370 protein-coding genes and 4 tRNA genes (2 of these 374 cut by a window edge) are annotated in these 461,373 nt (G+C 49.4%); 192 read left to right on the top strand and 182 right to left on the bottom strand.

All coding sequences use genetic code 11. The features are described 5' to 3' along the window. The 7 genes from ACJJID_RS08125 to ACJJID_RS08095 form a co-directional block, all read left to right on the top strand. On the top strand, nt 1-238 hold the 3' portion of the coding sequence (locus ACJJID_RS08125; protein ID WP_444922271.1) for a GntR family transcriptional regulator. The gene continues 443 nt to the left of window position 1, outside the view; 238 of the gene's 681 nt are visible here — the last part of the coding sequence; its start codon lies beyond the left edge, outside the window; the stop codon is at nt 236-238. Between the two features lie 3 nt (nt 239-241). Beyond that, entirely contained in the window at nt 242-1,120 is an 879-nt protein-coding gene (gene prpB / locus ACJJID_RS08120) for a methylisocitrate lyase (protein WP_444922270.1), read from the top strand. A gap of 98 nt (nt 1,121-1,218) precedes the next feature. After that, nucleotides 1,219-2,346 (top strand): bifunctional 2-methylcitrate synthase/citrate synthase, encoded by a 1,128-nt coding sequence (gene prpC, locus ACJJID_RS08115; protein WP_444922269.1) that lies wholly within the window; start codon nt 1,219-1,221, stop codon nt 2,344-2,346. Between the two features lie 129 nt (nt 2,347-2,475). Beyond that, nucleotides 2,476-5,073 (top strand): Fe/S-dependent 2-methylisocitrate dehydratase AcnD, encoded by a 2,598-nt coding sequence (acnD, locus tag ACJJID_RS08110; protein ID WP_444922268.1) that lies wholly within the window; start codon nt 2,476-2,478, stop codon nt 5,071-5,073. Further along, nucleotides 5,074-6,255 (top strand): 2-methylaconitate cis-trans isomerase PrpF, encoded by a 1,182-nt coding sequence (gene prpF, locus ACJJID_RS08105; protein ID WP_444922267.1) that lies wholly within the window; start codon nt 5,074-5,076, stop codon nt 6,253-6,255. A 289-nt stretch (nt 6,256-6,544) separates the two neighbouring features. Beyond that, nucleotides 6,545-7,219 (top strand): 2OG-Fe(II) oxygenase, encoded by a 675-nt coding sequence (locus ACJJID_RS08100; protein ID WP_444922266.1) that lies wholly within the window; start codon nt 6,545-6,547, stop codon nt 7,217-7,219. A gap of 288 nt (nt 7,220-7,507) precedes the next feature. After that, entirely contained in the window at nt 7,508-10,135 is a 2,628-nt protein-coding gene (locus ACJJID_RS08095) for a TonB-dependent receptor (RefSeq protein ID WP_444922265.1), read from the top strand. 143 nt (nt 10,136-10,278) lie between these two features. On the opposite strand, the gene ACJJID_RS08090 is transcribed toward ACJJID_RS08095, so the two are convergent. Beyond that, nucleotides 10,279-11,160 (bottom strand): DUF4349 domain-containing protein, encoded by an 882-nt coding sequence (locus tag ACJJID_RS08090; RefSeq protein ID WP_444922264.1) that lies wholly within the window; start codon nt 11,158-11,160, stop codon nt 10,279-10,281. Nucleotides 11,161-11,311: 151 nt separating this feature from the next. Here ACJJID_RS08090 and ACJJID_RS08085 point away from each other — a divergent pair, with 151 nt between their 5' ends. Next, on the top strand, nt 11,312-11,557 hold the full coding sequence (locus ACJJID_RS08085) for a DUF2164 domain-containing protein (RefSeq protein WP_444922263.1): 246 nt from the start codon (nt 11,312-11,314) through the stop codon (nt 11,555-11,557). Between the two features lie 49 nt (nt 11,558-11,606). Here ACJJID_RS08085 and ACJJID_RS08080 read toward each other — a convergent pair whose 3' ends face one another. Further along, nucleotides 11,607-12,551, bottom strand: coding sequence for a DMT family transporter (locus ACJJID_RS08080; RefSeq protein ID WP_444922262.1), 945 nt, complete (start codon nt 12,549-12,551; stop codon nt 11,607-11,609). Between the two features lie 103 nt (nt 12,552-12,654). Here ACJJID_RS08080 and ACJJID_RS08075 point away from each other — a divergent pair, with 103 nt between their 5' ends. Next, nucleotides 12,655-13,560: a LysR family transcriptional regulator gene (locus tag ACJJID_RS08075; protein ID WP_444922261.1), complete on the top strand. Its 906-nt coding sequence runs from the start codon at nt 12,655-12,657 to the stop codon at nt 13,558-13,560. 117 nt (nt 13,561-13,677) lie between these two features. Continuing rightward, a complete protein-coding gene (locus ACJJID_RS08070; RefSeq protein WP_444922260.1) occupies nt 13,678-14,280 on the top strand; it encodes a nitroreductase family protein in 603 nt (200 codons plus the stop codon). Between the two features lie 131 nt (nt 14,281-14,411). On the opposite strand, the gene ACJJID_RS08065 is transcribed toward ACJJID_RS08070, so the two are convergent. From ACJJID_RS08065 to ACJJID_RS08055, 3 genes are all read right to left on the bottom strand, one after another. Beyond that, nucleotides 14,412-14,888, bottom strand: coding sequence for an AgmX/PglI C-terminal domain-containing protein (locus ACJJID_RS08065; protein ID WP_444922259.1), 477 nt, complete (start codon nt 14,886-14,888; stop codon nt 14,412-14,414). A gap of 109 nt (nt 14,889-14,997) precedes the next feature. Beyond that, a complete protein-coding gene (locus ACJJID_RS08060; protein WP_444922258.1) occupies nt 14,998-15,504 on the bottom strand; it encodes a GNAT family N-acetyltransferase in 507 nt (168 codons plus the stop codon). A 189-nt stretch (nt 15,505-15,693) separates the two neighbouring features. Beyond that, entirely contained in the window at nt 15,694-16,023 is a 330-nt protein-coding gene (locus ACJJID_RS08055; protein ID WP_444922257.1) for a cupin domain-containing protein, read from the bottom strand. A gap of 121 nt (nt 16,024-16,144) precedes the next feature. On the opposite strand from ACJJID_RS08055, the gene ACJJID_RS08050 reads away from it, so the two are divergent. Beyond that, nucleotides 16,145-16,576 (top strand): MarR family winged helix-turn-helix transcriptional regulator, encoded by a 432-nt coding sequence (locus tag ACJJID_RS08050; RefSeq protein ID WP_444922256.1) that lies wholly within the window; start codon nt 16,145-16,147, stop codon nt 16,574-16,576. Nucleotides 16,577-16,613: 37 nt separating this feature from the next. Here the strand turns inward: ACJJID_RS08050 and ACJJID_RS08045 are convergent, their stop codons facing one another. From ACJJID_RS08045 to ACJJID_RS08025, 5 genes are all read right to left on the bottom strand, one after another. After that, nucleotides 16,614-16,985, bottom strand: coding sequence for a hypothetical protein (locus ACJJID_RS08045; RefSeq protein WP_444922255.1), 372 nt, complete (start codon nt 16,983-16,985; stop codon nt 16,614-16,616). Between the two features lie 16 nt (nt 16,986-17,001). Further along, nucleotides 17,002-19,368 carry a penicillin-binding protein 1C gene (pbpC, locus tag ACJJID_RS08040; protein WP_444922254.1) on the bottom strand — a complete coding sequence of 789 codons (2,367 nt, stop codon included), beginning with the start codon at nt 19,366-19,368 and terminating at the stop codon, nt 17,002-17,004. Beyond that, nucleotides 19,365-24,491, bottom strand: coding sequence for an alpha-2-macroglobulin family protein (locus ACJJID_RS08035; RefSeq protein ID WP_444922253.1), 5,127 nt, complete (start codon nt 24,489-24,491; stop codon nt 19,365-19,367). The genes pbpC and ACJJID_RS08035 overlap by 4 nt, the downstream gene beginning before the upstream one ends. A gap of 561 nt (nt 24,492-25,052) precedes the next feature. Further along, a complete protein-coding gene (locus ACJJID_RS08030; protein ID WP_444922252.1) occupies nt 25,053-25,511 on the bottom strand; it encodes a nuclear transport factor 2 family protein in 459 nt (152 codons plus the stop codon). A gap of 51 nt (nt 25,512-25,562) precedes the next feature. Further along, a complete protein-coding gene (locus ACJJID_RS08025; protein WP_444922251.1) occupies nt 25,563-26,438 on the bottom strand; it encodes a S1 family peptidase in 876 nt (291 codons plus the stop codon). A gap of 224 nt (nt 26,439-26,662) precedes the next feature. Between ACJJID_RS08025 and ACJJID_RS08020 the strand changes: the two genes are divergently transcribed. Next, nucleotides 26,663-27,958, top strand: a complete 1,296-nt coding sequence (locus tag ACJJID_RS08020) for a S41 family peptidase (protein WP_444922250.1) — start codon at nt 26,663-26,665, stop codon at nt 27,956-27,958. A 205-nt stretch (nt 27,959-28,163) separates the two neighbouring features. Here ACJJID_RS08020 and ACJJID_RS08015 read toward each other — a convergent pair whose 3' ends face one another. The 8 genes from ACJJID_RS08015 to ACJJID_RS07980 form a co-directional block, all read right to left on the bottom strand. Then, nucleotides 28,164-28,481 (bottom strand): heavy metal-binding domain-containing protein, encoded by a 318-nt coding sequence (locus ACJJID_RS08015; protein WP_444922249.1) that lies wholly within the window; start codon nt 28,479-28,481, stop codon nt 28,164-28,166. Nucleotides 28,482-28,671: 190 nt separating this feature from the next. Further along, a complete protein-coding gene (locus ACJJID_RS08010) occupies nt 28,672-29,568 on the bottom strand; it encodes an alpha/beta fold hydrolase (RefSeq protein ID WP_444922248.1) in 897 nt (298 codons plus the stop codon). 89 nt (nt 29,569-29,657) lie between these two features. Beyond that, nucleotides 29,658-32,093 (bottom strand): ABC transporter permease, encoded by a 2,436-nt coding sequence (locus tag ACJJID_RS08005; RefSeq protein ID WP_444922247.1) that lies wholly within the window; start codon nt 32,091-32,093, stop codon nt 29,658-29,660. Continuing rightward, the gene (locus ACJJID_RS08000; RefSeq protein WP_444922246.1) at nt 32,090-32,806 is read right to left on the bottom strand and encodes an ABC transporter ATP-binding protein; all 717 of its coding nucleotides are present in this window, start codon (nt 32,804-32,806) and stop codon (nt 32,090-32,092) included. Before ACJJID_RS08000 ends, ACJJID_RS08005 begins: the two co-directional genes overlap by 4 nt. Nucleotides 32,807-32,893: 87 nt before the next feature. Beyond that, on the bottom strand, nt 32,894-34,144 hold the full coding sequence (locus ACJJID_RS07995; RefSeq protein ID WP_444922245.1) for an efflux RND transporter periplasmic adaptor subunit: 1,251 nt from the start codon (nt 34,142-34,144) through the stop codon (nt 32,894-32,896). 512 nt (nt 34,145-34,656) lie between these two features. Further along, complete coding sequence (trhP, locus tag ACJJID_RS07990; protein ID WP_444922244.1) at nt 34,657-36,012, bottom strand: prephenate-dependent tRNA uridine(34) hydroxylase TrhP; 1,356 nt, start codon at nt 36,010-36,012, stop codon at nt 34,657-34,659. A gap of 119 nt (nt 36,013-36,131) precedes the next feature. Beyond that, nucleotides 36,132-36,692, bottom strand: a complete 561-nt coding sequence (locus ACJJID_RS07985) for a cytochrome P460 family protein (RefSeq protein ID WP_444922243.1) — start codon at nt 36,690-36,692, stop codon at nt 36,132-36,134. Nucleotides 36,693-36,811: 119 nt separating this feature from the next. Then, a complete protein-coding gene (locus ACJJID_RS07980; protein WP_444922242.1) occupies nt 36,812-37,429 on the bottom strand; it encodes a Crp/Fnr family transcriptional regulator in 618 nt (205 codons plus the stop codon). A 240-nt stretch (nt 37,430-37,669) separates the two neighbouring features. On the opposite strand from ACJJID_RS07980, the gene ACJJID_RS07975 reads away from it, so the two are divergent. Then, a complete protein-coding gene (locus ACJJID_RS07975) occupies nt 37,670-39,154 on the top strand; it encodes a bifunctional 2-methylcitrate dehydratase/aconitate hydratase (protein ID WP_444922241.1) in 1,485 nt (494 codons plus the stop codon). Nucleotides 39,155-39,284: 130 nt separating this feature from the next. On the opposite strand, the gene ACJJID_RS07970 is transcribed toward ACJJID_RS07975, so the two are convergent. Beyond that, entirely contained in the window at nt 39,285-40,262 is a 978-nt protein-coding gene (locus tag ACJJID_RS07970) for a porin (protein WP_152453683.1), read from the bottom strand. Nucleotides 40,263-40,574: 312 nt separating this feature from the next. Between ACJJID_RS07970 and ACJJID_RS07965 the strand changes: the two genes are divergently transcribed. From ACJJID_RS07965 to ACJJID_RS07915, 11 genes are all read left to right on the top strand, one after another. After that, nucleotides 40,575-43,121, top strand: a complete 2,547-nt coding sequence (locus ACJJID_RS07965) for a DNA internalization-related competence protein ComEC/Rec2 (RefSeq protein ID WP_444922240.1) — start codon at nt 40,575-40,577, stop codon at nt 43,119-43,121. A gap of 79 nt (nt 43,122-43,200) precedes the next feature. Continuing rightward, entirely contained in the window at nt 43,201-43,824 is a 624-nt protein-coding gene (locus tag ACJJID_RS07960; protein WP_152453681.1) for a MotA/TolQ/ExbB proton channel family protein, read from the top strand. A gap of 15 nt (nt 43,825-43,839) precedes the next feature. Then, the gene (locus ACJJID_RS07955; RefSeq protein WP_444922239.1) at nt 43,840-44,259 is read left to right on the top strand and encodes an ExbD/TolR family protein; all 420 of its coding nucleotides are present in this window, start codon (nt 43,840-43,842) and stop codon (nt 44,257-44,259) included. A gap of 128 nt (nt 44,260-44,387) precedes the next feature. Further along, nucleotides 44,388-46,202, top strand: coding sequence for a lipid A export permease/ATP-binding protein MsbA (msbA, locus tag ACJJID_RS07950; protein ID WP_444922238.1), 1,815 nt, complete (start codon nt 44,388-44,390; stop codon nt 46,200-46,202). 8 nt (nt 46,203-46,210) lie between these two features. Then, nucleotides 46,211-47,233 carry a tetraacyldisaccharide 4'-kinase gene (gene lpxK, locus ACJJID_RS07945; protein WP_444922237.1) on the top strand — a complete coding sequence of 341 codons (1,023 nt, stop codon included), beginning with the start codon at nt 46,211-46,213 and terminating at the stop codon, nt 47,231-47,233. Between the two features lies 1 nt (nt 47,234). After that, on the top strand, nt 47,235-48,002 hold the full coding sequence (gene kdsB / locus ACJJID_RS07940) for a 3-deoxy-manno-octulosonate cytidylyltransferase (RefSeq protein ID WP_444922236.1): 768 nt from the start codon (nt 47,235-47,237) through the stop codon (nt 48,000-48,002). Between the two features lie 12 nt (nt 48,003-48,014). Continuing rightward, complete coding sequence (gene murB / locus ACJJID_RS07935; RefSeq protein ID WP_444922235.1) at nt 48,015-49,031, top strand: UDP-N-acetylmuramate dehydrogenase; 1,017 nt, start codon at nt 48,015-48,017, stop codon at nt 49,029-49,031. 489 nt (nt 49,032-49,520) lie between these two features. Continuing rightward, nucleotides 49,521-50,174: a response regulator gene (locus ACJJID_RS07930; RefSeq protein WP_152453675.1), complete on the top strand. Its 654-nt coding sequence runs from the start codon at nt 49,521-49,523 to the stop codon at nt 50,172-50,174. A gap of 40 nt (nt 50,175-50,214) precedes the next feature. Then, nucleotides 50,215-52,029 (top strand): excinuclease ABC subunit UvrC, encoded by a 1,815-nt coding sequence (gene uvrC, locus ACJJID_RS07925; protein WP_444922234.1) that lies wholly within the window; start codon nt 50,215-50,217, stop codon nt 52,027-52,029. A gap of 105 nt (nt 52,030-52,134) precedes the next feature. Further along, nucleotides 52,135-52,701, top strand: a complete 567-nt coding sequence (pgsA, locus tag ACJJID_RS07920; protein ID WP_444922233.1) for a CDP-diacylglycerol--glycerol-3-phosphate 3-phosphatidyltransferase — start codon at nt 52,135-52,137, stop codon at nt 52,699-52,701. A 496-nt stretch (nt 52,702-53,197) separates the two neighbouring features. Then, nucleotides 53,198-54,154: a lipid A-modifier LpxR family protein gene (locus ACJJID_RS07915; protein WP_444922232.1), complete on the top strand. Its 957-nt coding sequence runs from the start codon at nt 53,198-53,200 to the stop codon at nt 54,152-54,154. Nucleotides 54,155-54,269: 115 nt separating this feature from the next. Here ACJJID_RS07915 and ACJJID_RS07910 read toward each other — a convergent pair whose 3' ends face one another. After that, nucleotides 54,270-54,749 (bottom strand): LEA type 2 family protein, encoded by a 480-nt coding sequence (locus ACJJID_RS07910; RefSeq protein ID WP_444922231.1) that lies wholly within the window; start codon nt 54,747-54,749, stop codon nt 54,270-54,272. Nucleotides 54,750-54,936: 187 nt separating this feature from the next. Here ACJJID_RS07910 and ACJJID_RS07905 point away from each other — a divergent pair, with 187 nt between their 5' ends. Beyond that, nucleotides 54,937-56,100 carry a dipeptidase gene (locus ACJJID_RS07905; RefSeq protein ID WP_444922230.1) on the top strand — a complete coding sequence of 388 codons (1,164 nt, stop codon included), beginning with the start codon at nt 54,937-54,939 and terminating at the stop codon, nt 56,098-56,100. A gap of 273 nt (nt 56,101-56,373) precedes the next feature. Here the strand turns inward: ACJJID_RS07905 and ACJJID_RS07900 are convergent, their stop codons facing one another. The 11 genes from ACJJID_RS07900 to ACJJID_RS07850 all read right to left on the bottom strand — a co-directional run bounded on the left by ACJJID_RS07900 (nt 56,374) and on the right by ACJJID_RS07850 (nt 66,170). Beyond that, on the bottom strand, nt 56,374-56,712 hold the full coding sequence (locus ACJJID_RS07900; RefSeq protein WP_444922229.1) for a hypothetical protein: 339 nt from the start codon (nt 56,710-56,712) through the stop codon (nt 56,374-56,376). A gap of 146 nt (nt 56,713-56,858) precedes the next feature. Beyond that, entirely contained in the window at nt 56,859-57,146 is a 288-nt protein-coding gene (locus tag ACJJID_RS07895; protein ID WP_444922228.1) for a hypothetical protein, read from the bottom strand. Between the two features lie 195 nt (nt 57,147-57,341). Next, nucleotides 57,342-58,235, bottom strand: a complete 894-nt coding sequence (locus ACJJID_RS07890; protein ID WP_444922227.1) for a hypothetical protein — start codon at nt 58,233-58,235, stop codon at nt 57,342-57,344. Between the two features lie 250 nt (nt 58,236-58,485). Next, nucleotides 58,486-58,572, bottom strand: a tRNA-Leu gene (locus ACJJID_RS07885). Between the two features lie 94 nt (nt 58,573-58,666). Then, nucleotides 58,667-58,740: transfer RNA gene (locus ACJJID_RS07880), tRNA-Cys, on the bottom strand. Nucleotides 58,741-59,164: 424 nt separating this feature from the next. Then, the gene (locus tag ACJJID_RS07875; RefSeq protein ID WP_444922226.1) at nt 59,165-60,451 is read right to left on the bottom strand and encodes a hypothetical protein; all 1,287 of its coding nucleotides are present in this window, start codon (nt 60,449-60,451) and stop codon (nt 59,165-59,167) included. Between the two features lie 386 nt (nt 60,452-60,837). Further along, nucleotides 60,838-62,484 carry a S8 family serine peptidase gene (locus ACJJID_RS07870; RefSeq protein ID WP_444922225.1) on the bottom strand — a complete coding sequence of 549 codons (1,647 nt, stop codon included), beginning with the start codon at nt 62,482-62,484 and terminating at the stop codon, nt 60,838-60,840. Between the two features lie 347 nt (nt 62,485-62,831). Further along, nucleotides 62,832-63,065, bottom strand: a complete 234-nt coding sequence (locus tag ACJJID_RS07865) for a hypothetical protein (protein WP_444922224.1) — start codon at nt 63,063-63,065, stop codon at nt 62,832-62,834. 133 nt (nt 63,066-63,198) lie between these two features. Next, entirely contained in the window at nt 63,199-64,032 is an 834-nt protein-coding gene (locus tag ACJJID_RS07860) for a hypothetical protein (RefSeq protein ID WP_444922223.1), read from the bottom strand. A 1,140-nt stretch (nt 64,033-65,172) separates the two neighbouring features. Further along, nucleotides 65,173-65,249: transfer RNA gene (locus tag ACJJID_RS07855), tRNA-Pro, on the bottom strand. A 72-nt stretch (nt 65,250-65,321) separates the two neighbouring features. Then, nucleotides 65,322-66,170, bottom strand: a complete 849-nt coding sequence (locus ACJJID_RS07850) for an acyl-CoA thioesterase (RefSeq protein ID WP_444922222.1) — start codon at nt 66,168-66,170, stop codon at nt 65,322-65,324. Nucleotides 66,171-66,555: 385 nt separating this feature from the next. Between ACJJID_RS07850 and ACJJID_RS07845 the strand changes: the two genes are divergently transcribed. The 4 genes from ACJJID_RS07845 (at nt 66,556) to ACJJID_RS07830 (ending at nt 72,762) form a co-directional block, all read left to right on the top strand. Continuing rightward, entirely contained in the window at nt 66,556-67,233 is a 678-nt protein-coding gene (locus ACJJID_RS07845; RefSeq protein WP_226646348.1) for a TetR/AcrR family transcriptional regulator, read from the top strand. Next, nucleotides 67,226-67,789 carry a DUF1285 domain-containing protein gene (locus ACJJID_RS07840; RefSeq protein WP_444922221.1) on the top strand — a complete coding sequence of 188 codons (564 nt, stop codon included), beginning with the start codon at nt 67,226-67,228 and terminating at the stop codon, nt 67,787-67,789. Before ACJJID_RS07845 ends, ACJJID_RS07840 begins: the two co-directional genes overlap by 8 nt. 472 nt (nt 67,790-68,261) lie before the next feature. Beyond that, nucleotides 68,262-69,911 carry a serine/threonine protein kinase gene (locus ACJJID_RS07835; RefSeq protein WP_444922220.1) on the top strand — a complete coding sequence of 550 codons (1,650 nt, stop codon included), beginning with the start codon at nt 68,262-68,264 and terminating at the stop codon, nt 69,909-69,911. 121 nt (nt 69,912-70,032) lie between these two features. Next, complete coding sequence (locus tag ACJJID_RS07830; protein ID WP_444922219.1) at nt 70,033-72,762, top strand: TonB-dependent receptor domain-containing protein; 2,730 nt, start codon at nt 70,033-70,035, stop codon at nt 72,760-72,762. Between the two features lie 130 nt (nt 72,763-72,892). On the opposite strand, the gene ACJJID_RS07825 is transcribed toward ACJJID_RS07830, so the two are convergent. Further along, on the bottom strand, nt 72,893-74,530 hold the full coding sequence (locus ACJJID_RS07825; protein ID WP_444922218.1) for an electron transfer flavoprotein-ubiquinone oxidoreductase: 1,638 nt from the start codon (nt 74,528-74,530) through the stop codon (nt 72,893-72,895). A 353-nt stretch (nt 74,531-74,883) separates the two neighbouring features. Here ACJJID_RS07825 and ACJJID_RS07820 point away from each other — a divergent pair, with 353 nt between their 5' ends. The 16 genes from ACJJID_RS07820 to ACJJID_RS07745 all read left to right on the top strand — a co-directional run bounded on the left by ACJJID_RS07820 (nt 74,884) and on the right by ACJJID_RS07745 (nt 90,705). Next, nucleotides 74,884-75,633 (top strand): electron transfer flavoprotein subunit beta/FixA family protein, encoded by a 750-nt coding sequence (locus tag ACJJID_RS07820; protein ID WP_444922217.1) that lies wholly within the window; start codon nt 74,884-74,886, stop codon nt 75,631-75,633. Next, nucleotides 75,633-76,562: an electron transfer flavoprotein subunit alpha/FixB family protein gene (locus ACJJID_RS07815; protein WP_444922216.1), complete on the top strand. Its 930-nt coding sequence runs from the start codon at nt 75,633-75,635 to the stop codon at nt 76,560-76,562. The genes ACJJID_RS07820 and ACJJID_RS07815 overlap by 1 nt, the downstream gene beginning before the upstream one ends. 220 nt (nt 76,563-76,782) lie before the next feature. Further along, complete coding sequence (locus ACJJID_RS07810; protein WP_444922215.1) at nt 76,783-77,475, top strand: type II secretion system protein N; 693 nt, start codon at nt 76,783-76,785, stop codon at nt 77,473-77,475. A gap of 57 nt (nt 77,476-77,532) precedes the next feature. Beyond that, on the top strand, nt 77,533-79,572 hold the full coding sequence (gene gspD / locus ACJJID_RS07805) for a type II secretion system secretin GspD (protein WP_444922214.1): 2,040 nt from the start codon (nt 77,533-77,535) through the stop codon (nt 79,570-79,572). Further along, the gene (gene gspE / locus ACJJID_RS07800) at nt 79,569-81,065 is read left to right on the top strand and encodes a type II secretion system ATPase GspE (protein WP_152453653.1); all 1,497 of its coding nucleotides are present in this window, start codon (nt 79,569-79,571) and stop codon (nt 81,063-81,065) included. Before gspD ends, gspE begins: the two co-directional genes overlap by 4 nt. A gap of 2 nt (nt 81,066-81,067) precedes the next feature. Then, nucleotides 81,068-82,285 carry a type II secretion system inner membrane protein GspF gene (gspF, locus tag ACJJID_RS07795; RefSeq protein WP_152453652.1) on the top strand — a complete coding sequence of 406 codons (1,218 nt, stop codon included), beginning with the start codon at nt 81,068-81,070 and terminating at the stop codon, nt 82,283-82,285. A 265-nt stretch (nt 82,286-82,550) separates the two neighbouring features. Then, nucleotides 82,551-82,979, top strand: a complete 429-nt coding sequence (gene gspG, locus ACJJID_RS07790) for a type II secretion system major pseudopilin GspG (protein ID WP_152453651.1) — start codon at nt 82,551-82,553, stop codon at nt 82,977-82,979. Nucleotides 82,980-82,999: 20 nt separating this feature from the next. Continuing rightward, nucleotides 83,000-83,587 carry a prepilin-type N-terminal cleavage/methylation domain-containing protein gene (locus tag ACJJID_RS07785; protein ID WP_152453650.1) on the top strand — a complete coding sequence of 196 codons (588 nt, stop codon included), beginning with the start codon at nt 83,000-83,002 and terminating at the stop codon, nt 83,585-83,587. Beyond that, nucleotides 83,577-83,960, top strand: coding sequence for a type II secretion system minor pseudopilin GspI (gspI, locus tag ACJJID_RS07780; RefSeq protein WP_444922213.1), 384 nt, complete (start codon nt 83,577-83,579; stop codon nt 83,958-83,960). Before ACJJID_RS07785 ends, gspI begins: the two co-directional genes overlap by 11 nt. A gap of 5 nt (nt 83,961-83,965) precedes the next feature. Continuing rightward, nucleotides 83,966-84,754: a type II secretion system minor pseudopilin GspJ gene (gspJ, locus tag ACJJID_RS07775; RefSeq protein ID WP_444922212.1), complete on the top strand. Its 789-nt coding sequence runs from the start codon at nt 83,966-83,968 to the stop codon at nt 84,752-84,754. After that, complete coding sequence (gene gspK / locus ACJJID_RS07770; RefSeq protein ID WP_152453647.1) at nt 84,741-85,757, top strand: type II secretion system minor pseudopilin GspK; 1,017 nt, start codon at nt 84,741-84,743, stop codon at nt 85,755-85,757. The genes gspJ and gspK overlap by 14 nt, the downstream gene beginning before the upstream one ends. Nucleotides 85,758-85,770: 13 nt before the next feature. Beyond that, entirely contained in the window at nt 85,771-87,114 is a 1,344-nt protein-coding gene (gene gspL / locus ACJJID_RS07765) for a type II secretion system protein GspL (protein ID WP_444922211.1), read from the top strand. 43 nt (nt 87,115-87,157) lie between these two features. Then, nucleotides 87,158-87,643, top strand: a complete 486-nt coding sequence (gene gspM, locus ACJJID_RS07760; RefSeq protein ID WP_444922210.1) for a type II secretion system protein GspM — start codon at nt 87,158-87,160, stop codon at nt 87,641-87,643. Between the two features lie 226 nt (nt 87,644-87,869). Beyond that, on the top strand, nt 87,870-88,142 hold the full coding sequence (locus tag ACJJID_RS07755) for an acetyltransferase (RefSeq protein WP_152453644.1): 273 nt from the start codon (nt 87,870-87,872) through the stop codon (nt 88,140-88,142). Between the two features lie 104 nt (nt 88,143-88,246). Next, complete coding sequence (locus ACJJID_RS07750) at nt 88,247-88,450, top strand: DUF2788 domain-containing protein (RefSeq protein ID WP_152453643.1); 204 nt, start codon at nt 88,247-88,249, stop codon at nt 88,448-88,450. A 44-nt stretch (nt 88,451-88,494) separates the two neighbouring features. Next, nucleotides 88,495-90,705: a response regulator gene (locus ACJJID_RS07745; RefSeq protein ID WP_152453642.1), complete on the top strand. Its 2,211-nt coding sequence runs from the start codon at nt 88,495-88,497 to the stop codon at nt 90,703-90,705. Nucleotides 90,706-90,781: 76 nt separating this feature from the next. Here the strand turns inward: ACJJID_RS07745 and ACJJID_RS07740 are convergent, their stop codons facing one another. Next, nucleotides 90,782-93,919 (bottom strand): TonB-dependent receptor, encoded by a 3,138-nt coding sequence (locus tag ACJJID_RS07740; RefSeq protein WP_444922209.1) that lies wholly within the window; start codon nt 93,917-93,919, stop codon nt 90,782-90,784. A gap of 236 nt (nt 93,920-94,155) precedes the next feature. Between ACJJID_RS07740 and ACJJID_RS07735 the strand changes: the two genes are divergently transcribed. Then, nucleotides 94,156-94,980, top strand: a complete 825-nt coding sequence (locus ACJJID_RS07735) for a S1/P1 nuclease (RefSeq protein WP_444922208.1) — start codon at nt 94,156-94,158, stop codon at nt 94,978-94,980. Between the two features lie 234 nt (nt 94,981-95,214). Here the strand turns inward: ACJJID_RS07735 and ACJJID_RS07730 are convergent, their stop codons facing one another. Then, entirely contained in the window at nt 95,215-96,702 is a 1,488-nt protein-coding gene (locus ACJJID_RS07730) for an endonuclease/exonuclease/phosphatase family protein (RefSeq protein ID WP_444922207.1), read from the bottom strand. 552 nt (nt 96,703-97,254) lie between these two features. On the opposite strand from ACJJID_RS07730, the gene ACJJID_RS07725 reads away from it, so the two are divergent. The 9 genes from ACJJID_RS07725 to ACJJID_RS07685 all read left to right on the top strand — a co-directional run bounded on the left by ACJJID_RS07725 (nt 97,255) and on the right by ACJJID_RS07685 (nt 105,657). Continuing rightward, the gene (locus ACJJID_RS07725; protein ID WP_444922206.1) at nt 97,255-97,578 is read left to right on the top strand and encodes a c-type cytochrome; all 324 of its coding nucleotides are present in this window, start codon (nt 97,255-97,257) and stop codon (nt 97,576-97,578) included. A gap of 6 nt (nt 97,579-97,584) precedes the next feature. Further along, nucleotides 97,585-98,976 carry a D-arabinono-1,4-lactone oxidase gene (locus ACJJID_RS07720; RefSeq protein ID WP_444922205.1) on the top strand — a complete coding sequence of 464 codons (1,392 nt, stop codon included), beginning with the start codon at nt 97,585-97,587 and terminating at the stop codon, nt 98,974-98,976. 77 nt (nt 98,977-99,053) lie between these two features. Beyond that, nucleotides 99,054-100,343 (top strand): DSD1 family PLP-dependent enzyme, encoded by a 1,290-nt coding sequence (locus ACJJID_RS07715; protein WP_444922204.1) that lies wholly within the window; start codon nt 99,054-99,056, stop codon nt 100,341-100,343. Nucleotides 100,344-100,439: 96 nt separating this feature from the next. Next, nucleotides 100,440-100,865, top strand: a complete 426-nt coding sequence (locus ACJJID_RS07710) for a hypothetical protein (protein ID WP_444922203.1) — start codon at nt 100,440-100,442, stop codon at nt 100,863-100,865. Between the two features lie 125 nt (nt 100,866-100,990). Further along, complete coding sequence (locus ACJJID_RS07705) at nt 100,991-101,629, top strand: DUF6962 family protein (RefSeq protein ID WP_444922202.1); 639 nt, start codon at nt 100,991-100,993, stop codon at nt 101,627-101,629. Between the two features lie 202 nt (nt 101,630-101,831). Further along, nucleotides 101,832-102,422, top strand: a complete 591-nt coding sequence (locus ACJJID_RS07700; RefSeq protein ID WP_444922201.1) for a cytochrome b — start codon at nt 101,832-101,834, stop codon at nt 102,420-102,422. Nucleotides 102,423-102,458: 36 nt separating this feature from the next. After that, nucleotides 102,459-102,905: a polysaccharide deacetylase family protein gene (locus ACJJID_RS07695; protein WP_444922200.1), complete on the top strand. Its 447-nt coding sequence runs from the start codon at nt 102,459-102,461 to the stop codon at nt 102,903-102,905. Between the two features lie 215 nt (nt 102,906-103,120). After that, nucleotides 103,121-105,214: an LVIVD repeat-containing protein gene (locus ACJJID_RS07690; protein ID WP_444922199.1), complete on the top strand. Its 2,094-nt coding sequence runs from the start codon at nt 103,121-103,123 to the stop codon at nt 105,212-105,214. 131 nt (nt 105,215-105,345) lie between these two features. Continuing rightward, nucleotides 105,346-105,657 carry a hypothetical protein gene (locus ACJJID_RS07685; protein ID WP_444922198.1) on the top strand — a complete coding sequence of 104 codons (312 nt, stop codon included), beginning with the start codon at nt 105,346-105,348 and terminating at the stop codon, nt 105,655-105,657. A gap of 361 nt (nt 105,658-106,018) precedes the next feature. Here ACJJID_RS07685 and arsJ read toward each other — a convergent pair whose 3' ends face one another. The 6 genes from arsJ to ACJJID_RS07655 form a co-directional block, all read right to left on the bottom strand. Beyond that, nucleotides 106,019-107,263 (bottom strand): organoarsenical effux MFS transporter ArsJ, encoded by a 1,245-nt coding sequence (gene arsJ, locus ACJJID_RS07680; protein ID WP_444922197.1) that lies wholly within the window; start codon nt 107,261-107,263, stop codon nt 106,019-106,021. An 84-nt stretch (nt 107,264-107,347) separates the two neighbouring features. After that, nucleotides 107,348-108,355 (bottom strand): ArsJ-associated glyceraldehyde-3-phosphate dehydrogenase, encoded by a 1,008-nt coding sequence (locus ACJJID_RS07675; RefSeq protein WP_444922196.1) that lies wholly within the window; start codon nt 108,353-108,355, stop codon nt 107,348-107,350. 107 nt (nt 108,356-108,462) lie between these two features. Further along, nucleotides 108,463-108,807 (bottom strand): metalloregulator ArsR/SmtB family transcription factor, encoded by a 345-nt coding sequence (locus ACJJID_RS07670; protein WP_444922195.1) that lies wholly within the window; start codon nt 108,805-108,807, stop codon nt 108,463-108,465. Between the two features lie 19 nt (nt 108,808-108,826). Beyond that, nucleotides 108,827-109,246: an arsenate reductase ArsC gene (locus tag ACJJID_RS07665; RefSeq protein WP_444922194.1), complete on the bottom strand. Its 420-nt coding sequence runs from the start codon at nt 109,244-109,246 to the stop codon at nt 108,827-108,829. Between the two features lie 111 nt (nt 109,247-109,357). Further along, entirely contained in the window at nt 109,358-110,173 is an 816-nt protein-coding gene (xthA, locus tag ACJJID_RS07660) for an exodeoxyribonuclease III (RefSeq protein WP_444922193.1), read from the bottom strand. A gap of 94 nt (nt 110,174-110,267) precedes the next feature. Next, the gene (locus ACJJID_RS07655) at nt 110,268-112,367 is read right to left on the bottom strand and encodes a carboxy terminal-processing peptidase (RefSeq protein ID WP_444922192.1); all 2,100 of its coding nucleotides are present in this window, start codon (nt 112,365-112,367) and stop codon (nt 110,268-110,270) included. A gap of 972 nt (nt 112,368-113,339) precedes the next feature. Between ACJJID_RS07655 and ACJJID_RS07650 the strand changes: the two genes are divergently transcribed. Next, nucleotides 113,340-113,999 (top strand): tRNA-dependent cyclodipeptide synthase, encoded by a 660-nt coding sequence (locus ACJJID_RS07650; protein WP_444922191.1) that lies wholly within the window; start codon nt 113,340-113,342, stop codon nt 113,997-113,999. A 173-nt stretch (nt 114,000-114,172) separates the two neighbouring features. Here the strand turns inward: ACJJID_RS07650 and ACJJID_RS07645 are convergent, their stop codons facing one another. Further along, a complete protein-coding gene (locus ACJJID_RS07645; protein ID WP_444922190.1) occupies nt 114,173-114,715 on the bottom strand; it encodes a lipocalin family protein in 543 nt (180 codons plus the stop codon). A gap of 615 nt (nt 114,716-115,330) precedes the next feature. Here ACJJID_RS07645 and ACJJID_RS07640 point away from each other — a divergent pair. The 12 genes from ACJJID_RS07640 (at nt 115,331) to ACJJID_RS07585 (ending at nt 130,422) form a co-directional block, all read left to right on the top strand. Next, on the top strand, nt 115,331-116,587 hold the full coding sequence (locus ACJJID_RS07640; RefSeq protein ID WP_444922189.1) for an FAD-dependent oxidoreductase: 1,257 nt from the start codon (nt 115,331-115,333) through the stop codon (nt 116,585-116,587). 275 nt (nt 116,588-116,862) lie between these two features. Beyond that, nucleotides 116,863-118,032, top strand: a complete 1,170-nt coding sequence (locus tag ACJJID_RS07635; protein WP_444922188.1) for a Gfo/Idh/MocA family protein — start codon at nt 116,863-116,865, stop codon at nt 118,030-118,032. 221 nt (nt 118,033-118,253) lie between these two features. After that, a complete protein-coding gene (locus ACJJID_RS07630; protein ID WP_444922187.1) occupies nt 118,254-119,315 on the top strand; it encodes a sugar phosphate isomerase/epimerase family protein in 1,062 nt (353 codons plus the stop codon). Nucleotides 119,316-119,371: 56 nt separating this feature from the next. After that, on the top strand, nt 119,372-120,694 hold the full coding sequence (locus ACJJID_RS07625) for an MFS transporter (protein ID WP_444922186.1): 1,323 nt from the start codon (nt 119,372-119,374) through the stop codon (nt 120,692-120,694). Between the two features lie 56 nt (nt 120,695-120,750). Continuing rightward, nucleotides 120,751-121,761 (top strand): LacI family DNA-binding transcriptional regulator, encoded by a 1,011-nt coding sequence (locus tag ACJJID_RS07620; protein WP_444922185.1) that lies wholly within the window; start codon nt 120,751-120,753, stop codon nt 121,759-121,761. A gap of 78 nt (nt 121,762-121,839) precedes the next feature. After that, nucleotides 121,840-122,553 carry a 3-keto-disaccharide hydrolase gene (locus ACJJID_RS07615; protein ID WP_444922184.1) on the top strand — a complete coding sequence of 238 codons (714 nt, stop codon included), beginning with the start codon at nt 121,840-121,842 and terminating at the stop codon, nt 122,551-122,553. 4 nt (nt 122,554-122,557) lie between these two features. After that, the gene (gene tatA / locus ACJJID_RS07610; protein WP_152453619.1) at nt 122,558-122,776 is read left to right on the top strand and encodes a twin-arginine translocase TatA/TatE family subunit; all 219 of its coding nucleotides are present in this window, start codon (nt 122,558-122,560) and stop codon (nt 122,774-122,776) included. Beyond that, complete coding sequence (locus ACJJID_RS07605; RefSeq protein ID WP_444922183.1) at nt 122,773-123,714, top strand: sugar phosphate isomerase/epimerase family protein; 942 nt, start codon at nt 122,773-122,775, stop codon at nt 123,712-123,714. Before tatA ends, ACJJID_RS07605 begins: the two co-directional genes overlap by 4 nt. A 239-nt stretch (nt 123,715-123,953) precedes the next feature. Next, on the top strand, nt 123,954-125,750 hold the full coding sequence (locus ACJJID_RS07600) for a GMC oxidoreductase (protein ID WP_444922182.1): 1,797 nt from the start codon (nt 123,954-123,956) through the stop codon (nt 125,748-125,750). Nucleotide 125,751: 1 nt separating this feature from the next. Continuing rightward, nucleotides 125,752-126,447 carry a gluconate 2-dehydrogenase subunit 3 family protein gene (locus ACJJID_RS07595; protein WP_444922181.1) on the top strand — a complete coding sequence of 232 codons (696 nt, stop codon included), beginning with the start codon at nt 125,752-125,754 and terminating at the stop codon, nt 126,445-126,447. Between the two features lie 163 nt (nt 126,448-126,610). Then, the gene (locus ACJJID_RS07590) at nt 126,611-129,379 is read left to right on the top strand and encodes a TonB-dependent receptor (protein WP_444922180.1); all 2,769 of its coding nucleotides are present in this window, start codon (nt 126,611-126,613) and stop codon (nt 129,377-129,379) included. 68 nt (nt 129,380-129,447) lie between these two features. Then, nucleotides 129,448-130,422, top strand: a complete 975-nt coding sequence (locus tag ACJJID_RS07585; RefSeq protein ID WP_444922179.1) for an isoaspartyl peptidase/L-asparaginase family protein — start codon at nt 129,448-129,450, stop codon at nt 130,420-130,422. A 76-nt stretch (nt 130,423-130,498) separates the two neighbouring features. On the opposite strand, the gene ACJJID_RS07580 is transcribed toward ACJJID_RS07585, so the two are convergent. Then, nucleotides 130,499-131,158 carry a TetR family transcriptional regulator gene (locus ACJJID_RS07580; RefSeq protein WP_444922178.1) on the bottom strand — a complete coding sequence of 220 codons (660 nt, stop codon included), beginning with the start codon at nt 131,156-131,158 and terminating at the stop codon, nt 130,499-130,501. 275 nt (nt 131,159-131,433) lie between these two features. On the opposite strand from ACJJID_RS07580, the gene ACJJID_RS07575 reads away from it, so the two are divergent. The 9 genes from ACJJID_RS07575 to ACJJID_RS07535 all read left to right on the top strand — a co-directional run bounded on the left by ACJJID_RS07575 (nt 131,434) and on the right by ACJJID_RS07535 (nt 148,310). Next, nucleotides 131,434-132,609, top strand: a complete 1,176-nt coding sequence (locus tag ACJJID_RS07575; RefSeq protein ID WP_444922177.1) for an efflux RND transporter periplasmic adaptor subunit — start codon at nt 131,434-131,436, stop codon at nt 132,607-132,609. Between the two features lie 11 nt (nt 132,610-132,620). Continuing rightward, nucleotides 132,621-135,797: an efflux RND transporter permease subunit gene (locus ACJJID_RS07570; protein ID WP_444922176.1), complete on the top strand. Its 3,177-nt coding sequence runs from the start codon at nt 132,621-132,623 to the stop codon at nt 135,795-135,797. A gap of 476 nt (nt 135,798-136,273) precedes the next feature. After that, on the top strand, nt 136,274-137,773 hold the full coding sequence (locus ACJJID_RS07565; RefSeq protein ID WP_444922175.1) for a sigma 54-interacting transcriptional regulator: 1,500 nt from the start codon (nt 136,274-136,276) through the stop codon (nt 137,771-137,773). 477 nt (nt 137,774-138,250) lie between these two features. Next, on the top strand, nt 138,251-141,781 hold the full coding sequence (locus tag ACJJID_RS07560) for a DEAD/DEAH box helicase family protein (protein WP_444922174.1): 3,531 nt from the start codon (nt 138,251-138,253) through the stop codon (nt 141,779-141,781). A 155-nt stretch (nt 141,782-141,936) separates the two neighbouring features. Then, nucleotides 141,937-143,514 carry a type I restriction-modification system subunit M gene (locus ACJJID_RS07555; RefSeq protein ID WP_444922173.1) on the top strand — a complete coding sequence of 526 codons (1,578 nt, stop codon included), beginning with the start codon at nt 141,937-141,939 and terminating at the stop codon, nt 143,512-143,514. Next, nucleotides 143,511-144,683 carry a restriction endonuclease subunit S gene (locus ACJJID_RS07550; RefSeq protein WP_444922172.1) on the top strand — a complete coding sequence of 391 codons (1,173 nt, stop codon included), beginning with the start codon at nt 143,511-143,513 and terminating at the stop codon, nt 144,681-144,683. Before ACJJID_RS07555 ends, ACJJID_RS07550 begins: the two co-directional genes overlap by 4 nt. 743 nt (nt 144,684-145,426) lie before the next feature. Beyond that, nucleotides 145,427-146,518, top strand: a complete 1,092-nt coding sequence (locus ACJJID_RS07545) for a ComEC/Rec2 family competence protein (protein ID WP_444922171.1) — start codon at nt 145,427-145,429, stop codon at nt 146,516-146,518. 2 nt (nt 146,519-146,520) lie between these two features. Further along, on the top strand, nt 146,521-147,186 hold the full coding sequence (locus ACJJID_RS07540; protein WP_444922170.1) for a hypothetical protein: 666 nt from the start codon (nt 146,521-146,523) through the stop codon (nt 147,184-147,186). A gap of 197 nt (nt 147,187-147,383) precedes the next feature. After that, nucleotides 147,384-148,310: a metallophosphoesterase gene (locus tag ACJJID_RS07535; protein ID WP_444922169.1), complete on the top strand. Its 927-nt coding sequence runs from the start codon at nt 147,384-147,386 to the stop codon at nt 148,308-148,310. Nucleotides 148,311-148,557: 247 nt separating this feature from the next. Here ACJJID_RS07535 and ACJJID_RS07530 read toward each other — a convergent pair whose 3' ends face one another. Next, nucleotides 148,558-149,151: an FMN-dependent NADH-azoreductase gene (locus tag ACJJID_RS07530; protein ID WP_444922168.1), complete on the bottom strand. Its 594-nt coding sequence runs from the start codon at nt 149,149-149,151 to the stop codon at nt 148,558-148,560. Between the two features lie 366 nt (nt 149,152-149,517). After that, complete coding sequence (locus ACJJID_RS07525) at nt 149,518-150,114, bottom strand: isochorismatase family protein (protein WP_444922167.1); 597 nt, start codon at nt 150,112-150,114, stop codon at nt 149,518-149,520. A 313-nt stretch (nt 150,115-150,427) separates the two neighbouring features. Between ACJJID_RS07525 and ACJJID_RS07520 the strand changes: the two genes are divergently transcribed. Beyond that, nucleotides 150,428-151,051 (top strand): glutathione S-transferase N-terminal domain-containing protein, encoded by a 624-nt coding sequence (locus ACJJID_RS07520; protein ID WP_444922166.1) that lies wholly within the window; start codon nt 150,428-150,430, stop codon nt 151,049-151,051. Between the two features lie 122 nt (nt 151,052-151,173). Here the strand turns inward: ACJJID_RS07520 and ACJJID_RS07515 are convergent, their stop codons facing one another. Continuing rightward, entirely contained in the window at nt 151,174-152,031 is an 858-nt protein-coding gene (locus ACJJID_RS07515; RefSeq protein ID WP_444922165.1) for a mechanosensitive ion channel family protein, read from the bottom strand. Between the two features lie 225 nt (nt 152,032-152,256). Next, nucleotides 152,257-153,003, bottom strand: a complete 747-nt coding sequence (locus ACJJID_RS07510; RefSeq protein WP_444922164.1) for a flavodoxin family protein — start codon at nt 153,001-153,003, stop codon at nt 152,257-152,259. 357 nt (nt 153,004-153,360) lie between these two features. Here ACJJID_RS07510 and ACJJID_RS07505 point away from each other — a divergent pair, with 357 nt between their 5' ends. Continuing rightward, nucleotides 153,361-154,038, top strand: coding sequence for a hypothetical protein (locus tag ACJJID_RS07505; RefSeq protein ID WP_444922163.1), 678 nt, complete (start codon nt 153,361-153,363; stop codon nt 154,036-154,038). A 9-nt stretch (nt 154,039-154,047) separates the two neighbouring features. Here the strand turns inward: ACJJID_RS07505 and ACJJID_RS07500 are convergent, their stop codons facing one another. After that, a complete protein-coding gene (locus ACJJID_RS07500) occupies nt 154,048-155,055 on the bottom strand; it encodes a site-specific integrase (protein ID WP_444922162.1) in 1,008 nt (335 codons plus the stop codon). A gap of 193 nt (nt 155,056-155,248) precedes the next feature. On the opposite strand from ACJJID_RS07500, the gene ACJJID_RS07495 reads away from it, so the two are divergent. From ACJJID_RS07495 to ACJJID_RS07485, 3 genes are all read left to right on the top strand, one after another. Further along, nucleotides 155,249-156,304 carry a DNA-binding protein gene (locus ACJJID_RS07495; RefSeq protein WP_444922161.1) on the top strand — a complete coding sequence of 352 codons (1,056 nt, stop codon included), beginning with the start codon at nt 155,249-155,251 and terminating at the stop codon, nt 156,302-156,304. Nucleotides 156,305-156,677: 373 nt separating this feature from the next. Next, the gene (locus ACJJID_RS07490; RefSeq protein ID WP_444922160.1) at nt 156,678-158,339 is read left to right on the top strand and encodes a BCCT family transporter; all 1,662 of its coding nucleotides are present in this window, start codon (nt 156,678-156,680) and stop codon (nt 158,337-158,339) included. A gap of 416 nt (nt 158,340-158,755) precedes the next feature. Further along, nucleotides 158,756-160,450, top strand: coding sequence for a BCCT family transporter (locus tag ACJJID_RS07485; RefSeq protein ID WP_444922159.1), 1,695 nt, complete (start codon nt 158,756-158,758; stop codon nt 160,448-160,450). A gap of 383 nt (nt 160,451-160,833) precedes the next feature. Here the strand turns inward: ACJJID_RS07485 and ACJJID_RS07480 are convergent, their stop codons facing one another. Beyond that, nucleotides 160,834-161,043 (bottom strand): cold-shock protein, encoded by a 210-nt coding sequence (locus ACJJID_RS07480; RefSeq protein ID WP_444922158.1) that lies wholly within the window; start codon nt 161,041-161,043, stop codon nt 160,834-160,836. Between the two features lie 240 nt (nt 161,044-161,283). Next, complete coding sequence (locus tag ACJJID_RS07475; protein ID WP_444922157.1) at nt 161,284-162,165, bottom strand: M15 family metallopeptidase; 882 nt, start codon at nt 162,163-162,165, stop codon at nt 161,284-161,286. A gap of 312 nt (nt 162,166-162,477) precedes the next feature. Between ACJJID_RS07475 and ACJJID_RS07470 the strand changes: the two genes are divergently transcribed. Further along, a complete protein-coding gene (locus ACJJID_RS07470; protein WP_444922156.1) occupies nt 162,478-164,100 on the top strand; it encodes a BCCT family transporter in 1,623 nt (540 codons plus the stop codon). A 123-nt stretch (nt 164,101-164,223) separates the two neighbouring features. Here ACJJID_RS07470 and ACJJID_RS07465 read toward each other — a convergent pair whose 3' ends face one another. The 10 genes from ACJJID_RS07465 to ectA form a co-directional block, all read right to left on the bottom strand. After that, nucleotides 164,224-164,931 carry a TorF family putative porin gene (locus ACJJID_RS07465; RefSeq protein WP_444922155.1) on the bottom strand — a complete coding sequence of 236 codons (708 nt, stop codon included), beginning with the start codon at nt 164,929-164,931 and terminating at the stop codon, nt 164,224-164,226. Nucleotides 164,932-165,000: 69 nt separating this feature from the next. Then, nucleotides 165,001-166,218: a BCCT family transporter gene (locus tag ACJJID_RS07460; RefSeq protein WP_444922154.1), complete on the bottom strand. Its 1,218-nt coding sequence runs from the start codon at nt 166,216-166,218 to the stop codon at nt 165,001-165,003. 121 nt (nt 166,219-166,339) lie between these two features. Further along, on the bottom strand, nt 166,340-168,013 hold the full coding sequence (gene betA / locus ACJJID_RS07455) for a choline dehydrogenase (RefSeq protein WP_444922153.1): 1,674 nt from the start codon (nt 168,011-168,013) through the stop codon (nt 166,340-166,342). A 12-nt stretch (nt 168,014-168,025) separates the two neighbouring features. After that, nucleotides 168,026-169,489: a betaine-aldehyde dehydrogenase gene (gene betB, locus ACJJID_RS07450; protein WP_444922152.1), complete on the bottom strand. Its 1,464-nt coding sequence runs from the start codon at nt 169,487-169,489 to the stop codon at nt 168,026-168,028. Between the two features lie 514 nt (nt 169,490-170,003). After that, nucleotides 170,004-171,437, bottom strand: a complete 1,434-nt coding sequence (locus tag ACJJID_RS07445; protein ID WP_444922151.1) for a sodium/proline symporter — start codon at nt 171,435-171,437, stop codon at nt 170,004-170,006. A 60-nt stretch (nt 171,438-171,497) separates the two neighbouring features. Next, nucleotides 171,498-172,427, bottom strand: a complete 930-nt coding sequence (locus ACJJID_RS07440) for a TPR end-of-group domain-containing protein (protein ID WP_444922150.1) — start codon at nt 172,425-172,427, stop codon at nt 171,498-171,500. Further along, nucleotides 172,412-173,842: an aspartate kinase gene (locus ACJJID_RS07435; protein WP_444922149.1), complete on the bottom strand. Its 1,431-nt coding sequence runs from the start codon at nt 173,840-173,842 to the stop codon at nt 172,412-172,414. The genes ACJJID_RS07440 and ACJJID_RS07435 overlap by 16 nt, the downstream gene beginning before the upstream one ends. Before the next feature lie 346 nt (nt 173,843-174,188). After that, complete coding sequence (locus tag ACJJID_RS07430; protein WP_444922148.1) at nt 174,189-174,593, bottom strand: ectoine synthase; 405 nt, start codon at nt 174,591-174,593, stop codon at nt 174,189-174,191. 93 nt (nt 174,594-174,686) lie between these two features. Continuing rightward, the gene (gene ectB, locus ACJJID_RS07425; protein WP_444922147.1) at nt 174,687-175,982 is read right to left on the bottom strand and encodes a diaminobutyrate--2-oxoglutarate transaminase; all 1,296 of its coding nucleotides are present in this window, start codon (nt 175,980-175,982) and stop codon (nt 174,687-174,689) included. Between the two features lie 9 nt (nt 175,983-175,991). After that, on the bottom strand, nt 175,992-176,504 hold the full coding sequence (ectA, locus tag ACJJID_RS07420) for a diaminobutyrate acetyltransferase (protein ID WP_444922146.1): 513 nt from the start codon (nt 176,502-176,504) through the stop codon (nt 175,992-175,994). A 474-nt stretch (nt 176,505-176,978) separates the two neighbouring features. Between ectA and ACJJID_RS07415 the strand changes: the two genes are divergently transcribed. Both ACJJID_RS07415 and ACJJID_RS07410 read left to right on the top strand, forming a co-directional pair. Further along, on the top strand, nt 176,979-177,518 hold the full coding sequence (locus tag ACJJID_RS07415) for a MarR family winged helix-turn-helix transcriptional regulator (protein WP_444922145.1): 540 nt from the start codon (nt 176,979-176,981) through the stop codon (nt 177,516-177,518). A gap of 574 nt (nt 177,519-178,092) precedes the next feature. Further along, nucleotides 178,093-178,560 carry a phosphate-starvation-inducible PsiE family protein gene (locus ACJJID_RS07410; protein ID WP_444922144.1) on the top strand — a complete coding sequence of 156 codons (468 nt, stop codon included), beginning with the start codon at nt 178,093-178,095 and terminating at the stop codon, nt 178,558-178,560. Nucleotides 178,561-178,629: 69 nt separating this feature from the next. Here ACJJID_RS07410 and ACJJID_RS07405 read toward each other — a convergent pair whose 3' ends face one another. Further along, on the bottom strand, nt 178,630-179,556 hold the full coding sequence (locus tag ACJJID_RS07405; protein ID WP_444922143.1) for a CLCA_X family protein: 927 nt from the start codon (nt 179,554-179,556) through the stop codon (nt 178,630-178,632). 178 nt (nt 179,557-179,734) lie between these two features. Here ACJJID_RS07405 and ACJJID_RS07400 point away from each other — a divergent pair, with 178 nt between their 5' ends. Further along, nucleotides 179,735-181,108: an NAD-dependent succinate-semialdehyde dehydrogenase gene (locus ACJJID_RS07400; RefSeq protein WP_152453585.1), complete on the top strand. Its 1,374-nt coding sequence runs from the start codon at nt 179,735-179,737 to the stop codon at nt 181,106-181,108. 102 nt (nt 181,109-181,210) lie between these two features. After that, nucleotides 181,211-181,846 (top strand): SDR family oxidoreductase, encoded by a 636-nt coding sequence (locus ACJJID_RS07395; RefSeq protein WP_444922142.1) that lies wholly within the window; start codon nt 181,211-181,213, stop codon nt 181,844-181,846. 26 nt (nt 181,847-181,872) lie between these two features. On the opposite strand, the gene ACJJID_RS07390 is transcribed toward ACJJID_RS07395, so the two are convergent. The 9 genes from ACJJID_RS07390 to ACJJID_RS07350 all read right to left on the bottom strand — a co-directional run bounded on the left by ACJJID_RS07390 (nt 181,873) and on the right by ACJJID_RS07350 (nt 193,661). Continuing rightward, complete coding sequence (locus ACJJID_RS07390; RefSeq protein ID WP_444922141.1) at nt 181,873-183,609, bottom strand: cation:proton antiporter domain-containing protein; 1,737 nt, start codon at nt 183,607-183,609, stop codon at nt 181,873-181,875. Between the two features lie 568 nt (nt 183,610-184,177). Further along, on the bottom strand, nt 184,178-184,540 hold the full coding sequence (locus ACJJID_RS07385) for a hypothetical protein (RefSeq protein ID WP_444922140.1): 363 nt from the start codon (nt 184,538-184,540) through the stop codon (nt 184,178-184,180). A gap of 76 nt (nt 184,541-184,616) precedes the next feature. Beyond that, a complete protein-coding gene (locus ACJJID_RS07380) occupies nt 184,617-185,021 on the bottom strand; it encodes a hypothetical protein (protein ID WP_444922139.1) in 405 nt (134 codons plus the stop codon). A 952-nt stretch (nt 185,022-185,973) separates the two neighbouring features. Continuing rightward, nucleotides 185,974-186,444 (bottom strand): DUF3592 domain-containing protein, encoded by a 471-nt coding sequence (locus ACJJID_RS07375; RefSeq protein WP_152453578.1) that lies wholly within the window; start codon nt 186,442-186,444, stop codon nt 185,974-185,976. A 415-nt stretch (nt 186,445-186,859) separates the two neighbouring features. Beyond that, on the bottom strand, nt 186,860-189,394 hold the full coding sequence (locus ACJJID_RS07370) for an ATP-dependent DNA helicase (RefSeq protein WP_444922138.1): 2,535 nt from the start codon (nt 189,392-189,394) through the stop codon (nt 186,860-186,862). A 2-nt stretch (nt 189,395-189,396) separates the two neighbouring features. Beyond that, nucleotides 189,397-191,016, bottom strand: a complete 1,620-nt coding sequence (locus tag ACJJID_RS07365) for a VRR-NUC domain-containing protein (RefSeq protein WP_444922137.1) — start codon at nt 191,014-191,016, stop codon at nt 189,397-189,399. Nucleotides 191,017-191,446: 430 nt separating this feature from the next. Continuing rightward, a complete protein-coding gene (locus ACJJID_RS07360; RefSeq protein ID WP_152453576.1) occupies nt 191,447-191,899 on the bottom strand; it encodes a hypothetical protein in 453 nt (150 codons plus the stop codon). 439 nt (nt 191,900-192,338) lie between these two features. After that, entirely contained in the window at nt 192,339-192,770 is a 432-nt protein-coding gene (locus ACJJID_RS07355) for a hypothetical protein (protein WP_444922136.1), read from the bottom strand. A gap of 471 nt (nt 192,771-193,241) precedes the next feature. Then, nucleotides 193,242-193,661: a YbaN family protein gene (locus ACJJID_RS07350; protein WP_444922135.1), complete on the bottom strand. Its 420-nt coding sequence runs from the start codon at nt 193,659-193,661 to the stop codon at nt 193,242-193,244. A gap of 488 nt (nt 193,662-194,149) precedes the next feature. Here ACJJID_RS07350 and ACJJID_RS07345 point away from each other — a divergent pair, with 488 nt between their 5' ends. The 13 genes from ACJJID_RS07345 (at nt 194,150) to ACJJID_RS07285 (ending at nt 205,147) form a co-directional block, all read left to right on the top strand. Continuing rightward, complete coding sequence (locus ACJJID_RS07345) at nt 194,150-195,292, top strand: 4Fe-4S dicluster domain-containing protein (protein WP_444922134.1); 1,143 nt, start codon at nt 194,150-194,152, stop codon at nt 195,290-195,292. Next, nucleotides 195,289-195,765: a cyclic nucleotide-binding domain-containing protein gene (locus tag ACJJID_RS07340; RefSeq protein ID WP_152453572.1), complete on the top strand. Its 477-nt coding sequence runs from the start codon at nt 195,289-195,291 to the stop codon at nt 195,763-195,765. The genes ACJJID_RS07345 and ACJJID_RS07340 overlap by 4 nt, the downstream gene beginning before the upstream one ends. Continuing rightward, nucleotides 195,762-196,580 carry an FAD/NAD(P)-binding protein gene (locus tag ACJJID_RS07335; protein WP_444922133.1) on the top strand — a complete coding sequence of 273 codons (819 nt, stop codon included), beginning with the start codon at nt 195,762-195,764 and terminating at the stop codon, nt 196,578-196,580. Before ACJJID_RS07340 ends, ACJJID_RS07335 begins: the two co-directional genes overlap by 4 nt. After that, on the top strand, nt 196,556-197,380 hold the full coding sequence (locus tag ACJJID_RS07330; protein WP_444922132.1) for an oxidoreductase: 825 nt from the start codon (nt 196,556-196,558) through the stop codon (nt 197,378-197,380). Before ACJJID_RS07335 ends, ACJJID_RS07330 begins: the two co-directional genes overlap by 25 nt. A gap of 15 nt (nt 197,381-197,395) precedes the next feature. Next, nucleotides 197,396-198,706, top strand: coding sequence for a Ni/Fe hydrogenase subunit alpha (locus tag ACJJID_RS07325; RefSeq protein WP_444922131.1), 1,311 nt, complete (start codon nt 197,396-197,398; stop codon nt 198,704-198,706). Beyond that, nucleotides 198,684-199,169 (top strand): hydrogenase maturation protease, encoded by a 486-nt coding sequence (locus ACJJID_RS07320; RefSeq protein ID WP_444922130.1) that lies wholly within the window; start codon nt 198,684-198,686, stop codon nt 199,167-199,169. The genes ACJJID_RS07325 and ACJJID_RS07320 overlap by 23 nt, the downstream gene beginning before the upstream one ends. 15 nt (nt 199,170-199,184) lie before the next feature. Further along, nucleotides 199,185-199,457 (top strand): hydrogenase/urease maturation nickel metallochaperone HypA, encoded by a 273-nt coding sequence (locus tag ACJJID_RS07315; protein WP_226646514.1) that lies wholly within the window; start codon nt 199,185-199,187, stop codon nt 199,455-199,457. After that, nucleotides 199,447-201,747: a carbamoyltransferase HypF gene (gene hypF, locus ACJJID_RS07310; protein WP_444922129.1), complete on the top strand. Its 2,301-nt coding sequence runs from the start codon at nt 199,447-199,449 to the stop codon at nt 201,745-201,747. Before ACJJID_RS07315 ends, hypF begins: the two co-directional genes overlap by 11 nt. A 6-nt stretch (nt 201,748-201,753) precedes the next feature. Next, nucleotides 201,754-201,996 carry a HypC/HybG/HupF family hydrogenase formation chaperone gene (locus ACJJID_RS07305; RefSeq protein ID WP_444922128.1) on the top strand — a complete coding sequence of 81 codons (243 nt, stop codon included), beginning with the start codon at nt 201,754-201,756 and terminating at the stop codon, nt 201,994-201,996. 4 nt (nt 201,997-202,000) lie between these two features. Beyond that, entirely contained in the window at nt 202,001-203,128 is a 1,128-nt protein-coding gene (hypD, locus tag ACJJID_RS07300) for a hydrogenase formation protein HypD (protein ID WP_444922127.1), read from the top strand. Further along, entirely contained in the window at nt 203,094-204,131 is a 1,038-nt protein-coding gene (gene hypE / locus ACJJID_RS07295) for a hydrogenase expression/formation protein HypE (RefSeq protein ID WP_444922126.1), read from the top strand. Before hypD ends, hypE begins: the two co-directional genes overlap by 35 nt. Nucleotides 204,132-204,235: 104 nt before the next feature. Next, the gene (locus ACJJID_RS07290) at nt 204,236-204,481 is read left to right on the top strand and encodes a bacteriophage holin (protein ID WP_444922125.1); all 246 of its coding nucleotides are present in this window, start codon (nt 204,236-204,238) and stop codon (nt 204,479-204,481) included. A 387-nt stretch (nt 204,482-204,868) separates the two neighbouring features. Continuing rightward, nucleotides 204,869-205,147: a hypothetical protein gene (locus ACJJID_RS07285; protein ID WP_444922124.1), complete on the top strand. Its 279-nt coding sequence runs from the start codon at nt 204,869-204,871 to the stop codon at nt 205,145-205,147. Between the two features lie 413 nt (nt 205,148-205,560). On the opposite strand, the gene ACJJID_RS07280 is transcribed toward ACJJID_RS07285, so the two are convergent. Then, nucleotides 205,561-206,262 (bottom strand): helix-turn-helix domain-containing protein, encoded by a 702-nt coding sequence (locus ACJJID_RS07280; protein WP_444922123.1) that lies wholly within the window; start codon nt 206,260-206,262, stop codon nt 205,561-205,563. 358 nt (nt 206,263-206,620) lie between these two features. Between ACJJID_RS07280 and ACJJID_RS07275 the strand changes: the two genes are divergently transcribed. From ACJJID_RS07275 to ACJJID_RS07245, 7 genes are all read left to right on the top strand, one after another. Continuing rightward, nucleotides 206,621-207,757: a serine hydrolase domain-containing protein gene (locus ACJJID_RS07275; RefSeq protein WP_444922122.1), complete on the top strand. Its 1,137-nt coding sequence runs from the start codon at nt 206,621-206,623 to the stop codon at nt 207,755-207,757. A gap of 132 nt (nt 207,758-207,889) precedes the next feature. After that, nucleotides 207,890-208,813 (top strand): penicillin-binding transpeptidase domain-containing protein, encoded by a 924-nt coding sequence (locus ACJJID_RS07270; RefSeq protein WP_444922121.1) that lies wholly within the window; start codon nt 207,890-207,892, stop codon nt 208,811-208,813. Nucleotides 208,814-209,086: 273 nt separating this feature from the next. Continuing rightward, entirely contained in the window at nt 209,087-209,710 is a 624-nt protein-coding gene (locus ACJJID_RS07265) for a YdeI/OmpD-associated family protein (protein WP_444922120.1), read from the top strand. 97 nt (nt 209,711-209,807) lie between these two features. Beyond that, the gene (locus tag ACJJID_RS07260) at nt 209,808-210,227 is read left to right on the top strand and encodes a VOC family protein (protein ID WP_444922119.1); all 420 of its coding nucleotides are present in this window, start codon (nt 209,808-209,810) and stop codon (nt 210,225-210,227) included. A gap of 186 nt (nt 210,228-210,413) precedes the next feature. Next, nucleotides 210,414-213,143, top strand: coding sequence for a cation-transporting P-type ATPase (locus tag ACJJID_RS07255; protein ID WP_444922118.1), 2,730 nt, complete (start codon nt 210,414-210,416; stop codon nt 213,141-213,143). A gap of 598 nt (nt 213,144-213,741) precedes the next feature. Beyond that, nucleotides 213,742-214,719: a universal stress protein gene (locus ACJJID_RS07250; protein ID WP_444922117.1), complete on the top strand. Its 978-nt coding sequence runs from the start codon at nt 213,742-213,744 to the stop codon at nt 214,717-214,719. Continuing rightward, entirely contained in the window at nt 214,716-223,382 is an 8,667-nt protein-coding gene (locus ACJJID_RS07245) for a GH36-type glycosyl hydrolase domain-containing protein (RefSeq protein WP_444922116.1), read from the top strand. Before ACJJID_RS07250 ends, ACJJID_RS07245 begins: the two co-directional genes overlap by 4 nt. A gap of 49 nt (nt 223,383-223,431) precedes the next feature. Here ACJJID_RS07245 and ACJJID_RS07240 read toward each other — a convergent pair whose 3' ends face one another. Continuing rightward, a complete protein-coding gene (locus tag ACJJID_RS07240) occupies nt 223,432-224,025 on the bottom strand; it encodes a carboxymuconolactone decarboxylase family protein (RefSeq protein WP_444922115.1) in 594 nt (197 codons plus the stop codon). A gap of 316 nt (nt 224,026-224,341) precedes the next feature. On the opposite strand from ACJJID_RS07240, the gene ACJJID_RS07235 reads away from it, so the two are divergent. Then, nucleotides 224,342-224,980: a hypothetical protein gene (locus ACJJID_RS07235; protein WP_444922114.1), complete on the top strand. Its 639-nt coding sequence runs from the start codon at nt 224,342-224,344 to the stop codon at nt 224,978-224,980. 42 nt (nt 224,981-225,022) lie between these two features. On the opposite strand, the gene ACJJID_RS07230 is transcribed toward ACJJID_RS07235, so the two are convergent. From ACJJID_RS07230 to ACJJID_RS07220, 3 genes are all read right to left on the bottom strand, one after another. After that, nucleotides 225,023-225,856 carry a PDZ domain-containing protein gene (locus ACJJID_RS07230; RefSeq protein ID WP_444922113.1) on the bottom strand — a complete coding sequence of 278 codons (834 nt, stop codon included), beginning with the start codon at nt 225,854-225,856 and terminating at the stop codon, nt 225,023-225,025. Between the two features lie 348 nt (nt 225,857-226,204). Beyond that, on the bottom strand, nt 226,205-227,188 hold the full coding sequence (locus tag ACJJID_RS07225) for a hypothetical protein (protein ID WP_444922112.1): 984 nt from the start codon (nt 227,186-227,188) through the stop codon (nt 226,205-226,207). 459 nt (nt 227,189-227,647) lie between these two features. Then, nucleotides 227,648-229,072 carry a serine hydrolase domain-containing protein gene (locus ACJJID_RS07220; protein ID WP_444922111.1) on the bottom strand — a complete coding sequence of 475 codons (1,425 nt, stop codon included), beginning with the start codon at nt 229,070-229,072 and terminating at the stop codon, nt 227,648-227,650. 294 nt (nt 229,073-229,366) lie between these two features. Here ACJJID_RS07220 and ACJJID_RS07215 point away from each other — a divergent pair, with 294 nt between their 5' ends. Further along, nucleotides 229,367-230,215 carry an urea transporter gene (locus ACJJID_RS07215; RefSeq protein ID WP_444922110.1) on the top strand — a complete coding sequence of 283 codons (849 nt, stop codon included), beginning with the start codon at nt 229,367-229,369 and terminating at the stop codon, nt 230,213-230,215. Between the two features lie 114 nt (nt 230,216-230,329). Here the strand turns inward: ACJJID_RS07215 and ACJJID_RS07210 are convergent, their stop codons facing one another. Further along, nucleotides 230,330-231,121 carry an SDR family NAD(P)-dependent oxidoreductase gene (locus tag ACJJID_RS07210; RefSeq protein WP_444922109.1) on the bottom strand — a complete coding sequence of 264 codons (792 nt, stop codon included), beginning with the start codon at nt 231,119-231,121 and terminating at the stop codon, nt 230,330-230,332. A gap of 112 nt (nt 231,122-231,233) precedes the next feature. On the opposite strand from ACJJID_RS07210, the gene ACJJID_RS07205 reads away from it, so the two are divergent. The 3 genes from ACJJID_RS07205 to ACJJID_RS07195 all read left to right on the top strand — a co-directional run bounded on the left by ACJJID_RS07205 (nt 231,234) and on the right by ACJJID_RS07195 (nt 234,313). After that, nucleotides 231,234-231,578 carry a winged helix-turn-helix transcriptional regulator gene (locus ACJJID_RS07205; RefSeq protein WP_444922108.1) on the top strand — a complete coding sequence of 115 codons (345 nt, stop codon included), beginning with the start codon at nt 231,234-231,236 and terminating at the stop codon, nt 231,576-231,578. Between the two features lie 241 nt (nt 231,579-231,819). Further along, nucleotides 231,820-232,419, top strand: coding sequence for a short chain dehydrogenase (locus tag ACJJID_RS07200; protein ID WP_444922107.1), 600 nt, complete (start codon nt 231,820-231,822; stop codon nt 232,417-232,419). 391 nt (nt 232,420-232,810) lie between these two features. Continuing rightward, nucleotides 232,811-234,313, top strand: a complete 1,503-nt coding sequence (locus tag ACJJID_RS07195; RefSeq protein WP_444922106.1) for an FMN-binding glutamate synthase family protein — start codon at nt 232,811-232,813, stop codon at nt 234,311-234,313. A gap of 269 nt (nt 234,314-234,582) precedes the next feature. Here ACJJID_RS07195 and ACJJID_RS07190 read toward each other — a convergent pair whose 3' ends face one another. After that, nucleotides 234,583-235,140 carry a hypothetical protein gene (locus ACJJID_RS07190; RefSeq protein WP_444922105.1) on the bottom strand — a complete coding sequence of 186 codons (558 nt, stop codon included), beginning with the start codon at nt 235,138-235,140 and terminating at the stop codon, nt 234,583-234,585. 659 nt (nt 235,141-235,799) lie between these two features. Continuing rightward, nucleotides 235,800-236,207, bottom strand: a complete 408-nt coding sequence (locus tag ACJJID_RS07185) for a DUF427 domain-containing protein (RefSeq protein WP_444922104.1) — start codon at nt 236,205-236,207, stop codon at nt 235,800-235,802. 434 nt (nt 236,208-236,641) lie between these two features. On the opposite strand from ACJJID_RS07185, the gene ACJJID_RS07180 reads away from it, so the two are divergent. The 11 genes from ACJJID_RS07180 to ACJJID_RS07130 all read left to right on the top strand — a co-directional run bounded on the left by ACJJID_RS07180 (nt 236,642) and on the right by ACJJID_RS07130 (nt 247,393). Further along, the gene (locus ACJJID_RS07180; RefSeq protein ID WP_444922103.1) at nt 236,642-237,199 is read left to right on the top strand and encodes a lysozyme inhibitor LprI family protein; all 558 of its coding nucleotides are present in this window, start codon (nt 236,642-236,644) and stop codon (nt 237,197-237,199) included. Nucleotides 237,200-237,340: 141 nt separating this feature from the next. Then, complete coding sequence (locus ACJJID_RS07175; RefSeq protein WP_444922102.1) at nt 237,341-237,685, top strand: hypothetical protein; 345 nt, start codon at nt 237,341-237,343, stop codon at nt 237,683-237,685. Nucleotides 237,686-238,153: 468 nt separating this feature from the next. Further along, nucleotides 238,154-238,537, top strand: a complete 384-nt coding sequence (locus tag ACJJID_RS07170) for a BlaI/MecI/CopY family transcriptional regulator (RefSeq protein WP_444922101.1) — start codon at nt 238,154-238,156, stop codon at nt 238,535-238,537. Next, complete coding sequence (locus ACJJID_RS07165; RefSeq protein ID WP_444922100.1) at nt 238,537-239,490, top strand: hypothetical protein; 954 nt, start codon at nt 238,537-238,539, stop codon at nt 239,488-239,490. The genes ACJJID_RS07170 and ACJJID_RS07165 overlap by 1 nt, the downstream gene beginning before the upstream one ends. Nucleotides 239,491-239,500: 10 nt before the next feature. Then, nucleotides 239,501-240,814 (top strand): TolC family protein, encoded by a 1,314-nt coding sequence (locus tag ACJJID_RS07160; protein WP_444922099.1) that lies wholly within the window; start codon nt 239,501-239,503, stop codon nt 240,812-240,814. Beyond that, entirely contained in the window at nt 240,811-242,040 is a 1,230-nt protein-coding gene (locus ACJJID_RS07155; RefSeq protein WP_444922098.1) for an efflux RND transporter periplasmic adaptor subunit, read from the top strand. The genes ACJJID_RS07160 and ACJJID_RS07155 overlap by 4 nt, the downstream gene beginning before the upstream one ends. Before the next feature lie 9 nt (nt 242,041-242,049). Further along, nucleotides 242,050-245,205, top strand: a complete 3,156-nt coding sequence (locus ACJJID_RS07150) for an efflux RND transporter permease subunit (RefSeq protein WP_444922097.1) — start codon at nt 242,050-242,052, stop codon at nt 245,203-245,205. Nucleotides 245,206-245,267: 62 nt separating this feature from the next. Next, nucleotides 245,268-245,963 carry a HupE/UreJ family protein gene (locus ACJJID_RS07145; protein ID WP_444922096.1) on the top strand — a complete coding sequence of 232 codons (696 nt, stop codon included), beginning with the start codon at nt 245,268-245,270 and terminating at the stop codon, nt 245,961-245,963. Between the two features lie 64 nt (nt 245,964-246,027). Then, complete coding sequence (locus tag ACJJID_RS07140; protein ID WP_444922095.1) at nt 246,028-246,576, top strand: hypothetical protein; 549 nt, start codon at nt 246,028-246,030, stop codon at nt 246,574-246,576. Nucleotides 246,577-246,622: 46 nt separating this feature from the next. Then, a complete protein-coding gene (locus tag ACJJID_RS07135) occupies nt 246,623-246,958 on the top strand; it encodes a DUF6488 family protein (protein WP_444922094.1) in 336 nt (111 codons plus the stop codon). 156 nt (nt 246,959-247,114) lie between these two features. Further along, nucleotides 247,115-247,393, top strand: coding sequence for a hypothetical protein (locus ACJJID_RS07130; protein WP_444922093.1), 279 nt, complete (start codon nt 247,115-247,117; stop codon nt 247,391-247,393). Between the two features lie 135 nt (nt 247,394-247,528). Here ACJJID_RS07130 and ACJJID_RS07125 read toward each other — a convergent pair whose 3' ends face one another. From ACJJID_RS07125 to ACJJID_RS07110, 4 genes are all read right to left on the bottom strand, one after another. Further along, nucleotides 247,529-248,440, bottom strand: a complete 912-nt coding sequence (locus tag ACJJID_RS07125) for an SMP-30/gluconolactonase/LRE family protein (RefSeq protein WP_444922092.1) — start codon at nt 248,438-248,440, stop codon at nt 247,529-247,531. A 33-nt stretch (nt 248,441-248,473) separates the two neighbouring features. Then, nucleotides 248,474-249,202 (bottom strand): hypothetical protein, encoded by a 729-nt coding sequence (locus tag ACJJID_RS07120; protein WP_444922091.1) that lies wholly within the window; start codon nt 249,200-249,202, stop codon nt 248,474-248,476. 202 nt (nt 249,203-249,404) lie between these two features. Further along, nucleotides 249,405-251,183: a hypothetical protein gene (locus tag ACJJID_RS07115; protein ID WP_444922090.1), complete on the bottom strand. Its 1,779-nt coding sequence runs from the start codon at nt 251,181-251,183 to the stop codon at nt 249,405-249,407. A gap of 360 nt (nt 251,184-251,543) precedes the next feature. Next, nucleotides 251,544-254,579, bottom strand: coding sequence for a DEAD/DEAH box helicase (locus tag ACJJID_RS07110; protein WP_444922089.1), 3,036 nt, complete (start codon nt 254,577-254,579; stop codon nt 251,544-251,546). A gap of 469 nt (nt 254,580-255,048) precedes the next feature. Here ACJJID_RS07110 and ACJJID_RS07105 point away from each other — a divergent pair, with 469 nt between their 5' ends. Both ACJJID_RS07105 and ACJJID_RS07100 read left to right on the top strand, forming a co-directional pair. Beyond that, nucleotides 255,049-256,302, top strand: coding sequence for a tyrosine-type recombinase/integrase (locus tag ACJJID_RS07105; protein ID WP_444922088.1), 1,254 nt, complete (start codon nt 255,049-255,051; stop codon nt 256,300-256,302). A 103-nt stretch (nt 256,303-256,405) separates the two neighbouring features. Continuing rightward, nucleotides 256,406-257,434 carry an alpha/beta hydrolase gene (locus ACJJID_RS07100; protein ID WP_444922087.1) on the top strand — a complete coding sequence of 343 codons (1,029 nt, stop codon included), beginning with the start codon at nt 256,406-256,408 and terminating at the stop codon, nt 257,432-257,434. Nucleotides 257,435-257,516: 82 nt separating this feature from the next. Here the strand turns inward: ACJJID_RS07100 and ACJJID_RS07095 are convergent, their stop codons facing one another. Further along, complete coding sequence (locus tag ACJJID_RS07095; RefSeq protein ID WP_444922086.1) at nt 257,517-258,428, bottom strand: LysR family transcriptional regulator; 912 nt, start codon at nt 258,426-258,428, stop codon at nt 257,517-257,519. Nucleotides 258,429-258,686: 258 nt separating this feature from the next. On the opposite strand from ACJJID_RS07095, the gene ACJJID_RS07090 reads away from it, so the two are divergent. The 3 genes from ACJJID_RS07090 to ACJJID_RS07080 all read left to right on the top strand — a co-directional run bounded on the left by ACJJID_RS07090 (nt 258,687) and on the right by ACJJID_RS07080 (nt 261,550). Then, nucleotides 258,687-259,658: an LLM class oxidoreductase gene (locus ACJJID_RS07090; protein ID WP_444922085.1), complete on the top strand. Its 972-nt coding sequence runs from the start codon at nt 258,687-258,689 to the stop codon at nt 259,656-259,658. An 8-nt stretch (nt 259,659-259,666) separates the two neighbouring features. After that, entirely contained in the window at nt 259,667-260,485 is an 819-nt protein-coding gene (locus tag ACJJID_RS07085; RefSeq protein WP_444922084.1) for an SDR family NAD(P)-dependent oxidoreductase, read from the top strand. A gap of 75 nt (nt 260,486-260,560) precedes the next feature. After that, a complete protein-coding gene (locus ACJJID_RS07080; protein WP_444922083.1) occupies nt 260,561-261,550 on the top strand; it encodes a zinc-dependent alcohol dehydrogenase family protein in 990 nt (329 codons plus the stop codon). A gap of 47 nt (nt 261,551-261,597) precedes the next feature. On the opposite strand, the gene ACJJID_RS07075 is transcribed toward ACJJID_RS07080, so the two are convergent. Further along, on the bottom strand, nt 261,598-262,842 hold the full coding sequence (locus ACJJID_RS07075) for a cytochrome-c peroxidase (protein WP_444922082.1): 1,245 nt from the start codon (nt 262,840-262,842) through the stop codon (nt 261,598-261,600). A gap of 708 nt (nt 262,843-263,550) precedes the next feature. On the opposite strand from ACJJID_RS07075, the gene ACJJID_RS07070 reads away from it, so the two are divergent. Continuing rightward, nucleotides 263,551-264,066 (top strand): hypothetical protein, encoded by a 516-nt coding sequence (locus ACJJID_RS07070; RefSeq protein ID WP_444922081.1) that lies wholly within the window; start codon nt 263,551-263,553, stop codon nt 264,064-264,066. Between the two features lie 704 nt (nt 264,067-264,770). After that, the gene (locus tag ACJJID_RS07065) at nt 264,771-270,512 is read left to right on the top strand and encodes a PA14 domain-containing protein (protein WP_444922080.1); all 5,742 of its coding nucleotides are present in this window, start codon (nt 264,771-264,773) and stop codon (nt 270,510-270,512) included. Nucleotides 270,513-270,628: 116 nt separating this feature from the next. On the opposite strand, the gene ACJJID_RS07060 is transcribed toward ACJJID_RS07065, so the two are convergent. After that, complete coding sequence (locus ACJJID_RS07060) at nt 270,629-273,733, bottom strand: efflux RND transporter permease subunit (protein ID WP_444922079.1); 3,105 nt, start codon at nt 273,731-273,733, stop codon at nt 270,629-270,631. Then, nucleotides 273,730-274,812 carry an efflux RND transporter periplasmic adaptor subunit gene (locus ACJJID_RS07055; RefSeq protein WP_444922078.1) on the bottom strand — a complete coding sequence of 361 codons (1,083 nt, stop codon included), beginning with the start codon at nt 274,810-274,812 and terminating at the stop codon, nt 273,730-273,732. The genes ACJJID_RS07060 and ACJJID_RS07055 overlap by 4 nt, the downstream gene beginning before the upstream one ends. A 670-nt stretch (nt 274,813-275,482) precedes the next feature. Here ACJJID_RS07055 and ACJJID_RS07050 point away from each other — a divergent pair. After that, the gene (locus ACJJID_RS07050) at nt 275,483-276,412 is read left to right on the top strand and encodes an alpha/beta hydrolase family protein (RefSeq protein WP_444922077.1); all 930 of its coding nucleotides are present in this window, start codon (nt 275,483-275,485) and stop codon (nt 276,410-276,412) included. Between the two features lie 162 nt (nt 276,413-276,574). Here the strand turns inward: ACJJID_RS07050 and ACJJID_RS07045 are convergent, their stop codons facing one another. The 3 genes from ACJJID_RS07045 to ACJJID_RS07035 form a co-directional block, all read right to left on the bottom strand. Then, nucleotides 276,575-277,960: an amidase family protein gene (locus ACJJID_RS07045; RefSeq protein ID WP_444922076.1), complete on the bottom strand. Its 1,386-nt coding sequence runs from the start codon at nt 277,958-277,960 to the stop codon at nt 276,575-276,577. A 207-nt stretch (nt 277,961-278,167) separates the two neighbouring features. Continuing rightward, nucleotides 278,168-278,593: a hypothetical protein gene (locus ACJJID_RS07040; protein ID WP_444922075.1), complete on the bottom strand. Its 426-nt coding sequence runs from the start codon at nt 278,591-278,593 to the stop codon at nt 278,168-278,170. Between the two features lie 125 nt (nt 278,594-278,718). Next, a complete protein-coding gene (locus ACJJID_RS07035; protein WP_444922074.1) occupies nt 278,719-280,299 on the bottom strand; it encodes an FAD-binding oxidoreductase in 1,581 nt (526 codons plus the stop codon). Between the two features lie 270 nt (nt 280,300-280,569). Between ACJJID_RS07035 and ACJJID_RS07030 the strand changes: the two genes are divergently transcribed. Beyond that, complete coding sequence (locus ACJJID_RS07030; RefSeq protein WP_444922073.1) at nt 280,570-281,592, top strand: methyltransferase; 1,023 nt, start codon at nt 280,570-280,572, stop codon at nt 281,590-281,592. Between the two features lie 27 nt (nt 281,593-281,619). On the opposite strand, the gene ACJJID_RS07025 is transcribed toward ACJJID_RS07030, so the two are convergent. After that, on the bottom strand, nt 281,620-282,924 hold the full coding sequence (locus tag ACJJID_RS07025; protein ID WP_444922072.1) for a multicopper oxidase family protein: 1,305 nt from the start codon (nt 282,922-282,924) through the stop codon (nt 281,620-281,622). A gap of 12 nt (nt 282,925-282,936) precedes the next feature. Then, nucleotides 282,937-284,427, bottom strand: a complete 1,491-nt coding sequence (locus ACJJID_RS07020; RefSeq protein ID WP_444922071.1) for a TolC family protein — start codon at nt 284,425-284,427, stop codon at nt 282,937-282,939. Nucleotides 284,428-284,641: 214 nt separating this feature from the next. Between ACJJID_RS07020 and ACJJID_RS07015 the strand changes: the two genes are divergently transcribed. Next, nucleotides 284,642-285,811, top strand: a complete 1,170-nt coding sequence (locus tag ACJJID_RS07015; protein ID WP_444922070.1) for an AMP-binding protein — start codon at nt 284,642-284,644, stop codon at nt 285,809-285,811. 124 nt (nt 285,812-285,935) lie between these two features. On the opposite strand, the gene ACJJID_RS07010 is transcribed toward ACJJID_RS07015, so the two are convergent. The 4 genes from ACJJID_RS07010 to ACJJID_RS06995 form a co-directional block, all read right to left on the bottom strand. Further along, on the bottom strand, nt 285,936-287,342 hold the full coding sequence (locus ACJJID_RS07010) for an FAD-binding oxidoreductase (RefSeq protein ID WP_444922069.1): 1,407 nt from the start codon (nt 287,340-287,342) through the stop codon (nt 285,936-285,938). Beyond that, on the bottom strand, nt 287,339-288,670 hold the full coding sequence (locus tag ACJJID_RS07005; protein WP_444922068.1) for a cytosine deaminase: 1,332 nt from the start codon (nt 288,668-288,670) through the stop codon (nt 287,339-287,341). The genes ACJJID_RS07010 and ACJJID_RS07005 overlap by 4 nt, the downstream gene beginning before the upstream one ends. A 257-nt stretch (nt 288,671-288,927) precedes the next feature. Beyond that, the gene (locus tag ACJJID_RS07000; RefSeq protein WP_444922067.1) at nt 288,928-289,089 is read right to left on the bottom strand and encodes a hypothetical protein; all 162 of its coding nucleotides are present in this window, start codon (nt 289,087-289,089) and stop codon (nt 288,928-288,930) included. A 134-nt stretch (nt 289,090-289,223) separates the two neighbouring features. Next, nucleotides 289,224-289,601, bottom strand: a complete 378-nt coding sequence (locus ACJJID_RS06995; protein ID WP_444922066.1) for a hypothetical protein — start codon at nt 289,599-289,601, stop codon at nt 289,224-289,226. Nucleotides 289,602-290,651: 1,050 nt separating this feature from the next. Between ACJJID_RS06995 and ACJJID_RS06990 the strand changes: the two genes are divergently transcribed. The 9 genes from ACJJID_RS06990 to ACJJID_RS06950 all read left to right on the top strand — a co-directional run bounded on the left by ACJJID_RS06990 (nt 290,652) and on the right by ACJJID_RS06950 (nt 301,573). Next, nucleotides 290,652-291,173, top strand: coding sequence for a hypothetical protein (locus ACJJID_RS06990; RefSeq protein ID WP_444922065.1), 522 nt, complete (start codon nt 290,652-290,654; stop codon nt 291,171-291,173). A gap of 100 nt (nt 291,174-291,273) precedes the next feature. Further along, the gene (locus tag ACJJID_RS06985) at nt 291,274-292,320 is read left to right on the top strand and encodes a polysaccharide deacetylase family protein (protein WP_444922064.1); all 1,047 of its coding nucleotides are present in this window, start codon (nt 291,274-291,276) and stop codon (nt 292,318-292,320) included. Nucleotides 292,321-292,424: 104 nt separating this feature from the next. Further along, nucleotides 292,425-293,009, top strand: coding sequence for a hypothetical protein (locus ACJJID_RS06980; protein ID WP_444922063.1), 585 nt, complete (start codon nt 292,425-292,427; stop codon nt 293,007-293,009). 534 nt (nt 293,010-293,543) lie between these two features. Continuing rightward, complete coding sequence (locus ACJJID_RS06975) at nt 293,544-293,948, top strand: hypothetical protein (RefSeq protein ID WP_444922062.1); 405 nt, start codon at nt 293,544-293,546, stop codon at nt 293,946-293,948. Between the two features lie 245 nt (nt 293,949-294,193). Beyond that, nucleotides 294,194-295,732, top strand: a complete 1,539-nt coding sequence (locus ACJJID_RS06970; RefSeq protein WP_444922061.1) for an efflux RND transporter periplasmic adaptor subunit — start codon at nt 294,194-294,196, stop codon at nt 295,730-295,732. Continuing rightward, the gene (locus ACJJID_RS06965) at nt 295,726-298,863 is read left to right on the top strand and encodes an efflux RND transporter permease subunit (RefSeq protein WP_444922060.1); all 3,138 of its coding nucleotides are present in this window, start codon (nt 295,726-295,728) and stop codon (nt 298,861-298,863) included. Before ACJJID_RS06970 ends, ACJJID_RS06965 begins: the two co-directional genes overlap by 7 nt. 241 nt (nt 298,864-299,104) lie before the next feature. Further along, nucleotides 299,105-300,493, top strand: coding sequence for an ATP-dependent RNA helicase DbpA (gene dbpA, locus ACJJID_RS06960; RefSeq protein ID WP_444922619.1), 1,389 nt, complete (start codon nt 299,105-299,107; stop codon nt 300,491-300,493). A gap of 288 nt (nt 300,494-300,781) precedes the next feature. After that, nucleotides 300,782-301,240 carry a cache domain-containing protein gene (locus ACJJID_RS06955; protein WP_444922059.1) on the top strand — a complete coding sequence of 153 codons (459 nt, stop codon included), beginning with the start codon at nt 300,782-300,784 and terminating at the stop codon, nt 301,238-301,240. A gap of 159 nt (nt 301,241-301,399) precedes the next feature. After that, complete coding sequence (locus ACJJID_RS06950) at nt 301,400-301,573, top strand: lipid-A-disaccharide synthase N-terminal domain-containing protein (RefSeq protein WP_444922618.1); 174 nt, start codon at nt 301,400-301,402, stop codon at nt 301,571-301,573. Nucleotides 301,574-301,640: 67 nt separating this feature from the next. Here ACJJID_RS06950 and ACJJID_RS06945 read toward each other — a convergent pair whose 3' ends face one another. After that, entirely contained in the window at nt 301,641-302,543 is a 903-nt protein-coding gene (locus ACJJID_RS06945) for a LysR family transcriptional regulator (RefSeq protein WP_444922058.1), read from the bottom strand. Nucleotides 302,544-302,649: 106 nt separating this feature from the next. Here ACJJID_RS06945 and ACJJID_RS06940 point away from each other — a divergent pair, with 106 nt between their 5' ends. Next, nucleotides 302,650-302,952 (top strand): hypothetical protein, encoded by a 303-nt coding sequence (locus ACJJID_RS06940; protein ID WP_444922057.1) that lies wholly within the window; start codon nt 302,650-302,652, stop codon nt 302,950-302,952. 255 nt (nt 302,953-303,207) lie between these two features. Beyond that, the gene (locus ACJJID_RS06935) at nt 303,208-303,978 is read left to right on the top strand and encodes an alpha/beta hydrolase (RefSeq protein WP_444922056.1); all 771 of its coding nucleotides are present in this window, start codon (nt 303,208-303,210) and stop codon (nt 303,976-303,978) included. Between the two features lie 40 nt (nt 303,979-304,018). Here the strand turns inward: ACJJID_RS06935 and ACJJID_RS06930 are convergent, their stop codons facing one another. Continuing rightward, nucleotides 304,019-304,924: a LysR substrate-binding domain-containing protein gene (locus ACJJID_RS06930; protein WP_444922055.1), complete on the bottom strand. Its 906-nt coding sequence runs from the start codon at nt 304,922-304,924 to the stop codon at nt 304,019-304,021. A 277-nt stretch (nt 304,925-305,201) separates the two neighbouring features. On the opposite strand from ACJJID_RS06930, the gene ACJJID_RS06925 reads away from it, so the two are divergent. Further along, nucleotides 305,202-306,215 carry an aldo/keto reductase gene (locus ACJJID_RS06925; RefSeq protein WP_444922054.1) on the top strand — a complete coding sequence of 338 codons (1,014 nt, stop codon included), beginning with the start codon at nt 305,202-305,204 and terminating at the stop codon, nt 306,213-306,215. A 151-nt stretch (nt 306,216-306,366) separates the two neighbouring features. Here the strand turns inward: ACJJID_RS06925 and ACJJID_RS06920 are convergent, their stop codons facing one another. From ACJJID_RS06920 to ACJJID_RS06900, 5 genes are all read right to left on the bottom strand, one after another. Continuing rightward, nucleotides 306,367-306,591: a transposase gene (locus tag ACJJID_RS06920; protein WP_444922617.1), complete on the bottom strand. Its 225-nt coding sequence runs from the start codon at nt 306,589-306,591 to the stop codon at nt 306,367-306,369. 8 nt (nt 306,592-306,599) lie between these two features. Further along, nucleotides 306,600-307,697 (bottom strand): permease, encoded by a 1,098-nt coding sequence (locus tag ACJJID_RS06915; RefSeq protein WP_444922053.1) that lies wholly within the window; start codon nt 307,695-307,697, stop codon nt 306,600-306,602. Between the two features lie 320 nt (nt 307,698-308,017). Then, nucleotides 308,018-308,341 (bottom strand): ArsR/SmtB family transcription factor, encoded by a 324-nt coding sequence (locus ACJJID_RS06910; RefSeq protein ID WP_444922052.1) that lies wholly within the window; start codon nt 308,339-308,341, stop codon nt 308,018-308,020. 158 nt (nt 308,342-308,499) lie between these two features. Next, nucleotides 308,500-309,993: an aldehyde dehydrogenase family protein gene (locus tag ACJJID_RS06905; RefSeq protein WP_444922051.1), complete on the bottom strand. Its 1,494-nt coding sequence runs from the start codon at nt 309,991-309,993 to the stop codon at nt 308,500-308,502. Between the two features lie 139 nt (nt 309,994-310,132). After that, on the bottom strand, nt 310,133-311,842 hold the full coding sequence (locus ACJJID_RS06900; RefSeq protein ID WP_444922050.1) for an alkaline phosphatase D family protein: 1,710 nt from the start codon (nt 311,840-311,842) through the stop codon (nt 310,133-310,135). A 322-nt stretch (nt 311,843-312,164) separates the two neighbouring features. On the opposite strand from ACJJID_RS06900, the gene ACJJID_RS06895 reads away from it, so the two are divergent. The 6 genes from ACJJID_RS06895 (at nt 312,165) to ACJJID_RS06870 (ending at nt 318,922) form a co-directional block, all read left to right on the top strand. Further along, a complete protein-coding gene (locus ACJJID_RS06895) occupies nt 312,165-313,340 on the top strand; it encodes a thiolase family protein (protein WP_444922049.1) in 1,176 nt (391 codons plus the stop codon). Then, the gene (locus ACJJID_RS06890) at nt 313,270-313,791 is read left to right on the top strand and encodes a hypothetical protein (protein ID WP_444922048.1); all 522 of its coding nucleotides are present in this window, start codon (nt 313,270-313,272) and stop codon (nt 313,789-313,791) included. Before ACJJID_RS06895 ends, ACJJID_RS06890 begins: the two co-directional genes overlap by 71 nt. Further along, on the top strand, nt 313,788-315,053 hold the full coding sequence (locus ACJJID_RS06885; RefSeq protein WP_152453515.1) for a glycosyltransferase family 2 protein: 1,266 nt from the start codon (nt 313,788-313,790) through the stop codon (nt 315,051-315,053). The genes ACJJID_RS06890 and ACJJID_RS06885 overlap by 4 nt, the downstream gene beginning before the upstream one ends. A gap of 343 nt (nt 315,054-315,396) precedes the next feature. Beyond that, entirely contained in the window at nt 315,397-316,626 is a 1,230-nt protein-coding gene (locus tag ACJJID_RS06880) for a TackOD1 domain-containing metal-binding protein (RefSeq protein WP_444922047.1), read from the top strand. Beyond that, nucleotides 316,626-317,891 (top strand): glycosyltransferase, encoded by a 1,266-nt coding sequence (locus ACJJID_RS06875; protein ID WP_444922046.1) that lies wholly within the window; start codon nt 316,626-316,628, stop codon nt 317,889-317,891. Before ACJJID_RS06880 ends, ACJJID_RS06875 begins: the two co-directional genes overlap by 1 nt. Nucleotides 317,892-317,896: 5 nt before the next feature. Beyond that, nucleotides 317,897-318,922, top strand: coding sequence for an HlyD family secretion protein (locus ACJJID_RS06870; protein WP_444922045.1), 1,026 nt, complete (start codon nt 317,897-317,899; stop codon nt 318,920-318,922). Nucleotides 318,923-318,958: 36 nt separating this feature from the next. On the opposite strand, the gene ACJJID_RS06865 is transcribed toward ACJJID_RS06870, so the two are convergent. From ACJJID_RS06865 to cadR, 3 genes are all read right to left on the bottom strand, one after another. Continuing rightward, nucleotides 318,959-319,369 carry an acyl-CoA thioesterase gene (locus ACJJID_RS06865; RefSeq protein WP_444922044.1) on the bottom strand — a complete coding sequence of 137 codons (411 nt, stop codon included), beginning with the start codon at nt 319,367-319,369 and terminating at the stop codon, nt 318,959-318,961. A 107-nt stretch (nt 319,370-319,476) separates the two neighbouring features. Then, nucleotides 319,477-320,328: a metallophosphoesterase gene (locus ACJJID_RS06860; protein WP_444922043.1), complete on the bottom strand. Its 852-nt coding sequence runs from the start codon at nt 320,326-320,328 to the stop codon at nt 319,477-319,479. 39 nt (nt 320,329-320,367) lie between these two features. Beyond that, nucleotides 320,368-320,781, bottom strand: coding sequence for a Cd(II)/Pb(II)-responsive transcriptional regulator (gene cadR / locus ACJJID_RS06855; RefSeq protein ID WP_444922042.1), 414 nt, complete (start codon nt 320,779-320,781; stop codon nt 320,368-320,370). Nucleotides 320,782-320,859: 78 nt separating this feature from the next. On the opposite strand from cadR, the gene ACJJID_RS06850 reads away from it, so the two are divergent. Next, a complete protein-coding gene (locus tag ACJJID_RS06850) occupies nt 320,860-323,037 on the top strand; it encodes a heavy metal translocating P-type ATPase (protein ID WP_444922041.1) in 2,178 nt (725 codons plus the stop codon). Nucleotides 323,038-323,137: 100 nt separating this feature from the next. Here ACJJID_RS06850 and ACJJID_RS06845 read toward each other — a convergent pair whose 3' ends face one another. Continuing rightward, the gene (locus ACJJID_RS06845; protein WP_444922616.1) at nt 323,138-324,043 is read right to left on the bottom strand and encodes a LysR family transcriptional regulator; all 906 of its coding nucleotides are present in this window, start codon (nt 324,041-324,043) and stop codon (nt 323,138-323,140) included. A 181-nt stretch (nt 324,044-324,224) separates the two neighbouring features. Here ACJJID_RS06845 and ACJJID_RS06840 point away from each other — a divergent pair, with 181 nt between their 5' ends. Next, on the top strand, nt 324,225-324,662 hold the full coding sequence (locus ACJJID_RS06840) for a cupin domain-containing protein (RefSeq protein ID WP_444922040.1): 438 nt from the start codon (nt 324,225-324,227) through the stop codon (nt 324,660-324,662). Between the two features lie 394 nt (nt 324,663-325,056). On the opposite strand, the gene ACJJID_RS06835 is transcribed toward ACJJID_RS06840, so the two are convergent. The 3 genes from ACJJID_RS06835 to norR form a co-directional block, all read right to left on the bottom strand. Next, complete coding sequence (locus tag ACJJID_RS06835; RefSeq protein WP_444922039.1) at nt 325,057-326,049, bottom strand: hypothetical protein; 993 nt, start codon at nt 326,047-326,049, stop codon at nt 325,057-325,059. Nucleotides 326,050-326,231: 182 nt separating this feature from the next. Then, nucleotides 326,232-326,498, bottom strand: a complete 267-nt coding sequence (locus tag ACJJID_RS06830) for a hypothetical protein (protein ID WP_444922038.1) — start codon at nt 326,496-326,498, stop codon at nt 326,232-326,234. A 37-nt stretch (nt 326,499-326,535) separates the two neighbouring features. Beyond that, nucleotides 326,536-328,107, bottom strand: a complete 1,572-nt coding sequence (gene norR, locus ACJJID_RS06825; protein ID WP_444922037.1) for a nitric oxide reductase transcriptional regulator NorR — start codon at nt 328,105-328,107, stop codon at nt 326,536-326,538. Nucleotides 328,108-328,283: 176 nt separating this feature from the next. On the opposite strand from norR, the gene ACJJID_RS06820 reads away from it, so the two are divergent. Together ACJJID_RS06820 and ACJJID_RS06815 are read left to right on the top strand one after the other, a co-directional pair. Beyond that, nucleotides 328,284-328,535: a hypothetical protein gene (locus ACJJID_RS06820; RefSeq protein ID WP_444922036.1), complete on the top strand. Its 252-nt coding sequence runs from the start codon at nt 328,284-328,286 to the stop codon at nt 328,533-328,535. A gap of 203 nt (nt 328,536-328,738) precedes the next feature. Next, complete coding sequence (locus ACJJID_RS06815) at nt 328,739-329,983, top strand: MFS transporter (protein ID WP_444922035.1); 1,245 nt, start codon at nt 328,739-328,741, stop codon at nt 329,981-329,983. A gap of 122 nt (nt 329,984-330,105) precedes the next feature. Here ACJJID_RS06815 and ACJJID_RS06810 read toward each other — a convergent pair whose 3' ends face one another. Then, the gene (locus ACJJID_RS06810) at nt 330,106-331,746 is read right to left on the bottom strand and encodes an acetolactate synthase large subunit (RefSeq protein WP_444922034.1); all 1,641 of its coding nucleotides are present in this window, start codon (nt 331,744-331,746) and stop codon (nt 330,106-330,108) included. A gap of 453 nt (nt 331,747-332,199) precedes the next feature. On the opposite strand from ACJJID_RS06810, the gene ACJJID_RS06805 reads away from it, so the two are divergent. Further along, nucleotides 332,200-334,089, top strand: a complete 1,890-nt coding sequence (locus ACJJID_RS06805) for a potassium transporter Kup (RefSeq protein WP_444922033.1) — start codon at nt 332,200-332,202, stop codon at nt 334,087-334,089. Nucleotides 334,090-334,227: 138 nt separating this feature from the next. Here the strand turns inward: ACJJID_RS06805 and ACJJID_RS06800 are convergent, their stop codons facing one another. The 4 genes from ACJJID_RS06800 to ACJJID_RS06785 form a co-directional block, all read right to left on the bottom strand. Further along, a complete protein-coding gene (locus ACJJID_RS06800; protein ID WP_444922032.1) occupies nt 334,228-335,001 on the bottom strand; it encodes a penicillin-binding transpeptidase domain-containing protein in 774 nt (257 codons plus the stop codon). Between the two features lie 139 nt (nt 335,002-335,140). Next, nucleotides 335,141-336,460, bottom strand: a complete 1,320-nt coding sequence (locus ACJJID_RS06795; protein ID WP_444922031.1) for a hypothetical protein — start codon at nt 336,458-336,460, stop codon at nt 335,141-335,143. A gap of 284 nt (nt 336,461-336,744) precedes the next feature. Further along, nucleotides 336,745-337,551, bottom strand: coding sequence for a matrix metalloproteinase-11 (locus ACJJID_RS06790; protein WP_444922030.1), 807 nt, complete (start codon nt 337,549-337,551; stop codon nt 336,745-336,747). A gap of 329 nt (nt 337,552-337,880) precedes the next feature. Then, nucleotides 337,881-338,123: a DUF1428 domain-containing protein gene (locus ACJJID_RS06785; RefSeq protein ID WP_444922029.1), complete on the bottom strand. Its 243-nt coding sequence runs from the start codon at nt 338,121-338,123 to the stop codon at nt 337,881-337,883. Between the two features lie 1,122 nt (nt 338,124-339,245). Between ACJJID_RS06785 and ACJJID_RS06780 the strand changes: the two genes are divergently transcribed. Next, a complete protein-coding gene (locus ACJJID_RS06780; protein ID WP_444922028.1) occupies nt 339,246-341,915 on the top strand; it encodes a S8 family serine peptidase in 2,670 nt (889 codons plus the stop codon). Nucleotides 341,916-341,928: 13 nt separating this feature from the next. Next, a complete protein-coding gene (locus ACJJID_RS06775) occupies nt 341,929-342,480 on the top strand; it encodes a hypothetical protein (RefSeq protein WP_444922027.1) in 552 nt (183 codons plus the stop codon). 394 nt (nt 342,481-342,874) lie between these two features. Here ACJJID_RS06775 and ACJJID_RS06770 read toward each other — a convergent pair whose 3' ends face one another. The 4 genes from ACJJID_RS06770 to ACJJID_RS06755 form a co-directional block, all read right to left on the bottom strand. Continuing rightward, complete coding sequence (locus ACJJID_RS06770; RefSeq protein WP_444922026.1) at nt 342,875-346,021, bottom strand: efflux RND transporter permease subunit; 3,147 nt, start codon at nt 346,019-346,021, stop codon at nt 342,875-342,877. 13 nt (nt 346,022-346,034) lie between these two features. After that, on the bottom strand, nt 346,035-347,285 hold the full coding sequence (locus ACJJID_RS06765) for an efflux RND transporter periplasmic adaptor subunit (protein ID WP_444922025.1): 1,251 nt from the start codon (nt 347,283-347,285) through the stop codon (nt 346,035-346,037). Between the two features lie 14 nt (nt 347,286-347,299). Continuing rightward, nucleotides 347,300-348,610, bottom strand: a complete 1,311-nt coding sequence (locus tag ACJJID_RS06760) for a TolC family protein (RefSeq protein ID WP_444922024.1) — start codon at nt 348,608-348,610, stop codon at nt 347,300-347,302. Between the two features lie 78 nt (nt 348,611-348,688). Further along, nucleotides 348,689-349,096 (bottom strand): hypothetical protein, encoded by a 408-nt coding sequence (locus ACJJID_RS06755; protein ID WP_444922023.1) that lies wholly within the window; start codon nt 349,094-349,096, stop codon nt 348,689-348,691. A 220-nt stretch (nt 349,097-349,316) separates the two neighbouring features. On the opposite strand from ACJJID_RS06755, the gene ACJJID_RS06750 reads away from it, so the two are divergent. After that, nucleotides 349,317-350,351, top strand: coding sequence for a DUF2092 domain-containing protein (locus tag ACJJID_RS06750; protein WP_444922022.1), 1,035 nt, complete (start codon nt 349,317-349,319; stop codon nt 350,349-350,351). Next, entirely contained in the window at nt 350,348-350,851 is a 504-nt protein-coding gene (locus ACJJID_RS06745; RefSeq protein WP_444922021.1) for a hypothetical protein, read from the top strand. Before ACJJID_RS06750 ends, ACJJID_RS06745 begins: the two co-directional genes overlap by 4 nt. Before the next feature lie 71 nt (nt 350,852-350,922). Here ACJJID_RS06745 and ACJJID_RS06740 read toward each other — a convergent pair whose 3' ends face one another. Both ACJJID_RS06740 and ACJJID_RS06735 read right to left on the bottom strand, forming a co-directional pair. Continuing rightward, entirely contained in the window at nt 350,923-351,117 is a 195-nt protein-coding gene (locus tag ACJJID_RS06740) for a zf-HC2 domain-containing protein (protein WP_444922020.1), read from the bottom strand. Nucleotides 351,118-351,121: 4 nt separating this feature from the next. Then, nucleotides 351,122-351,754 carry an RNA polymerase factor sigma-70 gene (locus tag ACJJID_RS06735; RefSeq protein WP_444922019.1) on the bottom strand — a complete coding sequence of 211 codons (633 nt, stop codon included), beginning with the start codon at nt 351,752-351,754 and terminating at the stop codon, nt 351,122-351,124. A gap of 247 nt (nt 351,755-352,001) precedes the next feature. Here ACJJID_RS06735 and ACJJID_RS06730 point away from each other — a divergent pair, with 247 nt between their 5' ends. Further along, nucleotides 352,002-353,048 carry a methyltransferase domain-containing protein gene (locus ACJJID_RS06730; RefSeq protein WP_444922018.1) on the top strand — a complete coding sequence of 349 codons (1,047 nt, stop codon included), beginning with the start codon at nt 352,002-352,004 and terminating at the stop codon, nt 353,046-353,048. Between the two features lie 39 nt (nt 353,049-353,087). On the opposite strand, the gene ACJJID_RS06725 is transcribed toward ACJJID_RS06730, so the two are convergent. Then, complete coding sequence (locus ACJJID_RS06725; protein WP_444922017.1) at nt 353,088-354,074, bottom strand: hydrolase; 987 nt, start codon at nt 354,072-354,074, stop codon at nt 353,088-353,090. Between the two features lie 249 nt (nt 354,075-354,323). Next, complete coding sequence (locus tag ACJJID_RS06720) at nt 354,324-355,541, bottom strand: MFS transporter (protein ID WP_444922016.1); 1,218 nt, start codon at nt 355,539-355,541, stop codon at nt 354,324-354,326. A gap of 117 nt (nt 355,542-355,658) precedes the next feature. Here ACJJID_RS06720 and ACJJID_RS06715 point away from each other — a divergent pair, with 117 nt between their 5' ends. Next, a complete protein-coding gene (locus tag ACJJID_RS06715) occupies nt 355,659-356,903 on the top strand; it encodes an SLC13 family permease (protein WP_444922015.1) in 1,245 nt (414 codons plus the stop codon). Between the two features lie 60 nt (nt 356,904-356,963). Here the strand turns inward: ACJJID_RS06715 and ACJJID_RS06710 are convergent, their stop codons facing one another. The 4 genes from ACJJID_RS06710 to ACJJID_RS06695 all read right to left on the bottom strand — a co-directional run bounded on the left by ACJJID_RS06710 (nt 356,964) and on the right by ACJJID_RS06695 (nt 362,451). Continuing rightward, nucleotides 356,964-357,410: a DUF411 domain-containing protein gene (locus ACJJID_RS06710; RefSeq protein ID WP_444922615.1), complete on the bottom strand. Its 447-nt coding sequence runs from the start codon at nt 357,408-357,410 to the stop codon at nt 356,964-356,966. A 46-nt stretch (nt 357,411-357,456) separates the two neighbouring features. After that, nucleotides 357,457-358,425, bottom strand: coding sequence for an L-histidine N(alpha)-methyltransferase (egtD, locus tag ACJJID_RS06705; protein WP_444922014.1), 969 nt, complete (start codon nt 358,423-358,425; stop codon nt 357,457-357,459). A 1-nt stretch (nt 358,426) separates the two neighbouring features. Beyond that, nucleotides 358,427-359,710, bottom strand: a complete 1,284-nt coding sequence (gene egtB / locus ACJJID_RS06700; RefSeq protein ID WP_444922013.1) for an ergothioneine biosynthesis protein EgtB — start codon at nt 359,708-359,710, stop codon at nt 358,427-358,429. Between the two features lie 188 nt (nt 359,711-359,898). Next, nucleotides 359,899-362,451 carry a TonB-dependent receptor gene (locus tag ACJJID_RS06695; RefSeq protein WP_444922012.1) on the bottom strand — a complete coding sequence of 851 codons (2,553 nt, stop codon included), beginning with the start codon at nt 362,449-362,451 and terminating at the stop codon, nt 359,899-359,901. Nucleotides 362,452-362,795: 344 nt separating this feature from the next. On the opposite strand from ACJJID_RS06695, the gene ACJJID_RS06690 reads away from it, so the two are divergent. Continuing rightward, nucleotides 362,796-365,120 (top strand): penicillin acylase family protein, encoded by a 2,325-nt coding sequence (locus ACJJID_RS06690; protein ID WP_444922011.1) that lies wholly within the window; start codon nt 362,796-362,798, stop codon nt 365,118-365,120. A 130-nt stretch (nt 365,121-365,250) separates the two neighbouring features. Here the strand turns inward: ACJJID_RS06690 and ACJJID_RS06685 are convergent, their stop codons facing one another. The 8 genes from ACJJID_RS06685 to ACJJID_RS06650 all read right to left on the bottom strand — a co-directional run bounded on the left by ACJJID_RS06685 (nt 365,251) and on the right by ACJJID_RS06650 (nt 374,356). After that, the gene (locus tag ACJJID_RS06685; protein ID WP_152453472.1) at nt 365,251-365,514 is read right to left on the bottom strand and encodes a hypothetical protein; all 264 of its coding nucleotides are present in this window, start codon (nt 365,512-365,514) and stop codon (nt 365,251-365,253) included. A 100-nt stretch (nt 365,515-365,614) separates the two neighbouring features. Then, the gene (gene cysG / locus ACJJID_RS06680; RefSeq protein WP_444922010.1) at nt 365,615-367,000 is read right to left on the bottom strand and encodes a siroheme synthase CysG; all 1,386 of its coding nucleotides are present in this window, start codon (nt 366,998-367,000) and stop codon (nt 365,615-365,617) included. Between the two features lie 91 nt (nt 367,001-367,091). After that, a complete protein-coding gene (gene serS / locus ACJJID_RS06675; RefSeq protein WP_444922009.1) occupies nt 367,092-368,375 on the bottom strand; it encodes a serine--tRNA ligase in 1,284 nt (427 codons plus the stop codon). A 55-nt stretch (nt 368,376-368,430) separates the two neighbouring features. Continuing rightward, complete coding sequence (gene crcB / locus ACJJID_RS06670) at nt 368,431-368,805, bottom strand: fluoride efflux transporter CrcB (RefSeq protein ID WP_444922008.1); 375 nt, start codon at nt 368,803-368,805, stop codon at nt 368,431-368,433. Nucleotides 368,806-368,844: 39 nt separating this feature from the next. Continuing rightward, entirely contained in the window at nt 368,845-370,188 is a 1,344-nt protein-coding gene (locus ACJJID_RS06665; RefSeq protein ID WP_444922007.1) for a replication-associated recombination protein A, read from the bottom strand. After that, nucleotides 370,181-370,792, bottom strand: coding sequence for an outer membrane lipoprotein chaperone LolA (gene lolA, locus ACJJID_RS06660; RefSeq protein WP_444922006.1), 612 nt, complete (start codon nt 370,790-370,792; stop codon nt 370,181-370,183). Before lolA ends, ACJJID_RS06665 begins: the two co-directional genes overlap by 8 nt. An 85-nt stretch (nt 370,793-370,877) precedes the next feature. Further along, nucleotides 370,878-373,220: a DNA translocase FtsK gene (locus ACJJID_RS06655; protein WP_444922005.1), complete on the bottom strand. Its 2,343-nt coding sequence runs from the start codon at nt 373,218-373,220 to the stop codon at nt 370,878-370,880. A 98-nt stretch (nt 373,221-373,318) separates the two neighbouring features. Then, on the bottom strand, nt 373,319-374,356 hold the full coding sequence (locus ACJJID_RS06650; protein ID WP_444922004.1) for a class I SAM-dependent methyltransferase: 1,038 nt from the start codon (nt 374,354-374,356) through the stop codon (nt 373,319-373,321). Nucleotides 374,357-374,757: 401 nt separating this feature from the next. Between ACJJID_RS06650 and trxB the strand changes: the two genes are divergently transcribed. The 4 genes from trxB to infA all read left to right on the top strand — a co-directional run bounded on the left by trxB (nt 374,758) and on the right by infA (nt 377,546). After that, a complete protein-coding gene (trxB, locus tag ACJJID_RS06645; RefSeq protein ID WP_444922003.1) occupies nt 374,758-375,699 on the top strand; it encodes a thioredoxin-disulfide reductase in 942 nt (313 codons plus the stop codon). Between the two features lie 69 nt (nt 375,700-375,768). Next, nucleotides 375,769-376,488 carry a leucyl/phenylalanyl-tRNA--protein transferase gene (aat, locus tag ACJJID_RS06640; protein WP_444922002.1) on the top strand — a complete coding sequence of 240 codons (720 nt, stop codon included), beginning with the start codon at nt 375,769-375,771 and terminating at the stop codon, nt 376,486-376,488. Next, complete coding sequence (locus ACJJID_RS06635) at nt 376,481-377,200, top strand: arginyltransferase (RefSeq protein ID WP_444922001.1); 720 nt, start codon at nt 376,481-376,483, stop codon at nt 377,198-377,200. The genes aat and ACJJID_RS06635 overlap by 8 nt, the downstream gene beginning before the upstream one ends. A 127-nt stretch (nt 377,201-377,327) precedes the next feature. Then, nucleotides 377,328-377,546: a translation initiation factor IF-1 gene (gene infA, locus ACJJID_RS06630; protein ID WP_010130378.1), complete on the top strand. Its 219-nt coding sequence runs from the start codon at nt 377,328-377,330 to the stop codon at nt 377,544-377,546. Nucleotides 377,547-377,637: 91 nt separating this feature from the next. On the opposite strand, the gene clpA is transcribed toward infA, so the two are convergent. Both clpA and clpS read right to left on the bottom strand, forming a co-directional pair. Next, nucleotides 377,638-379,923, bottom strand: coding sequence for an ATP-dependent Clp protease ATP-binding subunit ClpA (gene clpA / locus ACJJID_RS06625; protein ID WP_444922000.1), 2,286 nt, complete (start codon nt 379,921-379,923; stop codon nt 377,638-377,640). A gap of 134 nt (nt 379,924-380,057) precedes the next feature. Further along, nucleotides 380,058-380,438, bottom strand: a complete 381-nt coding sequence (clpS, locus tag ACJJID_RS06620; RefSeq protein WP_444921999.1) for an ATP-dependent Clp protease adapter ClpS — start codon at nt 380,436-380,438, stop codon at nt 380,058-380,060. A 280-nt stretch (nt 380,439-380,718) separates the two neighbouring features. On the opposite strand from clpS, the gene cspD reads away from it, so the two are divergent. Continuing rightward, nucleotides 380,719-381,021, top strand: a complete 303-nt coding sequence (gene cspD / locus ACJJID_RS06615; RefSeq protein WP_444921998.1) for a cold shock domain-containing protein CspD — start codon at nt 380,719-380,721, stop codon at nt 381,019-381,021. A 110-nt stretch (nt 381,022-381,131) separates the two neighbouring features. Here the strand turns inward: cspD and icd are convergent, their stop codons facing one another. Continuing rightward, on the bottom strand, nt 381,132-382,382 hold the full coding sequence (gene icd / locus ACJJID_RS06610) for an NADP-dependent isocitrate dehydrogenase (protein ID WP_444921997.1): 1,251 nt from the start codon (nt 382,380-382,382) through the stop codon (nt 381,132-381,134). A 149-nt stretch (nt 382,383-382,531) separates the two neighbouring features. Between icd and ACJJID_RS06605 the strand changes: the two genes are divergently transcribed. From ACJJID_RS06605 to ACJJID_RS06570, 8 genes are all read left to right on the top strand, one after another. Continuing rightward, the gene (locus tag ACJJID_RS06605) at nt 382,532-383,146 is read left to right on the top strand and encodes a pseudouridine synthase (RefSeq protein ID WP_444921996.1); all 615 of its coding nucleotides are present in this window, start codon (nt 382,532-382,534) and stop codon (nt 383,144-383,146) included. Nucleotides 383,147-383,243: 97 nt separating this feature from the next. After that, on the top strand, nt 383,244-384,389 hold the full coding sequence (mnmA, locus tag ACJJID_RS06600) for a tRNA 2-thiouridine(34) synthase MnmA (RefSeq protein ID WP_444921995.1): 1,146 nt from the start codon (nt 383,244-383,246) through the stop codon (nt 384,387-384,389). Nucleotides 384,390-384,398: 9 nt separating this feature from the next. After that, nucleotides 384,399-385,034: a high frequency lysogenization protein HflD gene (gene hflD, locus ACJJID_RS06595; protein ID WP_152453442.1), complete on the top strand. Its 636-nt coding sequence runs from the start codon at nt 384,399-384,401 to the stop codon at nt 385,032-385,034. Between the two features lie 15 nt (nt 385,035-385,049). Then, on the top strand, nt 385,050-386,423 hold the full coding sequence (purB, locus tag ACJJID_RS06590) for an adenylosuccinate lyase (RefSeq protein WP_444921994.1): 1,374 nt from the start codon (nt 385,050-385,052) through the stop codon (nt 386,421-386,423). A 153-nt stretch (nt 386,424-386,576) separates the two neighbouring features. Continuing rightward, the gene (locus ACJJID_RS06585; RefSeq protein WP_444921993.1) at nt 386,577-387,731 is read left to right on the top strand and encodes a JmjC domain-containing protein; all 1,155 of its coding nucleotides are present in this window, start codon (nt 386,577-386,579) and stop codon (nt 387,729-387,731) included. 1 nt (nt 387,732) lies between these two features. Continuing rightward, nucleotides 387,733-388,155, top strand: a complete 423-nt coding sequence (locus ACJJID_RS06580) for a GNAT family N-acetyltransferase (protein WP_444921992.1) — start codon at nt 387,733-387,735, stop codon at nt 388,153-388,155. Between the two features lie 334 nt (nt 388,156-388,489). After that, complete coding sequence (locus ACJJID_RS06575; RefSeq protein ID WP_444921991.1) at nt 388,490-389,911, top strand: 8-oxoguanine deaminase; 1,422 nt, start codon at nt 388,490-388,492, stop codon at nt 389,909-389,911. Continuing rightward, the gene (locus ACJJID_RS06570) at nt 389,904-391,181 is read left to right on the top strand and encodes an MFS transporter (RefSeq protein WP_444921990.1); all 1,278 of its coding nucleotides are present in this window, start codon (nt 389,904-389,906) and stop codon (nt 391,179-391,181) included. The genes ACJJID_RS06575 and ACJJID_RS06570 overlap by 8 nt, the downstream gene beginning before the upstream one ends. Before the next feature lie 113 nt (nt 391,182-391,294). Here the strand turns inward: ACJJID_RS06570 and ACJJID_RS06565 are convergent, their stop codons facing one another. The 6 genes from ACJJID_RS06565 to ACJJID_RS06540 all read right to left on the bottom strand — a co-directional run bounded on the left by ACJJID_RS06565 (nt 391,295) and on the right by ACJJID_RS06540 (nt 397,940). Further along, nucleotides 391,295-391,864 carry a flavodoxin family protein gene (locus tag ACJJID_RS06565; RefSeq protein WP_444921989.1) on the bottom strand — a complete coding sequence of 190 codons (570 nt, stop codon included), beginning with the start codon at nt 391,862-391,864 and terminating at the stop codon, nt 391,295-391,297. Further along, on the bottom strand, nt 391,861-392,745 hold the full coding sequence (locus ACJJID_RS06560; RefSeq protein WP_444921988.1) for an arylamine N-acetyltransferase family protein: 885 nt from the start codon (nt 392,743-392,745) through the stop codon (nt 391,861-391,863). Before ACJJID_RS06560 ends, ACJJID_RS06565 begins: the two co-directional genes overlap by 4 nt. Nucleotides 392,746-392,901: 156 nt before the next feature. Next, nucleotides 392,902-394,428 (bottom strand): efflux transporter outer membrane subunit, encoded by a 1,527-nt coding sequence (locus ACJJID_RS06555; protein ID WP_444921987.1) that lies wholly within the window; start codon nt 394,426-394,428, stop codon nt 392,902-392,904. Further along, entirely contained in the window at nt 394,406-395,527 is a 1,122-nt protein-coding gene (locus ACJJID_RS06550) for an HlyD family secretion protein (RefSeq protein WP_444921986.1), read from the bottom strand. The genes ACJJID_RS06555 and ACJJID_RS06550 overlap by 23 nt, the downstream gene beginning before the upstream one ends. Before the next feature lie 2 nt (nt 395,528-395,529). After that, entirely contained in the window at nt 395,530-395,742 is a 213-nt protein-coding gene (locus tag ACJJID_RS06545; RefSeq protein ID WP_216646325.1) for a DUF1656 domain-containing protein, read from the bottom strand. A gap of 17 nt (nt 395,743-395,759) precedes the next feature. Continuing rightward, the gene (locus ACJJID_RS06540) at nt 395,760-397,940 is read right to left on the bottom strand and encodes an FUSC family protein (RefSeq protein WP_444921985.1); all 2,181 of its coding nucleotides are present in this window, start codon (nt 397,938-397,940) and stop codon (nt 395,760-395,762) included. A gap of 350 nt (nt 397,941-398,290) precedes the next feature. On the opposite strand from ACJJID_RS06540, the gene ACJJID_RS06535 reads away from it, so the two are divergent. Further along, nucleotides 398,291-398,440 carry a hypothetical protein gene (locus ACJJID_RS06535; protein ID WP_444921984.1) on the top strand — a complete coding sequence of 50 codons (150 nt, stop codon included), beginning with the start codon at nt 398,291-398,293 and terminating at the stop codon, nt 398,438-398,440. 2 nt (nt 398,441-398,442) lie between these two features. Here ACJJID_RS06535 and ACJJID_RS06530 read toward each other — a convergent pair whose 3' ends face one another. Beyond that, nucleotides 398,443-400,617 (bottom strand): malate synthase G, encoded by a 2,175-nt coding sequence (locus tag ACJJID_RS06530; protein ID WP_444921983.1) that lies wholly within the window; start codon nt 400,615-400,617, stop codon nt 398,443-398,445. A gap of 189 nt (nt 400,618-400,806) precedes the next feature. Beyond that, a complete protein-coding gene (locus ACJJID_RS06525) occupies nt 400,807-401,742 on the bottom strand; it encodes a LysR family transcriptional regulator (RefSeq protein WP_152453419.1) in 936 nt (311 codons plus the stop codon). A gap of 114 nt (nt 401,743-401,856) precedes the next feature. Between ACJJID_RS06525 and ACJJID_RS06520 the strand changes: the two genes are divergently transcribed. From ACJJID_RS06520 to pta, 3 genes are all read left to right on the top strand, one after another. Continuing rightward, nucleotides 401,857-403,455: an isocitrate lyase gene (locus tag ACJJID_RS06520; protein WP_444921982.1), complete on the top strand. Its 1,599-nt coding sequence runs from the start codon at nt 401,857-401,859 to the stop codon at nt 403,453-403,455. Nucleotides 403,456-403,714: 259 nt separating this feature from the next. Beyond that, nucleotides 403,715-404,923 (top strand): acetate kinase, encoded by a 1,209-nt coding sequence (locus ACJJID_RS06515; protein WP_444921981.1) that lies wholly within the window; start codon nt 403,715-403,717, stop codon nt 404,921-404,923. A 5-nt stretch (nt 404,924-404,928) separates the two neighbouring features. Continuing rightward, nucleotides 404,929-407,112 carry a phosphate acetyltransferase gene (gene pta / locus ACJJID_RS06510; protein WP_444921980.1) on the top strand — a complete coding sequence of 728 codons (2,184 nt, stop codon included), beginning with the start codon at nt 404,929-404,931 and terminating at the stop codon, nt 407,110-407,112. Here the strand turns inward: pta and ACJJID_RS06505 are convergent. After that, nucleotides 407,102-409,306 carry an acetyl-CoA hydrolase/transferase C-terminal domain-containing protein gene (locus tag ACJJID_RS06505; RefSeq protein ID WP_444921979.1) on the bottom strand — a complete coding sequence of 735 codons (2,205 nt, stop codon included), beginning with the start codon at nt 409,304-409,306 and terminating at the stop codon, nt 407,102-407,104. The genes pta and ACJJID_RS06505 overlap by 11 nt on opposite strands. Nucleotides 409,307-409,330: 24 nt before the next feature. Continuing rightward, nucleotides 409,331-411,565: an acyl-CoA dehydrogenase gene (locus tag ACJJID_RS06500; protein WP_444921978.1), complete on the bottom strand. Its 2,235-nt coding sequence runs from the start codon at nt 411,563-411,565 to the stop codon at nt 409,331-409,333. Nucleotides 411,566-411,960: 395 nt separating this feature from the next. Between ACJJID_RS06500 and ACJJID_RS06495 the strand changes: the two genes are divergently transcribed. Then, on the top strand, nt 411,961-413,400 hold the full coding sequence (locus ACJJID_RS06495) for a di-heme oxidoredictase family protein (RefSeq protein WP_444921977.1): 1,440 nt from the start codon (nt 411,961-411,963) through the stop codon (nt 413,398-413,400). Nucleotides 413,401-413,481: 81 nt separating this feature from the next. Here the strand turns inward: ACJJID_RS06495 and rraA are convergent, their stop codons facing one another. The 3 genes from rraA to ppsA form a co-directional block, all read right to left on the bottom strand. Continuing rightward, nucleotides 413,482-413,961, bottom strand: a complete 480-nt coding sequence (gene rraA / locus ACJJID_RS06490) for a ribonuclease E activity regulator RraA (RefSeq protein ID WP_444921976.1) — start codon at nt 413,959-413,961, stop codon at nt 413,482-413,484. Between the two features lie 151 nt (nt 413,962-414,112). Beyond that, entirely contained in the window at nt 414,113-414,682 is a 570-nt protein-coding gene (locus ACJJID_RS06485) for a L,D-transpeptidase family protein (protein WP_253868990.1), read from the bottom strand. A gap of 432 nt (nt 414,683-415,114) precedes the next feature. Next, complete coding sequence (gene ppsA, locus ACJJID_RS06480; RefSeq protein ID WP_444921975.1) at nt 415,115-417,478, bottom strand: phosphoenolpyruvate synthase; 2,364 nt, start codon at nt 417,476-417,478, stop codon at nt 415,115-415,117. Between the two features lie 197 nt (nt 417,479-417,675). Here ppsA and ppsR point away from each other — a divergent pair, with 197 nt between their 5' ends. The 3 genes from ppsR (at nt 417,676) to ACJJID_RS06465 (ending at nt 420,387) form a co-directional block, all read left to right on the top strand. Beyond that, nucleotides 417,676-418,503, top strand: coding sequence for a posphoenolpyruvate synthetase regulatory kinase/phosphorylase PpsR (gene ppsR, locus ACJJID_RS06475; protein WP_444921974.1), 828 nt, complete (start codon nt 417,676-417,678; stop codon nt 418,501-418,503). 87 nt (nt 418,504-418,590) lie between these two features. Further along, nucleotides 418,591-419,922, top strand: coding sequence for an aminodeoxychorismate synthase component I (gene pabB, locus ACJJID_RS06470; RefSeq protein ID WP_444921973.1), 1,332 nt, complete (start codon nt 418,591-418,593; stop codon nt 419,920-419,922). A gap of 168 nt (nt 419,923-420,090) precedes the next feature. Beyond that, nucleotides 420,091-420,387, top strand: a complete 297-nt coding sequence (locus ACJJID_RS06465; protein ID WP_152453396.1) for a hypothetical protein — start codon at nt 420,091-420,093, stop codon at nt 420,385-420,387. 19 nt (nt 420,388-420,406) lie between these two features. Here the strand turns inward: ACJJID_RS06465 and cysB are convergent, their stop codons facing one another. The 4 genes from cysB to ACJJID_RS06445 form a co-directional block, all read right to left on the bottom strand. Continuing rightward, nucleotides 420,407-421,378 (bottom strand): HTH-type transcriptional regulator CysB, encoded by a 972-nt coding sequence (gene cysB, locus ACJJID_RS06460; RefSeq protein ID WP_152453394.1) that lies wholly within the window; start codon nt 421,376-421,378, stop codon nt 420,407-420,409. A gap of 210 nt (nt 421,379-421,588) precedes the next feature. Then, nucleotides 421,589-422,500 carry a 5'-nucleotidase gene (locus ACJJID_RS06455; RefSeq protein ID WP_152453392.1) on the bottom strand — a complete coding sequence of 304 codons (912 nt, stop codon included), beginning with the start codon at nt 422,498-422,500 and terminating at the stop codon, nt 421,589-421,591. Continuing rightward, nucleotides 422,500-423,180 (bottom strand): TetR/AcrR family transcriptional regulator, encoded by a 681-nt coding sequence (locus ACJJID_RS06450; protein WP_444921972.1) that lies wholly within the window; start codon nt 423,178-423,180, stop codon nt 422,500-422,502. The genes ACJJID_RS06455 and ACJJID_RS06450 overlap by 1 nt, the downstream gene beginning before the upstream one ends. An 84-nt stretch (nt 423,181-423,264) precedes the next feature. Then, nucleotides 423,265-424,554 (bottom strand): NAD(P)/FAD-dependent oxidoreductase, encoded by a 1,290-nt coding sequence (locus ACJJID_RS06445; RefSeq protein WP_444921971.1) that lies wholly within the window; start codon nt 424,552-424,554, stop codon nt 423,265-423,267. Between the two features lie 243 nt (nt 424,555-424,797). On the opposite strand from ACJJID_RS06445, the gene ACJJID_RS06440 reads away from it, so the two are divergent. Beyond that, nucleotides 424,798-426,132: a glutamine synthetase family protein gene (locus tag ACJJID_RS06440; protein WP_444921970.1), complete on the top strand. Its 1,335-nt coding sequence runs from the start codon at nt 424,798-424,800 to the stop codon at nt 426,130-426,132. Between the two features lie 436 nt (nt 426,133-426,568). Beyond that, nucleotides 426,569-428,695 carry a M4 family metallopeptidase gene (locus tag ACJJID_RS06435; RefSeq protein ID WP_444921969.1) on the top strand — a complete coding sequence of 709 codons (2,127 nt, stop codon included), beginning with the start codon at nt 426,569-426,571 and terminating at the stop codon, nt 428,693-428,695. A gap of 117 nt (nt 428,696-428,812) precedes the next feature. On the opposite strand, the gene ACJJID_RS06430 is transcribed toward ACJJID_RS06435, so the two are convergent. The 21 genes from ACJJID_RS06430 to ACJJID_RS06330 all read right to left on the bottom strand — a co-directional run bounded on the left by ACJJID_RS06430 (nt 428,813) and on the right by ACJJID_RS06330 (nt 446,839). Beyond that, complete coding sequence (locus ACJJID_RS06430) at nt 428,813-430,471, bottom strand: alanine/glycine:cation symporter family protein (RefSeq protein ID WP_444921968.1); 1,659 nt, start codon at nt 430,469-430,471, stop codon at nt 428,813-428,815. A gap of 107 nt (nt 430,472-430,578) precedes the next feature. Continuing rightward, complete coding sequence (locus tag ACJJID_RS06425; protein ID WP_444921967.1) at nt 430,579-431,604, bottom strand: D-cysteine desulfhydrase family protein; 1,026 nt, start codon at nt 431,602-431,604, stop codon at nt 430,579-430,581. Nucleotides 431,605-431,859: 255 nt separating this feature from the next. Further along, the gene (gene yajC, locus ACJJID_RS06420) at nt 431,860-432,192 is read right to left on the bottom strand and encodes a preprotein translocase subunit YajC (RefSeq protein ID WP_020415218.1); all 333 of its coding nucleotides are present in this window, start codon (nt 432,190-432,192) and stop codon (nt 431,860-431,862) included. A 115-nt stretch (nt 432,193-432,307) separates the two neighbouring features. After that, entirely contained in the window at nt 432,308-432,754 is a 447-nt protein-coding gene (locus tag ACJJID_RS06415) for a helix-turn-helix domain-containing protein (RefSeq protein ID WP_020415217.1), read from the bottom strand. Between the two features lie 421 nt (nt 432,755-433,175). Next, entirely contained in the window at nt 433,176-433,652 is a 477-nt protein-coding gene (gene bcp / locus ACJJID_RS06410; RefSeq protein WP_444921966.1) for a thioredoxin-dependent thiol peroxidase, read from the bottom strand. Between the two features lie 82 nt (nt 433,653-433,734). Beyond that, nucleotides 433,735-434,256 (bottom strand): DUF2244 domain-containing protein, encoded by a 522-nt coding sequence (locus ACJJID_RS06405; RefSeq protein WP_444921965.1) that lies wholly within the window; start codon nt 434,254-434,256, stop codon nt 433,735-433,737. Nucleotides 434,257-434,651: 395 nt separating this feature from the next. Then, nucleotides 434,652-435,632, bottom strand: a complete 981-nt coding sequence (locus ACJJID_RS06400; protein ID WP_444921964.1) for a malate dehydrogenase — start codon at nt 435,630-435,632, stop codon at nt 434,652-434,654. Nucleotides 435,633-435,763: 131 nt separating this feature from the next. Continuing rightward, complete coding sequence (locus ACJJID_RS06395; protein WP_444922614.1) at nt 435,764-436,387, bottom strand: dUTP diphosphatase; 624 nt, start codon at nt 436,385-436,387, stop codon at nt 435,764-435,766. 28 nt (nt 436,388-436,415) lie between these two features. After that, entirely contained in the window at nt 436,416-437,192 is a 777-nt protein-coding gene (locus tag ACJJID_RS06390) for a TatD family hydrolase (RefSeq protein WP_444921963.1), read from the bottom strand. Between the two features lie 7 nt (nt 437,193-437,199). Continuing rightward, nucleotides 437,200-437,553, bottom strand: coding sequence for a PilZ domain-containing protein (locus ACJJID_RS06385; RefSeq protein WP_152453370.1), 354 nt, complete (start codon nt 437,551-437,553; stop codon nt 437,200-437,202). 125 nt (nt 437,554-437,678) lie between these two features. Further along, nucleotides 437,679-438,704 (bottom strand): DNA polymerase III subunit delta', encoded by a 1,026-nt coding sequence (locus tag ACJJID_RS06380; protein WP_444921962.1) that lies wholly within the window; start codon nt 438,702-438,704, stop codon nt 437,679-437,681. A gap of 74 nt (nt 438,705-438,778) precedes the next feature. Then, the gene (gene tmk / locus ACJJID_RS06375) at nt 438,779-439,399 is read right to left on the bottom strand and encodes a dTMP kinase (RefSeq protein ID WP_444921961.1); all 621 of its coding nucleotides are present in this window, start codon (nt 439,397-439,399) and stop codon (nt 438,779-438,781) included. A gap of 5 nt (nt 439,400-439,404) precedes the next feature. Next, nucleotides 439,405-440,472 (bottom strand): endolytic transglycosylase MltG, encoded by a 1,068-nt coding sequence (gene mltG / locus ACJJID_RS06370; protein WP_444921960.1) that lies wholly within the window; start codon nt 440,470-440,472, stop codon nt 439,405-439,407. Beyond that, nucleotides 440,466-441,236, bottom strand: coding sequence for an aminotransferase class IV (locus ACJJID_RS06365; protein ID WP_444921959.1), 771 nt, complete (start codon nt 441,234-441,236; stop codon nt 440,466-440,468). The genes mltG and ACJJID_RS06365 overlap by 7 nt, the downstream gene beginning before the upstream one ends. Nucleotides 441,237-441,282: 46 nt before the next feature. Then, nucleotides 441,283-442,524, bottom strand: coding sequence for a beta-ketoacyl-ACP synthase II (gene fabF / locus ACJJID_RS06360; protein WP_444921958.1), 1,242 nt, complete (start codon nt 442,522-442,524; stop codon nt 441,283-441,285). Between the two features lie 194 nt (nt 442,525-442,718). Then, nucleotides 442,719-442,955: an acyl carrier protein gene (acpP, locus tag ACJJID_RS06355; RefSeq protein ID WP_152453358.1), complete on the bottom strand. Its 237-nt coding sequence runs from the start codon at nt 442,953-442,955 to the stop codon at nt 442,719-442,721. Between the two features lie 222 nt (nt 442,956-443,177). After that, a complete protein-coding gene (gene fabG / locus ACJJID_RS06350) occupies nt 443,178-443,933 on the bottom strand; it encodes a 3-oxoacyl-ACP reductase FabG (RefSeq protein WP_253868985.1) in 756 nt (251 codons plus the stop codon). 47 nt (nt 443,934-443,980) lie between these two features. Continuing rightward, a complete protein-coding gene (fabD, locus tag ACJJID_RS06345) occupies nt 443,981-444,925 on the bottom strand; it encodes an ACP S-malonyltransferase (RefSeq protein WP_444921957.1) in 945 nt (314 codons plus the stop codon). 52 nt (nt 444,926-444,977) lie between these two features. Continuing rightward, entirely contained in the window at nt 444,978-446,024 is a 1,047-nt protein-coding gene (gene plsX / locus ACJJID_RS06340) for a phosphate acyltransferase PlsX (protein ID WP_152453354.1), read from the bottom strand. 3 nt (nt 446,025-446,027) lie between these two features. Next, nucleotides 446,028-446,222 (bottom strand): 50S ribosomal protein L32, encoded by a 195-nt coding sequence (gene rpmF, locus ACJJID_RS06335; RefSeq protein WP_152453352.1) that lies wholly within the window; start codon nt 446,220-446,222, stop codon nt 446,028-446,030. 74 nt (nt 446,223-446,296) lie between these two features. Further along, nucleotides 446,297-446,839 (bottom strand): YceD family protein, encoded by a 543-nt coding sequence (locus ACJJID_RS06330; protein ID WP_444921956.1) that lies wholly within the window; start codon nt 446,837-446,839, stop codon nt 446,297-446,299. Nucleotides 446,840-446,946: 107 nt separating this feature from the next. Between ACJJID_RS06330 and ACJJID_RS06325 the strand changes: the two genes are divergently transcribed. Beyond that, complete coding sequence (locus ACJJID_RS06325) at nt 446,947-447,558, top strand: Maf family protein (RefSeq protein WP_152453349.1); 612 nt, start codon at nt 446,947-446,949, stop codon at nt 447,556-447,558. Here ACJJID_RS06325 and ACJJID_RS06320 read toward each other — a convergent pair. Continuing rightward, entirely contained in the window at nt 447,548-448,192 is a 645-nt protein-coding gene (locus tag ACJJID_RS06320; RefSeq protein ID WP_444921955.1) for an HAD-IA family hydrolase, read from the bottom strand. The genes ACJJID_RS06325 and ACJJID_RS06320 overlap by 11 nt on opposite strands. 11 nt (nt 448,193-448,203) lie before the next feature. Further along, complete coding sequence (gene rluC, locus ACJJID_RS06315) at nt 448,204-449,199, bottom strand: 23S rRNA pseudouridine(955/2504/2580) synthase RluC (RefSeq protein WP_444921954.1); 996 nt, start codon at nt 449,197-449,199, stop codon at nt 448,204-448,206. Between rluC and ACJJID_RS06310 the strand changes: the two genes are divergently transcribed. From ACJJID_RS06310 to ACJJID_RS06300, 3 genes are all read left to right on the top strand, one after another. After that, nucleotides 449,198-449,503: a hypothetical protein gene (locus ACJJID_RS06310; RefSeq protein ID WP_444921953.1), complete on the top strand. Its 306-nt coding sequence runs from the start codon at nt 449,198-449,200 to the stop codon at nt 449,501-449,503. The two genes, rluC and ACJJID_RS06310, sit on opposite strands and share 2 nt — an antisense overlap. Nucleotides 449,504-449,997: 494 nt before the next feature. Continuing rightward, the gene (gene rne / locus ACJJID_RS06305) at nt 449,998-452,919 is read left to right on the top strand and encodes a ribonuclease E (RefSeq protein ID WP_444921952.1); all 2,922 of its coding nucleotides are present in this window, start codon (nt 449,998-450,000) and stop codon (nt 452,917-452,919) included. Nucleotides 452,920-453,086: 167 nt separating this feature from the next. Then, nucleotides 453,087-453,174: transfer RNA gene (locus ACJJID_RS06300), tRNA-Ser, on the top strand. A 523-nt stretch (nt 453,175-453,697) separates the two neighbouring features. Here the strand turns inward: ACJJID_RS06300 and ACJJID_RS06295 are convergent. Then, nucleotides 453,698-454,432, bottom strand: a complete 735-nt coding sequence (locus ACJJID_RS06295) for an SOS response-associated peptidase family protein (RefSeq protein WP_444921951.1) — start codon at nt 454,430-454,432, stop codon at nt 453,698-453,700. A 605-nt stretch (nt 454,433-455,037) separates the two neighbouring features. Between ACJJID_RS06295 and ACJJID_RS06290 the strand changes: the two genes are divergently transcribed. Continuing rightward, nucleotides 455,038-455,694 (top strand): HAD-IA family hydrolase, encoded by a 657-nt coding sequence (locus ACJJID_RS06290; protein ID WP_444921950.1) that lies wholly within the window; start codon nt 455,038-455,040, stop codon nt 455,692-455,694. A 13-nt stretch (nt 455,695-455,707) separates the two neighbouring features. On the opposite strand, the gene ACJJID_RS06285 is transcribed toward ACJJID_RS06290, so the two are convergent. After that, complete coding sequence (locus ACJJID_RS06285) at nt 455,708-456,856, bottom strand: patatin-like phospholipase family protein (protein WP_444921949.1); 1,149 nt, start codon at nt 456,854-456,856, stop codon at nt 455,708-455,710. A gap of 434 nt (nt 456,857-457,290) precedes the next feature. On the opposite strand from ACJJID_RS06285, the gene ACJJID_RS06280 reads away from it, so the two are divergent. After that, entirely contained in the window at nt 457,291-457,842 is a 552-nt protein-coding gene (locus ACJJID_RS06280; RefSeq protein ID WP_444921948.1) for a hypothetical protein, read from the top strand. A gap of 72 nt (nt 457,843-457,914) precedes the next feature. On the opposite strand, the gene ACJJID_RS06275 is transcribed toward ACJJID_RS06280, so the two are convergent. The 4 genes from ACJJID_RS06275 to ACJJID_RS06260 form a co-directional block, all read right to left on the bottom strand. Beyond that, nucleotides 457,915-458,844 (bottom strand): UDP-glucose 4-epimerase family protein, encoded by a 930-nt coding sequence (locus ACJJID_RS06275; protein WP_444921947.1) that lies wholly within the window; start codon nt 458,842-458,844, stop codon nt 457,915-457,917. A gap of 217 nt (nt 458,845-459,061) precedes the next feature. Continuing rightward, nucleotides 459,062-459,709 carry a hypothetical protein gene (locus ACJJID_RS06270; RefSeq protein ID WP_444921946.1) on the bottom strand — a complete coding sequence of 216 codons (648 nt, stop codon included), beginning with the start codon at nt 459,707-459,709 and terminating at the stop codon, nt 459,062-459,064. 174 nt (nt 459,710-459,883) lie between these two features. Beyond that, entirely contained in the window at nt 459,884-460,057 is a 174-nt protein-coding gene (locus ACJJID_RS06265) for a hypothetical protein (protein WP_444921945.1), read from the bottom strand. Nucleotides 460,058-460,222: 165 nt separating this feature from the next. Further along, a protein-coding gene (locus ACJJID_RS06260; RefSeq protein WP_444921944.1) for an efflux RND transporter permease subunit crosses the window boundary here: on the bottom strand, nt 460,223-461,373 show its 3' portion. It continues 2,539 nt past the right edge of the window; only the last 1,151 of its 3,690 coding nucleotides appear in the window; its start codon lies beyond the right edge, outside the window — the gene reads right to left on this strand; its stop codon occupies nt 460,223-460,225.

Below are 461,373 nucleotides of genomic sequence, written 5' to 3'. Positions count from 1 at the left end.
TATTGTGCAGGCCTCCAAGAACGACCTGCTGATCGACACCCTGTGCAACCGTCTTTATTACCGTGTTCGTATGTATCGCTACCAATTGGGCATGGCCAGCCCCAGGGCTCAGCGGGCTTTTCGCGAACACAGCCACATTATCGAAGCCATAGAAGCGGGGGATGGTGAATTGGCGGAGCTGTTGATGCGCCGACATATCCGTGCTTCCAGGCAGAATATTGAAAATAAACTGAGGTAGAGCATGAGCCAAAAGCCTTCCGCCGGCGCGCGTTTCCGCAGCGCCCTTGCCGAGAACCAACCGCTTCAAGTGGTTGGCACCATCAATGCCTATTCCGCCATCATGGCCGAGCGTATTGGTCATAAGGCGATTTACCTTTCCGGTGCCGGCGTTGCCAATGCCTCTTACGGCCTGCCGGATCTGGGTATGACCAGCCTCGACAATGTGCTCGAGGACGTACGCCGTATTACCGCGGCCAGTGAGCTGCCGTTGCTGGTGGATATCGATACCGGCTGGGGTGGCGCTTTTAACATCGCCCGTACTGTCAAAGAAATGATTCGTGCCGGTGCCGCAGCGGTGCATATCGAAGATCAGGTGGCACAGAAGCGCTGTGGCCACCGTCCCAATAAAGAGATTGTTTCCAAGCAGGAGATGGTGGATCGCATCAAAGCTGCCGTGGATGCGCGTACCGATGATGACTTCTTTATCATGGCCCGCACAGATGCCTTCGCTCAAGAGGGTTTAGATGCCGCTGTTGAGCGTGCTCAGGCCTGTATCGAAGCCGGTGCCGATGGCATCTTTGCCGAGGCGGTCACTGAGTTGGAGCACTATCGCGCATTTAAAGACGCGCTGAATGTGCCCATTTTGGCGAATATCACTGAATTTGGTAAAACCGAACTTTATAACGCTAAAGAGTTGGGTGAAGCGGGCGCAGATATCGTACTGTATCCGCTGTCGGCGTTCCGCGCCATGAACCGTGCGGCGGAGAATGTGTACTCCAGCATCCTGCAAAATGGTGACCAAAAAGCAGTAGTGGACACCATGCAGACCCGTGAGGAGCTATACGACTACCTCAATTATCACGTGTTCGAGCAGAAGCTCGATGAGTTGTTTAAGAAGTAAATCACTTTACAAAATGTATGAGCCGCCGGATTTGGCAGCTCATACGGCGGTTTTCGGATAAACACAGAGACTGTGTCAATTTAGGGGAGAGAAGGAAGATGTCAGATAAAGCATTGAGTGGTGCCGGACTGCGCGGCCAGGTAGCGGGTAAAACGGCGTTATCCACGGTAGGTAAATCCGGCTCAGGCCTCACTTACCGCGGTTACGATATTAAAGATCTGGCGCAACACTGCGAGTTTGAAGAAGTTGCCTACCTGATCTTTTATGGAGAACTGCCTACCAGCGACCAGTTGGCGGAATATAAGGCCCTATTAAAGGGTATGCGCGGCCTGCCGCAAGCGCTAAAAGAAGTGCTGGAGCGCATTCCCGCCGATGCCCACCCGATGGATGTGATGCGTACCGGATGCTCCATGTTGGGTAACCTGGAAGGGGAAGAGTCCTTTGCCCAGCAACTGGAAAAAGCCAACCGCCTACTGGCCGCTTTCCCCTCTATCATCTGCTACTGGTATCGCTTCACCCACGACAACGTGCGGATCGAAACGGATACCGATGACGACAGCATCGGCGGCCACTTCCTGCATATGCTGCGTGGCGAAAAGCCCAATGAGTTGCATGAGCAGGTGATGAACGTTTCCCTGATCCTCTACGCAGAGCACGAGTTTAACGCGTCCACTTTCACTGCCCGTGTTTGTGCCTCTACTTTGTCTGACCTGTTTAGCTGTATTACCGGTGCCATCGGCACTCTGCGTGGGCCGCTGCATGGCGGTGCCAACGAGGCGGCAATGGAAATGATCGAGCGTTTTGCCAACCCGGATGAAGCAGAGAAAGAACTGCTGGGCATGCTGGAGCGCAAAGAGAAAATCATGGGCTTTGGCCACGCGATTTATCGCGAGTCCGATCCGCGCAACGAGATCATCAAGGCCTGGTCTGAGAAACTGTCTGAAGATGTGGGCGATAAGGTTCTCTACCCGGTCTCCGTACGTTGTGAAGAAGTTATGTGGCGTGAGAAAAAGTTGTTCTGTAATGCCGACTTCTTCCACGCATCCGCTTATCACTTTATGGGAATTCCCACCAAGCTGTTCACGCCGATTTTTGTAATGTCTCGTGTTACCGGCTGGGCTGCCCACGTATTTGAGCAGCGCGCAGACAACCGCATTATTCGCCCGAGCGCTGAATATGTAGGTGTTGAGCCGCGCGAAGTACCGCCTATCGCCGAGCGCGGTTAATTTTCATTTCTTACTGAAATGATGCACACCCGGTGTGCCGGCTCCAGGTTGCCATTGGTTGGCGACCTGGAGCCACTTTCTTAAGAGACACGATTTTAAAAAGATTCGACTGAACTGATTTACCTAGCTATGAATACTGATTACCGCAAATCACTGCCCGGTACCGACCTCGATTATTTCGATACCCGCGCCGCCGTTGACGCGATCCAGCCCGGAGCCTATGCCAAACTGCCGTATACCTCACGTATTCTGGCGGAAAACCTGGTGCGTCGCTGTGAGCCGGAAAAACTGACCGACTCCCTGAAGCAGATTATCGAGCGCAAACGCGAGCTGGACTTCCCCTGGTTTCCGGCGCGAGTGGTGTGCCACGATATTCTTGGTCAAACCGCACTGGTGGACCTGGCCGGTCTGCGCGATGCCATTGCCGAAAAAGGTGGTGATCCCGCCAAGGTAAATCCAGTTGTTCCTACCCAGTTGATTGTGGATCACTCCCTCGCGGTCGAGCACCCCGGTTTTGAGAAGGATGCTTTTGAGAAAAACCGTGCGGTAGAGGAGCGTCGTAACGAAGACCGCTTCCACTTTATCAACTGGACCAAAACCGCGTTTGAAAATGTGGATGTGATTCCTCCCGGCAACGGCATCATGCACCAGATCAACTTGGAGAAAATGTCTCCGGTGGTGCAGGTGCGCGAAGGCGTGGCCTTCCCGGATACCTGTGTTGGTACCGACAGTCACACGCCGATGGTCGATGCTCTGGGTGTGATTTCTGTGGGCGTTGGCGGCCTGGAAGCTGAGAGCGTGATGCTCGGCCGCGCCTCTTATATGCGTCTGCCGCATATTGTTGGAGTGGAGCTCACTGGAAAGTTGCAGCCGGGTATTACTGGTACCGACTTAGTATTGGCTCTCACTGAATTCCTGCGTCGCGAGCGCGTGGTCGGAGCCTACCTGGAATTCTATGGTGAAGGGGCTTCCAACCTGACCCTGGGCGATCGCGCCACTATTTCCAATATGACGCCGGAGTATGGCGCGACTGCGGCCATGTTCTCTATCGATGAGCAAACCATCGACTATCTCAAACTCACCGGCCGCGATGATGAGCAGGTAGCTTTGGTAGAGAAGTTTGCCAAGGAAACGGGCCTCTGGTCTGACACCTTGAAGGATGCCGAGTACGAGCGCGTACTGAAGTTTGACCTGGATACAGTAGGTCGCAACCTTGCTGGCCCCTCCAACCCTCACGCGCTGCTACCGGCCTCGGAACTGGCTAATCGCGGTATCGCTAAAGCCTGGGAAGAGAAAGCCGGTGAGATGCCCGATGGCGCTGTGATTATTGCGGCGATTACCAGCTGCACCAATACCAGTAACCCGCGCAATATGATTGCCGCAGGCCTGATTGCCCGCAATGCCAACAAGCTCGGCCTGACCCGCAAACCCTGGGTGAAATCCTCCCTGGCTCCAGGCTCCAAAACAGTAAAAATGTATCTGGAAGAGGCCGACTTGCTACCGGATCTGGAGCAGATGGGCTTCGGTGTAGTGGCTTTCGCATGCACTACCTGTAACGGCATGAGCGGTGCCCTGGACCCGAAAATCCAGCAGGAAGTGATCGATCGCGATCTGTATGCTACTGCGGTCCTGTCCGGAAACCGCAACTTCGACGGTCGTATCCACCCCTATGCCAAACAGGCATTCCTGGCTTCACCACCGTTAGTCGTTGCCTATGCGATTGCCGGCACCATTCGTTTCGACATCGAAAAAGATGCGCTGGGATACGATGCCGATGGCAACCCAATTACCCTGAAAGACATTTGGCCTAGCGACGAAGAGATCGATGCAATCGTACGTCAGAGCGTGAAGCCGCAGCAGTTCCGCGATGTGTATATTCCCATGTTCGAAGAGCGGGATGCCGCAGATGAGCAGGGCCACGCACTCTATGACTGGCGCCCGATGAGTACCTATATCCGCCGCCCACCTTATTGGGAAGGTGCCCTGGCAGGCGAGCGCAGCTTGAAAGGCATGCGTCCGCTGGCTGTGCTGGGTGACAATATCACTACCGACCACTTGTCTCCCTCCAATGCCATTCTCGCTAGCAGTGCTGCCGGTGAATACCTAGCGAAAATGGGATTGCCGGAGGAGGACTTCAACTCCTACGCGACCCACCGCGGCGACCACCTCACTGCCCAGCGTGCAACTTTCGCCAACCCGAAGCTGCTCAACGAAATGGTTCGTGATGACAGCGGCGAGATTCGCCAGGGTTCTCTCGCCCGTATCGAGCCGGAAGGGCAGGTTACCCGGATGTGGGAGGCGATCGAGACTTATATGGATCGGAAGCAGCCGCTGATTATCATTGCTGGTGCCGACTATGGGCAGGGCTCTTCCCGTGATTGGGCCGCGAAAGGTGTGCGCCTGGCCGGCGTAGAAGCGATTGCCGCCGAAGGCTTCGAGCGTATTCACCGCACTAACCTGATCGGTATGGGCGTGTTGCCGCTAGAGTTTAAGCCGGGAACTACTCGCGAAACCCTGGGTATCGACGGTACCGAAACCTTCGACGTGATCGGTGAGCGTACCCCCCATGCCACGCTGACCTTGCTGATTCACCGTGCGAACGGTGAGATGGTTGAGGCCCCGGTAACCTGCCGTTTGGATACCGCTGAAGAAGTTTCCATTTACGAGGCGGGTGGCGTCTTGCAGCGTTTTGCTAAAGACTTCCTCGAAGCAGAGGCGACGGCTTAAATGTTGAAATTTGCTCCTCAAGTCAAAATTCCCGCGACTTATATGCGCGGGGGCACCAGCAAGGGCGTTTTCTTCCGTTTACAGGATCTACCCGAAGTTGCGCAGGTTCCGGGAGAGGCCCGTGATAATTTGCTGTTGCGGGTAATTGGCAGCCCGGACCCCTACGGTAAGCATACTGACGGGATGGGTGGTGCCACTTCGAGCACTAGCAAAACGGTGATCCTGTCTGCCTGTGATAAGCCCGATCACGATGTGAATTACCTGTTTGGCCAGGTTTCCATCGATAAGCCCATGGTCGATTGGAGCGGTAACTGCGGTAATCTCACTGCGGCTGTTGGAGCCTTTGCGATTAATAGCGGCTTTGTGGATGCTGCGCGGATTCCAGAGAATGGTATTTGTACAGTTCGCATTTGGCAGGCCAATATAGGCCAAACCATTATCGCCCATGTGCCTATTACCAACGGTGAAGTGCAGGAAACCGGAGATTTCGAGCTGGATGGCGTAACCTTCCCGGCAGCCGAAGTGGAAATTGAGTTTATGGACCCCTCGGACGGCGAGGGTGCCATGCTTCCCACCGGTAACCCAGTCGATGATCTCGAAGTGCCCGGGATTGGTGTGCTGAAGGCGACCATGATCAATGCCGGCATCCCCACGATCTTCGTCAATGCGGAAGCTATTGGCTATAGCGGCACTGAGCTTCAGGATGCCATTAATGGCGATAGCAAGGCGCTCGCCATGTTCGAAACCATCCGCGCCTATGGTGCGGTGAAGATGGGCCTGATTTCCTCTGTAGAGGAGGCCGCGGCCCGGCAACATACGCCGAAGATTGCCTTTGTCGCCAAGCCGCAGGACTACATCGCCTCCAGTGGAAAAAAGGTAGCGGCGCAAGATATTGATTTGCTCGTGCGAGCCCTCTCCATGGGTAAGCTGCACCACGCCATGATGGGCACTGCCGCCGTGGCTATCGGTACTGCAGCGGCGATTCCCGGCACCTTGGTAAACCTCGCCGCCGGTGGGGGTGATCGCAATTCCATCTGCTTTGGCCATCCCTCGGGTACATTGCGGGTTGGGGCCCATGCGAAAGTTGTTGATGGCCAGTGGGTTGCCACCAAAGCCATTATGAGCCGTAGTGCCCGTATCCTGATGGAAGGCTGGGTGAGGGTGCCAGGGGATAGTTTCTAGTCTTGGTATAATCACATCTTTAGGGGCGGGATACGTCCCTTCTGAGTAGTCGGCTTGGACTCTTGAAGGGTTTAGCCGACTCACTCAATACTTTCGTAGACTCTCAAGCAGCTTTGAGCTACCTTTCCCTGCACCCCGAGCCACCCATTCCAGCCCCTGGCTTATCCTCGGCCGCAATCTCACTCGGGTCTTACGCTGTTTCTATAAGAATACAGATTGATTATTAAGCAGTGCTTGTGGCGAAATTTCCACCCATCGCCGCGCCTCTTATTGTTAGCAGGAAAATAACTTGGTAGCAGCAAAATCGTTAATGTCGCTCGGTGGCGATAACACAATCGATGAGACTCTATTTGCACATATCGCTAGGGATCTTACCGAGCAGGGCTATAGTATTCGCCATGCCGCACTACCTGAATCTCTTTCCAATGCGCTTTTTACCTATCAGCAGGAAATGAATGCAGAGAAATTTATTGATGCAGGGATCGGGCGAGGTGACGATTACCTACTGAATGAATTCGTGCGAACGGATGAAATTTGTTGGATTACCGGGGAGTCTGCTACAGGAAGAGACTGGCTCAACTGGGCGGGCCAGCTTCAGGTTTATCTTAACAGGCGTCTTTTTCTGGGGCTCTTCTCATTTGAAAGCCATTTTGCCCATTACCGGCCTGGGGACTATTACAAAAGACACTACGATGCATTTCGCGGAGAAGCGAATCGGGTGCTTTCATTGGTCGTTTACCTTAATCCAGGCTGGAACACTGCAGATGCTGGTGAGCTTGTGCTTTACAAAGATGAGCAGGATAGGGCCGGCACCAAAGTTACTCCGCTAATGGGAACGGTGGTGACCTTCTTGAGCGAGGAGTTTCCCCACGAAGTTCTACCAGCTAATCGGGATCGCTACTCTATTGCAGGCTGGTTTCGGGTTAATACTTCTGTAACCGATCGGGTTGATCCGCCCCGTTAAAGTACTGAGTTACCCGCCTTGAAATGAAGCTCTAAAATTCCTTCCTATCGAGGGAAAACATACTAGCGCTCTGCGGCAGCCGCAGAGCCTCTAGGGTACTACATCGCCTTCCGATTGGTTTAAAGGTCCGATTGATCCTAATCGCGATCCGCCCCGTCGTATCTCAGTTTCACAGAACTCTCCTTTTTGAGATTTTAACCTAGCCGACGTACAGCCGACGGCCCGTAGGTTAGCCATTTATAACAATCAAATCCGGCTTCCCTGTTGCAGCAGATTGGAGAGACATCAATGACAATTAAAAAACCACTTACCCTTGCGATTGCAATGGCCAATATAGCGGTGGCCTCAGCCTGGGCACAGGAAACCAGTAATCAAGAAGATGGCTGGGCGTTGGAAGAAGTAACGGTTACCGCAACCAAGCGCGAAACCAATTTGATGGACACCCCCGTAGCGATCAGTGCATTTACGCAGGAAGAGCTCGACCGCCAGGGTATTAAGAATGTAAAAGATCTGGGCAACACTATTCCTAATGTGGATATTGGCTATGATGCCTCCCAGTCTTCCCCAGTGATTTCTATGCGGGGCGTGCGCTCAACTAACACTACCGAGTTTGGTGACCCTGCTGTTGGTCTGCACTTCGACGGTATTTATTCTTCGCGCCCCCAGTCTGCTATGGCAATGATGTTTGACTCCGAAAGGGTTGAAGCCATGCGTGGGCCGCAGGGTACCCTTTATGGACGTAACTCTACTGTTGGTGCCATTAATGTTATCTCCAAGAGACCGGTAATTGACGAGTTTGAAGGTTCAGTCGGAGTTGAGCTGGGTCGCTGGAATCAAGAGCTGGTAAAAGGCGTTATTAATATTCCTGTTTCAGATACCTTTGCTCTGCGTGCGTCCTTTATGAACGAGACTAGGGACTCCTACCTGACCGGGTACTATGATGTTAACCAGTGGGACAATCGCTATATTGATGCTGACTCTTTAGGTGCGAGCGTTTTATCTGATGACGCTTCAAGAACCTTTATTCAAGCGAATAATGCTGAAGGAGCCACAGACTATCAGCTGGTTAGGGCGGATGCTGAAGATTTTTATGGGAATGTTGATCAGCAGGCGGTGCGTATAGGTGCGTTATGGGAACCGACTGACGATATTTCTTGGTATGCCATAGCGGAACACTATCAGGATAGTAGTGCAGGCGGCATCAACACTATTGACTGTGAAAAGGCTGAACAGCGCGAAGATGGAACAACTTGTGAAACCTATTACGGCTCCGGTGCTGATGAGTACACCGTAGCGGTAAATGTACCAGGTGAGCTCGACCTCACCATGACTTCATTCCGTTCTAACTTCCGCTGGGATTTCAGCGATACCATGGCGTTTGTGTATAACACCGGGTATGCAGTTCAGGAACGAAGCAACCTGATTGATATTGATGCTGGTCGCAATACCTGGGATATGAGTATGAGCATTACAGACTCAGAAAATGTCTCTTACTCCCATGAGTTACAGTTGCAATCTACAGGTGATGGTCCCCTACAGTGGATTACAGGTTTGTTTTATTTCCACGAGACCACTGATCTGAATGGTTACTTCCTGGCCTCATTAGATAATGCCGTATTCTGGAGGCAGCCAGACAGAACTATAGAAGCCAGCGCAGTATTTGCTCAGGCTACCTATGACCTTACTGATACCCTCCACCTGACTGTTGGTGGTCGATATACGGAAGATGAGAAGAGTGATGTAGGTGGTAACAACCTGAGTTGCACTCGAGACTGGTCCACCGAATCAGATGAAGAGTATGGCTGCTTCCCTGCCTATTTACAGGACACCTTTAATAACTTCTCGACCAACCACTTTGCTGACAGCTCAATTTATACAATTGATACTTACAATGATGTCAGCAAGAGCTGGGATTCATCCGACTTTCGAATTGGTCTCGATTATGACCTGACAGATGAAGTCATGCTGTATGCATATGTTGCAAGTGGATTTAAGTCCGGTGGTTTGGGTGATGTTGTCATCCAATATGAGCAAGACCCGGACACGGCTGAGTACATCTACGATGATGAGGGAAATCGGGTTGTTCAACAGGTAATTGACACTAGCTATGATGAGGAGAAGGTCATTACTTGGGAGCTAGGAGCAAAAGGTACCTTCTTGGATGGTCGCCTAAATCTGGCTAGTACCTTCTTTTTCTCCGACTATAAGGATATGCAGCTAGCTGCACCTGATACTGCATACTCGTACTATGCGGTAGAGCGAGAAGGTGAGAACGCAGGTGAAATTACGACCGAGCCCGTCGTCATTTACCTTACTAAGAATGCTGCTAGCGCAGAGATTATGGGGCTAGAGTTAGAGTTTGACTGGGCCCCCTATCCGAATGGCCGAATCAGTGGCTTTGCTACCTGGATGCAAACAGAAATCACCTCTGATTTTCAGAACCGCTGGAATTTCAATAACCAAGCGTTATTCGAAATTTCGGATTACGGTTTAGCTCATGACAATACTAATGAAGGGCTTTTTCGAAATCTGAAAGGTAATGAGCTGCCGGCATCACCTGAATTCAGCTTCACCATCAACTACGATCACACCTTTGAGCTGTCTCACGGTGGGGAGATTATTCCATTTGTCGGTATTCACTGGGAAGATGAGTCTTATCTGACCTACTGGAATGTTGACAAGCACGACTTCCCCACTGGTGATACTTCTGCTTTTGATGACAGCCGCGATTCTTTCTGGATGGTAAACGCTTCTGTGAAGTATGTAAGCCCGGACGATCAGTGGAACGTTGAAGCCTTTGGTAACAACCTGACTGACGAAGTTGTTCCGTACTACGCAGATGGAAGTGATGGCCTGGTATCTGGTCCATTTTCTACCCCAATGAGCTACGGTGTGCGCTTTAACTACAACTTCTAAGTAGCTACTGTTACTCCATAGTAAAAAGCCGGGTCAATTTAGATGGTCCGGCTTTTTTTATGACTCGTGAGTGAAGTCAAAACTTCTCACGAGTACTTTAGCCCATATCAAGACATGCGTGTATCTTGGGGCTATGTAAACTGCTAGGTTCTGGTTTTACGCCAAATTATGCGAATCAGATAAAATACAAATAGGGCGATAAGCATCCAGGGTAAAAGGTAGGCGATTGCAGTGATTGCTTCAGATAGCCCATCAGACAAATTTTCACCAAAATGAGATAGGGAGTCTAATATGGGACTCCAGAAAGAAGTATAAGATTTTGAGTGTAACTCAATTTCAACCTCATCCATCTGAATTCGCTTGAGCAGTTTAGCTTTTTTACCTTGTGAATACTCAATATCAGATTGTACCGATGCTAACTTTTCAGCAACCTTTATTAGAGTATCAATGTCACTCGCAGATTTTTGTTCCAGTTCTATAAGTCTCGATTGATACTGGAGTAACATTTCAAGTCGTTTTTGGCTGTCGATAATGACATCCTGTAAATCTTCTGCTTTGGATTCCCGCTGTATCACTCCTCCTTGCTTTGATGCCATATCAATGATTTTATCGACTCCGGTGGGGTGTATTCTAAGGTGAATCCTTCCGTAGGGCTTTTCATCATTGCGGAGACTAGAATGCAATATAGTGCATTTTTTCTTCATCTCCTGTTGGCAAAGTAATTGGAGTTTGTGGAATACAGGTTCAACTTCTTCAGCAGGTAGTTCAGCTGTCAGGAAATGTTCGTAAGCAATATACTGATCTTGTCCACCTCGATTGCCCGCTGTGATAGGTTCCGGGAACCGGATATCTGCAACCCTGTTGCTGGTGGTATGGGCATTGGGACTGTATGAAGTTGTTGATCTATCACTGCTCGATTCTGAGCAGCCAGAGCTACTGCCCAATATAAGCAGGGCAAAGAAGTAGTTAAAGAGTCTCATTTTGATCCCGTTTTTAGTTAATCCGAATAGATTCGAATCTAACATTGTCCGGTTTGCTTATAAAGATATGCGCCGCTGTACATGTTGTTTACTTGGAGTCATGCATTTGGGGTTGATTAGGGGCCTCAACATTTGTGTTATTCTCATATGGGGCTGAGTGTTTGTTCTAAATTTGTGTATTGATGGAAAATGGGTGATGTCGACAATAGAACTGGAAGAAAGGCGAAAGTTAGAGCTAATCGAAAAGATTAGGGGCTATTTGTCTAAAGAATTTGAGTTGGAGATTGGCAGTTTTGAAGCGGAGTTCTTTATTGATTTTCTTGCAAAGGAGATGGGGGCAGAGTTTTATAATCAAGGTTTGCATGATGCTCAGGTAATAGTGTCCTCTAAGTTGGAAGATATTTGTGATGCAATTTATGAGATGGAAAAGGTTGTCGACTAGAAATATTGCCCCTTTTGATGGCAGTTTGATTCTACTGTTCTTGAGTTGTTCAGCGGTATTTTTTCTTGGGTTTTTCTGCCTGGATAAATAACATGGCTGCAAATACTAAAATTATTCCAGGTATAAAGTTGATAGTGAATTTCGTCATTTCCAATGCTGTAGCCAATACCAGTACAAATACCGGATTCAAGAAGCTGTATGCTGCAACTTTGGTCGCCCCGATTCTTATTGTGCTAAATTGTAGTAGGAAAAAACTGATTAATGTTGTAAATAAGGCTAAATAGAATAGCCCTCCGTAAGTTTCGACAGGTATATTCCGCCATTCTATTTGGCTTAAACTTGGGAATGAAAGCATTAATAACCATAGGGCGCCAAATAGAATAACCCAGAATGTCATAACCTCTGTAGGCTCCCCTGAGTGGACTCTCCTGATCAGTGGATTATACAAACTGAGCGATATAGCACCTAAGGTGAATATCCAATCCCCTCTATTTAGATCCAGCGTTATCGCTGTTGTAATACTCCCTTCAAATACAATCCAGGCCGCACCCAATGTTCCAAGAGTAAGACCGATGACTTTGCGGGCGCTACTACGCTCACCATTGATGATCAAGGCAAAGACGGCAGTCATTGCAGGAACGGTTGTAAAAAGGGCGCCGGTATTCACTGCTGAGGTATATTTGAGTGCTTCAAACATACACCAGAAAAAGATAACCAATGGGATGCTGAGTAGTGCATAACCCAGTAGCTTTTTGGGGTGTGGAAGCTGAAATCCATGCTTTAAAAATAAGAAGGGCGCAAATAGCCCTGTTGCAATTAAGAACCGAATCATCATCAAGCAATCTGCCGGTAACGAATCGGCGATTAACGCACCAACAGGAAATGAGCCAGCGACAAGTAATGTGCAGGCTATCATCAAGCCGTGAACCCACCACAATGATGTGCCGCTGCTTGCCGTTGCTGTAGGGTTGATACCCCTTGAAAGTTCACGCATGACTCTTCCCTCAATAAAAGCGAGATCAGAGTAACTCGTTTCTGATAAACTGATAATCAATCAATTAAGATACATACTGTTGAGAAAAAGGAAACAGTAGTTTATGGAAAGTTTTGCAGCCATACCGGTATTTGTCACGGTGGCCGAAACCGGTGGCTTTTCCCCGGCCGCCAAGTTACTGGGGATATCCAAGTCTGCAGTTAGTAAACGGGTCAGTCAGCTGGAAGAGCAACTTGGGGTAAAACTATTGCATCGCACCACCCGCAAGCTGAGCTTGACAGAGGCGGGCGAGCATTTTTTTCAGCATGCCCGAATCGCTTACCAGGCCGCACAGGACGCTCAGGATGCAGTGACTCAGCTTCAAGGTGAGCCTCAGGGGCGCTTGCGAATCAATGCCCCAATGTCCTTTGGCAGGTTGCATTTGGCACCGCTTATCCCAGTGTTTCTCAAGCGCTATCCAAAAATCACGATTGATCTGGTGATGGACGATAAGGTGGTAGACCTTATTGGAGAGGGGTTTGATATCGCTATCCGTGGTGGTGACCTGCCTGATACCAGTTTGATTGCCCGCAAGCTGGCGCCTCTGCAAAGTGTGCTCTGTGCCTCTCCCGCGTACTTGGAAGAGTTCGGCAAACCGATAGAGCTTGAACAGTTAACAGAGCACAATTGTTTGATGTTTACTTATTCCAGGGATGTAAAAGAGTGGAATTTTATTCAGGATAACCATCTGCACACCATAGAAGTCAGGGGTAACTACCAGGTCAATAACAGTGAAGCGCTGCGGGAAGCCATTCTCCAGGGGCTTGGCATCGGCCGTTTGCCGACTTTTGTCGCAGGAGCAGATATCAAGAGTGGTCTCCTGGTGCCGTTGTTTGAAGAATATCAAATGCCGGCCAAGACTATTTATGCCGTATTTCCTGAGCGGCAGTATATGCCTGCCAAGGTACGGGCCTTTATAGAGTTTGCCATTGAGTATTTTGGTGGCGACATTCCCTATTGGGATTGTTAGGTTGTAAACTTTTTCTCAACAATCATTTAACAAAAGAGCCCATTATCAAGCCAGGAGAAACCCAATAAGCTTTCTCTCATCGACATTCACAAGATGATTAATTGTCAGAGGGAAATTATGGACCTGTTCACTGCTGTTGAAACTCGCCGTTCGGTAAAGCATTACGATACATCTGCAAAGATGACATCAAGTGAGTTTAACCAGCTTATCCAAGCCACAATGTTATCGCCAACATCCTATAACATTCAGCATTGGAGATTCCTGCGAGTAACAGATTCCAGGCTTCGAAGCAGACTTAAGGATGCTGCCTGGGGTCAACAGCAAGTGGAAGATGCGTCTGAGCTGATTATTCTTTGTGCAGATATAAACGCTTGGAAAGATCGACCAGAACGCTATTGGGCTGATGCACCCAGAGAGGCAAGGGAACTTTTAGTCCCGATGCTAACTGATTTCTATAGAGATAAACCTCAATTACAGCGAGATGAAGCAATAAGGAGCTGTGGCTTAGCGGCGCAAACCATGATGCTTGCGGCAAAAGCACTGGGCTATGACACCGGCGCACTGGTTGGGTTTGACTCAGATAAAGTGGCCGAGCTTATAAACCTGCCAGAAGGTTATCTGATCGGAATGATGATAGTCGTGGGTAAGACTAGCAAAGCAGCGAATGGACGTGGTGGCCAGTTAGCATTGGGTGAAGTGTTATTTGAAAACCAATTTTGAGCATAACTTACATACAGTAGTTTAGTATTTATGCTTGCGATCTGTAGGGCTGTTCTTGTGATCAATTATCCATATCTCCGCTAGTGGGATAATTGATCACAAGTGGATTAGAGCACAAAGTCAATTGGCGGTTATTGGGTGGGTAAAAAATGAATCGGGTAGTGAATTTTTGTTCTTCGTGTGTCGCTGGCACCGAAGTTAAATTCCTGAATCTTTGCCATTAACTGATCGGTAAACGGCTTGGAATCGAGGCTGGAGCTGGCCAGTGCGATATTGGCGACTTCGCCACTAGGTTCAATATCGATAATAAATTCCGCGCCGCCTTCAAGGTCAGGGTCTTGTTTGCGCGCACTCAAGTATAAACGATAAAGCTGGCCTTTGTGTTTATCAAATACCTGCTGAATTTCTACTCTGCTACGCTCTCGCTTTTTCTTAACGGTTTTTTTAAGGGTGGCATCTGCTATGGCTGGTGGTTTTTTATCAGAGAAGCTGGCGTTTCCGCTTTGATCGACCCACTGATAAATTTCCGCGCTTGCAAGATTGCTGGAGAGTGTGAGACTGATACAGAATAAGCTTCTATAAGTAAATCGATTCATTTTTCCATTCATACTTCGATATTCTTGACCAAGCACCTAGTCTACGTTAGGTGCTATCCCTGGGGAGACAGATTAGCGTATTGATTGGTTAAGCCTAAGGTTCGTGAATTTCCTGTAGGAATTAATCGCCTGGCTTTACAAGGTATCTTTGTACAATTTTCCCATCTGCTTCGATCTCAGAATCCAATAATCCACCACATGCCTTAATTGTATTGGCAGAGGCGGGGTTGTCTTTGTGACAGTGAATGTGAATTGTCCCGGCTTTCATTTCCTGAAGCCACTGGATCGAGAGCTCCATCAGGCGTTTACCGTACCTTTTACCTCTATACTTGGGTCTGATCCCCAAACCAATATGCCCACCGCAGTGGGTAATTCTATCGTTCAAGTAGTGGCGAATATTGGTGACGCCTACGATTTCAGTTTCATCAACAAGCCATAGTGTAGAACTTGGGACAATGCCTTCCGGTAGGTTTTTACCCTGTGCAAAGTTACTGAGCTTTTGGATGAGAGCTTCGAAGTCTGCATGATCAAAATCCATAGGAAAGGGATAGCGCTCTTCATCACCCAGCTCTTCTATATATTGCTGATAACTAGCCTTATAGATTGCTGAAGGGGGTACTAATTTCAAAGTAATGCCTGGGAGTTCGAGTAATGAATAGGGTGAAAGCAAAATTTAGCATATAAAAATTAGCTGTGTAATCTCTAAAGAATTGTTAAAACATTTGAATTGGCAGAAGGTGGATAGAGGGACGGATGTAAATGACTGCATCTCGGGCGCCCTATGCCAGGAATAGGGCCCCAATACGGTAGGAAAATTTTAAGCCGCCTGGAATTTTAACAAGATAATACATCCTGCTTCTGACTGGGGAATATGTGCTGAACCAATGGGGTTGTGAATAAATGATCCCTCAGGATGATCGTCTCTACCATCATTAAAGACCCCGGAAATCACAAAAATTTGTTCTGCGCCGTCAATATGTGTTTCCACACCTGGGTATCTGGCTCCAGGTAGAAACTCGAAGACAGACACCCAGCTTCCTGCTTCCTCTCTCCATAGGCTCCTCTCGAATATGCCGGGAGCAACCTCCCTTGCTTCAATTTTTTTCCAGTTACTAGACCTGACACCAGAAAAATTGACTTGATCCATCGTAATACTCTTTCAATTTAAATAACAATACTTTGCGCGCAAAGTATTGTTATTTAAGATCGGGTTTACCGTCAAGTATTTTGCGCGCATAATATATTGGTATGTTCAGTGAGCAATCAAGATGACCCCAAAAGAGTTCAATCTCCAAGAGTTGGTGTGTTTTGCCTTATATTCGACAGCCAACGCTATGGTGCGTGAATACAGGCCGGAGCTTGATCAGTTTGATCTTACCTACCCGCAGTTTCTGGTGATGATGAGCCTTTGGAATGAGGACTCTGTTTTTATCAAAGAGTTAAGCCACCAGACGAACCTGGATGCAGGCACCTTGACTCAAGTGCTGAAACGCTTAGAGGCAAAAGGGTTTATCGAGAGGCAAAAGTCCAGCGTGGACGAGCGGGCCAAAGTGATTGTCCTCACCCAAAAAGGGAGCAATCTAAAGCAGAAAACCTCTCATATACTTGAAGATATGGCCTGCAAGGTCAGATTAACGGCTGAAGAGCAACAGGACTTGACCTCACTGTGCCATAAAATTTTATCCCGGCTGAAAAAATAGGGTTGGACCTTATTCAATCGTCCATCACTTTGGTTTGTTATTTATGATTTTTTAATAACTCTTTGGCTTGGTTTGGAACTGACTCATAACTTGGGTATTCAGGAGCCCTTGATGCACAAAGACTCAGTAGCTTTATCGCTTCCTTTTTCTGATTGACTTTAAGGTAAGCTATCGCTAGAGAAAGTTGTGCATCTGGTAGGCAGTAGTGGGGCTTTAGATCAATGGCTCTTTTTAAAACCGCTATGGATTGTTTCCAATGATTTAATTCTTGGAGGCACATACCATAAGCGATGTAACATCTTGGGTCATTAGATGAGGCCGTTACCTGTGAATACCGCTGAAGAGCTTGAGAAAGCTTCCCAGAAGCTTGGAGTTCATAAGCTCTGCGATAGCTTTTATCTTTGTCCATATCGATAATGTGTCATTTAATCGTTAATCCCTACGTATATTTCAATCCGATCCACGTTCCCACTCTCATCCAGCACGGCAATTTGATGCTGGCCATTCTGCGGTGAGAGTTCAAGATTTTGAGTGCCCAAAGTTTCCCCTTTAAGTTCGCCATTGACGAACCAGTAGCGTTTTCCTTGCCCACCAATCGCACTGAGATTTAATCGTGGTAAAGGAGCATTGTTGCCAGTTGGGCGGTATTGATTGCCATTGCCGGCACCGACAATTTTTAATGGGGTACCTGATGTTGCGGTTGGGGCGTTACACTCGGGTGCTGTCCGTGGAATTTGTTGGGCCCGAGTCTGGTTAGCAGGCAGCCAGGATTCCAGCTCTTTAGGCCACAGGACAATGCTTCGCTTTTCAGCCGAGGAGTCCATACAGCTGGGTTTAACACGTAACCCCTGTTGGTTGATAAAGAAGCGGTATGTTTGCGCAGCATGCAAGGGCTCGCTTTTCGGCGGTAGAGTTCTGGGTGCTCGGCCATGAATCAGCCAGGCATGGCGTTCTTGGTGGCAGTGTTCTGCTTGTGTTAACGATTTTTGACCTCCTAGGGGCCAGCAGATTTCGGTTTTAGCAATTGATTCTGGTCTTGCCAGGCGCTGCTGTTTGTTGCCTGGCAGTGCTGCAATCACTGCGTTTAATAGCGGTGTAGCACTGATGGAGCCATAGTAGCCGGGTAGAGGGGTGCCATCTGGGCGGCCTACCCAAACACCTACGGTATAACCGGGAGTCACACCAATCGCCCAGGCATCGCGGTAGCCGTAGCTGGTGCCGGTTTTCCAGGCAATATCTGCTTTGGTTTGCCTTACCAGATTGCGCCAGCGGCGCGAGCCACTGCGATTGGAAGCCAGCATTTCGAATGTGATCCAGGCGGCCTCCGGGGACATCAGGTGTCTCTCTCTCAGTGGGGTTTCTGGTAAATAGCGGGGTGCTGCAGCGAGTCCACCGCGTGCGAGGGCTGCATAAATTCCGGTGAGTTGGTCCAGGCGGGTACCTACGCCACCTAATATCATCGCTAGATTGGGTTTGCCGCCGCTGGGGAATTGCAGTGAGAGACCGGCATTTTCTAATGTTGCTGAGAATCGGCCGGGGCCGTAGTGCTCCAGTAATTGTACAGCTGGGACATTGAGAGAGCGCTGCAAAGCGGCAGCAGCACTGACTGGGCCGGAAAAACCACGGTGGAAATTCTCTGGGCGGTAATCTCCATAAATGCGAGGTGCATCACTGAGTAAGGAGGCGCTGTGGATCAGGTCTCCATCGATTGCCAGCCCATACAGAAATGGTTTGAGAGTGGAACCGGGCGAGCGTATGGCTCTTCCCATATCCACATAGCCATATCGGCGCCCGTCGCAGAAATGGGAGGCACCCAAATAGGCACGTACAGATAAATCGGAGTTCTCCAGCACTACAACAGCGGCAGAAGTTTTATGCGGATAGCTCTCCATATGATCACGTAGATAATCCTCCAGCCCTCTCTGAATATTGCCGTCGATAGTGGTGTGGATCACCTCTTTATCAGTGATGGTTTCTACCAGTCTGCGCGATAGATGCGGCGCGTTCTGTGGAAATTCCAGGCGCTCGGCATAGACGTTTTCTAGCTGCGCGCGCTCGACTTCGTCTTTACTCCAAACGCCGTAGGTCTGCAACCTGGTTAGTACTTTGTCTCTCGCTTTCTGAGCGCGGTGTGGGTGTCGATCGGGGCGCAGGCGACTTGGAGCTTGGGGCAATACTGCCAGAAGCGCTGCTTCGGCGTGGGTAAGGTCGGCAGCCGATTTGCGTAGGTATAAACGGCTGGCCGCTTCCACGCCTTCTATGTTACCGCCGTAGGGTGCGAGGTTAAGGTAGAGATCGAGAATTTCCCGCTTGCTGAAGTGCCACTCCAGCTGCAGGGCACGCAACATTTGTTTGGTTTTACCGGTTAAAGTTCTGTGATGTGGATCTAGCAGGCGGGCTACCTGCATGGTCAGGGTGGAGCCACCGGAGACCACTTGTCCATTGCGAAGGTATTGGCCGGCCGCCCGAACGAGAGCAAGGGGATTGATTCCAGGGTGCTGATAGAAATGGCGATCTTCATAGGTGAGCAGTGCCTCGATAAATCGCGGCGATACCTCATCTTGAGTGATGGGGTAACGCCATACTCCGCGATTATCGGCAAAGAAGCGCAACGGTTTGCCATGGCGATCAGCCACTACCCGCGCAAAACCATGCGCTTCAGGCAAAGGCGGAGGAAAAATAGTATCCAACGCTAAGAGTGAACCCAAAATAAAGAAAAGAGAAAGCAGCAGCGCGCGAAATACGCGACTGCTGTTTTTCCATCGGGTTGTTGAAGTGACCAACAGTTTCACTGCTTGCCGATTACCTGCATTTGTGCCATTGGATTTTTGCCAATCGCGAAGCGCTCAGGGTTGTACATGTCTTCCCCAAAAGGAGGAGGTACTTGGTAGCGACCGGGAGTTACTGCTCGGGCAATGTAGAAAAGGTTGGTGGTTTTCCATTCCGATTGATCTAGCGCTGCCACAAAGCGGTCATCACGGAATTCCACATGTTGAACATTGTCCTGTTCGTTCTGCCATTGAGCGATGCTCTTGCCGTCGAACTCAATCTCATCCACTTTGATACTATCGGCCAGGTTCTGGTTTTCCAGTTCGAGCCCTGCGGGCAGCAGGTCCACTGCGAGAAGGTCGGGCAGGCGTCGGTCCGCGTCGATTTGCAGGCGCACCAGATAGAGTTCACCTTCACGCACCTGAGTCGGCACGATACTTGAACCGTCTAGTTTGTGGTAGCTGCGCCTGACCTTAACGCCCTTATCCATCACCTCTGCGGGTGCCTGCTTGCTGTAGCCATTGGTGGTTATAGCAGCGAAAAGTTTTTCTATTTGGCTTGTCACCTCAATAGCTTCAGCAGCCTCACGGCCTCGGAAGAGAGTGTTATATGGGGTGTTGCGATTTAATTCCCGCAAACCATCATCGGTACTCAGAGAGGCAGACCAGTTCTCACCACTATTCAGCTGCAACTGCACGCCGGCCATAAACACGCTGTTACGTTCCTGCGTACTTAGGTACGTGCGTTCACGGAGTAGATTCACCATTTCAAACAGCAATCCTTCGGCTTTGTCGGTAGCTAAATCGTGCTCCAGCAATAGCGAAATCATCAGTGCAGTATCGCGCAGATCGGAGCCATAATCGCCGTAATAATCGCGACGTTTGCGTTCAATGGAGAGGGCATTTTGTAAGGCTTCCTGAGCTAGAGCGGTATCGCCCATCGTGTGCAATGCAATTGCCATGTGTAAGTGCGGCAGGGGCGACTGGGTCATAGTACTGCCGTTTTCATAAAGACTGCGCAGTTGACCGAGCGAGATTTTTTGTACACGGGATAACACATAGGCGGCATAGGATCGGGCAGCATAAGCGTAAAAGTCAGGATCACTACTGTAACGCTGCTGATAGAAGCTACCGCGTTCGCGGGCATATTCCTGCAGGCGCTTTAGGGTGGACTCCAGGCGTGCGTTATCGAACACAATACCCTGGTCCCGAGCGCGCAGTAACAAGTCGGCTACATAAGCCGTGAGCCATTGGTTCTCAGGAGATTCCGAGCTCCACAGGCCGAAACCACCGTTGCCTTTTTGCATACTAAAGATGCGCTCGATGCCGGCATCGATACGTTTCGCACGCTCACTCTCGTCCAGAGGTTCGATGCCCAATTTTTCTTGTTGTAGTGGCGTTGCCATTACCAATGGGTAAACGCGGCTGGAAGTTTGCTCCAGGCAGCCGTAGGGATAACCCAGCAAGCTTGCCAGATGATCCTGCAGTTGCAATTGCGGGCGGCTATCCAGGGAGACCAGCGTCTGCACTGTATCCGGCATCAGTGAGCCGAGGAAAGCCGTATCAATACTGAAGCTTTCATCTTGGCCCAGCAGGCGTCGCTGGGTGTGCGTGGTGGCGGGCCAAGCTGGGCGAACCCCCAGACTCCACTGGCGTTCAATGGAAATAGCTTGGCCATCTTCATCAAGCGCACCACGGACAACCAGTTGGAACTCCGCTTCACCAATGGCGTCTTTGGCGGTTATGGGGAATCGCAAAGTTTTGCGCTCGCCGTCGGCCAGCTCTAACAAACGCTCTCCTATTTCCATATCCACTGCGCCCACAGAACGCATTTCCACAGTCAGTTTTTGCGTGCGGCCGCTCAGGTTGTTCAGGTCAAGCGCCAGTGTGCTGGTATCTCCGGGAGACATAAAACGGGGTAGGGCAGCTTGGGTCACTAATGGGGAGGCTACGGTCAGTTCTCCTTCAGTACTGCCAAACCCCTCTTTACTGAATGACACCGCCATTAGGCGCAGGCTGCCATTGAATTCCGGCAGCTGAAGGGAAACTTTGGCTTTGCCTTGTTGATCAAATTTCACCGGGCCGGAAAATAGTGAAACTATTTGCACATCGGAATTAGGCTCTTCTCCACCACGCGCCAGTTCAGCATCTCCACCGAAGCGTTGCTCCAACAGCTTGCCATTACCAGACTCAATAATGCGGTGATAGATATCACGGACATCGACACCATAGCGGCGCTGGCCGAAAAAGGCTTCAAAGGGATCTGGTGTTTCAAAGCGGGTGATATTGAGCACGCCCACATCTACTGCTGCCAAGGTGGTCCAGGCCGTGCCGCCATTTTTGCCGATGGTATCCAGATCCGTGATTACGGTGACTTCTATCTCTGAACCGGGCAGGGCGCGTGTTGGGGCCTCCAGGCGCACTGGCAAGCGCCGGGCCTCCCGGTCCAGTGGCAAGTGAGCCAGTCCGAAAGTGCGATTAGGGGCGATACGTTCGTTCTTATCGGCCGGACGTAGTGCAGCTACGGAAATATAGGTATCGTGACTGTTCCAGTCTACTGAAATGGGGATTTCAACCTTGGTGCCCGATTTCTCTACCGATACACGCTCGGACCACAGCAATCGATCGCTCTCTACCAACACCAGCGCTTCACCGTCTGCCGGAGGCACTATTGTGAGCTGCGCTAAATCTCCAGGTGTGTATTTGAGTTTATCTAAAGATAAAGCCACGGTATCCGGGCGGGCCGCCTGGCCTTTCGCTACCTGGTCCTTACGCCACCAGTAATACCAGTCGCGCCCAGCATGGAAGCGCAGGCTGCTGGTGGCTCCGCTATTAGTATCGGTAATTTCCAAACGGTAGTGGCCATAATCCACAGGCACCATGAGTTTCAGGGGAGTCTCTTCATTAAATTGCAGTTGGCGGCTGAAAGACTCGTACTCGGCAGTGGAGTATTCATAATGCCAACCCTGGCTTGCGGAGTACTCCCAAAAATATTGGCGGTCCTCTGAGATTAATACCGCATTGAGGTTGCGACCGGTGACCGGTTCACCCTGTGCATCGGCTACGACAATATCGAATTCTAGTCTGCTATTGGCCGAGGGATTCTCCTTGCCAAAGTTCGGGCGAATGCCGACTACTGGATGCTCTGGCCAAACCAGAACTGGATGCTGCCGAGTTACCGGGCGACCGCCGGACTCGAACAGGCTGGAAACCAGATTGATTTTCAGCGGGCTATTCGCGCGGCTCCAACGGGACGGCAATGGCAGTTTGCCAAGCCCTTTGTCATCCAGCTCGATGGTGGGGGCATTAAATTGACGTGCGGGCAATCGCTCAGTGGCGTCACCAAACAAAAACCCTTTCCATTGAGGGAAGGGTTCCCGGTAGTGGCTGACTTGCACCAAAGTTTCCAAGCGGTTATTCGCTGCCGGAGCGCCGTACAGATAGCTACCCTCAACTTCCAGTTCCAAGGATTTAACGTGTCCCTGGACCAGGCTGCGCTCTTCACCGTCTTGTAATACCAACTTCATACGCTCAGGCAGGAACTCCTCTACCTTGAACGGGTAATTCACTTTGCGTCCATCGGCCAACTCAACTTCCAGGCGCCAGTCACCCGTTGGAGCATTTTGAGGTAAGGGAAGGAGCTTCTCGTAGTATCCCGGCGCGCTGGCGTGCCAGGTGAATGTACGGGCACTGGTGTTATCTGGCTTGATCAAGTCCGCCTTGATCGGTAGGTCTTTTAAATAGCGCCCGTCGTAATTGCGTAGCAGGCCGCTAACTTGTATGGATTCTGTGGGACGGTACAAGTCCCGGGGAGAGTACATAAAGAACTCCATCGGCCTGGAAGGGCGTTGGCCCAGCTTAAAGTCCGACAGGTCCAGCGCCGGTTCGCGCAAATCTAACAGAGAAAAATGGCCAGTATCTGGGTCTCGCGCAACAAAGAAGCGCTGGGAGTCCTCCTGTTCCTGGCTGAGCAGAAAACGAACATGCCCTTCTTTAGAGGTCGTCTGCTGCTTGATCAGTCCTCCTTTGTTGTCCAGTAACTCCACCTGGATGCCTTTCAATGCTTCCCCTTCATTCAGAGAAGAAACATAGAGGTCAACGCTTTCCGGGTAGTAACGGGCATGGAGGCCTAAGTTGGAAATAGAGAAGTGGGTGACATCGAAAAGGTTGGTGTTGTACACACCGGCCGGTTGTATGACTGCAACATAAATGCCTGGCTGCTTTAGAGGCTCAATATGGCCGATGGAGAGATCGAAATCCCGTTGAACATATTTTTCCTGGGTAAGGTCAAAATGTGCAATGTAGACTAACTCGGCAACATTGTTCAGTGCTCTTAGTTGGTAGTAGTACTTCAGGGACTGATTGTTGACCAGGCTAAAGAAGTCGGAATAGTGTTCAGGCTTTACCCTGTGAAAATGGATTTGCACGGCTTCGATACTGACGGCAGTCACCGGCAAGCCAGGTGTTACCGTAGACGGAAATATACTGCCGTTACTTGTGAAACTGATACTGGGTTCGATACGTCGGGTGTGAACTGTTTCCTTCTTTAGCTTCTGTAGTTGGAATCCATCCTCACTGGGCAAGCCGGGGTTTATCGCTACTCGGTAGCGGGTATTCGGCTCGATGTTAGTGAAGTAAAGAGTCTTCTGGTTGTCAGATAAAACCCAGCCCCCATCGACATTTTCACCATCTTCACGGGAGAGGGTCAGGTAGGAACCAAAATGGGTATTCCCCAGCAGCGGTTCGGAGAAGATCACCGCAATAGCTCGCGCATCTTTGTAGACCCGCTCGCCTATATGGAGCACCGTAAGAGCACGTTCCGTTGAATCCGTAACCACAGGCATCGTGTCGCTGTTGGAAGTAGCAGCCTGCGAAAGAGCTTCTTCACTGGGCCTGCTTATGGATTTGGTATCGGAAGTTGTTGATCCAGTCTCACTGCTAGCCTCTTTACCACTATTCTTGGGGGCAGAGACCAATGGGGGTGTTTCCTCCGTTGATTTTTCATCACCGCTTTTGAGTAGGCCATGCGTAGATGCCACATCTGCAGAGGTCTCGCCCGGCTTTTCCGGATTCTCTGGCGTGCAGGCTACAGCAATAAGGCAGAGAAGAGTGACCGCAATCCAACGCGGTAAGCGGTGAGGGAACATGGATATTTCCTAGTTGGTGGAATGAAGTGGCGGACAATTTAGTTGGTCTTGAAAGTTGTCTCAAGCTTTCGTATTGCTCAATGTGAGTTAGTAAGGGTATTGAGCTTTGGTAATGAGGATCAGCAGAGCTGGGATTTGTAGCCAAGGAGGTATCGGTGAGAGGAGAATGTGGTTCGATAGTGCTAGTAGGGGGAGCGCAAGTGGGATTGTTGAGGATTGATTAAGCTGTCAACGCCTATATTCCTAGGTGGAAATTCCTAGATACTAGCTATTAGGCTGACATTCTTTTGCATTTGAACAGATTTATCCAGAAGATCCTCTCAAAAAAACAATACCAAAAGCGAGAAAAAAGGCACCGCCAACAGGTACATCAAATTTATAACAGGCAATGGCTGCTAGTAAGAATAGTAGGGCGATAGTGATCCTTTTCAATTTGGTGCCTCTTTTGTTGTGTGTGGGCACCGACTTAAGCTTGGTACAATTCAAAGGCTATACTGAATGCCAGACCGAAACCCAACATAAATAATGCTTAGGCATAGAACTGCAGAGCAGAATGCTAAATCATTTCTTGCTAACATGCCGTTTTGTATCGTGATACTGCCAGAGAACGTTAATGATCTTCCAGTCATTTTTATCATTCTTGTATAAGTGCATATAATCAATCCAATCATCGACAGTAAGCTTTACCGAGGCTACCCGGTTGTCAATATCAAGTATGTTGATATCAATTTTGGGGGATGCTGGGAACTTATCCCCTTCCTTATTGTAGTTTTCGGCTAACCAAACCATGGTTTCATAGTCTGTCTCCATGATGAATTCTGAGCCGTCTTTGGATTTCCAGTAGGTTCGCTTGGCTAGTTTCGTATCTAAACCTCTTTCCATTAGGTCTGGTTCAACTTTTTGTTGTGACTCAATGTAGTCGAGTACGGCTCTTCGTATTTTGGTGTTATCCTCAGCGGAACTGGCATATACATATGAAGTTAAAAAAGTTAACAGGATGAAAGGTATTAATTTATACATAACATTTTTCTCGGGTAACTTATGCTGTTGGATCTGGAGAATAAGGGGTTGTTACTTTGTTGATGAATTGTCAGATTCTGCTTTGACAGATTGCTGAATAGGTAAATCATTAGAAATCATTTTGTCAATCCAGCTTACATAATGACTTAAGCGAATGGAATAGGAAGTCTGGCCATAGATGCCAGGGCGGAAGGTTCGTATATCGACGTCTTCAGCATGCTTCCAGGACGTTAAACCTGCGAGTAACCACTGGCCGTCAACTTCAATTAATACCGGGCCGCCACTGTCACCATTCGTCGTCATGCCTTCAAGTGGTAATGCATCCGGGGCCTGATCAAATTCATAGCCAAGCCAACGACTTTGAGTTGATGAGATTATGTTAAATGCTCTGCGGAGTTCTGTTCGATTTGGGCCTTTGGGGTCATGGCCGAGGTCAACTGTACCCGTTGCTCCTTTTCCGATCAGCTTTACTATTTGTCCTTGCTCATCATTCTCACGGTAAATTCCCACCGGATTAGCATCAGCGACAGGCTGAGAAAGCTTGATTAAGGCGATATCATCTGATGTGGCCAATAATGCTTCAATTTCACTGGCATCTCCCGTTTCTAGTGCCTCATCAATCATCCTTTGAGGTGTCTTCTTGTAGCCAGGGTGTATCACTAGTTTGTCGATCTCTCTGGGAGTGCCATTAATGACGACTTCCTCAAAGCAATGTAGCCAAGTAATGGCATGCGCAGCTGTAATAATCCATTTTGGGGTGATAAGTACTCCATGTCCCTCTCCCGGTAAATCTACAAGCGCTGGGAATTCAGAAGCATCTATACGGTATTCTGAGTCACTTACATCATCTCGAATGGTTATTGCTGTTACTGCAGGTGCTAATGTTAACTGGAAAGAAAGGAAAAAATATTTAATTAGGCTTGTCATGATGGATCTTCCAGTAAGTGGAAAGCTGCATCGATCTTTAGTAGCTTTAAAACTATCTTGAGAGTAAAACTGCATTAGTTGGTAATAGCGTATAGGCTATCCTGCGGCACCCTTGTACCACTAGGGGAAGGGGTACTTATATGTTATATCAACCCACTTTTCTGCTCTCTAAGGGAGTATACTGCATTTCCTTTGCAAAATAATAAAGTGAAATGGAGTGGTTCATGACCATTTCTCATTTGGTTAAAAGATATCAGGGAGGAGAGGGAGTGTTAGTCAAGTTTGTGAGATGGATAAACCTTGGGTTGTGCCTAATACTGTCTGCCGAGGCATCAGCAATCTCAAATACAGGTGACTGGGTTGAAGATATTGATTACTTCCATCAAGAGTTAGAGAGGAATCATATAAATCTTTACCATAACGTTTCTAAGGAAGAACTCACTGATAAACTATTGCTACTAAAATCCGACTTGCCAAATCTTTCTGAAAATCAAGTGATGGTTGAATTGATGAAAATCAGCCGGATGATCGGGGATGGCCATACTCAGCTTGCTTTTTGGAATCAGGATATAGAGCTTTACCCTTTTCAATTCTTAGAGTTTGATGGGGATCTTCGCCTGATCGCTACCGATGAATCCTACCGGCAGTTACTGGGTCATAAATTAACCGCTATTAACGGTACACCCATAGATGCCATTATTGATCGACTATCTCCTATTGTACAAGGGGTTGAGAATGGGTATTCATTAAAAATAAGGAGAGCTTTTCAAATAAATGTTGCACAAGTTCTCGAGGGAGTAGGTATTTCAGCTAGTACTAAGAAAGCTGTCTATACATTTACAGACGACTCTGGTCGGAAGAAAACTGTCTCGGTGTCTTCTTTGTCTATGGGAAATTACCACTCTAAAATTACTCACCATCTTTTTCCAAAGACCACTCCCTTCAAGTCAAAGAGGGTCGAAGAGTCATCTAACCTCTGGATGTCCGCTGATATAGATACGCAAACCGCTTATATATACTTCAAAAGCTATCCAAGTTTTTCAGATATGGAGGACTTTGCAGTTGATGCTGAAAAGTTCTTAAAGAAAAATAATGTTAAAAATCTGATTATTGATTTCAGGGAGAATGGCGGGGGTGATTTCTTTGTCGGTCTGACTTTAGCCTGGAGGCTGGTCCTTGTTGATAGTATTGATTGGGATCACGGTGTTTATACACTGATAGGCGGTAAGACCTATTCAGCAGCGATGAGTAATGCGGCTCAATATCGTCAAATTCTGAATGCCAAGTTAGTGGGAGAGCCTTCCGGTGGGAACCCTGTTGGTTATCAGGATATGGACCAGTTCTCTTTGCCTAACTCCGACTGGGTTATAACCTATTCGAAGCGTAACTATAGGTTCCAGGATGTTTATACAGAGGGTGTACAACCGGATGTAATGATCAAGCAGGACTGGCAAAGTTATAATAAGGGAATAGATAAACCGCTGGAGTGGGTTTTGGATGATATAAGAAAGCGCCTGTAATTATTTCTATATCAGTTAACGCTTAATTTGCCCATAGTTGCAATTTGACTATTTAGATTCTTCAAAGTGGTTATAAATTAGAGGCTCCACTGAGTTTAATTTCGGAGCCTCGTACCTCTGAATTGAAGCTAATTAACAGTTAGAGCTATATTTCATCAAGTCTGTTACAAAAGCTAAAAAAGTAGAGGATGTGGCTTGGGGCCAATCACCTCCTTAGTTTGACAGCAGTCCCAAAGACCATCATTTCACAAGACCCTTCCATAATGGCGCTTGTTGAAAATCGGATGCCTACTACAGCATCGGCTCCTTTCTGCTGGGCACTATCAATCAACCGTTGAAGGGCCTTATTTCTGGCTTCGGATAACATTTCTGTATAGCCTCTTATCTCACCGCCAACAATACTCTTTAAGCCAGCCATAACATCACGACCAATATGCTTGGATTGGACAACATTACCGGTAACCACTCCGAGTATCTCTTTAATTTCATGTCCAGGTAGGGTTTCAGTAGTTGAGTAGATCATAATAGTTTCTTAATGTTGCTTGGTATGGTTCTTACAATGATTGCATAGGACATGCTTTGGAAAGAAGAAATAGTACATTTAAATGAAGCTTTAAATATATCTTATCAATGGGGTGTGCTTGGTATTAGGCTGAAATTTAGGCAGTCAGCATCTTGCCATCATGTTAGCACTCGAGAGTTATCCAGGACATTCAAGAGGGCATTAATAGTTCATCCTTTTCAGTCTCTACGAAACTTAAATATGAATTTGCCACACTATCTGGCGCCTCCCACTGGGGATAATGTCCAATCGTTGCCAATTCAACAATATCTGCTGGCCGATCTATCAATTGACGAAATCGATCCACCATATGCTTCCCTGAAACTGGGTCCAATGAGCCATTGATTAGCAACAGGTGGCCGGGGTATTGGTTTAGGGCTTCAATCCAGCGCTGACGATGTTGGCGTCTATCGTGCATATAGGTGATCAATTTATAGGGGAGCCGGTTGCCATTCTTATATTGGAGAATTTGCCACAAGTCTCGTAAATCTGTTTCGGAGGGTTGTGTCTCTGGTCCGAAAATGGCACTGAAGTTGCGGCAAAACTGCCGGTAATTCATCAGTTTGTTGATCAGGAAGCCTGCGGGAGAGAGCAGCAGTTTTTGTACGAGACGAGCTTGATGAGTCTCTGGAAATAGACCGCCATTCAGCAGGCATGTTGAGGTATACCGTGTGGTACCACCGCAATTGGCTCTGGCGAGTAACTCTTGGGCAACGGTATCCCCATAGTCATGGGCCAGCAGGTGGACCTTGTTGATGTTTAAATGTTGCAGAAGAGCTTCATGTAAATTAGCTTGCCCGTGGATACTGTAGTTATGCTGCTTGGGTTTGTCTGAGTAGCCGAATCCCAGCATATCCATAGCAATACAGCGATAGTGCTCTGTCAGTTGGGCCCATACCTTTTGCCAGTCGTAACTACTGGTTGGAAAGCCGTGAATCAAAAGCAGTACAGGTTTATGTCGGCAGCTTGGGTTGCTATCGACATAGAAGAGTTGGTGGTTTTGATAATCAAAAATCTTTCCGTTTGATAACCACTGCTGAGGCTGCATTGGCTGTTCCATTTCTTATTGTTGTATTTGCTGTAAAGATTGCACGATGAGCGTGCAACCTCAAGCAGCGGTTATCAGATGGAAAGTCTTTATTCTGTTCCTTGCAGTGCGTAAACCGCCGGCTTGTTGATTATTTTCCATACAGAAAGCAGGGTAACCAAGGCGGTCAGGCCGATAATAAGCAGTGGTGGCAGCAGCCAGCCCCAGAGGTTGGTTTCAATGCGGAACTCGCTTTGCTCAAGCCAAAGTGCCAGTGGGCCCACTACCAAAGTTGCTACAGCGATACCGATAATTACGGGAGTCAAGCTATCGATTAGGGTGTGATAGAAAATCGTCGCTGGGCGGGCGCCGATTGCCATGCGCACGCCAAGCTCAGTACGCCGCAGTTGTACACTGTAACTGAGCACTCCAAAAATACCGATGGCAGCGAGGCTGAGTGCCAGTAACGTCAGGGCGGTGGTTACCCAAACTGAGACCCGGTCATTGCTTAGGAGTAGGTCTCGCGCCTGCTCCAGGGTGAATAGCTCAGAAACTTTGTACTGCCTGTTTACTTCGGCAAACTCCCGATTAATCTCTGTGGTGCTGAGTGGTTGGTGAGGCTTATGTCTGAGTACCAGTAGGGGATAGCTCACGTTGATACCGCGCACAAATAAGCGGGCGGGTTCCTTTTTGCCGGGCAGGCTTGCATTGCGCACTACACCCACCACTTGGTAGGGCAAGTCACCTCGCCAGTAGTAGCGCTTGCCTAATACTTCTCCATCCGGCTCCAGTTGCTGGGCCAGGGTTTCGTTGACGAGCATCATGCGATTGTTATCGGAAAACTCAGCCGCATTGATATGGCGGCCAGCTACCAGTGGCATACGCAAAATGGAAAGGTAGTTTTCGTCGACAACTGTGGTCTTGGCCATCATCGGGTTTTGTCGGCTGGCATCATGACTCAGGGAGGTAGTCCAGAGCGGCCGGCTGATAGAGATAGGAGTGTTTAAGCTCAGGCTGGCATTTTGTACTTTAGGGTGCTCCAGCAATCTCTGCCTGATGGCCTTCAGGTAACTCTCCCGTTCGGCAGCGGGGGCGCTCCTAAGATTGCCGATATTCAGAGTCATCACTTGAACACTGTCCAAGGGGAAGCCAAAGGGCTGGTTAATCAGGCGGTTAGCTTGCAGGAAAATCTGCAAGCTGGCGACGATAAGCAAACTGGTCATCGCCACTTGGCTGCTGATAAGGACTTTGCGGATCAGTGGTGAAATTTGTACACCGGAGCCTTTGCCGCTGCTCTGCAACATTTGATTCAGTGCGCGGTAATTAACCTGTCGACTGACTATGGCTGAGAAGAACAGGGCGAGAAGTAAGGCACACAACAGTGCGAAAACCAATGTCTGCCAGTTTAAGGTGAGCTCTTGAATGCGAGGAATTTGTTCCGCAGCCATCACCTTTAGTACCTCTGTCGATCCCAGGGCTAAAAGTAGAGAAAGTAATGCAGCCCCTAACATTAGTATGCCGATTTCACACAGCAGGGCCAAAAAGATATGTTTTTTGTGTGCGCCCAAAGCGACCTGTATCGCCATATTGTGTTGTTGTTTGGCTGCGCGAGAAAGTATCAGGTTGGTAACATTGGCGCAGGCAATTAACAGAAGTACCAGTGTACCGCCCATTACCATTAGGGTTCGCGTGGCGCTGTCGCCAAGTATTTTATTGGCGAAGGGGGTGAGTCGGTATTCAACGGACCTTTCTACCGAAGAGGATCTTCCCGCTAGGGCCGCTTGATACTGGGCATCCATTAATGTGCTCAATTCATGCCCCGCACTGGCGGGGTCAATGCCCGGCTTCAGCTTTCCTGTGAGCATGCGGAAAGGCAGGAAACCTCTCCAATTATTTCTGCGCTCTACTTGTGTATCGTTAAAGTCCCAGGGCAGCCAGACCGCCGTTTGTCGGCCCTGCTTATAGATCTGCGGTTCAATGAATTCTTTGGCGGTGACGCCGACAATGCGAAAGTCCACCTCCCCAAATTGCAGGCTTTGCTCCAAGACATTTGGGTTGCGCCGGAACATCTGCTCCCAGGTTTGATAGCTGATAACCGCCACGGGAACCCGGCTGTCGAGCCCTTCATCGGTATTGAATTGTCTGCCCAGGGCCAGGGGCGCTCCAGCCAGCTGGAGATATTCTGGAGAGACATAGGAAACATTAACCCGTGGTGATCCGGATAAATTGCGAACCACATCTTCCCAGAAGTACACCAGGGCGCTGGATTCGAAGAAACTATCGTTCTTATAGATTTCAACCAGGGCGGGGTATTGGCTGTTCTTTTCCAGCCGCAGCTGCTTGTTCTGGTAGAGATTACCATTCACGACATACAGCCGATCTTCGTTCGGGTAGGGGAGGGGCGCGGCTAGCAGTTGGTAGTTGAGATTAAATAGCGTTACCAGGGCGCCGAGGGTGATACCCAGGGTCAGAATAATAGTGGTGGCATAGCTCCGCGCCCGGTTGAGGGACTGGAGGGCAATGGACAGGTCCTTTGTGGTGATCATAGGGCCATCTCATGGGGCTCTAGTATGGGCTGCGGCGTTGAGATTCTTCCATCCAGTAGATGCAATTGGCGGCTGGCCATGTCTGCATAACGAGGGTCATGGGTCACCATGCACAGGGTGGTCCCTTCATTGTTGAGCTGCCGCAGCATTTCCATTACTGCATCGCCATTGTGGGAGTCCAGATTGCCGGTGGGCTCGTCCACTAGTAGCAGAGATGGATTGCCAACTAGCGCCCGGGCTATGGCGATTCGCTGCTGTTGGCCACCGGATAACTGGTTAGGTTTGTGAGAGGCCCGGTGACTCATTCCCACCTTCTCCAGGCAGTGTTTCACTTTTTTGTCGGCTTCAGACTTGGCAATGGGATTGCGGCGGTAGCGCAGGGGCAGGGCGATATTGTCGTAGACAGAAAGCTCGTCAATCAGGTTAAAGGACTGAAAGATAAAGCCTATTTTCTCGTTGCGAATTGTCGCCGCCTCACTCAGCGACAATTGAGCGACTTCAAAGCCTTCAATCTGATAGCTGCCACTGGTGGGGAGGTCCAGCAGGCCGAGAATCGAGAGAAGTGTGGATTTACCGCAACCCGAGGGGCCGCAGATAGAAACAAATTCCCCCTGGTAAATACTCAGGTCAACGCCCCGCAGGGCGTGAGTTTCCATTTCTTCGGTGCTGAACACCTTGGTGATCCCGGCCATATGGAGGATTGGCTTGGACATAGCGAACTCCCTTTCTCGCTTTGGGGAGGCTCTGCAAGCCCCGCAGAGGTATTACGGAGTTATTCAGAGGCTCCCTAGTTTCAGGCCTTAGTCAATAATCTGGATATGCTCAGCTTCATTAAAATTAGCCATATCCGAGAGGATGATACGGTCCGCTTCATTGAGGCCTTGGGTGATCTGGATATATCGACCTGACTCCTCACCGAAGCTGATGGGTTGGAGTGCCGCTTCCTCCCCGTTTTCGTTAATCAGGAAGAGATTGGCCTCACTGTGCCTCTGCACATTGATAGGTCTCTCGACGAACAGCGTATCTTCCATTGTGGCAGTGAAGATCCGGGCATCGACGTTGAGCTGTGGCCTGGCAGACTCTGGCGCGCCCGCGCTAAAAGCAATTTCCACTTCAATATTGCCGTCCCGAACCTCAGGAGTAATACGGGTTACCATACCTTCGACTTTTTCTCTGCGGGTATCAATTTCTGCGGGCTGGCCAACCTCCAGCTGCTCTGCTTTGGATTGTGGTACTTGAACCAGTGCGAGTAGATCTGTCTCGCTGCCGATCAGTGCTAGCTCCTGCCCGGGATTGACACCTTGCCCTAGCTCTACCGGTAGTCGTTGCAGTATGCCGTCCAGGCCGGCGCGTACTGTCAGTCGGTCTGTACGTTGCTGGATACTTTGCAGTTGGGTCTGGGCTTGGTTGATTTGCTCGCGCTGGATCAACTCTGATTCGACGGCGACTTTGCGCAGGTGATTGATACGCTGCTTTTGCAGGTCCACACGTTTTTTCATCTGCTCTTGGCGTAAGACGGTGGTTTGGTAGGTGAGCTGGGAAACCACTCCACTTTTTACCAGCTCGTCTTCAGCTTCGCGACGCAACTTGATCACTTGGTAATTGGAGTTCAGTTCCGCGAGTATGGCTTCCTCCGCGAGAACATCGCGCTGGTTGTTCAGAACAAGTCGGCGCAGATTAGCTTCCTCTTGTTCCAGGGAGGTTTCGGCTGCATCCAGGTCGCGCATTAACTCTGGATTACTCAGCTGCATAATGACGCTATCACTTTGTACCTCTGCACCGGGACGCAACATGATTTTTTCAACATTCGCTGCGGTTAGGGCGGTAATTAAAGTCTGCTTGTCTGAACGCAGCCTACCGTAACCATCTACCACAACCTGCAGGTCTCCCCGTTGGACGGTACCCAACATCAGCTGTTCCCGCTCAACCTTATAGGCGCTGTCAGGAAGTAACAGGAGGGTGCTGGTAAATGCCGCAAAAGCAAGAGCAGCACCACCTAGCATTAAAGGGTGCTTAATCAGGGGGCGTTTCTTAGGTTTGATAATATCCATATTGCGGCATTTCCTTGGTTAAGCAATCGTTGCACGCTTTTCTACTGTGAAACCTTGATGCGGGGGGGAGTTAGAGGTGGAAAATCATAACTATTAAAAAGGGGTGTATTCCTGTTGGAACTCCGAGGTAGGGCGGACCTTATCTTGTAATTAGTACTGTTGAGCATATTTTTGAGATCAAAACTCAGGGCTTTAAAAGGGTTTTAGGTGAGGCTGAAAATGCAGGAAAATTGGTACAAGAACCAGTTGCTTGCGGTGAATGGTGGGGAAATACAGGACGGTTTGAATATTATGAGGTGGGCAGTCACTTGAGAAGTTTAACGATGACCCAATGCATTTTGAGGATAGGTTCACAAGTAAAATTGTGGAGATGTAGTGGGAATGATGTAGTGGGAATAAAGGTGTCGTGTCTTAGTGAATTCGGTAGATTGTCTAAACCACTACACCTTTAACAAAATATATTTGTAAAACGAAGGACTTGATAAGCCTTAGTGCTAATTACAGTCCGAGGGTTATCCCAGAGCTTTGACCAATAGCGCCTGTTGAAGTTGATCGTCATCAACGCCCTCTGGTCGGGGTATTTGCACGATATGCCCGGATCCCGGAGCTACATCGATCGCTTTGCCTTCCGTATTCTCCATTTGCTCCAAGGGGAAGAACAAGCTACCGCTGGGAGTCATTAACTCCAATTGATCACCACGTTCAAAGCGATTTTTAACATCAATCGTCAAATACTCAGGACTGCCGTCAATAAGCTCGCCTACGAACTGTTGGCCCGGAGTTGATATCAACCCCTTTTCATATTGCTGGTATTCTGCTGGTGGATGGCGACGGTAGAAACCTTCCGTGTAGCCCCTGTTCGAGAGGGTTTCCAGTTCGTCCATCATCTTCATGTCAAAGTCTTTTCCTGCTGCAGCATCGTCTATGGCGCGACGATAGATCTGAGCAGTACGAGCCACATAGTAGTGGGATTTGGTGCGACCTTCGATTTTTAAAGAGTGAACGCCCATTTCCGTGAGGCGCTTGACGTGCTGTACGGCCCGCAAATCTTTGGAGTTCATGATGTAGGTACCGTGCTCATCTTCGTAGGCCGGCATATATTCGCCAGGGCGACCTTCTTCCTGCAGTAAAAAGGCCTGGGAAGTACTGCTACTGGCGGAGGTGGGTTTCTGGATAGATTCCTGAATAGTTTCCTGGGTTTGCACATGAATCAATTCGCCAACTTCATTCTCTTTGGCTTCATGAGCTTGGTATTGCCAGCGGCAGGAGTTGGTGCAGGCGCCCTGGTTGGCATCTCTATGGGTCATATAACCGGACAGCAAGCAGCGTCCGGAATAGGCGATACAGAGTGCTCCGTGGACAAAGACTTCCAACTCCATCTCAGGCACTTTCTGGCGAATTTCTTCAATCTCATCCAGGGACAGCTCCCGGGAAAGTATCACCCGAGATAACCCCTGGCGATGCCAGAACTTTACGGTCGCGTAGTTTACCGCATTGGCCTGTACGGATAGGTGGACTGGCAGTTCAGGCCAGCGCTCCCTTACCATCATTATCAGGCCTGGGTCGGACATAATCAGGGCGTCAGGCCCCATTTCGATAATTTCTTCCAGGTCCCGCAGGTAACTGCGAACTTTGTCGTTGTGAGCGGCGATATTAGAGGCGATATAGAACTGTTTTCCCTGCTGGTGTGCTTCTTCTATGCCTAGGCGCAGGGTTTCAATATTTTTAAATTCATTATTGCGCACACGCAAGCTGTAGCGGGGCTGGCCGGCATAAACGGCATCGGCACCATAGGCAAACGCATAGCGCATATTTTTTAAAGTCCCTGCGGGGGACAGTAACTCAGGTTTGAACACAGAAAAACTCATAGTGGAATAGTCGGAAGCGGCCGCATATTAACGGTAATCAAGATTGCACTAATTGATATAAATCAATTAGTGCTGGGGTGGAAGTGATAAGCTGATTTGAAGGAGGCTATGCTTGCTTGTTAATGCTGTAGGACTTGTTGATAGCCTTGTGTATAGACCCAGTCATTATTCTTGGCTGGTAAGTGGCATCCAAAACAGTTGTTAAGCCCGCTGTCCTTCCAGGTTTTGGTTTCACTTTTTGCTACCCCTGGCTTGAATAAAGCCCATCCCCAACCTTCTGCCCAGGCCTCATTCTTGGGAAATCTCCCTTCAGTGTCCTTTACCATCATAAAGGTAAACTGGAGATCAGTAGAGTAGTAAGCCAAGCCAGTGGTTAATGGTTCTGATTTGGTGCTGTTGACCTCTTTTACCAGGACTGCGCCATCCGGGAATTTTCCATTTTTGCGAAAGGCTTTTACCGCTTCAGGTTGAGTGTAAACAATGTGAGTATCCCAGCCCTTGCCACTGGATGACTTTACTTGATAAGAGCCGAGAAATGTCCATTCTTGGCGGTAATCCCTGGGTAATGTGATGTTTCCCTGTGCGTCAACGAAATGACTGAAAGTGGACTTTAGATTCTCTTGGGCTACGGCCTGTAGGCTAAATAGTATTCCCAGTGTTACTAAGCAGATTGTGCGCATAATGCCTCTTCCTATGTTGATTCCATGGAGGTGGGGACTAGCACTAGTCCTCATTTTTTTTGGAAGTATAGGGAGGGCAGGGGCGATCAACTGTCAGCTAGCTGACACTAAAGCCAAATTTAGCCTTGCGCTAAGCCTTCGAGGGCGCCTTTGTTTAGTAGGCAAATATGTTGGCGTGTGTAATCAATAATGCCCTTGTGTTTCCAGGTGCTAAGTAGTTGGCTAACAGTTTGTCTACTGCCGCCGGCCATAGCCGCTAGCTCAGATTGAGAAAGCTTTACATCTAATTCATGCCCGTGAGCGCAAGGTTGCCCCCGAAAATGAAAGAGTTGGGATAATAAACTTGCCAATCTGACAGCCAGGGGCGCAGTTATATGCTGAAATATACGCTGTTGTAATAAAGCCTCTCTGTTGGCTAGATGCTCTATAAGGTCTTGCTGGGTTTGTGACAGTGAATGTAACAGGTCATTGAGATTTTCTGGAAAAGCGACTTCTAGCTCACAACCTATTTTGGCAATGGCTTCTATTTCTTGTGAATTTCCGCCAAGACCTGGGCCAAACCATGAGCCTGGCCCATACAGGTCTACAAGTCCCCGGTTGCCATTAAAGTCCACTTTATGGATAAGAACATAACCGGTATGTATAAAATAAATGTTTCGGGAGGCCACTCCCTGACGGAATAACACTGTTTCTGTGGTGCAGCATATCCTTTTTGTTTTAGTCGCTATTGTGTGCAATTTACTGTTTTCTTATTGGAAGTTGAAGTGTATCGACTAATCACAAATCCTCTTACCTTTTCAATCTTGGTCGAATATTAGTGAAGTTCACAGGATGACAATATACACGAAAAAGCAAGCCATCAATGTTGTAGCGCTCAAATCTTGTTATCTCTTGTTATCCATTTATAAAGTCAAAGATACAGCTAAAAAATTACTAGGCTTATTTAATTTCTTAACAGTACCATCAGGCCATCTGCTATGCGCACCGACTCAGACCAAACTGGCCATCTAATTTATGATCAGGTCATCCAGGATATCGCCGATTACGTTCTCAATTTTGAGGTTGATTCTAATGAGGCCTGGCAAACAGCACACTACTGCCTAATGGATTCTCTCGGCTGTGCCTTTTTGGCATTGCGCTTTCCTGAATGCACAAAACTGCTTGGCCCTTTGGTTGAGGGAACATGGGTGCCCAATGGGGCTCGTGTGCCAGGTACTCAATTTCGTATGGATCCGGTTAAAGCTGCCTGGGATATAGGCTGCACCATCCGCTGGTTGGATTTCAATGATACCTGGCTGGCCGCTGAGTGGGGGCATCCATCTGACAATCTGGGTGCCATCTTGGCGGTGTGCGATTTCCTTTCTCAGAAGCGGCTGAGTGCAGGGAAAGAGCCTATAACAATGGGAAAGGTGTTGGAGGCGATGATCAAGGCCTATGAAATCCAGGGGATACTGGCATTACAAAACAGCTTTAACCGCGTCGGCTTGGACCATGTATTGTTGGTTCGCGTGGCTTCTACAGCTATTGCTACTTGGTTGATGGGGGGAGGCAGGGAAGAATTACTGGCGGCGATTTCCCAGGCCTGGGTAGATGGTAGCGCCCTGCGTACCTACAGGCACTTCCCCAATACGGGTTCGCGTAAATCTTGGGCGGCAGGAGATGCCACGGCAAGGGGAGTTCGCCTGGCGGATATGGCTTTACGCGGTGAGATGGGTATACCAACCGTGCTTACAGCGCGGCAGTGGGGGTTTTATGACGTGGCCTTTAGTAAAACCAATGCTGATCAGGCAATAAAACCGTTGGAGGAGCAGCAATTCAAGTTTCCGCGCAGATACGGTTCCTATGTAATGGAAAATATCCTTTTCAAGATTTCCTTCCCGGCGGAATTTCATGGCCAGACGGCCTGTGAGGCTGCGATTTTTTTACATCCGCAGGTGAAAGACAGAGTGGGGGATATTGATAGGATTGTCGTGACCACCCACCAATCTGCAATACGAATTATTAGTAAAATCGGTCCCCTTTCCAATCCGGCGGATCGCGACCACTGCCTGCAATATATCGTGGCTGTAGCTCTTTTGTTTGGGGATTTGCAGGCTGGCTATTACGAGGATGAATTCCATCAGTCCCATCCGGAAATTGATATGCTGCGCGGGAAAATTACTGTTGTTGAAGATGGATGCTATTCCAAGGATTACCTTGATCCGGATAAGCGTTCAATTGCGAATGGTGTGCAGGTATTTTTTAAGGGGGGCAAGGCAACAGAGAATGTAGTGGTGGAATATCCTCTTGGTCATCGTCGACGCCGTAAAGAGGGGATACCGCTTTTGTTAAAGAAATTCCATTCCAATCTGGCTGCACGTTTCCCTTCAGGCCAAGCAGAGAAAATATTAGCTTTATTTGCTGATCAACAACAGTTACAGGCAATGCCAGTGCATCTTTTCATGGAGAAGTTGGTTATTTGATGGGCTGCCGCAATGTGGCTTTAGAGCTTCCAATAAAAAAGGCGGCCATAGGCCGCCTAATTCAAGCTCTCAAATCATACGACGGTCAAACAGCTCTTCCCAATTTGGATGACCGCCGTTACAAGTGCTCTTAGAACTTGTATTCAGCACCGATACCGGCATAGCTACGGTCGTAATCGCCATCAGCAGTTTCGTCGGTGTAAAAGCCAAATACTTTTGCTGCGCTGTTGAACTTGTAGTCAACACCCAGGCTGTAAGTTTCGCCGTCTTCTTTCTTAATGTCAGACTGACCGTACTGAGCTTTCAGAGTCCACTGCTCGATTTTGTACGCTACAGAGCCCATCCAGCCATCGGCGTTTTCGCCGTCAGCGTTTTCCTGGTCTTCGAACAGGGCACCAACTTGTACTGGGCCGATGTTGTATTGAGCTACAAAGCGCTGAACGTCAACGTCCTGGCCTTCAACGTCTTGGTCGAAAGCGTAGGCCATGTAAACGCCATTGTTATCGTAAGCAATAGAAGTAGAGATGCCGTTGTTGCGCTTGATTTCTTTACCTAAGATGTCGTTACCATCGTCATCTTGGCCAACGATCTCGTAACCAATGACTTCATCTTTGTTGCTAATGTAAGCAGCAGAAGCTTTGAAGCCAGCGAAAGACGGAGTAGTGTACTGCAGAGCGTCTTCTTCGCGGTTGTCGCTGCTGGTGATCAGGCTTTTGATATCGCCTTCCAGGTCGTTGAACAGGTCAACTTTCTTCTGAGCTACCTTCAGCGGGGTATCGAACTTACCCGCGATTACCTGACCGAAGCCGCCTTCCAGGCCTGCGTAGATGTTGCGCTGGGAGAAAGTATCGTCAGCGTCGCCGTCCATATCTACTTCGTATTCCATACGGTAGATACCCTTGATGCCGTCGGTCAGGGCGATCTCGCCCTTAACACCCAGGCGGGAAGCGTTGCTTTGAACGTCGGTTACAGAGCCATCACCTTCGTCAGCAGACTGAAAGGTAGCATTGGCTTTGCCGTAAAAGTCGAGGACATCGCCTTCTTCTTGGGCGCTGGCCAGAGTAGGGATCATGGCAACAATGGCCAGAGAGAGAGCGGTCTTATTCATAGTCGTCTCGCACAGTTTATGGTTGTGGGTTGAGGGGAAGCCTTCCGTTCAGTCTTTTGGTTGCCCCTCGATTTGGTGCGGATTCTGCGACCTGAATATTACAAACATGTTAAACATGGCATTTTTCTTAAAAAAATATGACCAACAGGTGCCATGAATAACAGTTAAGGCAGTCACAATGCGGCATGGCACGCCGATTACAGGTGTTTTTTGGTTCTAGGGTGCCTGTTTTGTGTGGCGAATTGAATAACTGAATGCGTTGTTATTACAGGGCTTTTTACAGGGATGGGCGCCACAGAAATTGAGCAAAAAATGCACAGATTTGGTGGGAGACTGGGGCACAAATCTACTCTGTGGCCATGGAGCCTCACTCTAGTCCTTTGGGTGTTCTCTCTGTCGATCGCAGTTATTGGCATGCTGCCTGTTTTGCCAGAAATAGGGGCGGTACTCTGGGTATACCTGGTTGTTTTACTACTGTTGCTTTCCACTCCTCAAAGACGCTCCCTCTCTCTATTACTTGTCATCTCATTACTCGGGGCTCTTTGGGCGCTATCGAGCAATAAAACTGCGCTTGAACAGCGTTTACCCGAAATAGCACATGGCATTGACCAACGCCTAAGAGTCGAGGTTGTATCCCTGCCCGAAGTGAGAAATAACCATGCATCACAGGGTGGCGGCACTAGGGATATACGCTTCCAGGCGAGGGTCTTGGAGGCTGGGGTAGGGGCAGGGCGTATTGATTCAGGCAATCTCCTCTATCTCACCTGGTATCGAGCAGATGAAGAGGCGCAAGCGCGCTTGCGCGGTAATAGTCGCTGGGTGTTATCGGTGCGATTAAAGCGCCCGCGCGGCAGTGTGAATCCCCATACCTTCGATTATGAGGGCTGGCTTTTACGGCGTGGCGTCTATGCAACGGGCTATGTGCGTACTCAAAATGGTGATCCGCAGTGGTTGGGGCAGACTGCAGGGCTATCTGCTTTGCGAGACACTTTGAGGGAGAAGATTCTAAAGCTACCGATAAATCAGAGTGCCTTGGTCACAGCGCTGTTATTGGGAGACCGCAGTGGTCTTTCCCATGCCGATAAGGACCTCTTAAAGGAGACAGGAACCGCACACCTTTTGGCCATATCGGGACTGCATGTGGGCATGGTGGCTGGATTTTTACTTCTGCTGGGGCAGGTTTTGGCCCGAACTTTGGGGGTGTTACTGGGTGCCAGCCCCAGGTGGTTGCCGCTGCTTCTGGCGCTCCTTGGCACCCTGATCTACACCCTTTTGGCCGGTGCGCCTCTTTCAGCCCAAAGGGCCTTGGTGATGACTTGGGTCTTGTTGCTGGCCTGGCATTGGCGGCGAAGAGTAGGCGCTGGCTTGGCCTTTTCCCTCGCTTTGGCACTAGTGCTGTTTATTCAGCCATTGGCTTTCTTCGGAGTAGGGTTTTGGCTGTCATTCACTGCAGTGGGTGCGCTTCTTTTGGGGTTTTCAGGGCGCAGCTCCGTTTGGCAGGCGAGGGCAGCGGAAATCGGTGTGGAAGGTGGTGAAGCAGGTGCTCATGTGGGAATGAAAAGGCGCATGGGAGCTTGGCTTCTCCGCTGGCTCTCCACTGTTGTGCAATTATTGCGCAGCCAATGGCTGGTGGCGCTGGGTTTGATTCTGCCCTCGGTAGTATATTTTTCCGGCTACAGCTCGGGTGGGATACTGCTGAATTTGATGGCAATCCCCTGGCTTGGTTTGCTAATACTGCCGGCCTTGATGTTAGGTACCTTACTGATGGGGACCGCTCCAGGAATCTGGTGCTTTAAGTTTGCCGATTGGCAGCTGACTCTTCTGATGGAAATGCTGGAGAATGCGGGGGATTTTGTACCTACTTGGCAGCCATTGATGCCACCTCAAAGCGCAACCCTACTCGTCTTATCCGCACTGGGCGCCCTATTACTGATTTTGCCCAGAGGGGTACCGGGGCGCTATCTGGGGCTTCTGTTTCTACTTCCTTTACTGCAACCTCTACTGCCTATGTCGGCCCCTGTTCGTCAGGGCCTCACCTTCACCGCTTTGGATGTCGGCCAGGGGTTGGCCCTCTCAATTCGCACCCAAGAGTCGCGCCTTGTCTTCGACACCGGCCCAGTCTCTTCATCGGGTTGGAGTGCTGGAGGGGCTATTGTTGCCCCTTATTTGAGTGGAGTGGGGGTGAGTGCACTCGATGCGTTAGTTGTAAGCCACGGAGACAGGGATCATGCCGGTGGGGTGAAAGCGCTGTTGCAGTCTTTGTTTGTCAACGATTTCTATGCTCCGGGGCAGCTGGGAGAGAAGCTAACGAGAGGCTCCGATATTCATGTGAAACCCTGTGTCGCGGGTGAAACGGTTTTCTTTGGCGATCTCTCTGTGCAATGGTTGTGGCCACTGCAAAAAGCGATGAATGGCGAGGAGAATGACCAGAGCTGTGTGGCTCTGATTGAGTGGCAGCAAATACGTATATTACTCACTGGTGATATCACCAGTTCGGTAGAACGCCGCCTTGTGGAACTCTATCCAATGCAGAGGCCAGTGGATTTACTGGTGGCACCGCATCACGGCTCCAAGACATCTTCATCGCAGGCCTTGTTGAGCTGGGCAAAGCCTGAACGAGTCATATTCAGTGCGGGTTATCGCCATCATTTTGGCCACCCGCATGCGGACGTAGTTGCACGCTACCGCGCGATGGACACGCAAATTTTCAATACGGCCCAGAGTGGGGCTGTCGAATTACATTGGCACAAAAGCACTTCGGAACCTGCAATAAATCTGGGTCGTTCCGCGCCACGGTTTTGGTATGCCGATCACAATGGTGAGGCTGAGCCTAGTGGAAGACTTAGCCGCCGAGAGTAGCTGTGATAAAGTGCGACTCCTGCGTCTAGGATGCAGAAAAAATTCCAGAAATCCCTCTCGCTGTTTAGGGCCAAGAAAAGTGTTTGAAATAATAAAATCTGGCGGCTGGCTAATGTTGCCGATCCTGTTGTGTTCCGTTGCTGTTATTGCTATCAGCATTGAGCGTTTTTGGACGCTGAATCCCCAGCGCATTGCACCGCGCACTTTACTTGGAGAAGTGTGGGGGTGGCTGAAAAGCAATCAGGTCAATGGTGAGAAACTGAAAGAGCTGCGTGATTCCAGTCCACTTGGAAGAATTTTTGCCGCAGGTCTCTCTAACTCCCGCCATGGTCGTGAGGTGATGAGAGACAGTATTGAAGAGACTGCGAGCCAGGTAGTGCATGAGCTGGAACGTTTCCTCAATGCTCTGGGCACCATTGCCGCCGTTGCGCCATTGATTGGTTTGCTTGGAACGGTAATCGGCATGATTCAGGTGTTCACAGCCATTATGTTGGAGGGCACCGGTAATGCGGGTATTTTGGCCGGTGGTATCAGCCAGGCTCTGATTACTACGGCGGCGGGTTTGACTGTGGCGATTCCGGCATTGATGGCGCACAGGTACTTCCAGCGCCGTGTGGATACTATCGTGGTCACCATGGAACAGGAAGCCGTGAAGCTGGTGGATGCTTTGCACAGTGATCGCAAAATTGAAAATGCGGCCTGAGTGAGGTAGCCATCCATGCAATTTCGCCGCCAAACCAAAGAGCAGGATGGGGTAAACCTTACGCCATTAATCGATGTGGTCTTTCTCCTGCTGATTTTCTTTATGGTGTCGACCACATTCACCAAAGAGAGCCATCTGAAATTGAATTTGCCCGAGGCCGCGGGGCCCCAGGCGGAGGAACAGTCTCGAGCTGTTGAAATTCTGATCAGTGTCGATGGCTCTTATTCAGTGAATGGTCAGGGGTTGATCAATAAAAAGTTGACCACTTTGAAATCTGCGCTGTCGGAAGTTTCTGCAGGCGAGTACAATCGCCCGCTTGTGATAACCGCCGACGCCACAGCTCACCATCAGGCCGTGGTGCGGGCAATGGATGCCGCTGGACAGTTAGGCTTTGTCAACCTAAGCATTACTACACGGCAACCAGAAGAGAACTAGCACGCTTGGCTTAGTGTTAAGGTCCAGTATGGACTCTTATCCCTGCTAGCCCTGCGAGCGTACTCGCCCCATTACCCTAGGGTTTTTTGGGGCGAGTCCAGTCATTGGTCTGTATGAAGAAAGTAACCATGCCCCCCAGTAAACCTCAGCAAGGGGCACACACTTACCGACGTTTACTCGCCTATGCCCGGCCGCACCTGGCCATTTTTGGTGTTGCGGTGCTGGGTTTTTTCCTGTTTTCCATCATGGGCGTCAGCCTGATCGCTGTTACGGAGCTGCTGTTAGATGCGGTTGGCGCAGGTATCCAAGAAAGCAGAGGTTTTCTGTCAAAATATGTCGCTTCCTATTATCCCGATGGGGTGATGCCACAGGAGACTGCGCGCTGGCTGGTACCTCTGGCCATGTTGATCATCATTCTGCTGCGCGCGATTGGTAACTTTGTTGGCAGCTATGGTCTCGCCTATGTGGGTCGTGCAGTTATTCACCAGTTGCGGTCCCAGTTATTTGAAAAAATTGGTCAGCTGCCCAGCGCCTATTTTGATCGTTACACTGGCGCCTACCTGATTTCCAAAGTCTCATACAATGTTGAGCAGGTCACCAACTCCATCACCAAGGCGGTCAAGGTTTTATTTCGTGAGACCTTTACGACAGTTGCGCTGCTGGCTTACTTATTGCTGGTGAACTGGAAACTGACATTAACCTTTTTCCTGTTCGCCCCCTTGATTGCTCTTATTGTGCGTACCGTGGGCAAGCGATTCCGTAAATTGAGCCATCGCATCCAAAACTCCATGGGCGATGTCACCCATGTTACCCAGGAGGCCATTAATGGTTACCAGGTGGTGCGGATGTACGGTGGTCAGGGATATGAAAATTCACGCTTTGAATCGGCTAGTGACAATAACCGCCGGCAATTTATGAAATTGGTGGTGGCTAATAACGCCAGTGTATCGGTGATTCAAATTCTGGTTGGCTTGTCTACCGCCACCATCGTGTGGTTGGCATTGGCGCCGGGCATGGTGGAATCCATGACTGCTGGTGTTTTCGCCGCTTACATCGGTGCCGCCGCCTCTTTGGCTAAGCCAGTGCGCAGCCTTTCAGAAGTCTTTGCGGACATTCAGAAGGGGATCGCCGCGGCAGAAAGTATTTTTGAGGTAATGGATACGCCCAGTGAACCGGAGGGTGGCCGTGAGGCACTGCCCAAACCTGTACGTGGGGCGGTTACTTTTGAGTCTCTTGATTTCAGTTACGATAAGGCCGCTCCCCAGGTACTGTCGAATATCAGCTTCTCGGTGGAGCCGGGCGAGACAGTTGCACTGGTCGGCGCCTCGGGCTCCGGTAAAACAACCCTAGCAAGTCTGCTCGCTCGCTTTTATGAGCCTACCGGGGGGCGCATCCTGATTGATGGGGTCGATATTTCAACGGTCCCGCTTCAAGACCTGCGCCGACATATCAGTATGGTGTCGCAAAATATTGTGCTGTTTAACGATAGCGTCTATCGCAATATTGCTTATGGCGAGCTGGAAGGTGCCCCGAAAGAGAACGTTTTGCGGGCTGTGGAGTTGGCGCATGCAACAAGCTTTATCGAAGAGTTGCCACAGGGTTTGGAAACTGTACTGGGCGACAACGCCCAGATGCTTTCCGGAGGCCAGCGACAGCGCCTGTCGATAGCTCGAGCGCTGTTGAAAGATGCGCCGGTACTGATTCTCGATGAAGCCACCTCGGCTCTGGATAATGAATCCGAGCGCCATATTCAGTCGGCTCTAACGGAAGTCATGAAGAACCGCACCACTTTTGTGATCGCCCATCGCCTCAGTACCATTGAGAACGCCGATCGTATTCTGGTTATGGAGAAAGGGCACATCGTAGAGAGTGGCAGGCACAGCGAGTTGCTCGCCCGTGGTGGGCGTTACGCAACCTTATTACAACAGCAGACAATGGGTTAGGGCACTGGATGTCACTGGAAGACTGGTTTAACAAACGCTGGTATAAGAAAGACGGCACAAGCCCTACTTTATCTCTGCTTACGCCTCTAGAGATGCTCTATAGCGGTGTGAGTAAGCGGCGCAGAGTCATCAGTTCCCGGACGCCACCAGAACCTTTGCCGGTTCCCGTCATTGTTGTAGGTAATATTACTGTCGGTGGAGCCGGTAAGACGCCGCTGGTAGCAGAGTTGGCGCGTTGGCTAAAAGAGCGGGGTAAAAATCCCGGGATTGTCAGCCGTGGCTATGGTGGCCGTGCAGAGCAATATCCCTATCAGGTAACGGCTCAGTCACACCCTTTGGAATCCGGTGATGAACCGCTGATGTTGCACTTGATCACTGGGGTACCGGTGATGGTTTCCCCCAACCGTAGCGAAGCGGCGAGAGCACTGATCGATTACCACCAGTGCGATGTCATCCTCTCTGATGATGGGTTGCAGCACTATAGCCTCTGGCGTAGCCTGGAAATATGTGTGGTGGATGGCAGTCGAGGCCTCGGCAATGGCCACATGCTTCCGCGAGGTCCGCTGCGTGAGCCGGCCAGCCGCCTAGAGAATGTCGACTTGGTGGTGAGTAATGGTGAGCCCGAAGCCAGGGTGAAGCAGCAGTGCGGGGCCCTGCTGGAATACCAGATGACCCTGGAACCCTCTTGCTGGCATCAGTTTAACCTCGATCAGACTTCCACATTGCGTTTAACTTCCGGCCCTGAACCTGGCCCTTGTCACGGGGTGGCAGCGATCGGTAATCCCCAGCGGTTTTTCCGCGAATTACAGCGTATGGGCTACAAGGTGATGGAGCAGTCCTTCGCGGACCACCACCAGTTTAGCCCCCAGGAGCTGCACTTCGATGGCGAGACCCCAGTGATTATGACGATGAAAGATGCGGTAAAGTGCCGCGATTTCTGGGAGAGCCACTGGTGGGCGCTGGAAGTACGCGCCAAATTACCTGATCTTTTCTATCAAAAGGTGCACCAGCACCTGCAACAGTTTTCTTGAGATGAAAAATAAACATTCATTTGATGTCATTATCCCCGCTCGCTTTGGCTCCAGCCGTCTGCCGGGCAAGCCCCTGGCTGATATTGCTGGTAAACCGATGATCCAGCATGTCTTTGAGCGGGCCAGCGAGAGTGATGCCGAGCGGGTGATCATCGCTACTGATGATATGCGAGTAGCGGAGGCGGTCCGCGGCTTTGGTGGCGAGGTGTGCATGACCTCTGCCGATCATGCATCAGGCACCGACCGCTTGCAGGAAGTAGCCAATAACCTCGGTTTGGCAAGAGATCGTATCCTAGTTAATGTACAGGGTGATGAGCCCTTGATTCCCGCACAGGTGATCAACCAGGTGGCTGCAAACCTAGCAGGAAATAACCATGCCGGCGTTGCGACTTTGTGCGAACCTATTCTTACCGTGGAAGATTTCCGCAACCCCAATATTGTTAAGGTGGTCGCTGCGGAATCCGGATTGGCCCGCTATTTCTCCCGCGCACCCATACCTTGGCCCCGCGATGCCTTTGCCATTCACGCCAATGAGCTCCCACAAGGGCTGGAACCACGCAGGCATATTGGTATCTATGCTTATCGAGTAGCGCTTTTACAAAGTTTTGTGACTTGGCCGGTGGCTCCTTTAGAGCAGTTTGAGGCTTTGGAACAGCTGCGCTTTTTATATCACGATGAAAATATTCATGTGGCTGATGCCTGTGCGGAGGTGCCTGGTGGCGTAGACACTGAGCAGGATCTCCAGCGTATGCGCGAGCATCTCGGTTAAGAAATTACTTTCATGATAGAAACCGATATCGACCTGCAACCCCACAATACCCTGGCAATCTCGGCACGCAGTGCCCATTTTGCCAGAGTTTGCAGCCTGGATGAGCTGCGTGAAGCTCTGGCCTTTGCCCGGGCAAAGAAGCTACCGATTTTGCCCTTGGGTGGTGGTAGTAATATTGTGTTGACCGGGGATTTCCCCGGCCTGGTTATCCAGGTGGATTTGCGCGGTCTGTCTTTGCAGGCCAGAGCGAATAGCCATTCTATTGAAGCTGCTGCTGGAGAAAACTGGCACCAGTTGGTTATGACTACCGTAAACAATGGCATCGGTGGACTTGAAAATCTTGCGTTGATCCCCGGTAAGATCGGTGCGGCCCCGATTCAAAATATTGGTGCTTATGGTATCGAGTTATGCGATCGTTTTGTGAGCTTGCAGGCCATGGAGATTGCCACTGGTGAACTGCATGATTTTGACAAAGACGATTGCGGCTTTGCCTATCGGGACAGTGTTTTTAAGGGACGCCTGCGGGATCAGTATATTATTACCCAGGTTAACCTACAGTTGCCCCAAGAATGGCTACCGCGAGTAGACTACCCGGCACTACGCCAATATATGGCTGAGCACAGCTGGGATATCGACAACCTCACTCCGATTCAGGTTGCGCAAGCAGTTATAGATATCCGCAGTAGCAAACTTCCTTTGCCCGATCAAATCCCTAATGCTGGTAGTTTTTTCAAAAACCCGCTAGTGGATTCGGATCTCTATCAGAATTTGAAAGCCGAACACCCCGATCTAGTTGCTTATGCAGCGGGTGAGCATTGGAAGCTCGCGGCGGGTTGGTTAATCGATAGAGCTGGCTGGCGCGGCTTGCGACGGAGTGCTGTAGGTGTGCACGAACGCCAAGCATTGGTGCTGATTAATCCCGGTCGGGGGGCTGGAGGTGAATTAGTTCAACTTGCCCACGACATTGCTGAGGATATTCACACAAAATTTGGTGTTTCTCTCGAGCCTGAACCGCGTTTTTACCCTTAAGGCTTAGTGAGCCCGGGTTGGGTTTTCTGAGCGCAGAGTTATGTATTTCCCTTCGCCCTGCAAGCTTCATCGGCAGGTCTTTATGCTGATTTCTGTGTATCATAGTGTTATAGCTTAAAGAAATTAAAAAATTTTTATATATTTCTAAAAAACCAAAAAGAATTTTATTTTTTTTAAGTCTCATCTTTTCGCAGCTAGTGCGGAACGGCTCTACTTGAGCGCAGGAAGATTACTTGGTACGTTTTTAAGCTATAATTAATCGCTATATAGAGACCAAGATCCTGCGGTGAAACAACCATTCAGCAGCATTTGAAACGGTGGTTTCGCTTTGCAGTAGCGTTTTTGTCTGGTATGTTTCGACTGGATTCTTGGGGTGGATCTACACGGGGTAGTTTCTCCGTGAGTAAAAAGAAGAACGCAGTTCAAAGAGCACGCGCGAGGGGATTGTACGCTGCGTAGCCACTGCACTTATCCGTAGTTGGGGATAGCTTGATCAAAGTCTTAGTGGTGGATGATCACGATCTTGTGCGAATGGGGATTTCGCGCATGTTAAGTGACGTCGAGGATATAGAAGTTGTTGGCGAGGCGAATTGTGGCGAAGAAGCGCTGGAATTCGTGCGCGAGGCTGCGGTCGATGTCATCCTGATGGATGTAAAAATGCCTGGGATGGGTGGTTTGGAGGCTACTCGAAAGCTGCTTAACCGCTGCCCGCAAGTGAAAGTGGTTGCTGTTAGTGCGCTGGATGACGATTTGTTTCCCGGTCGCCTTATGCAGGCCGGTGCTATGGGCTACGTAACTAAGGGCGCTGACCTCGAAGAAATGGTGCGTGCAATCCACACCGTCATGAATGGTGGGGTTTTTATCAGCAACTCCATGGCCACTAAAATGGCTCTGCGCAATGTCTCTGGTCAGTCGGACAGCCTTTCTCCCTTTGAAAAACTTTCCAAGCGCGAATTGCAAACCGCCGATATGATTGTGAATGGTTCAAAAGTCGCTGAGATAGCCAAGTCGCTTTCGGTCAGCCCAAAAACTGTCAATAGCTATCGTTATCGGATTTTTGAGAAGCTGAATATTAATAGCGATGTGGAGCTGACCCTGCTCGCCGTCAAATACCAAATACTCGACCCCGAAGCGGCACTCTAAAGATCGGTGTGTTCACTGAAATTGCAAGACCGGTTGTCAGATGTTCGATAGCAAGCGTTTTCTCACTACGGTTACCCGCAAGCCCGGCGTCTATCAAATGTTTGATGCCGATAACCATATTCTCTATGTGGGTAAGGCGAAGAATTTACGCAACCGGCTTACAAGTTATTTTCGAAGCTCCGGGCTCACCGCCAAGACCATGGCGCTGGTGCAGAAGATTTGTAATATTGAGGTAACTGTTACCCGCAGTGAAACGGAGGCTCTGGTGCTGGAACAGAGCCTGATCAAGTCCCAGCGACCACCTTACAATGTGATGTTGAAAGATGATAAGGGCTATCCTTACATCTTCCTTTCGAGTGTTGATACCTTTCCTCGTATCGCACTGCATCGTGGGGCAAAGCGGAAAAAAGGCCGCTACTTTGGCCCTTTTCCCAATGCTTCCTCCGTGCGCGACAGCCTGAACTTTTTGCAAAAGACCTTTCGTATTCGCTCCTGTGAAGACAGCGTTTTCCGCAATCGTTCCAGACCCTGCCTGCAATATCAGATTGAGCGCTGCACGGCCCCCTGCGTCGACTTTATTAGCCCTGAAGATTACCGTCAGGATGTTCGTCATGCAGAAATGTTTCTTGCCGGTAAGAGCGACAACATTGTCCGCGAGCTAGCGGATCAGATGGATGAAGCTTCAAAGGCGCTGGAGTTTGAAAAGGCCGCACGCTTGAGAGATCAAATATCCGCACTACGGCGCCTTCAGGCCCACCAAGTGGCGGAGGGGGATACGGGGGATGTAGATGTCCATGGTGTCGCTAGTGAGGGCGGTAGCTGCTGTGTACATGTACTCTTTATCCGCCAGGGGAGAATTCTTGGCAGTCGCAGCTACTTTCCCAGTGAACGCTTGGGTTTAAGCCATCCTGAATTACTCTCGGCTTTTGTCCCTCAATTTTACCTGGGGAGCCCACGGGAAATCCCTCGCGAAATTCTAGTATCGGAATCTATTGAGGATCTGGTGCCGCTGCAACAGGCACTCAGTGCTCAAGCGGGGCGTGAAGTTGCGGTTACCCATAAGTTACGGGGCAAGCGCGCAACCTGGGTGGAAATGGCTCAGCAGGCGGCTCAGCAAAACTTGAGTAGCCGCACTGCGGCGCAGCAGAAGTTGTTCAGCCGTTTTGAAACACTTCAAGAAGTGCTTGGTCTTGAGCAATTGCCTGAACGCCTGGAATGTTTCGATATCAGTCACTCTTCGGGCGAGGCCACTGTTGCATCTTGTGTCGTTTTTGATACTGGCGGCCCAGTTAAGTCAGACTACCGTCGTTTTAATATTGAAGGTATTCAGGCTGGTGATGATTACGCTGCAATGGGGCAAGCGCTTAAACGCCGCTACACACGTCTGTCGGGAGGTGAAGGTAAGTTTCCCAATATCCTGTTAATTGACGGTGGTAAGGGACAGGTTAGCCAGGCGGTCGACACCCTTAACGGTCTTGGGGTCGTGGGTGTTCAGATTATCGGAGTGGCCAAGGGCACCACCCGTAAAGCGGGCTTTGAAACCTTGCACATCGTTTCCAGTAAAAAAGAATTGGTACTCTCCGCCGATTCTCCTGCGTTACACCTAATTCAACAGATTAGAGATGAGGCACACAGGTTCGCCATTACTGGCCACCGCGCAAGGCGTGACAAAAAGCGTAGGGAGTCTCCGCTGGAGGGGGTTGCAGGGGTGGGGCCAGCACGCAGGCGCGCACTGCTTCGCCATTTTGGCGGGCTGCAGGAAATCAAGAAGGCGACAGTAACTGAGATCGCGAGTGTAGAGGGTATCAGTCGTAAGCTCGCACAGGATATATACTCGGCACTTCACCATGAATAAAAGTGCAGGGCGAAGGCAGCGGATTTTTCTCCGGGTTTCCCAATGAGCGTTTCAATTTTCCTCATGGCTTGATAACGTACGCCTTCCGCAAGAATAGAGAAAAGCATGACACTCGCCAATCAACTCACACTGCTTCGCGTCGCACTGATACCTGTCTTGGTTTTGGTTTTTTATTTACCTTACAAATGGAGCTACATCGCTTCTGCGATTATCTTTGCCGCTGCCGCAGTCACTGATTGGCTGGATGGCTACCTGGCAAGAAAACTCAATCAGAGTACGGCCTTTGGTGCTTTTCTCGATCCTGTTGCCGACAAGTTGATGGTGGCCACTGCGCTGGTGTTACTTGTGGGGCTTCATAAGAGTGCTTGGTTTACCGTGGCTGCAGCCATCATTATTTGCCGTGAAATCGCGGTATCGGGGCTGCGCGAGTGGATGGCAGAGCTGGGACAGCGCAGTAGTGTTGCCGTGTCTTATATTGGCAAGGTCAAAACAACGGCACAAATGGCAGCCATTATCGTATTGCTGGCTTTCGATGTACGTGATTTCCCTGTGATGGAAAGCCTGGGCTACTTGTTGCTGTATATAGCCGCTGCGCTTACTTTGTGGACTATGGTGATGTATCTGCGGGCGGCCTGGCCAGTTTTAATGGCGGATAATCACAAGTCGTCATAATTAAAATACGACCTCCCGACGCTCCGTGCTATTTGCACGGAGCGTTGCTCTCTTTACTTCCCCCTTCACTGTCCCCTCTCCAATTTTCCTCTTTCACCATTGATAGGATGGCAAATTCTCTGATGTGAAGAGTTTGTCACATAGATTTCTTACCTGCCGCTAGAAGCATCCTTTCCCCTTTATCTGTCTTCTACAGTGATGAACTGGGCTAACGGTTCTCCATGATGAGCTTAATTGCCCCAGTGCTCCACTGTGTCGAATTTTACTTCGTAGGTGGTGATTGGGTTGAGTGGTATTCCAATCGCGAGTGTGAAAAGCCGCTCGGTGCTGACATAGCGGCTACTTAAGAGTGAAGCCATTCGTTATTGAGATCACGCCGCTTCCTTTGGTGTGGTTCTAAAGGAGAGCCGAACCCGAATGTTATGTGCGGTGGCGTACTAATCGCATGTGTTGACCTGGCGAAATTCATTTAAATATAGGAAGGGGTAGGTTAAGGGTGAAGTGCATATTAAAAACACTCTCCATTTTGACTATTGGGCTATCAATCTTCTGTTATCACTTTGCACTCTACGCGGATGAACCTCCAAGAGGTAAGTTGCAGATTGAGTTGGAAAATGATGCTCCTTTCCAGACGGATCGGGACTATACCGGTGGCATCTTTATTCATTGGAGTCCTGTTGCTAAACCTTACACATTTCGGTTTGGTCAGGAGATTTATACTCCAGATCACCTTGGCAGATCAGAACCTATCCATAATGAACACCCTTATGCGGGGTGGACCTATCTTGGTGTCAACTACAAATACCTGTTATCTGATCAATGGTTGATCGATTTTACTCTCGATGCTGGAACCGTTGGCCCTAGGGCAGGTGCTCGTGAAACTCAGAAGTTAATGCATTGGATGGTCTCATCGTCACCACCTGATGGCTGGGATTCACAGGTTTTCAATGAGTGGGGCCTGATGCCAGAGCTGAAGATGGATTACCGACTACTACAGGGAAGTCTTGGTGGAACAAGCTACCGGCTAGTCCCATACCTTCGGTGGAAAACAGGTAACATCGTAAGGGATTATGGTGCTGGGGTTCACCTGTTCTTCGGTAGCTTTTTGCCGGCTTTCAGTTCAGTACAATCACTTTCGGAAAGAGAGCGCTATTGGTATTTAAAGGCTGGACTGGAACATAAAACTGTCCAAAGAAATGTATTGATGGAAGGTAACTCAAAGGTAAAAAGTGGGACAAAAATCTTCAGTTATGGTGTTACTCCAGAGAGAGAGGTGACACTAACAAACCTTGGTGTTTTCTTTGGCCGTGGGACTTATGAGTTTGGTTTTGATATTAGGTATAACACAAAGCTCTACGCCTCCCAGAGGCTCCCCGATGAAGGTTTCCTGAGCCATAATGGAGCCCCTATGGGCAACTTTGTAATGTCTTTGATTCTCACCAAGCAAATTTGAGGCTTATGTAAATAGGTGGGTAGTAGATACCCACCTTCATATTATTACTTAAAGAAATAGTAACCAACCTAGTGCCGATAGCATCATAAGGTTGCTGGTAAATTTTGCAGAAGGTTCACTGATACTGGTTCAGGCTAATCACCCCACTTCTATTTACTTTGATTGAGGGGAGTAGTGACCTACTTAAGCCGATCTTTGCTTCCAGCTCATAAGGGATAGAGTCTTGGTTCAAGTTAATGAAGTCAACTGCTGCAAAGATAGAGCCTACTAAGCTGGCTGTTGCATCCACCGCAATGTCGTCCTGACCATAGGGAGCAATAGGCATAAGATTGTTTGACGTGCCGGTTAAGACTTTATGCCCGCCGAGCCGCAGGGTATAGAAAAGACCCGAAAGAGCCAGCTCACTATTATTGGGATTGAAAACCCTAAGGTGAATTCGGAACCTTAGGTTGTTGCCAGCCCTTGCAGGCAGGGGTTGTACCGCAATAACTTCCACCTCGGGTTTTTGAAAATTTGGTGAGAGTGTCGCACAGCCGCTAACGCTAAAGAGCATTGCAATCAATAGCAATAGTGTGAGTCGGTAGTTTTTTTCCACTGTGATTCCCTAATCCTCTATCCACTTGTTTATTCACCGGTTAAGTTGGCTGGGTGAATATATTTTGATCATTTTGGGCGTATATTGCCAGTTGATCATTTATTGCTCTACATAACTCCTGACATACCACGACTTTATCGGTTATAACCACAACATTGGGCAACACTACTGATATCTGGAAATCATAATGAAGAAGTGGTTTTTAAGTTTGACAACACTGGCACTGGTATTGTTCGCAAGTTGGAAATGGCTTTTGATTCCAGGGATTGAGCAAGAATTAAACAAGGTGGCCTCAGGTGGTTCCCTTGAGGTTTCAGAGCAAGCCAAGGCATTGCATAGTTCACTTGTTATTGGTGATTTGCATGCGGATAGTTTCCTCTGGGCTCGTGACCTATCAAAGGAGGCTGATTATGGTCATCTGGACCTGCCTAGGGCCCAACGGGGTAATCTTGGGATACAGGTTTTTACTTCAGTCACCAAGTCTCCCCAAGGCCAGAACTATAGCGAAAATTCTGCAGATGCTCGGGATAATATTACCCTGCTAGCGGTTGCGCAGGGATGGCCGCCTAGAACCTGGGATAGTTTGCTTGAGAGAGCCCTTTATCACTCCGAGCGGGTAAGTGCTTTACAAAGATCCGCGCCTGAACAGTTCCATGTTGTTTATACCGCTGAAGATCTGCGTCAGGTTCTTAAGGGGAGGGAGCAGGGAGCTAATACTCTTGCGGCAATTCTTGGTATTGAAGGAGCCCATCCACTGGAAGGTGATTTGTCTAACATTGAACGCTTATATGATGCCGGTTTTCGGGTGATGGGGCTGCAACACTTTTTTGATAATGAGTTGGGTGGGTCATTGCATGGACAAAATGGAGCAGGTTTGACGGCGTTTGGTCGCGCTGCCGTTCAGGAGATGGATCGCCGCTCCATTATTATTGATGTTGCTCATTCCTCTGAGTCTGTAGTGAAGGATGTGTTGACACTGAGTGAACGCCCCTTAATCGTTTCCCATACAGGGTTGAAAGGCAGTTGTAACTCACCGCGCAATATCAGCGATGACTTGATGCAAGAAGTCGCTGAGCGGGGCGGCTTGATAGGCATCGGCTTTTGGAAGGGAGCGGTATGTGATAACAGCCCAGGCAATATTGCCAAAGCACTTCGTTATGCTATAGATCTGCTGGGAGTTGATCATGTTGCCCTTGGGTCGGATTATGATGGCAGCGTTGAAGTCTCATTTGATGTTGGGGATCTGAATGTATTAACCGCTGAAATGTTGAGACAAGGATTTACAGAGAAGGAGATTCGCAAAGTAATGGGGGAGAATATGCGGGATTTTTTCCTGAACTATCTTCCTTGAGTGAGTTTCTGTTTACAGTCTTGGGCCTTTTCACAGTAGGGGAGGTTATACCGGCGATGGACCGAATTAATAAGAACTTTGTACAGGAGACTCTGTTTCTAGGTGCCGAAAGCATTTAGAAAAAATCGAAGATACGGCAGGTTTTTACTTCCCCAGCCTATACCACTAAAAGGGACCTGACTATGGTGGCGACTTGAGTTTTTGTCTATAGAAGTTAAGGCCTCGCTCATTCTAATGCTCTTAGTAGCGAAGGTGAAAAACCACAGTCACTTGTTAAGCAGTACTGTTCGCTCGCACATAACTAAAAAACAATATGGCTGACAACAAGAATCCAAATAAACCCATAATAACGAGAAGATGATCAATCCTAAAAGCTAATACTCTAGCTAGTGGTACTACATTCCATGCTGCCAATGAAAAATACAAGGTAACTATCGCCAAGCGCCATGCTCTTAGCAGAATTGCGATTAAGGCCAGTGGAGCAGCGATAAAGAGCAGAGCTAATGCTGGGGTAAATGGTGCGGATCCGAGAATGAAGGCCAATATAACTAATGCCAACGCTATTGAGCCAAGTATTACCCCTATTTTCTTATGCTTAGTTATCTGACTCATTTGGCGCTTTGTTAAGCTATAGCTGGAATACAGCGTTGGCTCTACTCAAGAAATGGGTTCCAGTTTAAATCCATAGTATTAAATTCTATATATGGGGCCGAAGTGTCGGTTCTAGCTGCTCTTTTTGCGGTGACAACATGTACCTGTTAGATTTTTGAGGCATCATAATACTCATACTTGGCTATGGTGATTTTTACACCTAGCTTATTTGAGATCTCTTTAAACTGGTGTCCCACCGTTTCAGATGGCTCTTTCAAGAATAGCTGTGTAACCAGAGGCTCTTGAAGTTCACCATTTGCTGCAATATGTAAAGCGATATCGCGAGAAAATTCACGAAATTCATCGGTTTCGAAAGCCCAAGCATCTGAGCAGGCGAACTCTATCATTACGCCTATCCGATTCTGGTGATTATAGGTTTCAATAAATTTGGCCATGGCAAATCCAACGCCGCAATCTGACGTAACTTATTTTGTGCAGTTTTAGCGCAATAATGGGAGTGCAGCGATCGTGTAAAAAATACACAAAATAAGACGTCGGCCGCAATGCTTTGTTTAGTGCTTTGGGATAAGGGTCCAGGCAAGGGCCTTGATTGGGGTTGGCGAGTTTTACTAGATTCAAGTGTTAAATGATCAATTCCTAATAATGGTATCTATGAGTATGCTTTCTGAGGTGTGACAATTATTTTCTGGTTTGAAGTATATTCTGGCAGCAGCATCAAAATCTTCACAGTGATGGATTTGACGGGCATTAAAACAGTCAATATCAGAAAACCTCCCAAGTTGAATCAATACGTAACTAATTAACTCCCTATGGATTAAAGGGTTTTCGTTAGAAAATCCTATCTTTGCACCATTTATATCTACCCCATCTTTCACTTGAAAAAATAGCTGGTTTGATAATTCTGAGTAGGTGTCATAAATTTCTATTATTTTTTCTTGAGTAAAAGGTACCTCAGGATAGGCAATTTTCATTTCGGCATTTTCGAATTTTTCATCTAAATAGAGCAGGTAAGGTTGGGCGGTATCTTCTTTAAGGCCGGTAGGGTCAATATTGAATTCGATTTTTTTATTTCTTGGAAAGCAATTCTGGTAGAGTGCGCCCGTATCAGAAAATGTAATCTTGAGTTTTGTTTCAAGTTCTGAAAGCAAATCGAAGAATTCTTTTCTGTGGGTAAAATAGTTTGAGAAAGAGTTTTGGAGTTCCACTCTTTTTAGGCTCTCGGCAGACTGAGCTGATCTATGATTTGTCGCTATGAATGCTGTAAATGGCAGTGCAAGAGAAAAAACAGCGATAGGAAATTTATAGATGTCGAAGAGCCGATTTAAGCCAACATAAGTTGGATCCCAGGGAAGGTCTAGCCGAGCGGATATCCAGACAGCGGAGATTATCGCAAGGAACAGAGGAATGTAGAAAGCCGCCTTAAACCAGCCTATCTGCCAAAGAGTGCGCTTCTCAATGGGCCCCTTTGGCGACCACCAGTTTACAAGTCTTGCCCATGCTACCTTGAAGCCTATTTCAGCCATATGTCTTTCCATTTTTTGACATCGGCGAATTATTAAATTTGGCAGTATTGATGTCTAGTGGCCATATCATTTTACGCCTGCGAATATAGAGGCGAGTGAGCTTTAAACTAAGTGATCAAGAGAAGAAGATCAGTAAGAGACTATGAAGAGATACATGAGAGGAAGGCAATTGCTTAAGAATCAACCTTAAAAATGGATGCACCAAATTTGCACCAAAAGGTATCTAACTTGTTGATTTTAAAGGAGTGTGTGGTGCCCGGGGCCGGACTTGAACCGGCACGGCCGTGAGGCCGGGAGATTTTAAGTCTCCTGTGTCTACCAATTCCACCACCCGGGCAGGTCCTTTGCGAGGGGGGATTTTAGCGCTTTTGCTCTTCCCGGAGTCCTCACTCTCAATGCAGTTCACAGGAGTCTGCAATGAAAAGGAAAAATGGAGGCTAGGGTCGGAATCGAACCGGCGTACACGGAGTTGCAGTCCGCTGCATGACCACTCTGCCACCTAGCCTTTGTTCCACATCTTGTGTGGATGAGAACGCTGCGAATTCTATCTGATAAATCTGAAAAATCCTAGCGTTTTCTTATACTTACGTGCACTTGGCTGCGTAAGAGGGCGCTATTCTATGGACTATCGAAGATTAGTCAAGCGTTGATTTCAACAAATTGTAAAAGTTGAGGAAAAAAGTCTGGAAAGTGCACGGATGACCTTCTGGCAATAGACGTAATAACTTTTAGTACTGCTGCAGATGAACCTATTTCCATTTGTTCTTAATTTATTTTGGAGGGTGCTGGAAATCCCTTGAGGGTGTTCGATACTGTCTTTATCTGGCTAACACGTCTCCCCCCCAAACGTGTTTTGTAATGCTGGTAGGGCACACCAGGATGGTACTTGCCCGCAGTGTAGCAAGGATGAAATCCTCCAAGTTTCACTCCTAATGGTCTTGGCCCTGACGCTCTCCCCCCCCGTCGTCAGGGCTTTTTTTTGCCTGGTCTTTGAGGATCTTGTTACTTTTAGAGGTTAGGTTCTCTAAGGCGAGAGTTTTCACCGGTCTACCCGCGGCCTGCTCCGATAGCTTTCTGAATCTCTCCAGGGTAACTTCTCCGCGGGTGCTCGCCAACGCCCTCGCAACTTCATCAATACTGGCTTTTCCGTTGCTCGCCTCACGTATTTCTTTGTCTAGTTCAAGCATCACCCCCGCTGCACGGGCTGTAACAGGTCCTGAAGAGCGCTTCACTAATAGAGAGGGGGCCTTTTTACCCCAGCGTGTAAGTTTGTCCATAGCTTCCTGGTAGCGGTCATCGCTAATACCCCCAGTCCTCCTCAAGATTTCGAGAGAGTAAAATTCAGCGATACCTTCAACAATCCAATCGCTCTGGTCGTCACCATGAATACCTGTACCCACATGTATGAGTTCATGGATCATGCTGCTGGTACGGTTTCCGCTGATCAATGGTCGATCGGCATGCATAAATAATGAGCGTGTACCTGAGAGGCCGCCACGCCACATAGGATCATCGGCAGTGACGATCAATAAATGATCCGGGAAGAGCGGGAAAATTTTCTTTAGCTCCGGTAGGTTCCAATTGAGAAAGGCGAGCACATCCTGGCGACGAATGTTTTGTCCCTTCGGGCCGGAGATTCTGGTATCGGTACCGGATATATAATCTTGACGGCTGCCAATCTTGCCAACAATCATCCACCCCTTGGGTCTTACGAAGCGTCGTTTAGGGTCTGATATCTGATAGAGACCATCTTCGATTTCAGGGTAGGGGAGAGCTGAAGACCAGCCTTCGGGCATCACCAATTTCAGGCGGGTATCTGATGAACGCCCGCTACTAGTTGCAGAAATTGGTGCAATTAATTTGTCACTACGGAGAATCGCCCAGTCTTTGGTGATGCGAGAGTCATAGCCACCATTTTTCCTTTGATTGTCGATGACAAAGCTGTAACTGAGTTTTGACTCGTTGCCCTCAGTTCGCCAGATCGCTTTATCACCTTTCTCCTGTAGATCTTGTGTACTTTTAAGGTCTTTATAGCGCCCTGATGATAGGTTAAGGACAAGCTTGCTAGGTATGTCTTCCCCTTTTAAGGCTAACTCGACTCGGGCTAGCTTGGTTTCAGGATCAATTGTTGCTGTGTACAGAAGCTCATAAGCCCTGGCAGCAGGAGTGAGAAGTAGAGCGAGCAGAGAAAAGGAGAAGAGTCTTTTAAGCATCATTATCTGGCAGAGTATCCAACAAGTGTCAATTTGGACAATGTTTAAGCCTACAGGTGCCGGCATGTCGCCATCAAGCAAATGGGTCACATCGGCTCATAATGCAGGATCACTGGCATAGGTGGGATGAGGAATGAAATAGGTCTTTATGACTGATAAGTCATCAAATAAATGCACTTATAAAACCGTTATCATCTTTCTTTTATCTATTTTGAACACCCATCGGTTAATAAGGACTGGAGGTTAGGTGTATGAAACCTTGCTGTAGATAGGCGAGCAGGTTCGCCATCGCGAACCTGCAATCTGAGAGAAGAGGTGGGTTTTAGGTCGAAAATTAATCGATATTGTAAAGAGGGGTCACATAAATTAGTGACCCCTGCTTATCTAGGCTACCAAAAGCGAATCGATCGCGGGTCCACAAAAGGCGCACCATAGGGGCCAAAGGCAAAGCCATCCGGGAAGGTACCCATCACAGGTTGCTGGGGAGGCATTGCTCGGACATCCGCCCCGTAATAGGCGTTGGGAACAAATTGGCCAGACCAATTGGTTGCAGCACCTGAAAAACCCTGCATGGGGGTAACGGTAAATCCAGTGTAGGGAGATGCCTGAGGGCCTGTAGTCTGAGCAGCGGATACTCCCACATTTTCACCTGCGGTCATTTCTTTGGCTGATTCAAATACCGTATCGACCCCAAAGAGCTTGGGAACGCCTGCCCCAATTCTTTCTGCTCCCAGATTCATAGGCGATGTCAGAGATCGGATCAGTTGGAAAAGCCCGGTAATACGTGCGGCATCGCGCTGCCTTAAAGAAGCCTTGAATAGTGGGTGATGGGCAAGTAGCAGGGCAGCAAGACCAGTGATATGAGGTGCTGCCATGGATGTACCAGACTGCACATCAAAACCTTTATCGGGAACTGCCGATACAATGCCGACCCCAGGGGCCGCAACAGATATTTCCGGTCCATTACAACCAAATGTGGGCAAGAAAACACCATCGGCGGTTACCGTTGATGCGATAACCGTTTGTGCATCCCAGGAATCTCTTGGAAACTCATTAAGCATTCCTATTGCCCCCACGGCCATCACGTTAGGGGACCTTGCCGGATACTGCACAGGGCCACCGGAATTGCCAGCGGCAACAATACAAGCGATTCCATGTTGAACGGCATCTTCAATTTGCTGCTCAACCGCATCTGAAGAATCTGAGCTCCCTAGGCTCATATTGACAACATCAACGCCAATTTCGATGCAGTGGGCGAGGGCATCAATCAGGCTGCTAAATTGGCCTCCGGGGAAGACCTTGAATACATAAATTTCCGCTTCTGGCGCAAAGCCGCGAATAGCATCTGTCCCGGATGGCTGGCCAGCAATAATGCCTGCGCAGTGCGTGCCATGTCCTACGATATCTTCTGCCCAACTTTTAATATCATAATTGTTGGTAACGTCAATGCCATTTTTTAGGTGTGAAAGGATCGGATGTTGGTTGTCCGCACCTGAGTCAATAATGGCGATTTTTATTCCCTTGCCCGTATATTCATCAGGTAGTTGATCCAAGCCCATGAATTTTTGCCCCCAACCATAGGGCGTATTATTGGGGAAGCTGGGAATTGCCTCGCTGAGCGAGTGCAACTTAACCAGGTTCACTCCTGTCAATGACAGCGACGGGCAGCGAATGTATTTATTCCAAAAGTCTTTTGCGGGACGGATGAGTAGGGACTTAATCTGGGCCCCGCCACTTTGGGCAAAAATATTCAGTGCCACTTCACCCTTATTATTGGTCACTCCTTCTTGTGGAAATCCTGCGCTTTCTACAATAACCTGCGCATCCCGAATGGGTTCGCCTTTTGAGCCGACAACCCGAAGTCGAACTTGTTGTGCCTTAGCGTGATACTCCCGTAGGAGGCCGGGTTGCTGGGCAAAAATTGCGGTGAAACTGGGAGAAAAGTTTGCCTGCCCATAGGAAAGTAGTGAATCCAACTCCACTGCAACATTAGGTGGAGCTGTTTGGTAGAGTGTTGCGGCAGCGTCAACATCCATGCGTACTTTATAGATGTTTGTTGCTTCATCAGCGGTCGAAAGTGTTTTTAATTTTCTTCCTGGTCTGATTTCACGAAGTACTTCACAACCTGGTTGCTTTGCAATGTACGAGATTACATTGTGCATCGACCCCGCGCTTAATGGTTGTATACCCATGGACTTCGCAATTTGACTTCTACGGGGTGAAATAAGTAGCTCTACCTTTTCTGCAACCTCGACCGAAGTTTCTCCTGCGGCCTTTTCTTGTCGGGATTCAGTCATGTTTATGTTCCTTCGCTTTCAGTGCGGTACTGTTTGTCAGCGTGTACTTAGAGTCTGAAAGTAATGAATCGATAAGGTATTCATTATTAATTGATTGGCTGGATGGGGCTGTCTGGGTCAATAATCACTTTACCGCCTAACTTCTTCTTCAGGTTTTCAATGGCATCTGGGGTAGCCCGAAGAGTGACATTACTTTTGCGTAAAATGACCTCTTTCACATCTGGGCAATTTTCTGCCTCCCTAGCCAATTCTTCCAACTCAATCGTTGTAGCTAATGTCTTGCGGTTTGGGATAGCCACATACTGCTCAAATTTCTTCATTATTTTTCTCTAAACTCTCTGTTTCAAAATGATATAGAAGTCAGCTGTACAAAAAGTTGGTTAAATCTCTGAAAAGAAATATTAACCTCATTAAAAAAGTGGCGGATTACCCGCCACTTATAGTCCTATACGATCAGTGTAAATATGATTGTTGTTGGAATGCTGAATTAGGTTGTTGCATGGCCTGGAATGGGTAGGGCTGGCCAATGCCGCCAAAGTTTTGAAACCCCTGGTAATGTTGCTGCGGAATCATCTGAAAAGGGGTTGGTTGACCGAATCCTCCAGCAGGATTCATCATCTGGTTTGGGAAGCCGCCAAATTGTTCTTGAGTTTGGTGTAAAGGCGAAAACTGACCTTGTAGGCTGTTTAAGTAGGGTTGTGTCGCTAACTGTTGAGCTAACTGCGGTAATGATTGAAATGGCAGTAACTGACCTAAGCGTGCCACATTATTCAGAAATTGGCCTTGTTGGCCGCCAATGTAGCTACCAATAGCAGGTGCCGCACGACTTATCAGCTCACCAAGGAGGCCTTGGGGAGAGAACTGGGGTGCAGCTTGGTAGGGTAGAAGCTGGCTGAGGTTATTCTCTATGTTGTTGAATTGGCCCTGAGGACCACCCATATATCCCCCAAATTGTTGCATTGCGCGATTAATTATCTCCCCGAGATAATTTTGTGGCGCCATCTGCTGTGCGAATTGCGGATGAATTTGTGGCAGCGCCTGAAAAGGAAGTAGCTGGCCCAGTCCGCCAAGAGAATTAATCAGTTGGCCTTGAGGTCCTCCAACGATTCCACCAATTATTGGTGCTGCACGACTAACAATATCACCCAGGAACCCTTGTGGGTTCATCTGTGGTGCAGCTTGGTAAGGTGATTGGTTGGAAAATCCGGCAACTGTATTAATCGGTGAAGTTGCGTAGCTGAGCGGTTGTCCAAAATTTCCTTGTCCGTAAGTATATGGTTGGTACATGAACGTACTCCTTAAGTAGGCCTTTATCGATATAAAAATCTATCGTCCGGGTATTTCATTGTTTCTGGGGTGAGAATATTGAGATTTAAAAAATCTCATTTACAGTTCAGCCGGCCGGAAATAAATCAGGTGCCAATTATTGGGGTAATGCTTTAGGTGTCAGTTATCCATCCGGCTGAGCAGAGTATAGAGAAGCTTTGGTGTTGTGCAGGAAAAGTTTGAGAAATTTTCTTGGGAAAAATGGGGCGTAAAAATTCTTTATTATTTATCGAAAATGTAACGAATTTTGCCTGATAATATCCTCTTGTTTTCTAAGTGATGGCGCTACCGGTAGGTTGCAAGTAATTTCTTGTTTTTTGCTGTTGGTTGATGAGGTGGAATGTTTTTAAGTGCTAAATTTTCTTAATTTTGAAATCTGACAGCAGGGCGTAAAAATCACTAATAATGCTCCCTTTGAGCACCATCTATATTGGCAATGTTTAAATAATCAGCTGGATTTTCATCAAAGCAGTAGTGGTGCACCTCCATGACTTGAGATGTCTTCATTATGGAGAGCAAAAATTTTACATTATGGGGTTTAGGTGTTTTTGGTTTACGGCGGTCTGATTTGAACTGCTCTGAATGGTGCCTCGTCATTAGCCTCGAGGTTCAATCTTAGATTCTGATTTACTTAAGGTCGCTAGCTTTGATTAAAAGGAATAGGGGTTTAGTTAAATAGATGGCTAGGTCAGCAGTGGCAGGCCTTGTAGTGACGTCAATGATTCTAGTGCGATGCCTCAGGTGGGATAGACTCACTCTCAATCGCAGATTTTGATGAACTTAACAAGTTGCTTTGCTCACTCCATGTGTACTGGGACCCGTCCAATTGTGCTGGCAGCAACATCAGAATTACCGATACAAACTATATTAAAAGTATACACTTAAAAGGTCGTTATCATAATATATATTTTATTTCCAGAACAACTCGGAATGTTAATCAGTGAAGGGGGGAGGCCAGAGGATCAGTGCGCTCCGGCATTCTGACTTTACCGAAAAGTTAGTGGGCTAGGGTGTTGCTCTGGAGTGGTGATAAATCGCGCAGGGGATACTTTGAGTAAATTCCAGGCATGAAAAAACCCGCTAAAAGCGGGTTTTTAAATCTGGTCGGTGAGAGAGGATTCGAACCTCCGACCCCTTCGTCCCGAACGAAGTGCGCTACCAGGCTGCGCTACTCACCGACTTATTGGTTTCGCTTCACTAGCGAAGTGGGCGGCATTATAGCAGCCAATTTTGCACTGTAAACCATTGATTTAACTTTTAATTTGCCGAATCAGGCCCTCTTGTGCGGTGGAGGCTACCAGTACGCCATCGCGGGTATAGATCTGCCCGCGGGTAAATCCGCGCGCGCCACAGGCAGAGGGACTGTCGGTGACATACAAAAGCCATTGATCGAGACGGAAATTGCGGTGGAACCACATGGCGTGGTCAACACTAGCCGGCATCAGATGTGGGTCGAATAGAGAGATGTCGTGGGGCTGTAGGGAGGTGCCCAAAAGTCCCATGTCTGAGGCATAACAAAGCGCTGCCCTATGTTCAACGGGGTCATCGGACATCTCACCTTCTGCACGAAGCCAAAACATACACTTGGCCTCACGGGTTTCGGCGCCAAAGTAGCTTTGCGGGTCTATCGGGCGAAAATCGATCATATAGCGGCGCTGGTCATATTGCGGGCTGACAAGGCCAGCTTCCAGGGCCAGTTGCTGAGTATTCTTCAGGCCTTCCGGGTCGGGAATACCCTCAGTGGGCATATCGGTCTGGTGGTCAAAGCCGGGCTCCTGGATTTGAAAAGAGGCAGACATATTAAAGATCGCGCGTCCGCGTTGCTTGGCAACTACGCGGCGGGTGGTGAAGCTGCCTCCGTCGCGGATTGGGTCCACCTCGTAAATAACCGGAAGCTCACTGGAGCCAGGGCGCAGAAAGTAGGCGTGCAAGGAATGAGGCAGGCGATCTTCAACAGTACGGGCAGCGGCCATTAAGGCTTGGCCAAGTACTTGGCCTCCAAACAGTACTTTTCGATAATTTTCGACGTGGTGGCGGCTGCGAAAGAGGTGGCGATCCAACTCTTCGACGTCGAGAAGTTTGCTCAGCTTTTCCAACATGGACGACTCTACCTGTTACCTATTAGTGATAGTCGGGTTTGACTGGGCTGGTATCGCAGGTCTGCCCAGAAGGGTGATAATAACAGCAGATGACGTAAAGACCATTATCGGTCACTAATTTCAGCACCAGTTTCCAAGTGGCTGATGGTTCACCATTCTCGAATACTTTGTGTTAGTGGTGAGAGGTCTATCACAACCTAATCGGCCACAGGCAGGGGCCCGAACTGTCGCAATAGGGTAAAAATTAGGCGGCGCGATCCCTATTTGGGCGTATTTTCTAGGCTAATTTCCCGATTCTCTTTTCCAAGCGACTCGAATTGCCTATCATTCATGAATGAATAGTCAATTTCAGTCCCCAACATTACGGGCAGAGAAGGTCGGAAGTATGGATAAGGCAAAAGAGAAGGTTCAGAGGTTTCGCGCGCGAGAGCAGCGCATCCTGGATGCGGCTCTGGAGCTTCTGCTGGAGCATGGTGAAGAAAAGGTCACGGTCGAGCAGATTGCTGAGCGTGTAGATATCGGCAAAGGCACTATCTATAAGCACTTTATATCTAAAACTGAAATCTATATGCGCTTGCTGATGGACTATGAAAAGTCCCTGGCAGAACGCCTTAAGGTTGCGGTTGAGAATGCGGAGAAAGGTGATATTACCGCACCCGCTCGCGCCTACTTTGAATCCCGTATGGCCGATCCCGGCAAGGATCGCCTATTTCAGCGCTTGGAAGAGAAGATTATCTCTCTTAACCTGGCTCCAGAGATGATCTCGGAATTACATGCTATCCGAAACTCCAACACTTCGGCTTTAAACCGCGTGTTTGAGCGCCGGATAGAGCAGGGCATGCTGAAGAAGGTGCCTGCGTATTATTACTATTCAACCTACTGGGCTCTAGTCCAGGGCGCCGTTGAACTCTACCACTCCAAATCCTTCGCCGATGTGATCGAAGATCGTGAGGGGTTGATGGAGTTCATTATGGATGTGGGGGTACACATTGGTGATACCTCGCAGCGCAAACCCATGGAGAGTGGCCACTCTGGCGATACTGCGGGGTCCTCCTTTGGCTGAGCCACTTTTTCAGCAACTAAAAAAGTTGCAAGAGGAGTTCCACGGGCACCCTCCGGTTGACCGGTGGGACCCGGACTTCTGTGGTGACATGGATATGGTGATCAAAAGCGATGGCCGTTGGATCCATGAGGGTACCGAAATTCGCCGGCAGCCACTGGTGAAGTTATTTGCCAGCATCTTGAAAAGGGAAGGGGACGAGTACTTTTTGGTCACCCCTGTCGAAAAGCTGCGAATACAGGTTGAGGATGCCCCTTTTGTAGCCACTCAGGTTGCGCGCAGCGGCTCAGAGGGTGAGGAGCAGCGGCTATTATTCACTACGAGCGTGGGTGATGTTATCGAGCTGAATCAAGATAGCAATTGGCAGCTGCAAGAATTCGGCACGCCTCCGCAGCCAGTCCCCTATATAGAAGCCCGAAATGGCCTAATGGCCAGGGTTTCCCGCGATGTCTTCTACCAGCTAGTTGATTGGGCAGAAGAGAGAAGGCTGGGCGAAAATGGCTCTGGGCAGCTGTTTATACGCAGTGCAGGTGGCGAATTTCTTTTGGGTTCATATTAATAAACACCCTTTTCTAAACCTGGGGTTGTTTTCTATTCCCCAGGTTTATCTAACTACTTAGATAAGCCTCTCTTGAAGTCGCCTTTAGCGTAAATTCTCCCTAGATTCATAACTTTCCATATTTCTTTTGACGTCTTTGCAGTCAGTTTTGTGCAAATTGGCAAGATAGAATGGCTTTTATATTTTCTTCATTTTTCTGAAAACATAAGTAAATTTAAGGGTAATAAAAAATACAATTAAATGTAAAGTTAGAATTTTTATTGCAAAAATTACCAAAAATATATAAAAATTTAACAAATGCGCAACACGTCATTTCTACACTCCCCTCCGTCCTATTCGCTTAGGCGTAAAAACAAACATAGTATTCAAGCAGTCAATTATTTGATTTCAAGTTTTTACCTGTAAGTAAAATCTGTGATCAATGTTCATAGGCTGCTCATATTTTGGATATTAATTCCTTTAGGGGGGGAGTATGAAGCGTATACAAAATCGAGTTGTCCTGGCTGCCGTAATTGCGGCTTTATTGGCGGGTTGTGATGGTGGTGGTGTCAGCGTTGAGCCTAAGACCGTAGATAATTCAATAGATAACTCTGTTGATAATTCTGGAAGCGGCTCTTCAGAAAATCCTTGTGCAATTGTCGAAAGCTCTGGTGTGCAAGGTACCTATGAGAGTGGTAACTGCCGATATGGAACCGATTTTGTTTCTGCATCCAATCCTTTAACTGAAGATTTATACCTCCCGGCGCTTTCAGAAGGTGGAGCTCATATTTTTGATGGTAGTCTTTTCGTTGGTGAAAATTTCTCTAGTGATGCCGACTTGCAGGCCGCCGGTATCGCCAAGGGTGGAGATGGCGTGAAGCTGGAGATACAGGCTGGGACAACCGTTGCGTTCAAGGATAACTCGGCTTTTATGGTCGTGAATCGTGGCTCGCAAGTTTTTGCCCGTGGTACTGAATCCGCACCAATTACCTTCACTTCTGAAACTGATGTTCGTGGCACTGTGGCTGCTGATGCAGTATCGCAGTGGGGTGGAATGGTTATCAATGGTTTTGGAGTTACCAATAAATGTAAATATAAAGGCTCTATTGGCGGCGGAGATTTGGTCCTGGATGGCGAGTGTCATGTTGCTGCCGAGGGGTCTACTGACGATAACACTTCATACTACGGTGGTGACAACAATGCGGATAACTCTGGTGAGCTTTCCTATGTCGTCGTAAAACATACTGGAGCTTTGGTCGCTAGTGGTGATGAACTCAATGGTATTTCATTTGATGCGGTTGGAAATGGGACTGTGGTAAACAATTTGCAGGCTTATTCCACTTTTGATGATGGGATTGAGTTCTTTGGCGGTGCGGTAGATATCAATAATTATGTTGCTCTTTATGTGCGAGATGACTCAATCGATATTGACGAAGGTTACCGCGGAAGTATCACCAATGCCCTGGTGATTCAGAGTGAAAATGATGGCAACCACTGTATTGAGGCGGATGGAATCGGTTCTTATGAAGACACGATTGATTACACCGCACTGATTAATCAAGGGCTTAACAGCCGCCCTATGATTGATGGGCTGACTTGCATCGTTTCTGCTCAAAAAGAAGGTACGCATGATCCGGGTGCTGGGTGGCGCTTGCGTGAGGGTATTTACCCAATGATTACCAACTCCATAATCGTTGCCTCATTTAAAGCTGACGAAACGGCAGATGATGGTGGCAACTACTGTTTGCGTATGGAAAGTGCCCAAACCCGTAACGAAGCGACCTCTGGAACAGAGCTGGCCCTAACTTCTAACATTTTCGCTTGTGAAGATCGCACTAAAACCGATGAAGCTTCATTCGATTTAGCGGCCTGGGCTGAAGATAACGGTAACCAGTTTGCTCCGATTTCTGGTGCGGTGAGCCCAACCATCGCTATTGATACCAATTTTATTTTGCTAGACGGTACCCCTGCAATCTATACGGTGGCTGCCGATCAACAGCGTATCAATGATGCCGTGCCTACTGTAACTGCGTTTGAACGCGCCTACTTGGGTGCCCTCGACATAAATGGCACTGACTGGACCCAAGGTTGGACTTACGGCCTTCACCAGGGCAGCCGTGCACAGCCTCTCTGGTTTGAATAATTAGCTTTAGGGATTGTTAGGAGTATTTCTCCTGAACCTGCAGGGCGCCGCCTTCGCTGATGGGGTCGGCGCCCTGTTTGGTTTTAACACCTAAAAACAGGAATGATAAGAGGCCCGTGTAATGGCTAAATATGAAAATTTCCAGAGACTGCCGTTGGTAATCGCTATTACCGCGGCCTCTGCTATGGCTCCTGGCGTATTTGCCCAGGATGCGGATTTGGTGGAAGAAAGCACTGGTACAGCACAAGGGATTGAAGAAGTGGTAGTTCAGGGGCGTTTGCGGGACTCCGCAGAGGCCCTGGTCAGTGAGCGCCTGGAAGAAGAAGTGGTCACCGATATCCTTGGTGCCGAGATGATCGGTCGGGTAGGGGATTCTACAGTGGCGGCTGCGTTGCGCAGGGTGTCGGGACTGTCGCTCGTGAGTGATAAGTTCGTCTATGTACGTGGATTGGGGGAGCGTTACTCAAGTACCACGCTAAATGGTGCGACAGTACCCTCACCGGACCTGACCCGAAATGTGATCCCCCTCGATTTATTCCCTACTTCTATCGTGGATTCCCTGGCTGTTCAAAAGAGTTACTCTGCTGATCAGGCTGCTAGCTTTGGCGGTGGCAATGTGGATATTCGCACAAAGGGAATCCCCGATGATCTGACTTATTCTGTAGAGTTAGGCACAGGAAGCAATACGGAAACCAGCGGTGAGGTTCTGAGTTATCAGGGGGGGGATGATGACATCTTCGGAACTGATGATGGTACCAGGGCACTCCCAGGAGAAATATCTGCAGCACTAAAACGCTTTAGGGGAGGCTTGGGCATCTCCGATATCAGAAAAGTTCTGGTCGAGGAGGGAAATCAGCATGCCAGTGAGCAGGAGGCCGATGATGCAGCTCAAGCGCTAAATCGTGAACTGGCCTTAAATCTCAATCGTGATATTTCTATCGAAGAGAATTCCAGTGATCTGGATAGGGATGTGAAAGCGGGTGTAGGCAATCGTTTTTCCCTCAATGATCATTGGGAGTTGGGATTTCTGGCTGGAGCTTCTTATAAAAGTAAGTGGAGGGAGTCTGCGAGAACCTTACGCAATTTTGGTGCCCCCAAAGAGCAATTGAATAATCGTAACAAGTCAACTTTTTCAGTGGATATCAGTGGGAATTTAAATTTAGGTATACGCTTTGCTGATGAGCATGTGATAGAAACTACGAGTATATTCCTGCGCAATACTGATGATGAAACCTCTATTACTGATTACTTTAATGAGAATCGACAGGTGTCGGACGGTTCTGGTTATCGTGAGTATTTGCTGAAGTATGAAGAGAGAGAGCTGGCCCTGAATCAGGTCAAGGGCAGTCACTCTCTGGGGCCTGAGACCAAAACTCTTATGCCCTTTGACCTCCTCAATTGGGTTCCGGAAGAGGTAGTTGTTGATTGGTTTTATTCGGATGCAACAGCGACCACAGATATACCCAATCAGGTTGACGTCATTTCCGATACAGTTACTGATCCTACGACGGGCGAAGTGCTTAGTTCTAAAGTTAGCAGGGGTTCACGAAGTGCAGGATTCCGATTTACTGAGCTTGAAGACGAAGTCAAAAATTACGGCTGGTCAGTCGTCTTGCCTCTAGAGTTTTCATCTTCAAGTTTGGAGTTGATGGGCGGCTTCGCGAGGATGGAGAAGGGGCGCGCCTACAAGCAAACTGAGCTGCGTCTAGATATCTTCAGTGTGGCTACTGAAGATGTAATAGCTGGCCCGTTGGGCGAGGTATTTAGTGATGAAAATATCACCAGCAATGGAAATGACTACGTTTTCGACTTGGCGGGAAGTAACAAGCAAAGCTATTTAGCAGCTACGGCTACAGATGCAGTATTTGGTAAGTTTGATTGGACATTTTTTGAAACCTGGCGGGTTTCCGCTGGAGCCCGCTGGGAAGATTACAGTCAGGTGGCACTTGAATGGAACCCTTATGGCTACTCCATCAGTGACCCTCAGGTAACAACAGACCCAGATGACCTGTTGGAAGCGGTTTATGCTGAGGATGATATATATCCCTCTTTCTCTCTGACTTATATGGGGGCATTTTGGGCGGAGACCTTCCAACTCCGTTTTGGGGTATCGAAAACAGCCGTTCGACCCGATCTACGTGAGATCACTGATGCGTTTTATATTGATCCTATTACCGATGAGCAGGTGAAGGGTAATCCCAACGTTAGACCCTCCGAAATTCATAATTATGATCTGCGTGCCGAGTGGTTCTTTGATAGTGGAGATAGCTTAACGGTCTCCGCTTTTTATAAGGATGTGATTGATCCAATCGAGTTCTTTGAGGCGGCTTCCAGTGATACGAATGTTGCCAGGGAAATTATTAATGCCGAGTCTGGAGAAATTACCGGTATTGAAATCGAAGGCATGAAGCAGCTTGGTTTTCTCGGTGGCTTTATGGATAGCTTCTTTGTGCAGGGTAATGTCACTCTGCAGGAGACCGAGTTGGTTGCTGGAGAGGAGGCAGATGCACCTACAAGTCCGGTTCGGGAAATGACTGGGGCATCCGAATATGTTGTGAATATGTTATTGGGCTTTGATAGCCCAGATGGCAACCATTCGGCAACACTGGGTTATAACGTATTTGGTGAACGTCTACACCTCGCTGGACGTAATCCAGATCCAGATTCTTATGAACAGCCATTCCACTCGTTGGATTTGACTTATTCCTGGTACCCATCAGACGAGGTGACAATAAAAGCGAAAATGCAAAATTTATTAAATGAGTCCATTGAGATTGAACGTGACAGCGTCACCGTGTTTGAAGAAAAACCGGGCCAGACCTTCACTTTGAGCGCTCAATATAAATTTTGATTCCCGCCCCTAGATAACTCCTGCTTCCAGTATCTGAAAGCAGGAGTTCATCCTGTTCCGCGTTCTTTCAAGAGCTGGCCAATAATACGGATACAAAAATGGCGCCCGAAGGCGCCAGAAAGCAAACTGCTTACATATTTGGGTAGTTGGGGCCGCCGCCACCTTCCGGAGTAATCCAGACAATATTCTGGGTTGGGTCTTTGATATCACAGGTCTTACAGTGTACGCAGTTCTGCGCGTTAATCTGGAAGCGCTTGCCATTAGCATCTTCAACCACTTCATAGACGCCTGCGGGGCAGTACCGCTGAGCAGGTTCATCATAGATTGGCAGATTGTGGTTCAGCGGAATCTCCGGATCCTTTAGGGTCAGGTGACAAGGCTGATCTTCCTCGTGGTTGGTGTTGGAGATAAACACAGAGGAGAGCTTGTCAAAGCTGAGTACACCATCGGGCTTGGGGTAATCAATTTTTGCGCAGTCCGCAGCAGGCTTCAATTGTGCGTGATCCGCTTTGGTGTCGCGCAGGGTCCAAGGCAGCTTGCCTTTAAAGATATTGATATCGACAAATGCGTAAGCAGAGCCGAGGATGTTGCCCCACTTGTGTTGTGCCGGGCCGAAGTTGCGCTGCATATGCAGTTCTTTCCAGGCCCAGCTATCGCGATACTTGGCGGTGTAGTCGGTCAGCTCTTCGCTCGTGCGCTCTGCGGCAAGGGCTTCCACAACAGACTCGGCGGCGATCATACCGGACTTCATCGCGGTGTGATTACCTTTGATCTTGGCGAAGTTGAGGGTGCCGGCGTTGTCACCGATCAGTAGGCCGCCAGGGAAAGTCATCTTCGGTTGAGATTGCAGTCCGCCTTTGACAATCGCGCGGGCACCGTAAGCGACACGCTGGCCACCTTCCAGGTATTGCTTGATTACTGGATGGTGCTTGTAGCGCTGAAATTCGTCAAAGGGGCTTACATGTGGGTTGCTGTAGGCAAGATCGGTGATCAGGCCAACCACAACCTGGTTGTCTTCCAGGTGATAAAGGAAGCCGCCCCCGTGGGTGCCGCTCTGCTCCAAAGGCCAGCCTGCAGTGTGAACTACCAGGCCTTGCTGGTGCTTGTCCGCAGGAACTTTCCAGATTTCTTTAATGCCAATGCCGTAATGTTGCGGGTCGGTATCTGTATCCAGCTTGAAGCGCTCGATCAGTTGCTTGCCCAGGTGGCCGCGACAGCCCTCGGCAAAAAGAGTGTACTTGGCGTGCAGCTCCATGCCCGGCATATAGGAGTCTTTCTGCTCACCGTTCAGGCCAATGCCCATATCACCGGTGGCAATACCTTTTACAGAGCCGTCTTCGTTGTAGAGAACTTCTGCAGCGGCGAAGCCGGGGAAGATCTCCACCCCCAGGTTTTCTGCCTGCTCGGACAGCCAGCGGCAGAGGTTGCCGAGGCTGATAATATAGTTGCCCTCGTTATGCATGGTGCTCGGCACAAACATGTTGGGGACTTTGATGGAGTTCTCATCGCTACGCAGAACGTAGATATCGTCGCCCTTGACCTCGGTGTTCAGCGGGGCGCCGCGCTCTTTCCAGTCTGGGAAGAGTTCATTCAGGGCGGTTGGCTCAAAAACTGCGCCAGAGAGAATATGGGCACCGACCTCGGAGCCTTTCTCTACAACGCATACTGAGACGTCTTCATTGAGCTGGCGAATACGGCAGGCCGCTGCCAATCCGGCCGGACCGGCACCCACGATCACTACATCGTATTCCATTGATTCGCGTTCCACGGCACTCTCCTCAGCAGTTGTATTCAACTTTTTGCGGCCATTCCGGCCTTATCATTTATATAGATGGCGGATTATATAGGCGTTTATTCAACCCTACCAATTGCATGACTATTCAATTGCTATGGCAAATGTGCTGTATTTCAACGGCTTAGGGAGACTGAATAGATGGTCTCTATTTCCCGAAATAGATTGCATGAATGGCAGCAGTGACTTCTATTTGACTATTGATTTTGCCGTATAGAACCGCCACCATACACGCCGTTCAAACACTTGTTTGACCAGAACACCGTATCCGTTCGCGATGAGAATCGTCAGTCGCGGCTGTTAAAAAGCATATTTGAGACGGGATTTCCATGAAAGTTCTTGTAGCTGTGAAACGCGTTGTCGACTACAACGTCAAGGTTCGCCCCAAGGCGGACGGCACTGACGTTGATACCGCCAACGTCAAAATGTCTATCAACCCCTTCTGCGAAATCGCAGTAGAAGAGGCGGTTCGCTTGAAGGAAAAAGGCGTTGTTAGCGAGATAGTCGCCGTTTCCATGGGGCCCAAGCAGAGCCAGGAGCAAATCCGCACAGCACTGGCCCTGGGAGCCGACCGAGGCATTCTGGTTGAGGCCGATGCCGAACTGCAGCCTCTGGCTGTAGCCAAATGCCTGAAGGCGATTGTCGATAAAGAAGAGCCACAAATGGTTATTCTCGGCAAGCAGTCTATTGATGGCGACAACAACCAAACCGGCCAGATGCTGGGCGCCTTGACTGGCATGGGGCAGGGCACCTTCGCTTCCGAAGTGGTTGTTGAAGGCGACGCTGTGAAAGTGACTCGTGAAATCGATGGCGGCCTGCAGACTGTAGAGCTGAAACTGCCGGCTATCGTGACCACTGACCTGCGTCTGAACGAGCCGCGCTACGCGTCTCTGCCGAATATTATGAAGGCTAAAAAGAAGCCTCTCGACACCACCACCCCTGATGAGTTGGGTGTAGATATCACTCCGCGCACTAAAACCCTGAAAGTTGAGCCACCGGCTGAGCGTCAGGCTGGCGTTAAAGTTGCCGACGTTGCGGAACTGGTAGAGAAACTGAAAAACGAGGCGAAGGTAATCTGATGAGCATCCTGGTTATTGCTGAACACGACAACGCCGAACTGAAGGGCGCCACGCTCAACACTATTGCCGCGGCTAAAGCTATCGGTGGTGACATCGCCGTTCTGGTTGCTGGCGCGGGTTGTTCTGCCGTTGCTGACGCCGCGGCCAAAGCTGAGGGCGTTAGCAAAGTATTGCTGGCTGACAATGCTGCCTATGAGCACCAGCTGGCTGAAAACGTTGCCAAGCTGGTTGCTGATCTGGGTAAAGACTACGGTCACATCCTGGCTCCCGCTACCACCACTGGTAAAAACATGCTGCCGCGCGCCGCTGCGCTGCTGGATGTTCAGCCGATCTCCGACATCATCTTCGTAGAGAGCGCCGACACTTTCAAACGTCCAATCTACGCTGGTAACGTGATCGCGACCGTGCATAGCTCTGATGCCATCAAGGTGATTTCCGTTCGCACCACTGCTTTCGACGCGGTTGCTGCAGAAGGCGGTAGCGCGGCTGTTGAGTCTGTGGATATTGCAGACGACGCTGGTGTCTCATCCTTTGTAGGTGAAGAGCTCGCCAAGTCCGATCGCCCAGAACTGACCGCCGCTAGCGTGGTCGTATCCGGTGGTCGCGGTATGCAGAATGGCGAAAACTTCGAGATGTTGTACAAGTTGGCAGACAAGCTGGGTGCGGCGGTTGGTGCCTCGCGCGCTGCGGTAGATGCTGGATTTGTGCCCAACGACATGCAGGTTGGTCAAACCGGTAAGATCGTCGCTCCCGACCTGTATATCGCTGTTGGTATCTCCGGCGCTATCCAGCACTTGGCCGGTATGAAGGATTCCAAGGTTATCGTGGCCATCAACAAAGATGAAGAAGCTCCAATCTTCTCTGTTGCTGATTACGGCCTGGTGGCTGATTTGTTTGAAGCGGTCCCCGAGCTTGAAGCAAAGCTGTAATTCCTGATTAGTATACTGATCAGTATTGAAAAGGCGGCGTATTGCCGCCTTTTCTCATTTTTGGCTTCTGGACTACGGAACTAGTGTGCAATTTCGGGGACGAAGTGATGGTTTGCAACGTTTAACTGGGCAGGAGCGTTGCCTTTCAGAGGCAGAGGCAACAAAATAGGCGTCAAAAACCAATAACCTAAGAAAGTTGAACTTGTACGTGGGTATGTTCATGTCCCCATTAAAGCGAGCCATTGGCTCAGTAGGTAACGGCCTTGGCCAGGGCGATTCGCGAAGATCATTCTCTCGCGGCACCATGGCAGCATCCGCAGTGGGACTACTTTGGGTGTCTGGCAATCTGCTTGCCTATGGCGCATTGTTGATTCCCTCGGAGCCGGAGGAGTCTCTACTTGCCGAGCGTAACGATAGTCGGGTAAGTGCCCCTCAGGCAGCTTCCATACCGAATACTCCCTTCTTCGGCTATGCCGAAGCCAAGAAGCAAGAAGCTATCCCAGAGGTGGATCTCTCTAACCTCCCTGTAACCCAGCTGAATATTGTTCTTTCCGGGGTTTTGGATAATTCAGATAAGAGTAAGGCCAGTGCCTTGGTTGCCGAGAAGGGCAAGCCTGCTCAGCGATTGTTTGTGGGCGACTCCCTACCCGGTGGCGCCGAACTTTATTCTGTTGAGGTAGACCATGTAGTTCTTCGTCGTAATGGCAGGATGGAAAAACTGACATATCCAGAGATGGACGGACGCCCGAATGTTCCGTTGAGAAATTATTCAAGCCTGTCAAATAAGTCCAGGCAGAGCAGTAGTACGAGAAGTTCTTCGAGACGTGAAGCGAGCCAGGAAAGTATTCGAGAGCGGATGGAAAAGCTGCGTGAATTGGCCCGTGAGCGTCGTGCTCAGCGCCAGCCCCAATAAAACTGTCTAACTAGATTGTTTTGAGTTTTTTGAACATTTACTAGAGCCAGATAAATAATGATGAAGATGTTTTATCGACGGCTGATTGCGGTCGGGTTTGGTTTTTTTGTGTCTACTGCAACGCTGGCTCAAGGCTCGGAGAGAGTTACCCTCTCTCTCGACAATGCCGATGTTCGCGACCTGATTAACTGGGCAGCCGATTTCACCGGCAAAAATATTATTGTCCACCCCAATGTAAAAGGGAAAGTCACCGTCGTTGCCGGTGACCCTATGACACACGATGAAGCTTTCGATGTTTTTATGTCGGTGCTTCAGGTAAACGGTTTCAGCCTGGTAGAGCAGGGCGGTACCTGGAAAGTGGTACCCGATGCGCTCGCTAAACAACAGGCAATTCCTGTTGCCGATGAAAACACCCGCGCTCCGGCCGAATCCCTGGTTGTCCGCACGGTTCGGGTTGAAAACATCTCCGCTTCCCAGTTGATTGCCATGTTGCGCCCGCTGATTCCCCAGACCGGCCACTTGGCAGCTTATGCCGATACCAACACCCTGATCATTGCCGATCGTGCGGCAAATATTGACCAGATTGTACGCTTGGTCGATCAGCTGGACCGCGCCGGTGCGATTGATATTGAAGTGGTTCCCTTGATGTTTGCCTCCGCCAAAGAGGTTAAGCAAATCCTCAATGACTTGCTGCAGGCGTCTGGAGGTAAAGGTGCAGGCCAAGAAGTTCAGCCGCTGCGTATCGCAGTGGATGAGCGATCCAACAGCGTGCTATTGACTGGCGACCCGGTAACTCGCCAACAAATTCGTACTGTTATTGGCCGATTGGATCAGCCGCTGGATGGCGACGGCAACACGGCTGTGGTTTATATCCAATATGCTAATGCCGCTGACCTTAAGCCGATATTGGAAGGTATGAGCGGCAGTATCCAGAATACGGAGAAAGACCAGCAGGCTGCGAATGTTGAAGTCAGCATTCAGGTCAACGAATCTCTCAATGCCCTGGTTCTCACTGCACCCCCGGCATTGCTGGAAACGATGAAAGGCGTTATTGCGCGCTTGGATGTGCGTCGTGCCCAGGTGCTGATTGAGGCGATTATTGTCGAGGTGAATGAGGATACCAATAACGAACTGGGTATCAGCTGGATTACGGGTGATGAAAACCTTGTTGCTGGTTGGAACAACCTGCCAGCAAAAGATGGTGACGATAATATCAACCCCTTCTCACTGCCTTTGGAGAGCTTAACTGGTGCTAACGCATTGCACTTGGGGTATCTGAGTGGCACCGATCTGCGGGTTGCAGTGAACGCGCTTGCCACAGCCGGTAACACCAATATTCTGTCTACGCCAACCATTATGGCTTTGGATAACGAGGAAGCCGAAATCCTCGTCGGTCAGAACGTACCATTTATTACTGGTGAGCAACTGTTGTCCGGCAGTAATGATGATCCTTTCACCACGATCCAGCGTGAAGATATTGGTACCACCCTCAAAGTTACTCCGCGAGTGAACAACAACAACTCGGTAACCCTCGAAATTGAGCAAAAGGTTGAAAACCTGCTTTCCGCCGCAGCTGATGCAGCGGTCGGGGCCTCGGATATCATCACCAGTAAGCGCGAGATCCGCACCAAGGTATTGATTGATGACGGTGCGATTTTAGTATTGGGTGGGTTGATTGAGGATCGAGTGACTGATTCCGTTCAAAAGGTACCCTTGCTGGGAGATATCCCAGGGATTGGCCGCTTATTCCGTAACAACAAGAAGGATGTCCAAAAGACCAACCTGATGGTGTTCCTGAAGCCGAAAATCCTGAGCACCCAGGTGGCTGGCTACGAAGAAACCCGCAAGCGCTACATGGATATGCAGCAGAAGCAGATCTTCTTGAAAGACAGAACCAGCCTGCTGTGGGATTGGCACCGCGGTGATGCACTGCCTGACTTGATGCCGCCGACTGGCACCTATAACGAGAGCCCAGCGCCGGTAGATGGTTCTATCAATGCCGTCGATAACCTGGAAGATGCCCTGGAGGGAATGCCTGGCGAGGTTGAGGTATTGGACGGTGAGGTTGAGGTGCTGGAGGTAGAAGAATCTAAATGACGGTTGATACAGGAACAGGGACTCCAGCAATTCGTCGCCTTCCATATGCTTTCGCCAAGCGCCACAAGGTCCTGCTACTGGAGCAGGAGGGGCGCCCGCTGTGCCAATACGTTGCACCGCTGAGCCCCTCTGCGATTGCAGAGGTGCAGCGTATCAATGGCGGTGCGGTTAGCCTGGAGTCGGTGGAAGATGAGATTTTCCAGGTGGCGCTACAGCGCCTCTACGAAAACCGTGAAGGCGGTAACCTCTCTGAAGTAGAGGGGTTGGGCGACGACTTGGACTTGGCTGCGGTGGTAGATTCACTGCCGGAAACAGAAGACCTGCTGGAGCAGGAAGACGATGCGCCCATCGTTAAGTTGATCAATGCGATATTTGCGGAGTCCCTGAAGCAGGGCGCTTCGGATATTCATATTGAGACCTTCGAAAAACGTTTGGTGGTGCGTTTCCGGGTTGATGGTGTACTGCGTGAAGTACTGCAGCCCCGGCGCGCCTTGGCACCGCTGTTGGTTTCCCGTATCAAGGTGATGGCCAAGCTGGATATCGCCGAAAAGCGTATTCCACAAGATGGCCGTATTTCACTGTTGATGGCCGGGCGCGAAGTGGATGTACGTGTTTCCACCATGCCATCTTCGGCTGGCGAGCGTGTGGTGATGCGTCTGCTCGACAAGCAGGCGGGGAAGATGGACCTAACCAAGCTGGGTATGTCCGAACGGGATCTCAGTGTTATGACTGAGCTATTGGCCCACCCCCACGGCATTATTCTGGTTACGGGCCCGACGGGCTCGGGTAAAACGACCACCCTCTATGCCGGTCTCGGCAGTATCAACAGTCGCGAAAAAAATATTCTGACGGTGGAAGACCCGGTCGAATACAACCTGGAAGGGGTTGGACAGACTCAGGTGAACACTAAGGCAGATATGACGTTTGCACGGGGCTTGCGCGCAATTTTGCGTCAGGACCCGGATGTGGTGATGATTGGTGAGATCCGCGACCTTGAAACTATGCAGATCGCCATCCAGGCGAGTTTGACAGGTCACTTGGTACTCTCGACCCTGCATACCAATACCGCGCTTGGTGCTGTTACCCGCCTGATGGACATGGGCATCGAACCATTCTTGCTGTCCTCCAGTTTGATCGGAGTTCTCGCACAGCGCCTGGTCAGGGTACTTTGTCCCACCTGTAAGCAGCCCCATATCCCCGACGAGGGGGAAAGGGCGGTGCTCGGTGTTGCACCCGGTGATGATGCCCTTATCTACCGTCCCAAGGGTTGTGATGATTGCAACCATACCGGCTATGTGGGTCGAATCGGTATCTACGAACTGGTGCCACTCAATGAAATCATGCGCCAGTTGATTCATGATCGCGCCTCCGAAAGTAAGTTGGTGGCAGAGGCGCGCAAGCTCGGGCCAAGTATCCGCGATGATGGTGTCGCCAAGATCTTGGCGGGCAGGACTTCCCTCGAAGAAGTGATGCGGGTAACCCAGGAGTCCTGATAGTGGCAGCATTTGAATACACCGCCCTGGCGGCATCGGGTCGGAAGAGCAAAGGAACCCTCGAGGCGGATAGCGCCCGCTCCGCGCGACAGCAGTTGCGCGCTAAAGGCATGGTGCCTTTGGATGTCGCGCCAGCTGCAGAGCAATCCGAGAAGAGCGCTGGCGCCTTTATGTCCGGAAGTCCCGGGCTCAGTATTAAAAACCTGGCCCTGCTCACCCGCCAGATCGCCACTCTGTTGCGTGCTGGTATTCCTTTGGAGGAAACCCTGGGAGCAATTGCCAATCAGACCCGCAACCAAAAGATCCGGCGTGTAGTACTGGCAGTGCGCGGCAAGATTCTGGAGGGCCACAGTTTTGCCCAGGCCCTGGGTTGCTTTCCCAAGGCTTTCCCTAAGCTCTACCGGGCTACGGTGGAAGCCGGTGAGCACTCCGGGCACCTGGATGCGGTGCTGGAACGCTTGGGAGACTACACCGAGGGGCAGCAGCAGTTTCGCCAGAAAGTGCAATTGGCACTGATTTACCCCATGGTATTGGTCTTTATCTGTGTCCTCGTGGTTACTGGCCTGATGGTTTATGTGGTGCCGGATGTCATTGAGGTCTTCACAGGCACCGGACAAATTTTGCCGCTGCCCACTCGAATACTGGTATCACTGAGTGACTTTATTGCCGCCTGGGGTTGGCTGGTACCCCCAGCGCTGGGCGCCATTATTGCTGGTGTGGTCATTATGCTGCGCCGCCCCGCGATCAAATTTAAGTTTCACCACCGTCTGTTGGAGCTTCCCGTTATTGGCTGGATGGTGCGCGGTGCGCAAAGTGCGCGCTATGTGGGCACCTTGGCGATCCTAACCGGTAGTAGTGTCCCTCTGGTACAAGCGATGGGTATTGCTCGCGGGGTTATGACCAATGAGTTCTTGAAAGATCGCCTGGAAACTGCACAGAAGACGGTGCGTGAAGGCGGTAGTTTGCACCGAGCCATGGAAGATATTGGCTATTTCCCACCAATGATGATCTATATGATCGCCAGTGGTGAATCTTCCGGCACCCTGGACGAAATGCTGCAGAGGGCCGCGGAGTCTCAGGAGCAAGACCTTCAGGGGGCGGTGACTGCTTTTGTGAGCTTGTTCGAACCGCTGATGTTGCTTGTTATGGCCGCTATCGTACTATTTATCGTGATGGCTATCATGATGCCAATCATGAGCATGAACGAACTGGCTATGTAGAGCTCAAAGTAGTGAAGTCCATAGATTCTGGATGCAGGTTATTTAGGAGGGGAAGATGAAATCCTTACTAAACAGCCGTGGCTTTACCCTACGCGAGGCCTCAAGGGTGCTTATTGGTCTTGGTTTAGTAGGGGTGCTCGGCTTCTTACTGCTTTGAAAATGTAGATAGTCTCTTTTTACAAAAACTGAATATTTTTAAATTGGGGTCACGATTCCCTTCGTGGCCCTGGGGGTTCCCAGCTTTCAGCTGAACTTGGAGAGAAAAATGCGAAACCTACGTAGAAGTGGTGGCTTCACCTTGATTGAAGTCATGGTGGTGATTGTGATCCTTGGTGTTCTCGGCGCCATGGTGGTCCCCAGTGTTTTGGGCAAAACTGGTGAGGCCCGCATGAAGGCAGCCCGCGTTGACCTTCGCGCTATCGAGACCGCCCTCGACATGTACCGCATGGACAACTTCGTTTACCCAAGTTCCGACCAAGGCCTGGAAGCTCTGGTGACACGCCCGTCCGGTTTCCCTGAAGCCAAAAACTGGAATGAACCTTACTTGAAGAAAGCGCCCAAGGATCCTTGGGGTAACGCTTATCAGTACATCAGCCCTGGCAGTAACGGTGCTTTCGACTTGTTCTCTCTGGGTGCCGATGGCAAGCCTGGTGGGGAAGGTGAGGCCGCCGATATTTTTGCCGCTGATCTGTAATCCGGGTCCAATAGCACTCGATGTACAAGCGACTTGCTCTCACGGGGCTCAAGCGTAATCGCGGTTTCACACTGGTCGAGATATTGGTGGTGATTGTAATCATTGCCAGCTTGGCTGGGATGGCCGTGATGTCCCTGGGTAGTTCCGGGGCACGTGTGTGGGAGGGGGAGACTCAGCGTCTCTCCGCCCTGTTACAGCTAGTCGCCGATCGGGCCTTGATCGATAAAGCCCACTACGGTGTCGTTCTTGAACCGGAATCTTATACCGTGGTGCGGTTTGACCCCACTACCATGACTTGGGTAGCGCCCGATATGGCTGCCGCCGGCAGGCGCAGTCAGCGCTTTGCGGCCCATGAATTCCCTGCAATTGTGCGCCTTGAAGTTCTTGAAGAGGCAGAACTCCCTTCAACTCAATCTACCGAGTTTGCCGAAGAGCAGGGCGACGAAGAAAATCTTAAGCCACAGTTCGTTGCCTTATCGAGTGGTGAAGTTCTACCGGTGAAGTTGGCAGTATTCCTAATCGAGGATGGCGACTATGCCCGTGGCGCAACAATTTCCTACAGCAGCCTGTACGGTTTGCAGTTAGAGTGGCAAGCCGATGACCTTTAAGTGCAAGACCATGAATCGCCAGGGTGGTTTTACCCTGGTAGAGGTTTTGATTGCCCTAGTTATCTTTGGGGTAATCGCTGCCAGTGTGTTGCGCACCATGCAGAGCAGTGTCCAGCGCCAGCGGGTGATGGAGGAGCGGCTCGCTGCCAACTGGGTGGCGCAACAGATACTCTCACAAGTTCGTGTGCAAACTCCCTGGCCACCCATTGGTGAGAAAAAGGATGAAGTGTCCTTTGCCGGGAGGGACTGGGAAGTGACTGCAAAGGTGGAGGCGACCAGTGAAGAACGTCTGCGCCATATCATTATTAAAGTGGGTTATCCCGATGCCGAAAATCCAACCCTAACCTTGGATGCCTGGGCGGCGGAGGAGTAGCTTCGATGCAGATTCCCCAAATAAAAGGTCAGTCCGGCTTTACCTTGGTTGAGGTGCTCGTTGTACTGGTACTGGTGGCGATCATTAGTGTCGGCTCATTTTCCCTTCTGGAGATATTTCACAATACCGATAGCGTTGTTGAGCGACGTGCAGAAGAGTTACGCCGTTTTTCCATGGCGCTCTATCGCCTGGAAGATGACCTGCGTCAGGTTACGGCGCGACCGGTCAAGAATGCCTATACGGGTTATGAGCCTGCTTTTCGCGGTGATCAGGATGAGTTCGAATTTACCCGCCTGGGGGCGGCAAATCTGACCGCCGAACCTCGAGGAGAGCTTCAGCGGCTGGGTTACAGTATCGGTTACCCCGAGAGTGATGAACGCAGCTCCTTTTCGGAAGAGGAAGATACCGGGGCCCTGTTGTTGCGCAGCCGCTGGCAGGTACTGGATCGCGGACCGGATTCAGAACCCATTGTCGAACCACTGCTAACCGGGGTTGAGAGCCTGACTTTGCAGTACTTTGATCCTAACTCAGATGCCTGGGTTGCCCAGTGGCCGCCAGCCGGTACTACAGCATCTTCTACCAGTGCAGATAGCCGCCTGCCAAAGGCTATCGAGTTCGTATTAATGACCCGTCAGTACGGTGAAATTCGCCGTGTATTTTCCTTCTCAACTGTAGAGTTCAGTCCTCCTGGAGCTAATTCCGGCAGCGGTGGCACTGGAGGGGGGAACAACTCAAACGGCGGCAATTCAGGTGGGAATAATTCCGGCGGAGGTGGTAACGATGAGCGGCTCTAAGTCGATAAAGACTTTTCGCCGCCAGCGGGGCGTGGCCTTAATTACCGTTTTACTCGTGATGGTGATTGCAATTGCCCTGGTCTCGCACGCCATAACCCGCGACCAGATTTCCATTACCCGAAGTGGCGCTCTTTTGGCCAACACGCAATTGGCCGAGTTTGTCGCCGGTGCCGAAGCCTGGAGTAGGGTCGCGCTGCTCAAGGATTTTGAAGAGGATAAAGACGCGGCGGAGCCCGCCGATCATGCCCTGGAGGCCTGGGCTTCACCAGCGTTGCAGTTCAATCCCGATAACGGAAAAATCCGGATAAATATCAAAGACTTAAACTCCTGCTTCAATGTAAATAATCTGGTTTCCAGCAGTAATGGCAATGACCAGTTTGAAATCTTTCGCAGGCTGGTAAGCAATGTCACTGGGAAATCTGATCTGGCCGGAATTATTGCCGACTGGATGGATGACAACGATACACCGCGCTCTTCCGCAACAGAGGATGATGGTTATCTCGGTAGAGACCTTGCTCACCGCACCCCAGATACCCTGATCAGTGACATATCAGAACTGTCTTCTGTGCAGGAAATGGAATTGGAGGACTGGCAAAAACTGGCCCCATTCCTCTGTGCGCTACCAGAAACCGAGACCAAGATTAATATCAACCTGGCTTCTCAGGAGCTCATTGAGGCGGTGGACTCTTCCGCGAGCGTGAGCAAGTTACTGCAGTTTCGTGAATCCGGCGGCATTCTCAGCCAGTCGGGAGATTTATCCTCTTATAACATCACCAAAACCAACCAGTTTATGTTTCACAGCCAGCACTTTCTGGCGCGTATAGCTGTCCAACTCGGAGATAGCGAAGACTATCGCCAGTACTGGGAGACGGCCCTCTGGCTTGATGAGGCAGGGGATGGTGAAGTTAAAGTTGTGCAGCGCCAGCGCCGCACTTTTTCTGGTGCAATGATGCAGGAGTTACTCGACTACGATGGCACCGCAGCGAGTGAAGATAGTAGATAGCCAATAAGATTGTATGTTTAAAAAGAAAAGCGTAAATGAAATCGGCATGCCTGCAGTGCCACCCAAGCCGGCTTTGGTTCTGCTGCGGCTCACTGAAACTAGCGCCAATGGGCTCGCTCTGCATCAATGGGAGGGTGGCGTTTGGCGTGAAGCCGCTTTAGACGATCAATTCCTCTCGGCTTTTAATCCAGATTTAGAAGTCTCGGCCGTACCCGACATCCATCCGTCACTGAACCTGCCAGAGGGCAGTAAAGCGCTACTGCTTTTACCCGGTAATTGGGTCTGGAGTGGCGTTGAGTCTATTCCCAAGGCGGCCAGACGCCAGGCCAATGCCATTGGCTATATGGTGGAAGAACAGCTCGCGGAGGATGTGGAAGACCTGCACTTTGTCTGCACACCGCGCAATGGCGATATCTGTAGTATTTATGCGATTTCCAAGGACAAAATGGAAATCTTGCACAGCCAGATTGAGCGGCTCAACTGGCCGTTGGTTGCGGCGCTACCGGAATACTTATTACTGGACCTGTTAGAGAGTGATGTCTCCCTGTGGCTCGATGGAGACCAGGCCCATGTGTGGCAATCGAGCGGTCAAGGGTTATCGATCCGCCGTGAGTACCTCCAGCCACTACTTGGCTCCTTGCTCGGAGAGGTTGTATCTGCTGAAGTTGGAGCCGATGCAGAAGGAACCGATGAAGAAGCTGAGGGGAAAAAACTGCTGTTATTGGGCGCTGGCGAAGAGGATGGCCTTGTTGTAGCGGAGCTTGAGTCTCTTTTTGCCGATCGCCTACAGATGAATAAGCGCTCTCCAGAAGAAATTTTTCTGGAGCGTTACAAGCCTGGCAAACTCAGCAATTTGCTGAGTGGCGATTACCAGCTAGCCAGCGGCAAAACCGAGTCTGTGTGGTGGGTAAAGCCGGCAAAAGTGGCCGTTTTTTGTTTTGCAGCCCAGCTGCTTTTCTTTGTCGGTGCGGGTGCCTATTACCACTGGCAGGCGGAGCAGGCCGAGGAGCAGGCTCGCGCAATGTTCACAGAGATGTTCCCCAACGTTCGGCCCTCGGCTCAGCTGCGCCGACAACTTAATGGTTTCTTAAAGAGCGCGGGAAATCAGGGCGGCGCCTTTACTACGCATATGCAACAGCTCAGTAAAGTTTGGACTGAGCAACGGGGTAAAGAGCTGCAGCTGCAATCCCTGCGCTTTGATGGCCAGCGCGGTGAAATGGTATTACAGCTGAAAGCGCAAAATCTCTCGGACTTGGACACTTTTGTTAGCAAGCTCTCCGGTAATGGACTGCGTGCTGATCTGCTCGGTGCCAATGAATTGAAGGAAGGCGTTTCCGGACGGGTACGCGTGCGCTAAAGGCACAGGGTAAAAGGCAAAAGAATTTGGTAGTTATAGCAGCATGAAAGAACAAATTGAGCAGTGGAAACAGAAGTGGCAAGCGCTGTCCCCCAGCGATCAACGTGCCCTGACACTCCTTGGCCTGTTCGCAGGCGGAATTTTTATTGTCTACGGCCTGTTCAGTCCGGCCAAAAGCTTTTTCGATGAATCCCGTGCGCGTGCAGAAGACTCGAAAGAGTTGGTTCAATGGATGGAGTCCCAGCGCCCCGTACTCTCCCGCATCCAGCCCAATGGTGGTGGCGGCCAGGCTTCCGGCACCCTGTTACAGCGGGTGACCAATGCGGCCAAGCAAAACCGGGTCACCATTAAGCGTTTTGAGCCTGAGGGAGAGAATCGTATTCGCCTATGGGTTGAAGAAGTACGCTATCAGGATCTTCAACCCTGGTTGAACCAGCTGATGAAAGAGCAGCTGGGTGTTCGCACTATCAACCTGGATGCCCTGCAGGAGCAGGGTATGGTCTCCGCGCGCTTGACTATTGAAGGTTAAGGGTGGCTCTACCAAAGATATAGAGATGGGGAAAGTCGGAGAGGAAATCTGGCCTTTCTCTGGTGTTCAGAATACGTTCTACCGAAATCCTCCTCTCTACAACAAAGTACTGTTTTCAGACAAAAAGAAGCTTCTCTATCTCACTTTCAGCCCATTCCCTCTGATTTAGCCAGAACTGTCGTCAAAAGCCCTATACTGAAGTCAGAAAGTGGAAAAGGGTGCCACCATGCTTTTCAAAGATGTAAACACCAAGCACTTGGTTGAAGTGGCCGATGTTGTCACACTCTCCAACCCTTATGAACTGACGGTTGTCGGTCGTTACTTGTGGGGGGAGGAAATTCAAGATCCTGAGGTTTTCGACAAGACAGACCTGTGTTTTCTGTCTGGGGAGCCACTGCCCAGATGTTGGCATGACAGCCGCTATCGTGAGAAGGAGGTTCGACGTTTGCGCTGTGGTACCCACGCCCAGGAGGATGGAGACTATTATCAGGGTGCCTGAACTGCCAGTCATATGAAGTGGTATCCTGGACTATTTGGCCAAGTCTTACCAGTAGCTGGTAAGCGCTGTACAATGCGCGCCAATTTTTATAAGCGAAGATTTGCATGACTTTTGAGCAGTTTGAAGAGTATTCCCTGTGGTTGGGAATCGGCGCCCTTATCCTATTCATGGTGTTTATCGTCTGGAACCTGGCTAAGGATTCTAAAGCGGGTAGGTTTGGTACCTTTATCCTGTTCACCGCACTGGGCCTTGGATTGCTCGGGTTTATTATAAAAACAGTACTGGTTGAAGTACTTGGGATAGGCTAGGGCCTCTATGTCACCGGATACCCAATGCTCCAGGGAAGGTCGCTATGACATTATTTGATCGCCCTGAACTCAAGGTGCAAAAGGATAGACGCATCTGCCGTGCCACCGATATGCGTATTGCCAAATACAGCCGGCGGGGTATGGTGCTTTCCTTCTGTGCCTTTTTAATCGCGGCCACCATCGGTGACATGCGTCTGGAAGCCCCGCGATTGTTATTGATCCTGGGGGCAGGGCTCGTGGTAATTACGCTGATTCGTGGTTACTACGTATTCCGTTTTGGTCATCTGTATAGTTCGGGGCCAAATCGCTGGCGAAATCATTATTTTTTCGTTTCGATTCTCGGCTCCATCTGGTGGGGTCTCACGCTTTTCTATTTTGTCTACCTGATGGGGTTTGCTCCAGAGACCCACTTCCTGTGGATCTACTCCGTTATCTTTTGCTCTAGTGTAACCACGGTATTCTCACCCTATCATCGCTTTCTCACCTGGTTTACGGTGACTTCCCTGCTGCCAGCTGCGCTCATGGCACTCTTTTCCGGCATGATCCTCGGCACTATTTACGGCACCCTGACACTGGCTTTTATCTGGTTGACTGCACATCAGGGGCGGCGAGAGTCAGAAAACTACTGGGAGCGACTGTCGGCGATGCAAGAGCTACAGCAGCGCGCCAGTAGCCTCGCAGCTGCGCGCAAGCACTCGGAAGCGGCAGTTGAATTGACCAATGAATTTATCGCAAACATTGGTCAGGAATTCCGCAGCCAATTGTCTGATGCGTTGGGCGCTCTCTCTTTGCTGGAAGCGGAACCCCTCAGTGAGCGACAAAAAGAGTGGGTAGGGCTGGCAAAAACCGCCAGCAGCCAGCAGCTCAAACTGGTCGATAATGTAGGCCTGTTTACCCGTGTTGCCCGCAAGGATATCCGTATGCGCCAGGGGCCATTTAACCTGGTGAAAACGATTGAGAAGTCTTTCAAATTTGCTGCGCGGGCCGCACACAGCCAGGCCCTGGAATTCAATTTCCAGATTGATGACAGCCTGCCGGTGATGGTCACCGGGGATAACCGCAAGACAGCGCAGCTGATTCGCAATCTGGTGGACTCTGCTACAGGTATCGCCCAGCGCGGAGAATTGTGGGGCGAAGTGAGTTTTACCCCAATCACTTCGGTAGAGGGACAGCTGAGTATTACCCTGAGAGATGACGGCCGCGGTGAAATCCTGCCCGATGAAAGTGAATTATTCGGTGCTTTTTCCAGGATGGATACCAATCAGGTGACTACAGGCCTCGGCCTCTCCATCGCAAAGGGACTGGCGGAGGCAATGGGGGGCTACCTGCAACTGCATTCCAACCAGGATGGCAATCGCTACCAGGCGGTCGTCAAGTTCAGCATCGAACCCAATCAGCGTACTTACCTCACTCCAGATCGGCGTTTGCAGGATAGTGAGATTTTGCTGATTCACCAGAAAGGTCTATTTATTTCCGGTCTGGTTCAGATGTTGCGTTCCTTTGGTATGGATGTGAAATCCCAGCGCTGGTGCGAAGGCTGCGAGTGTGAGGTACAACAGCTGCTTCAGCAGGCGTTGGAACGTGGCCAGTTGGTAATGCTGGTGCCTGCTATGGGGGATGACATACTTTTTGAGTCTGTAACTCCTTTCTTTGAAAAGGCCCATGCCGAAGATCGGGATTGTCCGCTGATATGCCTCGGCGGTTTTGGCCAGAAGTCCACCTTCGCACAACTGCAACGACTTGTTCCTTCGGCGCTTTACCTGGGGCGTCCGGTAACCCGAAAAGAGTTGCACGATACCCTGGTGGAGAGAATCTTTGGCGGTGCCAAGCGAACCACCCGGCGTGTAGTAAAAGGCGGCGCCGATCAACCGCGGCAATACTCCCTGCTATTAGTGGAAGATTCTCGTCCGCACCAATGGGTGACGGAGGAAATGTTACAGGCACTTGGATACCAGGTGGATATCGCCAGCGACGGTGAAGAGGCCTTGGCGCGTCTGTCAGAAGGACATTACGACCTGGCTTTGGTCGACTGCCAACAAAATACCGATCACAGTGCCGAGATCATTGAGATGCTGCGCCGCTGGGAAACAGAGCACAGACCCGATGACCGATTGCCAATTGTCGCTCTGACCAGTACTACGGAAGAGCAGTTTGAAGGGCGTTGTTTGGCGGCGGGAATGGATGATTACCTGACCAAGCCCTTAAGTAAGGATTTGTTACGGGAGACTTTAGCCCGTTGGTTGGGTAGTGCTTAAATCCGTTTGAGCAGGGCTGTCATACTGAGTTGTGAGAATGAAAAAGCCGCGGCAGTTGCCGCGACTTTTTTTGTACTTAGAACTCGTAGCGAATTCCCATACGGGCGCTCCATAGAGAAGCGTCTGTAACGCGGGTTTGACCAGCTGGATCGTTGAACTCGTTAAATACAAAGCGACCCTGCTCATCAATGCTCGCATCTACAGCAGCCTGGAAGCGTGGGAAGGCACCCTCGTACATTACTCCCCATTCGTCGTTTAGCAGGTTGCCAAGGTTCTCGATAACAAAGAAAGCATTGAGTCTGTCGTCTGCGCGCCAGCCGGGTAGCTCCTGATCAACACGCAGGTCGAATTTGCTCCACCAATCGCTGCTGAGGGAGTTACGCTCCATAGTGCCGCTATCTAAGTCTTCAGAATCGACCCATGCGAAGAATGCGTCGGTATCGAAGTCATCCCCAAAGACAACATTGGCATCGTCTAAGCCTGTTGGAACATAGAGCAGACCACGGCCTCGCCCCCCATCACCAAAGATATAATTGGAGAAGGTGTAGGAATAGGGAACGCCTTCATTTGCGCTACCAAAGAGGGTAAAGCGAGTTTCATATCCAGCAAGAAACTCACGGGCGTAGTCCAACTTCAGAGTAAAACGGTGAGGAACCACGTAGTTGGAAGTTGCTGTGCCTGGGTCCTGGGCGTCTACGGTGGCGATAGTCGTGTAGTTAGAATAGGCCACTGAGCTGGTCATAGGGTTCACATCTTCCGCATCGGTATAGGCATAGCCCACCGCTACATTGAGACCGAAGTCGAAAGATTTACTGAGCCCCAATGAGATAACACTGGAATAACCGGAATCACCCTTAACATTGGTGAGCATGTAGTCGCCTCTGCGGCCATTAGCGTTGGCGTAAACAGGCCGGCCATCAGCTGCGGTACTAATCTGCTCTAAAGACAGGTCTTGAATAATGGCTGCATCGTTATAGTCGCTGTAGAGATAGTCTGCAGAGAGTAGATAACCAGACTCAAACTCATAGCTACCGCCAAGTGCATATTTCCAAACTGATGGAACCTCAAAGTCTGGGTCCATCATGTTTACGCCACCTAAAGAGCCGTCTCCACTCGCAACTTGATTGTAGAGGGACTGTGGTACGTCAAAAATTGGAGCGCCGTTATCAGTCCAATCCATGTCAAACAAAGGCGTGCCACTGTAATCATTCGCCTCAATTTGTATAACGCCGTTATTGGAGTAGTTGTTGGAAATCCATACGTTCGGATTGCCACCGGAGTAGAGGCCAACCCCACCGTGCAGCTCTAGATTGTCATCGACATTCCAGCTCAAACCCAGTCGGGGTTGCAGAAGGTCGAGACCGTCCATGGTGTGTTGGTTGGAGAAGCCATAAGCTGCTTTAAAATCAGTATTGGCTACAGGCTTGTCATCGCTGCTGTAGCGATCGTAGCGCAGGCCCGCGATAACTGTGAGGTCGACGTTGGCAAAAGTGTACTCATCCTGCACGTAGAGAGTGTCGATATCGTATGAAAATTCAGCGGCGGCATCCAGGATATTGTTGGTACCGGAAGCATTTTCATAGATGATTCGATCGGCAACGCCTTGTTCAAAATTTTCAATACTACTAAAGCGATATTCACCAGCAGCTTCCTGAATAAACAGATTGTAAATATCGAAATTTTCATGCTCGTAGCCGGCAGTCAGGTTGTGCTCACCCAAAAGCAGTTTGCCGGCGAGTTTAAAGGTCAGGTTATCGTAGCTCAGCTTGTTGGCGTGACGGGAGTCATCCGCACCGAGATAAACAGTAGCATCTGTGTCACTGCCATCGTTGTCATGATCGTAGGAAGTGCTGATTTGTACTTCACCAAAATCAGTCCCCCCCAGGGAAATCTGACGGTTATCCAGCTCGGAATAACCAATCTTCATTTCAGTAGAGAAGATGTCACTCCAGTCTGAAAATAACTGCACGACGTAAGCGTTCAGCTCTGCCCCGCGCTCATAGTAGTGATTGGACAGTTCCAGCTCATCAGGATCGCCATCGGCCTCGGCAATAGAAAAACCATCGTTGTAGTTGTAAGTCAATGCTGCGCGATGGTTTTCAGAAATATTCCAGTCGAACTTGACTAACAGTTTCTCATCTTCTTCCGGAAGACTACTGGGTAAGCTGCCCGGGTTGTAACCGTAGACCTCGTTGGAAATTCGTACAATTTCGTCCAGTTGAGCCTGGGATACGCCCTGGACTTCAGTAGCGGCATTGCTACCAACTGGGCCCCGGTCAAAAGTAGCTACACCATCGAGTTTTTCATAGGCTGCAAAAAAGAAAAGCTTATCCTCGATAATGGCACCGCCAAGGGTTGCGTTGTATCGCTTTTCATCAAACTTGGCGACGTTGATGTCTTCTCCCTCTAACGAGTCCCCGCGAAAACCATCATCGGTATAGTCATAGAAAATAGAACCGTGCCACTCATTGCTGCCGGACTTGGTCACTGCATTAATATTACAAGCGCTGAAGCCGCCATACTGTACATCAAAGGGGGCCAGCTCGACCGCTACCTGATCGATAGCGTCATAGGAGAATGGCATACGTTCGGTTGGATAGCCGTTGCTATTCAAACCAAAGTTGTCATTCATACGCACGCCGTCAACAGTCAGGCTGTTGAAGCGAGGGTTGGCTCCCGCACATTGAATGGAATCTGCATTGGCTTCATCAATGTAAACACGCGGGTCAAGGCGAAGCAGATCCTTGATATCACGACCACCAGTCGGTGCACTTTTTAAATCGTCGCTGTTGAAATGGGAAGAGGGGCCCACTGCCAATCGAGAGCTGCTCAAAGCCTGGCCAAGCACGCTGACTTCTTCAAGGCTGGATGAGCCAAGGGTTAGCATTAGGGGCAGGGTATCGCCTACGGACAAGTAGATATCTTCGACTACTCTTTTCCCTTGGTCGGATTCAATCGTCACTGTGTAAGGGCCGCCAACTCGAAGGCCATTTAAATTAAACTGACCGGACTCTCCCACCTGCGTTGTGCGTCGGCTGTTAGAAGGAGTATGAATGACTGTTACTTTCGCATTGCTGATTACTTCGCCACCATTACCAGTGATCGAACCGCGGATGGCTGCGGCAGTTTCTTGAGCATGAGAGACTTGTGTTGAACCAATCGCGGAGATGATCGCAGCGGATAAGCACATGCGCCGAAAAATTGAAGGTTTCATAACTAAATCCTGGTCTTGAATGAGCCATCAGCGTGGCTTTTTGAGTACTGGTTGTAATCGGCTCCCGAGACGCTTCCCCAGGTCTCGGCCAGTGTGCTTTTTAGCGGGTGAAATTGAAGGGCAGGTTAACGATTTGTTGCAATTTGGTAACAAATTGGTAGGACGGCATTGATGAATACCAATTTGTCACAAATGTTTATTAAGGTAGCGAAAAATTTTTAGAGCGGATGCTTGAGATGGGTAAGCTGAAAAAAATAATCTTTATAAATATTGTACTTGTTGGAGTGTTCAGTGTTCTCAAGGTTCACGCTTGGGGGGACGATGGTCATAAAGTAATTGGGGAAATTGCATGGCAATACTTGACCCCGGATGTAGCTGCAGAAGTTGAACTCCTTCTCGATGAAGTTGGGGAGCCACACCTGGCAGAGTCAGCCACCTGGGCGGATCGTATCCGCTCAAATGAGCAATACAACTGGGCTGCCCCCATGCACTATATCAATCTGTCACGCGACTGGCGCAGTTATGTCTCAGCGAGAGATTGCCCTCCGGCGGGTTGCATCCTTAAAGCTATTCAGCAGTTTGAAGAAGTTCTTACGGATCGCAGTCGATCAGGTACGGAGCGTGCTGAGGCCTTGATGTTTATCACCCACTTTGTGGGCGATCTACACCAACCGCTACATACCGGTCTTTACTCGGATAGAGGTGGGAATGATGTCGTGGTGCAGTTTTTTGGAGAGGAAACCAACCTGCATGCGCTTTGGGATATTCATCTCGTCTCACGGATAGTTAGTGATTGGCAGGATTATGCCAAAGAGCAGACAGAAAAAATCGGTGCGGCCCAGAGCCGGCTTTGGCAGTCTACGAACGCCACACACTGGGCCAAAGAGTCCCATCAACTGGCTCATAAGCTGGCTTATACCAATGAAACCCAGTTAGGTGAAAAGTATTTCCTGCGTTGTCGGGATTCCGTGGAAATGCGCTTACAACAAGGTGGTGTACGCCTGGCAGCCGTGATTAATAGAGCCCTGGGTGAGGGATCTCTTGAGCTGGTCGATCATTGAATGGGGTATCCAAAGTTCTCGCTAGGCAGGTAGGTCAGTACAGCTTCGGCATAGATTAGACTTTAAGGAGTTGTAGTTTTGGCTTGAACTGACAGTGCCTGAAATCTATTAAGGCACTGTCAATTTAAATCTTAACTACTACAGCTTTACTCCAAGCAAAAAAGAAAAATCAGAACTAGCCCACTTAAAGTGGGCTATACGATCGCAAACGAGTCGCGATGTCTGGATTTCCAGCTATCTCGCAAACTCAACCTGAAAGAACTCCCAGGCCTGCTGGTTATCTGAAGCAGATAAATTACGATTTGTATCCGCCATTACATACTTCCCATGAGCTGTTTTTAAAGTAATCCTGTCGTTTGCGTTTAAACATGCCCATCCGTTCGTATGGTTGAAAAGAGTAAATTTTTCCCAGCTCATGGTCACACCGGCTCTGACATCAACATTATGATTGTTATGCGGCGTGGCACGTAAGTAATGCCCGTTATGGGAGCGTATTGAAACCGTGTCTCCGCTCTGAATACATCGATGATCCACCCATGGCTGAGTATTGCCTTTTTGTTCTAATGCAAGAGTAAAGGTCTCCCATTCCGCAGCAGGCGCAGGCATATTTTTTGCCTCATCGTTACCACCATAGACTGCCTGAATTCGTGTGTTGTGGTGGGTGTTGAGCAGAGAAGCGGTATGTGCTCTCGCATAAGTGGATGAATAAGCGGCTGCGTGATTTGTCCAATTTAAAGTTGCAGTAATGGGGTTGTGGTCACTGATGCTCTGATGAACCTCATCGTAACGATTTGTGGAGAAGCTGATTTGTGAATTGCCACGAAATGCAATGTGGTCAACCCCTTTACAGGGTCCCTTAATATCATTGATATTGGTATTGCCAGCGGCGTAACTGACCTGGCTACAAGCCCAGGTTAAGCCTAAATCTGTGGCCCAGCGCCCTAGTTCTGATTGGCCAGGGCCCGGTTGCCAGCCGCCGTTATCGATCCATGCATTGAAGTCTCCCATCACAATAACAGGGTAGCCCGCCGAATTTTGCTGGATAAACTGCTTTAGCTGATTGAACTGGCCCGTTTTTTCTGAACCATTACTGGTGTCCATATGGGTGTTGTAAAAATGAACTTTCAAGTCTTTCGCCAGCTGAACTTCGGTGAACGTGAAGCCTTTCTCCGTTTCACAATCGGGGCTTGAACCATTTGCTATAAAGTCTGCATAGGTACCCTTACAGCTTGAGTATTCGATATGGAGCTGTCTGCCATTGATAGGGTGCTTGGAAATAGTACTTAAACCATCGCCAAAGCTGAAAATTCCACCCTGGAAGTGATCGCTTCTATAAGGGTATTCTGTTGGGTTGAGTGAAGACATAACTGCATAGTTTCTTACCCAGTTCTCCTGAAGCCCAACGATATCGTAGGCCTGACCGGTAATATAAGTGGAAGAAAACAGGGAGGCTTGGTTGTCTGAAATCCCCTGTAAGCCTTCAGGAAACCCCTTGATATTGGCTGCCATTATTTTTATTTGGCCGCTCTGTCCAGATAAGTGCTCTGGCCGGCTATAGCCTTGATTGCCCACTGTGCCGGTGAATCCTACCTGCGTGCTGGAGCTAATCAAAATATCCCAGATTTCAGAAAAAGTGATTGCTGAAGCAGAAAAGCTAAAACTCAGACCTCCTACAACAAATGCGGATTTTAATAGTATATTTTTCACTTTATTGTTATCCATGGTTTAAGTTTGCCGATTATATTTTTTTATAAGTTGTTCTTTAGAATCATGCTTTTGGTTGAGGACGATAAAGATTGTGCGCTTTAGCTGGTTTTGCCACCTCCTTTATTCATTGTCTCTAATGAATATAAATGGGGACTATTTGAGTAATGCCTATGGGGCCTTCGGGGAGTTTAATAATAGTTACAGTTTTCAGTTCATCAATAAATTAACCATCAATAAATAAGAAGAGACGTAATGCCAAAGGCTTTACTCATAGGGATGTGCAAAAGAATCAGAGAATAGTAATTACTAAAAGAATAATGGGCAGGTGATACGAATTAGTACCAAGTAAATAGTGAGTTCAGTTCAATATTAGACTGACCAGTTCCGCTTGTTGTCTTAGCTGCCAGCCTGATTAACAATGGTTGCAACTTGAGTACACAACGCCAACCTCAGGTTTAAGCACCTGAGAAATATTAACAATAATGTAGTAGGTGTACATACATGGAACTGGTAAGACCTCACCGGAGCCTTAGGCTTCTCTGCGCCCCCCTTCTTTTGGGTGTATTAATGTCTGGTTGTTCTGAATCCCCCGAGGATAGCCCCGAAAACCGTTTGGCTTTAGCCCAACAAGCACTCACCTTGACGCCTGATGATCCTGAAATAGCCGAGATATATCAGCGAACCTGTCGCAGCTGTCATAGCACCGGTGCCAGCGCGGCACCACTTACTGGCGATATTGCCAGTTGGGAACCGCGTTTAGATAAAGGAATGGATGTACTGGTTGAAAACGCGATTAATGGATTCCAGGGTATGCCACCCCTAGGTCTTTGTTTTGAGTGCTCACCGGAACAGTTTGAGCAGTTGATCGCCTTTATGGCCACTGCGGAGTGAGGGATCATGCAGCAATCACGTCGCCGCTTTATGACCACCATTGCCGCAGGCTCAACAGCCATTGCCGCAGCTCCAATCTCCTCTATTGCCCGAACCTTGGTACAGGCTAGCGACGCTGGGAAGCGCAAGGGCATCCGCTGGCGTAACTGGTCTGGTTCGCAAGAGTGTGTACCTAGTGCGCGCTTAGCACCAAAAACGGTTGCCGAACTGCAGCAGCGTGTAGCAGAAGCTAGCGGTACTGTGAGAGCTGTGGGGGCAGGGCACTCGTTCACGGCTTTGGTGCCGACAGATGACACCATTATTTCGCTTGGGCGCATTAGTGGGGTTGTCGATCACAGTCAAGAAACCGCCCAGGCTACGATTTATGCGGGTACGCGAATAGCCGATCTGGGCCAGCCGCTGGAAGATGTCGGTCAAGCCTTGATCAATCAGCCAGATATCGATGAGCAGACTCTCGGTGGATGTTTAGCTACCGCTACCCATGGCACTGGGGCTGGCCTGGGCTGTATGTCTAGCTATGTTGTGGGGCTAGAGCTGGTTACTGCAGATGGCAACACCCTTTGGTGCGATGCGGAACAAAACCCAGAGGTCTTTACTGCGGCCAAAGTTTCCCTGGGTAGCCTGGGCTTAGTGACCAAGGTGCGCATGCAAAATCAGCCCAGCTACAGGCTGCGGCGGGAATCCTGGGTGGCTCCAATGGAGGAGCTGATTGAGCAGGCGGAGACACTTGCGGGTTCAAATCGGAATTTCGAGTTCTACTATATTCCTTTCTCCGGTATGTGTTTGGCAGATACCCATCAATTGACGAATGAGGAGATCTTCACTACCGAGCGGGAGGATACCAATGAAGCGGTGATGACCCTTAAAACTGTAAGGGACTGGCTTGGTTGGTCGCCTAAATTGCGTCAATACGCCTTGCAGTCTGCAATGGAGGATATTGAAAAGGAAGTGGTTGTAGAGTCCTCCTGGCGCAACTATGCCAGTGAGCGCAATGTTCGCTTTAATGAGATGGAATACCACTTACCACGGGAGGCTGGCTTAGCCGCTTTTGCGGAGTTACGGCGCACAATAGAGGAGAACAACCTCAATGTTTTCTTCCCTATTGAGGTGCGTTTTGTGAAGGGTGATGATATTTGGCTGAGCCCTTTTTACCAACAGGATTCTGTTTCTATCGCAGTGCACCGTTACTTTGAAGAGGATTACCAACCCTTGTTCAAGGTACTGGAACCGATTATGCGCAAGTATGGGGGTAGGCCTCACTGGGGCAAACTCAATACTTTGCACCGTCAGGATTTCGCCAAATTATACCCTCGCTGGAAGGACTATCTTGAAGTCAGAAAGGAAATGGACCCCAAAGGAAAGTTTTTAAACCCTTACCTAAAGGAACTTGTAAGCTGATTGACACCATATTTGGCTTCGGCGCTATGAGGTACTGCCCAAACTAAGAGCTAAAAAAGGAAATTCTGGAGAGGACTTTGGAGAAAGCACGGCGAAAATTCATACTGGGCGGTGCGGCATTGGGAGTTGCGGCTGCAGTACCACTTTTGAGGCCAAAAGCCTTGGGGCAGGGAGGACATAGCAATTATTTCCAAAACATCTCCAAGGCCCTGGATGCCGCTGGCTTCTCTGGCCCCACAATGGTGGTGGACTTAAGTCGCCTGAAAGCTAATGCTGATGTGCTCTCTGGGCACCTGAGGGGACATTTTGACTATCGTATTGTTGCCAAGTCTTTGCCGGCTCTGGGTTTACTGGAGACGGTAGCCAAGGAGACTGGAACCCAACGGTTTATGGTGTTCCATCTGCCTTTTTTACAACAGTTGGCACAGTCACAACCAAAGGCGGACATTCTGCTGGGTAAGCCCCTTCCGATTGCTGCGGCTAAAAGCTTTTATAGCAGCCCGCCAACAAGTGGTTTTGACCCCAAACTACAGCTTCAGTGGCTCATTGATAGCCCTCGGCGTCTGCAACAGTATGCCGCATTGGCCAATAACCTCGGTCAAGAGTTGCGGATCAATATCGAATTGGATGTAGGGTTGCATCGCGGCGGTGTCAATGATGTTCAAGGCCTTACCGAAATGCTTAATATCATTCAGAAAGAACCACAGCTCAGTTTATCGGGATTTATGGGCTATGACGCTCATGCGGCTAAGATGCCGGGGATTCTGGGTGGGCCAGAGAAGGCGATTGACCGCGGCTTGAATATCTACCGCCAAAGATTAGAGCAGGCCAGGCGTATACTGGGTGATCAGTTTCCCAGTGATCTGACATTGAATGGAGCTGGCAGTCCCACTTATCAACTCTATAAAAGGCGTTCAGGGAGTGCTCCCTGTAATGAGTTAGCGGCGGGTTCCTGTTTGGTAAAGCCTACGGATTTTGATATTCCAACCTTAGATGATCATGAAGCAGCTGCCTTTATTGCCAGTCCCGTGTTAAAGCGTCTGCCGCAAACACAGATTCCTGGATTGGAAAGTTTGACAGGTGCTATGCGCTTGTTAAATCCTAACCGAGAGCAAACGTTCTTTATCTCCGGCGGCTATTGGAAGGCACAGCCTGAATCTCCAAAAGGGCTTTCTATCAATCCTATCTATGGGCGCTCCACAAATCAGGAGATGCTCAATGCTTCAAACCAAGTGGCCCTGCAAGAGGATGACTGGGTTTTCTTGAGACCAACTCAAAGTGAGTCCGTATTTCTTCAGTTTGGGGATATAGCTGTATATGACAAAGGGGCAATTGTGGAGCGCTGGTCGGTATTAAGCAACTCCTAAAAATCCAGTTTCATGTGCTCCTAAATAGTTGGTGCTGTACTGAATATTGCCTTAAGTAATCAGAAGTCATTACTATTATAAATCTTGGAGGGAAATGTGATTTTTGAGCTGGTTTTAGTGCTAAATACTGTTTGGTTCTTAATGGGCTTTAATGTTTTCTCCTTGCGGGGAAAAATTTTTGCCAAGCTGATTGTCCCTAGAGAATATAGAGATACCCCTGTCTTTGGAATACTAGCTGAGTCGGGTAAATTTCTAGGGGGATTTAATTTTTCATTGGCGCTAATGAGTGTTCTTTTGTTGGTTAATCACGCCTCCTTTTCTGGGGATATCCAAAGATCTATATTACTTTTTATTTTTGCTGTTACACATGGTTCTCAGTTTTTTTATAATTTGCCAGTCGCACTAAAGAATCGAAGTGGGGGTGGGCCCTGGAAAGTGCAAGGCGTGATGAAGTTCATATTTGTCATGGATTTTGTCATGATGATGATTAATTTAAGCTTGGCGCTTTGGTATTGGTTGTAATTACGTTGGTTGTCGATTAATGCGGTTTTGGGTGATTTTGCTATTGGATGGGGTGATGTTGGGTGTTGATTGCCAATTAATATATTGCGTGTAGGAATATGAAATAAGTGCTTAGGTTAACAGATGTGTCTACTGAACAGGTTTCATCAATAACAGACTTGATATTGGCGGTCTCGGCGCTGCTGATTTTTATTTATTTTATTAGAAGTGATTTCCAGCCCGATTGGAAACGGAATGTCTGGCTTTGTTTCTACGCTTTATTATTTACTGGTGCTCTTCTGGCCGCCTTTATACATGGAGTAGAGACATCTCAATATCTTAGGGTAGGGCTGTGGTACATCTTGTTTATCTTCCTTGGTCTTTTCCTGGCAACTTTCACATTGGCTGTTATTAATGACCTCCTAGGTGAATATTATTCTAAAAAAGCATTCCCCTATATCTTACTGGTCGGTTTTCTATTTTTTGTTCTGGCGGTTTTGAAAACTTACGGCTTCTTGGTGTTTGTTGCTTATCAGGCGCTAATAATGATTCCTGTTGTTATCGGTTATGCCTGGCTGGGCTGGACTGATCGTTTGCCTGGGGCTTGGTATATGGTGTTAGGCGGAATTTTTTCTTTCATTGCTGTGGTCTTTCAGGTCAGAACGGCGGTCGAATTTACGTTTATTTGGACGTTTAACCATAATGGGATTTACCACATGGTGCAGACGGTCGGCGTACTTTTCTTTTTTATAGGGGTAAAGAAGTCATTTCAAGCAGTCATGTAATGGATTTAGCTGCCTGAATGTTTCCCCGTAAGGTATAAGCATATAAGTTGCTTTAAGTAGAAGGTTGGGGGGAGATCCACAAAAGCCTATCGATAACACCCCTAGTGCCCAAGTATTCTTGACCGATATCTTATAATAGGAGTCCGTGTAATCTTTAGATTGATAGTGTTGTAAATAGAAATATTCGGAAGAAGGCTATTCTATGGGCGCCAGAAATACTATATATGAATATGGAACCGTCGCTAAATGGCTTCATTGGATCATAGCCTTCTTGTTTCTGGGATCTTATGTCAGCGTCTATTACCTCAAATGGTTTACCGAGAAAGATACGCCTGAAAACTGGACTGCACTACAGCTTCATTTATCTATTGGGATAACCATTGGAGCGTTTGTATTGCTGAGAATTTTCTGGCGCCTCACCAATCCTACACCCAGGCTAGAGCCGGGCTCTAAGTTAGAGCACTTTGCCGCCCATACAGGCCATTTCCTGTTGTATCTAATCATGATTATTGCACCACTAACCGGATATCTGGGTACTGGTGTGAATGCCGAATACTTTTTCCTGTTTGAAATCCCTCAATTCGCTGACACATCGCTTTTTACAAGCATTGTTCAAAATAAAATGGGCCTGACCTTCAAGCAGTTCGAGGAACCTATCGATTTCATTCACAAAGAAGTTCTGGGGGAGTGGTTGGTTTGGCTGCTTATTCTTGGTCATGTTTTGGCCGCTCTCTACCATCACTTTATCAAGAAAGACCGAACCCTGGTGCGAATGACTACCGGAAAAAAGTGAAATAACCACTCCTTCCGAAACTAAAAAACCATGCCAGTGAATAAAGTGGTCTCTGATAGGGATCCAGAGATTAATAGCCATAAAACCAGGGTGCTTTGCCTGACCTTTGACAATCTTGGCGAAGCTAGAAACGTGTTTCTTAATAAGTCCGCCGTTCCAGATTGGGAAGCCCCAGAGATCACTATTGGATTTCCGCAAGTTTTACAGCTGTTGGATCGCTTGCAAATACGGGCGACCTTTTTTGTAGAAGGGTGGAGTGCTCTACACTATGGGGCGATCATTGAGAATATTCACAACAGCGGCCATGAGATAGGCCTGCACGGTTGGATTCATGAGCACTTTGCCAGCTTGGATCAGCGAGCTGCCCGCCAATCCATCCATGATGGTTTAAAAGTTCTGCAGTTACGTGGCATCCAGTCGTTTGGATTTCCTATGTCTACTGGATGGAAGGTAAGGCAGTCGATTAGGGTTTCATGCTGCTGAAATCTTTTATTTGAGTTGTTCGTACCATGTATATAGTGGTTAATTTGAGGATGTTTAAAAGAGCTTTTAGCCCTTGATTATGCATACTGTAAAGCTGGCTAAGCCCGGTACTATTCTGATATAAAACCTTCAATCTGGCTGCCGAATTCAACTTGGTGGTTTTGCTTAATAAACAATCATTTTCTTATGGCCATAATTAAAGGTAAGGGATAGATATGGGTCTCAAAATTGTCAATTATGTGGGCTTATTAGTTACGTTAGTTCTGGTCGCTGGTTGTAGTGGTGGTGGCTCTGGATCGAAGGTATCAGACGAATCGGCCATAGGATCTACTGCACCTGCACCTGCACCTGCACCTGCACCTGCACCGGAACCCGAACCTGAACCTGAACCTGAACCTGAACCTGAACCTGAACCTGAACCTGAACCTGAACCCGAGCCTGAACCCGAGCCTGAACCCGAATCTATATTGGAGATGGTGGGCCGTTGGGGGCAGGGCTCCTGTCTGGATTTCGCTGTGAAAGATGATATTGTGTATTGCGCATCATCAGGTGCGGGCACAGAAATATATCGAATAGAGTCTGGGCACTTTGTACCTGTTGGTAATCTTGATACTGCCCAAACTAGCCAGAATTCTGCTGAAACAAGTGATATCAAAATAGTTGAGAGCAAACTGTATGTAGCCAGTCGTGGAAACTGGTTATCGATTTATGATTTGACTGTGCCTCATGCTCCAGTTTTTTTGGGGAAATTTGAAGGTTCGGACTATGCTGGCGTTAACTACATTGAAGTAAAAGATGACTATGCCTATGTATTCTTGACTTACGGGAAAATTGCAGTTTTTGATGTTCAGAATCCTGAACAAATTAGGGAAGTAGGCCAAGTCGACCTTTACGAAGATAATACCTACAGTGAGGCGGGATACATGGCTATCAACGGAAATGTCATGTATGCCACAGATTATGATAATTTCTACATTATCGATATTGTTGATTCAGCTAACCCACAGATTATCAGCAAAAGGGTACTAAATCGTGCCGGAGCGACCGGTGCTTCGGCAGTTTACCTGGATTCCGATAGACTCTATTCGGTAGGTTCATCCGGATTGGATGTGTACGATATATCAGATGCATTAAACCCTATTAAACTCAGTACCCTTGGCGGTGGGCATGGCAATGCAGTCGCAATATACGAGGGGCTCTTGTTTTATGCCTCTTACTATGAACCCTTGTCCATTCATAATGTTTCTGACAGTAGTTATACTGGAGGACAATCAGTCAATGTGGACCTTGGGCAGGTCTATACCATGGCGGTTTTTGATGGAGTTCTATACATTTCAAGTTCTACCGGGCTATGGAAGCTGGCCGATTACAATGAAACTACCATAGAGTTGGAACCTGCCCTTGATAGCCAAGGAAATGCACGCAAATTCTTGGAGTATGATGAATATATATTTTTACTAAGTTACGCCGGTCCAATCAGGGTTCTTGATCAGAATTTGCAGGTGGTAAATATTATCGATGGTCAATTCAGGGAAATGGCTATTTCAGAAAAGGGTGTGTTGTATGCATCGAATGGGAGGGTGTTTACAAGTCTTGTACAAGCCTTTGATGTCGCTGATGTTGAACATATTACGTTACTTAGTGAAATTAACCTTAATGACTTTCTTGGCTCGGATGGTGGATTCGGTTGGGCGGATAGTATCGCTATTCAAGATGATATGGTTTTTATCTTAACGAGGAGCTGGAGCGCGGACGATAAATTGCTTTCATTTGGCGATGATAAAAACGTTCCGTTTTTAGATGGAAGGTCTGCAGATCTTGATTTTGAGTCTTTTGAAATGGTCGCCAATGATCGTAGCCTTTATTTTTCCGGATCTGGCAGTTGGATAAAAAGATTAGATTTGGATACCTGGCCTGATAATTTAGTATTTTCAGAATTTTCTGCGTATACAACACAGGTGACAGATATCAATTTTGCAAATGGGAAGATGTTTGTAAGTACCTATCAGGATATTGAGATTTACGGAAAATCGAATACTGGCGAACCAGTATTCGAATTCAAGTACCACTCGCCTGACAAGGGTGGTTACTCTAATCAGATTAATGGTGCAACAGATTTCCTGGGTAATTTGATCTACATTTCCCAAGATAGTCAGCTCTGTTTGCTAGCGGCACCACTAACCGAGAACTCTGAAGCGACATGCGCGGATCCTGTCTCAGGCTACACCGCTGACTTATTGGTTATTGGAGATAATATATTTGTAGCCGGCGGCTCTGATGGTCGGGTCTATAAGTATAATTATCAATAACTACGCTAGTTTTATGTAAAGCCGTTACTCGGCCCGTTAACTAACTTTATTGATGATAGGTGGTTAGAAGGGGTAAGTTTTCAGACAATCTTGCCCCGCTTGTTCCTCCGTTAACAATAGCTGGGCCGCCCATGAAAATTTTGGGCGGCCTGGTCTGTATTTCCTGGCAGTGGTTTATGGTGGATGCTGTTCACTATCGTCTCGCCGAGAATGGTTTAAGCAATCTGCAACTCCTATCCGATTACTGGTGCCAGGTAATCAGGAATGTTGCACAGGCCAATGGCTTTGTAACTTTGATCAGCCACGCCCATGTCACAGGTACTGATCCAAAACGTATGGCTGCCCTTGAAAAGGTATTGAGGCTAGCATTATCGCTTGGCTATGAAATAGTTCCAGCCATTGACTTATGTACACGTGTAAGAGATATCTCTACGGGTGACTAAATCGTCTCATTATTGGGACGTTAGAGTGCATGGAGCTGGGGCGCCTTGGCTTATAGCTGGATGGCAGGATTTGGTACCAATTTGGCATGGATGTTTGGCTTTCAGTTCTTTAATCTTCTGCCCGTAAAACTGGCCTGACCTTATGGATACTCTGGGCCTTTTGACACTGAGTCGTAACTGGACTGCCGGTTTGTTCCAGGGTCCTAAGTGGTAACTTATGCGAAGTTGTTTCTGCTGGATATTGTGTTCCTGCTCCCTCCTATTGTTGCTAGGTTGTGATCCCCCGGGGGAGTTTCACCCCATCGCTGAGAAGAAGTCGTCGGTATTACTTTTTATTGAGCGCCTATAATCCTGCATCTGCTCAAGCTACGGCATTGACTATCGAATTACCTTCCTCTTTATGTTTGGGCAAGGCGAAAGAAACAAGTGTGGCTAGAAGCAATAAGCCAGTGGAGACCAACAAACAGGCTTGCAATCCGGCAGTTTGGAACACCCAACCGGATAGTAAAGTTCCACCCAGACGTCCTAGAGCATTGGCCATATAGTAAAAGCCCACATCCATCGAAACTCCATCGTCTCTGGCATAGGCAACGATCAAGTAACTATGTACCGAAGAGTTAACGGCAAATAACACCGCAAAGACCATTAGGCCCAGAAGTATACTGAGCTGTGGGTGAAAGCCTGCATATAGTGCGAGGGCAATAAGGGCGGGTATCAGAGTCAACCCTCCTCCCCAGAGTAGGGCTGTCCGTCCATCGGGAACTTTTGGAGAAAAACTTGCGGTGATTTTGGGAGCAATGGCCTGCACAGCTCCATAGCCGATGATCCAGCTGGCCAGAAAGGCACCGACCTGCCAGTGGCTCCAGTTAAACTGGCTTGCAAGAAAAACGGGCAGGGCGATTACAAACCAAGCATCGCGTGAAGCAAATAGGAATAACCTGGCAGTAGCAAGAATATTCACCGAACGACTCTTGGAGAATACGTCCTTGAAGCGGGCTTTTGCTTTCGCCTTGCCCAGATTTGCTCGCAAAAATTTCTTGCTCAATAGCAACACCACGGCGAGAGCTATTGCCATCAATAATACGGCCCCGCGAAATCCCATTAGCGCAAGTAGCGCTCCCCCCATAAAGAAGCCAATTCCTTTGAGAGCGTTCTTGGAGCCGGTCAGCAGGGCAATCCAGTGATAAAGAGCCCCTTGAGCATCACTGGGTAGTAAGAGTTTGATCGAGCTTTTTGCACTCATTTTGTTCAAGTCTTTGGCAATGCCCGAGATTCCCTGAGCAGCCATAACCCAAGGCACACTGAGATAGCTGGATGGAACCAGTAGCATGGCCAAGGCGCAAACCTGTAAGGTTAAACCGATATTCATTGTACGATTGAGACCCAGGCGTGCGCCGAGCCACCCGCCTACTAGATTGGTCACAACCCCAAAAATTTCATAGAAAAGAAACAGGAAGGCTATTTCTAGTGGGCTGTAACCCAGGGCGTGAAAATGCAGTAGCACCAGCATGCGCAATGCACCATCGGTCAAGGTAAAAGACCAATAGTTGCCAGTCACCAATAAATACTGGCGTACCGAGGGTGAAAGGGTGGAAAAAAACTGCATTGGCTTTTCTTAACTCTTACTGCTTGGGCGCTATCTGGCCTGGAGACCAGGCCAGCCTTATTTGAGAATTGATTGGGCGAAAACTTATTGGTCCATAGTGCCGACTAGGCGGGCCAGTTCCGCTGTGCGATTTGCATAGCCCCACTCGTTGTCATACCAGGTATAAATTTTCACCTGCGTGCCATTAATCACCATGGTGGAGAGAGCATCTACGATGCTGGAGCGGGGGTCAGTTTTATAGTCCACAGAGACCAGCGGGCGCTCTTCATAACCGAGGATATCTTTCAGCTCACCCTCTGCTGCGGTTTTCAGAAGGTTATTAACTTCATCCACAGATGTTTCCCGTTCTACTTCGAAAACACAATCAGTCAGGGAGGCATTGGCCAGCGGGACTCGTACGGCATGGCCATTCAGCTTACCAGTCAACTCTGGGAAGATGGCGGTGATTGCTGTAGCTGAGCCGGTAGTAGTGGGTATCAGACTGGCTCCACAGGCCCTTGCGCGACGCAGATCTGCATGGGGCGCATCGAGGATTGTCTGGGTGTTGGTGATATCGTGGATTGTGGTGATGGAACCATGCTTGATGCCCAGGCTTTCGTGTATCACTTTTACTACTGGGGCCAAGCAGTTGGTTGTGCAAGAAGCGGCAGTAATGATTTTGTGTTTGGCGGGATCGTAAATATGTTGGTTTACCCCCAAAACAATATTTGGCACCCCGGCTTCTTTCACTGGAGCCGAAACCAATACTCTTTTTACGCCCTGCTTCAGGTAATCCTCTAAAGCAGCGCTGGTCTTCATTTTACCGGAAGCCTCAATGACAAGGTCACAAGCACTCCAATCGGTATCGGCAATGGCAAGGTTGTGGCTGCAGCTTATTTCCCGACCATCAACAGTGATGGTGTTGTCACTGGCTTCTGCATTGTGCTGCCAGCGCCCATGTACAGAATCAAAATTAAGCAGGTGAGCGAGGGTTGGGGCATCTCCCGCGGGATCATTGATATGAATGAATTCAATTTCAGGCCAGTCCCAAGCTGCACGCAGAACAAGTCGACCGATACGACCAAATCCATTGATTCCGACTTTAATAGCCATTTTGTATCTCCTAAGTAATCTCGATATATGAAAAAACGCATATATCCAGATAAATTTTTACAGCGATTTGATGTAATTACCTATTGGGAATCTGGGGCCTGCACGACCTAGCAGCACAAGGTGGCCCTTTGGGGCCTGTCCCCCATCTGGATCAAGTTGTGCAGATCCTCCTCAATAAAGTGCCTATTTGCCTGAAGAGTATCCTCAAGGATCGATTTGGCCCAGTTCCCCAAAGCTGGATTAATACGGTAGAAAACCCACTGCCCCTGGCGGCGATCCTGCAACAGATCGGCACTGCGGAGTAGGGCCAAGTGACGGGAAATTTTGGGCTGGCTCAACCTCATAGCGGCAGTGAGTTCGCACACACAAAGCTCCTCCTCATGGGAGATCAAAAGTAATGTGCGCAGGCGGGTTTCATCTGCCAGACACTTGTAAAACTGAACTGGGTTCAAGGTTTTCCCCAACTTTCGGTTATGCCGCTTTCGCAGCTTTGGTGTATACCAGCACAAATAGCTTGATGCGAGTGCTCAGCTCCAGCACCGTTGTATAAAAGGGCCGAAAGCAGTGGCGGCTGGCTGGATCTTCAAAATCCCAGGATATCAACTTGCCATGTCCTGCGTCGGGTACATACTCCCTGTGGCTCTTGTTGCACAGGGTAATGACCAAGTCAAAGTCTTGGTCGGAAACCTCCTGCAAACTTTTGGAATAAAGCCCTTTGATCGGGATGCTGAAACGCTGGAGTGCTCTGATAGCCCGGACATCCACTGGTGTGGGGGCTGTCCCTGCACTGACTACCTCGAAGAATTCTCCACCGTAATGGCGCAATAAGGCCTCGGCTATTAAAGAGCGGGCTGAATTTCCCGAGCAGATAAACAGGATGCGCCTCTTCATAGGAGTGTTCCAGAACGGTACATCGTTCGACCTAGTCGGCATTATATATGGAAAATCGAATATTCAAAGGACTAAAAAAACCGGGAGTGGGTCCCGGTTATTTCTAAATGCTCAGAGCTTAAACTCCGCCCAGACCGGTGCATGGTCTGAGGGGCGCTCCATAGCGCGAATGTCATAATCCACACCTGTGGCCACGCAGCGCTCCATCAGTGGACTAGTGGCCATGATCAAGTCGATCCGTAGTCCACGCTTTGGTTCACGGTCAAAGCCCTTGCTGCGATAGTCAAACCAGCTGAATACATCATCTGTTTCGGGATTCATCATACGGAAGGTATCCGCCAGGCCCCAGGCCTCAATCTTTTGCAACCACTCGCGCTCCTCTGGAAGGAAGCTGCATTTACCGTCGCGCAGCCAGCGCTTGCGATTGGGCTCGCCGATACCGATATCCAGATCACTCGGAGAGATGTTCATGTCGCCAATGACCAATACTGGAGCTTCGGGATCGCAGGTGGTTTGCAGGTAGGTATCCAGGTCTGCGTAGTACTTTTCTTTTGCCGGGAATTTTACCGGGTGCTCACGATTCTCCCCTTGGGGAAAATAACCGTTGATCACGGTGAGGGGTTTCGAGCCACCAATATCGAATTTACCCATGACCATACGTCGCTGAGCGTTATCGTCATCGGTTGGGAAGCCATATTCGCGATCGATAAATGGCAGGCGTGAGAGCAGAGCGACACCGTAGTGCGTTTTTTGGCCAAAAAAGATCAGCTCATACCCCAGGTCGCGGATGGCATCCACAGGAAAGTCTTCATCGGTGACTTTAGTCTCCTGAAGACCAATGATATCGGGTTGATGGCTATCTACTAAAGCCTGCATTTGGTGCAGACGAGTACGAATACTGTTGACGTTAAAGGAAACGACTTTCATTTCTTCCCCCAAATGAAAAAGGTCGGGCAAGCCCGACCTAAATTGTTGCTGCGCGCTCTGAGTGAGCGTAATTCACCCAGAGCACATCACATTTTTAGAAATTGGCTACTTGCGGCGGGGCCTTGCTGGCCTTGTCAGCCAGTCCGATAAAGTCCGCCATTATATAGCCCGCTTCGTTCAAGATTGGATCTTTTTCCAGCTTGATCTCTACAGGGCCACCGATAGTTGCCACTTCTTCTGACTCGCTTTCTTCGTATGCCTCGAAATCCTTGTAGGGTTCAAGACCTTTAGCTTCGCGGCGGCGGTTCTCCATGGAGAGCAGGCGCTGGTTCACATTTTCACGCTCTTGCTCACGCATCATCTCATTGAGAGAGAGGTGCTTTTTGTCCGCCCGCTCACTTTCAAACTTGAACTGATCGCGCAGGAAAACAAAGTCCGGGTCTGATTCAGTGCGCTTATTGTGCTTGGTGATCAGGTTGGGAATCAGAGTCTTCAGGTTAAAGTACTTGGCGTGAGGCACCGCGTGGATACGGTCCCAGGGCAGGGCGGTATCGTAGGCGCTCTCACCAACACTTTCCGCGTCGATAAGCTGTGGCATGGGGATATCGGGTTTCACCCCGGCATGCTGAGTACTGTCCCCGGATACGCGGTAGAACTTGGATTGGGTGATTTTTAACTGGCCTTCCTTGAGTGGGGCCATGGTTTGTACGGTGCCCTTACCGAAAGACTGGTTACCGACCACCAGGCCGCGATTGTAGTCCTGAATGGCACCGGCAAAGATTTCGGAAGCGGAAGCCGACAGGCGGTTGATCAATACCATCAATGGACCGCGATACATGGCGCGGGAGCGGGAGCGGTTATGCCTTGAAATCTGCTCGTTGGCGTGACGGATTTGAACCACCGGGCCCTGATCGATAAACAGGTCGGTCAACATGGTGGCTTCCTGCAGGGAGCCGCCGCCATTATTGCGCAGATCGAGAATGATGCCGTCGACCTTTTCCTCTTTCAGCTCGCTGAGCAGCCTGGCCACATCGCGGGTGGTGCTCTTGTAGTTGGGGTCGCGACGACGATAGGCGTCGAAGTCTATATAGAAAGTCGGCAAATTGATCACGCCGATCTTGTAGCTCTTCTTGCCGTCTGAAAATTCAAACACAGCTTTCTTGGCAGCCTGATCTTCAAGCTTCACTTTGCTGCGCTTGATCAGGATGGTCCTGTGGGTGCCATCTCCGCCGGTAGGAATGGTTTCCAGGCGAACGAAGGTTCCGGCCTTACCGCGGATCAGGTCTACCACGTCATCCAGGCGCCAGCCGACAACATCGACCATTTCACCTTCTTTATCCTGGCCAACACCCACGATCTTGTCGTTTGGTTTGATCTTGCCAGTGCGGTCAGCGGGGCCACCGGCTACCAGGCGGGCCACTTTGGTGTATTCCTCATCCGCCTGCAATACGGCACCGATACCCTCAAGGGACAGCGACATGCTCATATTGAAGTTTTCCAACGAGCGGGGAGATAAATAGTTACTGTGAGGATCGTAAAGACGGGTCAGCGAGTTCATGTAGAGCTCGAACACATCATTACTGTTTTGCTGCTCAAGACGCTTTTTCTGGCCCTTGTAGCGGCGTTCCAGTAAGTCGCGGATCTCCTCATCCTTTTTACCTGTGAGCCTCAGGTTAAGAACACTGCTCTTCAGGCGCTTGCGCCACAGGTCATCGGCATCACTAATGGAGGCGGGCCACTGGCTCTCCTCGCGGTCAAGTTCCAGGGATTCATCGCGATCGAAGTCGAACGGCGGTAATCCGTCCTCTAACTGAGAAAGGATATTGTCTAACCGATCTCCCATGCGAAGACGGAAACGGTTGTAAATCTCGAAGCCCGCTTTGACTTCGCCAGCGCGCAGCTGGTCGTCAAGTTTGGTTTGCCATTCGCGGAACTCATTGATGTCTGAGGCGAGGAAGTAGCTTTTGGTGGGGTCAAGAGCATCGATGTACTCATCCCAAAGGTCTTCCGACATTTCGTCTCCGACCTTGATCTTGTTGTAGTGCAGCATTTCTAGCTTGCCGACAATCTCCCTGGCAGTGCTGCCCTGATCCTTCTCAGGAGCTAGGGGCTCAGTCTCTGCCAGAGCGGTTGTGGAAAGCAGGCCAATGACCAAGAAGCCGGAAAATAGAGCGGCGATCCGATTGGTAAGCATAGGGAGTCTCTTTATACGTCCTACTTCATAGGCGACCAGCCTTTATGGCTTAGCGACCTATAGCTTAGGACAAGTATAAAGGCTGAAAGCTCCGAAGGGCATGAAATACCTCCAATCAGAGATGGATCTTTTCCAAATTGGTTACATTTAGCAAAATAGATTTTCCTTCCATCTCTTATTTAGGGCATTTAATCTCAATTGGAGGCGTTAGGCATAACGGGACTTTGATGATTTTTACGCCGGAATGTCAATTTCGACCATTTGGTCAATATTGGTGCACTTGGGTGCTGGGAAAATTGACACCGCTAATAAAGAAATGGAATCGAGTTGATAGGGCGTGGTTTTGAGAGCCTCTAAGGCCGAATTTGCCCTAACAAAGACCTAGGGAGCCTCTGAATAACTCCGTAATACCTCTGCGGGTCTTGAAGGGTGTAGATGTTAGGCGCAGCTTGCCGCGAATGGCCATAGCCCTTTGCAAGAGCTGCAACGCAGCAGATGCGGCCTTCAAGACCCGCCCTTCGGGGCTTGCAGAGCGATTCACACTCCGCGTTGCGACTTCTTGAAAGGTCTAGACATTCCTGCGAAGCCGCGCCTTGATTGTGAACCGCTCTGCAAGCCAGAGGCATCACGGAGTTATTCAGAGGCTCCCTAGAGCTTCTCACGGCGAGTTGCACCAAAAAACGGCAATCTTCCAGCACCGCAGAGTCATTCAGAATTAGTTCAGAGGCCTTTTAAATGCGTACTGCTTTAACGTGGTTTAACGGTCACGCCAGAGGGCTCAATTAATGGGATTGGTTACCGATTATTTATATCTAAGACATATGGATTGCTATTAAAGGAAAGCATCTAGACGAGAGTTAATTGCGGTTCAGCTAAACCTTTTCAGTTTAATGCTGGTCTTTATTCCCGGTAAAAAAAGGTTGCACTGAATCGATCCACTGGCTCCCAAATGCTGTCCCTTGGAGTTGCAGGATGAAAGTTGAGTTTGCAACATCGCGTTCACAAGAAATCTATGAGATGGCTGACCTGGCAGTAATAGGAGTAAGCCCTTTCAATAGCTACTTCTCCGAGGGGCAGATTGCCCGGCTTGCAGAATGGGCGCAAAGTCATTTTAAGCGAGTCATGTTTTTTATTCCGGATAATGCTGCTGAATATACACAGATCGCGCTTGGCTATGAGAAAGAGAAGGCAAGAAAAAGAGCTCGACGCCAGTGCCACTACCTGCATAACAAGGTTTATCGCGCTTCGGGCGCTTGTGCCGTGGCCAGTGAATTGGTTGACTCTGAGTGGTTAAAACAGTCTCAGCTATATTCTCGCTGGCTCTATCAGTTTGAGCAGGAGTTTCACTTGAATGATGGTTTCCGCAAGGGTTGTTTGGAGGCCAGTAGATGGGTGCTGGAGCACCATCTAGCGGAAGAAGAAATTACTGTTGAAATGGTTTCAATAGCGGTGAGGTATCTCTTGGCGGAGTTGCCGGTGATTTTGCATTCTGCAGATATCGTGGGAACAGATTCCTCATGCTTCTGCTATCACAGCTGTCCCAGATACTTAGATGACCTTTTTCACGAGAGTGGTCGAGAGTCTGCGGGGGAGAGGAATGGTTATGTGATTGTAAAAAATGACGGTGAGTAATAGTAGACGCTATGGCATGCGAATGTGGTGTGAAAGGACACAGTTAATCTAGAAAGTACATTTGCAAATAGAAGTAAGTCATTGATATATATGTATTTTTAAAAACTTAATGTAAATTCTAACTTTCAGGGGGCGAGTGAAGCAAAAGCTCCGCTCGCCTTTGGTTCATTGGATTAATTTGGTAGCTGTTTGGTCATTATGATGTGGTCGATATTGTAACCGTGCTTAGTGACAGCCAGTTCCAACAGCTCATCGACAATGGCCTCATCCAGCTGTGGAGTTCGACTTAGAAGATAAAGGCTGCTGCGATTGGGGTCGCCCACGAGGGACCATTGATATGCCGGGTCTAGCTCTAGAACCCAGTAGTTACCATTAGTTTTCCCGTCGAAGAATGAAACCGCAAGTTTGCTATTCGTATCATCTAGAGGGACAGCGGTGCCTTGCACACTGATGGGAAAGCCGTACTTTGGGTGTAGGATTCGGCAAAAATTGAAAACACTGAGTGTGCCATCATCGTTGAGACCATAATCTGCCGTGACTGCTGTACAAGCAGGCTGGAAGATCTGTGGCAATCGGGCTATTTCATACCACTTGCCAACGTACTGATAAACGTCCACGTAGGGGACCGTCTCGAGCTCAGACTCATTATCAGCCCAGGAGAGATGCGCTCCAAAAGCCAATAGAAGAACCCCCAAACCTTTTGCCAAACCCTTCATATTCACATTTCCTTGTCATTGGATTGAATCACTTTCCACCGTACCAATTGTGCGATGGCAAACTCTTTACGGAAGGCAAGCTGGAACGGATTAATCAATTGTTGGTTTGGGGCAAAGCTTCACAATAACTTCAAGAATGACCAGCACTGCCCACTAAACTTAGGAAAACCGATTGACAAAGAGGGAAACCTTAACTGTCTGCCTATTCATTAGCGCAGTAGTAAGGAAGCAACAGTGAATAAAAAACCATCACTATCGGCTGTAGTTGCATTGACATGGGCGGTTAGTTGGAGGGCGATCCTGATCAATCTTCCAATTTACATGTCGTTTTCCATTCTATCTAAACTGGGCTACGGGTTTCCTGTCTGGTTTTGGTACCTTCTTTGTATCTTGGGTGGGTTTTTGTCTTATGTTCTTGCATTTTGGTGGCTCCTCTCACGAGGTTATGGCTGCCAAAATCCCCGAAAATTGAAGATAGTTGAATAAAAAAGTTGCAGTGAGTGGGTATCAATCGAGATAGATTGAGTTCGCCCCAGCAGCATCGTCGTAAATTTATTGCGGTAACAGAGGTTGATCACTACTCCAATCACGCCAAACCAATAAGTAGGCCACTCTATGTCACAGGAAATTCCCGTTGATGTGCTGATCCTAGGAGGTGGTATTCAGGGAGTAACCCTGATGAGAGAATTGATACCAGAGTATTCGGTGATACTGGTCGATGACGAGTTCGGTGACGCCGAATCCCTGCATTTCCACGGGTATTTCTCTTCCGGTTGGAATGCAGCCAACCCCCAGGCTGCTGAAATTTACCGGTGTGCCGCGCAGCGCTGGCACAAAGAACTTGCGACAAGTGGCGTGAATAGTCGCATAACAGATTTCCATGCAGCGCTGACTCCAGACTTTCTGAAAACTGTTGAAGATAACTGGGTCAGAGCAGGTATTCCTTTTGAGGAAGTTGAGCTGCCAGAGATCTTTGATCCGGATGATTTGCCAGCAAATCGCAGGTTCAGATTTCCTGATGATCTTATTTTTGATGGAGCTGCAGCCTATCGCAGTATCAGCGAGCCCCTGAGGAAACAAATCTATCCTGGGAGGTTGGCCTCGTTCCTGTTTGGAGGAGCAGGAATTGAGAGGGTAACTCTGGATATGGATGGTCGCTCTTGTGAGGTAAAACCAGAGTTGGTGATTTCTGCCTGTGGTGCGGGGAATGCTGAGGTGATTCGGCACCTGGGTGTGGCGGAGGAGCAGATACAAAATGCCCAGTTAGTAAGACCTCTGCATATGCTTTTGGCTCGCGGTCCCAATATCCCGCCGGTTTCAGCTTGTTTAATTGACGTGATAGTGGTGTACCACCCACTGGAAGGAGGAGAAGGGCTCTGGATTCTTACGCTTAATCCAGAAGTTCCCAAGTTCAGGGCGGGTGTTGTCGACATGCGTATCCCGCCAGAAATAGAGAATGATCTACTTTGTGCATCTTTTGAGCGCCTGTCCAGTGCGATGGTGGCGTTCGAGGCTTGGGCGCAAGGCTGCCAGTGGTCGGTATATGCGGGCTGGAAAACCGATGCGCCGGGGCCAGATGGGGATCCATTAGTACAGCTGGATTATCCCACTCCGTACCAATTAGATGATTTTGGGATACAAAACTTTCTCGCGGTATGGCCAAACCATTGGGGTTTGGCTGCTAATGTCGCCGATGACGCAGGAAATTGGGTGCGTTCCAAGCTTAAAAGCCGTCACCCACAGCCGGGCGCTAATAGTGGATTGTCTCCAGGCTCGGGGGTTGGCCATCCTATTGAGAATAAGTGGCAGAGCGACAAGCTCAATTGGCAGTGTTGGGAAGATTTTGCTCGTAAAGTGGGCTATCACCATTGATTTTTACCTCCTCAGGTTAATCAATTTGATTGGCTTCTGTTCGATTTGGACATAAATACATCGGTCTAAGGCGCACAATAAACGTCTTGCAATGAAACTGTTGCTTGCAAAGGTGAGTTTTTTCTGTATCTTAAAAACAAAATGTAACCGGTTACATTTTGCTGCAAGGGTCCGTGAAAGAAGAAATGGACCAATAGCGAGGCAAGATACTTGGCCGGATAGCAATTCAAAATAATAAGAACCTGGTTGCCAGAGGCAGCTATGTGGGAAGTGGAATGGGAAACAAAATAAGAATGGGCATGGTCGGTGGTGGAGAGGGTGCCTTTATTGGTGCGATCCATCGTATGGCAGCTTCCCTCGACGGTGAGATAGAGCTGGTGGCGGGATGTTTTAGCAGTAATCCCGAGCGCAGCCGTAGCAGTGGAGAGAAGTTGGGCCTCAACCCAGAGCGCGTTTACCAGAGTTATGAGCAGTTGTTCCTGGAGGAATCCCAGCGTCCTGTTGATGAGCGCATAGAGTTTGTCTCTGTGGTAACTCCCAATGATTTACATCTACCAGTTTCTTTTGCCGCACTGCGAGCGGGGTTTCATGTTCTCTCTGATAAGCCAGCCGCTTGCACACTTGAGGAAACCCTTGCGCTCAAAAACGAGGTCGTCCGGAGCGGCCATCTCTATGGTTTGACTCATACCTATGCGGCTTATCCACTTGCGACACAGGCCAGGGCAATCTTGGCTAGGGGAGAGCTAGGAAAAATCCGCCGAGTGACTGTTGCCTACCCACAAGGCTGGCTGGCATTGGCTGGCGACTCCAGCGGAAGTAAACAAGCCAGTTGGCGGACAGATCCCACACGCTCGGGGGAAAGTGGTTGTTTTGCCGACATTGGTACTCATGCTCACCACTTGGTCGAATTCTTTACCGATCAGCGTATCACTGAGGTCTGTGCGGACTTGCAATCAGTAGTCTACCAAAGGGCTCTGGATGATGATGGTGCGGCGCTATTTAAATTAGATCAGGGTGCGCGCGGCACCCTGACAGCCAGCCAAGTCTGTGGTGGGGAAGGGAATAACCTGAATATCAGCGTTTATTGCGAACATGGCTCGCTGTTCTGGGAGCAGGAATCTCCCAATCAATTGCAATTAAAGCGTAGGGGGGAGCCAGTGGCCCTTTTGAAGGCTGGTGCAGACTGTGAATACCTGGATGACGAGGTCCGAGCTCTTTGTCGAACCCCGCAGGGGCATCCTGAAGGTTATATAGAAGCCTTTGCGAATATTTATCGCGTCTTTGCTGCCCAGGTTCGATGCCGCAGACAAGAACAGCCCATTAAAGAAAGTTCTGTCGTGGGGGATATTGATGCGGGTGTCCGTGCTATGGCGTTTGTGCGCGGTGCATTGGAAAGCAGCCGTGCGAATTCTTCTTGGGTGGCTCTGGCGCCTTATTGGGAATAAGCCACTAAATCCTATTAATTCATTTTCAAATAATTTAGGAACCTCTGGCAGGGTGGAAGTCCGGCAGTTAGTACGACACAGGGAGGTGTCGATGTCGGCCCAGTGCCAGTCCACTTTTGAAAGACAGCATTGTGCTTTTCAAAAGGTGCAAGCTGATCATCCAGGCAGGATTGATTGGTTGCAGAGGTAAATAAGTACAGCAGTAAAAAGGATAAGAATAAATGAAGGCACCCAGAATTCAGGGGCCCGGGATATTTCTCGCCCAGTTTCTTCCTCCGAGCGACCAAACGGCTTCACTGGAGTCTATGGCCTGTTGGGCATCGGATCTGGGTTATAAAGGCATTCAGGTTCCCACTTGGGACAAACGCATCTTTGATCTGGAATTAGCCAGCAGTAGCCAGGCTTACTGTGAAGATGTTTTGGGAATCTGTGAGAAGGCGGGAGTTGAAATCTCAGAACTGTCCACGCATTTGCAGGGCCAGCTGGTTGCAGCGCATCCAGCATATAAAGAGATGCTGGATATTTTTTCCCCAGAGGAAGTGCGAGGTAACTTGCCAGCCCGCGCTGAGTGGGCGAGCAATCAACTGATGTTGGCTGCTCGTGCCAGTGCCAATTTAAAGCTTAAGTCACACGCTACATTTTCTGGCGCACTACTTTGGCATACTTTTTATCCCTGGCCCCAACGCCCCGCAATGTTGGTGGAAGAGGGCTTTCGCGAACTGGCCCGGCTGTGGCGCCCTATATTGGATGCGTTTGACAGTGCTGGAGTTGATATCTGTTATGAGCTTCATCCCGGTGAAGATCTGCACGACGGGTTGACCTTTGAACGTTTTCTCTACGAAGTGGAGGACCACCCAAGAGCGAATATCCTCTATGACCCCAGCCACCTGCTTTTGCAGCAGATGGACTACCTGGCTTTTATCGATATCTATCACGAGCGAATCAAGGCGTTTCACGTGAAAGATGCTGAGTTCCATCCGAGTGGTAGGGCCGGAGTTTATGGCGGTTATGCACCTTGGATTGATAGACCTGGCCGTTTCCGTTCCCTGGGCGATGGTCAAGTGGACTTCCGCGGGATTTTCAGCCGCTTAACCCAATACGGTTACGACCGCTGGGCGGTACTCGAATGGGAGTGTTGCATTAAGGATCAACAACAGGGGGCCAGTGAGGGTGCACCATTTATTCGGGATCACCTGATTACCGTGGCAGGCAAGGCTTTTGATGATTTTGCTGGTGCAGAAACAGATCGCGCGCGAAATCGTCGGATTTTAGGATTGGATTAAATTTTTCCAAGCCAAGTGAATAACCAATAACAATAAATCATGCGGAGACTGGATAGATGAGTACACAGACAAAATCCCTGCATAAGAATGTCTTTCTTGTGGGGAACCTCTCGATTTTTATGATTGGCCTCGGATTTGCTGTGAGGGCTTCAATCGCCGGTGATCTCCAAAGCGACATTTACGATCATATTGATCTTGCCAGCTCTACCGCCATGCTTGGTGAAGCCCTGGGTTTCACTTTCACAGGTTTTGCTCTCACCTTGTTATTTGGAAGCGCACTTGTGGACTTGGTCGGTATCAAGCGAATGCTGATGCTCTCATCTATAGGCTATGTATTGGGCAGTTTGCTTATTATTGCTGCGTCTTTTGCGGCTCCAGGGGAGGGGGTAGAGAACCTGGTGCTAGCCGGCCTGTTACTGACAGGCTTGGGCTGGGGTGCCGTGGAGGCAGCCAGTAATCCTATGGTTGCTGCAGTCGACCCAGATAATAAAACGCAACGTTTAAACGTACTACATGCCTGGTGGCCTGCGGGCATTGTGGTTGGAGGATTACTGGGGTTGTCAATCTCTGCCCTCGAGCTTCCCTGGCAGTTGAACCTTGTCGTGTTGGCACTGCCGGCTGTTGTTATGGCTTGGCTTGTGGCTAAAACAGATTTCCCAGTTACTGAACGGGTTTCTTCCGGTATCAGTTATGGCGAAATGTTTAAAGAGGTATTCAAGCAGCCGATGTTTATCCTGCTGTGGGTGTGTATGTGGCTGACCGCCGCAACCGAGTTGGCCCCTGGGCAGTGGGTAGACCTGACCCTGTCACGCGTTGTTGGTATGAAGGGTATTCTTATTCTTGTTTATGTCAGCATGTTGATGTTTGTGATGCGCCACTTTGCCGGACGGCTGGCAAAGAAACTGTCTCCTATTGGACTTCTATGGTTAAGCAGTCTCCTTGCAGCAATTGGGCTCTATTGCCTGGGTATGGCGAGAACGCCAGTAACTGCATTTTTGGCAGCGACTGTCTGGGGCATTGGTGTTTGTTATATGTGGCCCACTATGCTGGCCACAGTCTCCGAGCGTTTTGTGCGCGGTGGGGCATTGTTTCTGGGATTGCTGGGTTTTGCCGGTGGTATGTCTATCCAATTTGTTCTGCCAAAGCTTGGCGCTATTTTTGACAATGCCAAGATTGAGGCAGCGGGGGGCTTGGAGGCCTTTGAAAAGCTGAGTGGGGATGAGTTGGATGCGGTATTAGCCACCGCTTCTGTTGAGTCATTCCAGTCATTGGCTGTAGTACCACTTATCCTGCTCCCCATTTTTGCCTTTATTTGGCTTTGGGATCGAAGGCAAGCAGCCAGCAAATCAGAAGCAGCCGTTTCAGTGGGGAATCCGTAGATGGTATCCGTCTGTGCGAAAATAACTCGCTTCTAATAAGTAATTAGCAGGAAATTATGTCAAACATTCGCGAAGTTGCTCGCCGCTCCGGCGTATCGGTCGCGACCGTATCCCGGACACTGAAAGATCCGCAGATGGTCTCTCCGCGAACCAGAGAACGGGTGCTAAAGGCTGTAGAGGAGGCCGGTTACCGGCCGAACCTCCTTGCGCGGAACTTCAGTTCGGGAAAGTCATACGCAGTGATGGTTTTGGTTCCCAATATAGCCAATCCATTCTTTTCCCGGGTCATTCGCGGGATTGAGAAAGCTGCTCAGGACCAAGGTTATTCGGTGCTGCTGGGGGACACAAAAGGGGATTCCAGCAATGAACAATTTTATGCAGGTATGGCGCTAACCAACCAAGCGGACGGCGTTATCCAGCTTGGTAGTCGCTATCCATTCGCAGAGAAGGACACAAACCTGGCAGCATCTGTTCCGTTGGTGAATGCCTGTGAGCGCATAGCAGAAGATGATCGTTATCCGGTGGTGGAGTTGGATAACCATGGTGCTGCCCTGGAAGTTGCGCGGCACTTGATGGACATGGGGCACCGTCGCATCGGGGTTATTACCGGGCCCTCGCAGAGCCCTATAGTGCGAGACAGGCTGTCCGGATTTTCCGAGGCGCTAAAAAAACGTGGGTTAGAACTTGATCCTGAAATGGTCGTTCATGGGGAATTCACGATGACCTCTGGGCAGAAAGGCGCAGAGACTTTGCTATCGACCCCTCATCGGCCGACTGCCATTTTTTGTATGAACGATGAGATGGCAATTGGTGCTGTGCACCAAGTGAAGAGAATGGGCCTCAGGGTGCCGGAAGATGTGTCTGTTACAGGATTCGATAACATTGAATTCTCCCAATTCACAGATCCGCCTTTGACTACGATCAACCAGCCCGCAGAGGAGTTAGGCCGTTACGCAATGGAAACGCTGCGATTGATTATCGATGGCAAGCCATTGAAATCCAGCCGGACTATTTTGCCCTTTGAGCTGGTGGAACGGGAAAGTACAGGTCCTTGTTCGGACAAGTGAGGGCCGCAGATTCCCATGGACTCTTGCCCTTAAAAGAGCCGTATTGATTAGATTACAGCGTTAGGTGTGGAGATAATAATGATGAAAAACCTTACTAAAGCCAGATCCAAACTATCCGTAGCGATTGCAGCAGCAGTGATGCTGGGTGCTGCAGGTTGCGAGCGGGTGCCCGAATCGAATGTCCAACAAGCGGACGGAGAGTGGCGTTACCTGTTTGATGGAGAAACGTTACAGGGCTGGACCGGCACAAATGGCTCACAAATTGGAGAGGCCTGGCAGGTTGTAGATGGCAATCTGGTCTTAACTGCCGGAGGGGCTGGGGATCTAGTAACAGCTGAACAATTCGAGGATTTTGAATTGCAGCTGGAGTGGAAAATTTCTGAGGGCGGCAACAGTGGCATTATTTATCGTGTCGCCGATGGAGATGCGCCAGTTTGGATGAGTGGTATGGAATACCAGGTGTTGGACAATGCTGCATTTCCCAATCTGGAAAAGCCAAGCCACAGCGCCGGCTCAGTGTTTGATATGTATGCGCCTAGTGAAGAGAGTGTCAAACCTGCGGGGCAGTTTAACCAAACTCGTATACGCATAGAGAGCGGAAAGGTAGAACATTGGTTGAACGGCAACAAGATTGTTAGCTACGAGCTTTGGTCAGAGGATTGGGGCAAGCGTTTGGCGGGCAGCAAGTTTTCGAATTATCCAGATTTCGCACGCTCTGAAAGCGGCTATATCGCTTTGCAGGATCATGGTGACAAAGTTTGGTATCGCAATATAAAAATCCGGGAGCTATAAGCTCATGGGTATTTCAGGAATCAGTCTCTGGCAAATCCTGATAGTACTGGTGCTTGCAGTTTTACTGTTTGGCAGCGGCAAGATTCGTCGTATGGGAGAAGACCTGGGGGGAGCAATCAGTGGCTTTCGCCGCTCTTTAAAGGATAACGGAGAAGAAGGCTTCTCTGCAGAATCTCCCTCAAAATCTGCTGCTGAGGTTTCCCAAATAGGAGGGCGGCAATGACTATCAATAGAAGGCGGTTTTTGACAAATAGTGCAAGGCTGGCAGCTTTGGGGCTTGCTGCCCCCCTTATTGGGTTTAGTCGTCTTAGCCTCAGCACTGCAAGTGAACGCTTTTTTAAAATCTCTTTAGCTCAGTGGTCCCTGCATCGGCAACTGCGCAGTGGGGCTCTCAAGGTTCTGGACTTTCCGGTTAAAACACGCAAAGTCTTTGGCATTGAAGCGGTTGAGTATGTCAATCAGTTCTTTAAGGATCAGGCAAAGGACTTGAAGTTTCTCGCTGCAATGAAGGCTAGAGCAGAAGACCATAATGTTCGCAGTCTGTTGATTATGGTTGATGGCGAAGGCGACCTAGGCGACCCCGATAAAGACAAGAGAAAGCAGGCCATAGAGAACCATTACAAATGGGTCGAAGCGGCTAAGTACCTCAATTGTCACTCTGTGCGTGTCAATGCCGCAGGGCAGGGGAGCCGCGAAGAAGTGGGTAAGGCTGCTGTTGAGGGGCTGCGCGCGCTTTCGGAATTCGCACGGGATTTTAATATTAACGTGATTGTTGAGAACCATGGTGGCTACTCATCGAACGGTGAGTGGTTGTCACAAGTCCTTCAGCGTGTAGATATGTCCAATTGTGGCAGCTTGCCGGATTTTGGAAACTTCGGAGATTACGATCGCTATTTAGGGGTTCAGCAACTGATGCCGTTCGCCCAGGGTATCAGTGCCAAAAGCTTTGAGTTCGATTCAGCGGGAATTGAAATCAATACGGATTTTGCTCGGATGTTACGGATCATTCGCGATGCGGGTTATCGAGGCTATATCGGCATTGAGTTTGAAGGGCCGGGAGATGAGGACCATGGAATCTTGGCAACTAAGCAGCTGCTTGAGCAGCTTGGCAGGAGGGTGGAGCTGTCCGCGCAACTAAATGAAAAAATCGATAAAATTTAGTTTCGAATGTAACCGGTTACATATTTTTAATTTATCCAGACGTGAAAATATGTACTTTAATGTCTGGTTTCTTTAAGAAATCAGACTCCAGCACTAAAAAATTTTACATTTAGACTTTATTAACGCCCAAAGAAGGCAGAAAAATATCCTAAAAATGAAACCGGTTACAGGAAAATATCTCAAATTGATAGAATTTAGCCGGTCAGAAGAAAAATAAATGATCATGTAGGAGAGATGTTATGGCGAGTGAAGATATCGAGAATAAAGAGTACGACGCCTTAATAGTCGGTTCTGGCGCTGGGGGCGGCATGGCTGCCTATGTTCTGGCCACAGCCGGTTTAAAGGTACTGCTGCTTGAAGCGGGGCGATCCTACGACCCGGTCAAAGAAACCCCTATGTTTAATTTGCCCAAAGACGCACCCCTGCGCGGTGGTAGTACGCCGGAAAAGCCGTTCGGCTTTTACGATGCGACAGTGGATGGTGGCTGGCAGGTACCAGGCGAGCCCTATACCCAGGGATCTCGAGAGAAAGGTCGACGTTTTGACTGGTGGCGAGCGCGTATGCTGGGTGGCCGCACGAACCATTGGGGGCGTATTTCACTGCGCATGGGTGAATACGACTTTAAGCCCTACTCAAGGGATGGGCTCGGCTTTGACTGGCCCATCAGCTACCAAGACCTGGCACCCTACTACGATAAAACCGAGATGCTTATTGGTGTCTACGGTACCAATGAGGGATTGGAAAATACTCCGGACTCTTCCGACGGCGTATTATTGCCGCCCCCTAACCCCCGTGCTTATGAACTGCTAGCGAAAAAAGCTTGTGATAAGCTGGGTATCCCCGTGATCCCCTCACACTTGGCGATTCTCAGTGAGCGTCTCGACCATGAAACTATTCCGCAGAAACTGTTCCCCGATAATAAGCTCGCCCAGGATGTAACCCGCGAATCAATGAAATCCCGCGCAGCCTGTTTTTGGGCCACCCCTTGTGGTCGCGGTTGTTCCATTAAGGCAAATTTCCAGTCCACCACAGTACTACTACCTCCTGCGCTGGCTACAGGCAACCTAGACATCATCACTGACGCGATGGTGCGCGAAGTTACCGTTGATAAGAGAGGCAAAGCCAACGGGGTGGTTTACATTGATAAAAATACCCGCCAGGAAAAGTTTGCCAGTGCCCGCGCCGTTGTCGTCGCGGCCAGTGCCGCCGAGACATCGCGTATTCTTCTCAATTCAAAAAGTACCTTATTTCCTGATGGTCTCGCCAATGGCAGTGGTGTTGTAGGTAAATACCTGATGGATACTGTGGGTGCCGGAGTCGGTGGCCAAATTCCAGCCCTGGAAAATATGCCCGCCCATAACGAAGACGGCGCGTCGGCAATGCATATGTATATGCCGTGGTGGCTATATAAAGAGCAGTTGCGCGGAGACCTGAATTTTGCGCGCGGTTATCACATTGAATTCGGTGGTGGCCGCAGTATGCCTGGAGCCGGTGCCTTCGGTGGCATGGGTGACTTTACCGAAGGTGCCTATGGTAAAGATCTGAAACAGGCCTGCCGACGTTACTACGGTTCCTTTGTCTGGTTCGATGGTCGTGGGGAAATGATCCCTAATGATGATAGTTACTGTGAAATCGACAAGGACCAAGTTGACCAGTGGGGTATCCCGGTTCTGAAATTCCATTGGAAGTGGAGTGACCAGGAGCTCAATCAGGCTGCCCATATGCACAAAACCTTTGCCGAAATTATCGAGGGTATGGGCGGTAATGTGACCACAACGGTACAAACCGATGGTGCCAAAGCAATTATCAACGGTGGTGCGATTATCCATGAAGTTGGCACTGCGCGAATGGGCTCCAACTCAAGAGATTCTGTACTCAATCCTTACTGCCAGTCTTGGGAGGTTCCGAACCTCTTTTTAACCGACGGCGCTCCCTTTGTTTCCAATGCCGATAAAAACCCAACCCTAACTATTATGGCGCTGGCTTGGCGTACCTGTGACTACATCGTGGACCAGTTTAAAAGGAGGAACATTTGATATGAGCAAGGATAAAACAAACCTGAGCCGCCGTAATGCCCTGCGTTTGATTGCTACTACTGCGGCTGCGGTCCCAGTAATCGGTTGTTCTGAGAAAGCAGCACCAAAAGTTGAGTTGAAGCAAGACAAACCGGCAACGAAACCAGCCGTTAAAAATCTGGATGCGCCTAAACAAACTTTAGCCAGGGGTACACCAACAGATCCTGATCTGCTTAACCCCGTCGTACCATGGGAAATGCAATTAGATGCGCGTGAGCTGGCGGTACTTGCAGCGCTTTGCGATGTGATTATACCTGCTGATGAAATTTCACCGAGCGCTTCTTCAGTAGGTGCACACCATTACATCAATGAATATGTCAGCGCACCTTATTCCAACAATAAGGCGGACCTTGTCACTATTCGCGGAGGGGTGGTCTGGCTCGAGGGTGAGTCCAGGCGCAGGTTCCAAGGCCCATTTGTTGAGCTGAATGAATCTCAAAAAATTGCCATCTGCGAGGACATCAAATGGACTCGTAACGCGAAGCCAGAATTCCAAGCCGGTGCACGTTTCTTTGCCAAGGTGCGAGTTCTTGTATCTACCGCCTTCTACACCACCGAGGAAGGCATGGCGGATATTGGCTACGTAGGTAATAGGCCTATGGCCAGCTTTCCTGGCGCACCGCCTGAAGTATTAAAACGACTCGGCTTAGAAAGCTGAGAACTGTGTAAGGCTAACCCCAGGGAAAGGGGTTGCCTATAAAAGTAAGCCAGGGATGGATAGATCTGAAACCGGGCTTATTCCGAAGACTTGGTAAGAGGGTATGCCGAGTTTAGAGGGTGCACGGAAGGCTCAAAAATTATAATAAAAGTGATGCTTAGCTATGAAAGAGAAAACCCAAAAAGAAAACCGCAGGACGGAATTACTTCGTACATCCGCCAGTGCACTGGTGTTATGCAGTGTCGTCGGTATGGCACAGGCGCAAAATACCGAGGAAGCCCAAAAAGAAAGTTTGGCGCTTGAAGAGGTAGAGGTACTGGGTATTCGTCAGAGCATGGAGAAAAACCTCGATGTGAAGCGCTTTTCCAATGCGGTGGTGGACTCAATTACCGCTGAAGATATTGGCAAGTTCCCCGATAAAAACGTAGCTGATGCCTTACAGCGGGTACCGGGAGTCTCTATTGTCCGTAGTGGTGGTGAGGGCGCCAGGGTAAGTATTCGTGGTACAGCCCCAGAACTTACTTTCACTCAACTTAACGGTAACTATATTGCCACTCCGGGCGATGAGCCATCACGCTCGCTAGATTATTCCTTGTTGCCCGCAACAATGATTGCCCGTACAGATGTTTATAAGAGCCCTGAGGCAAAGCTGGATGAAGGCGGAATCGGTGGTACTGTCATTTTGCATACCCGCAAACCTCTGGATCTGGATGCGGGAGAGGGCATGCTATCGGTTGAAACAACCTACGCGGATGTCACTGAGAAGTATGAGCCACAATACACGGGTTTTTACTCATGGAAAAATGATCGGGAAACCTTTGGTGTCTTGGTGGGTTATTCCAAGCAGGATCGTCAAAATCGAGTGATTAGCACCACTACAGAAAATTGGGGTTGGCAAGGTGACGTTAAGCCCCATGAAGGGGTAGAAGAAAGGGGGCCCATGGTAGATATCGACGGTAATGAGTACCGCGATTTCTATGCCCCCAGAGCCGTAGTGGGTAGCGTTTTTGAAGAAGAGCGTACCCGCGAAGGAATTCAGCTCAGTGCTCAATGGCGTCCGGTTGAACAACTTGAGCTAGGTGTCAATTATTTTCGCTTTGAGCAGGGTGGCAATTCAGAGAATTACCGTATTGTATTTCCAGAGTGGAACTATGGTGATGCAGTTGCACCCGGTAGCCTTAAATTTGACGAGGATGGCGATACCTTACTCGGTATTGGCATGCTGGATCGGGGGCAGGCCGAATTGCAGTCTCCTCAAGTCGCTGGTGACTACACGCGAGCTGAATATGTGTCAGATACCTTGGATTTTAATGCTATTTACCAAGGTGATGGCTATAGCGTGCGATTGGTTGTGGGCAGCACCAGTGCGGAGGGCGGACCTTCCGAGAAATTGTTTGCCTCAGTAAACTCTCGCTATGGCACTGTGACTGATTGGAGTTGGGACCTAAGCAGTGGCACTGCAGAGATTGATACCAGTGCCGATCTGGGAGACCCCAATACTTACCCCTTATACGATTGGTTTTCTTCGCACTGGACCAGTAGTGAGGATGATGAAAACTACTACCAGCTAGATGTATCTATCGATATGGATTACGGCTGGCTGACATCCCTTGATGTGGGACTTAAATACCGCGACCACGAAATTAACCGACGCATTACTAAACAAGCTTGGGATGATGATAACCCGCCGTGTCCGACTATTAACTGGCCGAATGAAGACGGTAAAGATGGTCTTTGTTATCCCTGGTGGCCGGACGATTCTTTCCACACCGACCCTAATGGCGTTCCGGATACGATCGATATCCTTTCTAGTGGCCCACTCGACAATATCATTGGCGGTGTAAAAGTGCCCAACTTTGCCTACCTGGAGTTCGAGAAGCTAAAAGAGTTTCTCTATGAGACTTATGGTGATCCTACAGTGATCGTAGAACGGGACCAGGACTATCGCATCGGTGAGGAGGTGACTGCGGCCTATGTACAGCAGAATTTTGCTTCTGCCACTTTGCGCGGTAATTTTGGTGTTCGCGCGGTGCAGACCAAGCAATATGCCCGAACCTACGACAATATTGACGGAGTTTTGCAAGATGAACCCAATGTTCGCGATAGCAGTAACACCGATTTTCTGCCAAGCGCCAATATCGCTTGGGATATTAACGATGATTTAGTAATGCGTGCAGCCCTCGCAAGGGTTGTCGCTCGAGTTAATTATGATGACCTCGGTGGCTCTGAATCAATACACGCCCCATTGCCAGGAGCGACCGTAAGAGATGGATTTGCGGGGAACTCCGAATTGGAACCCTATAAGGCGGATCAGTTTGATTTGGGTCTGGAATGGTACTTCGACGATGCTTCCGCAATGGGAGTAACCCTGTTCAGGAAGGAAATTGCATCATTCGTCATTAACGGCAGTTCCCTGGTAACCAGGGAAATAGATGGTGACATTTGGAATGTAAACATGTCGATGCCTGTTAATGGCACCGATGCCACCGCTCAGGGTGCCGAGCTGTTTGTGCAATATGCCTTTGATAACGGTTTTGGGGTTTTTGCTAACTACACCTATACGGACACAGAGCTGGCCAATCTTGACCTCGAAAGCGGTGAAACAATCAAAACAGAAATTGCGGGTACCTCTAAAGATCAATACAACCTATCGGTGTACTACGAGAATGACCTTTTCAGTGTGAGAGCCTCTTACAACTATCGCAGCGCCTATGCGGATGGCTATAGCAACGGCGTGAATACGTTTACTGATGAGTATGATCAGCTTGATGTAAATGCTTCTTATAGTTTGATGGAAAACCTTACTCTCACTGCCTCCATTATTAATCTCACCGAAGAGAAGGTGGATAGATATTGGGGTGAAGAAAACAGAGTCTTGGGTTCCTCCTACTCAGGTCGCCGCGCCTATATGGGGCTGACTTACAGCTTCTGATCCCGCCATAACTTCGGCGCACAGATACAGCAATGTCTCTGTGCGTTTTCCATTTGAGACAAATCATTGTGATCAGCAAAAGAAAATTCCTGAAATATTCCTTCCTGGGCACTGCTGGCGCCCTGGCAACACCTTCAGTGGCAGCTATGGCAAGGCGTTATACGAAGAAGGGAAAAAAGCCCATAGTCATATCAACCTGGAAACATGGGGGCCCAGCCAATGAGGCAGCTTGGCAGGTTCTCAGCGAAGGTGGCAGGGCTTTGGATGCCGTAGAGGCAGGTGCTCGGGTGCCGGAAGCTGATCCGCAGGTAACCAGTGTTGGCTATGGCGGTTTTCCCGATCGCGATGGTGTAGTGACCCTTGATGCCTGCATTATGGATGACAAACAAAATTGTGGTTCAGTGGCTTTTTTACAGGGTATCAAGCATCCCATCTCGGTTGCGCGAAAGGTGATGGAGGAAACTCCACATGTAATGTTGGTCGGCGAGGGCGCACAGCGTTTTGCAGTTGAGCAGGGGTTTGACATTGAGAACCTGTTAACTCCAAAAGCTGAAGCCGCCTGGCGTGAGTGGAAGCGCGAGTCCCGTTACCAGCCGATAATCAATAGAGAAAACCACGATACTATCGGCATCTTAGCTGTGGACCAGGACGGCAACCTCTCAGGTGCCTGCACCACCAGTGGCGCGGCTTTCAAGATGCACGGGCGGGTAGGGGACTCACCGATTATCGGCGCCGGACTCTATGTCGATAATGAAGTGGGTGCGGCTACTGCCACGGGTATGGGCGAGCTAATGATCAAGACTGTCGGTTGCCATCAAGTAGTGGAGCTGATGCGTCATGGCTACACACCGGAGGAAGCCTGTCGTGAGGCGGTGGAGCGTATTGCGCGCAAGCTGGGGGACTATAAGAAGTTCCAGGTGGGTTTCCTGGCTTTAGATAAAGCCGGTAATTACGGTGCTCACTGTATTCACCCGGGTTTTAATTATGCCGTAAGAGATGCGAGTGGTGCACAATTAGTAGATTCGAAAAGTAAACTCGGCTGATTTTCTTCTTGGAGCAAGCCGCAGTTAATTAACTTGCCCCAATAGGAAGAAAATTCGAATTTGCTCAATGCACTGCTCAGTGCAAAGTTCGTGCTTGCTGCCTGTTTAGACGCAGTTCTGGGGAGAAGCGAATCATATCTAGGAGAGCATCAAAATAATGTTCGCCTAAGTCGCCAAGGTCTACAAAACGAGGAGAAAGAAGCCAGTCTTCCAGAACACCAAAAAGGCCTCCGTGAAGCATTTGTTGGGCCAGTTTCAAATCCAGGTCAGCAGGTAATTGACCGGCTGATAGTGCAATCTCCAACAATTCTCCCATTCGCTCCAACCGCTCTGTGCGGCCTTGCTTAATACGGTGAGTGGACTCGCATACTTCACTGATTGGGTCGCATGGCAGGAAGATAATCTCCAACAAGCGCTGCCATTCATCATTACAGGCAATCTCATCGAATAGCCATATCCAGCGGGTACGCAGGGTGCCTAGAGGGTCTTTCTTCAACTCATCGCCGGCCGCCGCGCAGAGGTCTTCACCGGGCAGGCGCATGCGCTCGGTTAGAGCGTTGAGTAGCCCAACTCTGTCGCGGAAATGGCTATGCAGGGAATCACGAGTGACTCCGGCAAGCTCTGCGACGGCCGCTAGGGAGGCGTGGGTGACGCCAGATTCGTGAAAAACACGAATCGCGGCGTCTAAGATACGCTCTCGGGTGTTAAGTATTTGCTCTTCTCTATATTTAGCCATGGGCAATGCAGCTTCTTCATTATCGTAATCGCCTCATTTGACCGCATATTCACGGCTGTTCGCCGCATGAAAACAAATGAGACTTTAGTGCAAACCCTTGAAAACACTGGGTAAAAGTGCATGTTAGTCGATATTCATGCGCTGATGAATAGTTGATCGGATTTCATCACTACACATAAAATGCGTGGCCACTGGAGTTAGACCTTCCTGTCACCATCTCTTTTTCTCCCGAACTGACCGCAGTATCCAGGCCGTCAGCCCTGATCGAGGTAACCATGCTCAATAAAAAAGCGTTTATCAGTCTTTTGATCACTAGTGCATTGCTTGCCGCTTGTGATGAAAGAACCGCTGCGCCACCGATGCCGGCGCCACAGGTGACTGTGGTTACGCTGGAATCCGAGCCGGTTACGCTTACCAGAGAGCTACCTGGTCGCACTTCACCTTTTAAGGTGGCGGAAGTTCGTCCACAGGTAAATGGCATCATAAAACAGCAATTGTTCCGTGAAGGTGGGCGTGTTGATGCAAATCAGCCACTTTATCAGCTGGATGACGCCATTTACCAAGCGGATGTGGATAGTGCGCGCGCTAAATTACAGGGGGCAAATGCGGCTATGAATATCGCCCGCCTCAAGGCTGAGCGTACCGCAGGCCTTGTTAAGAGTGGCGCTGTAAGCAAGCAGGAGAATGATGTCGCGGAGGCTGACTTGCAGGAAGCCCGCGCCTCTGTTGCAGCTGCCAGGGCGGAGTTACAGAGAGCGGAAATCCAGCTGGACTACGCCCAGATTACCTCGCCGATTACTGGCCGTATTGGTAAATCCAGTGTCACTCAGGGTGCATTAGTAGCGGCCAATCAGGCCGCAACTTTGGCCACTGTGCAACAGCTGGACCCCATCTATGTGGACGTCACCCAGTCTGCCGCAGAGCTGGTCAGCCTGCGTCGGGCTCTCCAGGCGGGTACATTGGCAGATGCCACAAACCTGCCAGTTAAGATTTTGCTGGAAGATGGCAGTGAGTTTGAGCACCAAGGCAAGCTCGAGTTTGCCGAGGCCAGTGTGGACCCTTCTACTGGCAGTGTGTTGCTGCGAGTCGTTGTCCCCAACCCAGACAATATGCTGCTGCCAGGCATGTACGTGCGCGCGATAGTGGGTAGCGGTGTACGGGAAAATGCCATTCTGGTGCCTCAACAAGGTATTGCAAGGGACCCGAAAGGCAATACTTCGGCAATGGTGGTCAATGAAGAGAATATTGTTGCCCAACGTTCCGTGCGGGTCAGTCGCACAGTCGGTAACCGCTGGCTGGTAGAAGAGGGGCTGGAGCCCGGTGACCGTGTCGTAGTGGCTGGATTGCAGAAAATTCGCCCCGGCGCGCCGGTACAGCCCAGTGAACGTGAGGACGAGCAGGCACCTGCAGCAGCTGGCGACAACAACGCTGCTGCTGAGCAAGGTTCCTGAGGGTAGGGGTTATGGCGAGCTTTTTTATCAACCGGCCCATCTTTGCCTGGGTTCTGGCAATTATCACCATGCTGGCAGGGGCATTGTCCATCAGCAAATTGGCGGTGGAGCGCTATCCGAATATCGCACCGCCCTCTATTAATATTGAGGCCAGTTACCCCGGCGCTTCTGCCAAAGTGGTGGAAGATTCGGTGACGCAGATTCTGGAGCGGAATATGAAAGGCCTCGATGGCCTTCTCTATATGTCTGCTGTCAGTCAGTCCAACGGTGGTGTGTCTGTCTCCCTTACGTTTGAGAATGGTACCGACCCGGATACCGCACAGGTGCAAGTCCAAAACAAGGTACAGCTGGCAATGCCGCTGTTGCCCCAAGAGGTGCAGTTACAAGGGGTCAATGTCAGTAAGTCCCGTGGTGGCTTCTTGATGGTTGCAGGTTTTGTCTCCGAAGACGGCAGTATGAACCGCAACGACATTGCCGATTACATCAATTCAGCGATTGTGGACCCGGTTAGCCGGGTGCCAGGTGTCGGAAATGTGCAGGTGTTCGGCTCCAAATATGCAATGCGTATCTGGCTCGATCCCAACAAGCTGACTACTTACGATTTGACACCAAATGATGTAGCCGCGGCGGTGCGGGCCCAAAATGCCCAGGTCACAGTGGGCAGCCTGGGTGGCGCACCGGCTGTGCCAGGGCAGCAACTTAATGCCTCTATTACCTCCCAGGAGCGCCTGCAAACCCCGCAACAGTTCCGGGAAATCGTGGTACGAGCTAATGATGATGGCTCCATACTGCGGCTTGGCGATGTCGCCCGCGTTGAGTTGGGGGCAGAGAATTACGAGTTTATCTCCCGCTACAATCGCCAGCCGGCCACCGGTATCGCCATTAACCTGGCCACCGGTGCCAACGCACTGGAAACCGCCGAAGGCGTGAAAGCGAAGCTTAAAGAGCTGGAGCCTTTCTTCCCTCGGGGGCTTACTTCGGTCGTACCATTTGATACCACGCCCTTTGTCGAGGTCTCCATTAAAGGTGTGATCAGCACATTGATTGAAGCGATTGTGCTGGTCTTCCTGGTGATGTATCTGTTCCTGCAGAACTTCCGCGCAACCCTGATCCCTACAATCGCTGTACCTGTCGTGTTGCTGGGCACTTTTGCCGTACTCGCGGCACTGGGCTTCTCGGTCAATATGCTTACCATGTTCGCTATGGTATTGGCCATTGGCCTGCTAGTGGACGACGCTATTGTTGTGGTGGAAAACGTAGAAAGGGTGATGCGCGAAGAGGGCTTATCGCCGAAGGAAGCCACTAAAAAATCCATGAACCAGATTACCCCGGCATTGATCGGAATTGGTGTCGTGCTGTCGGCAGTGTTTGTGCCAATGGCATTTATGGATGGCGCCACTGGCGTAATCTACCGGCAGTTCTCAGCAACTATTGTTGCTGCCATGGCCTTGTCCGTATTAGTGGCGATTATCCTGACCCCCGCACTTTGTGCCACCTTGCTGAAACCACTTTCAAAAGGGGAAAGCCACGGTGAGAAAGGCTTCTTCGGTTGGTTCAATCGCAACTTTGAGCGCGGCAGTCGGCGCTACCAGGGCGGAGTGCAGGGCATCCTAAAACGTAGCGGCCGCTTTATGCTGTTGTTTGTGGCCCTTTCCGCTGTGATGGCCTTTTTATTCCTGCGTTTGCCCAGCTCCTTCCTGCCGGATGAAGACCAGGGCGTGCTCTTCTCTATGGTGCAGGCACCCGTGGGTGCGACCCAGGAGCGCACCATGGAATCCATCCGCAAAGTGGAAGATCAATTCCTGGATAATGAGCAGGGCACTGTGAAGTCCGTATTTTCGGTGCAGGGCTTTAGCTTTGCCGGCAGCGGCCAGAATACCGGTATCGCCTTTGTGAATATGGAAGACTGGTCTGAGCGGGAAGAAGAGTCGCAAAGTGCTGGCGCAGTAGCCATGCGTGCTATGGGCGCGCTGATGCAAATTAAAGATGCCATGGCTTTTGCCTTTGCACCGCCGCCTCTGCCAGAGTTGGGTTCTTCTGGTGGCTTTAACTTTTACTTAAAAGATAACGGCAACCTGGGGCACGAAGCACTGACTGCTGCCCGCAACCAATTCTTGGGGATGGCCGGGCAGAGTAAGTTACTGTCTAACGTACGTCCCAATGGCCAGGAGGACACGCCGCAATTTCGAGTGAAAATCGACAATGCCAAAGCTGCGGCCCTCGGCTTGTCTATTGCCGATATTAACAACGCGCTGAGTACCGCTTGGGGTGGCTCCTATATCGATGATTTTATCGATCGCGGCCGGGTCAAGCGGGTTTATATGCAGGCGGATGCGCCATATCGCATGGTGCCGGAAGACTTCCAGCTTTGGTCTGTGCGCAATGACAAAGGCGATATGGTACCTCTATCTTCCTTTGCCAGTTTTTCCTGGGAGCATGGTTCTCCCCGCTTGGAACGCTATAACGGTGTGCCCTCCATGCAGATCAATGGTCAGGCAGCAGCGGGGGTCAGTTCTGGCGAGGCCATGGCGGAAGTGGAGAGCTTGGTAGCGCAATTGCCGGCGGGCGTTGGTGTTGAGTGGAGTGGCCTTTCCTATCAGGAGCGCGCCGCCGGTGCACAAACACCACTGCTCTATACCTTGTCATTACTGATTGTATTCTTGTGCCTCGCCGCTCTCTACGAGAGCTGGACTGTGCCTACCGCCGTATTGCTAATGGCGCCCCTGGGGATTCTCGGCGCAGTGCTTGCCAACAGTTTGCGCGGCATGGAGAGGGATATCTATTTCCAGGTAGCTATGCTGACCACTGTCGGCTTGACCAGTAAGAACGCCATTCTGATTGTGGAGTTTGCCAAGCAAAACCTGGAAAACGGAATGGAACTGGTGGAAGCGACCATGCGTGCAGTCCGTGATCGCCTGCGCCCTATCCTGATGACTTCTTTGGCTTTTGGCTTGGGGGTTCTTCCACTGGCGATAGCCACTGGTGCAGGTTCCGGCGCACAACGTGCGATTGGAACCGGGGTACTGGGGGGAATGGTTGTGGGCACACTGCTGGGAATCTTCTTTATACCGCTGTTCTTTGTAGTGGTGCAGAGATTGTTTGGGCGTAAAACTAGAGTGAGCAGTACTGATACTGGGCAGAATCAAGTTCTTGCCAGTAAAAAGACAGAAGCTGCGGAAGCTTTGTAAGTCTCAAGCCAGAGAAAAGCCAGGCCGCATTTCCCGGCCTGGCTTTTTTGTATTTGCTCTTTGTTGGAGCGCAGCCCTAATGTAAGTGAATTTATTAGTCTGAGGGCTAGCAGTAGCTTCGGCTATTTTCTTCGCCTCACTTCGGCCTGATACAGTAGCTGAGAGATATCTCGACATTTCTGCTTTTAGTTTGAAATTCTCAAGCTCACCTTCAACTTTTCAAGTTCTTTGCGATATGATCCGCCGCTATTCTATTCACAATAGATCCGGCCAAGACCCATTGCCACTTCGCTCGCGTGATAGAGAAGTGGAAAATGAAGATTGCCGATACCTTATATGATATCTGTTTCAACCGTAATGCCGTAAAGCCGTGATGTTGATAGACAAAGAAACCGTACAAAAAATCGACATCGAAGCCCTGGATACGCATTGCTGCCTGTTTCAGTTTGATATTAGCGATATGTTGGAACTCACAGATGAGCCGTTGTAAACGCCAGGTCATGATCAGTTGGATCGGCGCCAACGATTTGAAGAATACTTCTAACGGTGCAGTAGATGGGAGGCCCCTCGGGCCTATCGCCTCCACTCTAAAGTCTCATTCATTTGATGCGGTTGAACTGCTGTACAGCTATCCGGAAGCTGAGGTTAATCCCTATTTGCATTGGCTTTCCCAGCAGGTCGAAATACCGACTAAGGCCTATTCTGAGTCGCTAGTCTCACCGGTGGATTTTTCGGCGATCTATGAGGCGGCTGATAAACACCTGGCCAGGCTTGTGGCCGAGGGCTGCGAGCTCTCTATATTGCTGAGCCCCGGCACTCCGGCTATGCAATCTATCTGGATACTGCTGGGTAAAACGCGCTACCCCAGTCGTTTCTATCGAGCCTCCATCGAGGAGGGGGTAGAAGAGGTAACCCTGCCTTTTGAATTGTCGGCGGAGTATATTCCCGCAGCCAAAGATCTGAGCAGCTCAAAAATTAGCCAGCTGTCTGAGGTGAGCACGCCGGTGGATGCTGCTTTCGACAGTATCATTACCCGCAATCCGGATATGCAGAAGCTGAAGGCGCAGGCCCAGGTTTTGGCCCAGCGCAATGTCCCGGTATTGATCTACGGCGAAACTGGAACCGGCAAGGAGCTGTTTGCCCGCGCCATCCACAATGCCAGTGATAGGGCTAGCCGGCCCTTTATTCCCTTAAACTGCGGTGCGATTCCCCCGGAACTGGTGGACTCGGTTTTGTTTGGCCACACCAAGGGCGCCTTTACCGGTGCAGCCTCCGATAAGCCTGGGGTGTTCGAACAGGCCCATGGTGGCACCTTGTTTTTAGATGAGTTCGGTGAGCTGCAGCCCAGCGTACAGGTACGGCTATTGCGAGTACTCCAGGAGGCTACTTTTGTTCCTGTTGGTGGCACTAGGGAAAAGCGGGTGGATGTGCGCCTGATCAGCGCCACCCATCGCAACCTGATGGAGGCCGTTGCCAATGCCTCTTTCCGGGAAGACTTGTTCTACCGCATTGCCGTTGGCGTACTGCACTTGCCACCACTACGCGAGCGAGAAGGGGATCTTTCACTGCTAGCCGGCATAATCTTGGAAGCCCTGAGTGAGCAAGATGTGGGTTTACAGGGTAAAAAACTATCTCCCGGTGCGATGAACCTTATCCTCAAGCACCCCTGGCGGGGCAACGTGCGTGAGTTGCAGTCCAGCTTGCTGCGTGCAGCGCTGTGGTGTCAGGGAGACACGATTAGTACGCAGGATGTACGTCAGGCACTGTTTCAGATGCCTGAGAAAAACTCGGGGCTGCTGGATAAAGATGTATCGAAAGGCATTGATTTACAGGGCTTATGTGATGATGTAATGCGGCATTATATTCCCCTCGCATTCGACGCAGCCCAAGGCAAGAAAACCAAGGCAGCGGAGTTGTTGGGTTTCAACAGCTACCAAACCCTCGAGAATAAAGTGAAGAAATTGAGCATTAGCTAGCTGCTGCAAGCTTGGAATTGGAGCATGGATGTAGACGTATCAACTACTGGGAAGCTTGGCTAGAGATTGGGTTAAAGGAAGTAGAGCGAAGGTAAATACGTTTACTTTGAGGTAAAAAACATTATCTTTGGGTATTGGTGACCGATCAATGTTTATGGGGTTGCCCCATCATTTTCCAGGTCTCCATAGGGGGACTGTAGGATGCGGTCTAAGCGACTGGTCGATGGCGTACAGTATTTAACCTGGGGTGGTGCTCACAGAGCGGATTTTATTTCAACTTATTGATATTAAAGAGCTTATTTCGAGATTTTACGTTTGCTATAGGGAGTGTTCGCTGGTCGAAAGTAGTGGTGTAAAGAAGGAAACGGCGCAACTATTGAGGCTGAAGAGCCCTCAGGGATTGATCACCTGAGTGGAAAATTCGGTGTAAATCAATGGTCGCTAAGTTGTTGGCACGACACCTGCACTAGCAGGGATATGGAAATAATAGAATTTATGCAGTCACAGAATTTTGAGCACTTAAGACCTTACTGGCCAGATCTTGCTAGTTTAGGGGGCCACGCTGAGCAATACGTTTATAGCGACCCGCAAAGCGCACTGATTAAGCTTCGTTGTTTTGCCGAGAAGCTGGTAGGTATTGTCTACCGGGAATGGCGCCTGCCCAGTTTGCCCAATGAGAAGTTTATTGATCGTCTGGAAAACCACGCCTTTGCCTCGGTAGTCGACCAGGCAATCATCGATAAATTGCATGCGATTCGCAAAGAAGGCAATAAGGCAGCGCACGAGGGTAAGTTTGGCAAAGGTAGTGGCCCCTGGTTACTCAAGGAAACGCATATTCTCAGTTGCTGGTTACTGCTGTCTCTTAAAAAGGGGAGCAAAGGTGACTTAACGCCTTTCAAAGAGCCTGCCAAAACTGTTTCGGCTGAAGCCTTAAGCAAGGCCGCCGTGAAAGAGCTGAAGGCCAGTAAACAACGTGAAGCTGAACATAAAGCTCGTCTTGAGCAGGCCATGGCCGAACTTGAAGCCGCGCAACAAGCTGAGATTGAAGCGCAGCGAGAAACGGCCAAGCTAAAAGCACAACTCGATGAAGCGGCAATCAATGCGCACAAACAAGCCAGTGATAATGCTAAAAACCAGCTGGAGCTTAACGAAGCGCAAACACGCCGTCGCCTGATTGATACGGAATTGCACAGCCGTGGGTGGGATATTGACCTTGTTAAAGGCAAGAATACCGAAGAAGTCAGCTTTGAGGAAAAAGTCGACGGCCAGCCTACCGCTACGGGTATCGGCTACTGTGACTATGTGCTCTGGGATGACAACGGTAAACCGCTCGCAGTCATCGAAGTCAAGCGCACGCGCGAGAATGCCGAAAGGGGCCGTCAGCAAGCCAAGCTTTATGCTGATGCACTAGAAAAGCGGTACGGCCAGCGTCCAGTTATCTTTTATACCAACGGTCACGACATCTTTATCTGGGATGATGCGCAAAAGCTCGCCCCCCGCAAACTCTATGGCTTCTACTCCAAGAGCAGTTTGCAATACCTTGTGGGTCAGCGCAGCACCCGGCAAGACCTCAATGCCACACCGGTGGCAACCGATATCGCTGGTCGGATGTACCAGCTCGAATCCATATCAAGAGTGTGTGAGCGATTCAGCCAAGGTCACCGCAAAGCTCTGATAGTGCAGGCCACAGGAACCGGTAAAACCCGCGTCGCTATCGCACTCACCAAGCGTATGATTGATGCCCGCTGGGCCAAGCGTGTACTGTTTCTCTGCGACCGCAAAGAACTGCGCAAACAGGCGGGTAAGGCTTACAACGAGTTTACCAACGAGCCGCTCTATATTGTCGGCAAGAGCAAAAAAGAGTACTGCAAAAAATCGCAGATCTATGTGGCGACTTACCCCGGCATGATGAAAATCATGGAGCAGTTTGATCCGGGCTACTTCGACCTGATTATCGCCGACGAATCGCACCGCTCCATCTACAACGTCTTCGGCGATCTCTTCAAATACTTTGATGCTTTTCAACTGGGCCTCACCGCCACGCCGGTTGAAATGATCAGCCGCTCCACCAGTCAGTTGTTCGGTTGTGATTACAAAATGCCAACCGCCAACTATCCGCTGGAACAGGCAATTGAAGACAAGAACCTCGTCCCTTTTAAAGTCGTCACTCATACCACCCAATTTTTGCGCGAGGGAATTCAGGGTGACAAGCTCAGTGATGAGCAAATCGCCGAGCTGGAAGATCAGGGTTTTGATCCGAATGAGCTGGATTTTAAAGCGGCTGCAATCGATAAAGCCGTTTTTAACAAAGATACCAACCGCGCCATCTTGCGCAACCTGATGGAGAACGGTCAGCGCCTGGCCGACGGCCAAACGCTGGGCAAGTCCATGGTGTTCGCCCGCAACATTCAACATGCAGAGTTACTCAGCACACTCTTTGCCGAGATGTATCCTGCCTATGTTAAGAAAAGCGGGGGCGGCAACTTCTGTCGAGTGATCCACTCCAAGTACGAGAGGGCTGAAGAGCTGATCGATGATTTCAAAGCTACCGATGGTAAAGACTCCGAAATTACCGTGGCCATCTCTGTAGATATGCTCGATACCGGTATCGATGTGCCCGAGGTGCTCAACCTCGTTTTCGCCAAGCCGGTAAAATCTAAAGTGAAATTCTGGCAGATGGTTGGGCGCGGCACTCGCCTGTGCCCGAATCTCTTTGGCCCCGCCACCGATGGTAGCGATGACAAGAAGAAATTCCTGATCTTTGACCACTGGGGCAATTTCGAATACTTCGAAATGGAACCGGAAGAGGAAGAGCCCCGCCAAAGTAAATCGCTCAGCCAAAAACTCTTCGAAGCACGCCTGGCTTATGCGGAAGAGGCCCTCAAGCGCGGCGAGATGGAAAGCTTTGGCAAAATGGTCCTCTTGATCAAGCAGGATATTGATGCGCTGGATGACAACACTATAGCGATCAAAGATAACTGGAAGCTCAAGCAGCAGCTGGGCCAGATCGAAGTATTGCAGCAGTTTGCCCCAGCCACTATAGCGCTGCTTTATGACCAAATGGCCCCGTTGATGCAATGGCGTAATATCCAGGGCGAGAGCGAGGCCTTAAAATGGGATCTCGATATCGCCACGGCCCAGTATGCCCAGCTCTGCCAACCCAAATTATTGGAGCCCGTCAGAGAGCAGGTGCTCAGCAAAGTCCGCAGTTTATCCATGCACTTGAACCAGGTGCGCAACAGGGCCTTGGATGTCAATGCGCTGCAACAAGATGAATACTGGGCGACAGCGAGCTTCGAGAAGCTGGAACATAGCCGCCAGCAGCTCCGCCCGGTTATCCATCTACGGGACAAGGGCGCAGTGCCCCCAGTGGCTCCGATCCCTATCTACGATATCAAAGAGGACAGCGCGGAATATCGGGTGGAGGAACGCAAAACCAATATTCGCACCATCGACTACGAAATCTTTCGGCAGGAAGTGGAAAAAACACTGACGCCGCTTTTCGACAAAGACCCAGTGCTGCAAAAAATCCGTGCCGGAGAACCGGTCACAGCCGCAGAGCTGGATACCCTCAATGCATTGGTGCACACACAAAACCCCAGCGTCGACCTTGCGCTATTGTCTGAGTTTTACCCGGAGTCCAGTACCGGCGTCGATCAGCTGTTGCGCACTATTATCGGCCTGGACGTGGGGGCGATTGAGCGGCAATTTACCGCGTTTGTGCAGGCACATCACATCAATCTCAGTGCCCTCCAGCAGCGCTTTTTGGGGCTGCTTAAAAGCGAGATCTGCCGCAAGGGGCAGATGACCGTTGCAGACCTTTACGAGCAACCGTTCAAAGGCCTGCACCAGGACGGAATCGACGGGCTGTTCCAGGAACACCAAGCGGAACTGATCGCCAAATTTGTGGCAGGCTTCACGGTCGAAACAAAAACACAGAAATCACAGCTCAACGTGCCAAGCCAAGCTTCAGAGAAAGCTTCAGAGCAAGCGCAGCCCGTTGACTAATTTAGAGTTGTACTAAAAAAGCGGAAGGAAAGATCACCCTGCACTCGGGACCGTATGAGGCATGGATGCCGATGATGAGCGTACAGGGATGTATTCACAGCGCGTCTCGAGGGCAGGGTGATCTTTCCTTCCGGCCCAGTAGTAAGAGAAGTAACATGATTACAGGCGCACTAAAAAGCAATATCGATAAACTCTGGGAAGAGTTTTGGACCGGCGGGATTACCAATCCCCTCACCGTGATCGAACAGATCACCTTCCTGATGTACGCACGCCTGCTGGATATGAACGAGACCACCGACGAGAAAAGGTCCCGGCGTACAGGCAAGTCTTTTAAGCGCCGCTTTAACGGAAAGCAACAACACCTGCGCTGGCAAAAGCTGATGCATATCGAGTCCGCCGACAAATTGTTGAAGACCGTGCGCGATGAGCTGTTCCCTTACTTCAAGGAGAGCAGTGCCGTGAGCAACGAAGGCACGCTGTTTGCCGAGTTTATGAAAGACGCCCAGCTCATGATCCAGAAGCCCTCACTGCTGGTTCGAGCGCGGGATATGGTCAATGACCTGCCGCTGGAGAAAGGGGACACCAAGGGCGATCTCTACGAGTACCTGCTCAGCAAGCTGACCACCGCCGGTATTAACGGCCAGTTCCGTACCCCGCGGCATATTATTCGCGCCATTATCGAATTGATGGACCCGGACGCAACCGACCGCATCTGCGACCCGGCCTGCGGCACGGCGGGTTTTTTAAGCACCACCTACGAATTTATACTGCAAAAGTACAGCTCGCCGGAGGGCACCATTACTGAGTGGGTCACCAATGAAAAAGGTGGGCAAGAAGCGCAGACCCTCTATACCGGCGATCTTTTGGGCAAGAAAAACCGCCGGCATGTGGACCGCGATATGTTCCACGGCTTCGACTTCGATGCCACCATGTTGCGCATCGCCGCCATGAACCTGGTGATGCACGGCGTGGCCGAGCCGGATATCCACTACCAGGACACCCTGAGCCAGGGCTTTATCGAGCGCTTTCCTAAAGAGGCCAAAGGGGGCTTCGACCTAGTACTGGCAAACCCGCCGTTTAAGGGCAGCCTGGATGAAGAGGATGTCGATCCGGAAATCCTGCGCACGGTGAAAACCAAAAAGACCGAGCTGCTGTTTGTCGCCCTGATCCTGCGCATGCTTAAAGTCGGCGGCCGCGCCGCCGTGATCGTACCCGACGGCGTACTGTTCGGCTCCTCCAAGGCCCACCAGCAGTTGCGCAAAACCCTGATCGAAGACAACCAGCTGGAGGGCATTATCAGCCTGCCCAGCGGGGTGTTTAAGCCCTATGCCGGTGTCAGCACGGCGGTCATGATCTTCACCAAAGGGGGAGAGACCGACAAAGTCTGGTTCTACGATCTGCAAGCCGACGGCTTTTCACTGGACGATAAGCGCACCCCGCTCACCGGCAAAGGCAGCAATGATTTGCCGGACTTGATTAGCCAGTGGCACAAGTACAGCGCCAAGGCCATGGCCGGCAAGTCCGTCAAGAAATGGACCGATAAAACCGCCAAGGCATTTCTGGTGGATAAGGCCGAGATTGCCAGCAATAAGTACGACCTCTCTATTAATCGCTACAAGGAAGTGGTGTATGAAGAAGAGACATACGATCCGCCCAAGAAAATTTTAAAGCGCTTAAAAGCGTTGGAAGTGGAGATTCAGAAGGAGCTGAAAGAGCTGGAGGCGATGTTGTGAGTTGGCTGACAGCAAAGCTAGCTGATGTTGCACCTGCAAGAGCTTTAAAAAGACCTATTGCAGATTTTTCGGAAAAGGCTTGGCACTTGAACTTGGATCAAATCGAGGCGCAGACAGGTAGGGTATTAAGTGAAGTGATTGCGCCAGTCTGTGATGCTGGTACATCGACATATTGGTTTGATGATACACATGTACTGTACTCAAAGCTTCGCCCGTATTTAAATAAAGTAGTGCTGCCGCAACGAAAAGGTATTGCAACTACAGAGTTGGTGCCTTTATGTCCTGATCCTGATCGTTTAGATCGAAGCTACTTAGCTTACTATCTTCGCTCAAACCATTTTGTGAGCTGGGTAAGTGCGCAAGTGGCGGGGGCAAAAATGCCTCGTGTATCAATGAAGGTGTTTTGGGATCATGAAATCCCCCTCCCACCCCTAAAAGAACAAAAACGCATCGCCGCCATTCTGGATAAGGCCGACAACCTGCGCCGCAAACGCCAGCAAGCCATCCAGCTCGCCGACGAATTCCTCCGCTCCGTTTTTCTGGATATGTTTGGTGATCCGGTGACGAATCCGAAGGGGTGGGCGAAAGGAACGCTTGGAAAATATTGTGCCTTTCAGGGAGGTTTTGCATTCAAGAGTAAAGACTTCTCTGATGGCGGTATTCCGCTTGTGAAGATAACCAATGTGCATTTTGAAAACCTAAAATGGGATGATGTTAGCTATCTCCCCAAGTCCTTTATTAGGTCTAAGCCTGATTTTGTACTTGTGGAAGATGATTTACTGATGGCGATGACTCGACCGATAATTAAATCCTTGAGTGCAGTAAAGGTTGTTGAAGTAAAAAAGAAGGATCTTCCGTGCATTCTTAATCAAAGGGTTGGGCGATTTAAGGGATATCAAAATTATTTTACAAAAGAGTTTCTTAAATACTTTCTGTATTCGGACTATTTTAAAAGTGAGATTGAAAAATTGTGTTCTGTGGCCCTTCAACCGAATGTAAGTGCGAAGCAAGTTGAGTCTATAGCGTGTTACATTCCGGAAAAGCAAGAGCAAGAGAGGTTTTCTGATATTGTTAAAAGAGTGGAAAAGATAACATCTTTATGTGGGCTTGCTAGTCAGGAGCAGTTATTTGAATCATTAAAAGAAAAAGCCTTTTCAGGAAATCTATAGTACACCCAATACATGAGAGTAACAAAGCTGTCCCTGACCAACTTTTGCTCCTTTAGCAAAATCCAGAGTGATCCAGTCCGCATCGAAGTGCTGGGAGGTCAGTATGCCGGTGGCTTTAAAAACTTGGTTAATGATTGGGATTGATATATAGAGCAGCTATGCCCGCCTCTAGAGTAAAAGTAGGCAATATGCCTTCAGAACCTAGAGGCGCTTGTAGCTGTCTAACACGCTGCTAGTTAATTAACTCAGATAGTAAATTAAGTGATTTTTTGGCCCTTGGTAGGAAGTGCTCTATCAATTTTTGATACGTGCCTTCCTTGTAAGCCATACCCAAGAGTCCCGCATTCCCAACCGCAGCGCGATCCCTTCATAGGGGCGCTGCCATAGCCGCTGCCTGAATACACAGCTTCCGCGCTGGAAACCATATCCCAAATGGAACCTTGCACTTTATTGCTCGCCCCAACTTCACGCATTGAGTTGCACATTTTAAATCCTCCGCCAATGATTCCCTATCCGCCGGGCAGCCCCACGATAAATCAGCCACTCAAATCCCACAAAGGTGGTCTCCAGTGAGCTTCTGGATAACGGATATAAAAAAATTTATCTCTAGATAAATTAAGTTATTTTATTTTGCCGTCCATCTTTTTGAATTTCCTTCTAACTTATTGATTTGCAAATAAAAACCAATTTGGCATAGAAGTTGACTGTTATCTCTTAACTTAATCTAAACAAGGAAAAAAGTTATGGGATACGAAGTTGATTTTCTCGGTGTGGGTGATGAATCCAAAAGTGGGGATGCAATTGCGATCCGCTTCGGCAATCTCCATGGCGGCCGGGACGAGCAGACCGTGGTAGTGATCGACGGAGGCTTCAAAGATACGGGGGCGGCGCTGGTGGCGCATATCAAGGAGCATTTCGGCACGGATCAGGTGGATATTGTGATCAATACCCACCCAGATCAGGACCATATTAACGGTCTGGAGACGGTGTTGGATGAGCTGGATGTGAAAGAGTTGTGGATTCACCAGCCCTGGGAACACAACCAGGGGCTGGCCCAACACTTCAAAGATGGCCGGGTGAGCGATTGCAGCCTTGGCGAGCGCTTAAAACAAAACCTGGAAAAGGCTTGGTCACTGGTTCAACTTGCCGAGTCAAAGGGGGTGGTTATTCGCGAGCCCTTTACCGGCGAGCAGGATACCAGCGGCACACTGAAGGTCTTGGGCCCGTCCCTCGAATATTACGAATCCCTAATCCCCGATTTTGAAGGTATGCCGGAACGGGCCTCCATAACCGAAGCAGTACAGAGTATTTTTGATAAGGCTGTGGCCGCGCTCAAACGCTTCTTCGCGACCTGGGGTGATGACCAGATTGATGACGAGGGCGTAACGTCCGCGAAAAATAATTCCAGCGTGATCACCCAGCTGGTTATCGATGGACGAAGGTTACTGTTTACCGGGGATGCAGGGATTCAGGCGCTTGAAATGGCGGCTGACCAAGTGGACGGTTGCACAAGTGGTGCCGAACTCAAGTTGATGCAGATACCCCATCACGGCAGCAAGCGGAATGTCGGTACCACGGTTTTGAACCGCTTGATTGGCGAACCGGTAATACAGGGAGAGTCTCGCGGCATTACCGCTATTGCCTCAACCGCAAAAGAGGGCGAGCCTAAACACCCGAGAAAGGCGGTGATGAATGCGTTTACTCATCGCGGGGTAGGCGTCTTGGCAACCCGTGGCAATGCCATTCTCGTTAACCATGATGCACCGCAGCGAGAGGGCTGGGCATACCTTGAGCCGGAGCCCTATCACTTCGAGTACGAAGATGAGGAGGCTTAAGCATGGCTAGCCTTTCTCTGAAAACGCAAAATAGTGCTCCGCTGGCTCTACTGGTATTACTTCAGTTGTTAGCAGTGCACTGCTTAAATTCCGCGTCATTCGATATCAATCTACTGACCTCAATCCAGAAGGCCGGCGGGGTGATGCTGGCCGTTGGCGCTTTGGCTGGGTGGCTAAGTTATTTACTGCCCGTAAGCCTGAAGAATACCCTGGTATTCCTACGCCTGCGGGATGTGCTGCCCGGCCATCGTTTTATTCAGCTGTCGGAAGCCGACCCGCGTATAGATACTCAGTTACTCAAAGAAAAAGTGCCGGGCTATGAACCCCTCTCTTCGGATCACAAGGGGCAAAATAGTTATTGGTATCGAGAGTTTTATCGACCTGTAGCTGACCAGCATGAGGTGACTTCTACGCACAAGTCCTATTTGCTCTACCGGGACGCCGCAACGGTTTCACTGTTGTGCGCCGCAATTTTTGTATTGGCAAAGCTGCTACTAACTGAATCGATGTCTGCGTTTGAGTTAGGTTCCGGCGCGGTGTTCCCGCTGGCCGCTTTGGGTTTTGCTCTGGCTGCCGGTAATGCTGGGCGCAGGTTGGTGACAACGACAGTGGCGATTAGTATGGCCAAAGCTGCAGTAGCTTCAGATCAGGTAACGGCTTCCAGCTAGACCACTTTATATCTATCGATATTAGGGACGTTTCCCCTGTTTGTGCCGTCTCTAAGTATCTGGCGGTCATTGAGGAAGCGCTTCCAATCCGGTGCGCTTTCTTGTGAGCCGGAAAAGTGCGCAGATTAATCTGAATATGGTACATATAGGGGATAGGAATACAGAAACGTCCTTGTGTTTTAGGAGATAGGACCAGCATGGAGCACAGCAAATACGACATTATTGGCGATATTCATGGTCACGGTAGCGCATTGATTGAGTTACTCGATGTTCTGGGTTATCGGGAAACAAGCAGTGGTTTTGCTCACCCAGAGCGAACAGTCATCTTTCTTGGAGACTTTATCGACCGCGGTGAGCACCTGGTGGAGCACCGCAAACTCCTAAAGATAGTTATGAGCATGGTAAATAATGGTCATGCCGCAGCGATTATGGGTAATCACGAGTTTAACGCCCTGGCTTATCACACCCAAGTCAATGGCAAGCCCCTGCGCCCACATACCGATAAAAATACTAAACAACACCAGGCTTTTTTGAATGAGTACCCGGATAACGATCCAGAGAAATCTCAGGTATTGGATTTCTTCAGGTCATTGCCTCTGTGGCTTGATCTGGGCCCTTTGCGAGCGGTGCATGCTTGCTGGGATGAGGAGAAAGTCAATTTTTTAGCATCGAGAACCGATAACGGCAGGTTAACGTCTGAGCTTTTGGTGGAAGCTGGCTCCCCGGGCTGTGACGCCTTCAAAGCGGTGGAAACTCTGCTCAAAGGTTATGAAGTTGAACTACCTCAAAATGTAAGTTTTCTGGATAAGGATGGTAATCGCCGCTCTGCCGTCCGCGTTCAATGGTGGAACGCTTCTGCAAAAGTGCTGGGTGAGATAGCGTTACCACGTGGTGTTGATATCGGTTCCGCCGCTAGCTTGCCAGTGCCTAGGGGTATTCCTTATTACCCTAAAGCAGATAAGCTCTGCTTTATCGGTCACTATTGGCTGAAAGGTGTGCCCGCACCTTTAACTGATAATGTTGCTTGTCTCGACTATTCCGTCGCAGGGAATGGCAAACTCGTTGCTTATCGATTTGATGGCGAACAGGTATTGAGTAAAGACAAGTTTGTGTTCGTAGCGTAGATACTGGCTGACTGAAGTTTACATTACTGGGTTATCCATCTTTGAGCTGTCAAAAACAAGAAAGTTTAATCTAGTGAAGTTGCCATAGTTCTCGTCAGTGAATGATTAGTCTTCACGTGTGTCTTCATGGTTAACAGATTGAGCAGTCCCCCCGTTCTTAATGGCAAATAAGCCGAGGGCGGGATCTTCTCGGCTTATTGATGAGCGTCTATATCTAATTCTAGTGTTAACGGATGTGAGAGCTTGTTTATGCAAGCTGGGCGATACGCGCATTTGCAGCCGCCAATGCTTTTTCTTTGGCATCATCTCCCGTTGCTAGTCCTTCCGTGTATATGAACTCGATATTGGTTATTCCCACAAAACCGAGGAGTTGGCGGAGAAACGCGCTCTGTGAATGCTCGTTACCGTAGTATCCACCTCGCGCGATAAAGATAATTGTCTTCTTGTCTTTCAGTAGTCCCTCAGGCCCATTAGGCGTATAGCGGAAAGTAACCCCCGCTCGGGCAATATGGTCAAAATAGGTGTGCAGGGTAGAAGGGATGTTGAAGTTGTACATGGGAACACCAAAGACCAGCACATCTGCAGAGGAAATTTCTTCAATCAGTTTGTCTGAATACTCCACGATGTCCTGTTGTTCAGGGCTTCGTTGCTCTGCCGGAGTAGTGAAAGCTTGAAAGCGATCAAGGGTCAGGTGGGGGATTGGTTCCGCTACCAGATCACGCTCGGTCACTTCGCCGCTTGGGTTTTTTGCTTTCCAGCTCTTTACATACTTTGTAGCCAGCTGGGAAGTTTGGCCACCGGATTGGAACATACTGGACTGGATGCTGAGTAGCTTTGCCATGTTTGGCCCCTCGTAAGTTGATTGGATTGGGTGCCATTTAACCATCGCTTTATTAGATTAAAAATTAGAGATAAGCCGATAAACTTATCGATTTATTAGAATGATTGCGGTCTGCCTGTACGAGCTAGCAAAGAAGTCCCAAGTCTCCTGACTATTGGGTCCCTGAGTGTCAGAAGGTCCTTGAGTGTCGGTGCTGAGGGAGGAGTAAACGTAGGCTTTAGGGGGCACACAAGTCAGCCGTATGGAAGTTATGCTGAACTAATACAGCTGAACCGTGATAAAGAAGTTACCCCTGGAGTTGATCAGAACTAATCCTGTCTAATGAATTTTTATCCGTAGTAGCTATCGAATAAGCGCCAACAGAGTCTAGCCTTCAACTAAAGGCTTCAATATCTCTTCGTACATAATGGACTGGATGGTTTGCCCCGTTGTACTGGCCCAATCTGTAGCAAGCTCTGCCATTAGTTGATTTGTAGTGGTAATGCCTACACCAGCGTTCCTCATTCGTTCGATGGAAATTTCATCTGCGATCTGGGTTGGAGAACCACCACCATCTGCCACAACTTGTACCTCGTAGCCATCCTCTACAGCACTGATAGCGGGATAAACAATACACACATCGTTAGTTAGGCCTGCCATTATCAGTTTTTTCCTGCCTGTAGCCTCTACGGCAGATTTGAATGGCTCAAATGTCCAGGCATCTACTACCCCTGGCCGCTTAATCCTTTGGGCATGAGCTTCGGGAGCTATCTTTTCGAGGTCGTCAAAGAGAGGGCCCTGAAAGTGGTCTTCTTGACTGGTTGTGAATAGCAGCGGCATACCTGTTTTGACCGCGGTACGCGCTAAGGCACGTACATTTGCCAGTAGGTGTGCATGGCTGATATTGCGTGCAAGTTTGACAGTCCCCACTTGATGATCAATCAAAAGCATCGCGGCACTATCCGTTGTGAAGAGGTTTTTCATAAACCTTCCCCTATTCTTTGTTAGTTTAATCTCTTTGGTTATCCAGGAAAGCTTCAGACTGATAGAGAGCAATAAAAGAATATATTGCTCGAATAAATTCCTGTTTTAATTCTCAATCCCTGGGTTCCCTTTCACTATAAATGCTAAGAGCTTAAGCTATGGTTAAACAAACCTGTGGCACTAGTTATTGAATTCTCCGCCTTTTCCTTGAGATTAAGATAGGCGCCAAATAAAAACGATTTATTGATCAGTCTGTCCTGGGATGATCAACAGTAGTAAGAAAATTGGCCTTCAAACTCTATTGGACTAACCCATGATGAAACTCTACGCCATGCCGGGGACCTGCGCTCTAGCGCCTAATATCGCTTCAGTTTGGGCTAACTTGCCCGTTGAGTTAGTAAATCTTGAGAGGGGAGAGCATCAATCAGACGCTTATCTGAAAGTGAACCCGAAGGGGCAGGTTCCCGCTTTATTGTTTGATGATGGCCAGGTTTTAACCGAAGCTTTGGCGATTCTTTTGTATATTGCTTCCTTATCCGAGGTCCCTGAGCTGATACCCCGTGGACCTATGGAATGGGCAAGGCAGGCTGAAGCGCTTTCCTATATGAGCTCTGAGGTTCACTCGGATTTCGGCCCCCACTTTGTACCTGAAAGATTTGCTTCATTTCCAGAAGCGAAAGAAGATGTTCAGCAACATACCTATAGAAAGTTAGAAGCGCACTTTCGTAGGCTCGACACCTCTTTCAAGGAGGCCGGAGGGGATGGCCTTCTTGGGCGCCGAACGGTGGTCGATGCTTATCTATTCGTCCTGTGCCGTTGGATGGATTCAACCCCCCTCGATCTCTCTTCGTTTCCCTCTCTTGCTGAATTTCGCAGCCGCCTAGAGAGCGAGGAGGCTGTGATCCGCGCACTCAAGCGCCAAAAAATGACTGTTTAAGAGATCTCGACTAATACGGTTTGCTTGAACTATTTGCTTGAACTAATAGGGGGTCATTCGGGGGTCATATTGCCTGCGGCATTCATGCCATGTTGTCCCGCTTACCAAAGCTAATCCGTTGATTAGCTTTTATCGTTTTCTTTTGCCTCGAGCTCCTTGGTTTTCTCGAACCAGAAGTTGTAGAAATCTTCTGTGACTAGTTGCTCGATATTCGTTGCTTCTTCCCTCGGGCAAAATACAGTCACAGTGATCACATCGTGACCCAGCTCGTTACTAGTGATGCACACTTTTGCATCCGGCCCAGCAAGCTCTACGCCCATACGGTTTTCAATGAGCTTGCAGTAACGTTCGGCAACCTCGCGAAAGGACTCGCAGTGTTCCTTTAGGCGTTCCGCAATAAAGTTTTTGGCTTCAAAGGGATTTACTTTTCCGCTTTCGCGAGTGATCGAGAAAGAGTGCTCGATATAGCGACGCTTGAAATTCAAGTTCTTTACTGGCTGGGTAAAGAAAGCATTGTTAGGGATATAGAGCGTGGTGCCGGTATATCCGTTGCCCAACCCGTGAGGATCAATCTCTAACAGTGTGGTGCTCAACCAATCACTGTCGGTAACTTCACCAAACTGATCGCCCACTTTGACCCAGTCCCCTACGGTAAAGGAGCGCATATTGGCCTGATAAAGCCCCCCAACCAGACACTGAACAACTTCCCGCAGGGCCAATACGATAGCGACCGAGAAGGCGGCAATCGATAGGGCAAACTCGCGCAATTCGGTGATCCAGACAGCAATAACACCTATGACCAATAACAGGTTGCCCAGGTTATGCACGGTATTGATACGGCGGCGCTTGTCTGCCTTTGCCCAGCCACTGCGGACAATGGCTAGCGTGGCGAATCCTCGCAGTAATAAGATAACTACGATGACACAAAAGGTGATAAAAAGTTTGCTCTCGAGAATGTGTTGCAGTAACTCGGGTTTCATTCGAAGGGGATTACCTCGTTGTTGTTATATGCAACAACCTCCTCTGGCTATTGCCCGGCAAGCATAGCTGATGGGTATTGGGCCGAGGGGGGTGTGGCGGGGGTATAAAAGAAGGGCGCAATGTATCTTCTTGCGCCCCCACTTGTAAATATGTTCAGGGAAAAAGCGATAGAATGGGCTAGTTAGACCCTTGCCCTGTATCGCAAATTCCTTATGCAGCACCTACTAGCGGTAATCTGGGTTGGGAAAATCGGGCTTGCAGCCCGCATCCCAGGCGGAGCGCTGGTTGCCATGGGCGGGGATTCCGCCAGCGTCCTTCAGGATTCGCGCCAGGTGTAAAAGATTCCAGGTCATAAAAGAGGTGTTGCGGTTGGTAAAGTCGTTTTCTGGCCCACCCGATCCAGGGTCTAAATAGGAAGGGCCGGGGCCGGCTTCACCAACCCAGCCGGCATCTGCTTGAGGTGGTATCACATAACCCAGGTGTTGCAGGGAATAGAGAATATTCATCGCGCAATGTTTAGCGCCATCTTCATTACCAGTGATCAGGCAACCACCGACTTTGCCGTAATAGGCATACTGTCCCTGATCATTTAGGTCTGATGAATTGGCGTAGAGGCGCTCTATTGTTTGGGTGCTGATTGAGGATTTTTCACCAAGCCAAATGGGGGTTGTGATCACGAGGATATCTGCCTCGCTAACCTGGCGATAGATATTGGGCCAGTCATCATTTTCCCAGCCGTGCTCAGTCATGTCTGGATAAACGCCGAAGGCGATATCATGGTCTACCGGTCTTAGAACACTTACCGCAACGCGATTTCTCTCCATAATCTCACGGGAAATATTGATCAGTCCATCTGTATGGGAGAGTTCTGGTGTTGGCTTGAGGGTACAGTTAAGGAATAGGGCTTTCAGATCTGAGAAGTCCCAATGGCTGGATTCACAGTCCTTGATTTGCTGCTTGTTCAGGGGCATCTCTGATCTCCTTTTCACTGCGCAGTATTGAATCTGCGCCAAGATGTGAATACAGGTATAGCAGCCAGAAAATAAAATACTTTATCAATAGGGTCTAAAGATGTGCAGTTTGAAGATACCGTGAAATTGGCGGCTACCCGTGACAAAGGTAAGGCTGCCACTGGTTAGGTTACATGTGTTTCAATGGTTGATCGCAATGATAATGGGGGGGAGGGCTGATAGGTTGTTTCAGGTTTGTTGGTTGAATTTGGATCTGGCGTATCTCCTACAATAAGAGACTGAAAATTTCACGAGCCCACTGAATTAATCCGCTACTTTATTTACTTGTAGCTAGCTAATGATAATCAGAGGTGCACTATGAAGGCGAAACCATATCTTATATCTAAATTACTGCCTGCGTCCGTGGTATTGGCAGCACTTTATTCAGGTCAATTAAGCGCAAACCCTGACGCAAACAACTCAATCGATGGCACCTGGTGTGCGGTCGATGGGGAATCATTCATTTTATATGAAAGCAAAAAAGATGCTTTGAATGTTGGCAAAGATATATTTTGCCGAACTTTTAAAGTCCTAAAGAAAACTAAAACGGGAGGCGGCGGCCGGTTCATTGATAACTTCAAAAAGCCAGCCGATCTTAAGCAAAAGTTAAGTGGTGTCGAAGAGACAAAAGATGGGGCCACTGTTGGCAAGGATATCGGCATATTTGCCTTTTCAAATACCGGCGATACCACTCGTATAGTGACCGTTGATGTCTCAGATGAAAGTGTGGGCAACTTTACGCTCGACAGCAGCGGGAAAATGCATGGGTTTATCGAGGAGGTAACCTCTGATGCCCATGTTCATGAGGCTCATGTTGGTGTTTTGTCCTTTAAGAGGACTCCAGGTCCTATCCCAGCAGTATTTGATAAAGAGTGGCAGTCGGTCTTCGATGCGACACACAAAAAAACAGCAACAAGACCTGGCATCCCGCCCAAAGGAAAGAGTGACGCTGCACGAAGACTCCCGGGAGACGTGAAAAGTACCCAAGAGCAATAGCGTTGTGCCTTAAAGAAGCTCCGCCATCTTCTTCATCAAGATGGCGGAGGCGTTTTCGGTAAACTGCTGCCCCTCTTCAATATATTCCCATACCGTGGCATCGCTTTTCCAACCACCTTGCTTCTTAATAAGCTCGAAGCCCACCTTTTCCCGAGCCGCGGATGTGGACAGGCCACGGCGAAAGCTGTGGCTACTTAGTTCGCCGACAAAGTCGAAATCACAGGCGGCGCCCAAGTTCTTAAGTAGGTCATTGACTGCTGCAGGATTAAGTTGTCGGTCTTGAACTGTATCCCAACGATTCACAGCCCGGAACACGGGCCCACGTTCAATGTTGGCAACTTTAAGCCAGGTTTGAAGCGCTGTTACGGGGCAGGCCTTAGGTGTACCAAAGGGCAGGGCGCGCATCATGCCTTCACCACTTTGGTCAGTTTTTGACTTGGGGAGCCTTACGATTACGCCCTCATCCTCCCAGATCAGGTTTTCCACCTGAATCGCTACCAGCTCACTTCGCCGGAAAGCGCCAAAGAACCCAACCAAGATCAGTGCAAGATCGCGGGCGCTTTTCCTGCTTGAAGGTTGGTTGCGCAAATGTCGAGTCATGGTGGCAATGTGCTGAAGACCGAGGGCCTTCGATTTTTGCTTGGGCTTGCCGTGGGTGCGACGGACACCACGCATCGTTTTCTGCACGAGCGGATCTGTTATGGGATTGAGCATCCCCTGGTATTGGTGCCACTGGCCGATAGCGGTGAGATGAAGATCCAGGGTTCGAGGGTTGAGCTCCTCTGCACGGCCCAGGATATACCGAACCAGAGTGCTGCCATCTGTCGGTAGCCGCCCGCCCCATTTTTCAAACTGGCGAATCGCTGAACGGTAGGCCCTGCGGGTGTTATCGGAAGTGGCTGCGCTCAGGTACTTCTGAATGTCCTCATCGGTTAGGAGTTCGCCGCCAGCGCCAAGCGTACTGAGGGGGTGGGAGTTAGCGTGCTTTTTGGTGGGTTGAGGAGTGTGATTTTTCATGATGCCTGAATCGCTAGAGAAGACCCTGCCTGTACTGGAGGTACGTTATTTGGAGCATCCTACAAGATTATAACCTTTGATAATAGTCATTATCGAAGGTTAGATGGGTGCATTTTAAAAATGGAAATAAAATAAATATAATGTAATATTACGTATTATGTAATTTATAACGAAATAATCTGAGGCAAGACTTATGGCGCGCACAGGGGTCACTTATCTGGATATTGTCCAGGCAGCGAAGGCGATTAAGGCTCGCGGAGAGGAGCCAACGGTTGATCGTGTTCGGGCCCAGCTGGGAACGGGTAGTAAGAGCACCATTGCCCCCTTGCTTAAGCGGTGGCGAAGTGAATCTGCGAGTGATACTGATGTGAATGGACTCCCGAAGGATCTGGTCGATGCCCTAAAGGAGCTACATCAGAGAATCCAGGGAGCGGCAAATCAACAAATAGAGGAAGTGCAACAGGAGTTTCAGGTACAAGAAAAGGAAATCACCTCGCAATTGGAAGAATCGCGAAGTACCGCCAGCCAGCAAGCTGCCAGGATCCGGGAGTTGGAACAAAAGCTCTCCATCACAGAAACCGAAAAGCGCAAACTTAAACAGTCACTGGAGGAAACACGGGTCGCCCTGGAGAAGAGTGACTACCAGAGGCAGGAGGCCCTAGAGCGCATTGCCGAGCAAAAGGCGGCAATTGAGGAGATCAAGCAGGAGAATAGAGATGTTCGCGAGCACTTTGAGCATTTCCAGCAGCGCACAGCGAACGACCGCCAGCATGAGCGGGACCAATTCCGCGCTAGCTCTGAGCAGATGAAGGGCCAGATTGCGGTACTCAATGAGCAGCTAGCCCTCTCCGAGCGCAGGTTCAATGAGCAGGAGCTGCTTTATAAGCAAGGGCAGGCATTGATTGTTGAGCTCAACCGGGAAAAGCAACAACTCAGCGAGCAAGTCGGGGTTGCCAGCACTGAAGCGGCCAACCTGAGGCAACAAGCGGAAATGCAGGGTGGTGAACTGAAAGATAAGCAGGCTGAGATTGCCAGTTTGCGTGAGCGAGTCTCACAACTTCAGAGCGAAAGCTCTGCGACTCGAAGGGAAGTCCACTTACAACAGAGCGCCCTGGAAAAATTGGAGTCGGAATTAGCGGCTTCACAAAACCGCCTGGAACAAGTCACGGATGAGAATCGCATACTTATCCAAGAGAAAGCTATGATCCAAGGCCAATTTACTCAATTGGAGAGCTCATTAAAATCCTAAGCTGAGAATGCACTGGGTTCGCTATACTTCTCGGTGAGGCTCCGTTTGAATGATTGATATGAGCTCTCATGCTTTCCTGATAGGCCTGCTAAACTCGGCGGCTTTACTGTTGCAACCTGTGGAGCCGCAAGTAGAGCTCACGCAGCGTAGCTATTTGCCAGTAACTGGCAAGCAGCGATAGCACACAGAATCCACTACGCAAGCAATCTAACCTGCAATGGCTGCCTAAAAGATAGGCAGCTAAACTTACTGGCAGGCCAGTCAGTATCTGATCAATTTCAGCTACTTTAGTCACTCGCTTTTAGCCTAGCGCGCAAAGCAGGCCCACCTGCAACCAGCCTCTAAAGCTTTTTGAGTATCCCGGAGAGAAGTATTGGCAGGGAACTTTAAGCAGATCATCGACAAGCCGACTTTTTTTGGTGCGCTTAGCTTGCTTCTGATGGTTACTCTGCCGCTCATTATTTATCCGAAGCTTGGTACCAAATGGGTGCTGAACGCAAAGAACTTTGTAACGGATGATCTGGGAGTGTTTTATCTATTGCTAGGGGTTGGGGCATTGCTTTTTATGACCTACATCATTTTTAGCGATATAGGTCAAATCAAACTTGGAAAACCTGAGGAAGAACCGGAGTTCAGTACGCTCTCCTGGGCTTCAATGCTTTTCTGCACTGGAATTGGAGCCTCCATTTTATATTGGTCCATGGTGGAGTGGATTTATTATTACCAAACCCCACCCTTTGAGGTAAAGGGAAATACTCCAGAAGCTGCACGTTGGGCAATGGCCTATGGAATATTTCACTGGGGTCCAATTGCCTGGTCTATTTATCTTATTCCAGCTCTTCCTATCGCCTATTTTTATTATGTCAGGCATCGCAATGTATTAAAGATCAGCGAGGCTCTTATGCCCATTCTGGGCGAACAAAGGGCCAAAGGATCCATCGGCAAACTAATAGATGTGTGTTTTGTATTTGGCATGTTGGGCGGTGGGGCTACGACACTGGGCATTGCCGCACCATTAATCTCAGAAGGTGCCCATGAGCTACTTGGTGTCCCTACAGGTATCACGACACAAATTTTTATTTTGATGCTCTGTACCTCGATTTTTGCCTGTAGCGTGTATGCTGGATTGAAAAAGGGAATACAAACACTCTCTAATCTCAATATGTGGCTTTCTATTCTTTTGTTGGCCTTTGTATTTATTGTGGGTCCAACATTATTTATGTTAAGTGCGGGATTGGATTCTCTGGGTAGAATGCTAAACGATATTCTTCATATGGCTACTTGGATGGAGCCTTTTGGCCGCTTTAAGGAGTTTCCGCAAACCTATGTTCCTCAAGACTGGACTATCTTTTACTGGGCCTGGTGGCTGGTGTTTGCGCCAAGTGTAGGTTTGTTTATTGCCCGTATATCCCGGGGAAGAACAATAAAAGCAATGGTTGTCGGTGCAATATTTTATGGTACTTTGGGGTGCTTTCTATTTTTCTTGATTCTGGGCAACTATGGTGTCTATTTGCAGTTTTCTGGTGAGTTAGATGTTGTGCAATCACTTAACCAGCAAGGTGTAACGGCAACTATATTCGCCATCTTAAAAACACTACCGCTTAGCAAGCTGGTGATATTCACTTTTACTCTACTTGCGATAATTTTTACGGCCACAACATTTGATTCTATATCCTATATTTTGGCTGCTGTTGTACAAAAAGAAATAGTTGGAGAGCCCGCTCGCTGGAACCGGCTTTTCTGGGCATTTGCACTATCTGTAATGCCCATCACTTTACTATTCCTCGGTGGGCTGGAGGCATTGCAAACGGCAAGTATTATAGGTGGTGTCCCCTTGTTGTTTGTGGCGGTATTGCTTTGCATGTCGATCGTTAAGGCAGCACAGTACGATTTACGTTACCAGCCCAACTATGAAGAAAAGGAGATCTATATAGAGGATTTGCCTGAGGATGACCCTTGGAGCGAGGAGGGTGATTGGGGGGCGCCCGGTGACTCTATAAACGATAAAAAGACTTCCAATAAAGAGAGATCATAAGTACGGCTACCTTTATATATCTCTTCTTTATATCTCTTCCATATATCTTTCCAAGATACTACTTGACTGAGCTTATAGTGTCACCACATTCAGGGTAAGCGGTGAGTGTACCCTTTAATGCCCTTAATCTTCCTTTCTAGTCCATGCCAAATAACGATATAGTTTGCTGACTGTTAAATAGATTATCCGCTCTATACAGCTTGACATACGCGACGGCTTTCATGATTTCTTTGCCTGTTCCCCGCGTTGAAATAAAACGCCATCCTGTTAAAATTCGACACCACTATAAGAAATACATTATCTGCCGTATTCCGCCTCTATAAAAGTTTCCCCGCTACCTCACTTGTCTTGATGTCCTATGTGACACCGCGCCCACTTTTATTTTGTCGGTTTGCAAGTTGCTTTGGAGGAGTACATTGACTAAGAGTTTCAGAGAAATTATCGACAAACCGACTTTCTTCGGGTCATTGGTACTGCTATTGCTGGTAACGGTGCCGCTGGTTGTTTTCCCCGATGTGGGTGCCGCATGGGTAAGACTGGCAAAGGACTTTGTTACTGACAAGCTGGGTGTCTTTTACTTACTGTTAGGGGTAGGGGCGATACTCTTTATGGTCTATATCGTATTTAGCGATATTGGCCAGATAAAACTCGGCACTCCAGAAGAAGACCCGGAGTTTTCAACGATGTCCTGGGCATCTATGTTGTTTTGCTCTGGCATTGGAGCCTCTATCCTCTACTGGTCGATGGTTGAATGGATTTACTACTATCAAACTCCACCTTTCCAGATTGAGGGCGGCACCCCCGATGCTGCACGCTGGGCGGTAGCCTATGGTATTTTCCACTGGGGGCCACTGGCCTGGTCAATTTACCTGATCCCCGCCTTACCGATTGCCTACTTCTACTATGTCAGAAACCACAGCGTACTGAAAATTAGTGAAGCACTGATGCCGGTTCTAGGCGAGGAGCGTGCGAAGGGCGGTATCGGCAAGCTGGTTGATGTTCTCTTCATATTCGGCATGCTGGGAGGAGGGGCTACCACCCTTGGCATTGCTGCACCTTTGATTACCGAAGGTGCGCATGAGCTGCTCGGAGTATCCAAGGGCCTAAGCACCCAAGTAATCGTTCTGATGATTTGCACGCTTATCTTTGGCTACAGTGCTTTCGTTGGCCTCAAGAATGGCATTCGTGCACTCTCCAATGTCAATATGTGGCTATCGGTGGTGCTCCTTTTATTTGTGTTTCTCGTTGGGCCCACGCTATTCATGCTGAATACTGGCCTGGATGCACTGGGCCGGGTGCTGGATAACATCTTCCACATGGCTTCCTGGACGGAGCCCTTCGCGCAATTTGAGCAGTTCCCCGAGACCCATTTCCCACAAGATTGGACCATCTTCTACTGGGCTTGGTGGTTGGTTTTTGCCCCAAGTGTTGGGTTGTTTATTGCGAGGATATCCCGGGGTAGGACCATTAAAGCCATGGTGGTGGGTTCCATATTCTTTGGCACTCTTGGCTGTTTCCTGTTTTTTATGGTGCTTGGGAATTACGGCGTTTACCTGCAGTTTTCTGGTGAGCTGGATGTGGTTCAGGTGCTCAACCAAGAAGGGGCCACTGCGGCGATTTTTGCCGTTTTACAGACCCTGCCGGCTAGCAAATTGGTGATACTGGTTTATACGGTACTGGCCTTGATCTTTACGGCTACCACGTTTGATTCTATTTCCTACATTCTCGCCGCGGTAGTGCAGAAAGAAGTGGATGAAGAGCCGGTGCGCTGGAATCGGGTATTCTGGGCATTCGCTCTGTCCATAATGCCTGTAACCCTAATGTTCCTCGGTGGACTGGATACCCTGCAAACTGCCAGTGTTATCGGTGGCGTCCCGCTGCTGATAGTGGCGGTACTACTGTGTATTTCTATTGTTAAAGCCGCTCACTATGATTTGCGCTTCCAGCCCAATTACGAAGAGAAAGAAATCTACATTGAGGATTTTCCAAAAGATGACCCCTGGAGTAAGGAGGGTGATTGGGAGTTACCGGCTCAACCTCCTCATGGGGTATCGCACAATGATAAACCTCATATAGAGGGTGATCCGGGAAGCCACCCATCTCGCTTATAGTCAGATAGGTTAAGCTGGTCGCTACGGTGCGCCTAAAGCAAGGGTGCTCTGTAGCGGTTCTTCTGGGTTCTTGGCTGGGTTATCAGCTCAAATAAGGTGCCGGTGCCGTTAATATAGCTACACTCATGCTTTACACAGAAAAGCGCCAATAACATTCTAGGCTATTGGTAAAGGCTTAAATGATGTGTTGGTGCAGATCAGATTTAACTCAGCAAGGTAAAATGGCGGGCATCACTCAATGGATATTGAAGGCTAAAAATTGGAGGGTATACGAATTGCTCGGATACTGGTTATCGAGGTTGAGATAAAACTATTTATTATCTCAACCTGCGAATCACATAATTACTTAGCAGTGCTGCGCAACTGCTAAGAGAGTCGACTGCTTAGATGCAGATAATGTTCTCTGCCTGAGGACCCTTTTTGCCTTGAGTCACTTCAAACTCAACGGTCTGTCCTTCGGTTAAAGTTTTAAAACCTGAGCTGGCAATTGAGCTATAGTGCGCAAAAATATCTGGGCCAGACTTTTGTTCGATAAAGCCGAAGCCCTTTTCTTCGTTGAACCACTTAACTGTGCCGGTGCTTGTTTTAGACATAATAATATCCTGTAAATAAAAAGGTATAAGCCTTCAGAAGGCAAGAATAGCAAAAAGATAGACTTAGATTTAAAGATCTACAGGACGAAGTACTACAGAGATGCGACGTAATGGAGAGTGTAAACAAAGGCAACTTACTTTTTAGCTGTTCGGGTATTATACGTGCTCTAGGTCTTGGGTCAAGTTTTTTTGTGCCAATATTGCTTGCCGGAGGCCCATCTCAATTCTAGCCGATTTGTCTCAGTCTATTTTCGAAACTTGCTCTACACAGGATTTCCTCAGAAGTGCAGCGTTATCAGTAGGCCCTTTCTTCTGGAAACATTGATTAAGCCGTTTCACATAACGGCTAAATAACGCATTTGCCTCCTCTACAGGCAGGGCAACGAGGTGCTCAATAAACTGGCGAGTGCCGACTTGGAAGTGCATGTAATCAATAGGCACATTCCAATCCCCGCCCCAAACGGCAAAGCCGTGTTTGGCAAACACGGTGGTTACATCCTCAGACATCCCGACACGCACAGGTTTTCCCACCCGATACTTCGCTCGGTTTAAGTAACCTTCCTTAGCATCTTTCGGTACTACTATTGCTTTCGATGACTGGTCTATATAGAGGTAGGGGTTTTGTAATGGGTTAATATCAATGGCAACGCCATAGGCGTGTTCGGACCATTTACTTCCACCCGTGATTGGTCGGGAGTCAAATGCAAGAGAGTTGTTCATATCTTCTGTTTTTCTCTCTTGCTGACTAAAGTACTCAATGGGTATTGCAGATTTTATGGGAAATTGTCTTTGATATAGCTCATCGAAAAGGGCAAGGACACTGTCGGCTACAACATCAAGAACTATTAAGGCTCCTTTGTTTTCACTTTCCGCTCCACCAGGCTGCCCATCTGTTAATGGGTAAAACTCGAAGACTACTTTCTTTAGCCTTTCACAGCCGATGGGCGACTCCTTAATGATTATTTTCCGATAAACCATCAAGGCACATTCTTCTTCTGAAATATCATATATGCCCGCTTCAGATTCAGGGCGGAAATCCTTTTCCGTGATACGACTTAAAGGGTCTTTGGTACAGGCAATCAGGCCAAAAGTAGCGAACACAATAATATATAAATAGAACATGTTTCCCCAGCCTCAGCTCGATGAAGGCTTCCTCTCTTTTAACGGTGTTCATTTGGGTGGGATATGTGTATCCATCGGTTTAAATATATTGAATTGTGGTAGATATTTACGGAATACCTCGTGGGGGAGGGGTATATGACGTTCAATATCGTTGATTGGCGTTTAACGAATTGATTGAATTACCTCTCAAAGAGTTTGGCGTAACTTACTCCTCTAAGAGAGGTTAAGGTGTCAGGCCTTTGTTTAAAAACAGCATTCTAAGCGACTACGCTTGTTATTTATTTTAAAACTCCATTGGTGTGGAGACATTTATTGAGTCAGTCTACAAAAGGCCTTATTGATAAGCCCACTTTTTGCGGCGCACTTTTGTTGTTGCTAATAACGACAGTGCCTTTGATCTTATTTCCTGATCTTGGCTCTCTATGGATAATTTCGGCAAAAGATTTTCTTACGAACCGTTTTGGTATTCTCTATCTCTTACTGGGAATTGGGTCGATTCTTTTCATGGCTTATATCGCCTTTAGTGATGTAGGCCGTATAAAACTAGGAGGTAAAGGGGAGGCTCCTGAGTTTACAACAATTCCTTGGGTTGCCATGCTGCTATGCTCCGGTATTGGAGCCCCTATCTTGTATTGGTCATTTGTAGAGTGGATTTACTATTACCAGGAGCCACCATTTCTCGTTGAGGCGAATACAACAGAGGCCGCTCGCTGGGGGGTCACCTATGGCATATTTCATTGGGGCCCTTTAGCTTGGTCAATTTATCTAATACCCGCATTACCCATCGCTTATTACTATTATGTGAGAAAGCGCAATGTACTGAAGTTCAGTCAAGCGCTTGCGCCCGTGCTAGGGCAGAGAAGAGCTAATGGTGCCATAGGCAAACTGATCGATATCTCTCTGGTGTTAGGCATGTTGGGAGGAGTTGCCACCAGGTTAGGTATTGCCGCGCCATTGATCACTCAGGGTTTCCATGAGTTGTTGGGCCTCCCCATAGGACTTAAGACGCAAATAGCGGTTCTTTTACTCTGTGCGTTATTGTTTGGCTACAGTGCCTTTGTCGGTTTAAGGCGCGGGATCAGTGCGTTTTCCAACTTCACAATGTGGCTTGCACTGTCGTTGTTGATTTTTGTTTTTCTTGCTGGTCCAACCTTATTTATTATCGATAATGGCATGGAGATTCTGGGAAGAATGCTTCACAGCTTCTTGCAAATGGCCACCTGGACCGATTCCTTTTCACACTTCGAGGAATCTCCTGGTTATCGTTTCCCCCAGCAGTGGACCGTATTCTACTGGGCTTGGTGGTTAGTGTTTGCACCGAGCATTGGGCTTTTTATTGCTCGGATTTCCAGAGGTCGGACAATCAGAGAAATGATCGTTGGCTCCATATTATACGGAACCCTTGGATGCTTTTTATTCTATATGGTGCTCGGCAATTATGGTGTTTATCTGCATTTTTCTGGAAAACTGGATCTAGTGGAGATTCTCAATGATCAGGGAGCGAATGCGACAATCTTCGCGATATTAAAGGCCCTGCCTGCAAGTCAATTGGTGGTACTGGTATACACATTGGTGGCACTGCTATTTACAGCCATCACATTTGATTACACATCCTACATCCTTGCTGCAGTTGTACAGAAAGAAGTCGATGTTGAGCCACTGCGTTGGAATCGTATCTTTTGGGCTTTTGCCCTGGCAGTGTTGCCAGTTGCCTTGATGATACTTGGAGGGTTCGAGGCACTGCTGGCGGCGAGTATTATTACAGGTGCCCCCTTATTGTTAGTCGCATTTTTGCTATGTTTCTCTATCGTTAAAATTGCTCGTCATGATTTGCGATCACATTCGATGCTAATGGAAAAAGAAATCATTCTGGAAGGGCTACCAACAGAAGACCCGTGGGATATGACAGAGGAAAATCAGAGCGAGAGTAAATAGCGGTGAGATTTTTCACAGAAACTGGCTGGGAGAGGGAAGGGGATAGCCTGGGAAAGGACGATAACTAGGAGCAGAGTAAGAAGTGCCGAGGCCCATATTGGGCCTCGGCATGCTACTTAAGCCTTAAAAGCTAAAAGTGCGGGCAACTGAGAGAACGATGCGCTCGTCTGCGGTATCCCAGTCGAGATTGGTATTTTCCGCAGCAATATTGAAGTCAAAGCCGTTCAAAGAGGTCATGTATTCTACACGGTAGTGGTTATATGACTTCTTATCATCCCAGTTGTAATCGTCCTTATTGGTAGAGGTTGAGCGATCAACACTGAAGCGCACATTGTGGCCTTCGGCCACCTGGAAAGTGTGCGCCAGCATCAGGATATGGTGGTTGCCGCCAGTTCCAAAATAGTCCCAGCTGTACCAGCCATTGACTTCTGATTCACCGAGGCCAGAGCTGTAGCCCAGTTTGGCATAGGCTTCTGGATAGTCATAATCCCTAGATACATCCTCATCACCATGATAGGTGTAATAGGCGATACCAGTATCCAGGCTCACTTTGTCGGTGAGCTGCATAAACTTACCAGTGTAAAAATCCCATTCCAGATTGGTGTCGTCCCCGCTACCAAAATCTACATTGGAAGCCCAGGTGCCAACATACCAACCATTGTCGAAACCATAATCCAGGCTGGCCTGAAGGGCAGGATCGTTCTGGGTCTGGCTAACACCATTAAAGGTGTAGTCTGTTGTCAGATTTACAGTTGAAGAAAGGTCTGCAAAAGTCTGTTGTGAAAGGGCCAGCATTGAGGCGCAGGCCAGGGCAGATAATTTCAGTTTCATAGTATTGTCCCCTTAAATTATTTCTTTTCCCTGCCCGTATTACGGGCAGGGTGTCTCACTCTCGAATTTTTAGTTGGCCATCTCGATTTTTCTGAAATCGATCAGGTTTTCTTTCGGTGAGGAGTCGATTGCGGCAACCGCCCGGTAACGTTTAACCAGGATGTAGCCGAGGCAGCAGAAGAAGATGCCGATCACCAGAGCGCCGATCCACTGGATTTGCAGGAAGTCCAGTTTGAACAGCAGAGTCAGTAGACTTAAAGCCACCAGGTTCAAAATGATGTATTTCATCTTGCCGAGGCGGGCTACCGTCATACCCAGGTTGTCGGTATACAGGCGAATTAGGGAGTCCAGCGAGTTGATCACAAAGGTGATACCCACTACCACCATGGCCAGATTATAAAAGCCGCTGGTATCCAGGCCTTGGCTGGAGTAGTAGTAGAGAACCGTGAACCACAGAGCGATGGGGATCGACGGGAAGATCAGCATCGCAGCTAGCACCTGATAAGTGCGCAGACCGCCCACAAAGCGGGAGGTGAACTGGCCGATCATGATGCTCCAGGCAAACCACCAGAACAGGTAGAACTCGTGGTAGTCATTCAGAGGCAGTACGAACTGGTGGATGTTGCCAAAGTAACCGCCGAGTAGGGCAAAGGTTGAGGTAAAGTCACCAACGTTGCCATTCTCGCCGGTAAAAGCACCAACCCACATCAGGGCGATCAGGCCGATGAAAAGCCAGGTACTGGCCAGGCTAAGAAGCCGCACATAGCGCAAGCTGGTGGAGGAATAAACCGCAGCCGCGATTACCGCAAATACGATCAGGTAGAAACTGCCCACAATGGTTTCACCGTCGCCAACTTGGGGCAGATACCACGGTAGATTGCTAAGCAGCAAGTAAGCGGTAAATGCACAGGTGCCGATAATTACCACATTGTTAATCAGCTTAACCAGGCCAATCTCAAAGAACTTCACTTTGGGCTCAATGACGCAAAAGTAGAAGCAGGTGAGGAAGTAAAAGCCCCAGATTAAAAAGGCCCAAAAACCAAACTCAATAGCGAGTGGATTGGTAAAGCCGTATTCCGGGCTGTTGGCCAGGTCCGCGTAACCGGCAAATTCGGTTAGTGGGAACATGATCAGGCCAACATCCAGGCCCGAAGTGAAAAGAATAGCGATGAAAGTGAAAGTGTGGACAGGTGTAACCCCAACCAGCTTCACGTTTCCCCAGCGAATTAAAGCAAAGATTATTGCTGTAAAAGTAAACAATATTCCCGCAGAAAGCCATAACGTCATGCTGTGTCTCCAGCTATGTTATTGGTATACCGGCGCCTCCAGAAGGCTAAACTGTGCGAGATTTGAGTATCCCCGCCACAATGAAGGGGATAGTCAAATCTTGACAGGACGCCGGTGGTGATTAGCTCGCTGTCCGCACAGGGCGGCCAGGTCGCTGCGTGCTGGTAGCCGCGAGAGCTACCGATGCCTCGGAGGGTGCCAATACGGGGCACCCCAAAATCAGGTCAGCAGCCCGTTCCGCCACCATAATGGTGGGCGCATTCAGGTTGCCATTCGGAATGGTCGGGAAGATGGAAGAGTCCACAACTCTCAAGCCCTGCAAACCGTGTACACGGGTTTGCGGATCTACTACTGCCATTGAATCGGTGCCCATCTTGCAGGAACAGGATGGGTGATAGGCGCTTTCGACGGACTCCCGCACGAAAGCATCAATTTGTTCATCAGTCTGGATATCAGTACCGGGCTGGATTTCATCCCCGCGGAATTCATCAAAAGCTGGTTGATTGATAATCTCACGGGTCAAACGCACGCAAGCGCGGAACCCTTCGATATCTTCTTTCTCCTGTAAATAGTTAAACAGGATTGAAGGAGATTGCTTGGGGTCGCTGCTAACAACTTTGACCCTGCCACGACTCTTCGGCTTGTTGTGGCCGATATGTACCTGGAAGCCGTGACCATCGAAAGCCTCGCGACCGTCGTAGCGCATTGCTGCTGGCAGGAAGTGGTATTGCAGGTCCGGCCACTCGACATTTTCCTTGGAGCGAATAAAACCGCAGGACTCGAAGTGGTTGGTTGCACCCAGGCCATCTTTCTTTAGTATCCAGCGCGAGCCAATAAGGAATTTATTCCAGAGATCCAGCTTACCGTTCAGGGAAATCGGCTGCTTGCAGCGGAACTGAAAATAGAACTCCAGGTGATCTTGCAGGTTTTGGCCTACGCCGGGTAGTTCGTGCTTAAGTTCAATACCGGCTTCTGCCAGTGTGTCGGAATCTCCGATACCGGAGAGTTGAAGAAGGTGAGGGGAGCCGACGGGGCCTGCGCTCAGGATCACTTCCTGCCGCGCCTTAAATTCCTGGATTTTACCTTTGCGCTCAAGTTTCACACCCACTGCCCGTTTACCTTCCAGTAGTACCTCATGCACGGTGGCATGGGTCAATACGGTCAGGTTGGGGCGCTGCATAGCCGGTTTCAGGTAGGCATTGGCGGTAGACCAGCGCTTTCCATCTTTTACCGTCATATGCATGGGGCCGAAGCCTTCTTGCTGCTCACCATTGTAGTCAGCGGTGTAATCGTAACCGGCCTCTTTACCGGCTTCGATAAAGGCGCGGTATAAAGGGTTTGCCATCTCGTTGCCATTATTGACCCCAAGTGGACCTTCGTCGCCCCGGTATTCATCGCCTCCAAAGGCCCAGGTTTCGGAACGTTTGAAATAGGGCAGGCAGTGGGCGTAATCCCAACCTGCTGCACCGTGCTCAGCCCACTCATCAAAGTCCTTTGCGTGGCCACGCACGTAAACCATACCGTTAATGGAGGAAGAACCACCGAGCACCTTGCCCCTAGGACAGTGCATGCTGCGGTTATCCAAATACGGCTCGGGTTCAGTCATAAACTGCCAAGCGTATTTTTTGGTATTCATGGGGATAGACAGCGCGGTGGGCATTTGGATAAAGATGCTGCGATCGCTACCGCCAGTTTCGATCAGAAGGACTTTTTTATCCTCCTGGGCAGACAGTCGGTTGGCCAGAACGCAGCCGGCAGAGCCGGCGCCAACAATAATGTAATCAAACTCACTCATGCAGAATACCGCTTAAAATGGACTTTCCAGTGGTGCCAGACCCACATACACCGCTTTCAGCTGGGTGTAGTGATTGAGGGTCGCAAGTCCATTTTCGCGGCCGATGCCAGATAATTTATATCCGCCCACGGGCATTTCTGCCGGGGAAGCGCCATAAGCGTTAATCCAGCAAATGCCTGCTTGCAGCTGGTGAATTACACGGTGGGCGCGGGTGATATCACGAGTGAAAACGCCGGCGGCGAGGCCCAGGCGGGTGTCGTTTGCGCGACGAATAACTTCATCTTCATCGTCAAACACCAATACCGACATTACCGGGCCGAAAATCTCTTCGCGGCAGATGGTCATATCGTCATGACAGTCGGTGAATACGGTGGGTGCAACAAAGTAGCCGTTAGGCGAATTCTCTGGGGAGAGGGTATGGCCACCGCAGAGCAGGGTCGCACCTTCTTCTTTCCCTTTATTGATGTAATCCATCACCAGCTGCTGGTGCTTGGCAGAGATCAGCGCACCAAAGTTGGTGTCCGGGTTCATGGGGTCTCCGGCAACAATATTTTTTTCGACACGCTCTTTCAGGCGAGCGAGGAACTGATCGTGAATGCTGCGGTGTACAAATACCCGGGTGCCGTTGGTGCAGATCTCCCCCTGGGTGTATAAGTTACCGAGCATTGCGGCAGAAATTGCCTGCTCCAGGTCGGCATCTTCAAAGATAACCAGCGGGGACTTACCGCCCAGCTCCATGGTTACCTCTTTTAGGTTGGAAGCTGCTGCGGCCATTACTTTTTTACCGGTACCTACCTCACCAGTAAAAGAGACTTTGGCAATATCCGGGTGGTTGGTCAGCCAGGCACCCACGGAGCCATCGCCTTGGATTACGTTGAAAACACCAGGAGGCATGCCCGCTTCAATAAAGATTTCCGCCAGCTTCAAAGCGCCTTTGGGGGTTTCCTCGGAGGGTTTGAAGATCATGGCGTTACCGCAGGCCAGAGCCGGGGCGGCTTTCCAGCAGGCGATCTGCAAAGGGTAGTTCCAGGCGCCGATGCCAGCACAGATACCCAGGGGCTCGCGGCGAGTGTAGTAGAAGTCTTCACCGACCTGCTGCTGATTACCTTCGATACCTGCGACCACGCCTGCGAAGAATTCGATGGAATCGGCTCCGGTCACCACATCGACAACACTCGCCTCCTGCCAGGGCTTGCCGGTATCAGCCACTTCGATAGCTGCCAGCTCATCGTTACGCTCTCGCAGAATGGCTACCGCTTTCAGCAGGATACGGCTGCGCTCGATCGGTGCCATTGCTGACCACTGAGCGAAGCCACGTTTGGCGCTCTCGATGGTTTCATTTAGCACCTTGTCATCGGCAACTTCTACTTGATAGCTGACTTCATTGGTTGCCGGGTTGAACACGTCAAAACATTCACCACTTTCATTCGCCAGGTAGCGGCCATCAACAAAACTTTGTTCTTTTTCCAATGACATCTGTTGGTTCTCCATACTGCTTTAACAGAGGGTCAATAGGTTGTTTTTTAAGCGATAGAGCAGGGTAGGTAGACTTGCTAGCCATTTTTTTGGACCGCTGGTCATCGCTGCAATTCATCATTGCAAATAGGGCTATCCGTTTCGAAACCAGACGACAGGTTCAGGACGAAAGCCCATACCTAGTACATAAGTAGTAGGGTATATGACGGAAAATGTAACATATTATTAGTTTGAACTCTAATTGTTCGTATTCGATGCACTATTGAGAGGGAGGAATAATGAGATTGATTTTCCCGAAAATAGAGGTGTTGCAAGAAAGTCATATGCCGAAAATTGGTCAATAAAGGCCAAATATCTCATTTGAACTCTATCAAAATACCCACTAGTCACTTGATTGGGCTCTAGCTTAAGGAGAAGGTAATCCGCAGTAAAAATAGGGGACAGGGGGTAAAAAAGCAGGCCCCAGAAAAGCTCCCTGGGACCATGAGGGAAAATGATCAAATTTACCTTGGGTTTAACGACTACCCTCAGCTGGGTTCGCACTCGGAAGCTTGACGGGCTGGAAGAACTGGCGAGCCAAATAGAACACTGACAGTCCCGCCATAATTCCCGGTAAACCCTCGTAAACAGAACCGTGCAGTCCAAGGGCTCGCCAGCCTATCGCAGAGGAAAAGCCAACGAGCACCGCCAGGATGCTGGTGGTTTGTGAAGGCTTCCAGCCCAGGCACAACACCAATAGCAGTGGCCCAAATGCGCTGGCCAGGCCAGACCAAGAGAAAATTACCAGGCTAAAAACGCTTTGATTATTGGTTAATGCCAACAAAAGCGCTGCACCTGTGATGCACACTGTGGCGACCTTCAGAAGCCAGGTCTTTTCGGTCTTTTTGGGCAGTATGTCGTGGGTAATGGCCGCCGAACAACTAAGCAGTAGGGAATCTGCAGTGGACATAGTCGCAGCAAAGATCCCAGCCAGTATCAGGCCGACAAGAATAGGGGGAAGCAATTCGATGGCCATCGTCGGTAGCGCAAGCTCTGCATCAAAACTGCCAGCATCCGCAATATATACCCTGGACAGTAAGCCAACGCCGGTCGCCATGCAGTAAAAAAGCACAAACCATAGATAGTACCAAGCTCTTGCCCGGTACATTTTGCTGGAGTCGCTGAGTGTCATAAACCGCACCATGACATGGGGCTGGCCGATAACGGAGAATCCAGCAAAGAGCCAGCTCACCACGAAGACGGCAACACCCGCCCAGCCGGGCAGGACAAGCTCCTGGGGGAACCAGTCCATAAATCCTTCGACAGCCCGCATTTGCTCAAGTGTGCTGGAGATCCCACCCAGGTCAGCTAGGGCGACCGCCAACAGGATGCCCATAGCTCCAATCATCACTATGGATTGTGCGGCGTCTGTCCAGATAGATGCGCGAATGCCACCGGCAAAACAGTAGAGGCAAATCAGCACCGCCCCAGCGACAGCGCCGGACCAAAGTGGCCAATCCAAAAGCACATGCAGCGCTTTACTGCCGGCAATCATTTGTGCAGAGGCGTAGACCAGCAGAAACAGCAGGGAAATAACCCCGATAAGGCGCTGTAGGGTAGAGTGGTTTTGCCCATACCAATTACTGAGCACCCCGGCATAGCTGACCTCGCCACTGGCATTGGTTGCGCAGCTCAGGCGTCTATGCACATAGAGGGAGGCGATAAAGTCACCAGCAATCCAGCCTAGCATCAGCCAGATGGATGCTAGCCCGCTGACATAGGTGTACCCGATCACCCCGATAAACATATAACCGCTGTTATTGGTTGCCACCGCAGACAAGCCAACTAACCAGGGCGGAATGCCGGCACTGGCGAGATAGTAATCGGCCTTGGTGCCGCGGCTAAACAGTGCGGAGGAGATACCCACCAGAGTAAATAACAGTAGAAAGCCAATAAATGCGTAGATCACCTGCAGATCCTATCTCTTTATCATTTTTTAGATTTGACGATGCTTTTTCCAGATATCGTTTTAAGCACTCTTATCGTGATCGTGGCTTTTCATGGCGACAATCTTGTCGAGCTCTGCAAAAACCTCACTTTCGACCAGGGGTTTTAGGGCGCTATCATTGAGAGTCTCTTCGCGGTAGCTTTCACTCCTGATGATGGCTTCCGCCAAATAGCGCACGGCTTCATCAAATTGACCCATGGTAGTGTGGGCACAAGCCAACTGATAAAAAGCATGGCCATTGTCATGGTCAATACTTAGCGCTTGATGGCAAAGATTGATGGCCCACTGGGGTTCGTTGAGTTCCAGAACGGCATCAGCCTTATAGGTGAGCGCCTCCACATCCTCTCGGCGGAGCTGCAAAATCTCATCGTAGACAGCGATCTTATTGGCTACAGATGATTCTTGCTGCGCACGCAGCCAGAGGGACTGAACCTCCTGGGTTAGCTCGATTTCCTCGCGGTTTTCCTCAATATGCTGGGTCTTTTGCTGAAGTTGATTCTCAATCACTTCAAGACGCTTTTCATATTCCTGCACCAAACGGGAAATTTCCTCATCGGCAAGAGAGTGCACACGCTCCTTAATATCTTGGAAAGATCGCCATCCCACCAAAACTAAAATTGAGGTGGCACCGGCAATCAAGTAGAAGAAGTAGGTAACGGTATCGGTCGCGTAAGTTACAGCCCGATCCACCGAGTTGTGCTCACGATCCACGATTTGTTGGATCAGATCCTGCTTGATTTGCGCCTGGTCAATTCGTAACTGCTTGAGTTCATCCAGGATATACCGCTCTATAAAAGGGGTATACATGGCCTCACTCAGAGCCTCTACTTCTTCCTCGATATTGTTGTTTTTATTCGTGTTATTGTTTTTTTTATCATTCGCCTCTTGGGCAAATACTGCAAAAGAGGCGAACAGAACAACTGAAAAAATAACTGCTAGGAGGCGAGGCATATCGCGGTTCCATGATCGTGAACCTCAACCAATCCTTCGTGCAGTGCTCTCACCGCCATGTCATAGTCGGATTCATTGACAATAAACTGCATGTCTACATGCCGCATTGATTGGTGTACAGCCAGTACGCTGATGTCTTTGCTGGAGATCGACTGAACTGCCTTGGCCAGGACCCCAGGAATCTGCATATCACTGCCTATTGCAGAAACAATCGCTACTTTGCGCTGATTCAGCTCTGCCTCTGGAAAGAGCTCCTCAATGGCGGACTGTATGCGCTTTATGGTTTTCAGGTTAGTGGAAAGGAAATGAGTCAGCGTATTGGCATTGGTATCTTTGGATATGATATGGGCCTTATACCTTTTGATCACTGCCAGCACTTCGCGATCGTAATCCGGAAGGCTTCCGGCCATATCCTGGTCGAACATCTCCAGCGCGTAGACCCCCTTACAACCGGCGATAATTTCCACGCAGGGGGAGTCACTGACGTAGTCACCCGTAATCAAGGTTCCGGCATGTTCGGGCTCAAAGGTGTTTTTTACCCGCAGGGGAATGTTCTCCTGGCGAAGACCTTTAGCGGCTTTTGGGTGAATCGCCTCCATCCCCAGATTGGCCAGCTGATCGGCCACATCGTAGTTGGTTCGGCCAATGGGAACGGCATTGTCGGGGCCAACCAAGCGCGGATCGGCGCTGCTCAAGTGGAATTCCTTGTGGATGACCGCTTCTTTGGCGCCGGTTAATACCGCAAGGCGGCTAAAGGTCATCTCACTATACCCTCGGTCAAAAGAGATCAGCAGACCCTTATCGCTGTGCGCATAGCCGGTGACAATAGGCAGCTGTTTGCTCAAGTCGATACTTGCAAAGGCATCTCGAATACGCTCATCCAGGGATATATGTTTACTGGTACGCCAGCCGGTCAGGTCGACAAAGCAAGCGTTAACGCCATCCCGCTGTAAGAGTTTAGAGGTATTCCAGGCACTGTGAGCCTCTCCTAAACTGGCGAGCATCTCTCTTACGGTGCCCAGGTGAGCATCCAGTGCAAAATGTCCGTGCTGGCAAAGGCTTTGTAAGTCGCGCAAGCATTTTTGCGCACCTTGCAGGCGCTCATCCAGGAATAGGTTGGCTTCAGTGAGCAGCTCACTATCGCCAAATAGGCGCTCGTTTATCTCGCGCAGTTTTAAGCGCAGTTCATCAAATTTATCCAGCCAGCTGTCATCTTCTATGCCGCTGGAAAACAATCCGTAGATACCAGGCTGGCCGCTTTTTTTGTGCTCCAGCAATAAATCAGTTATGCCGCCATAAGCAGAAACCACAAACACTCGATTGTAGAGATCACCTGGGCTTCCCTTAATAATATTATCCCTGACAGATTCATAATCCGTCATTGAAGTCCCACCAATCTTTTCTATCGTATGCATAGTCTCTAATAGATCCTTTTGTACTCTTGGATAGCCTCTATCGCTAGGATTAATTCCGCAAATAAGGCCGGATTAAGATATCTTGATCGAAAGCGAGGCCGCTTTCTTTTTCAAGGGGATTATCTTTCCAGAGGAAGATTACAAAACGGCCTCCCTTCTAGCTGCTTTGAATGCCGAATTTAAGTAAATAGGAGCAGGGGAGGGGTATGCACTGCTAATCAAGTGGCCTCTCTGGGCAACCCGTTGACCAGCTGAGCTAGATTCTTGCGAGTCGTTTGGCAAGTGCTGCTCATGACAGTGGTAGCCTGTAGGGCTATGCATCCCTCCCACCCTCATAGGTACCTATTTATACATCAATGGAGTCGGCACCAAGTTCATAGGCGCCCTCAGCATTGTGTACTTCCTTGCCGTGAAGCGGGGGATTAAACACACAGGCCATAGTCATTTCTTCGAAGGCCCGTAAAACATGCTTGTCATGCTTATCCAGGATGTAAATAGTGCCTGCTTCAATAGGGTGTTTCTTTCCATCATCCAAGGTTTCCACCTCTCCGCGGCCAGAAATACAATAAACGGCCTCTAGGTGGTTTTGGTAGTGCATTTGGAAATCTGCACCGCTATAAATGGTGGTGATATGAAAAGAAAAGCCCATGTTATCGTCTTTCAATAGCAGGCGGGTGCTTTCCCAGTTGCCATCCGGGGAGACGATTCTTCGATTGGAGTCTTTGGCTTCGGGTAAATTTCTAACGATCATTGGTAGTCTACCTTTGTCTTGTACAGGCAGTCCGCGTTATCCATTTGCTTTAGTCGCAAGCTATGGCGCGGAGTTTGCCTGAATAATTAAAGTCTAGCAGGCCTTGAAATAGACCTTTTCTTCCGGCATATCCGCTTCAGCTGCACAAACTTCCTTGATGGCTGATTCAATGATGTCGATGCCTTTTTCCAGGTTTTGATCGCTGATAATTAGCGGGCATAACAATTTAACAATATGGTCATCCGCGCCACTTGTCTCAATAATCAATCCCTGCTTGAAAGCGGAGTGTGTAATTTTTCCGGCGATTTCACCGCTTACACAGTCAATTCCCTGGAACATGCCACGCCCTTTTCTGGTGAAGTGACCCTCGCCATACTTGCTGACAATACTATCGAGGCGCTCGGCAATGTATTTACCTTTGCGCTTAATATCCTGGGAAAACTTATCGTCTGACCAGTAATGTTCAATGGCGGATTTCGCAGTAACGAAGGCCAGATTGTTTCCGCGGAAAGTACCGTTGTGCTCGCCGGGTTTCCATTGATCCAGTTCAGGCTTCATTAGCACAACGGCGAAGGGTAGGCCGTACCCACCGAGGGATTTGGACAGTGTGATGATATCCGGCTCAATGCCGGCTTCTTCAAAGCTAAAGTAATCGCCTGTGCGACCACAGCCAGCCTGGATATCATCAACAATAAACAGCAGACCGTGCTTTCTACATACGCTTTGGAGATTGCGCAGCCACTCGGCACTTGCGACGTTAATGCCACCTTCACCCTGTACGGTTTCAACAATCACCGCGGCCGGTGAGTTGATACCGCTACTGGAGTCGGAAAGCACCTTGTCGAGGTACTCGGTGGTATCAATGTTTTCCCCGAGGTAGCCATCGAATGGCATTCGATGGGTGCCATTCAGGCTAACGCCAGCGGCATCTCTATGGTGTGAGTTACCCGTGGCGGCCAGAGAGCCCAGGCTCACGCCATGAAAGCCGTTGGTAAAGGTCACGATATTCTGTTGACCGGTGACATTGCGAGCAATCTTCATCGCCGCTTCCACCGCATTGGTACCTGTGGGACCAGTAAACTGAACCACATATTCCATATTGCGGGGCTTAAGGATCTTCTCATTAAGCGCTTGCAGGAACTCACCTTTCGCTTTGGTATGCATATCCAGGCCGTGGGTGATACCGTCCGCCTGAATGTAATCCATCAGCACTTCTTTGAAGATCGGGTTGTTGTGCCCGTAATTCAGGGTGCCGGCGCCGGCGAGGAAATCGAGATACTGGTTCCCCTCCTCATCCCACATTAATTCGCCTTTAGCGCGACTGAAAACCCGCGGGAAGGAGCGGGCATAGCTTTGCACTTCAGATTCAATCTCATCAAAAATTTTCATTTCTTACTCTTACTGAATGTTGGTTTTGTGAGTGAAAGGCCCGATACGAACAAGATGTTCAGAGTCATGCTGCCCATCAAAGTGGACTTGGCTATCCATCCACTCTGTGGAGTGAAGATCGGCAGATAGCTTCTGTGCCGCTCTTTTGAAGAGGGCCCAGGAAGCGTGATTGTTCTTGGTGATTGTCGTTTCGAGATATTTGACCGGCTGACAGATAGGGCGGCTGAGGATGTCTTGCAGCATGCGTGAAGCCAGACCCGCACCACGCGCGCGCTCAGAAACGGCAACCTGCCAGATGAAAAGAGTGTCTTTGCGCTCGGGGATGAGATAGCCGGAGATAAAGCCTAAGGGGTCCTTTTCTACTTCCGCAATGACGGAGGTACTTGAAAAGTGGCTGCACTGAAGGAGATTGCAGTAGCTGGAATTGGTATCCAGTGGAGGGCAGCTCTCAATCAGGCGGTACACAGCCATGCCATCCTCGAGAAGCGGAGGTCTTAGTGAAATATTTTCTAATCTAGACAAAAAATCTATCCATTCGGCCAAACAAAATTACACGTCTAAACATTAGAGAGGTTGAAAATCATACAAATATGCTGTTTAAGGCGCTTATTTGAGCTTTTTCGACAAACCTTTCTGTAAAAAATGTTTTGAACGCTAAATATCGTACACGAATGAAATGCAAAGTCCAGTACTATGAGCACAGAGTAAGAGGCGGTACTTGGCCTAAATGCACCGGCATGCCTAGGAGGGTTTACTCAAAAATAGGACTTTGCTCTTAGGCTGGATGGCTAGTCAGGGGGAAAAGTTGCTCAATTTTTAGCTTTTGGCATGATCACTTATTGAGCAAAAAACAGCTCAATAAAGATTTAACTCTTCAGAATTGACTTCCTGAATCCGACTTTTCCAGGAGCTGAGCTCAAAGCGCTTAGATATGAAGTGTGTCATCTATATAATCATCATATTCACTCTGACTGACTCTGGGATTGAGAGGTAGCTTTGAACAGCATTGAACAAGTGTTAGTGGCCCTGCGGCGTGTGATAAGAGCGACAGACCTGCACTCCAAGCATCTCGCCAAAACAACAGGACTGACCGCGCCACAAGTTTTATTACTACAGGCCATACGCAATAAGGGCGAGGTAACCATTGGCGAACTGGCCAACGAGGTGAGCCTCAGCCAGGCGACGGTAACCAATATTCTGGATCGCCTGGAGAAAAGGGGGCTTGTCTTTCGGCAGCGCTCTCAGTCCGACAAGCGCAAAGTGCATGCCTACCTGACGGAACAAGCCGCTGAAACATTGCGAGATGCACCCATTCCGCTCCAGGATCAGTTTGCTCGTCAGTTCGGTGACCTCAAAGATTGGGAGCAAAGTATGATCATTGCCTCACTGCAGCGTGTAGCCCAAATGATGGATGCCCAACATATTGATGCCTCTCCGGTATTAGATATCGGGGTTTTGGATAGGCAGGGAGCCGCTATTGAAAAGTCTGGAGCCTACCCTGAAAGTGCCGATCTAACCGACAAGAAAGTGAAGTAGTTCGCTCAGAAAACCCTTTTCTTTGGGAGATGAGCATCTCAGGGCTTCTAGGGCGATTCGCACATTACAGCGAACTTTGGTGAAAAGCGGAAACTTTCTTACAAGTTGTGAATCACCCTGAGACCCAGAAACTTAGTGGTTTCTGGGTTTTGCACTTCTGGTTTTGGGCTTCTGGGTTTTGTGCTGTTGTTGCTTGAATTGCTTGAGTTGGCAGGCAGCGCAAGCATTAATCCATTTATTACGAAGGCGAAAGTTGTAGGAGCGCTTTACAAATCTTCGTCCACCGGAGAAGCCCGTTTGTATTCCCTCTCACTAACTTCTGTGCGACTAAAAATTCATCCACTAACTGAAGATCAACCTTCCAGCGGTTCTTATGGGAGGGGATAGTAAAGCTGTAGTTTGAACCGAAAGTTTATGCGATTATTGCCCCGCCCTAAAGCACCCGCTGCAGCGGTTCTGCTTAAAGCTATTCTGCTCGAAAGTTATACTACACAGAAGCTTGATAGGAATAGGGCAGATAAAAAACGCATTTAAAATTGATATCTTTTGGCTCTAAGCCTTTCAAGGGTTACTTATGCTAAGTTCCGAGCAAAACTCAAAAGTGAAAGACTCGATGATTAGTGAGAAAATCAAGATTTATTTTGATAAATCAGTAGACGTAGTTTTTGGGATCATTCTTGTCTTTATCATTGTTGGGATAGCAGCGGGGACACTTCAACTATTTTTAACGACATGGAAACTTTTTAATTTTGAAGGCATAACTGGTCATTACATAGACATCATAACGGATGTTTTGACCTTATATGTATTAATAGAGTTGTCCAGATCGCTTATAGAGTATTTTCACACCCATAAGCTCAGGCTTACATTTATAGTTGATGCGGCAATCGTCTTTGTACTTCGAGAAATATTGATTGCACTATTTAAGCATGAAATCAAAGCCGAGATGCTCTACGCATTTTCCGCATTTATCTTTGTGCTGGGAGCGCTTCGCATTTCTTCTATTTTGGTTTATCAGCGCGAAAAGTTGATGTCTGAATAGCAACAGATCTTAGAAAACTTGCGTGGGATGTCGATTTGAAGGCATCCCAAGTCTCCTCTTACATCTGCCTTATCTTCCTATATCTGCCCACAAAGCCCTGCCTAAGTAAGTAAAATACTCGGTAAAAGCCTGATTTATCCTTTGCCTTTGTCTCCCTGCAGGGTAGAGCCCCCGCTGGGCTTCTTCACTGGATTTAGTGCCCGCGACCAGGAAATTGTTGCTAATATTGGCATCCTGCACAAACGCCTCAAAAGCGCGCGCACACAGCTCCACTGGCTTGCTGTAATAAAGAGATTTATTGGCTTTGTCGGATATTACAGAAGCCCTTACCAAGTCACTGGGATTGCCGCCTTCCTCGTCGAGCATAATGGCTTTAAAACAAGCAAAAAGGCGATCATTTAGTGGATGCGGTACCGGTGTGGCATTGTGCAGCCAGGCTTCTGAAGCATACATGTTGCCTGATGTATCGCTGAAGGCCTTTTGTGCGAGGTAATGATCCAGTGCATGGAACCATTCATGGGCAATAGCGCCTGGACCGGCATTCTTAGCCAGGGAGAATGATTTGACGGAGGGGTCATAGAAAGCAGAGATTCCCGGGCGCCCGCCAATGCCGTATTGGAAGGAAAGGGACTCACGCAGGGAGATAAGCACTTCAGGTCCCTGCAGGATGACCATCAAGTCGCAAAGGGCATCAAAAAACAAACCCGCAGCCCGATCGCGCTCTTCTGGTGTCACCCAACGCCCAACCGATATGGACCTAAAGCCAAAACGCTTTCTAACATCGACAAAGGATACTTGGTCACTACCACGTAAATCGGGTCCACGTCGATAAAATTGGCGGCTGGCTACCATAGTTGGCTTGTGGTTTAGCAGGTTTTCTGGTGTAAGGATGTGCTGGATAAAACTCGAGGAGGATACTATTACAAGCCCGGCTTCACTCACAAGAGCGATTTCGGGCAGGCCCCGCGAATAAACGACTACACTTTGCCCAGGCACCTAAAAGCACCTCCTGAGATATTTTCGATAGCTAGGGGCTTCTTCGAATGGCTGTTGAGCGCCCGCAGTTTTTAGCAGCTCGCAGAGAGCCATCAGGTGCTTCACTTACTATCGAACTTTGTGTAAGCGGCTGTTTTGTCCAGTCTGTCAAATCCAGTAATTCGCCGGGAGTCATTTTATGGCCAAGTCCAAGCGTCCTCTGATCTCAATCAACCCATTGAATGGCGAAACACTAAAAACTTTCCATGAGATGAGTCGGGAAGAGCTCGATAAGGCAATAGGCCGAGCTGATAACGCTTTCGCAGAATGGAGTGCTCGCAGCTTTAGTGAGCGGGCCTCAATACTCAAACGCGCGAGTGAGTTGTTCGAGCAGCGCAGCGATACATTGGCTCGGTTAATGGCTCAAGAGATGGGCAAGAAAATGAGTGATGGTCTGGGTGAATTAGCGCTTTGTGCCGAGATTTTTGATTACTATGCAGACGAAGGGGAAAATATTTTAGCACCACAGCAGCTATCTACCCGGGAAGGGGAGGGGACTTTGGTATTCCAGCCCTTGGGGGTTGTCTATGGTATCCAGCCGTGGAACTTTCCTTTCTATCAACCTTCCCGCTTTACCGCTGCCAACTTAATCGCCGGCAATGTGGTGCTCACCAAACACGCCTCTAATGTTCCCCAGTGTGCCGAAGCATTTGAGCAATTATTATTCGATGCTGGTGTCCCCAAGGGGGTCTACACTAATCTGCCAATCACTTCTGCCGGTGCTGCACCGATTATCGATGATGACCGGGTAAAAGGGATTTCCTTTACCGGTAGCAATGACGCAGGTGCAAAGGTGGCGGAACAAGCTGGTCGCAACGTCAAGAAGACCGTAATGGAACTGGGTGGTGTCGATCCATTTATTGTTCTTGAGGATGCGGATATGGATTTGACCGTAGAGCGATTTGTGGAGGGCAAGCTTGGCAACTGTGGCCAGATTTGCCTGGCCGCCAAGAGAATCATCTTAACCGAACCGATTGCCGATGAATTCCTGGGGCGGGTCACCAAGTTGTTTAAAGAGTTAAAACCCGGTGATCCTCTTAAAGACACTACCGACTATGGGCCTTTATGTACCGAAAAAGCGGCGGAGCACCTGGAGGAGCAGGTCAGTAAATCGGTCGCGGCCGGAGCGCATTTGCTAGTGGGGGGAAAACGCAACGGAGCCTTTATTGAGCCCGGGATATTAACGGATATACCCGCGGGCTCACCCGCTGCAGAGGAAGAACTCTTTGGCCCAATTGCCTGTGTTTGGGTAGTAAAGGATGAGAAAGCGGCTATCGAAATGGCCAATGATAGCCGCTTTGGCTTGGGGGGGTCGGTCTATACCAAGGATCATAAGCGAGGGCAGCGTGTAGCCGAAGAACTGGAGTGCGGTACGGCCTTTGTGAATCATGTGGCCTCAAGCTATGCGAGCATGCCAATGGGCGGAGTCAAGAAATCTGGTTATGGTCGCGAGTTGGGTGAGTTGGGCATCAAGGAATTTGTGAACCAGAAATTGATACGGCACTTTAATTGAGAGCGTTGCCTTGCCCAGCTACCTCTCGTGAGATTGTGAGGACTGCTGCAATCTTAATAGCTACTCAATCAAGATCGTGAAAACGCTTGCCTGGAGACTCCGATGAAAATACTTGTAGCCGGCGCTAATGGTACTATCGGTCAAATCCTCGTCGATAAATTAATCGAACGGGGCTACGAAGTAACCGGCATGGTACGCAAGGAGTCTCAACAGGACGCCCTGCGCAAAGCCGGCGCAGAAGCCGTTCTTGCGGATCTCACCGATAAGGAGTCTCTAGCTAAAGCCGTCGAGCAACGAGACGCAGTGGTTTTTGTTGCAGGCTCAAAAGGGAAAGCCCTCGAATCGGTGGATAGGGATGGGGCTATCCACCTTTGTGATGCTGCGAAAAATGCTGGTGTTCCGCGATTTATCTTACTGAGCTCTATTTTTGCCGGGCGCCCTGAGCAGGGCCCAGAAAATTTGCAACCATACCTAAAAGCTAAGCTCGCAGCCGATGTTCATATGCAAAAGAGCGGTCTGGACTACACGATTTTGCGACCGGGTGCCCTTAAGGATACGGCAGAAACAGGAGCTATTCGTATAGATGAATCTTTTGAGGGCACTGAAGCGGAGATTAGCCGAGCTGATGTTGCAGAAGTTATCGCCGCGTCCCTATCTGAACCAAAAACGATCGGTGCGGTATTTGAATTTATAGCGGGAGACACTCCAATTGATGAAGCCCTGGCTCGTTTGGGCTAAGCAGGGCTGCAATACCGGATGAGCATTCAGCGAGCCTGTGATCGCCCTTTGTTGTTACTGGTAATATCATGGCTATCCAGGTCACGTTGTTGACGGCGCTCGATCCAGGTTTTGATTTTCTTATCATCTACGCCTTGTGAATGCAGCACAGCCGCAGCCAGGTCCAGCCCTCGGGGAATGCTCCTATTAACCACTGGATACATACCGAGAGATTTGAAGCGTTCTAGGTCGCTATCACCATCGACAGAAACAAAGCGCTTTAAATTGGGGTAGCGTGCGGAAACAACAGGTTTTAGTGCTTTGGATAACTCATAGCGAACAATGGTGATAACAATGGCTGCACGCTCTGCATACTGGAAGGTTTCCATCATACGGATATCAGCCAGGTCCCCAAAAGCCACTGGATAACCATCGGCACTAGCCTTGAGAAACCGGTCGTAGTCCATCTCGATGGCATCGTAGTCTATTTTTTGAGCTTCCAGGGCATCGGCTACCAAACGTCCAACCTCGTCCATACCAAAAATCACCACGGGTGCTGTTGATGTGACTGGCTTGGATTCATGGCTGGGTGTCTTAGAGGATGAACGCCTCCACAGATACTTTCCTAATCGATTTCCTAGATTCGACAGTGTTGGAGTGAGCGCTAAACTGGCGGCCACCCCGGTGATGACAATCCCAACGGCCTGCTCCCCCAGTGATTCACGGGCGAGAGGCATAGCAATAATAACGAAGACAAATTCACTGCCCTGAGCCAACAAAGACCCTAATTGCAACGAGCCGGGCAGGGACCAGCCACAGGCCCGTGCCGCCAGGGCCACCAGAAAGACTTTGACCGCCATCAGAATTAAGATAAAGAGAATAATTTTTGCCCACTGATCTAACAGGATGCGCCAGTCCAGGGACATACCCACGGTAATAAAGAAAAATGCCAGCAGTAAATTACGAAAGGGCTTCGCTTCGGTTTGGATCACATGGCGATAGGGGGTCTCACTAATCATCATGCCTCCAAGAAACGCCCCCAATGTCAGGGACAATCCCACCGCTCCTGTGCCGGCCGCTGTGGCGAGGACGACCAGAAGCGCCATGGCCGTGAACACCTCTTCATTCCTGGTTTTGGATAACAGTCCGAATAGTGGTCGGATGGCATAGCGTCCTAGCAGGGCGGCGGCGACAAATACGACCACTGATTTTGCAATGGCGGAAAGGATTTCTGCTGTCAGGGCATTGTGAGATGAGGATGAGCTACCACCCTCCAGTGAACTCGCCATTACCAGCAGGAAAATTGCACAGATATCCTGAAAGATCAGCACCGCTGTTCCGGTGCGGCCAACGGGGCAGTCTTGTTGCCCCCTCTCTGCAAGGCTTTGCACCACGACTGCCGTCGATGAAAGTGCAAGCGCGCCTCCAATGACCCCGGCATAGGCCGGGGAAACCCCCAGAGCTAACGCAATACCGGCAAAAGCGGCTCCGCAAAGTAGAATCTGCAGAGGACCCAGAATGAAAATATCCCGTCGGGCATCCCAGATATTCGATAGGGAAAAATGTAGGCCTATATCAAACAGCAGGAAAACAACACCAAGTTCCGCTAGCAGGTGGGTGGTATTGCTCTCCGGGATCAAATCCAGGGCATGGGGCCCCACCGCCAGGCCCGCAATGAGATAGCCGACAATTGGGCTCAACCTGAGAGGGCGCATCAAAATGATCGCCAATACACCGAGGAGAAGTAAAGTAATGACGGGAATGAGTGCGTGTATATCTTCCATGATGTCAGTAAATTAGCCCTCTCCCTTTGGCCTGTCAAAGGTACTTAAGGTTAAGGGTTTCTAGAGTGTCTCTTAGGGTAATAAATTTCATCCATACTCCTCGGAGGTTTATTGTCTTGCCAGGGGGCAATCAAAACGCAATGTAGTCTATCCCACGAGGGGCCAGAGGCACGGAGCGAACTTGAGCAACTTGCAGGGTAATTGCACTATGTTCCCCAAATGAATAATGACAGTGCATACCAAATACATGACAACAGTAGCCCAAAGCTCAAATATTTAAACTTTGAATCGTAAGCTTTAACCAACTTATTACCAGCAGCAACAACTGATTCATGTTTACAGCTTTTGTGACCGCCAGATAATGCAAAATCGAAGCAAGCAAAACCGGTAGTATATTTTAGCGGGGACCAACCTGAGTTTGCATTGAAAGTTGCTGGTTCTCGACTTTTAAACTCTCGATAAAAGAGAAGGTGTAGATATGCCCAGTGAGTGCATATACTCATCCAGATGATTACTAATACTATGTCTATCATTGATACTTAACATTCCGCAGAGGCCCGAAGCCTCACTACTTGTGATTGTTGTGCATTTTCCTCACACGATCCCTCGGGGTGAGAACTTTGGCTCCAGGATCCACTACTATTCCGCCCGTATAATCTAGCCACTTACCTAACAATGAAAACACTTTGGAGTAACCTTCCCAGCCTTTAAAATATCCAAAAATGGCGGATACAATGTATACAATTGTAAGTATGCAAAAAAAAGTTTCTTCATGGCTGGCAAAGAAAAGCCCACCGATAACTCCTGTGTAAGTTGTTCCTCTAGTCACTAGTGCGAAGAAACCCACATAGATAAAAATTAGAAAAGTGATAGGAACAAGCCCCAGCATTAATCCTCTGGCAATTTTCTCCGCTTTTGATGGTTGATACATTTGCTATACCGGAGCATAACGCCTCAATAATGGCCGGAGCATGCAATGAGAGGACCCGGCAAGAGGCTATTTTGATTTACTGAGGTTTTTCTGTAAGCAGATACATTTCTCGAACAAGTACCTCCGTTGCTTGAGTTGTAGAAAAAGGCGAATTCTCGCATCTCACCACACCCTCAACTCTTGGTGCACCTGTCATGGTTATAAGTGGCAGGAAGAGTGTTTCTATGTCCGTAACCATGTAATGATGCTCGCCATCTTGATATATCATTGTCTCAAACTTGCCGCCACAGAGCTCGGAAGCCTTGTACTCCCAGTCTACCTTTACCTTGTCAGAGCTTTCAAAGACTCTGCCAGCCGCAACCTCCCTGATGTAAAACAATCCATCGTCAATTCTGATGTGATGATTGTTGGGACCATCAAATTCATTTGTGCTTGCACATCCTGTTAGTGATACCAAAAAGAACGCTAATAATATTCTCATGCTTTCTTACTCGAATTTAATTATTGCTTATTAATAATGGATGGGTGAAAGAGCGATTGTGTCGTAGATTTTTATAATTTTTTCCCACGAATCTTCTCCCTTAGGGCGCTAATGCCGACTGGTTTTAGTGGGCAATAGTTTGCAAAAATATATTCAACTAGAAACGGAGCAACTAGTAATAAGGAACCAAACATAAGCAAACTTTCAAATGCCAACCCCATATAGATGGCAAGGCAGGGGATAAATACCCACCCGAATGATGATACCCACTTAGATAAGGATGTGTATTCATACTGAAAAAAACAATGGTCGCAATGCATTCTACTTGAGCATGACGGTATCTTTACCTTTATCGCTATCTCTTTGCATTTTGGACACTTTCTCATCATGAACTATATCACTAGGCCTCTTTAGCTACCTACTTCCCTAAACTTATAATGTGGCTTAACGGATATAAACCAAAAGGTAAGCGAAACCAAGAAGCCACATGACATATATACTCCATAGCCAACATCTTTCAATTGTGTCGGTGTATTATGCTTTGCATGCATAAAATATTGAAACAAAGCAGGGCTTATTAAGCCAATTAGGCAGTAGGGTAACCAATGCTGCATTGACAGTCGATTCAAAACAATATGTGTTGGGATTCCTACCGCCAAGGTAAAAGTGTAGGAAATTGTAAGAAAGCCTATACTTACTATAAAAAATAACAAGATCGCCTCATGGGCTTGCATTTCGCCCTTTGCAACTTCAGGTATGAATAGGGCAAGCCAAACCAAGATCGAAGCTGATGGCGCAAGAAAAAATCCTATGAAGCTTCTCTTTAGGTCCATAATTGATTCACAAAAAGCTGCAACTGAAAGAATGCTGATTGGCCTTTTGGGGGCTGCCCATGCGGCGAACGGGAGCGATTACTGCGGCCTGTTACATTTCGGAGTAACTGCAGCGGTAATTAGCTTGCCACTGCGGTAGAGATCATCCAGCCATAGCCAAACACCGCAACACCATAAAGGATAAACAAGACAGGGATTGCAATCGCAGATAACGTACTAAAGCGCTCAACTTCGATGTATGCATTTTTAGGAGAGTCTGGTAGTAAGCGCACTTTAACGCTGTCGCCCTCCTTATACTTGTTCAAAAGGTCATGTTCTATATTGTTGTCTTTAAACAATTGAGGCGAACGAAGTAATGGGGTGTCAGAGTAGAATTTCTCTCCTTTGTACTCATACCCAAACTCAATTTGCGCTTCATAGATTCTCCGTCCTTCCGTGTTCGCGAAATTTTTCAATTTAGATCTAGTAATTGTTGCGTCAACTAAGGGTAAGGAAGCCCATTTTTTCTTTACCCTTTGATAGACAAAAGTTTGGCAAAACCCAAGACCTACGATTATTACCAATCCTATGTACTTCAAAATTCCAAACATCGTTCTTTCACTCTAGGAAACTTAACATCCGCTTTAGAGGTGGCTGGAGTGTAGCGAAAGGTCCCCCAGTCGTTTATTTCTCGATGATTACAAGCACTTTTTTATTTGCATTTATCCTGCTCAACGAAATGAAAAAGTTAACTTCCCAATTATGTTGGATGTGCCTCCAAGAAAGCAAGTAATTATGCGGGATAGGGGATGATTTGAGATACTACTATTGCTATATTTTGTTGCTCTCATTTTATAAAACAGGTAGAGGCTTCCACCCTCTAAAGAAGGTGACTGGCTGGACATCAATCTGGGGTCAGCCCATAAATTTTGTAACTCTTAGTCGTCAATGCAACACAACCACCCAACTGTTTACTTTGCTTAAAATAACGTCTAATTGGTATTAGTTTAAATACAAACGCAACATTTATTCTGCGATGCAATCGTACAAGCGTTGCCGGTTCCAAAAATAACCCAACTGCTGGGAAAGTTGTTCGCCGTTCTTACTTGTTTGGATTTGCCAATGTTCGGGATATAGTTTTTGATAAAACCTATCCCCAAAACGATAGTCAGCTAAAACAACCACGCCCCGATCGGATTCAGTGCGAATCACTCTTCCCGCTGTCTGCAATACCCGGGTCATGCCGGGATAGCGGTAGGCAACATCAAACCCATCAATCGCCGAGACGGCCTGCGGGTGCTCTGCTGATTGTCGTAGTAGCTCTTGCACTTCATTTATCTGGGGAAGGCCGGTACCTACGATAATAGTGCCAATCAATTTCTCCCCGACAAAATCAACGCCCTCAGCAAAGACTCCCCCCATAATGGCAAAACCCAGCCTTTGTGCACCTTCACTAAATGAGGCTAAAAAGGCTTCTCTTTCGCAATCACTGGCTCCGGGTGTTTGTTGTAGCAGTTGTATCTCCGGATGATCTATTTTGAATCGCTCTGCAACTATTTGCAGGAACTGATATGAAGGGAAAAACACCAGATAGTTGCCGGGATGGCTACGGTAAACGCGAGCAATCAGATCCACCAATGCTGGTAGCGCACTCTGACGTGCCTGGTAGCGGGTATCTAAGTAAGAACAAAGAAATACGCCCTGGCGGGAGGGTTCGAAAGGCGAAGGCAGTACCAAGTATGGGGTCTCGGGCTCGACCCCAAGTTGTGCAGAGACGAAGTCTATGGGGCGCAGTGTGGCTGAGAACAGAATGCTCCCATGAAACTGGGAAAATGACTCCCGTAGGAAGTCTGCGGCATTCAGGCATATCAGCTTTAGCTGATGCTCCTCCCAGGGGGCATCCCGATCGATTACACGTGTGAGGGCTTGGTGTTGACCTGAAAGGATTTGTTCTATGCAGGCGTATCGATATAGATTTTTCAACCAGTCCCCGATTTCCTCAGGGGGAGATTTTGTCTGCTCCGATAGCTCACTCAGTGCATCTAGCACCTTTTGGATAGCGCGAGACACAGCCGCAGGACGATCCTTTTCGCTATCCAGCGGGCTACACCAGGCTTGTACACTTTGGCTTGAGCGCATTTCCTTATAGAGGTTTTGCTCTTGAAACCGTTTGCTCCATTGAGAAAGTGCGCGCACCAGGGATTGGATGCGCCGATACAGCTGTGGGTGACTGCTCTTGCAAGCCAAGGCGGCGCGGCGACTATCTTTGCGGCTCAAACTGGCGCTGTGCATTTCCCGTGCACGCTCGCTCAAGTTGTGTGCTTCATCTACCAATAGTGCGCGCTTGTAGCGTGAATCTTGCAGTGTGGAAATACGCACTAAGGGATCAAAGACATAATTGAAGTCACAGACCACCAGATCGGCCCAGGGCAGCATTTGCAGTGACAGCTCAAATGGGCAGAGGTGCCACTGATCGGCAACTTTCGCGATTTCTTCAGGGGTGATTAAAGGTTGCCCCAACAGTTGTTGGCGCGCTTGGGGTAAGCGCTCATAAAAGCCTCTGGTGCGAGGGCAGATACCCTCTTCATCGCGACTGCACAATCCCAGTTTGCAGGCACAGGTCTTATCGCGGGCGCGCAATTCCAGCAGAGAGAGCTTTAGCCCACCCTGATGTAGCTTGTTAATGGTCTCCCGCACCACCTGCCTACCAGAGTTTTTCGCGGTGAGGTAGAGCAGTTGATCCACCTTTCCTTCACCAAGGGCTTTGATAGCGGGGAATAGGGTGCTAATCGTTTTGCCAATACCGGTGGGTGCCTCAACCACCAGTTGGCCGGCATCCCTGAGACAGCGATAAACGGATACCGCCAGCTGGCGTTGACCGGGTCGGTATTTGGGGAAGGGAAACGATAAATTTTTCGCAGCCTGGATCACCCGTTGCCGATGTGCTTTCCAGTCACTATGCCATTCGATATATAAGGTGAGGGCATCCTTGGCAAAGCTCTCCAGCTCCCTCCAGGTGAAAAGGCGCTGCTCTGGGTAGGACTTTTTCTCCTTGAGGTTATACCAGAGCATTTGCAGCGAGACTTCTGCAACGGAATCTCCCTTTTGCCGAAGTTGTTGCAAGTAACAGAAACCATAGATTTTAAGCTGGGCCCAATGTAGCTGGCGAGTGGCCTCTGGCAGCGTATCTGGGTGGCAATAGGTGGTTTTGATTTCATCCAGCTGGGCCGGCTGGTGCAAGTCAGCTTGTGGGTGAAAGATATCCACCCGTCCTTCCAAGACAACATCCTGGCCAGCGCATTCCAGCTGTACATGTAAACGATATTCGGCTTCCGAGCCTTTAGGACGCCGCTTTTGCAGCTTTTGGTGGGCTCGAATACCCTCTTGGGCAGTTGGGCCCGGCCCACCGGTATAAATCAAATCCCCACTGCGGCAGGAGAAAGCCACTAACTCACCCACAGAAATCTGTAGGGCAGGGGTGTATTCGGAAGGGGTATGATCCTCTGTAGGCTCTTTTATCAGATATGGCTCTTTGAGCTCCTCTCCCACGACTGCTCTCAAGACTACAACAACTCCACGTGTATCACTCGGTGGGGAATATTTTGAGCCGCGAAGAAAGTCAGCCAGCGCTGCTGGTTTTGTTGCAGGCGATCTCCGGGGCCTTTGACTTCCACAAGCTCATAGCCACCTTTATCTGGAAACAAAATCAGGTCTGGCAAGCCATTGCGATGATGGGTGATATCGCCAAGTAAACGTTGAAACAGTGAACGCCAGTGCTCAACCGGGATACGATCCAGGGCTAGCTCCAGCAGTTCCAGAGAGAGCGCCTCCCAGGCGACGAGCGGATTAGCAATGCCCAGCTTCTTCCGATAGGTTTCCATAACTCGCCGTTTTAATGCACTTGGACTTAGCTCTTTTAAGCGCTGTTCAAACTGAGCGTGGCGCGACATGTAAAAATGCGGGGTACGGAAGTCGCTAGGTGCTATTTGGAAGGGGTTATAGAAAGCACCGGGAATGGAAGCAAACAGAATATCCCAGATATAGAGGCCGAGTACCCCGTTAAATAAACTGTTCTCCACATAATGGCAGATACCTTCCTCCCGGCTAGCCAGCTCCGAAGCCGTCTGAATTTCTACTCTTTCTGGAGATTGGGGCAGGGTAAATACTTCTAACTGTGGCTGGCAAGGCTGTGGGTTCGCCCAGTTCTGGGTAGTGCCCATCCGTTTTGCGATACGATATCCAAAGCGCTCGGCAAAACATCGTTCGGCTTCGTTGAGTGGGGAGTCGAGAATTTCCCGGCAAAGGCAAAGTGCCAGCTCGAGATTGTCACGTTTAACCGCAATTCTCGCTCGCCGTTCACGGGCCGGAGGTTGCCCGCAGTCTCGATAGAGGCGCTCGGCGGCCTCTAGCTGATCCAGTCTTTCCAGTTGGCGGGCCAGCTTTAGGCGCAGGCGATCCACTCGCCGCGCTAGTGTCAAATCCCCCGGAAGGCCAATGGGCAACTGGCTGGCAAGGTCGAGAATTTCACTGGCACCATTAGCCAATACCTCCTCGGCCTGCTCCAGGCAATCGTAGTAGAGCAAGTACTGTTCGATTTGCTCACGGCTTTGGAAGGGCAGTTGGTGCCTGTCTAGTGTGTAGGACTCATACCTGTACAACCCAAGATCCCTCAGCACATAATCGGTCAGGTCCTGATTCAGGTTGCCAAAAAAGCATAGTTTGAAGGTTTGGAAGTATTCAGCCCCCTGAAGTGCTAGCAGGCCCTCTTCGGCCATTAGTTGTTCTCGCCATTCTGTGGAGGAAGCTAACAGGGCCTCTTCCAGCTCCATCCGCTTGAGGGACTTGCTCAAACCAACCGGGCCCGCTGCGAATAACTCTGCTTTGGTAAACAGCGCTAAAAGGGCTCGATCTTGCAGGGGAGGATTCCTGATTAAAAGCCCTGCGGAACAAAGAGAATCTACAGCCCCAGGGAGCTTGTTGATTTCCTGGTAAGACAGCTTTCCTTCCCTGAACAGAGCTCCAGCTGATGATGGGACCCCCTTGCGAGAGAGTAGCCTTACATAAAGACGCTGGCTATCGGCATCAAGCTCACAAAATAACCTGTAAAAACTTAGTTCGCTGGTGGAGAGAAGCTGGGTATAGCGAGAAACAACAAAATCAACCAGTGTGCGAAAATTGGTCAAATAGTAATCAGGTGCTAGCTCAATAGAGGTGGCCATGGTAAAGGTAACAGTGTGTCAACGATGGATCGTGGTGGGTAGTAACGGCATTAAAGCTGTATGGTTATACAGCATATTGCTTCTGGAGACAAAGCCATAGGCTGACTTTATGGACATAGAAGAAGCATAGGTGCAGTAAGCTGTGAATGATTCCGAGAAGCGTCCTCACTGATAAAAGTATCAATACTTCAAGTGACCATTGGATAAGCTATTCCAGAAAGAAAGTTTTTGAGAGGAAGTGAGAGCCAATAAAGAATAAATTTTAATCGCTGAGTTCAGTATTCAATGGTTTTATCAATTGGCTTGGGAGTGGCAGGATAATAGGCTTGTAAATAGAAGGGGCAATTCGCCCCTCCTATTCAGCCAAAAATGGCATCATCTAGTGCTGTAAAACTCAAGAAGCTTGTATTGAGGTTTTGCTTTGATGCGCGTTCGACTTGGGAACCTGTACTCTATATTCTGGGAACATATTTACGGTAACAGTAAAGTCGCACTTAGTAGGGCCGGCAACATGCTTCAGACCCCACCAGTATTTTATTTTAACGGTTTCGCCTGGGGCGATGGGGTGGCCGTAGCTTACAAAGCCATCTTCTATTGGAGTACCAGCTGAATTACACAGGTAGGCATCCCAGGTCATACCATTGTCATCGAGATCCAAGAATACCTTGGCGTCGAGGATAGGAAATTTTCCGGTGTTTTTGAGCTCTATAAGCCCCTGAATATAACTTCCTTCAGTGGAGTCCTCGATACCAGTCCATGCGGCCCAGTGAAAACTGGTTGCCTCAAGACTATCAGAAATAAATGGCTTATCCGTATCCCAGCCTTCAACATGACCAATATTTGACATGATTAATCCTTTTCTTCAGAAATATCATTAAAAAATTAATGACTGCAAGTGGGTACCGCCTATTTTTAAAACGAAAGCCTGGGAAGAGGGGAAAGCAAAAACAATAACAAATCAAAAAAAATACGAGATGTATATTATAGGCTTTACCCTAAGATCCCTGCTAATTGTGCACCCCTTGGCGCACAGGCGGAGTATCGGGGCCATAAAAGCCGATATCAACCCCTTTAATATTAGATTCGCGATGGTTGCGAGATGAACAACGCCAAAATTTTTACTGGGGATATTATGTATGCCACTTAAAAAAGTCTTCAGTCAATTGATTGGCATTGCGCTCACAACAATTGGTCGTCACAAAGGCTGGCTAAGTTAAAGTAAATTCCACCAAGGTTTTCAGGGCTATGGTTTTACAAGCATAAAAGGGGGAGAGGTGGAGCGGCCATTATTTTATATACCGAAAAACTTTACGATACCTGAAAATAATAAACCAAAGGAATAAGGCAAGTGGTGTAATCATTAATACGGCCATTTGATTTTTTAATACCGCCATATTCATTGTGATGATTACAGTTCCCAGCTCATAAATGTCGGTAGCAATGATTACAGGAAGAAAAAACGCCCAGAATCTTGCGCTGCCTATTTTTTTGGCAAAAGCCAACCCAAAGAAGCCTACAAAATAAGTGGTATAAATGATCAAGCTGGCAATTAACCACCAGATCGGCTGATTGTACTCATTATAAGCAAAGGCTTCATACTGAGATGTCAGTTCTATCGGAACCAGAAGGAAAAACAATACCTTCCAGAGCACACTCGGCTTATAGATTAAAGATCCATTACCAAGAGCACTATCTGGGGCCCGGTAGAGTTCATGCATGAAACATCCCTATTATTATTACTTTGCCACTTGTAAATCGTTCACTAGAGATTATCTTGCCAGCCCAAGATTCTCGAAGCTCTCCCGATAAAAGAGGCCAGCTAAGGGGCGCCGCAATCAACGAGAGGGCGCAGAGGATATTCTGATCCCAGGCAAAGTCAACTAATTCATCCGTCATTTTTATGACATTGCGAAATCAACCTGAAAACCACATTTTTTAGTCGAATTCATACCACTTGAATGCGGAAAATTAGAGGATAAAACAGGGCAATACCCACTAGGTGGTAAATTTCTGTGATGCCAAACGCAAAGCTGCGGTTTGACCTTTGGTGACACAGGGTGAGTTCACATAAAACTTTTATCTTTGGTGTTGTCAGTTATTCATTTTAAGGGAGTAATTTCCCTTTAGCCTTTTAATAATTTAAAGGCAAACAATACTGCAAGATTATTATGCTACAGGGCAGTATCGGATTATTGCTCAGCTGGTTCCGGCCGGCTCCAGATCCAAAACAACCCGCAGCCAATGCCACCAATAGCGAAAAACAGTAAATACAGATTGGCGATATGATGAATAGCCAGTGCCATAGAGAGAGCCATAGTCAGGGTAGCCAACAGCTTGGTTCTTCTGCTGATATAACCACTGCGCCAGGTTCTTAACAGGTGCCCAAACAAACGATGGTCTTCAATCCACTGGTGCATCCGTTCAGAACTTTTTGAGGCCGCCCAGGCACCCACAACAATGAATACTGCAGAAGGTAATCCCGGTAAGATGGCGCCAATGATTCCAACAAGAATAAAGAGACAGGCTACAGCTCCCCAGAGCCAGCGTAGCCACCCTTTGGCCAACTGAGGGGTAGCCATGTCAGGTACATCTTCATTACGTTGACTCAACCTGGATCTCCAGTTTTTAACCCACTACACAGATAAAAAAACAGTCACCCGCTCACTATATCAAATGACTCGCAATAAGTGACAGCTGAAACATGCGCATTCTCAGCCAGCTTGGCAGTTTTCGCTTTTATGAATCTTAAGATTGAACAGGTTATTTTAAGTAACACTACTACGGGAATTAAAATGTGTCACAGAAACCACCAAATGACTAACCTAGTGATTGGTCTCATCCGATAAGCCCTATCGATTTCGGGTTTTCTGAAAATTATCTGCCCTAAAGAAAGTAACGCCTAAAAACGCCCACACACGCCTGCTCTTTAAAAGAGAATAGGTATATTGCCATCTTTTCCTACCCCTGATAGCCCGTTATAGAAAACACTTCCATCAATACATGATGCCTTCGAGTGATCGCGGCTTTAACACTACACTCATTATCAGTACTGACATTGGCACCCAATCTTCATATATAGATACGAGCAATAAGCACTATGGATTATCGGCTGCAAGCGCCCGACCTGGAGTGCCTCATTCAAGCAATCCGCAATCAGGGCTACCTACTATATGGGCCCACACTAAACGACCGGGCCATAACCTACGGTGAGATTCAATCGGTATCAAGCCTCCCCCAGGGTTGGACCGATGACCAACAGGCGGGACAGTACCGGGTTAAGCGCCGGGGGGATAAAGCCTACTTTGGCTATGCCCTGGGCCCTCATTCCTGGAAGAAATATCTGCAATTGCCTCGCCGGCCTGTTTGGAAGGCAGCCAGGCAAAATCAAGCCATAGAAATTATTGAGGTTCAGGAGGCAGCGCCAAAGCAGGCGTTCCTGGGAGTGCGCAGCTGTGAGCTGCATGCAATAGCCATCCAAGATCGGATCTTATCTCAAGGGGATTACCACAATGAGAGCTACCGCCAGAGGCGGGCGCAGTTGTTCACTGTTGCGGTGAACTGCACCTCGGCGGCAGATACTTGCTTTTGTACTTCCATGAATACCGGCCCCGAGATCACTTTGCCCAGCGACCTGACCATGACAGAGGTGATTGAGGGAGAAGAGCATTACTTCGTGATCAGAAGTGGCTCTGAAGCCGGTAAAACAATTATGGAGAAACTCCCTTTACGCCCAACAAGTGAGGAGGAACGAAAGCTGGCAAAAGGAAGGGTGGAGGGGCTAGCAGAGGAGATGCGGCGCGGACCGCGCCACTTCGATAGCTCGGATCTGAAAGAGCTACTTTATAGAAACCTCGAAAGTGCCAACTGGGAAAGGGTCGCGGATCGCTGCCTGTCCTGTGCCAACTGCACCATGGCTTGCCCAACGTGCTTTTGCTCCACCGTTGAGGACACCACCGACCTCAGCGGAGACCATGCCGAGCGCTGGGAGCGTTGGGATTCCTGCTTTACCGCAGACCTCAGCCATATTACCGGCGGCTCAGTACGCGCCGATACCCGCTCCCGTTACCGGCAGTGGATGACTCATAAGCTGGCCAGCTGGCACGACCAATTTGACAGCTCTGGTTGCGTGGGCTGTGGTCGTTGTATCACCTGGTGCCCGGTGGGTATCGACCTCACCGAAGAGGTACGCGCTATTCGAGCCCTGGATCAAACACAGACGCGTAGCCAGGAGAAGCCATGAAAACCATTGCCGATCTGCTCCATGAGCACCCCTTCTTTCGAGGTTTGGCGGAGAGTGATCTGCAGTTCCTGGCCTCATGCGGAGAAAATTGTGTCTACCACAAAGGTGACTATTTGGCGCGTGAAAACAGCCCGGCAAACCACTTTTTCCTGATTCGCAGTGGCCGGGTAGCAGTGGAAACCTTTGTTCCCAATCGCGGCCCTCTGTGTCTGCTCACGTTGCATGGCGGTGATATTTTCGGTTGGTCCTGGCTGTTCCCGCCTTATATTTCGGCCTTTGATGCCCGTGCTCTGGAAGATGTCCGCAGTCTGCGCCTGGGCGGGGAGTGCTTGCGCAACAAATGCGAACAGGAACCCAAGCTGGGTTTTGAGTTAATGAAACGCTTTGCGCGAATTGCCACCGAACGACTGCAGTCCGCGCGTATCCAGTTGCTGGATATTTATGGGCCAGATCATCAAGGCCACCCAGCATGATTCCCATCGTTTACCGGGTAAGCGAGCGGAGCGTGGAGTATCCGGGGACTTTCACCTTGAAGCTGGAGGCCGGGAACCCTGGGCCGGATAAGCTGCCGATGCGTTTTGCGCCCGGCCAGTTCAATATGTTGTACGCCTTTGGTGTAGGGGAATCGGCCATTTCATTTAGCGGACTGGGAAGTGGCGACGGCAAACTCATTCATACTATTCGCGCACAAGGGAATGTTACTCGCGCTTTAGAGCGCTTAAAGGCGGGGGATTCCCTGGGAGTTCGGGGGCCCTTCGGAATCGGCTGGCCGCTACATGCCACGGTCGGTAAGGAGGTTCTGATTCTTGCTGGTGGCCTCGGTCTGGCACCGCTACGCCCAGTTATCTATGCCGGACTGCTGGAGCGTCTTGCGGCGACCAGGGTGCGCCTCTTTTACGGTGCCAGGCGCCCAAGTGAGCTTCTTTACCGCGAGGAGTTGGCAGGGTGGGGGCAACAGCTCGATCTTGAAATCTCTGTGGACCATGGCGATGGCACCTGGCCTGGGCATATCGGTGTGATTACCGATCCTCTAAAAGCGGCACAGATAGACGGTGCCAATTCGGTGGCATTCTTGTGCGGCCCGGAAATAATGATGCGCTTCTGTATCCAGGTCCTGTTGAGCAAAGGCGTACCCCCAAACTCAATCTATCTATCGATGGAACGCAATATGAAATGTGCCATCGGCCTCTGCGGACACTGCCAGTGGGGTCCAAACTTTATCTGTAAGGATGGACCGGTCTTTTGCTATGAGGATATACGCCCATGGCTGCAGATTCGCAGCTTATAGCTCGGCAGCCCCATAAACCCAAGCTGGCGGTATGGAAATTCACCTCCTGCGATGGTTGCCAGCTCAGTTTGCTGGATTGCGAAGATGAGCTGTTACTGTTGGGGCAGGAAGTAGAGATCGCCTACTTCATGGAGGCCTCCAGTAAAGTGGAAGAGGGACCCTACGATATTTCCCTGGTGGAGGGGTCCATCACTACCCCCGCCGACCTGTTGAGAATCCAGGAGGTGCGGCGCCAGTCAAACTTCTTAGTGTGTATCGGCGCCTGCGCGACTGCCGGCGGTATCCAGGCACTGCGCAATTTTGCCGATGTCGTCGAGTTCACTTCAGCGGTTTATGCAGAGCCCGCCTATATAAAAACACTAAAAGATTCCACGCCAATTTCCGCCCATGTATCGGTGGATTTTGAATTGCAGGGCTGCCCAATCAACAAGCTGCAACTATTGGAGGTCATCAGCGCTTTCCTGAATCGCCGTGCCCCCCAGGTCTCCGCCCACTCTGTGTGCATCGAATGCAAACTTAAAAACAACGTCTGTGTGTGGGTGGCCCATGGCACCCCCTGTATGGGGCCGGTGACCCACGCAGGCTGCGGCGCACTTTGCCCGAGTTACAACCGCGGCTGCTATGCCTGCTATGGCCCCAAGGAGAACCCCAATGGGGAATCCCTGTGTCATTGGTGGGGGGAAATGCTGGGAGCTGACAGGTCAAACGTTATCGAAAACTTGCGCAATTTCAATGGGTTAGCGCCGCACTTTAAAGCAATTAGTGAGGAAAAAGAGCGGGGGCAAAAGGGGAAATCCTGATGGATAGGGAAGCCAGTGGCCGGTAAAAGCAAGACCATTAAAGTCGATTATCTGGCGCGGGTAGAGGGCGAGGGAGCACTCTACATTCGCTATGACGACCATGGTGTGCACGAAGTACAGTTGAAGATTTTCGAGCCACCCCGGTTCTTTGAGGCCTTTCTTCGGGGCCGCGACTACACAGAAGCACCGGATATAACCGCTCGTATTTGCGGCATTTGTCCGGTGGCTTACCAGATGAGCGCGCTGCATGCCATGGAGAACGCGCTGGGCCTTCTGCCCACCGAGCCCCTGAGGAATCTGCGCCGCTTACTCTACTGCGGTGAGTGGATAGAAAGTCATATGCTGCACATCAGCATGCTGCACGCACCGGACTTTCTCGGTTATCCCAATGCCGTGGCCATGGCCAAAGATCACCCGCAAGTTGTACAGCGTGCCCTGGAGATTAAAAAAACGGGTAATGCCTTGGTGCGCCTGCTTGGAGGCAGAGAAGTCCACCCCATCAATGTGCGCGTGGGGGGCTTTTATCGGGTGCCAAGCCAGGAATCCTTTCAAGCACTGCGTCCACAGTTGATAGAAGCCCGTATTCTGGCCGAGCTAATGGTACGCTGGGCGGCAGGGCTGCCATTTCCCCATTGCGAGCAGTCCTATGAGTGCATCGCCCTCTCCAGCCCCAGGGAATACCCTATGAATGAGGGCCGCATTGTTTCCAATCGCGGGCTGGATATTTCGGTACAGGACTACGAAAAACATTTCCGCGAACAGCAGGTGCCTCACAGCACGGCGCTGCACAGCATATTGATAGAGCGGGGCGCCTATCTTGTGGGCCCGATGGCGCGTTACAACCTGAACTATCCCCAGCTCTCTGAAGGAGTACGAAATCTTGCCGAGGAGCTGGGGTTCAAAGCGCCCTGTAACAATCCCTTCAAGAGCATTGTGGTGCGCTGTCTGGAAGTGCTCTATGCCCTGGAGGAGGCGCTGCGGCTGATTGATGGATTTCAAGCGCCCGATGAACCCTACCTGGTAGCCGAACCAAAGGAAGCCAGTGGCTGTGCCGCTACCGAGGCGCCTCGGGGATTGCTCTACCACCGTTATGCTATTAACCGCAAAGGTAAAATTACCTTTGCCAAGATCGTCGCACCCACCTCACAAAATCAAAAAACGATCGAGGATGACCTGCGCCTAATGCTGCCCAAATTTATGCATTTGCCCGAACAACAATTGCAGGGTTTATGTGAGCGCGCCATTCGTAATTACGACCCCTGTATTTCCTGCTCAACCCATTTCCTGCAGCTACATTTGCAACATGAAGCAAAACGAAACTCCTGAGCGTTGGCTGCTGGTCAGCCTTGGCAACCGCTTCCGGGGTGATGATGGAGTGGGGCCCTATCTACTTGACAGGTTGCGCAGCCAGTTAAAAGAAAATGCAGATTTTCTGGAGAGCGGCAACGATATGATAACCCTTGTAGGACGGTGGAAGGATCGACAGGTCTGCCTCCTGGATGCGGTTTTCTCAGATGAACAACCATCGGGCGATTTAATTCGTGTCAATGGCCTGGCTGATGTGATCGCACCCAGCGTCTGCACGACTTCCAGCCACGGCTTTAATCTGAGAGAGGCCATCGACTTGGGTAAAGCACTGGACTCACTGCCTCGTCGACTGGAAATTTTTGCGATCTGTGCACAGAACATTACCTGCGGTGATCATCTCACTGCCGAAGTGAAGTCCGGCGCCGAGCGCGCCGAACAGGAACTACTTGCGTTTCTACTAGCCGATACCGGTGAAAGCTGACAACGGAGGTCAGCCATGCACGAACAATCCCTGATCAGCAATCTGATCGAGAAAATCCAACAACTCGCCGATAACGAAGGCGCCAGGGTCGTGGGCGCCAAGCTGCGTTTGGGTGCCCTTGCCCATATATCCGCCGCTCACCTGCGTGAACACTTCGAACAGGCAACTTTTGGAACCCCTCTGGAAGGCTTGCAATTGGAAATCGAAGAGCATACAGACATTCACCATGCCGAGGCACAGGACATCATCCTGGAAAATCTGCAATTCGAGGTCAGTGATGGACAGTGAACGTCGTCGAGTCGCCATCAAGGGCCTGGTCCAGGGAGTGGGGTTCCGCCCATATATTTACCGCCTGGCACTGGATTGCCAACTCACGGGCTGGGTCGCCAATCATAGTGGTGGACTGCAACTAGAGGTTGAGGGAGAAACGGCAGGAGTTGAAAAGTTTTTACATCGTTTGCCTTTGGAAAAACCACCCCATAGCCTGATTCTCAATATCGACACCGAAGTGGTTCCAGCTGAAGGCGGTAGCGGTTTTCAGATACGCGAAAGTACGGTTGCCGCAGCACAAACCACTATGGTGCTACCGGACCTGGCCCCCTGTAACTTCTGCCAGGCCGAACTTCAGGACTCACGCAACCGACGGCACAAATACCCTTTTATCAACTGTACCCACTGCGGCCCGCGCTTCAGCATTATCGAAAAGCTACCTTATGATCGCGCAAACACGGCCATGCAGCAGTTTACTCAATGCCCTAAGTGTCAGGCCGAGTATGCCAATCCTGCTAACCGGCGTTTTCACGCCGAACCCAATGCCTGTCCAGAGTGCGGCCCGCAACTGCAACTCTGTGATGCCAAAGGCAAAACCCTTTACACCCGCCAGGCAGCCCTGAACGAGACGCTCGCAAGTTTGGCAAAAGGGCAAGTAGTAGCGCTAAAGGGAGTGGGGGGATTTCAGCTGTTGGTTGATGCCGGTAACAGACATGCCTTGGAGCTACTGCGTAAACGCAAGCAGCGCCCGCACAAACCTTTTGCACTGCTCTACAGCTCCTTGTCAGCAGCGCGTCGGGATTGCCGGATTTCCGAACTGGAAGCCAAGCTGCTCACATCACCAGCACGGCCCATAGTGCTGCTGGAAGCCAAACCGGAAGCGAGTGACAGGGTGCATGAGTTAGTGGCACTGGGCTCACCAGACCTGGGGGTGATGCTGCCGGCCTCGCCGCTACACCTGTTGCTTGCAGAAGAGTATGCCGCTCCTTTAGTCGCTACCAGTGGCAATCTGGCCGAGGAGCCAATCTGTATTGAAAACACAGAGGCATTGCAGCGACTCGGCAAAATTGCCGACCGGTTTCTACTGCACAACCGCCGTATCGTCAGGCCATTGGATGACTCGGTGTTGCGTGTGATAGAGAATCGCCCACTAATGTTGCGCCGAGCGCGTGGCTACGCGCCCCTGCCGATCACCCAGGCAAAGTTGTCACAACAGGCCGTGGCGGAACCCTATCTGGCGCTTGGCGCCGATTTAAAAAATTCCGTGGCCTTATCTCACAACGGTTGGATTTATCAGAGCCAACATATTGGCGACCTCGGCAGCGCCACGGCAATTGAGCACTTTGATCGGACCATCGCGGACCTCACACGCTTACAGCAACACCGCCCACAAACCCTGATACACGATCAGCACCCGGGCTACAGTTCCCATCGGTGGGCACTCAAGCAGCGGGCTCCACGTCTGGAAGTGCAACACCATGTGGCCCATCTATTTTCCTGTATGGCTGAACACGGCCACAGTGGCGCCGCGCTCGGTGTTTGCTGGGACGGCACCGGCTTTGACAGTAGTGGGGTAGTTCGAGGAGGGGAATTCCTTCTCTGGGATGGCAACGCAAAAGTGGAACATGTCGCCAGCCTGCGCACATTCCCGCTGCCGGGTGGTGAGAAAGCCGTGCGCGAACCGAGGCGGGCTGCGGCGGGACTGCTGTATGAAATATCCGGATACGTAGCGCTACAACACCAGCTACTAAAGCGCTGCTTCACCCGCAGCGAACGCCGCAACCTGGTTACCATGCTGGAAGGGGAGGTTAACAGCCCTCTGTGTAGCAGCGCCGGTCGCCTATTTGATGCAGTGGCTGCACTACTGGGTCTCTGTAGCCAGTCTAGTTTCGAGGGACAGGCCGCACTAGCACTGGAATATAGCGCCCGCGGAATTCAGAGCGGCGACAGCTACCCATTCGATCTCTATCGACGTCGAAACAAATGGGAACTGGACTGGGCACCCTGCATCAGTGCATTGATACATGATGAGGGTAAATCACTGCCGCAACGGGCTGCGGCTTTCCACACTACTCTGGCCCATATGATTCTGGCGGTGATTCGCGAAGTGGGTGAGCCAATGGTTTTTCTCTCCGGTGGCGTTTTTCAAAACCGGCGGCTAACAGAGAGCACCGCACTGCTCCTACGCCAACAGGGTTTTACCGTGCACTGTCACAGCCAGATACCTCCAAACGATGGCGGCATCGCCCTGGGGCAACTCCACTATGCCCACTGTATGGCCGCGGCTGGTCAGCCAGTGGGAGGTTAACAGCGCATGTGCTTAGGCGTTCCCGGCCTTATTGAAGAGATCACAGGCGATTCCCCGCTCGAGCGCCTGGGCAAAGTACGATTTGGCGGCATAGCGCGGCTAATCAATTTGTCTCTGGTTCCCGATGCCGGTGTTGGTGATTATGTGATCGTGCATGTGGGCATCGCCATCAGCCAAATTAGGGAAGAAGAAGCCGCACAGGTTTTTCGCGACCTGGAAGCCTTGGATGGGCCCAGCGGCCAGGAGTGATGCAGTGAAATTCGTCAATGAATACCGTCAGAGTGAAAGCATCCAGAAAATCGCCGCTGAAATTCGCAAAGTAACCACACAGCCCTGGACGATTATGGAGGTGTGCGGCGGTCAAACCCACGCCATTGTTAAGAACCGCCTCGACCAGTTACTGCCGCGGGAAATAGAGCTGGTGCATGGGCCCGGCTGCCCGGTGTGCGTTGCGCCCTTGGAGACAGTTGATCGGGCCATCGCCATCGCGGCCTTACCGGAAGTCATTTTCTGCTCCTTTGGCGATATGTTGCGCGTACCGGGATCAGAGCGCAGCCTACTCGATGTGAAGGCCGATGGAGGCGATATTCGTATCATCTACTCACCCTTGCAGGCGGTGAAGATTGCCGAAGACAACCCCGCAAAACAAATTGTCTTTTTTGCCGTAGGATTTGAAACCACCGCAACCGCCAATGCCATGGCTGCCACTCAGGCCAAAAACAAATCTCTACAAAATTTCTCCCTGCTGGTCTCCCAATTCTTGGTGACACCCGCCATTGCCTCTATTTGTTCTGCCGGGGACTCGCGTGTGCAGGGGTTTCTTGCTGCCGGTCATGTGTGCTCCATAACAGGCTACGAGAATTACCTGCCGCTTGCGGAAAAGTACCGGGTGCCCATTGTCGTCACCGGTTTTGAACCCCTGGATATTCTCGAAGGTTTGCTGATGTGTCTGCGCCAATTGGAGCAGGGTAGTTATCGGGTTGAAAACCAATACCTAAGGGCGGTGGAACGAGCCGGTAACCGGCAAGCACAAACATTACTGAACAGTGTGTTTAAGATTTCCGCCCAGCAATGGCGGGGCCTGGGAGAAATACCGGCGAGTGGCTTGGGGCTTCGTGAAGAGTTTTTGGAATTCGATGCCGTGCCAAAATTCGCACTACCCGAGATCAAAACCCAGGAACAACATCACTGTATAAGCGGCGACATTATGCTCGGTCATAAAAAACCCGCCGATTGCCCTCATTTCGGCACAGACTGCCGCCCAGACCGCCCCCTGGGTGCCCCCATGGTTTCTTCAGAGGGCGCCTGCTCCGCCTATCACCGCTACAGCCAACAGGTAAAAGCCCGTGAATATTCAGTGTCCACTCCCAGCGACAAATAAGGACAGTATCCGGCTTGGGCATGGCAGTGGCGGTGAGATGACCCAGCAGCTTCTAAACGATTTTATCCAACCGCTGTTTAAGAATACCTGGATCGACCAGGCCCATGACAGCGCTACCTTGCCTTGGCATTCTGATCGCCTGGTGTTCACCACCGATTCATTCGTAATTACCCCATTGTTTTTCCCTGGTGGGGATATCGGTAAATTGGCTGTTTATGGAACCGTCAACGACTTGGCCATGGGCGGTGCTGAGCCAAAGTTCTTAAGTTGCAGCTTAATTCTAGAAGAGGGACTACCACTCAGTACATTAAAAAGAGTGCTGGAATCCATGGCTGCAGCAGCGGAGGAAACCGGGACAAAGCTGGTTACCGGAGACACCAAGGTGGTGGAGAGGGGCAAGGGCGATGGTATCTATATCAACACCAGTGGAGTGGGTACTCTGCTGAGTGATCATCCAATAGACCCCAGTTATATTCGCCCCGGCGACAGGATTCTTTTGTCCGGGGATATAGGTCGGCACGGCATTGCCGTTATGGCGAGCCGCGAAGGGCTGGAGTTTGAAAGTGCGCTCAGTAGTGACTGCGCCCCACTCAATAATGCGGTTAAGGCACTGCTGCAGGGTGGTGTGGAGATTCACTGCTTGCGTGATCTTACTCGCGGCGGCCTCACCACCGCTCTGGTGGAGCTGGCCGAAACCAGTGAAAGGGCGTTTGAATTGGATGAAGAGCAGATCCCAGTCTGCGAATCCGTACAGGGAGCCTGTGAAATGCTGGGCTTAGACCCGCTTTACGTTGCCAACGAGGGGCGCTTTGTTGCAGTTATTCCCGAAGAGTACGCTGATCAGGCCATCGCCATCCTAGGTGAAGACCCAGTTGGGGCATCCTGTGCAATCATTGGGCAGGTCTCAGACAACCCCAGTTGCCAGGTCATCCTAAAAAATAGCCTGGGTTGTGATCGCCTGTTGCAACGCTTACCCGGAGAGCAGTTGCCGAGAATCTGTTAATAGGCATGAAGATCACAACGATCTCAGCCTGACTCAAGCATGTCATCCCTTTGCTATCATCAATACTTAATAGTATTTATTTCGTTAGTGTAGGGGAGGTCCCTATGAACCGATGTGCTCCAAACGCCTTAGGTGTTGCAATTGGTGTGCTTTGGGCAATCTATGTCTTTTTCTGCGGTATCACGGCCATGTTTGGTTGGGGATTGGAACTCGTCGTTACACTTTCATCACTTTATATTGGCTATGCACCAACCTTTATTGGTGCCCTCATTGGCGCAGTATGGGGATTTGTTGATGGTTATATTGCCGGAGTTATTATTGCTTGGATATATAACAAGCTGGCGAAGTAAACCGAATAGGGAGTTTAAAGCTAAGCATAAAGGCCTAATATTAAGCAACTACAAAAACTTAAAAAATCATAAATCTATATATTGAAGTAACAGGGTTAAATGGATTTATCTGACAAAGAATATTGTCAGTATCATTGTCCATCGAGCTTAATAAGAAGACTATCAATAAGTAATGCTTAGTTTTAAATTTCCACTCTCGAAAAGGGGAAATATCTTACTCCCAATTCGCCCCTCAACCCTGGCGCACTCTAATAAAACATCCTAACCTGATTCATTGTTCACCAGGGACTGACTTAGCCAATCCGGTTGATATGTGTCAGCTATCACTGGGGCTTTTGGCCTTTCATACATACGTTTGTTAAAACCACAAAAGAATAAGGGGTCACCATGGGTTCGAAGAAGGCTAACTTAAGTGTTTTCTTGTTGGGCATCTTTGCTGTCATATTCGCGTATATGAAGCCAGCTTATGCAAGTTCAGACACAAAAAATAGCTTGGATGGCACCTGGTGTACCATTGAGGAAGGGTCTTTTATTTTTTATGAACATAAAAAAGAGGCTGTAGATATAGGGGAAGGCGATTACTGCCGAACCTTTAAAGTCTTAACCGTGAACGAATCAGGTGGCGGCGGACGATTCATTGATGTGCTTAAAAAACCTGATATATAACATCAAATAGGAGGCATCGAAGAATCAAAAGATGGAATAATTTATAGTAAGGATATTGGTATATTTGTGTATTCGAAGACAGATAATAGCACTCTTATGGTCACACTCGACGTGTCAGATGAAACGGTGAGCAGGCTTTCAATTGATAGTAATGGAATTATGCAAGGGTTTGTAGAAGAGGTAACAGATAACTCATCCACGCATGAAGCACTTGTGGGCGTTTTACTCTTCAAGAAAACCGCGAAGCCAATACCCGAGAACTTTGATCAAGAATGGGACGCACTCTTTAAACAGACACACAAATAGCCTCCATTGACATTCAGAAAAAGGCATCAGTTAAGTCACTTCAGTTTAAACAACTGGGCTAAGGAATGGTGCTTTAGAAGCCAAGGGGAGAATTATGATGGAGTCAGTTATCTGCTGGATAGGTTCATAGCCAGGTGGTAACCAGCTATAGCCTCAGATGGGGTAATCCCTAATGCTGTACGAAAGCTGCGTGTGAAATGCGCCGTATCGGCAAAACCATTATCCAACGCAGCATTACGAACCAAATCACCAGTTAATAACTGATGAGCTGCACTTTGAATCGCCAACCACAGTTTCAGTCCACGAAATGTCATACCTGTTGACGCCTTAAAATACTTTAGTGCCTGAGTTCGTTCACGATTAAGGCGTATCGCCAACTCTTGTTGTGACATACGAAACATAGGCTCATCTGAGAGATGGGTAATAATTTGAGCGATATCTGTAGGGCATTTTACTTGTCGATATCCAAGCTTTGCGCGTAACTCAAGTATCGAACTCTCATCGCCCCAGAGGGCATCTATAGCAATTTCATAATTTGTGTTAGTAAGTTGTATTGCCAAGTCACTATCATAGGGAAATTGCAGCCCATTTAGATTTAAAATCCGAGCTCTCCCCTCAATAATCACCTCATGAAGAACCTGAGGGCGCACCAGAAGAATATCACCCACAACTTGCTTTGCTCCATACTTCAGAACAATGGGGCCATCGAGGCCACATAAGAGACAAGTAGAAGGCAGCGTATGCGCCCGTAATCGGTCAGCAGCAAGAAGGAAAAGTGGGCTCGAAAACACCTCTTGATCGTTAATCATACAAGCCACCAGACCTTGAGTGCACGTTTATTCAACACAATTGGAAAACTGCATATTAAAGTAGTTATTCATTGACGTATAGATTCTAAAACTGGCGCTGTATATAGATAAGTATGTGGTACGCCATTTAATAAGGAGTTGAAAAGAGATGTCTCATATCTGGAATGGCTTCCACTACTTGGTGAAAAAGATGGAGAAAAGAGTGCCCCTATTTTCCAGTAAATTTTAGACAGCAATGCCAATTTTAATATCAAAAGGATTTCCAAAAAGATTCCTGAGGGAGGAGCATCCTTTAGCATCCCCTATCAATATGAAAACCAACTGTGAATTAAGCAGTTATTATTGGTCAAGATTTTAAATGAATAGCCATCTTCATAAAGCACTAAAAGTATTCTTGCTAACTCTTCTGACTTACGCTCCTATTCTATCGGCATCAACAGATGTCCAAGAAAAATTGCGCGATGTACTAGAGGGAATGAGAAAAGAGCATAAGTTGGTTGGGGTTGGATCTGTCATCCTTCAGAGGGGGCAAGTTATCGCCCAACATACGAGTGGGGAAAGAGAGGTCAATAGTGGCGTATCCTTATCTAAAAATGACAAGTGGCATTTAGGCTCAATAACCAAATCCATAACTGCCACGATGATTGCTCGCTTAGTGGAAAAAGGAGTTTTGAATTGGGAATCTACAATGGGGGATATATTTGCTAAAGAGAAAGCTATTGATAAGCAGTGGCAAAAGGTGACCTTGAGGCAATTATTGACGCATACCTCAGGTGCGCCAACCAACTTTTCTGCAGATATCCAAGCTGAACACCCCAAAAAAGGTAAACAAAGGATACAACATCGATACAACTGGGTTGTGGAAATACTCAATTCGCCATTGAGTTTAAATCCCGGTGAATCTTTTTCCTACTCAAATGTTGGGTACACTGTCGCTGGCGTTATTGCGGAGACAGTCACTGGCCAGTCTTGGGAAGAGCTTATCGAACAGGAAGTATTTAAACCGCTGGGGATTGAGTCCGCTGGATTTGGCCCTCCAGGAGAGAGGAATAGAGTTAATGTTATATCTCAACCTAGAGGGCATATTGAATTACCTGAAGGTAAATATTCCGTTGGTATCGGCAATGAGGCGGATAACAGCCCAATAATGGGACCGGCTGGGTCTGTGCATATGTCACTACAAGATCTAAGCCAATATGCCTTTGAGCACCTGCAGGGAATAAAGGGAAATGGGTCACTACTCAATAAAGAAACTTACCAGCTAATCCATACTCCGGCTTTAAATTTATACAGTTTTGGTTGGGTTCAATCTACTTTTGGCGATGAAACTCATATTTGGCACAATGGCTCCAATACATATTGGTATTCATATGTCGGCCTCTTTCCCAGTAGAGATTTAGTTATTACCTTTTCATCGAATGATGGTTCATTTTTCTCAAACCAGCATTTAATTAATGAGCTTCTCATAAAGATCCTGGGTGATATGGATGTTTAAACTGTTAAATGTGCAGACTAGAGAAGCCACTCTAAACTACCTAATAAAACAATAAGGACTTTCACCCCAATTCAGTAAATGTATTAATATGGCAATTACAATAGATAAAACCTTAAGTGCTTTGGCTTACAAATGATTAATCGACACCTGAAATGTAAAGCTTATCTTTCCATAATCATCAGCATTTTTATATCGGCAAGCTGTTCTAAGAGTGGCAAGTCAATGGGATTATCCTCAGATATCACTGGCCTACCCATAGAGGAAGCTAAGGGGTGCGAGATTCTTAATCAAAAAACTACGGGTGCTACTTTTGTAATGTTCAATATTGATACCGACCGTCTCAGGGTATGCAATGCTGAACGCGCTCATAAACCTTTCCTGCCTGCATCAACTTTTAAAGTAGCGCACGCATTGATTGCATTAGAGCTAGAAATTATCCAAGGGCCAAACCAATATATGAAGTGGGATGGAAGAGAGAGAGCAGTACCAGCTTGGAACAGGGATACTACACTCGCCACAGGGATGGCCAACTCTACCGTTTGGTATTACCAGGAAACAGCTAAAAAGATTGGCTATGAAAATATGTCCCGCTGGGTAAAAAAACTTGGTTATGGTAATACTGATATCGGCCTTTCTCGGGAACTCACACATTTTTGGCTGGATGGTTCTCTGAGAGTTAGTGCACTGGGCCAAGTCGAGTTTTTGAGTATGTTAAAGCGACGTTCGCTACCAGCAAGAGATAAGAACCAGATAATAGTAGCCGAAATGATGCGGACTCAAGTTGAGAATAATACAAGTGAAATCCATGCAAAAAGTGGACTTGTCTTACCGATTGATCCAGAGACGGGAGATATAACCAATTCCGATACTGTTATCTCTCGTTTAGAGACTGTTGATCGTATCGGCTGGTATGTTGGCTGGATTGAACAAGAGGGTTCAATGGGCGGAGATATCGTTTTTGCCTTTAATCTAGATATAGGTGCACCGGAAGATATTGGGAATCGACGTCGATTAACTTTAAATATGTTAGAGGCAAATGGAGTAGCATTTAAATAGTTCCTATTATAATAACCAGAAACAAGAATGAGATATAAAAATCAGCAGGGTTATTGGTGAATTCATTTAGATCTGGACACCCATGAAATTGATAACTTGCCATTTCTATCGATACTGCTCGATTGTTTTTGTTGATTGATTCTAATTCATTTATTCTCAACTTAACTAAAACAGCCTTAAGGCATAGGTTTAATTTATTCTTATGATCTTAGGTTTGCTTAATTGGCCCTATGCTTTTCTCTGTAGAAACACTTGTGAGGAGTAAACGCTGTCATGATGATTACCGTTATAGAAGATTTCTTTAATAAAGGGTGCGGACGCTGTGATCGATTTAATACTTCAAGCTGTTCCTCATTTATTTGGAGAGATGGTATCCATAAACTTCGAAGAATTTGCCTAGAAAATGAACTTGTTGAAGTGGTTAAATGGGCACACCCATGTTACATGCACGCTAATCGTAACATTGTTATGATTGGCGCAGTACGAAACGATTTTCGACTTATTTTTTTTAACGCTAGTTTAATGAAGGATCCATACGGCATTTTAGAGCGTCAAGGTGAGAACACACAAAGTCCAGATATGATGCGTTTTACAAACGCCAAACAAGTAGATGATAAAGCATATATTATTGAATCTTATCTCTTAGAGTCAATAAGATATGCCGCCGAAGGTATAAGACCCTCAAAGAAAAGAGAGAAACAATGTTTACCTGTTGAATTAGCGGAAGCACTAAGCACTGATGTAGAGCTTGCACAAGCTTTTTATAATTTAACACCTGGGCGACAGAAGAGTTATGCTATCAAACTCAATTCAGCAAAAAAATTCGAAACTCGAGTTGCATATATAGCTAAATTTCGATCAAAAATTATGTCTGGCAAAGGACCACAAGAACAGTAGTATGTTGATACTGAAAACTCTTTAAGCTATCTATAAGTATCTGAGCAACTAAGAGAGAGCATCACAATTAACTACTCTTAACAGAGAATCCATAATTATGAAACGTATGATTTTTGTGAACCTGCCCGTTAATGACCTTAAGGCCTCAATGGAGTTTTACAAATCCCTAGGATTTGAGAACAACCCACATTTTACCGATGAGACCGCAGCCTGCATGGTTTGGAGTGAAAATATAAGTGCCATGTTGCTTACCCATGAGAAGTGGCGTCACTTCACATCTCGCCCGATCCCCCCTTCAAGCAGCAGCGAGGTTATGCTGGCTTTATCTATGGACAGCCGTGAGGCAGTTGATGTGATAAACAATGCAGCGGCTGCCAATGGCGGCACCGCCGATACCAACCCTCCACAAGATCATGGTTTTATGTATGGCAGAGCATTAGCAGATCCCGATGGCCATGTTTGGGAGGCAATGTGGATGGATCCAACTTCACTTTCTGAGAAAGCTGACAAGGTATAATATAATTTACATCTCATATTATTAATGATGGCTACTTCTTGTGAATAAGGGCTTAGTTGTGCCTAATTGATACCTCTAAGCCTTTTCATCCCTGATTATTTTCAGTATCTAGAACCTTTCGAATAATTAATATTTATTGCTAAGCTCAGTCGAAAATAGAAAAAGATAACCCGGCAAAGGTGAAGCGTGCTTCAGACGAGGCCTGAGAAAAACTGGCACTCAATGCCCCCAGAGACGGTGCTCTCCGAGCTGGAGAGCGGTATGGCGGGAATCAGTGAGGATGAAGCGACGCTAAGACTGCAAACTTACGGACCCAACTGCCTGCCGGCACCGCCTCGCAAAGGATTACTACGACGCTTCTTCTCCCACTTTAACAATATCCTGATCTACGTCTTGCTGGGTGCGGCGCTTATCACAGGCCTACTGCAGCACTGGGTAGATACCGGAGTCATCCTGGCGGTGGTTATCGTCAATGCGATTATCGGCTTTGCGCAGGAGGGTAAGGCGGAAAAAGCCATGGATGCTATCCGCCATATGCTGGCACCACGTGCCGCGGTCCTCCGCAACAACCAGCGGCTCACTGTAGAGGGAGAGAAGCTGGTACCCGGAGATATTGTGCTCATTGAGGCCGGTGACAAAGTGCCTGCCGATCTGCGGTTGTTAAAAACGCACAGCCTGCAGATACAAGAGGCCATCCTCACTGGGGAATCGCTCGCAGTAGAAAAACACACCGCCCCGGTTAACACCGATACACCTTTGGGGGACCGCAGTTGCTTAGCCTATAGCGGTACCAGTGTTACCAGTGGGCAGGGAGTGGGGGTAGTAGTGGCTACCGCAGCAGAGACAGAGATCGGCCATATCAGTGGCATGCTCGCCAGTGTTGAAACTTTAACCACTCCGCTGGTTGAACAGATGGGCATCTTCGCCAAATGGCTGGCACTTTTTATTCTGACCGTTGCCGCGCTTATCTTCGCCTTTGGGCTGTTTGTATTGCAGCACAACTTTACCGAGCTGTTTATGGCCATTGTTGGGCTTTCGGTAGCGGCTATCCCTGAGGGCTTACCGGCAGTTCTAACCATCACATTAGCGGTTGGGGTCCAGGCGATGGCACGGCGCAACGCCATTGTCCGGCGCCTGCCGGCTATCGAAACCCTGGGATCAGTATCGGTAATCTGTACCGATAAAACCGGGACACTCACACGCAACGAGATGTGCGTCGCCACTGTAGTTACAAGCACACAGCACTTTGAAGTAAAGGGCGAGGGCTATGAACCGCGGGGTGAAGTCATGCTCTGCGGCGAGCCGGTAACGATGCCGGCCCCGCACCCCCTGGAGGAATTGGCCCGTGTTGCGGTTCTTTGTAATGACGCCGAGCTCAGAAAAGAGGATGACAACTGGCTCGTGGAGGGCGACCCCATGGAGGGGGCCTTGCTGGCGTTTGCCGCAAAAGCGGGAATGAATGACGGGGAGGTACGCAAGCAGTGGACCCGTACCGATATTATCCCCTTTGATGCCCAGCATAAGTTCATGGCCAGCCTGAACCACAACCATGAGAATCATGCACTGATCGCCGTTAAAGGTGCGCCGGAACAGGTTTTGGCAATGTGCAAAACCTATCGCAGCGAGGATGGAGGCTGCGAACCATTGGTAGAAACTTACTGGCGACAACAGGCCGACGAGGTGGCGGCATTGGGGCAGCGTGTCTTGGCGCTCGCCTCAAAAGAAGTAAAGCCAGAGCACACGGTACTGGAGCACTCAGACGTGAAGGGCACTTTAACCCTTCTCGGCTTGGTGGGATTGATCGATCCCCCCCGTCAGGAGGCTATAACCTCCGTTGCAGAGTGCAGGGGCGCGGGTATTCAGGTGAAAATGATCACCGGCGATCATATCGCGACCGCAAAAGCCATCGGTCAGCAGATAGGTTTACAGGGGCCAGACAAAGCCTTAACGGGAGTGGACATCGACAACCTGGATGACGCGGCATTGGCGGCAGAAGTCCTGAAGGTGGATATCTTCGCCCGCACCAGGCCAGAGCATAAATTGCGACTGGTAACCGCACTGCAGGCCCACGATATGACTGTGGCAATGACTGGCGATGGCGTTAACGATGCCCCCGCATTGAAACGCGCCGATGTCGGCATTGCCATGGGAAAAGGTGGAACCGAGGCCGCCAAAGAGGCTTCCGAACTGGTTCTAGCGGATGACAATTTCGCCTCTATTGGTGCCGCCGTACGTGAGGGGCGTACGGTTTATGACAATATAAAGAAAGTGATCAGCTGGACACTACCCACCAACGCAGGGGAGGCCTCAACCATTATTGTGGCACTGCTCTTTGGCATGGTGCTGCCGATAACACCGATCCAGATACTTTGGGTAAACCTGATTACCGCCGTTACGCTCGGCATTGCGCTCGCTTTTGAGCCCACTGAAGAAAATACCATGCGCCGTCCCCCCCGCTTGCGTGGACAGCCATTGCTCACCAGCGTGCTGGTATGGCATATCGCATTGGTAAGTACGTTATTTCTATGTGGCGTATTCGGGATATATACCTACGCCATTGAGCAAAACTACTCCCTGGAGCTTGCACGCACCATGGCCATGAATACATTGGTGGTGATGGAAATTTTCCACCTGTTCTTTATCCGCAATATGTATGGCACCTCTCTCACTTGGAAGGCCGTACGCGGCACAAAGGTTGTATGGCTGGCGGTACTTGTCGTTAGCGCGGGGCAGTTCGCAATTACCTATATTCCCACCCTGCAGAAAATCTTCGCAACCGAAGCAGTGACATTCGCCGATGGAGTATTGATTGTTGCTATAGGCGTGGCGCTATTTGCCATTGTCGAAATTGAAAAACAGATGCGTATACGACTTTCAAGACAAACACCTGACTTTATAATTGGGAAGAAAGCGTGACTGCTTTTGAAAACCCTTATCCTGGTCCCAGCCAATCTCCTCCGACTTACTTTCTATTGAGCCCCTATTATTTAACGTTAAAGGGCTTAGAACGCACTCTTTACAAGTTTCCTTCTATCTAAATACCTAAGGAGCCTTTGAATCATTCCGTAATCTCTCTGCGGATTTTGAAGTCTGCAGAGATAAGGCGCAGCTTGCAGCGAATGGCCATAGCCCTTTGCAAGAGTTGCAACGTAGCAGCTGTAGCCCTCAAGAGCCGCCCTAAAAGCCAGAGTCATCACGGAATTATTCAGAAGCCCCCCAAGAGAAGCCGTTACGAATCTATTAACGCTGGCGTTTTCAGTGACATGGAGCACAGTTTTTCATGTTGGCAGCAAAGACAACACCATGGATGAGACTTTGAAATACTCTTGACCTTAACCGCGCTAATGGGCATTTCGGAGTTTCCCTAACATTGCTAAAAGCTCGGTGTTGGGACTGTTTCTTGCAGGGTAAAAACCGGGAGCAGTCACGAAGCGAATAAGCAAAAAATTTCTGTCGTAAAACTCTTTAACGCTTACTGAATATCCATCGCCGGGCTCCGGCTGGGAGTAATGATATGCCGTTTAAACACATCCTACTGCCCCTTGATGGCTCCTCCATCGCCGAGGAGGCCATCGCCCACGCGGTGATGCTTGCACAAAACAGCGGAGCAAAAATTCATCTACTGCATGTGCAAAACTCTGACGAGCAAGGCATCGACCCGGTGGACTGGAGGTTGCGTAGGGTGGAGTTGCGAAGCTATCTCAATCGCCTCGCTGAACGTATTTCTGAACAGGGTATCACTGTGACCCAGTCTGTGGTGGAGGGGCGCCCGGCGGAACAGATTGTCGAGTACTGCGAAGAAGTGGATGTCGATTTAATCGTATTCACTGCCTACGGAAAAGGGGGCGTCAGTCGTTTCGACTTCGGCAGTACCGCCCAAAAGATTTTCAGTGGCTCCGGGCGTTCATTCATCATCGTTCGGCCAGGCTTAAAACCGCCAGCCCAGGATAATATGGCCTACCGCCGTATTCTGGTATCCATGGATGGCTCCTCGCATTCAGAGTGGGTGGCCTGTCAGGCGGCTTCAATGATGCGCGGACAAGAGATGGAAATGATCTTGCTGCAAGTCATCGCGGTACCAGAGATGCCACGCAAAATGCCTATCACCCGAGAGGAGCATGCCACTCGGGAGAAGTTTGTCGAATGTAATCGCCGCGCTGGCGAGGTCTACCTGGAAGAGATGGCCCGCCAATTGGAAAACGGTATTAAAGTGCGCCCCATGTTGTTGGTTGCACAAAATGTCGCCGAATGTATTTATGCCACGGCCGCTGAAGAGGGTGTCGATCTGATCGCCATGAGCGCACACGATTGGCAGACTGGCGAGCATCACGTAACCGGTACCGTATGCCACACGGTAATGTCCCACAGCAATCTGCCGGTATTAATTTTTCAGGACCTGCAGGAATCCCAATTACAGGCCCTGCGCGCTGGCACTGATGCCTGTCAAATTCGCCATTCCACTCTACCGGTTAGAAATGAAGCCCATCGATGAAATTGCGGTTTTGGAAAAAGCAGGGCGCCAGCCACAAGCACAAGTTCTTTTCACGTTCAAAACCAGGACAAGTAGCTTCCCAGGGGGCGGCTACTCTACCGGCAGATGGCAACAATTCGAGCCGGAACAATAACCGGGATAATGAACAGCAGCGTCTTGAAGACATAGCCACGCTGGCTAAGCGGCACTCAGCCCCTGTCGGGGCAGGTGGCGGCTACCGCCTTAGATCGCATTTGGGCAAGCTGGAAAAGCACTTCGAGAAAATCTATCGGCATCTCGCCGCGCGGGTGGAATCTGGCGAAAAAAGCACGCGCAGTGAAGAGTGGCTTCTGGATAACCGCCATGTAGTTCAGGAAGCCCTGCAATTGGTCTGCGAGTCTCTCCCTAGAAACTACTTGAAGCAGTTACCGCAAGTCACTGCGGAAGATGGCAGTATCGACCTGCGTTTACATCTCCTTGCCAATGCCCTGATAACCGATTTCTCCCAACCAGTGGATGTCCAATCTATTCACTTACTGGTAGACCACTACCAGGAGGATGCCGTACTCACCACGGGCGAACTTTGGGCACTGCCCGCCCTGTTGCGCCTTTGCCTGTTAGAGCACTTGGCGCAACTCGCGGAGGAGGCCCTGGGTGGAAATACCGGCACCGAAGAGGAACTCAGTGTCGGCATCGCCAGTGGCATTATTAGCCTGCGAGAACTGCGCAGTTGTAATTGGCGGGATTTTGTTGAATCCCTCAGCCGTGTAGAACGTATTCTGCACACCGATCCCGCAGACGCCTACCGCCGAATGGATTTTGAAACCCGCGACAGATACCGGGATGTGATTGAAAAGCTGGCACGCGGCAGTGGCGCAAGCGAACAACAGGTAGCCCAACAGCTGGTAAAGCTGAGCAGTGAACAGGAGCCCGGCAGCCGGACTCAGCATGTGGGTTATTACCTGATAGACGAGGGGCGACCACAACTGGAAGCGGTACTGGGCTATCGTCCGGGTTTTCTGCAGCGAATTCATTGGCGGTTGCTGCATAAAGCCTCCAAGGTTTTCTTTTCCGGGCTGGCGCTCTTCTCCATTCCGTTACTGCTCGCCCTAGCCATATATCTGCTCTGGGGCGGCGCTTCGGTAATTTTGACCTTACTGGTACTGGTGGTTGCCGCGGTACCGCTGATCGGCATGGCCTTGGCTTTGGTCAACGGCTTAATAACTCACTGCCTGCCGCCGCGTCTACTGGCCAAGATAGATTTCGATAAAGGTATTTCGAAAGAATGCCGCACCGTGGTGGTAATGCCGGTACTGTTTGCCGATGCGGAGGATATGCAGAGGATTCTCGAATGCCTGGAAATCAATTTCCTCAACAATGGTGACGAGAATCTGGTTTACGCCGTTCTTAGCGATTTTGCTGACGCGGATGAGCAAAGTGCCAAGGGGGACAATGAACTTCTGGAGATCGCCAGGGCCTCCATCGAATCCTTAAATGAACGCCACAGAGCCAATGAGGGCCGATCGCCTTTTCTTTTGTTGCACCGCGAGCGCCGTTGGAATTCGCTAGAGAATTGCTGGATGGGCTGGGAGCGCAAACGCGGCAAACTGATCGAGTTCAACCACCTGCTTTCGGGCCGGGAGGATCACAGCTTCACCAGCTGCTTTGGCGATCGCGAACAGCTCCAGGGCATCCGCTATGTCATCACGTTAGATGCCGACAGCCAGATGCCACCAGATACCGCGCGACGCCTCGTCGGCGCCATGGCACACCCGCTCAATCGCGCGGTAGTCAACGACGACCTACAGCGGGTGGTGGCTGGTTACGGATTTTTACAGCCCCGCGTGGAAACCGACCCTGCCAGTTCTGATGGGACTATCTTCAGCCAGATTTTCTCCGGCGATCGTACCGTAGATCTCTACACTCACGCGGTATCCGATGCCTACCAGGATCTGTTTGGTGAGGCGATATTCACAGGCAAGGGTATTTATGATCCGGAGGTTTTCTCCCAAACCCTGGTGGGCCACCTGCCGGAAAACGCCATTCTCAGCCACGATCTGCTAGAGGGCGCCATCGGTGGGGTAGGGCTTTTATCGGATGCCGTATTCTACGAGCAATACCCACCCAATATTTTCGCCATGCTGCGTCGCTCACACCGTTGGATTCGTGGCGACTGGCAATTGCTTTCCTGGTTGGGCAAGCGTGTGCCGATCGAAAATGGTGAGAAAGTCAGCAACCCTCTACCACCCATCCAGCGCTGGCAGATCGCCGATAACTTGCGTCGCAGTTTGGAGTCTCCCTCTCTTTTGGCTCTATTTCTGCTGGCCTGGAGCGGCTGGCTGCCAGGCCAATCCTGGGCCTGGACCTTGCTACTTCTATTACTGTCATCCGCCTCGGTATGGCAGGAACTGCTATCGATGATTTGGCGAAGCATAGCCGACCCCAGTCGTGCTCACCTTCACCTGCGGGGAGGCCCAGCGGTTTTACAGCAACGCTTTTTGCACTGGCTTTTGTCTCTGGCTCTGCTCCCTGTACAGGCAGTCAATGCGCTGGATGCGATAGTGCGCACTCTCTACCGGCTGCGCGTTTCCCACCGCCATTTACTGCAGTGGACCTCGGCGGCACATGTCAATCGCTCCGTCAGAAACGCCCTTACCACTACAGGCAGCTGGCGGGAAATGTGGGTTTCTCCCGCGATTGCATTATTGGTAACGGCAGGCCTGATTTTTTGGGCTCCCGCCAGCCTGCTGCCCGCCGCGCCGTTTTTATTGGCATGGCTGTTGGCGCCGCAGCTGGTACACCATATCAATCTGCCAAGGCTGTTGGAGCCCTCAGTTCTATCTGAGGAAGATAAGCGAGAGCTACGTTTGTTGAGCCGGAGAACTTGGTTTTTCTTCGAACATTTTATGGGCCCGGATGACCACTGGTTGCCACCCGATAATTATCAGGAAGAGCCGCTGGCCGTCTTGGCCCGGCGCACCTCTCCTACCAATATCGGGCTGGGACTGCTCTCGATTCTCAGCGCCTACGACTTTGGCTACGTTGATCTCAGTCTGCTTTTGGCGCGTCTCAACAACAGTTTCGACAGGATGCGCGGGCTGGAGCGCTATCGCGGGCACTTTCTCAACTGGTATGAAACCCGCGAACTGCATCCCCTCAACCCTCGTTATGTCTCTACCGTGGACAGCGGCAACCTGGCTGGCAGCTTGCTGACACTGGCCTCCGGTTTAGAGGCTCTAAAAACGGAACCACTGAGTGGCCGACAACTGGTACTGGGAATCACTGATACCCTCGATGCCATGGCGGAAACCCTACAACCTGTCGATTCGGATTCCACCCATAACGAAATCCGCGAGATCAACGCACAGATAGCGCAGTTTCGCCAACGCCTGCAAGCTGGGGCGGAACATAATCGCTGGTGGCAAACCATTGATGATATCTACGAGCGGGACGTGCCCTGGCTGCAGGAGCGGATGCTGACTCTTATCGAAGGAGACGAAAAGAACTTCAGTGCCGAGGACCTAGGACGGCTGCGGCAGTGGCTCGATGAACTGCACCGCCACGCGGTAGCCGCACGGCGCTACCAGGAGGCTTTGGAACCCTGGTTGCGACTGATGCAAGCGCCACCCACGGTTTGTCGGGAAGGTGGGGGCCCAATCAAAGAAGGTTTCCACGCTCTAGCGGCCGCGTTGAATAACCCAGTTTCACTGTCGTCCATGCCGTCTTTCTGTGAGGCGGCAAAAGAGCAACTACAGCAGCTGCAAAAACACATCCCTTCCGAATCACTACAACAGCGGGATGAAGTCACGGCCTGGTGTGAAAAACTGTATAACGCTCTGGAAAGAGCCAGGGAAAACGCGGCCAGTTATTGCCGCGATATTACCAACTTGGCCACAAGGGCACGCAATTGGGTGGAGGAAATGGATTTCGCCTTCCTCTACGATCGCGATCAGCACCTCTTTCATATCGGTTACAACGTCACCGATGCCGCCTTGGACGCCAACCATTACGATCTGCTGGCTTCGGAATCCCGCCTGACCGGTTTTCTCGCTATAGCCAAAGGCGATGTGCCGGCACGCCATTGGCGCCACCTGGAACGGCCATTCAGGCATTTACATCGCCGAGTGGTGCTGATGTCCTGGAGTGCGACGCTATTTGAATACCTGATGCCCCGCCTGTTTATGGAAACTCCGGAGCACAGCTTAATAGGGCGCGCCTGTCGCAACGCCATAGAAGTGCATCGCAAATTTACTGGCCGCTATGAGTTGCCCTGGGGCATTGCCGAATCCGGTTACTACGAGCTGGATAGTCAGTTGCACTATCAATACCGGGCTTTTGGGGTCCCCGGTATCGGTTTCCGCCGCGACCTGGGTGAACGTTTGGTGATCGCGCCTTACGCTTCCATGATGGCGCTACCATTCGATGCCGGTGCGGTCATGGAGAACCTGCGTCAGCTGCGCGCTGAAGGTGGCTATGGTCAGTTTGGTCTCTATGAAGCCATCGACTATGGCCGCACCGCCAAACCGATACCGCGCCGTGCGCGCACTGTGCGCTCTTATATGAGCCACCATCAGGGCATGATTCTGCTGTCCATCAATAATTACCTGCATGAAGACATCATGCAGCAGCGCTTTCATAGCGACGTGCGGATTGCCGGCTTAACCCCGCTGCTGCATGAGCGCCTGCCCACTGCGCGGCCAGCCTTAAGGCCCTGGCAGCAGCCGGGACTACAGCGCAGCTTCCACGCCGAAGGGGCCCTACAGAGCTGGTCGGCACTGCCCGGGCGCCCCTATCCGCAGTACAACGTGTTGTCCAACGGCCACCACACTCTGTTGCTGGGCGCTGATGGTGCCGGCGGCAGTTACTGGCACAATATTGCCCTGACACGTTGGCAGCCGGACCCGACTCGGCACCAGGGTGGCCATTGGAACTATATCCGCGACCTGGATAGCGGCGAACTCTTCTCGGTCGGCCTGGCGCCCTGCGGTGGGGACGCCGGCCACTGTATGGCGAACTTCTCCCCGCAAGGTGCAGAGTTCCAGCGACGTGAAGCGGAACTCTTCTGCCGTCTACACATCGCGCTCAGCTCCCAGCATGACCTGGAAGCGCGCCGGCTGGTAATCAAAAATGAGAGCAATCGCAGCCGCCATTTGCTGTTGGCGGATTATACGGAGGTAGTGCTGGCACCCGAGCGCGATTACCAACGCCATCCCGCGTTTGCCAAGCTATTCGTGGAAAGTCAGTATCTGCCTGAAGAGCAGGTGATGCTCTATCGCCGGCGGCCCCGCAGCAGTGATGAAAAGCCGATCTACATGGCCCACTGTGTATTGGTATCCTCCGGGATAAACCACCAGCTGGCCTGGGAAACCGACCGGATGCTATTCCTTGGGCGCGGCGGATCACCGGCCCGGCCCCTGGCTTTGCAAAAGGGTTTGGCAGGTTTTACCGGCACCACGGGGCCCGTGCTGGACCCGGTAATCGCCTCGGCCCAGGAAATATCCATTCCCCCCCAATCTGAAGTTGAAGTTATCTACCTGACCGGGGCAAGCAAGTCCCGCCGAGAATTGCTCTCGGTGCTCCGCTCCTATCGCTCCCGTCCCAAGGCACGTTGGGTATACGATTTAGCGCGAATGCAGTCGGAGCAGGAATTGCACAACCTTCGCATCCCCGCAGCAGATGTCTATTGGATGATGGATTTGCTAACCGCGGTATTGGCGCCTTCGGGAGGTCTACGCGCGCCATCCAGGGTGTTGGCCCGCAGCCACCATATTCAGCGTTGCCTGTGGAGCCGCGGCATATCCGGGGACAATCCGATACTCCTGGTGCAGGTGCGCAGTGAGCAGGGAATCGATTTCGCCGAGCCCATTTTGCAGGCGCACACCCTATGGAGTGGTCGCGGCCTGGCCATAGACCTGGTTATCGTCGATGAAGATTCCGCCGGCTATTCCCAGCAGACCCGCGACAGACTTCAGGAAATGATCGCCGATATCCGCGGCCGCACTCTGCGCAAACTGAATGGCTCGGTGGTGATAGTACCTGGCCAGGAACTGCCGGAGTCTGACCGTATTGGCTTGCTGGCCGCGGCGCGAGTACTGCTCGATTCCTCCGCGGGCTCTGTGGCCACACAGTTAGAGAACAGCGCCACAACGTTGCAGGCTCAAATGCAGCCGCTGCCGCCGTTCGTGCCGGTGCAGCCCGCAGGCTATACCGAATTGCCAACTGCAGAATTACAACGCCCCGACGACCTTTTATTCGATAACGGCCTCGGTGGCTTCTCTGCAGATGGCCGCGAGTACATCCTACATCTGAAGTCTGGCAAGCTGGAAGAACCGGGAGAGCGCCCCCCGGCACCCTGGGTAAATGTCATCGCCAATCCCGACTTTGGTTGCCTGGTTTCTGAGGGCGGTTCCTGTTGCACCTGGAGCGGCAATAGCGGCGAGCACCGGCTGACGGCCTGGAACAATGACCCGGTACGCGACCCCAGTGGCGAAATGCTCTACCTTCGCGACGAGGAGAGCGCCGAGGTCTGGTGTCCGACTCCGGCCCCGCGACCCGCTGAGGCCAACTACCAGATACATCACGGGGCGGGCTATACAGAGTACCGCCACAACAGTCACGGCCTCGAACAGTCCTGGCGTATAACTGTCGACCGATCAGCACCGGTGAAGATTGGCCGTCTGACATTGAAAAATGGCTGGAACAGGCCACGTCGGTTAACGGCTACCTACTATGTGGAATGGGTACTGGGGCTGACCCGCAGTAACTGGACACACTTGATCAATGAGTTCGTTCCAGAGAGCCATACACTGTTGGCCCGCAACGCTTTTGTTCCAGATGCCAAGCCCGGTGTCGCCTTCCTGACTGCCAGCCTGCCTCCCCACGGCTTAACCACAGACCGCCACGAATTTTTAGGCAGCGCCGGGGGCCCGCAGGCTCCAGAGGCACTGTTTCGTATCGGCCTCTCTGGCAGAGTTCAGTCTGGTGGTGACCCCTGCGCCGCCTATCAGGTGCATATCGATCTGGCTATTGGCGAAACCCAGTATATTTATTTCGTGATGGGGGAGGGGATAGATCGGGCTCAGGCCCTGGATTTGGCTGGAGAATTTCGGGACCCACAAAGAGCCGCAAACTCCCAGGCTGAGTTCGAACAGTTCTGGGAGGATTATCTGGACTCGGTGCAGGTGCAAGTGCCCGACAAAGCCACCGAACTGATGGTAAATCGCTGGCTGCCCTACCAGACGCTGGCCTGCCGCCTCTGGGGACGCAGCGGTTTCTATCAATCCAGTGGCGCCTTTGGTTTTCGGGACCAGCTGCAAGATGTTCAGGCTTTGTTGTGGACCCATCCCGATTGGACTCGCCAACATATATTGCGCACGGCCTCCCGTCAGTTCCAGGACGGAGATGTACTGCATTGGTGGCACGAAAATCCTTTACGCGGTGTGCGCACCCGCTGCTCCGACGACTTGCTATGGCTACCGTTTGTCACGGCTCAGTACATTCGCACCACCGGCGACTATCAAATCCTGAATGAACCCGTCAGCTACCTTGCAGGGGCACCACTGGGGAAGGATGAACACGAGCGCTATGCCGAATTTGAAAGCAGTGACGAATCCGGGTCCCTTTACGAGCACTGCTGCCGAGCCATCGAGCGTGCCGGTGCCGTAGGGCCCCATGGGTTACCGGTTATCGGCAATGGCGACTGGAACGATGGCTTCAGCCGGATCAGTACCACTGGTCGCGGTGAAAGTGTGTGGATGGGCTGGTTTTTGCTGCGGGTCTGCCGGGATATGGCCCCCCTGTGTGACTACATTGGCGACTCGGCCCTGGCAGAACACTACCGCCTGCTGGGAGAAAACTTTCGTCAGCAGGTGGAAGACAGTGGTTGGGACGGTGCCTGGTATCGGCGCGCTTACTACGATGACGGCACTCCGATTGGCTCTAAAGAGAGTGATGAATGCAAAATTGATCTGATTGCGCAGACCTGGTCGGTGCTCTCCCAAAAAGAACCCACTGAACGCGCCCACAAGGCAATGGAGTCAGCTAACCGGCATCTGGTAAACGAGCTCGCTCGGCAGATACTATTGCTTAAGCCACCTTTTAATAAAACCAAGAAGGACCCCGGCTATATCAAAGGCTATCCGCCAGGTATCCGCGAAAACGGTGGCCAGTACACTCACGCCGCCACATGGGCAGTTTGGGCCGCCGCCGGGCTGAATCAAAGTGAGAGGGCCTGGCATTACTTCAATCTATTAAACCCGGTCACTCACACGAGTACTGCCGAAGGCGTGCAACGCTACCGCACCGAACCTTATGTATTAGCCGGCGACGTTTACGGCGTGCCGCCCCACGTTGGACGCGGCGGTTGGACTTGGTATTCCGGCGCCTCCGGCTGGTTGTATCGCAGTGCACTGGAGGCATTGCTTGGGGCAAAAGTTCTTGATGGAGATCACTTGGTGATCGAGCCTTGTTTACCGCAAACCTGGCACAACTATCACCTATCACTGCGCTTTGGCAGCAGTCGCTATGAGATCGCCGTAAGCAATTGCGGTGGCTGTCCGAGAGAAATAGAGTCACTGACTCTGGACGGTGAACACATCTCCTCGGGGAAAATCCCTCTTAAGGATGATGGCCAGGAGCACAAGGTATCTCTGATGTTCAAGACTACATCACCGGCTCCCGGCTAATAGAGGTGTAACCTTTGTAGTAACAGCGGTATTAGCCGGGCAGGGCATCTTATGTTGAGGGCGTATCGGGCTCTTGATCATCTTCGCTCGGAATACAAACATCAAAGCCATTTAAAATGGCTGAGACCTGATGATACCCGGCGATCAGGAAAATCAATTCCGCGGCGGAATCCTCACCAAAAACCTCAACAGCCATTTTCCAGGTAGCCCTGGGTAGGCGGCCACCAGCCGCCAGAGAAACTGCAACGCTGTAGGCAATGCCTTCTTTTCGGCTTAAATCAGAAGGACGCTCACCTGCGGCGATCGTCGCTATTTTATCCGCTTCCAAATGCAGCTTTTCACCAATAGCCGAATGCGCATAGAGTTCATAGCCCGCCTTAAAGTGCGCTCCCGTGGCCAGAATCGCAACTTCCCGAACAGTCTTTGGCAGCGAAGGGTTATCCGCTATCGCCTTCACATAATCCCACCAGGGCTTGCCAAATTTTGGATAGCGAATTGCCGGCGCCCAAGGCCCTAGCAAAGCCCCATCTTTGCGACTCTTAATAAACCCTGAGAAGTAGCTTCTCATCTCAGTGCACATATCTTCGTACAGAGGCTTTTGTTCTTGGTTGAGGTCACCGGGAGCAATGGGGGGAATACGCATTGAAAGACACCTTATGGGTTCGGCAGGTTGCTCTATTTAGAGGAAAGTCTAGCTCGTTCATACTTAATGCATGGATTAGACCTCGCCCCATAGAAACCGGGGCTTCATTTCAAAGAACTTTTTGGCTGACACCCAGTCAAACCTGCAACCTCGCAAGCCAATAGATCTTCTCTTTTCGGAATCTTGTCGGGGCATTATACGGAAGTGATATTTACATCAGATGGACCTCCAGCCTCCACCCTTAGTTCATAAAGATAGCGAAACATCAATTTCGTGGCGCCTTTGGATTTCCCTGGCGATCGCGCTTGGCCTTCACATGGCTTTATTGATTACTCCAGTTGTTCTGCCATCAGGTAAGCAGGTGAACAATCAATCGACAATTAAGCTTGCCTTACAATATAAAGATCCGACTGCGGGCTCGCCAATTAACAACTCCGATAGCCCGGCCAGTGCCGACAAGCTCGAAAAATCAGCAACCATTACGAAACCGAAAGTAGAAGGGCAGGCTGAAGTATTGCCTGCTGCTACAGCAGCTGAAAAACCTAGCTCTCCCAGAATTCAGCAAAAACGTGATGCCCCAAATAGAGAAACAATCAATGAACAAAGCAGCACAGCAGTTACTACTCAGCCCGAAAACTTATCGCCTCAAAAAGCCACTACTTTAACGGTTCCCGCTGAATCTGGAGCAAAAAACAAAGCGGTGGTTTTTGATCCGAGGTTAAAGAGAGCTTTGGATCGAGAGAACAACAAAGTTCGCCAGCTTCAAACAAAAGATGCCCTCTATACAACAGCGACAGGCACTTTTGTTCAGCTCGATGATAAATGCTTTAACCTGAAAGATTTACCGGCTGGCAGTAATAGCGATCTGAACCCCTGGTTTAGAGCCAAATGCCCCACTAGTTCCAGGTCTCAAGCGGATATTGATCGCCTAGCAGAGAAATATGGAATCCCATAAACTCCTGAGCACAGTGAATTATTCTTTTCCTCACTTTATTTACTACGGGTAAATAGGCATATTGCTCTCGGTGTTTAATATCCCAAGGGGACCACTAGGAACATATATAGTCTCTTTAAGATTGCTATTACTTCTAATAATCTCCACCGGGATACTCTCACCCGGTGGTGTTGATCGAATTAAATTTCTGAGATCAAAAATGGTAACAACAGGTGACCCATTATAAGAGATGACCTTATCCCCAGTATTGAGCCCAGACGATTTTGCACTGGAGTTTTCGGCCATTTCCCCTATGGCAAGCTGAGAGCTCAAACCATGCGCCTTTAAGTACAATTCAAATTCATCCTTGCTCAGCCGCTCCGACATCATAAGAAAGGGAGAGTGGTACTTCTCCATTTCCTTGAACAAATCTCTAGGCTTCTCCGATGAAAGCTCCGTTATATGCTGCAATTTATATTCAATAAGTCTACGCTCGTAATCAAGCCCCTCCCTGATCAAGAGGATTTCTTCGGCACGTTCATTATCAAATCCTGAGTCGACAAGCCGCTTAATCATTCGCTGCCTATAACCGATGTTTTCTTGAGGTATATTTGAGCTTGGTAGGCTTTGCGAGTCTTCTACCACCATTGATTCATCAATAAAATCAGCTTCTATATAACTTTGCGATTGCTCTTCAGTCCCTGAGGTCATTCTTGATAGGAGTGTTTGCAATTGTTTTTGAGCGAGCCCGATTTCCCTGATACGCTTTTCGTGCATCAGCAACGTATCATCATAATTTTCAGTATCACTTGAAGTTGATTGACCAATAAAGACACCCAAAAAAACAGCAGATATAAGGCCTAAAAAGGTGAGGGTAAACCTAATTTTTAGTGACACGTATAAACTCCTTAAAACACTTCATTGACTATAAAAGAAACCAACAGCAAAGCATGCCTCGATTATCACAAGCTCTAATAGGTACTTACAATCAATGCCTAGTCTAACCGCATTGTTGCAAACAGTTACGCAGTGAGGCAGTTGCTCGAAAGGATCTATCGCATGGGCTCAGAAAGCAAAGTCGTGAGGCTATAGTCTTGTGAATCAACATGGCCACTTATTACGGGTATTTTTACCACCAGCAGCCTTGTTGGAATTATGAGAGCAGCTCATTAGGTTAAATATATACCTGTATCAATAGGGAAATATTCAATGATTCCCAATTAAATGAGCCGCCCCGGCTTTTATTTAATGGTTAAGCAGGCTTGGGTGTATTTTTCGATTACCCAAAATCCCTCCTACAACCTTCCCAACTTCTACTTCAGAGGGGAGTTGTGCCACATCATGGGCGAACCATGCCAGTGAATCAGCATTATCTACCGCTTTAACCTCAGCAAGCTTTGCCATATGTGATGCCGCTGAATCTTGCCCACGTAACTGGTTTAATGCCTGTTCTACAACGCGCTCAAAAGCTTGATCATGAGTGAGACCTTGTCCTTCCATATAAATTTTCATATACATACCACCATTACTAATTGCCTGATCTAGCTTATCTACAATGCCTCCATCCTTGAAGTACCCGGGGTCCAGATCCACTGTTTGTGCGTATTTGTGTGTTCCCTCGTGTATCAAAGTAACAATGCAGAAATTCTCACCTCTTTTCCAAATTTCTTCGAAATTCAAGCAGATGGGATGCTTGTAATCTGTCTTAAAGCTCCCCCCATTGAGGTACCCTCCACCTACGGTCGTCAGCTTATAATTATTTGAAAGATACCTGGGCACACTTTCAAAGATATCCACCCATACAAAACCCGCCATTTTTTTTGTGGGGTTCCCCAGGCCCACTGCTGACATGGCAGAAGTCTGAATTTTTGCAAGGGTAGGCATCATGCTCACGTCCGCACACTCAACCCCACTGCTCAGTCCCCTCTGAGTCTTAGTTAACCGCTTGAGTATTGCGTTTAGACAACTTCGGTATCTGTCGTTTGGACAATTCGCAGGAAGTCCGAAGTAGTAAGAAAGTAAATTATTAAATTTGCCTGAAACCTTTTTGGGGGACACAAGGGCGGTGGTACACATTGCCTCCGCCCGGGACAAAATGGTTTGTGCTTCATCCAGCCAACTTTCAAGTGATTTTTTCACTTTCGTTTGAAAGAGTACCGGTGCTGTGTCCTCTACCAACACGGAAAATCCAACACCCTGATTGATGCTGCGACTGATTATTTTTGTCATAATTAACTTCCTGTGATTTCCTAATGATCCAGCGATAGAGATTATTGTTGTAGGACCAACGCTGAGGGAAAGAAGATCAGCATTGTAATATTGATTCTTATGACAGTACATCAGGTTTTCAGAAATGACCCTGAAGCAAAATTATTTCTCAATTTATTTTGAATATAACTTTTCTAGTGCTGCTTTCAGGACTTCTTCCTGAGACTCCTCATACACTAATGAGGAGGAAGGGGTGATGCGTCCCGTAATCTTATGGGCCACTTGAGCTGTCTTTTTCTTATTTTAGAGTATGTTAGTAATTGGTAATCGCCGGCCGTTATGTTAGCTGTCCTTGTTAATGCCAGCTCAATCACGAAGTATAAAGCTGTGCATTTTTACTGTGTGTTGGGAGGGTAAGGGCCGCCTTTTTATATAAAAAGAATGGGGAGAAGAGCTTAAGCTCTTCTCTGGCCCCCCAAGTTAAGGTACACGCTTGTAGATATAGGTTTTGTCATCTTGGCGAAGAGTCAGCGTATGGGCAGGGCCCATATCAGCTCCTTCAAATTCGATAGTCAGCCCTGGTACCATCTTAGATGCATACGTTGTAGGCGATTGTGGCCGAATGACGAACTCTCCGTATCCCGCTGAAACAATGAGGCCCGTATAGCCACGACTGATCTCGATGATATCGTCCTTTGCCTGCTCGTAACGACCGATACCCCTTAAAAGAACTTTCTCTGGTAAAGTGATGAAATCTGGGGTAGGGATGATCTTAGTAGATACCGATTGCTGGGGATTCAAGAAGTGATGGCCTATATCATCCAATCCTTCTCCACTGGCAGCATCTGCCAGAGCGACAACTCCGGCTTTCCGTGCTGGGTTAAAGCCCATAAATGTACGTGATCCATCGCTGCTGCCGTTAGACCAATAGTAGGTTTCTCCATGGGTAGTCGTCCTGCGCCAACCCAGCGCCATTCGAGTGATATCACTGCCTCCGGGTCTATCGATCGACAACATCAGGCGTGAGGCAGCCACCAAATCCTTTGGGCCGCGACCGTTGATAAACAGATCGAGTAGCGTGAGGAGGTCATTAGCGGTCGAGCGCAAGCCACCAGCCGGTGCGAGCACTCCATCGCTAGTTGGGCCAATCGGGCTGAGGTAGAAGTCATGGCCTTGAGCGCGTCGTGCTGACTTTCTTGGATCATCCTCTAAAGAGGTATCCCTTAATCCCAGAGGCCCTGTCACACGCTCTCGAAGTATCTCTGCAAAAGAGCGGCCTTCCTTCAAAGCGATTCCTTGACCTAAGAGCCCAAAAGCCAAGTTTGAATAATTGAATTGAGAACCTGGACTGGCTTGAAGATGGTAATTGGGTAAGCCGCCATACAGCTGCTTAAGGGAGTAACCTGCATATTTATTCGGCGCATCGGGTGCCGATGCTGCAAGGTTGTTGGGTCTAAGTGGCAATGAAGCGCCATGTGTGGCCAAGTCGGCGAGGGTGATTTGTCGCCCCTCAAAAGTCGGAGCCTTTACTCCGCTCGGTACGTAATCCTGAAGCGGGTCGTGGAGCCCAACCCGCTTGTGTACGACTTCAACAGCCAATAGCAAGGCTGTAAAAATTTTAGTCAGCGAGGCAACTTCAAAAATAGTATCACCACCTAGCTGGTAGTCATCCTTGGCTTCAGGGTCCCGAACGGTAATGATGCGACGCTCAGAGGACTTCAGGGTGCCTGTGACCGCTGCATATGCCCTATGCTGTTTAAGAATACGGTGACGCACAAAGCGTTGGAGCGCATCTTCATCACTCCCTGTATTATTTGATAAAGCGCCTAACGCAACAACTGGCTGGGGTAGGGCATAAGCAGCGGCAAACCCCCAAATAAGTTTTGAAAAATCACGTCGATCCATGGCGATTAGTACCTGTTTAGAAGTCAGTCAGACATATAAGCAAGCGATTGCTGTACCCAACGAAAAGTTAACCAAAAAAACGATCAAGTTTGTAAAAAGTTTTGACTAATGATGTCTACGAAAGTTTCACATGTTCAAATGTGGTACTGTCAATGGGTACAAATTGATGAATTTAGATCGGTGACTACTGTTTTTCTACTTATTGATACAAATACAGATAACTCCAGTAATTCTAAAGCTATAGACCTGACGCCCATCCTGGCATACCCCAATTAGGACTGTGATTAAGATTCTATGAAAAAAATGATGCACCCAAAGCTCAGTTTTTTCTTTATCAGCTCACTCCAGGGTATTAGTCAAGTCATCCTCCAGAGGAACGTTTTGAGTGGAGCTTTATTCTTGTTCGGTGTGGCAGTTAACTCAATCAACATGGCTCTTGGAGCCACACTTGGTGTTATCACCGCAACTGCCTGTGCTAATGCTTTGTATTACCCAGCAGAACACATAAAAGATGGTCTGTTTGGATACAATGGGGCACTGACCGGTGTAGTCATATTCTCTTTATATGCACCATCTCCACTGACTATTTTATTAATAATTGGAGGAAGCGCTCTAACAGTCTTAATCATGCGCTTAATGATGATTCACTTTTTTCTTCCGGCTTTTACTACACCATATATCCTGGTGGTATGGGTTATATGGGGAATGGCTCCAATACTAGACTTAGAACCAGCAGCAGCATTCATAAGCGGAAAATTTACAACATGGGGTATATTCGAGGGTGTTGGTCAAGTTATCTTTCAAGATAATGCTATTACAGGGATATGTTTTTTAGTCGGAATTCTCGTTTCCAATAAGTCTCATGCTCTTTGGGCCCTAATTGGAGTCGTGCTTGCTACATTACTGGCCGAGTTACTATCTTTACCACAAACACTAATTCTTACTGGGATCTTTGGTTATAATGCATGCCTTAGCGCTATAGCACTAGCCAATAAAAGTAAGTATTGGTTCGCCCCACTTGCAGGAGTCGTGATAACCGTACCCACTGTAATGGCCTTTATGGGAGCTGGCATTATTGCTTTATCCGCTCCATTTGTTATTTCCAGCTGGGCAATATTGCTGCTTAAGAAATGCACACATTAGTTTAATGTTAGTCTTTAAGAAAGTGACCGAAGCTATAAGTTGGCTCAGCCACAATCCCCACTTGGATATAGTTAAGCTTTATTTTTTTATGCTTAACAAGCTAATAGATATCTATTAGTTTCTTCCAGCAATTACACCACCATCTACATCCCAAATTGCACCAGTAACCCAGCTAGAGCTTTCACCTAGAAGAAAATTCACTACATTAGCAACATCACCTGGTGTACCAATTCTTCCAATTGGATGAAAAGAATCAAATCCTGATAGTGCTTCATCTATTTCACTAGGGTCAATGAAATTCTCATAAATTGGTGTTTTAACGACTGCAGGAGAAACCGCATTAACTCTTATATTGTGCTCAGCTAGCTCCATGGCCAAATGCTGAGTTAGGGCATGGAGTCCGGCCTTTGCCATTGAGTAGGCAGATGATGGAGTGGCCTTAATAGCTTGCTGAGCCCACATAGAACCAATATTTACTACACTACCAGAGCCATGCTTTATCATATTCTTCGCAACGGCTTGAGTAATAAAAAATAACGAACGATTAATTTCGAGATATCTGTCATAGTCATCTTTTTCATGCTCTAGAAATGGCTTGGGATTGAAATAACCCGCAGCATTTACCAAGTATCGATAATGGGCCTCATCTTTCTCGATAAGCTCTGTGAGGGCACTGACATCTTTTTCTTGGTAGAGATCTGCTTGAAGAGTTTTAACTTCACCATAAACAGATAGATAATCCTTTGCCTTTTTTAACTTTGCATCCTTACTACCAACGATTATGGGTGTTATTCCTTGCTTTATCAGCTGCTCCGCAGTAGCCAGACCAATTCCACTTGACCCTCCCACAATAAGTGCCAGTTCGCTTGTCTCTTTGTCTTTTACTTCAACTGTAGTCTCGTTCACAACTCTTCCTCGATCAGGTATTGTAGATGTTGTGTAAGTAGTCTAGGCAAAGCAAGGCCCTGATGAAAAGTAGGTACAATTCGGTGTGTTAGTTACTTTTTGGTAAGTATTTATGGAACCAAGCGGGAAGAAAGTCCTAAGAAAGGCACCACCTAAACAAAGTGCCCGGATGGTTGAGACCATCTATGGCTGTAAATGGTCGCTAACAGTCTACCGTTTGCTTGCGCTGGAAATAAATCGTCCGGGAGAGATGGTGCGTAGTGTAGAGGGGTTGAGCGCAAAAGTGCTTAATGAATGCCTTCGTAAAAATGTTGAATTTGGTATCTTGGAGCGTGTGAGCTATAACGAGATTCCGCCCAGGGTTGAATACAAAGTTACAAAATTTGGTGAAAAATTTCTAAGTATTTTGGAAGAGCTAGAGAAATTACAGGATGAGATAGATCAAATGAACCCATAGTGTAAGTTTTAACTGAAAAATTCTATTCCACAATCAAACCCATTTCCGCTCTCTTTTTATACGCCAAGGGTTTCACAGTACTGTGTAAGCTGCCCAATATTAGTTGAGTTCCTAGGAGGGCAAGGGCCATAAACGAGCTAAGCTAATACCTTCAGTAGGGTGTTCGTTTGCCGATGAAATTGTTTCCATTTTGGCCGCGAATAACTGAAGGTTTTAACCAACAAACTATGGGGGTTACTGTATGAAGATTGTCATCATTGGCGCTACCGGCATCATTGGTCAATCGATTGTGGCTGAACTTAAAGATTATGAAGTTTTGAAAGTGGGTCACAGCAAAGGTAACTACAGAGTTGACATTGAGGACAGGGCATCCATCAAGGCCATGTTTGAGAAAGTCGGCCAAGTTGACGCTGTAGTTTCAGCCACAGGAAATGCAGTTTTTGCGTCAATTGAGGAGCTAACCTTTGATCAAATTAAGGCGGCTATCAACAATAAGTTATTAGGGCAAATTAGTATTTTCCAGATTGGCCGCGCCTATGTTCGAGAGGGTGGCAGTATCACCCTAACTTCAGGTGTTTTAGCTCAACATCCTATGTGGGGCGGCTCTGCCCTCAGTCTAGTGAATGGGGCTATTGAATCCTTTGTAAAAGCCACTGCATTTGAGCTCGACCATAAGCTCCGTTTGAATGCTGTTAGTCCACATTTTGTGAAAGAGACCATGGATATGATGGATATGGATAGCGCCAGTGGTATCTCCGCATCGGACACTGCAAAAGCTTATCGTCATGCTGTTTTAACCAAAGAAACTGGACAGACTTTTGATGTAGCAGACTATATATGAGTTTTATAACTTGAACTTGTTGTGGGGCTTTTTGTATTTAACATGTAGTTTATTGATGCTTGTGTATTAATTGATACACTAGCTTTTCGTGGCAAGATTGATCAAGTCGTGGGCTATTAAAGTAACTGCATAGAATATCCACGTACATGCGATTGACTCCGAGCCGGTAGAAAACACATTTTTCAAGGAGAGCATACAGCAATAGCCTGTACGAAATACGATGATGAAACTATCCCTGTTCAATCGCTATACATTTTTTGGCTGTTGTTTACTCACGACTCTCGTCAGCCTGCCTTTGCTTTACTCTTACTCCTGGCTCTGGCCTCTGGCCACAATCAGCGGCCTTCTAAGCCTCCTTGGAACTTACGATTTAACCCAGAGATACCACGCAGTGCGTCGCAACTATCCCATATTGGGTAATATTCGTTATCTGGTGGAGCGTATTCGTCCGGAGCTACGCCAGTACCTATTAGAAGGAGAAGAAGACGAGCTGCCTTTTTCCCGGGCCCAGCGCTCCCTGGTCTATGCCCGGGCCAAGAATGAGAATGCCTCCAAACCCTTCGGCACCCTGATTGACGTCTACGAACCGGGTTTTGAGTTTATCAATCACTCGATCCGACCCAAGGAGGTCAGAGAACACCAGGACTTCAGGGTGCTCATAGGGGGGCCACAATGCAGCCAGCCCTATTCGGCCTCGATCTTTAATATCTCCGCTATGAGCTTTGGGTCCCTCAGTGCCAACGCCATCAGGGCCCTGAACAAAGGCGCCAAGCTGGGAGACTTTGCCCATGATACGGGGGAGGGCAGCATCAGCCCCTATCATCGCGAGTTCGGTGGCGATCTGATTTGGGAAATAGGCTCGGGTTACTTTGGTTGTCGAACCCCGGACGGCAGCTTCGATCCAGACCGGTTCAAGGCTCAGGCGCACAACCCGCAAATTAAGATGATTGAGCTAAAACTCAGCCAGGGCGCAAAGCCCGGCCATGGAGGCATCCTTCCCGGGCACAAAGTTACAGCCGAAATAGCGGCCACCCGCGGCGTGCCAGAGGGAGAGCACTGCATCTCACCATCCAGCCACAGCAGCTTTTCCACCCCCCTCGAGTTACTGGATTTTATCCAGCAACTGAGAGAACTTAGCGGCGGTAAACCGGTGGGTTTCAAGCTGGCTCTCGGCCACCCCTGGGAGTTCATGGGCATCGCAAAGGCCATGCTCCAGACCGGCATATTGCCTGACTTCATCGTGGTGGACGGCAAGGAAGGGGGCACGGGGGCAGCACCGCTGGAGTTCTCCAATCATGTCGGCGTACCCCTGCGAGAAGGACTGCTGTTCATCCACAACACCTTGGTTGGACTGAATCTGCGAGACAAGATCAAGATTGGGGCCAGCGGCAAGATAATCTCAGCTTTCGATATTGCCAGCGTGCTGGCCATAGGGGCCGACTGGGCTAACTCGGCGCGCGGCTTCATGTTTGCGATCGGTTGCATCCAATCCCAATCCTGCCACACCAATAAGTGCCCCACGGGGGTGGCCACCCAAGATAAGTTACGGCAACGAGCCCTGGTGGTACCGGATAAAGCCAACCGGGTGCATAATTTCCACCACAACACCCTTCAAACTCTGGCCGAGATGCTAGCCGCCGCTGGATTGGAGCATCCAGAACAGCTGGAGGGGAAACATCTGGTGCGCCGCACCGGTGGCACTGAAGTGCAGCTATTTTCGCAAATCCACGTCTTCCTCAAGCCCGGCGAATTACTCAGGGAGCATGACGAGGGGGGCTTCTATGCCCGAGCCTGGCGTATGGCTCGTGCAGAAAGCTTTGACCCAACCGAGAACGATCCGACCAGCAACGATTTTAAAAACGAGGCCGTTACAGCTGAACTTACATCCAGTTGACCAAACATCATGAGCGCTCGGCCTGTTGTGAAAAAGCTGCGAGGTTATCAACCAGAATCTGGAAACCGCTGGCTAATTCATAGAGGGGAAGGGCGCTTAGCTGTGTACCTTAAACAGCGCTTTCTGTTCCTTTAGGAGTTCAGGGTTTAGTGGTTCAGGATTGACCTGACAGAACACCTTCAAAAACTGGTAACTGCCAGGTCAAGTCTGGATTAACTCACTCAAAAGGAGGGTATCTCAATAAGTCACATACCCACTCTTTTGAAAAGTTAAATCAATTGACCAGTTACCGGCATGTACACCATAGTTGTCTGCGAATTGCCGTTATGATTTCTATCCTTACCAAAAAAATGAGCCATATCTAGCAGCTCCCAACCCGCTGTATTTCCATCCGTCAAAACACAGTCACTTTTGTTGCCTGCTCCATGACCATTAGAAGTATGAATCATTACATGCCTCATAACTCCTGTATTTGACAGAAAACCAATGAAACACCCTTCCGGTAAAGTCATCAACTCGTGCAGAGTGTTAACGGATCGAGTTCTGGGGTTAGCCCCAAAAATTCGGTTGTAGTTATTGATAGTAGTAACATTAAAACTGATGTTGTTCATGTTTACGTCTGGGCAGTTTACGCCCTTAGCACTCCACGCACAGTAAAGCGCAGCATCCCAGCATTGCATACTGGTAAGTTTTTTATAGAGGGAAAGCTCTGGCCCTGTCAGAGTACCATTCATGAATGAGGCTTTCGCATTTCCCATCGATTCAGCTAATAGACGCGTTCTTCTGCCCGGTGTTTGCCCTTCAGGAATCAGGTTCATCAGTGGCATTTACTTTCCTTATATTTATGCTTGTAAGTTGATGGTCATAATATTAGCGCACCAAATAAACTGCATTCAAGCTTTAAAGTGCAAATTGCGGATCTACCTTTCTGAAAAACAGCACAATTTGAAATGCTGTACTACAGAGTACTCAACCAAATATGCAAGCTCAATTTGTTGCTAAATATTTTTCGACTATAACAGCGCGCCTCAGAACACAGGTCGAATCCCTAAAAGCTAGCCCTTTAAAGGCTCTTACTACTTCCGATAGAAGAAGAGGTTGGTGAGAGAAGGGACTGCTGGAAGTCTTTCTTATAAGGCTAAAACAAACAACACTTCTTGATTTCAAGTCATGGTCATTCAGCAACTATTTCATTACGCTTGATCTCCAGGCTTTCTAAAACTCAAATACTGTTTTGTTAAATTCGGTAGGCCTATCACCATCAACGAAATGTCCAGCTCCACCAATCTACCAGGCATACACAGGCACTTATCATCTTTTAAATTCCTCACAAATGAGAAATTGATACTTAATCTGCTATGCAATCCTATATTGTTGCATGTTCAATCCGGTAGATTGATTCACAGGTGCTTTCATATGGATATGATTGACACAGCCCTGATAGGTGCGCATCAGTTTGCTTGTGTGGACAATCATCTTTAAGAATTTATGATGAGACCCCAACCTCCTCTGTTACCACTTGATCGGGATAGAAGGCGATACGACCATTGATCACTTTTGCAAAATCGAATGCGGCTTCGTAGGTCCAAGCAACGACTTCGCCACTGTCATCGACTGTGAAGTAACTGGCATCCCCTTTAAGCGGACAATGGCTTGTCTTTCCCTCAACCGGGCTTAGAGCCGCAATAATGTCTTCTTTGGGGAAGTAGAAAACAGGGTCATACATATCCTTTCCAAGTTCAGTGATTCTTAGAACATTATTACTTTCAGCAATCACTTTACCTCCACGACGTACTCGCACAGTTCTTGGCACTGGCTTTGCGCGCATAAAATGTCGTGGTTCATTTGGATTATGGATTGTCTCTTCAGACATCGTAATTTCCGGATGTGACATAGTTTTTTCCTTGCAAGGTTGTTTCGATTAAATTATGAATTGGCACATTGAAATACGTTCAGGTTGCGCTTGCAGCATACAGCGCTTAACTCAATACCTATTACATTTATAGGCCACTTAATCCCCCGCATATTAGCTAATATAGAAGTAAAATATATATTCCCCCTCGGGATTGCTAAACACCAAGGGGGATCTAACTCGGACTTCGCAGATTTGAAAGCCGGCTTTTTAGAGTGGTGACGTGGCAGAGCAGGGGACGTTCAAAATGCTGCCATCAATGGGTAAAGTTCCAATTCAATACATCTGATGACAAGCTACACCGTTTATATGATGAAGTATTCCTTACAGCTAAGCGCGTAAATGTAGGCCACATTGTCCATATTAGTTCCTCTGGAACCGATACCATAGAGGTCACCCATTGGGAATGGCATCAAATGATAGAAGTACACATCAAAAAACTGGGGTTAAGGTTTACTCATCTTCAGCCGGAAGGATTCATTCAAAACTTAAACAGCTACGGCTGGTTCCAAGCCGGTGCCAGAACAAACTTGATCTGTCACGCACGATGGGGCTGGGCTGATGCACTTTACGTGTCGGCAGTGGCCATGAAAGTGATTTTGTTACTAAGTGGTCTTACTATATCACCATCATTATTTGCTATAGATTACAACTGGAGCAAATGGCAAGAACAATGTAATCAGAGAGAGCGAACACAACTAGAACTCAATCAATGTGCGCACCAACAATTTCTGTCTAGTGACAACCATTTGAATAAGGTTTACCAGCAGGTGTTAGATTCGCTGACACCACAACAGCAAAAAAAGCTGCGAGCAGAGCAGCGCCTTTGGCTTCAGGCCCGTGATCCCGATTGTAAAGTTGCAGCAAATAATGAAGCACTTGGTGGGTCAATCTGGCCAATGCTTTACGAATTATGTAGGGCGGAGAAAACAGATGTCCGAATAAGAGAATTGCGCAAATGGATTTCACATTAATAAGAATTACTAATGTGAATTACTAATGTAAAGCGAGCTTATGAAAACATTCTACCTACTCATTCTTTTGTCTCTCCCAGCTTTTGCTCAGACTTGTCCAAAAATATCCCCAGAGCTGAAAGAGATCGTCGACTCTCACATGTGAAAGAACTTCGGGCTGAAATTCTTTGTGAAGGTACATTTGCTTCTAAATCTGGAGATGTTGAAGTAATCTTATACAGCATGGGCGGTCCATGTAAGGGGCAGGGCCAACAGCCCTCAGGCATCTGTGGAAATATGGTTGTACAATATTTAGCAGCTATTGTTAAATCTAAGAAAATTCAACCTTATAAAATCAATGGCTTATTAGTCAATGCCATAAGTTTGGATAAAAATGTGATTTATCTGCAAGGTAAAAAGCTTCATAAGAACGATCCTAGGTGCTGCCCAAGTATTGATGCGAAGTTAACTATAAAAATTACGCAAAATGGTTTTTCTCGATTGTAAATAAAAATTAGTAAATTATTGTTGACGCTATAGCTTATATGCAAATAACTAATGTGAACCTTTAATAATATAGGTGCAGGGGTAAACATGAATATCCGAAATAGCGACAAAAAAAATTGCTAGTAAGTATTTTTATTACCAAACATGTATCTCACTTATAGCCTATTAATTGCGATCGCAGTCCACAATAGTACAAGTAGCTCCTTCAGTTCCTTTAATGCTATTTAAGATTTTTCCGTCCCTGCATTAGATCTGGGAGAACAGTCAATTGCTGCTATCTTAGGAATTAGAACCCTCATTGTAGTTAAATACTTAAGAGCCTGAAAAATTAACTTGGCTTATACGTTTTGGACCCCAAGAAGCACTTTGGCCATAACTTCTTTTATCAAGTTGAAAACCTATTGACGATCGGTTTTAGCCGCCTTACCATCATCCAAGGAATGATTTTAACTGTTGGAATAATGGTCTATGCGACTTGGCGATCTTGAGAAACAGGTGCTCCAATATCTCTGGGATAAAAAATCTGCAGATGCCAAACAGGTCCACTCGGACTTGAGCAGGGCCCGTGGAGGATCTCTCAATACCATCCAGAGCACGCTGGACCGCCTCTACAAAAAGGGTTTGCTGTCTCGGGAGAAGCAGGGGCATGCATTCCAATACAGCCCGGCAGTGGAGCGCTACCAGTTTGTCGGGCAGCTGATTCAAGACGTTACTCGTGAATTCGTTGATGATGAGGACGGGCTGGTAGCCGCGTTTACCTCCATCTCATCGGAGCTGAACGAAAATCAATTAGAGCAACTGGAGCAGTTGATCGAAAGCCAGAAGATAAAGCGCCAGCAGGGTGATCGCTAATGATTTTGGGGCAGGTTGCACTATGGCTAAACCTGCTAACTATTGCAGCGCTTGGACTGTTTGTCGGTATTTTACTGGTGTCAGCTGCCTGTCTTTCTGCTTCCAGGCATTCACTGCGCCTGTCTGCCAGTAGCCGGCGTTTACTGCTATGGAGCGCGGTATTACTGCCGTGGTTTGCGGCTTCCACTGCCGCTGTTATCCTGGCTTTCCCCAGCCTTTTGGGAGGCGCTGCATCACTGGCGCATTGGCACCATATCAACGCTTTTAACCTCTACAGTTGGCATGGTGTTTTTACCATTGCGTTTCTTGTCCTTACCGGGTTTTTGGTGTTTCAAAGTTTTAAACGAGTTCATCGTCATTTGGCGCAGCTCCGATTGTTAATGCAACTTTGCGAAAGGGATAAGTCTGATCAGAGTATTATCCAGGCCCAGGGTCCCCAAGCTTTCACCAGTGGTCTGCTCCGTCCACAAGGGTTTTATACCAGCGGTCTGCGAGACCAGTTAACAGCGGAAGAGTTTGAGGTGGTGCGCCTACATGAGGAAGCCCATGCGCAAAAATTTGATCCTCTGAAGAAATTAATATTCGCTTTGTTTGCCAGCTTTTTCCCTACGCGTTTGGGGAATTATCTGAATCGGCAGATGGCGCTGTGTATGGAGCAGCGTGCAGACGCTTATGCCCATAGGCAGGGGTGGAGTGAGACCTTTATCGCCCAAACCCTGCTTAAGGTAACCCGTATCTCCAATGGGTTGCAGCCCAAAGAGAGAAGTTCAGCATTGGTCTGTTATTTCGCTCTTGACCAGTTGGATGCCCGTATACGTTATTTGCTTTCTGATAATAAGGGGCGCAACTTATCCCCTTTATTGTTAGCTGGATTGTTTGTAGTTCTCACTGGCACTTGCCTTGTTACGGTGGATGCGCTCCACCATACCATCGAAACCCTGTTCTCCCACTAAGGAAGCCAAAGTGTTTAATTGTTTGCGTTTAGTCATGACTAAAAAACCGACTATAGATCGGTTTTTTGTGGCCGGGGCTGTGGTCTTTTTAGTCGCATTAAGTGGGTCCCTTAAGGCAGAGCAGGGCGAGGAGTTATCGGGCCTCACTTATGAGCAGGCAATTCTTAAAAGCTTGCAAAATCATCCTGAACTATCGGGTTACCGATATCAGTTTGAGGCTGTGGATGCTCTAACCAAGCACGCCAAGCTTGGACCACGCCCGGAGCTTAGTGTTGCCGCAGAGGGGTTAGGGGAGGACAAGAGCAGCGATGGCAACGGCAGTTCCCAGGTAACAGTCGGCATCAGTTGGCTATTACAGGGTGATCTTGCAAAAAAACGTGTATTGGCTACACGCAGTAAGATCTCCGTGATTGAGGCCCAAAAGCAGGTTCTTGAGTTAGAAGTTGCCGCAAATACCGCGCGTTACTTTTTCCAGGTCCTGGCGCAGCAGGAACGCCTGGAAATTGCTAAAAGAGCAGTCGACTTGGCTCGCAGGATATCCGCTGAAATTAATCGTCAGGTTAGTGTTGGCAGAACGAATGAAGCCGATGCTTTTCGGGCGGAAGTCGATTTGCAGCGTCGACTCTTAGCTGTGGAGGATGTCGAGCATGAGTTGGATATTGCCAGATATCAATTAGCTGCCCAATGGGGCTCCAGAGAGCCCAGCTTTCTTGGGGTGTCCGGCTCTCTTTCCAGTGTCATTCCGGAGGTTGATTTATCTAGATTGCGAAGCTTGGTGGCGAGCAACCCAAATTTGGAAATATTTATGAGCCGTGAGCGCGTGGCACAGGCGGAAATTGATTTGGCACGTGCAGAAGCGGGCATTCAGTGGCGGATTGATACAGGAATTCGTCGCAACGAAGCGAGCGGAGATTATGGATTGGTGGCTGGTTTCGCAATCCCACTAGGTAAGGGCGATCGCAATCGCGGCAAGGTATCTGCTTTGAGGGCGGAACAGAATCGCTTCCGAGCAGAAAGAAATGCGAAAGAGATTGCATTGGATACACAACTCTTTGTGATGACCCAAAGGCTACAGCATCACCGGCACGTAGCTGCCGCCTTGAGTGAAAAGATGATTCCCAGTCTGGATAAGGCGCTCATCGCTACGCAAAAAGCCTATCGACGTGGCCGCTACAACTACTCGGAATTGGCCCTAGCCCAACAAGGGCTTACCGATGCGCAGCTTTCACTGCTCCAGGCACAGTACAACGCACACCTTAGCCTGATTGAAATTGAAAAACTCACCGGCCTGTCAGTGGCACAGATAAGCGAGAGCGAGATATGAGATCCGCAGTTTTTTCCAGCCTGATATTCAGTGCTTTACTTTCCTTGTTCCTAAGTGGCAGCGGCAGTGTCTATGCGGCCGGAGCTGTGGCAGAGGCGGAACCGGAAAAAGGGCCCAATCGTGGGCGCATGTTGCGAGAAGGTATTTTTGCCGTTGAGCTAAGTATTTATGAAACTGGTGTTCCCCCGGAGTTTCGGGTTTGGGTGAGTAACGATGGAAAGCTGGTTAATCCTCAACAGGTTGATCTTAAAGTGGTTCTTACAAGGCTTGGGGATGGAGAGGATCACATCAAATTCAGGCCCGAGGGGGATTACCTGCGTGGTGATATGGTGATTTATGAACCCCACTCATTTGTTGTGACTCTAACAGCCAAGTACCAGGGGCAAGAATACCGCTGGCAATATGATAACTTTGAGGGGCGAACCCATATTGAATCCGGTATTGCTGAATCCATGGAAATTGATACAGAAACCGTCGGCCCCGTCAGGATGAGTGAAACCAGCCGCGCTTACGGCAGGCTTATTGTAGATCCAGAGCAGGTTCGTGAAATTAGTGCGCGTTTCGATGGCTTTGTAGAAACTGTGCAGGTGGGATTGGGGGAGCGCGTTAATAAAGGGCAACCCCTAATTGCCATTAACAGCAATCAAAACCTAAACACCTACACTATTCAATCCCCAATTGCCGGTGTAGTAGTCCAGCGCAATGTAAACCCTGGTGAACAGACCGCAGGTCGAGTTTTATTAACGGTTGCCGATGATACTGCCTTGTTGGCAGAGTTGGATGTTTTTCCCTCGACACGCCCCCAGATTCGCCAGGGCGCGCCCGTTTTCGTAAATATCAAGTCCTTGGAAACTCCTCTGCTCGGGGTAGTGAAACAAATTGATACTTTGATGAAACCCAACCAGGCCACCGCCGTTCGAGTGTCACTGCAAGATATTCCCGCAGGCCTCGCACCGGGTTCTTTTGTAAGCGGCGATATCCAAGTTGCTGAATATGAGGTGCCTCTCGCCGTAAAGCGTTCCGGTTTACAGGCGTTCCGCGATTTTACTGTCGTTTATGCCAAGGTGGGTGACCAGTATGAAGTGCGTATGTTGGAGTTAGGGCGTGAAGCCGGTGATTGGGTTGAAGTGCTGGGGGGGATTCGACCGGGAATCGAATATGTCACCAACAACAGCTACATCATTAAAGCGGACATTGAAAAGTCCGGTGCATCTCACGATCACTGAGGGTTCGACATGCTTGAGTACTTGATAAGAACCTCAATTCAAAATCGCGGGCTGGTTATTGCACTTGTGCTCTTACTATGCGGTTTGGGCATTTGGAATTTCACCCGGCTGCCCATTGATGCAGTACCGGATATCACCAATATCCAGGTGGTTATTAATACGGAGGCACCGGGGTATACCCCAAAAGAAGTTGAGCAGCGTGTTACATACCCAGTGGAAAATGCAATGGCTGGATTGCCGAGCCTTGCTTATACACGCTCCGTTTCACGGTATGGGTTGTCTCAGGTTACGGTGATTTTTGAGGATGGCACCGATATTTATTTTGCCCGCCAGTTAGTGAATGAACGGCTCACTAGTGTACGTGGTGCACTGCCTGCTGGTTTGGAGCCGGAGCTTGGACCCATCGCCACAGGTCTTGGTGAAATCTTTATGTTCACAGTGGACTCCGAACCCGGAGCCACCAATGCTGATGGCAGTGCGGTAACACCTAAAGACTTGCGTTCGGTGCATGACTGGATTGTGCGCCCGCAGTTACTGCGTGTACCTGGTGTGGTGGAAGTCAATCCGATCGGCGGGTTTAAGAGAGAAATTCTGATTGCTATAGAGCCAGAGAAACTGCTGGCATTCGGCCTGACGCAGGAAGACCTGATTCGCTCGATCGAGGAGAACAATCGTAACCGCGGTGTAGGCTTTATTGAACACAGTGGCGCCCAGTGGTTGTTGCGGGTTCCTGGGCAGGCAAACTCGTTAGAGACACTGAAGGATTTCCTGGTTGCGGAAGTGAATGGCGTTGCTGTTCGACTTGGCGACTTGGCCAAGATCGAAGAGGGGCGCGAAATGCGCACCGGGGCGGCTACTCAGAACGGCAGGGAAGTGGTGATGAGCACCGTTTTCATGCTGGTTGGCGAAAATAGTCGCACCGTTGCAAGTGCAGTTGGTGAAAAGCTAGAGGATATCAAACAGAGTCTACCGCCTGGTATCACATTGACTGCGGTTTATGATCGCACCGGTCTGGTTGACCAGACATTGCGCACGGTCCAAACCAATCTTATGGAAGGTGCGCTGCTGGTTATCGCGGTTCTTTTCCTGCTGTTGGGCAATGTTCGCGCAGCAATTCTCACTGCGCTGGTCATTCCAGTGGCCATGTTAATGACCATCACCGGCATGGTTCAGGCCCGCGTAAGTGCAAACCTGATGAGTCTGGGGGCGCTGGACTTTGGCTTGTTGGTGGATGGGGCCATCATTATTGTCGAGAACTGCCTGCGACGCCTTAGCGAATCCGCCCGCGAGCGTGGCCAGTTAGATCTAAAAGAACGGCTTACCCTGGTATTCCAATCGACGCGGGAAGTGATTCGCCCGGCCATGTTTGGTGTGTTCATTATCACAGCCGTGTATTTACCCATTTTTGCCCTGACTGGAGTGGAGGGCAAGATGTTCCATCCGATGGCTATTACCGTGGTGATTGCGCTGCTTTCTGCGATGTTTCTTTCCATCACTTTGGTGCCAGCCGGCATAGCGCTGCTATTCCGCAAACCGGTGATCGAAAAGAAAAACCCTGCACTTGAGAAGCTGAATAGCTTTTATCGCCCGGCCTTGGAGTTTGCACTGCGCCAGCGTGGCATGGTTGTCGCTCTTGCTGCGCTACTGGTGTTGGTTTCCGGCTATACGGCAAGCAGAATGGGAAGCGAATTTGTGCCGAATCTGGATGAAGGCGATATTGCCATGCACGCCTTGCGTATTCCCGGTACATCCCTGGAACAAGCGATTGCACTACAAAAATCCCTGGAGGCGCGGATTAAAGAGTTGCCCGAAGTGGAGCGTGTATTCGCCAAAATTGGTACTGCGGAAGTGGCTACCGATGCCGTTCCCCCAAGTGTTGCCGATAACTTTATTATCCTGAAACCCAGGTCTCAGTGGCCAGAGCCGGATAAGCCGAAAGAGCAATTGGTAGACGAGCTGGCAAAGTTGGTAGAGCCAATCCCCGGCAACCGCTATGAATTTCTCCAGCCAATCCAGATGCGCTTTAACGAGCTTTTAGCGGGGGTACGCGCGGAACTGGCGATCAAAGTCTTTGGCGATGACTTTGAGCAATTAGAGCGTTTGGGCGGTGAAATTGAAGCGGCTATAGGCAGTGTAGAAGGCGTTGCTGATATACAGATGGAGCAAACCAGCGGTTTACCAGTTCTCGCCATTGTTCCTGACCAAGCCGCACTATCCCAGTATGGGCTGGCCATCAGCCAAGTACAGGAGCAGCTGGCAACCGCCCTGGGAGGTACGGTTGCTGGCCGCTTTTATGAAGGAGACCGCCGCACCGATATTGTTGTGCGTTTGCCAGAGGTATTGCGCCAGGATTTGGATGGGCTAAAGAAACTGCCCATTCATCGACCCAATGGCAACTATGTGCCCCTGGAGGAAATTGCCAGCTTGGAACTCACTGCCGGTATCAATCAGGTTTTCCGCGAGAACGGTAAACGCAGGGTAGTGGTAACGGCTAATGTGCGGGGTAGGGACCTGGGTAGCTTTGTTGCCGATGTACAGCAGTCCGTTTCCGATAAAGTGGAAATACCACCCGGCTACTGGGTTGAATATGGTGGAACCTATCAAACCCTACAGTCTGCTACTGAACGCTTATCGATTGTAGTGCCGCTGACCCTTGTGTTGATTATGGGGCTTCTCCTGCTGGCGCTTCGCTCCATAAAAGATGCGGCAATTATCTTTACCGGTATACCCCTCGCATTAACCGGCGGTGTGCTCTCTTTAATGTTGCGGGATATCCCTTTCTCCATTTCCGCAGCCGTTGGTTTTATCGCACTTTCCGGGATTGCCATCCTTAACGGCCTGGTGATGGTTTCCTTTATTCGCGACCTGCGAGACCAAGGTTACAGCATAGAAAAGGCCATTATTGAGGGCGCACCGATCCGCTTACGTCCGGTCATTAGTACCGCACTGGTCGCCTCACTCGGTTTCGTGCCCATGGCGCTGAATACTGGTATTGGTTCTGAGGTACAGCGCCCACTGGCTACGGTGGTTATTGGCGGTATTGTCTCATCAACAATCCTGACACTTTTAGTGTTGCCGGCACTCTACAGAATTTTACATGGCAGGAATGCCAAGTCTGAGAGCTTACAAGATAACCCTGAAGCGGCTCTGGCTGGAGCCAGTTAACTGGGCCTGTGTGCGCTTTGGTTCACAAGAATTTAGAATTTTAATAACGGGAGATAGTAACGTTGCACAATAGTTTAAAAACAGTTTTCGGCTTGATGGCGCTGATAGCAGGTATGGTGATATCCATACCGCTATTTGCCCATGGGGTAGACGATGCTACCAAGACTTTTCTTGCCGGCAATGAAGGGGTATCAATTATTCCCTTTCTATATATTGGCGCCAAGCATATGGTGACTGGCTATGACCACCTACTGTTCCTGGTGGGAGTCATTTTCTTTTTATATCGCTCTAAAGATGTTCTTATCTATGTGAGCTTCTTTACTCTCGGTCATAGCTTAACTTTGTTATTTGGAGTGCTTAACGACACCCATGTGAATGCCTATTTGATCGATGCCATTATTGGATTATCCATTGTCTATAAAGGCTTCGATAATCTCGGCGGCTTCAAACGGGTTTTTGGCTTCCAGCCTAATACCAAGGCTGCCGTACTGATTTTTGGACTCTTCCACGGTTTTGGTTTGGCAACCAAATTACAGGAATTCAAGCTGTCCAGCGATGGGTTGGTGGAAAATATTCTGGCCTTTAATGTCGGAGTAGAAATTGGCCAGTTTGTTGCGTTGCTGTTTATTCTCCTCGCCATCAATTATTGGCGTCGCTTTGACAGTTTCCTGCGTTTTTCCACCATGACGAATACCTTGCTAATGAGTGGTGGACTGATGTTGGTGGGTTTCCAAATGACAGGGTACTTCGTGAGTTAGATAGCCCGAAAATGGCTTTTACAAGTTAATTGAACAGAAAAAACACAGATTTAGAGCTTACAGAATGAATACAACTGAAATGCCAGTGCAGTCTGCACAAACGCTGATTAGATCAACACTTGCTGCTGGCGTACTTGCAGCCATTATGTTGACCACAGTAATCCTGCCAGCTGAATACAATATAGATCCTACTGGAATTGGCAGTGCACTGGGGCTGACTGAATTAAACAGTCAAGAACAGGAAATTGCGGTACCAGAAGTAGTGCAGCGTGGCGAGCAGTCCTTTGCTTATCGGACTGACACTACAACTATTGAAGTGCCCGCTGGCCGTGGAATTGAATACAAATTTCAATTGGATAAATACGGCCATCTGGAGTACGAGTGGGTAACGGAGAGTGGTGAACTTTACTTTGATTTTCACGGCGAACCCACAGACGATACTACCGGCTACTTTGAGAGCTTTGCTATTGCTACCGCAAATAAAATGAGTGGCTCTCTCACCACGCCTTTTGACGGTTCCCATGGCTGGTATTGGAAGAATAACGGTCAGGAATCTGTGAAGATCACTCTAAAAACAAAGGGGTTCTACGAGATTATTGGACTCAAACAGTAACGCTTTTTTATCAACATTCGCTAAAACCGAGAAGAAAGAGAGTATTATGAACAAACTTATTCGAGTCATCTGTGTATCAGTTACCTTAGGCTTCGCAAATCTTGCTTTCGCCCATGGTGACCATGAGAGAGACAATTTTGCCACTGTATCCATGGTAGAAGCCAAGGGTATCGCCAGCCAGGAAGTAGCTCGCCTAATCAAAGAGGGTAAGCTAAACAAATCCTGGGCTGACAAGCCGCTCAATGCCGCAATGCAGCGTGTTGACAACCAGCGACAATGGGTTGTTACTGCAAAGGAGCAGGGTGGTGTACTGAATCAGCAGCTGCAGGTTTTCTTAAGTATCGAAGGTTACTTTCTGTCTTTTAACGTGCAGAACCTCTAACTAATCAGATATTCACTGGCAGCGGTAAATTAGCTGCTGCCTTCAACTTGCAATAAGCTAGAACCGCAACAATCGATAATGAAGCATTGCAGGCAATGTGCAGGGATAGCCATCGATCGACAATGGAGAGTTTGCAGCCACTGCGCAGGAGCTGGTGTGTTAGTTGATAACCCAGCCATGTTTGATGTGCAGCTAACGATTTTTGCCAACGAGGTTAAGCCGCTTCGCGACTTCCTCGCCAGCATAAACACCGACCTGGTTAACCTAAAAACCAGGGACCTAAATCAGACGGAGAGTATTATGGGAGCACTTCAGGAAATAATCGGAGAGCTGGACTTGATACGAGTTCGGCCAGAACATCGCAATCAGGCGTTCCCACAAGAGGGACAGACATGGTTATCGGAAATAGCAGCCAATAAAAAACTTCAAACCTAGGCCCCGCAAGGGCTCCCTCTATTTCCGATATTTGTGAATATCGGAAATAGTGTATTTAGGCTACTTTGTGGAAATTTTTAAGATTCTGCCCATAAATCTAACTTCCTGCTCGATGATCCTAACTCCCTGAGCCGTTCAAGCTCCAAACTTTGGCTCCGGCAGCCCCTGAACACCAAGAGCATGAATAGCAAAAATACTACCTGGCTGCGGGTGGCGGGCCAACTCCTCAGGAGTTAAAAATGATTGCTGTGAAGTAAAGTAAAGAGTTTCATAATTTTCGCCGCCGAATGTGACGCAGGTGGGGCTTCGGATCGGTAGGTCAATCTCACGATCAAGGCGGCCCTTAGGATCAACCCTTAAAATCTTACCGCCAAGATTCAAAGCAAACCAGTAGTACCCTTCGGCATCAACTGTTGCGCCATCTACAATCGCGGGCTTGCGATCTTCAACTGAAAAGAACGGCCTACGGTTGCTGATATGGCCCTCTTCCATATCCATGTCAAATACATAGACCATGCCACCAATGGAATCGCCAAAGTACATACGAGTGTCCTCTGGATCAAAGGCAATCCCATTAGAACACACAAAGGAAAAGTCCTTAGCAACCTTGCGCAGGCTAAAATCAGGCTCAAGACAATATAAATGAGAGACTTTACCTTTCAATTGCGAATCCATACTACCACACCAAAAACGTCCCCTTCGGTCGATCTTTCCATCATTTAACCGGCTTTGGGGTAGATTCGGTTCTGGGTCAACAACTGTCTCAAACTCCTCTGTTTCAAGGTTGATAGTGCAAAATCCTGAGTTGGCAGCGCCAACCAACCCTCCCCCCTTACGAAAACCAAAGGACCCTACCTGCTCCGGCATTTTCCAGGTCTTTCTTTCACCAGTAGTGATGTTTAGCCGCCGAATCGATGGTCGCCGAGGCCCTGTCAAATCAACTGAAGGGCCGACGTGATCCGCCCAGTAGATAGAAGTGTCTTCTGCATGCCAGATGGGTGTTTCTCCCAATCCATCGTTACACTCCCAAAGGCATTCAATTTCCATTGTCAGAACCCTTATTAATAGTTTCAATAGGTCTTAGACTTGAAACTTAGACGAATTAGGATCATTGATATCCTCAGCGTATAGTAATGTGTCCTCAATTCTAGCTGGGCACCATAGGCTAGTCGTATTAAGTTTTGTGCCCAATAGCTCTTCGAGAGGCTTTTGCTGCTGTCTTTTTATTACGCCTTCTTCAGATATTGGTCCGTAATATATAATCCCTTTAATATCAGGGGAAACATGCAGTTCTAAAAGCTTTTCTAGCTTTAAGTAAACCGTTGCACTGTTGTAAAATATTTCTTCTTTAGCAGCTTCTTTCAACATCTTAGACTTTTCTAAATTTTCATTTACATTTGCACGATTTAACATGCCGCCAGCTGCCCCCCCTAAGAATGTCCTATGTTGATTTTCAGCAGAAGTTACTCTTTCATTGATGAGATGAGGCTCAGATGCCAGTGTATTCATCTCAACTAAAAATATCTGGTCACCTACTTGCAGATTTGTTTCCAAGCCGTCAATAATCGCCCCATTAGTAATTGACCATCTTACAATTTCATCTTTATTTATGGGTTTAACAAAAATGATTTTTGCCCTTCCATAGGAACTGTTGCTTTTTAACCTATCACTCTCAATTTTTTCAACCTGTGCTTCTACACTTCCTCCATAAGATAAAGAGTCCCAGGTTGGAACTCCCGCAAGGGAAGTTAAAGGTATACTTAGTAAAAATATAAATTTAAAACATACAACGAACACTATTTTACACAAAAGCTAAAGCCCTCCTCCCCTCTCTTTATCATGTTACACTTGGTTATCCGCCGCACTTAACGGTTCGACTCCTAGTATTTTCTCGTTTTTAAAAAAGAAAACTGGCTGAGCGTTCATCATCCAGCACAGCCATAACACAATCCAACTCCAAACCTTTAACACCTTGATGGGTTACTAATTGGGCTACGATGAAGACATTGAATTAATCAAGCCTCGCCCCATCCACCGACTTCTGCTGAACCGGTGCGGTCGGTGCATACCGATACAACTCCCAACCCCCTTCGGGATTTAGGTGGAAGGGGTTTACGGTACCCAGCCACATAAAAGTTGGGTGGTTGATCATCGTACGGAAACCGAAATTGCCCGAATTACCTACACCATTTATAGTGGCAGGGATTGCCTGTAGGTCTGGAGAGAAAAAACGATAGAGTTTTGCACCAGAGATTGTTGGGTTGGATAACGCATCCTCAAGGAGATTCAGAAATTCTGCAGGAAGCTCACCCGCAAGATCAATTACACTCGGTATAAGTGAGCTGACGTCCAATGTAGCCAGATACAGATTGTCTCCAGTCACTCCCAGGCGCCAAGTGTATACATTAAACAGCCAGCCCAATCCAGCTCCCCCTAGCTTTGGAGGCCCGGCCAAGGTTTGTGTTTCCACAAACTTGTTGAGATCCGGGTCCCAAGCCTGAACTGTTTCATACCCATAGAGAACTTCAATATTGGGCTGCCCTTCTCCTTCAAAATTGTCCCCGCGGAATACGGTTGTTGCTCTATGGGTTGCCATTATGGTGTTCAGCTCTCCAATAGGAGTACCCCACGTCTCACCATAGGCGAGAACATGGCTCCTGAATCCACTGAACGGAAAGTTGATCGTACCCCAGTAGAGATTCCCACGCCATGAAGTAATATCTCCACCGGCATAGGCCCGAGAACTGATAGGGTCTGGTTCGTACTCGCTAATATTCCAAACTTCCTCCCACTCTTCGGCATTATCGGGCATGAACCCACCTGAAGGTATTTGGGGACTCATCACTATCCCGGCGTAGGCTTGCACCTCTCCTGTTTCAATATCACCGTTCGGCCAGGTAGACGAAAATATACGCCCGTTGTGTATCGTCATGTCGGCCGGAGTACTTTCCATAGTGCCGATGACTTCAAAATTGAATGGATCATCGAGATCGCCCATCCAACGCAAAACCCGGCCCGATCCGCCAAGATCCTCTTGTAATCGCACACCGGTATATAAAACGCCCTCATGGTTAAGAAACTCACGGATATTAGAATATTCAGGAAATTTCTTTGAACCCAAATACCGCCCGGTACTTGCCTGCCAAGCCAACATGATAATGCTGCTACCGCTGCCCACGCCGGCAATTCCCTCCTGTATACCACCCGGCCCTGCAAGAATAATCACGTCATCCGCGTAGCCGCCCGAGCGTAATCCAAGGATGTCCTGTAGAAGCGGATCGTAAGTGGGAGTAACTTCTGTGACTTCAAGTGTGCAAGTATCTATGCGGTAGGCAGAGGGTGCCCGCCAGTCCCCAAGGTTTTTAAGGTTTGGGTTTTCCTGAGCGAGTATCCCATCGGCAAACTCGCACACCCAGCCCTGGGTTGGGGCTAATATCGGAGTCAATACTGCGGTTGGAGACGCTTGTGCAGTACAGAGAAAATTGCTGCCGGTTCCCCAGTATAAAAATTGGGGAGATTCAGCCATCCCCCAAATCCGTGTACCGTTGCGTTTAGGTTCTCCCGCCGAACAGACGCCGTCCACTAACTCTGGATAGGGTTGACCAACGCCGTTGAAGCATTCATCGACTGGCGCTTTAAAAAGCTTTTCAAAATGCGGCTTAACCCGTTTGCACATTTCATCTGGATAAGCCGAGGTCCCTACTTCTGGAATAGCCAATTGGGCTGTGGCGGAAATTGAAACTATGGAGGTTAAAAGTAACGAAAGTGCAATATATACTGTGGCTTTCATAAGCATCCCCTGCCCTACTCATGACCGCTACTGCGGAAGGTTCAACATTTTGGCTTTACTTATTGCTAGCTTGATACACTAACAAAATTCAAAACTAAGTAGAGAGTAGGATGCAGCTGGACAAAGGAAACGATTTTCACTAGGAATCACCCGCCAAATATTGTTTTATCACAACAGCCTGTTGATGTCTTACGAGTCCCTCCTGAATGGATACCGGTATAGAGCCCCCTAAGTCCGGCCACTTCAACCTGCAAGGCGGGCTTTCGGAACCGAAAACCGTCGAAGTCCCCAAAATTGAATTACAGTTCTGGCTCGCCCCCCAAAGGCATTCAGGCATGTTCGTGGCAGATGACGGATTATCTATGCAGGCAAAGTTGTATTAAGCGTTTTCAATTCACGTCTCAACATCCCTGAAGGTGATCCTTTTGCTCCCACACCAAAGACCTCAGGATGTCCGAAAACAATAAAAGAATCCTTAGCACGAGAAACTGCCACATTTAACATGTTGCTTCCTCGATCATAGAATTTTCTAGCTGCCTTATTGTTTTCGCCATAAACACTGGAAAACAACACTAGTAATCGCTCATCCCCCTGAAGCTTGTGAACTGTACCAACTGTAAGTCCATGAATACCGTACTGCTGAAGAAGCTTCACAATGATTTTTGCTTGTTTATTGAACGGCGTAATTATTCCCACAGACTTTTTCAATACTTCAGCATCGCTCAGTTGAATCATCTTTTTGTCTTGCCTTCTCGCGTAATCCAGAATAGTTTTTCGCTCATCGCATAACCAGCGTACAATGGCTGTTGCCTCTCCTAAGTTCGCTCGACTCCCACCTATAGATTGTGATGGAGAAAACACCTCATAAAAACTCATTGTGCCCCAGGGTACAACTAATTTTGGATTTCCTCTAAGCGCGTCAAGCTCCCCCTTGTAGACCAGCTTGTTACAATATTTGATTATGTCATCATAGCAACGACGATGCTCAGTAAGATATAAGCCTCGAGATAATTTCTCATACTGATGATATTTCGATTGACGCTGAGCAACTCTCATCACATTGCCACTGCTTGCAAGAAGACCGCTTTTCTTCCAAAACTCTTCATATTGCTCGATATCGTCAAGAAGACCAAACTGGATGATGTTCGCCAAATCAATTTTTTCAGGAACACTCCATACAGGCTCAATTTGATCTGTATCGCCGACAATTAGTGCTCTTCGCGATAACGAAAAACTGGCTGCAGATACTTCAGTCAACGCCTGACCAGCCTCATCGACGATCAATAAATCTATCTCTTCAAAAAGTGGCTTATCTTCTCCTCGATATGCCGTAAAAACAGCTGGCAACATATAGAACGTGGATACGAAACAGGGAGTTAGCTTTGCATGCCTACGATATCGCCTCGGCATCGTTGTGGGTGACCTTTCATACTCATCGGGTTCCAGCAGAAAGCTTTCAGTTTCTTCAATCCACCTAGCTTCCCAGTAGTGAGATGCAATTTTAAAACTTGTAAACCGCAATGTACGATCAACAATCTCCGTACATTGATCCGCAAGCCCTGTTGTAAACAGCTCTTTTGGTCGATATCGTGCAATCAGATTTTCAATATCTTCTTTGGCTGAAAGATAGCTTGTCAGTACTTTCTCGCACTGCTTTACGTGACTTTCAAGCATTACTAACTCATCTTTAAAATCACTAAATTTCCTTCTAAACCAATCATCCACCTCGTCATCAGAGAAGCCTTTCAATTGAATGCTATCAAACCACCTGCTAAGCAATCTCTTAGTTTTACGATATTCGATTTTGCGAATTGTGGGAATCAAAAATAACAGATGCATCCAAATGGATCGTCTTTCCCATAGCTCACAAACCATATCGTATTGCTCATTCGTTTCACGCAATTTTCTATTAACATTCTCAATCATCGCCCGATGGTCATTGATTACTAATTTCATATCCTCAGACGATTTTGCGATAGAGAGCAAACTTAGCTCTGCCTTGATAAATCTTTTCTTAATGCTTACTGCATTAGAGATTTTTCTAACAAGATCCTTTAGATTATGATGGAGGATTGATCTTGCATCTCCTACTTTTTCTATAGCGCTTCCATGCCAAGTAGAGGCTCGCTGGAGATACATCTCTTTAGCTACATCAATATATTCTTGATTTTGGTACTTCTTGATAGTGCCATCACCATTAGAGTCCATATGCAAGTAAGGAGTATCTTTCTTCTTATTCGCCGCACAACAGTAAAGGCCGTAGCTATCCAAGCCAGGTAGCCACCGTCCCTTAAGTGACTCATTAAGTCCATCTTCGTCCACCCTTGCGAAGCTTTCCAAGATATTCGTTACAGCTTGATTATTATTCGAAGCTGCAACAATCAAAGGCGGTTCAGCTTCATCCAACGCAGCGGTGGTCCAAAGGTTAGCAACAATACTACGAAGCAGAGTTGTTTTTCCCGTACCGGGAGGACCATTAACAGCGAGAATTTCTCCATTCATCTGCTTAGAAAAGTAATGCAGTCCATTCCGCTGGTGGTTAGATAGTGCAAACTCGCCCGTCATTTGAGCTATATGAGACTTTTCTCCGGCTTCTTCATGAACAAGCATTTCATGGGGAGCTAGCGTCAGATCATTTACACTGCAAAAGCGGTGATACAACGGTGGATAATTTCCTGTCTCTAACAACTTTTCGAGCACACCGATAATTTTGGCCTTAACTCCTACGACTGGAGGTTCCACTTGGAAAAGACATTGATCCGAAACCGTGTATTCAGAATGTAAAGGAACTTCAAATAGAAGAGCGTTTGATGAAATATTTTCGGTTTCCGTGTAATCAACCGCGGTAGCCAACATGGCTTCACAGTAAGACATTAAATCTGCCCAAGACTCAATTCCTTCATACGGATTCAAAGTCAAAAACTCATCTACATTTGAGAATTCCGCAAAAGGTTGGGTCGCACTGGTATTTGGCGACAGCCACTCCCTGGGTATCCAGGGTGCATTACGGCCAGGCAGTAAAGTTCCATCTCGTTGCAGCCGTACAAACACGCACAAGGGTGTAAGGACCTTACGTTTTAATGCGGTGTTCCAGCCTCCCCGATAATCGTAAATATCAATTCTGGGCAGAAGGACGAGTTCTAGTTCAGTTAGTGGTGGGGATTTAGGGGTTTGCTGTCCATTGATAATTTTTTCGGCCAGGTCCGATGGAACGCACCCTTGACTCCAGATACTCGCTGGTTGAGCTATATATGCGTTTGACGCCTTTGTGGACTTACCACGTCCGAGGGCAGGAAGTAGATCTCTATCCGGTGGACAAAGTCGCTCGCCGTCAATGAGAGATTGCTTAAAATATGAGGTTAAATTTTGCGTGAATTCCATATCAAAGTGACTCAACAATCCTAATTTTGGATTAATACCTTATCAGATGTCATTAATCATTTATTTGTTAATAATTCTCGAAGGTTAGTTCGAGCAATCGAAGACATTTCAGTCGATTGCTTGTGAGGGTCTCAAGTCCTTAACACCGGCAGGTGCCTAGTATGGCAGCGGTTAAATCGATGTCCAAGCCGAGCTCTTCATGAGATCGGATTGATTTTAGAGGTTATCGCACACTCTGGGGACTACCAACATTTGAAGGCACAACGCCACCTGGATCCCCCCTAAAATTGATATTAACTATTTGATTAATTTCTGGTTGTTTAATTAAGCAATTTATTTGGGGGAGTATGTACAGGCTCAAAAAAAGTGGACGATCAGTCAGCTATTAATTTTAGTTGGTAATAAACGCACTAACCCGTTGAAATTTAGGATAAAATCAGAAGACTAGTTAAGTTCTTTACTCCAACAACAACTTCATATTTCTATGTCTGCCTCCAACCAACCACCAGCACCAATCATCGATAATCTAAGCAATCTTGAGAATCCGTTCCGCTGCAGTTGCTTTTCTGCCAGCCGTTATCTCAACAAGCAGATTCCAGATGCTGATACCGATCTGGAGTTCACGCTTAAGTTTCTTTACAGCTACAACGGTAGCCAGGCAACCTTTAATAGTTATCGGCGAGAACTTGAGCGACTGCTGCAATGGGCTTGGCGTGTTGAGGAGGTCTCTATCTTGTCGCTCAAGCGTGAGCATATTGAAGATTTCGTTCAGTTTTGTATTGAACCGCCTATTGCCTGGATTGGCACCAAAAATGTAGCTCGTTTTAAAACTATAAATGGTGAGCGTGTTGTTAACGCTGACTGGCGGCCATTCGTCGTCAGCGTGTCTAAAGTTGAGTTTCGTTCTGGTAAGACACCATCGCCCAAGGATTTCCGGCCATCCCAAGCTGCCATCAAGTGTATCTTTACAGCCTTGTCTTCTTTCTTCGATTTTCTCTTTCAAGAAGGCTTGGTTCCAGCTAACCCTGTGGCATTGATCCGGCAAAAAAGTAAGTTCGTGCGGCGTGAGCAACAAAGCCAGGTGGTTCGACGCATCAGTAACCTACAGTGGGACTATGTGCTGGAAACTGCCGAGATTATGGCTGAAATGTCTCCACATGAGCACGAGCGTACACTATTCATTATGAACGCCCTATATGCCATGTACCTGCGCATCTCTGAGCTGGTTGCGGATGAACGATCTGCGCCTGTAATGGGGGACTTCAAGAAGGATCGCGACGGGAACTGGTGGTTTCACGTCACTGGTAAAGGTAACAAAGGCCGTGCCATTACTGTTTGTGATCAGATGTTGAGCGCTCTGAAGCGCTACAGAAGTCATTTGCAGCTCCCTGCCCGACCCAGTATTAATGAGCAGACACCGCTGGTGCAGAAATCTCGCGGTAAGGGACCTGTTACCAGTACACGCCAAGTACGGCTAATCGTACAGAACTGTTTCGATGCCGCTTACCAGCGTATGGTTGAGGAAGGTCTAGGTGAAGATGCAGAAGACCTGAAGGCAGCAACGGTGCATTGGCTGCGGCATACTGGTATCTCCGAAGATGTGAAATACCGCCCGCGAGAACACGTCCGTGATGATGCAGGTCACGCAAGTATGGCTACTACTGATCGGTATATCGATTCTGATATGCGTGAACGTCATGAGAGTGGACGCAGTAAGCGGGTTAAGGAGGAGCAGTAAACACTACTGCCCTACACTTCTAGCAAGCATGTACTATCCCAAAATAAATCAATATACGCGGGATACCTCTAAGTGAGCAATTCATGCAGCAGCAAATTTACCTATGCGCCATATGAATAAACTACAGTTACTTAATGAACTCAAGCAATATAAAGCCAACTCAATTTTAATCAGAGTGCTAACTGTTATCTCAATATGTATAGTTACCTCTGCCTGCTCTCAAAGAATAGCTAGCTCAATAGAAAAAGCTGAAAATTTTTCTTTTGTTGACAGAATAACTACCGAGCGTATTGAAGAGCTTGGCTTCAAGAAAACCGAATATTGCTTACCTGATAATAAGAAATGTATTAGCTATTATTACGGCTCACCTTTAGTCGACAACAACCTTAACTACTCTGCAACATTAGGTCGGGGTGACAGAGAGAATATTGTTAAAATTAACTTAAATAGAGACTCCCTAGATCGAAGATACCATGGCACAGTAGTCTTACTGCATGGATTTCGTACTTCTAAAGAATTCATGCTGAATTCTGCTCTTTATTTCCGCTTTCTAGGATTTCAGGTTATTGTTCCAGACCTTCTCGGTCATGGTGATACTGGTGGTAAGAAGAAATATGGGGTAGATGATAGCAAATATATCAACTCCCTTATTGACAACCTAGTTGAGGAGGGAGTCATCAAAGATGAAAACATATATATTGTAGGAAGCTCTTTGGGCGCCTTAACGGCCACACATATTTCTTCTTTAAGATCAGACATTAACGGAATCATTCTTTTAGCTCCGATGCCGCAATTTGATGAGGCCGTATACAATTATATGAAGATCGACTATCCCATGCTTAGCAGGATCATCCCTGAGAGAGACATTCGTAAGGGAGCGGTTATAGCTCTAAAAAGAGCTAATATTGATTTGAAAGATACCAACATACAATCCTTCTTAAAAACCTCCCAGACCCCAACACTACTAATACTCTCAGATTCAGACCAAGTCTCACCATATGCAAATTACCAACAATTGAAGAAAGACAACATCAAAATATTCAAAGTTAATGGCAGATATCACCCAAGTATGAACACAATAGGAGATGTCGAGCATGAAGCGGTTATTAAATGGCTCAATACTACTCAATAGCAGCGCCTATAAAATTTCGGATAAATCAAAAATTTAGTTGTGCAAGTGGAGGTTTCTGTTGAGCAAAAAGCATTGAAGAAACTCACAGAGCTTCTGAGAAAACACCCTCTTCAATTTCTTCAACCAGGAAATCAATAAACACTCTAACTTTTGACGTCAGTACATTAGATTTAGGGTAAACAAGCCAAATAGCTGCCTGGTCATCAATTCTGTAATCCGGTAACACACGAATCAATGTGCCCTCTTCTATCTCTGAGTGAATATTCCACAGAGAACTCATACAAATACCAACACCAGCCTTAGCCGCTATGCGCATGCTGGCACCGTCATCGCAAATAACCCGAGATTTACCATTCGGTGGTGGAAAGGAGCCGGCTTGCTTATCGGTTTCAGAGATCAGCCTTCTGGGTTTTGAATTCATAAAGACTAGAAGCTGATGCCTAACGAGATCTTCAGGAGTTTTTGGAACACCATATTTCTTTAGGTAGTTAGGAGAAGCACATAAAATTCTTTTATCATCCGCAAGCTTTCGGCCAATTAAACTACTATCTTCAACCGCATAATTGCGCAGGGCTAAGTCAAAGCCACCCTCGATTAGATTAACTTGCGTATCTGATAATTTAAGCTCCACATTCACATCAGGATAGCGCTCAAGAAATTTAGGGAGGATTGGTGCTACAAAGCGCTGCACAAAGGTGCTAGAAGCGGCGAATCTCAATGTTCCACTTACATTTGAACTGCCTTTACCAAGCGCTGCCAGAGCTGCGTCCTCTTGCGCAAGAATCTCCCTGGCGAAGGGAAGGAATTCCTCACCCTCAATCGATAAAGCGACCCTCCGAGTAGATCTATGAAATAGATCCGCCCCTAATTGGTGCTCAAGCTTTGACAGACGTGCACTGGCTACAGAGGGGGCTAGCCCGAGTTTACGCCCAGCAGAACTTATATTGAGCATGTCTGCTGCCAGTACAAAAAGCCTGATACCTTTCGTATCCATCTATTATATCCAAAACCAGAATTCTGAATACTTGTATACACCATTTATACAGAATTTCCAATGCATTAGGCTGTGTCCCGTCGATGAGATTTTGTCATCAAGAGCCTAATGGTTAGGAAGGGGTTAGCGAATATCAGTGAGCCAATTGCCCATTTCCATCGAGGTTGTGAGGAAACCTGACCTCAAAAACCTCAGTCATGGGATGGTTGATGGCAATGGCCAAATCCGTAGTGTCAACTTTGATGAAGGGGATGTTTAGTGACTACAAGCCATAAAGACAAAGTTGAGTGTTTTCCTAGCATAAATATTGGCTTCGATAGCGTATTTAAGCCCGGAAAACTATCTATTGGCTTAGTCGTACCTATTGAAAGCTACTCGACAAACTCGATGCCAACTATGGAAGCACATATTGAGAGAGTACGACTCGCTGAGGCCCTGGGATTTAGCGCCGTTTGGCTCAGAGATGTGCCATTCAACGTGCCTTCATTTGGTGATGCTGGTCAAGTTTTTGATCCTTTCGTCTATCTTGGATTACTTGCAGGGTCTACTTCAAAGATTGCCCTAGGAGTGGCAAGCCTTATTCTGCCACTGCGTCACCCCGCACATGTTGCAAAAGCTGCCGCATCGGTTGACCAGATTTCTGGAGGGCGCCTTATTCTGGGTGTTGCCAGTGGTGATCGCCCTGAGGAATATCCAGCGATGAATGTTTCATATTCAGACAGAGGAGAGTCATTCCGGAATAGTTATGAATACATTCGCAAAGTTACTATGCCCTATCCTAAGTTTGAGAATGCCTTTGGAACAGTATCTGGTGAAATGGACCTACTGCCAAAGCCTCAAGGCAACCAGTTACCACTACTAATAACCGGATCTTCCCAGCAATCTCCTGATTGGTTGGCAAACAACGGCGACGGGTGGATTACATACCCGCGACCACTTACGCAACAAAAGGGCTTTATCGAGCAGCTAAGAGAAAACAGAGAAGAATATGTATCGAGTAAACCAATCATGGAACCTCTTTATATAGACATTATGGACGACCCCAATTACCCGCCACAACCATTACACTTGGGGTATCGACTCGGCATTAACCAGTTAGGTAGGTATTTGAGATCAAGAGAGACTATTGGCATCAACCACATTGCCCTTAATCTCCGCTTCAACAGTCGAAATGTGGAAGAAACGCTAAAAAAAATAGCAACTATGATTCTTCCAGAATTCAAAGGGTAGGACTTAAAATGGCAAAGACAATTCTGCTAACAGGTGCAACGGACGGCATCGGTTTAGAAACAGCAAAGCTATTAGCATCAAAAGGGCACACTTTACTGCTGCATGGAAGAAGTAAATCGAAACTAAAGAACATCCAGGAGAGTATTTCCCAAGACTATCCAGATACCCATTTAGAGATATTTCTTGCAGATCTTTCTGACCTGTCAGACGTTGAAGCGCTGGCGTCGCAAGTTAAAAGCCGCTATTCGAGTATTGACGTACTTATTAATAATGCGGGCGTATTCAAAACGGATAACCCAACAACTGATGCGGGTTACGATATTCGCTTTATAGTTAATGTCATCGCTCCTTACCTGCTAACGAAGCGTCTTTTACCTTTGTTCAATACTGAAGGCCGTATTATCAATTTGTCTTCTGCTGCACAAGCGCCTGTGAGCCTGCAAGCACTCAAAGGAGAACAGATTCTATCTGATAGCGATGCTTATGCCCAAAGTAAGCTGGCTCTCACCATGTGGACATTTCAACTGGCCAAATTGCTTGATGATAGTGCACCAGACCTCATCGCAATCAATCCCGCATCATTTCTAGGGAGTAAAATGGTAAAAGAGGCCTATGGATCATTAGGGAGAGATTTAAGTATTGGTGCGAATATATTGGTACGAGCCGCATTAAGCGATGAATTCTCAGGAAATTCTGGTCAATACTTTGACAATGACCTGGGTAATTGGTCTCCGCCACACCCCGATGCCCTGGATGAAAGTCTGAATATAGCACTCATCGAAGAAATTATAGATATTGCAGATAAACTGGGAATAAAAAACGCCTAGTTACGAGATAGGACTAGCTCATCATACTAACCAAACTCATATCATTCACCCCAAGTATTTTTGTGAGAACTTTACATGAAAGCAATGATCGTAAACACCTTTGGTGGCCCAGAGGTATTTGAAAAGGCAGAAGTCACTAAGCCAACCATTAAGGCTGGGCATGTACTCGTTAAAATGGCAGCGACCAGTGTCAATACAGTGGATACGATGATTCGCCAAATGGGCAAAGAGCTACCAATCTCCCCACCTGCCCCCGCAATACTCGGTATGGACTTCGCCGGTACTATCGAAGAAGTTGGTGAAGGTGTGAGCGAATATAGAGTTGGCGATGAAGTCTATGGCTGTGCAGGTGGTCTGGCAGACCTACCGGGAACACTGGCTGAATACATGGTTGCAGATGCCAACTTAATTGCATTGAAACCAACCAATTTAACGATGCGTGAGGCTGCGGCTTTGCCATTAGTTGGCATCACTGCCTACGAGGGCCTGCTAAGGGCCGGCATTAAAACGGGCCAAAAGGTGCTTGTCCATGGCGGCTCAGGTGGAGTTGGTCATGTAGCTCTGCAATTGGCTAGGCACTTCGGCGCTAATGTATTTTCTACTGGCGGTGGTGAGGCACAATTGAACCTGATTGAAAAACTGGGTGGAATACCTATTAATTATAAAAATGAGTCGGTTGAAGAGTATGTGCAGAAACATACCAGTGGTGATGGATTCGATATAGTGTTCGACTCTGTTGGCAGTACAAACATGTCAAAATCATTTGAAGCATCTGCACTCAATGGTCAAGTTGTGTCAACAGTTGCCATGGTTGAACTTGACTTAACAACGGCACATTTCAAGGGGTTATCTCTACATGTTGTATTTATGCTGATTCCGATGCTGCATAACTTTCACCGCGAGAAACATGGACTCATCTTAAAGGCCTTGAAATCTATTGTTGAAGAGGGTGACCTGAAGCCAGTGCTTGACGATACATCCTATAAACTAGAAGAGATTGGCAAAGCTCATGAGCGCCTGGAAAGCGGTAAAGCAATGGGCAAAGTCGTAGTCACTATTGACTAGTAAAGTGGATTAGTTAAGACCAAATCTGCTCGACAATTTGTTTATCGTCAGCGGCGCAGCGGCGCCTCGCCTTCGGGGTGTTCGAGGTCCTTTTCGTCGAATGCGTCGTCGGTCAATGTCTTCAGGAACGCCACGATCGCGGCTTCTTCCTCGTCAGTCAGCCCGAGGTTGCCCAGCTCGGCCCGGTTGACGTTCTTAGGGACTTCGGGTTTAGGCCAGCCGGTGATTCCGAAGTTCGGGTCGGTTGCGTCAGGCACTTCACCGAGCGTATCACGGGTGTTATAGAAGTGGACGATTTGCTCGAGCGTGGCAAAGACGCCGTTGTGCCCGTAGGGTGGGGTGATCTCAATGTTACGGAGAGTGGGAACCTTGAATTTACCATCCTGCGATCCGTCGGGGTGCTTGGCGGCGATCTCTTGCCGACCGCCCAGGCCCAGGTCGAGTGGCAGGCTGTCGACGCCGTGCAGGCCAGCGATTCGCGGGTTCACAGGAAGCCCCAGGTTGTCGTAGGTGAAGTCGGTGAACAGGGCGTGCGGGTAGTTCGCCGGCGGCTTGCTGCTATGACAGTTGCTGCATTTGGCTTTGCCATTAAACAGTTGGAGTCCCAACTGTTCCTGCGGGGTCAGCTCAATCTTGCCAGCGACGTAGTAGTCGTATTTGGAATTAAACTCGGCGAACTCGTCAGTGGGCTCGAAGGACCCGATTGCGGCGCCGAACTTGGGGTAGACCATATCGACCTGTGGCCACTTGAGGTCTACGCCGTAGAGCCGCCGGAAAGCCTCGAGATAGACCGGATTCTCCGCGAGACGCGCGAGCACCGCCTCTTTGTTCGGCATGGCCATCTCCAGCGGATTGAGAGGCGGTCCGATTGCCTGGTCTCTCAGCGAGTTGGCCCGGCCATCCCAGAACTGCCCGCCGACATAGGTCTGCTTCTGCTCATCCCAGTGGAACGGGGGGCTGAACGTCGCGTAGGCGGCGGTCTGGGCGTTGCGTGTGCCAAATTTCCCGGGCTCGGACCCGGGGGAAACCGGCATGCTTACCGGATCGGCGACACTGCGTGGATCGGCGAAACCGGCCGAGTGCGCGTGACAGGTGACGCAGCCGGTGTTACGCCTAGCCGAGATGTTCAGGTCGTTGTAAAGAAGGAATCCCAGCTCAACCCGATCGGGGAGCGTGGTATTCTGCAGCGGCGGAAGCGCCGCTGGTTTCTTGTCTAGCGTGGTGGCCGTTTCCCCCGTCAAAGGGAGGACAAAGATCGAGAAGGCGATCATGGCGCCGGCCACGATCAACATACCCAGCCCCCGCGCCTATTAGCTTTAATTCTCATGCCGTAATCCTCATACTCTGTATGCTGCTTTACAGCAGATTCTCTCACTGAAGCTACAATTTCGCTTCTTCCCTTCTTTTCAGAGATACGGAACATCTTAATCTTATCCGCTGTATACATTGTCGTTACATTACATAGCACCAGCTTCAACTGCTCCTTGGAAAGATCAGCGTATTTTGAAAAAAACTATGAAAAAATCTTTCCCCTTTACTCATGAGTTAAGAGTCAAGATTCCATGTAATAGTTTACCAGGGAGCCAGTGGTTCACTATCTATCTGTCTATTACTTCTATTGAAGACCCTGCAAGTCCCACAACGAGTCTATTAGCTACTTTAGATTATAGATTTCCTATAAAGTGGCAATCAGACATATTTATTTGAAATTCAATAATCTAAGGAATCTTCTGAAAACACTAACCACAATTCCCCACAACCTCAGGGACTCACCTTAAAATCAATGAAAGTGAGCTGAACGCCAAAACAATGAATTAAAAATGAGAAATTCTTCTTAAGAAATAGTAATTTTATCCCTTTTTAAGATAGATGGCCGCCTTATAAATTTGGATAGAAAAGCTGCTGCTAACATTTCTGTGCACAGCCTAACCGCACCCATGTCGCTATGATGTTATTTCATTCACAGGCATTGTGAAATCCAATGATAAAGGGAGTTACTGATGAAAGTTGTTACAAATAGATTTATGGCTTCAATATTGGCCACAGGGATAACACTTGGCTATACCACATCCGCACTTTCCCAAACTACAGATAGTGCAACCAGTTTGGTAACCCTCCAATTTGATACGATCATCACAATAGACAATGTTGACCCAATCACCATTTCAAATCCCATGCCGGGAAATAGTGCAACAGGCGATGACAGGTTTTGTGTTGCGGGAAATGGGTTTTCAACTTACGGCATAACCTTTCAGAATGATGGAACTGACCCTACATATAGATTGATAGGAACTGACGGAACTTCAATTAGTTATAGTGTTGTATACCAGAATGATGGTGGATTTCCTCAACAAGCTAATGCCGGAATAACTATCGCCAACAATGTTCTTCAAGCATCTAGCTGTCCAAATGATAACGCGACTTTTTTTATTAGTATTCCGGCAAATGAATGGGAGCCCAATCAGGCATCAGCTCCCTTCTCTGGGACACTGCTAATTACTGTTGAATCCGAATAAATCAAGAATAACAAGTTTCATAAAAATTATTGAGGACATTAGCAATCACTATTGACCAGTATATAAATTAAAGACCTTCTACGCCTCAGATGGCGGACTCTAAGGAATTGTTATTTCCTCAATATTTCTAAGGTCCGCTTTAATATCACTTATAGAAAGGGTCTGTAACTGGACATATTTTTGGTATTTACACCTTCATTATGACATTGGAGGACCGGCGAAACTTGTGCCAATTGTGAATTATATATACCCACCATACATATCAAATAACTAACATTCATTTACACAAAACCAAGCATGAAAAGACGAGTTAAGTGTTTATAGTAGGGCTGTAGATCCTATATAACTACCGGTGGCAAACGAATACTTGCCCTCGTTATTCCCGCATGAGCATTGATAGTTATTAAGCCAATGACCAATCCAAAGCCAATCTGAATAATTACAAAAGTTGATAAGAGTTAATTTCTAAAAATTTTTTAACACCTCCCTGTCGCCAAACGATAAATTAATTTTTGCCACACAGAACAAAAACAAAATAAGTCGCCGATTCCACTAGGGCTGAATGTTGCCCCTCAAAACGATCGACTAACATCCAGTTCTGATCTTTTTATTCAAGAATTTTGTTGAATCTCTAAGTGTATTTGGAAGAAATCGCATTTCATTAGAAATAGTTTTAAAGCAAAAGGATAAGCTGGATAAACGCTATGAATAAACGTCGAAAACCTGGTAAAAAATTACAATTATGGCATCTGATAACACTATTCACCGCCTGCCTCTTTGGAAAAGCCTATGGATTTTCCCTAGCTACCGAAGCCGATTACTGTAGTGTGCACTTGGCTGAGTGTGGAGTGATTCGTGGCGAAAGTGGGGAGACCATTGATTGCGGTAGCTGCTCAGATGGTGAGAGCTGTATGGCCAATCGCTGCGAGACTGGCTGCTCTCTCGATCAAACTGGTAAAGGTGCTTTTGACGGCCTCTTTGCTTATGTCCCGAACCAAGTTAGCAATACAGATTTATCTGGCAATGGGCACTCGGTTCAAACCACCTATACCGGGATACAACCTGATGACGGCGATGATTTCCCATTCGTAAGCCGTACAGATATGACCACAAAAGCTATTGCGCTGGACTTTGGCAATAGCAGTACTGGGCTACCTTTAACAGTTTCATTTAAATATATACCCTCTCAAGCGTTACAAACCAATACGCTGATTAGCTCCAGTAGCTTAACGGTAATCGAACGACAGGGAATCATCGCGACACAACTCCATGGCGATGATGATATCGAAGTCATCAATAACGAAAGCATTTCAAAAACCTATAGCTGCAACCAAGTCACTGCGGTAATCGAATCGGATATGGTGACCACCTATTTCAATGGCAATGTAATACAACATAATGTGAATACGAGTGGTGTAGATACATTGACCGGCGTGATGAATATTGGCCCTTATACAGGCAAGATCTGGGATCTACGGGTTTTTAACCGCGCCCTTTCTCCGGAAGAAGCCAGTAAGATCGGCGAGGATTGTGATGATAATGGTAGCCGGGAAACGCCTTTTGAAGGATACCCTAACTATCTCTGCGCGGTGTACCAGTGTATCTGGTGGCCCAATGATGTAGAAACCTCCGATGCATCTCTTCAATACCAAGTGAATGCCCATGATATGACCTGGGAACACAATGTACTGGCCACTGGTATGCACATGCACGGGGATCTCTGTGGTGAATATGAAAAGCCACGCGACTTACAACTAACGGAAGCCTATAGGAATTCCTGGGTAAACAATTTCAACAAAGACAACCCCTGGAATAATTTTGTCCTACATGAAAACTTCCATTCCTATCAGACCCGTGCCGGCGGCGGCAGTAAAATGCTACAGGAGTCGACTGCCAACTGGGGAGCCTATTCACAAAAGCCGGGGCATGACGGAGTAAACCTGTTAGGCATGTATACCTTACAGCCACACCAACCACTCCACACCGATCAAAGTTCGCCATTGGAGGAAGGCATCATAGATGCCTATAAAGGTGGCCATCAATATGGTGCCGGTATCTATGAATTTTATTTAAGTGAATACGTTACCGACCGAAAAATTATCGGTGATATTTATAATGACAACCGCCGTTACTCTGCCCCTGTAGCCGCCATGTATGACCTGGTGGCTCAGGCAGGCTACGATATGCGTGAGGTATTTTCAGAGTTTGCTGCGCGCACGATTACTTGGGATTATCCTGAGTATGGGGAGCAATGGCGTCAGGCGGAGGTGGATTCCTATGGCCGCATGGTGAGTCAACAGCCTGACGACTTACCCGATGAGGAGGTCGATAATAAAATCGCAGAATTCTATGATGTTGAGGGCACCAATGGGCAGTGGGTTGCAGTACCCGAGCGGTATCGTCCTGGCAGCTGGGCATATAACGCCTATGAAGTAGAAGTCTCGCGTGATGAAAACTACCTCATCGGTGTACGACCCTCAGTCACAAACCCAGAATATGCCGAATTCCGGGCGCAAGCGGTGGTTTATAACGAAGACTCTAAAGAGCGACGTTACCACCCTATCCCTGTTGTTAGTGCTGGCGAGGAAGGCACTGTTACTGTGCCGGTCAGTAGCGGGGAAACCCTATACCTGGTGGTGGCCAGTACGCCCTCGCAAAAGTTTACCGATTGGGATGCCTACCGCTACGACTACCTGATTGAAGCCGGTGCCACAGATGGCAACAACAATGGCTTGAACTGGGCCTATTATGAGGGCCAATGGGATCAACTGCCGGATTTCACCCAATTAACACCCGTTGCGACAGGCACCTCGACCAATATCGATATCAGCCAGCGCAATCGCAACGACTTTTTTGGTTTCCGCTTTGAAGGTGAGATTCAGATCGATACTGCCGGAACCTATACCTTCTACACCAATTCTGATGATGGCTCGCGCCTCTATATCGATGGGCAGATGGTAGTCGACAACGATGGGGAGCACCCTGTTCAAGAGCGCTCTGGACAGATTGAACTGAATGCAGGGCGGCATGCACTAGTGGTGGATTTCTTCGAGCATGGGGGCAATCAAGTGCTTGAAGTCAGCATCGAAGGGCCGAACATCAATAAAACGCCCCTACCCGATGATATTGTCTATTCCGGCACTGATGGTGGCGGTTCTGGTGACACCAGCGGTGTTCTTTATGAATACTTTGAAGGCTCTTGGAATTCTCTGCCTGACTTTTCACAACTGACCGCCGTTAAGAGCGGTACTACAGCTAATTTCGATATCAGCCCCCGAGATCGCGATGATGAATTCGGTTTTCGATTTGAGGGTGAGATTCAGATCGACACAGCGGGAAGTTACACATTCTATACAAACTCGGATGATGGTTCGCGTCTCATTATTGATGGCCAAACTGTGGTGGAAAATGATGGCGTGCATGCGCCGCGTGAAAACTTTGGGCAGGTTGATTTGACCAGTGGTCGTCACTCAATTGTGGTGGAGTTTTTTGAGCTTCACGGCGGCGAGGTGCTTGGGGTCAGTCTCGAAGGACCCGGTATCGACAAAATGGCCATTCCAAACACCCTACTCTTTACCGGTGAAGATGGTGGCGGCGGTGGTTCCGACAACACGGCCCCGGTAGCTGATGACTTAATGGTAACCGTGAACCAAAATAGCTCGATCAACATCACCCTTACGGCTTCAGATGCCGATGACAATACGCTCGCATATTCTGTGGTTAACCCACCCTCCCACGGCGCCCTAAGTGGCCAGGCCCCAGACTTGGTTTATTCACCGGCTAATGGGTATAGCGGTAATGACAGCTTTACCTATATCGCCAATGATGGCAGTGAAGACAGCGAGCCAGCTACGGTCTCGATAACGGTCAACCCTGTTGGCTCAGTAACCCCGGCCAAACTGTATTTGATGGCCGGACAATCCAATATGGTTGGTCATGGCAGCAACAGTGCGCTGGAGATTATTGACCCCGCTCTGAACATTGCGAGGGATGACGTCTTTATTAAAGCGATGATCAGCCCCAACAAGGCCCTGGGAGCGCTTCAGCCTGGTTATGGTTACGGCAATGGTAATTTTGGAGTCGAACTCAAAATGGGCCATGTGTTGGGCGATGTTCTGGATGAAGAGGTAGCCATGTTCAAAGCCGCTCAAGGTGGCACCACTTTGGACAACCCCGATCACTGGCGCCCCCTGGCGTATGGCGGCAACGAAGGCAACCTGTATGACCAGATGATCACCGGCTTCGACGCTTTCCGCTCGAACGAGTTAGCGGATATCGATCATGAATTAGCCGGTTTTATTTGGTTCCAAGGTTACAACGATACTTTTGGCACTGAAGATAATTATGAAAATCATCTTCGCAACCTACTGACGTCGATTCGTAATGATCTTGGCCAATCAGATCTGCCGGTTATCATCGTACAAATTAACGATAACCGCGGTGCAGCCGGTGAGGTAGTCATGGAAGCTCAACGGGTTGTGGCTGAAGAGGACCCGAATGCCAGTTTGGTCATTTCCAGTGATTTAAGGCCTTACTATCACTACGGTAATGACAGTTATGTGGTGATTGGCGAGCGGATAGCCCAGGCGGCATTGCCACAACTGGGGAGACCAGCGGCAATCGGTGACGAGTACACGGCAGCCCCGGATAACACGCTGAATGTGGACCAGTCACAGGGTGTTTTGCACAATGATTCAGGAGATGGCTTGTCGGCTGAACTAATCAGTACAACCCAACATGGCAACTTATCTCTCAATGGGGATGGTAGTTTCACTTATACCCCCGATGCGGATTATTTCGGGCCGGATCAATTTGAGTATCGTGTGCAAGCCAACGGCTTAGCAGGTAATACTACGAAAGTGAAACTCTGGGTTCGCGATGAAAACGACCCTCTCACCCTGCATTACACCTTTGATAATTATTCCGAGGACTCGACCACGGATGATGCAGCTGGTATCAAAGCACGGGTCATCGGAGACGGAGTCAGCTTCGGCCAGGCCGGCTACGAGGGCTCAGCAGCCTATTTCAATGGTGAAGGCATTCTACATTATTGGGAGACCTACCCCATTATTGACTTCCTCAACCTCCACACCAGTCAGGATTTCAGCTTTGCTATTTGGGTGAAAACCGATACCTCAGTCACTGAAGAGCAAATACTGATCTCCAATAAGTATTACTATGGGCGAAATGGCGGCTTTGCTTTCACCACGTCCAGCAACGGTAGCGTCAAAGCGTTAATCAGTGCCCAGGATCATGACAATCACAGCTACAACACCGTACGTGTCGAAGCCACTCAAGGGATTATTGATGATGGTAACTGGCACCATGTCGCCATGGTGGCCGATTTTTCCAGTGAACAGTTGACGCTTTATGTCGATGGAGAAGTAGTTGGTCAGGGAGACCTAAGCGCCCTGGTCGGCGAAATCAATCAATATGAATCTGCCATAGGGGATGGTTCCGGCGGTGGTGACGGTAGCTCGAAAGGTTTCCAGGGTTACCTGGACGATCTGCGCATCTATCGCAAAGCCCTAACAACCCAGGAAGTTACACAACTGGCGGACGTGGAAGACGGAGGTAATGGTGACGGCAACGGCCTCAATTACGCCTATTACGAAGGCAGCTGGAACGAATTACCGGATTTCACCCAGATGACTCCCGTTGCTACGGGTACTACTGCCAACATTGATATGACATTGCGCCAGCGCGATGATCTATTTGGTTTCCGCTACGAAGGTTATATTCAGATTGATACAGCTGGTACTTACCGGTTTTACACCCGGTCCGATGATGGCTCACGCCTCATTATTAACGACCAAGAGGTGGTAAGTAATGATGGAATTCACGGGCCGGCCGATCGTTTTGGAGACATTAACCTTGGTACTGGCCGGCACCATATAATCATCGAATTCTTTGAATACTATGGCGGCGAACTGCTGGAAATGAGTTACGAAGGTCCGGGAATTACAAAGGTAACAATACCCGATAATGTGCTTTTCCTAACCGATGACTCCAACTCAGGCACGGTGAGCGATGGGACCTATGTAATCGTCAATGCCGCCAGCGACCGCTGCGCAGATGTTACCGGGGCGAGTAATTCCAATGGAGCAGATATTATTCAATGGGATTGCCACGGCAACAACAACCAACGATGGCAAGTTACACAAGTTAGTGCTGGCCTTTATACCCTCACCGTGCTTCATAGTAACAAGCTGATGACAGTGGAGGCTGCCAATGATACTGAAGGTGCCAATGTGTATCAGTGGGAGGCCATTGACGATAACAGCCAGAGGTTTTACCTGGAGCACCAGGAAAATGGCACTTATCGAATCCGGCCTGCACACTCTAACCTGTGTATCGAAACAGCATCAATCACAAATAGAGAATCCCTTTATCAGGGTGCTTGTGATACTAGCGATGGAGAATACTGGGTATTCGAGAGTGATTAGCTAGCACTATTAGTGGATAATTAGTAGATAATGAAAGATAAAGGCCAGGGAGATTTTTCTTCCTGGCCTTTTTGTGTATTGGCTCAATTGTGTGCGTCTCTAACTGGGCAAATATCTTACACCAGAGCATCAACGCTCAACGTTCTTGACTCTTCCTCAGAGTTCACAACACTTCGCTCAAATTTTAATAAAGGAAGAGACAACATGGCTGACATGTAAACCAATACCAAGAGAGCGGAAAAAAGCATTCCACCAGTAATGACCGCTGCAAGACCTCGATATATCGCTGCGCTATCACCGGGATTCAGAACCAGAGGCAGGTTGCCTAATATACACGTTATGGTGGTCAGCATTATCGGGCGAATACGCAAGTTCACCGCGTTTTTAATCGCCTCAAATTGATTCGCGCCCTCATTCATTGCCACCTGATACTGGTTAACCAATAGAATAGAGTTATTCACCACGAGCCCCATCAGCATTACAAAACCTATCATCGTAATTACATCGAGGTTCTGCGTCACAAATAGGTTAAGGAAGCTAAGGCTCAACATACCACCAGCAAAAGATAAGGGGATCGCGAGTAAAACAGCTGCAGCCAACTTAATAGAACCCAAGGTAAAGGACATGATCATTCCTAATATCACTAAAGCAGCAATAAATAGATAGAGGAACTCCTGAAGGAACACCTTAAGCTCATTGGCACTACCACGAAACTGAACGTGCACTCCCTGATACTCACCGGTACTCATAAAGCGTTTGACGCTTCCACTGACACTGTCGACAAAATCTTTCATGGCGATTTCTGGAGGCGGTGTTAGGTTCAAAGAAACACTAACATCCTGGTCGACACGAAGAATGTTATCTGGGGCCAGGGTAATTTTTGCTTCAGTCAGTTGACGTAAAGGAACCAAGCCATGCCCTCCAATCATTATCTCCGTATCAAGAAGCTGCTTAAGATCCCTGGGCTCTCTAGACTTCAAATAGAATGGGAGCGTATTAGTCCCTGTATAGAAATTTCCCAGGTATACCCCATCGGTTAAGGTTACGAGATAACGATTGAAGTCCGATAGACTCACTCCAAAATGTATAAGCTGCTCCTGATTTGGCTGAAATTCAATACGCACCCCGCGGTCATTTAGCGCTGTGCCTTCCTGAATCTGGGCATTTGGAAACTCAGACCTTAGGTGAGCCAATAATTCTCTTCCCACAGACTGTAGGACTGGAAGTTCTGCGCCCTTCACATCTAACTGACTAACCCGACTGTTAGGCATGGCAAATTGCAGCAACTGGCCTTGCCGGGTAAATATCCTTGTGCCGACCAAATCATGCACAACCTCTGTTTCGACCCAATTCTTGAATTCATCAAACTCCCAGTCACCATGAGTATAAAAATAGAGATTACACATAGCTGGGTAGCACATGATTCCATAGGTAGAAACCTGCGAACTGCGAGTACCGATGTTTCGTTCAATCCTGTTCTGGATGATCTGGGCTACTTCCTCTTCAATGACATCCAAAGCCATGGGCTCTTCAAAATTGATATAAGTAGAAACCATTGCCTGTTTGGGCTCTGGTAATACATCAATAGGTGGAGCTGCAACATAGGCAACAAAGAGTGCTACAGGTACACAGAGCAATAACACTCCGTAAGCCCATTGCCGGCGCGTTGCCGGCAATACCGACCACTTTAAAAATTTCGATAGTAATCGGTTTGACTCATTACCTTTCTCTCGAGAAGCTTTGACTGATAAACCTTTCAAGGTATACCGTGCTATCGCCGGCAAGAGAACCAGGGCGAACAACAATGAAGCCAGAAGTGCACTGGAGATAGTGAAGGCGAGATCCATAAACAATTGCCCAGTGGGCGATCGCATGGCGAGGATTGGCAGGAACACGATGACGCTGGAGATTGTCGAAGATACTAAAGCACCACTGACTTCCTGAGTCCCTCTGCGAATACTTGGTAAAAGTCCCAAACCCTGCTGCCGTAGCCGCTGGATATTCTCGACAACAATGATAGCGGCATCAACCAACAACCCGATGGAAAGAGCCACGCCAGCCAAAGAGATAACATTCATACTCTTGCCAGCTATGTACATTCCAAGGGTAACAAGAGCAACGCAGACCGGTATGCTGAGGAAAATCAGGAACAGAGTCCTTAGATCTCGCAAAAACCAATACAGGACAAGGCAAGCCAGTAATGCTCCCACTAGCAGGCTTCCGTAAACAAGCATTAGCGAGTTACGTATACTCTTTGAGTCATCACGACTAAACGCTACCTCCATTCCTAAATTCGATAAGTCTCCACGATTCAACTCATCGATCACCTGTTTAATGCTATCGATGGAATCTAAAACATTGATATTCTCTGCCGGCTGTAAGTAGAAATAGAAAGCTCGGTTGCCTTGAAGCGCAAAGTAATTCCAGTCGGAAACCAATCGAGTATGGACTGAGGCAATATCCCCTAGTTGAATGATGTGTGGCCCCCTGCTGGCAATCGGTATATTGCGGAGTTCATTCAGTGGTACATGGCCATTGAAATGCAGCCCGTACTCTTTGGAACCAATTTTCAGGCTTCCACCGGACCGGTCTACCAGATCATTGAGACGGGATTGCACTTCATCTATGGTCAGTGAATGGTTGGCGAGCTTGACCGGTTCAAACTCAATATCGACACGCTGCTCCATGGGCGTGCCTGCAACTATCACCGAGGCGACACCAGGGACTTTACTAAATGCGGGTTGGATATGGTCTCTAAAAGCCTGGATGAGTTCAGCTTCACTAGCCGAAGTTTTCGAATAAAGGAAGAAGCTGGCTAGTGTAGCGCCCGCACCATTACTGAAGTTAAAGACTCGAGGTAGCGGTACGTGTGAGGGCCAGTTTGGTACCTGGTTGATGCGCGAGAGCACATCAATATACACCTGCTCCATATCGGCATCTAAGTGAAAGGTCATGGTAGTCCAGGCAAAACCGTTGGAGGTATTGGTCTGAATCTCCTTAAGATGCCCTATTGAAGATAACTCTTGTTCCAAGGGAGCAACGAGAGCCTGTTCTATTTCACTCGCTGTCTTACCCGGCCAGGATGTCGCGAGAGCAATTTGGGGTCGATCAATAACCGGCAGTAGTGCATTGGGCAATTTAAGGCCTGCGGTAATTCCTAGAACAACTAATAAGAAACCGCAGCTTATGATTACCGCGCTATATTTCTCCAAAAGCTTCATGACTGTGCCTTATTCACCGGTATCACATCCTGATCTACCTGCAAGCCTTCATGTCCCACCACAACCAATAAATCACCGGGTTGGATTTCTGACTGGACAACGAAATAGGAGTCCAAAGTGTCGAGTATTCTTACTGGTACCTTATGTACTTTATTCTCCCCATCGACAGCCCAAACTTGATGTGTATTGCCTTCAAGCTTGACGGCATCTGATGGGACCCGGGTAATACTCTCGTTTTGAAACGCATTTTCAGCTCTTTTGAGCATGGAAACCTGGAAACGCTGTCCCACTAATAACGATTGGTACTGATCTCCATTACTTTCAAAATAGAGCGTTAAATTTTGAGTATCAGTTTCTACCGTTACGCCAATATCACGTAAGAAGATCGGCTCACCCTGAAGATGGAATTCAAACTTTTCACTGGAGGTGACTTCAGGCGCTTGGTCTTGGGGAACCTTGCACTCCAGTTGCTTCTTTTCCAGGGGTAACAACTGCGCGATTCTTTGGCCGGGACTTAACCTCTCACCTGGGCTAGCATTCACTTGTATCACTTGACCATTAAACGGCGCATAGTGTTTCAGATGTTCTAGGCGATATTCACTGGTTTGCAATTGCTGTTTCAACCGCTGCCTATTCAGCCGGTAGGTATTGACCTGAAGTAGCAGCACACTCAGCTGGGATTGAGACACCATTTCGCTTTGTCTTAAGGTCTCAAGCCTCGCCAATTCGTCTTTCGCATGTTTAAGTTGCGCTTCTACAAGCTCAAGATCGGTGCGGATGACCGCAATCTCACTGTTTAGGTAATAACCATCCTGCTCCGCCACCAATTCACCGGCTTTGATCGTCGAACCGACGGGCTTCACAGTAGTCAATTCAGCTTGATTATGGCTGGAAACTTCATGTAAAAACGGTACGCTAACTGTACAATAAAGCGTCGTCTCCACGGCTTGCTGCCACTCCAAAGCCTTCTCTACAATGACACGCTCCTGACCAGCCGCATGCACAACCATTGAGCCCAAAGCCAATGTGATTAGCCAACAGCCTGTTTTTATTGGTTTTACCAGTGCAATATTCCTCATTCGTGTTCCTTACGAAAAAGTCAAATGAATTGAGTGGCTAAAAACGTGTTCTCAAGATTGCCATCTTCACAGAGAGTTGTCTTTGGCTATTTACCTGTAATTTGTACCAGATAAGACTCTTTCGCTTATCTACATTTACACCATAATCGAATATATGCGATTAAAAGGCTTTAAAAATTTTGTTGTTTTTTTAGCTTGTAAAGATTGCCTGTCATCAAATTTAAAAGTGTCTAACAGGTTTCTCTTATTTCAGGTACTCAATTTGGGGAATACTGTTAAAGCAATCCCATTTATATCCTAGTAGTAAGAATTTACGTAGATTTAACTTGGCTACCCCTTAGTTTACCAATAGGCTACCTCCCATACTTCAAGCCTTCCTAAATGAAGGTTTGAGATCGGTAATTCACTTTAACGGTCCATTAAATAAAACATATCTATTTAAGATAAAAGAAATAATCCACCAACAAATAGGTCAAATATGTTCTTGAGGTTACTCTCTACCATCGTCTTACTGCTTTCATCGATCTATGCAACCGCGAACAGCGCCACAAATGTTGGAGTCGTACCCCTAAATTATATTGACACCAGCAGGCCATCCTGGGATGGAGAGGGAAAGCGGCCTGTCACTTCTCACTTGTTTTACCCTACTGCCGAATCTCATAGCGAGCCTTTGTTGCTGGGGCAGCCAGGTAAAGAGCTATTCAATGCTGGAGAGGTAACTTGGGCAGCTAAACCACTTCTCAATGAAAAGATGCCTTTAATACTGATGTCCCATGGAACTGGTGGGTCTGCCCTACAAATGCTCTGGATTGCCCAGCGCTTAGCCGCAAACGGGTATCTGGTGCTTGGCGTCAATCATCATGGTAATACCGCAATAGAGCCTAAAAAATACGCTGCGGGTTACACTTTATGGTGGGAGCGAACGCGCGACCTCTCTTTTGCCTTAAATTCTATCCTGAAGGATGATGATTGGTCACAGAATATTGACTCCAGCAAGATAGGCGTTGTGGGTTTTTCTTTAGGTGGTTATACCGCACTCTCTGCTATCGGAGGCATTACAGATAGATCACTGTTCAAGGATTTCTGCAGTAGCCAGAAGAGAGATTTTACTTGTGAGGGACAGGCAGAGTTCCCAAATATCAACGAAGCCTTCAAAAAGGTGGAGAATAATCCCTATATAAAAGTTTCCCTCTCAGAACACGGAAGCTCCTATAAAATCGATCAAATTTCCGCAGCTTATATTCTCTCCCCAGCTGTCTCCCAGGCTCTAACCCAGGAAAGCCTAATGGAGATCTCTGTTCCAGTATCCGTTGCCGTCGGTTCTCTCGATAGCGTTGCACCCAGTTTGACCAATGCCCATAGGATTGCATCTTTGATTCCAGGTGCTGAATATAAGGAGATAGAAAAAGCGAGCCACTACACTTTCCTATCTACTTGTACCCCTCTCGGCAAAAAGTACTTAGAAGGGCTTTGTGAAGATCACAAGACCCTTGAGAGATCACAAGTTCATGAGAGCCTAAGCCTGGATATACTTAAGTTTTTTGATCAAAAACTTAACCGCAAAGAGAAACAAACAATGGCATCCTATAAAGAGCATTAACTTTTTGTTCACATCACTTTTGTTCACATCATTCTAAGAAGCGGGCTTGCAATATACTCTAAGAGTGATTGCAGCCCATCAATATTAAGAGCACAGGGCGGCCATAGTTATAGTGGTAAATGTCTCAATAGATACTTGACCAGATATTTCATAACTATGGAGCTAAACGGCTTTAGGAGAGCAAATAGCCTCTACTGCCATACCAATAGCAAGTAAATCTAAATCTTCACCAGGCAGACCATCAAGTTCGAGTCCTATGGGTAAACCAGTTGTTGTGCTCTCCAAAGGAATGCTAAGACCCGGAGCACCCCAGACGGCCGTTGCTGCAATATTTCGCTCATACACTTGCAGCGTTGGCACTGACATCCCATTAATATTGATCGACAGCGATGAGGTCGCAATTGGCTGAGCCTCAATGGATGCTGTAGGGAAAATTATCGCATCAATACCTTTGCGTTTTATAACATCAAGATATTTCTGCTGTACTTTCGGCAGTTTACTTAAAGCGTGTTTATATTGCTCATCTGTTGGCGCACTGCGCCCAATCACCGATTCCTGATAAATCTCTTTCACATCTGCACTGGCGATACAGTCAATTAGCTGCTCAAGGGAAGTATCAGGTTGATATTTCTGCAAAAAAGCAATCATTGCCGACTTCATTTGGTGATAAGCGATTGGGTAGCCTATGTCGAAGGCAGAATCTACCAGCTCTGTCAAATCTAACTCCGTTAATGTCAAGCCTGCTCTTTTCAACCGCTCCTGGGCTAATTGGAAAGCGGACTTCACTCGGGGAGAAAGGTCAGCTGAGTGGGGGTAGGCAACGGCAAAGTGTAAACCCTTAAGCTCTTTTCGGTTAGGCATAGGGGTTTTCTTCATTATTGCAAATAGATAGGTCACATCTTCCACAGTTCGCGCCATGGGGCCTACAACGTCGAATGTTGGAACCGAAGGGACAACGCCAGCCTGACTTAAATCGTGTGTTGTGGGGCGAAAGCCAACAATACCCGTCAGTGCTGCGGGCAATCTTACGGAACCTGCCGTGTCCGTACCTAACCCGGCAGGTACTATACCGGCCGCAATCGCAGCTGCAGTGCCTCCGGAAGAGCCACCTGGGAAGCAGGTTAAATCCATAGGGTTCCTTACTGCACCAAAAGCCGCATTATTTGAAGTCACACCAAATGCCAACTCATGCATGTTTGCCTTGCCCACTATAATGGCATTCGCATCGATTAAAGAACGCACGACAGGCGCTGAGTGGCTGGCAATGAAGTCTATACCGGGTGTACCAGCCGTTGTATGCATGCCTTTCACATTGATATTGTCTTTGACTGCCAAAGGAATGCCGCTGAGAGGCCCTAAAGGTGCTCCTTCAGCCACCAACCTATCGATATACTGTGCTGCAGCTAATGCTTTTTCTTTATCCAGGCTAATAAAAGCATGAAGGTTCTCATCGGCGCGAGCTTTACCCAAGGACTCTTCAATCAATACAGTTGACGTCAACTGACCAGCACGGATTTTTTCAGCAAGTTGTAAAATAGATTGCGTCATTTATATCTTCCGGTATATCTTCCGGTATATCTTCCGGTATATCTTCCGGTATATCTTCCGGTATATCTTCCGGTATATCTTCCGGTATATCTTCCGGTATATCTTCCGGCGTGAGGAATGATTAAGGTTACTCTAGATTGTTAATCGGGAGTCAACCATTCCCTACCTCACGTTGGGCACATATAAGGTTAAAAGACAAAGCAAATTTTATTCATCAGGCTTATAGGCCGGATTGTATATAGAATATACCCTCACATACGAGAACTTATTGCTTGGACTAACATCATAAAAAGCGCACATCATTAGTCGGAACTTTGAGCCAGCATTATAATGAACCTCATTCCATTCAAGATCTTTTTTACAGAGAAAATCTATCGGCGCTTCAGAGGCTACAGTTTTTTCATCTGCTAAAAAGTGAGTATGATTCATAATCACCTCTTGCATTTTTTCAGCAACCCCAGACCAAAAGGTCAGAATTTGGTCACGACCAATATTTTTACGGGCTTGAGGGACATACTCGAAAGTTGCATTCTTTTCATAGTACCTGTCAAAGAAATCATCTAAGCTGATTCCCCCAGTGAACGTAGAGTTAAAATCACTAATGTACTGCCGATATCTTTTTTCAGTAAACATATAAACAGCTCATATATTTTCAGATCCAAATTTAGGAATGAAAATGGCCCCATAGACCTACCACATAAAATTCAACACCCACAATACAGATTAAGAATCTTTCATTGATATTTACCAGTAACACTTCAAGTTAGATTATAGTGACCCGGTGCAATCACTCCATTTGGATCGAAAACCTTCTTAATATCTCTTGTGATCTGCCAAAAAATATCATCAGGATCAACAACAAGATCCATGAAATCAACATACAGACGGTTAGGATGGAAACCAGCCTTAATGAACTCCTCATTAAGTTCCTTTGCCAAGGATCGCGATTCCTCTCGTGCTATTTCATCGGTACGTTTAAAGTGCGTTGATATACTGAAATGTGTTGTCTTGTCATCGACAAGTCCAAATGCATAACTTGCCTGAGCTTTACTATAATGACCATTTACCATCCGAACAATTGAGTTTGCCTGCTGAACATATTCAACATTCATTGGTACCGTTGGAAGAATAAAATGCATGCCAATGTCAGTATGATCTGGATTCTCCCATCCTTCAGGGAGCTCCGTTTGAGCCGGCCAATAAATGCTCATAATAGGTCGATCACTGGGTTCACCCAATGCCATACGATAAAATCCTGCATTACAATGGATAAAAGAGTGCATCTTTTTCCAACCGATAAGATTGGAGGCATACAACCCCAAACTAATCAACCTATCAGTGACATAAAAGGTCATACCCCAAGGGCTCAATCTCTTCAGCTCTTTTTTTGCGGCCTTTATTTGATATTTAGTGCCGCTTATATTTGAAAATATAATACCTGCACCAAATGAGTATCGATTCAGAAACCCCATCAAACTCTCGCGATCTATATCAACACCTCGTTCCTTAAGATCTTGATACATGACAGGAGCCAAACCATTTTTAACTCGGATATTTTCATAGTAATGAGTAATCGAGTTAATCAGGCCAAGCTGTTTAATCTCTTTGAGAGCATTAATTGCATCACCCAGGTAACTTTCCTCCTTTAAAATTGTCACAAACATACATTTTTTCTCAGGCCTTCTTCTTAGCTCAATGGTTGCACGAGTGACAACTCCAAAATTTGACTGCAAAAAAACCCGAAGATATGACGGCCCTATTCCTTCAGGAAAGGTATTGGTTGCCTTACAGTTTGCATAGTGCCCGAACCCTGTTTTAAATATCCTCCCATCGCCGAGAACAACTTCCAAATTTAGAAGTTGCTTATAACGTTCCATATTGTACCCAACCCCCTTATCTAGAGCGTTACCTACAATGCTAGTATCCTTTGCAGAGCCAGTTGTGTCTGAAAAATAATTTGAGCCAGTTTCATTGAGGTAATTGAAAAGTTGAAACTGTGTCACTCCCGGCTCAATAACGGCAAAGCCAAATTCTTCATTTACCTCAATAATTTTATTCATACGATGTAGGTCAACAAGTATAAGACCACCTTGCGATGATAGCTTTGATCCAAAGCCCCAAGACTTCCCAGTGCTAAAAGGCTGTATACATACTTTAAACTTATTTGCATATAAGACTATTTGTCTAACGTCCTCAGCAGACTCAGGATATAAAATAAGCGGAACATCTACGTTATACGATGTAACATTCTCAACCTGATGCGCTATTTCATTCTGCTCAGATAAAACCTGATCACCCCTAAGAGTCTTTCTTATTTTCAGCAAAAAATCTTTTAACATGACCACTCCACACAACCCTATACCGGTTCAAACTCGCGACATCCGAACGCCCTAACACTTAACGCTCTGCTGGGAATCTACTATTACTCTAAAATCACAACAGTAAAGATATAGACCTCAGGCAAATGCTAATAGAAAAAAATCTTAGAGTTTATTCAGGTGCCTACAAGACAAGTTAAGCGACAAATTAATATGCAGGTCTCTTCTATACACATTTAAGCGCAATCCTACATATTAAAGATCTTTATAAAGACAAAAGAGAGATACAGTATGCATATAAAGGCGCCCACCACTTCCGACGCCCCCCTGTGGGATCGCCTAATGGGCAATTACACCTTCGCCTGCCTGATGGTCGCGGCCCAGCTTGATATTTACGGGTTAATTGAAGAAGGCTACAACACCCGTGAAAAGTTAGCCCGGAAATTGCAACTCAGCCACAAAGGCATTAATCACTATCTCTTGATACTGAGTCACTTGGGTTACATCAGTATTGAAAACAACCAATTTAAGAACACTAAACTTGCAAAAAATTACCTGGATAAGACCAGTCCCTATTATTGGGGTGAAGTCCTTCTCGACCCCTTTGCCATCTACGATATCAACCACCTGGACAAAAAGATTTTAACCAGCCTAAAACGTGAGTATGAACTTGAGTGCAAAGGCCGCTCGGTAACGGATATGTGGCAGAATGACGAAATGGATAATGAGTCTGCTGCAGCCTTTACCCATTTAATGCATTCACAAGGTTTCGCCTCCGCAGTTAAGGCAGCTTCAAACGGTACTTTTAAAAACGTTAAGACCTTACTGGATGCCGGTGCCGGCTCAGGAACCATAGCGGTGGCCTTTTGCGATGCCTATCCAGATCGCAATGCTCTGCTCTTTGATCTGGGGCCTGTCTGTGAGACAGCGAAAGAGTATGTTGAAAAATTCAACAAAAAAGAGCAGATAACCGTAGTGAAGGGAGACCTGTTCAGCGCCAATTGGCCCATAGGTTTTGATGGTATTTGCTTTAGCAATGTACTGCACGATTGGCAGGAAGCGACCTGTGAAAACCTGCTAAGTAAAGCTTTCTCTTTGTTACCTAAAGGAGGCCATATCTTTATCCATGACATGCTCTTAGACGAGAGCCAGCTGACCCCAAGCCTATTTAGCTTCCATCTTTTTATGAATCACGGCTCACAGCTGTTTTCAGAGCAACAACTAGACCGACTCCTCACTAAAGCGGGTTTTAAAAACCCTCAATGTCATAAAGCGCTTGGCTACTTTTCTGTGGTATCAGCCCAAAAAACCTGACTGTATTTCAATTAACTTCGACAGCTCCTAAGAGAGCCGCGGCGGTTCACCGTAGTTGGGATCGCTACTGACAAGCCAGGCCACTGTGCCTGGAGGCGCTTTGTACCAGCCGGGATCTCGATAATCTCCTGGTGCCAAATCATCGCGTACTTTCACCAGGGTAAACATGCCGCCCATCTCGATATTGCCATAGGGGCCTTTACCGACGAGCATCGGCATAGTATTGCGCGGTCCTGGGAGGTGCCCCTCTTCTACATGGACCTGGTGCTCGGCCATACCATAGCGTCCCATGGGCATGAAGCCCGGCAGCATCTCTTGAATTTCAGCCGCTACACCGCTTTGATTCACCCCCATCGGATTGGGAATATTGTGACCCATCGCATTCATGGTGTGGTGGGCCATATGACAGTGGAAGGCCCAGTCGCCGGGCACGGCAATAAACTCTATATCGCGGGTCTGTCCCACAGCGACAATCTCCGTAGCTTCCTGCCGCCACTGGGAACGGGGCCAACGGCTTCCGTCGGAGCCGGTAACGTAGAACTGCACCCCATGCATATGCATGGGATGATTCCACATAGACAGATTTCCCATGCGCACGCGTACCCGCTCACCGGTACGGGCAACTAAAGGATCAATTGCCGGAAATACTTTGCTGTTGATCGTCCAGAGATCAAAGTCCACCATCACCGATGGGTCCGGCCTATAAGTGCCCGGATGTACCGCCCAGTTATGTAATAAGAAACAGTAATCACGGTCTACTGGTTCAATCTCTGGCTCTCGGGAGTGAATAATAAACATCCCCATCATACCTTCCGCCATCTGTACCATCTCATCCGCATGAGGGTGGTACATATGAGTACCTTGTTGGTTGAGGGTAAATTCGTAGGCGAAAGTCTCGCCGGGCTGGATATGTGGCTGGGATACACCCCCGACTCCATCCATGCCACTCGGTAGGATAATGCCGTGCCAATGTACCGTGGTATGTTCCTTGAGGCGGTTAGTCACCAGTATGCGCACCCGATCCCCTTCCACGGCCTCGATCGTTGGACCGGGGGTGGTCCCGTTATACCCCCAACATTTGACACGGGTGCCGGGGGCAAACTCATGTTCCACCTCTTCTGCCACCAAGTGGAATTCCTTAACGCCCCCTTTTAACCTGTAGGGGAGTGTCCAACCATTCAGTGTTCGAGTCGGGACATAGCTGGTAGTTTTGTCGCCCTTTGATGATGCATTAGGTGATTGGGCCTCCTTCCCTGCTACCGCCCGCGCGTCCAGCGCAGCACCCAGTGACCCCAGGCTTCCAGCCTGCAAGAATCTACGCCGTGAAATCATCCGTGACTCCCCTCATGGCGCCATACCGTGATGTTTGTGCCCATCTGCAGGAGCCTCCTGTGAATCTTTCCCGTGCTCCCCATGCTTCCAGGTCGACCTTGGGCTTATAAAGGCCTCTACATCTACCTTCCCTGCAGAGACTTGATTACTGCTCGGCAGGCGCCGACCCACAGCTTCCGCCAGTGAGGCGCGCGCTACCCAATAGTCTCCCAACGCCTCAAGGTAGCCCTGGTAGGCGTCATACTCCCGTTGCTTACTGAGTAGCAGCTCAAAAGTGCCGATCAGCATGTAATTTTCTTCCAGTTGCGCCTGTGTAACCGCTTCCATTCGTGCCGGAATTAAACGGGATCTAAACACAGCAACTCTTGCCCTGGCACTTTGCGTTTTAGCGAAAGCAAGACGTACGCCATTGTCACTTTCCAACAGCAGACGCGCCACCAAACCTATAGATGCCTGTAACTCAGCATCCAGCTCAAGCAAGCGATCTTCATGTTGGGTAAAAATCGGAATCTCCCAATCCAATAACGGCCCGGTTAGATTGGCACCGTCGTCCTCTCGCTCGCGACCAATACCAAAATCCAGCTCTCCCAGCCAACGCCGCCAATCATTGTAGTGAAGATCCTCTGCCAGCCTCTCTGTGCGCGCTATGGCTGCCGCCAAGTCGAGACGGTTCTCCCGTGCAAGAAGTAAAAGCTCTTGCAGGCTGTCTTCATGGAGAACCGGTAAAGACAACTGCGGATGCACATCCCAGATACCACCCACTGACAGTCCTAACATTGTTGCCAACTCGGTACGTGCGGCAAAAGCCGTTTCTTCAGCTTGTAACGCAACAACCTGTGCCTCTGCAGCCGCTGCCTCTGCTAATGCCAGATCCCGGGGTGTCAGATTCCCGGCTTCAAAGTAACGGCGAGCCAGTTGCCAGGAGAGATCCGCAGCTTTAGCGATTTGCCCACGCATAACGGAGACTTGTTGAGCAGCGATACAGCGGTAAAAGGCTCCCTCCGCACGAGCGGCAAGGTGTAACAGTTCCGCACCGACTTCTTGCTGGACCGTAGCAAACTCCATCGCAGCTAGGCGTTTACGTGTGGGGAGTGTGATCAGGTCGGAAAGGGAAGCCATTAGACCGTAGGTATTCTGGGTCTGTTCGCCTGATAATAAAGAAGCGGAAAATATCGGGTTACCGATGCGCCCGGCCCGGTATCTCTCAGCGGCGGCAATATTGAGTTGAGCATAATAGCCGCGCAGTTCAGGGTTATTGATCAATGCGATCTGCATGGCCCTATCGGCGTTGAGGGGTGTGGCACTGAGTTCAGCCACCAATGTGGGCACAAGCTCCGGGATGACGATCTGCGCCGGCCGACCCCGCAGTTGCACCTGCTGGACAACCTGGTCCCGCCCTAACTCTACGGGCAGTGGTGAGCAGGCTGCCAACGCCAGTGTTAAGGCGAGGATTGAGCGCTCTACCGAGCCCTTTCGCCAATAAGCCAAGGTGGTTCCCGTCATCCCATTTCTGGGCAACAGTTTAGTTGAGGGACTTTAGCAAATCTGTCTCAGTCACTTGATGCGACCCAATATCGAGGGAATCCATTGGCTTATTTCAACTCTAAGCTTCTAGCCCATTTTTAATCCAGCTTTACTCATCAATTTAATCCCGCAGGTTACTTCTAATATGAATAGCTAAGAATGCGTAAAGGAAAGCGGAAAGCTGGGGGCCTCTATGGCTATTGGACACCTAAACTGGGATCAGTTGCTCTGCCATGCCAAATCACTATCTGAACACGGCGGCCTAAGCGTGCCTGCCAACGCCAGTAGGATTGAAGACCTCCCAATCAGTGGGCCCGAGGAGATCTTGCGCATCACCAAGGCCATAGCAAAGACAAACGGCGCCATCTTAAACTCCAGTGGTGGTACCACGGGAAAACCAAAGCTCGCTTACACGCCCTTCCACCAGGCAATGGAAAGGCTACTCCAACACTGGAAACCGCTGGGGCCTGGCAGTGTACTTCTCAACCTTTTCAATCCGGGCCGTTTATGGGGTGCCCACTACTTTATCCAAACCCTCTGTGAAAAGAGTAAAGCCACCTCTGTGCCCGCAGGCCCATTTAACCCAGAAGAAGTGAGTGCATGGATAGAGACATTTGAAGAAATTGGGATCAATGCCCTCGCAGGAGCGCCAACAGGATTAGCTGACTTTGCCCAGGGATTAATGGATGCCAAAGGCAAACTGGCTATCAATACCATTATCTGGATGGCGGAACCCTGGACCGAGAGCAAGTTTAAAGCAGTGCGTAGTGCCTTCCCCAACGCCGGATTCTGGTGTGACTACGGATCGGTGGAAACCAACAGTATTGCCGTCAATGGGCCAGAGTGTGATCGGGATACCTACCATCTGCTCCCGGATCAATTGATCGAACTCGATGATCACGGAGCCCTATTGACCCGCATCGGCGATGGCTGGACAGTACCGCTCATTCGCTACCGCCTGGGCGATAAAATCGAGGAAAGCCATTGCGGCTGCGGCCGCAGCGATGCACTTATTATTGAAGGGCGTGCAGATGACTCCGTCAGCTTACTGAGTGCACTGATCAGTACCGGTCAAGTGATCAGACTCGCAGAACAGGTCCCTGGTGTTGAGGAGGTCCAGCTGCTTCTCACACGAAGCAAAAAAGAGACAGCTATCAGGGAGGCCAGTATCTTTACCATTACTTTCACTGGCGCCGCAGAACCGCAGCAGGTAAGTAAACAAATCTTAAACGGCATTCACAATTTAGCTTCAGTGGTCCATCAATACCCCGACTCATTTCTGGTAAAACGGGTACAAAAACTACAGAGGGTTACACGAACCAATAAAGTACCCGCTGTAGTTTGGAGAGAAATGGAAACATAGTTCTGGTGAAAACAGCATCAATACTCGTTTCGCAGGGATGAGTGAGAACATCCATGCACTTTGCCCTTAAGTCTTTAAATATCTGACTATTCTGCCTATCGAGGCTCCAGTGAACGGCGCAACTTTACGAACGCTGCAAACCCGGAAACAAAAACCCTTGATCACTATCAAACCTATAGTCGGGGTGGTCCCAGGCGATCATCTTGCCCGGATTGAGTAGCCCCTTGGGGTCCGTCTGCCTTTTGAATGCAAGTAGCACCGGGTCGATTTGCTTCATACCCCCTTCTTCCAGGGTGTAGCGGTGCGGATTGAAAATCGTACACCCGAGCGCCTCATGCCACTTGATAATTTCATCAAGCCGGGCTTTATCCGTGTAGCGAACAATGGGCAGACCAATGGGGACTAGGCGTCCGTTGTAGCGGATAAACTCCAGATGGCCCTGCAACTCCTCAGCAAATATGCCCTGCAACTTGCTGACTGTCTCAAGCGGGTTCATATCAGGATAACGGACCTGAAGATAAGTAATTGACGGATCAACACTTAAGCCTCGCAAGGTTGTGTGGTTCCAGGCGAGTTCATAAGCCGGAGGCAAATGCGCGATATCTTCGGCGGTTGCCCTATCGGAGCGGTACAACATCTCAGCACCTGGTGATCGGCTCAGGAGTCCATCCAATGCCCCCATGGCAAACGCTGCCACCATGACAACAACAACGGACTGCTCCTTGCGGATAAATTTTTTGTGTCGCAAAAAATAGTCATAGGGCAACGGCGCCTCAATCGCAGTGATATTTTTTGTCAAAAGGCCATCCATGTTGGCCAGTTCTTCGGAAAAACGGATCGCGTTAATAAAAGCACCAAACCCGACGAGCACATCCACCCAGTCATAAGCTTCCGTCAGCGGTACTTCGATCTCGGTGATAATGCCTGTCGTACCGTAAGCGTGTAGAACCTTTTGTACATCACTGCCTGTCAGCTCCAGAACTTGCGGCTCCGCCTCCATGGTTACCATTCGTAAACGGATGACGTTGCCCAGATCCCTGAGCCCCCCCCAATTCACTGAGCCAACTCCCGCAGCTCCACCCGCGAGAAATCCTCCAATCGTCGCGATACGGTATGTGGAGGGATGTATGCGCAGCGCATGACCGGTCAGGGATATCGTCTGCGCATCGATATCCGCCATAACGGCTCCAGGCTCGGCAACAACAACGCCTGAATTAATGTCCTTAACAGCATCCATTTCTGACAAGTCCAGGACAACACCACCGGAAAGTGGCATGGCCTGACCATAATTGCCGGTCCCTGCCCCTCGAGCTGTCACCGGAATGTCCGCGGCATAGCACGCCTTTAGAACGCGGATAACCTCGTCAACATTCTTCGGGCTGACCAGCAGATCACCGGTCACACCATCAAGTTGCTCTTTAAGGACTGGGGAGAACCAGAAGAAGTCCCGACTCTTTTTTCTAACTATCCGTGGATCGTCCTCGACCTTGATACCATGGAGATTCGCTTTCAAAGCGGAGATATCAGTCATGGGCGTTGCTCTCCCATGTGCATTTGCATGTGATGATCCAGTTCGCGGTAATCCGGCAAGTCCTGGTCGATGCTGCGCCCCGCGCGCAGCACATGCCGCGGACTGCTTGGGCGTGATAGGAGCTCATTCCAATTGCGCGCACGAAAGAGAACCAAGTCCGCCGACTCACCGCCCCCGATCCGACCGGCAGAAATCCCCATGATATCCGCCGGCGTGGTCGTTATTGACCGAACCCAGTCTCCAACCGGATGGTCCAGGTGCAGAATGCGAGTCGCCTGAGCGTAGACTTCGATCAGATCGAGGTCCCCGTAGGCGCAAAAGGGGTCCCGTGTATTATCTGAAGCAACAACAACATCTATTCCACGGGAACGCATTTCATGCAATAGCGTGACGCCCCGGCGGCGTGGAGTCCGGCCCAATACCCTATCCTGAAGATATAGATTACTCACCGGCAGAGTCACGACCGCGATCCTCGCCTTAGCCACCAGATCCAGTGTACGGTCTACCTCTTCATCAGGCTGTACCGATAAAGTACAGCAGTGCCCGCACACAATTTTCCCCTGAAAGCCTAGGCGCAAAGCTGTTTCCGCAATGTGGCGCAAGGTCATCCCGGATGGGTCGAGCGTCTCATCGACATGAAAGTCGAGATCCAACCCATACTCCATAGCCACGCGGAACATCGCTTCAAGATGCCGATCCAGATCTGGCACCATGTAGGTCGCTGCTCCCAAAATACCCCCAGCAGCCTTTACTCTAGCCGCAATGCGTTCCAAAAACTGATCGTCTGCAGCAAAGCGATGGATGCCAAACAAACACACGCCCTGAAGTTCGACTCGGCCCGCCCATTCGGCGCGAATATCACAAAAGACCGGCCAGGTGATCCCATCTTGCGGCGGCGAACTATCCAGGTGCGTCCGAATGACAGCCGTGCCATGGGCATAGGCGCAACGCAACCCAAATTCCATACGCACGCGAACATCCTCTGCTGACCAATTTTTGCTCCGGTCCCTGCCAACCGCCTGCACCGCCCCCGTGAAAGAGCCATCGGGATTGGGTGCACGGGGCCAGATATGTCCTTTATCCAGATGGGTATGCAGATCGACAAGTGCCGGTAAAACCAAGCCGTTATCCAGATCGAGTCCGCCCGACGCCTCTGGCAGACTTGCCGCCGGAGCAACCTGGATCAGCGTTCCGTTACGAAATACCAAATCGCAGGAAATAAGATCCGATGGCTCAGAATTGCCAGGGTCACGCAAAACACAGGCAGGGACCGTTGCATTTCTAATGATGCCAGTGCCTTTGAAACCCGAGCCCCAACTTGCCCGCATTTACACCTCCCGTCCCTCGGCTGTGCCCACAGCGAACCCGACTGCACGATCAAACACTGGCCGCCTGCGATCTGCAATCCGTCTAGGACATAGGATTAAGTCCAAGCACCGGGCATGATCTCGGCAGCACAAACTGAGGCAGGTCATTCCAAGATCGCCCACAGCACGGGCGGACGAAGCAAAGCGTAGGCCGTCCCGCGGAGGCCTGGTGGACCGTAGCAACGTGCCTATGATTGTTAAGTTATGGCCGCTCTGATTCACTTTATAACTGCCAAAATAACCAAAACTACAAAGGTCAAAACCACCAAGAGTATGGCAAGCATAGTAATTTGTATTGGAGAAATAGCCGTGAAGATGATGGCGCAAAGCCAGGCTATGCCAATAACTAAAACTGATAGTCCGAATGCCTTTTTATTCATGTGAAATTTCCCTATCCACTTTTTTCACGTAGTTGAACGATACAAAAAAACAAATAAACTTAACTATAAAAATAGCGGACACTCAGATAACGATTAGATTATCACCTCAGGCTTAAATTTGACCGTTTATATTATTAATGTAAGGGATATTTAATCTCCTTAGCCATCACCCACATCTTATAGTCTGCCGGCATTTCGGAGAGGTAATTGAGAGTGTTATAGATCAAGCTCTTCTCCATTTGGTCTATTCCCAAAGATTTACTCCAACCCTCAGCTGCCAATCGATAACTCATCACAATTAGAAGAAATTTTTGCTCATTCGATAGCCCACTGCCATGCCCGTTAATTAAGAGGTGCATGGAGACAAGGTCATAATCCAGGTCAAACTTGGACTCATTGACCTGGATATTAATTTGAGCAGAACGCCCAGACACCGATGATCCACGAGCAACTACCTGCATCTCATCCAGGAAAAAGGATACGTGAGCATTATCATTGTCTGAACTATTCACATAGCGCCCCCTCAACGCCAGCTCCCGAATCTGCCTTTTGCTAATTTCACCTCGGAGCCATAGGTTGGTCATTTTTGTAAGAGGACCGTAGGATTCCGTGGCAGGGGTGTTTTCTTCTGCCGCAAGAGGCAATGAAATGAGAAGTGCGACAAGACAACTACAGATCCTTGTTACAGCCATTGCTACTACCACTTACAGTCAAGGCCCAGCCATTCCGGCAATAAGACAGGTTGTCAATTATCAATAAGTATAATCACGAATTCTTACTCAAGTATTTCCTTAGTGCTGTTGAACCTAAGCAGTCTGCCGGCAATTAATGAAAAATCTATAGATGACATCAAGTTTGTCCAGGCGACGGATAATTCTTCGGAATTCATTTAACGAGAATGAACCCCATATTTGATGAGCATGCTTAGTTTTCACCACCAAAGCTGATGGCGGTCTCTTTGGCCGCCCAAGAAAATTCTTCGGCCCTATTACCGCATCGCCGCGAGCAGTGGGAACTGATTGCAGCCGTTGAGCGGCCATGGATACGATTTGATCACCGAGATGGTGGCTAACTTTCTTAAGGGAGTTGGCCTATGAACAAGAAATCTAGATAGTCCTCTGAAGTCCATGATCGAATGGGTTATTTTTCTTCACGAACAAACAGACGCATAACTCCCAGCAAGCATTGATCAAGTCCATTGCCACCAATACAAGCCAAGAACACACAAAATAGTCGGTTCTTCTGAAACGCATAAGCATTATTTTGGTGTCAAGACGAGTTTCCCGCTTTTAGCAATCACGTCATCGACGTAACACCATCACTAGCAGATTGAGTGCGATCCAGGTATACATTCAGAACAGGTCGAGCAAGGTGACAAATGATGCCTATGATAACGCATGCATCACCCGAAAGTGACCGAAATTATGGCAGACTCAAAGTGTGAAAATAGCTAAGACGGGAGTCATTATTATTTAAGCACTTCTTTACCCGAAGAGACTTTAATACTGACGCCCTCCCTTTTATGTAGCTCTTAAATATTGGAACGAGGCAACTACTGGACTTTGGATAAGTGGAGGAAAATCTTTGCCCATGACATGTTTGCAGATGCGCGTATGTTTTGGCATCGTACCTCTACGGCTTTCCCCGCACCCACTTACAGCTTCCCCTTCTTCAAAGAGATAAAAATACGTGATATCGAAAAACTCTGTGGAGTGCTCGAAATTATTGACCGCCAAGGAGAAAATCATAGAGGTGGCTCAGATATCTTACTCAGTGCAGCTGTTGGCGACGGCTCTGTTGTTTACACTGGTGTAAAAGCTGCCCCAAGACAATCTTATTTTGAACAGCTATTTCCGCCAGAAATTTTACACAACGAAATGATTAATATTTATTATCCCCGTGTAAGATCAATACTTAATTTTAACCAAGTGCCTGATGAGATTTATAACAGCCCCCCTTTAAGCTCTGTCGTGATTGGGACAGAGAAACTGAAAGAGCTGGCTATACCCCATACAAGATCGATGGAAACTAGAGTCGCCCAAATATTCCGCCTGACAACAGAAAAAACAACTTTCTATAGCTAACAGATCCCGCTCTCAGGCAATTTCTAGCAGATAGATTCCCTAAGCTTTGTGCATCTATACTGCGTATTTGGACGATCATCTGTTCTCATACTCTACCAGAATGGATAAATACGAACATGGAACCGTATCTATTTTCTCAGAAAAAACCTCATGCGCCAATGGAGAAAATCTATCTACTCTTGAGCACTTGCTTTTCCATCCTGGGTATATATCTATGACTTCAATAAAAGACCTATATTATCCGAGAGATTTCAAAGGTTATGGTGCCAATCGACCTAATCCAAAGTGGCCCTACGATGCTCGTGTTGCGGTGTCTATTGTTTTAAACGTTGAAGCCGGTTCAGAATTATCTTTGTCGAGCGGAGATGAAAGGAATGAAGCGGTTTACGAAATTATTGAGAACGTAGAAAATGGCCCCAATCTGGCCCTCTCCTCCCATTTCAGCTACGGGCCACGAGTCGGTTATTGGCGGGTTATGCGAATATTAGATGAGTATTCAATCCCTTGTACAGTCAGTGCAGCCGGGAGATCTGTTGCCTGTGCTCCCTGGCAGGCAAAAGATGTGGTCGCAAGAGGACATGAAATTGCATGTCATAGCTACCGCTGGGAAAACCATGCGGCAATGTCCAAACAACACGAAAGGGAGATCATAAGAAAAGCTATCAACTCCATTGTATATGCAACTGGGGTACGCCCCCTAGGGTGGCACACCAAAGGATCTTCATCTGTAAATACCCGTCAACTTCTCGTTGAAAATGGCTTTCTCTACGATTCAGATGCTTATGATGACGACCTCCCCTATGCTGTAAACATTAGTAATCAGAGTCATATCGTCGTGCCCTATGCATTTGATACCAATGACATGCGCTTTCAAGCTGGTGGTAACTTCGTAAGAGCAGATGATATGGCAAACTATTGTATTGATGCATTTGAAACTCTTTGGCATGAGGGCAAAGAACAGCCCTCTTTAATGTCTGTAGGCATACATGACAGATTGTCAGGTCGCCCCGGCAGAATCCGCGGACTAATAAAGTTCCTCGAACATGCATTAAATCGTGGTCACACTTGGTTTGCCCGACGTATAGACATTGCGAATCACTGGCGTTTTATTAGCGGCCTTCCAGAGTGGAAGAATACGAATCCATAAATCACCGCATTAACTTTATAAGCAGTTTAGGAATTTAAAAATATAGTATTTAAGTTCGATCTATATCGATCTATTTTTGACGAATATTTAAGAGCCAGATGAATATGAGCAGAATACCTTTAGGATCAAAACAAAGTTTCGGGCAAAGTGCCCAAGCATTTCTACAATCGATGCCCCCTATTAATTTAGCTAATATGATTGCCCAAGCCGGAGTAGTGAAAGAAGTATACTCATTAATATTTACGCTTTTCGATGATATCTATCTTCCCTTTGAGGATAGAGAAATCATGCTTTTTCGAACATGCAAAAATAATGGCTGTCAATACGAAATAAACTTTCATAGAAAAACCACTAAAATGCCAACGCAAGTCGTAGATATCATTCTATCAGATGATGTCAGTTCACTTAACTCCTGGCAAAAGACACTTTGTATCGCCTGTGATGAAATGGCCACATCAGCCAAAATGAGAGAGTCATCTGTTGAAGCTTTTGTTGAGCATTATGAAACCCACGACATAGCTTGCCGCGCTATTTTCTTTTTAAGCTGGTGTAACTTAACCACTATGTTTGTCGACTCAACAGGTGTACCCGTTGAAGATGATCAAATACTAAACAAAATTAAGACGCCAGAATGGATGGAGAGCTGTAAACAAGAAAACAATCTAATCAAATCCAACAAAGAGCGCTGACTGATATCAAAGTGCAGGAGTAGCAGCTGCCAAAACAGTATTAAATTCCATTCTCGCAACGAGGGATGCAACGGTAACAATTCTTCGGCCCACTCAATGGTACCCTAAACTTTCTTATTTTCCCTGTACCGGAGATCTAAGCTCCTAGCAAATGATTCTCGGCTTTACATTTGGCCGTTTCGACATTATCAGTAATACCCAGATTAAGCACCATGACCAAACTGGCGGTACAAACCCATCGCCCAATGAGCTGTAACCTGATGCTTCAGCTTATTAAGCGGACTCCGAAGCCCGCTGAGGACTGCCATAGCTAGAACTTGCGCACTCTGGAAATGACCAAGACGGTACTTAACCATCATCAATTGGCTCCAACAAAGTGAAAAGAATGGCTGAACTACTATTGGTGGGGCTGAGACCGACGGAAAACTCTACATCATCAAGTGTCAAGCCAGGCTCGTATTTTGAGCTTTCCCTGAGCGCACCGATACGCAATCTTTGTCGGGTAGCCAATCTCTGGTGTATGATTTATCAGTAATGAAGCACTACTCCTCCACATTTCGCGCCAAACTGATTGCTATGGCGGCCCTGCTCCTGCTGATGTTCCAGGTGCAAACCGTGCTTGCCTGCGAAATGATGGAAAGCCCTGAGCCGGCAGCGGAGTGCTGTTGTGACCACATGGTTACCAGCTCAGAGCCCGATGAGGTCGACTGCTGTGAATACGATGCCCAGGTTTCCCTCAAAACCTCCCTGGGTGATCACGAAGTTGCCTTAACCGCTGCCTTCCTTGGCCTTGAACTTCCTCAGCTGGCACCACCACCCACTTACCAGTGGCCTCAAATACTGGCCCCACCAGCGCCCAACGCGGTTACCCCCTTTCCCCTAGCCTCCAGCTACCCAGGTAATCGAACCTGGTTGGCCACTCTGCGCCTGCGTATTTGATCACTCCCTCTCTCTGATTTACGAAATTTCCCGCAGCACCATATATCCGTCTTTCGATTTTTGTCATTGCTGCTGTTGGGCTTCAGAAAGATTGTTCTAGGAGTGAACCCTTTGATTTCCCTACAAGCCGTTGCTGCCCGTAGCAGCAAAGAAATGGGCAGTGCCCTTGATAGTCAACTTGGCACCCCACGTAGCACCAAGCTCGGTACCCAAAACCTCATCCCCTCTATCTCTGGAGGTGCGAAATGAGCCGCGCGAAAACGCTGAGCCTGGTTGCTTTCGTTATTTTGCTGGCGGCAGCGGGCGCTGCTTTCTATTGGAAGAAAACAGCTGACTTGACTGCCACCGACCATATTGAGTTCATTCCTGCCGGGCCCTTCCAGATCGCTGTAACCGTAGATCCACAGCAGCCCCGCGCTGGTAAAAACCAGATTCGCATCGAAGTTAGGGACAGAGAAAACCAGCCGGTCAAAGGTGCCGAAGTTCGCGCTATAGCGGAAATGCCCGCGATGGGTGCCATGCCGGCCATGCGCGCCCAGGCGGATATTAACGAGACCAGTCCCGGCGTTTTCCAAGGTGAGATCGAGCTCGCCATGGTGGGCTCATGGCCCATGGTGGTAGATGTGGCTACCGGCCACGATCGCCATGTGGACCTGGCCTTTGATATGAGCACCAACCGCAAAGGGCTGCGCTTGAAATCAGCACCCGAGGCCTCGGATACCGCTTACTACACCTGTGCCATGCACCCGTCAGTACGCGCTGCAAAGCCCGGCACCTGCCCTATCTGCGGTATGGACTTGCAGCCGGTCAGCCACGATGAACTGCAAAGCGGCAGTATTGTGGTTGAAAGCGGCCGCCGCCAGGCCATTGGTATAAAAACTGGCACAGTTGAAAGACAGCCATTCGCCCTGCCCATTCACCTGCACGGCCAGGTGACTTACGACGAAACCCGCTTGCGGGATATCAGCCTGCGCTTTGATGGCTGGATCGGTGACCTGGATGCCGACTTTGAGGGCAAGGAAGTCAAACGCGGTGAAGTGTTATTTTCCGTTTACAGCCCGGAGCTTCTGGCCATTCAGGATGAATACCTGAAAGCCCGCCGCCGCGGCGACTCCCTGGAAAAAGCCGCACGCCGGCGCCTACTGCTCTGGGGACTTTCAGAAGAGCAGATCGATTGGCTGGTTGAGCAGCAGAAGGCACAAGACTATGTGCCGATTTTCGCCCCGGCCAGTGGCGTGATTATTGAGAAGAATATTGTCGCCGGTTCGGCCTTTCAGAAGGGAGACAACCTGCTGCGTATTGCCGATCTCAGTCAGGTCTGGATCGAGGCCCACGCCTATGAGGACCAGCTGCCACTGCTGGAAAAAGGTATGCCAGCCAAGGTACGTTTAACCAACGTCTACCACGAGGAAATTCCGGCTACGCTCACCCAGATCGACCCGTTCCTCAACCACAGTAACCGCAGCGCACGGCTGCGCGTAACCCTGCCCAATACCGATGGCGAGCTTCGCCCAGGGCTGTTTGCGGACATTATGTTGAGCGCGGAACTGGGTAATCTTTTGGTGGTTCCCAGGGATTCTGTGCTGATCTCCGGCAAGAAGCGCATCGTGTTCCGCGATCTGGGCCAGGGCCGCCTGGAGCCGGTGCAGGTGCGCACCGGTTACGGGGATAGCGAGCGCATTGTGATTCGCTCCGGATTGCAGGAAGGCGACAAAATCGTCACCTCGGGCGTGTTCCTGATCGCGGCAGAGAGCCGCCTGAAGTCGGGGGTACAGCAGTGGTAAATACCGAACCCAAAGGGCTGATCGCCCGTATTATTGGGGCCTGCGCTGGCAAGCCGGGGATCACGCTGATCCTTGTGGCGATTGCCGCCCTGGCGGGATACCGGGCCCTTATCAGTGTTCCCCTGGATGCTATCCCGGATCTCTCCGATGCCCAGGTCATCGTCATGACAGACTGGCCCGGCCGCAGTCCAGACCTGGTGGAAGACCAAATCACCTATCCGCTTTCCACCGCCATGCTGGGGTTGCCCAAAGTCAAATATGTCCGCGGCCAAAGCTTTTTTGGGCTCAGTTTTGTCTACGCCATTTTTGAAGACGGCACCGATATTTATTGGGCCCGTTCGCGGGTGCTCGAATATCTCAACCAGGTGTCAGACCAACTCCCCGAGGATGTTCAGCCCACTCTGGGGCCAGACGCCACCGGAGTCGGCTGGGTATTTCAGTATGCGTTGGTGGATCGCAGCGGCAAGCAAGATCTGCAAGAACTGCGCGCGCTACAGGATTTTAAATTGCGCTATTGGCTCACTTCTGTGGAGGGTGTGGCCGAAGTCGCGTCTATCGGTGGTTATGAGAAGGAATATCAAGTCCAGATCGACCCCCACCGCTTGCAGATGTTTAAGGTTCCTTTAGGCAAAGTGGTCGAGGCCATTCGCCGCAGTAACAACGACACCGGCGGACGGGTACTGGAGATTGCCGGCCACGAGCATATGGTGCGCGGCCGCGGTTATATCCGCAGTGTTTCTGACCTCGAAGAGGTAGTCATTGGAGTAAACGCGGCAAAAATTCCCGTCACCCTGGATCAGGTTGCCGATATTACCTTGGGGCCAGCCATGCAGCGCGGCATTGCCGAGCTGGATGGTGAGGGGCAAACCGTCGGCGGTATTGTGGTAATGCGCTACGGTGAAAATGCCCTAAAGGTGATTGAAAGGGTTAAAGAGCGTATCGAACAGGTTCGCGCTGGTTTACCGGAAGGCGTGGAGCTGGTGGTGACTTATGATCGCTCAAAGCTGATTAACAGTGCGATCGACAACCTTAAAAACACTCTGATTGAAGAGATGTTGGTGGTCGCCGCTGTCATCGCCATTTTCCTGCTGCACGCACGCTCGGCTTTGGTCGCGGTGATTACACTGCCCATTGCCGTGTTGTTGGCTTTTATTCCACTTTCCCTGCAAGGGCTGACCGCCAATATTATGTCGTTGGGGGGGATTGCTGTCGCCATTGGCGCCATGGTGGATGCCGCCGTGGTAATGGTGGATAACATCCATAAAAAGCTGGCAGCCAGTGGCGATAAAGCATTGTCCACGACTGAACGAAGAAGGTTGGTTGTTCGGGCAATGCAGGAAGTGGGGCCGAGCATTTTCTTCTCCCTGATTATTATTACGGTTTCCTTCCTGCCGGTGTTCGCACTGGAAGCCACCGAGGGGCGTTTGTTCAAACCCCTCGCCTATACCAAAACCTACAGCATGGCCTTTGCCGCACTACTGGCGATCACCTTGATCCCCGCTCTCGCTGTAATGTTGATGCGCGGCAAGATCCGCACCAAAGAAAACCCGGTCACCCGTGCCCTGGTTTTTATACTGCAGCCGGTGATCCACTTTTGTGTGCGCCAGCGCAAAATGGTGGCGGCCCTCGCAGTAATCGCCCTGATTTCCGTGACCTACCCCATCAGTAAGTTGAGCGGTGAATTTATGCCGCCACTCAATGAGGGCAGCATCCTCTATATGCCTACTGCCCTACCCGGTATGTCTGTGACCGAAGCGGGCAAAGTACTGCAGCAAATGGATGAAGAGCTAAAAACCTTCCCCGAGGTTGAGCACGTGTTCGGCAAAATTGGGCGCTCCAACAGTGCGACTGACTCTGCGCCACTCTCCATGGTAGAGACAGTAATTACCCTGAAGCCCAAGGAGGCATGGCGGCCCGGCATGACCTGGGACGACCTGCTAGCGGAGATGGATGAGAAACTGCAGTATCCCGGTATGCCGAATATCTGGTGGATGCCCATCCAAACCCGTACCGAAATGCTCGCCACCGGTATTCGCAGCCAGCTGGGTATCAAGGTGTTTGGCGATAACCTGGAAGAAATCGAACAAACCGCATTGGCTATTGAGGAAGCTCTGCGCAGCGATCAGCGCACCGCCGATGAAACCCGCAGCGTCTTTGCCGAGCGCCTCACCGGTGGCTACTTTTTGGACTTTGATATCGATCGCGCACGGGCCTCCCGCCACGGTTTGAATGTGCAGGATATCGAAGATGTGATTGCTGCGGCTGCCGGTGGTTTGGCCGCAACCCAGACAGTCGAGGGGCGCGAACGTTACGACGTGCTGGTTCGCTACGCCCGCGACTACCGGGATACCCCGGAACAGCTGGAGCAAATCCTGGTTCCCGCTTCCGATGGTTCCCAGGTGCCTCTCAACCAATTGGCCGATATGGACTTCCGCACCGGCCCACCCATGATTCGCAATGAAGACGGGCAGTTAGTGGGATTGGTATTTGTCGACCTGAAAGGCAATGCGGGTGTTGCAGACTATGTAAACCGAGCGAAACAGGTGGTCGCCGAACAGGTCAACTTGGTGCCCGGCCAACGCATCGCCTGGGCTGGCCAGTATCAATATCTGGAGCGGGCCAAGTCCCGCCTGCAATGGCTGGTGCCCTTGACCTTATTAGCGGTTTGTTTCCTGCTCTACCTGCACCGCGGCCGGCTATCTGACACCCTGTTTGTGCTTACTGCCATGCCGATGGCGCTCGTCGGGGCCTTCTGGTTGTTATACCTGCTCGACTACAAACTGAGTGTCGCCGTATGGGTGGGCATGATCGCTATGGCCGGCCTTGCCGCCGAGATGGGTCTTTTGATGCTGCATTATTTATCGGCCGCTGGAGATAATAAGTCACAGCAAGGCAATACCGCCGCAGTCGCACAAGCGGCCGCGGGCCGCATACGGCCAATGATGATGACCAGCCTTACCTTATTGATTTCATTGATCCCAGTGATGGTTTCCGACGGCACCGGCGCAGATGTCATGAAACGCATTGCCGCACCTATGGTCGGCGGCACCATCACCACATTGTTGTTTGTATTACTGGTGATGCCTGGTGTGTTTTATCAGTGGAAGGCTAGAAAAGATAAGGAAAACTAAAAAAGCGAGGGCATTGGATCAACTTGGTCCCGTGCCCCTTCTTCTTTCTATCGATCATATTGGACGTAGGCTCGTATTGGTGATGGCAAAGACGAGAACAGCTCACTAGGTAGAGACTACTAACACATAGGTTTCAACGGGATTAACTGTTAAAGTGCCCTGCAAAATTTGTATTGGCCAGACTGCAAAAATGCAGTTGCGTAATACGCGTATTTGGTATTTAACGACTCCAGGATTCACCTTGACTGCCCCCTTTTCCGACCTTTCTCTAAAGCCCGCCCTGTTAAAAAACCTGGCGTCACTCAACTACACATCGATGACCGAGGTTCAGGCCAATACACTCCCGGTCATACTCGACGGCAAAGATGTCATCGCACAGGCAAAAACCGGCTCCGGTAAAACGGCGGCCTTTGGTTTGGGAGTACTGCATAGGCTCAATGTTGATCGGTTTCGGATTCAGTCGCTGATTCTGTGTCCCACTCGGGAGCTGGCCGACCAGGTTGCCCAGGAACTGCGTCGGCTGGCCAGGGCAATACATAACATTAAGATTCTGACCCTGTGCGGCGGCATGCCGTTTGGCCCGCAGATTGGCTCCCTGGCGCATGGGGCGCACATTATTGTTGGCACGCCAGGGCGTATTGAGGAGCACCTGCGCAAGGGAACCCTGTCCCTAGAGCATGTCGACACACTCGTCTTTGACGAAGCCGACCGGATGCTCGATATGGGCTTTCAGGACGTTATTGATACCATTCTGGCGCAGCTGCCAGCTCGGCGACAATCCCTACTGTTCAGCGCGACTTACCCGGATCAAATCGAGCGGCTCAGTGCGCGAGTGATGCAAAAGCCAGTGATGGTGCGTATTGAATCCTCACACAGTGAGGAGGTGATCGAACAACGTTTTTACAAAACTGAGAGCTTCGACGATCGCCTGGAGATGACCCGCCGTATTCTACTCAATGACAGACCAGTCAATACCCTGATTTTCTGCAACACCAAACGTGAAACCGATGACGTCGCCAACGACCTGAAGCAAGCTGGGTTCAATGTGCTCGCCTTGCATGGGGATATGGAACAGCGCCAGCGCAACGAAACGCTGATTCGCTTCGCCAATGGCAGCGCCTCGATTCTGGTGGCCACCGACGTGGCGGCACGAGGCCTGGATATCGACAAGCTGGATGCGGTGATCAACTTTCATATCGCCAAAGATCCGGAAGTACACACCCATCGTATCGGACGGACCGGTCGTGCCGGTGAACGCGGTTGCGCCTACTCCCTGTTTTCCGAGAAGGAAGGTCATAAACTACTGCGAATGGATCTGACCCAGGACCCACTGTCCGATCCCGATACACCACCGCCTGCCAGTATCTTAAGCGAACCTCCGTTTCAGGCCCCCATGGCTACCCTGCAGATTGATGGTGGCAAGAAACAGAAAGTCCGCCCGGGCGATATTCTCGGTGCACTGACCGGCGGCGATCGCCCGATCAATGGCAAAGATGTTGGCAAGATCAATGTCTTGGACTTGACGGCTTATGTCGCGGTAAAAAGAAACGTGGCAACGCAAGCACTGAAAAAAATTGAAAACGGAAAACTGAAAGGTCGTAAATTCCGGGTACGGCGTATCCGCGGATAAGTGGTGTAATCTCCCTTCAACACAACCGAACGTTGCTATCGAAGAATAGTTTGCAGCCAGCCAACCTTAGAAAAAGATTGGTGATTCGGTAAAAAATCCTCTGCGGGGCGCTTAGCTAAACTTTTGCGCCCCGCCGTCCCGAGTAAACAGACTAGAAGATCCCGAGCAGTACCTTTTTATCAATCGTTAATTATATTCGCCACACTGCAAAGTCTACCTTTACGTCTTATCCCAGACAGCGTCTATTATGTAGAGATGACGGGCAACACTCTCTACTGAGTCAGTTCAATGATGAAAAATTTTATCCGCTCTGTAATGATACTTGCATCCCTCGCATCGTATTCAGTGTTTGCTGACAATTATGGTACTGCTGAAGAAGCCAAGGCCCTGCTGGAAAAGGTAGTCACCTCGCTAAAGACGGATGAGTCAGCGACCATTGATAAAATTAATAAAGGTGAGGGAGGGTTCAAAGATCGAGATCTCTACCCATTCTGTGTCAAGGCTGATGGCAGCCTTACAGCACACCCTGTATTCCATCCGAATCTTGATGAAAGAAACCTAAAAGCGGAAAGGGATATAATGGGAAAAGCTTTTGGAGAGGAAATGATTAAGAATGCGAAAGAGGGGCAAATCAGCAAGGTAACCTATATGTGGCCACGCCCTGGTGAAACCAAGCCCGTACAGAAAACTGCATTTATTACTAAAGTTGACGATCATGTGTGCGGTGTGGGTTATTACAAAAAGTAATACTTCAAACCGGACCTGACTATTACCGGGTACTTTATTACTGATCACCTTATAAGGAGATCTACTAGACTTTATTTAAATTCATCAGGCGAACACTTACTTTCAGCTGGATAGCAAAGGCTAATAAACTGAGCAACAATGCACTAATACTCAGCAGTAATTTCAGTATGGATTGCTAGAGAGCGCGCCCATAAATCCATTGTTCCAGAAGCCTTTTGGTATATCAGCTTAGTGGGTGGAGCGATGTTGGTAATCTATGGTATTCACCGAGCGATCAGGTTATTATTGGGCAGTTTACTGGCATCTTTATTTCTTGCCGGAATTTATATTTAATTAGGCGTACCAAACAGCAATAAACCCAGTTCATCATAGCGGCTATTTAGAACCACTCTACCAAATATCAACACATAAAATCCGATTCCCTTAAGCGTTCTTCCAAATAACTTAAAAACACATCAATTTTCTTGGAGTTTTTACGTTTTACTTTATAAAGAGCCCCCACCATATTTTCTTCTCTTTTGATTTCTGGAAAAAGCTCAATCAGTTCTCCACTTTGTATGGCTTGCCGGCAGAAGTAGGATGGCAATATAGCAATGCCATTACCGTTTATTGCTGCGGCACGATTATGAGAAGTTTTGTTAGAAACGAGATTTCCTTTAAAGTGGTAGTACTTACCATCAAAAAGCCATCCATCTTTCAATCCATTGAGCCTGGCCAGTAAAATGTTTTGCTGACTCAGTGCCTCAATAGACGCCGGATAACCATTCTTATCAAGATACTCTGGTGATGCCACAAAAATTGGGGAAATATTGAACAGTGGTAAGCCATAAAACTGGCTATCCGGCATTGTCGCCCAGACACGTACGGCGATATCAATATCATCTTCAATCATATCCAGAAGATGTGGGCTAAATATCAACTCAAGACTGTAATCAGGATAAGCCTTTTGAAAGTCATTACAAATCTGGCTAAATACATTCTCCCCCAATGTCTCAGGGAAGGTAATTCGCAATTTACCGCGATCGAGAGTCCCAAGCTCAGCAACCCGGTCCTCCAGTTCAGTAAAGGCATTGAGTATCTGTTGCCCCTGCTGATAAACAAGTCTCCCAGCATCTGTTATCGACACAGCCCTGGTAGTTCGGGTCAAGAGTACCTGGCCCAGCACCTGCTCCAGCTGTGCCAGTGTCTTGCTCACAGTTGGCGTCGATAAGCCCAAATGGCTACCGGCTTTACTCAAGGAGCCATGATCCACTACCGCACAAAAGACACTGATCAAGTGGTACTTATCATATTCCCGCCGCACCGACTATTTCCTTAAAGCTAATTATGACTTTCCGCTGATGATCTTTATTGAGATCGGCCAAATAGTAAACTTTAACCCCACACTAATCCACTCTGGAGATTAACCAATGAATCACTTAACTTGCCACTGCGGAGCTATTCATTACAAACTTTTCAACAGTTCAGCCTTACCACGGCCAAATAAACCTGTCGATTTTGTTGAGGCTTCCAACCCGGTCCTTATTGAAGACCCATCAAAACAGCTAAACACTTATACCTTTAAATACGGCCCTATAAAAAAGCACGCTTTCTGTAATCAATGTGGGGCAACCATTTATCAGATCGACAATCAAGGACAGTTACAACACGCTGTGCACCCTAGTCAGGCTTATCGGGCAGATTACAGAGGCATATTGAACTTTGGATTTTAATAGCTATGCCAATTTCCATAACCCGTTTTTTAGTGAAGATATAGTTACTTAATCCGCAACAATAACTCTCAATAAACAGTCTCGGGCTATACTGGATTGATATACCTCTCCGCTTACTTATTGCTATGTGGGTGGGGCAAGTTTTTATGGTAGACGTCATATGGTTCAGGTAAGCCTACCCACAGCCAAAATGATCAATGCAAATACGGAAGAACCCAAGCAGATAAGAGACTTTGGCTAAACAGGTTGACAATAATGGAGCCTACTATCGTCTTTATTCATGGCACTAACGCCGGCCCCTGGACAATGGAGAACTTCCATCAGTACTTTGAAGAAAAAGGTTTCCGCTGTTATAGCCCAAGCTATCGCTACCACGAGAATCTTGAAACTCAACAATCGCAAAAGCGCCTAAAAGGAATCAGCATCGCCGACTATGTTGAGGACATTGCATCATTCGTTAACGGTTTAAGCTGCAAACCTATCTTAATTGGCCATTCTCTGGGAGGTATCATCGCACAAAAAATAGCCACCATGGGCTTGACGGACGCAATAGTGCTGCTGAACGGAAGCGTCAACTGGGGGATACTGCCTACAACGAAGCAAGAACGCGAACTCGGCAAAATGTTTATGGCAGCCGGTAATTTTTGGGAAGACGTACTTTTACCAGACTTTGAGACAATGGCAAAATTTGGGCTCAACAAGCTCAATAAGGAAGATCAACACCAGGTATTCAATCGTTTAGGCCCTGAATCTGGACGAGTACTTTTCGAACTTTTCTTTTGGATCTTTGATGACAACAGGACCACAAAGATTGATTACAAAAAGATCGACTGCCCTGTCTTGATGGTTTCCGGCACCGACGATTTGGCAATACCGCCCTCTACGGCTCGTCTTATCGCCAAATGCCAAAGTACACCAACCACATTCTATATTGCCGAAGGTTATGGACATTATTTAATGATGGAGCCTGAGTGGACCCGGATTGCGGCATTTTGTAGCGATTGGATTCTGAAAAATCACCACTAATAACAAGCTTTGAGCTTTGTACTTTACCGATTCCCCCGGACTAATGCTCATCAAAAGGCCGCTCACCGAGTGCTCCAGTAATATGGTTGATAAAACTGGTGATTCGTGATGAGAGCGCGGTATTACGGTAGTACACGGCATGAATAGGTTGTTTTATTTCTAAGGTGTGTTCCGGGAATAACGGCACCAATCGTCTAGCCTGCCGATCTCTCTGAGTCATAAAGTCTGACAAACAGACAATACCCGCTCCTGAAAGTGCTAAGTGACGTAACGTCTCGCCACTGGATGAAGTGATCGCGGGCTTAATTTGTAATAAATCCCCGCTTCGCTCGTGTAGCGGCCACTGATTAAGGTGTTCAGGTTTTGTGAAACCAAGCAGGGTATGCTCGGCAAGCTGCTCCACATTCCTCGGAGTACCATGGCGTTTTAAGTAATCGGGACTCGCTAATATTCGAATTCTACTCGTGCCGATTAAGCGGGCATGTAGGGTAGAGTCCGCAAGAGAGCCAACTCGAAATGCCACATCCGTGCGTTTTTCTATCAGGTCGGTGATTCCCTCATTACTCTGCAGCTCAAGCTCTACCTGTGGGTATCGGGCTCGATAGGTATCAATCAGTGGGGTAATGACATGCAGCATAACTGGGGTTGCAGCATCTATACGCAAAAGGCCCGAGGGATACTTTTTGCGTGCCGCCATCTGCTCCTCAGCCTCCTCTACAGAGGTGAGTATATCGCGTGCATACTTCAGAAATGCCTGCCCCTCTTCTGTCAGCTCTAAACGCCTGGTTGTACGTCTTAGTAATGTTGTCTGGAGCTTCTGCTCCAAGCGCCCTAGGGCGCGGCTGACCCCCGATACCGTCTGCTCTAGACGTTCGGCTGCCGAAGTGATTGAGGCTGTATCCACTACAGTGGTAAAGACCTGCAACTCTTGAAGGGTGATCTGCATAGTTGACTCCAAGTCAATAGTCTTATGCTTATAAGCGGCTTTTTAATCAAAAGCAACTGGCGCAGACTCTATCCGTCGGCGCAACTTCACTGATTTCAGTGACACTTCTGGCAATGCGAAGCGCTGTTGACCAGGCGTACTCAGAAAATCAGTAGAAAGCGGAAGACTCCAGCGTAACAAGGAGCCTCTGAGTAATACCGTTTACTGTGGCTCCCTTAACCAAAAACCGCATAGTCGACGATTTCTGATTTGAAATTTTTTTGAATGGGAGTTCAAAGTGAAACTAAAAGACCTTTTGCCCAGTAAGCTCGGTTTTGGTAGTGCACCTCTTGGCAATATGTTTCGCCAGATTCCAGATGCAGAAGCCTTGGAAACGGTAGAGACTGCTTGGGAGAGCGGCATTCGATACTTTGACACTGCGCCATTTTATGGAGCAGGCCTGGCGGAGATGCGTTTAGGTGAAGCACTTTCCAGATTTCCGCGTGAAGACTATGTGATCAGTACCAAGGTCGGTCACTTGATCCTGGATGAAGTGGAGGAAAAAACCAATCAGAGTACGCAAGATACGCGGGATATTTTCAAGTATGGCCGCCCCAACAAGGTCGTTCATGATTACTCATACGATGCAACAATGCGCTCAATTGAGGGCAGCCTCAAGCGGCTAAATACTGATCGTATTGAAATTGTATGGGTTCATGATGTGGCCCAGGATTTTTATGGTGATCAATGGCTGGGCATATTTGAAAGTGCGAGAAAAGGGGCTTTCGTTGCCCTTGATAAGCTGCGTGATGAAGGCGTTCTTCAAGCCTGGGGGCTGGGGGTGAATCGAGTGGAACCCATTGAGCTGCTACTCGAACTTGAGGAGCCCCGCCCCGATGGCCTCTTACTCGCTGGCCGCTACAGTTTGTTGGACCACTCCAAAGCCCTACAAAGAGTGATTCCTCAAATTTGCGAGCGTGGCCTGGGTATCGTAGCTGGAGGCCCGTATAGCTCAGGCGCTCTTGTTGGCGGTCCCAATTTTGAATATGCCCCGGCACCAGAATCCATATTGCAAAAAGTTGCCAAGATCAAAGCGATTGGCGAGAAATACGGAGTGAGTAACAAAGCCATCGGGCTGCAATTTGTCCTAGCCAATCCAGCGGTCGCCGCAGTTATACCGGGCGCTAGTAAACCCAGCAGGATCAAAGAAGATATTGAAGCTTTGGAAACTGATATTCCAAAGGCACTCTGGCAAGAACTACGCCAAGAACACCTTGTCGACGATTCCGCTCCCCTGCCAACTGGGAAATAAGTAACCAAAGTATCCAGACTTTCTGGATTAGCTCAGAGCTATTTACGGCTCATAGGTTGGCTTTTTGGAAGGCTTACAGCTCCAAAAAGCCACACCCGCATCAGCCAACCACCCGTATAGCGGGTGGTATGGTGAAAGCCTCCAAAGGGGGCTAGTTACAACCCCGCCAACTGCATCTGCTTTTGACGGCGCACTTCATGATGTACTCTTGAATCATCTTCTCATTGAGCCCCACTTTACTAACGCAGCATCCCCAGGCCCAAAAGTGTCTTCCTGAAAAATTTCTCTGTGCATGTTCGTGTTTTCGAAATATCTGGATCGCAGATTTTCCTTTCAAAAACCCAACCCTATTGTAAACACTGAACTTCGGAGGAATTAATCACATCAAAAATAGAAACTGTACAGATAGCCGGCTGTTACCGCCATCCCTAAAACAACAGTCAAAAAAGCAGCTATCATTTGGGTTTTGAAGATCGACTTCAGCAGTATCACTTCAGTCAGGCTGGCACCGGCACTACCGATAATCAGTGCCATGACTGAGCCCAGTGCCATTCCCTTTTGTACCAGTCCGGCACTCAATGGAATGACGGCTGAGGCGCGAATATAGAGAGGAATACCAATCACAGCGGCGATAGGTATCGCATACCATTTGTTCTCACCGGCGTAGGCCACGATCAGATCGGTAGGCACAAACCCATAAATAAAGGACCCTAGGGTAATTCCAATCAGCAGGTATGGTAGCGTCTTCTTAAAGTCCTTCCAGGTGGAGAGCCAGATAGTTAACCAGCGGCTAGGTTCCGCAAGCTCAGGCTGAGTTTTGCTTTCGCAATTGTTTTTCCCTGACTGATTTACCGAGCAACTGCTAGCTACCGCCGTTTTTTCAATTCCAGGCCCTGTTACTGATGCAAGTAGAGGAGCCCCTTGGGCAGCAAAACTTGAAGTAGTTTCCCGTTCAGGCAAGCCACTACTCATTGCAGGCTGGGCCTCACTGTTCTTGGAGCCCGAGTTACAACCTATGGACTCCAGGTAAGCTTCATCACGAACAAACCGTTCAAAGCCAAGCTTCTCCAAAAGAAACCCAGCCAACACTGAGACTGTCATGGCAAGCGTGAAATAGAGGATGGCTACATTTAGCCCGAAAGTGACGACCAGCAGGCCAATAACTATAGGGTTTAGCAGGGGGCTGGAGAATAGAAATACCACTACTGGACCAAATCCGGCTTGAGCCCTTAACAAGCCTTTAATGAATGGGATCGTAGAGCAGGAGCAAAATGGAGTGATCACGCCGAGGAGTGCCGCAATAAGGTACCCCTTACCTCTTCGTGAACTCAGTGCCGCTTGAACCCTGTCAGGAGAAATGTACTCCTGCAACACCCCCACAAGGTAGCTGATTACTAAAAACAACACTGTCAGCTCGACTGCGAGGAAGGCAAACATGTTGAGTGCCTCCTCCAGCATGGTGACTAACTCGGCAGACATCATAATAACTCCTCTAAAAAATAACTATATTTCTAGAATCATCGAATTGTCAGGCGCAGTCAAGTTATTTCTAGAAATATGGAAATATGGATCAGGGCCGAATCGTCTTAATCAATTTGGCAACCTTCCAGCCTCAGGATCCGACCAGCTGGTCAACATGTTTGAGCCATTAGACTTGGCGGACAGCGCCCCTAGGTTTGGCTATTTTCAGGCGAAGAAAAATGGATCAGGCAACCGATGTTTAGCTAGCAAAAAAGAGTAGATAAAAAGGAGAGCAAATAGACTGAGGGGGGCTGGAGGAGGCTCGACAAGAGGGATTCGCCTCACTCCGGCTTACTACAGCTATCGGCCTGGCCTGCAAGGTCATCATTGCAACATTCATCTTGTAAAAAATTGATAACACCCACTAAGCGCTGATATTCAGCCACACAATACAGAGTGCGACTCTCGCGTCGCTGAGTGATCAAACCAGCAGAGACCAAGCTCGCGATATGGTGAGATAAAGTGGACCCAGGGATGTCGAGCTGCTCTTGAATGCTACCCACGGGAATCCCAGGGTTACCCGCTTTAACAATCTTTTTATAGATTAATAACCGGGTCGGGTGACCCAGCTCTTTTAAAGCTTTGGCTACCTCATCAATTCCCATTTCCACAACGCCCTAAATTCTGGATTTATCGAAATATAAACAATTGAGGGGCAAAGTGAAAGTTACTGGCTAGCACTCAACAAAGTTCTGGGTATTTCCAACACGCACAGGAATACTGGAGCTCAATTTTTCTGGGCTCTTGTTCGAGAGCCCTCAAGTTAAGAAGGCAATGTGCGCACCACCATCAACCGCTCCTCCGTCATATCCTGAATAGCCCAACGCACCCCCTCACGCCCTAAGCCTGAATCTTTCACTCCACCGTAGGGCATATTATCTACTCGCCAACTAGGCACATCGCCAATCACTACGCCGCCCACCTCCAGGGTGTCCCAAGCTTTTTGGGCTCGATACAAATCACGGGTGAAGATCCCGGCCTGTAAACCAAATGCACTGTCGTTGACCTTCTTCAGCACCTCATCGAAATCATCAAAAGGCTCCAGTATTGCGACAGGACCAAAAGCTTCCTGCTGCACTACGTTGCAGTCACTGGGAACATTCTCCATTAACGTTGGCTCAAGCATGGCGCCATCGCGATTGCCACCGCATAGGAGAGTCCCTCCTTGTTCAACCCCTTCTTTAATCCAGTTATGCAATCTTGTCGCTTCGCCTTCGGAAATCATTGGCCCGATAAAAGTCTGCTCAGCTTTTGGATCGCCTTTTTTTAGCTTCTTGGTGCGCTCCAACAAGCGCGCCTTCAGATCTTCATACAAGCTGGAGTGCCCATAAATTCTTTGCACTCCGATACAGCTCTGGCCCGATTGATAAAAAGCCCCAAAGATTAAGCGCTCTACCGCATCCTCCAGGTCGGTATTACGATCGATCACACAGGCAGCATTGCCGCCCAACTCTAAAATCACTTTCTTGCGCCCTGCCCTGGCTTTCAAATCCCAACCAACGGCAGGAGAGCCGGTGAAGCTGAGTAATTTAAAGCGATCATCCACGGTAAACAGGTCAGCCCCTTCGCGATGACAGGGCAGCACCGAGAAGGCACCCTTGGGCAGATCGGTCTCAGCCAGCACCTCTGCAATAATCAGAGCACCAATGGGGGTTCTACTCGCCGGTTTGAGCACAAAGGGGCAGCCGGCGGCAATGGCTGGAGCCACTTTATGGGCCGCCAGGTTCAGTGGAAAATTGAACGGTGAAATAAAAGAGCAGGCCCCCACGGGAACACGCTTAACAAATCCCCGGTAACCCGCGCTGCGCTTGGAGATTTCGAGATTCATAATCTCGCCATCGATACGCACAGCCTCTTCCGCCGCCACTCGGAAGGTATCAATCAGGCGGGAGACTTCCCCACGGGAATCGTGAATCGGTTTACCCGCTTCAACACACAGGGCCTCGGCCAGCTCTTCGAACCGTGTCTGAAAGCGCTGCACACAGTGATCCAAGACTTGCTGGCGCTTGTAGGGGGGCAGCGCGGCCATGGGCTTTTCCGCCAGCAGGGCCCAATCGATAGCGCTGTCGATCACTTTGGTATCCGCCATGGCAACCCGTGTTGCCACCTCGCCGGAGTACTTATCTGTCACCTCTAACTCGGTATTGGCATAGACGGCTTCGTTGGCCAAATAATAGGGGTATGCTTTCTGTAACATCGATGCCTCCAAGTGGCGTTCACGGTGAGCATCGACATCGAAACCCGCTCGATCAATCACGAGGGTATAGGTCACCCAGGGCCAGATAGCAACTGAGAGAATTACGAAGACTTTGGTGGGTGGGACTCGGGCGAAGAGAGTTAGATAAGCGCCACCAAAACAGGCTTGATGGCGCTATAGAAGACTGTTATTTACTGGCCTATTTCTCCGTCAGCCACATGCCTTCGGGTTCGTAGTTGAACTTTTTATAGGTCTTTTTCTTGGTGGACGGGTTGTCCGACTTTTTGTCGATGTTATAGACAGTCCAATTCAACTCGTTGTGGTTGAACTCAATCACCGCATAACCATAGATATCGCTGACGAAATCCTTGATGTGGGGGTTATTCACCTGCACTCCGCCATTGAGCAGTGAAGTAAATACAGCACCTACATCGCGCCCTCTCTCCACCGTATCGTTGAGATTTGGCGATGAGATCGATGGGGTCATCAGTTCAATGCCCACCAGGTTATCGTAGTTCCAGTTGCTGACCTTATTGAAGTTTACCTTCAGGTAAGAGGCGATACTGGTGTGCAGATCCCCGGTCAACACAACAAAATTATCGACATTGCTGTCTTTGACACTGGAGAGAATTTTTTCACGCTCCCACTGGTAGCCATCCCAGGCATCGTAATTGGCAAAAACTAACGGCTGACCGAGTGCCGTGCCGGCCAGTTGCGCCAACAGGGTCTGGTTGCCCCAAACTTTCCAGCGTGCATTTGAATTGACGATGCCATCAATCAACCAGTCGCGCTGGGTTTTACCCAGCATGGTCTGGGATTTCTTTTCGTAGTCGGTGCACCAATAGTTTTGCCAGGCGGTGCCGTCTTTGCAGGGCTCTTTGGTACGGTAGGTGCGGCTATCGGTCATATATAAATCGACCAGGTCACCAAACTGGAAAGAGCGATAGATCTGCAGGTAGTCAAAAGCGTGGCTGGCCGCTTCATCGACCTTCACGCGCGCCGGCACATACTCAATCCAGGCTTGCTGTGCATCCCGGCGCAGCTGACGCAACTGCTCGGGGTTGTTGTCACCGGTTTGGTAGGGATGGGATGGCACGCCGAGGGTATCGCGATCGTAATCCCAGTAGGCGTTGTCTGCGGTTTCGTGATCATCCCAGGTGATGATAAAGGAATGCATCTCCATCGCCCGCTGCAGGTTTTTATCCTTGCGGTATTCCCGGTAAATATGGCGGTAGTCTTCGAGATCCATAGCCACCGTCGCACCGGAAGGCAGGCTCAGGGGATGGACAATGGCATCCTCAAAACCTTCGTACTGTGCGTACTCATAGATAAAGTCCCCCAGGTGCAATACACAGTGCACATCTTCATCTGCCAGGTGGCTGTAGGCGTTATAATAACCCGTGGTGTAATCCTGGCAGGTCACCACCGCCATCTTGATACTTTCCAGCCCGCCGGTAGGCAGGGTATGGCAGCGCCCGGTGCGACTGCACAATATGCCGTACTTAAAGCGATAGTAGTAACGCTGGTTGGGAGATAGATAGCCTTCCAGGTCAATGTTTACGGTGTAATCGCGATCCGCACTGATATCCTCGGCATGGATTTCGGCGCTCATCACCGGCTGGGTAAATGACTCATCCAGGGCCACATCCAAATACAGCGTTTGACCGGGCACAAAGGCGGCCGGGTTGATGTGGGTCCAGAGCACCACACCCGTTTGGCTGGGATCACCCGAGGCCACGGACAAATCGAAAATCAGGCCATCCTGATCGATGTCATAGCCCGATGGACTGCCGCTCAGATTAAAGCGTGCGTAGGTTTCACTACTGCTGGACGCTAAAGAACGGACGGTAAATGGTGTGAGCAGCGCAAGCCCCATTGCCTGAACAAATGTGCGACGAGAGACGGTCATAAACCCCAACTTCCTGTTGTTATTTTGAATTCGAATAATGTGAATTGGCGCGCATTCTATAGAAAAGCGTACCAACAAAGAAGTCAGTCTATTCTACGTAATGTTACTTTTTTATGAAATTTTATCTATTAATGCACCAAAAATGTAATGATTGTCACTTTTATCTGTTTTGACAGATGCTGTAGTACAGCTTAATAAATCGACTGGAATTACGCTTTATTGCTCACTTTTCTCTCCTTAAATGCTTCCACCTCAAAGCAATTTCAGTGGCTAATAACTGTTCTACTGTATTAGAAACCCCTTCCACCGCAGGACAGACCCCATGCGAGATGTCGCCATTGTCGCCTACTGTAGGACCGCTATCGCCAAGGCGAGACGCGGCGCCTTGAATCAAACTCACGGCATTCCAATGGCGGCACACGTCATCAAGGAAGCAATAAACAGATCAGCTTTGGACTCGCAGGAAGTGGAAGATGTGGTGCTGGGCTGTGGACTACCGGAAGGAGCAACCGGCCACAATATCGCGCGCAATGCCGCCCTCTTTGCCGGCTGTGGCAGCGGGGTGCCCGGTATCACCATTAACCGCTATTGCGGCTCGGGCCTGAATGCGGCCTCAATCGTGGCGAATCGTATCGCCGCCGGGGAAATGCAGATCGGCGTTGCCGGTGGGGTGGAAAGTATCAGCCTCGTTCAGTTCAGCCTGAACCTGAATCACTTCGTCTATGAGCCCCTGCAGCAGCAAATTCCCGCGGTCTGGTGGACCATGATCCAAACCGCAGATTTTGTGGCCAACAAATTTGCCATCAGCCGGCAGGCACAAGATGCCTATGTGGTGGAATCGCAAAAAAGAGTGGCAGAAGCACACAAAGCGGGGAAATTTGCCGAGGAGATCGCCCCCTTTGAGACGGTGATGTCGGTATTGGATAAAGACAGCGGGCAAGTCTCAGAAAAGACCGTACTGCTTTCGGAAGACGAAGGCCCCCGCCCCGGCACCACGCTTGAGGGCTTATCGGCTCTGGAACCGGTCAATGCCGGCGGTACCGTCACTGCGGGCAACGCCTCACAGCTCTCTGACGGTGCCGCAGCGGTGGTCATGATGGATGCCGAGCTAGCTGCAAAAAAGAACTTGCCGGTCTTGGGCCTGTTCCGCGGCATGCAGCTTGCTGCCGTGGCCCCAGAGGAGATGAGTATTGCCGTGGCACCGGCCATCAAACGCCTGATGAAGCATCACAACCTCTCGATGGGCGAGATAGATCTGTGGGAGCTACACGAAGCCTTTGCCGTTACCACGCTCTATAACCAAGCCGAGCTGGAAACCCCATGGGATATTACCAATGTCAATGGTGGTGCCATTGCCCTGGGCCATCCCTATGGCATGTCCGGTATTCGCTATTTGGGCTCTTCTCTGTTGGAGCTCGGGCGTAGGGATGCGCACAAAGCGATCATCGGAGTCTGTACTGCCGGCGGCATGGCTACTGCGGCTTATCTGGAGCGCTAAGCGGCTCGCTATTGGGGTTCGCAAGCGCCCTATTTCTGCCAATGCCAGTTTTCTGTATGGCATGCTGCCTCACAAGTCTGCAAATGCTGCTGGCCTTGCCTTAGCACCTTCTATTATTGGCACCTTCTCTTGGCGTCTTGCTCATCTCAACCTATCGTTTCTTTCAACCTTTGTTTATGTGGTGCGCGGTCCCCATGGTCGCGCCCTACAGAAACAGACAGTCGACCCTAATGACCACCAGGTTAGCCTCACAGCTGGAGGAATAACCATGTTTAGGCTCAGAGAGAGCCATTGTCACGGCGATAGTTACAGCAAGAGTTACAACAAACCTAACAACGAGAGTTGCGACCAGAGCTACGAATATAGTGGCATATACCGTTGCGACTATTCACTGAGCTACCGGTCCCCTATGCAGCCCAAAATCTCCGTCAAAGGTGAACTCCACCAATGATGGAGACAGTGCATGACGGCTTCACCTTCCTGTTCGCACAGAGCCGGGGCGCTCTGTTTATTATGTTCTGGATTGTGATTTTTCTGGAGCTCCCACGTTATATCTTCTCGTTTTTTACCGCGGTTTTCTTTTTCAGTTCGAGGATCGAGAAAGAGGTGGACCTGGAAAAAATCGGCAAAATTTCGGTCATTATTGCCGGTCATAACGAGGAGGAATCGATTGAGAAGTGTGTGCACAGTCTCTGGGCCCAGAGCGTCAAACCCTATGAAATTATTGTGGTCAGCGATGGCTCCACCGATGGAACCAGAAAAGTGATGTCCAGCCTACTCACCAGGGGACTTATTCAGGGGGCCCATGCCACAGAACTCAGAGGTGGTAAAGCCTCCGCACTAAACCTGGGAATACGTTTTTGCACCGGCGATATCGTGATCACCGTTGACTGTGATTGCTCCTTTGAACACCACACTATGAAGGAAGTGTTACTCCCCTTTGAAGACCCCAAAGTAGGCGTGGTATCCGGCAATGTCTTTGTGCGCAACCCTCACGACAACCTACTCACCGCATTTCAGACCATCGAATACATTGTCAGTATCTCCCTCGGCAGGCATGCGCTGGCCATGATCAGGCAAATGTGCTGTGCATCCGGTGCCTACAGCGGGTTCCGAAAAACCGCCATTGACCAGATTGGTGGCTTTGACTCCGGTGGGGGTGAAGACCTGGATATTACCTTCCGTCTGCGCAACTACGGCTGGGATATCGCCTTCGCCCCAGAGGCGATCTGCTATACCGATGTACCCACCAATATCCTGACCCTAATTCGGCAGCGGCTGCGCTGGGAGCGGGATGCGGTGCGTTTGCGTTACCGCAAGTACAACCACTTTATCAATCCTCTTAAGCGCCGAATAAAATTCGAAGAGTTCTTTCACCAGTTTGAGTTTTTGATTTTTAATGTGATCGCTGCTATCGCTTTACCGATCTATTTGGTCTGGCTCTTTGTGAGTTACGGCAGTAATGCCTGGTTTATTCTGATTGGTGCACAGATAGTGCTCATCATGCTGGATTGCCTTACCTTTGCACTCGCGGCCTATGCCACCTATAAATTCAGTACTTTTCCACTCTGGCCCTTTCTTATTGGCTACAGCATCCTCTATGTCAACTTGATGCGTGTAGTGCGGCTCTATGCCTATGTACAGGAGTGGATCTTCAAAACTTCCTACGCGGATTCTTTCGCCCCTTCAAAAGTACACAAGGTGAGGGAATAAATTGCTTGGGAGACATCAGGAGCCGATGGTTATCACCCTGTTATCCTACTTTTTTGACTGAAACATGCTCCTAAAGTCAATCTAGATTCCCAGCTTATAACTAATAGCAACATCTTTATTTCCTGTCCCTTCAACTCATAATACTTAGCCCAACCTACATCTCTCCTACCAGCTGGCGCTTCAGCCCTCGTGGTCTATCGTTTTACTTAAGGCGAGATTTTACCCGCCAACCGTATGAACCAAGTACAAGCGGCGTCAGTTTGCCCCTTCTATAGGAGGGTTTGCCATCTCCTTTCTCACTGATGCATATAACTACTATCGCTGGCCCAGTGATTTTAATACGGTGCATCCAGGCATTGAGAAGTGTGATGCCCTGGTGGTTGAGGAGCCCATGACTCCGCAATGTATTGAAAAGCTCTGGAACAGTCAGATAGGTCTGCACCTGCTGCCAGTGATTGACCTAACGGGCACACTGGGAAACCGGGCGGATCTGGATGCCTCCAATACCCTCAAGGCAGACCCTGTGGAATATGGCAAGCTGATCGACTCTTTTAACTTCCGCCGCTCCCAGTTGCACCCGGACTTTCAAAACCCCCAGAATGATGACGACAAAATCCTGGCCCGTATTTTTGTCTCCGGGGTAAGTTTGACCCCAAATTACCAGCCAGACTCGCGCACCACGGTGTCTTTCAACACCCTGTTAGATTCCGAAACGGTGTTGCACGAATGCGAAAAAATGATGACGGCCGAATTACTGGCCGGTAGCTTTTTTGACCGCCGGCATATTTGTAACGGCTGCAGTGCCTCTCAATTTAATGTGCGGGAAGAGTGCCCGGAATGTCGATCACCGAATTTAAGGGAATCCTTCTACCTGCATCACTTTAAGTGTGCCTATTTAGGGCCGGAGGATGACTTCCGCCAAGGGGAGTATTTGATCTGCCCCAAGTGCAGAATGGAGATGAGTCATTTCGGCAGTGATTACGACAAACCCGGTACTATTTTAATCTGCAATTCCTGCGGCAAGTCCAGTTCAGAAACAGAAGTGGGCTTTTTATGCCTTAATTGTGATACCCATATCGATGGCGACTCGGTAAAAACCGGGGATATCTTTAAATATAGCCTCACCGAAAAAGCGGTTCACTACCTGCACGCCGGCCATGCGTTTCTGGAGCTCACCCAGCAGAGCCCCATTTTTGCCGGGCTTCCCTTCGAGCTGATAGTGGTCTTAAACAAAGAGCTGAAGAAGTGGAAAAACGAAGAGAGCGAGTTCGCCCTACTCTGCATCAAATACGAAAATGAATATCTGGTGGAGCAAGAACACGGCAATCGCCAGTTCTTTCATAGTCGCAATCAGTTTTTCCAGAGCCTAAGCCACTCCTTGAAGAAAGTCATGAAGGGGGAATACCCGGTTACCGCAGCCAAAGGCAGGCTGGAAGATTTTATCCTGGTGAGCGATATCAACCAGAAAGACCTGTACACCTTTAGTGAAGAGGCCGGTCAGAAAGCGGCGAGTTCACTGCGCCTGGATGTGGAACCTATCCTGCAAGTCTTCGGTCCCGAGGATCTGAGTTAATGTGGGAGCAAATACAAGACGGCTATTACTACCTGATCTCCCAGAGTTACTTAACTCTGTTTCTGATGCTCTGGGTGTTGGTTATTTTCGAGATCCCCCGCTACCTTTTTTCATTTTTTACCGCCTTAACATTTTTCAGGAAAAAACCGGAGTTTGAGGTAGATATAGAAAGCTTAGGGAAAGTGTCTGTAATTATTGCCGGGCATAACGAGGAAGATGCCATAGAGAAGTGTGTGCGCAGCTTATGGGAGCAGAGCCGCCCACCCAATGAAATTGTAGTGGTGAGCGATGGCTCTACAGACGGCACAAGAAATATTTTACGTCGTTTACTCAAAGAAAGGCTTATTCATGGAGCACATTCAACAGAATTACGCGGAGGAAAGTCTTCTGCCGTAAATCTAGGGGCACGATTCTGTAGCGGAGATATCATCATAAATGTGGACTGCGACTGCTCCTTTGATTATCACGCGATCAGGAATGTCTTATATCAATTTGACGACCCCAAAATAGGGGCAGTTTCTAACAGTATCCTAGTGCGCAACTGGGGAGTGAACCTAATTACAATATTTCAAGCCATTGAATACAGTATTAGTATCAGCCTTGGAAAGCATGCACTGTTCATGCTGGGACAGGTAACTTGTGTCTCGGGGGCTTTCAGTGCATTCAGAAAAACAGCTTTAATCCAAGCTGGCGGCTGGGATTCCGGCGGCGGTGAGGACCTGGATATTACATTGCGCCTACGCCATTATGGTTGGAGGATTGGGTTTGCAGCCGACTCAATTTGTTATACCGATGTTCCCACCAATTTGGTAGCGCTGGTTCGACAGCGGTTTCGCTGGGAGCGGGACTCTATTCGCCTGCGTTACAGGAAATACCGCCATTTTATCAATCCTCTTGAGCATCGCATAAAACCCAAAGAGCTATTCCACCAATTTGAGTTCCTGCTCTTTAATGTAATCGCCATCTTGGTGCTACCAATTTATCTGGCCTGGTTATTTTTTACCTACGGAACTAACGGATGGTTTATTTTAATAGCGGCCCAGATGATCCTTATAATAATGGATATTATTACCTTCACTCTAAGCGCTCTCTCTACACCAAAATTTAAGGCATCCCCCATTTGGCCTTACCTGCTGGGGTACAGTATTTTGTACGTTAACCTGATGCGCATTGTACGGCTCTATTCTTACACTCAAGAGTGGATATTTAAAACCTCCTATACCGACACCTACTCACCTTCGAAAGTGCATCGTGTTCGGGAGTAAGTAGTATGAGAACTATACGAAAACATATCCGCCCGGATAATATGGCCAGTGAGGTCCGCCCCCACCACAGCGCCTTAGGGCGACGCATCTATATCGGGGTATTGATATTATTTGCCCTGGGCATTCTCCGCTATTTGTTTGGAGATTTGTTTATCCTGAAAGGGGATGGGCTGGTCCTCAGGGATTATGCGGCCGTAGAGATGGGTTACATTACTAAAGTGACCGCCGTGGAAATCGATGAGGGGGAGGCGGTTAAAGAGGGGCAACTGCTCCTTAAAATAGAATCCATGCAATTACTGGAGCGTCTGGCGGATCTCTCCAGTCGCCAAGCCAACCTGATACAAATTTCTGCCGAGTTTACCCTGCTTTCCGAGACCGCCAAGCAACTTTTAGTTCCTGCAGAACACCGCAAGCAAGAGATAGAGGAGATCCTGGCGCGAATCAATAAGCTGGCCGACAAGGGTTTTGTCAGCAAAATTACCTACCAGGAGGTTCTCAGGGATAATTTTGAAGCAGGCCAGGAACTGGTGAAGATTCAGGTGGAGAGCTCCACGCTAGACCAGAAAAGAAAAGCCGTAGATGCAGCGATTGAGGTAGCCGGTAGAGCGTACAAGAGGTTAAAAGAGCACTATGACGATGGCCAAGTACACAGCCCGGTGACAGGTATAGTCGGGGCTACAGTCCCCTCCGTAGGGGATGTCTACAGGGAGGGAGAGCCATTAATGCAAGTGTATTGGGGAGAACCCTATGTCCTTGCCTATATGCCCCGCCGTTATCTGCTCGCGATCCGGCCGGGGATGGTTGTCACCCTTAAGAGTGGGCGTTACAAAGACAAAGGCGTGATCTCTGAACTGCTGCCAATTTCCGATCAGCTACCGGAAGAGTTTCAGAATACCTTCAAACCCCAGGAGCGCAACCAGCTCGCCAAAATTGTACTTTCAAACCCGGGGACATTTCCTCTGTCTGAAAAAGTACAAGTCACCCTGGAATTAAACTGGAAGGATATCTTTGTAGAGAACTTTATGGATTAGTGATGATTACAGATTGATAAGCTTTTAATTTAGTGCTCACCGCGCTGCAGATTTGCTCAGAGCACTTCTCAGCCATTCAGGTAGACTTATTTTTTCCTTAGTTTCAACCGATAGGGTGACATAGGTAATCGTCGCGGTAAGAGCCAGTTGATCAGGATTGAGGTAGGCTTTCACCTCAAGAGTAAAAGATTGGTTGCCGACCCTGGATACGCTGACTTTTATTTCTAACTCCTGATCCCAGGTAACCGGAGTGAGAAACTCCAAATTAAAGGCCCGCACCGGGGTCACAAATCCCCGCTGCTGCATAGTGGTGATAGCCGGGCCGCCAAAAAGATCCGACAGTGCATCATGAGTGGCTTCCAGGGCAAAGTTCGAAAACCTGGGAGTATAGACAATGCCCGCTGGATCGCAGTCCCCAAACAAAACCTTGCGTCTGACGGTTATCATTAGATTTTCCCTCTACCAAAAGCCCGGCCAGCATTCTATTCCAGCCAGCCCTGCGGCATCCTGCCAAAGCGAGTAACCATTTCGATCACTCTCAATTTGAGCATTTATTACTCGGCACTCATAAGCGTTAGCAGAGTCACTTCCGGCGGCACAAGAAACCTCACCGGCAGGATGCTGGTGCCCACCCCTGGGCTGACATACAGGTGCTTACCCTCTTCGACGATATGGCCTATCGCATAGCGCTGCCCGTAGCGGGAAGGCACGATCGGGCGGCCAATCATTGGCAGATATACCTGCCCACCGTGGGTGTGGCCGGCAATCGTCAAGGCTATAGATTGCGGTATCTGGGGAAAAATATCGGGGTTATGAGTGAAGGCCATGACCAGTTCATTTTCTTCAACAGCGGCCATTGCCTGGTCGATATTGTGTGGCCCCTCCCAAAAATCACTGATGCCGACTAAGCGGAAAGCACAGTCTCCTGTGGCTATCTTGGTGGAGGCATCTTCCAGCACCGGGATTCCCCGTTCAGAAAATGCCCGCGCTACCCGGCCAGGGTCCAACCACCAGTCGTGATTGCCCAATACGGCAAAGACACCCAACGGCGCCTTAAGCCCGGCAAGTACCTCGGCAGCACGTTCAGGGGTGACAAAAGAGCCTCCGAGCACGCCCTGAATCACAAAATCTCCGGGTAGCAGCACCAGATCCGGCCGGCTGGCATTCACTTTGCGAACTAATGAACGCAGGCTATCCATCCCTTTGTAGGGGGAACCCACATGCAAATCCGCCAATACCGCAACTCTTAAATCGCTACAGGCCGCAGGCCAAGTATCCAGGCGTAGCGTTTGTTCATTGATTCGGAAACTCCTGGGCTCGGCGAAAAATGCCCAAACGGCGAGGATAAAACCCACCGTCAGAATCAGTAGAAATAGGATACGAGACTTTCTTAACAACTTTCTCAATGAGAGATTCTCGGTACAGATGATTATTTAAGCGTTGATTTATGTATCATGACATTCACAGTGAGAAAGTTCCCGCACAATCTCACAGGACTCGGTATAACCGGGGCCGGCACACTGACTGCGCAGGGCCAACAAACTTTCACGCAGTTGTTCTAGCAATGCCATTTGGCTGTTTACCCTATCAATATGCTCATCGACCAGGGCATTGATTTCACCACAATGCTCCTTCGGCCGCTCCCGTAGCGTTAACAGATTGCGTATATCCTCAAGGGGCATATCGAGTGAACGGCAGTGGCGAATAAAGCGCAACTGCGCCAAGTGCTCTTCGGAGTACAGGCGGTAGTTGCCCTCGGACCTGGACGGTTCCGGCAGCAGGCCCACCTGTTCGTAGTAGCGTACCGTTTCCACCTTACAGCCTGCCCGCTTGGCGGCCTCCCCTATCCGGTACTCCATGCTGGCGCCCCCTTGACTCTATAGTTACTAGAGGGATTGTAATGCTGGCTCACTCATTGGGCTATTCGAGAGATAATCATGGGAAAACAGGATTCCACTTGTGGCTGCGGCAGCAACGATGAACCCCAGCAACAACCCGTCGATAGTGGCGAAGGAAAGGAGAGTGAAAGCTCCCTCTTCTCGATCACCAAGATGGACTGCCCCACCGAGGAAAGCCTGATCCGCGCCAAACTCACCCCACTGGAAGGGATCTACAGCCTCGACTTCAACCTGGTGCAACGCACCCTGCGGGTGGGGCACGCTCCGGGTATGCAACAGCAGATTTTGGACATACTCGCCCCGCTGGATCTGGACGCCAGGATCGCCTCCCCATCAGATACAGAAAGCGCACCGCCAGCCGCAAAAGCCAATTGGTGGATTCTGGGTGCGGCGGGATTGGCGGCACTCGCCGCTGAGTTGGTGTTCTGGCTACAGGGAGGGAATAACTGGCTGGTAATGCTTCTTGCGCTTGGCGCCATTGCCGGCGGGGGATTATCCACCTACAAGAAAGGCTGGATTGCCCTCAAGAACCGCAACCTGAATATGAATGCGCTAATGTCCATTGCGGTCACTGGCGCACTTTTGATTGGACACTGGCCCGAGGCGGCCATGGTGATGGTGCTGTTTACCCTGGCCGAGCTGATTGAAGCCAAGTCACTGGACCGTGCCAGAAATGCCATTCGCGAATTGATGGACCTAGCTCCTGAAACTGCCACAGTGCTTGAAGCTGATGGCCAGTGGCGTGAAGTGGATGCCAAAACCGTTTCCCTCGGTGCCACTGTCAGGGTCAGGCCCGGTGAACGCATTGCACTGGATGGCGAGGTGGTAAAAGGCAACTCCGCAGTAAACCAAGCTCCAATTACCGGTGAAAGCCTGCCAGTGGACAAGACAGCGGGAGATGGCCTCTTTGCCGGCAGCATTAATGAATCCGGCGCATTGGAATACAAGGTGACCGCCACCGCCAACGATGCAGTGCTTGCCCGAATTATCCATGCGGTGGAGGAAGCTCAGGGCAGCCGTGCCCCTACCCAGCGCTTTGTGGATCAATTCGCCCGCTGGTATACCCCCCTGGTGTTTGCAGTAGCCCTGGCCACTGCACTGATTCCGCCGCTATTTTTCTCCGGCGCCTGGATGGAGTGGATTTACCGCGCCCTGGTATTACTGGTTATCGCTTGCCCCTGTGCCCTGGTCATTGCTACCCCGGTCACCATTGTCAGCGGCCTGGCCGCCGCTACAAAACACGGCACATTGATCAAGGGTGGAGCTTATCTCGAAGAGGGCCGCCGCCTGCGCTGGCTGGCCCTGGATAAAACCGGCACCATCACCCATGGTGCGCCGGAAGTCACCGATTTTGCCCTTATAGACAGCACAGATGAGCGGCAAATCAAGCAGCTTGCCGCCAGCCTCGCCCACCGCTCAGATCACCCGGTTTCCAAGGCCGTGGCGGACTTTCTCAATTTAGGTGAGGGTAACTTGCAAGAAGTTGAGGCTTTTGAGGCCCTAGCCGGGCGGGGAATTCGCGGAGAAATCGAAGGCACCGGCTACTACTTAGGCAATCATCGACTGGTGGAGGAGTTAAAAGTCTGCAACGCTGAACTCGAGGATCGGCTCTCCAAGCTGGAGTACCAGGGTAAGACTGTGGTGATGCTGGTGGATAAGAACGGCGTACTGGCCCTATTTGCCGTGGCCGATACCGTAAAGGAATCCAGTCGCAAGGCCATTGAGGAACTCCACCAGCTGGGGGTGAAAACCCTAATGCTAACCGGCGACAACCAGCACACTGCCGATGCCATCGCCCAGGAAGTGGGCATAGACCGGGCCCTGGGCAACTTGCTCCCAGAAGATAAACTGCGCGAAGTGGATTCCCTGGCGGGCCACGGGCGTGTCGGTATGGTGGGCGATGGTATTAATGACGCCCCTGCCCTGGCGCGAGCCGATATCGGCTTCGCCATGGGCGCTACCGGCACCGACGCCGCCATAGAAACTGCCGATGTTGCCCTGATGGATGACAACCTGGGTAAGATCGCCAGCTTTATCCGCCTCTCCCGGACTACCGCGCATATTCTCTGGCAAAACATCATCCTCGCCCTCGGCATCAAAGTGATCTTCCTGGCACTCGCCTTTGCCGGCGAAGCCTCTATGTGGATGGCGGTATTTGCGGATATGGGCACCAGCCTGCTGGTGGTTTTCAATGGGCTGCGATTGATGCGGAAGTGATAGGATTTTTGAGTTCGAGCTAACTCGGCCATCTACATTTGCCAGATACATTTGTTTTACCAAGCACCCTGCAATGTCAGGGTGTCATCACATGGTTCAATTATTTTCTATCCACTACATTACTGGCAGCAGCCTTCAGGCAAAACATTTCCTGCAAGTACTCTAAAAACAAGCGAACTCGGTTAGGCTGAAATTTTCGACTGGGGTATACCGCATAGATTCCCAGCACTGGAAATTCTGCATCGAGCTCTATTGGGATCAGTTTACCTTGGCCAATTAGTTTTTCTACCATGATCCTAGGCAACAACCCTATTCCCATACCACGGGCAATAGCATCACGATGGGTGTGCGTTTGGTTCAGCACCAACCTCCAAGGCTGGCTGAATTTACGAATTCCCTTTGCTGTTACCAGCGGCCAGCTATTCCCCAAGCGGGTTGCACCAAAACTCAGGCAAGCATGACCCGACAAATCTGCCAGTGTTTTAGGGGTTCCATGTTCTCTTAGATAGGTGGGGGCAGCGACTAAGACAAATGGGGTTTCTGCAAGCTTTCTCATTATTAAAGAGCTATCTTCAAGAGAGATCGCCATTCGGATTGCGATATCAACATTGGAACTTACAAAATCCGTTCTGTCGTTATCCAGGGAAAGATCAAATAGAACGTCGGGATACTTTGCTTGAAAACTTTCAATAAGCTCCAAAAGATGAGGAGAGCCCAACCCTTCCGGTGCGGAAATGCGAATAATGCCACTGGGGGTTTGAGCACTACCTCCGGAAACGACCTGCTCTAATGAGACCAACTGGTCAAGCATTTCCTTACAGCCCTGATAGTAAAGCTGGCCGGCTTCGGTAATTTCCATAGCCCTAGTGGTGCGGTTGATCAAACGCAAGCCGAGTAGATTTTCCAAGTCGGCCACGTGACGCCCAACAATTGCGGGGCTAATGCCTTGATCATCCGCAGCTGCAGCAAAACTGCCCAGTTCCACCACTCTGCAAAACAGAGCCATCTTTCTCAACTTATCCATTCGATACTTTTAGTAAATTCTATCATTACTTTGGCTATGATTATCTTCAGATAAGTATTGATTATATTGCGCTCTAAGATAAACGCTATGGACTTTTTGGAGCCCCTAGCCGTTAACACCAGTATCAACAGGCCCTACCAAACTGAACCCTTGGAGCTGAACGATGAGATCGAAGCACATTACTCCTGCCAATGCCCAGTCCCTCAAGGTTGAAGGCGGTGAGACAACACTGTTTCTCGCAACGGCTGCCGATACCGCAGGACGTGTTACGGTGTCTGAGAGTTGGCTGCCGAAAGACAACGGTGCGCCATGGCACTACCACGACATAGATGATGAGATTTTCTATATCGTTTCAGGTGAAGTCGAGTTCGGTGTTAACGATGACGAGTTCATTGCTACTGCCGGAGAGCTGGTGATAGCCGGCCCCAAGGTGCATCGCAGGTTTAAAGCACTGACAGACAGCCGACTCGTAGTGATCAATGCACCGGGAGGACCGGCGGAGGCCTTTATGCACGATGTATCCCATTTATCCGATGCGCCAACACAAGCGGACAAGGAACGCTTCGTTAAGCAATACGGGATTCATATCGTGGACAAATAAATATAGTTACTTACCAAGCCGAGTAACTCCCAATATGCAGTAACAAAAGTCATCTCTTACATAAAATAAGAGAATGACTTTTGTCTTTGTACTCAAGACCGTCGTATTTATGCAAATCCACTAGGTCTCAAATACGGAGTCAGAATGTTAATGGGCGTATAAATCCTGTTCATTAAAAACTGCTGGCATTCAGTTTTTCAGGCTATAACAGGGTTCTATCCTGCGAGAAAACATCGTATTTTTCGAACTATAGTGCTTAAGAAAATAGACAATCACATAGCTAGAAATGAAAACTTCATCCGGTCGGATCTCTTAAGCACTTCCACAAACTCAACATAGACACTCAGTTGAACAGACCATATAAACATTCAAAAAAGTATTTTCCACTTATCAATCAAGAAGCTTTAACGGCCCTATCTAGGCTCGCTATAAAAATCTCAGGATGATCCAATCCAATATAAACTTTTTCTATTGACCCATTCTTTAACTTTGCCTCGACAACAACATTTGGGCTGCCGGATAAATTATAGCGTTTTACGTCACCCTGTCTCTTAATATAGCCATTACTTTTATTAATAGATTGGATATCTTCCAGAGGAATTGTTTTACTGTGAAAAATTCCATAGCGAACAACCAAGCTATCTACCGTAATAGAGACTGGTCGCCTAGACATGGAACGATAATCGGAAATCAAGAACAACAACCCCAGAATACTGAGGAAGCTGATAATGTTGGCAGCAGTTGGAGACCATACAAAGTGAGCTATCAAATGAACGATAGGTAGTTCCAGTAATACTAAATAAATGAAACCCAGGGCTGTACTTTGAGAGCCATCTTTTAAGTGGTAACTGAAATGTTGACCACCCTGAAAGTGTTTAAAGCTGATAGAATTTGCACAAAACAAGAACATCCACATTCGGGTCTCAAAAGTTAAGATTTTGCAGAGTGCTCCCTTACCTACATACTTCTGAACAGCTGAAACAATCGCAAGATCGGGGTCTTCTTGCTTGCTCAAGGCCACCTTTATTGCCATAAACATAGTGACAATTGCCATTGCCTCCAATAAGACAAAGCCAATGAGCAATACATATCTGCCAGACTCGAGATACTCCCAAATAACTTTACTTTCATCCGGAATTATAAAGCTACCAACGAGAATGGCGAGACTGACGTATACAATGGCCTTTATCAGGGCCTGCTTTTTATCTTTTATACATAAGAAGCACAAAAGTGGAAGTACAAACAAGCCATCAATCAAGAAAAGCCATTCATAATTGGCCTCACCAAAATTATTAAAATGGGTGGTCGTAGTGTAGTAAACACCCCAAGAGAGACTGGTAACAGCTAAAAAAATGAAAGGGAGAATTCTTCTTATTACCGGATTCATACTCTTCCTTGCAAGAAACCTTGATATAAGCCCACTGACAATACGAAGCCTTTAAACCCCGCCTTGCCAACACGTTGCAGGCCCAACTATTTTTAGATAAGTCAAAATATCTTAAGACACATCTGTTGGGATAGATAGAGCCAGCTGGGTTTTAACCTAATAATTGATACAAAATAACCAGGTTAATGAGCAACACTCTTTAGTGCCCTTCGTACCAAGTAGGTAGCAGAGAATGTCACTACAAACTGCCCGCTCATTTGCAAGGCAAGCTTTGACCAAAAATCAATTTCTTCAGTAAATAGGGATAGTACAAGGTTTCCTGGAAACAGAAAAACACGGAAATACTGCCAACCTCCACCTACAATCAGCCAATTATAAGCAAATGCAGCGATTCCGATCAGCAGGGCAATAACACCAATAGCTATTGATTGCCTAACATCCTTATTCATACATATTTCTCATCGCTTTTTTTAAGGCAGCGTAGTATCACTTTACTCCGACAATCTCTTTTTTAACATAAATACCCAGCCGTTTTGAGAGACGGACCAGGTTGCCCCGGTCAGTAGAAAGCAATTTGGCAGCCCTGCTCCAATTTCCTTCACACTCAATCAAGATATGTTTAATAAGATCTCGTTGGTAATCTTCGGTTGCGGCTCTGAGGTTTATTGCTTCGAGCGTCGGCGCAAGGGGTTTCTCAAAGTCTGGCTGCGCCGCCATATCTTCAGGGATCTCTATATGCGCTGCGGTTAGCGATACAATTTCAGAGGGAGTTGAGTTTTTTCTGGCCTTGAGTGCTGCGCGGCTGATGATATGCTCCAACTCCCGCACGTTGCCCGGCCATCCGTAGCGCTTTAATTTGCTGGAAGCATCCGCAGTGAGCCTTAGCTGGCGGAAACCCAGTTTTCTTGTGGATCGCTCTAAAAAGTAGTCCGCCAGTAAGAGAACATCGTTCTCCCTCTGCGACAGCGCGGGGACTTCCAGAGGATACACAGAGAGACGGTGATATAAATCGGCCCTGAAAGCACCCTTTGCGATCTCTTTCAGCAAGTCTCTATTAGTTGCCGCAACAATGCGCACATCCACATGCTGCACCGCATCTTTACCAACAGGCTGGATCTCACCACTTTGCAGTACCCGCAGTAGTTTGCCCTGTACAGACAAAGGCAGCTCACCCACTTCATCCAGAAAAAGAGTCCCACCATTCGCCAACAGAAACTTACCGGGGCGCTCCCGCTCAGCACCAGTAAAAGCCCCTTTGGCATGCCCGAACAATTCAGCCTCTGCCAATGTTTCTGTCAGGGAGGCACAGTTGAGGTACACCAAGGGTTTTTCCCTGCGCGGTGACAGCCTGTGCACCGTGCGTGCAACCAGCTCCTTACCTACACCCGTCTCCCCGAGAATAAGCACGTTGTAATCGGACCCCGCGACCAGCTCAATATCACTGCGCAAGGTCTTCATCACCTTACTCTCACCGATCAGTTCGCCACCATCCCGCTGAAAAGCTTCCTGGGTCAACTCTTTCACCAATTGCTCGGCATGCTCAGCAGAAAGAGAAAGCGCTTTAAGTTCCAAAGCGGTTTTGAGCGTTGCCGCTGACAACGCCGCGATCAGTTCGAGGGTTCGATCACTAATCAGGCTGTAGGCATCAGATGCCATACTATCCAAGGTGAGTAGCCCCACCAGGTGGTTATCGGAATAGAGCGGCAAACCGAGGCAGGAGTGCACCGGTAGGTCCCCTTCCCTATCCAGCAGCAAACCATCAAAGGGATCTGGCAGGTTGCAATCGGAAGGAAAACGGACAGGTGTTTCAGAGTTACAGATTTGAGCCAGGCGGGGATGCTCACTAACCAGGAAGCGCCGACCCAATGTGCGCCTCGCCAAGCCCTGCACGGCCAGGGGCGTGAGCACCTCACCATTCAATCCCAGCAAGGCAACCGCATCGCACTTAATGGCCTTACGGATGGTGGAGAGCAATCGTTCAAACCGGTCGCTATTGTTCAGGCTATTCGCGAGATCCAGCGCCACCTCAAGCAGCAAAGTAGAATTGATATCCACCATAACTTACCCAGTCAATAAGTTCGCATTAAGTCATTATGACACAGCAGTAGATCCAGTCAAAATGACACAAACCTATTTTGAAGAAAGCCTATCTTATTGTTTTATATGGATTATTCAGGTTGGCACACCCTTTGCCTAGTAACTATTGAGATTATTCAGTAATAGAGGCAAAGACAATGCTGGACACATACTCTCTGAAAATTCGCAGACGTTTCAAACTTCTGCTCAAGGCCGGAAATCTCACCCTGTTACTTTCAGCTCCTATGCTACTGCTCACCGTCGTTATCTGTTATCCGTTCTCGCATTATTTTTCGATCCCAGCCCAGGTGGCGGGTCATATTTTTATGATTATCAGCGCAACATTTATCAAGATTGGTTACGTAAGCCGCTGTGTTGCACAATATAACCTGTGCCAGGAAGTCCGCTGACCAGGCACGGTAGCTTCTCGCCCTCAGAGCCATTGAGCACCTTGGGGGCGACCTTACAGATTTTCGAATTTAGAGTTTCAGCTTCCACTGCCCCCTCCCTATCTCATTCCACTCCCGTGAAGCCACTATTTCGGTGCTATCTTCTTCCCAGCGCCGACATTTATGGCGCTGCTATCAATTAGCAATCCCATAGGGGAGATTTGATGTCCGCGATGAGCCGCCTGGCCCTTCTGGCTGTGGTATTTGTCGACCTAATGGGACAAGGGCTGCTTTTTCCCATCATCAGTGAGCTGGTCATGTCGACTAAGTTTCACTTTCTGCCAAGCGATACCCCGCAACCCACACGCCATCTTTTCTATGGCATCGTTATCAGTAGCTTTTTCCTGGCTTGGTTTTTGGGGTCTGTATATGTCGCGAAGCTATCCGACAGTATCGGACGTAAGAGTGCAATGGTGCTTTGTCTGGTTGGTGCGCTGGCAGGCTACACCATCACGGTTGTAGCGCTATTCACCAGTAGCCTGTGGTTGCTGATTTTGGGGCGTGTAGTGAGTGGATTTACCGCAGGCAATCAACCCATCGCCCAGGCGGCAATGATTGATGCCAGCCGCAGCGAACTGGAGGCCTCCAAAAACTTGGGGCTACTGGTGGCGGGAATGAGTGCTGGCGCAGTAGCCGGGCCAATTATCGCCGGCGTATTAGCCGACCAGGCGCTGTTGGGCAACATCGCGAGTATTCAGCTCCCTTTTTATTTCGCGCTGTTGCTGGTTGCCGTTACCCTAGGCCTGATTTTGGCGTTTTATCACGATAGCCGGAAACCTACGGCACCTGTTCAATTACGCTTCCTCGACTTGTTCAGGCAATTTGTTCACCTGAAAGACCGACCACAGGTTGTCAGACTATGTCCAGCCTACCTGAGCTTCATGCTGGTACACCTCAGTTTTTATATCTTTATCACCAACTACTTGAACAGCCGCTTTCAACTCGGGCTACTGGGAACCAGCATGGCCATGCTGTTTATGGGGATCGCCGTGGGTATATCCAGTATTTTTCTGGTGAAGCCCGTGTTATCCCGCTGGAGCAAGCCCCTGATCATTAAAGTGTCGGCTTTAATCATGGGCGCTTGTGCTCTGGTGTTTGCCTTTAGTAGTCAGGTTTGGCTGTGCTATGTGAGTGTGTTTATCGCCTATTTATGCTTTGGGCTTGCTTATCCAGCACTACTACATCTATTTGCCCAGAGTGTGGATGAGAGCGAACAGGGCTGGGTAATGGGTATCGCCACGGCCGGATTTACTGTAGTAGCGACTCTTATCTCGCTGTTGGGCGGCGGTGCCATGGAGATCAATATCCGGCTGCCATTCTTTATAACTGCCATCGCTGCCGTCTTTGTTTTGATACTGATTAGGCTCGGCTGGCGTAGTCGCGCGATGAAAAAAATTATTGAAAAGTAAGAAAGGTTCTCATTGTAAATGTTATTGCAATATCGCTGCAGCTTAAGGTAGCCGACTCTTGAATCGTGACGAAAGCTACGGCGATATTGCTATTTCTTTAGACCTCAATCTAAGACCCCAACCTATAGCTTGCTCGCCAGATCCTTAATTTCATGATTCAAAATCCGATCGTTATGGCTGTAATCCATGGGGACATCAATCAAGTGCACACCTCCCTCCTTACAGCACTTCTCAATCATCGGCTTCAATTCATCTGTCGCCTCTATGCGATGACCCTCAGCACCATAAGATTTCGCATAGGCGACAAAATCAGGGTTGCCAAAATCAAGCCCGAAGTTTTTTAGCTCCATCATGGACTGCTTCCACTTGATCATGCCATAGGCATCATCGCGAAGAATCAACACAATCAGGTCCAACTTCAGGCGCACAGCGGTTTCTATTTCCTGTGAATTCATCATAAAACCACCGTCTCCACAGATCGCCAACACCCTGCGATCGGGGCAGACCAGTTTGGCCGCCATAGCCGATGGTAGACCGGCCCCCATAGTGGCCAGGGCGTTATCTAAAAGTACGGTGTTCGGGTAGTAGGCTGGATAATTGCGGGCAAACCAGATCTTGAACATGCCATTATCCAGGGCAATCACGCCCTTCTCTGGCATCACCTCCCGAACATCCTTCACTAAGCGCTGGGGCCGTATAGGGAAGGTATCCACACTCGCCCCCTCCTCTATTTGCTTCAGCAGCGCCGAACGTATGCGATGGGCATCGCTAAAACTCCAATGCTCCTGGGGCTCCAGGCTTTCCTGCAGCTGCCATAGGCTATTTGCAATATCCCCTATCACTTCTATCTGCGGAAAATAAACCGGGTCCACCTGGGCCGCATTAAAGTTGATATGTACAACTTCGGGCCCACCAGGGCGCATAAAGAACGGCGGTTTCTCCACCACATCGTGGCCCACATTGATAATCAGGTCCGCCTGCCCGATTGCGCGGTGAATAAAGTCCTCATCGGATAAGGCCGTGTTGCCGATAAAGTGTGGCCCGGACTCATCGATCACCCCTTTGCCCATCTGGGTGGTGATCGCGGGAATCCCCAGTTTCTCGACGAACTTCCTCAGCATCTTCGAGGTCAGCTTTCTATTTGCGCCGGCGCCTATCAGTAATAAGGGCTTGCGTGAGGCGGTAATAGCCTCAGCCGCTTTGCGAATGGCTTTCTCTTCGGCAATGGGGCGGCGGGAATAACTGATTTCGAGCACTGGCATAGATGAGTGCTCACGGGCAATATCCTCAGGAAACTCCAGGTGTGCGGCACCGGGTCGCTCTTCCTCGGAGCGTCGAAAGGCTTCACGCACATGTGCCGGCACATAATCCCCACCGACGAGGGTTTTGGTGAACTTGGTGAGGGGGCGCATCATGTCCACGATATCAATAATCTGGAATTGCCCTTGCTTCGAACTCTTGATGGGCTTTTGGCCGGTGATCAATACCATGGGCATCCCACCCAGCTGGGCATAAGCCGCTGCGGTGACGAGATTGGTGGCGCCTGGACCCAAGGTCGATAAACAGACACCGGACTTGCCGGTGAGGCGACCATAAGTGGCGGCCATAAAGCCTGCGGCTTGCTCGTGGCGAGTAAGGATCAATTGTATTTTGGAGCCCCGCAGAGATTCCAACATGTCGAGGTTTTCCTCGCCGGGAATACCAAAAACATATTCAACCCCCTCGGCTTCCAGGGCGCGCACAAATAAATCGGATGCTTTCATAGGAGCGTCTCTCGTCGTTGTAAGCTCTCAAGAGTTAGGCAAATATGGAATGTCCTGCGCCTCTCTAATACCCTCCCAGAGGCCCGAAGCTCCCCCCACCTTTCGCCACTCTTTTCTGCAGTGACATGATTTTGAACATACAGATGTAAAACCCCTCTGAGTTTTAGCACAGGATGACGTCTTCCGTGCCCTAAAACTACACTTTTCCCAACACTCCACCCTCAGGAATTACTCTGAAAGACAGAATTCCTCCATACGCACTGCTTGCTAATATCTTTGAGTGGTGAACACCATCTAGAAAGGCACTCCCCATGGATTTCACGAGTCGATTCAATGACTTCATGTTGCCACCTGCGACTCTTTCCACCTTGATGGGAGCCCGCTTCAGCTTGCCGCTGACCTGCAACCACCGCACAAAAAATAGCTTTCCCGGACTTCGCTAATAGCGCCTTTATGAAGAGCAAAGAGAAGGGCAGCAAGGGGAAATGGTTTCTATCGCTCGCCGCGCTTGGCGTGGTTTTCGGGGATATCGGTACCAGTCCTCTTTACGCGGTTAAGCTGATCTTTCACTCGAGATACGGTATCCCATTGACCGAGGCCAATATCCTGGGAGGGATATCTGCAATCTTCTGGGCTCTGATCGTGATAGTGACAATCAAATATGTCACCTTGGTAATGCGTTTGGATAATCGCGGCGAAGGCGGCATCATGGCTCTGATGACGCTGGCAATGGAGGCCTCAAAAGGACGCAAATATCTGCAGTGGTTTGTGGTCACTGCCGGCATCTGCGGTGCTGCTCTGTTCTTTGGCGATGCCGTGCTAACCCCGGCCATCTCTGTACTTTCAGCCATTGAAGGGCTTGAGGTGGGCAACCAGACACACAAAATCCTGGTTGTACCAATTGCCATAGGCGTATTAATCAGTCTCTTTTTTGTACAACGTTACGGCACATCAACTGTAGGCGCCCTATTCGGGCCAGTTACCGCCCTGTGGTTCCTCACCCTGCTGGCGGCTGGAATTTCCAGCATCATCAGCAACCCCCAGGTTCTTCAGGCCATAAACCCGGCGCACGCCTTGAAATTCCTAACCACCCACGGATTTAGCTCTTTTGTGGTACTCGGTGCCGTTCTGCTGGTTTTTACCGGAGCCGAAGCGCTTTATACCGATATGGGACATTTCGGTCGTTCTCCTATTAGGATGGCCTGGCTCGGATTGGTATTTCCTGCTCTATTTCTGAACTATATGGGGCAAGGGGCGCTGTTAATGAGCGATCCCAATGCGGTGGACAACCCCTTCTACCGCATGTTTCCCAGCTGGGGGCTTTACCCGGTGATTGTGCTCGCCACCGCGGCTACAGTCATAGCCTCCCAGGCCTGTATTACCGGTAGTTTTTCTATGGCCAAACAGGCCATGCAACTGGGCTTCCTGCCCCGCCTTGCCCTCAAGCACACCTCTGCCCACCTGGAAGGGCAAATTTTTATGCCGGGAGTCAACAGGCTGCTTATGCTGTTAGTTATTGGCGCAGTAGTGGGTTTCGGCTCCTCGACCAACCTGGCCAGCGCCTACGGCGTTTCTGTAAGTGGTGCCATGTTCATAAGTACCTGCCTAGCCGCGGTTGTTTATCGCATTCAAATGAAATATCACCTACTGTTGTGCATCTCCGTTGCAACCTTCTTTATCTGTATCGATCTGTCATTCTTCTCTTCCAGCCTGCTTAAAATCAGCCATGGGGGCTGGTTCCCTCTTGGCCTGGGCGCAATAGCGTGTATTTCCATGTTCACCTGGAGGGATGGCAAGGAAGTATTGGCGCAACATCTTCAGCGGCAGGAGTTTAAGCTGGAACCCTATTTGGCGGCTCTATTGAAGAAAAAACCGATAAGGGTGCCTGGAACCGCAGTGTTTCTTATCTCCAGACAACTATATGCCCCTCACGCCCTGATCTATAACCTGAAGCACAATAAAGTTTTGCACGAAAAGTTACTGTTTATTACCGTATCTTTTGTAAACACCCCACGAGTGATGCCCGGTAACCGGTACATTCTCAGCGAAGTTGGAGAAAACAGTTTTTACTTGCTCCTACGTTATGGCTATATAGAGCAACCGGATATCTGGAAAGTTCTCAAAAGGATACGTTCAAAAAGAGAGTTGGATATCGAGCCGAATAAGGCCTCATATTTTTTAACCCGGCAGACCATCATTCCTACCAAACAACAAGACAGTCACATGTTCCTCTGGCGGGAGCGACTCTTTGCTGCCATGTTTCGCAATGCTAGCAGTGCCGTGGAGTATTACCGGATTCCTGCAAGCCGGGTGATTGTCATGGGCGAAAAAATTAGAATATAAGTTAAGCGGTTAAAAGGTGGCACCGATCAGCGCCACTTCTCACCTTGCTCTGTTGCAGTCTTCAAATTCTGGCACTTGTTGTGACTGGCCAATTATCTACTCTGGAACTAAGAAAACTAAAAGAAACCCTTAAGAAAACTAAATGGCCCCAAGCCTGGCCAAATGCTGCCGGGCGAATCTAATGCGCTTCGTCTGTATTTCTGCAAAGCTCTTACCATCTATATTCGCGGCAAAGAAATACATATTGTTTTCAGTTTCTACTACCCCAACATACCAGCCTATAGAAAAATTATCGGAAATTTGCCCACCCCCGGTCTTCGCATAGAGTTTATAAGAATCCGTTTCCTCTACCAGCATCACTGCTTTAAATAGAGACAATGTCTCTTCAGAAACGGGCAATGAACCGGAAAACAACTTTTGCAGGAAGTCGACTTGTTCTTTGGCCGATATCTTTAAGCTGCCATTTAGCCAAAATTTATCCAAACCCGAGGAAATATCTTTATTTCCATAATCGAACTTGGTCAAATATTGACTCATCCGCTCCTCGCCAACTTGAATGGCTAACTGACGGTAAATAGGCACTGCGGAATTCTGGAATGCCGCCCGGATGGGGAGTGGCTTGTCATACCAAATACTGGGCCACCATCTTTGCGCTGGATACTTCAAGTGATCATAGGTTAATTCTTGAACAAGACTGCGAACCACTCCGGCATCCAGAGCAATCAGGGTATTCGGCACCTTGAAGGTTGAGAAAGGGGTAAGCCTGACATCTGCCCTACTTTCATTGACAACTGAGTAGGTGGCCTCTTTGTGATTCTTAAGAACAAATGTGCATGACTTGCCACATTTGATATTTTCTGAAGACCAGGCAAGACTGCTCACGAAAAGAGCGAAGAACACGATTACTTTCAAGTTAAACTTCCCAAAGATGTAGATTGAAAAGACCCTCTGCTCAGGGTAGCAATCATAAACGATCCTGCCGCATTCTCACCCGTCTTCATTTCAAAAGCACGCACGGTTTAGTACACGATTATGCCGTCATATTAATCCGCTAGTGGATATACTTGGGTCCTCTACTAGACCGTATCAGCTCCACAAGAGCTTTATGAGCATCGACAAAACCCAGCCCAGTATTATTAGCACCCAAATGAGAGTGCCTTGCTGTGCCCTGAAGAGCCTGCACAACCATTGGTACAGCCTCACCCCTTGAGTAGCCATAGTGGTCTGCCGCATCCAATAGCAGCGCACTAACAGCTGCCAATTGTGGAGCTGCAAAAGAGCTACCAGATTCAAAGTTTTGACTAGAAGCCGAGTAGACTGCATCACCTGAGATGGCAAAGCTTCGGTTAATCGCCAACTCGTTATAGCCAGGAACTGTGGCGGTGAGAGACACCTCATCGGAAAATGGCTGCAAGTTGATTGCAAACATCAGGTTTTGATTCCCCGGCATGCCTTGGTTTTGCAGCAAGAAAGCTTTAATCAGTTCCAAATCATAAGTAAAGAAACTTCCCAAAGGGGGAAGTCCCAGACGTTTACGCACATCCGTATTCTCACCGTTCAAATCCGTACCCGTGTTTCCAATCGATTTGGTGAAAATTTTGGACTGTAAGATATGTGAGAGATGTCCTGAAAACTCTGGGTCTAACTGATCATTGGTGATATGGAAGGCCCGGCTCATATTAATCACACTGATATCATCGCGACTGCGCATATAAGCCATAGCTTCATTGTACGTCTTGCTCTCGGTGCTTATGGGCACAATGGTGGCCTTAGGTGCAATATCGAGGATAATATCAATGACAGTATTGCCATGCAGGAAAGTGATCGGATCACCAAACTGAACTTCAGCTTCGATATTAGGGTTCTGCTCACGTTGCTCCTGCAAACGGACAGGATCAAACAAATCAAACACCCCAATAACAATACCCTCCCCATCAAAGTGCCTAACTAGATTGTGTTGTTTAAGGTTATAACCGGGCACATAGGGATACAGTAAGCCATTAAGCTCCTGTCTAAACAGATCCAAATGTGCGAGAGCGGATTCAAAAGCCAACCTATTTTCCTCTTGGTAGTCCTCTGACTGAAAGGTGTACAAAAGCTCCGCGAGCACTGTAAATTCAGTAATTGACTGCCCCCACTTATGCATTTTTAGCTCATCGACCATATAGAGCGACTTCGCACGCCCCTGATATTGGTCAAACTCAGCAGCCAGATAATCATCCAGAATTGGAGTAACAGGCTCTTCCCAAGGCCACGGAGTCAGCGCCTTAATCACCTGCAATGAACTCCTGGCCTGATCTACGTTGGGATCTGATGCAAGGACCTTTACGCTAAATACAATCAGCAATACCACAAATACTATTTTATTCAAAACAGCTTCCTTTTTATTGAAATATATTTTGGATACTAGCTTGAAAAACCAATCACTAAGAGCTTTAAAGAATGGCTATCAATTTTCACAGCAATGTCTCTTAGTGAAAATAAATAGGATCATGGAACGTGTTCAAAGGCAATATGCCGATTAAAAATAATGAGCTGAATCAATCCACACATAAAACAAGCGTTCTTGGATCAAAAGGAGTGGGTTATTAAAGATAGACCCTCTGCCGTAATAGTTAGGCTCATTAGCTCACCAACTTTAGAGCACTGTAGAAATCACCCAATTGAAACTTCAAGAGAAACGGGTATCTGTTCAATAGCCTCATGATAGGGTTTAACAAATCTAATTTGTGCCCCATCAATTTCAATAAGTTGTTTAGACCAGGCTAAATCATAAAGAGCTTTTAAATCATTCTTATCAGCTTCGGTGAGTTCACTATTTTCACCATAGTTCATGATGGTGAACGGCTTATGCACACCATAGATCACACTGGGCCAAGCTTCCTCTTTCAAATCAGCAAAGAAATGCCTTAGCCCAAATATATGGCCCAGTTCGTGAATCATAGTATCAACCTGCTCTTTCCAGCTTTGTTCAAACATTGTGGGAAAGAGCACCAGTTCATTACGCCCCGGATTAGGAAAAAAGGCGCGCGCTAATGTACAACCTGCCACACTACAATTTTCTACAGGCTCCACTCTGATTTTAAAGTCCCAAACATTTGGGTTCTCGTTAAATTTCACCGGAGAAGCATCGCCCCACTTTAACAGGGCCTCTCCAAGTAGAACTCGAATATAGTCTTTAACTTCATCTGGGTTTTTAAAATACCGCAAAGATTCTTCATCAAACTTCCACCTTAGAGTTACACCCGCTTTCCAAAGGGGAATGTACCCCTCCCCACTGTGTAACACCAAATCCAATGGGGATCTATTCTCTACAGCAGAATGTCCAACTTTATCAGTGACGCAGATCTTATTGTCACCATACCTATGAACTAAGGGCACAGCGCAAGAATCACATTCTTTTTTTGACTTAAGCTCCAGGTGGAGCGTTTCCTTTACATAGCTACCATTTTCTGTTGACACTGTTATCCACCAACATGTATGAAAGAACTATAACTAGAAGATAATTCATGTTGGATAAATCGAGGAGATATGCGTGGTCTCTTGCAGCAGAATCCTTTCGTGACATGATTAAAACCTCATTATCTATGCCATGACACTATTCTCATTACTAAACCAAAAGCAGTTAACACAATTAAAGATCGGCAATGCAAATGCATGAGCCAGTACATATATACATTTGTGCCACTTATAGCGCTATATCTCTTATAGCATTGTATCTATAGCTCTTCTTTTTATATCTCTAAATGTCAAGGATGATACTAAAGCCACCATAGATAAGTCGCTTACCATCAAACGGCATCGGGCTTTCCTCTAGCTGCATTCTTGGCTGCATCCACAAGATCTTGCCAGCCAGCATCACGAATCTCTTTTGAAGGCCAAATAGTCCACGAAAATACAACAGTTTCACTCTCTGTACATTTTATAGCCATAGGGAAGGAGGTGACTTCACCATCAGGAACATCATCCCCCCAGATTTCCATAACCTTCAAGGCACCCTGCTCTTTAAATAGTTCTGCAAGCAGTCTTTGCATACCCTATATAAGCATCTTTCTTTGCAGTAGGTACTGCCACCACGCAACCATCTACCTATGACATTTGATCACCCTCTTGAAATTTATCTTGGATGGGAGATCTACCAGAAACATCAAAAACTCGGCCTACATATATAGTACAACCTCAAAGACAATACCCTTCATTCTTCCCTCACTATCCAAACCTCACCGGCTTTTCCACACACTAATTTAAAAGAATCAATGCCAATACCTTCAATAAATCTACGACTTTCCTAGAGACTATTTCATAAATTGAAAACGGCTTTTCTCACGAAATTACTTAGAAAAAGGCCAGCATTTGTGATTCGATTCAAACCTGCGTTAAACAGCAATCAGTGAAAACTGATCAAACCTTGCCTTCCCGATCTTAAACGAGAGAAAGAAATCCCAAAGCCAATTGATAATCAAACATGTTTTGAAAGCATCTTGTGGATTTCACGTTCAGATGCCTGATGGAAAGACCCTCCTTCACACTCCCCCTCACCAAGTACTTGTTGGAGAAGACCTCAATTTTGAGAAGAGCAAAGAACTTGACTACGTTAATATTGATTTTTACGTTGCCTTAGTAAGCACTTGTATTTATATTTCTTCAAATTTTTTGTCTACTTCCGGCGGGTCCAACTCAAACTACTGACAGGTACAAACTGAATACGTCATAGATCTGCAGAGTGGCATAGCTATCCTTTCGGTAGTTTGATCCCCTTATTACATTCGACGAGTCCAAAATCAAGATAACGAGCGTATTTTTGGAATTTTTTCCTACCCTTTAGCCAGATTGATATTCCCTCTCAGATTTTAGTGTTCAGCTAATTTCGAATAACAGTGACTCATTTAAACTCATATCGCTTCTACCTATCCAGCTTTAGAGTCCAGCGTAGACTCTCTAGCAACACACGTAAGGCCATTAGCTTTAATTCTGAAGAACATTTCCTTTTATCAAACCGGTTGATATTTAATCAAAAAATAATCGAATGTCACAATAAAAATCAAAGACAGGATGATGATATAGGCTGGCCAAGTTTAATTGGATAATCACCTTTGAGGTTGTATATAATGCCAATACCCGAGAATTACTTAAAATAGGGATAATGGGGAAATTTGATGAATAAAAAGATGTTTCGACTTTCTGCAATTTCGGCAGCTGTTCTATTAGCCTTAACGGGCTGTGATAGTAATAGTAACTCGTCGTCTGATCCTGTTGCTGCTACTCCTGTTGCTTCTGCTCCTACACCTACACCCACACCTGCCCCTACACCTGCAGATCAACCACCAACTGCTAGCAATGTAACAATCAGTGGTGTAAAGCAAGGAATTTCAGTATCTGGAGAACTATTGGGCAACGATCCTGATGGTGATTCTTTAACCTATAGCTTTTCAGAAAAAGATAAGACTATTAGTTCTGTTGATGGCGTTTATACATTTAGCCATGGTGAATTATCAGTAAATGGTAATCAGTTTGAATACACCTCAATTTCAGGACAAGACGCCTCTATTACTTATACCGTAACAGCTAATGGCGCTTCAGCCTCTGCTAAGATTGAAATCATCGCCGATATTCCTCCAACAGCGAACACTGTTACTATAGATGGTGCAAAGCAGTGGATACCGATATCTGTCGAGCTGCTGGGCAACGATGAAGATGGCGATGAGTTAGTCTATAGTTTTTCTGAGAATGGTGTGGCTGTTAATGAAGTTGACGGCATTTATACTTTTAGCCATGGGGAGCTTAAAGAAGAAGACGGTCAATTTGAATATAGATCAATCTCTGGACAAGATGCCACAATTACTTATACCGTAACAGCAAATGATATCTCAACATCTGCAACAATTGACTTCTTAAATGTTGCAAATGACCCACTAGCTTATCAGCAGTGGCACCTTCGCAATACAGGGCAAAAATCTTATGCATTAAGTGAGCAGATGGCTCAAGGATTGGTAGATGCTGGATTTTACACTCCCGTAGAAGCTGCCGAAGCACTTGCAGAAGGTGAAGCCGAGGAGCTTGTTGCCGGCGAAGATATGAATGTTGCAGCTGCTTATGCTCAGGGTGTAACTGGTGCAGGTGTAACAGCGGTTGTCGTAGACTCTGGTTTAGAAATTCGTCATGAAGACTTAATAGATAATGTACTAGTTAATCGCTCTCTCAATTTAGCTGTATCGGCAAACGACAGAACAGACCCAACCAGTCTTTCCAATAGCGGCGATCATGGTACTAGTGTCGCGGGCTTAATTGCTGCTAAAGGCTGGAACAATATAGGTAGCCGTGGCACATCCCCAGATACTGGGTTAATCGGCATGAATTATTTGGGCGGTGATACAATAGAGCAAACCGAACTGTTAATTCATGGGTTTCCGGGAAGTGGTATTTCTACAAGTGAGGAAATCTCAGCATTTAATCGCAGCTACGGTATCACTTGGCCAGCTTTTATTGCTTACTCTGCTTTAGATGAAGCTATTGAATCTTACCCTAACCTTATGCTTCGAAGCGGCAAAGGTGCTTTGAACATTAAGTCTAACGGTAATTCTTTTAGAAGCGGTGGCCGTGAAGGGAGTTTCTGTAAAGATAATGGCGCTAAGGATTTAGGCCTTACTTGTTACAGCACAGCGTTTGAGCCTAGTCAGGCCCACCCATACTACTTGAGTGTTGCTGCGGTGAACGCTAATGGCAAACATACCAGTTACTCAACAGCTGGCGCGAGTACGATGGTGTCGGCTCCTGCGGGTGAATATGGTCGTTGGGCACCGGCAATGGTAACCACAGACCAAATGACCTGCATCAATGGTTATTCTGGCTTCAATGGTGGAACAATCAGCGCTTGGGGCGGTGCCTATGGCGAAGATTTTGCTGCCAGCCAGTTCCCGTTCAACTACCCTGGCCACCCAGAGAATGTGAGCTGCAACTATACATCAACTTTCAATGGGACATCTTCCGCTGCACCAAATGCATCGGGTGTTGTGTCTCTAATCTTATCCGCAAACCCAGAACTGACTTGGCGTGATGTTCGACACATTCTGGCTTCAACAAGTACTTTGATTGACGCTGAAAACGAAAAAGTTAAGCTCACACTTCCAGATGGCTCTTTCTTTGCCCATGACGGCTGGGTTGAAAATGCGGCAGGTTATAACTTTAATAACCTCTATGGCTTTGGCCGTGTTGATGCCGGCGCAGCTGTTGCTAAGGCTTTAGACTACTCAGAAAATCTTGGCGAGCAAATTATCACCGAATGGAAAGGTCTAGGCTCAACTGCTGGAGAAGAAGCCTTGCAGGCAACTATTCCAGACAACAGTGCAATTGGTGTAACCCGGAAAATCGAAGTAACAGAAGATATCATTATTGAAGCTATGCAATTCGAGTTTGATATCCGCAATGATGATATGGGGTCTTTTGTAAATGATAATCTACTATCCTCTGCAGGTAACGACCTGGCGCTTGAAGTAGTCTCTCCTTCAGGTACTAGAAGCGTTCTACTCTCCTCTAAGCAGGCATTACTGGAGGCTTCTTGGAGCTCTGCAAATGGATATAGCGAAGGTTATATATTGGATGGTGCCGTATTCCTATCTAATGCGTTTTATGGTGAAAATGCTAGGGGAACTTGGACTATCAAGGCACTAGATACTGGTGACACCAACTTTGAATTTAGTGACACAGAAGATCTCGTTATTCTTGTAAATGAAGAGACAGAAGAGAAGCCGACAGGCATGATAAACAATCCCGTAGAAAGTGTTCTAGAGGGGGTATCATTAAGAACATTCGGTCGTGCTGCTCAATAAGAAGGATAATACAATGAAGTTAAATAAATTACTGATCTTGACTGCCGCATTATGTGTATCAGGCATGGCGCAAGCTGGCTCTATTGATAGCATGAACAAAAAAGATGTTGGAACCAAACAACCAAGAACTTTACCTGCTGCAAGAACAAGTTCTGCTGAGTTTGGCATCTTTAAAGTTGAGCGATCACTGAAAAGTGTTCCATCATCGATTGCTGCACCAGAACATATTGTTGCAAGAAAGGGTGAAGTAGCCATAGTGAATATCGGTGACGATTCTGTAAAAGATGTTGTCGGTAAAGGTACAATCGTACGAAACACGATAACGAAAGAACTAACAACTCTAACTGGAAACGTAACAGTTTTATTAAGTAAAAATGTTACTGCGTCTGAAGTAGCAGAAGCTACCGGCATGAAAGTATTGTCGGTATTTCCTGGCACTGACATTGCCATCTTAAAAGTTAAAGAAGGTAATGATTTGCTAGAAGCTTTCAATGCAATAAAACAATCTGGCTTGACCATTGAAAGTCGGGTTGAAGTTACTGAGACCATGCACAAAGCACAGTAGATAAAATTAACCTATATAGGTAAGTTTTATCACATAAAAAAGGCATCACTATAAGTGATGCCTTTTCAATTATGGACAACCGTTAATGTCTGGGACCAAGGATGTGAACCAAGCAGCTCCCAAGAACACTCCCACAAACAACTTAAACTTCCAGTTACCTAGATTTTTTTGAAGCCCCTAACTGTGATTGAATACTCAAAATTTCAGATGTGAAGTAATTTGCGCTGAAAACTATGACTATTAAAAAATCACCTGCGATTCAAAGCATCGTAGCGCTAGTATGCTTAGGCCAGACAGAGTGGAAACGTATTTGTCAACTTTCGTATGATTTGCAATAGGAGTCCAACTCATACTAGCTCTAAACCCCTGAGATAGTATGAGTAAGCTGGTCAGTTTATTCGACTATTGTAGTGTCCCTATTAGCCTCTTCTCTTCCATGCACTATCTGATACAGCAGCGGCAATACAAATAACGTCAACAATGTCGAAGAAATAATTCCCCCAATCACTACTGTGGCAAGGGGTCTCTGCACTTCAGCCCCTGTACCAACGTTCAAGGCCATAGGTACAAAGCCGAGACTGGCCACCAATGCAGTCATCAACACCGGGCGCAGGCGGATCATGGCACCGTCGACGATTGAAGTGATTAGCTCACCACCCTGCTGGCGCAGTTGGCGAATAAAAGAGAGCATCACTAGGCCGTTTAACACCGCCACACCGGAAAGTGCGATAAAGCCTACTCCAGCTGAAATTGACAGGGGCATACCCCGCAACCACAGGGCCAAAACACCCCCAGTCAGGGCCAAGGGAACGCCAGTAAAGATAATCAGAGCATCCTTAAAAGAACCAAAGGCCATGACCAGTAAACCGAGGATTACCAACAGCGTTAGCGGTACCACGATGGACAGGCGAGTACTGGCGGATTCCAACTGTTCGAAGGTACCGCCATAAGCCAACCAGTAACCTGCAGGCAGGGAAACCTGTTGTTCGATGCGTGCCTTCGCCTCTTCAACGAATGATCCCAAATCACGGTCGCGTACATTGGCTGTTACCACCACGCGGCGCTTGCCATTTTCCCGGCTGATCTGGTTCGGGGCCGGTGCCATTTCCAGACTCGCCACTTCTGATAAGGGGACGTAGCTACCCAGCTGGCTGTCAGCAGGTAAAGGAATAGGCAGGTCGCCGAGATTTTCGTAGTCCCTGCGCAACCCCTCTGGCAGGCGTACCACCAGCTGGAAGCGGCGATCACCTTCATAAATCAATCCAGCCTCTTCCCCCCCAATGGCGGTAGAGACCAGATCCTGCAGGGTTTGCAGGTCTATACCGTAACGGGCGAGCGCAATGCGCTTGGGCACAACAGATAGCACAGGAAGGCCCTCCACCTGCTCTACTCTCGCATCGGCAACCCCTTCAATTCCATTTAATACGCTTAAGATTTCATTGGAAGAAGCGACCAGCTGACCCAGATCGTCACCGAACACCTTGATACCCAGGTCTGCACGTACCCCAGAAATCAGTTCGTTAAAACGCATCTGGATTGGCTGGGTAAACTCGTAGTTATTACCCGGCAACTGGCGTACGGCCTCCTCGATTTCTGCCACCAACTGCTCTTGAGGCAGTTTCGAATCGGGCCATTGGTCCCTGGGTTTCAGGATCACAAAATTATCGGCCACACTGGGCGGCATTGGGTCTGTCGCCACTTCTGGTGTACCAATTTTCGCGAATACTTTATCGACCTGTGGAAATTCCTTAATACGCTGCTCCAACAATCGCTGCATTTCCACCGATTGCTCTAAGCCTGTACCGGGAATTCGCAATGCGTGTAGTGCTATATCCCCCTCATTAAGCTGCGGAATAAATTCGGAGCCCAAAGTAGTCGCAAGCCAGCTACAGAACAGTACCAGTGCTAGCGCCCCGGAAAGCACCAGCCAACGTACCTTCATAGCCGCGATCAACAGTGGTTTATATAGGGATTTGGTGGCGACGATCACCTTATTTTCTTTCTCACTGATTTTGCCAGTAAGGAAAACAGCCACCGCTGCTGGAACAACAGTCAATGAAAGCACTAACGCAGCCAGCAAGGCCATCACCACAGTAGCCGCCATGGGGTGGAACATCTTGCCTTCCACGCCGGTAAGCGTGAACAAAGGGATATACACCACAGTAATAATCAGCACACCAAACAAGCTTGGGCGAATCACTTCGTTGGTCGCCTGGAATACCAACTCCAAACGCTCATGCAGAGGCAGCTTGCCCCCCTTGCGATGCTGTGCTTCGGCAAGTCGACGAATTGCATTCTCCACGATTATCACGGCCCCATCGACAATCAGGCCGAAGTCGAGGGCACCGAGACTCATCAGGTTGGCGGAAACACCGGTTTGCACCATACCGAAAAAGGTAGCGAGCATGGAAAGCGGAATTACCGCTGCGGTAATAAAGGCTGCGCGAATATTCCCCAATAAAAGGAACAACACCGCGATCACCAGCAGAGCACCTTCGATAAGATTTTTCTGCACGGTAGCAATGGCTTTATCTACCAGGGTGGTGCGATCGTAAACCGTCTCTACCTTGATACCTTCAGGCACGGTGGATTTCACCCGCTCCAATGCCTCCGCCACATCGCGAGCAACTTCGCGGGAATTTTTCCCCACCAGCATCATGGCGGTACCCAATACAGTCTCTTCACCGTCGCGAGTTGCAGCACCAGTACGTAACTCTTTGCCGATAGCCACTTCGGCCACGTCAGAGATTTTTACTGGCACACCGGCGCGACTGGTAATAACGACATCTTCGATTTCAGCGATATTTCGCAGCTGTCCCGGTGAGCGCACCAAAAGTTGGCGACCGTTATTCTCCAGATAGCCGGCACCGCGACTCTCGTTATTGCGACGTAGGGCTTCGGCAATATCTTCCATGGATACGCTGAAGTTGAGCATCTGCCGCGGGTCTGGGGTTACGTGATACTGCTTGTTGTAGCCACCGATGGTGTTCACTTCCGTGACACCCGGCACCAGGGCCAATTGCGGCTTGATGATCCAGTCCTGGATTTCCCGCAAGGCTGTGGCATCGTAAGGCTGCCCGTTCGCCTGGATAGCACCGGGCAGAGCCTCCACCGTATACATAAAGATCTCACCGAGCCCGGTAGCGATGGGGCCCATTTCCGGTTCCAGCTCCGGTGGTAGATTGCTCTTAATGGCGCCGAGCCGGCTATTGATTAAATTGCGGGCAAAATAGAGGTCTGTGCCCTCCTTAAAAACCGCTGTTACCTGGGAAAGTCCATAGCGGGAAAGGGAGCGGGTATATTCCAGATCCGGTAAGCCGGCGAGTGCGGCCTCGACTGGGTAGGTAATCCGCTGTTCAGCCTCTAAAGGCGAATAACCGGGAGCCTCGGTATTAATCTGTACCTGTACATTGGTGATATCGGGGACTGCGTCGATCGGGAGTTTCTGATAACTCCAGACACCCAGCCCCACCAATACAAAGATCAGGGACAGCACAAAGTAGCGCCGCTCAATAGAGAAGCGCAGGATGCTTTCAATCATCTTCTGGCCCCTCTTAGTGGTTATGGGCGGCGCCGGATTTTTCGATATCCGCTTTGATCAGGTAGCTATTCTCAGTGACATAACGATCACCCACCTTGAGGCCACTCAGCACTTCGGTCACTCTGCCATCGCTACGTCCCAGTTTCAGCGGACGGATCTCATAGGTATCCCCCACCTTGATAAACACCACCGTCCAATCGCGAAATGGTTGCAGAGCTCGGTTTTCCACCACAAGAGGCACAGGGTTTTCACTGGTGACCACCTGCCCTTGCACCATAAGATCTGTAGTCCAGAGATCGTTGGGATTTTCGATAGCCGCTCTAGCTATCGCAAAGGGCTGGCCGTTACCCCCAGGAGCGAGACTGGTAATGGTTGAATCGAAAGTGCGGTCCCCAGCGACAATGGAAACCTTTTGGCCCCGACTGATCTGACCGCGGCGGGTTGGGAATACCTGCAGTTCAGCCCACAACTGGGTGTAGTTGGCGATGGTGAACAACACTCGCTCACCGCTGAATTCGCCACGGCTGGTCTGCTTATCGATGATCTGCCCATTGATAGGAGCGACCAAGGGATAGGTTTGCAGACTGTCATTGGATTCAATGGTTGCGAGCTTCTCCCCTTTTTCTACTAAGTCACCCAGCGCTTTTTCAATAGTGACTACAGTTCCCGGGTAGCGTGCCCGCACATGACTGATACTGCGGTGATCAATCGCGGTTTTGCCATAGAGGGTCACACTTTCTTTAATAATTCCGGGGCCAGCGACCGCTGTTTCAATTCCGGCTTTTTTCGCCATCTGTGCTGAGATTTGTACGCGTCCTTCGTGGGACTCATATTCCCACTCACTACGCTTACCGTTATACAAAACAGAGACTACGACATCGAAAGAATGGGGTTCCATCACTGTGCCTTCGCCGCGGTAATACCCGGTACTGGATTCCCAGGTAAAAGGAACTTGCTCTACATCCCCACCGAGTCTTTCCACTGTCACCGAGAGTCGGGCGTTGTTGAGTAATTTACCATCACGATTAATCCAGGCTCGAAATTCCGATTGCGCGCCGTTTTCATAAATAAGCAGCTCTACTGTTAAAGCGTCTTTTTCGAGTAAACGACCACCGTTCGGGCCCTGTTCAATATGGGAATCTTCCTCACCGGAATGTGCACCATGATTCCCCCCGGCATAGGCCTGGTTCGCGATAAAAAGCCCAATGAAAAGGAGGGACAGCGAAAAAGTAACCCGCTGAATCGCTTTTACTAATTTATTCATAATTCCAACCAAAATCATTTCCTGCTTTCAGTGCCGGGAGGCCCCAGGGGCCCAGCGGTCAGCTGTTCTATCTCTGCGCCATACAGCAATACGGTTTGCGCCGCTTTGATCCGAGACCGCTCAGCGGCGAGCAGCTCTTCCCGCGCGGAAATCAATTCCACGTAGGAGTTCCGCCCACGGCGATATGCACGATCGACCTCTTTCAAGGCCTCGCGAAGTTTTGGAATGATAAAATCCTGCAGGGTGTAAAAAGTTCTGAGCGCCTGCTCGCGGCTAACTACTGTCAGATAGAGTTGTGGATATAGCTGCAAGAGCGCCACATCGCGACGCAGAACAACTTCATCCAACTCACTCATTGCAGTGAGTCGTGAACCCCGGCTGCGCTGGCCTGTAAATAGAGGTACGGTCACCCCTCCCATTACCGCAGTTTCTTGCTCGGCATTATTTTTCCGATAGCCCAAATACCACTCCACATCTGGCTTGGATCTGGTTTGAGCGATCCGCAACTTAGAGGCCTGAACCCGCTCTTCAGAAGCAAATCGAGCAATTGCAGGGTTATCTTTAGCTCGGGCATAAAGCTCTTCAAAACTGGCGCTGGGACCAAAGCGGTAGAGCTCCCTGGAGTCCACCGCAAAGTCCAGCTCGGGATCTCCCCACAACGCCGACAGAGCATGTTTGTAGTACCCGAGCATGGCCTGCTGGCCCTGCTCAGAAAGCTTGGCATTGGCCAGAGCCGACTCCGCTCGCATTCGCTCGGAAATAGAGCTCGCCGCAGCATTCACCCTGGTGGTCACAGCCTCTAGAGTATCCTCCGCTAGAGCGACCTTTTCTTTGGCAAGGACCAGCAACTCTTCAGCGGCCAATACTTCCGCATAGCGGCGAAGCACTTCGGCCAACAGCTCCAGAGCCTTGGCCTGTTCATCGGCGATCAACAGGTCACGTTGGGCATTAACAGCATCTATACGAGCCTGGCGCTTACCGCCCAACTCAATCACCGACGACAGATAAACGGTTAGCTCCAGCTCTTTCTCTGCGGAGAAGCCATCGCCAGGGCCGTAGTACTCATACTCAGACTCAAAACCCAGATTGACGGCCGGACGCAGTGCCGCTGTCTGTGCCGCACCATTCAAGCCGATACGCTGTAATGGGAATACCGCTAGCTGTGGGTTCTGCGCGAGTGTTAACTCGATCGCTTCCGACAGAGTCAGCATTTCCCCCCTCTGTGCAGACAAACCCTGCACAGGAATACATAAAGCTGTCGCCACAAGCGGCCATAGGGCACGGCGACAGATCACGCTCACAAAGAGCGTGCGAAAAAATTCCATGGATATCTCCCAAAATCACATCTCACCGGCGCAAGCAGGTTTCTTAGCTCTGCCTTTACTCGCGCAACAATTGAGCAATCAGACTTGGGTTATAGGTGGGCGCAACAGGGGAGAAAAGTAACCACTGGGAACAGCGGCGCTTAACACTTCACGATAGTAAATAGCCCCCCGGAGAAGGGGCTGAAATGACTGCCCAAGCAGGCCAGCAACGGTACTACCATGGCAATGGCAACAGTGATTGCAAAAATCCAGAAGCGGTGCCTGCGTACCGGGCTCATCAGTAGTGAGCGATGCTTTGGCGACTTCATTTAAATCAACATTTGAATCGGGTGATCCAAATTCACCGTAGCTATCAGACTGGTCCAGATGGTGGGGGGGAAGGTGGTTGGTGACATCCTGCAGTTCTTCGTGACTGTCATAGAAAGCACCTGCGGTCTGGAAGACCAGCAGCGCGATCAATAAAAAAGACAGTCTGACTAGGTTCATAAGAACAACGGGACCACAAAATCTTATTTTGGACTCTAGCAAACAAGTCAGCATAGCTCAAATAGAAACCCGACAAGCAAACTTGCTACTCAGCGCATAGGCCCTGAACACTGAAGCGCCAGTCAGCAAAGTCGGCCTCCCTGTCCAGTTGGTCACTCCCATCTCCTCTACACTGATTTTGATGCCACTAACTTGATCTTGTACCGGGAGGTATCCGTATATGCTTGCCCCTCACCCATTTGGCTGCCACGCCAGGGCGCTGCTTCTCGCGGTGTCGATGGTATTGGTTCCGGCCGTAATCGCACAGCCCACTCCCCCACCGCCTCAACCAGGTGGCGCGCCTGTTCAGGACCCACAGGATAGCTCTAGCAATCCTCAACAGAATCAACCCCCTGCCCCCACTGATAACCCTAATGGACAGGGGCAGCCCCCCGCGCCCTCAGACGGTACAAACGAGCAGGGTCAACCCCAGCCACCATCGGGCAGTACTACCGGACAGGGACAAGATGGACAGGGCCAAAGCGGTCAGGGTCAGAACACCCAGCCCCTGGCAGGTGTTGCACAGAATGGTGAGGCGATTGATCCCAAAGCCATGGAGGCCCTGAAGGCAATGGGGAAATACCTGGCAAGCATGAAGACGCTGATGTTTAACGCCAGGATTTTTGCCGATGTAGTACTGGAGAATGAGCAGAAGTTATTAATAGGCGGCAAAGTTAAATATTTGGCTATGCCTCCCAAAAAACTGCGGGTAGACCTGACTACCGATTCGATCACCCGCAACTTCATTCATAACGGTGACAAGTTCACCATGATCGCCCCGCGTAATGGCTACTTTGCCGAAATGCAGGCCTCTCAACCCACCGCCCAAGTACTGACCAAAGCGGCGAAAGACTACGGAATTGAAGTGCCATTGGCTGATTTGCTCGAGTGGGGTCGCAAACCGGATGCCTGGGCAGGGATCAAAGAAGGTTTCCTGGTTAATTCTCCCATGATCTACGGCAAGCGCACCAAACACTGGGCCTTTCGCTCTGAGAACCTGGACTGGGAGATCTGGATCCAGGTTGGAGATAAGCCTCTCCCCCTACGCATCTCCACGGTCAATACCCGCGACCCAGCCAAGCCGCGCTTTATCGCGACGCTAAAGTGGATGCAAGCTAAGCCAGAGGCGGCAAAAGAGTTCTCTCCCTCTACTCAGAAGCTCAAGCAGATCAAGTTTAAAAAGGCCGAGCCGAACAAGCAGGAGGCCCCACAATGATCCAAGTTAAGTGTCGCAAGTCGAGAGCCTTATCACTTTGGGCTGCGCCATTGCTCCTTTCTGGCGTTCTCCTCGCCGCTCTATTTAGTCCTCAGGTGGAGGCGCGAGGTCACTTTGGCGGGGGCGGTGCCCACTTCAATGTGGGAGGGCATTTCAATGCCGTTCGCCCCATGCCCGGTGGTGGCTTTCACGGAGAGTTTGCCAGGGGGGACTTTGAGCGGAGATTTCCTGGCCACCCACCGTTTCATCCAGTTCGCCCGGGACACCATCATCCACCCTACCCCCCACCCTGGCGTCCGCGTCACTGGCCCTATCCAGGCCCGGCTTACTGGGGTGTGACCGCAGTGGGCGTGGGTGGTTGGTTGTACACCCTGCCACCTAGCTGTGTCAGGGTGACGATCGGCAATGTGACCTATGAGCGTTGCGGAACCTATTGGTATGAACCCCACTTTGTCGGCGGGCACATCGCCTATCGACATGTCGCCGCTCCGCGGCGGTAGCTGGGAACCTATTCCAGCGCCAAATTAATCCACCCAGTTGGGTACATGGCGCTGGAAGTTAACAGAAAGGTTTAATCTTCAGATTTTTCCGGCCCGCCCTCGGCATAGGATTTGCTGATACGGCGAAGGATTCGAAGCTGCTTGCCAAAGTTCCGGCACGGAGCGCACATTGCCAAATGCAGCTTAAGGCTGGCCTTCTCACTAAAAGGCAGGTTGCGCTCCTGGGACTCCGACATCAACCGCGTTGCTTCCCGGCACGATTTCATTGACTTAGCCCTCCACACCAAACCAGTTGTCCTCAAGGCACTCTCGCAGGCGCAGGCGCGCCCGGTGCAATGTCACATTTAAGTTGCTCACCGAGATTTCCGCCGCAGCACAGATCTCGTGACTCTCCAACTCAATAAACTCCCGCATCATAAATATTTGCGCCTGCCGGGATGGCAGGTGATTGAGGCAAGCATCGAAGATTCTCCAAAAATGCTTGTCGTGAATGGCCGACTCAGGATCAGCCCATTTTTTGGGGCGCTCGTCCTTTCGCCAATGGCCCGTTTGGTCGAACAGTTCATTGTGATCGTGCTCCTCGCGATCACCGCGCACCAGTTGGTCCGCATCAACAAATCGCTGCCGTTGCCGCAGAATATCGGCAATTTTGTTCTTCAGAATGGCAAACACCCAGGTTTTAAGGGCCGAACGGCCAGTGAAACTGCGGGAATTCTTTAGGGCTCCCATCAGTGCCTCCTGCACCGCATCTTCGGCCAGTTGGGCGTCCTGCAGCTGCAGGCTGGCAAAACGAAGCATCTGCTGGCGCAAGTCCACGAGAAACTGGGGGTTTTGCAAAGAATCCTCAACTTTCGTTTCGGACTTCGTTTCAGATGACGTATCGGGGGCAAGGTAATCGCTCAATTACGGTCCCTCATAAAATCGAAGCGGAAACCGGCGATATTAACCAAAAAACGAAGATTATCTAACAGCCAGCCGACCCTGACATCAAAAGGCAACTTTAAGACCTCTCTACACACTAACAATCGAAACCTCGAAAGTCCTTAGTCGCAGAAAGGCGATACTTGTTACAAAGGGAAGGAGAGGTAAAAATTGCCCCGCAAAGGCGCCCAGCGCCGGAAAGGAAAATCACTCTGCGAAAGGTATCCCCATGCACGATATTGTTCAGGACTACTACGGCCGCCAACTGAAAAGCTCATCGGACCTAAAAACCGATGCCTGCTGTGATGCCAGTGCAGTGCCCAGTTGGTTGAAACCACTGTTGGCCAATATCCACCCGGAAGTCCTATCCCGCTATTACGGTTGCGGGCTTGTGTGCCCCCCTCTTTTAGAGGGCTGCAGGGTACTTGATCTCGGCTGCGGCTCCGGCCGTGATGTCTACCTACTCTCCCAGCTGGTGGGCCCGAGCGGTGAAGTGGTCGGCGTGGATATGACCGATGAGCAATTGCAGGTTGCCCGACAACACCAGAGTTACCACGCGGAAAAATTTGGTTATAACAATGTAACTTTCCTGCACGGCTATATCGAAAAGCTTGAGGAGCTCGGTCTGGAACCCGGCAGCTTTGACGTGATTGTCTCCAACTGTGTTGTGAATCTTTCTACAGACAAAGGTGCAGTACTTCGAGGCCTACATCGATTACTCAAAGAGGGGGGTGAATTTTACTTCTCCGATGTTTATGCCGATCGCCGCGTCCCCGATGCCCTGCGCACAGACCCTGAGCTGGTGGGTGAGTGCCTGGGCGGTGCACTTTACTGGAATGACTTTTTGGAGCTCGCTCAAGTCAGTGGCTTCCGCGACAGTCGCCTGGTGGAAAGCCGCCCTTTGGAAGTGACCAATGAGGTCTTACTCGCTCGTTGTGGCGCCGTCCGTTTTTATTCTGCCACCTACCGCTTGTTCAAACTGTCGGGGCTGGAGAAGGATTGTGAGGACTACGGCCAAGCCGTGATATATAAGGGCACAATTCCAGACCAACCTTCAGCATTTATTTTGGATGGACACCATCGAATAGAAAAGGGGCGGGTCTTCCCCGTCTGTGGTAACACCTGGAAAATGCTGTCAGAAACACGAATGGCCCCACATTTTGACTTTATCGGCGACTTCTCACAACACTTCGGATTATTTCCCGGTTGTGGACGTGAAATGCCCTTCTCAGAAGGGATAGGCGAAGAGGCTGCAACTGGAAGCCAATGTTGCTGAGGGGTATCAAATCAGCGTCGCAACAGCGGCGCTGAGTTTTTAGCCTTTATCCCGCAAAATGGCAGAATCGAGAAATTTCGGGACTTTGTGCTCCAACCAATAATTCGGCCGCCACAGAGATCCGCTGACAAACCCTACGTGCCCTCCCTGCAGGGTAACCTCCAACTGCACCATAGAGCTCACCTCTTTCTTCTCAGGGATGGCAGATGGGCAAACAAAAGGGTCATCTACGGAATTAATGATCATCGTCGGCACCCCAATTTCCCGCAGAAGATGCTTGCTCGAAGCCCTGGTGTAATAGTCATCGGCATCCCGAAATCCGTGTAGTGGTGCCGTAAAAGTGTCGTCGAAACAACGGAAGTTGGCAAAGAACGTGGCATCGTCCACATTGGGCAGAGCTGCAGCGATACAGGGGTCTTCTGCCTTTTGTTTCAAAGTAAGACGCAGGCAACTCAGCAGATGGCGCTGGTACAGCTTGGACAAGCCAGTATTAATTTTGCGGCTACAGGCATGGAGGTCCATTGGCGATGAAATCGCCACGGCGGCGGCCACCGGGCTGCAGCTTCCATCCTCGCCCAGCATTTTAAGCAGGACATTACCACCCAGTGAGTATCCGACCACCATAACGGGTGTCGCGGGTAGCTCTCCCCTTAACTGCTCAACCATCCAGCGAGGGTCCTCGCTATCACCGCTGTGATATGCCCTCGGCAACCTATTGGGTACCCCGCCGCAGCCGCGAAAATGCATGACCGCAACCTGGTAGCGGTGCGAGAGAAGAGAATCCATCATGCCCTGAACATAGGGAGAGGCTACTGAGCCCGCTAAACCATGGAGAATCAGAACCAGTGGGAGATCCGGGTCATCCACCAATGGGCGCGGGGTGAGTAATGCGAGGCAATCCCCGTCCGGGGTTTCATACCAGCGGCACTGGGTTTCTATCCAAGGAACTGGACGGTGCACACGGCCAAAGACCGTTTGAACATGACAGTTTCCAAGGCCTATGGCGGGGGTAAACTGATCAGTCATATCCCGGGTCCCGCTATTGCTAATAACCTGCCCTGCTCTCCCTTTAGGTGCCGGGCCTGGTGTAGGTGCCGGGCCTGGTGTAGGTGCCGGGCCTGGTGTAGATGCCGGGCCTGGTGCTGCCCCGAGCCAACCGGGCAGAGCGGATTTCGCGAAAAACTTGGGATTCTTGGACCCCGATAAAATTGCGCGAATATCATCAGTATATAACGAACTCCGGCATAAGTTGGGATAAGCGCCAGATAGCGCCTGCTATTCCTGAGGTTGAGCCCGCTTTTTCGGCATGGTTTCGGGAACAAAGATCAGGAAGAATATCGCTGCAACGGTCGCTATCCCTGCCAAAGTCAGAAAGGCCGCACCGTAGCCAAAGAATTGGGTAACATATTCCGCCGAGAAGTTACTACAAGCAGATCCTATCCCCACCAGAGCGGCCATGACTCCTTGAGTAATGTTGAAACGCCCCGTGCCCCTGGTGAGGTCGGCACACATCAAGATAATAACCACCCCAAAGATCCCATTGGCGACACCATCCAACGACTGTATTGCCACCAGAAAGAAAGGGTTATCTGTCGACATAAACAAGACTGCGCGAATCGGGTTGATACAGAACCCAATCATGAAGATAGCTTTACGGCCCCAGTCATCCGCCTTGGCCGCACACATAAGAGACATCAACATCATCCAAAATTGCGCAGCAATAATACAAGCCGAGGTAAAGGCAATCGCTTGATTCACGTTTGAATTCAGCGATAGCTTCTGGCTGACCAGAGGCAGCATGGCCGCATTGCCAAAATGAAACAGGAAGACGCTCACTGCCAAAGCGATCAGGCGCTTATCGGTGAGCAGTACGGAAAATCCAGCAGGCTCCTTTTTCCCTGAGGCATCGCGTTTTTCACCACCCCGCGCACGTATATGGTCGATGGAATTAGCGGGAATAAATCCAACAGAGATCGCCATTAACACACCCATAATGGCCATCAACCAAAAAACCCCTTCGGCCGCAATCGTCAGCGCCACAATTCCGGCAATTGCTGCGGCAAAAACATTGCCCGCATGATTAGCTGCCTGATTGGCACTGGTTTGTAAGGTAAAAGTTTTATCGCTACAGACTCCCAGAGTAATCGCCGCGATAGAGGGAGCCACAAAGGCAATGGCTGCTCCCATTAAAACCTGGGAGCCATAGATGATAGGTTTATGATTGGTAAGAGCAACAATAGCGACAGAGACAATAGCAATAATAACGCCGCAAGAAGCAATCAGTGCACGCTTAAAGCGGGTGCTATCAATGAATGCTCCGGCGGGTGTTTGCAGTAAAACGGTTGTAATGCCGCCAATTGCCAGAACAATGCCAATATCTCCAGTCTTCCAATGCATGGCTGACAAAAGATATATCGCTAAATAGGGCCCCAAACCTGCAACCACATCTCCCGCGAAGAAGTTCGTAAAGAGAAGAGGTTTGTTTAAACTCATAAATAAATCTTATTTTTTGCTTTATCTGCCCAGGCGGGCAGCCAAACACTAACCAAAAGAACTGTTTAATGATTTTCAGAGTAGCAGTTAGCAGAGACGAAGTCCGAGGCTGTGCCAATGTCCATTAGCCTAATTGTGTCGGCAGTCATTTTTATATTGATTGCCGCGAGGCAGTGGCTTCCATCCATTATTCGCATATGGCACATCATGACCTTTGGCGCAATCGCTCTACTATTAATGCGCCAGATTAGTTTGAGGGAAGCCTTTTTTGCCATAGATTGGGATCTGATACTGTATTTATTCTCCGTTTTCTCTATTGCTTCGGCCCTGTACGATACCGGGATATCCACACAAATCAGCCACCGAATTCTCTCAATCAAGCATCCTGGTTTGGTATTGATAAGTTATATCCTTGTAATGGCATTATGCGCAGCCATTCTTACCAATGACGCCGCCGCAGTGATTGGCGTCCCCATTGCGATAGTGCTAGCACGAAACATGAAATGGGGACTGATCCCTCTACTGATAACCCTGTGCGCAACTGTAACCATCGGCAGCATGGTCTCCCCTGTGGGCAACCCACAAAATATACTGATTGCCAATGTCGGGAACTTCGACAATATGTTTGTCGTTTTTGCCCAGTGGATTCTTATTCCCGCCATCATTATTATGTTTCTTTCGATGATATGGTTAAAACGTTTCTTTAAAACCAGTGATATCATCAATTATGAAGCCTCAAGAGAGTACAAAGAGGAGGAGGAAGTTACTCAAAAGTGGCCAGCACTTTTATCTGCCACTCTTTTATTAGCACTCATCTTTCTTGCAAGTATATTGCACAATGTAGACGGTATATATCATCCCACTATTGGGCAAATTGGTTTGGCTGCCTGCCTACCCATCTATATTGCCAGCCACGAGCGCAGGCGCATATTAAGAGAGGTGGACTGGCCCACCCTATTCTTTTTTATCTCTATGTTTGTAGTGACAGGGTCCCTGCTTCAATCGGGGTCACTCCAACATTTCCTTAAAGTAAGCAATATTGACTTGGCTGAACCAGAAACCGTTGCTTTTGTCAGCTTCTTTGCCAGCCAATTATTTTCCAACGTGCCAGTAGTTGAGATTTACCTTAACCTCCTGCACCAACAAGATACCCAGATATTAATGATGCTCTCTGCCATATCAACAGTGGCTGGAAACTTATTCATTATTAGCGCTGCTAGTAATGTGATTGTATTGCAGCAAGCAGAGAAGTTCGGAGTCAAGCCCTTTAACTTTTGGCAGTTTTTCTTTCTGATGCTTCCCGTCAGCATTATCAGCGTATTAGTAAGCTACTTTTGGATTATCTGGTATGCAAGCTGGTAAAGAGCTTTACAAGCATTAAGCTCTGGGGCTTAAATATTTAAGAGCAAATCTTTTAAGTGATTAGATCTCGTCAGGCTTTTCAATGCGGGCATACAGACGATAATCACCGCCCTTTAGTAGCAAGTAAATATTGTAGGGCTCAAATTTTTCTCCATCCTCCATACCGGGGCTACCAATCGGCATCCCGGCAACGATCAGCCCCACACTCCCCTCGGGAGGTGAGGCCAGGAACTTCTGAATATGTAAGGCCGGTACATGCCCTTCAAAGACGTATCTATCATGCCAAATCGCGGTATGGCACCCCTCCATACCCCTGGGGATACCCCACTTACGTTTAACTCCCTGCATATCCACTTTAAAAACCGAGGTGGTTTCTAAATCATTTTCCTTTAGATGAGTAATCCATTTATTACAACAAAAACACAATGGGTGCTTATAGACAACCATAGCGGCGGTATTACTTGTACTTTCAGCGATGGCAATACCAGCCAGTGAAGCGGCGAACATTAAAGACAAGAAAGCCCTTTTTACCCACCCCTCCAACATCTTAATCCTATATGGCCTGGGCATAATGAATGACATAAGTCTCAGCGGGATCCTGCCAGAAGCAGACAGGTTCAAACCCGCTACGGGTCAGTAAGCTATTAAAGCCTGCAATAGAATACTTATGGCTGTTTTCAGTATGAATCGTTTCTCCCTCAATAAATTCTATCTTTGTATCCGCAATCGAAACACTGTGACTCTTAAGGCAAACCAGATGCATTTCCACCCGCTGGCGCAACGAGTGGTAAAATGCACGATGCGCAAACAGAGACAGGTCAAAATCCGCCCCTAGCTCGACGTTAATTCTCTGCAGGAGATTCAAATTAAATTTCTCAGTGATATGATCACTATCGTTGTAGGCCCGCTCTAAAGTCACTGAATCCTTAACCAAATCTGTGCCTATCACCAAGCCATCACCAGGACTCAGGTTGGAGGCGAACAACTCCAACAAACGCTCCGCCTCGAGTGGTTCAAAGTTACCTATTGTCGACCCAGGAAAAAAGACAACCCTTTTCCGGGAAGGAATATTAATCAAGTTGTCCCACACAGCTGCCTGAGTAAAGTCCCCGACTTCACTCCATACCTGCATCCCCGGTAATCCATTTTTTATTCGCCTTTCGGCATCCAGCAATATCTCAGGGGATATATCAATAGGATAATAGCCCTTGGGAGAATCCAATGCGGCAAGCAGCGCTTCTACCTTTTCACAGTTTCCGGCCCCCGGTTCTATTAGCAGAGCTTCGGGCCCAATTCTTTCTGCAATTTTATCCAAATGAATCGCGAATATGTCTGCCTCATTTCTGGTCAGGTAGTAATCACTTGAATCGCATATCTCTTCAAAAAGACGAGAGCCAACTTCGTCATATAAGTACTTGCAGGGCAATGTTTTTCTATTACCCCCCAACCCCTCTAAAACATCTCTTAGGAATTCATTATTTTGGAGTTGATTTTCCGTAACTGACGATAAGGCTGCTTTCACTTTAGTCTCCTGCCAATCGGACACCGGTAAATTGCCACGCTTGATGTGGATAAAAGAAGTTCCTATAACTAATTCTTATATGATCAGATGGGGTTGCGAAAGACCCTCCACGCAAGACTTTCTGGTTGCACATAAACTTACCGTTGTATTCACCAACCGCGTCCCTGCGGGCCTTGAAACCGTGGTATGGCAAATAGGCACTGGAGGTCCACTCCCACAGGTCCCCCAGGAATTGGGTCTGACCATTTTGCGCAGCCAAAGGCTTTAAATAACGCTTTTCCAGCAAATTGGCACTGGCAAGCTGGTTTAGTTGACGAAGGTGACAGGCAGCCGCCTCCCATTCAAATTCAGTGGGCAATCTTTTACCGGCCCAGGTGGCAAATGCATCTGCTTCATAAAAAGACAGGTGATGCACAGGCTCATAACCATTTATCGGCTGCAAACCGTGTAAAGTATATTGTTGCCAGCCACTATCGGTATCACGCCAATATAAAGGATGCTTTTGGGCGTGCTTTTCTATCAGCGACCAACCATCAGATAACCAGAGCCTGTGTTGTTGGTAGCCGCCATCCTCGATAAAATCCAGATATTCAGCATTACTCACCAGTCGTGAAGCAATGGAAAAATCAGGCAGAAACTGTTTATGAGCAGGCCCCTCATTATCAAAAAAGAAATCCTCTCCATCACTACCGATACCATAAAATCCACCGGGAATTTCCAGCCAACGTAACGGTGCTACATTCTCTGCCTCATCTTCGGGGGCGCTATCACTGTAAGCGGGAGCCATTGGATTCATCGAAAGTGCATGCTTGATATCCGTCAGCATTAACTCCTGATGTTGCTGCTCATGATTGAGGCCGAGATCTAACAGTGCACTGATGCTCGAGGTAAAGGGGTGTTCATTTAACAGCTGCTCCATGGCTGAGTCTACAAACTGCCGATAGGCGTAAATACGCTCAACTCCAGGGCGGGATATCAAGCCCCGCTGTGGCCTGGCATAGGGTGTACCCAAGCTGTTGTAATAGGAATTAAAAAGGTGATGAAACTGAGGATCAAAAAGTTGGTATTTGGGCAAATGCTGAGCGAGTATAAAGGTTTCAAAAAACCAGCTGGTATGCGCCAGATGCCACTTGGTTGGACTGGCATCGGGCATTGATTGCAGCTGCATATCCTCGACAGATAGAGGCGCAGCAAGACATTCCGTCTCCCCCCGCACCCTTTGATAAGTTGAAAGAACCTGCTGCTGTAACTCTTCCAGAGAAACTTCACCTGCGAATATTGTCATATCAATAATCAACTACGATAGAATTCAGTTCTATTGAAATCATCATACGCAGTTTTAGGTGTATTCCTAAGAGCTTGCAGAATTATAGGGTCTAATTCACGCCACTTTATTTCGTAAAGATGGAACTGTACAAAAAAAAGGGCCGGTAAACCGGCCCACACTCTCGTCATGCTGACATGAATAACGAATTAAAATCGTGCAGTAAAATCTGCACCGTACATCCTCGGCATAAAGCGCCATGCAGGGCTAGCCCCGATTGCAGCGCCGGTACCGCCGTAACCACCGGCTATTTCTTCATCGGTTAAGTTCTGCACCCAAAGAGCTACCGAATAGTTATCAGAATCACTGTTCCAGGCTGCTCGCAAGTTAAATAATTGATAATCATCCACTATGCGGGTTCTATCGGTGATAGAGCCAATCCGTTCATCGGTCCAGTTGTAATCCCCCCGGAATACGAGCTCCCCACCGGAAGCCAAGTCAAACGTATACTCGGCCATCAGGTTGAATTTGCTCTCAGGGGTGGAAACCCTGGCCTGGCCGACCTTGGAATCCTCCTCGGTTTCGCCAATAGCCGTTATTATCTGGTAGTCCGTGAATTCGGTGTCTAGATAGGAGTAGTTACCAGCAATGAACAGGCTATCGGTAGCCGCCCACTGCACCTCTATCTCGGCACCGGTACCTTCCGCATCGGCATTTCTCAGGTTGTAGCTGGGAATTGGGTAACCGACCAGGTCCAGCTCCTGTAAGTTTTTGTACTCGTAGGTGTAGACGGATGCATTCAGGCGTACGCGGTTGTCGAACAGATTGCTCTTCAGGCCCACTTCCAGATTGACCACATCCTCCTGATCGAAAGACGACTCAACGCCCGGACCAAAGTTAAGACTGTTAAATCCACCGGCTTTAAAACCATCCGCCAGGGATATAAAGGTCATCATCTCGTCCGTCCAGCGATAGTCGAGCACGATGCGGCCGGAAATATCACTCCAGCTATCGCTCAACTTGGAATTAAGCTCAGGCTGACCATTGTTGTAGAAGGCAATGCCGAAAAGCTGTGAGCCCAAGTCAATTGCTGGTAGCTCTATACTGCCAACCTTATTGCCTTTTTCATCGAGAAGATCAACTTCTCCGCCAGATAGTGACAGGGGAATGCTGTTGCCATAGGCGGTTTGGATAGTGAAATCTTTCTTATCGTAGGTGTAGCGAGCGCCCACCGTGAGATCCATCTTATCGGTGATACTCCAAGTCATATCACCATAGATCGCAGTGGAGCGATAATCACCGGTGTTGCGCACACTCTCATTCCAGGGCGCATCGGAGGCTATCCAAGGCTGGAAACCCGCCATCATCTGCCCTACAACCTGATCTGCTTTAAGCATGCTGCCTGTGACATAGTCTGGCGCACCCAAGGCAAATAACAGCTCATCCACCTGACCACTTTGCAACATCAGGTCGTAAACAAAAGTCGCACTAGCGGCGCCCTCTAGCCCCATCGACTCATAATACTGCCGATTAATAACCGCCAGGTCCTCCTGCTGGGTCTGAGTCAGATCTGGGTATAGCGCTTTGACGCCTTCATAAACCGCAAAGGATTCAACAGAACCGGTTGTGAAATAAGCGTAAGTCGTATGGTCCAACTCTTCTTGAGAATAAGAGGCCCCCAGAGTCCATTTAACCGTATCGGTAGCACCATTGAGTCGGAATTCCTGCGAGAACTGACTCTGGTCATCGGTATTGGCAGACCCAAACATATGGTCTGGGTTAGCGGTGCCATCTTCATCCTGCTGCAAGTGCGCATCAAACTTTCGATAAGCGGTAATTGAGGTGAAGGTGAAATTATCAAAATCCTTACTCACCGTCAGAGAGGTACTGAAAGAATCCCTGTCTTCAATCGTGGGTGTATCGAGGGCGTAGTCCCCAAATACATCGGTCTCCCCTTTCAGACTTGGCACGATGGTTGTGCGTAAAGCACTGCCTTGGTCCATAACACCATAATCAGCACGCCATAGAACCTCGATATCCTCTGCGGGCTCCCATAAAACGGATGCCCGGTAGGTCTGGGTGTCCTGATCTCCTACGGAGAAACCACCCGCCAAATTATCCGCAAAAGGATCGCGGCGGTTAGTGGATGCCGAGAAGCGGGCATATAGCGTATCGGTCAGCTGGCGGTTGAGAAGCAGATCGGATGATTGGCGTCCGTAGTTACCAGCGGTGAGGTTAAGCTCAACCGAATTATCTGCCTGGGGCTTGGTTGTAATAATATGAATGGCCCCGCCAGTGGCATTGCGCCCAAACAGCGTACCTTGTGGACCTTTTAGAACCTCTACCCTTTCGATATCTGTCAGGGGGATTTCGGCACCGGCACCACGGCCGGTGTAAACGCCATCCACATAGACAGCAACAGCCGGGTCAGATCCCACAGTCCAATCGTTGGTTTGAATACCGCGGATACTATATGTTGGCTGCAAGGCGGTATCGTTATGCATCTCAACGCCTGGCGTATATCGCCCCAGGTCCGTCAGATTTTTGACACCGGACTCTTTTATATTGTCCCCGGTAAATGCAGAAATCGCGATGGGTACATCCTGCAGGTTTTCCGCGCGCTTCTGCGCTGTCACCACGACCTCCTCGATTTCCGCAGCTTGAACGCCAGCACTCACAGCGGTGAGAAAGGCTATAGCCCCAGAGAGGATGGAGAGTTTAAATTGACGGTTTTTTACGGTGTTACCAACATCGTGCATCATCGCGTCCTCGCATTTATTGTTATACAGCGTGATGTTCTGGTTTATTATTTTTGTTATTCCACGCCATCTTACGATTGCGTTTTTGGATTTAAAACCCCGATATGACCTTTTTCTTTTGACTGGTCAGTATTGTGAAGGATTGCGCGAAAAGACAGGTAATTAGGCGTAAATAGCTTGTTATTACCGTCACCAAAAGTTACTAACGTGTGTTCTCTAGTAACTTGTTTATTTAACGTGATAAAAGCGATCCGATTTGACCGGCATTGATTAAAGCAACCACTGCACGGAAAAAACTTATGGTGCGCCCGTCTTATTTAAGTTCATCTTATTTAAAGAGCCGCGCAATGTATTTACTCATTGCAACTATGGTACTCATTACTGTCCTCCTTCTTGCAGCCTGGGCCTGGTGGAGACAGAGCCTACCTGTACTCGAAGGCAGTATCGTCTCTGGGCAACTGTCTGAACCCGCGCTCATACATCGGGATCAGCAGGGTGTGGTAATGATCCAGTCCAGTGACCGCAATAGCTCCGCCTTTGCCTTGGGCTTTTTACATGCCCAGGAGCGCTTCTTCCAAATGGACCTGTTGCGACGAAGCTCCGCGGGAGAGCTGTCTGAACTGGTAGGCCCGGCAGCACTGAAAAAAGATAAAAAGGTGCGCAGGCATCAGTTTCGCAAGCGGGCCGAAAGGAATATTGAGGCAATGCCCGAGACGCAGCGCCAACTACTCGATCACTATGTACGCGGAGTAAACTTCGGACTGCTACAGCTTGGCAGCAAGCCCTGGGAATATTTTCTTTTAGGGCAGGACCCCAGGCCCTGGAGCGCCGCCGACAGTCTGCTGACGACCTTTAGCATGTACTTAACACTGCAAAGTGAAGAGGGAAAATTCGAAAGGCGCGATACCGCTCTCGCCGATCTCTTACCGCAAGACCTTTACACATTCTACTTTCCTGCCGGAGGTATCTGGGATGCTCCGCTAATTGGCGAGGAGGAGCCTATTAGTACTGTCCCAGAAACGCCAATTTCTTCATTGCTGGGTAAAAACGATCCTATTGCCTACCAGACCATGGAAAGCGATGACAAAGTTTACGGCAGTAACAACTGGGTGGTTGGTGGGGCCTTAACTGAGCACGGTGGCGCCATCCTCGCTAACGACATGCATCTGGGGCTGAATGTACCCAACATCTGGTTTCGCGCAGGCTGGAATATTCCTGGGACCAACAGGACTATTCGCGGAGTTACCCTACCGGGAGGTCCGATCGTGGTGGCCGGAAGCAATGGCGCAATTGCCTGGGGCTTTACCAATACCGGCGCAGATTGGGGTGACCTTATTCCCCTGGAATTGAACTCAGACACCACCCAATACCTGACCCCAGATGGCTGGCGGGATATCACTCTCGAAGAGGAAATTATCAAAGTAAAAAGTGCCCCCGATGAAGCACTCATAGTGAAGAAAACTATTTGGGGGCCTGTTATCGGGAAAAACCACCGTGGAACCCCTCTCGCCTATCGCTGGGTTGCTCACGATATCCCCGCTGGCAATATGAATTTATTGCAGATGGAATCTATCACTACCACCAGGGAAGCATTAAACCTTGGTCCGGCAATCGGAATACCTCACCAGAACCTTCTTGTAGGCGATCAGAAAGGCAACATTGGCTGGACAATCGCCGGGCCTATCCCCAAGCGGTTTGGCTTTGATGGCAGCCGCTCGGTAAGCTGGGCCGAGGGTAAAACCTACTGGGATGGCTATCTCACCACAGAGGAACAACCGCGAATTTATAACCCTGCCAATCATCGCCTGTGGAGTGCTAATGCCCGAACCGTAGATGGAAATTGGCTGAAAATCATGGGCGATCACGGCTATGCCCTCGGAGCCCGCCAGCAGCAAATACGCGATAACCTACTCGCCCGCCAGCAGTTTGATGAACAATCTCTGTTGGATATTCAGCTGGATGACCGCGCCATTTTTCTGCAGCGCTGGCAGCAACACCTGACCGAATTCCTGCGAGGCCGGGAAGGTTACAGCGAGACTTATCAATTAGTACAGAACTGGGGAGGACGCGCCAGCCCCGACTCGGTTGGGTACCGTATTGTTCGCAATTACCGCCTTAAGTTTATGGAGTTGTGCACCGCCCCTATTCTTACTTTTATGCGCAAATCCCAGCCCAACTTTTCTTTCGGTCAATTAAAGCGTCAATTCGAATACCCGATCTGGACTCTCACACAAGAAGAACCTCAACACCTGCTCAACCCCGATTTTGAATCCTGGACAGCACTTAAATTAGCCGCACTTGATCAAGTTCTGGAAAAAATGTCGGCAGGCGGACTGCCCCTGATACAACAAACCTGGGGCGAACACAACACGGCTTCTATCCGGCACCCACTAGCGAGAGCCATATCAGCCATAGATTGGTTTACCGCAATGCCCGAGGACCAACTGGCTGGGGATACCCATATGCCCCGTTTTCAATCCCCAACTCACGGCGCCTCAGAGCGAATGGTTGTCTCACCAGGGCGGGAGGAGTACGGTATTTTCCATATGGCAACAGGGCAAAGCAGCCACCCGCTTTCCCCATTTTTTGGTAAAGGCCATAGCGACTGGGTAGAAGGAAATCCCTCTCCTTTAAAAGAGGGAGAAAGCCGTTACCAGCTGAAACTGCAATAACGAAAAATGCCCAGCCTAGAAATTCTGGCTTAGATGCCTTAACGGCCAGCACCTTTCCAACTCACACTGCAGCACAAACTCGTGCCGCATTAGTGCATTGGCAGAGTTGCTGGATTAACAATAGAAAAAATCAGGTGGTCTCATCCAAAATTGCGAAGGATAAAAAAGCGGTAAAAAAGGTTAGACCAAGCACTAATGGTAAAACCGGAAAACACAGCATGATCAGGGAAACCCCGGTCCACAGCCAGCGCACCAGATCTTTCTTTTGACGATATTCATAGCTGTAGCGGCGGGTATCACAATCCAGCGGGCCAAACTGCGGAAGCTCTGGCTGTTGTGGGAGAAAGAATCGCACAAAATTGGTGCAATAAAAGCGAATCATCGCCAGCAGCATGGCACTTATACCTGACGGAAAGACCTTTTCAGTATAGTTTCTGTCAGGGTAGATTCAGTGCCAACGCAAGAAGCCATAGGCCGATTTGAAACTGCGGGCACTAGCCTGGCTGATACCAGCTCAGTTTTTCATGCAGGCTGACGACACCACCGATAATGGTGAGCGTAGGCGCCCGTACGGCTTTTTCATGTGCCAGTGTGGGTAATGTACTGAGGTCACCGACGATCACTCTTTGTGCCTGGGTAGTGCCTTTTTCAATCAGCGCCGCAGGAGTGCTTACCGGCAGACCATGGTGAACAAGCTCTGCACAAATTTTTTCCAGTCCCGTTAATCCCATGTAGAAAACCAATGTCTGGCTGCCAGAGGCCAGCTCTTTCCATGGCAGGTCGAGACTTCCCTCCTTGAGGTGACCAGTAATAAATCGCACGGATTGTGCATGATCTCGATGGGTCAATGGAATACCCGCATAACTGGCACATCCAGCCGCAGCGGTTATTCCCGGTACCACCTGAAAGGGAATCGAAGCATCAGCCAGCTTGTCGATTTCTTCTCCACCACGCCCAAAAATAAAGGGGTCACCACCTTTCAGGCGCAGTACTTTCTTACCCTGCTTGGCCAAATCGACCAATAGCTGATTGATGTCGTCTTGCGGTACGGCATGAAACGCCTTTCTTTTACCGACATAAATACGCTCGGCATCTCTACGCACCAGATCCAAAACCTCAGGGGAAACCAGTCGGTCGTAGAGCACTACGTCAGCTTGCTGCATTAAGCGCAACGCACGAAAGGTCAATAAGTCTGGATCTCCCGGCCCACCGCCAACCAGGTAGACCTCCCCTGGCGGATTGGGACTCCCCTGCCAATCTTGCAAAGCGCTCAAAAATTCCTTCTCTGCATCCGTCAGCTGACCCGCCTCCACCCGGCGGGCAACAGGACCGGCAAAGACCCACTCCCAGAAATTCTTACGACGGGCTTCCGGTAGTGCATCTTTTACGTAAGAACGCATTCGTGAGGCAAAATCCACCAGTGATGCAATCCCCGGCGAAAGTAGTGCTTCCAGCTGGGCTCGAATACGGCGGGCCAGAACCGGAGCTGCCCCGCCACTACTGATTCCGATAGACAGATCGCCGCGTTCAACAATCGCCGGAAAAGTAAAAGTACAAAGTTCCGGAGCATCTACAGCATTCACTGGCAAGCGACGTCTCTGCGCATCCCTGGATACACAGCCATTGACCTCAGGGCTATTTGTGGCAGCGATGACCAACTCGGCCAGATCCAAATACTCAGCAGAATAGGTTTCCCGATACCACTGCCCTTTGGAATCAACCACTATCTGTTGTAACTCTTCAGTGATAGCCGGGGATACCACCCATATTTGAGCCCCCGCCTTTTGCAACAGACGAGCCTTACGTGTGGCTATGGAGCCACCTCCAACGATCAGGCTGGGGCGATCTTTTATATCGAATGCAAGCGGGAGATAACGCACGGATTAATCCATCAAACAAGCCGGTGAGCAGTATTCTACTCAGCAAAGAAAAAAGGGCGAACACATTGTTCGCCCTTTTAAATCACCGCATTTAGACAGCGGAGATAACCTCTTGGCCGCGCATATAGGGGCGCAGCGCTTCGGGCACCTCGATACTGCCATCCTCGCGCTGATAGTTTTCCAGCACCGCGATCAAGGTGCGCCCCACTGCCAAACCGGAGCCGTTTAGTGTGTGCAACAACTCGGGCTTGCCGGTTTCCGGGTTGCGCCAGCGCGCCTTCATACGGCGTGCCTGGAAATCACCAACCAGGGAGCAAGAAGAGATTTCACGGTACTTATCCTGGGAGGGAATCCAGACTTCGATATCGTAAGTCTTACGCGCGGCGAATCCGATATCACCACCACACAGCACTACAGTGCGATAAGGCAAGTTCAGCTTTTGCAGGATCGCCTCAGCATTTTTGGTAAGGGTCTCCAACGCCTCTTCAGACTGATCCGGGCGCGCTGCCCATACCAGTTCTACTTTTTCAAACTGGTGTTGGCGAATCATGCCGCGGGTGTCGCGGCCGTGTGAACCGGCCTCTGAGCGGAAGCAAGTTGTGTGCGCTACCAGTTTGTGCGGCAGGGAGTCGCTGTCCTCAACAATATGATCGCGATACATATTGGTCAGCGGCACTTCCGCGGTAGGAATCATATAGAAGCCGCGCTCATCGGTGAGCTTGAACAAGTCTTCCTCAAACTTTGGCAACTGAGAGGTTCCGTACAGGGAGTCGCTGTTGACGATCACCGGTACATTGGTCTCTTTATAGCCATGCTCTTCGACGTGCGTGTCGAGCATAAATTGGGCAAGGGCGCGATGCAGGCGCGCAACCTCACCGGACATCACGGCAAAGCGCGAGCCAGTGAGTTTTACCGCCATTTCGAAATCGAGACCGCCGAGCTGAGAGCCCAGATCAACATGGTCTTTGACCTCAAAATCAAAAGTACGCGGCTGCCCCCAGCGACGCACTTCTACGTTATCATCTTCACTCTCGCCTTCAGGGACAGAGTCATCCGGCAGGTTGGGGATCGCGGAGAGAATCGCATCCAACTCTTCCTGTAACTCAGACAACGCTTGCTTGGCATTTTGCAGTTCGCCCCCGAGAGACTCGACTTCTTTGAGCAGGGGAGCAATATCTTCTCCGGCAGCCTTGGCCCGCCCGATATTTTTCGATTTGCTATTGCGCTCGTTTTGCAAACTCTCGGTGCGCACCTGCAGCTCTTTACGGCGCTCCTCGAGGGCTTCCAGTTTGGCAGTATCCAGTTCCACACCGCGCTTTTTCAAGGCTGCGGCCACTTGGTCCATATCCGTGCGAATCAGTTTGGGATCGAGCATCGTTTCCAGTTCGCCTGTAATCAGGCTCCTACAACAAAATTAAAGTAAATATTGGTTAAAAATAACGCGTCGCCAGGGCGACTGCGGCTCCTGTGGCCGCCAAGCAGCAAATGAGACTGCCGACGATATAGCCAAGAGCCATCAAAGGCTGGCCATTGTGCCACAGTATCAGGCTCTCTAGGGAGAAAGTGGAAAAGGTAGTCAGTGCACCGAACATTCCTGTCATGATCAACAGGCGCCACTCCTCCCCAAGCATTGCCCTGTGAGTGATCAATATGTAGGCAATACCGATAAGGAATGAGCCCAGCACATTAACGATCAGTGTGCCGAGTGGGAATTTCCCGTTAAATACCGGGTAGGTCCAGACAGTAATCTGGTGACGAAGTATTGCCCCCAAGGCACCACCTATGGCGATGGCGAGCCACTGCATAGATTTTCCTTCTATTCCTTTCCACTTGCTCTTAAAGCACTACGATTTATTTTTATAGCGCTGCTCTTCGCTTTCGCTGTTAAGACGTCGCAGCACCTGCAACTTTTCAGAAATCTTTAGCTCCAGCCCACGGGGTACAGGCTGGTAATACTGCCTGTCTGCAATCTCTTCGGGGAAGTAGTTCTCTCCCGCCGCGAAAGCATCGGGCTCGTCGTGGGCATAGCGGTACTCTGCACCGTGAGACAGACTCTTCGCCAACTTAGTGGGGGCATTGCGTAAATGAACGGGCACTTCGTAACTGGGTTCGCGGCGTACATCGGCCACTGCGCGTTTATAAGCACTGTAAACCGCGTTACTTTTTGCTGCGACTGCAAGATAAGTAATTGCTTGCGCAATAGCCAGCTCCCCCTCCGGGCTACCGAGACGCTCCTGGACATCCCAGGCATTCAGAGCCAACTGCAGCGCGCGTGGATCGGCATTACCAATGTCTTCACTGGCCATACGCACTACCCGGCGGGCGACATATAAGGGATCGCAGCCACCATCGAGCATGCGCACAAACCAGTAGAGCGCTGCATCGGGATCTGAGCCCCGCACAGATTTATGCATGGCAGAAATCTGGTCGTAAAAATAATCACCGCCCTTGTCGAATCGGCGCACATCGGCGCTGAGTACTTCGCTGAGTACGTCTTTATCGACCACCAGCCTACCGCCCTCTTCCCTGGCCAGGTCGCAGGCGACTTCGAGTAAGTTCAAGGCGCTGCGTGCATCCCCATCGGCCGCGCGGGCAATCTTGCCCAAAACATTTTCTGGCACATGGACACTTCGCTCGCGTAATTGATCATCCGCCTGCAGCGCATACTGCAGTAGCCCAAGCAAGTCTTCTTCAGGAATACTGCGCAGCAGATAAACCCGGCAGCGGGACAGGAGCGCATTGTTCAACTCAAAGGCCGGGTTTTCAGTAGTGGCGCCAACAAAAGTCACGGTGCCCTCTTCCACATAGGGAAGAAAAGCATCCTGCTGCGCTTTGTTGAAACGGTGTACTTCGTCGACAAAAAGAATGGTGTTACGGCCTGACTGCATTCGCCGTTGTTCGGCTTCAGCAACTGCCTGCCGAATATCCTTCACTCCCGCCAATACTGCAGACAGGGTGGCGAAGTGCGCATCACACTCTGCCGCCAACAGCCGGGCAAATGTGGTCTTGCCGACGCCCGGCGGCCCCCACAAAATCATCGAGTGCAACTGGCCACGCTCAACTGCTTCCCGCAGAGGTTTTCCCTTGCCCAATAAATGTGATTGGCCCACATAGTGGGCCAGGGAATCGGGCCGCATTCTCGCGGCCAGTGGTTGGTGCGTTGGCGGAGTTTGAAACAGATCACTCATCTTTGATTATGTCTGTACCGGCGGGTGGCTTGAAATTAAAGAGGGACTCAGAAAGTTTCGGGTTTGCTTTCATGCTGTTGAAAACAATCTCCGTTGTCTGCCCCATGCTGTCGCGTACTTTCATAGAGGATGGCAAACCATCTTTAGCAAAACGGATTTCCATCGACTTAAACGGCGCCTTTGGATTTTTTGGCACCAGCTGATAAACGCCCTCTTTTAAGCTCACATCGAAAGATTTGCGAATATCCTCAACCTTGCCGCCGAGCAACAGTGCTGGGGTTTCTTTCATACGCTCATCCACCGGACGAACGGTGACTTGCTCAAGATCCGGATCATAGAGCCATAGAGTTTTATTATTGGTCACCAATAGTTGGGCATAAGGCTCACCTGTTTTCCAGCGTAACTTACCCGGACGCTGCACAGAAAAGTTGCCGTTGCTTTTTTGCGAAACCTTGCCGCGCTCATCAATCAAGGTCTGCTTAAAATTTCCAGACAGGGAAGACAGGGGTTGCAGTAGTTTGCCGAGATCTTCGGTAGCGTCGGCCCAGGCTGCACTGGTCACAACCGTCAATGCCACCAGCAAGTTGCGTAGAATATTCTTCATCATTGATTTCCAGTGTGTTGATTTCCCTAAAGATTAGCCAGCAAGAAGTGAACCGTAGCTTAACTGCGATTGGCGATGCCCCCTCTTATGCGGGGGGCGGAGCCAACACTTCACGGTTGCCATTATGTCCAGCGGGCGACACAACGCCGGCAGCCTCCATGGCATCGATAATTCGCGCGGCGCGATTGTAGCCGATGCGAAGCTGGCGCTGTACTGAAGAGATGGACGCTTTGCGCGATTTGGTGACAAAAGCAACGGCTTCATCGTAAAGAGCATCAGCCTCAGGGTCATCTTCATCACCGCCCTCGGACTGCAGACCAGGCACTGGAATACTGTTGTTGCTGTCATCAACGATACCGTCGATATATTCGGGCTCACCCCGGCGCGTCCAGTCTGCAACCACTTTATGCACCTCATGATCGTCAACAAAAGCGCCGTGAACCCGCACTGGCACCCCACTGCCTGGAGGCAGGTAAAGCATATCGCCGTGGCCGAGCAGCTGCTCGGCGCCGCCTTGATCAAGAATGGTGCGAGAATCCACTTTGGAGGAGACCTGGAAACCGATACGGGTAGGCACATTGGCCTTGATCAATCCGGTAATCACATCCACCGAGGGCCGCTGGGTTGCTAACAGCAGATGAATACCTGCGGCCCGGGCTTTCTGTGCAATACGGGCAATCAGCTGTTCCACCTTTTTGCCAACAATCATCATCATGTCGGCAAATTCATCAATAACAACCACGATTGCGGGCAGAGCCTTAAGTGCAGGGGCGGTTTGCTCTTCAGCCGGAACGCTGGAAGCAGGATCTGGTTCCCAAATAGGGTCCAGAATCGGCTCACCAGCTTCTTCTGCCTCTCTTATCTTGCGATTAAAGCCCGCCAGATTGCGCACCCCCATCGCCGCCATCAATTTATAGCGACGCTCCATCTCACCCACACACCAGCGCAAACCATTGGCCGCGTCATTCATATCGGTGATCACCGGGGTGAGTAGGTGGGGAATACCCTCGTATACCGATAATTCCAACATCTTCGGGTCCACCAAAATCAGGCGGACCTCCTCGGGCGTGGACTTATAAAGCAGGCTGAGCAGCATCACATTGATGCCCACGGATTTACCAGAACCGGTGGTACCGGCGACTAGGAGGTGGGGCATCTTAGCGAGATCCGCCACTACCGGCTGACCGGAAATATCGTGCCCAAGCGCCAGAGTCAGAGGCGATTTGGCATTTTCATAGACATCGGCGGACAGCACCTCACTGAGGCGCACCATCTGCCGATTCTCATTGGGAATCTCAATACCCACTACCGATTTACCCGGAATCACCTCCACCACACGGACACTGATTACCGCCAGGGATCTGGCCAGGTCTTTAGCCAGGTTGGAGATTTTACTCACCTTCACCCCCGGCGCCGGCTGGATCTCAAAGCGGGTCACCACGGGGCCAGGCAGTACCGATACAACCTCGGCTACCACACCAAAATCCTTGAGTTTCAATTCCAACAAGCGAGACAGTGCTTCGAGGGACTCCCTGGAAAAGCCCGGCTTCTTATTCTGATCGGAGGGATCGAGAAGCCCTAAAGGTGGCAAGGTTCCAGTTACAGGCCCAGCCTTGAATAGCTCGCCCTGCTTTTCCTTTGCCGCCCGGGGGCTCTGCTTCGGCTTTGGTGCCGTCGCTTCGATCTTGGGTGGAATGCGCTTGGCTGTGCGCTGTTTCTCTTCTTCCACGGCGGCTTTGCGTACCACTATAGCTTCCCGCGCCACCCGTTGTTCTGTGCGCTTCTGACGCCACTGCTTGTAGCAGCTAGCCAACCAGGCAATAAGCCCCAACACATTGCGGCCGATGGATTCCACCAGCTTGAGCCAGGAAAGACCGGTAAACACGGTGGTACCAATAGCGAAAATCGCCAGCAATAAAATGGTCGCGCCAACATAACCGAGACTCCCCTCCAGGGAACTCGACAATGCATCGCCAATGATCCCACCATTAGTGAACGGCAGTGGATTTTCTGCAGGGGAAAAACAGAGTGTCGCCAAAGAGGCGCCACTGACTAGCAGAAGGGTCAGGCCAAAGACTCTAAGTGCAAGCAGAGGAGCATGAAATCGCGCATTGCGATCGCGCAAGATTTTATAGGCGCGCAAGCCGATCAACAGAGGGAACAGGTAAGCCATCCAACCCAGTAGTGAAAGGCACACATCGGCGAGCCAGGCCCCAGCCGGTCCAATGGCATTGTGAATTTTTCCTAACTGACCGGTATGGGACCAACCTGGATCCTGGGAGTCATAACTCAGCAGGCTGATAGCTAATAGTAGTGCACCCGCTAGCAGACTGATTAATGCACCCTCGCGAACCAAGCGGGCGACGAGTGAATCCGGCAATACACCGCTCTTCGCGGAATTTTCTTCGGTTGCGCTCTCGGCCTTCAATGGCTTACCTCAATAATCTTTGTTGTTACTTTCTGGCACTGGTAATAAACGGAAATCGCTACTTAAGCGATTTCCTCGATGGCCTAATTATCTTTGATTTATGCTGGTTTGTATGTGCGATATATACAAGCCGGAATCTTAAGGGAAATATCCTCTCCAGTATCCCGCCAACACAACGAATCTCTTATCTCATGGGGCACTCTGTCGCGGGCAAAGTTATTCAGTATTTCTAGTTTGCTAGAGTCTCCACCCAGCTCGGCGACCAGGCTTGCTCGGGTGCTGTAAGTGAATTCAGTCTGAAATATTTCCTCACATCCACTGAATCCAGCACTTTTAAATAGCCAGGATAACTGGTCCTGCCTGGGGAAGTAGCGGTTGAATGCTTGAGATTCGCAGCCAGCCAAAATGCTGGTTTTTCGTACGATATCTGTAAATACATCCTGTATCACACCGGTGGCAGGCAGCAATTGCCAAATAATGAAGCGCCCCCCCCTCTTCAGAACTCGAAAGACATTCCTCATTACCAACGGTTGGTCCAATTGGGGCACTTCGTGCAATCCCATTTTGAGCACTACTGCATCAAAAGATTCCTTTTCATAAGGCAACGCCCTGGCATCACCCACAGTAACATCGACAACCCTTTCACGCACTTTTGGGTCAATACGCTTGAGCTGGGAGTGGTGGGTATCGCACAGACTGAGTGCAATCTCCATTGACTTTTTATCACCATACTCCAACAGCAACTGGCTGACAGCTCCACTGCCGCTCATTAGGTCCAGTACTTTGTTTCCCTCTCTGAGATCCAGCGCTTCGAGTAGTTTTGCTTTCGATTCGGGTGAAGCCACGAAGGCGTCTAAAGCATCATGGGAGAGGACATTGTACCCATCCGCCACAATATCGCATCTGACCTGCAGCTTGAGGGATGCGAACAACTCCACTAAATCTGGAGGGCCATGCAAACTGGCAATATGACTACCGTCAGGCCCTAAGTCGACAGAAAGCCTCAAGGAGAAAGTGTCATCCAGGATTTCCGACACAAATACCTGTGCTTCATTACTGAGACTGAAGGTAAATGTGGGGTGGCCAATCAAGTTACTGCCCAGATTCAACGGTACTATTTTTCTGCCCTGCCTCATGGCTTCGCCCTTTGGCCGTTGTTATGCATCCGAAATTTGGCTAATTACCAAAAGGATGAAAACACCTCCTCCGAGCCCTCTTGTGACCAAATACAAATACTTTATAAGACCTTTCGGGCAGACTTCACATTAAATAAATCGCAATTTATTCAATAAAAACAAGGAATTATTAGCAATTATTGATGTCATTTCTGGATAGATAGAACCGGACCGACCCGCCGTAGCGATCCAAATAGCACTTCCCAATGGCATAAATTGAGGCAAACTATTTCGCCGCATTGTCACTATCGCCTATCATATCGGCCAATCTAATAGCTTTGGCTGATTAAAATATGGCCAGCTAGGTGGACCCCCAGTTCACTGGGTAAACTTTGCACTCAGACAGGTTTAAAGAGAGTTTCATGAGCAACAACCATCATCGACTGATTATTCTCGGTTCTGGTCCTGCAGGCTACACAGCAGCCATCTACGCAGCCCGCGCAAATTTGAATCCCGTAGTGATCACCGGCATGCAGCAGGGTGGACAGCTGACTACTACCACAGAAGTTGAAAACTGGCCCGGTGGTATCGCCGACCTGCAAGGTCCCGACCTGATGGTGCAAATGCAGCAACACGCCGAGCGTTTCGACACCCAGATTATTTTCGACCACATCGAGTCTGTAGATCTGAACAACCGCCCATTCACCCTGAAGGGCAATGAAACCTACACCTGCGATGCACTGATCATTGCCACAGGCGCCTCTGCTCAGTACCTGGGCCTGCCCTCCGAGGAAGCCTTCCAAGGCCGCGGCGTCAGTGCCTGTGCCACCTGTGATGGTTTTTTCTATCGCGATCAAAAAGTGGCGGTAGTAGGCGGCGGCAACACCGCTGTTGAAGAGGCCCTTTACTTGTCTAACATCGCCAGTGAAGTCACACTGATTCACCGCCGCGACGAACTTCGTGCGGAAAAGATTCTGCAAAATCGCCTGATGGATAAGGTGGAAAACGGCAATATCAAACTTTGCTTTCACCACACCCTCGACGAAGTTCTTGGGGATGACAGCGGTGTAACTGGTCTGCGCGTTCGCAGCACACAGGACGACTCTACCAAGGAGCTTGAAGTCTCTGGTGTGTTTATCGCGATTGGCCACAAGCCCAATACCGATATTTTTAAAGATCAGCTGGAAATGAACAACGGCTATATCATCGTACAAAGTGGCCTGGAGGGTAACGCGACCCAGACATCTGTGCCCGGTGTGTTCGCTGCAGGCGATGTGTCTGATCATATCTACCGCCAGGCGGTCACTTCCGCCGGAACTGGCTGTATGGCAGCTCTGGATGCCGAGCGTTTCCTCGACGCTTAATAAGCGCTTCTCCCCCGGGTATCCACAAGGCTACCCGGGCCTCTTCAGGCCCAGGACAGGTATCAGTTTGTGGCAAGGAATACCCAAAGCCGCCTGATGTGGCTCGATCACAACCATATCGATTTCCCCCCTACCCAGACTGCTCTCGACGACCCCAATGGGCTACTCGCTGCGGGGGGAGACCTCTCTCCAGATTGGCTGTTAGCAGCCTACGGACGCGGTATCTTTCCTTGGTTCTCCGATGACCAGCCCATCCTATGGTGGTCCCCCTCGCCACGCTGCGTGGTGATACCTAGTGACTTTCGTATTGGCCGCAGCCTGCGCAAGGTGCTGCGCCGAGGTACATTCTCGGTCACATTTGACCAGGCCTTCAAAGCGGTCATCGAGGGCTGCCGCGCCCCCAGAACCTCTGAGGATGGCACCTGGATCACCGATGAAATGACCGAGGCGTATGTCGATATGCATCACCTTGGCCATGCCCACTCCGTCGAAGTATGGCGCGACGGGCAGTTGGTTGGCGGGCTTTATGGCATAGCCATCGGCCGGGTATTTTTTGGCGAATCAATGTTTCACCGGGAAACGGATGCTTCCAAAGTCGCTTTTGTCCACCTCGTTCGCCAATTAGAATTGTGGGGCTGCCCTTTCATCGACTGCCAGGTAGGCAATCCTCACTTAAGCAGTCTCGGGGCCGTTGAATTGTGTCGTAGGGACTTCGAACACTTGCTGGAATGCGGCCTGGCACAACCCGCCTTCCCGCAGCCTTGGAAACTTACGTGGACTTATGGGTAAATATTCTCAGCTCGACTCGGTCCGCCTGCTGGCAACCCTGCCCCACCCATGTGGCTACCTGCCGGACAGGGAGGCCACAACGGTATTTGTGGACCCGCAGACAGAGGTAGACCAACGCCTATACAACCGCCTTTCAGAGCTGGGCTTCCGCCGCAGTGGTGCCTATCTCTACCGACCCCAATGCGCCACCTGCAGAGCCTGTGTACCAGCCCGTGTACCTGTGGGTCTTTTTGTGCCCGATCGCAACCAGCGGCGCTGCTGGAAGCGCAACAAGGATCTGGATATCTTTCATATCGAATCCATCGACACAGACGAACATTACGAGCTGTACGCTCGCTATATTGAGCAGCGCCACGCCGACGGAGAAATGTACCCTCCCAGCCGCGAGCAATATCGCAGCTTCTTGAGTCCAGCCTGGGGGGCCACACGCTATATCGAACTGCGTGCGAGGGGGCGTCTCGTGGCTGTAGCGGTTACCGACCTTCTCACTGCAGGCCTGTCGGCCATCTATACTTTCTTCGACCCGGATGAAGACAAACGCAGCCTCGGCAGCTATTGCATTCTCTACCAGATCGAATGGGCCAGGAGGCTGGGCCTCTCCAATCTCTATTTGGGCTATTGGATCGAGAAGTGCCACAAAATGGCCTATAAAAGCCAGTTCAAGCCGATAGAAATGCTCACGGAGAACCGCTGGAGCTTGAAGTCTCTATAGCCCCATTGCACGCGCCCTTTGCTCTATTCTGCCTTTTCGTGCAAAATGCTCGCCCGTCGAGCCGCGGCTAGGCAAGATTGCCTCCGGGGTAAAGGTCTGATCAAGTTTATTTGAAGGTTGCTGCCGCATGGCAAAAGACGATTATATTGAAATGGAAGGCGAGGTGATCGACACCCTGCCAAATACCACTTTCCGCGTAAAGCTGGAAAACGGACACGTGGTCATTGCGCACATCTCAGGAAAGATGCGTAAAAACTACATTCGCATCCTCACTGGCGACAAGGTCAAGGTGGAGCTTACGCCCTACGACCTGAGCAAAGGCCGCATTACGTACCGCGCCCGTTAATTCGCTCGCCAGGCAAAAGCCTCCAAGGCGATTTGCTGTGATACAAAAAAGCCACCTTACGGTGGCTTTTTTGATGGGCTTGCGAGCAAAATCAGGCCGGAACCGCCGTCTTTATGGATATTTCGTCATTTTCTATGACGACCACTACACGGCCACCCTCTTCCGCCAACTCCCCAAACAGAACGGACTCCGCCAGGGGTTTACGCAACTTGTCTCGTATCAAGCGGGACATTGGGCGAGCACCCATTTTCTCATCATAACCGCGAATAGCCAGCCACTCGCGGGCCTCATCTTCCACGATCAGGGTTACACGAGAGTCATCCAGCTGCGCCTGCAACTCGACAATAAACTTATCCACCACCGTTTTAACCACATCCAATGGAAGAGCACCAAATTGGATAATACTGTCGAGGCGGTTGCGGAACTCGGGGGTAAACATCTTTTTGATCTCCTCCATACCATCGGAGGAGTGATCCTGACTGGAAAAACCGATAGATCGACGGCTCATCAGTTCAGCACCAGCATTCGTGGTCATAATCAGGATCACATTGCGGAAATCCGCTTTGCGCCCGTTATTGTCCGTCAGGGTCCCATGATCCATCACCTGCAGAAGCAGGTTAAATACTTCGGGGTGGGCCTTCTCGATCTCATCGAGTAACACCACACTGTGCGGATGCTTGGTCACCGCATCGGTTAACAACCCGCCTTGATCGAAGCCCACATAGCCGGGAGGCGCACCAATCAGGCGGGAAACCGTGTGGCGCTCCATATACTCGGACATATCGAAGCGAATAAGCTCGATCCCCATGACCTTGGCCAGCTGACGGCAGAGCTCGGTCTTACCGACCCCTGTAGGGCCAGAGAACAAGAACGAGCCTATGGGTTTCTCCTCAGCACCGAGTCCTGCACGACTCAGCTTAATGGCCGTACTGAGCGCTTCAATCGCCCGATCCTGACCAAAGACCACCATCTTGAGATTATCGTCTAGTCGCGATAACTGCTCCTTGTCCGAAGCGGAGACACTCTTCGCCGGGATCCGAGCCATTTTGGCTATTACTTCTTCGATTTCACCAACACCAATCACCTCTGTGCGCTCCTCAACGGACAGAAGGGATTGATAGGCCCCCGCCTCATCAATCACATCGATCGCTTTATCGGGCAGGAAACGCTCGGTGATATGACGACTGGAGAGCTGGGCGGCGGCATCAAGGGCGGCATCGGTGAAACGCACTTTATGATGATCCTCGAAGCAGCTCCTGAGCCCCTGCAGTATCTGTACCGTCTCCTCTACCGAAGGCTCACTGACATCGATTTTTTGGAATCGGCGTGAGAGCGCGCGATCTTTCTCGAAGATACCGCGGTATTCGGTAAAGGTGGTGGAGCCAATGCAGCGAAGCTGACCGCTGGAAAGCAGCGGTTTCAGCAGGTTGGAAGCGTCCATAACGCCGCCGGATGCTGCGCCGGCTCCAATAATGGTATGGATCTCATCAATAAACAGGACTGCATGCTCGCGCTTCTTCAGCTCGGCTAACAATGCTTTGAAACGCTTCTCAAAATCACCCCGATACTTGGTTCCGGCAAGCAGAGAGCCCAGATCAAGAGAGTAAATGGTACTGTCTTTTAATGGCTCTGGAATATCCTCATCCACAATTCGCCTGGCCAAGCCTTCAGCGATTGCTGTTTTACCGACGCCGGATTCACCCACCAACAGGGGGTTATTCTTGCGGCGTCGCGCGAGGACCTGGGTAACCCGCTCAACTTCGGGACCACGCCCGACCAGTGGGTCGATCCGACCGAGGATTGCCTCCTGGTTCAGGTTGGTTGCATAGCTCTCCAGGGGGTCAGAGCCTCCGGGTTCGGTACCGGTACTGATCTCCTCTTCCACCTGCTCCTGGGTGGCATCTGAGCCATGGTGGTGATTGTGGTTGTTGCCGCTGGAACCGACCCTGGAAATCCCATGGGTGATGTAATTGACTACATCAATGCGCGCAACACTCTGCTGCTTCAGATAGTAAACGGCTTGACTTTCCTGTTCACAGAAAATGGCGACCAACACATTAGCCCCGGTAACCTCTTTTTTACCCGATGACTGAACGTGGAAAACGGCCCTCTGCAATACCCTTTGGAACCCCAGGGTAGGCTGGGTCTCGCGATCGGTATCTGCCTCCGGGATTAACGGCGTGGTAGAGTCCACAAACTCCAACAGTTCGCGGCGCAATGCGCTCAGGTCGGCCCCGCAGGCATGCAACACGTCAGCAGCCGACTCATTGTCCAGGAGCGCCAGCAGCAGGTGCTCCACAGTCATGAATTCGTGCCGCTTCGCTCGCGCACCCTTGAACGCCAGATTGAGCGTTACCTCTAAGTCCTTGCTGAGCATTTAAACCTCAAACCCTAATCGCCAATATTCCCCGCCGACTCCGCTGGTAGGCGCGCACCCTTTGCCGGCATCTATCTCCTGGCTGATTCCTTTCAGGTGACGGGACCCTTGTGCTAAAGCAGCTTTAATATAAATCAATCGTCTTTACTCTCGTCCGCCTCTATCTCACACAACAACGGATGCTCATTCTCCTGGGCGAACTGATTAACCTGCGCGGCCTTTGTCTCCGCTATATCCCGAGTATAGACACCGCACACTGCTTTTCCCCGCGTGTGTACTTGCAGCATCAACTCTGTGGCGCGCTCACGGTTGACCCCAAAAAATAACTCCAGAGTCTCCACAACAAAGTCCATGGGGGTGTAGTCATCATTCAACATGATGACCTTATACATAGGCGGGCGTTTGAGCCGTGGCGGCGCCTCTTCCAGTGCGAGCCCGCCATCGGAACCCTCACCCTCTAAATAATCTTCTCCAGAATCACTGGAGCCTAGTTTAATGACCTGCAAAATACTCATAACAATTATCAATGTGTTCTAACGAGCTTTAGTAGCACGACATGCTCAACCGTCAACGACCTGCCATTGTAACCTTATTTGACCAACGACACAGGGACATCACAGCCTCAAGCGCAGCTTCTTGACATTCCTATAGCAGTTGACTACAAGAGGTAGTGCCTGCTCATTCACAGCCATTAGTCGCAGATAGGATCGCAGTCGATTAATCCGCAGGTCAAATAAATATAAAAACTCTGTAAGGTGGCCGATAGGTCACTCAGGCAATTAGAGGGAGTTCGTTATGCCTACTGGTACCGTGAAGTGGTTCAACAACGCTAAGGGATATGGGTTTATTCTTGCAGATGAAGGAGGGGAGGATCTGTTCGCGCACTATTCCGCAATTCAGATGGAAGGCTACCGAACCCTGAAGGCCGGCCAGCAAGTTACCTTTGATATCGTCAGAGGTGACAAAGGCTATCACGCCGCAAATATTTCTACCGCTGCGGCGGCAGAAACTACGACTAGCAGCCAAAGCGCCAGCGTTAATGCAGATCTCAGCCGCTCTGAGACAATCAGAGAGAAAGAGGCGGAAGCGCTCGACTAATTTTTGAAGCTGCGCTGGCAGACCCACACCAACAAAAAAGCCCTTCGCTTTACAGCAAAGGGCTTTTTTAGTTAGGGCCGGATTAAACAATCCAACCCTAAATCAGCCAATTAGGCCATGTGCTTGATGACTTCGTCACCAAACGCGGAGCAGGATTTCAGCTCGGCACCATCCATCAGGCGCTCGAAATCGTAGGTTACAGTCTTGGCTTCGATAGCCCCTTCCATACCCTTGATGACCAGGTCTGCAGCTTCGTTCCAGCCCAGGTGACGCAGCATCATCTCAGCGGAAAGAATCAGGGAACCCGGGTTTACCTTATCTTGGCCAGCGTACTTAGGCGCAGTACCGTGAGTCGCTTCGAACAGAGCAACGTCGTCGGACAGGTTCGCACCCGGAGCGATACCGATACCGCCAACCTGCGCAGCCAGTGCGTCAGACAGGTAGTCGCCGTTCAGGTTCAGGGTGGCAATGACGTCGTACTCAGCAGGACGCAACAGGATCTGCTGCAGCATCGCATCGGCAATCACGTCCTTAACAACGATCTCTTTGCCAGTCTTCGGGTTCTTGAAGCTGTGCCAAGGACCACCGTCCAGCGGCTGAGCGCCAAACTCGTCGCGAGCCAACTCATAACCCCAATCGGCGAAGGCACCTTCGGTGAACTTCATGATGTTGCCTTTGTGTACCAGGGTTACGGAATCGCGATCCTGGTCCACAGCGTACTGGATAGCCTTGCGCACGAGACGCTTGGTACCTTCAGAAGAAACCGGCTTAACACCGATACCACAGTTCTCAGGGAAACGGATTTTCTTAACACCCATCTCGTCCTGCAGGAACTTGATAACTTTCTTGGCTTCGTCAGTGTCCGCTTTCCACTCGATACCCGCGTAGATATCTTCAGAGTTTTCACGGAAGATCACCATGTCGACCTTGTTCGGCTCTTTCACCGGAGAAGGTACACCGCTGAACCAGCGAACCGGACGCTGACATACATACAGGTCCAACTCCTGACGCAGAGCAACGTTCAGGGAACGGAAGCCGCCGCCTACTGGAGTGGTCAGAGGGCCTTTGATGCTGACAACGTAGTCTTTGATCGCTTTGAGGGTTTCAGCTGGGAACCAGTCGCCAGCGTAAGTCTCTGCGGCTTTCTCGCCGCAGTAGATTTCCATCCACTCGATTTTCTTGTCGCCGCCGAAAGCTTTCTCTACCGCCGCGTCGATAACCTTGCGCATTACCGGGGTGATATCCACACCGATGCCGTCACCCTCGATGAACGGAATTACCGGGCGATTCGGAACATTCAGCGAACCGTCGGAATTGACTGTAACTTTTTCGCCGTCTGCCGGCACTTGGATGTGACCCATATTGCGTAAACTCCCAAAATTCTATGACTTTTTAGGTCCAGCGTTGCTTGCACCGCTCCCCCGGGACCATTGGGCGGGGATAAAAATCGGCGGGATTATAGCAGCATCGGCTAATTTTTGTAGTTGGATTACAATACTCAATTTTTCTTATGCCCAAGATCATTCTCCTAAACAAACCTTTTGGCGTGTTAAGCCAATTCACAGATCCCCAGGGTCGCGCCACACTAGCGGACTATATCCCGCACAAAGGCTTCTATGCTGCCGGGCGGCTCGACTACGACTCCGAGGGTCTCCTTCTCCTCACTGATGATGGAGCGCTACAACATCAAATCAGCCATCCAAAGAGAAAGATGGCGAAAACCTACTGGGCCCAGGTTGAGGGGGACATCACCGATGACGCCCTGATGTTCCTGCGCCAAGGTGTAGATTTGAAGGATGGGCGCACAGCTCCTGCTAAGGCCCGCAAACTCTCCGAAGTCGATCTGTGGCCGCGCAATCCCCCAATAAGAGAGCGCAAGTCCATCCCCACCAGCTGGGTAGAGCTCACTATTCACGAGGGCCGAAACCGCCAGGTGCGACGCATGTCCGCCGCAGTCGGCTTCCCCACCCTGCGACTGGTGCGTATGGCGATCGGCAATTGGAAGCTCGATGCTCTGCAGCCGGGACAGTACCGCTCAGAGGAGGTTTTCTCTGCGCCTAAACCAAGGCCCTATCGCAAAACGAAGCCACCTCAGAAGCGCAATCGCCCCCGCCGGGGGCAGTAAGCTATAAAGCAAGATAAAAGCGGCCTTGGTCAGAAGCACGATTCACAGGTAAAATTCGCCCCCTTTCCATCTCAGTGAAGTAGTGACTGTCCTTCTTATGCCTGATTCCACGCACAACAAACAGCCAAAGCGCGTCATCGTCGGTATGTCCGGCGGTGTGGATTCCTCTGTAGCCGCACTTCTGCTTATGCAGCAGGGCTACCAGGTGGAGGGCTTGTTTATGAAAAACTGGGACGAGGACGACGGCACCGAATACTGCACTGCGAAAGCGGACTTGGCCGATGCCCAGGCTGTTTGTGAAAAGCTGGGCATTAAACTGCACACCGCCAATTTTGCAGCCGAGTATTGGGATCATGTATTCGAATACTTCCTGGCAGAATACAAAGCCGGCCGCACACCGAACCCAGACATTCTGTGTAACCGGGAAATCAAATTTAAAGTTTTCCTGGAATATGCCGAAGTCCTGGGCGCGGATGCCATTGCCACCGGGCACTATGCCCGTCGCCGCGATATAGAAGGTCGCTCCTACTTATTCAAGGGGTTGGATGGCAACAAAGATCAAAGCTATTTCCTCCACGCCGTTGGGGAGGCAGAGTTTGCTCGTTCACTGTTCCCATTAGGGGAACTGGAGAAACCCGAAGTGCGGCGTATCGCTGAGGAAAATGGCTTTATCACCCACAACAAGAAAGACAGCACCGGTATTTGCTTTATTGGCGAACGTCGCTTTAAGGATTTCCTGGAGCAGTACCTGCCCGCCCAGCCGGGCGACATGGAAACGCCCGAAGGCGAAGTTATGGGGCGTCACGCCGGCCTGATGTACCACACCATCGGACAGAGACAGGGGCTAGGTATCGGTGGTGTAAAAGGTGCAGGCGAAGAACCTTGGTATGTCGTGGGTAAAAACCTGGAGCGCAACGTATTGATTGTTGCCCAGGGGGCGCACCACCCCTTGCTCTACGCCACTGGCTTGACGGCAACCCAAACCCATTGGATCAATGGTGCTGCACCAGGGGAGTCTTTCCGCTGTCAGGCGAAAACTCGCTATCGCCAGCCGGACCAGGATTGCATCGTACAAGTACAGGAAGATGGAAGCTTAGTTGTGGAATTTGATGAGCCTCAACGTGCAATTACTCCAGGGCAATCTCTGGTCCTGTACGATGGAGAAAAATGCCTCGGCGGCGCAGTGATAGAACAGGCAACCGGTATAGGCACCGCCGTACCAGAAAAGTACAAGAAACACTAAGGAGTGACTTTGAATAACTGGCGGGACCAGGCTCTGGCACTGGCCGGAATTTTTCAATCCGCAACACTGGTAGAGCGTCTGGCCAAAACGGGCACCGCTCCCCAGGCCCAATTGGAAACCGGGGTGTATAGCCTCTTCCAGCTCAACCCAGATCGCACCGAAGATGTGTTTGCCGGTGCAGAAAAGCTGCTGCCTGGCTTACAGGTTTCAAGGCAGTTACTGCAATCGCGGCAACACCCCGAATACACAGACTGCCTGCGCTACGCACTCTCGGTGCTCTATCTGCAGCGGCAATTAAGCAAGAAAGGAGAGTTGCTTTCCATTATTGGCAGCCGCCTCGAAAAAGCCAAGACTCAGGCGGAGCACTTCGCCCCCACTCACGAGAATGTATTTTCCAATCTCGCCAGCATCTACAGCGATACTCTCGGTACTTTCCGCTTCCGCATCCAGGTTCTGGGGGATTTCAATTTCCTGCAGCAACAGCGTGTCGCCAACCAGATCCGCTCCATGCTGTTTGCCGGTATTCGTTCAGCCACGCTGTGGCGACAATTGGGTGGCAGACGCCTGCACCTTCTGTTTCAACGCAAAAAACTATTGCGTGCGACCGACGAGCTGATCGCACAGATCGAATCTATAAAAAACTAATCCCGGAGATTTACTATGACAGTTGAGCTTTCCGCACTCACAGCGGTATCCCCTATTGATGGTCGCTACGAGAGCAAGACTGCCCCCCTACGTGAAATTTTCAGTGAATACGGCCTGATTCGCGCCCGTGTTGAAGTGGAAGTGCGCTGGCTTCAGAAACTCTCCGCACACCCGGAAATTGCTGAGGTAGAACAGTTCGACGAAGCTGCCAGCCAGCTACTCGATAGCATTGTGGCCAACTTTTCCCTGGAAGATGCTGGGCGTATCAAGGAAATTGAGCGCACCACCAACCACGACGTGAAAGCGGTTGAATACTTCCTCAAAGAAAAAATCAGCGGCAATGCACAGCTGGCAAAAGTAAGCGAATTCGTTCACTTCGCCTGCACCTCCGAGGACATCAACAACCTGTCCCACGCCCTGATGCTGCGCGCTGGCCGCGATAACTTCATGCTGCCCGCAATGAATGAACTGGTAGAGAAAATCGCTAAACTCGCCCAGGATTTCGCCGATGTGCCTATGCTATCCCGCACCCACGGCCAAACCGCCAGCCCCACGACTGTAGGTAAGGAGCTCGCCAACGTGGTTGCGCGCCTGCGCCGCCAGGTAGTCCAGGTAGAGGCCGTACCACTGCTGGGTAAAATCAACGGTGCTGTGGGCAACTATAATGCTCACCTGTCTGCTTACCCAACTATCGACTGGGAAAAGAACGCGGAAGAGTTCATCTCTTCTCTCGGCCTGACCTGGAACCCCTACACCACCCAGATCGAACCCCACGACTATATTGCCGAACTGTTCGATGCCATTGCACGCTTTAACACCATCCTGATCGACTTTGACCGCGATATCTGGGGCTATATCTCCCTTGGCTACTTCAAGCAGAAAGTCGTTGCCGGAGAAGTGGGCTCCTCCACCATGCCGCACAAGGTCAACCCTATCGACTTCGAAAACTCCGAAGGCAACCTGGGCCTGGCCAATGCCGTATTCCAGCACCTGGCCGCGAAATTGCCGGTCTCCCGCTGGCAGCGCGACCTGACCGACTCCACTGTACTGCGCAATATGGGCGTGGGCGCCGGTTACTCCGCCATTGCTTATGCCGCCACTATGAAGGGACTGGGCAAACTGGAGATCAACCGTGAACGCCTGGCGGAAGACCTGGATAATTCCTGGGAAGTTCTGGCCGAGCCGATCCAGACTGTTATGCGCCGCTACAACATCGAAGAGCCTTACGAGAAGCTGAAGGCCCTTACTCGCGGCCAGGGTATTACCCGCGAAACTTTAAAGGTGTTTATCGAGAACCTGGAAATTCCTGCAGAAGCCAAAAGCGCACTATTGGAAATGACCCCAGCATCCTATATCGGTAATGCTATCGAGCAAGCCCGCAAAATTTAAGTGAGCACTGCTTCCGGCCACCTCTCCGTGGCCGGAAGCTTTTTCAAACCGCTTATGATCACTCTACTCTGCAGGGCTGTAACTTCACGCTAAGTTACATCCAATCGCAGACCTGAGAACATTTCCCCAGCCCAACTAACAGTGAGAGTTACCGTGGCAAGCCCCCTTACCCATCTCGGCGATATGCCAATTGAAGTTTTTATGCGCGATTATTGGCAGCAAAAACCCCTGCTGATCCGCAATGCCTTCCCCAACTTCGAATCGCCCATTTCAGGGGAAGAGCTTGCAGGCATGGCACTGGAGGAAGCGGTCGAATCGCGCCTGGTGCTGGAAAACGGTGAGAGCGGGCCCTGGGAGCTACGCACTGGCCCTTTCACTGAAGAAGACTTCCTCACCCTACCCCGCACTCACTGGACATTACTTGTACAAGCAGTAGACCAGTGGCTCTCGGAAGTGGCCGAACTAAAAGAGTCCTTCCGCTTTATCCCAGACTGGCGCTTAGATGACGTCATGATTAGTTACGCGGCCGACCAGGGGAGTGTCGGACCTCATTACGACCACTACGATGTCTTTCTGCTCCAGGCCGAAGGCAAGCGCCTTTGGCAGCAGGGAGTAAAAGTAGATGAAACCAGCCCACGTCTGGAAGGCACGCCCCTCAATATCTTGAAAGAGTTCAATGCAGAAAACAGCTGGGTGCTAGAACCCGGTGATATGCTCTATCTTCCTCCACAATATAGCCACTGGGGTATCGCCGAGGGCGGCTGCACCACGATTTCCATTGGCTTCCGAGCACCCTCTGCTTCAGTCATACTGGAAGACCTCGCCGCCGAAGTAGCCATGGGTCTACCGGACAGCCTGCGTTATACCGATGCCGGCATGGAACCGGCAAAATGCCCAGCAGAAGTAGATTCTGAGTCAGTAGCTTGTTTGCAACAACAGCTCATCGAGTGGCTGAAGCAACCAGAAAAGATCACACAGTGGTTTGGCGCTGTAATGACTGAAGCAAAATACCCTGATACTGTCGCATTAGATGCAGATGAAGCTTCAGACTGGCGTGAGCAAATGCCTAAAGGGGCACAGCTAGTACTAAACCCCGCATCGCGAGCAGCCTTCTGTCGAGAGCCCGCCACGTTATTTGTCGATGGTGAGGCTCTCTCCGCACCACTCACATTTGCCCAGCAGTTTGCCGAGTCCCATGAAATCTCCTGGGACGATATTGAGGCCTTCCCTGAAATCGCAAGCAATGATGGGCTCATCGATCAGCTGGTAGCCCAGGGCACACTAATTTATCCCCCTGAGGATTTCTGAAATGGCCGTACTGGTACGCCCTGCTGACTGGCAAAAAGAGCAAGAAAGCATTCGAGCTATCCGCGAAGCCGTGTTTGTGCAAGAACAGAAAGTACCCGCAGACTTGGAATGGGATAACCTGGAGGAAAGTTCGCAACATTTCCTGGTTTTCAATGAGGGTGTCGCTGTAGGGACCGGGCGCCTCTGTAAAAATGGCAAAGTTGGCAGAATGGCGATCAAGCAATCTGCTCGAGGCCTTGGAATTGGGGCCCAATTACTAAACAGCATTTGTGACTTTGCCAAGCAGCGGGGCTTACTCAATATCTACCTGCATGCACAACAACACGCTCAGGGTTTTTATACCAGAGGTGGCTTTAGTCCCGAGGGAGAGATCTTTTATGAAGCGGGTATCCCCCATATCAAGATGGTGCGGCAGTTAAACTAAGCTGGAATGAAAAATGCCGGCATGGAAATGCATGCCGGCCATCCTCCATCCAAACCACCATAAACAAAATACCCTCTTCACTGTTCAGGTAGATCCCATCCGTTCCCCCATCACCTAACTAACATTTTCTGTAGATGTGGCTAGCGGGAATATAAATTCATATGATAACGGTTTTGTAAGTGTATTCTTTTATACTATTCCTTTATTTACTTGCTATAACTGAGACCGAACAGGCTGCCCATCATTTGGGCACAGCCCCTTTTTCCTGACTTCCTGTTAGCTCGGACTAATATCAGAGGGCCTGGAAATCGAATAAGGAGGTGCTCAACCAACCATGCCCAAGACACTGCTCCTTAAAAATGCCGAAATCCTGGTAACCATGGACTCAGAAAGGCGTGAAATTACCGACGGGGGTATTTATGCTGAGGACGGAATAATTACTGCTGTAGGGCAGTCCAAAGACCTGCCCAGGAATGCGGATACGATTATAGATGCCCGCGGGCAGATAGCCCTCCCCGGGATGGTGAACACTCATCACCACTTAAATCAGACGTTGACCCGTAACCTGCCTGCCACCCAAAACATGAACCTGTTTGCTTGGTTGCAGCTCCACTACCCCATTTGGACCCGTATAAACCCTGAGGCTTCCCGTACCAGCGCCCTGATTGGTTTAGGTGAGCTTGTGCTCTCTGGTTGCACGACGGTGTTTGACCACTCTTATCTATTCAAAAGTGGCAACAAAGTAGATATTCATATTGAAGCCGCCAAAGATTTGGGAGTGAGATTTCATGCTAGTCGCGGCTCTATGTCCTTAGGGAGATCCAAAGGGGGCTTGCCTCCAGATGAGAGCGTCGAGGATGAAGAATTTATTCTCCAGGACAGCATTCGTGTCATAGATCGCTATCACGATGCAAATTACGGCGCCCTAACCCGAATCGTTTTAGCCCCCTGCTCCCCATTTAATGTTTCAGAAAACTTGCTCAAGGAAACCGCTCAGCTGGCCCGAGATAAGGGGGTCATGCTGCACACACACATCTGCGAAACATTTGATGAAGAACGCCATACACTTGAACGGTTTGGCAAGCGACCTTTGGAATGGATGGAAGAAGCCGAATGGCTAGGCCCCGATGTTTGGTTTGCTCATGCCGTACATGTCGATGCCTTGGAAGTGAATGCTTTGGCTCGCATGGGGTGTGGTATTTCACACTGCCCAAGCTCTAATATGCGTCTTTCTTCGGGAATTGCGCCAGTCAAAGATTATATTGCCGCTGGCATAAAAGTGGGTCTTGGCGTTGATGGCTCCGCCAGTAATGACGCCTCCAATATGCTTCTCGAAACCCGCCAAGCCATGCTGCTTTCAAGGTTGAGAATGGGACTTCGCCCCCCAGAAGGGCCACACCGTTACGCCCAACTCCCTCAATCCCACCCACTGCGTTCCTCAGAATGGATGACAGCTCGAGAAGCCTTGGAACTTGCCACCCTTGGAGGTGCAAGGGTTCTTAATCGCACTGATATCGGTGCGCTAGAGGTCGGGCGCTGCGCAGATTTTTTTACACTGGAGCTCAATACTATTCAATACGCGGGAGCCCTTTCAGACCCTGTCGCCGCCGTAGTCTTTTGCGCTCCACAGTCTGCGAAAACAGTGGTTATTCACGGCCGCCAGATAGTTAGTAATGGAGAGATTATTTCAATTGATATGGCCCCTGTCATTCGTGAGCATAATAATTGGAGCAGAAAGCTTCTGAGAGATGGCTGATATGCACAGAGCTGGGGCTAGATTGGAAGGAAAGCAGAGATACCTTCCCTGGAGTATTGCAGTCCTCCTTTTTTCAAGCAGTATCGTGCTCTCAGTTTTCTTTGCATTACTATCCCCCAACATTGTCACCCAGCTAGAACTTGATCACAGTGAAATAGGTATTTTAGGCGGCAGCTCTTTTATCGCTTACTCACTTGGTCAACTCCTACTGGGATCAAAACTAGGCGCTTTCAGCCCAAAAAAACTTCTGAGCCTAACGGCTTTACTAGCCTCATGTGGCTGTATCATTTTTGCAAGTAGCTCCAGTTTTTTGTGGGCGTTAGTCGGTCAAATCTTAACTGCATTTGGCCTGTCGTGTAGTTTTATAGGAGTTATCTATATTATCGAGAGAGATTTACCGGATCACTTCTCCCTTTTAAGCGCATTAAGCCAGGGGTTAGCAAACTTTAGTGCGGCTTTTTTATCAATACTGTTCGGGTTAACTGCAAGTATCACCTCGTTTCGGGACCTATATTATTTTGCTGGCGCTTTTCTTATTACTTTGGCAGCGGCGATATATCTATTTGTTGGCAGCAACCCCAAAATCAGCAATGAAAAAAATGCTCCTGCCTTACCACTCATTACTCAACTTAGGGTTTGTTTTACGTCTTTACAATTCTGGGCAGCATTAATTTTTTATGCCTGCCTCTACGGTAGCATGCTCGCTTACTCCGACTTGTGGAATGTGCAGTTCCAGGTAGATTTTTTTGACGAAACCGCACAGCAAGGGACTTTTAGCAACACAATGACTCTGATAGGGGTAATCTTTGGGAGCCTCACAGTTGGCGTCTGGGCGCAACATAGAAATGACTATATTGTACCCGCAAGAACGTATAGCCTAATTGCATTGGCAATCACATTGATCTTACTATTGATTAATCTCTCCATCTCATGGAGTTTAGGAGCCAACTTTATTCTTGGAGTTGGACTCAGCGGATCTATTCTGGCATTTTCAGTAATCCAGGCTCAATTACCAAAATCTACTCACACCCTGGCAACTGCGCTGGTAGTTACTGCCGGATTTATTTTTGGTGGGCTATTACAGGCGCTTGTAGGCCTATCACTTGAAGCCAATCAACAGCTTGGACTAATAGATAGAATAACCGAGCACCTTAATTTTTTACCTAAAGGCAGTACTAAATTCCTAAACTATCAGTCTGCTTTTCAGTTGGTAGGTATCGTTATCTGTATTGGGTTTTTTAGCAGCTTATTCTTTCATAAGGAAAAATAGCCCCGGCAAAATTCAACAATAAGCTCCAGAGGCTATTTCATTATCTATAAGCGATTTATCCTAACAAAATACATTAAAAATCAATTAGGGTTTTTACCTCTATTTAGTTATCGTTATAGTTGTTGGAAGCGGCCTAGTAATCGCCCTATTCGCCCTCCCATGTATAAGGCCGTATGATAATCAAGCTCGTGAACGGCTCCCTCACTCTCAAGAACAGCAACAAGTCCCGACTGGCACCCACTCCTATTTCGCCCCTCGGCATCCTGGCTTGGCACAATATCTAAAGGTACCCACAACATACCCATCTGAGAGGCAAATATCTGTAAAGTGCTAATCGTATTGAGTTGATCCCCACTAAAGTTACTACCGATGGTAAAGCCCGCAGATAACTTATCAACCCACCCACGCCCACTATAGCGTTCACTGGCTGCGTCCATGAAAGCCTTAAACTGAGCTGAAACCGATCCCATAAAGGTTGGCGAACCAAGTACAATTCCATCACATTGGTCCAAACGAAGCATCAATTCAGGATTGTGATAGCGCCCTTGAATAATGTGAGCGCCCTCAATCGCAAATGCTCCCCCTTCACAACCTGGATTACTATTGATCCCATCTACAATGGCTTCAGCTAAAGTCCTTGTGCTGCCACAAACAGAATGGTATACAACGCCCACTTTGATCATGATGCGGCCTGATCGATATTCGCAATAGACTGATCACAACTCTCAGAGGATGTTGCGACCTTGAAGAGATTTGCCAGCTTTTGGTCGGCGCCTGCCTCCCTCGGAGTCTCGATTCCAAACACCTCTAAAAGCGTTTTACGTAACTGTTCGACACTGGCCAGCATAATGACAGTTTTTGGCCCCGTAATTGGCTGATAGCTTAATTGGCGATTCAATAAAGCATGACGACCTTCTGGGAATGCCCGTGTAGCAATTAAATGCTCAACGAAACGAGATTCTGGGTGTGTACAACAAAACCAGTTGGCGATCTTATAATCACCTGTAGTACGTGGACGTAAATCAAAGCTATACATTGGCTGCCAGGAATCGGAGACCTTTACTTCCAATAGGTAGTCCTCATCAGACAATGTCAAGCGATAGGTACCATGTGGCGTGCCCTGTGGATCAGATACATCCAAGCGTATTGGAGCAGTAAGAGTATTACTGCCAAAACCAGCATCTAACAGATAATGCACCTGGCCGACTTCCACAAGCAAAATCATATGCGATTGTGCAGGCTGATGGCCTGGTGGTGTCTGCCAGAGAACGCGTGCAGCAAGCCCGGTTACCGTAAACCCAATCTGCTGCAACACAGCACGTAACAAGGCATTTTGCTCAAAACAATAGCCTCCACGCTTTTGATTCACTAGCTTTTGCTCAATCGCAGCTAGATCAATATTCACGGGACTACCAAGGAAGGACGTTACATTTTCAAATGGCAGGGTACGAATATGCTGGGTAAGGATGCTCTTCAGGGTATCCAGGTCCAGAGAAGGCTTATTATAGTAACCGATCCGCTCAAAATATTTTTGTAAATCTATATTGTGTGTGCTTTCTGTCATTTGCCTCTAATCCTCCTGGCCAATCAACAATAGGAGCAGTCTAATACCTAAACCTTGGTTTAGGTCAAGGCAAATTACTAATTAAATTTCCCTGATGGCAACCAGGAGAGCCAAAGAAACAATTCTTTTCTGAAAGCTGGCAGGGATATAAAACCTCTAATCCAAGAGCTTATCCCAATAGTGGGTCCGTCGAAGCATATCCTCTATGGTTTCTTCTGGTAATAACTCCAAAGGTGTTAAACCATCCACTATCTTCCATCCGCCCCCAAGAGAGAGGTAAACCTGAACCAGGTTTGCTGCCACGGCACCCTGAGCAACCACTAGAATATCTTGCTGCGCAAGATTGGAAACCATGGTTGTGAGAACTGTATTGTATTGTATTTGCCCATCAATATACTGAGTTAAAGATAGATTAACCGCTTCCTCTGAAGCCATAGCGGCTATGTTATAAAAATATTGCTGCTCTTGGGATTTAAGGTAAGCAACAATTGCATTTTCAACATCCACTTGCGCCTGTAGAACCACCTGCTGATAATCCGAGACTAGCTGCTGAAAGGTCGCATCCTGCAAGCGTACATTGTTACGCAATCGTCCATAGTTAAAAACATTCCATTCAAAATCAACAAATAGATCCCAAGCATCGCTTCTACCATTTAGCTGCCCTCCCCTAATATCAATTGCACCAATCAATCCACCAATTGAAAAGTTTGGGTAAAGCTCTGCTCGTGCAACACCAATCAACTCTCCCTGGGCAGCAAGGAGGCGTTCGGCCTGACGGATATCTGGACGCTGTCGCAGGAGATCCTGCGGCATACCTATCGCTATAATTGAGGGGACATGTGGTACTGTTGGAGACACAGAAAGAATGTCATTAAGACTATGAGGCGGCATGCCCAACAATATCGAAAGGGTATTCTTGAATTGCTGCAGCGCTATTTCCAACCCGGGCACAGTAGCCTCGGTATTACTCAATAAGGTTTGCGCCTGCTCAGCATCCAGGGCGCTCACCTCTCCTGCATGAAATTTTACTTCTGCAATTCTTAGACCCTCTTGCTGAATACGAATATTCTCTCTGGCCACTTCAAGACGCCGCTTGATAGTGCGAATATTGATATATGTCTGGGCCACCTGTGCAATAATCGAAACGAGCAAACCATCATATTCGGCCATACTAGCCTCAAAGTCCGCGGCAGCAGAGTTGACCAACCTCCTTAGCTGCCCCCACATATCCAGCTCCCATGTCAAATTGAAATTGAGGTAATATTCGGTCTGCAAGTTGCCGGTTATGCCTGAGCGAACATATTTAGATCGATCTACCAAGCCCTCAATTTGCTGTATCTGTGGGTATTGATTACCGACTGCAATTGCGAGGAGTTGCTGCGCTTGTAAAGCCCTAAGGGCGGCAGACCTCAGTTCCAGGTTGTTTTCTATCGCCTGGGCTACCAAGTCATCCAAAATGGGATCTGCAAAGGCCGACTGCCACCAATAGGGATTCACTGCTTCTAGACTGTCCAAACTCTTATTATTTTGGTAAATCCAAGAGTCCTCAACTGTAACAGACGGAGGCAAATAATCTGGCCCCAACATGCAGCCATTACCAACAAACGTGGTCAGTACACCAAGAACTACAGGCCGGCGTAGGTTTTTAGGGCTTAACCAATTAAGGAGTTTGCGCCGTATCATCTTGTTCGGCGCTCGCAGTACCACTCATGACAAGTACTGAGCTAGTGAAACCAACCCGCAGCTCAACCGAGGTGGGGATTTCGGTCAGATGAACTCTCACGGGAATCCGCTGTGCTAACCGTATCCATTCAAACGTTGGATCTACCCTTGGTAGTAAATCATTGCCAGCGGTTCCATCTGTTTGGGCTATTCCCCAACCAATACTTTCCACATACCCATGGAGCGGCCTGTAAGGATAGGCCATCAAAGTCACTATGGCCTGATCACCTGGAGAAATACGACGGATGAATGTTTCCCGAAAATACCCCTCCACCCGATAAGTACTAACGTCTACTATGGACAGGGCCGGTTGATTGGCAACCGCTTGATCGCCAAAACGGAAATCGAGGTTCGTTACATAGCCGGAAACCGGCGCAGTAACGGTAGTGTATTCCAGATTAAGCTCTGCTTGACGCACTAAAGCAAGAGCCGCACGCACGCCTGGATTATCTATTCCCAGTGCGCCTAGTTGAGCTCGGGCCTGAGCCAATTCAGCCTGTGACTGCTCTAGAGAAGCCAAAGACTTGGCAAGTCTCGCTTCTGCTCCAGCACGATATTCCACAGACGACTCAAACTCTGCCTGAGCAGCCTGAAGGGATCTCACCGAAGTGGCACGCTGAGGAAGCAATTCCTGTTGACGCTTATATTCCGCCCTGGCCTTTGTAATCTCTGCATCAAGTGCATTGATATTACTTTGGGCCTGATCTATGGCCGCTAAGGATTCTCGCAACCGGGCTTCATAGGCAAGAATATTTTCCCTTTGGGCATTATATGTATCTATGGCCTCCTCATATTGCGCTTTTGCTTCAGCCAGTGCCGCCTCATAGATTCTCGGATCAATTTGAAATAGGAGCTCTCCTGCTTTTACAAATTGATTATCCCTAATCGGTAATTTAACTACTTGGCCAGATACCCTGGGGGTAACCTGGATAATATCTGCCTGAACTGTTCCATCTCTTGTCCATGGATTGTTAAGGTACCTCCAAAACTGCAAAACCAATAACAAAACGGCAATTAAAACCAAGCTGCCCGTGAGAATATATTTACTATATTTTTTCATACTTATATCCCCACAAATACTACCCCGAAGAAAACAGAGTAAATAACACTCAACGAGATAATGACAACAGGAGGATTTGCAAAATACCTAGAGAGTCGAAAACGATCTAGAAGTCTGGCAGTAAGAAGTGCAGCAAGCACACCGAGCAAGCCTGAAACCAATATAGGTGAAAGGTAAAATCCACCTACAGAAACATCATGCGGTATCTTTTCCATTCACAGACCTGGTTAAATCACAAGAATCGCTCTTCACAAAACCGCTCCCAGTCCAATGACTCTGACAAATGAAATAATTCAGCCAAATAGTTATTGATACAGTGGGTAACCCCTAAGAAATATAAAAAATTTGACACACCCTCCTTGGATTTTGCACTACATGCGCCCATCTCCATAAGCTCATTCACATCGACATTTGCCCGATGAAATATCCTTCGATATCCCCGCCGCAACGAATCAATATGAACCTCTCTTTTCTTACCGGATAAATAAAAAAGTATCTTCCCAGCCAGACACCGCCAAATAAAGGCTTCACGCATCATCCTCTTTGGAGCTACAAACTTCATTTTACTTTTATCTATTCCGTATAAAATTTTCACCTGATTTGCAATCAACATCAGCAGGCTAATAACCCTCTCCATCTGATATCTAGACATACCCTTAATACGGTTCTTATCAATACCATCCATCCAATAGAGAATGCTTTTATATGCAATAAAAACAATATTAATGTGGTAAAGTATATATAGCCGATAGAGAATTGATCGCCTTCTAGCTTCAGGAATATCGCCCTGCAATATTAAGCAGGCAGCGCTATTGAGAAGCCTGTCCACATTTTTTTTAAAGTTCCTCTCAGGATGTGAGGAAAATGGTATATTTCTGGAAACCGCCAGAATACAAAATATAATAGCCAGAACGAAAACATAGTTTGTATACACAACAAAACTATATGTTTGGTAGTCATTAAAATTGAATATAATCTGTGGGAAAATAAGTACCAGCGTTCTTATCATCGACTGTGTGCCGAATGCTCGATTAGCCAGATAGCAGACAATAAAGGTCCAGATGAATATCATTATTCCCAGCGAATAAAACCCCTGCAACTTTGGCATCACAAAGAAGTATAAAGGCGCCGACATTAAACAAACTAATATTGTGTAGATGCATGTCTCAAACAGCCTGATTTGAGGGCTCACTGCGGCAATAATTGCTATTACAGTAATTAATAGAACAACCAATAAACCTCCTATCATACCCGGAACGAATAGGTATGACAGGTAAGCAATCCAAATACCTACAAGTACACGAACCACATTCCCAAGCCTGTCTGGGTCAGGCATAAGTAGACCGAGCCAATAGCCGCCCCCTTCATCTGGGAACTTTAAATATGACCGGCCCATCTGCTGAATATCATTCACAGAATCGATAAAAAATCGGGTTTCTACTGCTAGATCATTTAAAGATCGTCTCGTAATCGCCAAAGCGGCTGTCTGAAAGGTTGAAAGCTCTTTTATTTTTTCTACATCTCCCTGGATATTTCTTTCCACGGCTCTATCAGCGAGACCACCTCCACTCATTGCATGTTTTATTTGAGCGAAACGGTCTTGAATATCCTCTATGTACTCATCCACCCCAGAAAGATATTTGGATACACCCAGCTCACTAGATAAAGCCAAACTTTCCTCGAGTTTGAGTAGTGACTGAGTGACAGCTGTCGCACGATGCCCAAAGTGATTCCACTGCTTGCGACACTCCCAAATTTCATAGCTATCGGAACTGGCATCATTAATGGCTGTATTAAGTCGCGTGTCAGTTTTAAGCAGTTCGACCCGCTTATCTGGACGAACCTCAACTTTTTCTTGCTTTTGGATTCGATCAAAACAACTTTCAGCAAAAAGTCGGTGCTTTTCAAGAAGTTCAGCAGATGCTTTATCTAACTCATCTCGACTACAATTTGGCCATATAAGAACCGCAATAAGACCGTAAACGACGATTCCCAGTAAAGATTCCTGTACACGTAAAATGCCTTCTTCATAGGAAATAGATAGGTCACCACCAGTCGCATCCCACAACAGCAGAATGACATAGCCACATGTAATCCAAAAATACTGATAACGGGATCTTTGTAGGAAATAGACGCAACTTGCAACCCAAAGAGAAAGGGCGATCATAAAAAGCCAACGATCTTGAGGAAACAAGGCGACGATTAACCATCCGCCCATTAGCGCAAAAAGCGTCCCCATGATCCACAAAATTGCCCGATTGAGAGACTGTCCGAGGTTGGCCTGACTACATACAATAACAGCGAATCCAGCCCAAAAAGGTTTCTCCCAATTAAGGCCCATAGCAATGGCATAAACAGAGACCAAAGCCGTCGCGAGTTTGAGCGACTCCTTTGCATTGCGAGATAGCTGCAAGGCCTTCTCCGACTGTATTTCTACCTCTTAGCAACGCCTAAATTTTTCTTTGGCGTCGCAAAGTTTATATATCAATTGATTGCGTTAGTTACCGGGGAGAAGTATGGCATATAGGTAAGCGGACAAATAGAAGCTCAATACAGTTATATAGAATAATTCAAACGTTCAATTAAATGTCAAAATGATATCAGTCGCAAAATTTTATAGAGCACAAAAAATAACTTGTTTATTTATAGAGAAACAACCTCGAGGACATTTAAAAAAACAATACCTGCGACTAACACTCAATTCATGATGGGTATAACGTCATGTGGACCGAAACGTAAAAATTGATATGTAGGTGTTTAATTTTGATTGGTGAAGTTGGGCCAGGGTCTGCAAATAAAAATGAAGCTAAAATAAATATCGAGAATGTTTTAGGGTTAAAAGGAAATAGTGAAATAGCTCACCCCAAACAAAAAAGGCCCCTAATGGGGCCCTTTGAAACTTTTAAGCTCTAGAATCAAGCATTCAAAGCTTTAAACTCGCGTCTACGGCGATGCAGAACCGGCTCTGTATAACCGTTTGGCTGAACACAGCCTTCAAAAACGAGTTCACAGGCGGCCTGAAAGGCAACGCTCTTATCGAAGTCTGGTGCCATATTATTGTAATTGGCATCACCGGCATTCTGGCGGTCAACAACTGCGGCCATGCGCTCCATGGTGTCGCGCACCTGTTTCTCGGTGACGATGCCGTGCTTGAGCCAGTTGGCAATATGTTGTGAAGAAATCCGCAGGGTTGCGCGGTCTTCCATCAGGCCGACATCATTAATGTCCGGCACCTTGGAACAACCCACGCCCTGCTCTACCCAGCGCACTACATAGCCGAGGATACCTTGGGCATTATTGTCCAATTCCAGCTGGATCTCTTTAGCACTCCAGTTGGTGTCTTCGGCCACCGGTACGCTGAGAATATCTTCCAGCTTGGCGTGGTGGCGATGCTGAATTTCTTCCTGGCGGCGGTTCACGTCTACTTTGTGATAGTGCAACGCGTGCAGAGTTGCGGCAGTGGGCGATGGCACCCAGGCAGTATTCGCACCGGCCATGGGATGCGCGAGTTTTGCGTGCATCATGGCTGACATCTGATCTGGTATTGGCCACATGCCTTTACCAATTTGCGCTCTTCCCTTGAGGCCGCTATTGAGACCCACATCTACGTTCCACTCTTCGTAGGCGTTAATCCAGGTGGATTGCTTCATGTCGCCCTTGCGAATCATGGGACCGGCAAGCATGGAGGTGTGAATTTCATCTCCAGTGCGATCCAGGAAACCGGTGTTAATAAACACCACGCGTTCTTTGGCTTCCGCAATACAGGCTTTGAGGTTCACCGTAGTACGGCGCTCTTCATCCATAATGCCCATTTTCACGGTGTAACGCGGCAGGCCAAGGACATCCTCGATGCGGTTAAACAACGTGTTGGCAAAAGCCACCTCTTCCGGGCCGTGCATCTTCGGTTTTACGATATAGATGCTACCTTCGCGGGAGTTCTTGATCTCGTTGTTGCCACGCAGATCATGTAAAGAAATCAGGCTGGTGACCATGCCATCGAGAATGCCTTCCGGAATTTCCTGGCCATCACCATATAAAACAGCATCGTTGGTCATGAGATGGCCAACGTTGCGCACAAACATCAAGCTGCGACCCGGTAGGGTCAATTGATTGCCATTCGGGGTAATATATTCACGGTCGGCATTAAGCTTGCGCTCAAATGACTTGCCACCTTTGCTGATGGTTTCCTTCAGGTCCCCTCGCATCAGACCAAGCCAGTTGCGATAAACCACAACCTTATCTTCCGCATCCACTGCTGCTACGGAATCCTCACAGTCCATAATGGTGGTCAGCGCGGACTCCATAAGAACATCTTTAATGCCCGCATCATCGGTTTTACCGATAGGGCTCTGACGATCTACCTGAATTTCAAAGTGCAGACCGTGCTGCTTGAGCAGAATACTGGAAGGCTCTTCGCTGTCGCCGCGGTAACCGGCAAACTGGGTGCCGTCTTTCAGGGTGGCAATATCACCATTGGCTTGGACCACTTCCAGCAGAGAGCCGTTGATACGATATTGCACGGCTTCTTTGTGACTGCCGCAAGTTAATGGGGCGGATTGGTCGAGGAAGTTGCGCGCAAACTCAATAACTTTGGCGCCGCGCACCGGGTTGTACTCACTGCCCTTTTCCGCGCCACCCTCTTCACTAATGACATCTGTGCCATAAAGAGCGTCGTAAAGGCTGCCCCAGCGAGCATTCGCGGCATTCAGGGCGTAGCGGGCGTTCATCACCGGCACTACCAACTGAGGGCCGGCGAGAGTGGCGATTTCCTCATCCACATTCTCAGTGGATGCACTGAATTCAGCGGGCTCATCCACCAGGTAGCCAATTTCTTTCAAAAATGACTGATAGCCTTCCAGATCGCGGAAGCCTTCCGGATTATCGGTGTACCAGCGGTCCAGGGTTTCCTGGAGCTCGTCGCGCTTTTCAAGCAGAGACCGATTCACTGGCGCCAGGTCGCGAACGATCGCATCGAGTCCAGCCCAGAACTTATCGGCATCGACCCCGGTTCCTGGAATCACCTCCTCGCAAACCAGGTTGTAAAGCTCTGGTGCGATTTGTAGATCACCGATTTGGACTCGTTCCGTCATACCCTGGGCCTCTCACTGATTGTTGGAATTACGGCATTCTAAACAGCCATTTCGGCATACCGCTAATTTATAGACACAATTTCCACTATTCATAGATCAAATTTTTATGAATGCGGCTGGCGCATGAAACCTTGCCTAGAGAACTGGATATTCACTCGCAAAGCGCATGCTTCCTTACTCACTGGTCACTTACAATGCCCGGCCAATATCCAGGATCAGGCGGCGTAACCAGCGGTGCGGAGCGCTTTGTTGTAACAAGGGGCTCCAGGCCATTTTCAGCTCCAATGGAGGGATATCCAATGGCGGGTCCCGGCGCACTACCCTGGGATTGTCGTTGGCGAGCTGCGCCAAGCGTGTAGGCACGGTGACGATCAAGTCGCTCTGCTCAGCCAGTAACATAGCCACCTGATAATGGCGGGTAAATACCGAGATATCCCGCTTTTCCCCCAGCTTGCCGATAGCTTCATCTACCCAGCCCAAGCGCTGTACGTCCTCCGGATTGACCCCCACACCTACGCCCATGCCGGTCTTGCTCACCCAGATATGCTGGGCCTTCAAATAACTCTGCAGATTGTAGTCTTCGAGAATTGGGTTATCTGCCCGCATCATGCAGGAAAAACTGTCGCGCCAGACAGTCGCCTGGTGGAAACTTTGGGGCATGCTGTCGAAGCGGTTGATCACCATATCCACTTTACCCTGCTCCACATCCACAAAGCTCACATCACTGGGCGTCATAATGTCCAGGCTGATACCGGGAGCATCATCGCGCAGCTTCTTGAGCAGGGGCGGAATCAATGTGGATTCCGCATAGTCACTGGCCATAATGCGGAAGGTACGACGGGTGTTGGCAGGATCGAAGTCTCGGTTGGGCTGAATCACACGGTCGATACTGGACAGTGCCTCGCGAACCATAGGCTGCAGCTCCAGCGCGCGCTCGGTGGGCATCATGCCTTCGCGGGTTCGCACCAACAGGGGGTCGTCAAAGAGTTCGCGCAGGCGCTTGAGGCCATTACTCATCGCGGGTTGGGACAGCCCCAGATAGTTGGCCGCGCGGGTCACATTGCGCTCGCGCAGCAGTACATCCAGGTATACCAGCAGGTTCAGGTCAGCTCTTTCCAGTTGCATACAACATTTGCCAAATCGATAGTGAAAATAAAATCAATAAATTAGGCAAATTATGCCACTCCTCCTAAGATACTCAACACCTAATCGCAGTCACCGTTTTAAGGAAACACTGTCATGTCCACTTACACTCAAGACATCGACGCGGTAGCTAAGCTCCGTGACAGCAAAAGCGGCACTTGGGACGCTATCAATCCCGAATCTGTTGCTCGTATGCGCGCCCAGAACAAATTCAAGAACGGCCTGGATATTGCCAAATACACTGCCAATATCATGCGTGCAGACATGGAGAACTACGACAAGGACAGCTCCAAGTACACCCAGTCTCTGGGCTGCTGGCACGGTTTCATCGGCCAACAGAAGATGATTTCTATTAAGAAGCACTTCGAAGGCAATACCGACCGTCGCTACTTGTACCTGTCCGGCTGGATGGTTGCCGCTCTGCGCAGTGAATTCGGCCCTCTGCCCGACCAGTCCATGCACGAGAAAACCTCTGTTGCACACCTGATCAACGAGCTGTACACCTTCCTGCGTCAAGCCGATGCCCGCGAACTGAACGACCTGTTCCGCGAGCTGGACGCCGCCCGTGAAGCTGGCGACAAAGAAGCCGAAAAAGCGGCTCAAGACAAGATCGACAACCATAAGACCCACGTTGTACCGATCATCGCCGACATCGACGCCGGTTTCGGTAATGCGGAAGCCACCTACCTGATGGCCAAGCAAATGATCGAAGCGGGTGCTTGCTGTATCCAGATCGAAAACCAGGTTTCCGACGAGAAGCAGTGTGGCCACCAGGACGGTAAAGTAACCGTTCCTCACGAAGACTTCCTGGCCAAGATCCGCGCAGTTCGCTACGCGTTCCTGGAGCTGGGCGTAGACAACGGTGTTATCGTTGCCCGTACCGACTCCCTGGGTGCTGGCCTGACCAAGCAGATCGCTGTGACCAAAGAGCCGGGCGATCTGGGCGACCAGTACAATTCATTCCTGGACTGCGAAGAAATCGCACCTGCTGACCTGGCCAACGGCGACGTTGTAATCAACCGTGAAGGCAAGCTGCTGCGTCCTAAGCGCCTGGCTTCCAACCTGTTCCAGTTCCGCAAAGGCACCGGCGAAGCTCGCTGCATCCTGGACAGCATCACCTCTCTGCAGAACGGCGCTGATCTGATCTGGATCGAAACCGAGAAGCCTCACGTTCGCCAGATCGGCGGCATGATGGACGAAATCCGCAAGGTCGTTCCCGATGCGAAGCTGGTTTACAACAACAGCCCGTCCTTCAACTGGACCCTGAACTTCCGTCAGCAAGTGTTCGATGCGTGGGTCGAAGAAGGTAAAGATGTATCTGCGTACGACCGCGCCAACCTGATGAGCGCCGAGTATGACGATTCCGAACTTTCTGCAGCTGCAGACGACAAGATCCGCACCTTCCAGGCCGACGCTGCCCGTGAAGCCGGCATCTTCCACCACCTGATCACCCTGCCGACTTACCACACTGCGGCCCTGTCTACCGACAACCTGGCCAAAGAGTACTTCGGTGAGCAAGGTATGCTGGGCTACGTAAAAGGTGTTCAGCGTAAAGAAATCCGTCAGGGTATCGCCTGCGTTAAGCACCAGAATATGGCCGGTTCCGACATCGGTGACGACCACAAAGAATACTTCGCTGGTGAAGCTGCCCTGAAAGCTTCTGGTAAAGACAACACCATGAACCAGTTCAGCTAAGACGCTCTTATACCTTTCAGGTAGATTCAAGGCGGCGCAAGCCGCCTTTTTCTTCAGGGATTTTCCGCTGGGTCCAATTGATCTAAGCAATGAATCCGCCGAAGAAGAACAGTTGTGCAAACTGCGCTTTTATATCTGCATTTAGATCTCGGGCCGCAATCGCGGCCCTTTTTTATTCCCCGCCTTATTCCCTTTATCAAAGGGTTTTTACGCCACATTAGCTAGCCTTAGGGTATACACGCTAAGGTGCGCAACGCCTATGTCTGGTCAAAACCTTGTTCTGATCTTCAATTGCGGCAGTTCCTCCCTCAAGTTCTCCGCAATTGACCCCACAAGTGGCGAGGAACACTTAAATGGCCAGGCCGATGCACTAAATACATCTTCAGCGGTACTTAAATGGCAGCATTGCGATAAAGAGGGCAAGCAACCGCTCTCACCGGGTGACGACTATGACAGCGTTATCGGTGCCCTGGTAGAACGCTTCGCCGGCCCTTGGTCAGAGTTACGCAAGCAACTTGTGGCCATTGGCCACCGGGTGGTTCACGGTGGCGAACAGTTCGCAGATTCCGCCCTTATAGACAACCATGTGCTATCGGCCATAAGAGCCTGCTGTGAACTGGCCCCTCTCCATAACCCTGCCGCCCTACAGGGTATACAAGCCTCTCTGGTCGCCTTTCCTGAGCTGCCACAGGTAGCGGTATTTGATACCGCCTTCCACCAAAGCTTGCCGGATTACGCTTATCTCTACGCCCTGCCCTACCGCTTTTACCGGGATCATCACCTGCGCCGCTACGGTATGCATGGCAGCAGTCATCGCTATATTGGCGAGCGCTGTGCGGAGCTATTGAATAAACCCACAAACAACATCAATGTCATCTCCGCTCATCTGGGTAATGGGGCCTCCCTCTGCGCCATAAAAGAGGGGCAGAGTGTTGATACCAGTATGGGATTGACCCCGCTCGAAGGGTTGGTGATGGGGAGCCGCTGCGGTGACCTGGACCCTGGCCTGTTACTTCATTTAGGCGAGGCCTTGGATTACTCCCTGGCAGAACTAGAACTTCTGCTCAATCGCAACAGTGGATTGCTCGGGATATCCGAGCTGAGCAATGACTGTCGTGAGCTAGAAGAGGCCATGGCAAAAGGCCACGCCGGTGCCAGCCTGGCACTGAAGATCTTTTGCTATCGACTGGCCAAATATATCGCGGCCTACACAGTGCCCTTAAAGCGGGTCGATAGCCTGGTTTTTACTGGGGGAATCGGCGAAAACTCTGCCTGGGTACGTCGAGAAACCACAGGCTGGCTCAGTCAGTTCGGCTACCAACTGGATGAAATGTGCAATGAAGAAATCTGCTTTGGTGCCGAGGGACGAATTTCGAAAGACGAAACACCGGATATCTTTGTAATACCCACTCGGGAGGAATGGGTAATTGCCCGCGATACCATTCGCTTAGCGAGCAGGGTGACTTAAAAAATATGTCACACAATGCGCGCACCCTGATGCTGATCCCACTGGAAGTGGGCGTGGGAATCACCTCAGTAAGTCTGGGCTTGATACGGGCACTGGAGCGCAACCGTGTGGAAACCCAGTTTTTTAAGCCTGTCAGTGAACCCCCTTCTCGCGATGGCGCCATCGAGAGAACTACCGAAATACTGCGACAAACCACAAAGCTGGATATTCCCCCTTCAATCAGCGCACAGCAAGCGGAGGCCATGATTGCTGCAGGTGATTCCGCGGAGTTGCAGGAAAAAATATTGGCTCGCTACCGCAGCAGTTTTCCAGCTGCGGATGTCATCGTTGTGGAGGGCCTTTTACCCGGCGGGCTCAACCAATATGCAGACCAGTTAAACTCCCAAGTGGCGAAAACCCTGGATGCAGAAGTGGTTCTGGTTGCCAGCCTGCACACGGGCAATATCCGTCAGCTCAGAGAACGCCTGCAGTTTGCCATGCAATCGTTTGGGGAGGGGCCATCCAACCCGGTGGTGGGCTGCATTATCAATAAGCTGGATGCACCACCCCGCATAACCGACCCACCCGGTGGTCACTTTATCTCGGTGGGCGCCCAACAGGAGCCCAGCTCCGCAACTATCGACCGCAAAGCCCTCTACCGTCAGATCCCCTTGCGTATTGTCGGCGCTATTCCCTGGAACGCACAGCTACTGGCACCCCGCGCACTGGATCTCGTTCGTCACTTCAATGCACAGTTGATTAACCGTGGAGAATTAGAGAGTCGCCGTTTACGCAGTGTGACCTTCTGCTCTCGATCACTCCCCAATATGCTGCACCGATTTTCCCCCGGGGCACTATTGATCACCTCCGCCGATAGGCCCGATGTCATGGTTGGGGCCAGTTTGGCGGCAATGAATGGTGTAAAGATTGGCTGTTTATTGCTGACTGGAGGCTATCGACTAGATCGCGGCGTACATAAACTTTGCACGCCCGCCATGGAGACCGGCCTGCCGGTAATGCTGGTTGGCTCCAACACCTGGCATACCGTTATGGAGCTGCAAACTTTTAATCTGCGCACCCCTGCGGATGACCGCGAGCGGGTAAACCGGGTACAGGATTTTTTCGCCAGTCATCTGGATAGCAACTGGGTGCAATCCCTCAGCCAGGTCTCCCAGCGGCCGCGCCGCATGGCACCCCCAGCTTTTCGCTATCACCTGACAGAGCTGGCCCGACGGGCATTAAAACGCATTGTACTGCCGGAGGGAGAAGAGCCTCGCACAATTCGCGCGGCCCTGGCCTGTGTAGACCGCGATATTGCGCAACCCATACTACTGGGTAGAGCTGATACTATCCAAAGAGTTGCCGAGCAACAGGGCCTTAAACTCAATAACAACATAGAAATCATCAAGCCGGAGGATGTCAGGGAAAATTATATTGAGCCCATGGTGGCTTTGCGTAAAAACAAAGGGCTCACCCAAGTAGTCGCTAAAGAACAGCTGCAAGACAATGTGGTATTGGGCACTATGATGCTGGCTCTGGACCAGGTAGATGGCCTGGTTTCAGGCGCTATCCACACCACCGCCAATACCATCCGCCCCGCCCTGCAATTAATCAAGGCAGCCCCAGGTGAAGAACTGGTATCCTCAATTTTCTTTATGCTTCTACCCGAGCAAGTGCTGGTATACGGAGACTGCGCTATCAATCCAGACCCCAACGCCAGTCAGCTGGCCGCTATTGCCATCCAATCAGCAGACTCAGCAGCAGCTTTTGGTATCGAACCCCGTGTGGCGATGATCAGTTACTCCACCGGTACCTCAGGGACTGGGTTAGACGTGGACAAAGTGCGGGAAGCAACACAAATCGCCAGGGAAAGGAGGCCCAACCTGGTTATTGATGGACCACTGCAATACGACGCGGCACTCATCGAAAATGTAGCCAAACAAAAAGCACCACAGAGTCCAGTTGCCGGCCGTGCCACCGTTTTTATTTTTCCCGACCTAAACACCGGCAACACGACTTATAAAGCTGTACAGCGCAGTGCGGACCTGGTCAGTATTGGCCCCATGCTGCAGGGATTGCGCAAACCAGTAAATGATCTTTCCCGCGGTGCCCTGGTAGACGATATTGTCTACACCATTGCACTGACTGCTATTCAGGCCCAACAACGTCAGCAGCAACTCGCTGAACAGTCCTCAGCTGCTAACCACTGAGAGGGCGGCGAGTTTCGATATAATCATGCAGCGCAGCGGCAATGACATAGGCCTCCAAGCGGTGCTCATAGGTATCCGAATGATCGCAGCCCATTCTCTCCAGGCAGCGATGGATAAACGCGAACTCATCAGATTTATCCCGCCATACCCTGCGACCCTTGATCACCGTCATCAGCATTCGCCACCAACTGCGGTCGGCCGCCCTCAACTGCTGGAGTGCAACGGCCAATAATCCCTCTTCATCGGTAAAGTCCGTTCCCAATGGATAATAAGGCAGCATTGCCAGGGACTTTTCATCGGAAAAAATCTCGGCAATATGCTCCGGGGTATTCCGATTAAACTCAGCAGGAATAGCAAAACCCTTTTCAATCTTTCCCGCATATTTGGCCTGCTCCAGCAACACAGCCTGGAATCGTGCATCGCAAATGCTGAGCATGGAGATCATCACATCCCGGTCCGTCTTACCACGCAGATCCACCGCACCGTATTCGGTCACCACGATATCCCGCAAGTGTCTCGGTATAGTGGTATGAGGGTACTCCCACACAATATTACTTTCACAAACTCCGTCGCGAACCCGTGTACTCGGCAGCGCAATGATAGAGCGAGCACCGGGCAGTGCGAACGCCTGAGCCACAAAATTGTATTGCCCCCCAACACCGCTAACTACTTGGTTATCCATTAAAGCATCGGAAATAACCGCCCCACCCAAGGTCACCATCATGGCTGAATTTACAAAGCGGGCGTGTTTTCGCTGGGCTCGCTTTAACAGCTGCTGGTCTTGAAGGTCGTTAGTGAAAGCGATGGAGGTCATATCAATGCCGGCCCTCTCGATAGGAGCCAGATCGCGCAATTCTCGATACATCACTTCCGGCCCTAGATAGAAGCTACCGTGAAGCCAGGTGCCCCCTTTCAATTTGTTATTCAGGCAATCGCCTATCAAGCGCCGCCGGCCGTGCTCACTGTGCAGATCACACTCCTCTTCCTCACCATCGGGAGTCAGCAACTTGTGGCCGCGCCAGCTGTAACTCGGATCCACAATACCGAATCGTTGTAGAAATTCTGTATCTTCAGTGGTTAATGGGCAGTGGATACGACCACATTTTTGAAGAGCGAGTAAGGTTTCCTCATTTACCGTATGGGTGATGACATCGGAATCCAACAACTCCTGCAGCGCCTCATCACCGTACACTTCGCGAATTAAAACCCCTGCCCTGCGCAGATGTAAAAAGCCATGGGGAACCATTTCACTGGCACCATAGAGCCCCCGTTGAAAAGGCGCTATTTGCAGAGGCAGGCTTTTCCGATAAGGAGGCAGCTCCGTCCCGATCAGTTCCCCCAGCAAACGGGAGAATAATGTGTTTTCTGTGTGGCGCAGCCGTAGTACATGACAAACCGCATCCCCCAAGGCACCAATACCCACTTGCAATGTGCCACCATCAGCAATCAGGCTGGCAATATGAAAGGCGATGGCGTACTCGGTAAAACTCACTGGCATGGCTGGAGCGGGAAATAAGGGGGTATCGAAGCTCTGCCCTTCGAGTAAAAAATCAAACTCCGTCTCAGCAAGTTCACTGCTACCGGGCATATACGGTAACTGAGGGTTCACCTCCCCAAGTAAAAAAAATGACTTTTCTTTGCGTTCTGAGGCCATTTTCAAAAGCGGCAGTGTCAGATCCGGATTACAACTTAAACTGTATTTATCCCCCATTGGTGAGGGCGACGCCATTTGCGCGATCACATTGATCCCGCTGCGCAAAAGCTCGGCGGGCACCTCGGTATAATTCGTGCTGACATAATGCTGTTGCGCATAGTGGTTACCCAGTAAGGCACCGGGCTCCATAAAAAACTCTATCACCTCAACATTATTGGGGAGTTCTCCTTTTCTTCGTGCCGCCACATACCCAAGATCCTGGTAGTGACTGTAAAGGCGATCCAGCAATGGCTGTACAAAGCGGCGAGTGATATCGCTATCCCCCCGGGGGCGCTCAAGGGTCAGCGCAGTAAAAATGGTCAGGGAGATAGATGGATCGGCAGCGGCACGTGCGTACAGGGCATTGGCAAAATGATTGGCCTTTCCCAGCCCCAGGGGCAACCCCAGTACAATTTTTTTACCGACTTTTTGTAGAAGCGCATCGATACAAGCCTCAACAGCAGTAAAGCGTTGAGGTGCTTTATTGGGAGAGACTTCCATGGAGATCAGACTTCCCTCGCAGCGCTATTGGATTTGCCCAGCCTCCCTGGCCAAGTGATCGAAATGATCGACCTGAATAGCCTTATCCACCGCATCAGCGGCTTCCCGAAGGGCATCCGCCTCTTCACTACTAATCAAGTTGCGTTGCAGCCCCTCTTCCACTGACTCGCGACTGAGAGTGCGAATACCACCTTTTTTTAGCTTCTCCCGCGCACGCTCAGAAGCACATACCTTTTCAAAAGCCTGCTCGACAATATCGATCCCATCTCCAGGATTGCCGAGGAAAACGCCACGAGTTAAACGGTCTCGAGTCTTAGAGGGGGTCAGCAGCAATTCTGCACAGGCCCTAGCCTGGCGATCCGAGGCGGTGTGAATACTGTGCCCCCAAGGCATGGTCAGGAAATGCATTATCTGGCCAAAGAAAGGACGCGGGAAATTCTGAAAGACTTCCAGCAACTGAACTTCAATTTTATGTAAGCCATCGCGCATAGCGTATTCCAATAACGGCAAATCATCTTTTGGGTTACCGTCGTCATAGAAACGCTTGAGGGTACAACTCAGCAAATACAGCTGGCTGAGTACATCGCCAAGCCGGGAGGAGATCAATTCTTTCCTTTTCAGCTCTCCGCCCAAAGTGATCAGAGAGACTTCTGTAACCAGAGTCAGCACAGCCGAATAGCGATTGATCTGACGGAAATACTTAGCCGCGCCCCCTACATTGCGCGGACTGCTGGCAAAGAGCCCCACGGTCCAACCGTGAAACACTCCGCGCAGCAGCGTTTTGACCTGGAACCACATGTGTTTGGGTAACAACCGATCTAATTGCTCCAACCCCTCTTCGGTATCGGGGTTTTCGGCTGCGAGCATTTCATCGAGTATATAGGGATGGCAGCGTATCGCCCCCTGGCCGAAGATCATCAAGCTGCGGGTTAACAGGTTTGCGCCTTCTACCGTAATCGCCACTGGCACAGCGCGATAAGCATTACCCAAATAATTCAATGGCCCATCCATTATTGCCTTGCCCGCATGGATATCCATGGCGTCATCAATGGCCTGGCGCAGCCCTCCCGTTGCACTGGCTTTCATAATTGCGGTAATGACCGCCGGCTTGATGCCGTCATCCAGCGCTCTGGTAGTCGTTTTGTGTGCGCTATCGAGCACGAAGGCAATAGCGGCAATCTCCGCTAAGCGCCGTTGCACCCCTTCAAAGCGCCCAACGGGAATATTGAACTGTTCGCGAATACGGGCGTAGGCGCCGGTGGTTCTTGCAGCCATTTTGGCGCCGCCAGTGGAGAGCGAGGGCAGTGAGATACCCCGGCCCGCAGCCAAGGCACTCATCAGCATTTCCCAGCCCTTTCCGACGTTCTCCTGGCCACCGATAATCCATTCCATGGGAATAAAAACGTCTTTTCCCCAGTTGGGGCCATTCTGGAAGGCCTGCATCGCGGGTAGATGGCGCTGACCAATAGTCACACCCTCGGTATCAGTGGGAACCAGTGCCACGGTAATTCCCAGCTCCTCTTTATCGCCGAGAATATGCTCCGGGTCGTACAACTTAAAGGCGAGCCCTAAAACCGTGGCAATTGGTCCCAGGGTGATATAGCGCTTGTGCCAGTTGACACGCATCCCCAAGACCTTTTCCCCCTTATAGTCTCCGTAACAAACTTCCCCACGGTCGATCATGGCGGCCGCATCGGAACCTGCCTGAGGGCTGGTCAAGCCAAAACAGGGAATATCCGTGCCATCGGCAAGCCGGGGCAAATAGTGATCTTTTTGTTCCTGAGTTCCATGGGCAAGCAGTAATTCACCCGGCCCCAGGGAATTTGGCACCATGACTGTCACACCCACGGTGTTACTGCGCGTGGAAATCTTGGTCACTATTTCTGCATGTGCGGTGGGGGAAAAGCCGAGGCCGCCATATTTTTTAGGGATAATGATGCCGAAAAAGCGGTTTTTTCGCAGAAATTCCCATACAGGCTCTGGAATATCGTGCTCGACAAAGCTAATTTGCCAATCGTTGACCATTTTGCAGAGCTCTTCGACAGGCCCGTCGAGAAAAGCCTGCTCCTCCTCACTCAGCTCCGGTGGCCCCATATCCAGCAGTTGCTTCCAATCCGGTTTGCCGGAAAGTAGCTGGGCATCCCACCAAACTTCCCCGGCCTCCATTGCTTCTCGCTCAGTTTGCGATATTGGCGGCAAAACCCTCTTGATAATGTTCAGCAGGGGTTTGGTAAAGAATTTCTTGCGCAGCTCGCTCATTTTTACCTTCCGTAGTATCCGTAGCGGCAAAATACCCTGCCACTTTCCAGAAGCCATGGTGTTATTTCAAAAGACAATGATAGGCAACGAATGGACTTGAGGAGTCGTTGAATGATCCTACAGAGCTTCCACGGCAATAGAACGTTGCAGATACGCCATTTAAGACCCACCTGACGCGATTTTCTTTTCTTCAAGACCTTATCCAGAGCCCCGTTAATGAGCAGAAAAGAGCAGGCGCCCAAGAGAACCTGAAATTTATACGTCAAAAAGATGCATGAGGCGCCAGTTGTCGCGATATCCCTGGGAAAATCTACCTATATTTAGAGAGATGGAATGGACGCCGCAAATGAAGCTCTGGATCAGTTGATAGAAAGCATTGAACTTAGGATGCTCATATGAAGCAGACTCTTGTGAACTCACTTGCCGGTGTTGGACTACTAATAACCCCCACACTGCTCTTTGCCAATCTGGTGGGAGAAGGCCCCCGGTTAGCCCCTGAAGACAGAATTACCCAGGGACAAATTGTAGAGGGTGAACTAACCCTGGATGAAATTCGCCGGGCAGGAATGCTCATCTTTAGCACCCCCTTCAATCGCTACGATGGTTATGGGGATGGCCCACACGATGAATCCCAGCCCGATAACCACTCAGCCGATGCCGGCAATCGGCCGACATTACAGGGCAATGGCACCTTCCTGCGAGTCAATGGTCTCGACTCTCAGAACTGCCTGGAATGCCATAGTATCGTCAGTAACAGGACTGTGCCGCCTACGATGGGTATTGGCGGCGGCGGCGGTTTTAGCACCAGTGCAATGCTGCGTCCGGTAAATATTGATGTCATTGATGAGAGCTTTGATGGTACTGCCGAATATGACGGCCGCCTGATCAACCCCCTCTTTTTATTTGGTTCCGGGGGCATTGAATTAGTGGCTAGAGAAATGACCTTTGAGCTTCAGGGTCTCAAACAATATGCTCTAGACAACCCTGGTACCGTTGTCAGCCTGGATACTAAATCCGTTAATTTTGGCACCATCGTTGCCGATGAGGATGGTAACCTGGATACCAGTAATGTGGAAGGCGTCGATGAGGATTTGGTCGTGCGGCCTTTTGGCAGGAAGGGAGATGTGGCTTCAGCCCGCGAATTCGCAATGGATGCTCTTTCATTTCACATGGGCATGCAAGCGACCGAAAAATTTGGTGGAGAGGATGCCGATGAAGACAATGACGGCGTAACCAATGAAATATCTGTCGGTGATCTTTCAGCAATTAGTATTTTTGTCACCACGCTGGACCGCCCCTTCAAGATAGAATCCACAAAAAATACCGACGGACGTAAACTGTTCCGTCAAATAGGCTGTGCCGACTGCCATCGCCCCGTTATGACCACTGAGCGCAGAAAGTTACCCTATAAGCTGACCGGCTCACCTGAGGCTCCATTTGAAGATACTTTCTATGAGGTAGATCTGAGTAAACCCCCCACAATTTTTAAAACTATTTTTGGGGCTGGGGTTGAAGTTGAAATGTTCTCTGATCTCAAGCGCCATGACATGGGCATCGCACTATCTGAAACGGCTTTCTTCCTAGATGAGGTACAAAACAGGGAGTTTATTACCGCACGCCTGTGGGGAGTGGCAGACACTGCACCCTACATGCACGATGGCCGCGCTCTCACTCTGGTAGAAGCCATACTGTTACACGATAATCCCGGTAGCGATGCCGGCTATGCCGCAGAAAATTTCCAGAATCTGACAGACGAGGACAAGAATAAGATTCTTTATTTTCTGATGTCCTTACGCATGCCGAGGGATCCGGTTTCTGATTTAATCAATCGATAAACGGCTCCCTGAGAAAAATGCCCGCGGCAGCGAAGTTGCCAGCGGGCATTTTTATTCCCAATCACTTATTGAGGCTGCAGTTCATACCAGTTGTTTTTGTGCAACAATAATGCCATTGTTATCCCCATAGAGATAATCACCTGGGCGGAAACTCACCCCGCCAAAAGTGACTTCCAGATCCCGCTCGCCAATCCCTTTTTTCTCAGTTTTCATTGGGTGTGTACCCAGGGCCTGCACCCCCAGATCCAGCGCCGCAATCTGATCGACATCGCGGATACAGCCATACATGACAATGCCTTCCCAGCCATTAGCGACTGCTTTCTCAGCGAGCATATCCCCAAGGCAGGCACGACGCATAGAACCGCCCGCATCAACCACCAAAACCTTGCCTTGCCCAGGTTCTGCAACGAACTCACGCACCAGGGAATTATCCTCGAAACATTTGATGGTTACGATTTCACCGCCAAAGCTCTCACGGCCTCCGTAATTAATAAACATCGGCTCAACCACTTGTACTGCATCGCCGTGGGCATCACACAAATCGGGGGTTGAAATTGACATAAGTCCTCTCGCAATCATTCCGTAAAAAGTGATGATAGCGGTACCGTAACTTTGGTGGCAGGCTGACAAATAAATACCGGGTATCATCCCTGTAGATAATACCCGGCCAAGGCTTCGCTGCTACAAAACTGCTCTATGCGTTACGCCATTTTTAGTGCGTAACACGTACCGGGGTACCTACGCGCACATGGCGATAAAACTTACTTGCCATGTGCGGCGGCATGCGTACACATCCGTGGGAGGCTGGATATCCGGGCACATGACCTGAAGCATGTAGACCGATGCCGCCATTAAAACGAATGTAATTATTCATTTTCGCACCGCGATATACAGTACCGGCAGGGCGGCGGTGCTTACGGGTATTCACATTAGATCTCACAACTCTGCCTGTGCGTCTATCCACATAGCTACCGTAGATCGAAGAGCGGTGATGGGGATGTTTGGACAGAACGCGGAAATGTCCCGGGCGCGTACTGTAGCCACGCTTGCCCGATGAAATTCTAGAAACCCCAACCAATTTACCGCCTTTGTAGAGATAAGCGCGTTGCTCGCTCAAATCAATTCTGATTGAAGCACTCCCTCCCCTGGCTGCAGCGCGATCATCAAACCAGTTACCTCCACGGGGCTTTGCCATTGCCGGAGGAACAGCGAGTAGCGCCAGGAGACACAACATCAGGAAAATATGCCATATCGGAATTTGTAACTGTCTGCTCGTATGCATAGCTCACCTCAACAACTTTCTCTGTTCTGCCAAAGTGGACGGACAGGAAAACAGCCCTACCGGTACCACTTAAACTTCAACACCGGGGGATTTACCCCTGCAGGTGAATCAGCACCAAAGCAAATTGCGCTAGGTTTTTTTCTATCAACGCGCTGCCTCAGGACTCTTCCGATTCTATTGAGGCTGATGATAAGACTTAGAATGAATTCTTCTCTTGGCGGGTAAGCCATAGAGTGTTGAATTTTTTCGATAGTGTGTGACCTGCAAATCTCACACTGAAATAGCAGGATAAAATCCGAAGTTATCGAGGTAAGCGGCAACTGGAGTCTAATTTTTGAGCAGATGCGAAACGGCTCGAGCAAAAAAAACCACAGCCGCGCGAGAGGTGTTTAAATAGAAAAAGCGGCCCAATAGGGCCGCTTTACTAGGAAATCAGGCTTCTTCGTTAGCCAGGAATAGCCAAGTATCCACAGCCGTATCCGGGTTCAGGGAAACACTGTCAATCCCCTCATCCATCAACCAACGAGCGAAGTCTTTGTGGTCAGAAGGCCCCTGACCGCAAATGCCCACATATTTACCGACTTTTTTACAGGCCTGAATGGCGCGGGACAGCAAGGCCTTAACCGCAGGGTTTCGCTCATCGAACAGGTCAGCCACCAGGCCGGAATCCCGATCCAGGCCCAGGGTAAGCTGGGTCAGGTCGTTGGAACCGATAGAGAAACCGTCAAAGTGCTGCAGGAACTCTTCGGCCAGCAGAGCATTCGAGGGCAGTTCGCACATCATGATGACCTTCAGGCCACCCTCACCGCGACGCAAGCCATTTTCGGCGAGCAGACCGACTACCTCTTCCGCCTCTTCCGGGGTGCGCACGAAGGGCACCATGATCTCTACATTGGTCAAGCCCATCTCATCGCGCACTTTCTTCAGCGCGCGACACTCCAGAGCGAAGCACTGACGGAAATCTTCGGAGCGGTAACGGGCCGCACCACGGAAACCGAGCATCGGGTTCTCTTCGCTGGGCTCGTACAGCTGACCACCCACCAAGTGTGCATATTCGTTGGACTTAAAGTCTGACAGACGCACAATCACACGATTAGGCGCAAAAGCGGCGGCCAGGGTAGCGATACCTTCCACCAACTTCTCAACAATAAAGTCTTCCGGAGAAGCGTAGCCGCCAATGCGCTCACGGATATTCTGTTGCAGATCTTCCGGCAAACTATCCAGCTCGAGCAGCGCTTTCGGGTGAATACCAATCATGCGGTTCAGGATAAATTCCAAACGCGCCAGGCCAACACCCTGATTGGGCAGGTGACTAAAAGCAAAAGCGCGATCCGGGTTGCCCACGTTGAGCATAATCTTGAAAGGCAGTTCAGGCATCTCGGAAACTTCAGTTTCCTCACGCTGGAAATTCAGCTCGCCAGACATCACAAAACCGGTGTCGCCTTCAGCACAAGATACGGTCACCGGAGTGCCATTTTCCAATAATTCAGTGGCGTTTCCACAGCCAACCACTGCGGGAATCCCCAGTTCGCGGGCAATAATCGCCGCGTGACAGGTACGGCCGCCGCGGTTGGTGACAATTGCGCTGGCTTTCTTCAGAACCGGCTCCCAATCCGGGTCGGTCATATCGGTCACCAGCACCTCGCCGTCCTGCATAGCTGCCATGTCTTCAACAGATTTCAGCTTACGCACGCGGCCGGCACCAATGCGCTGACCAATAGCGCGCCCTTCACACAGTACTTCACCGCGCTCCTGCAAACTGTAGCGCTCGATGTGGGTACCTTGATCGCGGGAGCGTACGGTCTCCGGACGCGCCTGTACGATAAACAGCTTGCCGGTATCGCCGTCTTTGGCCCACTCGATATCCATCGGGCGACCATAGTGCTCTTCAATTTTGCGGGCCTGCACCGCCAGGCTGGTTAACTCTTCATCGTTCAGGGCAAAACGCTGACGATCTTCCTCTGCAACCTCAACGGTTTTTACAGAGCGCCCACACTCACCGCTTTCGTCGTACACCATCTTGATCGCTTTGCTGCCGCGATTGCGACGCAGGATCGCCGGGCGTCCGGCATCCAAAGCAGGCTTGTAGAGGTAGAACTCGTCGGGGTTCACAGCCCCCTGCACAACAGTTTCACCCAAACCGAAGGCCGCGGTGATAAAGATCACATCGCGGAATCCACTTTCGGTATCCAGGGTGAACATCACACCGGCTGCACCAGTTTCACTGCGCACCATGTGCTGAATACCCGCAGATAGAGCAACGCCAACATCCGCGTAACCCGTGTGCACACGATAGGCAATGGCGCGGTCGTTGTAGAGAGAAGCAAAGACTTCTTTAACCGCAGTCAATACCGCATCGATACCGCGGATATTCAGGAAGGTCTCTTGCTGACCGGCGAAAGAGGCATCTGGTAAGTCTTCCGCAGTAGCAGAGGAGCGCACAGCAACGGCTGTCTCACCGCCACCCAGAGCTTCGTAGCCATGGCGGATCTCTTTTTCCAGTTGTGCGGGGAAAGGAGTCTGTAAGATCCAGTTGCGAATTTCATCGCCCGCTTTGGCGAGCTCAGTAACATCACCGACATCGAGCCCTTTCAGACGCTCGGCGATACGCTGCTCCAACTGTTCATGGGCCAGGAAAGCCCGAAAGGCCTCCGCAGTAGTCGCAAAGCCGCCCGGTACACTCACACCAGCACCGGCCAGAGATGAGATCATCTCGCCGAGCGATGCGTTTTTACCGCCGACCTTGTCGACATCATCCATTCCCAGTTTTGCAAAGTCGATGGTGAAATTCGTCAAGTGAAGGCCCTCTGAAATCAGGTTTGTTGGGCGCTGATTATAAGGATGAGTCTTGTAAAAAATAGCCCAGTAAAAACGGCCAAAATGTTGTAAATTTTCTACAAGATAGAGCGGCACTCAGAAAATAAGACCTTTTGGCCCACCGCCCCTATACTAGCGGCCACTGAAAAGGTCCCGCCAACAGACAGAGAAGCAGCATGGCAAAAGACAAACGCACCGCCTTTTTTATTTCCGATGGAACCGGCCTCACCGTGGAGGCCATTGGCCACAGCCTGTTGGCGCAGTTTCAGGATCAGCATGTCGAGCAGGTGACCCTGCCCTACATAGACTCGGCTGAGAAAGTTCAACAAGCTTTACAGCGTATCGATAGAGCCTCGCAAGAGTCTGGGTTACAGCCCATTATTATTACCAGCATCGTGTCAAATCAGATTCGCGATCAGCTGCACCAAAGCCCCGCACTGATGTTGGATGTATTCGAGAACTACCTGACACCTCTGGCCAATTTATTTGGGCGCGACCCCACTCAAACCGTTAATGTTTCCCACGGCATTGCCAACAATCGCCGCTACAGTGAGCGTATCGATGCGGTGCATTTTGCTATGGACAATGACGACGGCCGCCGTATCAGTGAATTTGAACAGGCGGATGTGATACTGCTCGGAGTCTCCCGCTCCGGCAAAACCCCCACCTGCCTCTATTTAGCCCTACAGTTTGGGCTGCGCGCCGCCAATTACCCCATCACCGAAGAGGATATGGACTCCACCACCCTGCCGAAGATATTGCGCCCCTACCACCGAAAACTCTTCGGCCTCACCATAGACCCCGAGCGGCTGATGCAGATTCGACAGGAAAGACGCGCCAATAGCCGCTACGCTTCTAAGGAACAGTGTGAATTTGAGGTGCGCCAAGTCGAACAGATGCTGAGGCGGGCACAGGTGCCCTTCCTCAACGCCACCCAACTTTCCGTGGAGGAGCTCGCAACCCGCCTGATGTCCCAGGCAGGCATCGAGCGCAGGATTGACTAATAAGGATTGACCAAAGGGCCAGCCGCCCTTTTCACGCCGCGTCAAAGTGTGTAGTGTGCGCCGTCTTCCAGACTGCCGTGTTTTGATATGCAAATAGTCTCCCTGCCCTATTCACTCAATTCTGCCGCGGCCTTTCGGGCGATTGCAGATCTACCGGTGCCGGTGTGGCTCGATAGCGGCCGCCCTCTCAGCAGCGGTGGCCGCTACGATATTATCAGCGCCGACCCCCTCAATACGCTGGAACTGGCAGCAGACAGCAGTGAGCCTTTCACTCAAGTGGATGACCTAAGCCGCGAGCTCTGCCCACAGGAGCGGGACTCGCAACTACCCTTCTGCGGAGGGATGATAGGCTTCGCAGGCTATGAACTCGGCACCAGCGGAAACTATTTGCCGGCGGATATCCGGCCCACAGACCTGCCCGCAGGCTTCTTTGGGCTTTATAGCTGGGCTTTTATCGCGGACCATCAGCTGGGTTCCAGCCACCTGGTATTCCACCCAGCCTGCCCGGCCAGGCAGGTACGCGAGCTGATCGATCGCTTTAAATCGGTGCAGTGGGAGCAGGATCAAGATCTGAAAGGCTTTCGACTGTTGGCACCATTTGCCCATGAATTCAGTGCCACGGACTACCAGGAGCGCATTGAACGCATCCTCGAATATATTGCGGCTGGGGATGTCTACCAGGCAAACTTTACTCAGCGCTTCAGCGCCCCTTATGAAGGCGACCTCTTCAGTGCCTATATGGCGTTGCGCCAGCGAGCAGCCGGCCCCTTTTCCGCCTTTATGGAGCTGCCCCAGGGAAGCCTGCTGAGCTTATCACCGGAGCGCTTTATCCGCGCCGATGGAAACAGTTTACGCACCGAGCCCATCAAGGGCACCGCAGCCAGAGCCGCCGACCCAGTAGAGGATCAACGGGCTGCATTTACCCTACAGAGAAGCCCTAAAGATCGCGCGGAAAACCTGATGATTGTGGATCTGTTACGCAATGATTTCAGCAAATTGTGCCGCAGTGGCAGTGTGCGCGTGCCTGAATTATTCCAGTTGACCAGCTTTGCCAATGTCCACCATTTGGTCAGCGTCGTGACCGGAGAAATGCACGAGGACTCGGCCTACAGTGATCTCCTGGCAGCCTGCTTTCCCGGCGGCTCCATCACTGGCGCCCCCAAACGCCGCTCTATGGAGGTGATTCGCGAACTGGAAAGCAGCCCGAGAGGCATCTATTGCGGCAGTATCGGTTATATCAGCAGCTGTGGTCGCGCCGATACCAATATTGCTATCCGCACCTTCAGTGCCAGCAATGGCCGAATTACCTGCGCTGCCGGTGGGGGTATAGTTGCAGACTCTGACCCAGTAGCAGAACACAATGAGTGCCTGGCGAAAGTACACTTACTCCTAGAGACCGCAGAGCAATTCCTCCATTGATTGCCCCGCCCGCCGGGAATCACCTTCTAGCGGGCTTTCCTGCAGTCATACTACAGCTTTTTGGTTATAGATCTATCCAGGATTGATATTTCAAAGTTATTAGACCATCTGATAGATTCAATGCCAGTAGTGCCAATTTCAGCACTTAACTGGATCAAGGAATTTATCGTGAAGATCACACTGGTCAAAAAAATACTTGCCGATGGCTCCCCCTGTGCCAAATGTCGCGACGTGCAGGAAAAACTGGAAGTGAATGGGCAGCTGAAATTTATCGACCAAACCTTGATAGCCGATGTACGCGACCCGCAAAGTAGCGGCATGCAAATTGCCCAGCAATTTAACGTGGATCGTGCACCATTCTTTGTGGTTGAGCGCGAGGGGCAGGATGCGGAGGTTTACACCGTCTACTTTAAATTGGCCAAAGAAGTGTTGCAGCCGCTGATCCAACAGGCGGAGGCCTCCTAGCCCCCGCTAAGCAGCCACCTTAATAAACAGGCAGCTCTTTATCGGCAAATAGCGCATCCACTTCGGCCCTAGACGTGGCGTGCGCCGCCTGGTCCACCAACTCTCGGGTGAGATGCGGTGCAAACTGCTGGATGAAATCATACATAAAGCCCCGCAGAAAAATTCCCTTACGGAAGCCAATCTTGGTGATGCTTGGCTCAAACAGATTACTCGCATCGAGGGCAACCAGATCTTCGTCCTCGCCATCCACCGCCATATCCGCCACTATGCCGATACCCAGTCCCAGTCGCACATAGGTTTTGATAACGTCCGCATCCGCGGCGGTGAATACCACCTTAGGGGAAAGCCCTTTCTCCAGAAACGCCTCATCCAGCTTTGAACGACCGGTAAAGCCAAACACATAAGTGACTATCGGGTACTTGGCAACCTCTTCCAGGTCCAGCTTACTGGCATGACAGAGAGGGTGATCTTTAGGCACTAGCACACAGCGATTCCAACGGTACACCGGCATCATCACCAGGTCGCTAAATAGCTCCAGCGCCTCGGTGGCAATGGCGAAATCCGCTGTGCCATCGGCCGCCATTTCCGAGATCTGCATGGGCGTGCCTTGATGCATATGCAGAGACACATCCGGGTAACGGGAAATAAACAGCTTGATGACCGGGGGCAGCGCGTAACGCGCCTGGGTATGAGTAGTGGCAACTGCCAGGCTGCCCTTCTTGTCATTACTGAACTCTTGGGCAACCTGCTTGATATTTTCCACTTTGCGCATAATTTCGCCAGCGGTCTTGAGGATCGCCTCACCCGCTGGAGTCACCCGGGTCAGGTGCTTGCCGCTGCGGGCAAAAATTTCCACCCCAAGCTCGTCTTCCAAAAGGCGAATCTGCTTGCTGATGCCCGGCTGGGAGGTATAGAGGCTCTGCGCAGTAGCAGAAACGTTGAGATCGTGATGTGCCACTTCCCAGATATATCGCAACTGCTGCAGCTTCATAAGTCCTCCCTTTGGTATCAATCATCCCGCCCCTGGACGAGTGCAACTCTGACAGATAAATTGTTAGTTATAAAAAACATCTTGAGTTATGCGAGAAAAGAATAGCAGCCAATCGAAGCCGGGGCCAACGGACAAATGAATATCCGGTGAAGCGCGGCGAGTGTCAATCAACTTCGAGAGATCAACAGCCCCCCAAAAAGGCTTATACGATTAGGCTTCACTATTAGCGACGTTGGCAATTCCATGTGGTACATGGCCTGTGGCAACATGCTCTGCAGCAGAAGCGCAATGCGCTGGCTGATCATCGAAGAAGACATCAGCACCGAATGCCCGTAGGAATTCCCCCTTCGGCAGCCCACCCAGGAAAACTGATTCATCCACCCGGATATCCCAAGCACGCAGCGTACGAATTACCCGCTCATGGGCTGGGGCCGACCGGGCAGTTACCAGCGCGGTGCGGATTGGGCAGGCTTCCAAACCAAACTCCGCCTGCAATTTTTGTAAGGCCTCAAGGAACCCCTTGAAAGGCCCCCCACCCAGAGGCATCTGTGCCGAGGCTCGCTCGGCCCGGGCAAAGGCGGCGAGCCCATCCCGTTTAAAAATCTGCTCCGCCTCATCGGAAAAGATGACCGCATCACCATCAAAAGCAAAGCGTAAAACATCATCACGCTGCTCACGGTTACCACCGGCTACCAGAGTCGCCGCAGCAACCCCCTGCTCCAGCGCGCGGCGCACATCCAGGCCATCGGTCGATAGAAACAGGTTGCAACCAAATGGCCCGATATAGCGGTAGGGGCTTTCACCATTGCAAAAGGCCGCCCGGGTAATATCCAAGCCGTAGTGCTCAATCGAGTTGAACACCCGCAGCCCAGTATCTGCACTGTTGCGCGAGAGCAGGATGACCTCGACCCTCGGCTCGCCCCCTAGCTGCTCATTGATTTTTAGAAATTTCTCTACTAAATGAAAAGCATCACCTTTCTGCAGAACATCATTCTCCCGCTCCACCTGATAGCGGGAGAAAGCTTGTAAGCCCTGCTCTTCGAAGACTTTATGGCTATCGTTCAAGTCAAATAATGCCCGCGAGGAAATCGCGATTACCAGCTTGTCTGGTCGCATAGCCATCAGGGAGCCTCCACATCACCAAGCCCCTCGGGACTGGTATCGTTACGCCTGCCATCTAACAGAGTAAACAGCATTTGCTGTAAATCTTCTCGGGTACGCTGTGCACGCCTCTCTGCCTGGTTGACCATCACCAGCAATAGCGCATGGCAACTTTCCAACGTAAGCCGACCCAGGCGATTCAATTCATTGGGTGGACATGAAAAGCCCAAGCGCCGGAACATCTCCACCAGATGCCCGATCACCAGCTCGTCATGGCTCTCGTCCAGCTCGTGTAACTCGGGGATTCCCCACATCGCCTGAACCAGTGGCAGTAGCCCGCGCTGCTCACGGTAGACCGTCAATAGGCGCCCAATAAACTCATCAATAAAATTTTCAAGCGCCATGTCTTCGAGGTCTAGCTCTGCCAATTCGGCCATAGCCCCGCTGATGCTGGCGAGCCACTGCTCGCCCATAGCATAGAGAATCGCGTGCTTATTGGGAAAATAGTGATAGAGGGAGCCCACCGAAATATCGAGCTTCCTGGCAATTAGGATTGTGGTGAGGTCGTCGAGACCCACTTCCTCTAGTAGGCGCCCGGTGACATCAAGAATCTGCCTTGATCGTGCCCGCGCGCGGGCCTGAATGGGCTCACGGCGGGGAGATAACTGGCTTTTACGTTTTGGCTGTTCGGTGTTGGACAAGTTCGGCTTCCCAAATGCAAGTCACGGCATATTAACACCAAAGCAGCCTACAACTTCACCAGTAACTGGCCACAGCCAACCCCATCAATGCCCAAACCTATCGAGCAGACTGTGGTAGAGCATCCCCAGTACCAGGCCGGGCCAACGCAAAAGAGTCCCTCCTGGAAAAGTCTCTGTTGGAATTTTCGACATAATATCGAAGCGCTCTTCTGTACCAGCAATGACTTCTGCGAGCAATTTGCCCGCAAAAGTGGCAGTAGGTACCCCATGGCCCGAATAGCCCTGGCTGTAATAGACATTGGGCTCTAGTCGGCCCATGTGCGGCATACGGTTCATAGTGATTGCCAGAGTGCCACCCCAACCATAATCTATTCTGGTCTGCTCAAGCTGCGGATACACTTTCAGCATATTTTTTCGCACAAACTTGCGAATATCTGCGGGAAAACGGGCCGTGTAATTTTCCCCTCCGCCAAAAATCAGGCGGTTATCCCCTGAGAGCTTCCAGTAATTAATAACGAATAGTGTGTCCTGCACCGCGTAATCATTGGCGATCAGTTTCTGTGCAAGAGGCTCGGACAGGGGTTCAGTGGCCAGAATGAAGTTATTAATCGGCATTATTTTGCCAGCCAGACGAGGCTCCAAATTACCGAGATAGCCATTGCAGGCCAGAACCATATTATTTGCTTTCACCTGCCCTTTGGCTGTCTCAACCGTACAGGAACGGCCCCCTCGATAGCCAGTCACTCGGCTGTGTTCAAAGAGTTCGACTCCCGCTTCGACACAGGCCGCCGCCAGCCCCAACCCATAGTTGAGCGGATGAAGGTGCAGTGAGCCACTGTCAATTTGCGCCCCCAAATAACGCCTTGTTCCCACAAGGCCACCCACCTCCTGCTCATCGGCATACCGCACATCGGTGTAGCCGTAACGCTCCTGAAGAAGTTCCGCCTCCTTGCGCAAATAGTTATCATGGCTGGGCTTGGCGGCAAGATGCATAATCCCCCGCTTCAGATCACAGTGAATTTGATGCTTCTTGATTAACTGCTCGACCAGATGCACCGCTTCTAGGCTAAATTGCCAGAGCCGTTTGGCAATATCGACACCGAACATTTCTTCCAGGTCACTCTGGCAGCGCCTCTGCCCCACCCCCACATGCCCGCCATTGCGCCCTGAAGCCCCCCAGGCCACACGCTCGGCTTCCAGCAAAGTCACTTTGTAACCCCGTTCAGCCAAATGCAATGCCGTAGAGAGTCCGGTATAGCCTGCACCGATTACGCACACATCCGCCTCCCTAGTACCTTCCAGCTGAGGATAGGAAGGCAACGGGCTGGCACTTGCGGAGTAGTAGGAATCTGTATAACCAGGTGTGCTTATCATCAATGCAACCCCTTAAGGCGTTGTGTCGGCCGGAGGTTTAGGTTTTCCCAGCCTCCGGGAATTGCCGAATGGTAATTCGCTTTTACCCTCCATGCCAGATCTCCTCCAGACACTATCAATCTATGCCCCAAGCCTATGAGGGCAACAAACTGCTCCGCTAAACAGCATCGGCTATCGCGAGTATGTAGGTCAGGCATATACTGGAGCGACTCTCAGATGGGAACACACCGGAAAAACAAGAGAATGGACAAGATTACAAGTTGGCTGGCAGAGCACGATATTGCAGAAGTGGAATGCCTGGTACCGGATATGTCAGGTAATGCCAGGGGTAAATTCACTCCTACAGATAAATTTCTCACCCAGGACAGCCGTTTACCGGAAAGTATCCTGGTCCAAACCGTGACCGGAGACTATGTCGATGAACACAACGAGCTTGTCGATCCGGCTGATACGGATATGTTACTGGTACCCGATCCCGATTCCGTTCGACTTAACCCCTGGGCCAATGATCCCACTGCTCAAATTATTCACGATTGCTATACCCGGGATGGTCAACCCCATCCGATTAGTACCCGCAATATCCTCAAATTTGTTTTGGAAAAATATAAAGAAAAAGGTTGGAAGCCGGTTGTTGCTCCCGAAGTGGAATTTTACCTAGTGAAACGCAATCTCGATCCAGATGAAAAACTTTCAGCGCCGGTGGGAAGATCTGGTCGCACAGAAAAAACGAGACAGTCCTATAGTATCGATGCCGCCAACGAATACGAACCCATTATTGAGGACATGTATAACTTCTGTGAGGCACAGGGCCTGGATGTGGACACACTGATTCATGAATCCGGGACCGCACAGATGGAAATTAACTTCCTCCACGGCGATCCGCTGCAACTCGCCGATCAGGTTTTTACTTTTAAACGCACGGTCAGAGAGACTGCTTTACGCCACGGGATTTATGCCACGTTTATGGCCAAACCCATGGAAGATGAACCCGGCAGTGCACTACACCTCCACCAGAGTATTGTCGACACAAAAACAGGAAAAAATATTTTTGTAGACGGCAATGGAAATGAAAACGAAACCTTCATGCATTTTATTGGCGGCATGCAGGAGTACACCCCGGGATTCATTAGTTTTCTAGCCCCAAATGTAAATTCTTATCGCCGCTTCACCCCTGAAATGGCTGCACCTACAAGCCTGCACTGGGGCTATGATAATCGCACTACAGGGCTAAGGGTTCCCGACAGCTCGCCTCAGGGAAAAAGATTAGAGAATCGATTTCCTGGTGCCGACTGCAACCCTTACCTCGCCATTGCTGCCTCACTCGCCTGTGGTTATCTTGGCATGATCAACAAAGTGGCACCCAGCGCACCGTATCAGGGCGATTGCTCTAAAGAAGCCATTACTTTGCCTCGTACGCAAGAACACGCTCTCAATCTTTTAACGGAATGCGAAGCTGCTACAGAAATGTTTGGCAGAAAATTTGTAAAAGCATGGAGCGCAATTAAGCGCGACGAATATGAAGAATTTAACCGGGTGATCAGCTCTTGGGAGCGGGAATATCTTCTTCTTAACGTGTAGATATTCCCAATAAAAATTTTCGAGACTTATCTGAAAATTAATTATTGACTGGCGTATCACCCTTTTATCGGGTTTATTTAGGCGCATCATTTTGGATTCTTCGGCAGGATATTATTTGCTGATTTGTGACTACTTAAGCAAAAATATCGAAAAGAATTCAAATATATGAGTTTGTCATCACCTTTTTGTTGCCACTAAGCGCATGCAAGGTAATCTCAGGTTGCCCGGAAATTTTGGGCAACCGGTTTGAGAAAGCGGACGTCACTGCCATTTTATGGCCCCACCCCTGATGCCCGGCCTTCTTCTGCTGTCTTACCAACCATAAAGACCGTTAGCACCAAAACTGCTGAACTGTTCGGTAACGCCATGCTGGATTACCTATCAGTTCCAGGTGCTCGGTCCCTAATAAAAAAGTTACGTAAAGGGAAAGCTAGCAATGAAGCATTTCGTAGGACTTACCTGCACTTTAGCCATGGCTATCAGTGCTCAGGCCGCAGACCGTGTCCCAGCAACTCCGGATATGCTCTCGCCTCAAACACTCAACACCGTTGCCGGATCAGATATGGCATTGGTGAAAATTCGCGAGCGTACGCTGGGAAATGGCAAGACCATCGCCCGTTATCAACAGACCCACAAAGGTATCCCCGTATGGGGACAGACCGTAACCAGTTCCGGGAAAGGTCTTATTACCGAAATGCACGGTAATGTTCTCACCGGGCTTGAGCTCGAAGTGCCCACCGTGCGCGCGGCAATTGACGCGGGCAATGCCCTTGATCGCGCCATGAACCACCAGGTCTCCCTGCGTGCACAGCAGGGAGTGATGTCAGGTGCCCTGTCACTGCCAGTACTTAAACTGGAAGCCAAAAACCAGCAAAAAGAACTCTATGTTTACATCAATGATAAGGATGAAGCGCGCCTCGCCTACCTGGTGAACTGGGTCGAGTATGGAGACGACCCCAAGCGCCCCTTCTACTTTATTGATGCCATGACCGGCGAAGTGATTAAGCATTGGGATGGCCTCACCTTCCAAGATGCACAAGGTCCTGGCGGCAATTTAAAAACAGGCCGCTATGAATATGGTACCGATTTCCCCTCCATGCAGGTTGATGCCAACTGCCGTATGGATACTACCAACGTTGAAACTGTGGACCTGAATCATGGAACCAGTGGCGGTAGCGTCCATCAATTCAACTGCCCCTACAATGATCACAAAGAAATCAATGGTGCTTATTCACCGCTAAATGACGCGCACTATTTCGGTGGCGTGGTCTTCGATATGTTCAGCGACTGGTACAACACTTCACCGCTGACTCAAAAGCTGCGCCTTCGCGTGCATTACGGTAATAACTACGAAAATGCTTTCTGGGATGGCAGCCAGATGACCTTTGGCGATGGTCAAAACACTTTCCACCCGCTAGTCAGCCTGGATGTTACGGCTCACGAGGTCAGCCACGGCTTTACCGAGCAGAACTCTGGCCTAGTTTACAGTCAACAACCAGGGGGAATTAATGAAGCCTTCTCCGATATCTCTGGTGAAGCCGCTGAATACTTTATGACTGGCAGTAACGACTGGCTGGTTGGAGCTCAGATTTTCAAAGCCAATGGCGCCTTGCGTTATTTTGAAGACCCGACACAGGATGGACGCTCCATTGGACATGCCGACGATTATTACAGCGGTATGGACGTACACTATAGCTCTGGTGTCTACAACCGAGCTTTTTATCTGATCGCCAATACCAACGGCTGGGATACTCGCAAGGCATTTGATATTTTTGTCCTCGCCAATCAGATGTACTGGGGCTCAAACTCTGACTACGATGAAGCTGCCTGCGGTGTTGAGCAAGCTGCTGTAGACCTAGGCTACAGTAAAGCGGATGTTACAACCGCCTTCAGTACCGTAGGAGTTACCTGTGATACCACACCACCACCTCCTCCCGGTGAACTAGAGAATGGCGTTTCAGTAGATAACCTCAGCGGTGGCTCTGGTGATGAACTTCACTACACCATGGATGTACCAGGGGACGCAACTGACTTGAGCTTTGCTATGTCGGGCGGAAGTGGTGATGCCGATCTTTATGTCCGTTTTGGTGCAGCTCCTACGACCTCCACATACGATTGTCGTCCCTTTAGTAGTGGCAACAATGAGACCTGTGACATTTCGAATGTTCAAGAGGGCACCTACTACGTAATGGTGCGTGGCTATAGCTCCTTCTCCGGTGTCAGCCTGGTGGGCAATTTCACCGAAGGTGACGGCGGCGGTGAGCCTGGCGGCTGGGAGGAAACCGACCTTTCCGGCTCTCAGGGCAGCTGGCAACATTTCTCATTAGACGTTGCTGAGGGCATGTCCTCTCTGACCACAACCATGTCAGGTGGCAGTGGTGATGCTGACCTCTATGTACGCTATGGTTCAGAGCCTACTCGCAACAACTGGGATTGCCGCCCCTACAAGTGGGGTAATGAGGAGAGCTGTAATGTCAGCAACCCTCAAGCGGGGACCTGGTACATCAGTATTCGTGGCTACTCTTCCTACTCCGGTATAACTCTCAGCGCCCAGTCTGAATAAGGGCATTTGCTGAGTCTCCAGAAATCGGGATAAGCTGCCATACCAGCCTATCCCGGTAACGAAAAAGGCAGCCATTTGGCTGCCTTTTTTTAATTCGGACGTTTACGGGTATTCACTTTATTTATGACTGGGATCCTTCCAATACTCCTTCACCGTATCCTTCATCTCCTTCGCCAATATGGTGATACCAAACAAGTTGGGCAAGGTCATGATGACGATAGCTACCGCGGACAAATTCCAAATAACGGTGGTATCTTCAATCGCTGCCCAGAAGAAGGCGATGACATACACAATTCTGTAGGGCATTACCGCTTTGGGGCCAAACAGATAGATCATGGAACGATCACCGTAGTAAGACCAGGCGATAGCGGTTGAGAAAGCAAACAGGAGAATGCCAAGTGTAACAATCAGCCCACCGTATTCGCCGAAGAAACCGCGCTGGAAAGCCTTGCTGGTCAGAGCCACGGAATGAACCAGGGATTTCCCCCAGATATCTACATCCTCATTGGCAAACTTACCATCTACAACATTCAATACACCGCTGAACTGGTCATCACCGACACGGAAGTCCAGGTCTTCAGCAATTGAGCGTGCATGGATCAAGGTGAAATCCTGAACATTGAGCGGATGCCCATCTGTCACAACCACCGAACCGTTATAGGCCTTCACGTCGCTAGGCCGACCACTGAGGTAGTTAAACAATTGCTTAACTTGCTCGGGATCACTCTCTTCGTAACGGCCCTCTACAACATAAGTATCGGCACCCTCAAACAGGTTTTCATGTTTCTCAGTCCAGACACCGGAAGACAGGATTACCAGACCGGTCAAGGTGCAGATAATGATGGTATCGATAAACGGTTCCAGCAGGGAAACCATGCCCTCGGATACAGGCTCATCGGCACGTGCGGCGGCGTGGGCAATGGGCGCTGAGCCCTGACCAGCTTCGTTGGAGAAGAGGCCGCGGTTTACACCACGGTTAAAGGCATAGGCAAAGCTGGCACCGAGGAAGCCACCCACCGCAGCACTGCCGGTAAAGGCATCGCGGAAAACAGCCACGAATGAAGGGATGATATTTTCAATATTGTAGAAAATTACTCCCAATGCACCAATGATGTAGATCAATGCCATTGCGGGAACAATAGTGGAGGTAACCTTAGCGATCCGCGTAATTCCACCAATGATCACCATACCCAGCAGAATTGCGAGCACACCACCAGTCAGGGCTTTCTCAATACCAAAAGAATCGTGCACCGCCTGGGCGATATTATTCACCTGGGGCAGGCTTCCCGTACCAAAGGAGCAAATTACAGTGGCAATGGCAAACAGAACCGCCAACCATTTCATATTGAGACGGCGCTCCATATAGAACATGGGGCCACCTGCATAGTAACCATCCGCCGCTTTAATACGATACTTGTGTGACAAGGTGACTTCGACAAATTTGGTTGTCATACCCAGGAAAGCAGTCATCCACATCCAGAACAACGCGGCCGGCCCACCCAGGAAAATAGCGAGACCTACCCCGCCAATGTTACCGGTACCCACTGTACCGGAGAGAGCGGTAGCCAGAGCTTGGAAGTGGGAAGTATCACCTGGGTCGCTGGGCTTATCGTATTTACCCTGGACAATCTTAATCGCATGCCCAAAGTAACGGAATTGCGGAAACCCTAGGTAAATAGTGAAAAAGAAACCAACCCCAAGCAGCACCCACGGGAACCAAGGTGCCGAACCGAGCAAACCGTCTAGCGACAGTAGCAGCTGATTAAAGGAATCCAAACTAACCCCCACTTCTCTGAACTAATTCTGTTTGTTTTATATACAGCCGCAGCCGTAATTTGTTGCGCAGGTTAGCAGCTTCCGCAGCGCTAGAACAGTAAAGGGGCCTAAACCCTATGAAATGAGAAGTTGTGGCGATAGGGGAATAACGCGAATTGCCCTCCCGTGTGTACAAATACCAGGTTATCGCAGCCTTTGTAGCGGCCTTTTTGTAGCTCCTGTATCAGTCCATAAAAAGCTTTACCGGTATATATAGGCTCCAGCAATATTCCCTCCAAGCGAGCGACTTCCTCAATCATTTTGTAGATCGGGGGGCCAGCCTTGGCATATCCAGGCCCAATATAGTCAGCGTTGATGTTCACTTTCAGTGATTGCGTATCTATAGGATTCCCTGACAGCCTGCTCCAGTGAAGAATATCCTCTATCACTTTGGCCTGGAAGTAAGCGGCATTATCGCAAACTGCATAACCTGTCACTTGTGCATTAAATCCTAGCAGATGACACCCCAGGGTTAAGCCGGCCTGGGTACCTCCACTCCCTGTTGCACATACAATATGATCCGGCTCGAACCCCCTTGTTAGGCAGTCAGCGATTAATTCCTGCGAAGCGGAGAGATATCCCCACAAACCCAGGCCGTCACTAGCACCGGTTGGAATGCAAAAAGCTTTAAGGCCACGTTTTCGGTATTCATCTTTACAGGAATTGAAAAGGCCTTTGATGTCCTTGGCAAACTCTGCGGGCGAATAGAAAGTAACTTCTGCACCTGCCAACTGGTCCAACAACAGGTTCCCATCAGCCTCAGCGACCGGCTCCCCTCGCAACAGCAAGTGCACATTGAGACCTAGGCGAGCCCCGACAAGCGCGGTGGTGCGGCAATGGTTGGATTGAATACCACCACAGGTGATTAAGGTATCACTGCCCTGCTCTAGTGCCTCTGCAACCACGAACTCAAGCTTTCGCAGCTTATTGCCAGACATTCCCGATTCCGTCAGATCATCTCTTTTCACCCAGATTTTCGGGCCACCGTATGGGTAGGAATAAAGTTCACTAATACGATCGAGGGGTTGCAGAGGCGTTGGCAGGTGGGCCAGATTTAAACGTCTGGGTAGCTCAACGGGTATCTTTTCAAACAAAGTAGATTCCATTCTATTCAGTTAGGCCGAGAAAAAGGGAGAGAATTTTGTTGGCCTAATCTCTTACCTAACTCGAAGTCCCTAGGTTTTAGCAACGAAGCCTTAAGCAACTAAGGTTTAAGCAACTAAGGTTTAAGTAACTAACGCCGCCTACCAAGGCTCAATATTTAATCAGCTTTGAAACCCAACAGCAAAAAAAACCCGGCAACTGCCGGGTTTTTTAAAAATCCATAAAAGATCAAACCAATAGAGCAGTCAGATCTTTTTAATTGTGCCTTTCGGCAACACCGCATGAACAGCTACTTTCTGGAACTTCAGGGACATATTGTCTGCAACTTCCAGCACGATGTAGTCTTCGTCTACCTTGTCTACACGACCCAGCATACCGCTGCTCATGACTACTTCATCACCCTTTTTCAGAGCGCCAACCAGTTCCTGGTGCTCCTTCTGACGCTTACGCTGAGGGCGGATGATAAAAAACCACATGAATGCGAACAGACCCGCAAACATCAACAGGGTTATCATTGGGTTACCCTGTGGTGCCGGTGCCGCTTGCTGTGCCATGGCAGAGGGGATAAAAAAGCTCATGCAAAACCTCAAAGAGTCAGCCTATAAAATTGCCGCCAACTCTAACGGGTTTCCCCTGTTGAGGCAACGGATTGGGCCGATCGACGAAAGACCGACCTAATCAATTCCCACTCATTTAAAAGCGCTGACGCACCTGACGGCGATAACCTGTTGGTGACATACCTGTCCAACGCTTAAACGCACTGGTGAAACTGGTCCGGTCAGAAAAATCCAGGATCCGGGAAATTCCGTCGACACTTAAGGCGGTATCTTTGAGGAAGTGCACCGCGTGACGGAAACGTACATGGTCACGCAGTGAGGCGAAGCTCAGATTATGCTCCTGCAAACGACGCTGCAAAGTCCGGGTGGACATGCTTAAGTCAGAGGCAACTGGGCGAATAGCGAGAGAAGCCTTACCGATGCGCTGCTCCAACACATCGATAACTCTGGCAGCAATGCCAAAGCTGGTAGCTTCCGGTGGCGCCAACAGCTGGTCAAGGATATTCGGGTCACCGGATATTCTGGCCTGCTGAAGGGATTTATCTTCTGAGAGCGAAGTCTGGTCGGGCTGAGTATGGTTCATCGAGCTGCTCCTTTTGAGTTCCGTGAGCCGCAGTTATTTTTCTATGTCCGCATCCAGCGAATCCCGGTTGCCCCTGCCCACACCAACACACCAACAACTTCGGCGGACTACTACTCGATGCGGGACGCACCAAAAACAGACATCGAATCCTTCACAGAGATGTACAATTTTTAAACTAACCGCTCCGGCAATACCCAAAGAGAAACACTCTCTCGCCGGCGCACCTTTCCTTTACATCTGCCAGTATAGACCAAGAATTGAGAATGCAAGGGGCGACAGTGGTTTTTTTCATCTTATTGTGCTGTAAGGGGCAGAATTGAGTAGCCCGAATACTCACTTTTCTTAAAAACCAAGGTAATTCGGGGGGCAGAGGCCAGCTACTCCCCCAAGAAAAAATCTACCAATCTGCAATCCTAGCTCATTAATCCAGGTTTTCACCCACCCAGTTAAGCACATCCTCACTGTGGGTCTTGGTTTTCACCTTTTCGATAATATGGCGCAAGCGCCCACTTTTATCGATGATAAAAGTTGTCCGGATCAGCCCCATGTACTCCTTGCCCATGAATTTCTTCAAACCCCAGCAACCGTACTTGTCTGCGATCTTGTGATCTTCATCGGAAAGGAGGTCAAAGTTCAGTTCATGTTTATCGATAAAGCGCTGTAATTTGGCTTCTGGATCCGGACTGACACCTAGGACAACAGTATCAAGTTTTTCAAACGCATCGGCACTATCCCGGATGCCACAGGCCTGTGTAGTGCAACCTGGTGTCAGCGCCTTTGGGTAGAAATAAAGCACAACATTGTTTTTATCACGGAAGTCCTTGAGTGAAACCTTCTCTCCGTTCTGGTTTGTCAGAGTGAAAGCCGGTGCCAAGTTGCCAATTTTGGGAAAGGCCATAAGAAATCCCCTAAGGAGTTGCTGTGAATTTTGTGGGGATTATAACGAAAAGTACTAACTGGGATGCCACATGGAATCTCAATCAAAACTGATGCAAGCGAAATTCCTTTTCCCTACGTGCAAAGATACCAATCCGTTTGAGCTTTTGTACCAGGTCCGCCTTCTCGGCATCGGTCAAGAATTCACCTACTTCAAGGCAACCCTCAGGGCCACTAAAGGTCACCGAGGCCGGCTCAGCCGCGCTATTCCCCATTCGCACCAATAAGGCCAAATTGCTCCGAGAAAACTCCCGATGGTAGACAGATTGCTGGCGAAACCCCTTGCAACAGTCGAAGACGACCCGTTCATCGCTGATACGGATTACCTCACGACGAGTCCCTTCCAAATAGACATAGGTAAATAAAACCGCAAGTAATAGGATTTCCAAACCAGCAAATGGCAGGATCATCCAAGCCCCGGCAAAGGCAAAAGCCAGGCTTATACCGAGGGAAACGCCAACCAAAGAGAAGAACACCCAAAGGTTTCCGGTTGCCGATAGAGACTGGTTAGGCTGAAGAAGAATGCAGGCGCATCGCGGGGCTTGGCGGCCGACTTCTGTGACCATGGCAAACGTTTCCAGACATTACTTACTCCATCAGTGTAGTGCCGCCGCCACCAGCCCACACTCGTATAGCGACCCGCCAGTTTCAAAGCTATCGCAATACTCAGATCAGCCAAGTTGCGCTTGATTACCACTGCGGAAGGTCATTTTAAGCTCCAGCAAGGCAAGAGCTCCGTATTACGGAGCTCCAAAAAAGTGACTGAAGATAGGATTGGGCGGAAAATTAGAGGGAATAACACCAAGGTCGTAAATACCACCTCACTTCTCTCACCTGTTCTAGCGGAAGCTTTTTTGCCCCAATAGAAGCAATTCGCGTTAATCTGCGCAAATAAAAAAGCCCGCACATCCGTGCGGGCTTTTTTAACGAACCAGCCAATAAGGCCGGTTAATCGGCAGAGTTACGGCAGCAGGTGGGCAACCGCATCACGCTCTTCCGCCAACTCCTTCTCGGTCGCAGACATTTTCTCGCGAGAGAAGTCGTTGATATCCACGCCCTGAACAATTTCCCAATCCCCGCCTTTGCAGGTGCATGGGAAAGAGTAAATCAGGCCTTCCTGAATACCGTAGGAACCATCGCTGTAAACAGCCATGCTGGTCCAGTCACCTTCTGCGGTGCCCAGAGCCCAGTCCCGCATATGATCGATAGCGGCATTAGCTGCAGAAGCTGCGGAGGAAGCGCCACGAGCCTTAATAATGGCGGCACCGCGCTGCTGAACAGTCGGGATAAAGTCGTTCTCGTACCAGTCCTGCTCCACTTTATCCATGGCAGCTTCACCCGATACTTTAACCTGATGCAGGTCTGGGTATTGAGTGGAGGAGTGGTTCCCCCAAATGGTCATGTGGGTAATGTCGTTAACACTAGACTCAGTTTTGTTGGCCAGTTGCGACAGCGCGCGATTGTGGTCCAGGCGAGTCATTGCGGTGAAGTTACGCGGATCCAGGTCAGGCGCATTGCGCTGAGCGATCAGGGCATTGGTATTCGCAGGGTTGCCAACAACCAATACTTTCACATTGCGGGAGGCGACGTCATTCAGCGCCTTACCCTGTGCAGAGAAGATAGCGGCGTTTGCTTCAAGCAGGTCTTTACGCTCCATACCCGGTCCACGGGGACGAGCGCCCACGAGCAGAGCATAATCAGCGTCTTTAAACGCAACAGTAGCGTCGTCGCTCTGAACAATACCCGCCAGCAGCGGGAAAGCGCAGTCTTCAAGCTCCATGGCCACGCCTTTCAGCGCTTCCAATGCTGGAGTGATTTCCAGCAGCTGCAGAATAACTGGTTGATCTTTACCCAGCATCTCGCCGGAGGCGATGCGGAACAGCAGCGAATAGCTGATCTGACCGGCAGCGCCGGTAACAGCAACACGAACAGGTGCTTTCACGATAGTTCTCCTCGTTTGTAAGCGGCCGCATTATAGGGCCTCTCGAGCAAATTTCACCTCAAGCGGGGAAATTACCAACTCAATTTGCCTAGTAAAACTGCATTTTTCTCAAATAAAACGTCAAATAAGGATCACGCCAAAGCGATTTCCCGGTAACGTTGCTGCAAGGTGCGATAAACCTGATCGCTGTAATCATCAGCGGAGGCGTCGAGCTCACTGGCAATCTCAGCCAAGTGCTCGTTATCTTCGCGCCCACCCCAGGTCTTCACATAAGTACCCTCTTTATAACCGTTATCCTGGCGGAAACGATTGAGTACGTTCTTGCCTACATAACGTTGATACAGCTCGGTAAAAGGCATCTCTATATCGGCGAGAAGCTGAGCAAATCCTGGCAGATCGAATTGTTTGCTTGCCAAAGTATTTAAAGTGAAGGCCTCCAGGTTTTCACGAAAATCACCAGGGGCTCGCTGACCTGCCTCTAATTCCTGCAGCATCTTTTCAGCAACCTGAGTCGGGGCACCCTGTTGCAATTCAAGGCTCAGGCCAAAATGCCAAATATCTACCAGCTCGAGTTTCACCTGATCTATATCGGGCTGTTGTTTTTTCCACCACTTCCAACCGTAGTGATCCAAAAGTTCGGCACTCTCTACCCAGATCGCGCGATACCAGGCAAAGTTTTGCGCACGCCAGTTTTCATTAACAACGGTATTAATTTCGTCCTGCAGGGTCAGCATGACCTGCAATTGCTGCTTCATCATATAGGGAACTTCTAACTAGCCAGGCTTAGGCAGCCCGAGGAAATAATCGGAGAAAATTTTCTGTAGTGATTTCAGCCAGCTGCTCGTAAGAAATTCCGCGCAACTCAGCAATGAATTCGGCCACTTCCCGCACATAAGCCGGGATATTGGGCTTGCCACGATAGGGAATCGGTGCAAGGTAGGGAGAATCAGTTTCCACCAGTAGGCGATCGAGGGGCAGTTTACGCGCAACATCGCGCAGGTCCTCGGCATTTTTAAATGTAACAATACCGGAGAGGGAAATGTAATAGTTTAGGTCCAGTGCGGCCTTAGCCATCTCCCAGCTCTCGGTGAAGCAATGCAATACACCCGCTGTTTGCAGGTTTCCGTGCTGCCGAATTAACTGAATCGTATCTTCACGGGCATCGCGGGTATGGACTATCACCGGCAGCCCCACTTGGCCCGCCGCCTGTAGATGGGCGATAAAACTTTGCTGTTGGGTCTCTTTTGTCTCAGTACTGTAGTAATAATCGAGACCAGTCTCCCCCAGTGCTACCACCTTGGGGCGCCCCGCCATTTCGATCAATTGGTCCACACCAGCGAGACCGGATTCGACATCCAGCGGATGTATCCCCACTGAGCAAACCACATCTTCATACTTTGAAGCGATCTCTACGACAGCATGGGCATTATCGAGACTGATACCAACACACAAGAATTTTCCGACCCCCCGATTGCGAGCCAACTCCAGAACAGCGTCCAGATCGCCATCAAACTTATCGAGCTTCAGTCTATCCAGGTGACAATGAGAATCTACGAGCATGTGAAATTTACAACGTGTGAGTGGGTCGGCTGGATTCAAGAGTGCCAGCCAGGTAAGTTTCTATTTTGTTTTGCGCAATATTGTCCTTGTCCCCAAACTGAACGCCAATACCCGGCGTACGGTTTCCCTGGGCTCCACTGGGGGTTATCCAGATCACCTTGCCGGCCACCGGAATTTTTTCGGGTTCATCCATCAGGCTTAACAGCAGGAATACTTCATCACCGAGGCTGTAGGATTTATCTGTACTGATAAACAGGCCACCATTCTTTACAAAGGGCATATAAGCCGCGTAGAGAACTGATTTATCCTGAATCTTCAGCGATAGGATGCCGTTTCGGGCACCGCCTCCCATGGCTTTCATGCTCAACCTCAATGTTTTTAATGTTGCGCTAACTTATCTGAGCGTGCTGTTTCTGTCCAGAACCCAGCGGATCGACACTTTGGTGGAACTAAATAGTACGCCAACCATTATTGATCGTTTTTCACTCAGCCAAATAACCTGGCCCAGCGAATCATCAACTCTTCCAGCAACAGGCGACGGTTGGGATTTGCTCCGCTTGCGAGCCCCATACGCGCCTGAAGAAGATGATCATAAAAGCCAAACAGTGTGCGCAAGCTAGCCCGCCCTGCACCGGAGAACCTTTGCAAAAGTGCCATAACCTGAGCATCACCAGTGGCATCACAGCTGCGCACCCGAGCCATTTGAGCAACCCACTGCTGCCAAAATTGAATAAGCTGGCCCAGGTCTGTGGGTTCGGGAGGGGCCTCCCAGCGACCGGCGGCTGTCACGGCCCTAGCGCTCCCTTGGGCCAGAGCAACAAGCTCTTGCAAAAACCGCTCTCGAATTTCCTCACACTTTGGATCTGCCAATTGCGCAGCCAGCAATGGGGCCCCACCAGCGAGTGCCAGGGCTCTGGTTGCCGAGTCTTCCTCCAAGTCACTAGCGCGCAGCCACTGCAGTGCCATTTCTTCTGAAGGAGGTGGAAATACAACAGATTGGCAACGGCTGCGAATCGTTGGCAGCAAGCCTGCCGGAGAGTCACTAACCAGCAGGAAAATCACTGATGCCGCCGGTTCCTCCAGGTTTTTCAGCAGGGCGTTAGCCGCATTGATGTTCATCGCCTCTGCCGGCGCCAGCCACACCAAGCGCGCGCCCCCGCGCCCACTGGTTCGCGACACAAAGTCGCCGAGCTGGCGAATCTGCTCAACCTTGAGCGGCCCTCCCTCTTTCTCTGGCTCTACCCGAAGAAAATCCGGGTGAGATCCCGCCTGCCAAAGGTGGCAGTCTTTGCAGCTTCCACAGGCCTGCCCTTCTCTGGGTTGCTCACACAATACCAGCGCTGAAAAAGCCTCGGCAAAAGCGCGCTTACCAAGACCTGGCTGACCACTGATCAGCAAGGCATGAGGACATCGACCCGCGCGCCACTGGGTACCGAGCCGTTGCCACTGTTCCGTTTGCCAGGGTAAGAGAGAGGGTATAGGGATATGTTCAGGTGCTTCAGACACTGCCATTTGCCAAATTTGTAACTGGGAACTTCACTACCAACAATAAGGACGCCGTGGGGGCTATATTTTTACAGCGCCCTTTAAAGAAGACGCTGTAACTCCTGCCCCAGCTGCTGCTGAACCTGCGCTAGAGGCTGGCTGGCATCAACAATAGCGTAACGAGAGGGGGCCGCCTGTGCACGTTCACGATAAGCCGCACGCACCCGATGAAAGAAGGCCAGCTGCTCACTTTCAAATCGATCGGCAGCTCCAGTACTGGCTGCACGTTCCAAACCTATTTGCGGATCCAGGTCTAAAAGAAGGACTTTATCGGGCCGTAAACCACCCTGCACATCTTGTTCTAGCCGCTCTATTAAGGCTCTATCGAGCGCTCGGCCACCACCCTGATAGGCATAAGTGGCATCGGTGAAACGGTCACAAATTACCCAATCACCACGCTCCAGAGCCGGGACAATCACTTTCTCCAAATGCTGCGCTCGAGCAGCAAAGACCATAAGCAGTTCCGCCGTGGGGTCAACCGCCTCTTCACGCTTCGCCAGGAGCAATTCCCGCAGCTGTTCAGCCAGCGGCGTACCACCTGGCTCACGGGTTTGAATGAATGGAATATTACGATCAGCTAACCACTGGGTGATAAATTGCAGGTTGGTGGACTTACCAACCCCCTCCCCGCCTTCCAGGGTAATGAATTTTCCGCGCGACACTATCTCTAATTTCCTTTAACCGGGCTGGAGCGATAATCCGCTCGCCTCTTCAGCTGATACTCCCGCACCGCACGGTTGTGCTCTGTCAGAGTGGCTGAGAAATGATGGGAGCCATCCCCCTTGCCTACAAAATAAAGGCTTTTGCCAGGTTTTGGGTTGAGTGCAGCACGGATAGCTGCACGCCCTGGCAGTGCAATTGGTGTGGGGGGCAGCCCATTGATTACATAGGTATTATACGGGGTTGGCGCCCGAAGGTGTGCTCGAGTGAGATTACCATCATAATCTTCTCCCAACCCATAAATGACAGTGGGATCTGTTTGCAGACGCATGCCTTTATTCAAGCGACGCACAAACACCCCAGCGATTTCACTACGTTCCGAAGGCTGACCGGTTTCCTTTTCAATCAGCGAGGCCATGATCAAGGCTTCATAGGCGGATGCATAAGGAAGCCCCTCTCCTTTTGCCTGCCACTCCTCATCCAATACACGCTGCATACGTTCGTAAGCCTCGCGCAAAAGCTCAATATCAGTAGTTCCAGAGCGGTAAACATAGGTATCTGGGAAAATCCAGCCTTCCTCTGCACCCTCCTCCAAGCCGAGAGCCCGGGCAGCTGCACTGACACTGCTACCTGCCTTGGATCTAACAACCCTTTGCCCCGAGCGAATCTTGTGCAGGGCCTGCTGGAAGGTCCAACCCTCAACCAGAGTCAGCCGATAAACAGTGACATCCCCTCGGTTTAGACGGGCGATCAAATCCATTGCTGTACTTCCATGGGGGATCAAATACTCACCGGAGTGGATATCTGTTTTGCCCTCCCAGTAAGCATAGGCAAGCACCAATCTCGGCCAGTTGATTACCCCATCACCTTTCAGCTTGCGCAAAGTGCCAGATAGACTGCTGCCTTTGTCCACCTGAAACTGAAGGCCCTTTTCTCCCACCGGCAACGGTGTAGCGAGAGACACCTGTAACACCCAAAGAGATGCCAGTACCAACAGACCTGAAAGAAGGAAACCTCCAAACAGGACCTTCCAGAATTTAACCGGGGAGCTTGTCTGCTTCTTCTTTTTTACCACAATGTTTCCATAATCAATTGCTGCAACCCACGAACACCAGCCCCAATTTGCCAACGCCTGTGGCCGACAATCTCAACAACAGGTAGTACCCCGCGAACACTGTTGCACAAAGCTATTTCCTCAGCATCGCACAGATACCGAATATCCATATCTCGCTCCTGCCATTGAACCCTGCTGGACAGCCAGTCAAGCATGACACCCCGGACACCACACCGCTCTAGGTTAGGTGTTATCCAGCCATCGCCAAAGCGCGCCAGTAAATTACAGCGCAAGCTCTCGATAACCCTGCCTTCAGTGTCGAGCATCAGGCCATCGAGGTAGTCGCCCTCAGGGAGCTCAGACTTCGCCCTATTATATCGACTGCGACTCAAAAATTTGCAGCCAGAGTTCCATCTTTGTGAAACCGGCAGATGAGTCTTACAGGGGAAAAGGTGAACCCCAAGTTCTGCCTCCCCTGCCGGCTGCAGTGGCAAAAAGGAAAGGTCCCAGCACCACTGACCATCAATAAGGCCCACCCGTAATCGAGCAATCGCCATTTTGCGACCCCCCTGTGCTGCCAGCAGAGGGACGCATTGATCAATATCAGCAAGTGGCGGCTCGCCCGAACCCAAGGCTCGAGCAAGGCGCTCTCTATGCAATGGCCACAGAGGAATCTTCCCGTTGTGACAACGCATAGTTTCGAGGATTCCGTCTTTATAGCACCCATCTTCTGGCAGGCTCTGCACAGGATGGCCTCGAAGGAAAAGCTGCGGTAATTTGGACATGCAGTCCTCGGAATGAAAGTTGCCCGCCCAAAGGCGGGCAGGTAGGTCAGATTCGCTTGAAAATCAGTGAACCATTGGTACCGCCGAACCCAAATGAGTTAGAAAGTACCGAATCGATAGCCATCGGCTGAGCCTCTTGAGGAACCAGGTTAATACCTTCGCAAGCCTCATCGGCATTATTTAAATTGATTGTTGGTGGCGCCATCTGGTCACGCAACGCAAGAACGGAGAAAACCGCCTCAATAGCACCAGCTGCGCCTAAAAGGTGCCCCGTCATAGACTTGGTGGAGCTTACAGCCAGCTTTTCTGCAGAGCCGGCAAAAACATTGCGTACCGCCTGGATTTCAGCAGTATCCCCTAACGGGGTAGAAGTGCCATGGGCGTTAATATATTGGATTTCGGTAGCCCCCATACCCGCGTCTTTCAGTGCGTTCTGCATTGAAAGTGCGGCTCCGGCACCATCTTCTGGGGGCGAGGTCATGTGGTGGGCGTCGCCACTCATACCAAAGCCCGCAAGTTCGGCGTAAATAGTCGCGCCGCGGGCTTTTGCATGCTCATATTCTTCCAGGACGAGCACCGCAGCGCCCTCTCCCAATACGAAACCATCCCGGTCTTTATCCCATGGGCGACTGGCCGTCTTGGGATCATCATTGCGTGTGGAAAGCGCCCTGGCCGCACAGAAGCCACCGAGCCCAACAGGTGTGGTGACCATTTCGGCCCCGCCGCACACCATAACATCTGCATCGCCATATTGGATGGTCCGCATTCCCAACCCCAAGGCATGGGTCCCAGTAGTGCAGGCCGTTGTGACGGCAAGGTTTGGCCCTCGAAGGCCATATTTAATCGATAGGTTACCAGCTACCATGTTGATGATGGCACCCGGCACAAAAAATGGTGATACCCGTCGGGGGCCCTTCTCCGCGATTAACAGGGCATTGTCTTCAATAGCCATGATGCCCCCCATACCGGAACCGATACAGGTCCCCATACGCGGTGCATTACCTTCGCTCACTTCCAGGCCACTATCTTCCATCGCCTGAATACCCGCGACCAAGCCATACTGCAGGAAGGTGTCCATCTTGCGTGCATCTTTTGCAGGCATATAGGGCGTGGGATCGAAATCTTTTACCGTAGCGGCGAAGCGGGTCGAGAACGCCGAAACATCGAACGTTTCTATTGGAGCTGCCCCACTGACACCTTTCAGAATGCCAGACCAAGTCTCCCCTACGGTGTTACCTAGCGGACTTACTGCGCCCATTCCGGTTACAACAACTCTTCTGTGCGACACTGCGGTCCCCCCGAAACTCTTACTGTCACTGTTCTTCCTTCAATAGTTTGTGAATGAAACAACACTCGAACAGTAGTCACAATTCCATAGTGCAAATAAAAAGAGAGCCGCGCTATGTAACATAGAACGGCTCTCAGAAACGCTTGGCTACGCACAGTAATAAAACTGTTCGCGCCTAAACCACCCAGCAGGAATTAACCAAGGTTGTCCTTGATGTAATCAATTGCCAGCTGAACAGTTGTGATTTTCTCAGCTTCTTCATCGGGGATTTCGGTTTCGAATTCCTCTTCCAAAGCCATTACCAACTCAACTGTGTCGAGTGAGTCCGCGCCCAGATCTTCAACAAAAGAGGCTTCAGGCTTAACGTCTTCTTCCTTCACGCCCAGTTGTTCAGCAACGATCTTTTTAACGCGCTCTTCAATGCTGCTCATGATTCAATTTAACTCCTAGTGGGTAAAAATCTGTTTTAGTCGCTATTGTTATTTCGCCAATCCAATTAACGGCGATAACGACCGGCTCACACAGCTTTTGGATAATTCAGAGGCCATTGTACCCCAAGTTTTTAGGGTTGTAATGCACGGCTCTGCGGCACCATTAGCAAATACAAAAATCTTATAAAAATCAACAAGTTATTTTGATATTTTTAGCGTATCTCAGGTCATATACATGCCGCCATTGACATGTATCGTCTCCCCTGTGACATAGGCTCCGGCATCACTTGCCAGAAATGCCACAACAGAAGCGATCTCTTCGGGCTGCCCCAGGCGCCCCAGGGGAATCTTTTCAAGCAGTGCCTCGCGCTGGGCTTCGGGCAGCACTTTGGTCATATCGGTATCTATAAAACCCGGGGCAACGGTATTGACAGTGATGCCGCGAGAGCCGATCTCTGCAGCCAGAGAGCGCGCAAAACCGGCTACTCCAGCCTTGGTGGCTGCGTAATTGCTCTGACCGGCATTACCCATGCTACCCACGACAGAACTGATATTAATGATGCGCCCCCAGCGAGCCCGGGTCATATCCCGAAGACACGCCTTCGTCATGCGGTAAACAGCGGACAAGTTTGTCTCAATCACAGAGTCCCACTCATCATCCTTCATGCGCATAAGCAAGTTGTCTTTAGTGATGCCCGCGTTATTGACCAGGATGGCAGGCGCCGCAAAATCATTTTTCACAGCCTCATGCAGCCCGGCAATGCTTTCGGCACTCGTCACATCAAGCACCATACCAGCCCCACTAAAGCCTTTTTCGGCAAAACGCGCACTGATTTTCTCTGCACCGCTATCACTGGTAGCAGTACCTATCACCGTTGCGCCCTGGCTACCCAGCATATCCGCAATTGCCGCACCAATACCGCGACTGGCGCCAGTGACCAGGGCCACCTTACCTTCAAGGGAAATCTTCAGGCTCATACTTGCATTATCCTTATTCGACCATTGCCAATCTTGCCTGAGCAATATCAGGCAGCTGTAGCTCTCAGCGCCTCATTAAAGCTGGCGGGAGTATCTATACCGTGACAGCTAGCACTGCGATTGATGCGTTTGAGTAAACCAGCCAGCACCTTGCCCGGACCACATTCAACCCATTGTGTAGCGCCATCGCTCACAAGCTTTTGGGCACAGGCCGTCCAGCGCACAGGGCTATAGATTTGCTCAATCATTAAAGCTTTGATCTTCGCCGGATCAGATTCGGCTTCGGCATGCACATTGTGCACAACAGGGATTTGCGGTGCGCTAAACTCCGCTGCCTCAATTTGAGGAGCGAGTTTTTCAGCTGCTGGACGCATTAATTCAGTATGAAAGGGTGCGCTCACCGGCAAAGGCATTGCACGCTTGGCGCCGGCTGATTTACAGGCATCTATGGCCCTTTCAACCGCAGCACTACTGCCGGCAATAACAATCTGCCCCGGTGAGTTGTAGTTCACTGCGGCAACTACCTCCCCTTGAGCGGCTTCAGCACAGGCCTCTTCCACAACCGCATCGTCGAGGCCAATCACTGCGGCCATGGCTCCAGTGCCTACCGGTACAGCTTCCTGCATCAGGCGGCCACGCTCACGGACCAGGTGGACAGCATCCTTAAAAGCCAAAACACCAGAGCATACTAATGCAGACCACTCTCCCAGGCTGTGTCCCGCCATGCGCGCAGGCACAGCACCACCACGGGCACGCCAGAGACGATAGAGAGCAACACTGGAGGTCAGAAGAAGAGGTTGGGTGCGCTGGGTTAGATTGATCGCTTCCTGCTCACCATTTTGACAGAGATCCCAAAGGTCGTATCCAAGAACCTCCGAAGCCTCAGCAAAGGTGGACTGGATTTCTGGGGCTTCCTGAGCAATCTCGGAGAGCATACCGATCTTTTGAGATCCCTGCCCAGGAAAGACGAATGCAAGCGCGGCATTGGTCATAAGATATCCTTAAACCTATTTGGCAAATTTCAGTAGGAGCGGGGCGAACCATCTACCCCATTTCCTTTGAGTTTCGCTCACCAGCTTGTACCAGGGCAGCGCCAACTCTGGCGGCTAGATTGGCATCGGCACATTCTTTTGCCGTCACCATAGCCCGGTAAAAAGCTTCGCTGCTGGCACCTCCGTGGCTTTTAATCACGTTGCCCTTCACCCCTACAAAGCTGGCGCCATTATAGCGGGCAGGCTCTACCTGTGTGCGCCATTTTCGCAACAGCTTTATGGCTAATTGGCCAAAAAAACGCTTGAAACACCCCTTTTTCTCGATAGTGAACGCTTTTTGACCCATAAGTCTTATTACGCCCTCAGCGGATTTCATGGCCACATTTCCCATCAGGCCATCACACACAACCACATCGACAGCGCCGGTAAAGATGTCATGTCCTTCCACAAAGCCGACATAGTTGACTCCCGGGTCTGCCTCGAAAAGCTCGGCAGCCCTGCGTATCTCTGCGGTTCCCTTGTGCGCTTCTGCACCGATATTCAGCAGGGCCACCTCGATATCTTCGCGAGGGATACCGGTATGCAGATGCTGGGCCTCTATTCCCATACGCGCAAACTGCAACAAGTCTTCAGCACTACACCCCACATTGGCGCCGAGATCCAAAAGGTAGCAGGAACCGTGCCCTGAGGGTACGGACTTGCCCAGCGCTGGTTTGCGAACGCCCTCAATATTACCTAGAACGCTGCGACTCAGAGCCAATAGGGCGCCGGTATTTCCTGAAGTCACCATCGCCTGAGCACTCCCCTCTGCCACCGCCTTCAAAGCCTTAGCCATAGTAGAGTCGCGCTTATGACGAACGGCCTGCAAAGGGTTGCACTCCTGGGTAACAACCTGCTCACAGGGGACAATTTCAAGACGATCGGGGATTTGGGAGTAGCGCTGTTCGAGGAACAGAGCCTCTAATTGCGCGCGCGGGCCAAAGAGTTTCAGCTGCGCTTCGGGGAAGTTATGAAGAAATCTAATACAGGCCGGAACGACAGAGCGGGGACCTAAGTCCCCGCCCATTGCATCCACGGCCAATCGCAATTGGCTGGACAAAGCTTACTCTTCTTCGGAGCCGCCGCCGATTTCGAGCACCTTGCGACCACGGTAAAAACCGTCTTTGGTCACGTGGTGACGACGGTGTTTTTCACCGGTAGTGGGGTCTACGGAGAGAGTTGCACCGGCGCCCAGAGCGTCGTGTGAACGACGCATACCGCGACGGGAACGAGTCTTCTTGTTTTGTTGAACAGCCATTGCTAGCTCCTAAAATAAACAAATTTCGCTGGAACCGGGGCGCCTACCGGCGAGCCCAAACTCCCCGGAAAAATCTAGGATTTCCCCGAAGAACCCTTCAACTGCTCCAGCACTTTAAAGGGGTTTTCCCGTTGCTCACCCGCTTCAGACTCCTTCTCACCGACATGGAAACTGTCCTTGGAGACACATTCCGCATCGTGATAAGCCACCATCGGCAGATTAAGCAAAATTTCATCTTCCAGGATCTGGTGTAGGTTTAGCTCATCGCCATCCTGAATAACCGGATCCAGGTCTTTGGGGAGGGCCTTGCCCTGCTCTTCAGACCAAACGATACCCCAGCAAAATTGCGCTTCGAGCTGCTCGCGCACGGGGTGTAGGCAACGTTGGCATAGTAAATCCACCGTGCACGACACCTTGCCACTAACAGTGAGGTGATTTTGCAGGTCGCGACCAAACTGAATATCAGCCACAACCTCCCCTTCCACAGACTCTACAGCCTCACGGAGGCGCCCCAGTGATTCCAGAGGCAAAATACCTTCCAGATACTGTTCACGCTGCACCAATTTTCGAGCGTCAACGCTCTTTGGCAATACTGATTTAGAGGGGGCTATCGACATAAGCGCGCAATTCTATGGACTCACCCTACCCTTGTCAAAACAATTCAGTCACTGCAGTATCGCTCGGTCACAAACATTGACCAAACAACCATGGAACTGCCCAAATAATGGCCTCTCCACTGATACTAGCCTCCAGCTCCCCCTATCGAAGAGCGTTACTACAACAGCTCAACCTGCCCTTTCGCCACGCGGCACCCCATATAAATGAAGAAGCCAGACCAGGGGAAGGTGCAGGCGCGCTAGCCCTGCGACTCGCACAGGAAAAAGCCCAGGCCTTGGTAAAAGATCACCCCAAAGCCCTAATCATCGGCTCAGACCAGGTAGCAGAATATGAAGGCGGGATTCTAGGCAAGCCCGGCAACCGCACCAAAGCCATTGCCCAGCTACAAGCCTGCTCTGGCAACAAAGTCATATTTCACACCGGCCTGTCACTCTTAGACAGCGAAAGCGGCCGCCAAGCAAGCACTGTGGAAACTTTCACGGTGTATTTCCGCCCGCTCAGCCTGGCGCAGATTGAAAGATATGTGGAGCTAGAAGAGCCCTACGATTGTGCCGGATCTTTTAAAGTCGAGGGCCTCGGCATCGCCTTATTTGAAAAACTCGACGGCACAGACATCAACACCCTTGTGGGCCTCCCCCTTATCCGCTTGGTAGACCTACTCGGTGAATTTGGCATAGACCCCCTACAACCAGCTCCCGAATCAACGCCTAAGGAGTGAGAGGGGCCCAACCCAGTAAGCCGGCAAATTCGTCGATAATCGCCTGGGGACGATACTCCTGCAGGCGAGTCGGGCAATGAGCCCCGTAACTAACGCCGATTGAAGGCATACCTATCGCCGCCGCCATCGCTAAATCATAAGTAGTGTCGCCGACCATCACCGCCTCACCAACCTCGCATCTGGTTTCGACCAGTAGCTCACTGAGCATGCGCGGATCGGGCTTGGAAGCAGTTTCATCCGCGCAGCGGCTCGCCACAAACAAATGCCCCAGACCATGCTCCTCAAACTCCCGGTTGAGACCGCGACGACTTTTTCCTGTGGCAACCGCCAACTGGTGCCCCCGAGAGAGCAATTTATCCAGGGTATCCAACACTCCTTCAAATAAGGGCACAGGCTCCACCCGCGCAGCCATCCACTCCTCCGAATAGAATTGCCTCAGCGCTTGTCGATCCCTATCGGGAGCCCCTGGAAAAAGGGTGGCTGCCGCCTCCGGCAAGCCCAACCCAATAATATTGCTCACCGCATCAGGGGTAAGCACAGGCAAGCCAACCCGCTCAGCTGCACGCAGCATACAGGCCACAATCCTCGCCTCGGAATTACAAACAGTGCCATCCCAATCGAGGATCACCAGCATCGCTTACCGCCCTACTCTTCCCGCAATTTCTTCAATAGCGCCTGCATTTCAGTGGGCAGGGGCGCCTCGACACTCACAGCGGTACCATTCGGCAGGGTACAGCGCACAGAAGCAGAATGCAGGAAAAGACGCTTTAGCCCACGCTCGCGAAAAGCGCGATTATCCTCGTCACTGGTGTACTTGCTATCGCCCGCCAAGGGGCAACCGACAAACTGGGCATGCACGCGAATCTGGTGGGTGCGACCGGTTACCGGCTCTGCGGCCAGCAGTGTTGCCGCCTTGAAACGCTCCAGCACCTGGAAGCGCGTCTCGGATGCTTTGCCATCCTGGTGCACCGAAACCATCCGCTCGCCACTCTTGAGGGTGTTCTTGCGCAGAGGAGCCTCAACAACCTTTCTGCCTCGGGGCCACTTACCCACTGCCAGCGCCAAATAAGACTTCCCTATTCGACCACCTCTCAGCTCCGACTGCACATGCTGCAAAACGTTGCGCTTGCGTGCCACCATAATTGCACCGCTCGTATCCCGATCGAGGCGATGCACCAGTTCAATAAATGGGCTCTGCGGATACATCTGCCTGAGCACTTCAATCAAGCCAAGACGGACTCCACTGCCACCGTGAACGGCAAGCCCCGCAGGCTTATTGATCACAAGTAGGCCATTGTCGTCATAAAGAATGGAATCTCGCACCAGCTGGCGCAGCTGCTCTCCCGCAAGGGGGGCAGGAGCCTGCTCAGCGGCACGAATTGGCGGCACACGCACCACATCGCCCGCTGCCAGCTTGTATTCTGCCTTGACCCGTCCTTTATTTACTCTTACCTCGCCCTTACGCAGGATTCGGTAGACGCGTGAACGGGGCACACCTTTTAGGCGTGCCTGCAGAAAATTATCAATCCTCTGGCCAGCCAGCTCTTCGGGCACAGTTAAAAGCTGCACGCCGCCAGAGGGGTTCCAGGTATCAGAGGGGGTGTCGGCCGCAGCCGTTTTAAGGGGAGGTGTACTTCGCATGACGCGCATCATAGCGCCGCTTAGGGGACAATTGAAGCACCTCCCTGCCCGTGCTATATTCGGCCGGGCTGAATTCGGCTGGTTTTCGGCCATTGGCGGCTTCCCACATGAAGAGATAGCCATGGCTTCAGAGAAAATACCGCTGTTCGGCCAGTGCGCGGGCATACCCGCGTTATTGATAAAAACTGAGCTGATGAGCGCTTCCCAAAACGAGAATCTCAAGGGGGCCTCACCGGCACAACAGCCCACAGTTAAGTGGGTAACAATCGCGAAGGTAAGACGGGCCGCGACCCGCAGCGCTTGAAAGGACGACTCAAAATTTGCGTCCCGCTCTGCAGATAATGCCAGCGACCGAACTGGCAACCAGGCTAAAACTGCTTCCAATGACCTGGTCAACAAAATATAGAAGAAAGGTACCGGCCAAAAGCCGAGCTGCAGAGCCAGTAATAATGACGCAAACCTTGCCACCCAGCTTGAAACAGACCAAAGGGTGGCGCCCAATCCGGCCATGGAAACCCACGGCCCCGGTACAGGGCAGTACTAAACATAAGGTACTAAAGGAAGAAAGGTACTAATAAGTACCAACGGATAGCACCACAGCAGCGTGTATCCGGAGTTTTTGCAGTGAAAATATTGGGCGAACGCTCGTCTCGAAAAGCCGCGTAGACTGAATTTGCGGAACAGACAGCCTCTCTCATTTCTCTGCCCCGCCACCAGGTCCTCTCCTCTTGGCGGCCAACAAGCAAGCCTGCAACTAGCGGTGTCAAACCTTTGCGCAACGCAAGGAAATCGACACGCATGAAGAGAATGCTGATCAACGCAACCCAGCCTGAGGAGTTGCGTGTAGCCCTGGTAGATGGCCAGTGGCTCTATGACTTGGATATTGAAAATCGCACCCGCCAGCAGAAAAAAGCCAACATCTACAAAGGTAAAATTACCCGTGTAGAACCCTCGCTCGAAGCCGCATTTGTCGACTATGGCGAAGAGCGCCACGGCTTCCTTCCCCTGAAAGAAATCTCCCGCGAATACTTCCTCAAACAGCCCAAGGACATCGAAGGCCGCATCAAGATTAAAGATGTGGTTAAAGAGGGAATGGAGGTTGTCGTTCAGGTCGATAAGGAAGAGCGCGGCAACAAAGGCGCAGCCCTGACTACCTTTATCAGCCTCGCCGGGCGCTACTTGGTACTGATGCCAAACAACCCCCGCGCCGGCGGTATCTCTCGCCGCATTGAAGGTGACGAGCGATCCGAGCTACGCGATGCCCTGGCAAGCGTAGACGTCCCCTCCGGCATGGGCATTATCGTGCGCACCGCCGGTGTTGGTCGCAGCGGCGAAGAACTGCAATGGGATCTCAATTATCTCCTGCAGCTGTGGAGCCTAATCAAAGAATCAGCGGACAAGAATAGCGCACCCGAATTCCTCTTCCAGGAAAGCAATGTGATCATTCGGGCAATTCGCGATTACATGCGCGACGACATTGGCGAAGTCATTGTTGATGATGCGGATGCCTTCAAACTAGTTAAGGGCTTTGCCGAGCAGGTCATGCCCCACTACGCCCACAAGGTAAAGTTCTACGAAGACAGCATTCCGCTCTTCAACCGCTACCAAATTGAAAGCCAGATCGAGACCGCGTTTGAACGCGAAGTTAAACTTCCCTCCGGTGGCTCCATCGTTATCGATGTTACCGAAGCGCTAGTCTCTATCGACATCAACTCCTCCCGCGCCACCAAAGGCGGCGACATTGAGGAGACCGCGCGCAGTATCAACCTGGAAGCCGCCGACGAGATCGCTCGCCAGCTGCGCCTGCGCGATATGGGCGGCCTGGTGGTGATCGACTTTATCGACATGCAGAGCAAATCCAACCAGCGCGAAGTTGAGAAGCGCATGGAAAAAGCCCTCAGCATGGACCGTGCACGTGTACAGGTTGGCCGTATCTCCCGTTTCGGCCTGCTGGAAATGTCCCGCCAGCGTCTGCGTCCATCTCTCGGCGAAACCACCTTCCGCGTCTGCCCACGCTGTAGCGGCCAAGGTACCATTCGCGGCACCAAATCCCTGGCCCTCTCAATCCTGCGCCTGGTGGAAGAAGAAGCCAAGAAAGAGCGCAGCGCAGAGATTCGCGCAATCACTCCGGTGAATGTCGCCACCTACCTTCTCAACGAGAAGCGCAAGGCTATTTCCCAGATTGAAGCGCGCAACAATACCCGTGTAGTGGTTGTACCCAACGCGGAGATTGAAACCCCCCACTTTGAAGTACAGCGCCTGCGCGATGACGATACCTCTACCCTCGAAACCTCCTATAAAATTTCTGGAAGCGTTGAGGAAACCGTCACCAAGAAAGAAGAGCAGCCTAAGCGCCCACTGGCCCAACCGACTGTTCAACCGCTCGCACACACTGCACCGGCCCCCACTCCCGAAAAGAAACCGGAGCCGGGTCTGTTTAGCCGCCTGATTAGTGCTATTGCGGAGCTTTTCACCAGCAAAGAAGAAGAGCCCAAAAAGCACCAGAAGTCGCAAAACCGCGGCAAAGATTACCAGCGCAATCGCAACCGTAATCGCAACCAGCGCGGTGGCAACCGAGGAAACCGCGGTGAACGCCAGACCCGCCGCAGAGACGATCGCCGCGAAGACGCCAAGAGCGAAGACCAGCGCGAGCCCAAACAGACCGCAAAGCCGTATGATGAGCGCGACAGTGGAGCAGATCGAGGCGAGGGGCAGCGTCGTCGCCGTCGTCGTCGCAGCGGGGACAATCGCCGCAAGGACGAAAACCGCGGTAACATCTCCGACAGCAGCACCAATGAAAATGCTACTCAAGTAGAAGAGAGCACTGATCAGCAGCGTCCGTCACGCCGCCCCAGCAATGTTCGCGGCCGCCCGCAAGCTCGTCGCCGTGGCCGTCGTGCAGAAAATACTGCCGCCACAGCCGTAGCCCAAAGTCAGGAAGAGCTGAATCGCGAAGTCAATGAAGCCATTGACGAAGCTGAAAGCGAAGCCAGAAAATCCCGGGATACCACAGCCAAAAGCTCCAGCGACACTTCTAGCTCCAGCAACACTTCTGCAAGCGAGGCGCCAAAACCCAGAGCCGAGCACAGTGAACAGAAGGTAACTGAGCCCACCCAGGTTTCCAAACCTAAGCCCGCAGAGAAAGCGACTGCGCAAGCGCCCATCGCGTCAGAAGCAACTGAAGCGGCCAGGGTAAAAGCGGAGCCGGCCACTGCCCCAGCAGAGACCCGGCAAGCGGTAACACCTGCTGCAACCAAGGAAGCCCCCCAGGCAATCGCAAAGGCCTCTCAGGAAGCTGCTAGCACCAAAACACCGGCAAGCTCTAAAACCGCGGAAGCCATTGTGGAGCAGCAGGACGCTGAGGAGACGGCCCTGCAGGAAGCCAGCGAGGCCGTAAAAGCAGCTGAAAAGCAAAGTGATGCTATTGCCAGAGAAGAGATCATGGCCGAAGAAGCTGTTGCTTCCGAGGAAATCAATGCTCCGGCAACCCAGGGGCGCGCAGGGAATGACCCGCGTATCAACCCCAAACCATTACTTGAGCTGGCTATCGTTACCGAGCACCGTGAGATGGGCTCCCAGCAACCGCTGGATACCGCTCAACCAGCGGCCATTGAGCACAGCCCACGCACCCTGGCACGCCCAGCCAACGACCCGCGCATGGCCCGCCGGGTAGCGCAAGCACAAGCTGATACTGACCACAACTCAGCAGAAGCTGGCTAAATAGCGCCAACCAAAGCCTCCAGTAGTTAAACTGCTGGGGGCTTTTTAGTGCCTGAAGAATTCACCTAGACTGATCAATAAATCACCTAACTTATTGAACTTATTAAAAAATTTCAAAAAGACGGTTGTATGTAGCACGAAGCTATGTATAATGCGCAGCACAATTTGGTGGGGTGGCTGAGTGGTCGAAAGCGGCGGTCTTGAAAACCGTTGACTGTAACAGGTCCCAGGGTTCGAATCCCTGCCCCACCGCCATATAAAAAGAGCCCGGCTTTATGCCGGGCTCTTTCGTTTATGAGTTTGGCAATTCAGGGCCCAAGCCCACATTTTCGTTGAAGGGTGAAGCCTGCAAACCAACGAGTGAAACTAAACTAATCCCTGCACCATCACGCCCCTCAAGCTCTCAAGCACCCGCTTTCCTTTTTCAAGTGCCGCTCAACTTATTTTTTGCCTTTCAGGATTGCCGCATAATTGGCAAATGCCATTATCGCTAACGCAGTCCCCAGCAAGGAGTTAAGGAGCAATAAGAGCTCTCAGCCCAGCAGCTAAAATTCATCCTGCCAGCGGAATACTAAAAGCAACTTTCGTAACACAACTAAGCTTGAGAAAAGAACCACCAACAGCGAGATAGGAACAGCAGTATTTCCTATAGCAGCACCAATGCTAGAGTCGTTTTATGCCAAGCAAGGCATAAAGTTAAGCGGCCATAGCGGCCAAGAGCAACGTCAGAGTATTTGGCTGCTGAGAAGTGAAAAGCCACAAGTAACCACTTAAATTTTCACGCAATAGCGAAGGCCCCATACGCTACCTGCTCGCGATGCCCTTTCAAAAATTGCAGCCATTCAGGAGCAGTATAAGATTCCGCATCTAACCAAACTTGTACATATTCAGCACCCAAAAAGATTGGGCTTCTATCGTGGCCAGCCGCTGCAACCTCAGGTGCCGGCTCATCAGTAATTAAAGTGCATGAGTAGTAGCCAACCTCCCCACCAACAGACTCCCAGTAATCCCAGAGGATGGGTGCCCACATGATTTCTCTACCCAGTGGAGTAAATTGAACCTGTGTCTTCCGCCCTTTGTGTTCCACCCACTCAAAGAAACTGCAAAAAGGTAAAATGCCATGCTGACGCCCTAATAAAGGCCGCCAAGTCTTTGCATCCAGCAATCTATCCAACCGGGCGTTATAGAGGCTATAGCGGGTCGATAGATCCACTGTAGAATTTGCAGACCGCAAGGAGTAGCGCAAAGGACGCAGCCAGTTTTGCGCCCCATCACTAGTGATACCCGGCGCAAAATACCGTGGATATACTCTCTCACCCACCCCTGCCAAGCGAAATTGGCTCGCCCGGGGCTGCCCCTTCAAACCAAGCACCTGCTGAGCCTCTGCCCTGCCAGCAGAAACCTCCCACTTCTGGTCCAAGTGGAACTGCTGCCAAGCAAGAGCATCTCTCTTATATTCAATGGGAAGTAATGACATGGATTTATCATTAGGGACCGTAAAGGAGTAACACATAAGAGCTCTCCATTCATCGTAGCGAAGCCATGTTCAAGGGGCTTAATTGGACTAGCTGGCCACTACATGGGATATTTGTTATCTGAAGGAAGAAGAAATATAACCTAACCCCGATTGTAATAGTCATTGCGTCCAATATATTGCCATATGCATTAGCTCCTATAATGCCGCGCCAAACAACCTGGCAAAGATAAATCATAAATGGATAATAGCCCTACCATCTGTCTCACGACTGCTTTTCCCAATGCCACTTTGAGCTGTGGCAAGTTTTAATCAACAGAAAAAACATTTACTGTGCAACGATCCCCGCCTTTCTGATCAACACCCTCATACAATGGCTTGGCTTCCATTGCTTTAAGGAAAGCGCATTATGAAAATAGCAATCATTAGTCCTGGAACTGGCTTGATTGGGCCAGCTAGACAATGCTTGCTGTACTTATACTTGTCTCCCTGCTGAAATTTTAGCTTACAGGAAGCACCCATTAACCATGCCATATAGCGCTTAGTAGAAAATCATTTACATGGAACGATTAACCAACTCTAGATATCACTTTAAAAATGCTAAGATGCCCCTCCCAAATACTCTTTTTCTTATATATTGAGCCATGGATAATTGTTTACTCTTTGACAATGATGGAACATTAGTTGATAGCGAGTATCTTTGTAACATAGGCCTCGTGCTAATGTTCAGGCGCTATGGGATAGTGTTGGATGCTGATGAGTTAGTGATCCGTTTCAGAGGATGGAAACTCTCAAGCCTACTATCAATTTTAGAAAAGGAAAATGGACTCGATCTGCCAGGAGATTTCGTACAAGAGTATCGAACTATTGTATCAGGCCTATTTAACAAAGAACTTAGGCCTGTTGAGGGGGTAATTGAGGCTCTAGAAGCACTAGATGCCCCAAAGGCAGTGGTATCTAGCGGACCAATAGAAAAAATAAAGCATACTTTAGGCCTATGTGGTTTATCCAAGTATTTTGGGGATAATCTATATAGCTCTTACGAAGTAGGTATTTGGAAGCCAGATCCAGGTATATATCTGCATGCAGCCAAAGGGATGGGTTATTCAGTAGAAAACTGCATCGTTATTGATGATGGTCCCGTGGGCGTTAAAGCTGGTACAGAAGCTGGGATGACAACCTTCTTTTTTAATAGATTTGAAGAACAGTGTAACATTGAAGGGGTTGTAAGTTTCACTACAATGGACGAGCTGCCTGGATTAGTAAAAAACACAAGAGATTTACAGCATCAACAGAGTTAGCTCTATCTGTTTTTTATTTTTCTTCTTTAAGATAATTAATCACCCGATCGATCTCCGCCTTATTTTCTTCAATAAGTCTATCTGAAAGAACCTTGAGCTTGTCGATTGATTTATAATCAAAAGGGCCAACGAATGGGTCTATCAGTTGAATGTTCAGGTAGTCATAGCTCACCCGTGAAGATGCTAAAGATTTTGCTATCTCTAGAGAAAATATTTGTTGATAATCCATAGATCTTGTCATACTAAATATGGCATCTTGAAACCAACGCAATTTCCCCCAACTTTTCAAACTTCTATAATTAAAATCCATAGTCTGCACAGGATGAATACCTGAGCCAAGGATCAACACATAATAGTTTTTATCAGGAAACTCATTGATTACATCATGCAATATAATGCTAGCTGGATCGTTAGCTGTGATTGCCGCATCTGCAAAATACCGATGGCTTAAAGCACCATCCGCAGTTACAAAATCTACTGGGGTGAAATAAGCTTCTGCGCTGGACGCTGCTAGAACCAGTTGATACAGGGTATTTGTTGGTAGCTTACCTGCCTCATTCCCCCGGTTCTTAAACAGGTGCAATTGGCCATTATGTATATCCAGAGAAGGAATGATTACATAATTGTTCAAGCTAGTGAAGTTCATCTGAGTGGAGTAATTTTTCTTTAACACATTACACAGGTGACTTCCCTTAAACTTAGGGGAAAGATAACCATTGGCCGTTAAAATGTTGTGATACCAAGGTGCAGAGAAAATGTACTCACTTTCGTTTTCATAAATACTGATTAGTTTTTCATTTTTTGAGAGAGTTTTCCCCGAGTCTAAGCGGTTAAACTCCGCATCCGGTATATTTAAACTAGTTGCAATAATTGCACCCGTCGACACCCCACTAAACACATCGAAAAATCCCTCAATGGGCCTGCCAAGCTGCTCTTCAATATAACGCATCAGATATAGAGGAATAAGGCCGCGAACACCGCCACCTTCGATAATCAAGATATTAATTGTTTCTTTCTTTTTAAGGTCCTCATTACTCTTTATTAGCTCGCTCGCAATTGGCTGCGATTCAAATTTTATACCTTGGATAAACTGATGGTTATAGAAATACACCAGCAGACCCAAAGATATTACAACAATGGCCGTAATATACCTGACCTTCATTACAGCACCTCAAACCTTTCCATATATTATAAGAACATTGATCATGCTTATTGTTTACTTTTATCGACATGTAAACTTGACCGGCAATCCACAACCACAAACCACCTGCTCTTTACCGTTTATGATAATTTGAGCTAACAATCACGCTGAAACTTTATGACTCAGGCTTTTCGGTAATAATAGGTGCTCTATCAGTGGGCTTTGCGGATACTTGACTCTGGCTTATGGCATTCCTAAAGCCAGCAATACCAATATGCAAATGTGATATGAATAAAGGTGAATTTATAACTGGGTGTATTGACGAATCAAATAAAATATGACTATTAATATGGTCAATTATGTGAAAAAGTGCGCTTCAATCCCTACAACAGGCTTCAAATATGAGATACTTCGCGCCTATAAAATCAAAGCCTCTATCGTAGCAGGAAGGGTATATGAGCAAATTTGCGATCAGTCTGGCGGCTATCTTATTAGCCGGGTGTAGCGCTACGACGAGCATTACACAAAAAAGCGCTAGCGAAGTTCGCCAGGCAGTGGCAATACAGAATACCGCCGATGAGAGTGCAACTGAATATAGCGGCCCTCCAATGCAGGGGACCACAGACGGTTCCGCTTACAATTTGTACTACTATAAATTGCGTGCCCTTGCCCCCAGTGATGGTACCTCCCCTCAGTACCTTCTACAGATTGATATCAGTTACCGGGAAAACTGGCGCAACTATGAAAAGGCAATTTTAGGTAGTGGGGGCCAGCTTGAATTCTCCCAGCTGAATAGAAAAACACTCAACTGCGCTTCAACGAATAGCTGCATGCTTGAAGAGACATTAGAGGTAGCATTGAGCGAGGATCAAATTACCGACGCCCTCAAGCGCCGAGATAAACTGAGAGTGAAACTGTACGCAAAATCAGGGCATCGCTCAGTTATTGATGTTCCCAGCTCATATCTAATGGGTTTTTACTCTGCTGTTGTCAATAGACAAGGCTAGGGGATGGGAGGCCGCAGTAGCGACTTCGCGGCCTCTGTTTTAAGACCAGAAAAATTAGCTCTTACCAGATTTTTATAGGCCTTCAACAGTTTTAGCCAGCCCCACTTCTACAGTTACCGGTGGCTCCCAGCCCAGCAATAGCTTGGTTTTCTCGATATCCACTTGCAAGGAGCCACACAAACGATCAGTTATGGCTCTTTTTCCCAATAGGGTGAGAGTGAATGTCAGCACAGATTCCGGCACAGGTACTAGTCGGGCATGACAACCCAGAGCGCTGGCGATTCGCATCAGCAAATCTGTGATGGACATATCTAAGTCATCGGACACAAGGAAGATTTGGTTTCTGGCCTTTGGATGAGCAATACAAATTGCAATCAAATCGATCAGGTTATAGACAGAGACCAAGCTGCGACGATTCTTTATCGAGCCCAAGGGTAGCGGGACACCTTTCTGAAGCCATCTTATCATGGATTGAAAGTTGGCCTTCACCCCCGGTCCATACACCAATGGTGGGCGGATAATGACTACTTCCAAACCTGTTTCCTCAGCCAAAGCCAACAGCGCATCCTCAGCTTCTTTTTTAGAAATGGCATAGGGATCAGCTGGATGTGGGGCTTCCTCAGCAGTAAATGGCGCCCTACCGGTGGTAGACTCCCCATTCACCTTAATAGAGCTCAGGAAGATAAATCTTTTCACTCCAGATAAGGCAGCCTGACGAGCCAGCTGGAGGGTGCCTTCCAAGTTAACCTTACGAAATTCTGCCAGGGGATCAGCAGCACTTTCATGCATTACGTGAACTCGCGCAGCAGCATGAATGACTACGTCAATATTTCTGAGAGCGGAATTCCAATCAGTCTCCGCGTCTATTTGCGGTATCTGAAGCCCTCCCTCAATCGCTTGACGATACACGGGCAGTACATTAAAGCCTTTATCTCGTAGGGCCGGCAGGAGCGCTCTACCTACAAAGCCACTGGCACCAGTCAACAATACACGTTCTTCCACAAATTTCGCTCATTTCAAGTCCTACTGGTGAAACAGTCTACAGATAGCAAAGCGGTGAGTCACTGCTAGAGAAACTGATTGCCAGCAAGAACAAGAGCGGGAGCCCTTGATAAGCTATCCCAGGTTAAAACCAACATGCACCATGCACCAAGGCCGAGTTCACAACTTATTGAACTACCCAAAAAGTTGGGGCTATATTCGAACCCTTCAGAGAGGCTCAATCCTTAGAATTTTTTTCGAGCTCGCAATACCGCCGCCGATCCCTCTCCGCATTCTTTACTCTAGCTCTAACATTCTCCAGTGCTCGTTCATGGGGCTCTGCGGTTTCCGAAGTGCCCCACTTAACTTCCCAGTCTTCTCGAGCTTCCAAGCAAGCCTTAGCTTGACGGTACTGCCATTGCGCCTCGGCACAGGAGTTCAAACTCTGTGGTGCCTTGCGATCACAAATACGGTGGTACCTTTTACGGGCCAAGTTCGGTTTGAAATCAATTTCGGTGACGGCATCGAAATGACGTATAGGTGGCGTTTTTACTCTTTGGGAGGTTGAAACATCTTTGGCAATGGTCCTAAAAATCACGATCCCAAGAAGCTCACTCGATGCATATTGGTTGTGAGGTGTAGCAGCAATCATTTTAAATGGCGAACAGCTCTCAGTTAAATGAAGCTCCTTTATGTTTGCATTACCCGATTGCCAGTAATAACCACTAGAAGAATACTCAAGTTGGAACCCAGAAGAACCGCAAGAGAATCCCAAAGTTAAAAAAAACAATAAATTTTTTAAACTAATTGATACCCCCCTGCTCCCTTTGTTATCACTAACAGGCATATAGAACCCCAGATAAATTGCAATTCCTGGATTCATCATTACAAGCCTTTAAAAGGCTTGGAAACTTAAGCGGTTATCGAGAAAACCACAAATAAACCGAAAATTAGTATAATGTCCTAACTTTAAGGTCCCAACAGCTCTCGATCAGTATCCAGACATCGCTTAAAGGTGCTTTTGCAGCTCTTTTTGGTTTAAAACGGGTGTAATCCAGATTTAGGCACCTAAAACAGAGAAAAATTTTTCATTGTAAGCCATCAGATGATCCTGTCGCTTTTCCTCCAGGATAAAAATGGCTCCACGTTTGCCATCTTCAAGAAAGAAGTAAGAGGATTCCGGCTCTGCAGAGGCAATGAAGTCATTAAATACTAGACTTGTCGGCAACAGCATTGTTTCCACTCTTAACGGGAATCAGTATTTTCATTAAAAGACGCATCTGACATCCTTTCATCTCTGATTGGGGTTATGAGCCCCAACCATAGCCAATGCCCAGCTATTTAAGGAGCATGAGATGACTATTCCCACTCTTAGATACATGACTGATAAGTAGATTACCTATGCCTTTACAGTGCTTTGACTGTTGTCATCCTGATCTGAGGGTTTTTCTACCCAGCGGATCCATTTGAGATCCACCACCATGACGGTATAAAGCACCGGCACCAGTAGTAAGGTGCCACAAGTCGCCAAAATCAACCCCCCTATCTGGGCAAAGCACAGGGGTTGCCAAAGCGGGCCTCCATGGAAGGCGAGAGGTATCAGGGCACAGGTAGTAGCCGCAATAGTAATTAGTATTGGCCTTAGTCGTAAAATTCCCGCATCTAATAGCGCCTCTCTAAATGGATCGCCAGCGGCATGGCGTACTTCAATAAAGTCAAACAGGACAATAATATGGCTAACAATTACCCCTACCAAACTGACAATGCCCAGAAAGGCCATAAAACCAAATGGTTGGCGGGTGATATATAACGCAGCCAAGGCACCAACCATCCCAAGCGGCACTGTAGCAAATACCACTAGTGGTTTTAAAAGATTACTGAATTGGAATACCAAGGCCAGAAAAATTGCACCGGAAGAAACACCAAGGATCATGAGCAGCTGTGAAAAGCCATGCTTGGAATTTGCCGCATCTCCAGAAGCCTGTAGCTGATACCCACTCGGCAATGTTTTCTGTAAGGCTTCCAGCTCTTGTTTAACATCTCCCATAATATCCGAGGATATAAATCCACTATAGGGATAGGCGAATACTGAAATGGTTCGAAATTTTTCTAGCCGCCGAATTCTTTCAGTTCTGAAGTCGACCCCAGTTGTTGCAACCTGCTCCAGCGGCACTCTAACCTCACTATCAGAGGCAAATACATAGAGGTTATTGATATCCTGCAAGCGCCCTCGCTGATCTATTCGCAGACGAGCAACAATGGGGATTTCCTTATCCCCCTGGCGTAACGTAGCAACCTCATTACCATTAATTGCTGTTGATGAAGAAAGAGCGATATCCGAATTGGTAACCCCAGACATCGCTGCACGATCTTCCAAAACATTCATATTCAGAGTCAAGCTCTCATCCCCCCAGTCCTGGCGCACAGTGCGCGCATAGGGAGACTGCTGTACAATAGCCCTTACCTTTTCTGCAATCTCCCGCAGAATAACAATATCCCTCTTTTCCTCTTCAGACCCAGTTGTTACCCGTCCGGACACCCGAATCTCAA

This window comes from Microbulbifer sp. CnH-101-G, from assembly GCF_052466775.1.
This window is presented reverse-complemented; position numbering and strand designations above follow the sequence as displayed.

Bases quoted from the DNA above. Each gene is read 5' to 3' on its own strand.
- prpB (WP_444922270.1), top strand. From the start codon at position 242: ATGAGCCAAAAGCCTTCCGCCGGCGCGCGTTTCCGCAGCGCCCTTGCC.
- prpC (WP_444922269.1), top strand. From the start codon at position 1,219: ATGTCAGATAAAGCATTGAGTGGTGCCGGACTGCGCGGCCAGGTAGCG.
- acnD (WP_444922268.1), top strand. From the start codon at position 2,476: ATGAATACTGATTACCGCAAATCACTGCCCGGTACCGACCTCGATTAT.
- prpF (WP_444922267.1), top strand. From the start codon at position 5,074: ATGTTGAAATTTGCTCCTCAAGTCAAAATTCCCGCGACTTATATGCGC.
- ACJJID_RS08095 (WP_444922265.1), top strand. From the start codon at position 7,508: ATGACAATTAAAAAACCACTTACCCTTGCGATTGCAATGGCCAATATA.
- ACJJID_RS08090 (WP_444922264.1), bottom strand. From the start codon at position 11,160: ATGTTAGATTCGAATCTATTCGGATTAACTAAAAACGGGATCAAAATG.
- ACJJID_RS08085 (WP_444922263.1), top strand. From the start codon at position 11,312: ATGTCGACAATAGAACTGGAAGAAAGGCGAAAGTTAGAGCTAATCGAA.
- ACJJID_RS08080 (WP_444922262.1), bottom strand. From the start codon at position 12,551: ATGCGTGAACTTTCAAGGGGTATCAACCCTACAGCAACGGCAAGCAGC.
- ACJJID_RS08075 (WP_444922261.1), top strand. From the start codon at position 12,655: ATGGAAAGTTTTGCAGCCATACCGGTATTTGTCACGGTGGCCGAAACC.
- ACJJID_RS08070 (WP_444922260.1), top strand. From the start codon at position 13,678: ATGGACCTGTTCACTGCTGTTGAAACTCGCCGTTCGGTAAAGCATTAC.
- ACJJID_RS08065 (WP_444922259.1), bottom strand. From the start codon at position 14,888: ATGAATGGAAAAATGAATCGATTTACTTATAGAAGCTTATTCTGTATC.
- ACJJID_RS08055 (WP_444922257.1), bottom strand. From the start codon at position 16,023: ATGGATCAAGTCAATTTTTCTGGTGTCAGGTCTAGTAACTGGAAAAAA.
- ACJJID_RS08050 (WP_444922256.1), top strand. From the start codon at position 16,145: ATGACCCCAAAAGAGTTCAATCTCCAAGAGTTGGTGTGTTTTGCCTTA.
- ACJJID_RS08045 (WP_444922255.1), bottom strand. From the start codon at position 16,985: ATGGACAAAGATAAAAGCTATCGCAGAGCTTATGAACTCCAAGCTTCT.
- ACJJID_RS08035 (WP_444922253.1), bottom strand. From the start codon at position 24,491: ATGTTCCCTCACCGCTTACCGCGTTGGATTGCGGTCACTCTTCTCTGC.
- ACJJID_RS08030 (WP_444922252.1), bottom strand. From the start codon at position 25,511: ATGTATAAATTAATACCTTTCATCCTGTTAACTTTTTTAACTTCATAT.
- ACJJID_RS08025 (WP_444922251.1), bottom strand. From the start codon at position 26,438: ATGACAAGCCTAATTAAATATTTTTTCCTTTCTTTCCAGTTAACATTA.
- ACJJID_RS08020 (WP_444922250.1), top strand. From the start codon at position 26,663: ATGACCATTTCTCATTTGGTTAAAAGATATCAGGGAGGAGAGGGAGTG.
- ACJJID_RS08015 (WP_444922249.1), bottom strand. From the start codon at position 28,481: ATGATCTACTCAACTACTGAAACCCTACCTGGACATGAAATTAAAGAG.
- ACJJID_RS08010 (WP_444922248.1), bottom strand. From the start codon at position 29,568: ATGCAGCCTCAGCAGTGGTTATCAAACGGAAAGATTTTTGATTATCAA.
- ACJJID_RS08005 (WP_444922247.1), bottom strand. From the start codon at position 32,093: ATGATCACCACAAAGGACCTGTCCATTGCCCTCCAGTCCCTCAACCGG.
- ACJJID_RS08000 (WP_444922246.1), bottom strand. From the start codon at position 32,806: ATGTCCAAGCCAATCCTCCATATGGCCGGGATCACCAAGGTGTTCAGC.
- ACJJID_RS07995 (WP_444922245.1), bottom strand. From the start codon at position 34,144: ATGGATATTATCAAACCTAAGAAACGCCCCCTGATTAAGCACCCTTTA.
- trhP (WP_444922244.1), bottom strand. From the start codon at position 36,012: ATGAGTTTTTCTGTGTTCAAACCTGAGTTACTGTCCCCCGCAGGGACT.
- ACJJID_RS07985 (WP_444922243.1), bottom strand. From the start codon at position 36,692: ATGCGCACAATCTGCTTAGTAACACTGGGAATACTATTTAGCCTACAG.
- ACJJID_RS07975 (WP_444922241.1), top strand. From the start codon at position 37,670: ATGCGCACCGACTCAGACCAAACTGGCCATCTAATTTATGATCAGGTC.
- ACJJID_RS07970 (WP_152453683.1), bottom strand. From the start codon at position 40,262: ATGAATAAGACCGCTCTCTCTCTGGCCATTGTTGCCATGATCCCTACT.
- ACJJID_RS07965 (WP_444922240.1), top strand. From the start codon at position 40,575: ATGCACAGATTTGGTGGGAGACTGGGGCACAAATCTACTCTGTGGCCA.
- ACJJID_RS07955 (WP_444922239.1), top strand. From the start codon at position 43,840: ATGCAATTTCGCCGCCAAACCAAAGAGCAGGATGGGGTAAACCTTACG.
- msbA (WP_444922238.1), top strand. From the start codon at position 44,388: ATGCCCCCCAGTAAACCTCAGCAAGGGGCACACACTTACCGACGTTTA.
- lpxK (WP_444922237.1), top strand. From the start codon at position 46,211: ATGTCACTGGAAGACTGGTTTAACAAACGCTGGTATAAGAAAGACGGC.
- kdsB (WP_444922236.1), top strand. From the start codon at position 47,235: ATGAAAAATAAACATTCATTTGATGTCATTATCCCCGCTCGCTTTGGC.
- murB (WP_444922235.1), top strand. From the start codon at position 48,015: ATGATAGAAACCGATATCGACCTGCAACCCCACAATACCCTGGCAATC.
- uvrC (WP_444922234.1), top strand. From the start codon at position 50,215: ATGTTCGATAGCAAGCGTTTTCTCACTACGGTTACCCGCAAGCCCGGC.
- pgsA (WP_444922233.1), top strand. From the start codon at position 52,135: ATGACACTCGCCAATCAACTCACACTGCTTCGCGTCGCACTGATACCT.
- ACJJID_RS07905 (WP_444922230.1), top strand. From the start codon at position 54,937: ATGAAGAAGTGGTTTTTAAGTTTGACAACACTGGCACTGGTATTGTTC.
- ACJJID_RS07900 (WP_444922229.1), bottom strand. From the start codon at position 56,712: ATGAGTCAGATAACTAAGCATAAGAAAATAGGGGTAATACTTGGCTCA.
- ACJJID_RS07895 (WP_444922228.1), bottom strand. From the start codon at position 57,146: ATGGCCAAATTTATTGAAACCTATAATCACCAGAATCGGATAGGCGTA.
- ACJJID_RS07890 (WP_444922227.1), bottom strand. From the start codon at position 58,235: ATGGCTGAAATAGGCTTCAAGGTAGCATGGGCAAGACTTGTAAACTGG.
- ACJJID_RS07875 (WP_444922226.1), bottom strand. From the start codon at position 60,451: ATGATGCTTAAAAGACTCTTCTCCTTTTCTCTGCTCGCTCTACTTCTC.
- ACJJID_RS07870 (WP_444922225.1), bottom strand. From the start codon at position 62,484: ATGGATGTTGACGCTGCCGCAACACTCTACCAAACAGCTCCACCTAAT.
- ACJJID_RS07865 (WP_444922224.1), bottom strand. From the start codon at position 63,065: ATGAAGAAATTTGAGCAGTATGTGGCTATCCCAAACCGCAAGACATTA.
- ACJJID_RS07860 (WP_444922223.1), bottom strand. From the start codon at position 64,032: ATGTACCAACCATATACTTACGGACAAGGAAATTTTGGACAACCGCTC.
- ACJJID_RS07850 (WP_444922222.1), bottom strand. From the start codon at position 66,170: ATGTTGGAAAAGCTGAGCAAACTTCTCGACGTCGAAGAGTTGGATCGC.
- ACJJID_RS07845 (WP_226646348.1), top strand. From the start codon at position 66,556: ATGGATAAGGCAAAAGAGAAGGTTCAGAGGTTTCGCGCGCGAGAGCAG.
- ACJJID_RS07835 (WP_444922220.1), top strand. From the start codon at position 68,262: ATGAAGCGTATACAAAATCGAGTTGTCCTGGCTGCCGTAATTGCGGCT.
- ACJJID_RS07830 (WP_444922219.1), top strand. From the start codon at position 70,033: ATGGCTAAATATGAAAATTTCCAGAGACTGCCGTTGGTAATCGCTATT.
- ACJJID_RS07820 (WP_444922217.1), top strand. From the start codon at position 74,884: ATGAAAGTTCTTGTAGCTGTGAAACGCGTTGTCGACTACAACGTCAAG.
- ACJJID_RS07815 (WP_444922216.1), top strand. From the start codon at position 75,633: ATGAGCATCCTGGTTATTGCTGAACACGACAACGCCGAACTGAAGGGC.
- ACJJID_RS07810 (WP_444922215.1), top strand. From the start codon at position 76,783: ATGTCCCCATTAAAGCGAGCCATTGGCTCAGTAGGTAACGGCCTTGGC.
- gspD (WP_444922214.1), top strand. From the start codon at position 77,533: ATGATGAAGATGTTTTATCGACGGCTGATTGCGGTCGGGTTTGGTTTT.
- gspE (WP_152453653.1), top strand. From the start codon at position 79,569: ATGACGGTTGATACAGGAACAGGGACTCCAGCAATTCGTCGCCTTCCA.
- gspG (WP_152453651.1), top strand. From the start codon at position 82,551: ATGCGAAACCTACGTAGAAGTGGTGGCTTCACCTTGATTGAAGTCATG.
- ACJJID_RS07785 (WP_152453650.1), top strand. From the start codon at position 83,000: ATGTACAAGCGACTTGCTCTCACGGGGCTCAAGCGTAATCGCGGTTTC.
- gspI (WP_444922213.1), top strand. From the start codon at position 83,577: ATGACCTTTAAGTGCAAGACCATGAATCGCCAGGGTGGTTTTACCCTG.
- gspJ (WP_444922212.1), top strand. From the start codon at position 83,966: ATGCAGATTCCCCAAATAAAAGGTCAGTCCGGCTTTACCTTGGTTGAG.
- gspK (WP_152453647.1), top strand. From the start codon at position 84,741: ATGAGCGGCTCTAAGTCGATAAAGACTTTTCGCCGCCAGCGGGGCGTG.
- gspL (WP_444922211.1), top strand. From the start codon at position 85,771: ATGTTTAAAAAGAAAAGCGTAAATGAAATCGGCATGCCTGCAGTGCCA.
- gspM (WP_444922210.1), top strand. From the start codon at position 87,158: ATGAAAGAACAAATTGAGCAGTGGAAACAGAAGTGGCAAGCGCTGTCC.
- ACJJID_RS07755 (WP_152453644.1), top strand. From the start codon at position 87,870: ATGCTTTTCAAAGATGTAAACACCAAGCACTTGGTTGAAGTGGCCGAT.
- ACJJID_RS07750 (WP_152453643.1), top strand. From the start codon at position 88,247: ATGACTTTTGAGCAGTTTGAAGAGTATTCCCTGTGGTTGGGAATCGGC.
- ACJJID_RS07745 (WP_152453642.1), top strand. From the start codon at position 88,495: ATGACATTATTTGATCGCCCTGAACTCAAGGTGCAAAAGGATAGACGC.
- ACJJID_RS07740 (WP_444922209.1), bottom strand. From the start codon at position 93,919: ATGAAACCTTCAATTTTTCGGCGCATGTGCTTATCCGCTGCGATCATC.
- ACJJID_RS07735 (WP_444922208.1), top strand. From the start codon at position 94,156: ATGGGTAAGCTGAAAAAAATAATCTTTATAAATATTGTACTTGTTGGA.
- ACJJID_RS07730 (WP_444922207.1), bottom strand. From the start codon at position 96,702: ATGGATAACAATAAAGTGAAAAATATACTATTAAAATCCGCATTTGTT.
- ACJJID_RS07725 (WP_444922206.1), top strand. From the start codon at position 97,255: ATGTCTGGTTGTTCTGAATCCCCCGAGGATAGCCCCGAAAACCGTTTG.
- ACJJID_RS07720 (WP_444922205.1), top strand. From the start codon at position 97,585: ATGCAGCAATCACGTCGCCGCTTTATGACCACCATTGCCGCAGGCTCA.
- ACJJID_RS07700 (WP_444922201.1), top strand. From the start codon at position 101,832: ATGGGCGCCAGAAATACTATATATGAATATGGAACCGTCGCTAAATGG.
- ACJJID_RS07690 (WP_444922199.1), top strand. From the start codon at position 103,121: ATGGGTCTCAAAATTGTCAATTATGTGGGCTTATTAGTTACGTTAGTT.
- ACJJID_RS07685 (WP_444922198.1), top strand. From the start codon at position 105,346: ATGAAAATTTTGGGCGGCCTGGTCTGTATTTCCTGGCAGTGGTTTATG.
- arsJ (WP_444922197.1), bottom strand. From the start codon at position 107,263: ATGCAGTTTTTTTCCACCCTTTCACCCTCGGTACGCCAGTATTTATTG.
- ACJJID_RS07675 (WP_444922196.1), bottom strand. From the start codon at position 108,355: ATGGCTATTAAAGTCGGAATCAATGGATTTGGTCGTATCGGTCGACTT.
- ACJJID_RS07665 (WP_444922194.1), bottom strand. From the start codon at position 109,246: ATGAAGAGGCGCATCCTGTTTATCTGCTCGGGAAATTCAGCCCGCTCT.
- xthA (WP_444922193.1), bottom strand. From the start codon at position 110,173: ATGAAAGTCGTTTCCTTTAACGTCAACAGTATTCGTACTCGTCTGCAC.
- ACJJID_RS07655 (WP_444922192.1), bottom strand. From the start codon at position 112,367: ATGCTTACCAATCGGATCGCCGCTCTATTTTCCGGCTTCTTGGTCATT.
- ACJJID_RS07650 (WP_444922191.1), top strand. From the start codon at position 113,340: ATGAAAGTTGAGTTTGCAACATCGCGTTCACAAGAAATCTATGAGATG.
- ACJJID_RS07645 (WP_444922190.1), bottom strand. From the start codon at position 114,715: ATGAAGGGTTTGGCAAAAGGTTTGGGGGTTCTTCTATTGGCTTTTGGA.
- ACJJID_RS07640 (WP_444922189.1), top strand. From the start codon at position 115,331: ATGTCACAGGAAATTCCCGTTGATGTGCTGATCCTAGGAGGTGGTATT.
- ACJJID_RS07635 (WP_444922188.1), top strand. From the start codon at position 116,863: ATGGGAAACAAAATAAGAATGGGCATGGTCGGTGGTGGAGAGGGTGCC.
- ACJJID_RS07630 (WP_444922187.1), top strand. From the start codon at position 118,254: ATGAAGGCACCCAGAATTCAGGGGCCCGGGATATTTCTCGCCCAGTTT.
- ACJJID_RS07625 (WP_444922186.1), top strand. From the start codon at position 119,372: ATGAGTACACAGACAAAATCCCTGCATAAGAATGTCTTTCTTGTGGGG.
- ACJJID_RS07620 (WP_444922185.1), top strand. From the start codon at position 120,751: ATGTCAAACATTCGCGAAGTTGCTCGCCGCTCCGGCGTATCGGTCGCG.
- ACJJID_RS07615 (WP_444922184.1), top strand. From the start codon at position 121,840: ATGATGAAAAACCTTACTAAAGCCAGATCCAAACTATCCGTAGCGATT.
- tatA (WP_152453619.1), top strand. From the start codon at position 122,558: ATGGGTATTTCAGGAATCAGTCTCTGGCAAATCCTGATAGTACTGGTG.
- ACJJID_RS07605 (WP_444922183.1), top strand. From the start codon at position 122,773: ATGACTATCAATAGAAGGCGGTTTTTGACAAATAGTGCAAGGCTGGCA.
- ACJJID_RS07600 (WP_444922182.1), top strand. From the start codon at position 123,954: ATGGCGAGTGAAGATATCGAGAATAAAGAGTACGACGCCTTAATAGTC.
- ACJJID_RS07595 (WP_444922181.1), top strand. From the start codon at position 125,752: ATGAGCAAGGATAAAACAAACCTGAGCCGCCGTAATGCCCTGCGTTTG.
- ACJJID_RS07590 (WP_444922180.1), top strand. From the start codon at position 126,611: ATGAAAGAGAAAACCCAAAAAGAAAACCGCAGGACGGAATTACTTCGT.
- ACJJID_RS07580 (WP_444922178.1), bottom strand. From the start codon at position 131,158: ATGGCTAAATATAGAGAAGAGCAAATACTTAACACCCGAGAGCGTATC.
- ACJJID_RS07575 (WP_444922177.1), top strand. From the start codon at position 131,434: ATGCTCAATAAAAAAGCGTTTATCAGTCTTTTGATCACTAGTGCATTG.
- ACJJID_RS07570 (WP_444922176.1), top strand. From the start codon at position 132,621: ATGGCGAGCTTTTTTATCAACCGGCCCATCTTTGCCTGGGTTCTGGCA.
- ACJJID_RS07565 (WP_444922175.1), top strand. From the start codon at position 136,274: ATGAGCCGTTGTAAACGCCAGGTCATGATCAGTTGGATCGGCGCCAAC.
- ACJJID_RS07560 (WP_444922174.1), top strand. From the start codon at position 138,251: ATGGAAATAATAGAATTTATGCAGTCACAGAATTTTGAGCACTTAAGA.
- ACJJID_RS07555 (WP_444922173.1), top strand. From the start codon at position 141,937: ATGATTACAGGCGCACTAAAAAGCAATATCGATAAACTCTGGGAAGAG.
- ACJJID_RS07545 (WP_444922171.1), top strand. From the start codon at position 145,427: ATGGGATACGAAGTTGATTTTCTCGGTGTGGGTGATGAATCCAAAAGT.
- ACJJID_RS07540 (WP_444922170.1), top strand. From the start codon at position 146,521: ATGGCTAGCCTTTCTCTGAAAACGCAAAATAGTGCTCCGCTGGCTCTA.
- ACJJID_RS07535 (WP_444922169.1), top strand. From the start codon at position 147,384: ATGGAGCACAGCAAATACGACATTATTGGCGATATTCATGGTCACGGT.
- ACJJID_RS07530 (WP_444922168.1), bottom strand. From the start codon at position 149,151: ATGGCAAAGCTACTCAGCATCCAGTCCAGTATGTTCCAATCCGGTGGC.
- ACJJID_RS07525 (WP_444922167.1), bottom strand. From the start codon at position 150,114: ATGAAAAACCTCTTCACAACGGATAGTGCCGCGATGCTTTTGATTGAT.
- ACJJID_RS07520 (WP_444922166.1), top strand. From the start codon at position 150,428: ATGATGAAACTCTACGCCATGCCGGGGACCTGCGCTCTAGCGCCTAAT.
- ACJJID_RS07515 (WP_444922165.1), bottom strand. From the start codon at position 152,031: ATGAAACCCGAGTTACTGCAACACATTCTCGAGAGCAAACTTTTTATC.
- ACJJID_RS07510 (WP_444922164.1), bottom strand. From the start codon at position 153,003: ATGCCCCTGAACAAGCAGCAAATCAAGGACTGTGAATCCAGCCATTGG.
- ACJJID_RS07505 (WP_444922163.1), top strand. From the start codon at position 153,361: ATGAAGGCGAAACCATATCTTATATCTAAATTACTGCCTGCGTCCGTG.
- ACJJID_RS07500 (WP_444922162.1), bottom strand. From the start codon at position 155,055: ATGAAAAATCACACTCCTCAACCCACCAAAAAGCACGCTAACTCCCAC.
- ACJJID_RS07495 (WP_444922161.1), top strand. From the start codon at position 155,249: ATGGCGCGCACAGGGGTCACTTATCTGGATATTGTCCAGGCAGCGAAG.
- ACJJID_RS07480 (WP_444922158.1), bottom strand. From the start codon at position 161,043: ATGTCTAAAACAAGCACCGGCACAGTTAAGTGGTTCAACGAAGAAAAG.
- ACJJID_RS07475 (WP_444922157.1), bottom strand. From the start codon at position 162,165: ATGTTCTATTTATATATTATTGTGTTCGCTACTTTTGGCCTGATTGCC.
- ACJJID_RS07465 (WP_444922155.1), bottom strand. From the start codon at position 164,931: ATGAAACTGAAATTATCTGCCCTGGCCTGCGCCTCAATGCTGGCCCTT.
- ACJJID_RS07460 (WP_444922154.1), bottom strand. From the start codon at position 166,218: ATGACGTTATGGCTTTCTGCGGGAATATTGTTTACTTTTACAGCAATA.
- betA (WP_444922153.1), bottom strand. From the start codon at position 168,013: ATGAGTGAGTTTGATTACATTATTGTTGGCGCCGGCTCTGCCGGCTGC.
- betB (WP_444922152.1), bottom strand. From the start codon at position 169,489: ATGTCATTGGAAAAAGAACAAAGTTTTGTTGATGGCCGCTACCTGGCG.
- ACJJID_RS07440 (WP_444922150.1), bottom strand. From the start codon at position 172,427: ATGCCTCGCCTCCTAGCAGTTATTTTTTCAGTTGTTCTGTTCGCCTCT.
- ACJJID_RS07435 (WP_444922149.1), bottom strand. From the start codon at position 173,842: ATGCATACGATAGAAAAGATTGGTGGGACTTCAATGACGGATTATGAA.
- ACJJID_RS07430 (WP_444922148.1), bottom strand. From the start codon at position 174,593: ATGATCGTTAGAAATTTACCCGAAGCCAAAGACTCCAATCGAAGAATC.
- ectB (WP_444922147.1), bottom strand. From the start codon at position 175,982: ATGAAAATTTTTGATGAGATTGAATCTGAAGTGCAAAGCTATGCCCGC.
- ACJJID_RS07410 (WP_444922144.1), top strand. From the start codon at position 178,093: ATGCTAAGTTCCGAGCAAAACTCAAAAGTGAAAGACTCGATGATTAGT.
- ACJJID_RS07400 (WP_152453585.1), top strand. From the start codon at position 179,735: ATGGCCAAGTCCAAGCGTCCTCTGATCTCAATCAACCCATTGAATGGC.
- ACJJID_RS07395 (WP_444922142.1), top strand. From the start codon at position 181,211: ATGAAAATACTTGTAGCCGGCGCTAATGGTACTATCGGTCAAATCCTC.
- ACJJID_RS07390 (WP_444922141.1), bottom strand. From the start codon at position 183,609: ATGGAAGATATACACGCACTCATTCCCGTCATTACTTTACTTCTCCTC.
- ACJJID_RS07385 (WP_444922140.1), bottom strand. From the start codon at position 184,540: ATGTATCAACCATCAAAAGCGGAGAAAATTGCCAGAGGATTAATGCTG.
- ACJJID_RS07380 (WP_444922139.1), bottom strand. From the start codon at position 185,021: ATGAGAATATTATTAGCGTTCTTTTTGGTATCACTAACAGGATGTGCA.
- ACJJID_RS07375 (WP_152453578.1), bottom strand. From the start codon at position 186,444: ATGTTTGGAATTTTGAAGTACATAGGATTGGTAATAATCGTAGGTCTT.
- ACJJID_RS07360 (WP_152453576.1), bottom strand. From the start codon at position 191,899: ATGTCAAATATTGGTCATGTTGAAGGCTGGGATACGGATAAGCCATTT.
- ACJJID_RS07355 (WP_444922136.1), bottom strand. From the start codon at position 192,770: ATGCATGAACTCTACCGGGCCCCAGATAGTGCTCTTGGTAATGGATCT.
- ACJJID_RS07345 (WP_444922134.1), top strand. From the start codon at position 194,150: ATGGATTATCGGCTGCAAGCGCCCGACCTGGAGTGCCTCATTCAAGCA.
- ACJJID_RS07340 (WP_152453572.1), top strand. From the start codon at position 195,289: ATGAAAACCATTGCCGATCTGCTCCATGAGCACCCCTTCTTTCGAGGT.
- ACJJID_RS07335 (WP_444922133.1), top strand. From the start codon at position 195,762: ATGATTCCCATCGTTTACCGGGTAAGCGAGCGGAGCGTGGAGTATCCG.
- ACJJID_RS07330 (WP_444922132.1), top strand. From the start codon at position 196,556: ATGGCTGCAGATTCGCAGCTTATAGCTCGGCAGCCCCATAAACCCAAG.
- ACJJID_RS07320 (WP_444922130.1), top strand. From the start codon at position 198,684: ATGAAGCAAAACGAAACTCCTGAGCGTTGGCTGCTGGTCAGCCTTGGC.
- ACJJID_RS07315 (WP_226646514.1), top strand. From the start codon at position 199,185: ATGCACGAACAATCCCTGATCAGCAATCTGATCGAGAAAATCCAACAA.
- hypF (WP_444922129.1), top strand. From the start codon at position 199,447: ATGGACAGTGAACGTCGTCGAGTCGCCATCAAGGGCCTGGTCCAGGGA.
- ACJJID_RS07305 (WP_444922128.1), top strand. From the start codon at position 201,754: ATGTGCTTAGGCGTTCCCGGCCTTATTGAAGAGATCACAGGCGATTCC.
- ACJJID_RS07290 (WP_444922125.1), top strand. From the start codon at position 204,236: ATGAACCGATGTGCTCCAAACGCCTTAGGTGTTGCAATTGGTGTGCTT.
- ACJJID_RS07285 (WP_444922124.1), top strand. From the start codon at position 204,869: ATGGGTTCGAAGAAGGCTAACTTAAGTGTTTTCTTGTTGGGCATCTTT.
- ACJJID_RS07280 (WP_444922123.1), bottom strand. From the start codon at position 206,262: ATGATTAACGATCAAGAGGTGTTTTCGAGCCCACTTTTCCTTCTTGCT.
- ACJJID_RS07275 (WP_444922122.1), top strand. From the start codon at position 206,621: ATGAATAGCCATCTTCATAAAGCACTAAAAGTATTCTTGCTAACTCTT.
- ACJJID_RS07270 (WP_444922121.1), top strand. From the start codon at position 207,890: ATGATTAATCGACACCTGAAATGTAAAGCTTATCTTTCCATAATCATC.
- ACJJID_RS07265 (WP_444922120.1), top strand. From the start codon at position 209,087: ATGATGATTACCGTTATAGAAGATTTCTTTAATAAAGGGTGCGGACGC.
- ACJJID_RS07260 (WP_444922119.1), top strand. From the start codon at position 209,808: ATGAAACGTATGATTTTTGTGAACCTGCCCGTTAATGACCTTAAGGCC.
- ACJJID_RS07250 (WP_444922117.1), top strand. From the start codon at position 213,742: ATGCCGTTTAAACACATCCTACTGCCCCTTGATGGCTCCTCCATCGCC.
- ACJJID_RS07245 (WP_444922116.1), top strand. From the start codon at position 214,716: ATGAAATTGCGGTTTTGGAAAAAGCAGGGCGCCAGCCACAAGCACAAG.
- ACJJID_RS07240 (WP_444922115.1), bottom strand. From the start codon at position 224,025: ATGCGTATTCCCCCCATTGCTCCCGGTGACCTCAACCAAGAACAAAAG.
- ACJJID_RS07235 (WP_444922114.1), top strand. From the start codon at position 224,342: ATGGCTTTATTGATTACTCCAGTTGTTCTGCCATCAGGTAAGCAGGTG.
- ACJJID_RS07225 (WP_444922112.1), bottom strand. From the start codon at position 227,188: ATGACAAAAATAATCAGTCGCAGCATCAATCAGGGTGTTGGATTTTCC.
- ACJJID_RS07220 (WP_444922111.1), bottom strand. From the start codon at position 229,072: ATGGATCGACGTGATTTTTCAAAACTTATTTGGGGGTTTGCCGCTGCT.
- ACJJID_RS07215 (WP_444922110.1), top strand. From the start codon at position 229,367: ATGAAAAAAATGATGCACCCAAAGCTCAGTTTTTTCTTTATCAGCTCA.
- ACJJID_RS07205 (WP_444922108.1), top strand. From the start codon at position 231,234: ATGGAACCAAGCGGGAAGAAAGTCCTAAGAAAGGCACCACCTAAACAA.
- ACJJID_RS07200 (WP_444922107.1), top strand. From the start codon at position 231,820: ATGAAGATTGTCATCATTGGCGCTACCGGCATCATTGGTCAATCGATT.
- ACJJID_RS07190 (WP_444922105.1), bottom strand. From the start codon at position 235,140: ATGCCACTGATGAACCTGATTCCTGAAGGGCAAACACCGGGCAGAAGA.
- ACJJID_RS07185 (WP_444922104.1), bottom strand. From the start codon at position 236,207: ATGTCACATCCGGAAATTACGATGTCTGAAGAGACAATCCATAATCCA.
- ACJJID_RS07180 (WP_444922103.1), top strand. From the start codon at position 236,642: ATGATAGAAGTACACATCAAAAAACTGGGGTTAAGGTTTACTCATCTT.
- ACJJID_RS07170 (WP_444922101.1), top strand. From the start codon at position 238,154: ATGCGACTTGGCGATCTTGAGAAACAGGTGCTCCAATATCTCTGGGAT.
- ACJJID_RS07165 (WP_444922100.1), top strand. From the start codon at position 238,537: ATGATTTTGGGGCAGGTTGCACTATGGCTAAACCTGCTAACTATTGCA.
- ACJJID_RS07155 (WP_444922098.1), top strand. From the start codon at position 240,811: ATGAGATCCGCAGTTTTTTCCAGCCTGATATTCAGTGCTTTACTTTCC.
- ACJJID_RS07150 (WP_444922097.1), top strand. From the start codon at position 242,050: ATGCTTGAGTACTTGATAAGAACCTCAATTCAAAATCGCGGGCTGGTT.
- ACJJID_RS07140 (WP_444922095.1), top strand. From the start codon at position 246,028: ATGAATACAACTGAAATGCCAGTGCAGTCTGCACAAACGCTGATTAGA.
- ACJJID_RS07135 (WP_444922094.1), top strand. From the start codon at position 246,623: ATGAACAAACTTATTCGAGTCATCTGTGTATCAGTTACCTTAGGCTTC.
- ACJJID_RS07125 (WP_444922092.1), bottom strand. From the start codon at position 248,440: ATGGAAATTGAATGCCTTTGGGAGTGTAACGATGGATTGGGAGAAACA.
- ACJJID_RS07115 (WP_444922090.1), bottom strand. From the start codon at position 251,183: ATGAAAGCCACAGTATATATTGCACTTTCGTTACTTTTAACCTCCATA.
- ACJJID_RS07105 (WP_444922088.1), top strand. From the start codon at position 255,049: ATGTCTGCCTCCAACCAACCACCAGCACCAATCATCGATAATCTAAGC.
- ACJJID_RS07100 (WP_444922087.1), top strand. From the start codon at position 256,406: ATGCGCCATATGAATAAACTACAGTTACTTAATGAACTCAAGCAATAT.
- ACJJID_RS07095 (WP_444922086.1), bottom strand. From the start codon at position 258,428: ATGGATACGAAAGGTATCAGGCTTTTTGTACTGGCAGCAGACATGCTC.
- ACJJID_RS07085 (WP_444922084.1), top strand. From the start codon at position 259,667: ATGGCAAAGACAATTCTGCTAACAGGTGCAACGGACGGCATCGGTTTA.
- ACJJID_RS07080 (WP_444922083.1), top strand. From the start codon at position 260,561: ATGAAAGCAATGATCGTAAACACCTTTGGTGGCCCAGAGGTATTTGAA.
- ACJJID_RS07075 (WP_444922082.1), bottom strand. From the start codon at position 262,842: ATGTTGATCGTGGCCGGCGCCATGATCGCCTTCTCGATCTTTGTCCTC.
- ACJJID_RS07070 (WP_444922081.1), top strand. From the start codon at position 263,551: ATGAAAGTTGTTACAAATAGATTTATGGCTTCAATATTGGCCACAGGG.
- ACJJID_RS07065 (WP_444922080.1), top strand. From the start codon at position 264,771: ATGAATAAACGTCGAAAACCTGGTAAAAAATTACAATTATGGCATCTG.
- ACJJID_RS07060 (WP_444922079.1), bottom strand. From the start codon at position 273,733: ATGAAGCTTTTGGAGAAATATAGCGCGGTAATCATAAGCTGCGGTTTC.
- ACJJID_RS07055 (WP_444922078.1), bottom strand. From the start codon at position 274,812: ATGAGGAATATTGCACTGGTAAAACCAATAAAAACAGGCTGTTGGCTA.
- ACJJID_RS07045 (WP_444922076.1), bottom strand. From the start codon at position 277,960: ATGACGCAATCTATTTTACAACTTGCTGAAAAAATCCGTGCTGGTCAG.
- ACJJID_RS07040 (WP_444922075.1), bottom strand. From the start codon at position 278,593: ATGTTTACTGAAAAAAGATATCGGCAGTACATTAGTGATTTTAACTCT.
- ACJJID_RS07035 (WP_444922074.1), bottom strand. From the start codon at position 280,299: ATGTTAAAAGATTTTTTGCTGAAAATAAGAAAGACTCTTAGGGGTGAT.
- ACJJID_RS07030 (WP_444922073.1), top strand. From the start codon at position 280,570: ATGCATATAAAGGCGCCCACCACTTCCGACGCCCCCCTGTGGGATCGC.
- ACJJID_RS07025 (WP_444922072.1), bottom strand. From the start codon at position 282,924: ATGATTTCACGGCGTAGATTCTTGCAGGCTGGAAGCCTGGGGTCACTG.
- ACJJID_RS07020 (WP_444922071.1), bottom strand. From the start codon at position 284,427: ATGACGGGAACCACCTTGGCTTATTGGCGAAAGGGCTCGGTAGAGCGC.
- ACJJID_RS07015 (WP_444922070.1), top strand. From the start codon at position 284,642: ATGGCTATTGGACACCTAAACTGGGATCAGTTGCTCTGCCATGCCAAA.
- ACJJID_RS07010 (WP_444922069.1), bottom strand. From the start codon at position 287,342: ATGACTGATATCTCCGCTTTGAAAGCGAATCTCCATGGTATCAAGGTC.
- ACJJID_RS07005 (WP_444922068.1), bottom strand. From the start codon at position 288,670: ATGCGGGCAAGTTGGGGCTCGGGTTTCAAAGGCACTGGCATCATTAGA.
- ACJJID_RS07000 (WP_444922067.1), bottom strand. From the start codon at position 289,089: ATGAATAAAAAGGCATTCGGACTATCAGTTTTAGTTATTGGCATAGCC.
- ACJJID_RS06985 (WP_444922064.1), top strand. From the start codon at position 291,274: ATGGATAAATACGAACATGGAACCGTATCTATTTTCTCAGAAAAAACC.
- ACJJID_RS06980 (WP_444922063.1), top strand. From the start codon at position 292,425: ATGAGCAGAATACCTTTAGGATCAAAACAAAGTTTCGGGCAAAGTGCC.
- ACJJID_RS06975 (WP_444922062.1), top strand. From the start codon at position 293,544: ATGAAGCACTACTCCTCCACATTTCGCGCCAAACTGATTGCTATGGCG.
- ACJJID_RS06970 (WP_444922061.1), top strand. From the start codon at position 294,194: ATGAGCCGCGCGAAAACGCTGAGCCTGGTTGCTTTCGTTATTTTGCTG.
- ACJJID_RS06955 (WP_444922059.1), top strand. From the start codon at position 300,782: ATGATGAAAAATTTTATCCGCTCTGTAATGATACTTGCATCCCTCGCA.
- ACJJID_RS06940 (WP_444922057.1), top strand. From the start codon at position 302,650: ATGAATCACTTAACTTGCCACTGCGGAGCTATTCATTACAAACTTTTC.
- ACJJID_RS06935 (WP_444922056.1), top strand. From the start codon at position 303,208: ATGGAGCCTACTATCGTCTTTATTCATGGCACTAACGCCGGCCCCTGG.
- ACJJID_RS06930 (WP_444922055.1), bottom strand. From the start codon at position 304,924: ATGCAGATCACCCTTCAAGAGTTGCAGGTCTTTACCACTGTAGTGGAT.
- ACJJID_RS06915 (WP_444922053.1), bottom strand. From the start codon at position 307,697: ATGATGTCTGCCGAGTTAGTCACCATGCTGGAGGAGGCACTCAACATG.
- ACJJID_RS06910 (WP_444922052.1), bottom strand. From the start codon at position 308,341: ATGGGAATTGATGAGGTAGCCAAAGCTTTAAAAGAGCTGGGTCACCCG.
- ACJJID_RS06900 (WP_444922050.1), bottom strand. From the start codon at position 311,842: ATGACCGTCTCTCGTCGCACATTTGTTCAGGCAATGGGGCTTGCGCTG.
- ACJJID_RS06895 (WP_444922049.1), top strand. From the start codon at position 312,165: ATGCGAGATGTCGCCATTGTCGCCTACTGTAGGACCGCTATCGCCAAG.
- ACJJID_RS06890 (WP_444922048.1), top strand. From the start codon at position 313,270: ATGCGCACAAAGCGATCATCGGAGTCTGTACTGCCGGCGGCATGGCTA.
- ACJJID_RS06885 (WP_152453515.1), top strand. From the start codon at position 313,788: ATGATGGAGACAGTGCATGACGGCTTCACCTTCCTGTTCGCACAGAGC.
- ACJJID_RS06875 (WP_444922046.1), top strand. From the start codon at position 316,626: ATGTGGGAGCAAATACAAGACGGCTATTACTACCTGATCTCCCAGAGT.
- ACJJID_RS06870 (WP_444922045.1), top strand. From the start codon at position 317,897: ATGAGAACTATACGAAAACATATCCGCCCGGATAATATGGCCAGTGAG.
- ACJJID_RS06865 (WP_444922044.1), bottom strand. From the start codon at position 319,369: ATGATAACCGTCAGACGCAAGGTTTTGTTTGGGGACTGCGATCCAGCG.
- cadR (WP_444922042.1), bottom strand. From the start codon at position 320,781: ATGGAGTACCGGATAGGGGAGGCCGCCAAGCGGGCAGGCTGTAAGGTG.
- ACJJID_RS06850 (WP_444922041.1), top strand. From the start codon at position 320,860: ATGGGAAAACAGGATTCCACTTGTGGCTGCGGCAGCAACGATGAACCC.
- ACJJID_RS06845 (WP_444922616.1), bottom strand. From the start codon at position 324,043: ATGGCTCTGTTTTGCAGAGTGGTGGAACTGGGCAGTTTTGCTGCAGCT.
- ACJJID_RS06840 (WP_444922040.1), top strand. From the start codon at position 324,225: ATGAGATCGAAGCACATTACTCCTGCCAATGCCCAGTCCCTCAAGGTT.
- ACJJID_RS06835 (WP_444922039.1), bottom strand. From the start codon at position 326,049: ATGAATCCGGTAATAAGAAGAATTCTCCCTTTCATTTTTTTAGCTGTT.
- ACJJID_RS06830 (WP_444922038.1), bottom strand. From the start codon at position 326,498: ATGAATAAGGATGTTAGGCAATCAATAGCTATTGGTGTTATTGCCCTG.
- norR (WP_444922037.1), bottom strand. From the start codon at position 328,107: ATGGTGGATATCAATTCTACTTTGCTGCTTGAGGTGGCGCTGGATCTC.
- ACJJID_RS06820 (WP_444922036.1), top strand. From the start codon at position 328,284: ATGCTGGACACATACTCTCTGAAAATTCGCAGACGTTTCAAACTTCTG.
- ACJJID_RS06815 (WP_444922035.1), top strand. From the start codon at position 328,739: ATGTCCGCGATGAGCCGCCTGGCCCTTCTGGCTGTGGTATTTGTCGAC.
- ACJJID_RS06810 (WP_444922034.1), bottom strand. From the start codon at position 331,746: ATGAAAGCATCCGATTTATTTGTGCGCGCCCTGGAAGCCGAGGGGGTT.
- ACJJID_RS06805 (WP_444922033.1), top strand. From the start codon at position 332,200: ATGAAGAGCAAAGAGAAGGGCAGCAAGGGGAAATGGTTTCTATCGCTC.
- ACJJID_RS06785 (WP_444922029.1), bottom strand. From the start codon at position 338,123: ATGCAAAGACTGCTTGCAGAACTATTTAAAGAGCAGGGTGCCTTGAAG.
- ACJJID_RS06780 (WP_444922028.1), top strand. From the start codon at position 339,246: ATGAATAAAAAGATGTTTCGACTTTCTGCAATTTCGGCAGCTGTTCTA.
- ACJJID_RS06775 (WP_444922027.1), top strand. From the start codon at position 341,929: ATGAAGTTAAATAAATTACTGATCTTGACTGCCGCATTATGTGTATCA.
- ACJJID_RS06770 (WP_444922026.1), bottom strand. From the start codon at position 346,021: ATGATTGAAAGCATCCTGCGCTTCTCTATTGAGCGGCGCTACTTTGTG.
- ACJJID_RS06765 (WP_444922025.1), bottom strand. From the start codon at position 347,285: ATGAATAAATTAGTAAAAGCGATTCAGCGGGTTACTTTTTCGCTGTCC.
- ACJJID_RS06760 (WP_444922024.1), bottom strand. From the start codon at position 348,610: ATGGAATTTTTTCGCACGCTCTTTGTGAGCGTGATCTGTCGCCGTGCC.
- ACJJID_RS06755 (WP_444922023.1), bottom strand. From the start codon at position 349,096: ATGAACCTAGTCAGACTGTCTTTTTTATTGATCGCGCTGCTGGTCTTC.
- ACJJID_RS06750 (WP_444922022.1), top strand. From the start codon at position 349,317: ATGCTTGCCCCTCACCCATTTGGCTGCCACGCCAGGGCGCTGCTTCTC.
- ACJJID_RS06745 (WP_444922021.1), top strand. From the start codon at position 350,348: ATGATCCAAGTTAAGTGTCGCAAGTCGAGAGCCTTATCACTTTGGGCT.
- ACJJID_RS06740 (WP_444922020.1), bottom strand. From the start codon at position 351,117: ATGAAATCGTGCCGGGAAGCAACGCGGTTGATGTCGGAGTCCCAGGAG.
- ACJJID_RS06730 (WP_444922018.1), top strand. From the start codon at position 352,002: ATGCACGATATTGTTCAGGACTACTACGGCCGCCAACTGAAAAGCTCA.
- ACJJID_RS06725 (WP_444922017.1), bottom strand. From the start codon at position 354,074: ATGACTGATCAGTTTACCCCCGCCATAGGCCTTGGAAACTGTCATGTT.
- ACJJID_RS06720 (WP_444922016.1), bottom strand. From the start codon at position 355,541: ATGAGTTTAAACAAACCTCTTCTCTTTACGAACTTCTTCGCGGGAGAT.
- ACJJID_RS06715 (WP_444922015.1), top strand. From the start codon at position 355,659: ATGTCCATTAGCCTAATTGTGTCGGCAGTCATTTTTATATTGATTGCC.
- ACJJID_RS06710 (WP_444922615.1), bottom strand. From the start codon at position 357,410: ATGTTCGCCGCTTCACTGGCTGGTATTGCCATCGCTGAAAGTACAAGT.
- egtB (WP_444922013.1), bottom strand. From the start codon at position 359,710: ATGACAATATTCGCAGGTGAAGTTTCTCTGGAAGAGTTACAGCAGCAG.
- ACJJID_RS06695 (WP_444922012.1), bottom strand. From the start codon at position 362,451: ATGATGCACGATGTTGGTAACACCGTAAAAAACCGTCAATTTAAACTC.
- ACJJID_RS06690 (WP_444922011.1), top strand. From the start codon at position 362,796: ATGTATTTACTCATTGCAACTATGGTACTCATTACTGTCCTCCTTCTT.
- ACJJID_RS06685 (WP_152453472.1), bottom strand. From the start codon at position 365,514: ATGCTGCTGGCGATGATTCGCTTTTATTGCACCAATTTTGTGCGATTC.
- serS (WP_444922009.1), bottom strand. From the start codon at position 368,375: ATGCTCGATCCCAAACTGATTCGCACGGATATGGACCAAGTGGCCGCA.
- crcB (WP_444922008.1), bottom strand. From the start codon at position 368,805: ATGCAGTGGCTCGCCATCGCCATAGGTGGTGCCTTGGGGGCAATACTT.
- ACJJID_RS06665 (WP_444922007.1), bottom strand. From the start codon at position 370,188: ATGAGTGATCTGTTTCAAACTCCGCCAACGCACCAACCACTGGCCGCG.
- lolA (WP_444922006.1), bottom strand. From the start codon at position 370,792: ATGAAGAATATTCTACGCAACTTGCTGGTGGCATTGACGGTTGTGACC.
- ACJJID_RS06650 (WP_444922004.1), bottom strand. From the start codon at position 374,356: ATGAGGCAGGGCAGAAAAATAGTACCGTTGAATCTGGGCAGTAACTTG.
- trxB (WP_444922003.1), top strand. From the start codon at position 374,758: ATGAGCAACAACCATCATCGACTGATTATTCTCGGTTCTGGTCCTGCA.
- ACJJID_RS06635 (WP_444922001.1), top strand. From the start codon at position 376,481: ATGGGTAAATATTCTCAGCTCGACTCGGTCCGCCTGCTGGCAACCCTG.
- infA (WP_010130378.1), top strand. From the start codon at position 377,328: ATGGCAAAAGACGATTATATTGAAATGGAAGGCGAGGTGATCGACACC.
- clpA (WP_444922000.1), bottom strand. From the start codon at position 379,923: ATGCTCAGCAAGGACTTAGAGGTAACGCTCAATCTGGCGTTCAAGGGT.
- clpS (WP_444921999.1), bottom strand. From the start codon at position 380,438: ATGAGTATTTTGCAGGTCATTAAACTAGGCTCCAGTGATTCTGGAGAA.
- cspD (WP_444921998.1), top strand. From the start codon at position 380,719: ATGCCTACTGGTACCGTGAAGTGGTTCAACAACGCTAAGGGATATGGG.
- icd (WP_444921997.1), bottom strand. From the start codon at position 382,382: ATGGGTCACATCCAAGTGCCGGCAGACGGCGAAAAAGTTACAGTCAAT.
- ACJJID_RS06605 (WP_444921996.1), top strand. From the start codon at position 382,532: ATGCCCAAGATCATTCTCCTAAACAAACCTTTTGGCGTGTTAAGCCAA.
- mnmA (WP_444921995.1), top strand. From the start codon at position 383,244: ATGCCTGATTCCACGCACAACAAACAGCCAAAGCGCGTCATCGTCGGT.
- purB (WP_444921994.1), top strand. From the start codon at position 385,050: ATGACAGTTGAGCTTTCCGCACTCACAGCGGTATCCCCTATTGATGGT.
- ACJJID_RS06580 (WP_444921992.1), top strand. From the start codon at position 387,733: ATGGCCGTACTGGTACGCCCTGCTGACTGGCAAAAAGAGCAAGAAAGC.
- ACJJID_RS06575 (WP_444921991.1), top strand. From the start codon at position 388,490: ATGCCCAAGACACTGCTCCTTAAAAATGCCGAAATCCTGGTAACCATG.
- ACJJID_RS06570 (WP_444921990.1), top strand. From the start codon at position 389,904: ATGGCTGATATGCACAGAGCTGGGGCTAGATTGGAAGGAAAGCAGAGA.
- ACJJID_RS06565 (WP_444921989.1), bottom strand. From the start codon at position 391,864: ATGATCAAAGTGGGCGTTGTATACCATTCTGTTTGTGGCAGCACAAGG.
- ACJJID_RS06560 (WP_444921988.1), bottom strand. From the start codon at position 392,745: ATGACAGAAAGCACACACAATATAGATTTACAAAAATATTTTGAGCGG.
- ACJJID_RS06555 (WP_444921987.1), bottom strand. From the start codon at position 394,428: ATGATACGGCGCAAACTCCTTAATTGGTTAAGCCCTAAAAACCTACGC.
- ACJJID_RS06550 (WP_444921986.1), bottom strand. From the start codon at position 395,527: ATGAAAAAATATAGTAAATATATTCTCACGGGCAGCTTGGTTTTAATT.
- ACJJID_RS06545 (WP_216646325.1), bottom strand. From the start codon at position 395,742: ATGGAAAAGATACCGCATGATGTTTCTGTAGGTGGATTTTACCTTTCA.
- ACJJID_RS06530 (WP_444921983.1), bottom strand. From the start codon at position 400,617: ATGACGGAACGAGTCCAAATCGGTGATCTACAAATCGCACCAGAGCTT.
- ACJJID_RS06525 (WP_152453419.1), bottom strand. From the start codon at position 401,742: ATGCAACTGGAAAGAGCTGACCTGAACCTGCTGGTATACCTGGATGTA.
- ACJJID_RS06520 (WP_444921982.1), top strand. From the start codon at position 401,857: ATGTCCACTTACACTCAAGACATCGACGCGGTAGCTAAGCTCCGTGAC.
- ACJJID_RS06515 (WP_444921981.1), top strand. From the start codon at position 403,715: ATGTCTGGTCAAAACCTTGTTCTGATCTTCAATTGCGGCAGTTCCTCC.
- pta (WP_444921980.1), top strand. From the start codon at position 404,929: ATGTCACACAATGCGCGCACCCTGATGCTGATCCCACTGGAAGTGGGC.
- ACJJID_RS06505 (WP_444921979.1), bottom strand. From the start codon at position 409,306: ATGGAAGTCTCTCCCAATAAAGCACCTCAACGCTTTACTGCTGTTGAG.
- ACJJID_RS06500 (WP_444921978.1), bottom strand. From the start codon at position 411,565: ATGAGCGAGCTGCGCAAGAAATTCTTTACCAAACCCCTGCTGAACATT.
- ACJJID_RS06495 (WP_444921977.1), top strand. From the start codon at position 411,961: ATGAAGCAGACTCTTGTGAACTCACTTGCCGGTGTTGGACTACTAATA.
- rraA (WP_444921976.1), bottom strand. From the start codon at position 413,961: ATGTCAATTTCAACCCCCGATTTGTGTGATGCCCACGGCGATGCAGTA.
- ACJJID_RS06485 (WP_253868990.1), bottom strand. From the start codon at position 414,682: ATGCATACGAGCAGACAGTTACAAATTCCGATATGGCATATTTTCCTG.
- ppsR (WP_444921974.1), top strand. From the start codon at position 417,676: ATGGCAAAAGACAAACGCACCGCCTTTTTTATTTCCGATGGAACCGGC.
- pabB (WP_444921973.1), top strand. From the start codon at position 418,591: ATGCAAATAGTCTCCCTGCCCTATTCACTCAATTCTGCCGCGGCCTTT.
- cysB (WP_152453394.1), bottom strand. From the start codon at position 421,378: ATGAAGCTGCAGCAGTTGCGATATATCTGGGAAGTGGCACATCACGAT.
- ACJJID_RS06455 (WP_152453392.1), bottom strand. From the start codon at position 422,500: ATGGCTATGCGACCAGACAAGCTGGTAATCGCGATTTCCTCGCGGGCA.
- ACJJID_RS06445 (WP_444921971.1), bottom strand. From the start codon at position 424,554: ATGATAAGCACACCTGGTTATACAGATTCCTACTACTCCGCAAGTGCC.
- ACJJID_RS06440 (WP_444921970.1), top strand. From the start codon at position 424,798: ATGGACAAGATTACAAGTTGGCTGGCAGAGCACGATATTGCAGAAGTG.
- ACJJID_RS06435 (WP_444921969.1), top strand. From the start codon at position 426,569: ATGAAGCATTTCGTAGGACTTACCTGCACTTTAGCCATGGCTATCAGT.
- yajC (WP_020415218.1), bottom strand. From the start codon at position 432,192: ATGAGCTTTTTTATCCCCTCTGCCATGGCACAGCAAGCGGCACCGGCA.
- ACJJID_RS06415 (WP_020415217.1), bottom strand. From the start codon at position 432,754: ATGAACCATACTCAGCCCGACCAGACTTCGCTCTCAGAAGATAAATCC.
- bcp (WP_444921966.1), bottom strand. From the start codon at position 433,652: ATGGCCTTTCCCAAAATTGGCAACTTGGCACCGGCTTTCACTCTGACA.
- ACJJID_RS06405 (WP_444921965.1), bottom strand. From the start codon at position 434,256: ATGGTCACAGAAGTCGGCCGCCAAGCCCCGCGATGCGCCTGCATTCTT.
- ACJJID_RS06395 (WP_444922614.1), bottom strand. From the start codon at position 436,387: ATGAAGCAGCAATTGCAGGTCATGCTGACCCTGCAGGACGAAATTAAT.
- ACJJID_RS06390 (WP_444921963.1), bottom strand. From the start codon at position 437,192: ATGCTCGTAGATTCTCATTGTCACCTGGATAGACTGAAGCTCGATAAG.
- ACJJID_RS06385 (WP_152453370.1), bottom strand. From the start codon at position 437,553: ATGAAAGCCATGGGAGGCGGTGCCCGAAACGGCATCCTATCGCTGAAG.
- ACJJID_RS06380 (WP_444921962.1), bottom strand. From the start codon at position 438,704: ATGGCAGTGTCTGAAGCACCTGAACATATCCCTATACCCTCTCTCTTA.
- ACJJID_RS06365 (WP_444921959.1), bottom strand. From the start codon at position 441,236: ATGTCCAAATTACCGCAGCTTTTCCTTCGAGGCCATCCTGTGCAGAGC.
- acpP (WP_152453358.1), bottom strand. From the start codon at position 442,955: ATGAGCAGCATTGAAGAGCGCGTTAAAAAGATCGTTGCTGAACAACTG.
- fabG (WP_253868985.1), bottom strand. From the start codon at position 443,933: ATGAGCCTGAAGATTTCCCTTGAAGGTAAGGTGGCCCTGGTCACTGGC.
- fabD (WP_444921957.1), bottom strand. From the start codon at position 444,925: ATGACCAATGCCGCGCTTGCATTCGTCTTTCCTGGGCAGGGATCTCAA.
- rpmF (WP_152453352.1), bottom strand. From the start codon at position 446,222: ATGGCTGTTCAACAAAACAAGAAGACTCGTTCCCGTCGCGGTATGCGT.
- ACJJID_RS06330 (WP_444921956.1), bottom strand. From the start codon at position 446,839: ATGTCGATAGCCCCCTCTAAATCAGTATTGCCAAAGAGCGTTGACGCT.
- ACJJID_RS06325 (WP_152453349.1), top strand. From the start codon at position 446,947: ATGGCCTCTCCACTGATACTAGCCTCCAGCTCCCCCTATCGAAGAGCG.
- ACJJID_RS06320 (WP_444921955.1), bottom strand. From the start codon at position 448,192: ATGCTGGTGATCCTCGATTGGGATGGCACTGTTTGTAATTCCGAGGCG.
- ACJJID_RS06310 (WP_444921953.1), top strand. From the start codon at position 449,198: ATGACGCGCATCATAGCGCCGCTTAGGGGACAATTGAAGCACCTCCCT.
- rluC (WP_444921954.1), bottom strand. From the start codon at position 449,199: ATGCGAAGTACACCTCCCCTTAAAACGGCTGCGGCCGACACCCCCTCT.
- rne (WP_444921952.1), top strand. From the start codon at position 449,998: ATGAAGAGAATGCTGATCAACGCAACCCAGCCTGAGGAGTTGCGTGTA.
- ACJJID_RS06295 (WP_444921951.1), bottom strand. From the start codon at position 454,432: ATGTGTTACTCCTTTACGGTCCCTAATGATAAATCCATGTCATTACTT.
- ACJJID_RS06290 (WP_444921950.1), top strand. From the start codon at position 455,038: ATGGATAATTGTTTACTCTTTGACAATGATGGAACATTAGTTGATAGC.
- ACJJID_RS06285 (WP_444921949.1), bottom strand. From the start codon at position 456,856: ATGAAGGTCAGGTATATTACGGCCATTGTTGTAATATCTTTGGGTCTG.
- ACJJID_RS06280 (WP_444921948.1), top strand. From the start codon at position 457,291: ATGAGCAAATTTGCGATCAGTCTGGCGGCTATCTTATTAGCCGGGTGT.
- ACJJID_RS06270 (WP_444921946.1), bottom strand. From the start codon at position 459,709: ATGATGAATCCAGGAATTGCAATTTATCTGGGGTTCTATATGCCTGTT.
- ACJJID_RS06265 (WP_444921945.1), bottom strand. From the start codon at position 460,057: ATGCTGTTGCCGACAAGTCTAGTATTTAATGACTTCATTGCCTCTGCA.